This window comes from Planctomicrobium mucosum (assembly GCF_051466335.1).
Taxonomy (GTDB): Bacteria; Planctomycetota; Planctomycetia; order Planctomycetales; family Planctomycetaceae; genus Planctomicrobium.
In genome coordinates, this window is record NZ_CP195793.1 from 173,015 (window position 1) to 634,387 (window position 461,373).

The window sequence follows — 461,373 nt, forward strand, 5'->3', positions numbered from 1 at the left end:
TATCACAACCAAAGGAAACAGTACTGGTAGAACATCGTTCGTGACGGAGCGGATGCCCGAGTTCGTCTACTCGCCTCATCTTTCCTATTGGCGTTCTCGCAATCAGAAAGTCATTTGCAACGGCTTTCTCCGCTATTGGTCTCGAGGATCAGAGTTCATCTCGCAACTTCGCGGGATGTCGGCGTCGACGGACATGGCTCCTTATTTGAGCCTGACTGACCAGCGTCGACTTCGCATCAGTCTTCCGTCAATTGCTCGTCAAGAACGTATCGCCGACATCCTCGGCACGTTTGACGACAAGATCGAGTTGAACCGGCGGATGAATGAAACGCTGGAGGCGATGGCGCGGCGGCTGTTCCGCAGCTGGTTCGTCGACTTCGACCCCGTTCACGCCAAAGCCGCCCTGCGCCAGAAACACCCCAAACTCAGCAACACCGACCTCTCCCGCCGCGCCCTCCCGAACATGTCCCCCGAAATCGCCGAACTCTTCCCGGATGGGTTCGAGGATTCGGCACTCGGCAAGATTCCGAAGGGGTGGAAGGTTAAACTTTTAGACGACCTTGTTGAACTGGCCATCGGCGGCGACTGGGGAAGAGATTCCCTGAGTGAAGAGTTCTCCGAAGCTGTGTCATGCATCCGAGGTGCTGATATCCCGGATCTTCAATCTGGTGGCCTCGGTAAGATGCCAACTCGTTTTCTAAAACCGTCAAGTGTCGCGAAACGCGGAATGCGGGTAGGCGACATTGCATTCGAAGTTTCTGGCGGCAGTCCTACGCAGTCAACTGGCCGTCCGGTGCTTGTGACGCAACGGCTATTGAAATCACTCTCCGGACCGCTGACTTGTTCAAACTTCTGCCGGTTGATCCGCCTCTCTGACCCAGGATCTGCGAGATTCTTGTACTACTATTTGCGTTATCTCTACAACGCTGAAGAATTTCTTCAGTACGAAAATGGTACAACCGGTATCAAGAATTTTGCGTTCACAACCTTCTGCTCACTCCATCCGTTTATCGTAGGAGACGCTAATCTTTTAACTGCGTTTGATACGATTGCAGCCCCTTGGTTGACGAGACGTGACGACAACGGCCTTGAAATGCGTCAACAATCGGAAATCCGAGACAAGCTTCTTCCCCGACTTCTTTCGGGAGAACTGGCAACGGTATGAACGATCCGAGCAAGAGAGCACACAAGCTGCCGGCCAAGCTGGAGAAGATTCTGGCGTCCCTGTCCGTTTACTTCGGGCAGAAGGGCAAAGAACTGCTTCAAAAGCTGATTGTCAATTCCCGCTACTACGTGGAAGAAGAGACTGGCTACGACAACTGGAATAATGGTCAGTGGTATCACACCGTTCACTTTCAGGTCCCTACTGCGATCTACTTCGACATCTTCGACGAACTGTCGGAAGTGGCCGAGGAAATCAAAGTTGGAATCGGAAAATTGAATTCTGTAGACGACGAGTTCATCGAAGCGGTTCGACTGGAAGTAGACGACGGCCCGTCGCTGGAAGGCTGGCGGGAAAAATCAGGAGTGTTCCTACGGGACGTCCCCTCACAACCACTGCCTCCGAGAACGATCTCGAACGGATTTGGGAACCCGGTCTTCTGCGAGTCTTCCTGAGCCACAAATCCGCTTTCAAGAAGGAAACTGCGGAGCTGAAACGTTCGCTGCGGAATTTTGGCGTGACATGCTTCGTTGCCCATGAGGACATTCAGCCCAGCCAGGAATGGCAGAAAGAGATTGAGAAGGCTCTCTTCAGCATGCATGTCCTTGTGCCATTGTTGACGGAAACTTTCCATGAAAGCAACTGGACCGACCAGGAAATCGGCGTCGCCATCGGCCGCGATGTCCCGGTGATTTCAGTGAGAGTCGGAACTGACCCGTATGGGTTCATCGGCAAATACCAGGCGATTCAAGGTCTTGGAAAGACCGTTCCTCAACTGGCAGAAGAGCTATGGAAACTGTTTCTCGGGCACAAACTCCTCGCGGATAACGCCAGGGAAGGTCTCATCAACAACTTTTGCAGTGCAGCCAGCTTCGAAGATGGGAATGCAAAAATGCAGATGCTTTCCACATATCTTGACGCCGCATCTCCCGCGCAGATTGCACGAATGGAGGCAGCCGTCAAGGAGAATTATGAGTTGGAAAATGCATTCAAAGTTCAGTCACAGTTTCCGGTGTTCATTGCCAGAATGAAAGCCTTGATGAAGCAGCAATGACAGTATTATTCCTCCCTGTAACGTTTTTCAAAAGTTGACTATCACACCATGCCCAAAGAAATCAAAGTTAAAAAGTCGTTCGGAAGTGTTCGGGTGGACCATTTCAGCCCGAAAGTTCCTGACGGAATGCCGAAGGCACTGAACGTCCATATTAGTTTCGAAGAGGCCATGCGGCTGCATCTCGGTCTCGGACAGGCGCTTGCCAAGCTCAACAGCTATGACCGCTCAACCAAGGAAGGCAAGAAATCGGCTGTGAACCTGTGTGTCTATCTGCAGGCAGGCCGGATCACGATCAATGAAGGGACTGTGCAGAACAGTTCAAAGCCGGAAGTCGAGTGAAGGTTGAGCATGAGTGGGCGTTTCACTGAATCCGTCGTCGAAGAAGCCGTTCTCGAATGGGCTGGGAGCCTGGGCTATGCCGTGCTTCACGGGCCGGAGATCGCGCCGGGGGAACCGGCAGCGGAGCGGGAAGCGTTCGGGGATGTGGTGCTCGTTGGGCGGTTGCGGGAGGCGATTGAACGGCTCAACCCGAAGGTTCCAGCCGGGGCACAGGACGAGGCTCTGCGGCGCGTTTTGAGAACCGAAACTCCAAGCCTGATCGAGAACAACCGGCAGTTTCACAGGCTGCTGGTCGATGGCATCGACGTTGAGTATCAGGCCGATGGCCGCACGGTGCATGACAAGGTCTGGCTGATCGATTTCTCCAATCCCGACAACAACGACTGGCTGGCGGTCAATCAGTTTTCCATCACTGAAGACAAACACACCCGCAGACCGGACGTCTTGCTGTTCGTCAACGGTCTGCCGCTGGTGGTGATCGAACTGAAGAACGCAGCCGATGAGAACGCCACCACGAAGAAGGCGTTCGATCAGCTTCAGACCTACAAGCTGCAACTGTCGACGCTGATGACGTACAACGTCTGTCTCGTCGCCAGCGACGGCATCACCGCCCGGGTCGGGACACTCTCCGGTGGTTGGGACCGGTTCATGCCCTGGCGGACCACCGACGGGGAAGAGATTGCCCATAAAGGGAAGCCGGAACTGGACGTCCTCATTCAGGGTGTCTTTGAAAAATCCCGGTTGCTGGACCTGATCCAGCATTTCATTGTCTTCGAAGATGACGGCAGCACGATCATCAAGAAGATGGCGGGATATCACCAGTTCCACGCTGTGAACAAAGCCGTCGATTGCACGGTGAAGGCGATTTCCCCCAAGGGGGACCGCCGGGTCGGGGTCGTCTGGCATACGCAGGGGAGCGGAAAAAGCCTGACAATGGCATTCTACGCGGGCAAGGTGATTCGTCACCCCAAGATGCAGAACCCCACGCTGGTGGTGATCACTGACCGGAACGATCTGGACGACCAGTTGTTCGGCACGTTCGCCAGTTGCCATGACCTGCTCCGTCAGAAACCTGTTCAGGCGGAAAACCGGGATCAGGTCAAAGACCTGTTGCAGGTCGCTTCGGGAGGCGTCGTCTTTACCACGCTCCAGAAGTTCGCCCCGGACCCGGGAGCCTCCTATCCGGAACTGACCGATCGGCGGAATATCGTCGTGCTCGCGGACGAAGCCCACCGCAGCCAGTACGGACACTATGCAAAAGCCAAGAAAACCGGCGAGATCAGCTATGGCTTCAGCAAGCACTTGCGGGACGCCCTGCCGAATGCATCCTATCTGGGTTTCACCGGGACTCCGATCGAACTGGGAGACAAGAACACCAAGGCGGTCTTCGGCGATTACATCGACATCTATGACATCAGCCGGGCGGTCGAAGATGGAGCGACCGTCAAAATCTACTACGAAGGGCGACTGGCCAAGCTCGAACTGACGGAAAAAGAACGCCCAAAAATTGATGAAGCGTTCGAAGAAGTGACTGAGGGGGAGGAACAGTCATCCAAAGAGAAGCTGAAGACCAAATGGGCGGCACTGGAAGCTTTGGTCGGCAGCGAAAAACGAATCAAGCTGGTGGCGCAGGACATCGTCAAACACTGGGACGAGCGCCTGTCCTCCATGGACGGCAAAGCGATGATCGTCTGCATGAGTCGACGAATTTGTGTCGAACTCTACAAGGAGTTGATCGCCCTCCGTCCGGAATGGCACAGCGATAAGGACGAGGACGGTGTTCTGAAAGTCGTCATGACAGGTCAGGCAAGCGATCCGGTCGACTGGCAGCAGCACATTCGCCCCAAACGTGGCCGGGAGGAGATGGCCAAGCGGCTCAAGAAAGCTGCTGATCCTCTGAAACTGGTGATTGTCCGTGACATGTGGTTGACCGGCTTTGATGCCCCCTGCATGCACACGATGTATGTCGACAAACCGATGAGCGGTCACAACCTGATGCAGGCGATTGCCCGCGTCAATCGGGTCTTCAAAAACAAGCCCGGTGGATTGATTGTCGACTATCTCGGACTGGCGACCGAACTGAAAAAGGCCTTGGCTCAATACACCAAGGCAGACAGGGACGACACGGGAATTCCAATTGAGCAGGCCCTTGAAGTGCTCTTGGAGAAATACGAAATCGTCCAGGGGATCTTGCACGGGTTCGACTATTCGCTGTTCTTTACCGGCACGGCTGCCCAGCGAGTCTCTGTCATTCCCGAAGCCATGGATTTCATTCTGCAATTGGACGATGGGAAGCAGCGGTTCATGCAGGGGGTGACGGAACTATCTAAGGCCTATGCCCTCGTCGCCACGCATGACGAAGCCGTAAAACTCCGTGAGGAAATTGCGTTCTTCCAATGCCTGCGGGCACAGTTCGCCAAGCTGGGGGGCACCGGTGATGGGGGCGGTTCCTCAAAGGAGGATCTCGACGCAGCGGTGCGACAGATCATTTCGAAGTCGATCGCTTCCGATGAAGTTATTGACATTTTCGCTGCTGCCGGGATGGACAGGCCGGATATCTCCATCCTGTCAGATGAATTTCTGGCGGAAGTCCGGGATATGCCGCATCGAAATCTGGCCTTGGAGGTGCTACGCAAGCTGCTCAACGACGAGATCAAGGCCCGTTCCCGGAAAAATCTGGTGCAATCCCGATCCTTCGCGGAGATGCTCGACAAGACCATTAAGAAATATCAGAACCGATCCATCGACGCCGCCGAGGTCATTGCCGAACTGGTCGAGCTGGCAAAAGAGATGCGGGAGGCTGCGAAACGCGGAGAGGCACTCGGCCTGACGGACGATGAAGAGGCGTTCTACGAAGCTCTGGAAGTCAACGACAGTGCTGTTGCAGTTCTCGGCGACAAGGCCCTGTGTGCCATCGCCCGTGAGCTGGTCGATATGGTCCGTCGTAACGTGACCATTGACTGGACGGTGAAAGACAGCGTCCGGGCGAAACTCCGGGTGATGGTGAAAAAGATCCTCAAGAAATACGGCTATCCGCCGGACAAACAGGCCCAGGCAACCGAAACCGTGTTGAAGCAGGCCGAACTCCTCTGTGCCGACTGGGCTGCATGAATGAATCTGCAGAGAGCCACTTTTGGTAACTCAATCATGGAAATCAGAGCCTATGAAAATCAACTCGGGCGACACCATTGCCGGCTATTCCATCCTCACAATCCGGCATTTGGTCAGAAAGTGCCGCGGTTACGGCTTCTATCCCGAACTGGTCGCTAAGAACCTTGAGGTCACGCAGGAAGAGGCCGAAAATGTCGTCATGGAACTGAATAAGGCGGGTTTAATCGAAAAGATGGAGGGCGATGACAATGCCTGGACTGTGACGATCGCTGGCAATGCCTTCGCCATGTCCTCCACTGCGACGCGACTTCGAAGGAAAAGTTGCGATCGTGTCATGACCGCGTTCTTGGACCGAGTCGAGGCTGCCCGGGACATGCCCTTCGCAGTTTGCGTCGAGGAGGTTTATCTCTTCGGAAGTTACGCGAGAGGGGAAGAAAGGCCGAGTGACATAGATCTCTACATCAAATTGGCACACAAATCTGACGATCGCGAGGAAAGATCTCGCCTCTTTCTTGAGCGGAAAAAAGTTGCGATTCGAAATGGACGAAGATTTGGGAATATCGGCGAAGAAGCTTCGTGGCCTTGGACGGAGATCATGCTGTTTCTCAAGAAACGTTCCCGTGCTCTATCGATCTCTACGCTTGACGACTGGGTCAAGGATGCTGAAGGGGCAATACTGGTCTATCGATATCCTGATATACGATTGAATCCGCCGTATCCTGAAACCAGTTCGGTTTGAACTTCTCTGGCCTGGCACCATACGTTGTCCAGCATTTGATTCATGCTGCCTTGCGATGGAATGAATGCACAAGCCCACCGACGAACGTCCGCACTTCGACCTCGTCGACGCTGAGTTTGTCGATCTCTTCCGGCTCGGTTCTCACCGGTGGCAGATGATCCCGCTCCATGTGGCTGCGGTGATGGTTGTAATAGTCTGTGAACGACATCAGGAGATAATCCAGATGCCGCTGACCGAAGATGATGAATCGGGACAGCGCTTCGAGCTTGATGGTCCCGATGAATTTTTCGCATCTGCCGTTCAGATTCGGCGATGCCTTGGGCAAGGGATTGGTCCGCAGGCCCCGGGATTTCAACGTTTCCGTGAATTCCTTGGTGAACTTGGTGTCCCGGTCGTGCATGACGATCTGGGGCTTCGTTTCCCGGTTTGAAGTCCGATCCAGAAACATCCGCGTCTGCTCCGCCACCCATGCCGAATTCGGATGTTCGGTGGAGGTGGAAACAATCACTTCGCGTGTGGTCATACACAGCCAGACAAGGACATACATCTCCTTCATGCCCCGCATCGTCACGGTTTTGACGCTGAAGAAATCACAAGCCCACAACGTCTCTTTGTGACGATCAATGAAATTTTTCCAGGTGTCGGTTGTTCGGTCCGGGCTGGGATTGATCCCTTCCTCTTTCAGAATGTTGCGGACCGTTTGTCGGCTGATCTTCTTGATACCCAGTTTCCGGATCTCTCCGACGATCCGGGTCAATCCGAAGTTTGTGACGGCCGCGATCTGCAAGACTAGCTCACGCAGCTCCTGTGGCTTTCGCTGGCCACCCTTAGGGTTCTTCTTTCGCTTCGGCTCCCCTTCCTCCCGCAGCCAGCGATAGAACGTGGCTGGTGAGACGATTGTGATCAGCTCCTCGATGGCCCTGCCAAGCGCCTTACCGAATTTCAGCAGCCGTTCCCGTTCATCTTTTCGTGTGTGGATCTGGCCAGGAACGCGCGCTCTGAGAATCCTGTTCTCCTCTTTCAGAAACTGGATGTATTTCGCCAGCTCCCGGTCGGTGACCGAGGCAATCAGGGCCAGCAATGGGTGGAAAATCAGGCTCATTTCGCTATTGTCTCAATCTCTAATCTGGAAACGTCTTACACTTCCGTTGTACCCCACTATGTCATTGGAAACTGCTCTCGCAGACGGACAAAAATCGAGCCGGCTTAAAGGCTGCCTAGCGATGCCGTGAGAGGCAATACGACCGACAAGATCGGTCCTTCTGAAGGGGAGCCTCAGGGGTTCGGAGAAACGCCTGCCAGCGACAAAATTGTGGCTCTGGTATCCACGCTCAGAGCAGGCCAGGCATCGATCAGACGCAGCAGCGGAGCGTCTGGAACTTGCAGATCAGCGACAGCGTTGAACAAACCGTGTCGATCTTTCCTGCAACCGGGACTGCAACCCGATTTCTCGCTCTGACGCAAGCCCTTGATACGGCAATTCGTTACAGAATTCGCCAAGCCGTCTACGGAACCGTTCCTGAAAGAGATTGTCAAGCGGGAGAGAGTTTTCCTGGTGTGAGTCTGTAAATCGAGCGGCAAAGTTCTGGGCTTTGTTTCGAAGTTCATGTTCTGTGGGCTGGATTGCGTTTTGTCTTGAGTGATCATCTCACCGGTTGTCGTTGCTACGGGATGTTGCAATCGTTCTTGTCGGATGCGATTGCTCCACACACATTCCTTCGCGAGGCACGATCCATGAGAATCATGGATCGCTCTGCTGCATTGAGCAGACGCAAAATTATCGAGATGCGAATTCCTCTCCGAAAAGCCTACTCCATTCAAAGGGACGTGCCTGCCTGCTGGACCTGTTCGTGATCAGCAGCGACATCCACGGTTCCGTACGAGTTGGACTGATCGGGAGGGATCTCAGGCGATGTCACTCACCTGGATCGAACAACCGGGGTGGACCTGGAAGTAATTGGTCTCCTTTGATTCAGGTTGGAAGGATGATGACGCATCGATTCTGTCTGCTCAGGCTGTGGCAATGGCTCGACACTCAAAGCCAGTTTCCGGAGTTCACCGATAATCCGTGTGTATCCAAAGCCTGTCGCCTTGGCGATCTGGATGACCAGTTCTCGAAGTTCTCGCGGCTTCCGCGGTCCTCCTTTGAGGTTCTTCTTCCACTTGGGCTCCCCCTCATCGCGCAGCCAACGGTAAATCGTGGATGGACTGACAATCGTCAGCAGTGACTCGATGGCCCGTCCCAGTCGCTTCCCCAGTGCCAGCAGACGTTCTCCGTACGGATCAATGCAACATAGATTTAAACACATCTATTTCGTTATTTTCGAGGAACTGATAGGACAGCGAACTGGTAGGGTTTCAGCAGCAACTCCTGGATTGCAGTAATGAATTGACCTGAGACAAGATCAACAATTGTCTTTCTCAACCCCAGTAGACGGAGATGGCGACCTTCCACTCTCTGTGGCGACTCAGAAACGTTTGCCAGGCAAAGGACGCTGTGATCATTGTTGGTCCGAAAGTAGCCAAAGATATGATTGTTCCCGGTGTCGACAAATTCGGTCTCTGCGGTATTGAATGATACGTTCTGCTGGCGAAGTTGAATCAAACGCAACAACCCCTGATGGACTCTCCCGGGAACGGTTGACATATCATTTCGTAATGCGGCCTGCTCCCAGTCGAATTTGCCGCGGTGAACCCAGCGAGAATCAGCCTGTTTGTCGATGACGTTATGAAATCCATAATCATTCAGCATGGCAATTTCATCTCCCAGATAGATTAAGGGAATACCGCCGATCGTCATAATCACCCCATGGACGAGCATGATTCGATCAATCGCCAGTTCAATCAGCTTTGGATCATTGGCTTCAATCGCCTGTTCCAATCCACACAAGGAAGCGCATGTTCCAGAAACGCGAGCATCACCGGTCTGGCGATCTTCCTGAAAGGGAATTCCACGTGCGAACGAACCTTCAAAAATTCCGGTGTAGAACTGAGTCAAAAATCGGCGATGTTTCAAAGGATCGAAACCTGCAACTTCAACATCATCATCAGAGAATGCCCAGCCGATATCGTCATGACAGCGGATATAGTTCACCCAGTCACATTCCGGCGGAATAGTGAAGCGTCGCTGCATCGCTGACTTCAGCAACTTCACTTCCCGTGTGGCGAGCGAGTTCCAGAGTACGGCCATTAATTGGGGATTGTATGAAAGCTGGCATTCCTTCACGCCGATATACTTCCGCACTTCGTCGGGATGAACAATTGCTTCTGATTTAAACAGCATTGCAGGGGCAGCGATCCGCACGAGAGAATTATACGCCTGAATAATCCAATGAGCCTGAGGAAGGTTTTGGCAGTTTGTCCCTTCTTTTTTCCAGAGGAAAGCCACAGCATCCAGCCGAAGAATTTCGACTCCCTGATTGGCCAAGAACAACATTTCTTCAAGCATGTGGCTGAAAACAAGCGGATTCTCGTAGTTCAGGTCCCATTGATAATTGTGAAAAGTTGTCCAGATCCACTTGCCAATCCGACTATGGTAAGTGAAAGAACCGGGGTGCTCATCAGGGAAAATCTCCGGCAACGATTTCTCGAAGCGGTCCGGCATCATTCGATCCGGATACATTCGATAAAACTCCTGATACTCTGTCTCACCGGCGAGTGCTCGTTGTGCCCAGTCGTGTTCATCCGAGGTATGGTTAAACACGAAATCAATCACAATCGAGATCCCGTGCCTGCGGAGTTCTGTCGCCAGTTGTGCGAGATCTTCCATAGTGCCCAAAGCAGGCTGAATCTCCCGATAACTACTGACCGCGTATCCCCCGTCGTTATCTCCATTCGGGACTTTGAATGGTGGCATCAAATGCAGATAGGTGATGCCGAGTTCTTTGAGGTACCAAATCTTTTCCCGCATCTGTTTGAGATCGCCGGCAAAGAGATCCACGTAACACATTGCACCGACCATCCTATTAGAAGTGAACCAGACTGGATCCGATTCACGAAGAGCGTCGAGAGCCTTCAACTCATTTGGGCGATCAATCCAGAACTGAGCTGCAGATGCGAGAATGCATTCCAAGTGGTAGAAGAAGTCGTATTCTTTCCCATAGAGGACAAACAGTCGCTGAAACAGAAATGAGAATTCTTTCTTTAGCCTACGATTGAAAGCATCCCATTGCGGAGGGGCAAGCTTGGCAGAAAAACGTTCTTCCAGACGAGGAAGTATGCGAGCAAGCGCCGTTCGTTCCCTCCCCAGATTCTCTTCAATCCTGTCGAATGGGGTTGCCTCGGACAACACGATTCTCCTCTCACTTTGCAAGCTCAATCTGTTTAGCAGTTGGCATCTTATGGATACAATTTAAACCCGCTTGCCAGTGATTGTGTTTCGCGAATGATGCGACAAACAAGTTGATGAGCTTCGTCGCCGCACTTCTATAACCTATCGATCAGCGTGTGCTCTGAATCATTGACACTGCAGAAATTGCCTTCAAAACTTACTCTTTCGCTACTTCCACTGGGTTCACCAGTAGGCCGTAGTTCTGCAATCCTTCGATTAATCCATTTGCATACTGTCCGTCTGCAAAATAGACCATATGCGGCGAACTTCGAAGTGCGTCCAGTTCCGAGGAATAATTCCCTACAACAATGCCAGCTGTCCGGCCATTGAGCATATCCAAGTCGTTTCCAGAGTCCCCCGCCGTGGCAATCCGTTCCAGAGGAATTCCCCACTTTTGTGAAAGGTACCTGACTGCTTTCCCCTTGGAGGCCCGATGCGGCAAAATGTCTACATAACTGTTGTGAGAGACGATCAACGAATAAGCGGCCCCGGTCTCATCAAGTTGCTTGCGGATCAACTCTGCGGGGTCGGAAAGCTCAACCGACTCTTCTAAATGGTAGCTGATCTTAAATTCTCGCTGTGCGGTTGCTTCTGTTTGCAGCTTTAACCATGGCACCTGATCGAGTGCCTGATGAATTCGTTCCGGATGCCATCGGTGACGCAGTCTTGAGCTCCAGCCTCGATCCGGAGTCAAAGACCTTCCGTAATAAATCTCTGCGCCGACCGATGAGACTATGACATCAATCTCATCAATTCCGTATTTGTCAAGAACTTCCTGAACGAGTTCCAGTGATCTCCCGGAGGCAACGCCAAAACCGAGTCGACCACGTTGCTCTTTCAGAAACTGAAGGAGTCGTTCCAGCGCATCGTCATCCCCCAGAAGTGTGTTATCGATATCGGTCACCAACATGGCATCCAATTCCCTTAACCTGTTACCGACTGCAACCTTTCCCACAGCAGGCACTGATTTTCCTGGAGCAGCAACGACATCTTTGATGATCGTCAAAAAGCGTTCACAGTGTGACTCCCACGTATAATGCGCAGGGACAAGGTTAATCCCATGATTTGAGCACTGCGTCCACTGCTCCTGATCTGTCAGCAGATCCAAGAGTGTATCGGTCAACTCTTGCTGTTGATGAACGTCGACAAGTCGGCCACTTTTACAGTTCTGAACAATATCCTGTGGTCCTCCGTTATGGGTTCCCACAAATGGCAGCCCGGTCGCGGACGATTCGATAAACGTCAGCCCAAAGAGCTCGACATATGCGGTGTTAACGAACACTCCGCGTGACGCGGCGGCAATGCGATACAACTCCGGAACATCCAACTCTGAGTCGTGCTGCTTGGGAACGGCCATCTTCCCATAGAGATCATAGCGATCCATCATCAGCAGGATGTCTGTCAGAACCTGTCGCTCATTCTCGGGCATCGATTCAATATTGTCTCGGATCCCCGCGAAAATTGCGAGGTTTGCAATCGCCTGAAGTGACTTGGACTCACCGTATGCTTGAATGAGTGCCTGAATATTCTTGCGCCGATCAGGGCGACAAAGAGCCAGTATAAGCGGCTTTTCAGGAGTGAAGAGAAATCGATTGAGGGACTGTTCCATCCCCATTCTCGCCTGCTTGAATTTCTCATCAATCCCCTGAGGATTGAGCTGGTACTCATAGTACGGGAAAAAGCGGACGAGATCTGTTCCGGGAGGGATGACTTCGATTCGGGTTTCATCATCTCGATAATACTTTTCGTATCCAATATCCCGTTCGTGCTTCGTGCTGCAAATCACCAGGTCAGCGGCAGCTAGGCAATCCTGTTCAATCTGAATGCGATAATCGATCGCCAGGACTTCGTTTGCCTGCTGCTGGCTCCAGCCTTCTTCAAGCAGATAGTCCAGCTTGGGTTTTCCGAGAGAGTGCCCTGTGAACACGTAGGGGCACCCCCAGATTGAAGAGACTTCGCGAGCCACATAACCCGCATCCGCATAATGACCGTGAACAAGTGACGGTGCTTTCCCGGACTTTTGAGTATAGGTGACCATTCGGTCTACAAATTCATCCAGAAACGGCCAAAGTCGTTCTTTGCGATAATATCGACCGCCACCACACGGCAGACGCACAATCTGGCAGTTCTCGCCCAAGGATTCGAATTGCTCTCCATAATCAGAGGAGACTCGCTTATCGCGAATTCGTCGGGTAAAGAGATCTACTTGCGTGACATGAGGTGATCTGGCCAATTGTTGGGCAAGTTCAATCACATAGCGAACCTGCCCTCCTGTGTCTGCGTCACGGCCCATTTCAATATTTTGTCCGCGGACGAGCCCATGCAGACTGACCAGCTGCAGGTACATTGATTCTCCTTCCTTGCTTTGAAGTCATTCCTCTCAAGAAAGAAACGAGAGCAAGCGAAAAGTAATGCGTTTTCAACTGCCGGAAGAGACATCAATTCACGGCGGCTTCTTCAGGGTAAGCGATCAAGTTTCATCTGACCACCCCTACTTGGTCAGATCGGAAACTAGAGCTGGTTTTGCTCTGTTGAAAGGCCTGTGAGTTATTGTGTTTCACCTAACGCCTCAGGGCGTAGGCCAGGACTCGGATCGCTGCTTCCACAAACAAGCTTCGCTCACTCCGGGCTGAGAGGGCGTTTCCGGTGGTGCGTTTGAGCCCACTCAGGTACGATTCCACCAGCCAGCGTCTGCCGTAGCCTTTCTCCTTGAGTGTTTCTGCAGTCATTTCGGAGCGATACATTCCATTGAGCCCACCATCCGTTCGGTGCACAGCAGGGTTGATCACGCTGTCCACCTGCCAATCCTCCCGGCAGAACCGATGGACCCATTCGGCATCGTAGCCTGCATCGGCAAAGAGAGTTTTCGGCTGCGAACTCGTCGCCGCCTTGGCCAGCACTTCAGCTGCTTCAGCCTTGTCATTGCAGGGCCCCCAACTCACCGCCAGTCCGCTGGGAATCAGTGATCCGGCCAGTACACACACGGACAATTTGACGTACTTTGTCCGCTGTTTTCCGCTGCAAGACTGGAAGTGAGCACTCGCTGAGCTCGTCTCCATGCCTGTGGAATCGATGGCGGCTTCTTCTGCATCCAGTGCAAACTTCTGGACCAGTTCATGCAGCATCGCGTCGACGATCTCCAGCACGCTGGAGCGGTCAGCGAACTTCTTCAGCGTCGAATAATGCGGCAAGGACTTTAGCCCCAGACGGTCACGCAGGTCACTGGAGACTTCCAGAACCTCGATCACACCCCGGTAGGTTGCCTTCAGGTACGCCCGCAGAATCAGGCAGGTGAGAAGCTGCTCCTGAGTAAACTTCTGGGGACTGAAGCGGTGCGAATAGGGAGCGACGTACTTGCGGGCGATCCGCATTGAGAGTGAAGTGACTTCCAGCAGGATATTTGTAGGTGATGACTCGCTCATGCAACCTCTTTTAGCGCGACACAATCGAACATTCAAGAGACGTTTTCAACAAGGCAAAACCAGCTCTAGTCCCCACGGAGTCGCCAAGCGAATACACCAGTGCGAACTGGACCAATCGAGCGAAGTGAAGTCTGTGAAAACAGCATCAATTGTCACTACATGAAGCCGTATAGTTGCTTGTTCAAATGTAGTCAATTCAAACAATTCATTACTTGTGAAACCAATGGAACGAATTGTGTGAGATCTACGCGCAGGGCGGTCTCCTTCGTCAATCGTTTCAATCCCGTCTATTCTATTTAGAGCCGGCGGACAAAACTTAATCGGCGTTGAGGAATCGCCAGGTGATCAGTGAGTTAGCGATGTCATGAAACGCCTGAAAGATCTCTTCCCGCCTGTCCCAGCGAATCCGGATTCGACGGAACTGCTTGAGCCAGGCGATCGTCCGTTCAACGGGCCAGCGGCTGCCGCCTAGAGAAGAGGCCTGTCGCGTTCCGCGCTTGGGGATGTGCGTTTCAATCCCGGCCACGGCGAGAAGATCACGGGTGGTCTGGCAGTCGTAGCCCTTGTCCGCGATCACGCTACGGGGACGGTCCAGTGGCCGTCCTCGCTTGCCACCAATCTTGGGAAACTTCAGAAACACCAGCGGGAGAAGTTGTCTCAGATCAGGGACATTGGCAGCAGTGAGCGTGTTGGCCAATGGAATCCCGTTGTGAGTGGTCATCAGGTGCGACTTGCTGCCGCAGCGGCCGCGGTCTGTCGGATTCGGGCCGATTTTTGTCCTCCCAGCGGGGACTTAATCAACCCAGCATCGATGAGCACGTCGGCCAGTTCTAGGCGACCAGCGGCGTTGAGCTGCGTGAGGAGGTGGCGATGAATGTCTTGCAGGACTCCCAGATCGATCCATTGGCGAAGCCGCCGGTAGCAGGTCTTGTAAGAACAGCCCAGCTCCAGTGGCAGGTCTTCCCAGGCGATCCCAGTCTTGAGCACAAACAGAACGCAGGTGAAGACGGTGCGGTTCTCCGCAGGAGGTCGGCCCCCTTTGGGAGAGAACTCGTAGGTTGGGAAGAACGATTCGATCTCGTTCCACAAATCATCACTGAGCAATTGGCCAGCCATGTCGGTTCCTCCATGAACAGAAAAACCAGACCTTCCCACAATCCTCAAAACGTGCCAAGATCAGTTTTGTCCGAACGCTCTAAGTAAAACTTCATAAAACTCTGTAAAATCTGGAAATCGTGGCGATCGATCGCCACTTCCTTTCGATCTTGCAACACTCTTTAGCACCGACGACTTCCGTCGATATCCAGTGATTTTCCACGTAAAATGTTGGAAGACCTACGGAACCAAGAGATCGGTTTTTTGTATTCTGAGAGAGATTAAAAGGGGCCAAATCCATGAGCGGGCTAATTAGTTTCAATTGCGATTCCTGTGGTCAAAAACTCAACATAAAGGCGGGCAAAGCAGGACGAACGGTCTCCTGCCCAAAATGCTCAAGTGACATTGATGTTCCAGATCCGTTGGCGAGAGAGGAGGTCCTGAAACGCAATCGACTACAACCTGCCACCACTGACACCAACACGAAGTCCTACGAAAAGAACCGTCGATTCGCGTTGCACTACATCTCTGTCACTGAAGCCGCTGTTTCCATCTCCTGTGCTATTTTGGCGATGGGCTGCATATTCATTGGCGTAACAAGGGCTGGCAACCACCAAGCAGGCGACAGCAACCTAGTAGCAGGTGTCGCGATTGCTATCGCTGGACCGATCTGGGCGTACGTATCTGCCAGCTCTTGGCTGCTGCTCACAAGCTCCGTGAGATTGCTGGTCGACATGCACTTCAAAATGTGCATTGAAGCCAGCGAGTGATCAGCTCAATCACCTCGCGGTGAGTCGCGACAACAGAGCGTTGCTGGAGCGAGCCATGAATGACTCCGCTCCACAGAAACATGGATTGATTGCAAAATAGAGAGCCACCTTAATGCCCTGCCTCTGACCCGATTCATAACGCATCATTGCGTCATTTGCTTGCTCCTACACAGTAAACACTAGAGTCTGTTATGGACTTAAGTGTTGGTTTTGAAGTAGTTTCCGTGGATGAGCAAGCCCCGGATGCCTTACCCCAGTGACGTCACGGACGACGAATGGGCCTTTTTAGCCCCCTATTTGGCGCTGGTGAAAGAGGACTCGCCGCAGCGGGTTCACTCCCTTCGAGCCGTGTTCAATGCCATGCGGTGGCTGGTACGCACCGGGGCGCAGTGGCGGTTCATGCCCCATGAGTTCCCGCCTTGGCCCGTGGTCTATCAGCAGGCTCGCCGTTGGCTGGAGGCTGGCGTGTTTGAGCACATCGCTCATGACCTGCGGGAAGTGGCTCGCGTGGCTCAGGGACGCGATGAGCCCCCCTCAGCAACGATCTTAGATGCGCGAGTCATCCAATCCACTCCCGAGAGTGGTGCCAGAGCCGGTTACGATGGCGGCAAACGGCGGAAGGGCTCGAAGGTTCACGTGGCCATTGACACGCTCGGGCACCTTCTCGCCTTGAAAGTGACCCCAGCCAATGAACAGGAGCGAGCCCAGGTTTCCGACTTATGTGTCGCTGTGCAGGAGGCGACTGATCAGGCCATTGAAGTCGCCTATGTGGACCAAGGTTATACTGGCGAGAACGCGGAAGAGGCTGCCGCTGAGCAGGGAGTGGAACTGCGCGTCGTGAAACTCCCTTATGCCAAGAAAGGATTCGTATTATTGCCACGTCGATGGGTCGTGGAGCGGACCTTTGCCTGGCTAGGACGATCACGGAGGCTGGCACGTGACTACGAACGACTGGCAGAAGTCTTGGCCGGATGGCACTGGGTGGCCATGGTCACACTGCTGCTCAAATACACGCCGATCGTCGTCCAGAGTTCATAACAGGCTCTAGAGCGCCTTTTATAACCTACTGAGTGTGATGAGGGCACAGGCGAGGTGGATCCATCCCGTCTAACGCAGCATTGTGGCTTCGTAGCGGATGATGATTCCGCGAAAATTGTGCAGCCAGCTGTGGGTTCGCTCGACCTTGTAGCGACGTTTGTATTTGCGAACAGATCGTCCGTCCTGAGTCGGCCTTCTCTTGCGGCCTTTCCGATGCGGGCAAACCAGCTCAATTCCACGCTCTTCCTGCAACTGCTTTCGCAGCCGATCGCTATCGGCAGCATTGTCGTACAAGAGGTGTGCTGGAGCTTTTCCGGGGATCTGCAGGTTGTCCAGCAGCGGCTCGATCAGTTTCACTTCGCTTCAGTTGGCGGCAGCAAAGTAGACTCCCAAGAGGAGTTCCTTCGGAATCAACGATGTCGACAACCTTGCAGCCATTGCCGCACTTGGTCTTACCGACCTGATCCCCCTTTTTTCGCCCGAAGGAACCAGGCATCCGCAGCAGTTTTTTTCCAATCGATCCCCTGCAGGTCTTCCAGTTCCATCAGCAGCGAGTACCACAGGCCCTCAAAGATGCCCCAGCGAGTCCACTCATCGAAGCGACGCCTGCACGTGCTCGATGAAGGGAAGCACTTTGGTAACTTTTCCCATTGGCAGCCTGTCAGAAATACAAACAAAATCCCTTCCAGACAGGCCCGCTGAGAATGCGGAGGAGGTCCTCCCTTGGGTTGGGAGAGTGGTTGCGGAATCAGATGTTTGATGCGATCCGATTGTGCGTCCGAGAGATACATGTTGCCAACAAGGTCAATCTTCCGCGAGCAGGGCAAGACTGCTCCGCACATCAAGCGAAAGCGGACCCCCAGATGGATGGTCGAGCAGCAATTGATTGAAGACGCAATTCAAAGGCAGCCCGATCTGACGCGGAAGGATCTCAATGGGGGACGGCGGTATTTTCTCCGATTTGATGAACAGGGCTGGAATTGTCGTGCCCTCCGATGTCATGCTCTTTCTAGAGGACAATTGTCGAAGGCATCATCTTCGACACTCGAAGACAACAAGGGACATGAAAGCGCCGAAATGAGCAGTTCATTCAAATACCGACGACTCGACAAAAATGACGTTGCCGTTCTGCTGGTCGACCACCAGTCAGGGTTGTGCAACATCGTTGGAGACTTTTCTCCTGACGAGTTCAAAAACAACGTGCTTGCGTTGGCAGACGCTGCGAAATACTTCAACCTCCCGACCATTCTGACGACCAGTTTCGAAACGGGCCCGAACGGACCACTGGTTCCAGAATTGAAAGAAATTTTTCCAGACGCCCCGTATATCGCGCGACCCGGTCAAATCAATGCTTGGGATAACGATGACTTCGTCAAAGCAGTCAAAGCAACAGGGAAGAAACAGCTGATCATCGCTGGCGTCGTGACTGAAGTCTGTGTTGCATTCCCTACTCTGTCAGCACTTGAGGAAGGATACGAAGTCTTTGTCGTGACTGACGCTTCTGGAACTTTTAACAAGACGACTCGCGATGCCGCATGGAGCCGCATGGAGCGTGCGGGAGCGCAGCTGATGACATGGTTCGGTACGGCGTGCGAACTGCACCGCGATTGGCGAAACGACGTGGAAGGTCTTGGAGCACTCTTTTCCAACCATCTTCCAGCCTATCGTAATCTGATTACAAGCTACTCAGCTCGCCAGTAAATCTGAGTTCAAATGCACCAATAGCCGATTCCCCATGAAGGAATCGGCTATTTTCATTTCACACAGAAGATGTGACTATCCACTCGCTCTTCGACCGTAAGAAGTTACTGCCTAGAGCGATCTCACGAGAGTGTGGCGTTCCGGCGGCGATAAACGCAGCGTTTGAACGAGTTTTTGCCCCCTTCGCCGCCACACACACCTGAGACAGGGGCTAGAACGTCGTCCAGTCGAGAATCACTTTTCCGGACTGACCAGAGTTCATGGCTGCGAATCCTTTTTCAAATTCGGCAGCTGGGAAGCGATGGGTGATGACCTCAGAGATGTCGAGTCCGCCCTGCAGCATGACGGTCATCTTGTACCAGGTTTCATACATCTCTCGGCCGTAAATTCCTTTGATCGTCAGCATGTTGAAGATCACGATGTTCCAGTCAATCGCGATCGGCTGGGACGGAATTCCAAGCATGGAGACTTTGCCGCCGTGGGCCATGTTGGCAAGCATGTCCTGAAACGCAGTGGCATTTCCAGACATTTCGAGTCCGACGTCGAACCCTTCTTTCATGCCAAGTTCTTTCTGGACGTCCGCAAGTTTTTCGTTGCGAACATCGACGGCTTTGGTCGCTCCCAGTTTTTTGGCGAGCTCAAGACGCCACGGATTGACGTCAGTCACCACGACATATCTCGCACCAGCGTGCTGTGCAACTGCGGCGGCCATACAGCCAATCGGACCTGCTCCCGTAATCAGAACGTCTTCCCCGAGGAGGTCGAAAGAAAGAGCAGTGTGGACTGCGTTTCCGAAGGGATCAAAGATAGAAGCGATTTCTTTGTCGATTCCCGGGGCATGATGCCACACATTCGTTTGTGGAACCGCGATGTATTCAGCGAACGCACCAGGGCGATTCACCCCGATCCCCTTCGTGTCCGCACAGAGATGTCGCCGGCCAGCGAGACAGTTTCGGCAATGCCCGCAGACAACGTGCCCTTCTCCACTGACGATCTCGCCAGGGTAGAAGTCGTGAACATTGGAGCCAACCTCGATCACTTCTCCGACGAATTCGTGACCGACGACCATCGGGACCGGGATCGTCTTTTGCGCCCAAGCGTCCCAGTTGTAAATATGTAGATCGGTGCCGCAAATGCCTGTCTTTTCGACACGGATCAGGACGTCGTTGATCCCCAGGACAGGTTCAGGAACATCTTCCAGCCAGAGGCCCACTTGAGAGTGCCGTTTGACAAGAGCTTTCATTTTTGATCGCTACCAAACAGAGGAATGTGATGATGAGAGTGGAAATAAAATTCGATAAGAAGACCGCCAAGTTTCAATGAAACTCACTCGAAATTTTGTGAATCGGATCTCGTCTCAGAAATTGTCGGGATCTTTCGGCCAATCAGTCGAGTTCAGAGAGACAGAGTAGACGTACGAATTAGAAACTGGTTCGGCCCCGATTTCACTAACTTGACAGATTTGTCCTCCAAACGCCAATCGGCCTCCGTTGCGGGAGGCCGATGACATATTTCTATGTGAATGAAGTAGCGGCATTGATCAACCAGAGATGAACTCTAGCTTGACGGGGTCTGGGATCAGTCCTGCCTGATGAGCTTCGCTGAGCAGACGAGCAACCGCTTCACGTCCGCGCTCGCCAAAATCGAGGGTCCAGTCGTTGACGTACATCCCGACGAACTCATCTGCTTTTTCGTTATTCAAATCACGCCCGTACTTGGCAGCATGTGCCAGAGCTTCTTTGCGGTTCTCGAGTCCGTAACGAATACTTTCACGAAGGAGCCGGGTCACTTCCTGCATCGCCTCTGGTCCGAGGTCTTTGCGGATGGCATTCCCGCCCAATGGAAGCGGCAACCCTGTTTTCTCCATCCACCATTTTCCAAGGTCGACAATCAGATGCAGCCCCTGATTCATGTAAGTCAACTGACCTTCGTGAATGATGAGGCCTGCATCCGCTTCGCCACGTTCGACGACGTTCAGGATTTCGTCAAATGGATGGACGACGTATTTGAACGTTTCAGCATCCCCTTCGGTGTGTGATTCGCACGTCGAAGTCTTGGGTTTTCCGTTCAGGCAGAGATTGAGCGCCAGAAATGCAGTGGTCAATGTTCCCGGTACTGCGATCGTTTTCCCTTTGAGCTGTTCGATACTCATCGGCTCACGAGCGACCACCATGGGGCCGTAATTGTCTCCCATACTCGCCCCGCATGCACAGAGTGCATACGCTTCAGTAAGGTAGGCATAGCCGTGAAGACTGACGGCTGTCAGTTCCAGTTCCGCTGCGAACGCGCGGCGATTGAGCGTTTCAATATCTTGCAACTCGTGATGGAACTGGAAGTTGCCTGTGTCGATCTTGTCGTTTGCCAGGGCATGAAACATGAACGCATCGTCCGGATCTGGACTGTGCCCAACGTAAATCTGCTGTTTGCTCATGGAACCTTTGCCAGTTCCCAGACGTTCACTCGTCCGGGCCTCATGTGGATCTACCTTGTGTCTTTTCGGTCTTAGAGCCTCAATCGAGTTCGATTCGCCATCCCTGATTTGAAGGGATCTCAGGTTTCGATTCCGATTTCAACGTGGCATCAGACCATTCAAAGTGACACGATAGAGAAAAGGAGGCTGCAGGGGAAACGCGATGGATCACCGATTCAAAACGGAATCGATTCCCGGAGAACGCCCCCACCTTCAGTGACCCGCAAATCCGTTGTACAAATTCACTGAAAATCATGTTTTTGTGGCAAGGTCTGCCTGCTTTTGCTCGCGTCCTCAGGTTTCCAGAGGCAAACTAGCGGATCTGCCTCTGAATTTTACGACGAGTTCGATTCTGAGTGGCAAACTTCACTCTGCCCCGAATCATCACTCACAAGAATAAGGCGATTTATCGATGAGCTGGAAATTGTTGGGCGCCGTTTCACTCTTTTTTATGGTGAACCTCGCTACGGCCGACGTGCGATTTCCTATGAACCCCAAGCCGTTGTCCCACACAGTATCGTCAGTGTCTAAACAGGGATACGAAGTCTACTCCGTCTCAATCGCAGAACATCAATGGGTGATGCAATGCGTGCATCAAGGGAAGAGCTACCGCCTGAAGGTCGACCCTGTTTCCTCTGCGATTGTCGATACTGAAGAGATTGAGGAACTGAAGGAGATCAAAGCTAAACTGAAGATGGCTGAGGTTTTAAAGCAACTCGAAACGACAAACCCAGGGCCCATTATCGGCGTGAGGTTTTCAGATAAAAGTTGGATCGTGTCGACAAGCCGCGGCAAGAAAGTGACTGAGATTGGAATCTCAGCCCAAACTGGATTTCTGACTTCAGGCAAAGATGATTGATAACGTGGGCCGCTGCTCTTCAAGTTGCAACGGTTGCAGTAGATCGCAATCAAAATTTGGGTGTGGTGAATCCATCGTTGATCGCTCCAAGTCGTTGCCACGTGGTGAGATCGATGGAATCTGCCATTGTGCGAGTTGATCCGTCAGCGAGTAGCACGTTCACGCAGCCAGAATGGTAACTTCGAGAGGTCCAGACTCCCCGACTATCGTACCAACCATTCGCTTTGTTCTCATGACAGTCCGGATTCGTGGAATTTGGAGCGTTGAGAGTGCTGAATGCAGTCTGACCCGGCATTCCATTGATCCATTCTCGATGAACATGCCCATAGTGGCTGGCTGAATTCGCGTGACAAAGACTTCCGTACGCGTCGAGTTGAGATTGGCTGGCGAACGTGTTGGGCATTCCTCCGGGGAATGACGTCCCTCGAACGAGATCTCCAAGGGTGTACTTTGTCGCTTCGCCGTCACCGAGAATCCCCTCTGAGGCCGCGATAATGTTGGAAACTCCGTCTCGCATGTCCCGAATTCGTATCCACTTACGCATATTGAACATGCCAACTTGGTCTTTTTCATGAATGGGTGTGGAGTTCCCTCCAATTGTCGCCAGTTTGGAACTGGCGGAGATCATGATGAGCGAAGGCCCCCCACTGACAACGTAACTGTTACCAGGTCCTCCGATTGTCCGCTCACGAATTTCCGAGGGGCACAAAAACGTCGACACGCGAGCATTCTTCTTAGTTTGGTTCGGCTCGTCTCTGTAAACGCGGTTGAAATCGAGCTGTTGGTAAAGTGCATTCTGATCCAGAAAAGGAAGGAGTACTGCGTGAACGCTGAACCCTGCCCAACCGGTGGCAGTGGTTTGACTTCCCGAAGCGGATCGAGACTCAAGACACATTCGAGGATAGACTGAATGAGTGTCGGAATACTGCTGAAGTGCGATGCCGAATTGCTTTAAATGTTGGCGGCATTGAGATCTGCGTGCGCTCTCCCTGACCGTTTGCACTGCGGGGAGCAACAATGTCAGTAAGACGCTGATGACACTGATGGCGACTAAAGCTTCGATCAATGTGAATCCGGGATGGCTTGCCAGTGTTGCCCGCTTTGGCATTCTCATTCCTCTGGTTCGAAATGAACAGGAGTTCTCCCGAGCGCAATTTGCGTAAAAATACTGATGTGCTGATTTTTATATACACAGAGGAAATTTACCACAATGGTGATGGCATGATTGATTCCCGACGGCCAGGGGCGACAACCACCGCGCTGAACAAAGATTTCCAGAGATGCCTGCAGGGACCCCGGAGTGCTGGCTATAGCGATTATTCAGGTGAAAGGAGGTATTCCAGATCGATCGCCTCGGGCCGCGTCAGAGTGTTCAAGTGTGAAGCAGAGGAATTTCGATAGAACCGAGACCGGAGCGGCGCGAATTTTCAGCGAGACGGATCTCCAATTTGCAAAAATTGAGTCACGTTAAACTCGCCCCGCGAGGCATATCGCATTCCGGCGAAATCGAATGACAATCAGGAATGCGGTCGAACAGGTTGCTGCAAACTGCGCAGGGAGCATTGGAAATGCGGTCAAAACTTCTCCGTGGGTCACAGATCTGGGGATGTGCTTTTGCTCTGAGTTGGACAAACATTGGATTGGGGCAAGAGGCTCCTCCTGCCGCAGTTTCTCCCGCAGACGATCCTCTCGTTGTGAAGCCAAAAAACGCAGAGGAAAAGTTTGACGCCGTTCTGCTCATGCTCAAGCTGGCGAGACTCGATCTGGCCAAGTATTACCTCCAGCAGACCCTGGAAGAGAATCCAAGTGATGAAACGCTCCTGGCAATCCGAGAGAAGCATGGAACGGCGACATTCCTCCAACTGACTTCTGTTGCGGAATTGAATCCAGGTGCGATCACATTGCTGGAACGTCTCAATGAAGCGATTCGCAATCGGTCAGCACAGCCGGGGTATGTCGAAGCAATTTTGCAGAAGCTGGAAGGATCGACTCGCGAACGTGCGGAATCTCTCGCCGAACTGAAACACCTTGGTCCCTACGCCGTTCCCGCAATTCTGAAGAGCATTGCGAATCGAGAGAACGCGTCAGTTGAAACGCTGACATTGACTCTCGTTCAGCTTGGGCGAGCAGCGAATCAACCATTATACGGAGGATTGACCTCCCCCGTCGCAGAAGTCCGAAGTGTTGCAGCCAAGGTACTCGGACACACAGGCTCCTCAGCTGACACGATTTGGTTGTGGGCACCCGCGTTCTCTGACCAGAGCCCGACCGGTGTTCAACAAGCTGCCAAAGAGGCCATCGCGCGTCTCCGCTACGGCGATGCAGCAGCAGTCAACCGAGTGACATCGGATGGAGCGTCGCGAGTTTTGGTCTCTAAAGCAACAGAATTGTTGAATGGACAGTTTAAGTGGCCTGAGTTGTACGATGACGTTGAATTGATTCCTGTCTGGACATGGAGTGATGAAGCCGGAACCATCGTTGAGCATCCGGTCAATCGAACGTTAGCCGGAATCTTCTTCGCGGAGCGTTTCGCCCGCAATGCGGTACAAATTTCACCCGAGCAGCAGCAAGCACAGGTTGTGTTGCTAGCAAGTCTGCTGGCTCGTGATGTCGAACTCAATCAGTGGAAGCTGCCACATCCACAAACCGACGATGGAGTTTTGGGACTCGCTGTTCGCAGCGGTGCGGAGTTGAATTCACTCGTCTTGCGATTTGCGTTGGATAATCACATTCCGTCCGCCGCCTTGAGATCGTTGCAGGCACTTTCCCTCAATGGTTCCACCTCGCTGCTTTCCAGCGACTCGCAGCGAAGTGCTGTCATCGATGCACTGGATGCAGCAGATTCTCGTGTTCAGTTCGCAGCAGCAGTAACGATCCTGAATTGGGAGCCGACACGACGATTTCGAAATTCGCGTCGGGTGGTCGAAATTCTCAGTCGCGTTCTGAATTCTCAGGCAACGCCGGCCAGTGTCGTGATGGATCCGAATGTCACACGCGGAAATGCCACTGCGGGGATCTTCACCCAGCTGGGATTGGACGCTGGCCATGTCCGGTCGGGCAAAGAAGGATTCAAGGTCGCTTCGGAGCGAGGCGATATTGTTCTCGCTGTGGTTCATCCGAACGTTGTCGGTTGGGAACTGACAGATACAATCAAGAACTTGCGAGCGGATTCACGGACCGCTTCGATTCCGATTGTGATTTACGGGCCCGCGAACATCCACGACAAGTTCGACAGAATCTCCAAGGATTTTCAGCGAGTTGTATACGTTGACGAAGCGAATGTGCCGTTGGATATTCATCGCACGCTCGGGCCGATTCTGGCTCAACTCTCTCCACCAGCACTGACTGCAGTACAGCGGCAAGAACAGATTCTGGAAGCGTCGTCTTGGCTTCGAAGAATTGCGATTCGAAATGTGAATGATGTCTTTGATCTTGCTCCCGCAGAAGAGGCCCTGTCGCATGCAGTGGCAGATCCGAAGCTGGCGGAAAATGCCTTGGTGACTCTGGGGGCGATCGGAACTGCCACGGTTCAGGAGCAGTTGTTGCTGACTGCGACATCCGCTGCGTTTCCAATCGAAACCAGACGACTGGCAGCCTCACAGCTCACTTTCCATGTACATCAATACGGGTTGTTGCTGTCAAAAGGGAAACTTTCAGGATTGAAGTCGGCACAGGAAAACGAAGCTGATCCCGAACTGAAAGTGGCTCTGGAGAGCGTCATCGGGGCCTTGAAGCCAACACCCGGTGCCGTCAGAGAAGAGCTACTCAAATTCCCGGCCTCACCAAGCCCTGTCGGAAATTAGCATCGTAGGGACGTTCAAAACGTGCTTGTCACGACTGTTGTGATCCGGATGAAGCCTGCAGAGTTGCAGGCTTTTTTCATGACGGGTCACAACTCAGCGACACCGGCGAATGGGGGAGAAAATTCATTCACTGACATCAGGTACCTCCCTCGCTGTCAGTCATCATTCACCCTCCCCTTCGGTGCCCTCGTTTGGTCGATCGCGATTGATGATGTCTTATCTGGCGATCAATTAGAGGCATTCCATTTTGAAGGTTCCCACACACGCTCTTCAGTCGCATTTGTGATTTGAGGAAGATCTGGATCGCTTATTTCAGATGTGACAATCGTTGAGTGATGAGCTCGATGCGATGAAGGATGGAATCGGTCAGTTCAAGTTCCGGTCGGAAAGCGAACCGCTCGACCCATGTCATCCCGCTCAATACGATACTACTCACTCTGAAGGCATCTATCATCTGCATGTCTATCGAAGACAGCGGTGCAATTGATTGGTAAAGGTCCAGTGCTGGCTTCCAACTCGAACCAGAGTCGTCTAGAAAGCTACTCAGCAGCCGAGACAGGTCCGAAGCAATATGCTCTGATCGTGCTGCTGTCGGGTCGATGATACCGCTGACGGTGTCTCCACTGAACAGCACGTGTTCGTTCCAGAGATCGCGGTGACAGGGAATCAGAAGGACCTTCTCCACTTCGAGTGCTGCGAGTTGCTGGTCGACTTGTGGTGCGAATTGAGAAAATGCAGAGAGAATGGCCAAAGCGGATTCTCGAAATCGGCGGGGAGCATTTTGAAGTTGATGAGTTGCACGGCGTCTCTTTTCAGCTGTCCAGGTGGCAATGATGAGTCGCCGCTCCTCGAGAGTTGACGAAGGTGCGTGTCTAACGGCGAACCACCCCTTACCCGCACTCTGGTATTTGAATCGGGACGAGGCTTGATGCATTGTCGCGAGCGTTGTCATCATCGAACGCCAACGATTTGGAGTCATCTCGCTGAGAGTTGAGCTGCCTCCCGGCATCCACTGTTCAAGTTGCCAACTGCCGGAAGCAGACTCGTAGACGGAAGATCCTGTGAATCGGTCCTTCAGCGGAGTCGCGACCGGAATTCGATTTGAGGAAAGAAACTGCAGCCATCGATGACGTTCAAGTACCCGTGCAACGGGCCAATGTGATGCTTTCCAGCCCTTGAGCGCATAGGTGGCAAAAGTGGTGTCGATCTGAAAAACCGGCGAAGAACTGAATCCTCCTGCGACAGCTCGAATCGAATGAATCGATTCCTCGGTAGGCAGAAATCGAGTCGCAATGCGCCGGTATTCGACTTCATTTTCGGAAATGGACATCGCGTGTCGCCTCGAGTGAAGCCCACTTGAGAGCCAACCTGGATCCTGTATCAGGGGCATGTGGCTGCGAGTGCCGGAACGCTACACTCTCTTGAGCGGCGCCCTAGGGAGTCTGTTCCGGGGCATAATGAATCATCAGAATGACGTCCGTGGTGTTCGCTGTCTTCATTTGAATGACGTATTCTTTTTTAAGAGGGTTCCAGTCACTCAGATCAATTGTCCCAGAATCCGAGTTCGCCTTTCCAATCGGTTCCTGCACCGCTTTCGGATCTGCATCCGGAACGAACGGGGTCACTGTAATTTCGATCGGACCGTTGGATGATCGGAAGTTGATGTGGTGTGCCCGTCTCGCTTCATCGCCGTTTTTTTCGCTCCGCTCGAGTTGCAGCGAACGCACAAAGTCACCTGCAGAGAGCTGAAAAGTCAGCGGGGTTGGCTTCTGTGGTTCTTGATTCTTCTTGTAGGCGACCCAGAGCATCGTGGCCAAGAATGCCACGATGATGATCGTGATGAACTTTCGAGCTCGCTGGCGAACGGTCATGATGAAGTTTTCTGACGAGTTTTGGAGATGTTCTCCACGCAGCCCAGACGAGGAAATCAGGAGAGGTCGAGGGTTCAGGAATCAAACTCCAGAAGAACTACAACTGCGGGGCGGAGTACTTCACCTCGCCTCCCACGATGGTATGAAGCACTCTTCCAGTGACTTCGCGGCCTTCGAATGGAGTGTTGCGACTTCGGGATTTGAACTGGCTTCCTCGAACGACCCATTTGGCGTTGGGATCGATAATCGTCACATCTGCATCTGACCCGACAGCCAAGGTTCCACTTGCCAGCGAGAGCAGTTCGGCGGGGCCTGTCGTTAGCTTACGGAGGAGGTCAGGCCAGTCGAGATGGTTAGGGAGAATCAAGGCTTCAACGCACAGAGCCAAAAGTGTTTCCAGGCCAACAATTCCAAATGGAGCACTATCCATTTCGAGGTTCTTCTTCTCATCAGCATATGGCTGGTGATCGGAAGCAATGATCTTGATGGTGTTGTCCTTGAGTCCTTCAATCAACGCATCGCGGTGGTCTGCTGTGCGAAATGGTGGGTCGACCTTGTAATTGGCATGATAGCTGTTCATGCACTCATCAGTGAGGAGCAGGTGATGTGGTGTGACGTCAGCCGAAACCTTCAGATCGCGGCTGATCGCCTGTCGAACCTCTTCAATACTTCGGCGCGATGAAAGACACATCAGATGGACCCGGCCGCCTGTTGACTCGGCCAGAGCAATGTCACGACGAACCATGATTTCTTCAGCGGCAGCGGGCATTCCTCGCAGCCCGAAGACCGTCGACTGGTAACCTTCATGCATGATCCCGTCATGCACAAGTTCAGGAACCTGAGCATGGTGAAGAACAGGCTTGTTCCACATGCTTGTGTACTGAAGGCCACGTCTCATGATTTCAGCATTGGAGATCGCCTGCTTTCCATCGGAAAATGCGACCGCGCCACCGTTGATGAGCTGACCGATCTCGGACAACTCATTTCCTTCACGGTTTTTTGTCACGGTTCCGATTGGAAGAACTCGGCAGCGATTGGCTCGTTCCCCTTGTCGTACGATGAATTCTGCGGAAGCGCGACTATCGATCGCCGGGATCGTTTCAGGCAGGCAGGCAACTGTGGTAAACCCACCGGCCAGCGCAGCTTCTGCTCCCGAAGAAATCGTTTCGTCTTCATCGAATCCAGGTTCTCTGAATGAGACGTGGCAGTCGATGAATCCGGGGGAGACAATCATCCCAGTGGCATCGATGATCTGATCTGCGTGAGAAATAGAGAGACCGATTTGCTCGATTCGCCCATCACTGATCAGCAAGTCCGCGACATGGTCGACGTTGCGAGAGGGATCAATGATTCGCCCGTTTTTAATGAGCAGCGAGGACATAACCGGTTTTCTCTTTTTTGAGCCGGGCAACCAAGCGGTATGATCGGCTGCCGTTGAATGTCAAATTGACGCACGCTGTTCGACGAGCATCGCGCGGAGTTGCAATCGCCAGTCAGCAATCGTTTTGAGAGCCGAGATGGCGATGTGCCAGCAGGTCGAGGCAGGCCATGCGGACGAACAATCCGTTTGTGACTTGATGGAGGATTTGTGAGTTCGCTCCATCAGCGACATCAGAACTGATTTCCACTCCACGATTGATAGGGCCGGGGGCGAGAATCAATACGTTTTTCTTTGATCGTTGAAGGCGTTCGCGATTCATTCCGAACAAGTGCGCGTATTCTGCGATCGATGGGAAGTAGGCTCCTCGCTGTCGTTCAAATTGAACGCGCAGCAGGTTGATCACATCGGATTCCTCGAGGATGTCATCGAACCGGTTCGAGACCCGAACCCCGAGCTGTTCAATGTGAGGCGGAATCAGCGTGGCTGGGCCGCAGACAATCACCTTGGCTCCGAGCTTGGTTAATCCCCAGATATTGGACCGTGCGACTCGCGAGTGTTTGATGTCACCGACAAGTGTGACGGTCTTTCCCTCAAGCGACCCCAGTTTCTCACGAATCGTGAAGATGTCCAGGAGTCCCTGAGTCGGGTGCTCGTGGGTTCCGTCGCCTGCATTCAAAATCCCGCATTTCACATGACGGGCGAGCATGGCTGGAGCGCCGGGTGATTTGTGACGCACGACCATGAGATCGACTCCCATTGACTCGATCGTCAATGCCGTGTCGATGAACGTTTCCCCCTTGGAGATGCTGCTTCCGGATGCCGAGAAGTCGACGGTGTCAGCGCTCAGCCGTTTGGCTGCGAGACTGAAACTGGTCCGGGTTCTTGTGCTCGCTTCAAAGAAGAGATTGGCGACGACTCGCCCCTTCAGATGTGTCAGCTTATCTCCGGATTGCTGTTGGTGTTTGAACCAGGCAGCGTGGTCAAGGATGAGTTCAATCTCCTCCCGACTCAAATCCTGAAGACCCAAAAGGTGGCAACGCGTCCATAAATTCAGCGTGACCGGAGCTGGGGGGTGAGCAACCATGCGAGGCAAAGGTCTAGCAACAGAATGATGTTTTTAGGATGAAGAACATCCTAGCTTTCGAAAAGCCCAGCGGCAATCAATTCCTCGGTTTTCCTGAATCCAATCACAAGATCTGTTGGTCAGCGACACCGATGAGTCTGGAAATTACTTCGGATCGGCGGTTATGATTTCGTTGTGTCTGCTGCGGTCTCGTCTTCACGCACGGAGCTGAAATGTATCGAGGAATTCTCGCCTTAGTGGTCGTGGCAACTGTCGGCGCCACGGCGTACTCGCAGCTTCGAATGCGTTCGTTTGACAGGTTTGACTCGCCCGGGCGCTCGCGGCAATTTCCAGACGCGACATCGAATGGCTTCTATCCTCCGACGGGGTTTTTAATCGATCGCAATGGGACTCCAGACTGGGAGACCGACCCTGACTTCCAGGAGGATTTATTCACGTTTGTACGCGTGATGTACAATCCGCATGGTGGACGGTTTGGGTCATGGAAGATTGACTACCCAGACAGCGATTTGAATTTTTCGTATCGCTTACAGCAGTTGACCTCTCTGAAGGTGGCACCTGATCCGATCGTTCTGGAGCTGACGGATCCGAGAATTTTCAACTACCCTTTTTTGTACTTTGTTGAACCCGGCCACGGTCTGAATCTCACGGAAGAAGAGGCATCGGCGTTTCGCAAGTACCTCCAAAACGGTGGTTTTGCGATGTTCGACGATTTCTGGGGAGAGTATGAGTGGTCTGCCTTTGCTCACGAGATGGAGAAGGTTCTTCCTGATGTGCACCCCGTGGATCTTCCGCTGGATCATCCGATCTTCAATATTGTCTATGAGCTGAAAGAAAAGCCGATGGTTCCTGCGATTGGTCATCACCAGCAGGGACTCAGGACCGAGCGTTTTGATGCTCAGGAGGCTCACTACCGTGGTTACTTTGATGGCAACGGCAGGCTCATGGCGCTCGCTTGCCACAACACTGATCTTGGTGACGGTTGGGAGCGGGAGGGCGAAGATGAGTCGTACTTCCGCGAGTACTCAGAGAAATTGGCCTATCCTATGGGGATTAACATCATCTTCTACGTGATGACCCACTAGCCAGCTGGTCGTACTTTGACCTGCTTTCTGGCTGCGCAGGTCGCCAAACAACCTGCTTACTCTTTGTGCATTTTGGTTTATTGATGATAAAACGGGCGAAAATCCGGAAACCGTGACCGGACGCTCGTTGTCTTTTAAACGAACACGCTTACAATGGGTGCAGTATTGCCAGATTTAGACGCACTGCGTGAGCCACTATGTCGCTTGCAACATCATCGCAGACTGACGCTTCTCCGTTTCCGGGGTTTGTCGGCTCATGTCAGGTCATGCTGGAATTGTTCCGTCACGTACGGAAAATCGCGAACAGCTCTGCGACTGTTCTGCTACTTGGGGAAACGGGTTCTGGTAAGGAACTGGTTGCCCGTGCTGTCCATGAGCTGAGCCCGCGAGCCAGTGGTCCTTTCGTGAGAGTAAACTGCGGGGCTCTGAGTGAGAGCCTGCTCGAAAGCGAGTTGTTTGGTCACGTTCGCGGCGCGTTTACAAATGCGATTGAGAATCGGACCGGACGATTCGAGGCGGGGCACGGCGGGACGCTGTTTCTGGACGAAATCAATTCGATTAGCCCCACGCTCCAGGTCAAACTGTTGCGGGTTTTACAGGAGCAACAGTTCGAGCGAGTGGGGGACACCAAAACGATTAGCGTGGACTGTCGAATTATCGCAGCAACCAATCGTGACCTGACTGAGATGGTCGAGCTCGGAACCTTTCGGGAAGACCTTTACTATCGCTTGAACGTATTGCCGATCTACGTTCCGCCACTTCGTGAGCGGCGAGATGACATCCCTGAATTGGCCGAATTTTTTGTAAATCGGTACGCGACCGTCAATCGGCGGCCAACGCTTCACCTCACTGGCGAAGCGCTTGCCTACCTGAAAGCGTATAGCTGGCCGGGAAATGTCCGCGAGTTGCAGAACTACATTGAGCGGGCAATCGTGCTGGCAGATGGGGATAAACTGACCCCGGAACTGCTGCCAAGTCATGTGCGAGGACAGGCTCCTGTCCGCCTGGGGCGAGTCGACCGGTCAGACTTGCAGTCGCTCTGCACGGAACTTGTCTCACGTGGCTTGAAGGAAGTTGCGGTTGAGGGCAAATTTCATGATGGCGTCATCGGGCTTGTCGAAAGAGAACTCATTCTCCAGGTCTTGAGGGAATGTCAGGGGACTCAGACAAAAGCTGCTACTCGCCTAGGAATTAACCGGAATACCCTGCACAAGAAGATCGATGATTTTGATCTGCATAGCGAAGCTCGCTAGGTTCGGTTTGAAAGAGGGGCACTGACTATCCACTGCGGGTCCGCAGGTCGAGTGGCCATCGCTGTTCGAACGTCATATTTTGATGAAAACCTCACTTCGATCGTTGTGAGTTGAATTGTTCCTCAGGCAGATGTCGATCGTGTGATATCCTTGGACATGCTCGCGAGATTTTTCTTCTGGACCAGAAGAAAGTCTATTCTGCGAGTTCCACTTGGTTATAATGGTTTCATGCAGAACCAGTTCGTACGATCTGCTCTCAAGTCAACTGTTCATTAGCAGCCTCTTTTCTGTTGATCCTTTCTGGTAGGCGGCTTTAATCGGTTTCAGACCCGACGAGATGATCAAGCAATAATTCATGAGCACATCACTTCGAGGACATGTTCTGGTTGCAGGTTCGCATCTAAGAGATTGCAACTTCTTCAAATCGACCGTATTGATCGTGGAAGATGGCCTCGACGGGGCGATGGGGCTGGTGCTGAACCGACCTACTGCTGTCACTGTCGGCAATGTTCTGAACGGGCATCTGGATCTCCTCGAGAATCACAGCCCAGTTTATACAGGTGGGCCGGTTGAGCCAGCAGCCTTGTTTATCGTTCATAATTCGAAAGAGCTGGATCCCTGCGAGTTGGCGGTCGTTCCCGGCGTCTACATGGGAAGTAGCGCGGAAGTCTTCGAGAGCATCGTTTGCCATTGCGGGACAGGTGTTTCACAGTTCCAGTACCGGGTTTACTGTGGATGCGCCGGATGGGGGCCTGGGCAACTTCAGGATGAACTGGACCGGGGAGACTGGATCGTCGTCCCAGCCCACTCCGATCATGTCTTCAGTTCAGATCCCTACTCTTTATGGGATGAACTATATCACCAGTCGCTACAGTCACGACGCATTCTTCCTGTGGCCTGCGACCACCCGGAATGGAATTAGCCCCCCTGTGTGAGTTCGTTCTTTCGCAGGATAGATCGTAAGAATTCTTCAGTTCGAGCGTCGTTGAGGGCAAACATTGTCGATCATTGATGAATCGACGGTCCGGGACACTTGAAACACTTTGCAGGACTGGTCATTGTCGGAACAGAAATCGGGGTGAAGTGCCCCCGTTTTGAATTTCCATATGAGTGAGTCAGCAATGCTCGCTCGAGGACCCTTGCGAAGAAGTTGATCGTGTCAGCGCCAATCTCAGAATGGATTCCATCGTCAGCGGAAGAGCTCAGCCGTCTGATGTCCGAAAACTACAATGGCCAGCGTGTCACTCTGATGCCAGTTGGTGGTCGTACCTCGCTAAAGTACGGGGGAGCGGTCGTCGGAAATCCACTTGAAGTTTCGACGGAGAAGCTGAATCGGGTCGTTGATTATCCCGCGCGTGATATGACGATCACTGTCGAAGCGGGGATGACGATCTCCCAATTACAAGAGATTCTTTCCGTCGAAAAGCAGCAGCTTCCGATCGATATCGCTCAGAGTGGCAAAGCAACACTTGCAGGCGCAATCGCAGCGAATGCAAGCGGACCATCACGCTTCGGCTATGGTACCTTTCGAGACTACGTCATTGGCATTTCAGCGATCGACGGGCAAGGGCGCCTGTACTCAGCAGGTGGTCGCGTCGTCAAAAACGTCGCCGGCTATGACCTCTGCAAATTGCTGATTGGATCTCTCGGGACATTAGGGATCATCACACAGGTGACGCTGAAGCTGGTTCCTCAACCACAATCGAAATCGTTTGTGGTCCTTCCCAGCCAGACGACTGCTGAAATTCAGGCTGTTCTCGCAAAGCTGAACACCTCAGCAACTCGACCTGTAATCCTCGATCTGCTGAATAGACAAGCTGCACAACAGATGTTCCAGGGGGCGAATTCGGAGCTTCCTGCAGGGGCGTTTCTGCTCTGTGTCGGATTCGCAGGCAGTGCCGCGGAGACGGACTGGCAGGCTCGAACTGTGACTGAAGAGATGGCATCTTGTCACGGCTCCACTCCCATCCAAGTGACCGGTGAAAGGGCCGCGACACTCGGGAACAGCTTGACTGAATTTCAAGCACTCTCCGAACCTTCGTTGACGTTTCAGGCCAGTCTTCTCCCTTCGAACGTCAGCTCATTTGTCGACCAGTGTACGCAAGCGGGGCTTTCCGTTCAGGCTCATGCTGGAAGCGGAACCGTGGTCGCTCACTTCCCTGAGACGATCACATCCTCAAATCCGGTTGCGGCAACTGTGAACTCGCTCCGAGCAGCGGCGCAGGTTTCCAAGGGATCACTGGTCATTCTTGGTGGGCAGAAAGCGGGCGATCCGGAGATCACGACTTTCGGCGATTCGCTGAAAGGGGAAACGCTGATGCGACAATTAAAACAAACCTTCGACCCAGCCGGGCTGCTGAATCCAGGGCGATTCTGGTAAAGAATTTTTTTGATTCTGATGAAAGTAAAGTGATGACAACACAAACAGAAGCCCCACGCACCATGTATTGGAATGGTGGCATCGATGGCTATCTGACGATGATCGACCAGACATTGTTGCCAGTCGAATTTCAAGAAATTGAGTGCAAGACGGTCGATCAGGTTTGGGAAGCGATCAAGTCGCTAAGAGTTCGTGGAGCCCCTGCGATTGGATGTGCCGCAGCGTATGGCGTGGTGATTGGTCTGCAGACAGGAACAACCGAGAACACGCGGGACGCTTTCGATCGCCGTCTCAATGAAGTGACTGGATATCTCGCAGAAAGTCGCCCAACTGCCGTCAACTTGTTCTGGGCGCTTGATCGGATGCAGGCTGCTGCAACTGCCAAGCCTGAACTCGCTCCAGAGGAATTGTGTGCACACCTGCTGGAAGAAGCAAAAGCGATCGAAGTCGAAGATCGCGAAATGTGTGCAGCCATCGGTCGTCATGGAGCCACGCTCGTTCAGGATGGCAGTGGAATTTTGACTCACTGCAACGCAGGTGGACTGGCGACAGCAGGAGATGGAACCGCCTTGGCAGTCATGTTCGCTTCGGCTGCAGCAGGAAAGAAGATTCACGTTTACGCCGATGAAACCCGTCCATTGCTTCAGGGAGCCCGCCTGACAACATGGGAGCTTCAGCAACGTGGAGTGCCAGTGACCCTGATCTGCGACAACATGGCGGGATGGGTGATGAAGGAAGGCAGGATTCAGGCTGTTATCGTCGGAGCAGACCGCATTGCAGCCAATGGTGATTCCGCAAACAAGATTGGAACGTATTCCGTCTCGCTGCTGGCCAAGGCTCACGGCATTCCCTTCTACGTGGCAGCGCCTTCGAGCACCTTTGATCTCTCAATTCAATCTGGAGCACAAATTCCGATTGAAGAGCGGAAATCTGAAGAGATCACACACGGTTTCGGACGCCAGACCGCTCCTGAAGGAACAAGCGTTTACAATCCTGCGTTTGATGTGGCCCCTGCAGAGTGCATCACAGCAATCATTACTGAACGCGGGATTATTCAACCGGTCAACGAAGCAAATGTCCGGGCTCTCATCGGAAAATAGTCTGGACTGCAGCTGTTGTTGATAAGCCCCCGTGGCTTCTTCGATATGACGACGGCAGCCTGAATCTCACATTGCGAACTTCAAGAGGATTCCAGCCGTTGGGATCCTCTTTTTTTGTGTCGGTGAATTAAGGCCCCGACATGGAAATGCACATTCCAATTAGCCTCTGCCTCAGAGGTGTGTGGCGGCGAATGGTGGAAAAAACTCGTTCAAACGCTGCGTAGATCGCCGCTGGTAAGCCATAGTCTGGTGAGAGACGCACTAGCTGCGGATCTGCATTTCTTCAAGGTCCAGTATCCGCTCGACCTGATGATACGCACTACTCCCGATGAGGCCTTCCCCTCGAAGACTGAGTACTGCAGCCCGACGAGCATCCAGAACCTTCAGCTTCAGTTCGGTACTCGAAACGACAAGACGGGAATTCTCATCGGGTTCATGAGGATCATCCTTGGGGGAGAACCGCCTTGCCCGTTTCTCATATGTTCGCCGCATTTGCTCAACTAACTGAGCCGTTTCTTCGTCTTCCGGAGTCATCACTTCCAGCACACTGATGGCAGCTTGCGCAGCAGCAAAGCGGGCGGCACGAACTTCCTTTTCTTCAGATTCATCTGGCGGAACATTCAGCCAGCGGATCAGCAATGGAAGCGTTGCTCCCTGGAAAAGCAATGTGACGAAGATGACACAAACGGCATGAAAGATGATTAACTCTCGATTTGGAAATGGTGTGACCCCATCAGACATCAACAATGGGATGGCCAGTGCTGCTGCGAGCGAATCGAGTCCTCTTGTTCCACACCAGGCGACGATGAGTGAATTTCTCCAGTCTGATTGAAAAATCTTGAATTGGAAAACTCTCTGGATCAGTAGTCGCAGCCCAAACAAGCCAGCGACCCAGACGAGTCTCAACAAGATGACCAAACTGCAGATGAGCGCTGCGTCGCGAAAAAGTGTCGATCTCGGGAAGTCAGACAAGGATGCGAGAACCGGACGAAGTTCCAGTCCGATCAGAACAAACGCCAATCCTTCGAGAAGAAACTTCAGCCCAGACCAGAATGAACTGGAACTCTGACGGGTTTCAGCTTGCAGTATTCGAGGCAACGCACCGCCGACGAACAGGCCCGCGGTGACGGTTGAGAGAACTCCCGAAGCTCCGACCGCTTCCCCAGTCAGATAGGCTGCAAATGAAGTCATTAACGAGATCGCACTGTTCAGAACAGGGTCTTTTTCATGAGAACGAATCCAGATCGAAACCGCTCCCACGGCGAGCCCCGTCAGAATTCCGAATACGGAATCCCAAGCGAACTCGGCCAACGTATGTTGAACTGTGAAGACTCCGCTGATCACCGCTCCAATGGCGATTTTGTATGCCACGAACGCGACGACATCATTGAACAGATTTTCTCCATCCAGCACGGTTGCGACATCTCGAGGGATCGGAGTGCGATTCGTAATCGCATTAACGGCAATGAGGTCTGTTGGCGCAAGAATCGCTGCAAGAACCAGCGCCATCGGCCAGGTGAATCCGGGGAGAATCACGCAAACCAGCGAGCTGACAGCCAATAGCGAGAGGAAAACCAATCCGAACGATAATCCGGCAATGGGGAACCAGCTCGACTTGAAATCCATCAACGCGACCTGTGCTGCGGGTTGATAGATTAACGGCGGAATGAAGACCAGAAAGATGACGTCGGGGGGGATCTGAACGAGCGGAACGCCCGGGGTGAAGCTGAGAATCAGTCCGCCCAGAACAAGCACGATCGGGTAGGCGACTCCCACTCTGGCCGCGATTGCAGAGAGGATTGTCGCGAGGAACATCAAACCAATAATCAGTTCCGCTGGATTCATAATTTCAAACTCAGTTCGGTACTTCAGCGGCAGCGGATTGATGCATCTCAGGGAATGGTTTACGGTGGACTTCGCGAGCGGAGCGAAACGAAGGGGCTGAGTCGGTTTCTTTGATCAAAGTGGAAGCAGGAGCTAGAACGCTTTTTTGCTGTCGATCAATAACGTGATGGGGCCATCGTTAACGAGGCTGACGTCCATATGTTGCTGGAATCGACCAGTCTCGACGTGAATCCCCTGCCCCCGTATTTCAGCGACGAAACTGTTGTAAAGAGGTTCTGCGACTTCAGGACGTGCTGCATCAATAAAACTTGGGCGTCGTCCCTTACGGCAGTCCCCGTACAAGGTGAACTGACTGACAATCAGCATCGATCCTCCGACGTCCTGAATCGAGCAGTTCATCTTTGCTTCGTCGTCTTCAAAGACTCTTAATCCTGCGATTTTTCCAGCGAGGTAAACGACATCCGCAGGAGTGTCCGCAGTTCCAATTCCCAATAAAACGAGGAAGCCTCGCCCAATTTTCCCGACCACCTCTCCATCAACAATAACACTGGAGGATGAAACACGTTGAACGACTGCACGCATAACCTTGAATTTCGACTCAATAGAAGAAAATGGCCGGGGATGCTTGTTAGCGGTTCAACAGGTGAAGAGCGTACGACATCGAATTGATTCGGGTCTCAACGTTGTCTGCCCGTGACATGAACACAACCGGCGCTGTCGTCCCGCGGAGGACACCACCAAAGCTACAGTTGGCAGTGTACATGATTCCCTTTACGGTCAGGTTCGCTGAAAGGAGATCTGGGAAGACCATCGCATCCGCCGCGCCAGTCACTTCGCCCTGAATTCCTTTCCTCTGCCCAGCGACACTTGCGTAAGCAAGGTCGAACGAAAGTGGTCCTTGAACGATGGCGGTTCCAAATTCGCCGGAAGCAGCGAGCTCAACCAGCTTCTCTGTTTCCAGGGTGTCCGGCATGGCTGGCGTCACCTTCTCCGTCGCAGCCATCAGTGCCACGCGCGGGGACGATTCTCCCAACCGCTGGGCGGTCTCTGCAATGAGCTCGATGAGCTGCTTCTTCTGTTCGAACGTCGGAGCGATTGTGACTCCGGTGTCTGTCATCAAAAACGAGCGTTGGTCTTTTTTGATCTCCATCAGGACAATCTGGCAGATCGTTTTTCCCGTGCGTAAGCCGTTCTCTTTGTCGAGGACAGCTTTCATGAGTGAAGGGGTCGGGAGTTGGCCCTTCATGAGCAATTGAGCGTTGCCACTGCGGACAGCTCGGACCGCTTCCACTGCGGAATCGGGAGCATCTTCAATCACTTCGAATGGACTCAGGTCGATATCGAGCTGGCTGGCCACTTCCTGAATTTGAGCAGGGTTACCTGCGAGAATCGGCCGAATCCAGCCGCGACGACGCGCAAATTCCATTGCCTGAATGACAGTTGAATCTGCTCCCCCAGCAGCAGCTACGCCCACTGGAGTTTCGAGGCGATCCGCAGATGCATACAACTCTTCAAAGCTTTTGAGTGCCATGTCGTTCAGTCCGAGGTCGATTCATGCAGTGCAGTGAAGTCCCTTTGGTCTGACTGGTTTTGCTCTCAGAACAGATGACTAACAGACAGACCTTCGGGACGGACAACACGATTTCTGATGGAAAGGGTATTCTCAACAGTTTCTCTGTGTAAATGCCATCGATAACAGGGAATCAGTAGAAGTTATCGATCAGTTTTATGCATTGTCTGCGTATCATCGTTACCGTCCGCCAGCGGCAGCGGTTGAGCGGGTTCCGATAGTTTGGAGATACGCATAGAAATCAGCCAGATCCTGCTCGGTCATCCCTTTCATCAAACCGCTTGGCATGAGCGATTGTGTCGACAGTCGGCGAGATTCGATATCCTCGATGTCAACACGGATGGTGTTGTTATTGGCGTCTCGTAAGGCGATGCTATCAACAGCTTCGAAAAGCAGCATGCCGCTGAAAACTTTGCCATCGTGCGTTGCGATCTGGGTTGTCTGATAGCGAGGGGAAACATCCCTGCTCGGGAAGTAAATCGCGGTGAACAGATCTTCTCTTGAAAAGCGGCCAGTCACTCCATCCAGTGCAGGGCCAATTGCTTTCCCCTGCCCGTGGCATTGGATGCAACCTCGTGTCTGAAAGAGCTTCTCTCCTCTGACAGGATTTCCGAACTCCCATTGAACTGAAGAGAGCAGCCGACGCATTTCTGCTTCACTTCCAGCTTCTTCTCCGGAAGCTGCCGCGAACTCTTTCGGAAACGCAGTCTGAACTGCGTTCGAGATCCCGAGAATCGCTTGAGCTTGAGGATCACCTTCGCGTCCGAGGACGTAGCTGTCACGAAGTTGTAGATTTCGGCGGAGCAGTTCGACCAATTGATCCCGCGCCTGACGTTCTTCAGCACTGGCGCCCAGTTTTCGGATCGCACGACAGTAAAGCACGTTTTCCATTGGAGCGGTTGAAGGTCCTAACAGCTGAAGAGCGCCGATCGACATCAGCATCATGTCTGGAGAACCTGTTTCCAGCGACGCAACATACAACGGACGGTCAGCCTCCTGCGGATCGGCAACGAGTGTGGTTAAGACAGCACCTCGCAGCGAAAAGTCGTCGAATTTTGAACGGACGAGTTGTTTGTATTCTGGTGACGACGACGTGGCCAGGAGGAAGACGACGTCGGGCGTCCAGCGAAATTCGGGATCAGCAGCGATCAGCTGCGCGAATTTTGCAGATGCCTGTTCCAATTGCGGACGTGGTAAGTCACCGATGAACTGGATGTGCCCGGTCCGTCCGAACTCTGGGTGATTGAGTATCGCCACCGGAAGCTGAGGATCATTGGCAACCAGCCCGTCATACATTTCCAAGACGCGGTCGATCCAGCTTCCGTCCTGCTTGTATTTACGAGCTTCAATCTTCGCATCGAGTTGGATGATCGTTGTGGCGATAACGCCTTGTTGGTCAGCTGTCGGTTTAACAGGGAGCCTTGAGACAACGATGAGTCTGTGAATGTCATCAATCGGGTCAGACGTCGGACTGATTTTTGAAAGGATTTTGTTAAGGAGGCCACTATTGGCTGGCTGAACCATGGCAATCAGCCGTTCGATCTCAAAGTCTACTTCGGGGAGATTCGTTGGGTAAACGGCGATGAGTGAGTTCTGCAACTTGGTGACAGCTGAGGCATGTGGAGCTAAATCAAGCCGAGGCGCGTACCCGTCATAGACCGGCGTCTGTTTTCCGGCGGGAGGCGTGAGATCTCCCAAGCCCAATTGAATGATGCGGGCAGCTTCCAGTTTCAGCTCTGGATCGTAATTTCCCTGAAGAATGCTGGTGCCGACGTCGACAGCGTAGCCAGTGAAATTTTCGGTTCGAAACACATTGGCTCCCGCAACGGGAATGGCTGCCGACCAGCCTTTGACGAAGCCGATCTGTGCCATTTTGTGGATATTTCCACTCGACGTTCTGGACATCACGCGCATGAGCGACTGCCGAATGTAGCGGTCGCGATTTGGAAGCAGGTTCCCCAATGCTTCAATTTGTTCAGCGATCGCATCGCTTGAGGCACCTGAGAGAGCTTCGACCGCTGTGCGAACGACGACTGGATCACTGTCTTGAAGATAAGCACTCAACGCAGATGGGTTCGGGAACTCTGGCTGGCTCCGTCCGAGTGCCCAAGCTGCCCGTGCTCGAATCGCTGGATCTGTTGCACTCTGAAGCTGTTGAACGAGATCAACATCGATCCCGCGGAATTTGTCCGTCAGAATCTCAATTGCCCGGATTCTCTCTGCTGTTGTTCGATTGGAGTCGAGTGCAGCTTTGATGAACGGCTCGCTGCGAATTTCCATCGCAATTGGTTCCCAGACTCGACGGGACCAACTGCTAAGTGGTTGCGGCGCCTGGAGACAAAGGTTCAATTTGTCTGCGACGGAATTCGGGATACCGGATCCACCGGGCCAAGGTTTTGATTCTGGATTCTTGACTTTAGGGCGAATGCAGTACACGCCACCACGAGTCCCGCGACCACCCACGCAGACGTAGAGCTCCCCTTCCGGGCCGACTTCAATATCTGTTGGAGCAAAACCATGTTGGCCAACGGCGGTCATGAATTCGGTAGGAGTGGCTGACCAGGTGCTTCCGTTCTTCTGAAGCTTAAGAGCGTGAACACGGCCATACGTCCAATCGAGAGCGAACATGGCACCGTGATATTCTGCGGGAAACGCGGTGTGGCGATAAGTTGCGACACCGGTTGGAGAACCTCGCCCCATTGACACTGCGACAGGAGGCATGTCGATAAAGTTGTCTGGCCGAATCCAATCGTTGGTCACCCATCCTTGATGAGATCCAGGAAGGACGTGCAGAAATCGCGTGGGACGATACCACGGCAGACTGGTGACAAGCTCACCATCGCTGTCATACGTGTACAGTTCGCCGTCCGTCGAGAAGTCGAAGTCGTAGGCGTTGCGAATACCGTGAGCGAAGACTTCACCCTGACTCAAGTCAGGCTTCAATCGCAGGACCACTCCGGCATGAGGATTCTTCACAGGAGAACTCGGCATCGCAGCGTAATGCGACGTGATCCCAGATCCATTCCCTGCAACCAGATACCACCACCCATCGGCCCCTTTTCGGATCGCATGCAGGTCGTGCTCGTTGCCGGTTTTGATATGCAGAAAGACTTCGGGGGGGCCATCCGCCTGGTCATCTCCGTTCTGATCGCGATACCGAACGAGACCTGCACCAGAGGCACAAATCAGATCACGTCCGAGGAAGTACATCCCTTGTACTCCTTGCGGGAGATTTCCGATGTACGTTTTCGTCGATTCCGCAACGCCATCGCGATCCGCGTCGATCAGAATTTTCACGTAACCCGGACCAGACACGACCACTCGTCCCAGCGAATCAATGGTCATGGAAAAGATATCGTGAGCGAGCTCGTCACCCGCGTACTGCGTCACGATGAAATCATCAGGGACCTGCACTCCCAGCGATTCCTGTGCTGTGGAGTTGCTTGCAAAGCAGGTTGCGAAGGAAGCGATTGCCACCAGCAGCCTGATCAAGAGTCCACATTCACAGCGATGCGATGTCAGCGCTGGGGATGTCACGGTTACCATCATGAGAATCGTCCCTGATTCAAAAAATGACATGTCAAAGTGGTCTCTACGCTGACGGGTGATGAAAAACGACCTTCCCGATCGCGAATGAAACCGGCTCGCACATGTTTTCGCTCTTGAACTTCCGACCGGAGAAATCCCCCGAAGCGGGGTACTCCTGAAGTGGAGGTTCGTGATAAGGTGTGCATGATAGTGGCTTTGCCAAATTTGAGGCAATGCGGTCTTGAGAGGTCATCAGCGAGGTAATCCCCTTCTGAATGATTGATGAACCCTGACCAACTGTCGTGGTAAACAACGCAGTTGTCGCAGTATAGATATTTACGGAAATCTAATGTCGAGCGCTGAACATTCTCCACGGGCAGACCGATTGTGCTTTGCGGCAATGGTCTTACTGATCGTTTTGTATGCTGGAGCATCGCTTCTTGGATGGCCGCAGGCTGCTACAGCAATCATCTCAGGGCATCGTGAACATGCATCTGACATCGCGGTGAACGATCAAGATCCGCAGTCTGAGCACGCTGGCAGTGAAGATGACCACGAACACCCGAAGGCCGCGAAACCGACGCCACCCTCTGTGTTTGCTGTGATTCCGTTTGTGATTCTTCTCGGATCAATCGCGATCCTGCCCCTCCTCAGGCAGACCGAGCATTGGTGGGAAAGCAATCTGCACCGGTTCTATGTGGCAGCAGGCTTAGGGGTTCTGACGATCTGCTATTACTTGTTTTTTCATGCGCACCCTGTTGAGAACCACTTTGTGCATCATGGACTCGTTCACCCAAGCGAATCCGGCCCGAACTGGCAGGTTGGAGCCACGGTGCTCAAAAATGCTCTTCTGGCCGAGTATATCCCGTTCATTGTCCTCCTCTTTTCGCTGTACACGATCTGCGGGGGGATTCGGATTTCAGGTGACCTTCCAGCACACCCGTTGACGAACACAATCTTCCTTTTCATCGGGGGGGCATTGGCCAGTTTCATTGGAACAACTGGCGCTGCAATGATTCTGATTCGACCGTTATTGGAAACGAATGCAGAACGAAAAAACGTTGCTCACACAGTCGTATTCTTCATCTTTATTGTCTGTAACTGCGGCGGATGCCTGCTTCCTATCGGGGATCCCCCTCTGTTTCTTGGATACCTTCAGGGGATTCCGTTTCTGTGGACGTTGAGTCTTTGGAAGGAATGGGCCTTCATCAATTGTTCGCTGCTGGTGATCTATTATCTCTGGGACCACTTCTATGCTTATCCGCGCGAGAGCTTCCGGGACTTCATGAAGGATGAAACCGAGCTTCGCCCGCTCAGCTTTTCCGGAATGGGATTGAACCTACCGCTACTGGCAGGAGTGGTTTTGGCAGTGGCGTTGCTTGACCCGAGTAAGCCTGTTCCTGGAACAAACTGGCATGCCTGGTTGTGGCTGCGGGAGGCGATTCAGTTGGCATTGGTCGCAATTTCCCTTGGATTGGGGGCCAAGCATATTCGGCAAAATAACAAGTTCAATTTCACAGCCATCATCGAAGTGGCAGCCCTGTTTGTGGGGATCTTCCTGTGCATGCAGCCTGCCCTGCAAATTCTGGATGTCCACGGGGCATCACTCGGGCTCGATTCAGCGCCGAAGTTCTTCTGGATCACTGGTGGACTTTCCGCGGTACTCGACAATGCTCCGACCTACCTCGTTTTCTTCAAGACCGCTCAGGCGCTTGCACTGGAAGGGACGAGCATTGCGGGAGTTGAGGTGAACCTGCTCACTGCGATCAGCCTGGGAGCCGTCATGATGGGAGCAATGTCCTACATCGGAAATGGGCCGAACTTTATGGTGAAAAGCATCGCGGAAAAGTCCGGAGTCAAGATGCCCAGCTTTTTCGGATATATGCTCTATAGCTGCGCAGTGCTCCTCCCGTTGCTGGCGGTGATGCAGTGGCTGTTTGTGCACTAGGGTGCCACTGGCTGTGGTGAAAATCGATGTGAATATCGGGATTTTTTGAACGAAACGCAGATCGTGGGAACGCTCGTGTAGAATGATGCGTCATCGTCTTTGATGAATCACATTCTACAGGGGGATGCCATGATGGGGCGTTACATTCTCGCGATCGTCTGTTTCCTGCTGCTATCCACCAACGTCTTCGCTCAAGGGGTGTTGGTGATTGTCGATCGCCCTGTGCCGTTACCGAGACCGATCCCCGTTCCTCCTCAAGAGCCTCGGGCGACGTACTCGCTGGATGAAATGAGCATTCAGGCGCGACTCGTTGATCAAGTGGCGAACATTCAGGTCTCGCAGACATTTTCGAATTCTGGACCGGGAGTCATTCAGGCACAGTTTCTCTTTCCGCTCCCATACGACGGAGCGATTGACTCCATGACGCTGCTCGTGAATGGAAAAGAGCTTCCTGCCAAATTGCTGAGTGCTGAAGAAGCGAAGAAGCAGTACACGGAAATTGTTCGGAAAAGTCAGGACCCTGCCTTACTCGAATGGATCGGAACCGGGATGTTTCAGACAAGCGTCTTCCCGATCCCTGCTGGCGAAAAAAGAACCGTGAGCATTCAGTATCATCAGCTGTTGCGAAAACAAGGTGGGCTGACGGATTTCATCTTTCCTCTCAGTACTGCTCGCTTCGGTTCAAAACCGGTCGAGAAAATTGATGTGCGGGTGACCGTCGAAAGCACATCTGAAATCAAGAACATCTACAGCCCTTCTCACCCGGTCAACATCAAGCGGGATTCCGGCAAGCAGGCGCTGGTGACTTTCGAATCAACAAAGAAAAGCCCCACTGAAGATTTTCGGCTGCTGTTCGACACCAATTCTGATGAAATCGGAGTGTCCCTGCTGACCTATCGGCCGGATGAAAAAGAAGATGGCTATTTCATTCTTCTTGCCAGCCCGCAGGTCAAATCTGATCAATCTGTCCTCCCCGCGAAAACTTTGAGTTTTGTCGTCGATAAGTCTGGAAGCATGTCCGGGCAGAAAATTGAGCAGGCCCGGGCCGCCGCGAGATTCGTTTTGAATAACCTGCACGAATCCGATCTGTTCAACATCGTCTCGTACGATAGCACTGTCGCGACATTTCGGCCCGAACTCCAAAATGCTCAAGGCGATTCGCGAGTAGCAGGACTGAGTTACGTCGATGGGCTTTATGCTGGGGGCGGGACCAATATTCAGGATGCCCTCTTGCGGAGCCTGTCCGAACTCAAGGATGTGCAGCGGCCGAACTACATTCTATTCCTCACCGACGGACAACCAACCTCCGGAGAGACAAACGAAAGCAAGATCAACCAAGCAGTCACTGCGGCCAATGCGATCGGTGCCCGTCTGATCTGCTTTGGAGTTGGTTACGACGTAAACAGTCGATTGCTGGACCGATTGTCCCGCGCAAATCACGGGGTCAGTGAGTACGTTCGCCCTAATGAGAATATCGAAGATGCTGTCTCACGAGTTTATCAACGCATCAGCAGTCCCGTGTTGACGAAGGTGAAGACGACGTTTGAAATCGATGGTCAATCAGGTTCGCAGACAAATCGCGTCTATCCCAGCGGAGAATTCGATCTCTTCAAGGGAGAACAACTTGTTGTTGTGGGACGTTACAAGTTCGCAGGTGCCGCGAAAATTCTGTTGACTGGTAACATCGACGGAACGAGCCAGAATTACGAACTCAGCGGGGAATTCGTGAAGAAAAGCCCCGATCAGACCAACGCGTTCATTGCTAAACTTTGGGCAGTGCGTCGCATCGGTGAAATTATTGATGAGTTGGATCTCAACGGAAAGAATGATGAACTGGTCACAGAACTCGTCAACCTGTCGACAAAGTACGGAATTCTAACTCCGTACACTTCGTTTCTTGCGGACGAGACGGTTCGTCCCGGTTTGGCTTCAGCTGAAAATCGCGACCGGGCTGCTGAAAATCTGCAGTTCCTTGCCGAGACCGATGGAGCGAGCGGATTCGAACAGCGAGCAGCAAAGCAGCGTTTCAAAGGTGCGAATCAAGCTGCGGATTCTGCAATTCTCCCCGCCCCTGCGGTTATTGACAATCTGAGCGTGGCTGGCGGTCGCCCCACTTCTTCCGCGGTTCGGGAGAACGCCCCTGCAACCATGATTCAGAAAGAAGGCCAGTCGCTCTATCGGAGGGGCAAGCTGCTCGTCACCCCGGAAACAGCTAACATCGATTTGGCGAAGGATCAAGCTCAGGTGAAGACCATCACTCGCTATTCTGATGAGTACTTCGCTCTCGTCGACGCGAACACGTCCACCGAGAATTCATTGCTGAGCGAACAGGGGCCAGATGAAGAGCTGCTCGTGAAATTACGCGGTCAGGCTTATCTCATCAAATAAACAGTGAATAGACAGTCAGAGCCGTGACATCTTCATGACGTCACGGCTCATTTTCATTGGAGTCTGTGATCTCTCCAGCGAGTGGCCACCTTATTCCATTTCGCTGAAAGGGGGCGATTCGGGTTCGCTAAGCGGAGGCTCGTCCTCTGGGGACATTGGAGCGTTTTCGTCAGTCATCATTGGATCAGCAGGGGCTTCTTCCTGAGGCGTCTCTGGATTTGCGACGGGAACGATGGCAGTTGATGCTGGGACAGGAGTCACAACAGGACGACGGGGCGTTGCTCCAGTCTCTCCGGGATCAACGATCGGCGCTGCAGGGGCATCCAATGGACGAATCGCGGTCAGTGGTTGTCCAAACTGCCATCGGTAGGGTTTTCCGAGTCTCTGAACGATCAAAAATGTGTTCCCGATCTCTTCGATCATCAGTTCGAAGTCCGCGACCTTCAAATGGTCGCCCTTCCTCACAAACGCTTTGTGGTTCGTTGCACGATCATTGATCATGGCCTCCTGATCCCCAGATTCTCGACTGACAGTCCCTGTCACGTACGTAAAGCGGGCATTGTCTTCTTCCAACTTGATTGGAAGTTTAATGGAGGCGGTCTCAGCGAACTCGTCCTGATCTTTGACTTCGACTTGAATGTTCAATTCCACCGGCATCTGATCGTCCCCCGGTGTCCACTTCAGAACACCGGTGGATGGATCGATCGACATTCCAGCGGGGCTATCCTTCAAGGAGTAAACGAGCTTTTTGCTGTCGCCGTCTGGGTCAGTCGCAGTAATCCGAGCGGTCGATTCACGTCCTGTATAGAAGACAAGTTTTTCAATCTTATCGAACTTCGGTGGCTGGTTCGGATCACGGATTCGCAGATTCAGAGTGGTTGTGAATCCAGCGTCTTTCCCATTGGTTCCCCAGACAAGAATCTGGACAGGAGCAGTCCCGATTTCCACGTTGCCGTTGGGTTGCCACTTTAATGTTGTCGTTTTCTCATCAAAGTCTAATCCCGCCGGCGCGGAAGTGATTTCAAACTTCGGAGTCCCTGCAGCGGGATTCCACCCCTTGACCTCCAATTTGAAGTTCCAGGGCTTTCCGCGAATCACGACAGGAGGAGTCACATTCGCAAGTGCGGGCTTGTACTCCACAGCGGGGGATGGTTTCGCGAAGAGATTGTTTGACCACATGGCCAAAGTGGCCTTGGGATCGACGTTCGACGAATGGAGGGGGAACTCCTCAACAGTGGAGTTCGCGTCATGATTCTCAGCGAATGTTCTTTCCACTCCACGCTGGACTGTCCAAACATCCCCGTCAACTGCAGTGACAGTCAGGAATTCATTTCCGATGCGGACATTGAACGGCGGAGGCGATTGAAAGAGTTTCGATGCAACCACCTTGATTTGCTGCGAGTCTCTCTTGATTGGTTCAGTGAGTTCAGTCGTTGGAAACAGTCGAGCGCGGGCTGGGGCTGAGGGCATCGACAACCCCTCGGCGGTCAGAATGACTGTGAGTTTCGGATCGCTGTCTGTTCCCGGGCTGACGATATCAAAGCGGGAGATGCGTTGCAGAAGACTCATCGACTCAAATCGCTCGATGAACATAGCGATTTGCTGCAATCGTGCCTTGGCTTCAATGGTGATCGGAATCGTGACGTACGTATCGGCTTCTGCAACGCGACGTTCCAATGTGATTTTCGTCGATTCAAACCCCGAGAGATTCGCCAGTGTTGTCAGCCATTCCTGATAGAGACGTTGTGCGTCAAGCGGATCAGGAGGGAGGCTGAGTTTTCGCCAACTCGCGACCTGATTGTCTTTGGACTTCAGTGTCAACTGATCGGCAAAGAGCTTTTTCTTCTCTTCCAATAAAGTCGTTTCTTGCCCTTCCAGTTCCAGAAGTGGCTTTGCGAACTGCTCATCGTACGCAGAGAACCCGAACCACAGCACCACGACTGATGCGAGTCCGCCTGCCAGTAATTTTTCACGCTTCTGCATGACTCAGTTCCCCGATGGGGCCATTATTTTGACAAAGAAACGGGAGATCCGGGAACCGCCGCTGGGACAACATTCTTGGGAGCAGGTTTCGCAACAGTCTTGGCTGGTCGGGGGAATTCGACGTTCAGATTGAATTCCCAAGGGTAGTCAGGATCTCGTGCAGTCGAAGTAGGAGTCGCTGGGACGACACGGTATCCAGCATCGGACAACGCCTGCGACAGGCTGTCGACATCGGTGCGTGCCTTTGCATGTCCTTTGCCCACGAATCTCACCACATATTCGCCTGTCAGAGGAACGAGTTTCAGATCCAGAAAGTACAGGCGGTTCGTACCCGGGAGATGGGACTTCAGTTCATTCCATAGTGGAAAGGGATTCGAATTGGATTCATCCCAGCGAGCCAGTCGATCGAATGCATCACTTCGCGGCTTCCCTTTTCGGATGTCTTCTTTACGTTCGTTGACATCAGCCCGCAGCGACTCGATCGATTCCTCGAGTGTCCCTTTTCTGGAGTAAAAGAGCGTCATTACCGTGACAATCCCCAACAGCAGGATTGATCCTGCGATCGCTGCGTAAAGCTTACGACGATCCGGAACTTCTCGCTTCTTGCGAGGGTGAAGCAGGTCGAGTTGAAGACGATTGTCTTTGGGGGTGACCAGTGCACCAGCTAACGCTTCGTATCCTTGAGTACTGACTCCCGTGAAGAGATCTCTTGCATCTACTCGAACCGTGTGATTTGGGAACTGGTGTTCCAGCAGGGCGATGACAGTCGAGTCGGGCTCACCGGCAACATAAAAACAACGCGAGACATTTGTGTCTGGCCGTGTTTGAGAGAGTGCGACGAGGCTACGTGCGAGATCACTTTTGAGAATCTTAAGTCGATCCGATGTGGACTGTCCTTCAGACGATACTTGGAGTTGTGTGGCGTGGCTGAAGACGAGCGTCCCGTGATCGAATATCGAGAGTTCAATTCTGCGGTCGACTTGATAGACAACCAGATCTGGCCGCTCTACTCCGAGGTCAGGACCCACGGTGGAACGAACGAGTTCACCCAGGGTCAGGGGGGAGATCAGAACCCGAGTCAGGTTCAACTTTGCAGCTGTGCAAACGGCCTGCAATCGAAGCAGGAGGTCGCGATCGATTGTGCAGGCGATGACATCCTGCCCCTCACCGTGGGAAGGTAAAGGAAGAAAATCGAGCACCAGCGTGTCGATCGGAGCACTGGTGCGAGTCGCTGCCTGAAATCGAACAAGGTCGGGGAGTTCGTCGATGGGGGCCTGAGGCACATCCATACGTCGGATGACGATCTCATCGCGAGGAATGACAACGGTCAGCTTTTCCGCAGTGAGATTCTCTCTCGCCAACCAGGCCCGGAGTGATTCTCCCGCCTGTGACACTGCGATCAACGGGTCTGCATGATCGATCGAATTCAGCGTCGCAACAGCACGGATGTTCCCCTTTGCCCCGTCGACTGCGACAAGAGCACTCAGGGAATCCCGAGACCATTCTAAAATGAGAGATTCTGACATGGTAACGTTACGAACTCTGGTTGCTGAAGGATCAGACAGTCGGAGAGACGATCAATCTCTAAAAAACTGTCAAACTCGCTAGTTCTTTTCTCGTCAATCTACTTTGTGACGGAAGTCGTATTCCTATTATTCTCCCAAGAATTCCGCTCTAGAAGTGGGACTCTAGGGATTGGACGGCAAAACCGCGTTTCCCGCTGTAAATGTCGGCAGCTCATTCAGCGAAAACCCCGCGCCCAAGTCCGATAAATTTCGCTGGAATAAAACACGTGGGGCAGCGACCGTCGTATCAATCACAGCTTCAACTCGCGAGGTCATCCCGGGTTGATCAGAATGACCGATCACCTGAATTCGGATGACACCCCCTCTGGCGGTGACCGAACGATCGAGCTTTCGCATCTCTTCAATACTGATGATCCCATCGCTCACCAACCACCCTGCTGTCGCAAATCGGTCCGAAGATCCTGTGTCCCCAGAAAGCCGACCGGCGCGAGCAGCCACAATTTTCTCCGCTGCACCTTCAGGCATTCCGGGGATTGCACGCAGAATTTCGATGCGAGCTTCATTGATGTTGATTCGCCCATCAATTTGTTCATCTTTAGTGATTGTCAGCGCGTCCAGCAGCAGTGGCAGGTCAGATAGTAGATCCCCAGCATTCGCTTGCCAGGGACTTTCCAGAACGGTGTCGACGTCGTCGATCTTGGCACTCACCTGAGATCCGACCAGATCGTAAATCGAATTGATGGTGTATTTGGCTCCTGCGGAAATATCCATTCCCCCACGGGTGACAGCACCATCCTCACTCGCCAGGGAACTGGCGACGTTCGTGGCGAGAGTCAGGAGTGCACGGTCTGTCGATGCATTTCCAGTCGAATTGGTGTTCGACGTTTTCATCGTCGGATTCCACAAGCCTTGAAAGCTCGAGTCATTCGACGGGAGGAGTACTGACGCATCAGAATTCCCTCCATCCGATCCGGAATCGCTGCTCCCGCTGCCAGAGGCTCCACCACCCTGGCCGCCACCGCTTCCAGTGCCACTGCCGCTTTCACTGTCAGAGGCAGGCAGAGGATTGTCTGGATCGTATGGACCATTCAATCGCATCGCTGTGATAAATAGCGCCTCTTCTGGACCAAAGCGATCCTCCAGTGCGTCGTAGAGTTCCGTCAGCAGATCCTGATTGACATCTAATCGGGGTTCCCCGAGATATCCGTCCAATTGCTGGAAATTACTTTCTTTGCTGGTGAGGGTGAAATACTCCTGCCAGCCCAGGTCGAGAAGATCGTCCTCGTTATCACTTGGAAACGAGAGAGGTCCATCATTCTCGTTGGCGTTCAACACACCGTTGCGATTTGCGTCCTCGCCATAGAGCAGAAACGGAGTCACCCCGGGAATCAGCAAAAGCTCTTCCAGTGCCTGAATTGGGCCATTGCGAGGAGGAACGATGGCGTCGCTATCCGCTTCCGCACCATACTCGCGAGCATCTTCGTCTTCATCGATCCAGTCAAGAATGGTGTCTGCTAATTCAGCTGTCATATAGGGAACGCTGAGCATCACGTCCCTCGCCAGATTGCTTTCAGGATCGAGTTTGGCAATGGCATTCAGATTGATTTTTCCGGACTCGTCCATCACTCCCAAACGCAGCGTGGCACTTTCATCTTCGTCTGGGAGTGTCGAGACGACGCTGAATCCACCATTGTCAGCGAGTTGAACATGGAACAAAGCTTGATTGTGATAGAGATTGGCAGAGGTACTTCCTCCATCGGGTGCGAACAGAGCCGCCACATATTCGACGCCAGATTCTGCCCAGGCAAGAGTTGCACGATGACGTCCCGCTGCGCTGGCTGCCCGATACTCCGTGACCATCAGCCGTGAGAACGTGTACGCACCGAGACTCAGCATTGCCACTGTGATCAAGACCAGTAGTAACGCACTCCCTCGGCGTTTGCGGAATCGATCGAGCGATTCAATTTGACGGCGATATTGCATTGAGTCCCGATCTCCTTTCACTGAGTGGAAATCGTGTCAGCAGGAGATGAGAGAGCCACTTGAAACGTATAGTGGACAAAGGTCACAGTCCCCTCTTCGGTCGTATGGCGTTGACCAACACGGATCGGCGGGGGATTCCAGAATCCGAATGTCACTTCGACGGCTCGTGGGAGTCGTCCCATCTGCATGCTGTCCCAGCTTCCAGCCCACTCGCCACTATCGAAATAGCGGAATGAGACTTCAGTCACTTCCGGGGCAATCAGATTTTCGGCTTTCAGCATCTCTTCAGAATCGAATCCGGAAAAGAGGTCTCGCACACGTCGCCCGAGACCTTTGTCTGGTCGCGATGATTTCAGGTTTTGTGAGAGCAATGTCAGTTGCTCGGCGTCGATAGGAGCAAGCCCCAGCGTGACGATCTGCAAATCATTCGATCGATCGGACTCTGATGCCTGCGACGAAACCTCTGTGTAGTTCAACTCGCGGGAAGGAAGGCTGACTGTCAGATGCAACAAATCCTCTGTTCCCACCAATCCGAAAACAACGGGAATTCCCTGTTGCTCCAAAGCCATAAAACTCGTCGCAATTCCGCTTCCCCCCGAAGATGCTGTTGTCGCATTCGATGGAGCCGAAGCCGTTGGGACCAGACTTGGTGACGAGCTGGAGCTGGTTGTGGAAGAACCTCCACTGGAATTGATGCTACTGGCCGCAACATCGGCCGCCTGACCAGTGGACGAAGCGGTAACTTCTTCAACCGGACGTTCGATGACGACGCATCCCAGGTCTTGAGCAAATGTCCGCACCAGTGCACGTTGCATCTGATGGCCGAGGATCTGTCCGCGCCCAGCGTTCTGGAAGCGGAAGTGCATTTCAATGGCACCGTAAACAGCTGCCACAAGAGTGACACTTAAAGCCAGTGCGATCAGCACTTCGAGGAGCGTAAATCCTGATGCCTGAGGAGAACGGTTCATTCGTAGTCCTCCTCTGCATCAGCTTCAAGCTGCGCCTTGAGATCTGCACGTACATTCAATGCATCGATCATGGCCTGAGGGTCACGCACAAATCGGACAAGCTGATATTTAATGACACTGTTCGGCGTTGGCGCTTCATGTTCGGTGATAACTTCGACTCGCAGAAGTCCCGGAACATTGGAGTTGCTGACATCCACTGTCCAGAACCACTTCGGCATTCCATCGACCGGCGTTTTTGCTGCGGAGCTCAGTGGGACAATTTCCGCGATCACCTCGTTCATGACCCGTTCGCCGATGAGCACCGCTTGCGATTGAAGCTGAGCACGGGATGCAGCACGACTCCCATTCGCCAGAACCTGTGAGATCGCAGCCACAGCACCGACAAAGATCGCAAGAGCGAGGACGACCTCAAAGAGCGAGATCCCTTCTCTTGATTTCCATTGTTGATGGGTGCTGATTTGCATCACAAAGCGATTCCGAAAATTCGTTCATGGACATTTGGAAATGTCTTCAATTGCCTGTTGTGCCGAGACGTTCTTCCATAACTTTTAATGGTTCTGCCCAGACAGCTCCGGTCAATCCGCGAACATGTAGTTTCACGTATTGTCGCTGCTTGTTCATCACGACCAGTGATGCCCCTGTCGCTGACCCATCGGGATTAAACAGCACCGGATTGGACCAGGAAACGTCTTGAATTCCGGAAGGATTCGAGAGATAGCCCATCCACTCTTCGCCCAGTCGAGTCGCGGCAATTCGTTCACCGCTCAGGAATGTATTGTCGACATGAAATCGACAATCCTCTGGCATCTCAAAAACTCGAAACGGTTCGGTCGGTCGTGTCGATTCGGTCTTTGCAAAGGGGCGAGCTGACGATGATTCTGTCATCGTTGTCGTTTCTTCTGACATCGGTTCATAGGGGAGCAAAACGTACCTGCGTCCATTCGGCTCGTACCGCAGTTGCAGGATTCGCCCTTCCTCGACAGCACGGACTCGTGCATTATCCAGCAATTGCCGCACCTGTTCTGCTGTTCCGCGGACTGACTGTTGGGTCAATCGTTGCAACAGGCCGGGAAACGTCACTGCAGCAATCGTAGTAATGATCGTCAGGACAAGTAACAGTTCCAATAGCGTAAACGCCGATCGCCCTTTCCAAAGGCGATCGGCATCCGTGCCAGAACATTGCTGATGACTGAGCAGTTTCACTACTTCGCTACCAGTTCACTCCAGTTGTTGATGTCGTCGCCGCCACCATTTTCATTCTGGCGATTCGCCCCGGATGACCAGATCGCTGGTCGGCTGGAGTTTGATTTTGTATTGGGGTACTCGTAGTTGAGAGCAGTTCCCCAAGCATCGGGTGGAATTTTGTCGAGCAACGCTTCAGTTCCATTTGGGCTCTTCTCGAGCAACATCTGAAGCGACTCTGGAGGGATTCCGGAATTGTCAACCGAGTACAGATCAGCCGCCTCTTCCAGCTTCATGATCGCAGTTTTTGTGATCTTGACTTGAGCTGTTCGCTGTTGCCCCAGCAAGCGTGGGACAGCCATCGCTGCGATAACACCGATAATCGCGAGCACGATCAAAATTTCCAACAGCGTAAAACCGCGACGGGTACGCTGAGACCGAACAGAACGTTGCATCGTTTCTTTCTCCAGTTGCCGCCCAACTCACGAATTCCAGCAACATGCCTGCAATTCAAACTCTGGGCGATTCTTTCTTTTACGGTTGATCGACTCAGCCCCATCAGGGTTTGTCCCGAGCCGATTAAATTTTGGGTGTCTCTTACGTCAAATCCGAGATCTGGAAGATCGGCAGCAGTAATGCTACCACCACGTACAGAACAACCGCTGCTAACATTAACAACAGGAGAGGCTCAAGTAGCCTGACTCCCATTTCGATCTGACGAGATGTTCTTCGATCCAGGTTTTCGGCGATGTCGATCAAAACATTTTCAAGGTTGTTCGATTCTTCGCCGACAGCGATCATCTCGACAATTTCTTCGGGAAATTGACCGCTGGCTGCCAGTGGTCGGGCCAGTGATTTTCCAGTCGACACATTGTCCGCAGCTTTGTCGATTGCTTCACTGAGGACTTTATTTCCAGTGGCGTCCTTGGCAATTCGCAACGAATTGAGCACGGGGACACCGTTTTTTAACAGTGTTCCAAGTACACGTGTAAATCGAGCGAGGGCCAGGTTTCGGACGATTGGTCCCAACCCGATTGAACGCAATCGAATCTGGTCGAGTTGACGTTTTGCCTGAGGAGATTTTAGCCAATACATCACCCCGTAGACAGCAGCAGCGATGATACCCAAGGCGATGAGCCAGTATTGCTGACAAAAGTTGCTGATCGCCAGCAGTGACGAGGTCGTCCAGGGGAGTGAACCTCGTTGTGCCATGTCATCGAACATTGGAGCAAAGCGTGGAACAAACCACACCAGCAGTGCTGCCACTACCACTCCACCGACGCCGATCAAGAACATGGGGTAGACCATTGCCCCGACGACGCGGCCTTTGAGTTCTTCCTGATGTTCGGTGAAGTCAGCAATACGCTTGAGGACGTCTTCGAGGAAGCCCCCTTCTTCACCAGCACGTACCATGCTGATCATTAACTCGTTGAACGCTTTGGGGTGCTGTCGCATTGCGTCGTATAGCCGCGAGCCGTCAGCAACCTGATCTCGTACATCCTGCAACACGGATTTCAACGCGGGGTGCTGGGTCTGTCTTGTGAGGAGATCCAGTGCGCGGAGAAGCGGCACTCCTGACTTCAACAGATCGCCCAACTGCGAATACAACACCGCCAGATACTTCGGAGGGACCCGCCTGAGAATTTGTTTTTTAGACGCTTTGGATGACGCAGAGATTTCCACTTTCAATGGAAACAGCTTCTGCGATGCCAGTGTCGCCAGCACTTCCCTCTCGGATGTGGCTGTGAGGACACCAGTCACTTGCTGACCAGTCACTTGTCGAGCTGTGTACTGATAGTCGGGCATCGCTTTGTCAGATCAAGTCTGTCGTGGAGGCGTCAATGGCGGGGGAAGGAGGTAATTCGTTTATGGATTGAACTGTGAGTAATAGTTCACGAATTCTTCTTTAGGCAAGGGTTTACTGAGATCGACCCCAGCTGCCTCAAACTGCCCTTTGATTCGCGAGGACTTTGACCACTCCGCAGGGTCGACGGATCCATTCCTGTCGCCATCCAGCAATTTGAAAATTCCCTCTGATTTACTGACTGCAGCGGCAGACATCTGAATGGACTCTGATGCACCGGCAGCGGGCGTCGGCGTCGCAGGTGCTCCAGGTGCAGCAACCCCGGGGACACGACCAGCAGGGGCTGACGATCCGCTTGCGAGCGCAGGTCCGCCCGGTCCCGTTGGAACTGTCGGTGCCTTCGGCCCCTTCATCAATTCCGCAGGTGTCAGGAATCCATCTCCGTTGTGGTCGAACGCGAGAAACAGAGACATTTCTCCCCGTTTCCACTGTCTCCATTCATAAAGTCCGATTTGACCATCTTTATCGAGATCTCCTGAGGCGAAGACAGAGGGCAGATCGAGGGTAATCCGATTTGGAGCCTTCAGGCCGACAGGCACCGTTTCGGTCGGTTGCTGTGGTGTTTCTTGACCAACCGAATCGCCGCCGCGACTCCAGCCACCTCGACCGCCCCAATCACCTCCGGGTGGGCCGCCGCGGCCACCCCGTCCACCGCCAAAACCCTCGCGTCCGCGCATGTCGTCATAACTGCCACCCGAGTCTTGGGCAGCTGCGACAGAAAAGATGCCTGACACAAAGCATAACGTGATGCAGCAGAGCATTTTACGGATATCTAGCGTTTTCATGACGTCGCCCGATCCGAAATCGTAGGTGCGGGGTTGAATGAATAGAAAAATCGTTGTCTTCACCTATGAAACACCGACTTTTCCTAATCGGATCGACAAGTCTCTCGAACAACGAGAAATCGTCCGATGTTGACTGCAATCGGCAACTTTTACCGGGAATCGGCAAAACAATTGAATTCCGAAAAACTTTCCGGCCCATTTTGGGTAGGAATCAATATCTGTCACTGATTTCCGAATGAGGAAGGCTTGGCTTTGTCGGGCATCGTGCCCAGTGGTCGAGTCGACATAAGTACGTAATATTCGAAACCGGAAGTCATCGCGATTTCATTTGAAGTTTACCCACCTAATCCTTCCGACGTTTCGACAAGATCCAAGAATCAGCAATCAGGTCCCCGCTGTGGGGCATTGGAGTCATCCATGAAGACCACCCTCGTGAACTCTGCCTGTCGAGGGCTGCTCCTGAGCCTTTTCTGTGTCAATTTCGCTGTAACTGACGTTGCTGCCCAGGATAACGTTCTTTCTCCGACTCCGGTTCGTGTCGGGATCGGGCGTCCGATGGGAGGCCCCGGATCGGGACTCGGCGGCCGTTCGCTCCTCTCCGAACTCCGAAGCGACTCGGTCCGTGCGGAATTGGAGATTACTCCTGAGCAACAGGCCAAGATCGACGACCTCGCCAAGGACGCCGGTGATAACAGCGATATCTTCAAAGATATCTATCAAAAGCTGAGCTCGGCTAATACGGAAGAGGAGCGAGAAGCTGTCCGGAAAGAGATGTGGGCACGTTCCCTTGAGGAACGGAAGAAGCATGACGCCAAAGTGAAAGACGTTTTGACGGAGAATCAGTACAAGCGTCTGGAACAACTGCACTTGCAGCGAGAAGGCGTGAGCGTTCTGGCCCGGAATTCCGAGTTGGCTGAGGAATTCAAGATTACGGAAGAGCAGAAAGCTGAATTCGTTCGCCTGGGAGAGCAGCGGATGGTCGCTGGTTTGGCGTTTGGACGCGACCCTGAAAACGAAGATCGAAAGAAGTTCAACGATGAGTGGGCAGAACGCTCGTGGGCAGTCCTCACCGCTGAACAGCAGAAATCCTGGTTAGAGCGAATCGGACCACCTGCAAAAGTGTTCACACCTGTTGTTGTCGAAGTTCCCTCAACGACAGCTCCAGCCGTCGCTCCCGATGCAACTGCTGACGGAACACCTGCCGGTTCGCCCCGCACAGTGACTCTTCAGCCGGAAAATCCAAAGTGGGAACCCGGCGTTGCTGCCAGTTTTGGAAACGCTGCAACTCCAAGAGAGACTGCCCCCACTGTCGATGCGGTGCCAAGGAAACGCACCGAGAAAATGACTTTCAATTTCCGCTACGCACCCTGGAGCGATGTGCTCCGCCTCTTCGCGGATGAGGCTGGTCTGTCCCTCGACCTGAACGCTGTCCCTCCGGGAACCTTCAATTATTACGACAATGCTCAGTACACACCGACTGAAGCCCTCGACATTCTGAATGGCTACTTGCTTCCCAAAGGCTATTGCCTGCTCCGTCGCGATGATTTTCTGGTGTGCGTCAACATCGATGAAACGATTCCTCCGAATCTGATTCCGAACGTTTCACCATCTGATCTGGAGCAGCGAGGAAAATTCGAGTTGCTCACAGTCATCTTTCCGTTGGAAGGGGTTGACGTTTCGCAGGTTGCGGTTGAAGTGAATGAGATCAAAGGGCCACAAGGAAAGGTTGTCGGGCTGAAGTCGACCAACTCCATTCTTGTGACAGACATTGGCTCGAACCTTCGACGAATTCGAGACCTGCTGAAGGATGTCACTGCACTTGGCGGACCGAACGACATTAAGTTTCAGGCGTATGAAATCAAGCACATCGATGCCTATGAGGCCGAGCGGATCGTTCGCACACTGCTCGGAGTAGCACCAGCAGTATCAAACGTCAGTGCTGCAGCTGATCCGAATAACCAGCAGCAACGCCGAGGCGGGCCTCCAGGTTGGGGAGGGGGCGATCGTCGTGGTCAGGAACAGCCTCCCGCGCCAGCCCCGGTGCAGCCACCGAGTGGAACTGTCCGGGTGGCAACCGATTCACGAACGAACCAACTGCTGATTACCGCCACCGTGGCGCAGCACATTCTCGTGGAACAGGCACTCAAGACTGTCGACGTCGACAGCGAAATGAGTCCCTTCGCAGCGTCGATGACTCGGCCATTTCTGAAGGTTTATCAGGTTTCATCGTCCGACCCGACTCAAGTGACGAAAACCATCAATGCCCTGATGCCCGGCATCGTGATCAACGAAGATGCCCGCAATCGCAAGGTGCACATTCAGGCGACTCCCGATCAACACCGGCAGGTGGAAACCCTCATCGCTCAAATGGACGGAGTGGGGGGCAATCGATCCATGACGGTCATTCCACTGGTGAACCTCGACCCCAGTGCCGTCGCAGCGACTCTCCGATCAATGTTCATTAAAGATGGTGACAATGCTCCGATCGTTGAAACCGACTACTACGGAAATCAGCTTCTCATTCGAGCGAATGCGGACCAGATCACGCAGATCAAGACATTGTTGAGCCAACTTGGAGAAGACGGTTCATCGAATCGATTCAGTAGCAATACCTCGACGGCGCGAACGATTCCCCTTTCTGGACGAGATCCCAGTGAATTGATTCCACTTCTGGAGCGGATGTGGAACTCGAACAACGAATCAACAATTCGCGTCATCAATCCGCCAAGTCGTGGACGGAATGGGGCCGATTCCACTCCTCCAAGGCAACAGCCGCCAGCTCGGCAGGAGAGCATTCCTGCGACCACAGAAACCCCTCGTTCGGGAGCATCCGCTTCTGTGACCAAGCGAATTCCCGTGCAGACAATTGCTCAGAGCAGGCCTGTCGAAGGAGAAGATACGTCGACTCCTGAACTCGATGCACTGCTTGACAGTTTTCTGGGAGCCCCCGAAGCCCCAAGCGAGGCTGAATCGATTCAGCCCAAAGCACCGGATGTGAACGTGCAATCGCCGACTCCGGGAACCGGTGGCGTCAGTATTGTCGTGATGGGGGACGAGTTATTCATCACCTCAAATGATCCAGCTGAACTGAATCAGTTTGAAGAGTTGCTGCAGAAAACGATGCTGGCGATTCCGCCTCGTGTGACCTGGACGATCTTCACTCTCAAGGTCGCAGATGCAACTGAAGCTGCCAACATGTTGAAGTTGCTGTTTCCCGGAAGTGCGGTTTCCGCCAGTTCCTCTTCGAGCAGCGGCAGCATGATGGACACGATTACCAGCGGCGCGTCATCTCTGGGAGGAAGCCTGCGAGACATCACCGGACTTTCAGGATCCGCAAACAAGCAGGGGCTGAAAATCGTTCCCGATATCCGTCTCAATGCTCTCTTCGTGTCTGGGCCCGTCACGCTGGTTCGTGAAGTCGAAGAAATGCTGACGGTGCTGGATGCCACAGATCTGGGAGGAGATTCACTTCGGGACAAAGTTGCGAAGCTCATCCCTGTCGAACATGCAGACGTTCAGGAGGTCTATAACGTCGTTAAAGATGTCTACAAGAACTACATCGATCCTCCACGAGGATTCGACCAGAACAACCCACTCGCAATGCTTGCTGCCGCTGGACAACGTGGCGGCCGAGGGGGCGATCAGGGGGCCGCAGCGGCACCGAAGCTGGCGGTTGGAATTGATCGAACGACCAGCAACATTATTGTCTGGGCGGATGATTCACTGTTTCAAGAAGTGCAAGCACTCGTGAAGTCGATGGATCAAGCCACGATGGATGCCCGGAAGACTGTGCGAGTCGTCACACTCGAAAATGCAAGCTCCACCGTCGTCCAAAAGTCACTGGGTTCGTTGATGCCGCAGGTGAAAGTGAGTGTTACCGGGAGCCGGCCGAGTTCTACATCGAGCACAACGACACCATCGAATCCGGGAACATCATCTGGAGGAGGCAACTCCGATCAGATGCGTCAGATGTTCGAACAGCGGATGCGCGAGCGGATGCAAGGCGGCGGCTTCGGTGGCGGTGGCGGTAGCGGTCGAGGCGGCGGCGGCTTCGGTGGCGGCGGACGTGGTGGCAGATAACAGGTAGCAGGAAGTTGAATTCAGCATGAACATCGCTCAAATTCTGCTGCGATCAGGTCTCGTCACCACTCAGCAAATTGAACTCGCGCAACAAACGGATTCCAGATCTCGCATCGACCAGACTCTCGTTCAAATGGGGATTCTTCACGAAGAAGATTCGTTGAAGGTACTTTCCGAAGAGTTAGGGATGCCTTTGGTCAGCCTCAAGGAATATGAGGTCGATCGCGATTTGCTGAATCTGTTTCCAACGTCCGCCATATTTCGCTATGAAGCGATACCTCTCGTTCGTGAAAACGGGCATGTGCAAGTAGCAATCAGCGATCCTTTCGACTTGGAAGCGATCGATGAACTCTCCACGCTTGGCCGTGTGCGAATCGAACCCGTTTTGGCCAGCCGCAACGAAATCGTTGAACTGATCAAACGGAATCTGGGGGTCGGTGGCGATACCATCAAGGAACTGGTGGCGCAGCGTGCGGACGATGTCGACCTCCTCGAAGATATCCCCGCTGGCATGGGGGAGTTGGCCGAATCGGCACTGGCGCCATCGGTCATTCGACTGGTGAATGAACTACTGATTGAAGCGCTCGAACAACGCGCCAGTGACGTCCATCTCGAGCCTCAGGAAAACGGGCTGATCGTCCGGTTTCGTGTTGACGGCCTGTTGCGGGTGCAACCGGTCCCCGCGGAGATCAACCACTTTGCCTCTTCAATCGTCACTCGATTGAAGATTATGTCCCGACTGAACATCGCCGAAAAACGACTCCCTCAGGACGGTCGTATCAATGTGCGTGTCCAGGGACGCGAGATCGATGTCCGTGTGTCCATCATTCCGATGCTGCACGGCGAGGGGATCGTGATGCGTTTGCTGGATAAGCAACGCATGGTCTTCGATCTCAAAGGGGTCGGAATGCCGGACGATACCTACAAGACGTTCAGTCGTCTGATTGCACTTCCGCACGGAATTATTCTGGTCACCGGCCCGACGGGTAGCGGAAAGACGACGACGCTTTACAGTGCTTTGAGTGAAATCAAAAGCCCAGCGACCAAGATCATTACGGTCGAAGACCCCGTTGAGTATCAGCTCCAGGGGATCAGTCAGATTCAGGTTCATTCCAAGATTGGTCTCACCTTTGCCGCTGGTTTGAGAAGTATTCTGCGACATGACCCCGACGTCGTCCTCATCGGAGAAATTCGAGACGGAGAAACGGCGACGAGCGCGATTCAGGCGTCGCTGACCGGACACTTGGTGTTCAGCACCTTGCACACCAACGATGCTCCCGGTTCGTTTACACGTCTGGTCGACATGGGGGTCGAACCGTATCTTGTTTCGAGTACCGTGGAAGGAATTCTCGCCCAGCGACTTCTTCGCAAACTCTGCCCCAAATGTCGGCGGGCAATCCGGTACAAGGTTGAGGATCTTCCGAGCGATTTGCACGACGGCGAAGTGGAACACACTCTCTACGAGCCCGGTGGGTGCCGCGATTGCCGTGATACGGGTTACTCCGGCCGAACTGGTGTGCACGAGTTACTTGTGAACGATGAAGAGATCCGTCAACTCTGTAATCAGCGAGCGAGCACTGGTGACATTCGAAATGTCTGCCTGAGAAAGGGAATGGTGAGTCTCCGACAGGCAGGCTTCAAGAAGATGCTTGATGGAACGACAACCCTCGAAGAAGTGATGCGTATCACGCGGAGTGACTGAGCACGGCGAGATTGAGCTTAAGTTCTACCGGGTTCGCAGTATGGGCAAATCTTGCGGTAAATGATGCGATGGCAGCGACTGCACTCGCGAGGCCCGTACAGCAGCGGCGCATCCATCTTAAATTGATTGTAAATGAGATAGAGGAAGACGAGCAGAACAATCGAAATGAGAAACAGGTTCTGCGTCCCCCCGGCCATCCAGGCATTTCCGACAATCAACAGGCAGCAGAACCCATAGATTGCGATCACCCAGTATTTGTTTCTACGAAAAGCTGCTCGCTGTACCTGCGTATTGACCGCGTCGGCGACATGGGATTCCAGAAGTTCCGATTTGACTTCCTGAATGAGATCAACGTTTTTGGCGTCCACCGCGCGCAGTAGGCGATGGACACTGTCGAGAACCCGGAACGAGTCGTCAAAGTTAAACTGCTGTTGATGAGCCCAGCGATTCCGAACCTCCCGCAGTTCGCTCACCATGCTTCGCTCAATATGACCTAACTCCTGTCGAAAACAATTATTCCACTGATCCCACATCACCGCCAGTAGAGAATGGGCGTCCCATTCGACTGTCGTTTCGTGGATTCTTCCTCGATCTTCCCGGAACGAATTGGAGACGACCTTCGTCCAATCCTCACCATGAGTTGCGCGGAGCCTCGCCTCGACGAATGGGGTCAGCCCATCGGTCAGGAGGTCCAGTGCAGTCGTGATTTTTCTACGGAACTCGGTCAAAGTGATCTTCGATTCGAATAAATGGCTTGCGGGCATCAGCCCTGTCAGGGATTTTTGGCTGCAGGTGTTAAAATCCTAAATGGTAACTCAAAGTTGTGAAGACTAGACCTGACGGAAGTCTTCACTCAATTCATAAAAGTCCTTTCGAGTAGGGAAAAGTGAGGGAGGGCGAACAGGAAATGTCTCGTTACAATGGGAATGCCGGTTCTGACGCGAACGTTCCGTTTCACAACATTGAACAAATTTGACTTTGGTTTTGAAATCCGATCGGGTTCCTCAATTCAAATCATCTCTTGAGAACCGATTCACGCCAATGAGTTACCGAGAGGTCAATGCACGAGTTTCACTGCCCACATTGTGCGATCCCGCTGCGATTTCGTGATGACAGTCTACGAAATCGTGTGATCGATTGCCCGGATTGCCATCGTCCTCTGTTGATTCAACAGGATACGCAGGGGCTGCGGGGGGTGATCCCGGAAAGCCTCCCGTCGTTAGCGAAAAGCTCGCTTCCGCTTCCAGCGACGAAGAGCCGCCTGCCCGTGATTATTTTCGCTGTGGCAACGTGCGTCGTGGGGTTACTGATCGCAATTTCTCTGAACCGGCCTGAAATCCCGGTAGATGTGGAGAAGCCGAAGGCAGACGCCCCAAGCCTCGTCGTCGCTCCAGTGGTTCTTCCCGAGCAGCCCAAAGTGGAAGCACAAACGCCTGAACCTCCAGTTCAACAGGGGCCAGTCGAGCCCAAGCTGAGGGAGATTTATCGACTGTTAAGAACAGAACTGGGGACAGGGACCGTCGCTCGCAATCCTGCGGATGAATTGACACTCAGCCAAAGAAGTTGGATCGCGAGAATTGCAGATCGCGAGCTGGCAGCGGCATTCACAAACTGGAATCAGAGTTGGAATGCTCCGGTGAATGATGAGTTTGTTCGTCGACGGTTCCCTGCTTTCCAGAACCCTCAGATCGCTCATCAGACCGGAGCCGATCTATACCCAGCGTCTCATTTCGTTGGAGTTTCCGGAGTTGGTGCAGATGCAGAAACTCTGCCAAAAAATCATCCAAGAGCAGGAGTCTTTCGAGGTCAACAGATTACCAAACAGGAAGACATAACAGACGGGCTGACGAATACGATGCTCGTCGCAGGGGTGGAGTCTCGCCTCGGATCATGGGCTGCTCCGGGAGAAGCAACCGTGAGGTCGTTCACAGCAGAACCGTACGTGCATGGTCCGGATGGATTTGGTACCGGGGACTCCGATTCGATGCTCGTTCTAATGGCGGATGGGAGTGTTCGTCGTCTCAGTTCAAAAACAGACGCTGTCGTTGTGCGGCGGATGGCGTCGATGGCTGATGGCCTTCCGCTCGAAGCACAGGTCGCTGACAAACCCGAATCGGAAGCTGAAGAGCCTGTCGCTGAGACTCCCGATCAAGCTGTGATCGTAATTCAAACAATGTTGGCCGATCCCGATGCCGAAAAGATTGACCTGAAGCTTCGGCTCGAACAAAAGATCGCAGCTTATGAACAGGATCAACCTGTTCCGCTGATCAGTCTGCTTCTGGAGCTTCAGGAGTTGATCGGGGTACCAGTGACATTCCAGACGCTGACTGAAGAACAGCTGGACTCAACAGTCGCTCTTCAATTGAAAGATGTGAGCGTTCAAGGAATTCTGGACGCGATTTGCCAAGCGTCTAACACGACGTACAAATTGCATTCGGGACATATTGAATTGCAGTCGGCGTCCGACAAAGTGGAGTGAATCTGATCACTAGAGCCTGTTATGAACTCTGGACGACGATCGGCGTGTATTTGAGCAGCAGTGCGACCATGGCCACCCAGTGCCATCCGGCCAAGACTTCTGCCAGTCGTTCGTAGTCACGTGCCAGCCTCCGTGATCGTCCTAGCCAGGCAAAGGTCCGCTCCACGACCCATCGACGTGGCAATAATACGAATCCTTTCTTGGCATAAGGGAGTTTCACGACGCGCAGTTCCACTCCCTGCTCAGCGGCAGCCTCTTCCGCGTTCTCGCCAGTATAACCTTGGTCCACATAGGCGACTTCAATGGCCTGATCAGTCGCCTCCTGCACAGCGACACATAAGTCGGAAACCTGGGCTCGCTCCTGTTCATTGGCTGGGGTCACTTTCAAGGCGAGAAGGTGCCCGAGCGTGTCAATGGCCACGTGAACCTTCGAGCCCTTCCGCCGTTTGCCGCCATCGTAACCGGCTCTGGCACCACTCTCGGGAGTGGATTGGATGACTCGCGCATCTAAGATCGTTGCTGAGGGGGGCTCATCGCGTCCCTGAGCCACGCGAGCCACTTCCCGCAGGTCATGAGCGATGTGCTCAAACACGCCAGCCTCCAGCCAACGGCGAGCCTGCTGATAGACCACGGGCCAAGGCGGGAACTCATGGGGCATGAACCGCCACTGCGCCCCGGTGCGTACCAGCCACCGCATGGCATTGAACACGGCTCGAAGGGAGTGAACCCGCTGCGGCGAGTCCTCTTTCACCAGCGCCAAATAGGGGGCTAAAAAGGCCCATTCGTCGTCCGTGACGTCACTGGGGTAAGGCATCCGGGGCTTGCTCATCCACGGAAACTACTTCAAAACCAACACTTAAGTCCATAACAGACTCTAGACTTAATTTAGACGTACAGGAGATAAGTTGAGTCGCATCAACGATGTTTGTTGACTATTGAGCTCAATATTTTCTTTGAAAAAAGAATGGAAGATCTGGCGCAGATGGAGTTGAATTGCTAGTCTATGCGGAGCCTCCTAGAGAGATCAGGAAGAAGTTCAAACGCGGTTCCGCGGTTTTTCCATGGTTAATCAGGCATGCAACCAATCTGGTTACGTGAAGCGGTTGAATTGTTCAAAGCGACCGGTCAGGGCAGCGGCAGCTTTCGTTAATTAGTCACGAAGCGTCTAGCTATTCAAAAACCATGTCTACAGATCAAACTAAAGTTCGCCTGGTCGACATCGCCAGAAAAGCGGGAGTGTCCCGCGCTGCTGTCGGACACGTGCTCAATCACTCCGGTGCAGACAACGTTCGCGTTTCTCAGGATACGCGTGAGCGAATTCTCAAGATCGCGCGGGAGATGAACTATCGTCCCAATCGGGCCGCTCAGCAATTACGCGGTCGCCCAACGAAAATGCTGGGCGTCATCCTGAACACTGTCAACACCTCTGTCTTCTCCGCCAGATTGTCTGCCATTGAAATTGAAGCTCATCGTCGCGGTTACCGCATGGTGATCGGTCAGGTTCATGGATCTGCTGACGAAATTCGTGGTTACCTCGATGACTTCCTGGATCGGGGCATCGACGGGGTGCTCTGCCTCTTCGACGTGATGAATGAAACACGCTCCGAGCTTGCTCCTGTCTTTGAAAATCGTCAAGGGATTGTTTGGCATGCCTCCCCTGTTCTGTCTTCACAGCCGTATGTCAGAGTCGACACTGCATCAGCGATCCGGCAGATCATGGACCATCTGATTGCCCAAGGTCGTCGGCGAATTGGACTCGAACTTTGGAGCGAATCAGACCAGCTCATGTCGGTACGACAGGAGGCCTGGAAAGAGGCACATCGAGCCCACGGGTTGGAAATCGACGAAAAACTGATCTGGATTGGAGCAGAACGTAGCCAGCTTCCGACACGCTCGATCGTCGAGAATTGCATTCAGCAACTGGTTCTTCAAAACGGTGCGGATGCCATCGTGGCGTCGAATGACGAGTGGGCAGCCAGTGTTGTCCAAGGGCTCCGCCGGCACGGGAAACGCGTTCCAGAAGATGTCGCTGTCACCGGCTATGATAATCTTCCGCTCTGTGAAATCATCGAACCAAGCATGACGTCGATCGATCAGTCACACGCCGAGTATGCGACTGCCGCGCTTGATCTCATTGAATATTCGCTCCGAAATCCGAACGCCGAAACTCCAGAGATCAGGGTGATCCAACCCAAGCTGGTGATTCGCGAATCGACGGAATGATCGCTGCAAATAAAAATGAGTCACCCCCGTGGTGACTCATTTTCGCTTCATCAGTTTTGCGGTGTCCGCAAGTAGGCGATCAGGTCCAGTATTTCCTCCTTGCTGAGGGTGTTCAACAACCCTTCCGGCATCGGAGAAAGATCCGACTGTCTCGAGTTCGCAATTTCCCCGCGAGGAATGACGACGAACTTGCCAGTGAGCGCATTCGTTTCGACTTCGATTGTCTCACGACTGACCGTGAGAGTTCTACCCGAAACGATTGTCCCGTCCTCCAGTTCATACAATGCTGATTGGTATTTGGGATCGATCACCTTCGAAGGCTCAATGATGGATTCCAGCAAGGCTCGCCCATCGAATCGTTTTCCGATCGTCGTAAGATCTGGGCCGATGTGCCCGCCACGGTCTCCGAACTGATGGCAGCGAAGACAGATGGCAACAGCGAGGGCCGCCCTCCCCTTCTCCACTGAATGATCTTGTGGCCTCAATGAAACAATGTCTCGTTCAAGGTCTTGCACGGTCCACGCCTGAACAACCGGCCGCGATTGATCCGCTGCGTTTCCCTCGTGAGTATCAAGAGGAGCGTTCAATGCAAGCAGTTCTGCCTGCAATTGTTCGCGTTCATCTGACAGGAGCGTTGCTTCAAAATCCGCTTGGAAGGACTGCAGCGTGTTCGCCACAAGTCGACCGCCCGGAAGTCGTCGATTCTTAGTCAACCAACCCAGCAGTCGTTTCCGTTGTTCGATGGTCCAGGGCTGCGGACTGCGGATCAGAGTTTTGACGTATTGGACCTGCTCTTCCTGTGTTGTTGCCTGTTCCAGCAGATTGAGGATTCGCTCGTGAGCTTCGGGTGAACGCAATGAAACGAGCAACTCGCTGAGGAGCCAGTTCACCTGAAAACTTGACTGGGGCGGTATGGAATGAAGTCGTCGCAAGGTTGGGATCCGGGAAGCGATCTCCAGATCTCCCTGTCGCACCAGCGAGAGTTGCAACGTGCGGAGTGCAAGTAGCAACTCCTGTGGATCGGCTTGTGAGAGATCCCATTCTTTGAGTCCCTTCACAATGATCTTCTGATCCACTTCTGCTCCAACACGAGCCAGCGCCATCAGGGCAACTTGACGAGCCTGGGAATTTTGAGCAGTGGCGACCAGCTTTCGCCACTGGTCGAGATCTTGGTTTTCCAGAGCGACTCTGGCTGCGAATCGAATCCACGGATCGTCGCTGCCGAGATGTGACCAGATGAATTCAATTTGAGTGGCGTCCTGAATCTGATGGAGCTTCTCAAGCTGATGCCGAATTGCCCGAGCATCTACTGCTTTGGCGTCCCCAGAAAGGACATTTTCTTGCTGATTCGTTCCCTGCCCGACATGCTTTACGCGATAGAGGCCAGATTGCGAACCTCTTCCTCCGGTGATGAAATACAGACTTCCATCGGGGCCAAATTCAAGGTCGCAGACATTCACAGGACTTCCTTCGAGAAACGACGTTGACACACCGCGATAGGAAGCGCCAACTGGCTGCAAGTCGATTCTCAGGATGCGGCCGTTCTGCCAGTCGGCTGCGTACAGGGAATTGCGGTAGGATTCCGGCCAGTTGCTGGAGTTCGCAAATGTAATCCCTGTGGGAGATCCAAGTCCGGTATCGAGGGTGCTTGGGAGGCTGTCGGGATACCAGTTCGGCCACTTTCCTGTTCCCCATCGCCAACCGTATTCCCCCCCGGAAACAACGTGGTTAATGCGAGTTGGACGGTACCACGGAAGCCCGACGTCCCATTCCATGTCGGCATCCCAGGTGAACATTTCCCCCTCCGAGTTGAAGGCGACATCGACCTGATTTCGAAGTCCTCCCGCGAAGATCGTGCGGGTCTTGCCTTCTGGATCAATCCGCAGAATGATCCCGACACGTTCCGTCTGATCGGCATCGTGAGGATTCGGCAAAAGCCAGTCATTCTTGTGATTGCGGTACGGAGATGCGGGGTCAATGTTCTCGGGAAAAAAGACGTCGTTCCCGATCACGATATAGATCATCCCGTCCGGTCCGAGCCGAATCTGATTGGCTCCGTGCCCGTAACGACTTTTGTAGATCAACGGAATGAGAAGTTCCGACTCTTCGTATGTTCCATCCTGATCGTTGTCTTTCAAGCGGTAAACACCCTCACCGTCAGTTGCACAAACGTAAAGTGCACCGTGGGCGAAAAGTACTCCTCGGCAGTGGTTCAGATGGTCGGTTCCGGGAATGCGTTCAATGCTGATGGGGACATTGCCAGATGGAAGAGTGGCTCGGAAGAGCCCGTTTCGGTCGTCAGCGAGTATCAGACGACCTTTGTCGTCGAAGGTCATGCTAATCCAGCTTCCCTCTTCGGGTTGAGCGGAATGAATCAGCTCGACCTGAAAACCTTCACGGATGCTGATCGCCTCAGCGGGAGTCGCAGATCGCTCGGCACCCCAAATTGGAGAACACAAACCAGAAAAGACTAGCAGGCAGATGAGCCCGGTACGTTGCATGGCAAGCCTTATGAACAGGAGGGAGAATCTGAGCAGCGTCCTCATCATGACAATCACGTGAAATCAAGTCGACTCTCCGAACGCTGATTTCGGCAATGCGTTGGTCTTTGGATCGACGCTCCCTCTCGAAGTTACTTTGAACAGCAGTCATCTCCAGGGATTCGATCTGCAGGTGGATTGATAAACCTCAGTGTCCAACGAAGTCGTTCCATCCCGGAAGTGTGTTCTCGGGTGAGTTTCACGCGAACTTCATAATCATCAATGTTGTCAGGACACGAGCTAATAACTAAGATTTTTCAAACAGCGGGAATGCGTTTTTCCACAGGTTGAACTGATTGCTCAGTTTCGGCGCTCAGGAAGAGTGTATTAATGGCTCAGGAGTGTGCATGATCTCAGTTGCGCAGGTTCCGGTCCCGAACTCTTCATACGTTGAAGAGACGAGTATTCGCCGACGATCCTCTTCGTCAGCGTTGCAAGCCAACGTCTTGGCTCTCAACCGCAACTTCCTCGCGGTTCAGGTGATTTCCGTGCGGCGTGCGCTCTGCCTGCTCTGTAAAGGTCTGGCTGAGGTGATTCATGTCGAAGGTGGTCACTACAGCGCGTATGATTTCTTTTTGTGGAAGGAATTCTGCGAAATTAAAGGGGAGTTAGAAGAACAGAGTGATCACGAAGACTGGATCCATTCCGTCAATTTCAAAATCCAGGCTCCGCGGATTGTCCGATTGCTGACTTACGAACGTGTGCCACGGAACACTGTGAAGTTTAATCGTCGCAATATCTTCCTAAGAGATGGTCATCGCTGCCAGTATTGCGGGAAGCGATATAGCACTCCACGTCTGAGTCTGGATCACGTGATGCCTAAGAGTCGGGGAGGGGGCGACACGTGGGAGAATATCGTCTGCGCGTGCCTTAAGTGTAATGTCGATAAAGGAGGGCGAACCCCGTCCGAAGCGGGGATGAAGTTGCTGCAAAAGCCCATGAAGCCGAAACGCAGCCCGCTCTTAAGTCGGCAGCTGACGCTGAGCAAGTATGAGTGCTGGCGGAATTTTATTGCTCAGTCCGCCGAATGAAGCACTTTTGAGCTGGTTGAGCCAACGACCCGAGAAGGAGAGTTTTCATTCTCGGGTCCTTTTTTTAACTGCACCATCTGCCAATTGAGCGAGAAACATCGCTGTCAGTTGAGCTCTTTCTGTGAGGCTCGACAGGCGAACATATTCTTGATCGCTATGGATCATTCCCCCTTGGACTCCCAGAGAATCCACACACGGAACCCCGAAGGCTGCCAGTCGATTGCCGTCACACGTTCCCCCAGTTGGATGCCAGCTTAACTCCATTTCCAGCGATTCGCCGCATTGCTTGAACTCCTGCAGCATTGCCTCGGTCCCGGCGTCGAGTAATTTTGGCGGAGCGGTAAAACGGCCGTGGAGTTGAAATTGAACTCCTGATTTCTCAGACACTCTCCCTAGAATTGTGTGAATCGCTGAGAGAATTTCAGGCTCATGGGCGGTGTCTTCGTAACGGATATTGAGTCGGATGACGCTGACTCCCGGAACGACGTTGCTCGCCCCTCCTCCATCAATTCGAGCCACGTTGAGCGTCATTCCCTCCCAGAGTCCAGTTAATTGATGAAGCTGTACGCTGGCTTCCGCTGCCGCCACAACTGCGTTGATTCCGTAATGAAAATCTCGCCCGGAATGGGACGATCTCCCATGGGCGATGATTGAAAAACTTCCCGATCCTTTGCGGGATGAGACGAGGTTGCCGTCCGACAGACTTGGTTCGAAAAGCAAACCCCAATCGACACGTTCCGCCGCTTGCCGAAAGAGTTCTGTCGAGCCGGGAGAACCAATTTCTTCATCGCTATTGATGATGACTTCCCATCCCAGCTGGTAGTTTCCGGAGTGAGCGACATATCGCTCAAACGCCCGAAGTGCGAAGAGCAGGACGACGAGCCCACCTTTGGCGTCTGCGACTCCCGGTCCGCGGAGAGTGTTCGCGTCAATGAGTTCCACACTCTGAAATGGGCTCTCGACCCCATAAACCGTATCCATATGAATTGCGAGCAACACCTGATACGGAGCGTCTGGGCGTGTTGTTGCGTGGAGGTTTTTGCCCAACGGAACTTGCTCAACTTCCCCGTGAGCATCAACAAATTCGTGCTGCGTTGATTCAATCAGGCTGAGAGTTTCACCGATCGAAGTGAATTCCTGAAAGACCGAGCCAGCCAATGCAGCCAATCCGATCGGATTGAAGCTGCCACTGTTAATACCTGCCCAAATGCGGAGCTGATCGCACATCTCCTCCTGTTGTGCACGAATCCAGGAGAGTTGTTTCTTGCAGAACTTCATTGCACGGTGCCCCCGTCAGCAACGTCGATCTCATGTCTGCCGAAAGTGAAGTGTTGGAAACGTAGTGAGCGTTCCAATTTCCATCTCAAGAATACTACGCACCAGCGATGCGAACAGCACGAAAAAAGGGTTGTCGTAGACAGCGAAATGTCGAATGCGCCATCCAGTTGACGGCACATTGTCGCGAATTCGCTGCACCGGCAAATCCTGCCGAAAGAAGCTGACTCTTCGTAATCTATTCTCATTATATGGGTTGTGAGATGTTGCTTCGGGTGGCACGAGACCTGCGATTGTTACGGTTTCGTCAGAAACGATCTGATAACAAACAATCCGTTGGGCAAAACAGCAGAGGATCACAATCATGAGGAATCTCATCTTGGCAGCGGTTTTGGGAGCGGGCTTTTTGGCGTTCAGCGGCAATACAGCATCCGCTTCGCACTTTCATGGAGGTCGGATTTCCGGGGGATGGGGATACGGTCATTACGGCCACTCCCATCGACCCTATGCGCCTGCACGTGGCCATCTCCACTATCACAACACGGGGCACTTCCACCGCACACCCGACGTCATCGTGCCTCACAGGGGGCATTACCACGTTATTCCCGGTAACCTCCACTACCACAACACCGGACATTATCACTTCCATCGTGGACACCATCATCATGGGCACCGCTAATACGGGGCTCGTGAGCGGTTGATGGAAGGAGAGGCAACACATATTGGAATGGTGTGATTGCCGAACTCAGTGTCAGGAGATCGTGACAGGGAGGCATCACGATCTCAGTACGCCCGTCATTAGGCCGGATCGTGGAAACGCCATGAAATTCAAAACGAGACCTGTTGCCTCATGCATTTGGGGCAATAGGTCTTCTCTAGATGAGGGAGCGACTGCCTCCCTAAGTCATCGTTGCAGAGATCGCAATCTCAGCGTGACGCCCCGGCGATGTCTAGTTGACGCGGTGTTCGCTGTGTAAACCACGTCGCGAGGCTCGATTTTCCCGACGTTCCTGTCTGCGGGCGACTCGCTTCATAACGCGGTCGGCTGCTCGGTGAGTGACAAAGACCCCGATGGCATGCGCCGCGAGTCCCGCTCCCCATCCTGCCAAAGGCCATTGGAACCAAAGTTTGTCCGGGGTTCGGGTGAGATTGGTATACGCCAGCATCGCGTTGACGCCGGCGTATACCCCTGCGTGAACATAGAAAATCTGCTGGGCGCGGAGTTCAGCCTGTTCCTGAGTCATTTGACGTTGTTCGTTCATGGCAGTCTTCCTTGCTACTCGAAACTGGATTTTGAATCCTCGGGCTGCCAGGAGATGCACCCAACGTGCCGATCGTCATTTTTATCTGATGGACCGCTGCATATTCCCATTAAGCAAATTTGTCGCATCTTCTCTGGCGATAAAGCATTCGGAATAAAAAAGCTCACTCCCAATCTGGAAGTGAGCTTTTTTTACTTCAATTCACATTCGACAATTTTGAATGAATTTCAGCGGATTTACGTCAACGCTGGTCGCTGAGCGTGCCAATCGGTCTCATTTTCGAACATCTGCGAGGCTCGGAAGAGTCTGTCTTCTTCGAAGGCTGGCGCGATCAGCTGGAACCCGATGGGCATGTGGTCCTTACTGAAACCGCAAGGGACAGAAATCCCCGGAAGTCCCGCAAGATTCGCGGACACCGTGTAAACGTCGTCGAGATACATCGTCAATGAATCCTTGATTTGACGATTCAGCTCGTAAGCAGGAGTGGGGCTGGTGGGGGTCAGCACCACATCGACTTGTTGAAATGCTGCCTGAAAATCGTTGGCAATCAGCCGTCTGACCTTCATCGCTTTCAAGTAGTAGGCGTCATAGTAACCTGATGACAGGGCGTATGTCCCAATCATGATGCGGCGTTTGACTTCGTCTCCAAATCCTTCTGCACGACTCGATTCGTACATATCAACGAGGTTGGAAAACGTCGAAGCGCGATGCCCATAGTGCACACCGTCGTAGCGTGCGAGATTGCTGGACGCCTCTGATGGGGCGATGACGTAATATGCAGCAACTCCATAACGGGTATGCGGAATCGCAATATCGACGATCGTTGCACCGAGTTTTCGATACACGTCAATTGCTTGTGTCACCGCTGTAGAAACATTTACATCCACCCCTTCCCCGAAGTGTTCAGGAACGATGCCGATGCGTAACCCTTCCAGCGGGAGATCGATTGTTCGAGTCCATTCGGGACAGGCGAGATTGGCGGATGTGGAATCTCGCTTATCATGGCCAGCGATGGCTTCCAGAAGTAACGCTGCATCCTTTGCGTTTGTGGCGAAGGGGCCAGCTTGATCCAGCGAACTCGCGAACGCCAACATTCCATACCGCGAGACGCGGCCGTAAGTCGGTTTCATTCCGACAATTCCGCAGAATGCCGCGGGCTGCCGAATCGATCCACCGGTGTCAGAACCGAGGGCGAGCGGTGCCAGGCCAGCAGCAACCGCAGCGGCGGAACCGCCACTCGAGCCTCCCGGAACCCGCTCCAGATTCCAAGGGTTGTGCGTGCTCTGACAAGCGGAATTTTCAGTCGTCGATCCCATCGCGAACTCATCAAGATTCGTTCGTCCGATGAGGACTGCGTCTTCTTCGCGGAGACGTTGAATGATGTGTGCATCGTACGGGGGAGCAAAGTTCTCCAGAATTTTGCTGGCGCACGTTGTTTTCCAACCTTTGACGCACAGGTTGTCTTTGATGGCGACCGGGAGGCCAGCGAGTTTTCCAAGCGGCTCACCCGATGCACGTTTGCGATCAATGGCCTCAGCCGATCGCAGGGCTCCTTCGTGATCGACGCTCAGAAACGCTTTGACCTGAGGGTCAATCTGGTCAATACGTTGCAGCTGTTCGCGTACGAGTTCTGTTGCGGAAGCTGTTCCGGATTTAACTGCCGACACCTGATCCCATGCGGACATTGAAATATGAGACATTGGCTAGGCTCCTTCCAGAATCTGAGGCACGAGGAAGTACTTGGCGTTTGACTTGGGAGCATTCGCCAGCGCTTCGGCTCGGTCGAGAGAAGGAGTCGGTTCATCGGCCCGAAAAACGTTCGTCAAATCGCTCGTATGGGCCATTGGCTCAACACCGGAAGTGTCGATTTCATTCAGCTGCTCAATGTAATTGAGAATGTTTCCGAGTTCGCCCGCGTATCGTTCTGCGTCCTGTGGGCCAAGTTTCAAGCGTGAGAGACGAGCGACTTTCAACACGTCTTCAGATGTAAGAGACATCGAAATCCAGACTTCCATTGATTCAGAAATGACTACTGAGTGCTGGCGATAATCGCACTTCATGGAAGCTGCGACAAGCCAGTTTGCAGTGCTGCGAAAAAATCCATCGCCGTCGATTCCGTTCGCAAGGAAAAAACCCGTGATGTGCGGCGAGCAGCGGTTTTGGCAGGTGGACGAGGGCCCTGTTCTCTCACTTTTGAAAATTGAAAAAGTGGACGCGAACCTGTGACGAAGTGTAAGTCTCATTCTACGGAAATCTTATAGCTGCTGATCACAATCCGAAAAACTCGTGTTATGTTTAGTAGTAGAAAGATTCGATCTTTTCCGCAGAAACAGATCTGTTAGGATTTGCCTTTCCAAACCTACCCAGCACGGCCCCGCCGGCTTTAAGAGGAGCTTCAGTTCTCTGAAGTTCAATAGATGTCAAACACTGCTTCCCGGGACGATGCTTCGGGGTCTATTTACAAGACGGCCTTCTGGCTCGTATTTACAGCGAACGTTTTGTTGTGTGTTGCAAACACCCTGACATTCCGGTTTGCTGAATTCATCAAGTTCCTCGGTGGGAATGAAGAGATCACCGGGGGAATCGTCGCTGCCGGCTTGTTCGCGTCTCTCGTCTGGAGATACTTCCTCGGTCAGGCTCTGGACCGATTCGGAGTTCGCAATGTCTGGCTCGCCAGCGTGGCTGCGTACTTGCTCGGAACCGGGATGCAGATGTTCTCTACAGAGATCACCTGGTTGATTTACCTGGCTCGCGGCATTTTCGTGATCGGGTTGGCCAGCATGTACGCTGCGTCGCTTTCATTCGTGCAAGGATTGGCCCCCCCCTCTCGTCGTACAGAGGTGATCGGAACCTACGGTGCCAGTGGTTTTGTGGGAATGATCGCCGGTGCCCAGCTTGGTGACTGGCTCTTTCAAATCTCACCGAATCAGACTCTGTTGTTTCAGATTCTGTTCGGAATCATCTTCGCGATGGGCGTTGGTCACGGTGTTCTGGCGATTCTCATGACCCGTGGAACGGTTCATGTTCGGCCTTCTGAGAACTCGCCGACTCATACTCTTATTTTGCGATATTTCCCCTCTTCGATCTTAATTGCCACGGTGATGATGGGGATTGTGTTCTCCGTCACAACAGTCTTCCTGACCCGATATTCGACAGAACTCGGGCTGACCGGACTGCGTGTCTTCTTCTCGGTGTATGCGATTACAGCGTTCTTGATGCGAATTACCGCCAAGAACTGGAGTCAAATCATGGGACGCCACCGCATGATCGTGGTCGGCATGCTCGCGCATCCTGTCGCGTTGCTGGCACTTCTGCCGGTGACTGAGGAATGGCATTTTATTCCATCAGCGGCCTGTATTGGTTTTGGTCAGGCGTTGATGTTTCCGTGTGTGATTTCCCTGGCAGCGGGTGCGTTTCCGGAACAGAATCGCGGAACTGGAACAGCAATTACCTTGGCAGCAATTGATCTCGGGACAGTCCTGACCGCTCCGATCGTTGGCTGGTCAATCGATCAGTTCGGATTCCGGGTGATGTACATAAGCGTCAGCCTGGTCGTGCTCGGGACCGTCGCAGCGTATGTTTATGCAAAGTGGAACGCTGTCGATTCTGATATCGTTCCAAAAGCAGAGCGTGTCAGACGGGCGCAATTAGGGAAGCGAAATCGTGCTGCTCAAACTGGCCACACCGTCGCTCCAGCGATGGATCCGGTTCCAGCTGGGCAGCTGAGTGCCGCTAAAGACGTTCCGGTGAAGACCGTCATTCAAGTTGGTTGAGATTTCATCTCCCGCGCTCACATCAACTGAATTCACAAATTACAATGCCTTGTGGTCGTTCTGTCCACAAGGCATTTTTCGTCTTCACTCATCCAGAAGAAGGTGCACTCCGTGAATTCTGATCCGCAGCCAGCACCAAAGTCGAATGGTCGAGAGAATCAGACGAACTATCTGCTGTTGGTTCTCATGATTACCGCCTCCTACCTGCTGTTGGCGTATTTAATCATGCCGGGTGTCTGGACACATTACGTTCGCAAGCACCCAGCGATCGACGACATCCCCGGAATTACGCAGACGCACGCAGGGATTCCGGGCGATCCGGTGAATGTTGCAATCGTCGGAACACACGACGAAATCGTGAATATCATGCTGGCTGCACATTGGTATCCCGCTGACCCCGTCACAGTGCAAAGCTCCCTTCGGATCGCGGCTGATACCGTTTTTCGTCGCGAATACGTTGACGCTCCGGTGAGTTCGCTTTATCTGTTTCACCGCAAAGAAGACCTCGCTTTTGAACAGCCCGTTGGTGCGGATCCCAAACAGCGGCATCATGTTCGATTTTGGTTGTCGGACAAGAAGGATCCCGACGGTCGGCCATTCTGGTTCGGTGCAACCACATTCGATCATGGAGTGGGGTTGAGTCACACGACGGGCCAGATTACGCACCACATTTCGGGAAATGTTGACGCAGAACGGAATCGTTTGAGTCGGGATCTGAATCAGACCGGCCAACTCATCGAACAGTACAGCGAGCCGAGCTTTCACGAGATTCGCGAAGGCCGGAATGGCGGTGGAGACCGGTGGTGGACAGACGGCGCTCTAATCGTGAGCGTCGTCCGACCGTTCCGGACAAGTATCGCCCCTTCTCTTCCTCAAGGGGGCAAGAACCCTTCTTCAGATGGCATTGAGTCCTCTCAGAATTCTTCGAATGTGCAATTGCCTCAATAATCTGATGATTTGCATTTATGAAATTGTCAAGAATTTCTTGTAAAACAAATCGTCCATTCTACTAAAATTTTACCTGCATTAACGATACGTCGTCCTAATGTTTGACATTTTTCGTTTTGAAACGAATTGCCAAAACTGTTAACATCAACCTTCAGACATGCGACGGGCTTCGAAATGAGATGAGATTGGGCTCAATCAAGCGCCTTTGATTGATCGCAGGTGAGCATTCATTATGGATCATTACATTCGCTTCCAACCGGCAGACTCCCCTGCTTCTTCTGGTGAGCCCTTCAAGCAGGCCACGTTCGAGGCTCAGGCGATTACTGTGCTCGCGCCTCTCCAATCAAGTATCGCTGCAATCTTGCGAACCCTCGGCGGGATCAATCGTCCATCCGCACTTGAGCAACTTCTTCAGATTGATCACACGCTCGCATGGCAACTTGTCAAGGTCGCAGAAGCGGAAACGCCTTTGGAAGGGGGTGCTCACATCCCATCACGCGTTTCGATGAAGCGGTTTGCCCGGTCGGCTGCGAAGCTGGGAGTCCCCGCAGAGCAAACGAAGTCAATGTTACAGGCCTATTCAGACTTCGAAGTGTTGGTGAAAGAGCAGGCGGGGGGGCGGGTTTGCTTCAATTCAATGGCCTCCGCTGCCAGCATGGACGAGGGCTGGCATGTTTCGGAGCGTCAACATCGACGAAACATTTTTCGCGGGGTCAGTCATATCGCTGGCATTCAGGCCAGTCTAATGCTGAAAACCATGATCTATCGCCGCGGGGGCCAGAGTTCGTTACTCGACGCGATCAGCATCAGCGGGCTCGTTGACCTGCGTCTCCTTTGGAAGATTCCTGAAGTGAATGTTTTTCGATCGCGGATTTCGTCGCGCATCGAGGGGGCGAAAATACGGGATCAAACCAAGCGACTTCCCTTGAGTGATCAGGATTCTGTTACCAGCTATGCGATCACCGATTTTTGCAGCAATCCCAACGCGAATATTCGAATCACCGAAGGAACAGAGGGGTGGATCCTGGGAGATCTCATCGATGCATCCGTCGGCATCTCCGGAGAGTCGACGGTCATCTTCGGTTGCCAGTACCTCAATGTTCCGAATCCGACTGGCTTGGACAATTACATGGCTGTGCAGGCGAGCGTTGAAAAGCCTGTGAAAATGGCGGTGATCGACGTGCTGGCTGAGCCGGGACTCTTCACTGACTGGACCGCAAGTGCCAGTGTTCGGCTCGGAACATCAATGACGGACAAGACCGCCACACCCTCGGAAGAACGAGTTCTTCCGACTCGAGTGGAACTGCAGCGGCTCGGGACCGGACCAGCCATTCTGAAAGAGTACCCGAATTATCCAGCATTGATTCATCATGGTGCCAAGCAGGTGGAGTGGGAAGTCAGCACGTACGAGTGCTGGAGACTAAAACTGGAATACCCTTTATTTCAATCTGTAATTCGCGCACAGTTAACGTCTCAATAATCTCAGTAATACGCAGACTCTTAATGAGAATATTAAGGGCAACTTAATAGATGGCAGTTATCACTTCGGTCGAGTTTTTCATTTCAATTTCCGTCATGCTTTCGGAGAAGTGTTATGTTAACAAGAAGAAGGTTGTCTGGCAGATGTTGCACAAATAGAGATCTCAAGAAAATTGTTTCGAACTGCTCTGGATTTACATTGATTGAGCTACTGGTTGTGATTGCGATCATTGCCGTGCTGGTTGCTTTGTTATTGCCTGCGGTGCAGCAGGCGCGGGAAGCAGCGAGACGGTCCCAGTGTGCGAATAATCTGAAGCAGCAGGGTCTGGCGTTGCACAATTTTCATGATGTGTTCAATCGCCTTCCACCTGGATCCGGAAACAACATGACTCCGTTCGGGAAGTCGACTTCATACGGGTTTGGGCTCTCTTGGCAGGCCTATCTGATGCCGTACCTGGAGTTAGGAACTGGATTCGAAAAAGGGGACCTGACCGCTCATTTGGGGCAGGCCTTTAACGCAGCGCGAATAGTGAATTCTATTGGAAACGGTGTTGGTTCTCCTCAGTTTTCTGTGTATGTCTGTCCGTCCTCCCCTCTGCCACATGTCGCAAAGCAAACCCCTTTCGCGATGGCGAGCGACTACTCCGGAATCGCTGGTGCTGTCGATGGATTTGGCGGGACGATTGCCCCGACCGGAAAGTCACAATATTGGTCAGGGAATTACTTTGGATGGGCAACCATCAACGGGACGCTCTGTCATAATTCGAAAGTTCGATTTGGTGACATCACAGATGGAACTACGAACACTCTCGTTGTCGGAGAAATTTCCAACTATTTTTATAAGGATGCCAACACGACAGCGGATTATCGGAATACGAGTCGCCACGGATTCTACCTCGGAAACAGCGCTTTCTCGACGAATCCGGATTTAACCGATCATCCCTATTACCGAACATTTAGCTTGACGAGCCTCCGGTATAAGATGAATCCGGGGAGATCGCAGTTCTTTACGGGAATTGCCAGTACGGGTGTATTTGCAGACGGCAATGGAATTGCGAACGGAGGTTACAATGTTCCACTGAACTCCGCGCATACCGGAGGAGTGATGGGGCTGATGGGCGATGGTGGAGTTCGCTTCATTGGCGAGAGCATTGATACTGGAGTCTATGCACGCCTCGCCGTTCGAAATGACGGGGGTGTTTTGGGTGAGTTCTAGAGCACGACTACCCGGAACATTCGCAGATCTCCCAATTTCTCTGTTCAGGGCCACTGACTATGACACAGTCTCGATTCTGCGTGCTGCTGGTTTGCAGTCTTGCCATCCACATCGGGTGCACCAAACCTCCTGATTCCCGGTTCGAGCCGACCTACGAGGTCACGGGAACCGTCCGCTATGGTGGTAAAGAAATTAAAGACGGCGTGATTCAGTTTACAGCTGAAAAAGATATCGCGAACGGGTCCGAAGGGTTCTCCCGAATTCGTGATGGCAACTATCAAGCTTCCGTCACTGTCGGCAAGAAGAAAGTCATCGTGACATCGAGCGTGCCGACTGGTGCATCACTTGATTCAGGGCTCCCTCTTTACCGGGAGCTTATTCCAGCTCGCTTTAACACAAACTCGACGATTGAAGCGGAAATTAGCGAATCGTCGTTGAATCATGATTTTGATTTGAAATGAATGTTGATCACCTTGCTGTGATTGAATCGATTGATTGCAGCGTTTTCCGGGCTTGAGAGGTGTCTGACACGATGAGTCGATTGATTACAAGTTTGATGTGGGCAGCATTGATTGCAACTTTCGTACTGAATGCCGCCTGGTTGCCAGCTCAAGATTCGCCGTCTCCTCCCCAGCAGGAGTTGTCCACGTTCGACGGTACGGCGACACCTGCCCGGCCGACAGAATTTGCAAATGTCTTTGCGTTACCATATGCGATTTCGGATGAGTATCCGCAGGATCCGGCAGAGTTTGAGCGGATGCTGACGCTCTTGAAGTCTGCTGGCTTCAACACGGTTTACTGCCCATTTACCGAATGGCGCCATGAGCTATTCAAGAAGCATGGCATGAAGATGATGATCGACGTCCTGATCTGGAAGGGCCCGGTTCAGAACGATATCCGCAAAGAAGATCAACGGGTGCGACTCGAAGAGATTTGTAAACAAGTCAAAGGAAGCGACGCTGTCTGGGGGTATAACCTGTGGAACGAGCGTCTCGATTTTATGGGACCAGCTTCAGGAGTTGACACCTACATCAGCCTGATCCGATCCTGGGATGATACTCATCCGATCTGGGTGGGGACTTATCGCAATTACTTTGCGGACTCGTACAAGTTCAAACCGGGGATGAACAGCTGGTATGACTATCACTGGGAGCGTGGACTCCATTGGAACTTCAGCAACCTGAAGTACTATCGTGATCTCTCCATGAAGAGAGAGTCGGCGATGGGGCGGTGGTTGGGAATCGATGGATGGGACAAGGATCTCTACACATTGAATACGTCCATCGCCTATGGGCTCAAAGCTGGAATGTGGTTTATTGGCGGACCTTACAAGGCTCGTGAGCCGGATCTTCAGAAACGCTGGGACCCGGATTCCCATCTCATCCGATTGGGGCAGCACCTTCGGCCACGATATCAGCTGATTGGAGAGATGGGGCCAGCTGTCGAGGTTTACTGCACCCCGACGACCAGAACTCCTGATAATAAAGAGAAGGAATCAGGAATTCCTGACAGCGCGACGCCGTTTCCGGAGGAACACTGGTTTCGCGTCGCGCAAGGGGAAGCTGTCGTCGGCTTCTTTGATCACCCGGACGGATCTGAAATTGCGTACGTCGCCAGCTTAAGAGCTTTTGAGCCGCAGGATCTTCACTTTGAGTTCCATCCAGAAGCGGGCGTAACTCGGCAGGTGGAGGTGCTCGACCTGGCCACAGGGAATTGGACACCGATCGCGTCGCATCAAGAGTACAAGACGACTGTCCCAAATGCGGAAGCGGTGATTCTGCGGTTCCGAGTGGAAGAAAAATGAAATAATTCTGTAATCCGCGTATTTCCAGAGCGTCTCACCAGATTCTTAGTCGAGTCTGCTGCGACGCTTTTTTTATTGAATCCCGTTTCTGTTTCTTTGATTCGAAAAAAACTGTAGTTTCGTCGTCGACTTTCGACGCTGTTGTTCGTCTATTGAGTGTTTCAATCGAGAACAAATTCAGAAGTGGGAATGTGCAATGGTCAGGAAAATTCTGATTGGTCTGGGAGTCGTCATCGGAATCTTTCTTCTGGTGGTATGGCTCCAACCAGATGATTTCGTGGTCGAACGTTCCGCAGATGTCCGCGTCCCGCCAGAGGTTGTTTTTGGCATCTTGAATGCCCCCCGGCAGGGGATGCTATGGTCGCCCTTTGAGCGGAAAGATCCGCAACTCAAGCGGACTTTTACTGGTCCAGAGACCGGTGAAGGGGCAATTTATGAGTGGGATGGAAACGATGATGTCGGAGCGGGGACGCTGAAGATTACGAAAAGTGTTCCGCACAAACTGATTGAGATGCAGTTGGACTTCAAACGCCCGATGGTTGCGACGAATGAGGTCAGGTATGTTGTTTCTCCAACAGAATCAGGTTCGCGCCTGAAATGGTCGATGGTCGGCAAAAATAGCTTTTTTTCGAAAGCGATTTGCATGATGCTGGATATGCAGGGGATCATCGGACAAGAAATGGAAGCCGGTCTCCATAAGCTCGATGAAGTGGCACAGGAGACGGTCCGAGAGCAGAGTATCCCTGCTGCAGAGACCGAAGCGGGGGATGCAGCGAATTAGCCCGTGTCTCGGGGGAGTGTGGCGACGAATATTGACAAAAACTGGTTCAAAATCCGTGTTCATTGCCGCTGGAACGCCAAACTCAAGTGAGCCGCGGCCCGGCGTTGCTTGGTCAATCAAGTGTTCGCAATGACGATTTATTTTTCATCATGAGGAACAACGAGCATGCCAGAACTTGATGCCCCATCTCAGCGTCGTCCGATCACCTACTGGCTCGGCTGGGTGTTGACTCTCCTCCCCGTTTTTGCCCTCTGCATGAGCGGCGTGATGAAAATTTTACTCCCGCCCGACGCCGTGAAGGGGATGGAGACATTGGGGTGGCCGATCGGTGTGATGAAGTGGCTGGCGATTGCTGAGTTCGCCAGTGCGATTCTGTACCTCATTCCACAGACTGCGGGGTTGGGGGCAATTTTGGCGACTGGCTATCTGGGAGGGGCGATTGCCGCACATGTTCGTGTCGGAGATGGATTTGCGCCACCCGTGATCTTGGGGGTCATGATCTGGCTGGGACTTTTCCTGCGAGATCCGCAATTCCGAGCACTCTTTCCTTTTCGAAATGTGTCGCACATGAATTAACGGGTTGACACAGCTCATGCGATGTAAATAAAAAAGCCGCAACAGATTACGTCGCGGCTTTTTTATTTACATGAAAAGTGGCCAGGGCCGGGATCGAACCGGCGACACCAGGATTTTCAATCCTGTGCTCTACCAACTGAGCTACCTGGCCCGCTTTGGGCGAAAGAGATTTCTAACTGGCAGGCGGACACAAATCAAGCCAACGGTCCCTTCTAGTTCCCAATCAACGAAAATCTTGAAAATTTGACGATTCGGAGATCCGTGAAAAGCTCTACATGAATCCAAGTATTGGAATTTTGTACAGAAATCGGGTTGCGAAAGACTTTGGTCATACGACAAGGCGAATGCAACGAGATTTTCTCCTAGGAAGTTTCAGGAAAGTTGTCATGGATCGGTTTTTTGCCTGACCTGCGACGTCCGCTTCTTCGTAAACTCAATGCGCAAATCTCTCGTTCAATTCGCTGATCTTACCCAGACCTGAACGCATATGAGTCGTTGGCTATCCAAAGCGAAATCAGCAACTCCTCCCCGCGAAGAGGAGCAGCTTCAGGTCTACACTGTATATTGCAGCTGCGGTCAGAAGTTGAGCGACCTTCGCACCGACCATGCGCAACGGATTCTGTGTCCAGACTGTCAATCACCCCGGTTTATTCTTCCAAAGGACGTTTACGCTCGTCCCGTGAACAAGCCATCGTCGGCGCCCATCGCTCCGCGATCCCCAGCGCCCGAGGGGGTCATGGAGATTGACGAGGAGGTCTACTCGATTCCGGGAATCGGTGACGATTTTCGTGACGAAGCTCCCCCAAACGAGACGCGACAACCAAAGGAAGTCAGTGAGTCGCTTCCTTCGATTGGAGACCTGCGAAAGAGAATCCGCAATGCTTCAATGCCTCGGACAGAGAAAGTTGCAGCTACGGTAGAACGCCCGACATCGATTGCGTCGACACCGTCCCCTTTGCAGGCGATTGGATCAACTGCCGAAGGGGCATTCAATTCGTTTGTTGGGTTCTGGTCGCTACTGCGAACGTTATCGCTCGTCATCCTCCTGGTCGTGGTCATTATGGTTGGCTGGCTGGTCCGCCAGGGACAATTGGCCGACGCTGTGAAAATCGCTCAGGCACAAGGTGAACTGGGGATGGCTGCTGTTGAGAAGAAAGACTGGGTCGCAGCACACGGTCCGTTGCAACTGGCTGCTGCGGCATTGGTCAAACTGGGGCGTACAGATGCTGAGTCGATGAAAATTCAACAGTATGCTCTCGAAACTGAAGCACTCATTCGGCTTTGTGACCTGCCCATTGAGGAGCTACTGCATGTGTCTCAGCAGGAACTCGAGAAGCGTACGGGCAATCATAAAGAGGGGCGCAATCTCTCTGTCGGATACTACGGAAGCTGGATTGTGATCGAGGGGAATTTGAAACGCGTATCGGATTCGAAAGGAAAGTACGCGAACCTCGAGCTTCTGATTCCGACTGTATTGTCTGGGAATCTTGTAGATGTCCGGATTCGGATCAACGCCCCCTCGTTACAGAACTACGTGTCAGATGAGGAAGGAAAAGCTGTCATTCTCGCAGGGGCAATCGAAGGTATTGAGAAAACCGTTGATGGTGAATGGCTCATCGTTCTCAATCCGAAAAGCGGGAAGTTGTGGGGACATCCTGACACCTATGAAGCTGTCGGATTCAACTACAATGTTTTACGAACTCCTGAAAAAGTTCAGGCTGAACTCAGCTCGCAGCGATTCTACATGGGGGTTCCGTAGACATGTCAGGTCTGAAGAATCGGTTCGCTCAGTTTCAGTGTTGTTTCTTCGTCGCTCTATTCCTGTGGCTGGGGAGTAGTGAACTCTTTGCTCAGGTAAAATCGATTGAAGAGTTCATGACTTTTCAGGAGAAATGGAAAAACTTCGTCGCTTCGGAATATGAATGGACCATTGAAGGTCGGTATTCCGGTATCGCTGATTCCACGATGACGTTTACCAATTGTCCTCTTCCTTTTCGACTGAAATCGGAACACATCAGCGCCCGTGGGATTACCGGGGTTGTCGAAGTTGTCGGAAGGATTGTTCAGGAAGAGAAGGGGCTTGCCTTCCGAGTTGAGAAGTTGACGACAGCACCGAGAGATCTTGATCGACTGAAGGGGATGGAATCGACGATTCCTGTCAATCAGCCTGACAAGTGGTATCAGGTCGCAGGTTGGGCGAGGAATCGATCAGCGTTCTATAACGACCGAGAGCTGCTGGCGGGTGCAGCAGAAGTTGAGAAAAAAGGGGTACTGGCCGAGCTTCGGAATGCTGATCCACTGGACCAGATGACATTCGCAGCCGCACTGAAAAAGGCTGAGGAGAAAGGGCTCGATCCAACTGTCAGGCAACAGTATCTCTATAACAGCTTCGTCAAACGGTTGGAGGATTTGAGAACCAAGCCATTCTCAGAGCCTGCGTTTCAATCACTGCTGGCTCAAATTGGGGCCCGATTTCCCGCCTCGCTGACAAAGATCTCGACCTATTCCGAAGAAGTCAACCAGAACTACATCAAGCATGGGAAAGAGGCTTATGCGGTTGGATCAGCGGAAGAACGCAATCGACTCGAGCGTCTCCTTGCGATCGATATCATTTCATCGCTGATTCTGCAGGGAGCCCAGGCGGATGGATCAAATGGATTCTCGATCGCTGATAAGGTGCGGCAGGAAATCCCCGAGCGAACGGACCTCGAATCCAAATATGAAGAATTGGGAACCACTTGGTATGTCGACAGATTACCGAAGTTAACGCAGTCCCAACTTCAGGAGCTGACGGCTCGGCTTGAGAAGTACGGGACGCCAGAACAGGTGGTCGATGTCAAGACGTCGTGGCTCCTTTCTCGAGAGGCAGCCTACCGTCAGGAAGGGGCTCGAGGTCTGGATGATTTTGCCCAGCAGTGGCTCTCGTTGCTCAATAACTCGGAAATGGCTTACCAACTTTATGTCGAAGCATGGCGACTCAATCCCGAGTACCCTCCAGCGATCGCGTGGCTGAAATCTCGAGGCTATCGACTCGTGAATCAGTCCTGGATCTCAGAAGAAGAACTGGCGAACATGCCACTCAGTCCAATCGAACAGGCTGTTCGAGATGGTCGTGTCGAGATCGGGATGACAGCGGCTCAGGTTCAGGCGGCATTGGGAGTCGCCCCGAGTTCGTTGACACGGTCCGCCAGTCGGAAAGTGGTCTCGGAATGGTGGGTTTACAAGGGTGCCGCTATCGTCGTTCGTCTCGAAAAGAAGGGGTTCGCTGCCGAGTCAATTGTCGTCGGGATCACTGATCTCAACGAATCACAGCAGGTCGCTCCATCTGATCCTCAAAATATCGAACCGGCTGCCAAACCATAGTTGCCGATCGGACGAGGAGGCCGGCTTGGCCATCACTGGAATGTCTCACTCGTCGGGCTCATAACTGACTTCGTGACGTTTCCGCCGGTTCGTAATGTGCGTTCGACACTGTACCGGGAGCGGCTGGAAACGGCCTGATGCTGGCTGTCCTGTGTTGAGCACTGGGGCGCCGCATTCGCATTTCGAATGCCGACCAATAGAGGCCTTGACGCCTGCTGGTATAAGGAAAGACCAGTTTTATCGCGGGATGTCGCGAAACAAAATGGCCCCCAATGAGCCGGTTTGTCACTCGGTACATTGGGGGCGCGATCGCTAATCGATAGCAATTCGTCGAATTGTCAGATGAACTCGTTGATGAGGTTTTCGACCCATTCCTGACGTCCGCTCGCGTTTGGCGAAATCTCGCCTTTTTCGAGCATGTAGGCTTCCAGTTCTTTGAAACTGGTAGTGCCGTTGTCGATCTTCTGACCGATTCCGCTGTCGTAGCTGCTGTAACGCTGTTTGACAAATTCACTCAGACGACCATCTTTGCGGATGGCAGCAGCGATTTTCGCCCCGCGGGCAAATGCGTCCATTCCACCGATGTGAGCGTAAAACAGGTCGATTGGCTCGAAGCTTTCACGACGAACTTTTGCGTCAAAGTTGACGCCGCCTGCCCCCAATCCACCCTGCTCGAGAATGACGAGCATGATTTGAGAGGAAAGGTAGATATCTGTCGGGAACTGATCGGTATCCCATCCCAGCAGCATGTCGCCAGTATTGGCATCGATGGAGCCGAGAGCGTTGTGAATACGAGCGTATTCCATCTCGTGCATCATCGTGTGGCCAGCCAGTGTGGCGTGGTTGGTCTCAAGATTCAGTTTGACAATGCCGTCCAGTCCGTTGCGACCAATGAAGTTCAAACAGGCAGCAGCGTCGAAATCATACTGGTGCTTGGTTGGTTCTTTGGGCTTCGGTTCGAACAGGAACTGTCCGGTGAACCCGATTGATTTGGCGAAGTCATTTGCCATGTGCATGAACTTGGCCAGATGGTCTAACTCACGCTGCATGTTCGTGTTCTGCAGGTGCATGTAGCCTTCGCGACCACCCCAGAAGACGTAATTCTCACCGCCCAGCATGTGAGTCACTTCGATCGCCTTCTTCACCTGACACGCTGCATACGCAAAAACGTCTGCGTTGCAGCTTGTTGATGCGCCATGCAGGAAGCGTGGATGGCTGAACAGGTTGGCTGTTCCCCAAAGAAGTTTGATCCCCGATTCATCCTGCTTCTCTTTGAGTCTGGCTGCGATCTTGTCGAAATTCGCGTTCGATTCCTTCAGCGTCGCCCCTTCCGGAGCAACGTCGCGATCGTGCCAACAGTAATACGGAGCCCCGAGTTTCGAAATGAATTCAAAGGCAACGTCGACACGCTTGAGAGCGTTCTCTACCGAGTTTGATCCGTCGTCCCACGGGCGAACCATCGTGCCAGCACCAAACGGATCGCTTCCTGAACCGCGGAGCGTGTGCCAATAGGCCACGCTGAAGCGGAAGAGATCCTGCATGCGCTGGCCTTCGATGACTTCCTCTGGATTGTAGTGTTTGAAAGCCAGAGGATTGCGGCTCTTTGGTCCTTCATATTCAATACGGGGAACGTCTGGAAAGTACTCAGCCATGTCGATGAATCACATCTAGGGTAAAAACAGATAGAACAATCTAGATTTTGGCAAACTTTGATGTGAGTCGCAATCGTTGGATCGAATTTCAACGACAACATTGGTCTTCAGTAACCCCTGTCTGCGACGAATTATTCCGAAGCAGGTTTGGTCGAAGGCTTTTTCAGTAGAGGAGAGCTATTGGGAAGTCCAGCCACGAAGCCTCGATAGATTGCAACTTCGTCAATAGCTCCAAGGGATCTGTTTCCTTGAGCCACTTTGAAGAGATCGGCAGCTTTGTCGTTATTGATTGAATAGCCCGCCAAGAGGAGGAACGCATCCTCCTGGATGAGTTCATCATGAAGGTTCTTGATGAAAGAGAGCATCTTGTCTGACGGAATCAACGACTGAACTTTCGCGCAGAAGTGCAGGGTGATTTCGTCCATTCGATCAGGTTTCTGTTTTCCTGTCCCTGCTCGATAGGCGTCGCGGATCACTTGGCTGACAGCGTCATAATTACCGCTGTTCAGGGACTTTCTTGCGTTTCCGTAGACTATATCGAGTGGATCGATGACAGGCTTGGGTGACGTGAAGGAGGCATTCACTTTTTCAGTGATGTCCAGCTTGTCATCCGCGGCCCCGATCACCATCAAGAAGCCGGGCAGGCTCGTCAGCGAATAGGCATCATTCGATTTCGCATCACTCACCTGACTGCTCGTGATGGTATATTCCGTCACATCTTCGAGCAGTCCATGCTGAGCCGCAAATCGAAGAAGAATGGCCTGCTTTTGCAGGCGATCAACTGCATCGGAATGCAGTTTCGAGACTTGGCGTCGGTATCGGCTGAACTCTGTACGGAGAGTCTGTTCATTTCCGCCTGCGTTTTTGACGACATTAATTCGCTCTCGAACTGCAGGTTCATTCTTTTCACATTCATCGAGCATCTGCTGCGTCAGCGTGGCACTGAGAGCTGTTGCCCTCATGTTGTTGATCGCCAGTTGCACATTCTCCCAAGCGGATGTTTTATCACCATGCTGGATTTGAACAGCAGCCAGCGCCATTTGTGCCAAGCCGGCAGCGGTCGCGGGGGCAGGGTTGGGAAGGCCAACATATGCTTTCCCTTCGCTTTCGAGAATCGCCAGAATTTCTGGGACTTCAATTGCGGGGACCGCTTCGATTTTCTCCGCGGCAGATTGAGCATTTGCAATGGCTGTTTGATAAACAGCCTCGTTTTTCAGAGTTAATGCAACTGACGCGACTGCAGACCAGGCCAGACACTCGCCCGAGGCTGAGGCCTGATTGGTACTCAGCCCCGCAGTCACGCGTTCAACAGCTTTGGAAAGATCTCTTTCAGCAACACGTCCAGCCCAGGCTGCGAGGCAGTTTTCCTGCGAAGCAACGTTCGCTCCGGTCTTGGTGAACTCCAGTCCCTTGTCGATTTGTCCATTGCAGACGAGTGCTTCGACAATGGATGTTCGCATCGGCTCCGGACAGAGGATGTGCCAGGGGCGTTCGGCTTCGACATCAATACGGAAAGATCGAGAATCAATACTGGAACGCCAAAGAGTCGAGAGTCTTCCGCGATCCTCAAAATTCTGAAATCCTTCGATGAGCTGACCCGCTTCGTCGCTCTTGCCAACGGAGATGAGCAAGGCAGATAGGGAAGCGTTTGAGTCGAGAGTCCTTCGAATTGACGTCGGAGCAGACTTTGCCCGAGAAAATCCGGACAAGGCGGTTGCCTGAGCATCCGCCGCTTTCCCTGTTGCAAGTTGTTGCCAGCCGATTTGAGTGAGTGGTTGGACCTGGAGGTAGGAGTATTGTCGCTGCAGCCTTCCGAGTTGCTGCTGGGCGACCTTCAGATTGCCACTTTCAGCGAGTGCTTCCGATGCGAGCTGGGCTGCAAATTCCTTGCTTCGGTTTCGCTGGCTGCTTTGGGCTGTTTCGACAATCTTCGCCAATGCCGTTTCGCGAATCTCGGGGATCGATGTGGGGGCTGCCTCTGTTGGGCGATGAATGACGTTGTCGAGATTTAATGATTTGTCTGCTTCGACGGCCTGCGGAGTGAAGTCGATGACAGGATCTTCTTCCTTTTTGGGAGCGAGGACGAAGAACCAGAAGCATGCTCCTGCGATAATGGCAGCAACGGCTCCGCCTCCGAAAATCATCGGTCGGTTATCCGCAGCCTCTTGAACTGGCGGGGCTTCCGTGATGACACGACGAGATTTGAAAACCGGGACAGTACAATTGGGGTTCGCACAATGGACATCTTTACCGGCATCTTCCGGCTGCATGAACCCCGCTGTGTCGCACATCGGGCATTTCACCTCGAGTGTTCTCTTCTGAGTCGCTCGGGGAGCCAGTTTGATGGCTTTGATGGCAGCAGATGTATCTACTTCGAATGGATCATCTGAGTCACTGGATGGGGCAGGTTTTGCTGGAGAAGGCCTGAAAGCAGGCCTCGCGCCAGAGGTCCCGCCAGGAGGCGATGGTTTCGCAGTTGGCTTTGCAGCTTGGCTCGCTGAAGCAGCCGGTTTGACGGGTTTCTCAGGGGCCTTCGCCGCTGGTTTCCCCGACATCGAGGCCCCACAGAATGGGCAATCATCCACGTCATCTTCAAGCACCGATGCTTTACAAGCGGGACAGCTGCGAAATTCCATAATCTCGTTTCACTATGACTATTTCCATTTCTCCGGAGTGGAGAAATGAGAATGGATTGGCGAATTCGGTTGTTGTCGTCGAAACGGAACTCCGATCGGGATTCCGGAAACAACGACGGCAATAACGTAGTCCGTATCATATGCAGTTCGGGAGTCGACCGTCACGAGTGTGGATGATACGATCATGAAAGGCGAGTCAAATTCTATCCCAAACAGTGGCTCTTTTGAGGCGATTTCTTCAAATCCGTTGCTGCCGGGATGAATTTTGCCTTTGACAATGAGTTTATTGCAGATTTCTAGGGCACGACTATGCCGATTCGAATTGACCTTGCTCTCGTAATGATTGTGGTCGCAGGTGCATGCTTGGGGTGTGGCAATAAGACTCCAAGTCAGCCGGACGCAGCAGCGGGCACGCCACCTGCGCAAAGCACTGGACCAGAAGTGACAGCGGAGAGTGCGGCTCAGACCGCCGATCCCAAGAGTAAAGAAACTCAGTGGATCGGAAATATTCCGTATGACGTGTTTTACGATCAACCGCTGACAATTGCGGCTGATTCGACAAGCCTTGCTCCGGCACCAGCGGTTGCCACGACTAATACCGCTCCAAATTCAGCCCCCAAAGAGGCAACTGAGGCGATGGTGCCGATGCCGGAGTTGACTGCGGATGCACCTGCTGCCACGGAAGCACCGGTTACGAGCGGGGCGAGCAACTGGGGAGCGATCATTCCGATGGCAATGCTGGTTGAAGAAGTCAAATCCTTACGAACGAGTTTGACTGGAAATCTGCAAACGGTTGCCACCTACAACAAATCGCAGGTTCCAATTGCGACTGATGGCTCAACGCTCGCTGCAATGGCTGCAATTGCAATCGTTCACCCGGAAGCAGTGAGCTGGAAAGCGAACGCCAAGTACATTCGTGATCTGGCTTCGCAGGTGAATGCGAACTCTGCAGGGAACGGTCGTGAACCCTATGGAAAGACCAAAGATCCTTTCGACAAGCTTCTCGTCGTTCTGGACGGTGGAAAGCCACCCGAAATGGAATCCACCGAGGTCGTTCCGTATTCGGAGGTGGTCTACGTTTCAGACATGATGAAGCGAATTGAAAGCTCCTTCAACAATCTGAAAGCCAATATTAACACCGAGTCGCGACTCAAAGAGAATCCTGCCGCCACAGAGAAAGAGCTTCGTGTTCTTTATGCACTCGCTGCGTTGATGAGCGACAAGAGCTACGACAACGCGGATGAAGAGAAGTACCAAGCATTTCTGAGCCGATTTCAGGGGGGAGCTCAAACGTCTCTGAATGCACTTCACGCGGGCGATCTTGATGGTTTTCAGTCCGGGTTGAATCAGATTCAGACGACCTGTGCAGAGTGCCACGTCGAATATCGAGGGAGCGAAGCGGGCTTCTAGCACTGAGTTTCTAACACATTGAGCTGTCGAGCTTTTTTGGCTTCATTTCTCATGAATAGCGGATCGTCGCTGAATGATGACTCACGTCTTTGTCAGTGAGTATTTGTGTAGCGGCGCTTGTTCGAATGAGGAACTTCCAGAGTCGCTTGCCCGAGAGGGACGGGCGATGCTGGAAGCAATCGTCAACGACTTTATCGCCTGCCCGCATACCATTGTCTCGACGACATGGGATGCCCGATTAACGCTCCCCAGTTTCGATTTTCCCGATCGTGTGCGATTGCGTGTCGTGGCTTCAGCGAGTGAGGAATCACTTGCGTTTGATCAGATCGCGGCAGATGCCGATTTTGCATATCTCATTGCTCCGGAATTTGACAAGATTCTCGAAATGAGAACTCGTCGTGTCGTGTCGAACGGTGGCCGAAGCCTGAATTCGACACTTGAAGCAATTGCTGTCTGCTCTGACAAATTGCAGGTCTGGGAGGCCTGTCGCCTTGTTGGTGTCGCCACAATTGAAACAGGCGCTGCGACTGCTGGCCCGACCGTATTTCCCTGCGTCGTTAAACCTCGTGATGGTGCAGGTTCCTCAATGATGAGGATGCTGCGGAGTGAGGAGGAGTGGAAGGATTGGTCAGTGTCGACTGACTTGACGAAATTCATCGTCCAGCCGTTTCTGCATGGGACAGCCTGTTCTGTGGCTGCCATCTTTAACCACGGAAAGCTGCGCGGCATTTTTCCACCTGCAATTCAGTTGATCTCAGTGCGTGATCACTTTGCTTACCTCGGTGGACAAATTCCGTTTGGTGAGGTTTCTCCATGTCAATTTTCGGAGATGGCAGACAAATTAGCAGGAGCTGTTCCGGGGCTACATGGGTATATTGGAATGGACTTTTTAGTCCCTGATTGTGCGTCGGCGCCCGTGCTCGTGGAAGTGAATCCTCGGCTGACGACCAGCTATGTCGGGTATCGAAAACTGGCGTCAGAACCACTCACTTTGTGGATTTTAGACCCATCGCGTCTCCCTTTTCCGGATTTTTCCGGTACAGTCCGTTTCGATTCGCAAGGGGGAATTCTGGAGTTGAAAAAATGACGGTGATTGGACTCGATATCGGCGGAGCGAATCTCAAGGCGTCTGATGGTTTGAAGCGGACGATTTCAGTTTCGTTTCCCCTTTGGCAAAGGAGGGAGCAACTGGCGGCGGCGGTGGCAGATTTGTTGTTGAATTTCCCTGCCAACGCCCCCATTGTTGTGACAATGACTGGCGAGTTGGCGGACTGCTACGCGACTCGTGCTGTTGGAGTGCAGTCGATTCTGGAGGCCGTTCAGGATGCCGCCGGATTTCGTGAGGTGTTGGTCTGGCAAACGACTGGTGAGTTTCTGACTCCAGATGAAGCGATCGAATTTCCCGTGCTGACTGCTGCTTCCAACTGGCACGCATTGGCGACCTGGGGCGGACGGATGGCTCCCGGGGGGACGTCGCTCCTACTGGATATTGGTTCGACGACAACAGACATCATTCCGATCGAAGACGGCGTCCCGATGCCAGAGGGGCGAACTGATCTGGAGCGGCTTCGTTCTGGAGAACTCGTTTACTTGGGAGTTCGGCGATCTCCGTTGTGCTCGGTGCTGTCTGAAATTGATCTGGGAGAGGGGCCCGTTCCACTCGCGAGAGAAGTTTTCGCAACGACAATGGATGCCCATCTTTGGCTCAATTTGATTCCTGAGCAGTCGCAAAATTGTGAGACCGCGAATGGTCGACCAGCGACCCGTGTAGAAGCTGCCCAGCGATTAGCGCGTGCAGTCTGTTCGGATCTTGATGACATCGGGGACGACGAGATTCAGGCCATCGCCTCCGCGTGTTATCAGCGTGAGATCGACCTGGTCTGCGAGGGGTTAGGCAAAGTGCTCTCTCGACATCCGGTCGTCGAGTCGATTCTGATTACTGGGGAAGGGGAGTTTCTTGGGCAAGTGGCCTTGGAACAACACTTCGGAAAAGACCGGATTCCCCCCGTAATCTCGCTCTCTGCCTCGCTTCACGCAGAGCATTCAGCTGGGGCCTGCGCCTACTCGTTGTCGAGACTTGCCCAAGAACTGTTTCATGAGGAGCAAAACTCCCTTGGGACGGAGAGTCCCTGATGGAAAAGCAGACTCCACTGCGTCGATGTCGACAAAATCAATTGCAATGCAACATTTTTGCTGGTAATGGATTAAACAATCCTGAAGACCGAAGAAGAACGCAGGAAAAACATGGTTCTCTCCCATTGTAGAACAAGTGTACAATGTTTGACCTGAACTGCAGTCTCAGACATAATCTTACAGCACGGTGACAATTTCGATGTCGAATGGGCGTACTGAGGAGGCAGCTTCAGGTTCGTTTTGAAAATTGAAACATTGGAAATTTCCCGTCCACGTCGACAGCGAGAAATTGCTGGCAGGTAGCGTCACCGAATTCGTCGCCTTCGAAATGAAACAATCGTGTGCTAATGGACCAATCTGTCAAAGCCATGCTTGCATATGCTACCGCGGCTCCAGGTCCATTCATGATTCGAGTGCACAAGCCGGATGGATCGTCTGAAGATCAAGAGGTTCAGGCTCCATTCGCCATTATCGGCCGCGGTCCTGGATGCGACATTGTTCTGGAAGAGTCGACTGTCTCCTCACGGCATGTCTACCTGCAGGCAATCGGTTCAAGAGTTGCATGCATCGACCTGCTGAGTACTGCAGGAATTCGCACAAATGATCCACAGTTCCGTGGTTGGCTGAGCCCTCAAACGACGCTTCAAATTGGTTCGAATGAATTGCAGCTTCTGGGGAAGAAGTGGGAAGAAGCTGACGCCTCATTAAAGACACCAATGGAATTTCGTCCTCGCGATGAAAGTCGCCCGGAGTACGGTCTATTACCGGTTGTAGAGCTGGAGTTGCTCAATACGCAGCATCAAGGGATGAAGTGGCCGATCAACCGCGTGATCACACTCGTGGGGAGCGACGATCGCTGTCGCATCACTGTTTCCGACGATCGAGTTTCGCGAGTCCAGTGTGCCCTTTTGCTCTTACCATCTGGATTATGGGTGGTGAATATGCTTGGCAAAGGGGGCATTCAGCTCAATGGAGAGGTCGTTGCGTGTGGCCACCTTTCAGCCGGCGCGGAACTGACAATCGGGCCTTACAAGTTAGCTGCCCATTACCCGGAATTCGCGAAAAACCTTGCTCCCCAACAGGCAATCCAGGCGTCCGAAAGTGAATTCCTGACTCGATCAAACCGCATTTATCAGACGCAGTCTTATCAGGATACAATTGTTGTGACGGTGATGGGGGACGCTCCGTCGTACCTCTATCAGGAAGTCCATGTCGAATCGAATCGCGTACTCGACGTCATTAGTCAGCGGAAGTACAACCATCTGGTCGTCGACTTCAGTCGGGTTCCCGTGTTAAATCATGTCGCGATGGAAGGTCTGATGAACATCTGCCGGTCGATCGAAGGAAAGTCGGCGTTTTGCGGGGCAACCCCTGAAGTCTACGCGTTGCTGCAATCGCACTCGACTGCCCGACTTTACTCGCATTATGCCAGTTTGCATGAGGCGTTACTCGCTGTCTACGTTCCAAAGTAGCAAGCGGCCTCCCATGTTCCCGTCTCTTTGTCTCGATGAGTGAGTTTCCTTTGAAAGTAGCCCATATCATCACGCGGATGATCATTGGAGGAGCGCAGGAAAACACTCTCCATTCCGTTGAGAATCAACACTCGATTGATGGCGACGACGTCACGTTGATTACCGGTCCCTCAACTGGCCCTGAAGGGAGTTTGATGGGGCGAGCTGAGTCTGGAGGTTTCCGAATCGAACTCGTTCCCAGTTTAATTCGAAGTATCCAGCCGTTGCAGGACTGGAAAGCGTACAGGCACTTGGTTGCTCTGCTGCGTCAGCTGAAACCAGACATCGTTCACACTCATAGCTCCAAAGCAGGAATTCTTGGACGGAAGGCTGCACATCACCTGGGACTACCTGTTGTCCACACGATTCACGGGGCATCCTTTCACTTCGGCCAGCATCCGCTGACCTACCGGGCATATGTGGCACTTGAAAAACTTGCGAGTCGCTGGACGGATCAGTTCATCAGCGTCGCCGATGATATGTCCAGTGAATATCTCAACGCAGGAATCGCGTCCCCTGAACGATACACGACAATTTACAGCGGGTTTGATGTCGAGCCGTTCCTGAATCCTGTACGCGATCCGAAGGGCGTTCGCGAGGAACTAGGTTTTCAGGAAGACGACATTGTCATCGGAAAGATTGGACGACTCTTTCACTTGAAGGGGCATGAGTTCATCATTGCCGCTGCGTCCAGAATTGTCGCTCAGAATCCTCGCGTCAAATTTCTGTTCGTTGGTGACGGGATCCTTCGTCAGCAGTACGAGCGAGAGATCGCGAACCAGAATTTGTCGGCACATTTCGTGTTTTCAGGACTTGTTCCGCCGACACGCATTCCGGAACTGATGTCTGCTATGGACGTTGTTGTACATACCAGTCAATGGGAAGGTCTTGCTCGAGTGCTTCCTCAGGGGCTGATTGCAGGGAAGCCAGTGGTCTCATACGACGTAGGAGGAGCGAGAGAAGTCGTTCTTCCCGGACAAACGGGCTATCTGCTCCCGAGAGACTCGGTCGATCCGTTGATCGAAGCGGTTGTTCAACTTTCCCGCGACGCTGAACTCAGGGCGAAGTTCGGGGCAACTGGAAGACGACTGTTTGCTGACCAATTCCGCCATCAGACGATGTCGAGACGGATTGGCGAAGTCTATCGAGATGTGCTTCGCCGACGATTGGGAGCTTGAAATCGGTGAAGGCCGATACGAATGACGGCAAATCATGAAACAGGACAGGGAAACAGCTCACTCGATCTTGCAATTTCAGCCCAACTAAGTATGTTTTCCGCATCGGTACCCGATAGTGTAACGGTTAGCACCACAGATTTTGATTCTGTTAGTCCAAGTTCGAATCTTGGTCGGGTAACTTTCTTTGCAACCTCTTGCAGCAGCCCATCTTAGGCAAACCCTCTACAGCAAGACTGAGCAGCAGGTCCATCGATATTTGGCACTCGAATTGTGTCAACATCCTGCTTGAAGTGCTCACGATGTCTTGGACGCACCCAGGGTGAGTGCAGCCACGTCCCGATGGACTATGAATTTTTCTTTTGCATGTCTCGCGACTTGCTGTACGCCCCTCGGTTCCGAAAGTTATCCAACGCTTCACTTTGAAAATTGCGGGTTGTCGCAGGAAGTCGTTGGTGACAACGAGTGTTGTCGGAGCCGAATGTCTTCAATCCGCGAAAATCACGTTCGGCGACCTCATCCAAGAGGACCTGCAGCGGGGTAGAGGGAGTCTGCATGACCGATGCGAGCACCGGCAATTGGCGCGACGATCTTGAACTGGCGATGCTCTCGAGATGCACTGATCTCCTCAATGTGCATTCTGTCTGGCGAGGTCATTGAGAAATTCGAAAATTGCAAACCGTTTCATCAATGGATCTTGCCGTAAGGCGAGTTATCGATCGATTTCGCCCATCATAATGTCGAGTGAGCCGACGATGGCTGGAATGTCCCCAATGAGGACCCCTTCGCAGAGTTTGGGAACCACTGCAAGGTTGCAGAAGCAGGAGCTTTTCACCCGTGCTCGCAGCGGCTCTGCCTGACCATCTCCTACGATGTAGAAGCCGATATTCCCGCGAGGAGCCTCTGTCTCCAGATACGCTTCGTTCACAGGAAGCTTCGTCGTCATCTTGAATGGAACTTTGTGTTCACCGGTCGCTGATGGGTACTTTTCCAGTCCTTGTCGAATCAGGCTGATGGACTCAACAACCTCCAGCATGCGGGCGAAGAATCGGCTCCAGTTGTCGCCGACGACCGCTTCAGCAGGCACCGCAAAACCAGGAAACGGTGCGACGGGGATGTTGAAGTTGTAGCCTTCATACATTCTCGTATAGATCGGTTCGCCGTCTCTTCGGAGATCGAAATCGATGCCGCTTCCTCGCAATACTGGCCCGGTGCACCCATAGTCGAGTGCCATTTCGCTGGAGAGAATGCCGACCCCGGCGGTTCGTTGAATGAAGATGGCATTGCGTGTGAGCAGAGCGTGATATTCGTCGATTCGCTTGCTGATCCAATCGAGAAACACCTTGACGGTGTCGATCCACGTCATCGCAGTGCCCGCCGGGATGCCGGTCAACATGGCGAGGCCATCGGGAACTCGAATCATCTCTGGGAGATCGTGTGTTGCGCCCCCAATGGTAATGTAGCTATAGGTGAGTCGCGCACCGCAGACTTCTTCGAACAGATCGAGAATAATTTCACGTTCGCGCAGGGCGTAGAGAAACGGGCTGAAGCTTCCGAGGTCGAGCCCGTAAGTCCCCATGGCGACAAGATGGCTGGCGATGCGGCCAAGTTCCACAATAATGGTGCGAAGAACCATCGCCTTTTCAGGGACCTCGATTCCCAGCAGCTTCTCGAATGTGAGCGCCATGCCGAGATTCATGTTCATCGCAGCGAGGTAGTCCATGCGGTCCGTATACGGAATCCACTGTGGACCGGAGAGATTTTCGCCGACTTTTTCCGCGCAGCGATGCAAGTAACCAATGTGTGGTGTAACTTCGTGAATCATCTCCCCGTCAGTCCGAATCAGCAGACGGAGCACACCATGGGTGCTGGGATGCTGTGGCCCCATGTTGACGAGCATTTCGTCCGTGCGAACGTCAAATTCAATGACGCGAGGATCAGGTAGCTGTGTCGTCATAATAGAACCGAAGTCTGGGAGCTAAGCGAATCTGAATGTCGAAGAAAGCAAGGAGGGCAATGGACTACCGGGCTCGAATTCCATGATATTCGAGAGGGAAGTCGTAGTCTTTTCTCAAGGGGTGTCCGACCCAGTCGTCGTCGGTGAGAATTCGGGTCAGGTTCGGATGGCCGATGAAGTGAATGCCGATGAGGTCATAGGCTTCGCGTTCGTGCCAGTTGGCAATGGGCCAGACTGTTGAGACGGTCGGGACTTCCGGAAGCTGCCCGGGTGTCTGATCTTTCCATCGTGGCAGCTTCACCTTGAGCTTGAGTCGTTGTTTTAACGAAAGGCTTTGCAGGTGATAAACGACTTCAATGTGCGGCTCATACGGAAACTTTGCGACCAGCTTGGGATTGGTTTCGAGGTAATCGACACCAGTGAGATCGCTGAGCATTTCGAATTGGCAAGCGGAGTGTTCCTTGAGGAAGCGGCAGACTTTCTCAATCGAGGCTGAGTCGACTTCAATCCAAGGATCGACAGCTTCGCTATTCAGATTGACGATGATTGACTCGCCGAATTCCTGAATGAGCCGAGTATGAATTTCTTGGATCGTCATGGGCGTTTGGAAGTCTCTTCGAGACGATGAACTTTGGATGTTGAGTCGACCGCGGGAGATGCCAGTTCGAGATCAGATGCAGACACGAGGATCGATTGCTTCGTTCCTTGTGTGGTCTCTGGGTTTGGCTGCTTTGTCATGGCGCGAACCCAATCCAGGTCTCCGCGGAACCAGACGTAAGCAAAGCCAACGAGGAGCACTGCGAAGAACACTAGAATGTCGGCGAAACTTGTCAGCGAAATCAGGAGAGCATCGGGAGCCGAAATCGCGGTCGTTGCGGTAGATGTTCCTGGTTCGAGATTCAGAAGCTTGTCGCTGAGATTACTTCGGGCGGCTTCAGACAGGCGGGAGTCCGCGAGTTGCGACGCTCCCCCGAATACCGTTGCCCACGGGAAGAAGAAGACCATTTCGACGTCGAAGATGATGAACAGCAACGCGACGACGTAGAAGCGGATGTCAAACTGGATATAGCTGCTGCCGATTGTGGGCTCGCCACATTCATAAATGGCATCTTTTTCGGGGGTCGGGAGCCGCGGACGAATCAGTCGACCAATCGTCAGCGGTGCGAGAATAAAGATCGCCCCGGCAACGATGAAGAGAACAAAATGGAGCGACAGGTCTGTCATGTTGAGCCGAGTTGTAGTTCGTAAATGATCTGAGAGGGGACTGTGGAAAAGTTCACTCTGCGTTACTTTTGCTCGACAGGAACAGGCTCTGCCGCCGCTTCAAATGGGTTCGGCTCACCTTTTACCCAAACGGGTTCAAACACGACTTTGGATTGTGCGACGATTGTCGGATTGAGCGTTGATTGGCCCCATGCGGTCTCGAGCGGGAGCTTTGCAAAGTCGACAACACATCCATCTCGGCTGAAGCCGCTGAGGTCGTGGTTCGACCCCATGAAAATGCAGTCGACAGGGCACGGGTCGACGCACAACGCACAGAACATGCACTTCGTATAGTCGATGGTGAAGCCGTCGATGCGAAACCCTTTGCCGACGGTGCTTTTTGTCTTGTCGATGTAAATACAGTCGACAGGACAAGCGACTGCACATTTATCACATCCGATGCAGGTCGTCAGATCGAAGCGGTGAAAACCACGGTAACGAGGCTTCGCCTGAATCGGTTGTTCAGGGTATTCGTAGACTTCAGTAAACGCTTTTCGATCATAGGTTTGACCCATCACGCGTAGCGTCACCCAGAGTCCTTCAAGAACAGTGGTGACTGCAATCCAGATGTTTCGAAACCAGGCAGACATTGTCACGCATCACGCGAGTTAGAGGACATCAACCATCAGGAATCCGAGGCGCCACGAAGAAATTTCGAGAGACGCGGCACTGAATACACTTTAACGGGCTGAGACACAGTATCACAACTTGTGATTGGGAATCAAATTTCGTCGAGAATCACTTTGTCGTGCCATCTTGAGAAAATCGCCGGCCTGGGCTCTATCGCCTCTCCGGATTTGGACAGTCGCGAGTGTCGCCTGGTTCGGAGTCTTGCTTTTGTGACGACTGGTTGTGCACAATGCCATGCAGGGATATTAACTTTCGGGCGTGCGTCTATGGAGTCGATTGGAATGCGAGTTCGATTTTTGGAGCTAATTCCTCTGGTGTTGCTGGCGCTCGCATGCTCTGCGTGTGATCCGAAGCAAGAAAAGCCTCCTGCTCAGCCCAATCCTGCTCCAAATCCAGCAGTTCCCGATGCGAAACCTGCAGATTCAGCTAAGCATCAGGGGACTGTTCCATCCGACCCCGCTTCAGCGTCCACCAAGAGTGAGTCGCCGTCGGAAGCGACGCCTGCCGCTGAATCCGTCGCCGAGATGAAACCGGTTGTTGAACCTGAAAAACCGGCCGACAATCCCGAGCAAGGTTCTGAGGAAATGGTGACGGACGCACCACCCGAGGGGCAGCCAGAAGCTGAAAAGCCTAAGGTCGAATTAACGGGGCCGGGTGCAGATGCCTTGCGCAAAATGCATGAATTCGCCGAAAAAAACAAAACGAGTCAGGTGCATGTCGACGTGATGGTGGAGATGGAAATCTCGGGAGAAACGCGGCAGTATCCCTCTGTGATTGAATATGCGTTTGAGAAGCCAAAGTCTGTTTCGTTTCTGCGCAAGGGGACGGGAACAGGGGTTGAATTCATTTCGGATGGGCTCAGCCTCACGATTTATCGCCCAACCACAAATGGATACCTGGTTGCCACCGTTCCTGACAGGCAGTCAGAACTCCCTCGAGTTGAAGCTGATGGTTCGCCGCTCGCTGCCCTTCAGATCGCCATCCTGGCTGGGGATGAAACCTTTGAGGAAGTCGCTGCAGCACTGGATCAATTCGAAGATCTAGGCGTCGTCGATCTCAATGGGAAAAAGGCTCATCACCTTCGAATGGGAGTGATGGGGCGAGAGTGGGAATTATGGATTGCAGAAGGTGATGAACCACTTCCGCTCAAGTGGTCCGCTGATCTGACGAGCTTTGCCGAGATTTCTGGCGGAAACAAAACAACAATGACAATGAATTTTGTCGATTGGAAAGTGAATCAGGAACTTCCGGAGGGGACATTTGTCTTTCAGCCTCCTAAAGGGGCAATGGTCGTTGAGGATTTGAATCCATTTTCACTCTTCCAAAGGGGAGGGTTGGCCGATGCGGAGCCTGAGCGTCCAGTACTTTTAGGGCAGCCTGCACCGAACATTCAGCTCCCGACACTCGACCAGGGCGAGTTCAATCTCGAAGCACAACGCGACAAAAAGATCGTCATTCTCGATTTCTGGGCGACTTGGTGCGGACCTTGTGTGGCTGCGATGCCAGCCGTGGAAGCAGTTGCTAAAGAATTTGCCGACAAAGATGTGATTCTCGTCTCAGTTAATCAGGGTGAAGACGAGGAGACGATTCGCTCATTCCTGAAGGAAAAAGGAATTGACGTCAACGTTGCATTGGATGCGGACATGGCGGTCGGTGACGCGTTTGGCGTCCAGGGGATTCCCACATTGGTGATCATCGATAAGACGGGTAAGATTCAGGTCTATCACGTTGGATTCTCCCCGAATCTTCAGCAGGAGCTGACGGAAAAACTGAATGATATTGTTGCGGGTAAAGATTTGGCTGGTGAAGACTTAGAAGCCGAAATGGAGCCGGGGGCGGAAGTGATCAACGGTGAGGAAATGATTCTCGAGATTCCGATTCCGCCCGAATTCTCTCCAGAGAATTTAGAAAAGATGCCAGCGACCGAGGAAGCGGAATAGTGGAACTGCATCTCGATACGAACGACGTTTTTGATTGTGGGGGTGGGAAACTGGTGTGAATGCGCCAGTTCAATTGAAATTATTTCAATGTTTGGCACATTTTCTGCGCCCCTGTTGAATTGGTTCCTCGAAGCGGTTATTCTCCTCGGTTCTCAGAAATCTAGTATTTTGATTTGAGTGAGCTGTTTTCATGAGTACGTTAAAGAAGAATAAACGCCTCAAGTTGGCGAAGCGAATCGCGCTGTATGGCGAAAACAAGCCAGCAACCGGGAACAGCCTCTGTCAGCGTGGTAAAGCGAAGTATCTGGGCGGTAACGGTCGCAAGACCACTGGCATTACCCGCCGTAAATTCAAGGTGAACCTCCAGAACATCCGCGTCGTTGAAGACGGGGAAGTTGTTCGCCGCAACGTTCCAGTGAGCCTGATTCGTTCGGGAATGATCGAGCGCCCAGTCGTTCGTAAGCCATTTACTGTTGAAGCGAAATAGTTTTCGCAGCCAGAGTTTGTGAACCGTAGACGCAACGCCAGAATTGTTCTGGCCTGCGTCTATTCGTCGTTGATTTGGTCGGTTTGTCTCAAAGTGTCTGCCACCGTTGATGCGTTTCCCCCTGTGCTTTCAGCACTTGAGGAGTCGCCGGATGGCTGTTAGCTTGCATGTGGTGCGCCCTTACTGATGTTGAGGGTTGTGCGCCCTGTCTGAAGTTTGTTCTCCACATTCTTCGTTCCCCAGTGCGGGGAGTCGAGTCACAAGGAAACTACTAATGTCGAAATACGTATATGGTTTTGGTGCTGGCAAGGCTGATGGTGACGGCACCATGAAGCCATTGCTCGGGGGTAAAGGGGCGAATCTTGCTGAAATGAACAAGATTGGTCTGCCAGTTCCCGCCGGCTTCACCATTACCACTGAAGTTTGTACGTATTACTACGATCACGAGCGTTCATATCCGCCCGAACTCAAAGCTCAGGTCGAAGCAGCGATCAAGCAGGTCGAAGAGACCATGGGTGCCAAATTCGGCGACTCAGAGAATCCTCTTCTTCTTTCATGCCGCTCTGGTTCACGCGAATCGATGCCAGGGATGATGGATACCGTTCTGAACATCGGTCTGAACGACGTAACCGTCGCAGCCCTGATCAAGCAGTCCGGTAACGAGCATTTTGCCTGGGACAGCTACCGCCGTCTGATTCAGATGTACGGTGACGTTGTTTTGGGTCTCAAGCCAGAGTCCAAGAACGATCCAGACCACTTTGAAGAGATCCTCGACCACGTCCGCGAACAAGCTGGCGTTGAGCACGAGAAAGACCTCTCTGTTGAAACGATCAAAGACGTCGTTAAGCAGTTCAAAGAAGTCATCAAGAAGCACGCTAAAGTCGAATTCCCATCCGACCCAATGGAACAGCTCTGGGGCTGCGTTGGTGCTGTGTTCGGCAGCTGGATGAACGACCGTGCGACAGTTTATCGTCGCCAGTACGGCATTCCTCACAACTGGGGAACTGCTGTTAACGTTCAGGCGATGGTCTTCGGTAACCTCGGCGATGACTGTGCAACCGGTGTGGGCCTCACACGTAACTGCTCAGTCGGTATCCCAGGCTTCTGCGGTGACTACCTGATCAACGCTCAGGGTGAAGACGTTGTTGCAGGAACTCGCACACCACTTCGCATCGAAGAGACACTCGGCAAAGATATGCCAGAGTCCTTCGCTCAGCTCACCGAGATCGGTAAGAAGCTTGAAGGTCACTTCAAAGAAGTTCAAGACATCGAGTTCACTGTTCAGAAGGGCAAAGTCTGGATGCTCCAGACTCGTAACGCCAAACGAACTGGTTTCGCAGCGGTCCGTATCGCTGTCGACCTCGTCAACGAAGGTTTGATCAGCGAGAAAGACGCTTTGCAGAAGCGTCGTATTCCAGCTGACGACCTGAATCAGCTTCTCCAGCCGATCTTCGATCCAGCTGGCAAGAAGAAGGCTCAGGACGAAAACCGCGTTCTGGCAAAAGGAATCAATGCTGGTCCAGGTGCTGCCACCGGCCAGGTTGTGTTCCACGCATCCGATGCTGAAGAAGCATGGAATAAGGACAACGACGTTCAGCTGATTCTGGTTCGTAAGGAAACCAGCCCAGAAGACCTTCGCGGTATGAAAGTCGCCAAGGGAATTCTGACAGCATTCGGTGGAGCTTCTTCACACGCTGCTCTGGTTTCCCGCCAGATGGGTAAGACTTGCGTTTGCGGTTGTGCTGCACTGAACATCGACTACGAAAAGGGAACCATCACAGTTGGTGATAAGGTTCTCAAAGAAGGTGACTGGATCTCCGTCGACGGCTTCACTGGCGAAGTTTTCGCTGGCAAGATCGAGACCAAAGCTTCCGAAGTGATGGAAGTGTTGCTCGGCAAGAAGAAAGCTGAAGATGCTGAAACTTACAGCCGTTACGCTCAGCTGATGGCTTGGGCTGACAAGTACCGCACACTGAAGGTCCGTGCAAATGCAGAAGCTGGCGATGCCGTTGCTGCTGTTGCACTGGGAGCTGAAGGGGTCGGACTGTGCCGTACCGAGCACATGTTCTTCGATCATCTCGACGAAATTCGTACGATGATTTTCGCTACAAAGTTCGAAGATCGCGAAAAGGCGCTGGCTCAGTTGCTCCCATTCCAGCGGGACGACTTTACCCACCTGTTCAAGACTCTTGGCGATCGCCCTGTGACGATTCGTCTGCTCGATCCACCGTTGCATGAGTTCCTCTCTGAGCACCACCTGCACGACGATCCAACACTGGCTCCAAAACTCGCCAAGGCATTCGGCGTGACAGAAGAGCAGGTTCACCGTCGCGTTGAAGAGCTCAAAGAAACCAATCCGATGCTCGGTCACCGCGGTTGCCGTCTGGGAATCGTTTACCCAGAGATCACAGCGATGCAGGCTCGTGCCATCATTGAAGCAGCTTGCCTGCTCAAGAAAGAAGGCATTAACGTTCAGCCTGAGATCATGGTCCCATTGGCTGGATTCAAGGCTGAGTTCGACAACCAGGCCAAGATCATTCGCGACACTGCAGAAGCAGTTTGCAAAGAGCACGGCGTGAAGATCGACTACACCGTCGGAACAATGATCGAGTTGCCACGTGCAGCCATCACCGCTGATGAAATCGCTCAGAACGCAGAGTTCTTCAGCTTCGGTACGAACGACCTGACTCAGACGACTCTGGGGATCAGCCGCGACGACTATAAGAGCTTCATCGGCGAGTACATGGAAAACGACATCATTCCGTCGGATCCATTCCAGACCATCGACCAAGATGGCGTTGGCAAGCTGATGAAGATCGGTACTCAGGGTGGCCGTGCGACACGACCAAATCTGAAGATCGGTATCTGCGGCGAGCACGGCGGCGATCCGAAGTCGGTTTACTTCTGTCACGAGATTGGTCTCGATTACGTGAGCTGCAGCCCACGTCGTATTCCAATCGCCCGTCTGGCCGCTGCTCAGGCAGCATTGGACAAGTAAGCCTGAAGCTGGATTTGCTCAGTCAAATCTTGTGAAGCATCGAAACCCCGAGTTCAATCTCGGGGTTTCTTTTTTTACTGGACGCCGCGTTCATAAGAGACAAAACCGTCGCACGCATACTTGCCGGCCTTGGTGTTCAGGTGCGGGCGCATCGTCTATTGAGACCACTTGCTGGAACCCTTAGAAGACGCGTATCAGGCCTGAGACAGGGGCTAGCAGTTTTGATGATTGCTGAGGCAAAACGGCGTGCTGCAGTTCAGCAACTGGTTCAGCCGAGAGTGCAGGAAACGGCCCGCTTCTCTGATTCCCAGCAGCTCCAGTACTTTGATGGATCGAAGGTTTTGGAACTCCTGAGCTGTGATTATCTCTGCCGATTCGAATCGGATGGCGAGTTCATCTGCCAAAGCCACAATCGCTGTCAAGCAACGAAACGCCGGAGCTTTTAACGGCTGATGATGATGTTGAATTGCCAACAAGATCTCCTCGGGGAGATGGTTTTGTTGCGAGAACCACGCGCCGAGTCCATCGTGTGTCGTCTGGAATAGTGATCGTTCTTCACGCTGCAGTACCTCTTCCCTGTGGAGTAGATTGTGGGGCAGTTCACCAAGTTTTTCCGGGAAAGAGATTGCAAGCAGCGACCATCCAATGTCGTGCATCATCCCCGCCGCCAGTTCGGCTCCCTGAAACGTCAGTCCGAGCAAATTTGTCAGTTGATGCGCCAAGACTGCTGTCGTGAAGCTGTGTGCAGCGAGATTCGGAATGGCATTCGATTGCTGAACGCCAAACTTTTTCAGTTTGACTGACGCAGCAGCGGCGAAAGCCAGATTCCGGAAACGACTCGGTCCCCAGTAGCTGGCAAGTGCCCTCACGCTCAAATCTGTGGGGCGAGTGATCGGTGTGAGCCACGAGTTCAGTTTGGCTAACTCATCTGTGGTTTCGTGGTCCGCTTCGATGAACTGGGCAAACTCATCTTCGGAGTATTCCAGTTGGCTTGTGAGTTGGAGTGCCTTCCTGACAGACGGCGACACCATTTCGATCGATTCGATCCGCCCGCAAAGTCTGTCGAGAAGCGTTGACGGCACAAACAAGGTATTGACCGGTGAAAGATTCGTAGATTTGAAGTTCATTCAAGCGACTCATGGTTGGCCCGGACTGCGTTCTGTCTGAGCGATTATGATTAAGTCACTTGAGTCGAGTCACGTCGATTCCACACATGAAATTATTGTGCAGTATGAACTCTCAGTGTCCCAGATTAAGCGGCGGATCATCTCATACAAACCGTTTTCAGTTTGCGAGAAAACACTCTAGTCAACGTGCATCATGCTGAGACGTTTCGTGACAAGAGGAAACTTCGAGTGCTTTACAGGTCGACGCGGGCCCAGAAGAGCCTCTCACGATCTCCACGTTCCGCCAAATCAGACAGCATTGCTTCATACGAGGGTTTGATGAAATCGTGGTAAACCTGTTTCAGGTTTACCCGAATCTGGGACCGGTTCTCGAAATCGAAGTTCTCCGGGGAGAGCCAAATGGTTGTTGCTTTCCCAGGATGAGAGATGTAGATCGTTCCCCCGGGGGTGATGGTCCCTTCGAATCTCAGCGAATTCAGTTTGTTTGTCAGCCCCAGTCGATTTTCCATTCCTTTCGCTTTGATCCAGTGCATGCTGTCGACGCTGGAACTCACAATTTTGGCGTCGAATTTTTTTGTCTCAGAAAGGGGGACCCGCCTCAGCGTGTGCATCCAATTGAAGATGCGTTCAAGTTCCTCGAAATACGATTCCAGACCACGTGATTTGTACTCGCAGTAAATGACGTCATGCCCGTTCTTCATCATTTGATCGAGCGGATATGCGTTCTTATCGAGAGAGTTCCTGTCGAGTTCACCAGCGACCACATACCAAGACTGACCTGGCGCATTTTCCCAGGTCGGTCGAGCCTCGTGTGGGAAGATGCCAACGATGGGGATTACTCCCGCGAAAACTCCTGGAGTCGAGAGCCCAATGTCAAAGCAGGCGTCGGCTCCCATTCCGTGTCCGCCAAGAAAGATACGGTCGGAGTTAATGCTCAGACGTTGGCGAGCATGATTGACCGAACTCAGGACGATCTCTCTCGCGTCCCCGTTGATGTCGTACTGCTTGTCGTTCTCTGAGGCATAATGCGGGGCAATGACGATATAGCCTCGTCGTTGTGCCCATCCCGGATGGCTCTCATCACCACCCCACCAGCGGATTTCTTCCGCATACGACCGCTGTTCGGCTTTCAGTGCAACGATCATTGGATAGCGATGCGAGGGATGGTATTCAGGAGGGAGCATCACGCTGTAACGAATTTTCTTGTTACCTATAGACGCCGGAAATTCGAATTCGTGAACGCTCCCCGTGGCCGAAATCTCGACTGGCTGCGGAGGGGGGAGATTCTTGATCAACGTGGAGACTCGCTGCAGGGTGATCCCTTCGAGGGCAGATAGAGAGGCGAGAATCTCTTTCTCTCTGGTTGGGGACTGATCGAGTCTCAGGTATTCGAGAACCAGAAAGCGCGCATCCCAGAGTCGGATCGCTTCGTCGAGATTTGTCACCGCCCCTGCATCTCCCATGATCCAGCCGGAATAGGCCAGTGCGAGCTTCTCTTGCGGGGGCTGAGTGGCGTCGTCGATGGTTCTAAGGAACGGTTCGAGTCGATTCAGACGTTCGTAGTGCAACTCATCCACCAGCGTGACGCGGAGCGATTTCAGGCGTTCGAAATGCTCGTTGTCCAGTTCCGCCTGCAGGATGTCCAGTTGCAGAATGATCTGGTCACGGTTTGCGATGGCCTTCTCGTATTCGTCCGCGATTTCTTCGGCTGATTGAAGGATCTCGGCGCTCACCCCGTCGGACGGGAAGTTTCGAGCGAACTGATACGCCAGCAAATGCTGCCCCGCTTCCCGACGTCGTTCGATTTCGTTGATCCCTTTTCGGGCAATGAACTCCCCGATCAGTTCCGCATATCTCTTGCACCATTCCGCTTCAGCAGGAAATCGTTGGGCAATTCGGCGGACCTCTTCCTGCGCTTCTTCATACCGTTGGGCCTGCAGGTAGAATAACGCGGCAGCTTTCAGTTCAGCAGGATTGTTTCGGTCGGAGGTCTTTTCGATTAACGATCGAAGCGTATCGACTGAAATTGTGGATGTATCGATCGTGTAGTCCCAATTGTATTTCAGGCTCTCGACATTAGAGTAATCGGGACGGATGTCCGTGATGCCCTGAATAATAGGGAGCATTCCTTTTTGAGTAGACAGGACGACGGTCCGGCGTCCGAAGTCGTCAAACGGTTCAATCGAGCTGAAACCGCCTACTACTGGAAACCCGGACGTTCTCGCTTGCTTCAAATGTTTCATGCTGAACGAGACATTTGAAACGGCACTTTTTTCCTCCGTTCGGCCAGCGACATTTCGACGGTGAATGATGAAACGTCGGACTCCATCGTCGATCACTGTGAAGGGATTTCCTGCAACGAGCACGGAACTGTTTTGTCGAGAAACCCCAAGATTCAGAGCAGAAACCTGCCTCGCTGTTCCCGTGAGGACGACACCGTTCTTAAGTCGCAGATCGTCTGCCTGTGCCAGATTTTTGTCAGCAATTGCGAACAGAAACAGAGTGGCGGCAAGTACGACAATGCACCGGCCGTCTATCGGATCGATGTTTGGAGAACTCTGTATGCCGTGCTGAGTAAGTGCCATCCCTAACTCTGATTCATCTCTGGTCGACAATTGAATCGTTTGTTGTTGACGCAAGTTTGAAATCCTGAGCGTCTCAGTCCATTCAATTCGTCTGGTCATCTTCAAGAGAGTCTGCTGAAACTCATGAGTTCGACGCGGATTTCTGCTGTCGTCCTTGAGCCGTAGATCATACTCCGGATTGTGATCCACCTGCCATGTGAATCTCGGAATCTGCGATGAACCGGCTGACTTGACCGGTATCGCAGTCTGGAATCGTGCCTCTGTTATCGACTGCTGCGATGCGTTGCGACCGCCGAGTTCAATTGAAGTGGGGTGCCGGTTCACTGGACTCTATTCGAAAGAACTTGTATCAAACTTGATGAGTGTGTGACTTCAGGAGACCAACTTTCAGAGGAATCGCGGGGCAACATCATGTTAAAGCGGGCAAGATGGAAACGATCTGTTACTGGAATTATCGTCTGTGCATCTGCGGTCTTGATGGCACTTGCAGGTGATGGTTTTCAGAGCGTTGCGGCAGAGAAATCACCTGAGAAATCGAACGCCAAAGTGGCCAGATTTTCACTTCCCAATCACTATGGCCAACTGGGGGTCACGGAAGATCAGCGGAAAACGCTCATCGACATTCACAACCGTTTCGAACCACGGTTCGAGGAACTTGAAGAGCAGATCCGTCAGCTGAAGGAGGAGCGCTATCAGAAAATGGGTGAGGTGCTGACACCGGGACAACGACTCCGGCTTCAGGAACTGCTGGCCGAATCTGAGGCAAAGCTACGGAAGCAGCCGAAAACGGGAGAACCTGCAAAAGAGTAGTCTTCTCACGTGAAATTCCTGAGAGGTCGACCTTCCATCGGCGGTATTCACTGTGCGGGGATCGGACCGAATCTCGACACCGCACGGCTCGGATCAGTGCTGTGATGATCGCGAATCGTTGGAGCTCTCTTCACGAGCAGGAATCGATTTTCCATGCGGGTCGAGGTGAGGAGAATCCAACTCGACATCTAGCTGTGCCTGCAGATCGCGGTCAAGATAGTGCTCGACCCGGTCTGCAGAGCCATGCAACGTTCCGCCATCCAGCTGAAAGTGTTTGTGCAGATACGATTCCCAAAGGCGATGGGAACGGACAAGTTCGCTGGCCTGTTCCATACCAGTCGCAGTGAGGTGCAGTGAATCTGTCCCCGCGACCAACCCCTTGGCTCGCAGACGCCACAGAGCGAGTCGCCATGTGAGCGGTGAAATCCATGATGCCATCTTGCGAATGATCGTTGGGGACGTCCCCGCCTGTCCGCTCGATTCCTGACTTCGAAAAAGCGCCGCGAGAATGTCATCGGTAGCCATTCGGAAGACGAGGGAATTCTTCGCAATCCAGCGTCCCATTAGGCCATCCTGCGGAGAGAAGAGCATAAATAGAACGAAGAAAATGCCGCAGGCTACTGCCATCATCCCAGAAGTGCCTGCGTCTTGAACGTTTGGAAATCCCAGTCGCGAAAAAATCATAACGGGGAGAGTTTTTGAAAGAACGTGCCCCACGATCGCGCTCAGGGCAGCGATGATCAAGCTGAGTGAAATCATTGTCCAGAGACGATTGCAGACCAATTGGCTACAAGCTGCTGGGACGATCAGGATCGCCACAACAAGAATGCTTCCAACGGATGTGAACGCTGTAACGACAGTCGCTGCTGTCACTCCCATTAGTAAATAATGGAGAGTCCCCGCCGGAATCCCGAGCGACGTTGCCATCTCTGAATCAAAAGCAGCCACTCTCAGCTCTTTGAAGAACAGCATTAACAGGATGCCGTTGATGATCAGCAGGGCTCCGTTGGTCAGGGCCGCCATCGGGATTTCAATGCCGCCAATGGGAACGCTGTCCAGAACCGTCAATTCGATCTGTCCAAAGAGAACGCATTCGGGATCAAGGTGAATGTCATCTGCCGTGAGGCGGATCAGTAAGAGGCCGAGTGCAAATAGCGAGGTGAATACAACGCCCAGCGCGGCGTTTCCTTCGACACGTCCGAGTTTTTGAACGCTTTCCGTCAGGATCGCTGTCAGAATGCCAATCACAATTGCTCCTGTGATCAGAAGCAATGGCTCGATGGCTGTCAGTCCGGCTGCAGTGATCCAACCTGAGTCTTTTAACCACTGTCCAAACAGATAGGCCAAAACGACCCCTGGGAGAGCAGTGTGGCTGAGTGCATCTCCCATCATGCTTTGCTGTCGCAGGACAAGCCAAACTCCCGGGAGCGTACAAGACATTGCAGCCAGTGCAGCCACGATCACAATGGCTGTGTCGTAGTAATGCCATGAAAACCCTGACGCAACAGCAACTGTTGGTAAAAAGCTGAGCAGACTATCGGTCGGGAGCAGGGTCATCATGCCAAATTTCGCAATGAGCGATGCTGAGTGGAGTTATTCCCCTCGCGCGAGTTGTCTCGAGCGTTCTGTGGCGGCGCGAACGGCATTCATCAAGGTCGCGCGAAGAGCCCCTTGTTCCAGAGCGTGGAGACCGGCGATTGTGGTTCCGCCGGGGCTTGTGACTGCATCTTTCAACTGACCGGGGTGTTCGCCGGTTTCCAGTACCATACGTGCCGCTCCGAGCAGCGTTTGGGCAGCAAGTTGAGTTGCCACGTTTCTTGGAAGTCCGACAAGGACGCCACCGTCGCTGAGCGCTTCGATCATTTCGAAAACGTAGGCAGGGCCGCTCCCGGAAAGCCCGGTCACAGCATCCAACAAGGACTCTGAGACCTGCATGGCGATGCCGACAGTTCCCAGCAATTTCGCGACAAGGTCCGCATCTTCAGCTGTCGCGAATTTGCCTCGTGCGAATCCGGATGCACCTGCTCCGACGAGAGCAGGTGTGTTCGGCATTACGCGGACAATTCTTCGTTCACCCAGGGCTGCCTCCATCTGAGAGAGCGTCACTCCAGCAGCGATGGAAACGATGAGATGTTGATCGGTGAAATCAGCTTTTAGCTCGCTCAGTAGGCTGGACATCGATTGTGGTTTAACGGCGAGAATCACCACATTGGATTTTTGCAGCACTTCCTGATTGCTAGTCGCTGCCTGCCCTTTTGTTGCCTTTGAAAAACTTTCGACAGCAGCTGAGACAACATCGCTGGCGATGATGTTCTCAGGCTTGGCAAATCCGGAGTCGATCAACCCCTTTCCCAATGCGGTCGCCATCTTACCAGCACCGAGGAACCCGACTTTCACTTCATCCATCGCAATGATCCATTCGCTGAAAACCTTCTGGTCAGGCGTATCTTAGCAAGCAATCGAAACGGGGTGCCACTGCGAGCGATGGGTTCCTTTGTTCGCCCGTTGGCTCACTCAGGGGGGCGGTGAAGTGCTTGGATTGTTCTGTTCTGGACCGGTTCCCGGGCGGGGGACACCTTTGCCGGCGAGAATGTATTCAGTGCGTCCAGCAGCGTATTCCTCAGCTGTAAGAGAGTCTTCCCCGGCTGCCTGTATTGTGCCTGCATCAGTGAAGCATTTCTGGAGGTACCGAATGCACCACCCACACCCTGTCCCGGCTCCCCCGCAGTCGCTGAGCTGACTGGCTCGGCGTGGCTGATGGATACGAATGAAATTCAGAACTTTTCGTTTACTGATGTGGAAGCAATAACAGACTTTGTCGTCGAGTTTCATCAGTGTCTGACGTTCCGGAGTATGGGGCGGCCGCTGAATCCTATTTTAGTCGAGAACCATTGAACGTAAATCGGCTGGCGTACAAGTTTTCAGCTTGGAGGGTTGCATCAGGGATTATCAGTATAAGTGAAAAGGGTGCTATTTTTCGTAATCCGGATGTGAAGAAAACACTCAAAATAAGGGGGAGAGCATTCCCAGACGCCCTCTGTTTGAGTACAGAAGAGAGCCAAGACTGAGTCAGAAAATGAGCATCAATACTGGCTGATGCTCATTTTCTGGAGATTCGCTCTCGGGGCACTGCTTGTTTCCCTATCCCGGCGCAGTTACGCTCCCTGTATTCGATATCTCGGCGGCGGAAAATGTCCCAATCTTTGCAAGATCACAACCGAATTGTCATCACCGGTGTCGGCCTGACGGCTCCAAACGGTGATAACCTGACTGATTACCGTGCAGCTCTTTTGGCTGGTAAATCGGGGGTCGTTCCATTCCAGACCCGGTACATCAAACAGCCCGTGCTGGCTGGCGTCTGTAATTTCGACGAGTTCAAATATCAGAAGAAGAAGGAACGCCGTCGCGGAACCCGCGCTGGCTCCGTCTCCATCTATTGTGCCAACGAAGCTGTTATCGATTCCGGAATCGATTGGGCGAATGTTCCCAAAGATCGAGTTGGCGTCTATCTCGGCATTACCGAGCACGGCAACGTCGAAACTGAGAGCGAGATCTATGAGATTTCGCAGTTCGACTACGACACAAAGGTCTGGTCTCACCATCACAATCCTCGCACGGTGGCCAATAATCCGGCCGGCGAAGTGACCCTGAACATGGGGATTACGGGACCGCATTTGACCGTTGGTGCTGCTTGTGCTGCCGGGAACGCAGGCTTTATTTACGGTTTGCAGATGCTTCGCCTCGGTGAAGTTGACCTGGCAATTGCTGGGGGAATTTCCGAGAGTATTCATACGTTCGGAATTTTCGCGAGCTTCGCGAGCCAAGGGGCGCTCGCCTGGAACGAAGATCCAACGAAAGCAAGTCGCCCGTTCGACACGCAACGAAACGGAATTGTGGTATCAGAGGGTGGTGGGATCTGCACACTCGAACGCCTTCCGGACGCAATTGCCCGTGGAGCGAAGATTTACGGCGAAATCGTTGGCCACGCCATGAATTCGGATGCTCTGGATTTTGTGCTGCCATCATCAAGTCGGCAGGCTGAATGCGTTCAATTGGCTCTTAAGCGGGCTGGGTTGACCGCAGACGACATCGACATTGTCTCCAGTCATGCGACTGCAACAGAACAAGGGGATATCGAGGAATCCCGGGCGTTGCGCTCAGTGTTCGGCGATCGTCCAAGTCTTGCCATCAATAACACGAAAAGTTTCATTGGTCACGCGATGGGTGCTGCTGGAGCCCTCGAGTTGATGGGCAACATCCCTGCCTTTCAGGACAACATTGCCCACGCTACAATCAATCTCGACCAACAGGATCCCCGTTGCGAACTTCCACAAGTCGTCGCTAACCATCCGCGAAAGATGGAACGGGTCGAGTATATTCTCAACAATTCGTTCGGGATGCTCGGAATCAACTCTGTCGTGATTGTGAAGAAGTTCCCTGCAGAGAATGGCGGAGTCTACGCCTAAGAACGCAGGTTCTGTCAGATCGCGTTCATTTCATTCAAGACACATCGGTGGAAGAGGAAGTATCGGAATGACTCGGCCAGAAATTCGGGAAGTGATCATCAGTATTCTGGAACGGATCGCCCCGGACGAAGACCTGTCCAATCTGGATGACTCTGTCGCTTTTCGCGAGCAGATGGAACTCGACAGCATGGATTTCCTCGATATCGTCATGGAATTGCGAAAGCAATATCGTGTTCAGATTCCAGAAAATGAATACGAACACCTGATCACCATGGACAGCACTGTCAATTATCTCGAGCCAAAGCTGGCTGACGTTGCCAAGTAATCAATTTGGCTCGACAGGCTGACTGCCCGACTTTAAGCCTCCTGGACTCAGTAATGTGAGTCCAGGAGGCTTTTTTGTGCTTGTCGCCAGAGCTTCCCAGCGAGTTACATCTCAGTCGAATTATTCAGCGATTGCCTGAACTCATGGATGGCGGGTGACAGTTCGGAAAAGGGTTGAAAACCGCTTCTCTTTGTGACCATGCTCGCATCGATTACTTCCAGGGTCGCGATGCTTTCTGCTGCCACTTTTTCTCCAAGTCGGCTTTCAAGTAAAATGATTACGCCTGTTTCAAGTGCGTCTTCATCGGCGTCATCGAGATTGGGGACAGCGATGATCAAATCGACCAGGCCGGGATCATCAAACGACTCTTCGAGGCGGAATTGCAGTTCTTGGGTATCCAGCCTGATCCCATCTGATTCGAACACAAAATCCTGATCAATCGGCTGCCTGAACGCGACGACCCTCCAGCCTTGCATGGCGGGTGCCATGGCAACGATCTGCTCAACCAGTGGGAAAAGCTCGATGTTCCCCTCAGAAGTAATAGTCAGCTCATTGACTCCGGAAGCATCGGTCGGACTCACCTCTATGGCCAACTCAGGGTGGCATTCATAAAGATGCGAGTGCAGTTTATCAAAGGCTGCATCTCGATCGTCGTCGCTGATGACGCGATACTCTTCGGCGTTTTTTGAAAACCAGTTCCAGAATTTTGCTTCGGGTGAGCTTCCAGTACGGTCGTTCATGTTGCTTCCAGTTTTGTAGGTTCAGGCTGGCATCGCTGTCATTCAGACTACGTTGCATTGTCTGGACGTACAATTGAAAGCTGTAAAAAGCGTGGCAAACTGAAGAGACGCACGCCTGGTCGCGATACCGATTCCACAAGCAATTACTTCTCGCGGACAAACGCGAGAGGGTATTCCGATTGTGGATCCGAAACCCGGAGTGTGACTTTCCCGTCGAGAACATCAGCGAGAAGCTGACCACAGACCTCCTGTCTCCATCCCTGCATGAGGCGTGGAGTGTCCCCTTTACGGTTCTCGAACACGTGCCAGCGAACGAAGTCTTTCAGGTCAGCAGCCGTGGCGACGAGCGTCATGGAAACGCTCATTTCCTGGCAACGGTTGGCCAATGCGAGGCCAAGGATTCTCCCGAGAACTTCATCCTGAGCGGGGTGAAGGTTGCCGACGTTCTTTTCCGGTAGCTGGTCCGCGGGGAGTGCGCTAGCAGCCAGAATGATTTCAACAAACGTCTCAGCGTGCTGTTGGTAGTCTCGGCGATTCATATCGCGAGTCAGGTTCAGTTCGCGAAGAGTCTTGGGTTGCCGATGTGCGAGTTCGACCAGTAAATCGTCTCGCAAAATGCGACGTTGTGGCCGATCGGTGCGTTCTGCTTCCTGGTTTCTCCACTGATAGAGTGCACGGGCTACCGCCATCTCTCGGCGGTTTAATCGTCCGTAGCCGGGGAGTTTCAGCCAGCCTTCGCGATCTTCCTCAGCGAGAACATAGTCAATAAACCGCTCGAATTCTGATGTCGCCCAGCTCAACCGTCCCTGTTCTTCCAGAGAGGCTGATTGTTTGGCCCAGATGGCTGGAAGATGCCGGACATCTTCCATTGCGTAATTCAACTGCTGTTCGGAGAGCGGGCGAAACTGCCAGTCAGTGCGAGTCTCTTTCCCGTGAAGAATCGGGAATCCGAGGACGCGGGAGACCAGATTCGTGTAAGAGATGGGGAATCCGCGTGAACGGAGCCCTTCTGCGATCTGGACGTCGACGAGTTTCCTAGGACGGTTACCTGTCGCAAACTGACAGAATCGAATTTCTTCGCGGCCGCCATGGACGAGGATTGTCGTCCTGTCGTCCGTCATGATGTCCCACCATTGCGTCAGGTCCGGAATTTCGAACGGATCGACGGCAAAGGATTCGCTGTCCGGTAGTGCAAATTGCAGCAGGCACAGACGAGGCCGGAAGTAAAATTCCGAGATGAATTCCGTGTCAAAAGATACCAAACCTGCGTCGCGGATGCGTTGGCAGAGATGGTCGAATTCAGATTGTGTGGCGATCAGCGTCACGGCAGGCGTGTTATCTATAGAGGCGAGTCCTGAACTTTTTGCAGCTTAAGACAGATAGGCCGCGCCCGCAATCGCCTGCAGGAACCAACCTTTCGAGAAGATCAAATCGGTCGAATTGGCTCCGATGAGAGCGAAACTGCGGATGGGATGGAATGAGGCTGATTGCTCACCCATTCCTCGGCACTCGTGCCAAATGTCGCGAAGGAGTCCATAAACATGGACTCTCTGCATGAGGATGAGTAGTTGTTCTGCAGCGACAAATTTTTGCCATCGATGTCGCTATTTGAGCATCTCGTGTTTTTTCATCTTGTTGTAGAGGGTTACACGTGAGATCCCGAGGTCTTTCGCGGTCCGTGTTCTGCTGAAATTGTTCTTGAACAAGACTTGCTCGATGATTTCCTTCTCGCTCAGTCCAACCTGTCGTTCGAGAGTTTGGCCGGATGATGAGCCGATGGTGCCAAGCTGAACACTTGGGTCATTCGCTGGGCCAACTTTACCGGAAAGCAGGTGAGGCGGGAGAGATTCCCGACTGAGGATTCCGTTTCGGCAGTAGATGACGGCACGTTGAATGACATGTTCAAGTTCTCGGACATTCCCCGGCCACGGGTAGGCCAACAGGGCTTCGAGCGCGGAATCGTCGATCTGATGGATTTTAATCCCGTGCTTTTCAGAGAATCTCGCAACGAACTTTTTCGCCATCGGGATGATGTCGATTTTTCTTCTTCGCAGCGGTGGGATTTCGAACTTAAGCATATTCAAGCGGTAGTACAGGTCAGGGCGGAATTTTCCGGCTTCGACAAGTGGCTCAAGGTTAAGATTGCTGGCGACAACCAGTCGCGCCTGCGACTTGAACGTGACGTTGGAGCCGACCGCTTCAAATTCACCGGTTTCAATAACGCGAAGAAGTTTGACCTGCTGCTCGGGGCCGAGAACGTCAATTTCGTCGAGAAGCATTGTCCCTTTTCTAGCTGCAACGAACTTTCCTTCCTTGTCCGCGTGAGCACTTGTAAACGAGCCCTTTGTATGGCCAAACAGTTCGCTTTCAATCAGTTCTCGAGGAAGGGCCCCGCACGCAATGTGAATGAAGGGTTCGTTGCGACGAGGAGAGGCCTCGTGGATCAGGTTCGACAGAAATGTTTTTCCTGATCCTGTTTCACCGATCAACAATATGGTGACGTCATGGCTGGCTGCGATCATGAGATCGTCCAGCATCTGCTTCAACTCAACAGACCGCGTTTCGAAACGCCGGGTAACTCCTTCAAAGACGGATTCGCCAAGCGTCTCGCGAACTGGACTGACCTCTGGAGTACCACTTGCAACCGGCTCGACGGAAGGAGGATTCGACGCTGGGCCAAACGCGATTCGTGGCGTGGCCTGGAGTGATTCTGCAAATCGTCTCGCGACTTCTGTTGGGACCGGTGCCCCGACGATGAGGGAAATTTTTCCGTCGCTGGAAAGCTGATTCAATTGCGCAAAAGAACCGTCACGGACGGCAGCGATCACTTGTGTCTGAGGATGGTTGACCTGAATTTCATGAATCAGGTCGATTGACACCTGCTCGGTGGCAGCGAGAAATCGAACATCCAGAAACGCGATTGCTGCGTTGCTTTCGCGAAGAAGGTGTGGGATCTGTAGCAGATTGGTCGTGATGCTGAGGTGGTACTGCTCGCTGAGTCTTCCTGCGAGTTCTCTCGCAAGGCGTTCGTCAGCAGTGGCAACAACGACTGCAGGTAATGACATGGGGAATCTGCCCTGATTTCATTCCGGATGGTGTTGCGACTCCCGCCGCCGCCGAGTGAGCCCATGACTGGCGACTGAGAGATACAACATGTTTCAGCTCATTCACGATTGTGAACAGACTGACTCTCATCAAATGGAATGCCGATCTCATGCACAAAGTTGTCAGTTTTGCTGCAAAGTGTTGTGCAAACAAGGCTTTTGATTCACCCGACAGTAAGAGTTGATCGCTGAGGACCGTTTCTGCGGTGCAAAAAGGCAACGTAAAAGTTGCTGACTGTTTCCGAACGGAAACACTGTTCTAAAACTCAACAATCAGTCGAGGTGCTCTTCGCAGCTTCAATCTTTCCAGCCATTCGCCTTCCAGAGTTCTGCGTTCTCGAACTTCATCACAGCCTGGTTCAATTGCAGGTCGACCTGCGTGAACTCCGCTGCGTGCGAACGTAGAAACTCAGTCAGCTCTTCGCTCCACGCAGCTTGATAGCGGACAGACCACCAACCAGTATCGGGGTCAGGTGGAGGGCCGGGAATGTCGATGCCATCAGGATCGGGCTCGCGCATTTGGCCAAGAATCCAGACGGTTTCGCCACGGGTGAGTCTCTCTTGAATCTGCTTCTTAATGAGAGGCATAGGAGAGCCTGCGGTCATGGCTTCCTGAACCCAGTCGTACCGGTGCATCTTGATTTCGGGCATCGGGGGGATGCTCTCCCAAGTTCCTTTGCCTTCGTAGTACCAGAGAAAGCTGCATCCGATGTACCAAGGGGAGATCACGACCAAGTCCCCTGGCTTTTCGTTTGCCTCGACCGCTTTCGCGATGAGGTCGACGTTCGACTTGCGTTCAATGAGACGAGCGAGGTCAAGTGGAATCTGACAGACAGCGAAGAGACACGCTGCAATCATCAAGCCCTTGCGACGTTTTGCGTTGGCGAACGTGAACGTCTGAAAGATGGTGGCGATGCTACAGACGCAGAGATTCATCAGCATCATGTAGTACCAAACCTGCGTGGGATAACTGAGGTAGTTCAGGAACTCCAGAAAGCAGAGAACGCCGAGGCTGAGTGATCCTAGTGAGAATTGGATGAGAGACTGCTGGTCTTTGAAGGCCTTTGGATCGTCTTCAGCTGAAGGATTTCGATAGAGCAGTTTCAGTCCGACAGCGATCGTAACGATAAAAATTCCGACCCAGAGGATTCTGAAGAAGAGCAGTTCGCCTCCGCAGGAGTTAATGAACCTTTGGAGATAGTCGAGGCTGGACATGGGGACTTTGATCAGAATCGCCCATTTGGAACCAGAACCATAATTCGACAGGTAGGGAATTACGGTGAGCCCGCTCAAGAATCCAATTGACAGTACGAGGATCGAAGTTCGGATCTCTTTGTTTCGCCATCCAACGAACGCAGCGCTGAGCCCCATGGCTAGGATTAACATGCTGTTCTGAATGACGCACTGAACACTGAGAATGCTGGTCAATAACGTGAACAGGCTCCACCCGACCGTCCGTTTTCTGATGAGCTGACAAAAACCTGCGAATGTCAAAACGATCATCACGCAACCTAGCCCGTAACCTCGAAGAGATCCGGCCCAGGAGAGGATTGTCGGGTTCAAAGCAATCAGGGCCATTGCGACAACTGGTGCGCGTCGTGTCGTCATCCACGATGTAAACCAATGAGCCGCAATCAACGCAATGCTGACGACCAGTCCATAGGAACGCAGCGCAGCGTCGCTGGTGCCGATTTGAGCAGTAAGTGTTCGAATCAGACCATGAAAGGCGAGAGGGAAGGCTTCGAAGTGGAAGAGCTGACGAACGTCATTCCAGTCAGGGAGGGTTGCGACCTGGAGAAAAGCAGCTTCATCTCGCCAGAGTGGACCGACATACAGAAAGCCGATCACCACCAAAACCACTGCCACGAAGGTCAGTAATAGCGAAATGCCCCATTCACTGACTTGAATTGACATCCTTTTCAAAGAGGCAGTCCTTGGAGGATAATAGTGGAAAAGAAGGCCATTTTGCGGATTTCTCGAGCGAGACTTTACGGTAACTGCAGTATATAGTCGGGTCAAGATTCACAGAATGTTGGAGCCGATGTGATCATCTTAAGATGATCTGGATTCTTGGTTACGGCGAGTCTCTCATCTTTGCGGGTTGTATTGTTCAATGGAATATTCTGGAGTCGCCGTCTTTCTGTTCAGCATGATTGCGGGACGAGTTCTTACGGAAGGGGCGTTGCGGGAGCTGACCAGCGATAAGCGACAGACCGTTCTTGAGAAGTTTTCGAACGCACGCTTATTCACGGTGATGCCCATCGCTGGGCTTGCGCTGTTGTTTTTGTACGCGAATTCGAGAGCGCCAGACAAATTCACAGCAATCACGGCTGGTTATCTGGTGGCCGCGATCGCCTTCCTCGTCGTTCGCACCGTGGTGCTTCGAAGGTACCTGTCGAAGCTGCAACTTCCGGAAAGTTATCAGAGACGTTTTGGCATTGCCCAGCTGCTCAGTGTTCTGGGTGTGGTCTGGTTCAGTCTCGTTGAAGCATTGAAATTGACCAGTAATCGTTAAGAAATCAGTCAAGGGGCAGCGTGAATGTGGATTGTCTTAATTGCTGGATCTGTGTTGATCGGTCGATTACTCGAACGTCGCGCCACAAATGAACTGACCGAGTCCCAGCAATATCGAATTGCAGTTTCGCTGATGACTTTCAGGAAGATCGAACGGATTGTCTTCTTCACCGTGCTTGGACCGCTGTTGCTCACTGCTCTGACACCTTTGGGAAAAAATCGGCTTTTTGTTGGCGGAATTGACCTCGTGTTGTTCATGCTGTTACTCAGCGCATTCGGCTATCAGACTTTTCGGGTTTCACGGCTGGATCTTCCGGGGACGTTTCGTGTGAAGTATTTTCTCTCGTTGCTAGTGGTATATTTTCCCGCAATTGTAATGCTTTACGGAGAATTGGAACGACTACAGATCCTCTACTGAATTCCGATTCCATTTCGGAAAGGTGCGTTCCTCGCCACGGCAATCGCAAGGACCACATGACTTGATCTACGGGCTTGCTGGAATTTCGCCCGATCGGATTTGTTCGACCTGCGTGTCCGCGTTGTGTCGCAATACGATGACACAACGCGGATTCTCTTATTTCGGTGAGGCACACAAACCAGATCTCAAGCGCTCGCCTGATCAAGTTTCGAGACTTCTTCAGCCGAGAGTGTGAGCGATGCCGAGGTGACAATCTCGTTTAGCTGTTCGACAGAGGTCGCACTGACGATCGGAGCGGTCACACTTGGACGTTGAATCAGCCAGGCGAGTGCCACAACTGCTGGAACAGTCGAGCGTGCTGCCGAGACTTCATCGAGAGATTTAAGAATCCTGAAACCTCGTTCATTGAGGTACTTGGCGCCAATTCCAGCACCACGAGCACTCTTCGAAAGATCTGCCTCTGAGCGGTATTTTCCGGACAAGAATCCAGCGGCAATCGAGTAATACCCAATGACGCCCAACTGATGTTTCAGGCAGACCGCTTCCAGTTCATCTTCGAAAACGGCACGGTCAAAGAGGTTGTACTCTGGCTGCAATGAAGCGTAGGCAGGGAGATTGTTTTGCCGACTCACATTAAGCGCTTCTTCAAGTCTGGCTGCTGAATAATTCGACGCCCCGATCGCTCGAACCTTACCTTGCTTGATGAGCGTATCGTAGGCAGAAAGCGTCTCGTCGATAGAAGTGCTTTCGTCGTCCTGATGTGACTGGTACAGGTCAATCGTGTCGATCTGGAGTCGTTTCAAAGAGTCTTCTACAGACTTCAGGATGTAGTCCTTTTTCAGTCCTTGAGACCCATCGCCCATCGGGAGGCCAACCTTGGTGGCGATGATGACCTGGTCCCGTTTCCCAGAAGACTTGAACCAGTTCCCAATAACAGTTTCAGACTCTCCCCCCTGATTTCCGGGAACCCAGGCTGAGTACATGTTCGCTGTGTCGATCAGATTGAATCCGTGATCGACAAAGGCGTCAAGGACCTTGAAGGACTGGTTCTGGTCGATCGTCCAACCGAAGACATTTCCTCCCAGTGCGAGCGGAGCAACAGAGATCCCGGATGTTCCCAGTGGTTTCAATTTCATGATGTTCACTTGTTGGGTAACTGATGAGCGACTGACAGGACGAACTGTAGAAGAATTTTGATCAAGGCGATCAGCTCGATCTACGCTGTCCCATTAACAAAAAAGAGTCCGACACAAAGCAAAGCGGGACAGAATTCTTTGATTCTGTCCCGCAATTCTGAACTGGATTAACCGATGACGTCCGGATCTGTTTCAGGAACAGCATCGCTGTCTGGATCAAACCATTCTGGCTTGAACACAATTCGCTTCTGGTGGGCCATCGCGAGGTTTGCTGTCATCGCCATGATCGCGTCTGCCATGGCAACGATACCGTTGCACCGGAGACCGCCCTGGTCTGCTGGAATTGGTTTTCCTTCTGGCCAATAAGTTGGACCTTGATTGCGGATGGCGTAGCAGAAGTGCTCCATCTCTTCGCGATAACCGCGTGAGACGTTGACAGCCCAGTCGGCACCACTACTTCCACCTTTACTTGCTCCTGAGGTGGTCTCATACGCTTCCAGAACTGGACCGCCGCCAGCAGCACTGCCAGAGACAACCCAGAGTCGCTGATCTGGACCGCCGCCATTGCTACCGCGTCCTTCTTCCTTCCAGAGCATCGCCTCTTTCTCTGTCTTCATGAACAGAGTACCGCGACTACCGTAAACGATTTCACCGTAGGGCTCGAACTTATTGGTGCTGATCGAGGAGTAGGTCACGATGCACTTATCGCGATTGTTCTTCTCGTATTGCTTCCCGGGAAATTCGAACGTGACGAAGATGGCGTCATCGATCTCGCGATCGTCATCCCATTTATCCTTCGGGCCAACGCCTTCGATGCCGTAGAAGTTCTTCCCTCCGTGCCCTTGCACAGCAACCGGATGAACTTTTCCAAGAAAGATGCTGCAGGCGTCCATCTGGTGGCTTCCGAGTTCGGCCATAATTCCGCCGCCGGTCTCGTTATAAAGCCTCCAGTTCACGAGCTTGTTGATGTTCTCGAAACCGAAGTCTTTCAGAGGTGCGTCCTTGAGGGCAGCAGCGTCCGCTTTGGGGATCGACTTCTGCCAGGCATCGCCCGCTGGGAAGCTATTGTTACGATGCCATTGGGCTCGGATGTACTTGATGTCCCCGAGCAGCCCGTTCTGCACGAGACTGTTGGCGTTGTGATACAACACGCTGTAATGCCGTTGATGGCCGACAGCCAGGAGCAGATTTTTCTCCTTGGCTTTGCGAATCATCTGCTTGCACTGGGTGATGGTGCGAGCCATGAGTTTCTCTGTCAGAACATGCAGGCCGGCATCCATGCAGTCCATTGCAATCTGAGCATGAGTCACCAACGGGGTCGCAATCACGACTGCTTCGAGTTTCAGCTCTTTGGCGTGCTCAATCAGCTCTTTATGACTCTCGAAGCGGCGGATCTTTCCAGCTTTCTCAACGCCGAGCTTCTTGATCAGTCCAATGCGGTTTTCGTTACCGTCCCCCTCGAAGGCACGGTCGCGGTTAGTTGGTCGCAGGTCTGCGATCGCCACCACTTCCATGTACTTCTCTGGATGTTCCGTCAGGAGAATGCTTCCTTCGTCGCCGGTTCCGATAAAGGCGACGCGAACCGGGGAGGCTTCGAGCTCTTTGTAACCGAAGTAGGCGATGCCGACTCCGAGTGTTCCGGCAGCCGCAGCTTTCATCAAGTCACGGCGGTTCACGTCGAGCGAAGAGATTCCATCCACCGCGCGGGTGAAGTTCTCTTTGCCAATCCCTTCTTGCTCTGGACTCAATGCCATGACTTACTTTCTCTCTCGGTAAGATTCCTCGGTCAACAAGTCGAGCTATTGCGTCCTGAAACGCGGTCAGACATGTTGTTCGGTGGGCAATTCACGGTGGGCGATTCACATTATTGTTGAGCGGCACTCTCAAGAGGACAAGCCCCCTGTTTAGTGCCTTCTTCTATTGTGACCAGCATTGAGGAGAATTTGAAGCAGAAACGGGCAGCCGGTAGCTGGGAACGCCGAGAGAGTTGGTAAAGGCTGTTAAGGAATGCCTGACCTGAATCAATCAATCTATGAATACATCTGACCACGGCCGGTTGCTTCGAACGCGTTCAGAAAATGCTCAATTACCGGAACTGAACTCGTATTCCACGTGATCGCAATGACATCAAATCTTCCGCGACGGTTCAGCTGTTTCTTTTCCTTGAGCCAGGCAAGAGCTGCGCGGGTCAACTGTCGCTGTTTTGTGGAGTCAACTGCTTCGCTGGGGTGGCCGGCTCGTGAATTCCGGCGGGTCTTGACTTCGACGAAGACGATTACGTCTCCGTGCAGGGCGATCAGGTCAATTTCACCGAACTGATTCCGTGCTTGCCGTGCAAGGATTTTGTATCCATTGTTCTTCAGGAACCGGGCTGCGAGTCGCTCTCCACGATTTCCAAAAATCCGCCTGATCCAGCCAATTCTCATCGTTGATCCGATTCCGTGGGAGAGAGATCGTGACTCGAAAGTATCAAAGATAAAGCAGAATTGAGGATAGCCGAAACGCGAACTGGCTGCTCGTGTCGCCACGGCAGCCAGTTCGGAAATTTCTTTTCACTCCGCCACTTGAATGTGGTTGGTGAAGTGAAACTATGTTGCAGTTTCGGCTTCAGCAGCCTTGGCACGACGCTCTGTCAAGCGAGTTGCCTTACCAATACGATCGCGGAGGTAGAAGAGCTTCGCGCGGCGAACGCGAGCGTGACGTTTCACGACGACGTTTGCAACTTTTGGAGAGTTGACAGGGAATGTTCGCTCAACACCTTCACCGGCAACAATACGGCGAACGATGAACATTTCAGCCATTCCGTGTCCACGGCGAGCAATGACAACGCCGGAGAAAATCTGAATACGCTCTTTATCGCCTTCGAGAATTCGGGTGTGAACTTCGACGGAGTCACCGACGGTGAAGTTCAATGGTTCAGCGCGAAGGCTTGGCTGTTCAGCAAGATCAAGTAGCTTGTGACGCATGACAGTCTTTCAGATTGCCTCGAGAGGTGCCAGAGGGAAACGGCACGTCGATTTGTGTAGATCGTCTTAGTGGAAACGCATTTCGCAGTTTCTTCCCTGACGACGTCAGCTCTCTGAATTCTCAGGTGAGCCGTCTAATAAGTCACCCCGCCGTTGGCGGGTCCGTTCAATACTCTGCTGTTCCCGCCATTCGGCAATTGCTCCGTGGTTCCCGCTGAGCAGGACGTCAGGAACGGTCATCCCGCGGTATTCGCGAGGACGGGTGTACTGTGGGTACTCCAGCCGGGCCGTTGACGAAAACGAATCATATTTGGCACTCGTCTCATCACCCAGCACTCCTGGGATCAGACGAATGACGGAATCGATAATCAACATTGCTGGAACTTCGCCACCATTGCAGATGAAATCCCCTGCGGAAATTTCGAGTGGTTCAAGCCCCTGGATAATGCGATCGTCGAATCCTTCGTATCGTCCACACAGCAGCAACAATCGCTCTTGTGTGGACAGTTCTTCAATCAATCTCTGGTCAAGTTGCCTTCCTTGCGGAGTCAGCATGACCAGTCGACCGGGCTTTGGCGCTTTCGTCTGAACTTCAGCGACGCAGTCGAAAATCGGCTCACACCTGAGCAGCATTCCCGGTCCGCCTCCATAGGGAGGCTCATCAACAGTTTTGTGTCGGTCCGTTGTCCAGTCCCTGAAATTCCAAAGATTCACATCGACCAAGCCGGCATCGATTGCACGCTTCAGTAGGCTTTGGCCAAGGTATCCGTCGAAAATACCTGGGAATAATGTCAGGACGTCAAACCGAAAGGGAGCCATAGATCTTTCATCAAGGATTTGTCGCGTAACAGCGGATCCGAAATCGAGTTACGATTGATGAACGACTGAACGGTTCCGATTAGACTCTTTGCAGAGATCGAGGTTGCAGAGTAGAACCTACTCAGCTGCAGCTTCTTCGGCAGGTGCTTCTTCCGCTGCCGGAGCGGCCTTGACCTGTGGAGCCTGCATTGGAGGTGGTGACTTAATTGCCCCCCAATCGTTCTCTTTGACTTTACGGATGAGTGTCGCAACTCGCTCGCTTGGCTGTGCTCCGACGGAGACCCAGTGCTCAACCCGATCCATCTTCAGGGTGACGCGCTTCGACTTGTCCTGAACCATGGGATCGTAAGTACCAATTTCTTCGATCGCCTTGGCATCACGAGCCTTGCGCTGATCGATGACGCAAATTCGGTAAAACGGCCGATGCGTCCGTCCCATTCTCTTCATTCGAATACGAACCGCCACTGAAATCTCCTGCTGTTCCACTCAATGGGCTCTTACGAACCCGATTTTTTGAGAAATAGGCTGACAGGCACCGCCTGCGGTCCGAAATCTCAATTTTGATTTTATCAAAAGAAAATCCAGCGCAAGAAGCCTGTCTCAGCGTTTTTTGTTTTTCTTACGCTGATCTTTGGCTTGCTTCCGCTGCTGCTTTTTCTTGTCGCGTAGTGCGTCTTTATCGACGGGACCGCGTTTACTTCTCTGCTTATCTTGGAGTAAATTTGAACCCGGCCCCATGAGGCCAGTCTGTAACTCCTTGACCCGCTTCATCTTGTCGCCCATTCCAAGGCCGGCCATTTGCTGCATCATTCCCGACATGCCTTTGAACTGCTTTAACAGATCATTGACTTCCGATGGGTCTGTGCCGCTTCCCTTGGCAATGCGATTGCGACGAGAGCGGTCGATTTTGTCAGGATTTCTTCTTTCGTCAAGCGTCATTGAATGAATCATCGCCCGAACCCGTCCTAGATCCTTGTCGGGGTCCATTCCGTCCATGGCATCTAATGCCTGTGACAACTGTCCCATTCCGGGGATCATTTTCAGCAAGGACTTCATTGAGCCCATGCGCTGAATCTGGCTCATTGCAGAGAGGAAGTCGTCGAGACTGAACTTTCCTTCCAGCATTTTCTTCTGCTGGCGTTCCATCTCATTTTCGTCGAGGACCTTCTGCGCAGTTTCGAGGAGTGTCGCCACATCCCCCTGTCCAAGAATACGTTGTGCCATTCTGTCGGGGTGGAATGGCTCAAGTTTGTCGGACTGTTCCCCAGTTCCGATGAACTTAATGGGGACTCCGGTGACTGCTTTGACTGAGAGGGCGGCCCCCCCGCGAGAGTCACCGTCGAGCTTGGTCAGAATTACGCCGTCGAGTTCGAGCGCTTCGTTAAAAACCTTCGCGCTGTTGACAGCGTCCTGCCCTGTCATGGCGTCACAGACAAGCAATGCTTGATCCGGAGCCAGCTTGTTGTCGATCTCGATCAATTCCTTCATCAGGGAATCGTCGATGTGCAAACGTCCAGCTGTGTCCAAAATCAGGACGCTGCAATCGTTGGCGCGTGCCTGCTTCTTCGCGTTCAAGCAAACTTTGACGGGAGAACTGCTGCCAGCCTCTTCCCAGTAGACGGGAACTCCGATTTGTTCGCCGAGGACGCGAAGCTGTTCGATCGCGGCGGGACGCTGCAAGTCAGCAGCGACGAGCATCGGCTTAACGCCTTGCTCCTTCAGCATCTTAGCCAGTTTACCGCAAGTTGTGGTTTTTCCCGCCCCCTGCAGACCGCACATCATAATGACGGTGAGCTCACCTCGCCGGACAGCGAGTGTGTGATCGACCGGCCCCATCAGGTTGACGAGTTCCTGATAGACAATTCCGACGATTTGTTCTGCTGGCCGGAGCGATTTCAGAACTTTTTCGCCGACTGCCTGCTCAGTGACATCTTCCGTGAATGCTTTGGCGACATCGTAATTGACGTCTGCTTCCAGCAGCGCTTGGCGAACTTTCCCCATCCCCTCACGGATGTTGGAGTCCGTCAACTTACCGCGGGCAATAGAGCCAATCGCATCGGTTAGATTGCGTGTGATTGATTCAAACATGATAAATCTCTGGCTCAAAATCTCAGCTGAATACCGTCCGGGCTGGAGTATAGCAGACTCGCGGGAGGTTGAGAGAGACCCAGAAATAGAGAAAATTGGAGATTTGCCCGTTGCAATCGGCAAATCCGTATGGGAGTCCGAGATGCAGTGTCGGTTCCATTAAGTCGGAATGTTCGGGGGAATGGCGAGTCAGCCGACGCCAGAAGATTGAGTCGCTCGCATCCGGGAGAGAATTCCGCAGCCAGCTCGCACTCACGTCCGTGTCTCGGGGCGTTCCGGGTGAAGGGGGACACCCGGTTTGACCAAACATGCGACCAAACATGCGACCAAACATGCGACCGAACATGCGAGACCGGCGAGTCTGGCAGAGCGAACTCAACCAGACTCACGCACTCGGAACTTACGACAGCTGTATCGTGAACCGATTCTGCGAGGAGGTATTCGTCAGGTCGAGGACCGGTGAGTAGTCGTACACGTTGATGGTTTTGCCGTCCGGTTCGAAGTTCAGGAGTCGCAACCATCCATCCCCGCCGTTCGGCTTCATCTGAAAGTTGACGAGCATCTGCGTCACGTCTTTGTCGCCACTGTGCTTTGAAACGAACCTTCCGAGGCCGTCACCGAGGACGTGCCCATTGAGTGTCAGAATGAATTGTTCGTTTGGCTCGATTAGCTTGTTCCAAAGTTCTTCGCCGTCGTTGACGTCGTCATCAGTCGCTTTGGCGATCGGGTAGGAGTGTGGGTTCCACGCCTGCTTGGATCCCTTGGTTTTCCAGTCATAGCGAGACTCGTCGAAATGCATGTACGCGTGCGTGATGAGAATCGCTTCGTGGTCGCTGTGCTTGGCGACAACTTCGTTCGCCCATCGAATCACGTCGCCTCGGGGACCGAACTCGAGACTGACGATCAGAAACTTACGGGCGCCGACATCCAGCGTGTGGTAGCTGTTGTCGAAGCGGTCTGGCTCTTTGTCGTATACGCCGCCGAAGTTGGGAAGATTGTTGTACTTCGCCAGCGGGAAGTAATCATGGAAGAGTGTTGTGCGGTCTTTGCAAGTTCCGCCCTGGCTGTAGTCGTGGTTGCCAAGAGCCATGAAGTAGGGAATCTTGCCATCGAGCAAGTTCATCGCAGCGACTGCATTTTCCCATTCCTTGGCGGTATTGTTGTTCGTGACGTCACCCAGGTGCAGCACGCAGGCGAGACTCCTGCTTTCCTGATTGTCGACCGCCCACTGAGTTTGGGCAGCGAATGTCTGAGGAAAGTGTGAGCTGTAGTTTTGGGTGTCGGGGAGTACGAGCATCGTGAATCCCCCAGCAGCAGGTGGAGGTGGGGCACCTTTGGTTAGCTCGTTCGAAGCGTCTTCTGCTTTCAGAGGCTGCGAGAGCAAAGTCATTGCGGGGATCGCAGCGACCATCATCCCGGATTGTAAAAAGCATCTGCGGTTGAGTTTTTCCATGAGCTGGTTTCCTAACCTTCAAAGCTGATCAAAATGTCACGTGTTCTCGCGTCCCGCAGGGGGGATGAAAGGCACGCTAGAGAAAGCGACGAATACCAGCGGCCCGGGAACTCCACAATCGTCAACTGAAAATGACCTTTGGAGGAAGCCGCATCTGCGATTCGGTGATCCGATATTTGTGTCGTACGGCACCCGCAGAACTCTTTGCGATGAATGCGCCGCTGCAATTTCAATGACAGTTCTCAATTGCTTCAATCGGTTTTTGCTATTAGCCCGAGAACGAGCGAGTCCCATCGTATAAATATTTGGCGAGCCTATTCAGGCCTTAGCCCAAAGAAAGGAACGATTTTGATCACTTCCTCTTGAGTACTGGAATGCTCTGGAGAGATTCGAATTTTAAGAAAGTGTTCTCGATAAACTTCGAGGACTTCTGCTTCGGTGAAGTCGTAGTCGATGTTTGGCCAGACTTTCACACTTACGCCGGGCTTGAAGCCTCCTACCGAATCAACCGCATTTAACTTCTCCGGAACCGGACGATTAAGAGGGTTATTTTGAGCAGCGAAATTCGGAGGTGGATTTTGTGGTGATGGCTGCGGATTAGTGGACTGTTCAGGTTGAGATTGAGGTCCAGGTCTGAATTCGCCTGAACCATTACCACCAATCATCGATCCATCACCGCCGAACTCTTCCATCGGGCCTCTTCGGCCTCTCTGCCCACGTGAGGGACCTCGACCTTCCCTTCCTGAACGAATCATCCGTTGGCCAATCGACAAGTCGAGATGAGCATCGGGACTGTCATAGCGTCCGGTTGAACCGCTTTTCTGGACGAGTACGACACGGTTGCCCGGCTTCGATTCAAAATGCCGTTCCATTCGATCGTACTCGTGGAGAGTCGTAAACTCTTTTCCTGCCTCAGTTCCACCCAAGAAACGAAACTTGATGAAACCCTCTTCGTATAAATCCAAAACTTCAGCGTTCTCAAACCCACCCTGATTCGTGGGTAAGTAGACGTGATCACCGCGTTTCAACTGCATCAATGATGCTGAAGGGGTTAACTTTCGACTTGAGTCAGATTCCGCGTAAATTTTCAGCTCAGGGCCGTAATAAGCGCTGACGTTTCCATTTTCGTTTTGGATGGGTGGTTGGTTCGCAATTCTTTCGGCGTTCTCGACGTCACGATCGGTTCGGGCTTGCTGAAGAACCCCCTCGTGTGCTTTTTGGATATGTTCATAGGCGAGCTTCAGAAGGTCATCCATTACATAAGACAGCTTCTCGTCGTTGTTCTTTCTCAAGACCAATCTGTAAGAATACTCTGCCTGTTGATAACGCGCCGAACCACCGAACTGAACCTGAGACCACATTTCACGATCGACATATCTCACGTCGGTTAAATCAAGCTTGCGAAACTCGTAGTCGCTTGTTGGAAATCCACCAGCTTCAATGGAGGTTGGAGTCACTTTGACGTATTTCGTGAGATTGTGAAGCGCGGTCCCACTGGAATAGGTGAAAATGATCAGCGCTGTAGAAGCAACGAAGCTGTTGACCAGCAGATGCCTTAAATAGGTTTTTCTCTTCTTTTTGCTCCCGTTCATCATGTCATAAGACGATTTGGCTTTTCCCGCGAAAATCACCAGAACAGCGAGTGATATCAGAGAAAAAACGAGAGAATAAACCCAAGTGCTGTATGCCGGATAAATGTAAACGGTGTCGTTTATCGTTTTTAGAATCGGGGTGCTGAAACTACTCGTTGAAGCAAGCTGAAAGAACATGAACTTCCCCCACAATTCCCACATGATTCCCGGTTTTCCCATCGATTAAAACAGATGCGTTTCCAGCAGTCAATTCGAAGAAAAGAAGCCTGAAGCATGGTTTGGCAGGATCACTTTTGCCTCTATTTGCCATACGAAACCTACTCATGAGGTTTTCATTTTTCTGGTGAGAGGCGAGAGCAGGCGCCATGCTGCTTTCGTTTAAAACAACTTGCATCTTTCAACATTGAGAGATTTTGATGATGAGCATGTCAGTTTGATAATTGATCGGATTATCCCAGTGAATTGCAATTCAAACGTTTTGTGGCCTCGGTTCGTCAAAGTTGCTTGGATGATGGTGGAAACAGTGGTAAAAATGCTGAATTCAGATGAATCAAATTCAGCCTCAGTTGCTCAATGTTTTTGAACAAGGAGATTGGGCCAAGTTCTCCTCCAGTTACTAGGAATTCGGAGTTATAGAAATGAATCGTTTGAACCTCCTTACTTGTTGCTTGGTGGCGGGATTGTCGCTGCTGCTGCCACACTCGACGACAATGGGAGAGGATGCCTCTCCTCGTCAGCTACGAGTGTTGTCATTCAACATTCTGAACGATGCAGCACGTGGAGGGATTGAACAGACCGCTGAGGTGATGAAAGCCAGCAGAGCGGACGTCATCGGGATTCAGGAAGTTCACAAGATCGGGCCGAAGCTGGCGGAAATGACTGGTTTCACGTTCGTCAAGCAGCCGAAAGGGGGAATCTTGACCCGCCTGAAAGTCTTGGAGAAATCCAAGGCAGGCTTCGGATTGAAGTTGGAACTCGAAGGGGGAGAATCGTTCTGGATGTACAACGTGCATCTGCATCACGCTCCGTACGGTCCCTACCAGCTGAACGGGATTCCCTACCTGAAAGAAGATCCATTTGTGCATACACCGGGGGAGGCGATCGCAGAATCGGTTCGCGCTCGTAGTGTTGAACTGGCGGCGATCATCATGGATATGGGACCGGCGTTGCTCGCCAAAGAAAAAATCGTTTTGACTGGGGACTTCAACGAGCCATCACACCTCGACTGGACCGAAGAAGCGGTTGCCGCCAAGTTGATCCCAGTTGCGGTAAAATGGCCGCAGAGCCGACTTGTTGAAGATTCCGGATTCCGAGATGCATTTCGGGAGATCTATCCAGATCCAGTTGCAAAGCCCGGATACACCTGGACCCCAACACCATCCGCACGGGACGTGCTGGACCGAATTGATTTTGTTTACCACATCGGATTCAAGCCGAAGACCGCTGAAGTTGTTGGTGAAGCTGAGAAGACTTCTGACATCGTCGTGACTCCATATCCTTCAGATCACCGCAGTGTGGTCGTTGAATTCTCCTATTGATCCGTTTTTTGTTGCCGAGAATTTCAGGCTGATTCAGAACTCGTGGATTGATGCAGGATTCTCGGCAACACGTTCAGAACGTGATCGAAAATTAGTTTTTGATCCGAGCGACCGGTTTGCTCATGAGATTGATCATGGCAATGTCGGTGACCGCTTCGCTGAATTCTGTTGTGCGTTCATGGCCCTGGCATGCCCGCGATACCGGGCCAGCCAGGCGAATGTCACTCTGACCCACTCAGGTAATTCTTTCCGGCCGTAGGCTGCAAACAGGACTTTCAGTTTTGGGCAGACACATTCCTGAATCGCCAGGAGCAAGCAGTCGCCATCATACCCTCGTTCCCATCCTCCTTCTGCGGTCCGCACCGACCGACTGTCGACAATGGCGACTTCGAGATCAAACTGAAGTTCCGGGTCTCCGGGAATTCGATGAACTCTGGCGTTCAGTTTCGCAGTATCCTTCGGCCCGATGGTCAGGCAGTTGGCTATCAGGCTGACATTCTGGAAAGGGGGCTACCTTGGAGGTATCTGCGACGAGCTCCATGAGCGAAGCGGCCCCGAACTACTCTCAGCCAACGGTCAGAAGACAACCATCAATGCAGCGGGTGACCGAACAACTGTACCGCTCGGGAAGTCGGCAACGCTGCGGCCGCTTGGCGAATGGAACGATTACCGCATTACCGCCAAGGGGCAACAGATCGTCCTGGAAATCAATGGGGCGAAGAGCACCGAGCTGGTCGATCAGGAGGAGGGACACTTCGACCTGAGCGGATTTCTCGGCCTGCAACTTCGTGCGGGAGAGCCGATGATCGTCCAGTTCAAGGACATCGACCTTAAGAAGCTCTGAACTGCTCTTCTCGTCAAGTTTCGCAAGATAATGATGCAAGTGACGACATGTGAGTTCCTAAAAGAAGAGAACAGGATTCTCCCGACGTAGGGGAAATCCCTCATGCGGCAGCATCGACTGACTGTTGACGATCGACACTCTTCCTGTCCCTACCGATGCTTGCGGATGGAGAGAACTCAAAAGGTGTGATTTGATCCGAACGCTTAGGTCTCCCTGAATTGTATTCGTTTGATTTGGTCGAAGATTTTGATCTTCGCGGGAGTGAATCTCGTCTTCAATTGGCACGATACATGTTTCGCACTGATCGTGTCTCAGGTATTTTCTTCCCCGTCCCAAAGCAATCTCTATCTCTGGAAATACTATGACAGACAGATTTTGGAAGCTCATCGCGAGTCGTGCCGTCCTTGGACTTTTCTATGTCGGACACGGACTGCACCAGCAACATAGTGTCGACTCATTTCCGACCTTCTCCAAATCTGCACTTGCAGACGGAATTGCTATCGAACAAGGAAAAATTTACACGACAAGTCCAGATGGCAGTCAGGTACACTGCTGGAGCATGTATGTAGGTAGAAATGGAGTTCAGTACATAAACTCAGCCAGTGTTCCTGGCCAAGCTCCTGCCGAAGTGAAATAGTTCCGACATCAATGCAATTGGCGTTTTCAGTGGATTGCAAGATTCTGGAAGGTCGGTCTGGTCTTACGCAGCGGCACTCGCGTCGGTTAACTTCCAGCCAGAGGTCGCCGGAGACTACGTAAACGGTATGGACCAGATTTTTGAGGACGACGCTGCATTTCAGATCCGTGAAGAGGAATTGGCATTCAGCTACTCGATGCTGGGCTGGACCGCTGCAAGGATTGGGGTACTGACTGGCACTGGGCCACCCTGAGTTTTATGGTCGGTTTGCTTTCTCTGCAGAATTGGCTCGGCAGATTGATTCCCCGTTCGATGGGGGTGATGCCTGAATGGCAATGGAACTCGTTGAAAATTCCCTGCAGGATGTGGTGGGCCGAATCGAATTCTCATCCCTGTTTTGGAGTTGAAGTGATGCTCAGTGTGCAGGCGATGAAAGTCCGTCATCACGGACAATCGAGCTGCTTGAAGTCGCTTCGCTCTCCATGCGAATCGCCCGCAATGAGGTTTCCATCCCCTGAGTTCCTGGCGCGACTAGCGAGCCTACTTGCAGGCGGAAAGTTGGCAGAACACGTCCTTCTGCGCGACCAAAAATTCGATGGAAGTCTGACGGAACAGTTGCAAAGTATTTGGCACGCGATATCAAAGTCGCTGACAAGCACAATTTGCCTGCATGGTGAACTACGGAACTGGCTCGGGTGTAAGCACTTGCATGCAAGAGAGGATCTACTTGCTTTCAACTCATGAGCCGTTTACGATATGTATTGCTTAACTGCGACCCCTACCTCCCGAAATCCACCACACCTGCAATCCGGTCCTGTTGAGCACACAGTTGTACTTCGTCCAGTCAGGTTGACCCGTTCACATGATTGGCACTGAATATCGGCTGACCTGCCATTGTACCTGCCACCGTCCTCCCTGAATGGGGCCTTACCCATGCTCGAAAACTTTGAGGGGTTGGATCGCCGTAGCTTTCTACGCACTTCTGGAAGCGTAGTTGGAGCTGCCCTTCCAGTTGGTATCTCTCTCGCGAATGATTCGTTCGCCAACCGGCCCGTCGGCTTTGGTCGAGCGAAGTCGGTTCTGATTGTTTTGTTAAGTGGCGGACTCAGCCAGCTTGATACGCTTGATATGAAGCCCGACGCCCCAGCCGAAGTTCGTGGTGAGTTCGCTCCGATTTCGACGACACTTCCGGGTGTGACTGTTTGTGAGCATTTGCCGAAATTCGCTCAACAGACGGATCGTTGGGCGATTGTCCGAACACTCGCACACCGTGAGCACAACCATCTGTTGGCGACCCACGTGGCACTGACGGGGCGACCGACTCCACTTCCGCGGGGAGGTTCGGATCTCGATCGCGTTGAAACTCGCAATGACTTTCCGAATTTTGCTGCTGCTCTCAATTTCATCAGACCACGGACTGATGGAATGCCTTCAGGCGTGGCTTTGCCAAACTACCTGATCGAAGGCCCTTTGACATGGCCTGGTCAGCATGCTGGATTTCTCGGACCTAAACACGATCCTTGGCAAATCAATGGAGATCCGAACGACAATGGCTTCCAGATGCAGGCTCTCGCAATGCGTCCAGATGTCCCCATTGAAAGGCTCCGCTCGCGGCAGCATCTGCTCGGTGAGCTGAGCTTGAACCGAAGCAGGACGATGAGTGTTGATATCGAATCGCTTCGCGATCAACAGCAGTTAGCATTCAATCTGATGACCTCTGGTAAGGTAACTCAGGCGTTTGAGCTGAACCGGGAATCCGACGAAACTCGCGAACGATACGGCCGCAATAAGTTTGGACAGTCTCTGTTGCTATCCAAGCGTCTCGTCGAAGCGGGCGTTCCGATGGTCCATGCGACAATGGGAATTGTTCAGACATGGGACACGCATGTTGACAATTGGGGGCGACTCAAAAATACGCTCTTGCCTCAACTGGATCAGGGGCTTGCGGCACTCACTGACGACTTGCAGGCGAGCGGTCTGCTGGATGAAACTCTAATCGTCGTCATGAGTGAGTTTGGAAGAACTCCTGCGGTCTCGACGCTACCAGGTCAGACGATTCCCGGACGAGACCACTGGGCGCACGCATATTCTGGCCTGTTCGCCGGTGCGGGAGTCAAGGGAGGCCAAGTCCTCGGGCAGACCGACAGGCAAGCCGCCTATCCCGTGAGCAAATCATGGTCTCCTGCCGATATCTGTACAACGATTTTCAACTCGCTAGGTGTGGACGCTGGAGCGACGCTTTATGACCCATTAAATCGTCCTCATCACCTTCTCAACGGGAATGTCATCTCGAATCTTTATACGGGAGCGACTGCATGACTGGCCGCCCGAATCCACATTCTGATTCACACTGGCAGCATGTCAGACGGACCCGCCGTGAGGCATTACAGGTCGGGGCGATCGGGATTCTTGGATTGGGGATGAATCATCTGACGGGGCTACGCGAGGCCTCTGCAGTGGGTGGCGTCGGATCCAGTGGTCGAGCGCGATCGTGCATCTTTGTTTTTCTCTCCGGTGGATTGTCGCAGCTGGAGAGCTTCGACATGAAACCTTCAGCTCCCGAGAACATCCGCGGTGAGTTCAAGCCTTGCAGCACGAAAACACCGGGGCTCCAGATCTGTGAACACTTGCCGAAGCTGGCAGAGCGAAGTGAGATGTGGGCGGTGTGCCGATCGTTAACGCATCCCTCCAATGACCACACTGCCGGTCATCACATCATGTTGACCGGACATTCCGAATTGCCGACGGGATTCAGTCCGGCCGGGCCCAGTCGCACTGACGATGCTTCGGTCGCGGCGATCACTGGCTACGCAATGCGTGAACGTCAGCACAACAATCTTCCAACCGCCGTCGTTCTGCCGGAACGACTCGTTCACAGCACTGGTCGCGTGATCCCCGGGCAGGATGCTGGAGTCATGGGAGCGCGACATAACCCTTGGCTCATCCAGGCGAGTCCCTTTCACAACGCTTCTTACGGGGCGTTTCCGGCCTACGCGTTTGACCATCAAGTTCGAGGCAACGCCGACGATCGTATTTTTCAGGCCCCACAGCTTACCTTGCCGGAGGGGCTCAGCATGCAGGCGATCAACGGGCGTCTCGCCCTGTTCGACGTGCTGAATCAACAACGGAGATCTCTCGATAAATACGCTCAGGTCGAGAATTTTGACAGACTCAGACAGGGGGCTGTCTCACTGCTGACCGAATCCGCAGTGAATGAGGCCATGGACGTCACAAACGCCTCTGAGCAGGATTTGGACCGATATGGGCGCCATTCATTTGGGTGGTCGCTGTTGATGGCGCGCCGCCTGGTCGGCGCCGGCGTCAGCCTCGTGCAGGTCAATTTGGGAAATAATGAAACTTGGGACACTCATGGAAACGCCTTCCCTCACCTGAAAGACAAGCTGTTTCCACCGACCGACCAAGCACTCTCTGCATTGCTGGACGACCTTGCCTCGACGGGGGAATTGGATGAAACCCTCGTCGTGGTGTGTAGCGAATTCGGACGCACGCCCCAGATCACGCTGCTCGAGAATCATTACAAGCTTCCCGGTCGCGATCACTGGGGAGCGGTCCAGTCCGTCCTGTTTGCAGGAGGTGGAGTTCGGGGCGGGAACGTCATTGGGCAATCGGATGCGCAAGGTGCTTATCCGAAGGAACAACCCGTCAAACCAGAGAATTTTGCAGCAACAATTTACAACGCGCTCGGCATCCCGGCGACTGCCGCCTGGCACGATGTTGAAAATCGACCTCACCACATTTATAGCGGCGAACCGATCGCAGGTTTGTACGCTTAACCCTCAAGGCTGAAAAAGGTCTATGAATCTCCTTCGCCTACACTCCAGGAATTGAGATGCGTAACTCGCAATTGTTAAACCAGATGGCATGTCGAGATTTCCGGCGGTCCGTAAATCTAAATCGTCGACAGGCTCTCTGTGCAGGGACGATTTCCGCACTAGGACTTGGACTTGACCTCGGAAGTCTGGAGTCCCGTATTGCAGCAGCACACGCAGCCGAGTTGACCCTTCCAGTTAAACGTGCCAAGGCGTGCATCTTTATTTTTATGTGGGGCGGTCCAAGTCAGCTGGATACGTTCGACTTGAAACCTGACGCTCCCTCAGAAGTTCGTGGTGAATTCAACCCAATCTCGACACGCGTTCCCGGGATCCAGATCTGCGAGCACTTCACAAAAATTGCTGGCCTTACTGACAAAATGGCGATCATTCGGTCACTGACCCATGATGATCCAGCCCATCTCTCGAGTGGGCATTTAGCTGTGACCGGCCAACTCGCCCCCGTGCTGAAAAGCGATGCGGATCCACCGAGTGCAAAAGATTCTCCGCATCTGGGATCGCTCGTTTCAAAACTCCGGCCCGTTTCCAATGGACTCCCATCCTTTGTCGCGATGCCGTGGAAAGCGTTCCATCCGGCAGCGCCCGGCGGCGAGGCACCCGGTCAACACGGTGGTTGGATGGGATCGGCGTATGATGGAATGTTATTAACGGGAGACCCCAATCAGCCTGCCTGGCAGCCTCAAGGATTATCCTTACCAGCTGATATTCAAATGGAACGCCTGCAATCGCGGGTAGAACTTCTCCGGATGCTCGATGCACAGCGATCGACTCTCCATCGGTCGCTCGAGACAACGGCGTTCGGGAATCACCAATCACGCGCCATGGAGATGGTCGGATCAGAACAGGTGAGATCTGCGTTTGACCTGTCTCAAGAGAGCGATGCGATGCGGGAACGGTATGGCCGGAATATTCACGGTCAATGCGTACTGATGGCTCGGCGTTTGGTTGAACATGGCGTGCCACTGGTTTCAGTGAACTGGCACAACGATGGAATGAACTTCTGGGATACTCATGGGGACAACTTCAATCGTTTGAAGAACGATTTGATCCCACCTGCTGATCAGGCACTCTCAGCGCTTATTACGGATCTTGAAGAACGTGGAATGCTTGACGAGACGATCATCGCCTGGGTAGGGGAATTCGGCCGTCGCCCTCAGATCACCGCGGGCAATGCAGGACGCGAACATTGGCCGTTCTGCTACAGCGGAATTCTTGCTGGAGGTGGAGTTCGCCCCGGCATCGTTTATGGTTCCAGCGATCAACACGCTGCCTACCCCACGTCCAACCCCGTTACTCCCCAAGACTTTGCCACCACAATCCTTCACGCGATGGGCTTACCGACTGAAGCCATGCTGCCTGATCGAGAAGGTCGTCCACACCGAATCACCTCAGGGAGAGTTTTACATGAATTGCTGGTGTGACGTTGCCATGAGAATGATGAGCGATATCTTCCTGACTTGTCCAAAAGCTATTCGAAGCAGGACCCGGACAGTTATTGTACTCTGCCTCGCCTGGATCTATTCGGCTCTGCCCGTCGAAGCGCAGGTGATCAACTCGGTGCAGCAGCGGACCTGCAAGGCGGGGCAGACAACGCAACTGACGATCCAGGGAACTGATCTCAATGACTCGCTGCGGATTTTAGTGAGCAGTCCTGCCGTTCAATCGAAGATCGAAAAGATCGAACCAACTCAAGCAACAGTCACACTCACTCTGGCTGAAGACTCTCCTCCGGGCCCGATGAGCATCTGGTTGACGACCGCTACGGGAGCAGTGAAATCACATCTCCTTTATGTCGACGACCTGGATGCAGTCGCCGATCAGGGAAACAATCACACTCGGGAAACGGCACAGCAGCTTTCGACTCACTCATCCGTTGAAGGAGTCTGCAATGCATCGCTCAGCGACTTCTATCGATTCCATGCAGACGCTGGGCAACGTATTGCCGTCGAAGTCCATACGCAGCAACTTCGGTCGACAATGGATCCGGTCGTTCGGCTGCTGAATGCTGCAGGCCAGTCCCTCATTCAAGCCGATGACAGTCCAGTTGGTCCGGATTGTTCATTCAGCTATCAGATCGAGAAGGCTGGAGACTATTGGATCGAAGTCCTCGACAGTCGGCATGGGGCAAACGGTGCTCCCTATCAACTGCGCATCGGTAATTTCCCAGTCGTTCACCATTGTTTTCCAATCGCGATCAAACGAGGAGAGAAAGCGAACATCCGCTTCATTGGACCTGATGGTCCGATGTTGATGCCGCAAGAATTCGCCGTCGGCACTGCTCCTCAGGTTCGCGATCGCGTGCGTGTACGATTCGCACCCGGCCAGCCTGCAAGCTGGCTGCCGCTCATCCGCAGTTCACAAACACAGGTGATTGAGCCAGTCGCGAGCGACGTGCTCACGCTCCCGATTGGAATTAACGGTCGCTTCAAAGAACCACAGGAAATCGACAGTTATTTGATTCATGGAACGAAAGGGCAATCCGTTCATTTTAGTACTGTGACACGTAGCGTCGGTAGCCCAACCATCCTACAGATGCGACTCTTCAACAGTGCGGGAACTCGAATTGCAGAATCGAAGGTGTCCGAGTCGGATGAATCGACGTTCACTACAACTTTTCCTGAAGATGGAGACTATCGACTTGAGGTGGCCGACCTCTTGAAGAGAGGTGGAGACCAATTCAACTACTACATCGAGTGCGTCCCAGCGGGAACGTTTGCTATTTCATTTAAACCGGTGGCCAGCACCCGAGAAGATTTCCTCATTGAACCGGGGCACGGTGCGTGCGCATTGGAACTGCAAATCCAGCGATTCGGTTACGATGGCGAGATCGACCTCGCTTTGAGCGTACCAGACTCCGGACTGCGCCTCTTAAATCCACGCATTCCTGCAAACGCGAATGAAGCGAAGATTTATCTGGCGGCAGATCCAAAATGGAAAGCGGAAAACGCGAACGTCCTGCAACTCACCGCAACGTCCGTGACGAATCCGGAGCTTCAATGTGTTGTCGACAGCCGTGCATTGCGGCGAGTGAAAGAGCCATCGATTCTCGCACCTGTTGATCGGGTCGAAGGAGAGATTGTTCTCTCTTCCGGGGCGGGAACACCATCTCCATTCGAACTCGCTACAACTGAACCGATCGAGTTCGCCCGGCCGATTCGGTCCCATTCGGCGGTCCTGACTCTCAAACGAATTCAAGAGAACTTCAAAGCTGGGGTCGACATTCTTCCAGATCAGTTCCCCGCCGGGTGGGGCGTCTCGACTCAAGTGGAACAAGATAAATACACACTCAATTTCACGCGTGGTGATCAGGCGACTGTAGAACCTGAGCAATTGCAGTTGCTGGTCTTTGGTGAACTTGATGGACGAGGCCGGATCGAAACCTGCCGCGTCCCTGTTCAGTGGATCGACCCAGTCCGTGTCACGCTTTCATTCCCAGCACCACTGGTTAGAGGAGGCCAGGCCAGCGCTGAATTGAAATTGCAACGATCAGGATCGGATCCACAACCAGTCACAATCACGGTCGATCAGTTGCCCGCAGGTATTACAGGACTTTCACCAATCACCATTGCAGCTGATCAAAACTCGGCGGTGATGACATTTGAGATCGCCGCTGATGCGGTTCTCGATCTTAAACGCGAATTCACAGTTCGTGCGACCAGCAAGTTTGCGGCACAGGAATTTACCGTCAGCTCGGCGCATGAGCTTCCACTGTTGACTGATAGTCCTGCAAGCGTTGTTGTCCATCCGAGTCAGATCAGCTTTGACGATCCACGGGGACGGCAGCAGCTCGCCATCACAGGGATCGACGCTCAGGATGGAATGCGGGACTGGACGCGCACTGCCAGGATTTCTTCGTCAAATCCTCTCATCGCTGAGGTGCGGAATGGAGTCGTCTATCCCGTCGCCGATGGCGAAACGGAAGTGGTCGTCGAAGTAGGGCACGCCAGAAGCGTTGTTCCTGTTCGCGTGACCAATCGAACCACGTTCCGTAAGCTCGGGTTCGAGTCAGAAGTTCTGGTTGCATTGTCCAAACAAGGATGCAACGCTGGCGCCTGCCACGGTTCTCCAAGCGGTAAAGGGGGATTCCGACTCTCCCTGCGAGCGTTCGATATGAAACTCGATGAGCACACCTTGATTCACGAGGAGTTCGGTCGTCGAGTGAATACCCTTGAACCAGAAGAAAGCTTGCTCTTGCTAAAGCCGCTGATGAGTGTCTCGCACGGCGGTGGAAAGCAGATGCGAAAGAGCGACGTGGCCTACGCCATTCTTCAGGACTGGATCTCAACAGGTGCGACCGCAGATCCAGAGGGGACGCCTCGGATCGTCAAAATTGAAATTTATCCGAGCCAGAAACGAATCCTGAAAGTTCAAAACGGCGGGGTGCAGTTTGCAGTAACTGCGCATCTCGCTGACGGCCGCAAACGCGACGTCACTCACTTGGCCGCCTATGAAACATCCGACACCTCTGTCGCGACAGTCAGTGTCAACGGGTTCGTCACCCCACAGGCCCGTGGAGAAGTCGCGATCCTCGTCCGGGTCCTCGAATACATCGAGTCGGTCCCTTTGATGTTTGTCGAGAATCAGGAAGGATTCGAATGGCGAGCACCGACACCAAACAACTATGTCGATGAACTCGTCTACGCCAAGTTGAAACAGCTTCAATATCAGCCTGCCGATCGTTGCAGCGATGATGAATTCTTGCGGCGAGTGAATCTCGACTTGCTTGGAATACTTCCCACTCCAGAGCAGACGACCGTCTTCCTGAGTGACAACAGCCCGGACAAGCGCGAACGACTGATCGATTCACTGCTGCAGCGTGAAGAGTTCGCCAAGTTCTGGGCACTCAAATGGGGCGACCTGCTGAAACTGACGAGTAAGCTCGTCGGGGACGACGGGGTTTACAAGTACCATCGCTGGATCGAAAACTCGTTGCATACAAACATGCCCTATGATGAGTTTGCAAAGCAACTCCTCACTGGAACCGGCAGCACGTTGGCAAATCCTCCAGCGAATTTCTATCGCACGTCGACTGACATGAACGAGTGCGTGGAAACCATTTCGCAAGTTTTCCTCGGTGCCAGATTGCAGTGTGCGAAATGCCACAATCACCCGTTCGAACGATGGACGCAGGACAATTACTACGGCCTCGGTGCATTCTTCAATCGGGTTCAGCGACGCAATACCGAACGACCGGGAGAGGCATTCGTTTATACGAATAGTGAGGGTGATGTCGTTCAACCGAGAACTGGTCAGGTCATGGCTCCTTGGCTGCCTCAAGCGGGAACAGTCGAGTCACCCGGTGATGGTGATCGACGCGGAATCTTCGCGGAATGGCTTGTCGATGAAAACAATCCTTACTTCGCCCGGATCGAGGCGAATCGCATCTGGAGTCAGCTCTTTGCACGAGGAATCGTTGATCCAATCGACGACTTCCGCGATTCGAACCCTCCTTCCAACGCAGCGTTACTTGATGCTCTTGCAGAAGATTTTGTGAAGAGTGGTTACGATCGCAAGCACCTATTACGAGTCATCCTCAACAGCCAGACTTATCAGGCAAGTTGTGAGACGACGAAGTTCAATGAATCTGACTCACGGTACTTTTCACACCAAGAGCCACGTCTGTTGACTGCGGAACAGCTACTCGATGCTATCAATCGAACGCTGGCAATTGAGCAGAAGTTCGGAACTCTTCCCGCTGGAACCTTGGCGACTCAGTTGCCTGCCCCGGACCTCGTCAAAGTCGATTTTCTGAAAGTTTTCGGACAACCAGAACGAAGCACAGTCTGCGCGTGTGAACGGGTTGATGATTCCAATTTGGGAATGGCGATCGAATTGTTTAACGGCCCCTTGCTGCATGAAAAACTTCGGGACGCAAACAATCGATTCCGCACATCACTCGGTTCAGGAAAGACGGTCGAGGAAACGATTCGTGAAATTTACCTCGCGGCTTTATGTCGATTCCCGACTGAAATTGAACTGAAGATTGCTGTGGAACACTGTAGCAAGAACTCTGATCCAATCGTTGGAGTCGAAGACATCTGCTGGGCGTTGTTCAATACGGACGAATTCCTATTCCAACACTAAAACGACGCAGTAGTCCCACCGTTATCGCAGCATGGCAATCGCTGATTTGATTGCGACGCTGACAGGGACTGGTCCCTTGAGAAAACAGGAGCAGTCTCCTGCTTCAGGAAGATCATGAATCGAATGAAAACGCACGCCACTCTGTTCGCCGTTGCGATTCTCGGTGCGTACTGCACTTCGACAATGGCCGACGATACACCCGATGTCAGCTTTCGGAATGACATTGCTCCGATTCTGCTGAACAAGTGTGCTGCCTGTCACGGCCCTAAGAAAGCCGAGGGAGGGTATCGCGTTGATACATTCGAAGAGTTGCTGAAAGCGGGTGACTCCGGAGAATCTCCGATTGCATCTTCACCCGAACACGTCAGCGAATTGCTGCGAAGAATCATCAGCGACGATGAGTCTGAAAGAATGCCAGCAGATGCAGATCCCCTGACATCCGTTGAGATCGATCTGGTCAAGCGTTGGCTTGCCGCTGGTGGGAAATTCGACGGCGAAGATTCGGCACAGCCGCTCACTCTGGTGATTCCTCCCCCACAGTACGCTGCGCCACCGGAATCCTATGTATATCCTCTCCCGGTGACCGCACTCATCTTTTCTCCTAATGGGAAGCAGATTATTACTGGCGGTTATCACGAAGTAACAATCTGGGACAGTCAGGAAACGAAGCTCGCTCGGAGAATTAGTAACCTGGGGCAACGGATTTTTGCGTTGGCCCTCTCCCCCGATGGAACGACGCTAGCTGTTGGTTGCGGAGAGCCGGGAAGAAATGGTGAAGTTCGTCTGATCAATCTCAGCAGTGGAATCGTCGATGGTGTCGTCGCACGTGTCAGCGATGTAGTCCTCGACCTCGCATTCCGCCCGGGCTCGAATGAGTTAGCAATTGCCTCTGCTGATGGCACAATCCGAATTGTGAATGTGGAATCGAAAGAACAACTTCAACTCATTACGAGTCACGCAGATTGGGTCACCTCGGTGGCGTGGAGCGATGATGGCTCGCGTCTAGCTTCGACCAGCCGAGACAAATCAGTGAAAGTCTACGACGGAACCACCAGAGAACTGATCTCGAGTTATCCCGGACACGGAGCAGCCACTCGCGGGGTCTCATTTCTACCGGATCACCAACACGTGGTTTCAGTTGGCAGCGACAACAAACTCCATCGCTGGTCAGTCGACGGAGCCACTAAAGTCACGGAAATCGGGCTTGGCGGTGAGGCATACAAACTAACGCGATCCGGAACGACACTACTCGTTCCCTGCGCGAACAAACGACTGCTGCAAATTGACCTCACCAAGAATGCGATTGCCAACGAATACAAAGGTCACAACGACAGCGTGCTGGCCGCATGCTTTCAACCGGTCCCCTCAGGTGCTGATTCTGTCCCGTACATCGCCAGTGGAGCGTTTGATGGCGAGATTCGTCTTTGGAACCCGACCGATGGGTTAACGGTTCGAAATTGGATTGCGAAACCATAGAACGCAATCTCCAGCATCGAAGATCTTCCGTGGCAGTATTCGAAGATCCCGAATAGATTCGCGAGCTTGACCATGCAATTCCAAGCCCCGTAACTGGCATCGTGACACCCGGTGGGGTCTGCGCATTCTGGGATCAGATTCACGTTCCAATTACAGTCCTGGCCACTCGTTTCCAGTGCGTCATGACGGTTTTTCCTGTGACCACAGAGTTGACTGAATCGCGGCGATCCATGCAGCTTCATGCTCTTGATTCAGAAACACCAGAGCGCACAACGGGGCCATCAAGGCTCACTCATTTCATCACTCGCCCCGATCAATTCCCTAGGGGTAATTTCCAGTTCCATTTCTTCGTCATCAATATTCTCTTTGCAACGCCCCCTTTTCACTGTGGATCCGGTGACAGCTATAAGTCGAGCTTCATGAATCATCCACAAGAATCTGGTTGGTATTGTCGTCTTCTGACTCACCGATGTTGTTCAAAGTCGGCGTAAAGAATAAACGCTTATGAGCTGGCTGGAACGATTTCTATCTGCAGAAAGACCTGTTCGGAACTCAACTTTAGATTCCAATCGTCCTACGTGCGCCCCACAGCAAAAGCAGCACGCCAAACAAGAGCAGGTTACCTAGAAACAGCTTCCATAACAGTTGTTGCCGATCCCCAGGTGCGGCATTTAACGGAATTTGTTTCTCATCATCTTGAGGAGAGGTGATGATTGCCGTTACTTCTGATTTCCCGCGTGCGTCGACTACCATTGAGCGTGGCTTCAGTTCGTCGTTAAAAACTCGCTCAACCTCGTTGTAGAATTCATCATTGGAATCCTCAGAGATCAGCGTGTGCTCGAACTTATTAACGAAATCGTTTCCCCCGAACTGCTCGGTGAAAGTTGCATGTTCTGCGAACTTGTGCGATGCCGATCCATCGATCGTGCCTGACGTCGCGATTCGGAACATCGGAGACATTCCTCCGTTTGCGGTAAACTGCGCATCACGGACAAGAAATGACGTATCTGGTTCGATGACAAGCGTCCACGTCCCTGGCATTTGCGGCACATAGAAGCCCTTCGCTATAGCAACAATGGACCCATCGTCGCGGACGTCAACACTGTCAACACTCAGGATGTGTGCGGCGAATCCACGCCCCAGAGCCCACTGAGGCATAGAAAGAAAGCGAAACAGCGACTGATCATCAGGTGTATAGATGTTCCGTAGGACCTGCGTTTCTCCATCCAATTTAGGATCACCTGAATCGTTATATTCGAGCCCAACGACGCGATGCATTCCTGAGATTTCGCCGCTGCGAATGTAGTACTCGAAAAGAGGAACACTTGTCTGGCCGCTTAGTTCTGGCTGACCTGGACCAGAGAGGCTGATGCGAGTGCCAGGGAGCCGTTCTCGAAACTCACGCTTGATTGCAATGAGTTTGTCATTCCGTGTGAATCTGACAAAATCTCTCCGGGAGACGCTGTCCGGTGCAAGCGGAGACGGTGGAATAACTTGATTCGTTTCGACGTAGATGTGGAGTAACAGCTGATCTGCTTGTCGTAATTCACCTAGAATGTCGATTGCACTATCCGCAGCGTATGCGAGTGGCAGTAGATTCAATCCAGGCGCCGTGAACGCCAACACAGCGACAAATGTGCAGAGATAGCGATAAGGTACCTGCATCACGAAGTCCTTCCAAATTACTAGCTAATCCAAACGATCTTGAAATTCATCGCTGAACGGAAGCCGCTAGAATTGAGATTCGGCTCTACTAAAGAATGCCCACAGCAGGATCGCTTTTTTTCCTCGCAGCAAATTCTTGATCTTGTCGCACAGTGCGTCAGTCAGTACTTGATGGCAACGATGAAACAACAACTCCTCCTTGAGATCAATTCTGTCTCAACCAGAAGTCCGATTCAAGCTAGACTGAATTTCCGCGATACCTAGGCGATGATGTCGTGAACCACGGACCCCGAGAGATCTGTCAGGCGATAGTCGCGACCTGCAAACCGGTAGGTTAATCGTTCATGTTCATAGCCCATCAGGTGCAACATCGTTGCATGTAGGTCATGAACTGAGACAGGGTTTTCGACGGCCTTGAAACCGAAGTCGTCAGTAGCACCGTAGATCGTCCCCCCCTTGACCCCACCGCCCGCCATCCAGAGTGAGAATCCCCAGTGGTTGTGGTCGCGACCTTGTGACGCTCCCGAACCATTCTGTCCCATTTCAACCGATGGAGTTCGTCCGAACTCACCGGTGCATAGAATCAACGTCTTGTCCAGCAGACCGCGTTGCTTCAGATCCTTGATCAGCGCAGCCAGTCCCTGATCGCACTCGCTGGCACATCGACGATGCTCATCCTCGATATTGGAATGACTGTCCCACGGCTGCATTGCACCATGCCATGTTTGCACAAACCGAACACCACGTTCAACCAGTCGCCGTGCGATCAGCAGTTGCCGGTTCTGCGGCCCTTCGCCGTACATCTTTTGAATGTGCTCTGGCTCCTGACTGATGTCAAAAGCATCTGTCGCTTCTATTTGCATGCGATATGCCATCTCGAACGACTCAATTCTTGCTTCCAGCGAAGCTTCGCCGGGACGCTGAGACAGGTGCCTCTGATTGAGGGCCTGCAAGAGCTGAAACTGCGACTGCTGCTGTTGCGAAGTCAGTCGCTCGTTGCGGATGTGCTCAATTAAGCGAGTCGGATCGGTTTGCGCCGTATCAACCAAAGTCCCCTGATAGACCCCTGGCAGAAAGGACGACCGCCAGTTTCCTGCTCCCGCCACAGGCAACCCACCGGGGCAGAGTACGATAAACCCGGGAAGGTTTTCGTTATCGCTCCCCATCCCCCAGTTCAGCCATGAACCGAAGCTCGGACGAACCAAGCGGGAGTGTCCCGTGTTCATGAGAAGCAGCATCATTTCATGACTGGGTAGCTCAGCATACATGGAGCGAACTACTGCCAAGTCGTCAGCGCACGTGGCAAGATTCGGCCAGATATCGCTGATTGGAATCCCGCTCTCACCATATTGTTTAAACGTGAATGGCGAGGGGAGTGCCACCCCCGTTTTACGTTCAGTCTGCAAGTTATCAAACGGCAGCATCTGCCCCGCTCGCTTGGTCAGCTCAGGCTTGGGGTCAAAGGTGTCGACCTGTGACATCCCCCCGTTTAGAAAAACATGAATGACGTGCTGCGCCTGACCCGGAAAATGAGTCCGAGAAGAGGCGAGTCCCTCACTGGCAAGCATGTTTGCCAAAGCAACAGAGCCGATTCCCAGCCCACAACGCCCCAGGAATTCACGTCGATTCGGTTGTAGAAATTGTTGCATGGGTGTCAGTCCAAAAAGATAAATTCGTTTGAAGCAAGCAATGCGTGAGCCAGTTGACTCCACGGATTCACAGTCGCAACGGTCCTCGATTCTTCCGGAGCACCAATATTCTCTGGCTCGTTGACAGCAGGTTGATTCGATTCAACGAAGCTGCCTGCGACCCGCAATTCTTCCGCGTCCGGATCGCGAGACAGCACTGACCGATAGATCCAGCGGATTCGTTCGTCGGCATCAATCGCTGCTGCCTGAGCGCGTTCGGCCAGCTTGACGGCCCGATCCTGAATAAAGGCAGAGTTCAATACGTACAATGCCTGTTGCGGAACATTCGTATCGGGCCGTTTGGCTGTACAGGTGATTGGGTTTGCCCCGTCAAAGGTGCTCGACAAACTCGATACGATATCGCGATTGATAAAGCCGTAAACACTTCTTCGAGGACTTACTGGTTCTTCGTTCAGCTCCACCGGTCGGCCTCCCTGCGTCAGGTCCAGTTCTCCTGAGACCGCCAACATGGAATCTCGCATCGCTTCCATCTCAAGACGTCGGCGAGGCATTCTCCACACAAGGTCATTGAGGGGATCCTTATTGCGACTGTCAGGGTTCTCAATCGCTCCCTGCTGATAGACGTCAGACAACATAATCCGCTTGTGAAGTTTCTTGATCGACCAGCCATCCTCAGCGAACGTCGACGCCAGATAGTCCAACAACTCAGGATGTGTCGGAGGTGTTCCTCGCGTCCCAAAATCGTCCGGTGTGCTCACCAGCCCTTGATTGAAGTGATTCTGCCAGATCCAATTCACGACAACGCGACGTGTTAACGGATTCTCGGGATCGACGATTGCTCGTGCGAGTCCGAGTCGCCGTTCGCCGTCACGGAATGGAGTTACATCCTGGCCGGACAGAGCTGTCAGGAACCGAGCCGGTACAGTCTCACCTCGGCTTAACGGATTTCCACGCAGAAACACTGCGAACGACGGTGGACTTTTCGATTCCTCAATCGCCATGGCACGAGGAGGAGACCCGGGCGAATTTAAATGCAGATCATGAATCGCCCCTCGGCGGCCACCAAGCGTATCGCTCACGGTTCGATTCAACATTTTCACAGCGACGTCATCAGGCATCGCCGTCGGAGTATCGGGTTGATAGAGATGTCGCCGAAGCTGTCGGGCAATGACGCTGTTAATCTCTGAGTGGCCAGGATCTTCATCGGGAAGAATCGTTCCGCCAACTGCCGCTTCCAGAGATGTCTCAAGTTGTGATTTCAGCCAACTCTGATGCAGATCCGCAAACAGCTTTCCGTAGGCTTCCGCCAGTTCGATCAAAGATTGCGGCTGCCTCTTTTCAATGGCGTCGATGACGCGAGGGTTCCAGGGGGGTGGTTGAATTCCCAGACTTTGTTCATTGATCTTACTCTCGCTGTTCGCTGCCTTCATGCTAGCAATCAGTTCGCCGCAACGGGTGGCGAATTCAGCCGTATCCACATTGAAGAGCTGAACCCACGGACCGAATACGGGATCATCAGCGGGCATCTTCGCCATGTAGTCTCGCCAGCGATTCAGCAACGGGGGACGAACGTCATCCGTCCGATAGGACAGAAACGCAGCCGACAGATCCTGTTCAGGAGTTCCTTTTGCCAGTTCGATCAGATACAGGCCAACCTGCATCCGGACTCGCGATCGCATTACCTCCGTTTGATCGCGTGCCATATCTTCATAGGCGACCTGTCGCTTGGCCAATTCCCGCTCGTAGGCATTGTACTGTTCGGTCGGTGACGGTGTGCCGATCAACGGGAGAAGATCAACCGAATGGCTACTGGCCAAGGTCGCATACATCGCATAGTAGTCCGTCGTCGGAATCGAATCAAATTTATGATCGTGGCAACGGGCACAAGCGACAGTCAGTCCCAAGAGACCACGGCTGACCACATCGATCTGGTCGTCGATCAGGTCGTGGACGCTGCGGTATTGCATCCCGACTGTTAAAAAGCCGAGTCCAGCCAAGGAAGGATCGTTCTCAGGAAGTCCCAATTGATCCGCCGCCAACTGCTCGACGATGAACTGGTTGTAGGGAACGTCCGCGTTCATGGATTTAATGACATAGTCACGATACGTGTACGAGAAGGGAAACTTTGTGAACCCGACGGCACTTCCACCATGCGTATCTGCATAGCGGGCGATGTCCAGCCAGTGTCGTCCCCAGCGTTCGCCGTACTGAGGTGCTTCCAGGAGCCGATCGATCACCTTTTCCAACGCATTCGGAGATGAGTCTTCAACAAATGCCTTGACCTCATCCCAACTTGGGGGCAACCCGATCAGGTCGAATGTCGCGCGACGAATCAATTTCTCTCGCGAAATACGGGGCGACAACTCAAGTCCCTGCGCTTCCAACTGAGCGACGATGAACCGGTCGATGTCAGTCGAAGCCGCGGATTTTGTCTTGGGGACAGAGGGTTTCTGGATCGGCTCAAATGCCCAGTGATCTTCAAAATTGGCCCCTTCGGCAATCCATTTGCGCAGGAGTTCAATTTCTGCCTCGGTAAGACTTTTGCCGTGCTCAGCAGGGGGCATGAGCAGATCGGGATCAGTCGAAGTAATTCGCTTAACTAATTCACTTTCGTCAGGCTTGTGGGCGACAATCGCCGACATCTTGCTGCTGGCTTCCTGATCCAGTCGCAATCCAGCCTCACGACGTTGCTCGTCCGGGCCGTGGCAATTCAGACAGTGCTCCGCGAGAAGCGGACGAATCTGCTTTCCAAAACTGACCTCTGCGGATGCGTTAGGAGTATACGTCCCCATACAGAAGATGATCGTCGCAGTCAGGCTAGCCTGCCGCATGGCCAGCTGAAACCTACCCCGGCCACGAACTCGTTCATTTCGTCGCAGATTCAAACGTCGACTCATTATACGTCTCTTCCTGTGATTGCAGTCCGCCCTTCACATTCTCGATTCGCCACTCCCTTCATTCAGACAATTCAAAGCCTCTGGAGCGGCACGCGGCACAGACACATCCAAGTATAATCATCTGATTTATAAATGAAAATGGCGGGTTTGGTTGTTCAGGTGATCATTTCTTAAATCCGAAAACCCGAGTCACGCACCTTTTTTGTATGAGGTAGTTTCACAACCCTTTGATGATGGTGTACAGGCAGGCTAAGTGGACGAAGCCTTCGAACAGTTTCGCGTAGTATTCCCAACGGGTGATCAAGCGGCGGCTGTTCTGGAGCCAGCTGAAGGTTCGCTCGATTCGATATCGTCGTTCGTAGCGTCTGAGCGAGCGGCCATCCTGCAGTCGAGGCCGAATCCGTTTTTCCCTATGCGGGCAAATCAGTTCGATGCCCCGGGATCGAAGATGTTCACGCAGCCAGTCCGCATCGGCAGCCTTGTCATAGAGCAGGCGACGGGGTTTGCCATGCGGAGGACACTGATCGATCAACGTTTCGATCGTGGTCACTTCGCTGTGGTTGGCAGCAGTGGTATAGGCCGCGAGTGGAGTCCCTTTCCCGTCAGTCATCAACAGGATGCGGGTTCCGTTTCCACGATGACAACGTCCCACGTCGTCGCCCCCTTTTTTGCCCGTGAAAACGAGCCATCCCCGATCGCTTCTTCCCAATCGATGCCGCGTCGCTGGAGAAGCTTGTTGAGCAAGCGATCCCACGCTGCCCGGAAGACTCTGTTACGTGTCCAGTCGCGATGCCGACGCCAACAGGTGGCAGGCGAGGGGTATCGTTCTGGTAAATCTTTCCAACGAGCTCCTGTCATCAGTACCCAGAGAACCCCCTCCAGGCACTCACGTGAAGAACGCCAAGGGCGTCCGCCACGCGGCCCGACAGGTGGATCTGGAAACAGGTCCGCGATCAGAAGCCATTGCGCATCAGAGAGAAAGGGTTTCGGGGCCGTCCTGGACCCTGTCTTGTTCGGCCGACGGCGTGTCGACAACTTGGACAGGGTGATGAGCATGAGGGTCTCCTTTCCCCATACTCATTGGCACATTCCTTGCCAATCCTGTTCAGTATTTCAGAGGTTGTGAAACTGGCTCATAGTAGAGGGGAGTTTTTTTTGAGATTCAGACATGCCTATTCCATTCGGAGGTGGACAACTGCAATGTTTGTGACCTCAGTCGCTGGTTTGTGCGTATATTGATAACGAGTGGAGTGGATGCAGATATTTAGATCGCCTTTTGCTCTGTTGAAAGAGCATTGACTTGCAGTGTTTGACCTAACGCCGCAGGGTGTAGGCCAGCACGCGGAGTCCCGCTTCCACGAACAGGCTCCGCTCATGGCGGGATGACAAGGTTGTTCCCGTCGTGCGTTTGTTTGCACTCATGTACGACTCCACCAGCCAGCGTCTACCATAACCTTTGTCTTTGAGGTTCTCTGCTGTCATCTCAGAACGATACATCCCGTTGAGCCCGCCGTCCGTGCGATGGACGGTAGGCTTGATCACGCTGTCCACCTGCCAGTCTTCCCGACAGAATCGATGGACCCGTTCGGCATCGTAGCCCGCATCAGCGAAGAGGGGCTTCGGCTGGGAACTGGTCGCTGCCTTGGCCAGCAACTCGGCGGCTTCCGCTTTGTCATTGCAAGACCCAAACTCACGGTCAAGCCGCTGGGAATGAGAGAGCAGGCCAGTACACACACTGAGAGCTTCACGTATTTCGTTCACTGTTTTCCGCTGCGAGCGTGTCTTGAGGGAATTCTCTGGGTGCCCCAGAGTGGCGCTCATTGGAAAGATTTACCTGAACGATATCCCAGCCCTGCAACCTGCTGGCGGCGTTTGAACGAATGGACGCAAGCCGGCATTTGGATCGCCGCCTGGCAGAAACTGCTCGGGCATCTCGACCAGTTTCGGAGGATCAACTGGGACGATGCGATCGCCGACGGCGCGTTTGCCGCCGCAAAAAAAGGGGCGCTGCCATCGGCAACACCAAGATAAGGGAAAGGGACCAAAATCATGCTGATGATGGACGGCGAGCGGGTGCCGCTCGCGGCGTTCACCACCTCGGCCAATCATGCCGAAGTAAATACGATTGAGACGCTGATCGAGAGTCGCAATCTGCCGCGGTGCCTGAGCGCCTGCTATATGACCGTGCTGCCGACGCCGACTGGCTGCGCGCCAGCTTGCAGCGCCCTAACATTGAACTGATCTGCCCGCATCGCCGAGGCCGGAAGAAAACTCCGGTGCAGGACGGCCGGGCCCTGCGGCGTTACGCCCGAGGCTACAAGATCGAACGCACCATCAGCTGGTTGCTGAACCTCAGGCAACTGGTCGTCCGCTATGAATACCACGATTACATCTTTGAAGACTTTCTACACTTAGGCTGCCTTTATACAATTTTGAAGAGATTTTGAATCCGCCTCTAACAGATCCATCCCCGAGAGCGTTTCGAAAAATGCGACGCAAAATCCAAAGGCGTATCGTGCTGGAATTAGCTGCAACGACTCGCAATTGCCGAAGACCCCAAAATGCAAAAACCCCGGTGTTACCGGGGTTTGCGTCGAATTGCGAAATCTTGCGAATTCGAAAAGTAGCGGTGGAGGGATTCGAACCCCCTCTCTCAAACATTGAGGAAATGCCAATTCCGGATTGCAGTGACGTAAAATCCGACGTAATTGAATTTCGCAGCGAAAAATTAGGCCCAGAACTGTCCGACGTCATCCAAGCATGGAGCACGCTACCTGATGCTATCAGAGCAGGCATTCTGGCGATGGTGCGATCAAATCAGTGAATTGAATGTTCAAACCAGATGGTCAGGCGTTGAAGTGACTCCTGCTCCCCCGCTATGGGGAAGGAACATTCATAGGAACGTAAAGCACCCCCGATCCCCCAAATTGTGGAGGTCGAGAAAATCAAAAGAGCGTTGCTTATTTCATCGGACCGAGTGCGACTTTTCAAATGCTGTTGCGGACTGCTTTCGGGGATGGATCTGTTAGACTGTCCCTTCAGCGGCCGACTGATGTCCCAAGGTTGCGGACTGCTTTCGGGGATGGATCTGTTAGACTTAGAAATGTTGGGGAATGCCGTCCCACCTGGTTGCGGACTGCTTTCGGGGATGGATCTGTTAGACTCAGATGTTTGCGAATCGCCCACGAAACTGTGTTGCGGACTGCTTTCGGGGATGGATCTGTTAGACTGACGATCAGTGGCACGGAAACGGTGAGCTTGTTGCGGACTGCTTTCGGGGATGGATCTGTTAGACTCGCATGCAAGCAGTCATTTGCTTCCGACAGGTTGCGGACTGCTTTCGGGGATGGATCTGTTAGACTCCAATGTGATGCCGTTGTAGAGCATGTCCGGTTGCGGACTGCTTTCGGGGATGGATCTGTTAGACTGAACGGGACGTGTTCACGTTTACCGGCACGTGTTGCGGACTGCTTTCGGGGATGGATCTGTTAGACTCCCGATGATATTGGTGCTTGTTCGATCAAGTTGCGGACTGCTTTCGGGGATGGATCTGTTAGACTGGGTGAAACTTGGTACGACGGTTTCCCCGAGTTGCGGACTGCTTTCGGGGATGGATCTGTTAGACTCGGCGGGAAGTTTGTACTCGGCGGCATCTTGTTGCGGACTGCTTTCGGGGATGGATCTGTTAGACTGCATCTCATCAGGCATCGCGTCTTGCACGCGTTGCGGACTGCTTTCGGGGATGGATCTGTTAGACTTCATTGGGATTAACACCCCCGACCCAGAATGTTGCGGACTGCTTTCGGGGATGGATCTGTTAGACTCACAGTGGAAATGGAGTTGGTAACAGAGTCGTTGCGGACTGCTTTCGGGGATGGATCTGTTAGACTAGGAGGCGGTGAAGGTGCAGGTGTCCCTTCGTTGCGGACTGCTTTCGGGGATGGATCTGTTAGACTCGGGGACACTTTAGACCAGCCGAACACTTCGTTGCGGACTGCTTTCGGGGATGGATCTGTTAGACTTTCAGCAAGTTTGGAACTGACGTTCGCTGAGTTGCGGACTGCTTTCGGGGATGGATCTGTTAGACTCATTTGCTGGCAAAGGTAGAGTCTCAGTAAGTTGCGGACTGCTTTCGGGGATGGATCTGTTAGACTTCAGACGCATCACTTCTTTGTCTTCAGTCAGTTGCGGACTGCTTTCGGGGATGGATCTGTTAGACTCTCACCGGTGGCGTTGTAGACTCGAAGAGTGTTGCGGACTGCTTTCGGGGATGGATCTGTTAGACTTATGGTCTCACGCATCCTGATGCCCAGTCTGTTGCGGACTGCTTTCGGGGATGGATCTGTTAGACTGGGAGCAACAATGCGACTCTCTGGCGGCACGTTGCGGACTGCTTTCGGGGATGGATCTGTTAGACTCATGGTGGATTGATCAAGACACCGGGCTTGGTTGCGGACTGCTTTCGGGGATGGATCTGTTAGACTTGACTGATCCGAAGGCTGTCAGTGAGTTGCGTTGCGGACTGCTTTCGGGGATGGATCTGTTAGACTCTTTGGGGCAATAATCCCGTTCCGCTTCCGGGTTGCGGACTGCTTTCGGGGATGGATCTGTTAGACTAAGGCTCGGTGAGATTGGTCTCAGTCTGCCGTTGCGGACTGCTTTCGGGGATGGATCTGTTAGACTGCTTCGCAGGCTTCTTTGCCGGTGCCTCTGGTTGCGGACTGCTTTCGGGGATGGATCTGTTAGACTAGATAGCCTCAATGACTTGTGCAGTACCTTGTTGCGGACTGCTTTCGGGGATGGATCTGTTAGACTCATTTGCTGGCAAAGGTAGAGTCTCGGTAAGTTGCGGACTGCTTTCGGGGATGGATCTGTTAGACTGGCATTCATCGTGATGTCGGAGATCGGCGGGTTGCGGACTGCTTTCGGGGATGGATCTGTTAGACTAATGTGTGTAGTTGTGCTTCGAAGCGGGATGTTGCGGACTGCTTTCGGGGATGGATCTGTTAGACTTCGAAAAGGTCTGGGAATTCGATGAAGGCAGTTGCGGACTGCTTTCGGGGATGGATCTGTTAGACTCGTTTAACGACGACAAGGACGTTGTGAACTGTTGCGGACTGCTTTCGGGGATGGATCTGTTAGACTCGTCGAGCAATCGCCCGGCGGCCTTCTTTCGTTGCGGACTGCTTTCGGGGATGGATCTGTTAGACTAGACATCCCGTAAGTTCAACAGGAATCGAGCGTTGCGGCCGACTCCTGTCTAAAAAAGTGAGAGTTGTTTCGGAGAATTGGTGCATGGCTGGCGTTTTTTTCCCCAATAGATTCGCATTCTCTCGTACTGACGATCGGTAACAGCGAGCAACCGAACCTCTCCATCGGGAGGCAGGTGGTGCTCCAGTCGTCGAAAATGGACGTCAGCCGCTTCTTCACTGATGCAGTGCCGTCCGTAAACCGAATATTGTACCTGTTGAAAGCCATCCTGAAGCAGAAACTTCCGGAATCTCGCATACTGTTTGCGAGCCAGTTTCGTGTCTGTCGGAAGGTCGAACATTGCGATTAACCACATGCTGCGATAGTTGCTGAGTTGCATCGGACGGGTACCTGCAGGACCTTGGTGTGCTTTTCCAATACGGAAACCAAAGAAATGACGTAACGCTGCATTGCAACAGACAGAGGACCCGCGACATCTCCTGTCCGAACTTCCTCTGTCAGCAGACTGAGCAGTTCAGCTTTAACGGCTGGAGTCATCTCAGTTTCTCCAGAGAACACCAGTCGCCGAACAGTCTCGTCGACAATAGGACGTAGTGGTTCGATCAGGTCATCGGCCAGGCAAAACGCATTGCTGCGATTTGAATGCTGAATTCCTAATGCAGAATTCAGTCCCGCCGAAACGATTGATCGAGCCAACGCGGCGCGAAGAATCGCATAGCCGTAGTTCAGCATTGCATTGATGCCACTGCCATCCGGATCGCGGCGAAACGGCTGGAGGTCCTTCGCTCCCTGAGGTGACTCCATGAGCCATGCGGACCAATAGAATCTGGCAGCCAACGCTTCTCGATTATCTGGATCGCCCGAACGGACCCGCGAAGCAAGTTGCTTGAGTCTGCGTTCGGTTGCTGAATCGCGAACAAGGTTTTCAGCCTGTGCAAGTATCTTGGCACGCACAACTTGCTGCCAGAGCCTCTTCTTCAACGGGACGGTCATCCCCACTTGCAAGCGTAATCGGGACACCAGTTCCGTGTGTTCGCCGACGGGAAGAAGCATTCCGCAGGGGAGATGATTCCGTCCACAGATGACCAAGACGGCATCTTGGTCAGCGAGTTCCACAAGAGCCGAATGTGTATAGGTCGTCTGTGGATGCTCAACAACTACTACGCCAAGGTCTTCACTGGGAAAACTCGCGATAACAACACCATCCCGCTTGAGCAACAACTGTCGGTTCAGTACGGAAAGGTGTGCAGGCTCCTGCGATATTTCGATAGTCCGCTTGATCATGATGGCGACTCGATATGTTAATCGACGCCTCCATGCCAACGTAGTCTCTTCAGTTTCGCTAAACCATCACACTAGTCAAGATAATAATCGAGAGATTGAATCGTTTGTCTTACTTCGAAGAATTCAGGCACGGTAAAGACGGGCGGAGCCTCAAACAATCGCACTTGTCAAGCTGATTGCGGCTCCGCGGGAGTTTTGTTCTAACAGTGTTGAAGTCTCACCTAATCGCTATTTCGCTTCTGGACTTCTCCCAATGGGCTGACCCAAACCTTATAAGGCGCATCCGCTCCATTTGGTGCGTACGATTTGAGCTTAGTGGCAGTGATTCCGATTGCTTTGCGTTTGGAGTCCGGACGCAGATTTCCATTCTCATCCTTTTCTCCGACCGCCCTTCGCGCGTCCCAATGATGCATAAACTGAACCGTCTGCGGCTTATCGAGCTTGCAAACTACGAAGTAGTCAGTCTTGCCTGTCTCTTCATCCCGCAAGCAGATGGTCTCTCCAGCAGCCAGAGACACGATGAATCGCCCTTTTTCGGGATCATCATCCTCATTGACGGCATTCCGCTTTTCTTTACGGACACGCTGAGCCGCTTCAAACATCGAGACAACTTTTCCGGACCACTTTCCCTTGGCATCTTCACGGATTTCAATGTGGTGGTTGTTACCCCCTACGTAGGCGCGGTCTGCTCTGGACCGTTCGTGGGGTTGCAGTTCTCCGTCCTTGCCGGTATCCCGAACCCATTTTCGTAGCTCAGCATCCCAGCGTTTGCGATGAACGATCACCGGATCGGACATCGTACGCAGAAGTTTGACGCGACGAATGGGAACGCCGCTGGCCTGGCGAATCGCCCCCGCTGCAACGGCCTGCTTCAGTTCTTTCTCAGAGAAATTATCGGGGTTCAGGTAGTAACGCTTCTTGATATTGCCATCACGATCGCGCTCGATGTACTCGAACTCAGCCAGACAACGGCGAATCTGCTGACGGAGGTCCCGGTCGCGAACAAGACCGCTCTTTTCGGGTGGAGGATCGAGCAAAGGAGGAATGAAGCCTGGAGAATCTACCAACTCCAGGGCGAGTTTGGTCGCGTCCCGTTTCGATTTCGCCTTTCCGCCTTGAACAAGTTCTTCTGTGAGTCGTTTTACAGAAGCTTCTTTAGTCTCAAGTGCAGGCAAACGTAAATGTGCTGGCGAGAGGCTGCTCACTGCCTTCCGACCGACATACACATTTTCCATATTCGTTACTGGGCCGAACAGTGTCTCCTCGTGAAAGCTGCCGAGAATTTTTCGACCGACAGGGCGGTGTGAAACGACCAGCGGGCCGCGGATGTTCGTCTGCAGCGAATTTTCCGGCACCCCTTGGTAGTCACCGAAGATTTGCGACATCACTTGATGTCGGAACGCGTTGACATCTCCCCAAGGTGGCGGGAGGGGCTTGCGGTCGTCTGGCTTGCGATCTTGTTTTCCCTCTTTGATATCTTGAGCTATTTCTGCTTTTCGCTGCTGATGATGCGCCAGATCCTGAATTCGTGTTCGTGCGTTTCCGTCTTCGTCTAGTTGCGTTTCGATGGCAGGAATTCCAGTGAAGGCGATGGCCACAGCATCGACGGCGTGCTCCCGGTGATCTCCTCGATTCTTGAGAGCCGCCTGTTGGACTTCATCCGTAGACGCTTCGCTCGGTTTGATGAGTTGCTGGAAGAGTTGCCAGTCTTTTCGCAGCTGATGGGTGTAGGAACCAATCGTCACAAAGATTCTTCTCTTGCCCCCTTGAAGGTGAGATTTTTCATTCGGCCACAATGCCGACTGCAAGTACGTCAGCACCTGACGAGCAGCGTAAGCGGTGTCTGTCAGCTGGCTCCCTCTCCACTCTTGGGGGATATCGTTGCGGGAGAAGTTTTCCCATTTGGCGGTATAGTCCTTCCGGGTGAAGAACTCGTTCGGGTCCCCTTTGGTTGGTTCGTGTGTCTCCATGAATGCCATCGGGCGACTCTTTTCATCGAACTGGTCACCCCACCACTGTCGCGGTGTCCGTCGCCCCTTGTCCCGATTCGAGTTGGTGTAACACAAAACGCGATTGCTCCAGGCATTGCTCCCGCCAACCGCTCTGGGGACGATATGATCGATCTCCAGCCCCGTCCCTCGTGCGGCACTCCGAGGGAGTATGGGCTTCCCGCTGTAAGCGCACACATTTCTCTGCTGCCGGGCAAGAATGACATGGTCGATTGCACTCTGCAGCTGGTTGTGGCTGAGATTGTGGAACGCAGTCCCAAACTCGGGTTTGATGACATCTTCGATGATCTGCTTCCGAATACGGTCACGTTTCCGATTCAAAGCGAGCATCCAGTCTGCCTGCTTTTTGGATTTCTTCGCTTCCCGGGCAAACTCAATGACGATTCGATCCGGCTTCTTTCCGTTGTGCGCCCGCAGATGCGCGATGACATGACGGCGGACCTCGTGAATCGCTTTACGCACGACCGGATTGGTCAGCATCGGAGCTGGCGGAAGCTCGTTCTGATGCTTCTCCATGTAATGCTTGTCAGCTTTTGTGAGCTTCTTCGCTCCCATGTCATACCGCTCTCGCTGTTTGTCGGTGGCTGAGGATTGTTGATCTTCAGCGAACATTTGCCGAGCTTCAATTTGTGTGTGCCAGCGATGTTTGACGGGATTGAACTTCACGTCCGCCAGCCACTTCCAGCGGACCTTTTTTCTAGACTTCTGCTGAAGTTCGCAGACTGCCTCACACATGTACGGGAGAAGGTTCTTCAGTGCGGTCCGGGACAGATTCAGCCGGCGCTCCAGCTTGGGACGTGACTTCCACGCGTCGACCAATGAGTTGGCAGTCTCCGGGCTCATTTCCATTCGAATCGCGATTTCGCGGAGCCGATCGGCATCTTCTGGCTGTGTGGGATCACATTTCAGAAGGGCTTTATTGAGTCCATCCTTTTTGTTCTCAGGCCATTGATCCCAGACCTCTTCGCCCACCGCTCCGTGAACGATTTCCCGGTGGAACCAGTCGGTATTAATCTCCCGATCATCATCTCCATCAAAGTTGAGAGAAGGCCAGAAGTTCGAGGGAAGATCGGACTTCTTCAGAGTCTTTGTGTCGATTCCCAGTGCCTGCTTCACAGCTGCGATGGAACCCGATTTTTGTGATCGCAAACGGGCAATGACCTTGTCTCGTTCCTCGGGGGTCAAGGCACGTTCCAGGCTGTTTTCCGGAAAGCGAATTCGCAAATTGTTGACCGTTTCAATGACGCGGAAGAACGACGCGTGTCGGTCGGCAATGGGAACACAACGTTCTGTTGGTTCCAGATCACAGCGTCCCAGCGTACTGGTATTCCAATAAGTGACACGTTGCCCAAACAGAGCCCCTTGATGTCGCCACTTCGAATCGCGAACCGGATTGTCCAAAGCGACCTTGAGCGACTGGAGTTGCGAGCTATTCAGCTTTGAGAGGGCGCCGTCTTCTTCTGCCTGACGATTCCAAAGCAGTTCGAACTCATCCCGGATCATGGAGCGGTCGGCGTGGAACTCAAAACGCTCGTCTCCATTTCGCACGGGATCTTCGTACTGAGAAATTCCCCCCTGAGCACTGGTCTTCGGAGTGCCATCAGGTTTGGTGAGAACATGCCGTCGTTTGTCTCGCAAGTCGGCAATGAAGCGACCGAACGTGATGGACTGGGATTCCGTGACCGTTCTACAGAGTGCTTTCAGTTCGTCGCACGTTTCTTCGTACTCTCTGCGAAGATCTTTCTTATCGGATTGAGAATCATCTCTGGAAGTCGATCCCTTGCTGACGGGTTTTGACATTTGCTTTTGGAGTGTTTCGATATTCCGCTTCAGCACCTCGGCCTGCTTCTGATGATGAGCAGTGCCGTAAGCCTCCATCATTTGAAGATGGAGGTGCGACATCGCCTGCTTAACCTTCCCTTCGGAATCGAGATCGGCATCAAACCCGACCGCTCCGCGTCTTTGAGCGAGGTGGACAAGAGCACGCCCAAATTCATAGGGAGTGAGTGGACCTGTGAGGCCACGTCTGCGGATGTCCCACGGATCAAGCTGAAAGAGGTCTTTCAGTTCTGTATTGGTCGCTGGAAGAAGCCCGGCGTTTGTGAGAACTCGACGGGAGATTCGTTTTCTCTCTGAGCGACGAGCGAGATTGCGTCTCAGCGAGCGTTTTGCTCGACGCTCCTGATTTTTGGGGGCTCCGCGTTTGTCGTCCGCCTCGTCGACCCCAGCAGGGAAGACGCTGACGCCCGCCACGATCTCCTGTCTCTTCGTGTCGACCCAGGCACTGCCGACAGAGTTTGAGCCGATATCAAGTCCGAGGGCAATCATCAGGCATCTCCCGCGCGGGCCTGATCCACCTGCTCCCGAGTGAGGAGAACTCAGATCAAGAAAGCAAATGAAAGCGTGGCCCGCTGTAGAATTATTCAAAGATCAACTGAACACGATAAGCTGGTCTGAACGGTACACTCCAGTGCAAAAAGAGCTTCGGTAGAGAAGCTACTGGACCTTCGCAGGTTTGCTGCTAAAATTAAAAAGGGCCGGGACGCGAGTTTGGATACACAAGCGAAATGACTTTGGACATCGTTTCGACGCGACTATTCCGGATATAGTCACGCTCCCGGCGCGCTGCTTCTTCAAGTTGCTGTTGCGGTACATTTGAATCTTCTAGATTGTATTCAACGTAGTTTGAGTTGTCAACAAAAAAATGCATCGTAGAATCAAAAGGGTACAGTGTTGTAAAATCAAGGCGATATGAGACCAGTCCAGAATACCGTTCATTTGATTCTAGTTGTGGACTGTTTGCGGGAATGGATCTGTTGGAATTTCTGCTTTTGCCTTCTCGCTCCCGGTTCTTCCGAGGTTAGGAGAAGCTGGCAGTTGGTTGAACCCAGGGCGTCGCATCAATCTTGGTTGAAAAGATTTTCGCGAGGAGTTATCTTGACATCCAGTCTAACAGATCTGTTCCCGCGAGTTCTTCGCAACAAGACAGCTCTCTTCGGAGAGACTGATCGTAGGCACTGATCAACAACCACCGTAGCCCGCATGACCTGTGGCCTACGGTTTTTTTTTATTGACTTCAATGCTTTCTTACAGCTCCATTCTGTTTTTGTCCTCGCGATAACAAAGACTTCGGCCCCCTTTTTTATCCTGGACAACAGGACATCCATTAGTGACGGATGGACGAAATCATCCTCTTCGGCAAGCGGCAATTGAATTCTCCAATCCAGGGATTCACTCGCGATTACGACGAGAAGCTGCCACACATTGAGCGTGGGGATTTGCCACCGTTAGCTAAATTTTTTACCACCTTCTTCGCACTTAGTTCTGCCTAGCTGCCCCGCCGTTTTCTCGAAAATGCCAAGCGTCGGTGAACTCCTTTTTCCAGTCGATCCCCTGCGGGTTTTCTAGTTCCATGTGCAAAAACCCCATCGTTCAAACTGGTCTGCGGCTCGCTTACCCATTCAGATTGCGCAAGGCCCTCTAGAACATTCGATCGGGGCTTCAAAACGTGACCACTCACGCCACTTGATTCGGGGAATGTGAAAAAACCTTCGAGATGGTTTCTACTGAAACTGCGGCCGCTTCAACCAACGCTTTCGTCTTCAATAGGCGATTCCAGCGCGTTGATATACAGTGGCTTTCACGGAGGGTTTCAGTGGCCTCTGGAAGCTATTCGGCAAAACGCCAAGAGATACCGCCTTGCAGCAAGTTTGCCCAGCATTGAAAGGCGATACAGATGGCTCGGTTCGGTCAGGGGTTGGTTGCGGTCGACCTTCTCTCACTTCATGAAGAAGTATGGACATTGGTCACATTACTAGGAATTGTCCCAGCGGCAGGCACTGAGGATAAGTTCGAAAGGAATGTGAAGAACTCGGTAAACCGCTTGATCGTCATGATTCCAGAAGAGCCGCAATTGGCGAGCCTTTCCTTTCTGACTCGACAACATCTAGATAAAGTCAAAGAGACGCTTATTCAATGCCCAGATGATATGCTTAATACGCTGTCGGAACTGGCGGAACTCCTTCTTAAAGATGCGGCGAGAGAGCCATCCACACGTTCTGAGGCGGTGTCGAGACTACAACCAGAAACGGATTGGAAAAACGCCAGAGGCAACCAAGAGGCGGCTAGGGCGTGGTTGGACAAATACATCCCATCCCCTGATACGTTGGCATCGAATTCAAGCGATGAGGTGCGACCTTCCGCAGAATCTGGTAGTCCATCCAAGAGGAAAAGGAAGGAGGCAGGAAAACAGGTAACCGACGCTCTATTTGTCTCAGCGCTGCTTCACCATCATCAATACCACGATGGAGGTTGCCAAAACTACACGCCGATCAGCGTTCGTCAATTGGCTGGAACTCTTGCAATTTCTCCAGCCACAATCACCAGGCGGTTCCAAAAATATTTTCCCGGTAAGGGAGACGAGGCAGGGTATGACGTCTACAAACGTCACTGCTGTTCTAAGAATCTTGCAATCGTCCTGAAGCATCTTGAGAACCCCGGAGAATTTTCACGGATACTGGCGAACCAGAACCAGTACGCTGATTCTCAGAATTCCGATGATGAATGACCGGTGTTTCACTGTTTCACTGAAAAATGAAACGCCTTCCTACGGAGGATTTTGTTGTACAGCAGGAAGAAACCCTGCGATTCCGTGCTGTTTCATCGGCCAATGTCAAAAATCCTTGAAACACTGGCACTACTCCTGAGCAAGTCGCACTTCGCGATGAGCAAGAAAATCAGGAGGAAAACTGTGAGCAATCAAGGCCAAACACTATCGCTGCGCCCCGTCGATGCAGCGAAATCGCTGGGGATATCGCCCCGCACGCTGTGGGCGTGGACGCAAGAGGGAATCATCCCCCACGTGAAAGTTGGAACCGGAAAGCGGCAACTGACACTGTATTCTGTTGCTTCACTGCAGCGATGGCTTGATGACCAGGCGAAGGGATCATGCGGGAATGGGGGTGAAGCATGATTCCCTCTCCCGAGATGATTTTGGAGCAACTGGAGGGAGTCACCCAAATCGCTCGTGGGTGGAAGGCTTGCTGTCCAGCTCATGATGACCGTAACCCTAGCTTGAGTGTCTCGATTGGTGAAGACGGTCGAATCCTCTTTAAGTGTTGGGCGGGCTGTGAAGCGCAAGCGATTTGTACCGCTTTGGGAATAAGTCTATCAGACCTATTTCCTAGTGAGTCGAAAACCGAACTTCCTGCGTCTCGGCGAACAAAGCCTCACAATACTGGGACAACATTCCAAACTCTCCAAGACGGAATCAAATATTTGGAGCAACGCCATGGAAGACGATTTGCAGATTGGAACTATTACGACAAAGATGGTCATCCGATTGGGGCTGTAGTCCGTTGGGACAATCCTGATGGAAAGAAAGATATCAGGCCAATCTCATTGGTTGACGGCGTCTGGAAATTAGTTGGCATGGCTGCGCCACGTCCTCTGTATTGCCTTCCGGAGGTCGCCGACGCAGATTGTGTACTTGTATGTGAAGGAGAGAAATCTACCGACGCGGTTCGTTCTTTAGGGTTCGTTGCAACTACATCGGTACACGGCAGTAATGCGGCGAAGAAAACTGACTGGTCGCCTCTAGCTGGCAAAGAGGTGATCATACTTCCGGATAATGACGAATCCGGAGAACGCTATGCAGACGATGTGGCTAGTTTGCTGGGTAATTTGAAGCCTCCAGCGAGAATCAAAATCGCAAGGCTGCCAAACTTACCCATTAAGGGAGACGCTGCAGACTGGTTGGAGACAAACAAGGATCGATCACCTCAGGAGCTTCGCGAAGAGCTAAATGAACTTCTCGATGCTGCAGAGTTGGTTTCCCCTCCTGAAATAGATGTGAGGATCTCGAGTGAATTGGAATTCCAACATTTCCCAGTCGAACTGCTCCCTGAACCGATTCGAAGCCTCGTGCTCGCTGGTGCGAACTCCATTGGGTGCGATCAAACTTATATTGCGCTTCCGGTTTTGACCGTGATCGCCACCGCGATCGGAACAACACGAAAGATACGGCTGAAACAGGGGTGGGATGCTCCATCAACGCTCTGGACCGCAGTGGTGGGAGAGTCTGGAACAGCAAAAACTCCGGCATTCAAACTTGCCTTGAAGCCGATGCGTGATAGGCAACAAATCGCACTGCAACGGCACGCAGATGCGATGAAGGAATTCGATATCCAGCAGGAGTTCTACGAACGCGCTATAGCTGAGTGGAAGAAGAATAAAAGGAGTATCGAAAATCCTCCAAAGAAGCCAAAAGAACCAAGGGCAGAGCGTTGCCTCACACAAGACGCTACGGTTGAAGCGCTGGCCCCTTTGCTTCGTGACAATCCTCGCGGGATATTGATGGCGAGTGACGAACTTTCAGGCTGGTTCGGGTCGTTTGACAAGTATACCAGTGCGAAAGGTTCTGACTCAGCTCACTGGCTTTCGCTCTACAGCGGCGTAGGTATCACGATCGATCGTAAGTCTGGAAACCCGAAGACGATTGTGGTTCCAGACGCAGCTGTCAGTATCACCGGTGGTATTCAGCCAGGTATTCTTCGCAAGGCTCTGTCTCAGGAACATCGGGAATCCGGATTAGCTGCGCGGCTTATGCTCGCAAGTCCACCACGAATCCCCAAACGCTGGACTGACACTGAGATCGATCCTGCTTTGGTAAAGAGCTATTCTGTGATAATCGACCGGATTTTTGACAAACTTCATCACGAATCGGATGAGGACGGTCGTCAGAGACCAGTCATCGTTGAGATGACCCCAGAAGCGAAAATTGCATGGGTCGAATATTATAATGCTCATGCTCGAGAACAGGCGGAATTGACGGGAGACCTTTCTGCGGCTTGGAGCAAGTTAGAGGAAGTACCGGCAAGACTAGCCCTGATTCTCCATTACGCCAGGTGGGCAGCGGATGATCCAACTTTAGCAGACTTGAGCAGGATTGACCGCGAGAGTATGGAATCGGGAATCCGGCTAAGTGAGTGGTTCAAATACGAAGCGAGGCGTGTCTATTCCCAGCTTGAAGAATCAGAATCAGATCGAGCAAGACGGCGGTTGGTTGATTGGATCCGGCGTAAGGGGGGGGTAGTTACAGCAAGAGATGTGGTGACTGGCTGCCGGTGGATCAAAACAGCAAGTGAAGCGGACGATGCTCTCAATGGATTCGTGCAAAATCATCGAGGACGATGGGAGAATTTGCCGGCTAAGCGGTCAGGTGGAAGACCAACAAGGCAGTTCATCCTACATATGTCAGCTGCGTCAGCGTCTGCACAATCGACTGTAAGCAATTTGTCAGAGAGTTCCGCTGACGCTGACAGCGTCACATCAATGAAAACGTCACGTCGGTCGGAGGTGACAATATGACATTGAGTGAGCTGTTCTGTCGTTGTGAAGATTACGGAATTCGTCTTAGCCCCGTCGGGAAAAGTGGGATCAAAGTTGATTCACCAGAAGGTGCACTCACACCTCAACTCTTGAGCGACCTAAAGGAAAGGAAATTGAAGATTCGGGCACTCATTCCATTTGGTTGGCCCAGCGACGTCCCACTTCCCAAGTGGTGGCCTGAGGTAGCAGAATCCTTCCAAGTAGGTGTCTTGAAATCAGCCCGAAAAGAGTCCTGTTTCGGATGCGAATTCCAAGTTTCGGTTGAGTGGCGATCACCTGAAGGTTGGCTGTGGTCTTGTCCCTCGTGCGGACTCACAACTGGTCATTATCCAGTGGTGGGTTAAAGATGAAACCAAGAAGCGCTGAAGTCGTTGAGTCAGCCTTGGGGATTCAACGACTTCTGCTTCTCGGGTGAGATGCAATCTGCTTAATTGAAGATTGAATTGATCCCAAAGAACCAGCCAATCGGAACATTCTGACAATCACCCTCACATTCTGAACAGCTATCCACTGAATTCGGAATAAAATTCGGAACGTGAAATTACCTAGATTAAATAGGAGACGTTGACACATGGCATCTTTGAATCGGGAGAAGTCCGGCAGTTTCCGCATCCAATGGAAGGACAGCGGTGGAGCGCGTACACTTCGCATCGGCAAAATCCCCAAGAAAACCGCTGAGCATCTGCTTATGAAGATCGAGTGTCTGATTTCGGCAAAGGCATCTGGAATGCCGTTGGATCAAGAAACATCTCGATGGCTGGCAGCGATTGATACCAATCTTGAAGACCGACTGTTCCGAGTAGAGTTAATTTCAACTAAACGGAAGGCTCCGGAATCGATTCGACTGGGAACGTTCCTGCTGGCTTACATTGCTGGTAGAAATGATCTTAAACAGTCAACGAAGGTGGTTCTCGCGCAAGTCATCCGCGACCTGTTATCAAATCTTGGGGAGAACAGGGACATCAGATCTATCCATACAGGTGATGCGGAAGATTTTAAGCAGTGGCTGATTGGTCGTGGACTGGCGTCAACAACCATCCACAAACGACTCCAGAATGCGCGTTCTTTCTTCCTTGCAATGCAAAGGAGAAAACTGATCGAAGAAAACCCTTTCGAGGGCGTGTCAATGGCTGCTTCGGGCGTTCGAGATCGTCAGAGGTTCATTAGACGGGATGAGTTTTTTCAACTGATGGATGCGTGTCCAAATCATCACTGGAGAACGATCGTAGCACTGTGTCGGTACGGGGGACTTCGCTGCCCAACCGAGGTACTCTCACTTCGCTTGGATGACATCAATTGGGAAACCGGTCGAATGTCGGTCTCGGCTCCCAAAATGGAGCGTCATAGCGAGAAAGCCGTCCGCACTGTTCCACTGTTCCCGGAACTCAAGCCATTCTTAGAGGAGTCCTTCGAGCTGGCAACTGACGGCGCGGTTTACGTCGTGGATGAACGATTCCGAAAAGCAGCCCAAGGCCCGAATGGCTGGCTGAACGCCAATCTTCGAACCACTTTCCTGAAAATCATCAAACGTGCGGGGCTTGTCCCGTGGCCACGTCCCTTCCAAAATCTGAGGTCGAGTCGGGAAACGGAACTGGTTGAGCAATTTCCGATACAGGTCGTCACAGACTGGCTGGGAAACTCGCCAAAAATCGCGATGAAGCATTATTTGCAGACTACGGATGCACACTTTGAAAAAGCGACGCAAAATCCGACGACGCATATTGCCGAAACCAGCCGCACTGACTCGCAATTGCCAATGCCATCAAAAGCAAAAACCCCGGTGGTGCCGGGGTTTGCGACGAATTGCGAAATTCTGCGAATTCGAAAAGTAGCGGTGGAGGGATTCGAACCCCCGACACGCGGATTATGATTCCGCTGCTCTAACCGACTGAGCTACACCGCCAACTTGAACGATTCTATCAGCACTTTTGCCCCGTCCAATTCAGATATTTTCTAAAAATGACGGTCCTCCAGTGCTGACCCTCCCGGCGATTGCTCGCTGAGGGGAGGAGCAGTATGGCGTACTCCGATTCGATTGGCAAGTTTTCCGGCAAGATTCCCTGACCTCTTTTCTTAAGTCCGGGGAACCCTACGCGGACTCGCCCGAATGCGATACGATTTCGGTTGTTCCACCCGTTCTCCAGTGTTGTTCTGGAAGTGGTTTTGCACATTTTTGCAGGTGATTACCGATCGTTTCTTCACGAACTGTCGCCTCACCCGCAAAATAACCATGAAAAATGGTCCTGCTGTCTCTTCAGCCGAGTATTCGCCGATGTTATGGGAAATTGAGATCCAGCCTGTTCAGGGAGAAGCTGACCGGGAAGGTGCGCGCATCCTAAAAGAAGCCACAACCCGTGGATTCAGTTCAATTCGGACAGTGCAGGCCGCCCGATCTTTCTTGGTCGAAGGGGATTTACAAGAGTCACAACTGAATCAAATCGCTGGTTTTCTGAGTGACTCATTAGTCGAATCAACAAAAACAATTGCGTTGCCTATCACAGAAAATGTCGCTGAAGAGGCAACGTTGCTGAATGTGCTGTTCCGCCCGGGTGTGACTGACAACGTCGGGCATACCGCACTTGAAGCACTTCAGGGCATGGGCCTGGCGGTGACCGGCGTTTCGACCTCTCGAAAATACTGGATCAACTCTGATGCAGATCGGGACGAAGTCTCCCGACTTGCCCGCCGAGTTCTTTCCAACGATTCGATTGAGCGCGTCCTCGAAGGGCCTCTCCAACTGACCAGTCTGGCGATTGGCTCCGACTATCCGTTTGCATTGCAGCATGTCGCCATTCGAGAGATGGATGACGCCGCGTTACAACGACTCAGCAAAGAAGGTCAGCTCTATTTGAGTTTGACCGAAATGCAAACGATTCAGAAGTTCTTCGTGGAGTTGGATCGAGATCCGACTGACATCGAACTTGAAACCGTCGCGCAGACCTGGAGCGAGCACTGCTCGCACAAGACTCTCGCTGGACGGATTGCCTATTCCGATGAATCGGGAGAGCGCCAGTTCAAGAACATGCTGAAGGAAACCGTGTTCGCTGCAACACAACGCATTCGCGAACAACTCGGGGAAAACGACTGGTGCGTCAGCGTTTTCAAGGACAATGCGGGAGTCGTCACATTCGATGAAACCAACGATGTCTGCATCAAGGTCGAAACACACAATCACCCTTCCGCACTCGAACCTTACGGTGGTGCAAACACAGGAATGGGGGGAGTGATTCGAGATCCACTGGGGACCGGCCTGGGAGCGAAGCCTGTCTGCAACACAGACGTATTCTGTTTCGCCCCTCCCACGACTCCGTTTGACAACCTCCCTCAAGGCCTTTTGCATCCAAAAACCGTGATGAACGGCGTCGTTTCCGGCGTGCGTGACTACGGAAACCGCATGGGTATCCCCACCGTGAACGGTGCGGTTTTCTTCGATGATCGCTACCTCGGGAACCCATTGGTTTACTGCGGAAATGTGGCGATGATCCCTCGCGGGATGAGCGAGAAGAGTGTGGAAGCGGGCGATTACATTGTCGCTGTCGGTGGACGCACTGGACGCGATGGTATTCACGGGGCGACATTCTCATCCGCTGAACTGACGCATGAAAGTGAAGACCTCTCCGGAGGAGCGGTTCAGATTGGAAACGCCATCACGGAAAAGATGGTGATGGATGTTGTCCTGGCTGCCCGTGACAAAAAATTGTTCCGAGCAATTACAGACTGCGGGGCTGGCGGTTTCAGTAGCGCCGTTGGCGAAATGGGAGAAGAGTCAGGAGCTGAAGTCTGGCTCAATCAAGCTCCACTCAAGTACAGCGGCCTTTCCTACACCGAGATCTGGATCAGTGAAGCACAGGAACGAATGGTTCTGGCTGTTCCACCGGAAAACTGGGACGAGTTTCACGCTTTGTGTGCTTCGGAAGGGGTTGAAGCTTCGATCCTTGGGAAGTTCACAGACACTCAGCGTCTCGTCCTGAAGTACAATGACACGGTTGTCGGTGATCTTCCGATGTCGTTTCTGCACGATGGACGTCCACCGGTTGTTCGCGAAGCGAGATACCAGCCCATCAAACCGCAGGCATTTCGAATCGCTGAGTCGAAGCCTGCAAATGGTGAGGTGTTGAAGAAGATTCTCTCTTCTCTGAACGTCTGTTCGAAAGAGAGCATCATTCGGCAGTATGATCACGAAGTTCAGGCAGGAAGCGTCATCAAGCCACTCGTTGGGGTCAAGAACGATGGCCCTTCAGATGCAGCGGTGGTGCGACCAGACTTGAGATCAGATCGAGGACTTGTAATCTCCTGCGGTATGAATCCACTTCTGGGTGATGTCGATCCATATTGGATGGCAGCATCCGCTATCGACGAAGCTGTGCGTAACTGCGTGGCTGTCGGTGCGAATCCAGAACGAATCGCCATCCTGGACAACTTCTGCTGGGGAAATACCGAGCGACCAGAAACACTGGGGTCTCTAGTACGTGCCGCACTGGGATGCCACGATGTCGCGGTTGCCTACGGAACTCCGTTTGTCAGCGGAAAGGATTCGTTGAACAACGAGTTCTCGCATGAGGTCAATGGACAGAAGACCACAATCACGATTCCATCATCGTTACTCATCACAGCGATGGGGCAGGTAGACAATGTGGAAACATGCGTCACGATGGACTTGAAGTCCCCGGGAAGTGTACTGCTGCTCGTCGGAACCACGCGGGAAGAAATGGCGGGCAGCCATTTCAATCTGGTGACAGGTTCGACTGGCGGACAGATTCCAATCGTGGACATGTCAATGGCGTCGCGTCTGTTCTCTGCGATGCACAAATCGATCTCACAGGGGTTGATTCGAAGTTGCCACGACCTGAGTGAAGGGGGCCTGGCTGTCTCGATGGCGGAAATGGCGTTTGCCGGCGGACTGGGTGTCGATGCAGATCTTTCCGCGTTGACACATGATGAAGAGTTCCGGAATGAAATTGCCCTGTTCTCCGAGAGCAATACTCGATTCCTGATCGAAGTCTCCGAAACAAACCTGCCATTGGTACAGGCGATCTTCGTTCAAGGAGCATTGCCAAAGCCGACTCGAGTCGGACGGGTAAATGATGGTGATCGGCTCATCGTTCGAGGACGTGATGGTGAAGTGCTGATCGATGAATCTCTGGCAGAGTTGAAGCAATCTTGGCAGGCTCCGCTTGCTGGCTTCTAAGACGCCAAGAATTTCTCGCCCCTGTTTAAGCGGCCACTTGCACGTTAATTGCAGGAACCGCAGACAGGGGAAAATGCCATTCAATTTGCTGTTTAATTGAATCGTTGTGAGTCCGTTGTTTCTGCTTGCTGAGTTCCGATTTTGGGGTTCAACTCGCAGAAGCAACGGACTCTTTTTCATAAATTGAGTTCAGTGTGGTATCATGCAGTCAGGCGAATTTTCCCTTAGCATGGAACTGAGATTGAAGGAATCACAATGGGTTGGATGCGAGTTGCTAGTCGGTATCTTACGGTGATCGCTGTCTCGATGATCGCAGCGTCTGTTGGAATGGCTGAGGAACCGACGAAAGAGTCGCTGGCTGAGGTCAAAAAAAACGTGGACGACAAGAAAGGCGTTGTGGTCGATGTTCGAGAGAAAGAAGAGTGGGATGCAGGCCACGTCGAAGGAGCAATCTTTCTTCCACTGAGTGAAATGCAGGGAAAGGAAACCGACCAGTTCTTCGAAAAGCTCCCCAAAGACAAGATCCTCTATGTGCATTGCGTCAAGTGGATCCGTGCTCGATCAGCAGGACAGGTGCTTTCCCAAAGAGGGTATGAAGTCCGTGTGCTGAAACCTGGATACAAGGATTTGATCGAAGCAGGTTTTCCAAAAGCAAAAATGTAGTTGACGAAACCTGTGATTCGAATCAACTCGATCACCCCTCCAAAGCAAAACCCCTCGTTGAATCCGAGCAGGACTCAACGAGGGGTTTCTGATCTGAATGCTTACTGTCCGCCGGATTGCAGTTGAGCAGCGGCGACACTGAAGAGGGCCCCCTCCAGCAAGTATCGCTGGAAGAATGCGCAGGCCGCTTCTGGCATCGTGTATTGCAGGAAGAGAATGTCGCCCGGTTGGATTCGAATATTCTCTTGCTGATATCGCATCGCTTTCTTCAGATCGACCTCCAGCGTGACCCGCTTCCCATTCGGAAGAGTTCGCAGGATCGCGAGTCGGCTGGCACTGTTCGACACGTCGTGGTTCAGTGCTGATACCCCGCCGATTGACCGCGCCAATCCGGTTCCGCCGCTAGATCGACCTTCAGCGATCGAGATCGCTTCCAGCACGCCCAGATCGTAATCGCGAGGAAGTGTGTACTGTCCACCACCAAGAAGTCCAGCTGTATAGAAGACTTCTGTTTCTCTCGAGTCGATGAAGACAATGTCACCATCGTAGAGTGTGATTGACTCCTCGGTGATGTTAGGTTGCTCACCAGGACCGAGTCGAATCGGAATTCGAATGATGTTCGGGTTGCTCATGGTCGGGTCGAAGTTTTGCAGCATCGATCCCCATCCGAGATCACCACCGTGACCATAAGTCGCCTGCGGTGGACGTCCGTACTGAGCTTGAGGGGCCGGGTTCCAGGAGTGGCCTCCGCCGATTTCTTCCATCGCCGGTGTCGGTTCATACGGACTGTATTGTGCAGGAATGATCCCGTTGCCAGACGGTGCCGCCGCCACCGGTGTGGACATTGGAGTCTGCTGGACGCTGGAGAACGAGTGTCCGCCCACGTCGGCCTGCCCGCGATACCCACCGAATGGTTGTGGATTTTGCGCAGGTTGGGAGTGACTTACCTGATGAATTCCAGATGGATTCTGAGTCGCTCCCATCGGGATCCCCGGGATCTGCTGTGGAGGAACCGGGTATTGATTTCCATGCGGGAAGTTGGGATCGGCAACAGGTTGGGATCGGTTGGCAAAGTCACGAGGTCTTCGGCGAATCACGTAGATCACATTCTCTGCATTCAACCCAGGAAGTCCATTGACTCCTTCGCCCTCAGACAGGGCGTGCAACACATCGTTTTCATAAGCTTTCAGCGTAACGGTTTTTGCGGTGCCCTTGCCGGTGGTTCCAATGTTCACCGTACCCGGTTGCGAACCAGCGGAAAGCGATGCGTCTGCTTCCTGTCGAACGACAAGAACCCGGTGAATACGTGGACGTTGCAGGCTCACGAGAACCATCGCTTCGTCAGGATTCAGGATCTTGTGATCAACAGAGTAGGCTTTGCGAATGGCGAGTTCGACTTCGTGAAGCGTCATTCCTCCTACCTGAAGTGGCGGAATTTGAGGCAACGGAATGGTGTTGTCATCTCGAACCTGAATGGGATAGCCAACGGTCGGAGATTCTTCGATCGAAGCAGGCATATTGATCGGAGGTTCGATTCCAACGGAATTGACTTCGGTTGACTGACTTCCCAGAACTCGTGGGACGTAGATGGAAAGAACATCACCAGCCCCGACACGATGCTGATCTGGCTGAGTTCTTACCAGAAGGGAAAGGTCAATTGTTCGCTTGTTGTCACGCGAAGGACCTTCAAAATATTCCGGGAGGTAAGAAGCTGGCACACCCCGAATAGGCCGCATTGCAGTGCAACCCGAGGTGAACAGCAACAACAGCATCAAACACCCGATTCCGCGCATCAGTTGTGCGGATTCAGTGCGGCACGTTGCCTGATTTGAAGAGACTTTGCTCATCTTGCCTTCCATGGAAGATGTGCCCCGTGGGACCGAATTCTTTTCCGACAGTCGCGAGTCTTGAAAATCAACTGTGTGATTCCAGAACTCTCCATTGCCTTGCCTTGCTCTTGTGGCATCCACCATTCAGAGCGATCTGTAATGAGTTTTTTTCTGCTCAAACCACAATCTCAGGGGTGTAGGACATCACATTGAGATCAAACATGAACGAATTTTGAGTCCCTCGATGAGGCAACGCCTCACCCCCATGAGACTCGCATTAGTTAGGGCTGTCTTTCGCCCAGCTTTCCTGCATCATCTGAGAGTGAGCGACCTGGTTGTACGGGTCGTAAATCTGTCTTGCTCGAGCTCCGCCCTCAGCGTATCCCTGGAACCAACGTTCTGCTTTCGCATGCCCTTCGGGAGTTCGGGCACAATTTTTCCAATAATTGGCAGGGGGAAGAGCAGGGGTTTCGCCGTCTGCTCCCTGAGACACGTCTACAAATGCCTGGACGAATCCCGAGTTGTAATCGCAATCCTGACAGCTTCGATCACTTGCTTCACGCAGACAGGTTTTAGCCAGAGATCTCGCTTCGGAACTTGTGCAACGACCGTCCACGAACGGGCTATATTTCGGCTTCTTTTTGTAACAGCACATTCCGTGTGAACAAAGAAACCCTGACCAACTGCTCGACTGGCAACTTGCGCAAGACGCTGTGCCTTCAAAGACAGAAGCAGGTGAAGCCATGTTGAAATGCTGAAATCCGCCCCCCAGACTGCATCCGGAAAGCAGAGCCATCAGAGATAGCGCCAGCGATTTTGATTTGGAAAGCATCTGTTTTTCGGGATTCAGGTATTGAATGGAATTGATATTCACTTCATACACGTTGGACTGGATGTGATGCATCCTGCCCGTGGGGATTCTCCCTGTCCGTTATCGGCAATCGGCTCATTGGCAACGCCTGCAAACGTCGCCAGAGTTTCAGAAACAATTGAACATCGCGGAGCAACCAGACCGGTCACGCCAAGCCCCCCATTCCCCCAAAGATTCCCATGCAATCTGATGTTGCTGAAAACCGGCAATTTCTGCCATAACTCCCTCTTACACGGAGATTTCGATACACGTGCCGGTCACGCATATCAACGAGATTCGAGTTTAATCTGATTCGATGGAACCACCTTCACCAGCACTTGTCGAGCTGTTGAACGCCTTGGGTTTGGCGACTGCCACGGACCTGCGACGTTCAAGCGGGCGGGCGCGCCAATTGGCTCGGGGGTTGCCAGTCACAGATGGTGTCTGGATCGACGCACTGCGTCTGGCAGGAAAATTGACGCTGTTTCAGTCGAAGCTCATCGAAGCCAATCATGGTGGAGACCTCGTCCTCGCGAGGAAGTTCGTGCTCCGCAATCCCGTTCAGGTTGATGCCACATTAAGCGTTTATGAAGCTGTCACCCCCGGACGTCGGGAACCCTTTCTGATCTCAAGCATGTCGTGCGAGAGCGAAGTGGGTGATGCAGCGATCCTGCGCATGCTGAAGACTGTGAACAGCCTCGCGGCTCTTCGTGACCAAATTCCATCGCTCCCAATTGACAGCGTTCTCGAACGTGGACGGCTCCACGTGATGAGCAACATGCAAGCGGGAAAATCGCTCGACCGATTGCTGGTTCGCAGAGGCCGATTCCCGGAGTCGGTTGTACTGTCCATCGCGACGGAGTTAGTGAAGCAATTAGCTGTCGCTGAACCGCTGGCAATCCACGGTGACTTGCGAGTCGGCAACGTCTGGCTGACAGATCATGGAAACGTTGGTCTCCTCAACTGGGGAATGTTGAATGCAGTCTCCCCCGAAATCACTATTCATTCGCGATTTCCCCTAGGAACTTTCGACGGAATGGCTCCTGAACGCTTGGAGGCAGGCCATCTCGCCACGACTTCCAGCGAGGTGTACGCATTCGGCTGTTTGCTCTGGCAACTTCTGACCGGCCGGCCTCCTTTTACGGTCGCCGATCCTCTCGCGAAAATGATGTCCCACAGGTCGCGTTCCGTACCTGATGTGCGAACACTTGCACCGAGTGTCTCAGAGTCACTCTCCAAGTTGATTCGAAGTTTGACTTCGAGAGATCCGCACCGTCGCCCTCAGTCTTGGAGCGAAGTGGCACAAATGCTGGGAGGGGGAGCGCGATGGACGAAGCCTCGTCTCATGCGATTTGCTCAGCAATTTGAATCAGCGGCGCCACGAAATGTCTCGGAAGCAAAACCAAAGTCCAAGATCACGTCCCTCGCCGCCACGCTGTTAATTACCGCCGTCCTGGCTGGAGTTGCGTGGAATCGGGATCGATTGGGGTTGATGTCGTTAAGTCGGGTGGGGGCTGCGACCGCATCCAACAGCGAAGGCCAATCGCCCCCCTTGTCGAATGAAAAACTGACGTCAGATGTTGCCCTGAATGAGAGTGCAACCAGTTCTCCTTCCAGTTCTGCAGAGAGTGTTCTGGAAGCATGGAACGTACTGAACGAAGTGAAGCCGGCAGTCGTTGAAACGTTATCGAAATATGCTGAACTTCCCGCACCTGATCAAAATGGAGTGGTCACCCTCAGAAGTGGGGAGATCTACTCAGCTTCCGAATTGATTGCTGGGGAAGTGCTGAATTTGTTGGTGGATGGCGAGAAGCCTTCTGTCATTCGAATTCACGAAACCTCGCTGGTGCTCGAGGCAGATCATGTTCGACTGGACAATATTCGCATTGAATGCGAGCCCTCTTCCAATACCGCTCCACTTGCATCACCGATTCAACTGAGAAGCGAAACGCTGACGCTGAATCGCTGTGTTCTGAAGGGGACGGAGAACGCGCAGCCCCAAAGCTATCTCTCTTGGACACTTCCGGGAGGAGCGACTGCCAAGGCGGCCAGGATGCTCGCGAAAGACTCGATCTTGCTGGGGTCGGGACCAAGGTTCGAACTGAATTTTCCACTTTCCGGAGCCAAGTTTGAAAACGTACTGATCATCGGAAGCGGGGAAGTGCTCAAACTGAAGTCAGGTGTCACCGCCGGCTTGCGTGCTCCTGTGATCTTCAATGAGTGTACTCTGCGAGATTGTGGGCCCGTCGTCAGCATGCCCGCAACGAACGTGATGAAGGAGTCTGGCGTTTGCTCCGTTCAAGGGCAGGACAGCGTCATCGCACTCCAACAAGGGACTCCGATCTTCGGATTTTCCGAGGGCGTCCGCAAACTTGATTGGCAATCTTCCATCGAGATCGCGGCTCAGGGACTGGTGGTTGAGGTCGGAGGAACATTGGCAGGGGAATTCACCGCAGATCAGCGAGCCCCGTACGCGGAGCTGGCAAGTGACACGCTACGAGTCGATGGCTTGCTGTCAGGCGATTTTCACTTTGTAGGTGAAGCAGATGGATCACTCAAATCGCAAACTGTTGTGATTGATCACCTTCCGGTGCGTGTCTCAGATCGATTACCGGGCGCAGTTCAGGCTCGGCTCCCTGCCATTGACTAACGCCTGAACCCCGAGATTGGCTGATGCTTGCTCATGCAGGACCATGGGTGTCTGGAGCCTGACCGTCCTCATGTGTAGAGCGTCGCAATAGGATCCAGGATGCGAATGCTAAATCCTTGTCCGGTGGCGTTTTATCACTCTTCCGGGGCGCAGGGAAAAGGGGTAGCTGAGCGTTGTTGCCAGCACGAATACTCGGTAGAATATCAGGACGAACATGGCGACTGTGTGATTAAAGCGTAACGTCTTGTCCTGCGGCCGTTTACGAGTCTGATTCAAGGGGAGAGCAAAGCCCTTGAATGCGTTGAAAATCAACGTGATCAACTGAGGAGAAGACTTCATTGTCGAACGGATCGAACCCAGCTGATTCTAACCTTCCAAACGATCCTTTTGACGATGGCGATACTCCATTTGTCGGAGATGGTCGAGTCGAGGATTTGGACATCGGCGTTGAGATGCAGCAGAGCTATCTCACCTACGCCATGTCCGTCATCGTCAGTCGTGCCTTGCCGGACGTTCGTGACGGGTTGAAACCTGCTCAGCGCCGTATTCTGGTGGCGATGAACGACCTGAATCTGGGGCCGTCCTCCAGCCGGATCAAGTGCGCAAAAATTTCTGGAGACACCTCGGGAAACTACCATCCTCACGGGGAAGGGGTGATTTACCCGACACTTGTTCGCCTCGCCCAGGAATGGGTGCTTCGCGAAACGCTGATTGACAAACAAGGGAACTTCGGATCCATCGCGGGACTTGGTCCTGCGGCGATGCGATATACCGAAGCACGTCTGTCACATGTCGCAGCGGAGATGCTGGACGACCTCGATCGACAGACAGTGAACTTCGTCCCAACGTATGACCAACGTAACGAAGAGCCGGTCGTTCTTCCCTCACGTTTTCCGAACCTGCTCGTCAACGGATCGCAGGGGATCGCGGTCGGGATGGCAACAAGCATCCCGCCTCACAACCTCGCCGAAGTTGCGGAAGCGGTCAAGCTGGTCATCGATGATCCGGAAGCGACCATCGAACAGATCATGGGCGTTCTTCCCGGCCCTGACTTCCCGACGGGGGGGGTCATCTGCGGTCGCTACGGAATTCTTCAGGGATACCGGACCGGACGTTCAACTCTGACACTTCGAGCCAAGGTTGAGTTCGAAACAGAGAAGAATACTGAAGTCATCGTCGTTCGCGAGATCCCTTACCTCGATTCTCGCGATCGCATCAAATCCAAACTGGAAGAACTGGTCAAAGACGACAAGATCGAGGGAATCTCAAGGATCGTCGACTATACCGACCGCAAGACTCCCAGCTGGCAGGTCCGCCTGCATATCTACTTGAAGCGAGATGCTGATCGGGAAATCGTTCTGAATCAGCTTTACAAGTACTCGCCGCTCCAGACGACCGTCTCTGTGATTCTGCTCGCACTCGTAGCGAATCGCCCTCAGACGTTGAACGTGAAACAGATGGTGGAAGAGTTTATCCGCCATCGTGAAGAAGTGATTCGGCGTCGTACCGAGTACCTGTTACAGGAAGCCCGTCGTCGAAAGCACACTGTCGAAGGTCTGCTGATCGCTCAGATCGATATCGATCAGATTATCCGTACCATTCGCCAGTCACCAAGTCGTGCGGAAGCCAAGATTCGCTTGCAGCATATTGAAATGCCAGCGGAATTGGTGGCTCGAGCGCTCGGCGAACAGGGCTTCAAAGTCTTCATTTCCGAGTACGGGGAACATCAAAACTATTCTCTTTCCGCGAATCAGGCGGAAGCGATTGTCAGCATGCAGCTTGGTTCGTTGGCAAACCTTGAACGGGAGAACCTTCAAGGCGAGCACTCGAAACTGCTGGCTGATATCGGTGGTTACCTGCACCTGTTGTCAGACGCCGCTCACATCCGCGCTGAAATTCGCGGTGAAATGGAGATGTTGCAGGCGAAGTACAACTCACCGCGACGTACTGAAATCAGTGATGAAGAGTTGGGCGATGTCGATCGCGCAGACCTCATCACTGAAGAACCGATGGTGGTCACTCTCTCGCAGCGTGGTTACATCAAGCGGACTCCGCTGTCGATGTACCAAGCTCAGAACCGTGGCGGTAAAGGAATCAAGGGGGCCAAGTCGGATGATGAAGATCCGATCGAGCATCTCTTCGTTTCGAGCACACATAGCTGGCTGCTCTTCTTCACAAACTTCGGTAAGGTCTTCTGGCAGAAGGTCTACGACTTGCCACTCGCTGCACGTACCGCCAAAGGACGAGCGTTAGTTAACCTGCTCAACCTCGGTGAAGGGGAACGAGTTCAGGACTGCATCGACGTGCATGAATTCGATGATCAGCACTCCTTGTTGATGGCGACGAAGAAGGGGACCGTCAAGAAGACTGTTCTCTCCGCTTACAGCCGTCCGATGAAGGGTGGCATCATTGCGATTAAGTTAGACGACGGCGATGAGCTGATTGACGTTGTGAAAGTTGGAAATGGACAGGACGTTGTCCTGAGCACAGCAACTGGAATGACGATTCGCTTCTCCGAGTCCGACGCGAGAGCCATGGGCCGAAACACCCGCGGAGTGAAGGGAATTACCCTGAGTCCAGCGGATGCGATCGTCGGCATGGTGGTTGCCGATGATAAGACGACATTGTTGACCGTCTGCGAACGAGGATACGGCAAGCGAACGCCATTCGGTCGTGCTGACCTGGATGTCGTTGTTGAACAAGTCCCTGCGGATGATGATTCAACACCAGTTGCCGAAGCACCGGAAGTTGCTGAAGCTGACGAAGGTGACGAGTCATCGTCTTCTTCTGCGAGCAACATGCGATACCGTCGACAGCGTCGCGGTGGCAAAGGGCTGCGGGATATCAAAACGACTCACCGCAACGGACCAGTGGTTGGTGTGCTGGCAATTGAAGACGGTGACGACGTCCTTCTCATGTCGGCTTCCGGTAAGATTCAGCGAATTCGTGCAATCGATATCAGCGTGATCGGGCGAAACACGCAGGGTGTCCGCGTGATGCGAATGGACGATGACGACAAACTTGTCGGCGTGGCCCGGATTCCTGCTGCCATTGCGGAACCAGACGAGCAGTCTGCTCCCCCTGCCCAGGGTGAAGAAGCATCTCCTCCGACTGCGGAATAAAGTTGCTTTCGACAACCAGAGATTGAACTCAAGTCCGGTTTCAGACGTATGTTTGAGGCCGGACTTTTTGATTGCGAGAGGAAACTGACAGGTCTGTAAAAAAAGGACGCGAACCTGAAGTTCACGTCCTTTGAATTTGTCTCATCGAGAATGCGGTCCAGAATTCAGGAGTGTGTCGCTTTGAAGCACGCCACTGAAACGACTGCCTCCCCGAGTTTCGGATTAAACCGAGAAGCTGCTTCCGCATCCGCAAGAGCGGCTGACGTTTGGATTCTCGAATTTGAACCCACGTCGCTGCAGGTCTTCGTAGAAATCAACGACGGTGCCATCGAGGTGGAGGTCGTGATTCTTCTGAACAGCGACAGTCACTCCGTGCTGCTGGGAGAGGAAGTCTTTCTCGGGGTCTGAAGCGTCATCGAACCCGAAGCTATACTGGAACCCACTGCATCCGCCGCCAGCAACACCGACGCGAACGAAAGTTGTTTCCGGGAAGTTCTGGTCAGCCATCACTCGCTTAATTTCAGCAGCTGCCCGTTCGGTTAGCGTAATCATTGAATTTCTCCTTCGTCTATTGAGACGAAACCCTTATTGAAATCTCTCTCGCGATACGGACCTGCGAGTCAATTTTTGAAACCTGACGAGGAACCGAAAACGGCTCAGCACCGTTTCTGGGTTATCCCTAAGTTTAGAACGGTCCCCTGTCTCGGACAATAGACTTCCTTTGAGAAGGACTGTTTCCATCATTGTGACGGTTCAGACCCGGGAAGAGGTTCTGGATTTGAGGCAGGCGAGTATAATTTCATTGCATCGATCGGACCGAATTGGCAGGCAGAGATGCCGACGTAATTTTCCATAACTCAATTTAAGGTCGACCGTTGTGTCAAACAAAACTCGTCGGGGGCTTGCTTCCTGGCTGACCAGCACGCGCACTCCCGTATTTGTTCTTGATGAGCGACGAGTTGTGCTCGTCTTCAACCAAGGCTGCGAATTGCTGACGCAGTGGAACTCTGCGGATGTGATCGGAAAGGTCTGCCATTTCCAGTCTGAACCGAATCCAGAGTTGATCGAGTCTGTCACGAGCGCGCTCTGTCCGCCGCAAGAGGTCGTCAATGAGGAAGTCTTGATTCGGCGAACCGTGTTCACCAGACGGGACTTAAGGATCGTCGAACGTCAGATTCACTACTTTCCTCTGCTGCCGAACTCAGAGGAGGGGAGATCACATCTTTTAGGGATCATTCTCCCGTGCTCAGAGGCGATTGAGTTCGAGCCAGACTTGCATTTGCAGGTGAGCCGTCATCTGGCTGCCAATCATGTGAAATATGGGATCAAAAGACTTGTGACGTTGTCGCCTGCCATGCAGCGAGTCGCGTCTCAAATCAATATTGCAAATAAACTTAAGGAAACAGTTCATATCGCCGCCGAACCCGGATCGGGCCGAGAGCACGTCGCCAGAATGATTCATTATTCCGGGCTACAGAGTAGCAGCAGGTTCGTACCGGTTCGCTGCCAGACAGGATCTCACTATGAACTCGAGCAACTGTTGACCAGGATCGCTGATCCACTCACCGACCATGAGATCGGGACGGTGTATTTGGAGGATATCCAGTCACTTCCCGGAAACCTCCAACCGTTGGTTCTCCAATTGGTACTGTCGGGACGATATCGAGTGATTTCATCTTCGATCGCGGGGCTGGATGGTGTTGCGGATCAGCTCATCGGTCGTGAGTTGAGGAACCTTCTCACGTCCATTGCGATTCAGATTCCTCCTTTAAGATCGCGTGGAGAAGACGTCCCGCTACTTGCGCAACAGATTCTCGAGGAAGGAAATACGCCAACCGCTCCTCTCAGAGCAGAATTTGCGCCTGCGGTTCTCAAGGCCTTCCAGAAATATGTCTGGCCGGGGAATGTGGAGGAACTCGAACGGGTCATTTTGAAAGCCCGGCAGACTGCTACGGGAACGGTCATTGAGATGTCCGATCTTCCATTCGAATTCCTCGCAAGCGCAGAAAATCGGACGGTCAGACCTAAATCGCCCAGTGAGTCGCTGGATGATCAATTGATGGCTCTGGAGAAACGACTTATTCAGCAGGCGATGCTGGAGTCCAGAGAGAATAAAAGTGCTGCGGCAGAGCGATTAGGAATTCCGCGGGCGAAACTGTATCGCCGGATGGAACAACTTGGTTTGATCGTCAGCGACGACGATATCCTCGGTGATGACGGAGTCGAGTAGTTCTCACGCCGAGAAGTTGGCAAATGTGTCCCTTTCTCCGACAACAACATCAACTAGAGAAAATAGGAAACACAGATCACCTGCATGGTCGCATCGCAGTTCAGCAGATGTTGCCGGATCGGTCTTGTCCTGAATTCTCAAAGTACCGTAGACTCCCGCCCGCAAAGCGGAGATACCATTTCGAGTGGCCAGCTTTGTTTCTGCAGGATGTAGAAACGTCAACAGGTAAAGGCAGGGATGCCAATGACTCAGAAGCATCGTTTACAACTTCAGCCATTTGCAGGCTTTGATGGACGCTCCGTCGCATCCGGGTTTCTTGCAGGTGCGTTCCTCATCTGCTCGTTTACGCCTCTTCGAGCCGAGCTTGGAACAAATCATGAGGTTGATTCTGCGATCGTTCTGGTTGCTGTGATCTGCTCTCTGTTCGCAATGAAAATTTCTTCGAAGTTGACTGATCTCTTCGGGAAGTATCGATCCGTGCTGCTCGCATCTGCAGGACTCTGGACTCTCGCGATTCCGGAATTTCTACCACAAGCGCTGAAACTCCTGAGTCGGCTGTCGATCGTTGATCTCAATTCAATATTCGTCAGTTACCTGACAACGTTCGCCTTTACTGCAGCCTGTCTGGCGCCCATATTCGTATTGCTGCGATTGGTCTATCGATTCTCCGAGGACCATGGAGTGTCCAGTAAATGGCAGTGGCTCACTGGACTGGGGCTCTCGTTCTGTTTCCTTCCAGCAGTGGTTCTCCCAGTGTCAGGTACTGCGATTCTGGCTTGGACATGCATTGCGATCTGTGGCATCCTCGCCTTCGTTGAACTTACCTCGCCGCGTCGATCTGTTCGTATTCCTGAGGGAATGGTTGCGGTCGCCACGGTGCAGCAACATCCTCGATGGTCCAGTGCGATTACCGCGCTCGTGACAGGAGCCGCAATTTCTCTGACGGTCTTCGTCGCTGCTCAATTGATTCCAAGGAATCTGACTGGTGACATGGCATTACTAGGTGGATTGGTACTGGGGGTCAGCATGGCCGTCGCGAGACGGTCGATGCCACGCACCGCCAAGATTGTGGTTTCATCAAGTATTGTCTGTCTTTGGTTGGCTGCCTGGTTGGGAGCAGTGACTGCAGGATTTCCCTACGGAAAGCTCCTCTGCCTGCAGATCAATGCCTGGGCCAGCAATGTCGGGCTTCAATTCCTGCTTCGAATTGTCTTGCTCATGGCGTTGTTTATTCCGGCGGGCGTTTTGGTCCGACGACTGGTCGCGAATCAAGACGACTCGATCGGAAAGCACTGGCTGATCGCCCTGTCGATCGCAGTCGGATTTATCGCAGCACCATTTTTTCCGTTCTCAGTACGTGCATCTGCGATTTCTCTGATGCTCATTTCATTGGCTTTGGCAGCCTATTACTGGTATCTCGAGGAGTTCCGACTTCCGACCCGTCTGATTCACCGCATCGGAACGACCGGGCTGTCGATTCTGGCACTGTCAGGACTGATCTTTTCAGGAAACCTGGATCCCCGCCAATCCGAGCGGGTTCTGCTTTCTTCAGTTTCGATGGGATCGTTCCGGGCAGGTGTCCCTGTTGAACAATTGGCATGGTTGGACGACAGCCGACAAGTCGCAGACTTTACTTCCGACTCTGACTACATCAGTTTGACTCGCACTCGGGCAGCTCAGATCGTGATGCGGCGGAATGGTCTCGTCATGGGGACCTATTCATCGAATCCGCTCGTCAGTCCTCATCTGGCCGGTGATCTTCTCCCAGCGTTGATTCCACTCACGCTCCATGCGAATCCGGAAAACGTGCTCGTGATCGGGATGCATCCGCCGACCCTGATGACCTGTCATGCATGGCCACTGCGTTCCGTCCATACATTGGATAGCTCTCGAGCGGCGCATGAGATGATTCACTGGATCACCAAGAATCCGGAGATGGGGCTGAATCTGGATCAAGGTGCTGATTTTCAATTTAGTTGCGTCGAACCAGCAGTCGGACTAAGAGCTAAACATGGTCAACTTTACGACCTGATTACCTGTCCGATGACGCATCCAGCGTCGACATCTACTGACCAACTGACAACGGCGTTCTATAAGCAGGTGAAATCCAATCTTCATCCGAATGGAATCTTCACCCAGCGTGTGCCGTACTTTGATCTCGGACCTGAAGTCATTCGGGAGATCACCAGTAACCTGCAGTCCACCTTTGGCGAAGTCCGCGCCATCGAATCCGTTCCGGGCGAACTGATCTTCGTTTGCGCTGCAGAACATCTCCCAGCGATTGATGTCCCATTTGTAGACCGACTCAAGGCTCCACAGGTTCGATCATTGCTGAGCGATGCGGGATGGGACTGGTCAATTATTCTGGGTCGAGGAGCGCTGGATCACGACAGCCTGAAACAACTCAGTGCTGTGCGACCTCGTTCGGTGTTTCACAATTCAACCGGGCTCGCATATCGCCTTCCGCTTGAAATTGGACGCTGGGATGCAAAGTTGGACGCGACTCGAATTGAGCTCGCAAAGTTTGGATCCACGCTGCGTGCAGAACTTGGCGAAGGAGAAACGAGCAAAGAAGTCACCGAGCGACTCGAAGACATGAACCTCACGTTTGAGATCCAACGCGATCACCCGAATGACCCTTGGGCCTATCGCGGTGCTTTGAAGGATCGACTTCAGAAACGTCCTCGGACCGCAATCGTGCAGGTCAATCACGAACTGAAGCGAAAGATGGACCCGGAAGACCAGAGACGAAAGGATTACCTGGTTGCACTCGGACCAGCAGCGAAAAGCGAAACACCGTCGAACGAAATGATTGAACAGGTACTTCAATTCCAATACCCATTCGATCCGTTGGTCACACCGTTCATTTACTTCGAAGCGGCCAACCTCTTCTCGAGAAACCCTGACTCAACGACCGAACAGCGGCTCGCCTGTCTTCTCCACACGATTTACTTCAGTGCGGGTTACGATGAATCGGTTCGCAATGTGTCGGATGCTCTAGAACTGACGGTTCGTGAGGACCTGACATTGGCATCATCCGAGACGCGTTGGGACCTCACAAACTCGCTCATCCAATCAATGGCACAGCGATGGCAATTGAGAATGGCGACCGGGAAAGTTTCAAAATACGAATCGGCTGACGTTCAAAAAAGCCTGACAGCGATCGATCTGGGGATGAAGTATCTCGAAGACCACTACGCCGAGGCCGGGCTAACCGATTTCGAATGGAAGCAGCGTAAGTCGGTCATCGAGAAGGCACTGATCAAAAAACTACGCCAGCACAGAAGCGAACTCGCGTTGCTCGCTCCATCGGAACCAAACGTCAAAGCTTCGAAGTGAAGGCCTTGTGAGTGCATGAGGGCGGCGAGATCTTCGGGGGATTCAATGAGCCAATAGAATGGCCTTAGCCCCACATTTTTCAATGAGAGTCGCTGCGAGGTCCCGGCGAAACTTCGCTTCCGTTGTATCGCCGGGAACTTCGACTGCAATGAGGATATCCCCGTTTTGAAGTGACTGCTCATAGTAGTCCATTGCTTCCGATTCAAATCCCCTGGAAGCCATCAGCGAAGAGTATGTTCCGAGCGCCGCTAACCCAGCGAATGCGCCAAGAACGAAAAGTGCAGCACCCCCAGTGCTGAGAATCGTCGCAGCTGCCACGCCTCCCAAACCGAGGGCACTTGTTCCTATGGCACTGAGCAACTTGCTGTCGGATTCCCTGTGAAGTGGATGCTGCATCTCCTTGGGGAATAATCGTTCCTTACTCTCATCGGAGCAAATGACGCTGAGTTCCTGCCAACTGAACCCAGCTTGTTCCAGGTTCCTGACGAGCACGATCGCCTGATCCAGAGATGAAAAAACTCCCGCTCTGACTGGATAGTCATACATTGTGAAACGCCTTCACAGCACTCAAGTAGATTTTTCAGCAGACAGAGCGAGATTCTGGAACTGTCTTCCGCAGACCGATTGTTACCAAGGTTTCATCTTCCAACCAACGATGAAGCCGATTCCGAAGCACCACAAAGCGGCAACTTCCGGTTTCTCTCTCGCGTACTCTTTCAGATAACAAAGGGTATCGTCGACGATATTCACTTGCCCTTGCGCTGCGGTCCCCGCAGCACGCTGGACGTTACGGTCACTCACCGAGGAACCTTGATTGACCTGTGCTTTATCCATTGCCTTGTCTCCTGAAATTGAAACCGAAATCCAACAGGTAGGTAAACTATTCTGACGTCAGGTAGGGATGAAAATCTGCTCTGCAAATGGGAATTGAGTCAGTCAATTCACTCATCGTCACGTTTAAGAATGTCGCGAAGCCACTCGATGTTCTCTCTCAGCTCCTTCTTTGACCGATTCAGACATTCCCCTGCTCTTGTCAAGAACTTCACGCTGACTGCGAGGAAAATGACACCGATTACCAAGGCTCCGACTGCGACCAGGATTTGTGACACTTCCACTGACAATGAAGTGTGGGTGTGCACAAAGTTCGCAAGCGCCATCAGGATCACCGGAACGGCTCCGAGAATCGTGACGGCACCAACCACGCAAACGACAAGGCCAAACTTCGCTTTGGACCAGAACTCTGTGAGATCAAGCGTGGCGAGTTGTAGTTGCAAGTCCGCCAAACGGAGCAGGTCCTGAGCGAGAGTCGCTGCGTTATTCCGCGCGGATGCATAGGCGTTTTTGGGGCGTCCGTTCAGGTCCTCCTCTTGATAAGCAGCCCCGCTCCCACCCCGATCGCCAAGGCCAGTCCGATGCTGAAAACCGGATACTGTTTGATCCATTTCCCAATCTCGCTCTCGTATCTGGAAAACTGCTCAACAGCTGAGTTCAGCATGACAGCTTGTTGTGATGGCTGTTGAGGTGTTTGATCTTTCCGATTGCCCACGTGAATCATGATCAGTTCCCTGACGACGGTTTGGTGGATTGAAAGTCGTTTAAGAAGGTTGAACGGACCTGCTGACTGGCGTAGTTCAACCCCGCTTTCACCAGAGCGTTCAAAGCAAATGCCCCAAGTGACAAGAATATCCCCTGAGTGGCCTTCTGCTCGGTCGACTCGACGACTGGCTCAGGGGCGTGTTCAAGGTATGCCCGCGAAACGTCCGGGTCCAAGTAGACTTTCTCTTCTGTGGCTTTCGACTTCGATGGAACCAGCATGTATCCCAGTGCCACGATCGCCCCGATGCTCGCGACGGGGTGCCTGGCAACATAGTACTTCCAGTCGAAAAGCTGAGCGGTGTCTGAATGCAATCTTTCGACGTCATCATTCAAATGCCGACGAACCCGCCGCATGCGGAATCGAATTCTCTCGATCTCTTCCTGATCAACCATTCAGTCACCCCGCACTGTTTCGTTGAATACGAAAATTGCCTAGCTGCGATGCCACAGATCGGAAACCTGTTTTGGAATCGCTCGCGAGATCGATTCGGCAATCTTGTCAGAGAAGCCATCAAGTTGTGCGAATCGCGAACGGGAACGAGCAGGTGGCGGCGCGAGCATTGTTGATGCGAGTCCAACCCCGAGCAAGAAGCCCGCAGCAAAGACACCGCACATCACTTCCATAGGTCGCTGCTCAACAAGGTCAGACGCCCATTCTTCGACTTCATGACAACTGTTGCTGAGTTGCTCCTGATACTCGGAAATCCGAGATGAAGGTTCCATGATCATTACTCCTTGAAAGGAAGAAGAAAGATGCAGCCGAAACACCGAGGTCCGACTCGGATTCAAGCTCGTAAGCCAGCCCCGCCCTTAGGCGTTTCGCTGTGAACGCATCATCAAACAGACCATGATGCCTGAGACAATGCCCACACCGAAGGCAGCCAGCACGGACTCTACTGGTCGAGATTTGACCATTGCGCGTGCTTCTCCGTAGCCCTCTTCCAGTCGTTGACCGGCAACGTTGTAAGTGTCTTGAAGCTGCTTGGTTGCGGTCTCATAACCTGCGCTCACCTTCTTACTTGCGGTGTCGTAGGTTTCTTGCAGCTTCTTGCCAGCAGCGTCGACGAATTGACGCGCGGTTTCTGCCGCCTGCTGCGTGACCTGTTGGCCGTTCGAAGCAGCGTGCTGCAGGAACGACTCAATCTCGCGTCGGGACTGTCCAGTCTTCTGTTGAATGATTCCGACGAGCTTTTCTGCGTCTCCCTTAACCTGTTGGAAGTCGTCGTCGGTGAGTTCTCCCCAACGTTCGCGAATCATGCCAGAAATCTGCTTCCATTTACCTTCGAGTTCTTGTCGCGAAATCATGTTTCGTATCCTCAGTTGAGCTTCAGTTAAAGCTGTTGAGTCCATACGCCCAAAATCGTTCCGTCATTCATTTGAAAAACGCGTGGACCGTATTCTGAGCCTGTTTGGCAAAGTGTGTGCCGAAACAGCATGACAACTCGCTAAGACCCCCTCTCCAATCTCCCTAAGAGTAGTCATGGCCAGAGTTACTCAACGTTCGGGAAGTCGCTGACAGGAAATCGGTAAACGAACGGATGCAGAGCTTGATGATTCATCAAAGATCAATGAATTGGTTCTGAAACCAATTCACTGCGATCCTGACGCGGTCGAAAGAAGTGCAGAAGAGAGAGGACTTCACGGAGCACAGGAAGCACATCATAGGTCTAAACTGATGCAATCCGCCAGGATTGTCCCTAGCCGATCGCCCGCTCCCTGTCTACGACAAGGGACCACCAACCGACAAGACTTCCAATAACAATAGAGAAGTCGATGCCGATGAATGGGAACTTCGCATTCAGATAATCGGGTAATCACCGTGCAAAGGGGAGAGATTCTTTGGGGTGAAGCTGGGACCTCTCTCTGGAATCGACCGTTTAACTTCCAATGAATTTGCCCGGGATGGTCGTTAATCGACCATGCCTTCGCACATAATGCGTTAACAGCAGATATTTTAGGAAATTTTAAAAACTGATCTGGACAGGTTCAAAAGATTCGTACTGGAGCACAACTCTTTAGATGAATGGGGTTAGTGCGAAATGGAGAATCGACCGAGAGCGATAGGCAGGCTTTGCTCATCGTACAGCGGGCACGCGAGTTGCTTTGTCGCATCTACACAACAACGATGTCGACAATCAAATTTCGCGTCAGCGATCTTCTGGGAAACTCCGCTCATGCACGGCAATGTGGGTACTGCGATCGTCAATCAGACTTCATCAAGCGAGCGAGATGACGTCTATCTTCCGACTCAAGAAGAAATCCAGGCTGCTTGCGCGGAAATTCAGGCGACATGGACGGAAGCCGAACGAGCCCGGCGACTGCGAGGACAAGCAGGTCGCCAGCGGAATGTGACAGTCACCGCGAAGAGATTTGCACGGTTGTCTGTTGATCGGACTGGTCGAGATGGGTGGGCTGCCTAATCGTAGCGACTCGTCAAAACTAAAACTCATGAAAAAGCACCGTATCTCGTGGCGAGAAGTCGCTACGTGACGGTGCTTTTCCCGTTTGTCGCATGGAGTTGCCGCTGATTCGCTTCTAACTCTCCTCTCATTCCGTGCTTGCGTTCGTTTGGGCCTCGCGATACCGTTTTCTGATTACGGTTCTGCGCCAGTTAGGGGTGTTGAAAGATTTCAATCCCGTCGTGCAGCAGCTTCAGAATCCATTTCTCGACGCCCTCAGGAGCGACATGGAAAGCACTAAGAGTAACGCCACGATTGTTCGCCTATCGATCATGATGTTCCTGCAGTTTTTTGTGTGGGGCTCGTGGTACGTCTCTGTGACCGGCTTTCTTCAATCGCAGAACATGTTCGATCTGGTCGGTGCTGTGTACACAGTTGGACCAATTGCAGCGATCATCGCTCCTCTGTTTCTCGGTGTGATTTCGGACCGTTTTTTCGCCAGCGAACGCGTACTCGGCACGCTCCACCTCATCGGTGGTGCATTGCTGATCGCCGCTCCAAGTGCCGCTCAGGCATTCACTCTTCCATCCGCCCCAGAAGGGGCTGGTCTGTTCTACGAACTTGTCCTGCGTGACTTGCCGGCCTACGTCCAGCCATTCAGTTTGTTGCTCCTTCTGCACATGCTCTGCTACATGCCGACTCTGGGTCTCACAGCGAGTCTGTCGTTCCGCAACTTGAACAATCAGGAAAAGGAATTTCCTATCGTTCGCGTATTAGGCACATTGGGTTGGATTGTCGGCGGGATCGCCGTCAGCTTCCTCCCAGGCAAAGATCAGTCCGAATACCAGTTCTATCTGTCGGGTGGTGTTTCACTCCTCCTGGGTCTTTACAGCTTCACTCTGCCACACACTCCACCTGAGTTGAAGGGGAAGCCAGCGTCGGTTGCTCAAATTCTCGGACTGGACTCCCTGAGCCTGTTCAAGAGCCGTTCATACAGCGTGTTCATTCTGAGCTCGTTCCTGATCTGTATTCCACTTGCTGGCTACTATTCATACGCCCGTTCTTACGTCGATGCGTCAAATGCGATCGTTAACGGAAGTGCGACGTTTACAATGTCCTTTGGCCAGATGTCTGAAGTCTTTTTCATGCTGGTCATGCCACTCTGCTTTGCTCGACTGGGTGTGAAGTGGATGTTGGTCGCTGGGATGGCAGCATGGGTTGGCCGTTATGGTCTGTTCGCAGCAGGTGCTGATGAGAAAGTGCTCTGGATGATTCTCGCAGGGATTATCCTTCACGGGATCTGCTACGACTTCTTCTTCGTGACAGGAATGATTTACGTTGACAAGCGTGCCCCTGCAGCAATTCGAAATCAAGCGCAGAGCTTTCTGGTGTTGATGACTCAGGGACTCGGTCTGGGAATCGGTGCGAAGTTATTTGCGGCTCACGTTCGAATGCAGACTGGTGCAGACGGGGCTGTCGACTGGAAAACTGTCTGGATGTATCCGGCCATTTTCGCTGCGGCTGTGATGGTGTTCTTTGCACTGGCGTTCCGCGACGATTCCAAAGACGCAAAAGTCGAATAGTTTCTTTCCCGTCGAAAGTGTGACGGCGCTCAGATTTGACAAAGGGTGGGAGAACAACTCCCACCCTTTGTTGTTTTTATACCCGGTAATTGAGATGCTCTGAGTGCCCGATTACCATCAGGCACCCTAAGAGATGGTCGATGCTCGCGAACACTCTTCAGTCCTTTGAACTCAAAATTCAACGAGTCATCTCATGCGTTTTTTTGTGAAGCGGGATCTGGATGGCTTCTTCGGGCTGTTCGTCGACAATCTTGTTCAACTGCTGTTGATTGTCGGCCTCTGTGTCGGGCTGTGCGGGATTCAAGGGGATTTGCTGTACGGAGTGATCCTTCCGGGTGCTGCGATCAGCATTCTGTTCGGGAATCTCTTCTACGCGTGGCAGGCTCATCGACTTGCGAAAAAGACCGGGCGAGACGATGTGACCGCTCTGCCGTATGGAATCAATACCCCCTCTTTGCTGGTCTTCATTTTCTTTGTGATCAAACCAACGTTTGATCGAACCGGAGACGCCGAGGCGGCGTGGCGAGCCGGGTTACTAGCCTGCCTAGGAAGCGGATTGATTGAACTTGTTGGCTCATTTCTCGCGACCAAAATTCGCCAGACAACTCCTCGAGCAGCGCTCTTGTCTACCTTAGCTGGGATCGCGGTCGGCTTCATCTCAATGACATTTGCATTGCAGATCTTCAGTAAGCCGCTGGTCGCATTGCTCCCGTTGGCGATTGTTCTAGTTGGATTATTTGCTCGAGTTCGTTTCCCTCTCGGCCTGCCTGCGGGGTTGATTGCGGTGTTGATTGGCACAGGGGTGGCATGGCTGATGGTGGCGGTGCAACGAGTTCCCGGCGTTCCTGACTGGCTGACATACGGTGCTCAGAGTCCCGGCGCGGTGACAGCCTCTTTCGAGTTCATCAAGTTTCGACCTCCAGTCTGGTGCTTGGCTGCGATTCAAAAAGGGATTACTGAAGTCCAGAATTGGGGACCATTCCTCTCCGTTGTGATTCCGATGGGGATTTTCAATGTGATTGGAAGCCTTCAAAACATCGAATCTGCAGAGGCAGCAGGCGATTCGTACCCAACGACTCCATCGATGGCAGCGAATGGATTGGGAACGATTGTCGCTGCACTTTTTGGAAGCTGCTTTCCGACGACGATCTATATCGGGCATCCCGGTTGGAAGGCTCTGGAAGCGAGAGCAGGGTACTCCACTCTCAACGGAATCGTGATTACCGTTCTGGGATTGTTTGGCCTGGTTGGTCTGGCATCCGCAGTGATTCCGATTGAATCCGGAGCCGCGATTGTGCTTTGGATTGGAATTATCATCACCGCGCAAGCCTTCCGGGCCACTCCTGAACAGCATGCTCCTGCTGTCGCAATCGGCCTGTTTCCAGCGATCGCAGCATGGGGAGCAACAGTCATGATGGGGGCAATTGGTGTCTCTGGCGGGAAGAACTTGCGTGAAATCGTGACTCCTGCCCCGGTCATTGCTGCAGCCGTCGCAGTCGAAGCGGAGCCTTCAACATCTGAAGCGAAACCCACTCCAGTGCCGGTCGCTCATCCGAATCATTCCGTTGAAGCGAACGGATTCCTTGTTCACGGTTTATTACTGATGGAGCGAGGGTACATTTTCACCTGCATGATTCTCGCTGCTGCGTGTGCGTGTTTGATTGATCGGCGGTTTGGAGCGGCTTCGATCTGGCTGCTGATTGCTGCGGTCTTTACCTGGCTGGGGTTGATGCACGCCTATCAGGTTTACGATGTCGCGTTTGGTGCGACGCTCGATTACCTGTTCCGCTTCCAGATCCCCGAATCGGGAGGAACGGCCTATCGTGCGGACGACATCGCAATTGGCTATCTATTGAGTGCGATCTTCTTTTTTGCGATTGGGGTTTGGGCCAAAAATCAACCCACTGATGCGGAACACACGTAAAGCGATGAGGTTCGGGAGATCGGCGATGGCGCAACCCCAAAGGAGTGGTTGCAGCCTTGTCCGTAGTGTCTCACCGAACCCCGATCGCATTTATGAAATTCAACGGCAAAACACTGACTCAATCCATTACGGTTCAGTTCGCCCTGAGTCGCGGAAACGGAGATCCGCTTCTGGTCACGTTGAAACCATTACCGCTCGGTTTCAACGAACGGCTTCGAACTCGCGGGATTGCGCCCCCCGTACCGCCGACGAAAATCGCCCGCGATTCCGGAGCGAAGCCGATTCGAGATCCGAATGGGATCGCGATCACAATGCTGGACAAGCTTGATCCGGCGTTTGTGGAAGCGATGGAACGATATCACCGCTGCGTGGCCGTCTTGTCAGTAGTTGAGTCGCTGCGTGGTGATTCGCAACTGACTTTCGATTCAGAACCGCCGACGTCCAATCGTGGCGAGGACTGGATTCGCTTCGCTGACTCGCTTCATGAAGAAATGGTGGATGGTGGATTCACCGCGGGCGACCTGATTCGACTGTTCAAAGAAGTCTGTCGACTGAGCAATCTGCTTGATGAGCACGTCGCTGTGGCTCGAGGAAATTTCTCGGACTCCACCGAAGGGACTACGGGTTGAATGAACCGGCACCTCTGAGCCGGTCACTCGAGTACTGCGTCTTGCGTGTTTGCGAGCGCCTCTCTTTGACAGAACGGCAATTCTACGACCTCGATACCGCGGACCAGTTGCGTTATCTCGCGTATGACCGATTGCGTCTCGAAGAAGAAAATTCTGCCAATTCTCCGCATTAAGGTACGACCATGAGTGATCTGACGAGTCTCGATGGAATGAATGGAAACGAGTTGACTGCCGATCAAATTCGTGCGGTTCTCGCTCAGATCGACCTTGATGTTCTCAATCTGGTTCGAGACGGAAAGCTGTCGACATCGAAGTACAGCATTGGTGGAGCAGGCGGACAACAAACTGATCGTGCGGCCGGTTTACGGGCGTTACTTGAAGCACGTGATCATTATCAACGTTTGCTGAACTCGCAACCTGGATGGACTCTCTCGCAAGCTGAGTTTTAGAGCGGACGAGCCGTTCCGTTTGTCACTCGCAAAAACGTTCTCCGGGAGAAAAGATGAGTGCCATACTCACGCAGATCGTGAATTCGGATCTGCAATTGATGTTCGCTGATTGGGGGAAACCCGCACGGTATGACATCCTCAATCGACAGTACAACGTGCTGACAGGTGTCGTCGATGAATACGTGGAGAGCCGCGAAGTCACTGTGATTGCTCTGCGGCGCCGAGAGCGGAAACAGACCGAAATGTCTGCCAGTTCCACTGATCTCGAATGTCAATTTCTTGTGCCAGATTCGATGTTGCCGAATCGGATTCCGCTTTCGAATGCTCGGTTGGTGCAGGGGGGCGAGACGTTCGAGATCTGCACTGTTGCCGAAACGGAAGTCACTGGCCTTGTTCTGCTGAATTGCGTTGCGCACATGAAACTGGATTGACTATTTCCGTTTGTCGCTGATGGGGAGCAAGAGGCATGCGAATTGAAATTGATGTGACAGGTGACGCTCCGGAACGGATCCGGGAACTCGCTCAACAATCGGCGAGCGAAGCAAGAGAGCGTTTGATCGAAGACGCGATGGCGCTCACATTGACTTCGGTGATCATGCGGAATCCAGTCGATACTGCGAGATCGCGCGCAGCGTGGGTTCAATCGCTCGAAGAGTTGGGGCGAGTACCACCAGCAGGATGGGAGGGACCACATCCGATAGCAGTCAGTGAAGGTCGCCGCCTGGGAACGCTGAAGAAGATGGACTCGACGGACGTAACGCAGATCAATGCTACCAACTCGGTGGATTATGTGCGTTTCCTGGAATACGGGAGCAGTCGAACTGCACCGTTTGCCATGGTCCGAGCGGCACTCCAACGAATCACACATTCGCTGAGTCATCTGTTCCGGCTGTCGTGAACAGCATCAAAAACGTCGCAGTCTCTTACTTTTCGCCATGATGCGGTTCACCCATGATTTCTCATTTCGAATTGAACAGCGTGCTTCAGAAGGTGTGGTCCGCTTCGATCTCTCCGGAAATTCCGACGCAGTACCCCGGCACATCGTTAGATGCAAACTCACTACTGGACTGGTACGAGTTCTGGGTGACTCATTCCCATCAGCTACCGCATTCCCGAACTGGAGTGGACTTTGTCGAGTTGCTGATCGATGTGCATTGTTACTCGAGGAGAAATGAGAAACGGCACGTTTACGCGATGGCAGATGACGCCTGCAACGCACTCTCCGGGCAGTCCTTCCCCATCTCTCTGGCCGAGACTGCCACGACGTCGACGGTGGCAATTCGTTTGCGAGAAGCGGTTGTGCGAGATCTGACCCGAGAGATGAAAACGGATCCGAAACTCCCCCGACAGCATCTTGTCGTCTCATTCAGTGCGCGAGTTGAACAGTGTCCCCTCAGCTGATTCATGAATTTTGATCACGCGACACGGGGTTTTCGATTTCCAGAAAGAAGGTGAATTCATGGCAGTTTCAAATGTGACTCGCAATTTGCGGGATGGTGAGCTGGTGATCAAAGATGGCGGAACGAAATCGTTGACCGTGCTGCTCTCACAAGGTGACCTGACCTGGACTCAGCGTCAACAGACGATTGAAATCAAAGATCGCGGGTCGATTGCCAAAGGTCATATTCGCAAAGGGGACGATGAATCGGTCTCGATCGCGTTTACCGCTCGATGGACTCAACTCGTCGGGAGTGCTGCGAGTTCGAGTGACCCTCTACAGCTCTATGAGATGCTGACGTTTCAGGAGGGAGCGGGTATCACCAGCACCTCTGATGCGGGTCTCCAGGAAACTCTGACATTTCAGTTTTTCGTGATCGATCCTGCGGGGGTGGCGAGCGAAAAAATCACGTTCTCCAATGTCTACCGCGAAACGCTCACGATGTCGGAAGGGGAAGAATCCAACTTGATTTCGTTCAGCGGGAAAGCGTTCCAAACGACTCCCGTTGTGTCACGGGTGTCAACGTAGCCCGGCGTTCGCTACTGCGAAGCTGGAACTGAACTGGAATCGCTTGCTACTAGGAAGGTCTGCTCATGCCGCAGGTTGAATCACTGACAGTACAGATCCTCGGGGACAGCTCCGACCTCCAGCAGGAACTGACATCGGTCGCAGACCAGCTTGATGAACTGGGAACACGGCTGACCTCCATGTCCTCGGGATTCGACGGTCTCGGATCAACGATGCAAAGTTTGGGGAACGTCGTCGGTCCGTTGCAGTCTATCGGTTCTGTGGTGGCGGCCCTCAATCAGCAGATTCAGCTTCTTTCGGGCCATTCGGTCACATTGGATGTCAGTCCGGCATTGTCCACTTTAGGCCAGCTCCTGCAGGCTGCTCAAATGACAGCGGCGCAATTGGCTGCTCTCAGCATGATGTCTCTGGGAGGAGGTGGCATGCCGGCCGTCGGAGGAGGCCCCTCTCCGTTGAATGTGAGTGGAAAACTTCCTACCCGAAATTTCGCCAGCGGAGGTGCGGTGATAGGCCCCGGCGGAATTGATCAGGTCCCTGCCAGACTGACCGCAGGTGAATACGTGCTAAATCAGTCGGCGGTGGACGCATTGGGGGTCGATCTACTGAACCACTGGAATGCGGGCCGATTTGACGCTGCAGCCACAACAGAAACCCGACTGCAGCGAGTCGTTCCCACGATTCCCCCTTCGCAAACCAGAAAAATGCAAACAGGTGAAAGTCACACGATGTTCCGAAGCGAATCGGCACCGGTGCAATCGATCGCGAATTATGGGGGGATCCAGATTCACGTTCAGGAAGCGGGTGATGTGTCCGACCTCATGCTCGATCTCAGACGACAGGGGATCGGTCTGCGGCATCGGCGGGGCTAGAGGCTCTCTCACCCAAATGTGGCGTTCAGACGGCGATAATCGCAGCGTTTGAACGAGATTTGGCCATCATTCGCCGCCTCATATCCCTGAGATAAGGGCTAGCCAGGTTTTCCGTACGGCAGTGCCGGACCTCGTCGCTCGTGGGGCGACTAACGTGGATTGCCCCCTGCGGGTGCCGATGGTTCTTGGAACTAAACGATCGTGATGCCCGGATTCATTTTGTATTCAGCAACAGATTGCATTCGACATGTATGAACTTGCCCCGACTCTCCTTAATGGAACGATAGTTGTGGAACTTCCTCAACCAATCCTTTCCTGCAGACTGCATGATCGATGGGACTTCATGAAGTTGAAAGTTCCTCGACAGGACGGGGATCATCTTGCCGGGGCATCGCGCGATGGAGTGAACATCTCGCTGGAGGGGCAGATTGGGAGCCACGCGGGAGAATTGAAGGTCGCAGAGTCGTCGATGTTGGAGTGCGTGGACCTGCTCAGGGAAGCGTTGCGATCGACTGATGAACGGGGCTTCTTCTTGGGAATGTTTCGAGATGAGGAGGGAATCTATCGGTATTTTCAACGCTGCTTCACGAACAGTTTTGATGTCGATTTCTCCAATCCTCGGATCTACTCCTATTCAGTGGTGATCCATGCGGGAGATCCTGTGCTCTATGAAGGGATTCCTGTCACGATCTGAAGGGCTCGCTGCCGAACGTCACTTCTTTCTCTTTGAACAACGGGCCCGAAATGTCTTTCCAACGCCGAATCCTCCATCACGGACCGTCTCCCGCGGCGATCCCACAGGTCCTCTCTCTGTCCGCCATGAAATCGTGTTGGTTCGAACTCCATCGTCAGGGGGGATGCGGTGCGGGCGAACTGGTGTTGTCTGATGACTTTGAAGCGCGGCACGACCTTTCTCCCGGAGACTGGATCAGCTTCGACTACTCCACCGGGAATCGATGGTATCTGGGACGTATCGAAGAGCGTTCGGCAGAGTTGCCAGCACGAATTCGATATCGGCTGGCGGGGATGGGAATCGAACTGAACCAGATCTTCCCTGGTGGCTTTGGAATGGGAGCGGATGGCCCAAAACCGCATCGGTATGCGGCCACCGATTTGTTTCAGGAAGACCCAGACTACGCGATTGAAACCGTTGATTCCGTGAGCGCAGCTGATGAAGTGGTCCGATCGCTGATTCAGAACTACGTCTCCCCTTCCACGCATATCCAATATGTTCCATCGCTCGTTGAGTCCCCGCTCCTCACTTCTCCTTTGCAGAGCTTGAAGCTGCGAGGTGAAGAATCCGTGCGTTCTCTGTTGAAGGAGCTTGCGACCCGCGCTCAGTCAGCGAGCTGGGGAGTCGATGCGGAGGGAAGATTCTTTTTTCTTCGTCCAAGAACAACGCTGCTCCATACATTTCAGGAACAGCAGGACCTGACAAAACTCGCAGAGACACGGGATTTGGAGTTCCTGTTCAATCGCCTGCTGCTGACGGGTGACTATGTGTACAACCCGCCGCAGCATTCGGGCGATGTGGCACGTCGAGTCTATCGCTGGCGTGGCAACTATTACGAACCGACGAGTCAGGCACAGTTCGGAAATCGGCGACTCAAAATCTGGCTGCCGTGGATTCGAACTCAATCCGACTCTGTCGCATTCGCAAAAGAGTTCTTTCGAACTTACTCCCAGCCGCACTCCCGGTACTTCATCGAAACTCAGGTGCAAAGTGAACTGCCAGTTCCCTGGTTAGGAGAAGTACGGGTGCTCGATCGAGCAGGAACCGAGTTGGTTCGTTCGCGGATCGAGACGATCCGAGTGTTGTTTGATCATGCCCCGCGATTTCGGATGGAGCTGGGACCGGAAGATCCTCGATCGCTGTGGCCTGAGCCGCCGCAAGATGAACGATGGGAACTCCCTCATCGACCTGTCAGCGCAGGAGGAGTCGTCAGCATGCCACCGCCTCTCCCGACAGGGGAGGGTGGAGGTGGCAATGGTGGAGACGGAACCTCACACAACGATTCCGAAGGGGAGAGTCTCTGGAGTGAATGGGGTACCAGCTGGGGAAGTCTGGATGATTCCTCGTTAAACTCACATGATTCTGACAGCGCACAGGACCAATCTGTCAGCGACATTGCTTCAGATGACCGGACATCGATGGATTCGACGGAGGCGCCCCCGGATTCATCGACTGATGAATCGTCGAACAGTTTAATCGACGATTTCGACGACAGCGACGGGTTGTCATTCACTTCAGATTTCGATCCATTCAGTTCTGATGTGCCGGAAAGCAGCGTTAATGGACCTGGCTCATCGAGTGAAACTTCGATTGGTTCGGAGGATTCATCCGCTTCGTCTGAAGCGATTGAGGAATTCACGTACGACTTCGACTGAGCTATCCAGTCGGCAGTCAACTTCAATGCCGTCCATTCCTGGTAGCACTTTTGATTTCATAAAGGATTCTGATGTTCTTTCATCTGGCAACTGATGGGACTCGTCAATCCGTTCCCATTGAGAATCTGTATGCTGGAAGTGAACCGACCCCCTGCTGGATCATCGGAGGCGGGCCTTCGCTCAAGCGAATTGCAGTTGACCAGATCTCTGCTTCGACGGCACCGACTTTCGCTGTGAATCTGGCAGGAACAGGACTGCTGCGTCCGACATTTTGGACAAGTTATGACCCGAGTTCCCGCTTTCACAAATCTGTCTATCTCGATCCAGGTGTCACGAAGTTTGTGCATCTCAGTCGCGCGATGGATCTTGTTCCCGAGACGACATTGAAGGTCTGTGATTCACCAGCAACATTCATGATCGACCGGGAGAGTCAAACGGGATTTCACAACTTCCCCGGACAAGGAAACAGTCCGATTACAGATTGGCAGGATTCTCTCATTCAGGCGATTGAAGTCGCGTATCGCCTCGGATTTCGGGAGTTGTATCTCGCAGGATGCGAACAGATGATCTGCCCATCGCGAGCTCTCATCAAGCTCGCTCGAAAACACCAGGTGATCTACCAGAAGGGTGAACTGCTAGGCTCTTTTGTGACCCGGTGTGAGCAATCCGGCCTATCCCGATCAATCATTGAGAACTGTTCAACGAACGATCAATACCATTTCGACGAGTCCAAAGATTTCGCCGCAGCGATTCAAACGGATGGACATTATTATCGGGTCGTTCAGTCCTTAAGACTTGCTCGACGATCCATGTCACTCGCCGGTCTGAAAATCGTGAGTGTCACGCCGGGGAGTCGATTCAACGATTTCTTCCCGTACCGAACGGTGCCTCAGGTTTGCCATGAAATCCTCTGCCGCCATGGGAATCCGCAACTGGAAGAGACGCGGGGACGATACACTTCAGGACGTTCTCGAGTTCCCGAAAACATCGCTCCGATGCAGGATCTTCGTCCGCATTTCTGGCGTTCCACCGCATCTCACAAATGTCGCCCCGAAAAGCCGTCAATAAAAAGCAATGGCGGCTCCAATGAAGCTGTGCAGAGATTAAGAGCGGCAATGCAGACAGTTCCGGAAACCCGAGTTAATATCGATGAAGAAGGGAATTGAACACGCGTAAGACCGACAGCCGCGAATGCATTCGCCTCGAAATAGAGGCCTGTCATCATCCCCCCATGTGATCGCGTCACAACTGCTTCGCCCGAGGGCATTCGGACTATCGAGGAAAATCTCGTTGCGGGGGGGTTCTCTTGCTTCCGTTTTCGATGGCATCCATAAATCCACTGAAGGCATCGTTCAGGTACGGAATTCTGGACTCAATCCGAGCAAGTGGCTGTTCGATGCTTCCAAACACCGAGACACGAATCCATCGATCTCCAACGGCCTTGATGAGTGGGCCGAGCAGCGGGATGCGGTTATTCGCCATGGAGTAAAAGTCCAGATCGAGCTTGCTGGTCTTGGTCCCTGCATACCCAATCGTACCTCGCCCCACCAGATTCAGGGCGTCGCCAAGTAACTCGATATTTGTGAAATCGAAGAGTTCATCATGAATCGTGAAATCACCATAGGCGTAGCTGAACGCTGCATCGCCGGGGCGTGATGGGCGAAAACTGAGCGTCGTAAAGATCTGCGCGAAGACAGGAAGTTCGTAAAGCGCAGCAGGGGTGATCTGTATCCATCCCTGCCCGGTCGTCTGCTTGGACGAAGTCCCTTTTCCACTCGCTTGCAGAACGCCCGTCACCTTCCCCATCAGCCGCTGTGAGTCGATGTTCTGTTCTTTTGCCCAGAGCCCCAGTTCGGCATCCTTCAGCGTCATATCGAGTTGATAGGTTGTGTTCTTCGCTTCGCTGGCAAATCGGACGTCAGCGTCGAGGCCGATCTGACCACCGTAGGTATCCGCTCGAAATTGCTCCCGATGGTAAGGGTTACTCTTGCTGTAAACGGGCTCCTCCCCAGATAAGCGAGGCATTCCTACCACCAGCCTCTGGTTCTTGTAGAGAAACGGACCTTTCGCTTTCGAGAACGTCAAGTTCAACGCATTGAATGAAGCGATCTCCGCGTAACCTTCCATCCAAAGATTCTGCCCGTCCCAACTTCCTCGATGAACAAGATTCCCGTTCACATTCGAGAGAATGACACCCGCATAGACTTCATTGTTTTTCAAAGCAGTCATTGCAGACCACGAAGCGGTGATCATCGCCTCCTGCCCCTCCCACCCCTTCATTTCCAGTCCGACACTCAGGTCAACCGGCCCTTTCAGATCGATTGTTTTCAGGGCGTCCGCCAGAAGTGGGGGGACCGCGCGGCGGAGTTCATCATCTGAATTCAGCTTGATGATGTGTAGCTTGCGTTCATCGAGAAAGAGCCTCCACGCGACTTCATCGCTCGGGGTGATGTCAACAAAGGCGGAATCAGGTGTTGCTCCATCAATCAACAGGTACGTGCCATTGTGATCCCCGTGAAGGGAGTGAATTTTCAATCGTCGATCCGCCCACGCCAGCGTTCCCGAGACATTCTGCCACTGATAAGGGAGAGCGTTCGCCAGGAACTGGCCGTGCGTCCAATGGATTCCATCAAGCTTGACGTCGCATTCCGTCCCGGGAGACCAACTCACGACCACCTGCTCAATGTCGATCAAACCTTGCAGATTGAAATCACTCCAGACCGATTCAAGGCTGGGACGGGCCGTAACACACGCTCGCTGCAAGTCGAAGTCCAGTTTCGCCTGAAGAACATTCATCTCCAGAATGAGTTCTCCCGGAGACTGCTCGAGATCGTAGAAACCGCGTCCTTTCACTTGTGTGTCGCCATGCTTGCCGCTGACATCGTTGAAAATCCAGGTGTCTCGTTCTAAAGGATTATATGTGAGCCTTCCCTTGAGGTCAGTCAGGCTATAGGGAAACCCTTTGTAATTCAGAGTGCCGCCACTGAGGTCACCTTCGAGGCAAAGCTTCACTTTTCCCTCTGTTTCGCCTCCTCGAACAATCTTGACCAGAACCGACTCCGCCATTCCTTGAAGTTGCAGCGACTCCAGAATCCTCCGAATTGTCTGTTGATCCTCTCGCTTGAGTGCGCTGGGAATATTGTTGTCGTAGGGAAAATTCTTGATCTGTAATTGGAGATCAATGTCACGCTTCGGATTCGCGAGATCAATCACTCCCGTCGCAGTGACGGGATAGCCACTCGCTTCGCCTCGCATCTCAATTTCGAATCCGGTCCCGTTCTGAGAGATCTTTCCGTTGACGTTCTGAACAGGAAGCTGGAAGTAATCGCACAGAACCCGACAGTCCTTCGCCGCGAATTTACTAATGTGATATTGAAGGGCTTCACCCGGATTTTTTGCGAGTTTGACGTCGACATCAAACGTTCCCGAGGGACTGAGCATGTCGTACGACTTCGCCATCGACCCCCACAGGAAGCTGCGGACTCGTTCATCCAGCTTCAGTTGTGAGGCACGCACCTCAAAATCCTGAGACCAGCCAGCCAGAGTTCGCTTGGCCATGCCGTCGATGTAAAGAGTGCTTGGGCCATTCGCAGCTTTGAAGTTTTTGATCAGAATGACTTCCGGGGTGATCCGGAACTGCCCGGAGAGATCGTACAGCGGAAGCGGAAGGAGCACTTCCGATATGTGTCCATGATCAATCGTTCCACTGATTTGATAATTCAACGGAGAATTCTTGGACGGCTGGCTCATTTCAAAATGCAATGAGATATCAGCTCGCATAATTGAGTTGTTGATTTCAACTTTGACACCACTTGGACTCGAGCCATCTCCAGAAACGGTCTGAACGGGAAGCGTCGTTCTGGTCTGCGCGAGAATGGCAGCATTGGTCTGGCGAATCTCGGCGAGATGGCCGAGCAGATGGGGCTGAAAGCGACCCGCCAAATCCAACAGAGGGTCGGCGAGGTGGATCTCGTTAGCTCCCCCTTTGAGCGACCACTCACCGCTTTGGGTGTCAATTTTCCCTGCGATGCTCACCGGGCCAACAGTGTCCGCGACACCTGTCCCGGAGAAGCTGTAATTCTGGAACGATTCGGGTTCGAATCCAAGTTGGATTCCTTGCAGTTTGACCACTCGCATACTGCCATCGAATGGAGAGATGCTTCCAATTCGAACTGTGCCGTTCTTGATGATCCAGCTTGGGGAGACAGACGATTTCGGAGGCTGGATTTTGATATCGGCCCAATTCCAACGCTGCGCTTCGTTGCGAACAGCGATGATCTCTGGCGATTGAACGGTAATCTCTCGCACGACGAGGCGCCGATGCGTGTGCAGTATTTGATTCTCAATCTTGATGACAATTCGAGGGACGCGGACCAACTCAGAGCCATCGTTTCGAGACCTCAGCAAGAGGTGGGTCATCTCGATGTGTGCGGTGTCGACCAGCCGAACTGCTTCGAACGTCGCATGACAATCAGGAATTGAGCGAGCGAGATGCTCGCGGATCACGTTGGCGAGAAGCTGATCTTTCGCTGCCCACCAGCGCGCAGCGACTCCGCCGATAGCGATCGTTCCAACCATCGCTATCAACAACATCCAATGCAGGGTGCCTCGAACTCCGTTCCAAGTCACCAGGAAAACTCCGTTTATCCCTTTTGAACTCTCCCCGAGTTCAAGACTTGCGAGATTCCCAAGGCCGTTAACACCAGAAGCGGATACTCCGCTGGAAGGCGATATCGCAAGGAACTCACAAAGAACAAGTGGATCAGTGCGAAATAGAATACCGGACCGGCAAGAATTGCCATAGTCCAGATTCGCCCAAGCACTTGGGGATTCGTTATGCGCTGGCTGTCGGAATCAAACCCGGTGAACAAACGAGCAGTCCCCCATACAGCGAACGTTATCATTGGGAGGGAAAACAGACTGATGATGAACTTGCCCCACCACTGATTGAACTGGGCGGCATTCGGCCACGGACTCCAGTAGCGAAGTGTTTTGAGCCACGCCAAATGAAGGGCTCGGCCGGGGTTCTCTCTGGCGAACTGCCATGCTGCCTTGCGGTAATATTGATCGACTTCGTACTCATCCATGCGACTCATCAACTGATCACGATCAAAAAAACGCATGTCACTGTCCCCATTTGCTTCCGGGTTCAACCCGTCATACAAACTCGGCCCCATCCAGAAGGTGGTGAGCGTGAAATGACCGGTGACTTGCTGGTTTCGAACTCCCCAGGGAAGGAGTGAGAGGACCATCGCAGCGACGACAACTCCACCAGCGATGACACTTTTCAAACGGTGCGGCGCGGTGATGATCAGGAGCGACGCCAGAATGGGAGCCGCAAGAATCCAACTGGGACGCATCATTACCCCAGCGGCAATCGCGATTCCCGTAATCGCTGACTGAATCAGAACGAGTGGAAGCTGGACGGATTTCGCGTTGAGAAGTTGAAAAAGCTTGTGTCCTGCCAGAAGACTCCAGAGCAGCGTCACACCAAACGCTGTTTCGCTCAGAATCGTCTCCGTAAAGACGATTAGCACTGGAGAGATTGAGGCTAATAACGCAGCGATCAGTCCTACTCTTTCATTAAAGAGATTTCGCCCCAACCGATAGACCTGCCAGCACGCGAATGTTCCGACTACTGCGAGAAACAATCGGGCCGCAAAGAGCTTGGGCCCGAACAGAGCGACGGGAATGGCCAGCAGCGCTGGAAAACCCGGCATCCGTTCTGCGTAACGAGGAGGCTCGTGAATGGAATAGGAGTCACCGGCGACTATTTTCTGTGCCAGCTGCCAATAACCTTCCGCATCTCCTTCGATGAGAAACGAACGATGCCAGTGAAAATCGAGCAGGTATTGCAGGCCACACGCAGCTAACACCCTGAGCGTCAACGCAATCAGGAGAATGAGCAGGAGAGCTCTGGGAAATTGACGAGATACGGAACTGTCGATCATCACGCTTCCATTGCTTGGAAATGCATCATTTCGTCATGGATCGAGGGATTGCAATGCACTTCAATCGGCATTTTTTCTTCGCTGATTGTTGTATCTCATTCTGCACAAAAAAGTGTATGCTGCTCTGATGCCTACAATGGAAAGTTACCTGAAACCGGAAGTCATCCGCCACGTTTCGCGGCTCGATCTCCGAGCGCGCTTTATTGTCGAAGGGTTTCTGAGTGGCTTGCACGCGTCCCCTTTCCAGGGATTCAGCGTCGAGTTCAGCGAGCACCGTCGCTATTCCGAAGGAGACGACCCCCGGGGAATCGATTGGCTCGTCTATGCGAAAACGGACCGCTATTACGTTAAAAAATACGAAGCGGAAACAAACATCACCGGCTATCTGCTCATGGATCTTTCCGAGAGCATGGATTACACATTCCGGCAGGAGATGACGAAGTTCGATTACTCCATCTGCTTGGCTGCGGCGCTGGCATACATGATGGTGCATCAACAGGACCCTGTTGGCCTCGTCACTTTTGACGAAAAAATACAATCGAGCCTTCCCGCACGGAGTAAACGTTCCCAGCTGGGGAACATTCTGGCGCTCCTCTCCAAAGCGCGTCCCACGGGTCAGACCGACATCGCAAAATCGTTGCGTCAGTTTCAGCCAATGCTCAAGCACAAGAGCTTGATCATGCTGTTCTCGGATCTCCTGACCGATCCAGCCCCGGTGGCGGATGCGATCCGGATGCTGCGATATGCAGGGCATGACATCATCATTTTCCATGTACTCGACGAAGCAGAGGTGCACTTCCCATTCGATGGAATGTGCGAACTGCGAGATCCCGAAACCGGCGAGAAACTGACGCTCGACGCAGCGGGCGTTCGCGCGGACTATCTGGACGCAATAAACGGTTTGCGAAACCAATACAAAGACGCCTGCCGCTCGGTCGGGGCCGATTTCGTGCCCCTCGATACCAGTATGCAATTTGATAAAGCACTGGTTGAATATCTTTCACAACGCCGCGCGAGATTTTAGCCGCGGAGTCTTTACGGCAATGTTCGACCGAATCATATTTTGTCTCGCGGTGGCGTTCACCGCAATCAATCTTGGTGCGACATTGCGACTTTGGGCAGAGATGTTTCGTCCCTACACTCTGGGGGAAATCCAAGAACACACCATCAATTGGACTCCAGTTTATTGCCTGGCGCTCATCGTGGCCACATCCCTACTCGCACCTGCCGCAGTCAATGCTCTCCCCAAGAAAACCGCCGAAGCCGGCCGAGCGATCAATTGGGTCAATGCGATCTGCATCGGAACCCTACTTATCGGTCTGGCGTTTCTTCTACCGGGCAAATGAAACGGCAACTGAGTGGCTTACCGGTCGTACTGAACCTCCGAGCCACGCTGCGTCGCGTCGACCTTCCCTTCATGAAAAACGGTATTTCCGCCGACGATCGTCTGGACCGGCCAACCTGTGAGTTCAACTCCGTCCCACGGCGACCAACCGGATTTTGTGAGTTGATCTTCGTTACGGATCGTTTGCTTCTTATTCAGGTCGATCAGAACCATGTCAGCGTCGTAGCCTTCACGAATGTGCCCTTTTCCTCGCATATTCCAAATGCGAGCCGGATTCGCACACATACAGGCAACAACCTGCTCCAGCGTGATCAGACCACGTGAAACCGAGTCAAGCATGAGTGCCAAAGAGTTTTCTACTGCTGGCAATCCGGAAGGAGACTTTGGATAGGGTTGTTTCTTCTCTTCGAGCGTATGTGGTGCATGGTCCGTGGCGATCACGTCAATGACGCCGGTGCGCAAACCTTCCCACAACGCTGCGCAGTCTTCTGCATTCTTGATCGAAGGATTCATCTGTACCAGTGAACCTAGGCGATCGTAATCATCCACGTTGAAGAGGAGATGATGAGGGCAGGCTTCGGCTGTCACCCAATCAGGCCGCGACTTCAGAAAACTCACTTCGGCCGCTGTGGAGACATGCAAAACATGAAACGGATGCTGGTAGCGAGTCGCGAGATCGACCGCTCGTTTGGTCGCAATCAACGCCGCTTCATGATCACGGATTTTCGAGTGATCAGCGAGCTGAGCCGATGATCCAATACGCTCTTTGTTCGCTCGCACGGTAGTCTCATCTTCGCAGTGAGCGCAGATCGGCAAATTGGTTTCGGCGAAAATACGCTCCAATGCCGCTTGCTCATCGACAAGCAGATTTCCAGTACTGGAGCCGATAAAAATCTTGATGCCGGGTGTCCGCTTGGCCTGCTGGAGGACGCTGATGTTGTCAGAAGTGGCTCCGATGTAAAAACCATAATTCACAACACTGCTACCGGCAGCCCGGTTCAATTTGTCTTCGAGTGCTTCCAGCGTGATCGTCGCTGGGTTTGTATTCGGCATTTCGAGGAAGGTGGTAATCCCTCCCTTCGCACAGCCGAGACTCCCGGTGTGAATGGTCTCTTTATGTTCGAGTCCCGGCTCACGGAAGTGAACCTGATCATCGATCGCTCCGGGGATCAGATGCAATCCTGTGGCATCGATCGTCTCATCGACTCGAACAGAATCTGCGGGGTCGATCGCGAGAATCTTATTCCCTTCGATCAATACGTTCGCCTTGCGAATTCCTTCCGCAAAAACGCAGTCGGCACCAGAGATGAGCGTGCGATTTAACATGGACTGAGACCTCAAACTGCAGAAAGCCCGATCTGAGACCGCACTCTCGGAGACAACGAGCGGTGAAACTCGCGAAGACTGAAGACGAAAACGACCTTAAATAGACGGCAAGGGGCTAGCTGACTTGAGATTTCTTCCGTTCGATCACTGCGTCCAGCTCATTTCGCAGTTTCGGAAGGATTTCCTCATACGTGTACGCGCCGACGCTTTCAGGTCCTCGCTTGAGGTTCACGTGATTCGGGCCGCACCACAAACCAAGGTCTGCGTCATCGGTTTCACCCGGACCATTCACCCGGCATCCCATCACTGCGATCGTGATGGCATATTCCTCGGCGTAGCGAGTCATTTCCTTGACTTGCTGAGCAAGCTCGATGAACGCTTCGTTTTCCACCCGTGAACAACTTGGGCAGGAAATAATATTTAGAGAGTTGGTTCCGAAATCGACAACGGAACGAACACGCCCAGCAGCGATGTCAGCGAGAATTTTACGACCAGCGTCGATCTCCTCTGACTTCCGATTGTTCGGAACCGTGAGTGAAACGCGGATCGTGTCACCGATACCGCGGCTGATCAACTGCTCGAAAGCGATTCGCGTTTTGATAATCCCATCCGGAGGAAGCCCCGCTTCTGTCACCCCCAGATGCAACGGAACATCTGGACGCTTCTCAGCGAAACGTTGATTGACCTCGATCACATTCCGTGGATCCGAATCCTTCAGGGAGACGCAGTAACGGGTGAAGTCGAGCGAGTCGAGCAGATCACAATGTTCGAAGGCACTCTCGAGCATCGGAGAGATCGAGTCGTGATGGTCGTACTTCTCCTTCTTATCGGGATCGACAGACCCGCAATTCACGCCAACCCGCAATGCGCAGTCGTTGTCGCGAGCGATCTTGGCGAGATACTTCACTTTTTCCTGCCAAGGCTTCTCCCGCTCGTGGTGATACAGGTGCCCCGGGTTATAGCGAAGCTTGGCAACGTAAGGAGCAATCGCTTCAGCAAGGCGATAGTTCTCCTGCAAATCGACCGAGAGATTCGCTGTCACCTGACGGGAAATCTCGACGAGAGCTTCCGCATCTTTCTTGCTGTCGATGGCGACGCGCACAATGTCAGCCCCGGCATTCACCAAATCCTGAATCTGCCCGACAGTCGCATCGATATTCTGGGTATGAGTTGCAGTCATACTTTGGACTGCAATGGCCTGACCGCCTCCAATGGTCACAGTCCCGATTTGGACCGCCCGGGTCGGATTGCGGGGAAGGGTGCGCTGTTCCACGAGACGATGTCTTTCCGGTTAAAAATTTGGGCAGAAAGGGAGATGGGGCTCGACCAGTATATCATAAACGACTTTCGGAGATTTCGGCACTCCGAGCCCGAATTCGTCTCGCGATTTACCAACGCCGATTGATAAAAACCCCCTGATAGATCGGTTTGCGGGTGGGGAATGTCAAGCCTCAAAAACTCAGGGATTGCCAGAGACCTCAATTCAGAGAAACGCAACAGGGAGCCACTTGTCTCGACGGAATTGGAGGTGTAGGATCAAGAATGTCGTGGACGGGAATTTTTCCTGCCATCGATTCCCTCTGCTGTGTTCGATAACGGATCGCATTTTGTAGACCCGACTTCCATCCCGCAGGGAACTGTCTTTCTCGACGGCGTGTATATCCGTTCAACTCTGCCTCGGCAGTCTTGTGCGGCTCACACAATTCGAGTTGGCGGTACCCACCTGAAATTGCGGGTCTGGACAAGGCTTTCCGCCGGCACCATGCGGAGGTTTTCTTCTTAAGTAGCAGAACCGTTTTACCGATCAGTCACGCTGATCGTTTTTTTATTGTCCGGATAGTTGCTGGTCGTCGTCCCGATGCGGTCGCCGGTAACGTGGCTGTCCGTCCCACCCCAATTTGCGATGCAATGTCCCATAAAAACTGTGTCCATGGAGCCGGGCGAGATTGAACGAGACTTCGGCACTTTTCATCACGACCCTGTCCGTCTTTAGAAACGGTACCTTGATCTGCCCATCCATCACCAGCATGACGCCGTCAGCTGCTTCCGGAGCGGTCATCACGTACTCAACATCTGCGCGGTCAACAATGGGCCTCACAGTTAACGTATGTGCACAGATCGGTGTCACCACGAAGGCACGCAAGTTCTGACGCAGAATCGGCCCCCCTGCGGAGAGGTTGTGGGCCGTTGAACCGACTGCGGTACTGATGATGAGTCCGTCTCCACTGTAAGTCGTCACCAGTTGCCCGTTGATCGTCAGATCGATATCGATCATTTCCAACGAGGCCGCAGAGAGCAGGCTCACTTCATTGAGCCCTAGGTAGACCTCCTCTGTTCCATCTTCATGTTGATGTCGGCATTCGTACATCAAATGCGGAACAATGTCGAATTCTCGCGACTCTAGTTCATCCACCAATTCATTGAGTTCGTCCGGGGAGAGGTCCGCGAGGAATCCCAGCCGTCCAAGATTAATCCCCAAAATCGGAATCTGATTCTCGCCGAATGCGCGGCACGCGCGCAGGATCGAACCATCTCCACCGATGACAATTGCCAGATCTGCCTGTGACTCCGGGGGGGTCTCTCCCATCTGTGTCAGGACGTCGACAATTTCAAATCCTGAACGCTGACTGAGAACAGCGTGAATCGCTTGAAGTGCTTCCTGAACAGCTGGGCGATGATCGCGAGCAATCATGATAACGCGCAACGGAGAACGGTTCTCGTTCATGTGGAACTTCCTCGACCTGACAAGCGCCAATCTGAGAGTGCGAACGCAATAACTCTGGAAACGTCACATCATCGAGTCTGGGAAAACAACCAATCCCAGACAAGTCGATTTGCTGCTGTTGCCGTCCAACTGTTGTGGTTCACACCGGGGTATTCCGTATAAACGATGGTCCCCCCTGCTTGTTCCACAGCAGCGACCATGTCCCTTGAGCGGTGAACTTTCACGACAACATCCTGATCTCCGTGGAACGCCCAGATGGGAACGCTTTTCATCATAGGAGCTCGGGCTGTATCTCCGCCTCCACAAATCGCAACAGCCCCAGCACACTTCTCTGATTGCCTTGAGAGCAGATCCCAAACACCAAATCCCCCCATGGAAAGTCCGACGTAGTAGGTTCGGTTGGTATCGATGGGGAGTTCTTCCGGCAGGCTGTCCATCAACTCGACAACCAGAGACAATGGTGCTGAAGGAGATTCTGGCATGACGTGCGAACCATCTTCCCAAGGGACTTCAACCCATTTGTGATCGTGTGGGCACTGGGGGCAAACGACAAAAGCCGGATGCTGTTCGCGTTGTGGAGAGCGTGCGAACTCTCGAGCGACATGAACCAATTGCGACTCATTGTTGTCCCCGCGTTCACCCGCGCCGTGGAGAAAGAGAACGACAGGGTACTTCTTGCCTGGATCAATCGTCGCGGGACTGAGCAGTCGATAAGGAATGGAAACCCCGTTTTTCCCGACGAAGATCTTGGATTCAAAGAGTTGATCGACATCGTCTGCCCGAACGACCGACATGCTGGTTCCCGAAGAACAAAAGAGTAGGGTGAATAACAAACAAAGACGCTGGAACTGAAGGTGAAACACGATCGAAGATCCAATCGAAACTGGTGGAATCGGAGAAAGTGAAGTTCGTGAACACAATACCTCACTCGGCTTCGACTGAACACTAATAAAAATCGCCCAGACTTTTCAGTCCAGGCGACACGTGTTCCCCGATTCTATTGATGCTTTCCTTCTCCTCCGGGACTGGAGGATTCAACCGATGGCAATGATTCCCTGTGAGACAAGCGATCGCAACATCGTCACCATTCGATCGTACTGGTACCCCTTAACCTTCCTGAAGAGTGTGCCGAGCCGAATCGACTTCCCGTCAAGATACCGCAGGAGATGTTCGGCTTCAGCGTCGAGTACGACGGTACGAACTTCGTTTTCTAGTTGAAAAAATAGAATTGTTGCTGGAAGTTTCGTGTATTCAGGGACCATCGCTCCTGTTTCGAGTGTCGCCCATACGTGCACTGGATTGAGGAAGACTTCAGCTCGACTACGTTCTGGGGCGGTTTCCAGATGGGTCGGGCTCGTTTGACTCCTGAATGCGAATCGTGCATGAGCCAAACGTCTTTGCAGGACTGTGATCTCGACGGCACGGCGTGAGTACATACAGACGAGTGCATCACGTTGCTCTGGAGCGATTTCACGTTTTCGTCGGAGCCAGTTAACAAATTGCGAGACATCGTCAGCAGGACGGCTGACTAAAGGATAGTTCAGAATGTATTCCTGTAGATATTCGTCCAGTTCATTGAACCGCTCATCCAGAATTTCATGAGCCGCGTGCCGAAGATTGATCGCTCCAATTTCCTGATCGCGATGGCAATATTGATCGAATTGAGATGGAGCGATTTGCCCAGCAGATACTGCGTGTGAGGATTTCTCGCGAAACAGACGAAGGGTATTTTTCTGAAAGCACATCTGCATTTCCGAACCATCCTGCTGCAAGAGTTTTCATTTCCCGATGAGAAAACGAAGTAGCCGGTTTTCCTGAGTCCTCATGGTGGGAATCGCGGCAGACCAAATCGTGACGGGCATGACGTTCGGCCTACTCGCGATCCCCACTTGTCTCGTTTGACTCCAACGCCGGAAACAGACGCATTTCATGTTGAATGACGTCAGTTGTTGCGGTGAGGAAATCATGTGAACGAAGTTGAACGGCCAATGAGAGGGATAATCGATGTTGTCAGAGAGACGCAGTTCTGATGCCAATGTCGACCGGACACCAAAACCATTCCGTAATCCATTACTACACAGACAGTTGCATCCAACAAAAACCGCAAAGCAATACAACCTACTTGCGAAATCAGATGACACCGGCGACATCACATTGACAACAACCGAGTCTGACCGGGTCGTCGAGAGAGACTGCCACAGCTTGAAAGCCACAAATCTTCCTGATACGGTCCGATCATTCTCCTCGAAGTCGATGTTGATGCTGATGCACGTCCCAACGTGCTCAATAAGAGAAAGTCTTGACGATGTATAATGTTACTCTGATTCCAGGCGATGGCGTCGGTCCTGAAATTACCGAAGCAACACGACGTTGTATCGATGCAACTGGCGTCAAGATTTCCTGGGATGTCCAGGAATGCGGCATCGAAGTGATTGAGAAAGAAGGAAAAGTTCCTGAGCGAGTTCTCGACTCGATCAAAAAGAATCAGATCGCCCTGAAAGCGCCGATCACAACTCCGATCGGCAAGGGTTTCCGCAGCGTTAACGTTTACCTCCGACAGGAATTGAACCTCTACGCATGCGTTCGCCCATGCAAGCAGTACAAAGGTGTCCGTACATTCTACGAACACGTTCCAGTCGACCTCGTGTTGATCCGCGAAAACACAGAAGACCTGTACGCTGGAGTTGAATTCCAGGCTGGTGCTGAGAAGACCGCTCAGCTGATCAAAACGATCAATGAGTTCGCGACAGGAAAGAAGATTGGCACACCGATCGACAAGACCGGAATCAGCATTAAGCCAATGTCCTATGAAGGGACCCGCCGCATTGCAGATTACGCGTTCAAGTACGCACACGAGCGTGGACGCAAGTCGGTGAGCTCGGTCTGCAAAGCGAACATCATGAAGTACACAGACGGCCTGTGGTACGATGAAACTCGCGCAGTCGCTCTGGCTTATGGTGCGAAATTCGAATGGCCAAGCCTGGCTGAGGGTGTTTCTCCTGATCCTGAACTCGTTGGCAAAGTTCCAGATCTTGGCGGCAAGATTGAATACACCGAGCGCCTGATCGACAACATGTGCATGCAGCTGGTCCAGAAGCCAGAACTGTACGACGTCATTGTGACCTCCAACCTGTACGGGGATATTCTGAGCGATCTGTGTGCAGGACTCGTCGGCGGTCTCGGTGTTGCCCCTGGTGCGAACATCGGAACCGAAGGCGCGATCTTCGAAGCAACTCACGGAAGTGCTCCGAAGTACAAGGGACAGAACAAGGTCAATCCAACCGCGTTGATCCTTTCTGGACGCATGATGCTCGAACACCTCGGCGAGCAGGAAGCTGCTGATAAACTCGAACGAGCTGTCGCTGCCGTCATCGCCGAAGGCAAAGACGTGACTTACGACATGAAAGAAAACCGTAACGACCCAACAGCGGTCGGAACTCTGGAAATGGCTGACGCCATCGTCCGCAAGATGCAAGCTGAGTAATTTGGCTGAATGTGCGGATCACAGAAAGCGAACGCGGCGGTGAAAACTCATCGTCGCGTTTTTTTATGCAATCGCTTGACCGGACCCTTCCGTCATTTGGATGATCCCAATAGATCTGCATAGTGTCTTGTTTCCGAAGCCCGGACTGAAAGGTCAATTCGATGCTAAAATTGAAAACTGTCGTCACAAGTCTGGTCTTGGGAAGTCTTGCGGTGTCGCTCTCCCCGTCGCTGTACGCATTTCCCGAATGGACGAGCCGAATCGAATGGGCGAAGCCAGCAGTTGTCACTCCGGGAGAAGGAGCGTCCGCTCCCTCTGACGCGATCGTCTTATTCGATGGCACCAATCTTGATGCCTGGAATGGCGTTGAGAACTGGTCACTGCAAGACGGGTACGGCATCGCTGGCAGTGCCATTTCAACAAAAGAGTCGTTCGGCGACTGTCAGTTCCACGTCGAATTCGCGACCCCTTCCGAAGTCAAAGGGGACGGCCAGGGACGTGGAAACAACGGAATCTATCTCATGGGCCGCTATGAGATTCAGGTGCTTGATTCCTACGAAAACGAAACCTACTACGATGGCCAGTGCGGCGCAGTTTACAAGCAGCATCCTCCGCTCGTGAACGCGAGTCGCAAACCGGGGGAATGGCAAACTTATGACATCTTCTTCACTGCTCCTCGCTTCAACGAAGACCAAACACTCAAATCTCCGGCATACGTAACCGTCCTCCACAACGGGGTGCTCATCCAGAATCACTTTGAGTTGTTAGGAGCCACTGCCTGGGACGTCGCTCCTTCCTATCATGCGCATGCTCCTCGCGAACCATTCGGCCTTGGATACCACGGCGATCCCGTGAAATTCCGAAACATCTGGATTCGTGATCTGGATAAGACAACAGGGAAATAGCCCCGTCCTTTTCGGGTCAGTGTTTTTGACTAACGGCAAGAGATATGGAACTGTCATTTCAGCCCGCACAAGACGCGTTCTCCGAGGTTCTGCGATCCCGAAGAACGGTCTCCGATTTCCTTCCGAAAGTTCCTCCACTAGAGGTCGTTCTGCAGGCGATCGAACTTGCCCGCTGGGCTCCGAATCATAAGATGACAGAGCCTTGGCGGTTCCATTTTCTCGGTCCGGAAACCCGACACACATTGATCGAAATCAATCGTGCGATTCTGACAGCTGAAAAAGGGGCGGATCACGCAGAAAAGAAGCTCGCTCGCTGGAAGACGATTCCCGGATGGGTGATCGTCACTTCGGAGAGAGCTGAAGATGAAATTCGTGACCAAGAGAATTACGCCGCCTCATGCTGTGCGGTTCAAAATTTCATGCTGTCATTATGGGCGCATGAAATCGGAACAAAGTGGGCAACCAGTCCAATGTTGAGAGATCCACGTGTTTCACAGGCTCTTTCAATTGATTCGACAGCCTCGCGGATTGTCGGGCTCATCTGGTATGGCTACCCTGCATCACTTCCCGTCGCACGGCGACGCCCTGTTACAGAAATCACGATTTTCCATCCATGAATTCACTTAAGTTAACCAATCCTCACAGCGTCCTTGCTGCACTCGAAACCCGTCCTCAAGATGTCCTCGAGGTACACGCCAGTCGGGCCAGCAGCAACGAAGGCTGGAAGCGGGTTATTCAGGCAGCGAGAAGTCTGAATGTCGCTGTCCGTGAACCGTTGCCTGTCGATCAGCGGCAACGAGGGCGAGGCAATGAAGGTGGACGGATCGGAAACACTTTCGCGGTTGTTCGTGAGAAGCGATCTGTTTCTTTAGAACAGCTCTTCAGCCCCAGTGCTTCACGTGGTCTTTGGCTCGCATTGGATCAGCTTCAGGATCCCCATAATGTCGGCGCCGTGTTTCGGACAGCAGCATTTTTCGGGGTTCAGGGAATCATGCTGACAGTGGATCGTTCGGCGCCCTTGTCCCATACCGCCTACGATGTGTCGTCCGGAGGTGTCGAACATGTTCCGTACACGCTTCAGACAAACCTCGCTCAAGGCCTGGAAGTCGCCAAAAAGAACAACCTCTGGGTTCTCGGAAGCTCTGAGCATGCGAAAGCAGACGTCGCTCAGATCGATCGAGATCGTCGCTGGCTGCTTGTGATCGGAAATGAAGAGAGCGGCTTGAGACGGCTCACACAAGATCGTTGTGATCAGCTCTGTGGAATTCCCGCCATCGGGGCGGTTGGCTCGTTGAATGTCTCGGTCGCAACCGGAATCCTCGTCGCGACGCTGTCACAGAAATAATTATGGGGAGCAGTCAACGGAGGTCCCGTCCAATAACGAGACCTCCGTTGCTTTTCTAAGTCCGGTGGCACGAGTCGACTCTTGATCGTCGACTTCAATTATTGCGGATCGACATAGTCCGCATCGTCAATCAGTCGAATTCGACGGACGTGTCGCCCCCCTTCAAACGGGGTTTCCAGCCAGATATCGACCATCGCTAGACATTCTTCAAATGTCACCATGCGCTGCCCGATCGAAATGATGTTGGAGTCGTTGTGCTCTCGCCCCTTCTGGGCAGATTCAAGATTCCAGGCAACGATGCAGCGAATCCCGGAAACACGGTTTGCGACAATCGCTTCTCCGTTTCCGCTTCCTCCGAAGATGATTCCACGTTCAAACTCGCCGCGAGCCACAGCTTCGGCCGCTGGTCGAATATAAACCGGGTAGTCGACAGCGGGTGTCGCTGCGTCTGGTCCAAAGTCGACGACGGCGTGCCCGCGTTCGGCCAGAATCTGATGGAGTTTATGTTTGTAATCAAAACCAGCATGGTCACTGGCAAGCGCAATCTTCATTTCGGTTCCTTTTCCCGGTGCGTGATACAGACGATCGGAAACTGGTGGATTCTGAAGTCCCATCGCACCGAGTCGTAAGCTGCCGTTTCAGACAGTAATGACTCATCTTTTATCAATGAATCTCAATATCCGGAAGTGGATGAAGGTAGGGATACGTCGAAAATCGGCGAGAGTCCGAGTCGTTCACGACACTCATCAAGAATCGATGCTGTTTGGCTGAGACCAATACGAGTCGCTCCAAGTTCTCGCAACGTAAGTAGAGTTCCCAGATCCCGAATTCCCCCGGCCGCTTTGACCTGAACAGATGGCGAAGTATGAAGCCGCATGAGTTTAACATCTTCCAGAGTCGCTCCAGTGCTCCCGAATCCAGTCGACGTCTTCACCCAGTCTGCCGATGCCTCGGAACAGATTTCACATAATCGAATTTTCTGTTCCGTATTAAGATAGCAGTTTTCGAAGATCACCTTCACTTTTCGTTTGCTCGCATGAGCCAGGTTGATGATCTCTCGAATTTCCGATTGAACGGCGTTCCACGCGCCACTTCGAACTCGGGAAATGTTGACGACCATGTCGAGTTCTTCACACCCATCGTCGATAGCCACTGTCGCTTCTTGAATCTTGACCGCTGTCGATTGACCACCGTGCGGGAACCCAATGACGGTACTCACACGGGTTCGGGTGCCAGCGAGTTTTTGTGTCAACTGCGGAACGTACCAGGGAAGGATGCAGACACTGGCGACGTTGTACGCGACCGCGACTTCAATTCCGGCGTCTAACTCCGTAACGGACAGTTGAGGGCTGAGAAGGGCATGATCGACCATCTGGGCAATTTCATCGTAGCTGGGAGTCATTCGATCACACCTGTCGCATCACTGGGTCACTATGAATCATCTGGAGTGACCGACAGCATTCGTCCCAACCTCGAAGAGATCAACGAACTGTCGTTCAGTCTGGCATCCATCCGGATGAATCAATTTCATTTGAATCCGGGATGATAGAGACTTTCAGCGATTGATTCGCGTCCGATTCAGGAAATGACAAAGGAGGCTGTTAAGCCCCCTTTGCCTGCAAGTCTCGTTGCAAAATCGTGACCTACTTATCCTTTGTTCCTTCGAAGCTGATCGAGATCGTGACTGCATCACTCACAACAGCCAGATACTGATTCATCCCAAAATCGGAGCGTTTAATGACTGCTGTAGTCGTGTAACCGGTGCGATGGACTCCCTCAGGGAATTCGGCTTTGTTCCCGCCAAACAGCACAAGCGTCAGTGGCTGGGTGACTCCATGCATCGTGAAGTCCCCGGTAACCTCAAGCCCCTCTTTGACAACCTTGACACTCGTTGACTCGAATGTGATTTCTGGAAACTTGGCGGCATCGAAAAAGTCTGCGGTGCGGAGATGTTCATCACGCTGCTTCTGATTGGTGTCGACTGAGTCGACCTTGATCTTCATCGTGAACTTGGAGTTTGCTGGATTCTGTTCATCGATGGTGAACGCCCCGCTGAACTCGTTGAATCTCCCGGGAATTCGAGTGAGTCCCAGATGGGTGACTGTGAACGAGACGTCCGCGTGGTTCGCATCGATCGTGTACCGATCGGCCGCTTGGCTGATCTGAGCGAGTTGAAGCACAGCAAAAGTGAACAGGGCAACTACTGAGAATCGGCGCATCGTTCAAGTCCTTATCGTGAGGTTCATGGTGACAAGCCTCGTCACACACTCTTCAACCATTGGCGTAACGTGACCGTCCGTACTCTACACATTAAATTACATGTAAACCATTTCCATGTCAACTGATTTTCTGCTCATCGACATTTGACGCTTACGGAGAGTCGACTATTTCAGCTTACTCACTGTGGAACGAAGATAAATATCGCCATCAAGAAATTTTAACCGCCAGCCAGTCAGCGATGGCACCGCTGGGATCTCAGGTTGCCCCTGTCCACCAATTGGCGAAATCGCTGACGCGCCCCCGACGAGCTTTGGGGCAATGAAACAATGCACCTCATCGATCAGACGAGCATCGTGAAATGCTCCCAGAATCCCTGATCCTGCCTCAAGAAGCAGGTTCGTGACCTGACGATTTTTCAGTTCAGAAAGAACATCTTCGAGATGGCATCGTATTGACGACGCGGCCGAATTCAGCTGAATAACTTCGACACCCAGCCCCGAAAGTCGCCGACATTTGTCTTCATCTGCCTGAGCCGTTGTGAAGAGAAGAACCGGTGTGTCCTTCGCCGTTCGAACCAATTGACAGTCGAGCGGAATCCTCAATTGAGAGTCGAGCACAACGCGCAGCGGGACTCTCGCCCCAGCGGGGCGAGCCGTCAGAAGTGGGTCGTCAGCGAGTACGGTCCCGATGCCGGTCAGGATGGCATCCATCCTGCCACGCAGCGCATGAACCTGGGCTCGCGAGGTCTCATTGGTAATCCACTTGGAGTGCCCTGTTGATGTGGCCACTTTGCCATCAAGTGTCATGGCCCACTTTGCGTGAACATACGGGCGACTCTTTGTCATGAATGTCGTAAACGGAGCAAGAAGCGTTTCACCCTCTTCACGTTTCAAACCGAGTTGAACGTCTATCCCAGCACTCAAGAGTTTTTCGACTCCCGGTCCGAATCCGTGATTCGCGGGATCGGCAACAGAAATGAAAACACGACTGACACCAGACTGAATGACCGCTTCCGTGCAAGGGGGTGTCTTCCCATGATGATTACATGGCTCAAGCGTGACAAACAACCACGCACCACGGGCAGCATCACCAGCCTGCCGAAGCGCCATGACCTCCGCGTGAGGGCCCCCATATCTTTCGTGGCATCCTTCAGCAATAAAGCGCAGCTGCGGGTCAACGATCACCGCCCCCACACACGGGTTCGGTTCAACGAAACCCTCTCTGCTCTGAGCGATTAACAACGCTCTGTCCATGACCTGAGACTCGTAGACGAACTCGTATCCGGGAGTGAGTTTTTGCATGGTGTGATATGAGATGACGCGGTCGTTCGAGGGAACAACCGCGTCATCGATCATGAAAGTTCGAATAAAAAATCAGTGAGTCACATGGAGTTCAGCTGCATTGAACTGAACTTCACAGTCCCCAAATTATTCTGGGAGCCACAATTTCTTTTCGCTCGTCGAAGTCTGGTTCGAGTCTGCCGACCAAGCTCCGGCGGCTGCCAGTTCTGGAGTCATAATCGACTGTGACCAGGGAGCTTCGATCCCCAGTGCACGAACGAACTCGTCCAGTCGGGCTCGCACTGCTGGCAGCTTGGAACCGTAGTGATTCCACAGTTCCAGCAAGACTTCCTTGAACTCAGGATCGTCGGTGTCACGGGCACGCAGGGACAGTTCGCGCATCTTCCACATCAGCTGTGCTTCGAAATTGGCACCATTTGCCTTCGCAAGCTGATACCCGCGTTTGAGCCAATCCAATGCTTCGTTGTCCAGCAGTGCTCGGCTGCAAATTTCAGCAAGCGTAATGTGTGCCTGCTCTGCTTCCTGTGACATCTCCTTCACCATCTGCGGGCGATCATTGAGCAATGCCGTTAAGACACGATGACCAATGCCAGCATGCTTGACGACGAGAGCTCTTTGAAGCAGACGATCGAACATCTTGTCAGAAAGCTGTGAGACGTCCAGCCGATCCAGCTGCGCAACGGAGAGCGTGTTGAGGTCCATCTCTTCCGAGACAGTGATCGGAGCAGGAGACTCCAGACCGAGTTTCTCTTCCAGAACCTTCTTGTCGAGAATCACACTTCGTCGGTCGAGATAGGAATCGAAGACCCGCAGTGCCGCTGTCAGGGCGATCTTGAGAGTTGGCTCTTTCGATGCCTCGAGCGGAGTCTTTCCGTTCAGAGCCTTGGTTGGCGTATTCAGCCAAGTCTCATCGATGCACTTCTCGACGAATTGACGCCGCAATGTGTTCCGCAATGTGTTCGGTGTCTTTGGCGGGAAGAACGCCGATTCCGACAGTGCCAGCTCGTCAACAGAATACCAGCCGAGAACATCAGAATTGGGCTGCTGATCTTCGCCGTCGGTGCTCGATGGCTTGGCCAGTTCCCCTGCCGCTGCTTCGAAGGTACGGACCGATTCGTCGAGTCGCACCCCTTCCAGAGCATTCACATGAGCAACCGCGGGAGTGCCATCCTCCTGTTTATCGAAGAGGGTAATCTGTCCGATCGTCCGCGGAACCGAGTCCAAGGTGATTGTGTCCAGATCCTTGTCGGATGGGAGTGTGCGATCGAGAATGTCGAACCCAGCGGCGACGCCTGAACGCAGCGCATCTTCCAGAAGAGGAATCCGGCTGAGTCGATCCTCGTTGTCGAGACGGGTCAGGAGCCGCGAAAGAGATTCAACTTCGTAGGTGCGTACGCGCGCGGCCGTTGTGTTTTCCGCTTGACGGCGATCCAGAAGCTGCGCGATTGCTTCAACGTCAACTGCCGCTTCCGTCTCGGTGTACAGTTCAGCAGCTTTGTGCAGTGCTGCTGCCGCCCGAACTTCATCTCCATCCCAGGCTCGCATCAGCCCGATCATGTGCTGGAGCTTCGCCGAGTTCGGATCGTGTTGGACCAACTGATCGAGGATGTCCGCTGCTTCAGAGAAGCAGGCGTGAATGTAAAGACGCTGTGCTTTACGGAATTGTGCTTGATGCTCTTCAGCTGGCTGATACTGCGGAAGCGGATGTGCTCCACGGAGTGGGTAAGGGATGCTGCTGTCCGCATCCATCTCCAGCATGGCCATCAGCGTTCGTTGGCGTTCTTCTTCTTTTTCAAGTCGAAGTATGACCGCCATGTGCTGACGGGCAGCCATGTCCTGACCGCTGGAGAGGAAGTGATCGACAAGCTTTCCGGCAAGGATCGCAGCGATTCGCGGTTCCGCATTCATGCTCTTCAGGAATGCCCGGTGAATCACCTTCTTGCACTGGCTGATTGGCTCAAGCTCGGTCATCGAGATAGCGAGCAGGCCATTCGACAGCGGGTGCTCGGGTGATTTACGAAGAAATGCGACGAGATTGTCTCGCGCTTCTTCGTAACGTTCATCCGAGATCAACGCCATGGCGCGCTGGTTGATCAGCCACGGATTTTCAGCGTGATCTTTCAGCAGCTTATCAATGATCTGCAGCGCCATGCGTGGCTGGTTGTTCTCCTGAAGTCGTTCAATCTTTCCCATCTCTGGAATAATTGCCTGACAGCAGAACTTCACCTTCTTGCCGCTTCCGCAAGGGCAGAGTGCGTATGAATCCATTGTGACGTCTCCTTGAGCCTGAACAGGCGGGTCACTTCGGACCTCGGTGTTCGGCAACTTCTGGACTATGTGTCATCTATCGACGACGTGATTTCGAAATGGGATTTGTACCTGCGAAGCGATGCGTGCAGACCGCATCAAGCGAGGGGGCACGATCCACCGTAAGTGGTTGATTTTTATCCAGTTTAGATGAGTCAATGAGAATTTGACAGGCAGGAGTCAAGCAAGGCCCGGCTGGCTGCAATGACTGCCACAGGGATCAAAAAACAACACGGAAGCCCAGATCGCTCGCACACGAATCGAACTTCACTACGTTGCCCAACCTTCGACTGCGTCAAGAGATGGGGCACGAAAAATCTGGGGATGAGATTCTTTCCACGATCTCCAGCGTTCGATCGCCTGACGACGCAATTCATCACTCTGAAACAGGGGATTCCCCACATTCACGAGCTGACGTTTCTCGACCCGGATGTTTGTGAAGTTGTACTCGATCGGGTTTTGGCCCGTGAGCATGACCATCCCCAACAAGGCCACATCGTTCACAGCGTGTTCCTGTCCTCGGGGACCTGGATTGGCCTTTGGAGGAGCCTGTTCCAATTCGAGCGGAGTCAGCTCCAACGACACATCAGGAAACGCGACCAATTCTTCCAGCAACTCCAGTGAATCAATCTCACCATAATTGATAATGAAACGAATCGCATTGATCTGTGCATGCGGTTGTGGAACTCCAGCAGCCCGTTGCAACGCAATAATTTCTCGCGCTGGTTCAACCCCGGCTGCGAGCTGAAACCGTGAAGCAAGTTCGAGTCGACCAGCTGATGGAATCTGTCTTGCTTGAACGACCCAGTCGCTGAGAAATGACTGAAAAACCCCGAACTCGTCCTCGTTCAATCGCTGAATTCCGTTCATAAAGGACTGATCCAGCAACATCGACTGAACGATGTTTACAGAGTTTGAATTTCGAACGTTCGTCGGGTGTTCCGCCAGAAACATCAACGCGAGCACGCTGTAGGGATCCAGATTTCTGGCGGATCGCGTTTCCGTGATCCCTCGCAGATCAACGCAGCGTCGTTCGAACTCTTCCGTCCAACTCTCTGGTTGAATCACCAATGAGAGCATCAGGTCGCCTTCAGAGTCCAGCATGCGCACGTAAGCATCACGTGCTGCTGGTCCATCTCCGGCGATTTCCTGAAATAGCTGCCAACCCGGTGTCATTTCCTCTGGATAAATCCAGGGGTTCTCTCGAATTCGATCCCGATCAGCAGTCAAATAAGACTTCCGAAGAATTCCGCGAAGGCGTATCGAGCGTTGACGGATCTCGGGATCGCTGGACTCAACGCCAGCTTCCACAAAGTCCAGACTCGGATACCCCTTTTTCAACAACTCCTTCTCAGCAGAGATCCGTCGTTCGAAACTCTGGTCGCCGAGCTGACGCACCAGCTCGGCGATACCGCGATCGTTGGCCAAGACGGAACAGTTCCGTGAGATGACGACGAGTAAGATCAAACCGAGAAGTCGAGAATTGGTCATAGATTGCCGCATCGTGCGAAAATGCCGTTCGGCGCGAGTCCCGCAAGGCTTGAAGAACGTCAATCCATGATCCACATCTTGGCGGTTGGTGGCAAGGTCAACTCGAGGATTCGAGGCTGGCTGGTTCTCCGGATGGCATTGAAAACTCAGCCTGTCGATCGCTGACGGTGGTCGCTGATCGGTGCGATCTCTCGAAATTTTCGGAATCTTCCTTGGGGCGAAATCGGACCAGCCACGTAATGAGAACCACTGAAATGGTCAGACAGAACAAAAGGAATTCCGGACGAAAATGCGGTTCAGGTTTCGCAACGGCCGGATCAATCCAAACCATCCACTGGGCAACAGGAGATTGGTAATCCGCGACCTGAAGGCGGCTCGCCAGTACCTGTGACCCGTTAAAAATGAAGTGAAACAGAATGCCGGGATAGAGGCTGCGACTGCGTACCGCGAGCAAACCAATCACCAGCCCCAGCAACGCAGCATTAAACTGCTGCTTGGGAATCATGTGAATCGCGCCAAACACGAGTGCAGAAATGACAATAGGTAGCCACGGACGATTGCTGCGTTGAAGGCCACTCAAAATGAAGCCACGAAATGCAAGTTCTTCGCAGACAGCGGGAGCAAGTGCGAATGCTGCAAGGCTCAACCAAAGCGGAACAGTCCCCGTTCCCATCGCTTCCATGAGCTGTTGAGCCCCCGGTGGAAGGGGTGGGAAATACGGATCCAAAAATGTCATTAACGTCAAAGCGAGCGGCTGAAGCGTGAATGCAAGGATTGCCCCCACCGCCATCATTCGCCAATCGGGGAGGCGAAGCTTCAGCGTCTGAAGTGGTCGGGTTGTGAGAAGCAATGCCATCAAAACAGGAGGCACTCCTACAGTGGCGATCAGATAAATCAGCTGTACCTGAACCATTTTCACCGGACCGTCTAGAAGCTCCGGGGAATTCTGCATAGAGGTCAGGAACAGGAACTGAAGCAGCGCGATCACGACAAAGCAGACTGCCGCTTCAGTAAAACTCGGATTCGCTTCTTTCTCACGAAGCAAATGACGGAACCAAAGCCCAATTTCAAAGCGTTCCGACTCACGGAAGAGAATATCCTCTCGCTTGAATTGCTCGGTCGCCCACCAGAGAGCCACTGCACTATAGAAACAGCTCATCAACAGAACCGGAGCAATGAATGTTGCAACCTGAGAGTCGGAACTCCCCAGCAATAGTGACTTCAACAACAACGCTGGCCCTGTGATTGGAAGCACGCTGTAGTATGGATTCAGTTCCACTGCAGGGTTGAGGCAAAACATCGTCATGCCCATTGTGACCAGCAGCAGTGGAGTCAGGTAATATTGCCCCTCCTTACTACTTCTCGCGAACAGGGCCAAAGACAGGCTCAGGGCACTGAAAAGTGCAGCCAGTGGAATGGCAAGTAACACCACCCACATCAACGATTCCATTGGGGGAAATGACAAATCGCCAATCGGCGATGACTTCGTCGATCCAATCGCGGAGAGCATGTGCTTGCCCGTGAATCCCATGCTCACGAGATTCAGCAACGCCGTCGAAAAGCTGAACAGCATAATCGTCAGAAATTTCCCGAAGACAATCTCGGTGCGAGTCGCTGGCGAGATCAACAATGTTTCCATCGTCCCTCGCTCTTTCTCACCTGCTCCCAGATCAATTGCGGGATAGAACGCACCGGTCACAGACATAATGACCAGAAGGGCCGGGAATATTTTGCTCCAGACATTCGCAGCGAGCTGGGTCGGCTCCGCGAGATCCACTTTTGTCAGCTGAACGGGAGTCGGGAGTGAAAGCGGAAGATTGGCCGATTTCAGCCTTCCTTCCAGCAGCGCTTTCTCCCACTTTTGAAAAGCCTGACGCACTCGCTGATAGGCGATTTCGGACTTCTCGTTCGCACTGTTGTGAAGCATCACCGGACGAGCAAGTTCGGAGAAAGCGGACAAATCCCGCTCAGGCGAACTGATTTCGGCAGTGATCTGGTTGTACTGAGCCAGAAAATCTGGAGGGAAGACAATCAGTACCTGTGCGCGAGATTTTCCGAACCAGTCTTCGATCTCCTGTCTGAGGATCTCTTCTTCTTCTCTCAATGCCTGAATCACTGGCGAAGCGGAATTGGTTTCCGCAAGTTCCAGTTCCTGTTGAACATCCCCCAGCCTCGCAATTCGTCCCCGCCGTGCGTTCACTTGCTCGAGGAGTTCCGAAAGCTCTTTCCGGGTTTCTGGAGGCAAATCATCACCGAGCGACCCCGGCAGGTCCGTGATGACCCGCAACTTCTTCGCAGTTTCCGGGTTCTCGAAATACGACGTGTCGAATTCGTTTCCATTCAGCAGAGACGGAAGGGGAATCTGATCTGCTCCCACGATCACCACTCGCCGGACCTGCTCTGAAAACGTCACGGTCATTTGGACCATGCCGATTCCCAACAGGGGGTACAGCAGCAATGGAAGCACCGCCACCATAAACAGAGTTCGGCGGTCGCGGAGTTGGTCCCGGACTTCACGCTGAAAAATGAGTTTGACGTTCTTCCAGCTCATTGGAATTTTACTTCTGAATGAGATCACTTTGATTGGCCAGAGACTGGTCAAGATCTCGGATCAATTTGAAAAACACCTCTTCGATGTCCGGTTGCCGGTGCTCATCGATCAGTTCCTGAACAGTGCCCAGCGCCAGAATGTGGCCACGGTGAATAATCGCCACACGATCACAGAGTTTTTCAACCTCTCGCATGATGTGAGTCGAGAGGATGATGCACTTTCCTTTAGCTTTCAGATCCACAATGGTGTCGAGAACGGCGCGGCCGACGAGCACGTCCAAACCGGCTGTTGGTTCGTCAAAAATCAGCACCGGTGGATCATGGACAATGGTCCGAGCGATAGAGACTTTCTGCTTCATCCCGGTCGACATTTTGCTCCCGAGAACGTCTTTGATTTCGTTCATCTGCAACGTGTCGAAGATCTCGGACAGTCTCTTTTGCAATTGTTGTTCGGGAATGCCATAGAGTCGCCCATAGTACTCAACCATTTCCCAGGCGGTCATGCGGTCGTAGATTCCCGTGTTGTTCGACATGAAACCGATGTGAGACCGCACCTTTTCCGGATGCTCGACAACATTGTAACCAGCGATCAGGACTTTCCCGGATGTTGGCTTGAGGACGGTGCTGAAGATCCTCAGGCAAGTCGTTTTTCCAGCACCGTTGGGGCCGAGAAGGCCGAAGATCTCACCGGGGCGAACATCGAACGTGACGTGGTCCAATGCGTATCGTGGCCCCATTTTGAGGTCGTGGAACTGCTTCGTCAGGGATTCGACTTGGATCATAGCGATGCTCATGTTTCGGTACGCTCAGTAACTGTGACACCGATACAGACCGATTCCGAGAGGGAATGAGAGCGAATATACAGATTACACGTTGCAAAAACGAAACACCCAAGAAAATCACTATATCCGGATGCCTTCAGCCTGATCACTGCGAATGCGCATCCAGATTGCCCCGATTCAAGAACTCTGCAAGATCGGACGTAGAAAAAACGCAACTAGTTCCCTGGTTTTTCGTTACGACATCAAACCGGAATCTTGACTCTAATCAAACTGAGGATCTGGCGAATTGCGACCCTTGGAATATCTGCGAAGGATCGGGCAATTGCAGCCAGTTTTCTACCCCAGGATGGCAGGCATTCGATGACCTGTCGCTGTTCGCCCGCAGTTCGTTAAATGTTCGGTGTGACCTGCCCGATCGCCTCTCACGAGAGTGTGGCGATCCGGCAGCGATGAAAGCACACTTGAACGAGTCTTTGCCACCATTCGTCGCCACACACACCTGAGACAGTGTCCAGGACGAGTCTTACGAACAGTGTACTCCCTCTCTGGCAATGGATGACATGGGGAGCAATTCAATTCATGATTTCCGAATTCACGCAGTTCCGAGATCAATAGCAGTCCATGGACGGCACGACTTCGGATCAAACACGCCTGTTATCTCGTCTTGCGGCTGTCGATTGACTCTCAGTCGCCGACTCAACAACCTCCGACAAAGCAACCAAACGACAGATTTCCGACAACTACTTCACACTAATTATATCCAATAACATTAGCAACTCACACGACACTCATATAAACAACAATTGCTACATCTAGATGTCGTCACGCTAAATCTAGGTCCCGGAATTTCTTCACCCAGTAACTCGCGTGCCACTTCTTCTATTCCGTCATCCTGACCTCTCACAATCGCATTTGTCACACCAATAGTTGCCATATTATTGCCTGTATCCGATTCATCTCTAGAGTTTGCCAGCAAACTATTGCGAGTCTATCTCCACTTTTCCGTCATCAAATCAGTCTGCTTGCATATCAAACCAATCACACCATTTCTTCGCCGCTTTGATGTATTTATGAGTTGACGCGATTTATGCGAACCACGACAATTTGTCAATCTGCGGATTGTTGCAGTCAAAATTATCCTATAACGAATTCACTTTCAGTCTGAATCCATCGGCAACTCGAGCATGAGTCACGTCGAATTCGCCTTCCTGGCAGGAAGACCTCGGAGCAAATCAATGAATTTTCGGTACACAATTACCTGCTTGGCAGTTGCCATTCTGATGGCAGGATGCGGAAGCTCGACGCCAAACGGTGTTGTTTCGGGTAAGGTCACGTTCGAAGGGGAACCGGTCACAGAAGGTTCTGTCCTTTTCGTCCCGCAGGACACCAAATTTGGCGGCGAAGCACCGATTAACGCAGATGGCTCGTATTCCATCAAAACCCAGATCGGCGGACTCCCTCCGGGCAAATACCTCGTCGCGGTTCAACTCCCCCGCGTTGAAATGGGTGCCACCAAGCGATCACCGGGCACAATGATGCCAAAAGAAGTCGATAACATTCCCAAAATCTACCGCAGCTCAAAGACCTCTGGACTCGAGATTCAGGTTCCAGCTGGCGGTGTGAGCTTTGATATCGCCATGAAGAAGAAGTAGTGGCTGCGAAGTAATCCGAATTTTTTTATGTTCCTTTGTCTCTCTTCATGGAGTGTCGCTCATGGCGAAAAAGCGTTCTGGTTTTACTCTTATTGAACTGCTCGTGGTGATTGCGATCATCGCAGTTCTGATTGCACTTTTGCTGCCAGCTGTTCAGCAGGCGCGAGAAGCGGCTCGCCGTTCACAGTGCAAAAACAACCTCAAGCAAATCGGTCTTGCTCTCCACAACTACCACGACACCTACAATGCGATGCCCCCTGGGAACATTGCGGACAATCTCATGCACCGCATCACTGCCTGGGTGTCTATTCTCCCACAAATCGAGCAAAGCGCGGTTTACAACAAACTCGATTTCGGTCGCGGTTTCTGGTTCGGCGATCCAGCTGCTGAACACAACAAGCTCGTGATGAACGGATTCAAGGTTCCGGCCTTCGTCTGCCCATCCAGCAGCCTTCCTGATTCAGCTGAAGAAGCAGGTGCGAGCCTGTTCCGTGGTTCCTATGTCTTTATCCGCGGGGCCACCACCGATGGATCGACAGACCACACCGCGGTTCGCGGACCAGTTTCTCGCGGAGGTGTTTTCTTCCACAACAGCCGCACCCGATTCGGCGACATGACCGACGGTTCTTCCAACACGTTCCTCGTCAGCGAGCAAAGCTCTTTCATCGGTCCGAACAATAATGCCGACCCACGCCCGCAAGACGCCAGCGGATTCTGGATGGGGAACTACGCCAGCCCAGGTGATGCTCGCGGCAACGGAACTTACGGGTCTGGTTACTACGATGCGCGCTGCTACGGTCTGACAACTCTCCATCCGAACGTTCCAATCGGATTCCGGGGCGAACTCAATCCAGATGGATCGGGAAGCCCAGGAACAACTCGTACCGATTGCAACTCCGCCTTGCAGTCGGCTCACGTTGGAATCGTCCACGCGTTGATGGGCGACGGCTCAGTTCGCGGCATCAGCGAAAACATCGCGATGACAACTGCAATGAACCTTGCCAACAAAGCAGACGGCAACGTCGTCGGCGAGTTCTAAGCAACACGAGCTCATTCCGAGTCTTTTCAAAAAAAGCACCTCAGCGATCATCGTTGGGGTGCTTTTCTTTTTTGCCCCTAGCTAATTCGAACCTAAACAAATCTTCGATTAGTTCTCATCGAATCTTTATTAATCCTTCATCTTCCGGAGGTATTTTGGCTGGCTGAAAGAAAGCAGCGAATCAGACACGAGAAAACGGCAGCTGCCCAACTGCACACATCAACAAACACAAAGCTACTCAACCAAATATCTTACGCCGACAACGCATTCAAATGTGTCGCACAGGCTGCGAATTCCAATGATCGGTGAAGAGAGTCAAGAAGTGTCTATTTTTGAATCGGAAAGATACAGCGTCGCTCATTAATTGCCACATAAATACTGCGAAACCTCTTAGTTAACACCGCGATAAGTGCTCTTTTTTGCGCCGTCAACTGTTTCGACTGTCATGCTATCCATACCGACTCGTTACGAAGGTTTTTCATTAATGAAAAAGCGTTCCGGTTTTACTCTCATCGAACTCTTGGTCGTGATCGCGATCATCGCAGTTCTCATCGCCCTCCTCTTACCTGCCGTTCAGCAGGCCAGAGAGGCGGCTCGTCGTTCCCAGTGCCGAAATAACCTCAAGCAAATCGGCTTGGCACTACACAACTACCACGATTCTTTCAACGCGATTCCTCCCGGAAGCATCGTCCTCAGGAATGCTGCTGGAACCGTTTACAACGGGCACGGATGGACATGGCATGCCAGCATTCTTCCCTATGTTGACCAGGCCAACATCTACCAGGGCATTCAGGGACCAGACTCCAGCGGAATGGGTGCCGAAGCTGGCGGCGTCAACGATCCAAAGCAAGTACTGGGTGGGGCAACAACAATCCCGGTATTTATCTGCTCCTCTCACCCAGACGTGCGTATGGGCGTGCAGAAAAACGGCTACTCAACCTCCACTTACAATGGGAACATGGGAACACTCATCGGGAACAGTAGTGATGACTGTGCCGGGGGCGGGAAGACATTCGCTCAACAAAGCCAGCCCGGCGGTTGTATGAACGCCGACGGAATGTTCTTCATCAGCAGCCATGTCCGATTTGCTGATGTCAAGGATGGTCTTTCAAACACCATCATGGTGAGCGAAGTGATTGACTCAGGCGGCGATGCAGACATGCTCGGCGGAGCAGGTTCGGACCGCAAATACGTCTTCTCAAATGGTGCAGACAGCAACCCTCCGACCGAAATGTCTGAGTATCTGATCGCTGCAGAAAGCAATGACCCAATCAACTCCTACAGCGAAGAGGCAGCGGGAAGCTATCACGTTGGAGGCGCTCACTTTCTGCTTGGGGATGGAAGCGTCCGCTTCATCTCCGAGAATATTTCGATGGCGACTTACCAGTCAGTCAGCACCCGTCGCTCCGCTGAAATCGTCGGCGAATTCTAACCGCCGGTGGCGTCCCGCTGGCAGGAGTGCTGCAAGACGCATTCAGTGTGGTTCGGGAATATTCTCCGGACGTCTCTGACCGAATTCTACCTTCACGAAAGTTGAGAGAAGTGTTTTTGAATCAGTGGATCAAGCAGTCTTTTCTTATCATTACGATCTGCTTCACCGGTTGCAGTCAAGGTTTAAATGATCAGCCAGAACTTGGTGAAGTCGTCGGAACCATCACATATGAAGGCAAACCATTAAGCGGCGCTTCGATCACCTTCATACCCGTTGATGGTCGCCCTGCCAGTGGCAAAGCCGACGCCGAAGGGAAATACGAACTGACTTACATTCGCACAACAAAAGGGTGCAAAATTGGGAAGTCAAAAGTAGAAATCACCACTGGAAAAGAAGGCGAAGATGAAATTGAACAGGAGGGGGATGATTATGTTCAGAAGCCCACCAAAGGTGGACCTCCCTCGATTCCTGCAAAGTACAATGTCATGACCGAATTGACGGCCGATGTTCTGGCGGGCAAGAACACGATTGACTTCGATCTGAAAAAGTAACGACTGCGTCATCGAGACCATCTAAAACGTCGAGAGTTCTGCATCTCATTGACAGGTGCAGAACTCTTTTTGTTTTCCCAGTTGTAACGCCCGCTTTTTGACGGCGCCATCACCTCAATTGTTTTCGAAGACCGCTTTCATTTTCTGCAGACCGGTTTCGACAACCAGTTTCGCATCCTGCTTCCAATAGGTCTCATTGAACAGTTCCAGTGAAACTGCACCGTTGAATCCAATTTTTCGAAGTGTTTCAATAATCAATTTCCAAGGTGCCACACCATCTCCCGGATAGACACGCTGGCTGTCATTGATCTCGGTCCGTGGCGGTTCCGCTGGGTAGTCGTTGAAGTGGAAACAACGAATCGTTTGCCCGGAAACATTCAACAACCCCTGCAGACTGCTCCCCCCTTTGTAGATGTGGTACACGTCGGCGAGCAAGCACGCATCTGGATCCCCACTTTCAATCACGACGAACATCGATTCACCGAGACGCGAGAGGTTTTTCGAGAACCCCCAGACTTCGACCTGTGGAATGACGCCAATATTCCGACCAATTTCCAGAATGGCAGCATATCGCTCTGCAGCAGCAAAGAGGTCGACGAGTGGTGAGTTTGCTTCGTGCATCCCAATCGGAGGAGCTGCAATCAGAGTTCCGCCGATGGAATGAACAAGATCCATGTCTCGTTTAAGTTGCTCCAATCCCTGCTTGCGCTCCACTTCATCATCAACGATCCACTTCGCAAATCCGATCGCACTTTCGACTCGCAAGCCTTTGTCTTCGATCTTCTTTTTGAGATCTGGGAGCGACTTCCCAGAGTCTCGATAGCGTTCAATTTCACCAATCCAGGGTTCGATCCCGTCATATCCAGCAACGCCGACCAGGTCGATTTCCTCTTCCAAGGAAAGATTCTGACCACGAATCGTACTTGTGTTGAGGCAATAGCGGACTTTCAATGGAGCGGTGATTTGAGTTTCTGCAGCAGACGCCTCGGGAGAGATGGCAAGCATTCCAAGTCCTGTGATGGTCGAGGCGGTGAGAAACTGGCGACGATTTGCAGTTGTCATGGAGGCAAGTCCAATACCCAGGTGGGAGAAAAACAGGTGAATCAAATTCTATATGACGAGGCCGCTTTACATCCAGCATGGACTCCACGCCCTACGACCGATCATTGATAAAGATCCTACCGATCTTGCAACCAGTGCATTATCCTTGATGGTTCCAAATCTGAAAGGAATTTCGAGAGTGACTGCAAAACTCATTGACGGAAAAGCGACAGCAGCCAAGTTGAATCAAGCACTCGCTGTGCGAGTTCAGGCATTTAATGAAAAGTCTGGAGTTCTCCCCCATTTGGCAGCAATTCTGGTAGGTGACGATCCTGCCAGTGCTGTCTATGTTCGCAACAAGCAGCGATCGTGTGCCCAGGCTGGGTTGAAAAGCACGCTCCACAAACTGGATGGCTCAACAACTCAATCCGATCTACTGGATCTCATCGCCACGCTGAATTCCGATCCAGACGTCCATGGAATTCTGGTTCAGTTGCCACTCCCGAAACAAATCGAAGAGAAAATCGTCCTCGATTCTGTCGCCCCGATGAAGGATGTGGACTGCTTCCACCCGGAAAACGTGGGCTTAATGGTTCAGGGGAGGCCACGCTTTCTTCCGTGTACTCCCGCTGGCTGCCACGTCTTGATCGAGGAATCCGGAATCCAGATCCCAGGTTCTCACGCAGTCGTCATCGGGCGAAGTGAAATCGTCGGAAAACCAATGGGCATGATGCTCGTCCAGAAGGGGGCCAACGCGGACTGCACGATAACCATTGCTCACAGCAGGACCAAAAACCTCAAAGAGATCACCCGCCAGGCAGATATTCTGATCGCAGCGACGGGTCGCCCGAATACCGTGACAGCGGACATGGTGAAAGCAGGGGCGTGCGTGATTGACGTTGGCATCAATCGCGTCGGCGACAAACTGGTTGGAGACATTGATTTCGACGCCGTTAAAGAAGTCGCAGGCTTCATCACCCCAGTCCCGGGCGGGGTCGGACCAATGACGATCGCGATGCTCCTCGAGAACACGCTCACCGCTGCGGAACTTCAAACTGCGAAAAGCAAGTAGACCGGCTTTGGACTGATCCACAAGCACGGATTGCAATCTCGATCAAACTCTCGAGTTTTCTATTTTGAGGTGACACCTAACGCAAGTTACGTTAGGTTATACACCCCAGACCCATCAACAAATCGCAATTCATCGATTTCAAGAGCCGACCGTCATGAAGACGGCTCTTGAAGCGATCGGATTGTGATTCATACCTACGAGTCATTCCTGAGATCTCGACTGAAGAGGAACTCACATGCAGAGACTACTAGTGGTTTGCTTCATCAGCCTACTCAGCTGTCAAACAGCTTGGAGTGCTGATCAGGAAGCGGGCTTTAAACCCATTTTCGACGGAAAAACCCTCGATGGATGGAAGGGTGAGGAAGGCTTCTGGAAGGTTGCTGATGGAGCCATCGTTGGCGAAACAACCGCCGAAAAGCCACTGAACCACAACACATTCCTCGTCTGGGAACGCGGTGACGTCGATGATTTCGAGCTTCGCTTGAAGTTTCGGCTGAGCGGTTCGGATGCTGCGAACAGCGGAATTCAGTTCCGTGGCGTTCAGCAGCCAAATGGTCAGGTCGTTGGGTATCAGGCTGACATCGACCGTTCTGGCACTTATTGCGGAATGCTCTATGACGAAGCTGCTCGCGGATTTCTCGCAGAACGTGGGCAAAAATCCGTGTTCAACGAATCGGGCGAGAAACAAAGCGAGCAAGTCAACGACAAGGCTGAGCTTCTCAAGCACATCGATATCAACGGCTGGAATGAATACGCCATTCTGGCAAAAGGGAGCCACATCGTTCTCAAGATCAACGGCCACGTCACCGCCGAGTTGATTGATCATGACAAAAACGGTCTGGATCGAATCGGGATTCTCGCATTGCAGCTTCACGCCGGCCCACCGATGAAGGTGGAATTCAAAGACATTCTCCTGAAGCGGTTACCGCTGGAAGACGATTGGAAGAAAATCGTCTTTGTTGCAGGAAATCCGAGTCACGCTTACTTCTCTCACGAACATCGTGCGGGATGCCTGCTGCTCCAAAAGAGCTTCGAAGCTGCTCGCAAAGAACACGGCCTGAAAGTCATTTCCACTGTTTACACCAACGGATTCCCCAAAGACACCACCGCTTTCGACAACGCCAGCACCGTTGTCGCATATTGCGACGGTGGAGCAGGGCACTTCCTGAATCCGCATCTCAAAGAGTTCGACAAAGAGATTGTCCCATCTGGTATCGGTCTCGTCTGCATTCACTACGGTGTTGAAACAACCAAGGGTGAAGCAGGTGATCACTTCCTCAAATGGATTGGTGGATACTTCGAACCACATTGGTCAGTAAACCCACACTGGACTGCGACATTTGACCGCTTTCCTGACCATCCAATCAGCCGCGGTGTTCGGCCATTCGAAATCAATGACGAGTGGTACTATCACATGCGTTTTGTTCCAGAGATGAAGGGGGTCACTCCGATCCTGACAGCCCTGCCACCACGCGAATCACTGAATCGCGAGGATGGACCTCATTCCAATAACCCTGCTGTTCGTGAAGCTGTGCTGGTTCGTGAAGAACCCCAGCACATGGGCTGGGCATATGATCGGGAAGATGGCAAAGGCCGCGGCTTCGGATTCACAGGAGGACATAACCATGTGAACTGGCAGCATGACGATTTCCGTAAAGTTGTCTTGAACGCCATCCTCTGGACTGCACACGGTGAAGTCCCTGAGAACGGTGTTGAGAGCCCATCTCTCTCCAAAGAGGAGATGGAAGCCAATCAGGACGAACCAGCCCCTGCTGACTTCAAGTTCCATCCAGTTCAACAAAATAAAGTTTCGGCCAACACAGTTCCGCTCAAGGCGAAGCCGATCTTTCAATCGCCCATCATCACTCCTGCCACTCCCGGCCACGGAGTTAAAATCGATGTTGATGTCAGCGGGGCAAAGTCGCTGTACCTTGTCGTCACCGACGCTGGCGATGGCTACTCCTATGACTGGGCCAATTGGGGTTCTCCCACTCTGCTGGTCGATCCCGAAGATCCATCCAAAGGAAGCCTGAAGCTCACAGAACTGAAATGGGAAACTGCATCTTCAGCCTGGGGCGAAGTTCGGGTGAATGCGAATGCCGAAGGGAGAGATCTCCGTATTAATGGAAAGCCCGTTCCGTTCGGAATCGGCACTCACGCGAATTCAGTGATTCACTTCAAGTTACCAGACGATCACAAGTTCACTCGCTTCCAGTCTTTCGCTGGAATTGATGATGGCGGATCTCAGCAGGGGAACTCTTCCGTACGGTTCCTGCTTTTTAATCAAGCTCCTCCGGAATCAGTAATTTCGGCAACGGCCGGAGGAGCGAGTCATGAAACAGAAGTTGCTGTAGAACAATTGGACGTCCATCCGGATCTGGTCGCGACGTTGTTTGCGTCCGAGCCGATGATGTCCAACCCTTCCACGATTGATATCGACCATTTGGGTCGAATCTGGATGTGCGAAGCAATTAACTACCGGGCATTTGCAAATCGTGATGTCATCGGAGAACGACCGGAGTCCGATCGGATTCTGGTCCTCGAAGATGTCGACGGAGACGGTGTCGCCGACAAGTCGACGACTTTCTACTCGGGCCCGGATGTTGACTCCGCTCACGGAGTGCTTGTACTTCCCACTGTCGATGGAAAGGGGCTACGGCTTCTCGTTTCCGCATTGGACAAAGTCTTCTTTCTGATCGACGATAACGGCGATCTCAAAGCGGACCGAAAAGAGGTTCTCTTCACAGGAATCGACGGTGCACAGCATGACCACGGGATTCATGCCGTGCACTTCGGTCCCGATGGAAAGTTTTACTTCAACTTCGGAAACTCCGGCGTCCGTATTAAAGACAAGAATGGCGAGCCGATCGTCGACAAGGCTGGGAACGTCGTTGAGGACGCTGGAAAGCCTTACCGACAAGGGATGGTTTTTCGGTGTAATCTGGATGGTTCCGACTTCGAAACGCTCGGATGGAACTTTCGTAATAACTGGGAAGCCTGTGTCGACTCCTATGGAACGATCTGGCAGTCCGACAACGATGACGACGGTAATCGTGGCGTCCGCATCAACTACGTGATGGAATTCGGAAACTATGGTTACGTCGATGAAATTTCAGGCGCGGGCTGGCCGGCACATCGCACCAACATGGAAAGCGATATCCCCAGCCGTCACTGGCATCTGAACGACCCGGGAGTCATTCCCAATCTTCTGCTGACTGGCGGGGGAGCGCCAACCGGTATCACGTTCTACGAAGGAAAATTGCTCCCCAAAGAATTGCATGGTGCCATTCTGCACTGTGACGCCGGCCCGAATGTGTGCCGCGCCTATGTTCCTACAGTCGACGGAGCAGGGTACACAGCGACGACAATCGACCTGCTGAACGGGGCACGCAATCAATGGTTCCGACCAAGCGATGTCTGTGTCGCCCCGGATGGCAGCGTTTTTGTTGCTGACTGGTACGATCCGGGAGTCGGTGGGCACCGCATGCAGGACGCTCGGCGCGGTCGCATCTTCCGACTCGCCCCCGAGAACGCATCCGCCTACATTTCGCCAAAGGTCGATGTCTCAACGCCGGAATCGGCGGTCGAGGCGTTGCAGTCACCGAACATGTCTGTTCGCTATCTGGCCTGGACTGCTCTGCAAAACATGGGAGCCAAGGCTGAAAGTGCTCTGGTCAAACTCCGCAATTCCGACGATCCAGCGATTCAGGCGCGAGCGGTTTGGCTGCTCGGGAAACTCAAACTGGATCACACTCGTTTGGTTGAGCACCTGAAATCTGCTTTGACGGATAGCAATCCAAACATTCGAATCACCGGGATTCGCCTACTTCGTCAACTCTTCGATCAAGTGACTTTCGAGGACATCAACGGCGCATTGACCTTTGACGACGCCTCACCAGCGGTCCGCCGCGAAATGTTGATCGCGCTTCGTGAAGTGTCAGCGAGCTGGGTAGGCGACGACGGCAGTCAGGCCCACTACGGGCACGCTTGGACCCGATTGGCTCAGCAGTACGACGGGAAAGACCGTTGGTACCTCGAAGCACTCGGAATCGCGGCGAATGGTCGCTGGGATGTTTGTCTCGCAAGTTGGCTGAAGGTCGTCGGAGATCAATGGCTGGCGACATCTGCTGGTCGGGATATTGTCTGGCGTTCACGAGCTGAGCAAACCGCTGAGCTACTCGCCAAGATCATCGAGAGTCCACAGACTCCCGATTCCGAGATTCTCCGTCACATCCGAGCATTGGACTTCCAGCCTCGTGAGACGCGAGAGGCAGCCGCTCTGAAATTGGCGTTCGCGAACCTCAAAGGGGAGCCAGCACGAGTCAACGCAATTCGAGCCGAAGCGATCAGTCGACTCGGGAACGTTGATGTCAAATCGACTCCTCCGAGATTGGAGATCATAGAAAGTCTTCTGAAATCGGTTTCGGGTCAACCAGAGTTTCTACGCATCGTAAGTCAGTTCGAGTTGGAAGATCATTATCCAGCTGTACTGGCACTCGCTCAGTCCCAACCACAGTCGCAACTGGGGATCAATGCCTGCCATGTTCTTTTCAACAAGAACCAGCAGCAGCTCATTCTCAGCGCGCTCACCTCCGATGACCGGGAACAGGCTGAGAAAACCTTTACCGTTGTCGGTGCGTCAGGAGACGGTCGTAGTTTCGAAATCCTGAGCGGTCTCCTCAGCGATGGTCAGAACCCACTCTGGATTCGTCAGGCCGCCGTGAGAGCATTGGGTTCGTCAAATTCCGGGGCGCAATTCCTTCTGAATCTGGCCAAAGAAGGAAAGCAGCCATCAGAACTGGCACAGGCATTTGCAGCCGCTCTGACGACAGCTTCACATCCTGATATCCGAAACCAGGCGATCAAGCTGTATCCGCCCCCACCGGGGAAGGATTCTGAACCGCTTCCGCCAATTCAGGAGCTGGTTCGACGCGCCGGAAATCCTGAAGTTGGAAAGGTGATTTACAACACGACCGGAACCTGCAACAAGTGCCATCAAGTGAACGGCATCGGTCAGGATGTCGGCCCGAACCTTTCTGAAATTGGAAAGAAGCTCGCCAAGCCAGCGTTCTACGAAGCGATTCTGTTTCCTTCATCTGCAATCAGCCACGGATACGAAAACTGGTTGATCGCGACAGAAGATGGACAGATTCTCACCGGATTGCTTGTGAGCGAAACAGGCGATGAGATTCAGATTAAAGACGACAAAGGGATCGTCCGCACGATCAAGTTGTCTGAGATCGAAGAACGCAAAAAGCAGGACATCTCACTGATGCCTGCCGACCTGCAGAAGCTGATGACAACAGATGAACTTGTGGATCTGGTGGAATACATGACGACTCTTCAGGAACGTCGCCTGTAATTCATCGGAAGTCACATCAAACGACCGAACGCCATCTCTCCTGAGGTGGCGTTCTTTCATTTCATCAAGAGCCTCAGTCAAGCATCCATCGCCAACTGAATGACTTCCTGATCCAGATCGAGATACCCCTTCCAATCCTGCGGAGTGATCAGCCCATCATGGAGTGCTGAAGAGACCATCGCGCCATCCACGCGGTCCAATGACAATTTCTGAAGATCCGCGAGTGAACGCACTCCACCGCCGGTCCAGAGCACGAGATCAGGCCAGCGTTTTTTGATTGTGTGACATAACGCTCCGGTAGCGACGCCAGAATGCGAGCCGACTTTCGCGACGTCCAGGATAATCATTTGCCGCACTCCGCAATCCACGGCAGTCCAGACAATTTCAATCGGATTCTTATTGCCAGCCGCAGCTCCAAACGGTTCGCCATTTTTCAAATCGAGACTGAAAAGAATTTGCTCAGCCCCCAGACTGCTGACAAACTCCCGCATCAACTCCAGATCAGGGAGCGACTCCAGACTGACGATGACTTTTTTTACTCCCATCTTGAGCAATTGCTCAGCCTGTAAGATGGTGCGAATTCCGCTGTCCACAGAAATCGATAACCCCGCTTCAACGATCTGTGCCAAAATCGCATACTGCGGTTGATCGAACTGAATACCGTCCAGATCCGCCACGTAGAGCTGCCGAGCCTGATAATTCTGGCTCAACGCCAGCGCAGTCTGGAGTGGATCAGAACTCTCCAGCAACCGACTCTTGTTCGGGAGGTACTTCTCACGCTGGCCAGCATGACCGCGGACGACCACCCCTTGCATCAAATCAACAACCGGTACGAGCTCCATGATTAGACCTCAGCAGAAGCGTTCAGAAAGGCCCGGCTGCGACGGGGGATATTTCTCCGTACCTTCAATATTACGTCTCAGATGACTCGCTGAACAATGGAAAACGTATCAAGTTCGAGCGAGTTCGGAACGAGTGCAGCCGAGAATGGAGGAGTGAGTCGAAAGAACTGAAGTATAGGAGGACTGGGAAAGCGCCGCGTCGAAGCGTGCGTCCAATTCGTCTTCAGACGTTCAACCACACACGTTCTCTCGAGATTTTTCGCCGAGATTCCTACCGAACGATCTTCCCGAGAGTCGTTAGGCAGCGTTCGCGAGCCCAGTTTCCGAATTCGCAGGCACGGGTTCGAGTCCCGCTGCAATCCGGTCCGCTCGTTCCTGCAACAGATCCATCCGAGACTGGAGGTCCTTACAAAAACCATTCAACTGGTCGCGCCGAACATCCGCTGGGATATGCATCGGCTCTCCCCCCAGCACATAGACTCTGGTGAATGGACGCGGAACAAGCAAATCCGTCCAGCGCCCTTTGGGGTACCAGGCCTTTTTCGCGGAGCAGGCAACCGGCACGATCGGGCGTCCCGTTTGTGACGCCAAAAAAATGATCCCCGGTTTCACAGTGCGACGTGGACCACGTGGACCATCCGTCGTCACGACGATGTGATAGTCTCGAGCAGCGTCGATCAATTGCTTCGCAGCAGCGGCGCCACCATTTCCGTTGGATCCGCGGACAGGATGAATTCCAACAGCATTCATCACTTCTGCGACGTATTCCCCATCCGCATGCCGACTGGTCAACGCAGCACAATGGTGGACTGGGCCACAAAATAGCGAATTCAGAATGCCATCATGCCAGGTACAATACACATACCTATTGTCGCCAGAAGGTGCGTAAGGACTCGTTTGAGGGGCCCCCTCAATGACACGAATTCGGCACGTGGAATAGAGGCAACGACACAGAAAGGCGATCACTCGAGAAATCAAACGAATCACGCGGCGATTACGGAGTCTCACGGAACCTGTTTCCTGTTGGCAGAGCAAACAGGGAGATCTTCTCGGATCTCCCCAACTTCCAGTCCTGGTGGCTAATCGGCTTTAAGAACAAACAGCTCAACAAACAATGTGGCTTTACTTCGTCAGAAGTATTTCCAACTCCTGATCAAGCTGCGCGACATTCACATGAATGCTGCGTACGACTCCATTTGCATCGACCAGCCAGTATTCCGGGACATTAATCACACCATAGTGCCGGGCAACAGGATTTCGTGAACCACGTTTTTCTGGATCAGAGAAGAAGATACTCTTCCAGGCGATTCCACGATTGGCAACGAATTCTTCCGCCAGCCTGTCTTCGCGATCAAGATTCACCCCAACGACTGCCAGTTTTCCATTTGAAGTCTGAATCGCTGTCTGAATTTTGGGGAGATCTCGCTGAAACTCAGCGGAATTAGACGCCCAGAAGGCCACGAGCAACGTCTTTCCTCGATACTGATTCGCTGATGTGAACTCCCCGTCCAACGTCGAGCCCCCGAAATCGGCCAGTGGTTTTCCAGTTAATCGCAACCGTCGCAACGCACCTGCAACCTGCTCTTGATATGGAGAATCCGGAGCAATCTGTTCAATCATCGCCAGGCACGATTCCGCTTCGAAATCCAGCTTCAGCTGCTCGCAAGCGCGGCCTGCGGCAATCAGATTGACCGCTGCCCTGTTCGTTTCCTGAGGAAATCGTTCGGCAAACAATCGAGCCTGTCGAGAAAAGGCCTTCGCCCATTTCGCGTCAGTCTTTGCAAACTTCACAGCTTGGATCTGGGTCAATTCCACCAAATGTGAAGCCGCCTCCACTGCTGCAAATGATCGTGGATCTCGCGAGTAAAGAGCCTCAGCGTTCTCGTCCAGAAGTTGAATTTGGGATTCGTCACCGTCAACCGCCAATTCGACCCGGGCATCCGAGAGGAAAATCACAGCGGCATTGAAGAGTTCGGTCGATTCAGGGGATTGGTTGGTTTTTCCGATAACCTGAGTTGCCAGCTCAACGATTTTTTGATTCCGGCGGACTCGTTCAATTGCGACCTGTTCCGGCGTCAGCTCAATTTCTTCGTACTTCTCAACTCTGCCGGGAATTCGTTGACGAACTCGATCAAGTGGCAAGTTCCGAAGCCGTGAGATTTCCATCACGACCCATTCCGGAGAATCTTTCGTTGGACCGTCCACCACTGTTTCTTCGTTTGAGATTAACTCAATCTCGGCAGTCTGACGGAACGCAGCACGGTTCTGCTGAGTCGGCAATTCCTCTTCACGAGTGGGATGATGCGAGTATTCTGGTTGTTGTTGACCGATGGGGGCAGGGACTTCACCGCAACCAGAGAGTTGGACGACGAGGCAGGACGCTCCCAAGCTGAGAAGCATGCCTGTCCAGAAATCTCGATAAAGAGGCTGAGACTGTCTGAAATTGAAGTCACTCATAGTGGTGCGTTCCTTGCCGGTTTGAGACTCTGCACACAATTGAACGATGCAAAATCAACGACAATGTCTTCCGTGGCACTGCCGCAAAACGCCTTTTACGCAATTTCTACAAAATGAATCAAGATCCATTCTCAGAGCACGTCAATGAAGTTCGACTCCCCAACTTAGGAGGTACGGGCGAATCCATCACTTTTGGCCAATGGCTTGTCTCTTTGGATTCAAAAGTCATTGCAGGAGAACGAATTGCAGAAATCCACCTGCCGGGGACTCTGTTCTTTCTGGAAGCGCAAGAAGAAGGGACCCTGATTCAACAGTTCGTCAAAACAGGCGATCCCCTCGTTGCAGAACAGATTGTTTGTCGAATTCAGCGTCACTAACGTCTCTCGAAGAGACCGCTTACGATTGCCACCCCAAGGCGGAAAGGGCTTCAATCGGGGCAACGTCCCCGAAACTGATTCCCAGCGCCCGGGCAGCTTCGATCCCGGAGTTATCCTTTGTGACTTGTGACAGCTTTCCAACCGCTTCTTTGATGGGGACTGCGGTAATTTGCGGCGGCTGGTAAGAGACCATCATTCCAAACCGCTTCTGAATCAGCAGCCGAACCGCATGCGCCCCGTACATGGTTGCCAGACAACGGTCGAAGTTTGTGGGTGGACCACCTCGTTGCAGATGCCCCAGCACAACACAGCGGACTTCTCGCTTCAATCGATGTTCAATTTCATGAGCGAGAATTTCACCGATTCCGCCCAGTCTCACCTGGCCGGCAGCGGGACCGTCCGGCTGACCTGATGTGACTAATTCCCCATCGGGCAAGCGGGCCCCTTCAGCAACGACGATGACGGAAAAGGGCTTTTTCTCCCGGTCCCGATCCAGAATCTTCTGACAGACATGTTCGAACTTCCAATCAATCTCTGGAAGTAGGATCACGCCTGCTCCGCCGGCAATCCCGGAATGCAATGCGATCCAACCAGCGTGTCGTCCCATGACCTCGACAATCATGACGCGTTCATGGCTGATGGCCGTCGTGTAGAGGCGATCGATTGCATCAGTGGCACAGGCAACTGCGCTATCAAATCCAAATGAAAACGCAGTTGATGAGAGATCGTTGTCAATTGTCTTGGGAACGCCGATTACAGGGATCCCTGCTTCTTCGAACTGTTCCGCGACCGCTAACGAGCCATCTCCACCGATACAGATCAATCCCTCGAGACTGAGAACTCGAAAGGTATCTTTCACTTCGTCAATCAAGGCCGCCGGAAGATCAATTCGCTGATCAATTCCACTTCTGGCACCAAACCGACCTTTATTCGTCGATCCGAGAATCGTGCCACCCCGGTTAATAATGCCCAGCGTATTATTGTTCGTGAGCATCATGTAATCGACGGGATCGACGAGTCCTTCATAGCCCCTTCGAAATCCGACGACTTCATATCCAAATCGTGTCGAACTCTTCACAACACTTCGAATCACCGCATTAAGGCCAGGACAGTCTCCACCTGACGTCAGAACACCAATTCGCTTTTGACCAGACATGTTGCCTCGCACTTTCTACGAATTCTTAACCTCGCTGTACTCCTTCAAAAATACCAATGAAAAGAAGGCCAAAAAGATGATTTGGCCTTCTTTTGTCAATCATTTACAAATTGAATAGATTCAAGCATTAGCACATGCTGAACTACTGATGCCACTGGGCGTCAGGCAGCTTCGCGTGTGCTGCCGGAGCAATCGCATTCTCCGGGGTCGGGGCTTCTGTCGCCAACTGAGTCCCTTCCGTTGAGATTGGCTTAGGCGGAGAAACAAAAGTCACCATACGAGGAACTTCGTTCTGCTGAAAAGCAGCCGGACCTGTGGTCGACTCAGCAACTTCCTTCTTCACAGTTCCGTTTTGATACGGCCCAACGCCAAACAGGAACCAGTTACTGTCATCCGCACTGGCAAGACTCGTTCCTCCGGTCCCCAAGGCTTGATTCGTTTCAGGGTCGTATGCAACTAATCCGAGTTTGGCGACGCCTTGCTGGCTCTTCTTTTCCAAGATCTTGACTTCCGGAATACTGACCATCCCGGGGAGAGTCAGCTGCGGTGTTCCGACATAGGAATTGGCAGAAGTCGTTCCCACAGCACCCGCTCGTAACTCGACAATCACATCTGCTTTATCGGGAGCGTCGACAAGCTTTGCCCCCGCTGTAAACAAACGATGCCGTGTCGATGCAACGACGTAATTTTTGTCGATGCAATCTACATACTTGTCCTGCAGGAAGACATTTTGGCCGTGGAAGCTGGAGAAATTACACTTATCTAACGACTGATCAACGGCGTTGGCGACCAACAGTTGCTCGACAGAAGTTCTCGCAGTGTTGGAAGTGGTTGAAGTAGCACACCCAGTCAGGCACGCCAGTGTCATTCCGAACATCGGGAGTAAAACCGACGCCTGATGATTCATATATTTCATAAAACCCTCGGCAATTCGCGCGGCGCGTAAAAAATGATCCCGAACCGGGAACTCTAATGAATGCAATTCGCTGCCCGCGTAAAATTCACATCATGTCTGAGCGACGTTAAGCATGTACCGCACCGCACAAAATTTCGTCAATTGGTGTTCAGGAGTTTCCCTTGGTCCCTGAGATCCCGTCGCAGTTTTTGCCGCAGTACACCTTTGTTCCGGGAATTACCCCGCGTCCATCAGAAGGGGACCTACTGAGGCTGCGACATCAGTTTCTGAGTCGTGGATACACCTTGTATCGGGGTGGAAGGGAACTCTTCAACCGCGGCTACTACTGGGAGTCGCACGAGTTGTGGGAAGAGGCCTGGGGCGAGGAGAACCGAGTCGGTCAGCTGGCGGTTCTGCTCAAAGGGAAGATCAAACTGGCGGCCTGCGGAGTCAAAATCCTGCAGGGAAATTCGAACGGTGCTTCCCGCCATGCCCGCCGAGCACACGAATTATTTCAGGGACTCATCGACCAACTCTCGACAGGTGCGGAGATCGTTCCAGGTCCGTGCCCGCTGGACGACTTAAACCGAATGAGCGACCTTGCGCAAAGCCTCGTCGACCAACTTCCAATCGTCACCCCGGAGCAACGAGCCGCAGTAACGCACGGAGGGGTCCCGATTATCGGACCGATTGCTTAAGAAATTTGATCGTAATCGACGAGTGAATCGCGTCACTCCGATCGACTGCGAACGCGCGCGTGATAGGCTTCGTAGAGTCGTTTCACAATCGGTCCGGGCACGCCATTTCCGATCACTGTAGAATCGACCTTCACTACCGGCAGCACCTCAGCCGAAGTCCCTGTTAAAAACAGTTCATTGACTTCATGCAGCTCCCGGCGATGAATCGCACGATCAATAACTGGAACTTCACAGAGCGCCGCCAATTCCATCACGAGACTTCGTGTGATTCCGGGGAGCAGATAAGGCCCCAGTGGCGCAGTCAAAATCGCACCGTTCTGAACGGCGAAGAGACTCGTGTGAGTCCCCTCAAGCAACGTTCCATGTTCATCGACGAAGATCGCTTCATCGCATCCGTGCTGGTACGCTTCTTCAGCTCCAATGCAATTCGCGAGCAAATTGACACTCTTGATGTCGCAGCGTTTCCAGCGCAAATCATCAATCAGCATGACTGATGCGCCAGTTTCTCGCTGACGGGAGTACGGGTCTTCGTATTCCTTCACATAGACCAGTTCGTTCGGCTTTACTTCCGGGTGCGGAAAATGGTGCGTTCGAGGAGCCTCGCCGCGAGTCACCTGTATGTAGATCAGTCCATTACTGATCTGACTCGCTTCCAGCAAACTCCAGGCTCTCTCCCCAATAGTGGCTGCATCAGAATTGAGAGCCATCTTCTCGAGATTGCGATGGAGTCGCTGAACATGCTCCGCGAACAAAAATGGTCGACCATCGTAAATACGAATGACTTCGTAAATCGCATCTCCAAACAGGAACGCGCGGTCGAGTACTGAAACCCGCACGTCTTTGAGCAGCATCTGCTCGCCGTTCCAGTTCGCTAATGGTTCGATTGCCATTTCAAGACTCTCTAACGGGTCTGATGAACGGAATTGCATTCTGGCAATTACTGAATCCAACCACCGCCCAATGCCTGATCTTCGTGATACAACACAACAGCCTGGCCGGGAGCAACTCCGAACTGAGGATCTTCGAAAGTGACTTCGATCTGATCCTCGTCGATTAATTGAACTTCGCATGGGCTCGGACGATGCTGGTAGCGAATCTGCGCAGTCGCTCGCAACGGAAATGAGATTGAATCCGTCAACCAGTTCAAACGATTCGCACGCAATGTCCGCCGTCCCAGTTCTTCGCGCGTCCCCAGAACTACCCGATGAGTTTCTGGTTCAATGCGAACGACAAATCGCGGTTCTCCGAAGGCAACACCCAATCCGCGACGCTGACCGATCGTAAAATGCTGAAAACCGGGATGATGACCGAGGACTTTCCCTGCGGTGTCAACGAGTTCCCCATCCGTTTCCTGATCTCCGCGGTAATCGCGAATGAATCTGCCATAGTCGTTATCTGGGATGAAGCAAATTTCCTGGCTATCAGGTTTATTGGCTGTACGAATACCCGCTTCAGCAGCCATTTCTCGCAACGCAGCTTTCTGATACCCCCCGACCGGAAAGATGATCTTGCTCAGCAATTCTTTACGAATTCCAAAGAGCACGTACGACTGGTCTTTTCCCGGATCGAGCCCTCGAAAGAGGCCCGGTTGGCTTTGGCCCGGAATCTCGCGAAGCTGCGCATAGTGTCCCGTTGCGATGTAGTCTGCATCGACTTGCTGGGCGAAGTCCCACAACTTTCCGAACTTCAACCAGACGTTGCACATGACACAAGGGTTCGGCGTCCGGCCAGCCAGATACTCATCGGCAAAATAGTCTTTGATCTTCCCGAAGGCGTCGCTGAAGTTCAGGGCGTGAAAACTGATGTCCAACGCGTCCGCGACGCGACGTGCATCGGCTGCATCTGAGGCGCTGCAACATCCCTGCTTGTTCGATTTGACGTTGACGATGGGCAATAGACTTGGAGTAATCGAACAGGTGTCTGGCTCAGCGACTCCTGACCGCATAAAGAGCCCGATCACCTCGTGTCCCTGCTGTTGAAGCAGCCACGCGCTAGCGGAACTATCGATTCCGCCACTCATTGCCAGGACGACTCGGGACATGAAATTTCAGGCAGCTAAAGGTTAAAATCAAAACAGGAAAATCGCCTACTCAACGTCGAATCACGCGAAGTCGGTATTCCGATCCTGTTCAATAGTAGCTTGATGGCTCGAATTTTGCATTTTCGGCGGGAAAGATGAACCATGTTCTGGAACCGATTCCCTTTCTCGAAAATCCATAACATATTTGCCAGAAACACCATCCAAACTTCGCATCAATGCCTGCCTCCTGTTCGGCAACATGGTTTTCCAGCGATGCTGAGTCTCTTTGTTTTCGCATTGCTGATCGCGTTTCCAGAAACACAAATCCCAGCGGCAGGATCTGAACCGACCGATTTTCAGCTCGTGGCCCAGCTTTGGTCGATCCCAATCGCCGGGAACGACTCCCACCAAGAGACACGCTCAGAGAGTCAGCTTGCACCGGAAATCTTCCCAGCCCTGTGGAACGACGTCGTGATCGTCTCCGACGCCGCAGGCGTACGCGCCCTCAATCTTCAGACCGGAAAATCAGCCTGGCCGGTCGATGAGCACGACGAAGGCTATTTGTTGCAAACATCGAAGCGGTCTGGCTCCTCTCGCGCCGAACCTGCAGAGCCCTCGTACCGTGGATTCATTCATGAAGACTACTGGTACGGCATCGTTGATCGACGACTGGTCTGCTTGAATCTGGCAGCGGAAGGAAGACTCGAGTGGAGTCTTTCCCCTCGAGATCTCGTTCCCATCACAACGCGGAATGCCTGGTTTTCTGGAGATCCGATCTTGGGAGGCGGAACGATTTTTGTTCCGATTCGCCAACTCGACGTAACTCCACAGTCCACAATCTATCGGTTCACCTTGAAGGGGGAAGAGACTTGGAGAAGCACTCCATTCGCACTGAAGTCCCACCAGATCGCAATGAAGTACGATGCACTCGCTGCGACAGACTCCCACTTACTTCTCTATTTGGGGAATGACGAATTGGTCGCTTTCGACATCCCCACGAAAAAACTCCAGTGGAGCACCCGGGTCACTTCCACCAGCACTCAACCTCGGCAGATCGCTCCGAACAGAATCCTCTCTACAAATGAGAAATTCGTGGTTTGTGCAGACGGAAATTCCGGGATCGCATTCAATCTCGAAGATGGACAGAAACTCTGGGAACTACGTTTTGCCACCCCGGTTGTGCGATTCTGCGAAGAAAGCAACGGCACTTTTCTCTGTTCCGGGGAACAACTGACAGCGTTCGACGCTCATACTTTGGCGGAACGGTGGAGATTCGGAGGTGTTGACCTCGCAACGTCCGGGTTTGGGCGAGGGGTCGTTCGTACGCCCCTTCTGATTTGGCCAACTCGTGATGAAATCTGGGTTTCCGACCTTCAGACTGGCCGGGTTCAACGCAGAATTCCTCTACAGCAAATGACTGGAGAAGGTGGAGGCAACCTCTTGCTGACGCAAAATACGGTTCTCATTGCGAATAGAACGTCACTGCGAGCTTTCCGGATCGAGTTCTCTCCGAAATCTCTCCCATGATCTGATTTCAGTTTGGAATTCCCCACAACCGGGCTGTTAGAATCATATCAACGGATAGGCAAAGCACTTTTCTCCCAGCCGTCTGGTGAAGACTTCCTTTCTCTCCATTCTGCTTTTGGGAGAGGGTTTGCCATTCTGTTCACTTCTACTCTTTCGGGCATCACTCAGTAACAGGATAGAGATGATGGCACAAAGACAGACACGGCAGCCACAAATCAACGTGAAACGGGAGACGGCAGCCAGACATGAAGATCCTCTTTCCGGTGAGACAGGAGCTCACCCAATTGGGGTCGGTCTTGGTGCTGCTGCAACAGGTGCTGCCGTCGGTGCGGTTGGAGGAATGGTTGGTGGGCCAGTCGGAGCCACACTCGGGGCGATCGTCGGTGCCGTGGCCGGGGGACTGGGCGGAAAAGCGTTCGCGGAAGAGGTCGACCCCACAATTGAAGAAGCATTCTGGAGAAAAAACTATCAAGGCCGTCCGTATGTGTTGGAGGGCGAAAAGTACGAACGGTACGCTCCCGCGTATCGCTACGGCATCGAACAGTTCAGCGCCCATGATGGCCTATCGTTCGAAGACATCGAGCCCAAGCTCAAGCGGGGCTGGGAAGCATCAAAATCATCACAGAATCTGAATTGGCCCGAAGCACGGGACGCGGTTCGTGATGTTTGGTCCCGACTCGAATCTGACAACGTCGACTGACATCCCATCGACCAAAACCGGTAGTTTACTGCCAAGAAATCACCCACGTTCCTTTTGGTCGCGTGGGTGATTTCTTTTTAAAACGTCCATGTCGAGGCTGAAAACCAGCCGCGTCTTCATATCGTCCTTAATGCGAAGTTAGAGTTCGCCCTTCACACCGAGGTCGTGGAAAAAGTGTTCGACATTGTTTTGATTTTCCAATAACCAGTCGATTGAAGGCTCGTTTCGCATCGCTTTACGAATCGCCTTCGAAGTCGCTGCCCGGTTCGTTTCGAACAGTATGTTGTGATCGATTTCCACATTCACCACACTTGGATCGAGCCAGACAGAGACGATGATTCCCAGATCATTCGCTTTTTCCTTGGGAATATCTCCAGCCCGAACAGCATCAAGGACCCCATGTGCAATCGCCGCCTGCACGGTCCCCATGAGAATGTTGGTGTATTTGGAACTTTCGACCGTCACTTTGCTGACCATCAACGTGACCGGCTTGACCTGCACATCGCTATTGAGAATCGCGAAGACCTTGGTATGCCCCTTGGCCTGGTTTGCAAGCTGGTTGGCGATCGAGAGACCGACCGGACCGTCCAGCTCACCGATGATGACTTCTGGTTCAGCCGCAGACCATGCTGGCTCCGCTTCCACGAGTGCTTCTCCAGTCCGCATGACAATTCGCTCGAGCGGAGCGGACTGTTTAGATGCAGAAGTCACAGCAGGTTTATTTTTCTTGGCTCCCTTGGCAGGTTGCTGAGCCTTTTTAGCGGATTTCTTCTTCGCCATTTGATTTCTCGTCAGGTGACTGATTGAACGGAATTCTGCTGAAACTGTCGCCCCAGAACGTCAACATCGAGGCCATTCTGACCAAGTTCTATCGAAGCGCCACACAAGATCCAATAGTGGAGTCTTATGGCTGAGGAAATGATGCTTCCTCTGGCGTTTCCGCCTCCGCTAAAATAGATTCGGTAGGTTCTGCACCCGTCGCTGCCATCCGTAGAGCGATCCGACCGGGTTTCATGATGTTTTCTTCTCTGAGTGATATTTCTCCTCGAAGTATCGGCTCGAACTGAATATGGAATTGACGAGGTTGTTTCATGTCCGTTGAAACGGAAATTCGCGATGCATTGGCCCAGATCGTCGACCCCGCGCTTCAGATGACGCTGGCGGAATCCAAGATGGTCTCGTCGGTCGTTGTCGATGACGACAAAGCCACCGTCGAGATTGTTCTCCCAACACATGCCTATCCATCCCGAGATTTGCTTGAGGGACTGATTCAGACCGCTGTCAAAACCACAGTGGGGATCAAAAACACGACCGTCAATTTCAGAGTTGTTGTCAAGGGAAAGCAGTCCGGAGCGAACATTGGACTGAACATCAAGAACATCATCGCAGTCGGAAGCGGTAAAGGGGGAGTTGGAAAATCAACAGTCTCCGCCGGCATCGCCTACGCACTGCAGGCGTGGGGAGCCAAAGTTGGCCTGATGGACGCCGATGTTTACGGTCCCAGCGTTCCGCATCTGTGCGGGGCGACGGGGCAACCAGAAATTCGCACCTATCAAATGCCTGATGGTCGCACCTTCGAACGCATTCAACCGATCGAAGCCAATGGCCTCAAAACGATCTCCATGGGCTACATGGTCGATCCCGATCAGGCTGTGATCTGGCGAGGTCCGATGCTGCACAAAGCTCTGAGCCAGTTTCTGCAGCAAACAGAATGGGGTGAGATCGATTACCTGATTATCGACATGCCACCCGGAACCGGCGACGTCGCACTGACATTGTCGCAAATGGTGTCGCTGGCGGGCTCGGTCATCGTTTGCACACCACAGCAAGTCGCCCTGCTTGACGCTGGCAAAGCGATCACAATGTTCAACACGGTCAAGATTCCAATCCTGGGCATGGTGGAGAACATGACCGGAGAAATCTTCGGTCGCGGAGGAGCCAAGGTCAAAGCGGCCGACATGGGAATCCCTTTCCTCGGCGAAGTCCCATCGAACGCCATCGTTCGCGTCGCGGGAGACGAGGGCCGAATCGGTGATCTCGTCGCAGAAGGAAGCCCTGTTCGCGCCGAAATGATGCAGATTGCATCCAATGTCGCCATCAAAGTTGCCAAGTCGATTTTGGAAAATCCGAGCCTGCCAACGCTGGAACTGCTGTAAGACAATACTCCTCGGCTGCGTCGAGCGGAACCGATTTCAAATGATCGAGAGCACTGGGAATCCCCCGGTGCTCTCTTTTTTTGTCGCTCAGCGTCGTTGCCGGGGAAGGGATGACGTGCTCCCCAGCATCGTGAAAAAACACTCAGCGGCGGGATTTGCGCGTACCCAACTGGCGCAAATGTGTAGCCCAGGAGTGCCATCCGGCGGCATCGCAGCCACCCCACTGGATCGCACAATTCACGATGTCTTACAAGAAATCCTGTCGCCGTATCATCCTTTGCAAAAGGAGGTTACGGATCAACTAAATGACAACATCGTGGAATCGACGATCGTGCAATGACCTTTGAGCGAGGGTGAGTCTTCTCCTTCCAGCCAGTTTGCCAGAACGCTTCAGCACTGCAGAAAGTACTCAAAAAAACATTATACGAACGACAATATACCATTCTCGAGAAAGGGATATTGTGGCATTTTGACATTTCGTACAAACTCGTCCCGCCAGTTCATCGGGCGATCTGGCACCGTGTCGACAAGCGGTTCCGCTTGCGTGACTTGAGCGCGCACTCCTCGAGGTTCCCTGAAAGATATCCAGCGTTCTTCGTTAGATTTCAACTGCAGTCATGCAGTCTCAGCTCGTACCAAACTTTCATTTACGACATAAAATCGGGCCATGATCACACTGATTGGAATCTTCATCGTACTTGGAGCCGTGCTCACTGGCTTCACAATGGCTGGAGGGCATTTTCATACCCTGGTTCACCTTTCCGAAGTGGTCACAATCGGAGGAGCTGCACTCGGGGCGATGATCGCAGGTTCGCCAAAACAAACTCTAATCGACATTTGGCGAGGACTCGTCGGGGTCGTTAAGGGTGGGAACTGCACCAAAAAGACTTACACCGAGATTTTTCAGGTTCTCTATGAGTTCTTCTGCATCGCCAGACGCGATGGCCTACTCGCACTTGAATCGATTTTATCAGACTCCGAATCGTCTTCTCCATTCGACAAATATTCGAGTCTTTCGAAAGATGCTCACTTAAAGGGATTCATCTCGGACGCCCTGATCTCAGCTTCAGAAGGGGCCGATGGACCACAACTCCAATCTCTCCTCGACGCCGACATCCGAGTGATGGAAGAAGAGCATCACGCTGCTGTGGGAGCTCTCAACAAAACAGCCGACGCTTTGCCGGGCTTCGGGATTGTCGCCGCGGTTCTGGGAATCGTGATCACGATGGGAGCGATCGACGGACCAGTCGAGGAAATCGGGCACAAAGTCGGTGCAGCTCTTGTCGGAACATTCCTGGGAATTCTTCTTTCCTATGGTGTAATCGGACCTCTTGCCAGCAAGATGGAATCCCTCGGACTGGCAGAGAGTGCCATGCGAAAAACGGTGGCGTCCGCCGTCGTTGATTTCGTCGACGGAGGGACTCCCAAGGCGGCTTTGGAAAAGGCTCGACGCGGCGTTTCCACTGATTGCCGACCTTCCATGAAGGAAATGGAAGAAATCTTCAAAGCCGCAGCCTGACGACGGGTATCGAACGTTCCCACTCCGCCAGGGACTTGTATTTGGGACCTGCCGTCGCGACCTGCAAAAAAATCGCTGCCAGAACAAAATAGCTTGTCCACCAGCTGACTCGCCGCACATACAATGCAGCTGGTCCATTCGACTCTGGTAAACGACGCTCAACGAAGCAGTTCGTGCGAGCGCATCGTCGATTTTGTTCATGCTTCGAGTTCGCAGTAGGAAGTCAGATGATGGCGTTCCAAAAGCACTCAGTTTCAGATGCTCCAGAAATCCAGCAAGCTCAGCAATTAGTTGCGACATACTTGCAATCGCGACGTTCCTCCATCACGCAGATTCGCCCGCCGATTCAAGAGCTGCAGTCGAGCTATATGGAGACTCTCGCAGACTTCACGGATCAACGTGGTGGGAATCTCTTTTTCCCTTACATCAGCAGCGGTGCCGGCAACGGCGCCCTCGTCGAACTCGCGGATGGAAGTATCAAACTCGATCTGATTTGCGGAATCGGGGTTCATGCGTTTGGTCACAGTGATCCGCAACTCACAGCAGCTTGTGTGGAAGCGGCATTGAGCGACACAGTCATGCAGGGGAATCTCCAACAGAACATCGACTCTGTTTTGCTGACTCAGGAATTTATTGATCTTGCCTGCTCAACAGGAGCCGAACTCCGCCACTGCTTCCTGACAACAAGCGGGGCAACCGCAAACGAAAACGCACTGAAGCTCCTGTTTCAGAAACAGTTCCCGGCGAACCGGTTTCTTGCATTTTCAAACTGCTTTTCAGGCCGCACACTTGCCACATCCCAGCTTACCGACCGCGCGAAGAATCGCGTTGGCCTCCCCACGGTCATGAATGTCGACTACGTCCCGTTTTTCGATGAACGCGATCCTGATCGATCGAGTGCAGAAAGCTTCTCGCGACTCAAGGAACATCTCTGCCGGTACCCCAAGCAACACGCGGGGATGATCATTGAACTCATTCAAGGGGAGGGGGGCTATTACGCAGCTCCGCAGCAGTATCTCCATGAACTCTGCTCGATTCTCAGGGAACACGCGATTCCTATCTTCTTTGACGAAATCCAGACCTTTGGACGCACGACAGCTCCGTTCGCCTTTCAGCATTATGGTTTGGAGCACTTCGCGGATGTCGTCACCGTCGGAAAGATGACTCAGGTTTGTGCGACATTCTTCAGCGATCGCTATGTTCCTCAACCGAATCTCATCAGCCAGACATTCACTGGCTCCACCTCGTCAATATTTGCAGCCAGAAACATTCTTCAACGTCTTAAGACTGGTGATTACTTCGGTGAAACCGGCCGGATCATGCAGATCCACGCCCGCTTCGCACACCACTTCGAGTCCATTCGGGATCGACACCCGAGCCTGATTCAGGGTCCTTGGGGAATCGGCGGAATGGTGGCGTTCACTCCACTCGGCGGGGACGCTGCCAAATGCAAACTGTTTCTGGAAAAGCTGTTTCAAGCTGGGGTGATTGCCTTCTCGGCGGGAGGAAGCCCGACTCGCATCCGCATGCTCCCTCCATTCGGCGTTCTTACAGATGACCAGATCAAACTTGCCTGCCGGGTCATTGAAGAAACACTGTTGGAAACCAATTGAAGTACAGGAGTCACGGGACAAGAACTCATTCAATTCAGTGACGAGAGACATTAGCGATGTTTGTTGTACGACCAGTTCAAATTGACGATCTTGAACGGCTTCTCGTTCTGGCCGGACTGACTTCCTTCGGTCTCACAACACTCCCGAAGGATCGAAACCTGCTCGAAAAGCGGATCAAGAGGTCTTTGAAATCATTTCGCAATCTCGATGGCGATGATCCAACCGGGGAGTCGTACTTGTTTGTGATCGAAGATTTCGACTCACATGAGGTCATGGGCACATGCGGAATTGTTTCCAAAACCGGAGGCTTTGAACCGTTCTACTCTTACCAGATTCAAACGAGCACTCACGAATCTCAAACGCTGGGAATTCGCAAAGAGATCGCTGTGTTGCATCTCGTTGAGAATCACGACGGCCCCAGTGAAATTGGCAGTCTTTTTCTGCATCCTGATGCCCGCGGTGAGGGGAACGGACGTGCTCTTTCGCTCTCCAGATTTCTATTCATGGCGGAATATTCGCAGATGTTCGATCCTGACGTCGTCGCTGAAATGCGAGGCGTGATCAATGAACAGGGACGCTCTCCATTCTGGGATGCGCTGGGGAAGAAATTCTTCGATCTGGAATTCCCTAAGGCTGATTACCTGAGCATCGTCAACAAAGAATTCATCGGGGACTTGATGCCACGGTTTCCGATTTACATCCCGCTCTTGCCTGCAGAAGCTCAAGCGGTGATCGGCGAAGTTCACGAACTCACAAAGCCAGCGAGAAGACTTTTGGAGTCTGAGGGATTTCGATTCGAAAATCAGGTCGACATCTTCGAAGCGGGCCCCCTGCTGCATTGTCCATTGAAGAAGATTCGGAGCGTTCGAGAAAGTCAGGTCGGGAGGGTGATCGAGATTGTGCCCGTCTCATCACAACAGTCGATCGAGTGCCTGATCGCTTCTCGAACAGACGGATTCCGTGCAACGCGAGGCTCGCTCGAACTCACCTCGCAAGGCGTCAAGATCGATGCCAGAATCGCTGAATCACTGGGAGTCAGCGTGGGCGATCCACTTCGGTACATTCTCTTCAGATCAGAACACCATCAAGTGAGGTGAAGATGAACTTCATCGCAGGAAACTGGGTGGAGGGAAGCGGAGAGTCATTTCATTCACTTTCCCCAGCCACGCAGAGAATCATCTGGACTGGCAGAGCGTCCCATCCGAACGATGTCGATTCTGCAGTTCAAGCGGCTCACTCTGCATCATCCGACTGGGCTCGCCTCTCGATCACTCAACGCTCCAAATACCTATTGGCCTTTCGCGCTCAACTTGAACAACACCAAGTGGAACTGACCAGAGCGATTACAGAGGAGGGGGGAAAGCCGCTTTGGGATGCAGCCACTGAAGTCAGTGCGATGATCAGTAAGATTCATTCCAGTCTGTCCGCGCTCAGCTCACGACGGGTAGACAATTCAATTCCCATCGCTGGCGGAAATGGAAGAACGCGATATAAGCCGCATGGAGTGACCGCGGTTTACGGGCCGTTCAACTTTCCGGGGCACATTGCGAACGGTCAGATCATCCCAGCACTCGCAGCTGGAAACACGATTGTGTTGAAGCCGAGCGAACTGACTCCCCGTGTCGCAGAACTCACAATCAAGCTTTGGGAAAAAGCGGAGATTCCTCCTGGAGTAATCAATCTCGTTCAGGGCGGTCGTGAGTGCGGGGAATCGCTGGCAAAACACCCAGAGGTTAACGCCGTTCTCTTTACCGGCAGCCTGCGAACGGGCATCGCGTTACGCCAGGCTCTCGTCCCGTTTCCCGAAAAGCTTCTTGCTTTGGAACTGGGCGGCAACAACCCTCTGATCGTCCACCGTGTTCGGGAGATCCTCCCTGCGATCTACTGGACAGTTCAGTCGGCATACCTGAGTTCGGGGCAACGCTGTACTTGTGCCCGTCGGCTGATCTGTACTGAGGGAAATGATGAGCTGATCACTCTTCTCATCAAGGCGGTCAATAACATTGAGGTCGGCGCGCCAGACGGTTCTCCTCAACCATTTATGGGACCACTGATTCACACTCAGGCAGCCGATCGCGTTCTAGAAGAGCAGGAACGCATGATGAATCACGGAGCCATCCCACTCGTTCAGTCAGAACGCCTTTCACTGGGACCAGCCTATCTCTCTCCGGGGCTGATTGATGTCACCAATTGCAGTGTCAGAGAAGACAAAGAGCTTTTTGGTCCCATTCTTCAACTGATTCGAGTCCCGAATTTGAAGTCCGCGATCGAGGAAGCCAACCGGACTCAATACGGCCTCGCTTGTGCAGTGTTCACTCAAAACAGAGAGGACTACGAACTGGTCTTTGATCAGGTTAAATCGGGATTGATCAACTGGAACAAACCGACGACCGGTGCGAGTGGTGAACTCCCGTTCGGAGGGGTGGGGCGAAGCGGAAATCATCGCGCAGCTGGCTCGTTCACTGTCGACTACTGCAACATTCCCGTCGCGTCGCTTGAAAGCAATCACATGGGAATCCCTGCGAATCTACCTCCGGGATTTTCGATGCCATGACCGCGTTTGAAGTCAACTTTGATGGACTTATCGGGCCGACGCATCATTACGGCGGACTCGCTGAGGGAAATCTTGCTTCATTCCGAAATCGCCATCGCGTTTCGCACCCCAAAGCTGCGGCGTTGGAGGGGTTGAACAAAATGAAGCTCCTGATGGATCTCGGAGTGAAGCAGGGAGTGCTTCCTCCTCAACCACGCCCACATTGGGGATTTTTGCAGGAGAGGGGGTTCACAGGAAGAGCAGACGATGTCATTGCTCAGGCGGCGAGAGAACGTCCCGATTTGCTCTCGATTGCTTACAGCGCCTCTTCAATGTGGACAGCAAATGCTGCCACTGTTTCTCCTAGTTCAGACACGGAAGATGGGAAAGTCCATTTCACTCCCGCCAATCTGATCAGCACGACTCACCGTCAGCTTGAAGCCGTCAGAACAACTGAAGTCCTCCGTCAAATCTTCTCGAATCAGAAGTATTTCGTTGTTCATGACCCATTACAATCCGAGGCGAAATTCGCTGACGAAGGGGCAGCAAACCACATTCGACTCTGCGAGACTCACGGAGCGAAAGGAATCGAGATCTTCGTGTTCGGAAACGACGACGAAGATGCAAACAGTGCCTCCCCGATGATCTACTCACCCCGCCAAACCTTGAGCGCCAGCCGTGCAGTCGCCCGACGGCACAAGCTGCGTCCAGACGAGGTGCTTTTTCTGAAACAGAATCCCGATGCGATTGATGCAGGCGTATTTCATAATGATGTCGTCGCATTCGGGAACGAACGCCATCTGGTCTGCCATGAACAATCCTTCGTCAACCAGAACAACATAATAAAGCAGTTACGGGACATCCCGAACCGCGATTTGAAAATCGTTACCGTCGAAACAAAGGACCTCAGTCTCGAAGAAGCTGTCGCCACCTATCTCTTCAACAGCCAGCTCGTCACGATTGGATCAGGTGAAGACCGCACAATGACACTCATCGCCCCCATTGAATGCGAACGATCTTCCGCGTGCCTGAACGTGATTGACCAGATTCAGGTCGAATGCGAGCGAGTAACCGATGTCCAATTCGTCGATGTCCGCCAAAGTATGCGGAATGGAGGAGGTCCTGCCTGTTTGCGACTGCGGGTGGTTCTTACGGAAGAAGAATTGAATCAGCTTTCTGGAACGGTCCTACTAACGCCGCAGTTGTACGAAGGACTCAGGAAGACCGTGATCAACCATTATCGCGATGAACTCGATGTCGACGCTCTCCGCGACCCGCAGTTGGCAGTAGAGTCGAACAACGCACTCGCTGAGATCTACAGCCTGCTCGGTCTCAACTGGAGTCCAGACTTCCCTTGAGAGTGACGAAATCTTGTCACTTAGCCCCTGCCTCAGGGGAGTGTGGCTGCGAATGGTGGAAAAACTCGTTCAAACGCTGCGTTTATCGCCGCCGGAACGCCACACTCTCGTGAGAGGCGCGCTAGGCGGGGAGATAGAGCGATGCTCGTGTCGGGTGATTGTTCAGGGAACAACGATTCGACCACAAAAAAACGCTGCTGACAAAATTGGGTGTCAGCAGCGTTCTTTGATCGAATCTTCAGGAGGAGCCTATTGAGCTGGCGCCGCCGGTTTTGTTCCGCCTGGCATCAGCAACATCGACATCGCACGACCACTCTCCATGCGTGGTGGTTGCTCGACTGTCGCGACGTCTGCAAGCATGGTGATAATTTCCTGCAGCAAGTCCCGTCCACGATCATGATGCGCGTTTTCTCGACCGCGGAACACGACGTTGACCTTGACCTTGTCCTTGCGAGCCAAAAATTCTCGTGCTTTGTCAACTTTGACCTGAATGTCATGCTGACCGGTTTTGGCACCGAGACGGATTTGTTTGAGCTGACTTTTGTGTTGTTTTGGCCCGACAGACTTGCGCTGCTTCTCGTACTGTGCTTTGCCGAAATCCATGATTCGACAGACCGGAGGCTTGGAATCAGGGCTGACTTCGACAAGATCCAGTCCAGCATCCATCGCCAGCTGTAAAGCGACAGGAGTTTCCATCTCGCCGAGCATTTCGCCCTCAGCATCCACGACACGGATGGGGGTAATTCGAATGCGCTCGTTCATGCGAGGCAAGTTCGTTTGGGTTCGGGCAACCGGTTGCGGCCGTCTGATGTTTTAGCTCCTCAAAAATAAAATGGAAAATTGAGACAAAGAGCCCGCGAAGCCACGGAAATCCCGTGACTTCGCGGTTTTGCTCAAAACTAGTTGATCACTTGGACATCGTTGGCACATGGGCCTTTTTTGCCCTGTCCAACAGTGTACTCAACTGTCTGGCCTTCATACAGGTTCTCGTATGAAGTCCCTTTGACTGAAGAATGGTGGAAGAACAAATCCCCACGATCACCTTCGATGAAGCCAAAGCCTTTGTCTGTCAGTTTCTTGATCTTACCCTGTGGCATTGCTGCTATCCTAAAAAATTTGACTCGTCGTCCCGATGACCTTTCAACACAAAAGCTCATCTGGAAAACAACTGAGCAGTGGGCCACAGACCTGACGTGGTTACAAAAACTCACTGGCATTGTGTGGTGTTTGAAAGACAAAGCCAATTCAACAGCTTCTCCTTCTCTGCTCGTAACATCCTGTGGTGTCTGACGACTCCTCAAGATGTCCCACAAAACCTGGCAACTTGCCAGATTTGAATGGCTTCTTGGCAACTTACGTCGCCTGAACTCTCACTGTGCTGATGCGAAGTACTTTCCTGACCGGACCTTCCAACCCATCAACACGCAGAAATGTAACATTTTGGTTAGTTGTCATACAACTGCGATCTTGGAATCTCTCGCGAAAAACCTAAATCAAATCCCAACGTCCTCGGGAAACCGGAGAAGCGATCGCATCGCGCCCCTTCGCCTCGCTGACAACCAATTTTCTCCCCTGGAGGGAGCTTCCATTCAACCGGACCATCGCCTCGTCTGCATCATCCAGATTTCCCATCCGAACGAAGGCAAACCCTTTGGATCGACCAGTCACTTGATCCTTTACCATCTGTACAGCGGACACGCGTCCGTATCGTTCAAATGCCGACCGCAAATCGGTCTCCGTGGCGTTAAACGATAAATTTCCAACATAAATACTTGTCAACAAACAACCTTTGAATCTTGAGGCTCAGCTCTCTTGGAGGCCGAATACCGTGAAGGTACGACTGCTGAGCGATGAATTGGCGAATGAGAAGGCTCGAATTCCACACGGAACCCAGAAAGAATTCGACAACACACTTCGCAACAATGCTGTCGACTGTAGCCGTAAGGTGAGAAAGAGACCCGGAGAATTGAGCCTCATCGTGGCAGAGACTTCGCGTGCAGCGAGCACGTCGAAGATCCGATACGCAAAGAAATCTACTGGTAAATGGCGAGAGGGGCTGAAAGAGCCTCTCGAACAGAGTCCGCAAATGACTTTATCCCAAACTATTTCCTGATGACTTCGCTCTCACTTCCATTTCTGGTTTTGAGCAGCAGTCGTGTGGACCGGGCGAAGTCCAAAAGAGCTTCATCGACCCGAACCTGCACGAATTTGTGAGTTGAAAATCATCTCAACCGCCAATACGTGCAAGAATCCACTGCCAGTGAATATATCGTACGTCCGTTCACTTGACGAGACTTATTCTCCAAATTTTGAGAACTTACGAGATTTTCTTCGATGTCGGTAGAAATTTCGTCATCGAGAACCGACCCGCCCGACCGCTTGGTTCCGGCAGGCCGACTCCGCACGTGGGAGACTCGGGAGTTACCCGCTAGATAACGCGGTCAATTCCACAACAGATCATCCGAAATACCGATCGTTTGACTCCGTCGCCACTGCATTCTGCACAGGAAAGCACCTGAGATCACGAGTCCGCTTCGGCAAAAAACGCCATTGGACACGTTCGAATCCGTCCAAACCTGCATCAACTCATGACTTTAGCCTAAATCGTCTGTTCAAGATTTTCATTTCCGCCAAAGTTACCCGTAACGCAATTGTATTTGCGATGACTTTTTGGAATCAGGTTCTTTCCTCGAACTGAGTGGCGACAGTGATGGATCACATGTATCGCAAAGATCGACTGAAACAAATCGGACGGAAACTTGCGTTTCTCTCAGTCTTCCCGATGTTGATTCCGTCGCAATCTTTCCTTGTCGCAGCTGAACAGAACGTGCTTCAGTTCAAACAAAAGAGCGACGCAGAAGAGAAAAAGGCGTCCACCCCCGAGGAAAGAGCGAAGTCTCAATGTAAATTGGGATACTTCCGCAAACCTTGGGACGTAGTTCTCAACAATGTCGCGGAAGAAACCAACTCCACATTGGTGATGGAGGAGATCCCTCCTGGTCTTTACACACGCGCCGACATTGCGAACCACACGCGGGAAGACGCAGTCCGCATCCTCAATCGGGATCTGGAAAAAACGAATTTTCGACTGATCGAGAACGGAAACGTTCTGGAAGTCATCTCGACAAAGAAGAAGAAAATCGACTTCCAGCGTCACAATGCATCGACGGAAGTGAAACGCCCAACGGCTGGGATGAATCAACCGATTACGTTGGCATCAGCTGAGTCTGACACCCCTGCGACATCTGTGGTGCAAAAGGCGAACCACGAAAACGTCGTCAATGAGGAAACGGCTCCTCCATCAACGATCACGATCCACCCAACGACCCGACCTGCCCTCGATCTCGCAAAGCAGATCCACCAGACCTTCAAGCAGCGATCACATCTTGAAAACACTGGACCTCACGGACTTCCCGCATTCGTCGTCGACCACTTCGAGCAAACGGCAATCGCTGCAAAGCGTCCGCTTTTCGTGCTCGAGATCGACACAGCGAACAACGAATTACTGATCACCGCAGAGCCGTCAGTTCAGGTGGGCCTGAAACAACTCATCACGAAGATCGACATGAACCCATTGGGGGGTGAGCAACTTCCCAAACTCGTTGCAGGGAATGGGACCACTGCAGAAACAGGACGAAAGCTGGCACAGCCACTCTCATTAATTTCTCAGTTGCGAACACAGACTCCTCCTACAACCACCGAACCAGTTCAGGCTCCTGCTGCAGATTCCTCAGCTCCGGCCGGGAGTGCTGCCCCAGCAACCGCACCTCAGACAACACCCGAATCGAACCCTGCGAACGCCGCGGCGGGCGGGCTCCCCGCATTGCTCGGCAACCTCAAGGGGGACGTTGCGATTGAAGCTCTCAACGACCTCGACCTCCTCATCCTCCGAGGAAACGAAAAGGATGTTGAGTCTGTATTGCAGGTGATTCAGGCCATTGAACAGATGGCAATGGGCAGCATGCCTGAGATCCACCTCTTGCGACTTCGGTTTGTCGATTCTCAATCGATGTCCCAGTTGCTGAATGACGTCTACACCCGCATGTCGGAACTGCGTACGAACAACGCCCAACAGGCCCTTGTCTCCGTGCGAGTCGTCCCTGTGGTTGTTCCCAACGCCGTCCTCATCCTCGCCCCTGGAAACGCCATCGAAGGGGTCCTCGATCTGGCAGATGAACTGGATCAGGCCATCGACCCGACCCATGAAGTTCAGATTTTCCGCTTGAAACATGCGGTCTCCACATCTGTTGTGGAAATGTTGACCAACTTTTACACCCAGCCACCCGTGGGCTTGGCGACTCGATTGAAAGTTGCCTCCGATGCTCGCACCAACAGCGTCGTCGTCCAGGCAAATCCTCGCGACCTGTCAGAAATCGCCGAGTTCATCCGCGGGCTCGATAACGAACAGTCAGCATCCACGAGCCGACTCCGATTGTTCCCACTCAAAAGTGCTGCTGCAGAAGATCTGGCTGCATTTCTGAACAACGCGATTCAAGGGACACTTAACCCTGCACGAATGACCTCCACGACTGGACAAGGAGGATTCGGACAGCAGCAAGGGGGAGCAAACTCTGCCACCCAACAGGCACGGGCGACTGTCCTCGAATTCCTCGCGGAAGGTGGAGATGAACTGATTCGATCAGGACTCCTGAACGACATTCGCTTTAATGCTGATCCTCGTACGAACAGCCTGCTTGTCACCGCATCGGAACAAAGCATGCCGCTCGTGGAAGAACTGATTCGCATGCTCGACCGCCCAAGCAGCGCGGTGGCAGAAATCAAAGTCTTCCCGCTCAAAAATGCGGACTCGATTAATGCTGTCGCACTCCTGAACGAAATGTTCAGCTCATCCCAGCAGGGTGCTCAACGTCCTGCGGGGGCCGCGAATCAATCCAGCGGACTTGGGATGGAACTGATCGGAGCGCAAGGGAATGGAAACAGTTTGATTCCAATGCGTTTCTCAGCCGATTCCCGAACCAACTCGGTCGTCGCAATCGGCGGAGCAGACACACTTCAGATCGTCGAGGCCATCCTTTACAAGCTCGACTCGAACCACACACGAAATCGTATTACCAACGTCATTAAGCTGCGAAACACACAGGCAAGTGTCGTTGCTCAGGCAATCAATGATTTCCTCGCTGCACAACGAGATCTGGCAACGATCGATCCAGACCGGATCAGCACGAGCCAGCTTCTCGAGCAGGAAATTATCGTCACTCCGGAAGACTCCACCAACAACCTGTTGATCAGCGCAACTCCGGTCTACTTTAAACAACTCGAAGAGATTGCCCGTCGACTCGATGCAGAGCCCGCTCAGGTCGTCATTCAGGCGATGCTGGTTGAAGTTGTTCTGGACAACAAGGACGAGTTCGGAGTTGAACTCGGGTTCCAGGATCCAGTTCTGTTCGCCCGCAGTACGATTGGAAACCTCGTCACGACAACGACGACAACATCCCAGCCAGGTCAGCCGCAAGTCACCACAACAAACGTCATTTCTCAACAGGCGACTCCGGGATTCAACTTCAATAATCAATCCCTGGGAAGTAACAATAGCACCTCGAATCCATCGATTGTTGGATCGCAAGGATTGACGAACTTTGCGCTCGGCCGCGTGAATAACGATCTCGGATACGGTGGATTGGTCCTCTCGGCAAGTTCAGATGCGGTCAGCGTTCTAGTTCGTGCACTCGCAGCCCGCCGTACACTCCGCGTTCTCAGCCGACCTCAGATCATCGCTCTCGATAATCAGCCAGCATCCATTCAGGTGGGGCAGATCGTCCCAGTCCCGGACGGTGTGAACATGACAACCAACGGAATTTCACAGACAAACGTGCTGCGGGACCCGGCGGGAATCATCCTCACAGTCCAGCCTCGCATCAGCCCCGAGGGGCAGGTCGTGATGGAAGTTGCGGCTGAGAAGAGTGCTTATCCCAACTTGAACAGCGGTGTCCCGATCTTCACAGACAACGAGGGAGGCATCGTCTACGCACCGGTCAAAGACATTACAACTGCTAACACGACGATTAAGGTGCCGGATGGGCAGACGATCGTCGTCGGCGGGATGATCACAAAGAACGACCAGACAATTGAACGTAAAGTTCCATGGCTGGGTGACCTTCCGGTGCTTGGAAAACTCTTCCAGTACAATGTTTTTGATAATCGTCGAACAGAGCTTTTGATCTTCCTGACTCCACGAATCATCCACAGCGATGCAGACATGGAGCAACTCAAGCAGATTGAAACTGGCCGAATTCACTTCTTTCAGGATGACGCGGAATCGATTCACGGACCGATCCTCGGCGTCCCGGCAGACATGACATTCCCGCTGGAACAGCTGGATAATAACGACCCAGCACGACTCCCTGAACTTCCCGCCTCGGAATTTGGACCTGCTCCGCTCCCACCGCCACCGACTCCGCAAGAAATTCAGCCAACCGCCGGCGCTAGAGCAATTGAAAACAGAGGAAAAGTGACGCGAATCACTTCCCAAAAGTAGTTCACTCACTCCCCTTGAATCTCCCCAATGTCAGGGAACACTGCAATGCAGCGTAAGCACTCCAACTCACTCCTCCGACTCTCGATTCTCGCATGCTGCCTCGCTGTCAGCAGCGGATGTCAGATGCTCAACATTTCGAAGATTGGAGACCTTCCATCTGCCGACTCAACGCACCCTGTTGTGGAGATCGTGACAGTCTGGCAGCCAGGCGAAGGGAACTTCAACGGCCTCCCGACTCGCGGTTTCGCGGGGCAGATCATGTTCTTCGCGATGGGTGAAAAGTCACCGGTGAAGGTGAACGGCAGCGTTCGCATCTATGTCTTCGACAATGTGGGGACACCGGAAGAACAGGAAAAGCCAATTGACGAGTTCGAGTTCGACGCGGCCTCATTCCAGACATTCCTGGCTCCAACAAACCTCGGTGCGTCTTATCAACTGTTTATCCCTTATACTCGTAAGGGGACACACCTCGCCAATTGTCAGCTACGGGTGCGATACACACCTGAAGATGGGTCGAAAGTCTATTCCAAGATGGCTGCGATCACTCTGGCTGGTACCACACAACGCAAACCCAACTCAAGCGTCACAGTCGACGACGTTCCTCAGGAAGAGGTGCACAAAAACAAGATTGCGCAGGTCTTGAGTGAAAAGAAAGATGAAGTCGTCTCGCCCAGCGAGATCGTGAATGCCGTTGCTACGACAGAAAATGAACAGGCAAAAAAGAGACTCCGCAACAGCCTGACTGAAGCAGCCAAGATTCCGGCCAACACAGCGGAAGTCGCACAGGCAAGTCACGAAACAACCGTCGTTGTGGACGAAAAACCAGTCGATCCGGCACCCGCTCCTCGGACTCCCATGAAGCTGCATCCGCTTCTGAACCAAACTCCAGTGGAACAACCCAAGTCAGATGCACCAGCCACAACACCCGATGCAACTCCTCCTTCCGAACCTGCAGCGGTCGCAAAGGAAGAGCCGGCATCTGAAAAGGTGATTCCAGCCGCTGAGCCTGCCAAACCTGCCATGACCGCACATCCTCTCCTCGATAATTAAAAAAGCGGACAGTTTGAAAATTCGAAAACCATTGATGCATCCAATTGGTCGATAACGACTTAAACAGAGACTCCCTGTGGTTCAAACGGGGCATTTTCGGGAAATTCGATCTCTTCTTCTTGCTGCGGTGTTCCAATCACTGACAGAATAGAGACGTTGCCATTACTTCGAACGGCCATCAGGGAATCACTCGAGATGCGAACACTCTTTACAATCGCCCTCATCGCCGGAGTCCTTCAGGCCTCGATCGCTTCCGCGCAAACACGGTTCGGCTCTGGAAGCACCGGTTCAGCTGGAACAACCGGTTCATCGACCCGATCCTCGTCTGGACAGTCCATGTCCCGGACAGGAACGACAGCGAACAGCACTCAAAGTCGTGGGAATTCCGGCATTGCAGGACAAACTCCAACTCTCGGAGCAACGTCGAATCTGAATGCAGGGGACGGGAGCTTAGGGGCGCAGATTGGTTCACGCGGTTTCATCGGCGGAATTAATAACTCCGGCGGTTTTATCGGCGGTAATCAATCTGCAACGTCTCAGGGACGAAGAATGAATTCCCAGATGTTCTCCCAACTTCAGAACCTCGGAAATGGGCAGTTCAGCGGCAATACCTCACAGACACCACAGCAACTGATGCGTCCTCAAGTTCGATTGGGATTCAATTCCCCGATCGTTGCACCGGAAGCAATGCAACTTTCAGTGCAAAACCAGTTCACTGCACTCCCTGCGCTCGGCGAACGAGGCCGAGGTGTCGTTGCCACATCCCAGGAGAGTGGGGAAATCATCCTTCGCGGGTCGGTGGCATCTGAAGAAGACCGACGATTGATGGAAATCCTGACTCGGATGGAACCGGGAGTTCGAACGGTTCGCAACGAATTGGAAATCTCAAAGTAGATGGGCGGGGTTCCTTCAGGATCCCCGTTTCACTTTGTGCACTCGATCAGGGTGATCGGACTGTGATCGAAAAAACAGGCCCAGAACTCAGGATCTGCGTGCTGCAGTCCGGCAGGAGACAATTCTGGAGAGTGCCATTTCACCTCCCGAAACCCAGCATCCCGAAATGCCGCTTCATGCATTTCCTGACCGAGGTGATAGTTTTCGATGTCGAATTCACCGTCGTCCAGATAAAACTTCCATTGAATTGGAGAGCCGATCTTCCACTCGCCGGGCGCAAACGTTTCGAACCCATACTTTCGATACGACGGCGCAGTTGAAAAATTCAACGACTGGCAGCAATTCACTGTCACAAAGCGGCCCCCTTCGTCGAGGGCGTCGTAAATGCCATTGCACATTGCTCGCAGTTCTTCTTCGTTACGCGCGTAATTCAGTAGGTAGGCTGCCACTGCGATGTCAAATGGCTCTGAAATGGCCAATTGGCGGGCATCGCCGACGATGTACTGAATCCCGGCCTGGAACTCCTGTTCCTGCTTCGCAGCCAGTTCAATCATCCCGGCTGAAAGGTCCACCCCAGTGACACGGACCGCCCCACGCCCCCGCAGCATGCGAGTGTAAAAACCTTCCCCGCAGGCAATGTCGATCGCTGATTTCCCAGCGAGTGGGCCGACGAGGTTCAGCAGGCTGAATGCCTCGATATAAGTTCGCCATGGTTGTTGCTTTGAACGTTGATACTGCTCTGCGATCGGGTCGTAATTGGTTGTCATAACGTTTGTGCCCACTCAACGTTGATTTCAAAATCGATCTGATCACTGTGACAATATCGAAACCTCGACGTTTCACGCCATCCGGAAAAAAGGAACGATCGCATTAAAATATTCCTTTTTTGACCGCTACTTTCAGACTTGTTACCCTCAGTGGATCAGTCCGTTATGATCTTCCGAGGAAATCCCCCGCATGAGTGAATTTGATACAGATCTGGAAGGGTCTGCACTCGCCCCTGTTCGAGAGCTGTCCAAACCGCAACGACGTGTTTTAGGTACGCTGGTTGAAAAGGCGTTTACCGTCCCAGAAAGCTATCCAATGACCCTGAAAGGGCTTACCGTTGGATGCAATCAAAAAAGCAATCGTGATCCGGTGACAAATTACACGGAGGATGGGGTCTTCGATGCGCTAGAAGAACTTCGCAAAATCGGACTCGTCGCTGAAGTGCGGTCAGATTCGAGCCGCACCGAACGATATCGCCATTACACGCGGAAACGTTTCCCGTTCACAGAACCACAACTTGCGATCATGACAGAACTTCTGTTACGTGGCCGCCAACAGCTTGGGGAACTGCGGGCACGTGCCAGCCGGATGGTTCCGATTGAGAGCCTCGATCAACTTCGGTCGGAGATCGAAAGCCTGATCTCGCAGAATTACGTGCGAGCCGACGGTTCCCTGGAACGCCGCGGCGTCGAGGTAGATCACAACTTCTATCTGGCATCCGAGAATGTCCAGATGACTCCCCGATCTAACTCGGAAGCTGCCACGGAGAAGACTTCTGAGCGCGTGACAAGTCACGCTGTTTCAGAGACCTCACAGCGTCAAATTGAAGCGCTCACAGAAAATCAACAACTTCTGCAGGCAGAAATCCATGAGTTACGGGGGGAACTTGAAGAACTCAAGGACAGCCTCGCGCAACTGAAGCAAAGTCTGGGAGCCTGACCTACTCCAATTAGTTTCTCATTCGATTTTGTGACGGTGGACATGCCTGATCTGTCTAGTTCACCGTCACTTCTTAATTTATACAGTGCGATGAGCAGAATTCTCGGAGAACTTTGCACTTTCGATTCAGATCCGCATTAATATGGTGATTCCCATCTCTGCACGTTTTTCTCGTCAGTGATTTCGTTGGACTGGATGCGATGAAAATTGGACACTCGAATCTGATGCTCCGTCGCCCGCTGTCTCTCTGGGTAGGAATGATCCTACTTCCACTGATCGCAGGCAGCGTTGGATTTTGCCAAGCCCCAGACGAATCGCCGCCCCCAGAGATTGAAGCGTCAGAGGCTGCAGAGACCGAGGTCATCGAACTCAATGTCGATGACCCCCAGTTATTTTCGAGATCGCTGAGTTTCATTACCGACCGAGAGCTCGACCGAATCTTTCAGGGGATCCAGAAAGCTGCGATCAAAAAAGACTGGCCTACGATTTGTGATCGCCTCGTCACGCTCCAGAAGGAAAGCCCCAACACTCTGGTGAATGTGGGTGGAGTGATCTCAACTGTCGCTGTCGCGGCCGAACATCAACTCCGTTTGCTCCCTCCCGAAGCACTGGAGACATATCGGCGATTAATCAACGCGACCGCGAACGAGCAACTCAAAGCTGCCATTTTGCAGAACGATCTTGAGGCATTGAAAACAGTCGCCCGGCAGTACAGGCTCACTCCTGCGGCCGACGAAGCGCATCGACTGATCATCCGCAGTTTGATCGATATTGGGATGCTGGAAGATGCAGCGATCATCTCGCTCCGATCTCCTGAATTGTCCAATCTCCAGTACGTCGCAGACTTCCTGAAAAATCAGGAGGCACAGCGATCTCTTTCCCAGACACTTCAAAAACCTCCTGCGTTTCTGTCCGAAACTTTCCCGTCACCGAAGCCAACTTGGGAACTGAAGATTGAGAACGCTCCTGAGGTCATTAACTCTCTGAGTTCCACCTACACCGAACTGCGTTACTACGGGCTCACTCCCTACCCGGCATATTCACTGACGGCGTCGAAGAATCATTCTGTGCTCGGAGGGGCGTCTCATCGAGTCGCGTTCAATCAAACGTCCGGAGAGATCGCATGGCAGCGGGAAATCCCCGGCTATACAGCACACTGGCTGAGAGACCCCGGGGACCTTGGAGACCGGAACCGACGCAGGATGTTTGCCATATCGGTCGCCCGTAGAACGTTCGATGAATCAGCAACATCTCGAAGTACTTCCGATGGAAAACACCTCTACTTCGTTGAGACCATCGAAAATCTCGACCCGTTGCTCAAGCCAGACGAATCGGGAGAAGACTCGGTCGAGGGGGAGCAATTTCCAGCGAATCGCCTCGTCTGCGTCTCCGCGACAACAGGGGAAGTTGTCTGGACGTTTGATGGCGAACCTGCTGGCAAGAACTTCTTTGCCGGTCCGCCGACCATCTTTGGAAATTACCTGTACGCGTTAGGGGAGTCTAAGACAACCAATGCGATGACGCTCTTCACTCTAGATTCGCAGAGTGGATCGTTGAAAGAAGCATTGGAACTCGCTTCACCGCTTCTTTCACTCTCCAGCGATGAACGCCGTCATGGACGATCAGGTACCATCGAATTTTACGATGGTCGTCTGCTCTGCGCGACCGCCGCCGGTGCGCTGGTCTGTGTCGATCCACTCTTCGGCGAGCTTGCCTGGGCAATTCGATTGCCGAGAAAAGATGCCCTTCATGGGAATATGAACTGGACTCGAGCAGAGATTAAAGCAACCGGATTCGCAGATTGGGATAGCTGGCAGGAAATTCAGCTCATTCAGGCGGGCCGCCACATTATCTTTGTGACCCCAGAATCCGACTTCCTGTACTGTGTGGACCCTCAAACAGGGAGGATCGTTTGGCAACAGCCACGCGGCAACGCACTCTGCATTGCGAGTGCTTCCGCTGAAACAGGTGTTTTGCTGATCGAGAAAACCCGGGCTCGTAACATTGATCTCAAGAGCGGAGCACTTCTCTGGGAATCCCCAATCCCCCAATCCGCCGGTCGAGGAGTGTCTACGGACATTGCCTATCTTTACCCAATCTACGAAACAGATTTTGCGAGAGTCGACCTGAAAACAGGAGCTGTCAGCACATCGTTCCAATCGAGTGTTTCCGGGGACCAATCCGATCGAGTCCTTCCGAGAAAGATGCAACCTCGACAGTTGTTGATCAGCGATGGAACACTCTTCGAAGTGACTCCCACTCACGTCCGCAAGCTGCAGTCGCCGTTGCATGCCAACGAGGATTCTCAGTTCGCCAGCGTGAGCCAGGAGATTGTGAACCGAATTGAAAGTGGGAACTGGCTCTCGTCATTAGGAGAGTTCATGGAACGCTTGAAATCGAGTTCGCAAGCAGACCCTTTATCGACACAGAAACTTCAACTGGCACTCCTCTCGGCAGCGTATGAGCAACTTACCAAACAAACGGATCGGCTCGAGATCGCAGGTCAGATTTCAGAGCACCTCAAGAGTCCTTACGAGCGCGCTGCCTGGCGACAGCGACAGGTGATCTCACGGCTGGGAGAAAAAGACTACGATGGCTTTGTACATCTTTGGCTTGAAACTCCGATCGATGAGCTGAGCGTGTTGCTTCCAGCATCGCGAGAAGATCTGCGTTATCGTCTTGACCGATGGCTGCAATCGCAGGCCGTAGCGCTCTCGAATTCGCTCAGTGCTCCTGAACGCCACAAATTGTCGGAATTCATCAAATCACGAGTGATGGCAGTCACCGAGAAATCTGTCGAGGAACAGGATCACATCTCCCGCTGCCTTGGCGTAACGCCATGGGGCGATGAGTTCCAACTTCGCAGCGGACGTCAAATATCAACTCTTCCAGAATGGGTCGACGCCCAGCTACGTTGGATTTCGATTTCTCAGAATCCTGATCAGAATGTCAGCTCAATCGCCGTCTCTCGTCTCGTACATCATTACGTTCAACGTGAGCAGTGGCGTGATGCACTGGAATGGCTACGACGTCTCAAGAGTTATCCTTCGGACTTGAATGTGGACGGAGCAACAATCGGCTCGCTCGTCAACGAGTATGAGTCCTTGATCGACAAGCAACTTACAGAGACCGCAGAGTTCGCTCCCTGGCAGAACAACATTCCATCGGCGGAAGTGAAATCCACACGTAGAGAGATTATTCAAGTCATGCCGGCCTCTGTCATTGCTCCGTTTGGTGGCATGATGTCGAACATGTCAATCGAGGTCGACTACCCGTCGCGTCAGGGCCTCCGGTTTCTATCGGCAGACGTTTCTCGGCCTTGGGTTCGCAAGCTCCCTTCGTTAACCAGAAACCTGCTTCAGGACTATGGGACCGAGCAGATTTGGGGGTTCGGGCAGTTCTGTCTATTCCAGACTGGAGACGATCTCTACGGCATTACTCCACTCAATCAAAAAGATTCCAGAATCAGCCAGCAGATTTGGGCATCGTCGCAGATGGGGGCAGATTCACAGAACAACTTTGAAAATTTGTTGCCGGTAACTGAAGGAGTTGCCTCGATTCGCAGGCCTGGATTCGAACGGGTCACAACACCGACGCTGAGCGAATTTGGACACAACGTAGGGACTGTCGGGCCGGTCCTGCCGACGTACTTCTGTGTCCAGAAGTACGGAATGCTGGTCGCAATCGAAACAGCAACTGGAAACGAACTTTGGCGGCGATATGACCTCCCGATGTTCGCACAGTGCTTCGGAAACGAAACTCATCTGATCCTCGCGGCAGCGGGGCAACCACACCTGAATATCTATTCCGCGATGACCGGAGAATTCGTGAAGAGTCTCTCGTGGAATTACTCAGTCGACGACGTGATCGTGAGCCTTGGGACGACGCTCATTACCGTACGTGGCGATGGACGGACTCTTATCGCATCTGAAGAAGAGGAAGAAGAAGCTGGGGACGCCAATGAAGAAGCTGGTCCAACTGAGGAACAGCCAACTGAAGAACAGCCAGCTGAGGCAACGCCAACGGACGCAAAGCCGGTTGAGGAGAACAAAGAAAATCCCCAGCCTGCACCACCGCATCGAGATGCCACTCAACCCGAACTCTCTCCGTTAGAGCTGGAGTCGCTGAACGGGACGACGGGAGAACGTCACTGGAAGAAATCGTTCGCACCAGGGTCGATTCCATTTGAGCTCGATTCGAAATGGCTTGGAATGCTCTCGCCGGGAGGAGCTGTCGAGTTCGTGGACCTCAGCAGCGGAAACACGATTCAGGTCTACACCCTCAATCCGAATCAGTCGATCCAGAAGATTGCATGCAGCGTCTCAACGGATGACTTTCTCGTCGTCTTTTCTTCGATCTCGTCCCGTGAAGATGACTTCTTTTCCAGTTCGCCCATCCCTTCCGGGTATCGTCGACCGATCGTTCAGGGGACAATGGTTTGTTTCAGTCGAGAAACTGGCACTGTTCTCTGGAAGGAAGAACTCGGGGAATCCACATTCCGACTGGACCAGCCTGTCGATGTCCCGGTGTTTGTTGTCGTGAGTAAAGGGGTGCCAAAGGTAGAAACGTTCCGACGGAATTCGACGACTATCGAACCTGTTCCCGAAGATCCACCGGTTGAGGTTCCCCCTGTCGATGAGAATCCTGAGAATTCAGCTCCCAGCGAGCCATCTCCCGAAACTCCTCCTACTCGGACAGAACCTGAAATCATACCGGAAAGCGAGAACTCTCCGAAACAGGCGACTGAAGACACTGAAGACGAAGAAGCTGATGAAGAGGACGAAGACGATGGGACATGGACTTACGAGACTTTTCATCCGGTCATTCGCTGTTATTGTCGCCGCACAGGGAAACTGATCGGCCAAATCGATGGAGAAGTTTTTTTTGGCTACTCAGTGTCAGGCGAACGAAAGTTCCAGAAGGTGAAACTCATCTCGTCGAAATCTCGCCTGGAAATTGATTTTGCGAGGGCGGCTCAGGAACCAGATGCGGCTCCCGCCGACGGTTCGAACGCTCCTGCTCCCCCAAAATAATGATGGACCGCTCGTTACTCGAAACAGATCTCGAGAACATTCAGACGGAAGCTGACTTGATTCATGTTGAATTTGATTTTCGGTACTCCCCGACTGCTCATCACGCTCTGCGTTGTGATTCTGTTCGAAGGTTCTCTGTTTGCGCAGCAAGACCTTCCATTTCCATTTCCCACCCAGCTTCCGGCCCCGCAAACTCCGGTTCCCGCTGCTCAGGAAACGCCACCTGCAACTCCTGCGACTCCACCGCCAGCGGTGGAGACTCCGTCTGCGAACTCAGCTGAAGCGCAGGCTGCTAGCCAGGTCACAGCCAAAAGCCTTGATGATCTGAAGAAATCTGTCGAAGGAGCGACGGACCTCAGTGATGAACTGAAAAAATCCACTCTCGAAATCATTGAACAAGCTCGCGCAGAGCTGAATCAGGAAAGCGAAAATGTCCTCAACCTGAAAAGCTGGCAACAGCTGACCAGCGAAATTGAAGCAGCCCGTCAGAAGGCCCAGGCCGACATCACCAATTCATTGCGAGAAAAGCCTCAACGCTTTCTCGATCTGGACACACTTCCAAAACTCGAGCAGGCTCTGGCCAGTAAACAGCAGGAACTGGTTCATGCTCAAAACGAACTCTCTCAGACCGACAAGCGAATCGCTGACCGCACTGCCCGACAGAAGGCGATTAAGGATCGCTTGGCTCTGATTCCGGGTGAAGTCGATGCACTCAACGCCGAGCTTACAAAGCTAGCTGTTGAAACGGAAAATCCTCTCAACGTCAACGCCCGCCGACTGCGCGTCCTTGCTCACCTGAAAAAGCTGGCGAGTGAACCGGCAGCTTTGCAGGCTGAGGCGGCTTATCGAACCGCTCAGGAGGCTGCAAACCTCATTCAGCTTGCCAAGCAGGACTGGACCGCAAAAGTCGCACGACTCAAAGAAGAAGTCACGACATTGCAGCGGGATGTCCTCCGTAAAAAGAGCTCAGAAGCAAAGGACAGAGCGTCCGTTGCAAAGGGAGATGCGGAATCAACCGACATCCCCGAGATCAAGGAAATCTATCTTGAAAACGTGAATCTGGTTGAGCAGGAAATCTCCTATCGAGAAAAGGAGAAGAGGCTTAACGAAGAGTTCGCCCGATCGAAGGTGACCACCGATGCAATTAACGACAAACGGAAAGACCTTGAAAACCGTAAGCTAAAAATCGGGAACAGCAAGTCCTTTGGAATCCGTCTTCAGAAGGAGCGTCGGTTCCTTCCGGACATCAAGAACGTGCAGAATGAAATTGCCGAGCGGGGTCCTGAATATCAGGATGCCCAGATCAATCTCAGTGAAATTGCCTCACAGATTTCCATGCTTGGAAATCTTGAAACCCGGATTACAGACACTGCTCGGCGTATTTCCAGTAGGCTCATTACCGATGAAGATTCGGACGAACGCCGGGATCTGGAATGGCAAATCACCAATCAGGTTCGAAACGCATTCTCTCAACAACAGAAGTATCTAACGGAACTTCAGGCAGCCAACGACGGCTACATCAACGCTCTCGATGAGTTGCACACTCAGGAGAACCTCCTGATCACTGCGACTCAGGAGTTCCAGAACTTCATCAATCAGAACATTCTCTGGGTGCCGACAAACAGTGTCCTGACTTTCCAGGCGATCCTGAACGACCATGCAGGTTTCGAACAACTCTTTTCACTCTCGAGTCTGGATGTCATCAGGAAACGGTATCGTCGCGACGCATTGGACCACATTGGCACCTATGCACTGGCTGGCTTCATCTGGCTGGGAATCGTGTTCACGATCAAGCGGCAACGCACTGCAATCCGGACGAATGGTCAAAAGGCAAGCAGTCGTCTGAACACATCGATGACCCCCACATGGACAGCATTATTCTGGACATTCGTGAAATCGTTGCTGATTCCATTCCCGCTCCTGTTTCTTAGCTGGCGAGGACTGAACTTCAGCGGTGAAGTTCAGCTAATTGCACGGTTTTTCTACATCCTGTCGATCTGGATCTGGTGGCTGGAATTCGTCATCAACACCTGCCGCGACCGTGGCCTCGGTGTCGCCCATTTCCAATGGCCGGAGCGGGTCAATCGGGTGATTGTTCGACAACTCTCAACATTCGTCACACTCTCAACGCCGATCATTTTCGCTGTGGCGATCATGAAATTCCGAACCGGTGAAGGGGAGTCCCTGCCGCTGGAACGAGTTTTCAGCATCATTTTCCTGCTGCTTCTTGCAAACTGTTTGCACTGGCTGACATCTCGTCAGAGCGGGATTCTCAAGGAGTGGATCGCGTCACATCCCGGAGGATGGTTAGATCGACTGGCTGGCCTCTGGAATCTCATTGGCGTCAGTCTTCCGCTCTTTCTCGCGGGCCTCACAATCTTTGGTTACTCGTACGCATCCGGGCAGCTTTCCATCCGTTTGGCACAATCGATCATGGCGGTCTTCTTCGCCATTTTCGCCAAGGACTTGTGCGTCCGTTGGTTGACCCTACGGCAGCGACGACTGGCAATCGAGCATGCACGCGAAGTTCGTGCTGCTCTCGCAGAAGCCGAAAAAAATCAGGATGACGGGTTACCGCCCGCGAAATCACCCCCTCCACAGGAAGTGCGTACGAATCTTGTCGAAGTGAGCATGCAGACACGAAGGCTGCTGAACACAACGATTGTCGTGCTGCTCGCGACCTCCATGTGGTTCATCTGGATCGATGTCCTCCCCGCGCTGCAGAGGCTCGACGATGTACGCATCCCGTTACTTGGGCTATCGCTGGCTCGCGTGTTGATTGCGGGCGTATCGATCGTCATTTTCACGACGTTATGCCGCAATATTCCGGGTCTTCTGGAGATGTTGCTGCTGGAACGACTTCCGATCGATCGTTCGGTCCGATACGCGGTGGGAGCGCTGACCAGTTACGCCATCGCTGCGATTGGCATCTACGTCTTTGGCAATTCGCTTGGAATCAAATGGGAGAACGTCCAATGGTTGGCGGCGGCGTTGACGTTTGGTCTCGGTTTCGGGCTTCAAGAGATCTTCGCCAACTTCATCTCTGGATTGATCATTCTCTTCGAGCAGCCAGTTCGCGTCGGGGACGTTGTCACGATCGATCAGGTGACCGGTTCGGTCAGCAGAATTCAGATTCGTTCAACGACCATCGTGGACTGGGACTGCAAGGAATACATTGTTCCCAATAAGGACATCATTACCGGACGACTGCTGAACTGGACGCTGTCCAATACAACAAATCGCCTCACATTTAACGTGAAAGTCCCTCATGGGACCGACCCTTTGCTGGTCCGTGAAATGCTCCTGCAGATTGCGAAAACTCAGCCACACGTCATGGCCGATCCATCGCCTGTCGTCGCATTCGACAACTTCACCGAGAATGGACTGAACTTTGTGATTCGTCTCTACCTGCCGACAATGGAGTTTCGAACAGACACCATCCATCAAATGCACGTGAGAATTCTTCAGGAATTCGCTGCTGCCAAGATCGAAATTCCTTACCCACATCGAGAGCTTCGCATCATTCCTGGAAAAGTGGCCGTTCCCCCTGAGCTGACAACAGCCGTCGTGGCACCGCTCCCTCCAGCGCCCGTCGACAACGGTGCTCCGGCCCCGGCCACACCCAATACGACAGCACCGGCACACTCCAACATTTGAAAAATTTCTCATCCCGTTCGCCGGCAGCATCAGAAAGTACGACATGAACCGGCTTCCACTCCAATTTCAGTTCTGGTGTTTCGCCGTTTTCGGTTTCTGCATTTCGTCTTCGATACTGCAGGGGAACGATGTCGCACTGAAGACTCCGTTACATACTTTCGCCGGGGAGTTCCTCGATGTTGTCCCGGGAACAAGAGAGTTTCCTGCAACGATCTTCGTCGGCTCCAACAGAACCCCTTCGGAACAACCCGTTCACGAAGTCACCTTCAATCGACCTTTTCGCATCTCGAAATTCGAAGTCTGGCAGGACCTATACGAATCGGTGATGAAGAAGAACCCAAGTCGCTGGAAGGGTTCCCGAAACTCGGTCGAACAGATCAGTTGGCACGAGGCGGTGGAATTTTGTCGACTCGCAACGATGGAGATGCGTCGTTTGCAGCTCATCGCAGAGGACGAAGAAGTACGACTCCCGACAGAGTTCGAATGGGAGTACTGCTGCCGGGCGGGGACGTCCACACCGTACAGTTTTGGAGATGAGGCTCAAAATCCGGGTGAGAAACTTCCCGTCGCTTCCATACTGAACGAGTATGCCTGGCATACCGGGAACGCTGCCGGGAACGATCCTGCTGTCGGCGTTCTTAAGCCCAATCCATGGGGCCTGTTCGATATGCATGGATATCTGTGGGAATACTGCTCCGACCCTTGGAGTTCGAATTATGAAAAGGTCACTTCCCAGCAGCCTGACTCCCTGGCGAGAAGGTGCGTTCTTCGCGGTGGATCCTGGAAAGATCCGGCAGATCGATTGACCTCAACATATCGCATCCCATGGAACAAAACAGATCGAAGTGATGCCGTTGGATTTCGGTGCGTCATCAGTAAAGTGGCCGTAAATGAATAGATATGAAGACGATGACCTGGACGACGACTATCCGGAAGATAGCGAGGATCACGGAACGATCCCTTGTCCGTCCTGCGGGGCAGATATTTACGAAGATGCCCCGCAATGTCCGATCTGTGGAGAGTACGTCACATCGACTTCTCGTTCAGCTTGGGATGGTAAACCTCTCTGGTATATCATCATTGGGCTGGCTGGAATATTTGCCGTAATTGGAAGCATGTTCATCGTGATCTAGCCCCTGTCTCAGGTGTATGTGGCGGCGAATGGTGGCAAAAACTCATTCAATCGCCGCGTTTATCGCCGACGGAATGCCGCACTCTCGCAAGAGTCGCACTTGCAAGAGTCTCATCAACAATCTTCATTACGGAGTCGATCTATAAAGCAAACAAAGTTTGCTTCCCCTCATTCGCTACGACATCCACCTGCGTCACTAATTCGACTCAGTCGCTCCCAATCAATGTCGTTGCTATGATCGGCAATTCACCCTCGGCATTCATCAAGTTCACCCTGCATGTCGCACTCGATTTATCACTCACTCCTGCTTCCTGACCTGCTTGTCATGCTCCAAGAGAATGACGAAGCGGGGTTGCGGGAATTTTGTGAGGCATTGCATTCGGGAGTTGCCGCGGAAGTCCTTGAAGGCCTCGAACCAGAGCAGGCATGGAAGGTCCTTTCCCACTGTCCGCCACAACGTGAAGCGGAAATTTTCTCCTTCTTTTCGCTGCCAGCGCAGGTCGGGCTCGTAGATATTATTCCCGCGGAACAACTCTCTCGAATCATCGAAGAGATGTCGGCCGACGACCGCGTCGATTTACTGGAACGGATGGACCCGGAGCACGTCGAGCATTTGCTGCGATTCGTCGCGCAAGCTGAGCGGGCAGACATTCGCAAGCTACTCTCCTATCCGGAGGGGAGCGCTGGCTCGATCATGACAACCGAGTACGCGTGGCTCCCTTCGGATGTCACGGTACAGGAAGCCCTCGAACGACTCAGGCTGCAAGCCCCGAGCCGCGAAACGATCTATTACATCTACGTTACTGATGAATCGCGTCACTTGATCGGGTTTGTTTCGCTCGGAACACTGATTCAGGCGAAGCCGTCCGCCAAAGTGGGCGACGTCATGCAACGTGACGTCATCTCATTCAGGGTGGATGACGATCAGGAAATGGTCGCGAACGAAATCGCCCATTACGGATTTATCGCCATCCCGGTCGTCGATCACCAAAATCGCCTCGTGGGAATCGTCACCTATGACGACGCAGCGGAGGTCATTCAGGAAGAAGCAACAGAAGACGCCTATCTCGCAGGGGGGATGACACCTCTAGAAGATAGCTACGTCGACACTCCTTTCTTCGAATTGGCCTGGAAACGGGGGATGTGGCTCGTCATTTTGCTGGGTGCAGCCTCTCTCACTGCACAAGTGCTCAATTTCTTTGAGCACCAGGACGAGATGAACTGGATGGTTCTCTTTCTTCCTATGGTACTTGCCAGTGGCGGAAACGCCGGATCTCAATCTGCGACACTCATGATCCGGGCACTGGCCCTCAATGAGACTAATGGCCGCGTTCAATGGATCGCGTGGCGGGAAACCCGAATTGGCGCACTACTAGGTCTGGTGCTGGCATTCGCCTCCCTGATTGTCGCCCTGTTCATGGTCGGCCCTCCGGCAGCCTATGTCGTGAGCCTCACCATTTTTCTCGTCGTCACATCAGGGACAATTCTAGGGGCAATGCTCCCGTTGCTGCTCAAGCGAGTTGGCCTCGACCCCGCGTTCATGTCGAATCCACTGATCGCATCACTCAGCGATATGCTCGGGGTCCTCCTCTATTACAACGCTGCCCGCATGATGGTCGGTCTGTTCCAGAACTGATCAGACAGATTCCTGAAGAGCAAGCTCATTGCCGCCCCATGGTCTGCGCACCGCGTCGACAGAGCAGCGCGCCAGAGTGCGATCTTGGTTTCATGATTTGCCTCCCTTTTTTCCTGATTCTTTCACCAAATCTCGAAAAACGTCAAAGAATCAACGAAGATTCAGGTGCTCACCGCGAGTAAAGGAATTGGACAACCCCGTCCATCAATTTCCTAGTATCACCTCACCACTTCAACGGTACGTGGATCGTTCGATCCAAGCAGCGGAGATAACTTTATGGAACTTCGTAAAAGAGTTTGGCCTCATCTTTGTCTCGCCGGACTTTTGACACTCTCAGCCGCAGATATCTCCTTTGCTCAAGGAGGACGTAACAAGCAGCCTAATGTGAAAACACTTGATAACGCTGCAGAGAAGGCTCAGAGTGAGTACCTGAAAAATCTCGCTGACCTCGCTGGCCAATATGAAGAAGCTGGGGACATCACCAAAGCGAGCGAAATGCTCAAAGGCATCCTGAAAGTCAAACCAGACATCGAACAAGTCAAGAACAAGCTGAAGATGTTCGATGAGGCAGTCTTCAAAGAAAACGTGCAGATGGTCGATCTCGATCCCGGTGCTGGCTGGATGCCGGTCGGAGTCATGGTGGCCAAAGACAAACCGATTCGTATCGAAGCGGAAGGAAATTTCAAATTCACCCTCAGCGATTCCCTCACCCCCAATGGATACCAGAAGGGTGACCTGATCCACGGTGTTCAGGAAGGAATTCCTTATGGTGGATTGATGGGAGTTGTCGGCAAAGCGGGCGACACATCCAAAGGCCAGAAAGATCCCAAAGATCTTCCGACGCCCATCTTTGTTGGCACTCAGAAAGAATTTGTGCCGACCGAGAGCGGACCGCTCTTATTGCGGGTCAATCTCCCAGCAGGGGCCAAGTGCACCGGAAAGATCAAAGTCCGCATCTCAGGAAACATCGCTCCGTTCTCACGGTAGTCTGCGGCTGAGCGGTGCTCGTGGGGCAGCCTCACCCACGCGAGATGATGCGATAGCGTTGAGCCTCAAACAAAAAACAGGCAGTGAATGTGAGTATGCCGCTCACATTCACTGCCTGTTGGAGAGGTCCCGCAAAAGACCTATTCTCAATGATTCATTCGCTTCAACTACGCGAGTTCGAAGCGGCCGTCCTGAAATTCTCTGAGCCCAGGACCGACACTATCAGGGGGACCAGCATGCAGCTGAAGCTTCACAGACTGCCCCATAATGAGTCCTTCAACAGTCAGCAATGACAGGTCTGAACAGGCGTCATAGCAAGCATGACTGCTCGGAAAAGCATTCCAGTACATCGCCTGGACGCTCTCGAATTCGTTGGTCAGCCCTTTCAGGTCAAACCGGAAGTTGACAGGGCGCATCTCTCCATCGCCTGGACCGCCAACAATCTCGAGCTCACCCAAAAAGAAGGCAATCTCCCACGAGTTGTCGACATTGATACATTCGTAACCGACGCGGGCAACACCACTGAAGGGTTCAAACCGCTGTGATAAACGGTCAGCGAACTCAATCAACCACGCAGGGAGCTGCGGCTTCACTGATCGTCGACCTTCCTGTTTCTCCAGTTTTCGAACGAGATGTCGAATTGCCAGATGAGAATGACTCAACCCTGTTTCCCCTTAGTCAATTGAACCGCATTAAACCTGCGGTCCTCGGCTCTGCTTGGCCGCGCGCCCCTGCGCCTCTTCCACATTGTCTCTTGCATTGAGTGTGGCGGAATGTCCTGGCTGCGATTCCTCCGCACCTTTGATATCGGGGAGTTACAAACTGGAATTCGATTGATTCTGCTCCATTCCGCGACGAACGCCGTGCTTACGTCTCAGGGCGCGGAACATTCCGGACGTGACGAACTCCAGCACCTGTCCGCGCCGGATTCTTCATAAGCAGCAATTCTGAGTCATGATTCTGCGAAAGTTGGGTTATGCCGAATACTCCACTAAAACATCCCATTCGATCAGAAAAAGGGCTCCAGAAAGAACGGAAATGGAGTTGGTCGCCACCGCCTAAGGGTCAATTCACAAACACTTTCAAGAATTCTGACAATTTTGGATTCTCCAAAAGAAAATCGGAGAGAGAACCTGCCTTCGCAGCGTTCTCCCCCCGATTGTTAACCCACTCTTAATTGTCAGGATTTACTCGTGCGAGCTTCCTTCCTTGTGATCCCCATCTGGTCCTTCGATTGCCTTGCTTTCAGCATGCCCTGATTTTCCGAACAGTAATGAGGCGACGACTCCGGATGTCAGAATCAGAGCAATAATCCCCAGCGACACTCGATTATCCATCTTATACGTCTGGGACAACAGCATCTTGACCCCGACGAATAGCAGCAGAACGATCAGTGCGTATTTGAGGTATTCGAATTTGCCCATCATTCCAGCTAAGGCAAAGTACAGCGAACGAAGTCCGAGGATTGCAAAGATGTTCGATGTGAACACGATGAACGGGTCTTTCGTCACAGCGAAAACGGCTGGGATCGAATCAACAGCGAACATCACATCAGACGTCTCAATCAAAACGAGCGCGACAAGCATGGGAGTCGCGTACCACTTCCCGTCTTTCTGCAGGAAAAAACGTCGTCCATTAAACTCTTTTGTCACCGGATAGAAGCGGCGGAAAATCTTCACCACGAAGTTGTTATCGGTGTCAATTTCTTCGTCGCCTCCGAACATCATTTTGATCGCCGTCGCAATCAACAAAATTCCGAAGACGTAGATGGTCCACTCAAAGTGATGCATCATCGCTGCACCACCCCAGATCATCAGACCACGCAGCACCGCTGCCCCGAGAATTCCCCAGAACAGCAACCGATGCTGATGTTCTGCTGGGATACGAAACGCGGTAATGATCAGTGCGATCACAAAAATATTGTCGAGAGAAAGCGAATACTCGATGAGATACCCCGTGAGGTAGTCCGTCGCTGCACTCCATCCTGTCGTTTCCTTCCCATCGAAAGTGACGTGTGCCCCTTCGTAGAGGAAATAGACAACGACATTGAACAACAGCGATACGAAGACCCAGACCCCCGTCCAGAACAACGCAGACTTCACAGTGATCGCATGCGATTTACGATGAAGTACGTTTAAGTCGAGGTAAATCAGAAATGCAATAACACACACAAACGCTGCGTAAATCGACGGAGACATGAATCACTTCTCGAAAATCGTGGGTTGTCGGAGCAATACTCCGAGAAATAATGGCATTCCCTGACGGCATCAAACCAATCACGAAAAACTTCGCACATCACTCTCGAGTCATGCCGTCCGGACATGGTAAGGGAACAGAAAAGCATCAGGCAATCTCACCTTGCAGGATGATTGCATGATTCTAAAAGGGAGCTGAGCAAACTCACTCAGGCTGATTGACTCCCCTCAGACAATCTGAAGTCCGCACTTTATATTAAAAACGAATGCACTCGCATCGCTATCTGCAACGGAATGCTGACTCAATTCGCCTCCAGCGGCATCCGCTGGAATCGAGAGCAAACGGTTTGCCCCGATTCGGAAGATCAGAATTTTCTCAACTTTCCCAGATTTTGGTAAAAACACTCTCGTCGCATCAACCTGAGCAATTCTGTCATCATCCATTCGCAGCAGACCACAACTACCCTCTATGATAGAGGTCAATTGTTCTGCGAAAGCGAAGTCACTGACGAGTCGTCTCTGAACTTCCGGGCAGAATCATTTCCTCTCCGCCAAATCGATCATTCCGGAACGCTGAGAGGCAGCATCAACGACATTGAGAACATCATGACGGACGAACCTGTCGCACAGGTAGAACTCAACACTCTTGAAGAAGCCATCCGACATCTTCAGGCTGGCAAGATGATTGTTGTGCTCGATGCTCAGGAGCGTGAGGACGAAGGGGACCTCGTCTGTGCGGCCGAAGCAGTCACTCCTGAGATGATCAACTTCATGCTCCGCAGGGGAGCAGGGGTCCTTTGTGCTCCGATGACTCAGGAAGTCGCTGACCGACTCCAGATTTCCCCCATCGTCGACCGAGATTCCAACACCTCGATCCACCAGACGCCATTTCTGATTCCAGTTGATCACCGCGACAGCGGAACAGGAGTCAGTTCGCAAGCGCGCACGCTCACACTCCGTTCACTCGCCAATCCAGATAGCAAACCGAAAGATTTCGTGAAGCCGGGGCACATTTCCCCACTTCTCGCTCGTGAAGGGGGAGTCCTCCGACGAGCAGGCCACACGGAAGCGACAATCGACCTGCTTCAGATGGCTGGACTGAAACCGGTCGGATGTCTGATCGAAGTCTGTAGTGAACGTGGCGACGGCATGGCAGACGCCACCGAGCTAAAAGATCTCTGCAGAGAATACGATCTGCCGATCATCTCCATCGCGCAGATCATTCAACACCGCAGACTGAGCGAAAAGCTGATTCGCCGCGAGGCAGAAGTCGTCATCCCGACCGAAGATTATGGCTCACCAACGTTCATTTCCTACAAGGTGACTCATGATGATCAGGAGCCACTGGCCATTGTTTGGGGCGATTTGAAATCAAATCCCGCTCCACTCATCCGTATGCACTCATCTTGCTTTACCGGCGACATTCTCGGGTCACTACGATGCGACTGCGGGGACCAACTCCACATGGCGATGCAAATGATCGTCAACGAAGGAGCCGGTGCCGTCGTGTATCTGCCGCAGGAGGGGCGAGGGATTGGACTCGCAGCCAAGTTGAAAGCGTATCAATTGCAGGATCAGGGTCTCGACACCGTCGAAGCCAATCATCGGCTCGGCTTCAAAGCAGATCTGCGTGATTACATGGTTGGCCTCCAGATTCTCAAAGATCTGGGCCTCTCGCAAATTCGCCTCCTCACGAACAACCCTAAGAAAACCGAAGCGTTTCAGCAGTGGGTCGATTTGAAGGTCGTCGAGCAGATTCCGATCGTTGCGGCACCACACGAGAAGCGATCCAAGTACATGGACACTAAGCGAACGAAGATGGGGCACATTCTCCCACCCTCTTCTCCCGCGCAGTAACATCCGGGCTGTGTCTGGCGAAAAACTGATGGATCGCAAGAATCCTTGATCCGGTGACATTGTTTCCGCGTTATCATGCGGTCATTCCGACGTTGGAACCAGGTCCACATTCGCGTTTTTGTCACTGGAGTCTCCTCAATGAAAGCCTCACTTCTCACTCTGGTATCATGTTATCTGGTTCTTGCGATGTCGATGAACGCGGTCGCGCAGGAGTCGGAAGAGCCGACGTCCGGGGAGCCCATCCCTGTCCAGAAGACCATTCAGGAGTCGACTGAGACGATTGTCGAGAGTTCTGAGAAAGCGATTGAATCATCCCGCGATCAACTCCAGACGATCCAGTCGGAAGTGGACAAAAATGAAACAGCGAAGGAAGTCTCTGCTGGCATCCTGAAGCCGATTTACCTGCTTGCGGAGAAACTCTCTTTTTCCGCGTTTCACTGGTTGGCTTTCGCGTTGATGTTCGCCGGAGTTGTTGGTTTCGCGTTGCAGCTTGTCTTTACAAAACTGTGGCTACTGACTCGCCTCAGCTTGAGCCTGAGCGAACTTCTTTCTGATGCGATGGGACTGGTCATCAGTTCTGTGGGACTGGTCTTAACAACCCAGGCTGCTGCTGAGAACTCTCAATTCACACAGAGCCCTGCAGCAGTAATTTCAGCGTCTTTACTGGGACTGTTTGTCGGCTGGATTCACTACCGCTGGGGACAGGCTCAGGAATTTGACGCTGCGACTGGTCGTTCAAAAGCCAGAACGGGCAAAGCAAGATAGCCTCAGAAAGACAGCGAGAGCTGAAAACTTGAAGCCGCATTTGGGCTCAAGTTTCAGCTCAACAAGGGGGCAACGTTTGCTCACGGAAACTGATCCGCGGTGACAATCGTGTTCGACAGATGATCAACTTGTGAAACGCGAGGAAGATGATCCTTGTCGCTGATTCCGGTCCACCAGTTGAATCCATCTTCTTGACTCCAAGGCTGGACTGGAACGATGGTCGACAACTCTTCGAGTAGCTGTTGCACCGACTCATGACGTTCAGCAGGGAGCTTGCGTAAACACTTCATGACCAGCTCTTCAAGCTGCGGAGCAATGCTGACATTGAGCTTCTCGGTCGGCTTCAATGGAGTCGACCGGACATGTTGGTGCAGAACGTCAATGACGGTCGAACCGGTAAAAACCGGCGAGCCAGTCAACAGGAAATAGGCCACTGCACCGATCGAGTAGAGATCGCTGCGAACACAGATGTCTTCTTTTCCTTGTGCAGCTTCGGGCGACATGTAGAGCGGAGTGCCAACCACTGCTCTGGAATTGCCAGAGTCACCGGGAGTCATTGATTTGGCGTCAATCACCAGGCCGAAGTCGAGAACAGTAATGTGATCTGGCCAGTTCGTCCGTTTGGACAACATGATGTTCTCTGGCTTAATATCACGATGAATTAGCTGCATCTGGTGAGCTTCAGCGATCGAACTGCAGATCTGCTTTAACAGCACCAACACCCGTCCATCACACATCGGCCCTCCCGTTTTGACGATCTCAGCGAGTGTCATTCCTTCGACGAGCTCCATCGCATAATAGAAGAGATCATCCGGGGTGCGGCCGTAATCAAAAATGGAAACCGTATTTGGGTGTCGAAGTGTTGAGGTCAATTGCACTTCGCGTTCGAACTGAGCAATCGAATTCTGGTTGGTGCGATCGGCAAGCAGGATTTTAATTGCTGCGGGCCGCCGCATCCGGATGTGCAGAGCCTTGTAGATCGCCCCCATGCTGCTTTCCCGCAGCCGTTCTTCAATGACGTAGTTCCCGAATTGCCTCCCCGGGGCAACGGATTGGTGACGCCGGACCTCGATCTGATTCAACATCTCATTCTGTAATCGCTGAATCAAACTCACAGGGTGTGAAAGATTCCCTGAGAGTTCCCGAATCGCACTGTCGACGGACTGAGCAACATCCATTAGAACGAATTTTGAGTTGATCGCATGGAGGTCAACGAGTCGAGTTACTCCATCGGGGGATTGCCTCAACATGTCCATCAGCAGTGCAGAGCAGGCTGTCGGAAATGAACGGGATACCGTCCCGTCGGTGCCCACAAGGAGTTGCTCCGGAGAATCATGGTGCTGAAGGACTCTCAAGGCCAGATGTTCTGAGAAGCCCCAAGTCAGCAGCGTTTTCGCTGTTAACTCGCAATGCGTCCAGCCGAAGGTCAACTGTTCAAAACCGACAAGAGAATCAAATTCTCGGGACTTGAGGTACCTTTGGTATTTATCACGATAGCGGACAGTCAGGCTCGGCAGCAGAATGTCCTGCAACATCGCGGCAGTGTAGGCCAATGTCTGATCCATCCCCATGACCTTGGCGACTTCACGTGCGAAAATTGATCGCTCGACGGTCTCTCTGCGAAAATCCGCGGTCGGAAGAAGCATCGATTCCACTTGACTCATCGCATTTGATAGTGCGCTGGTCAGAAGAATGGTCGTACTGGATGGAATCCCCAAGAGTGTGATCGCCTGAGTGACAGAATCGACCTTGTGGCGGAGGCCTCGCACGCAGGAATTGACATTGCGCAGAAGCTCCGTCGTCAGAGCGGGTTCACAGTCCACAATGATTGCGAGCTCACGGATTTTCACATCCGGCTGCCGCGCTTTCACTGAAAAATCGATCACCGATTGAGGAGGCATGGGAAGTTGGGATTCCCCCTCCCAATGCAACTCCCTGAGTCGCTGCAACAGTTCAGTTTCATGTGGAGTGAGAGTGATCATTTTTGAAGTGGCAACAGGACCTACAGAACTCTTGGAGTTCAAGAAACTTCAACATCGACTCAGCTCGCCTACGATATCAGCTCGATTGCAATCGGCTCCGTCCCGAACTCCGAGGGATTCATTGCCCGACACAATTCGGTCAGTATGGTCACCCGATTTCTTCCATTTCTCTTGGAGAGATACATCGCCGAGTCCGCAGTTTCGAGAATCTGATCAATGACTTGATCATGCCCCCCTTCGGGATAACACAGGATTGCCCCAACACTTGCGGTAACTCGAAGGTTGACGTCGCCGAATTGGATTTCTAGTGCCTCAATCGCTGCTCGGATTCTCTCCGCCTGCGATGAGATTTCCGATGTGTTGGACGTTGTTGAGATCACCACAAACTCTTCTCCTCCATATCGGGTGGCGACCTCTTTTTCTCGAATGCAGTTCTTCAACATTTGGGCCACAGCAGTGATGACTCGATCTCCAGCGAGGTGACCAAGCTTGTCGTTCACGCTTTTAAAATGATCGATATCCAGGAAGAGAACCCCAACCGGACCGTTGATATCGCGAGCGTGTCGAACTCGCTCCCTGAGTGCCTGCAGTAGATACGAACGGTTCGGCAGACCGCTCAAGGCATCAACCATGGATGACTGCGTTAACTCAACGATGCGTCTCTTCAGACGGCTGTTCTCCTCGACAATTTCCTGCGTGTTCGGATCACCTGCCCACTCAATTGAATTCGTCGCAAGTCCTGACACAAGGAGTGCCAATTGCGACATCGCCTGTGACAACAATTCCACAGGCGTCCCCACCTTGGACATATCGAGATTGAAAAGGTGGCTGTGATGATCGAGTTCCATGCGAACGCGTTCGACAAGATCATTCACCTGTTGTTCAGAAGCTCCCAGTCTGAACTCGGCCAGCTCATAGACTTCTGCAATTGCCAATCCCTGAAGTTCACCCGAAAAGAACTCAGCGATCCCGTTTGCGATTTGGAGCAGATCTCTCAGTTCCAAATCTGCATCTGCCCGAGTTGAACAGATCTGATCGACGGTGTCATTCAGGCCTTCAACTGCGTCGAGACAACGCTCGGGCAACTTCCATTCCCGAAGTAAATGCATTGTCACTTGCTGAGAAGTGACGCTGCCAAAACTCGCTTCGATTCGATCAAGATTGGCCTTTTCCTCTTTGGCGCGAAGCATGCTCGCCACGAAGCGGTGGCTGTCTGTATGCAGCAGTGCAAGTCGTCCGATCCGCGCCAGAACGGCAACAGTGAAGGCCTCGGAAGGATCGATCTTGGAATGGGTTTCGGCGACGATGCTCGCAGCACACCCTCTTACCAACGATTGAAACCAGAACTGGGAGAAGTATTCGGCGTGCTCACCACGCGACAGACTGGCCTCAGCGATCGAGAAGCTGAGAGCCAAAGCCATCGCAGCACGCTTCCCAATGATCATCACAGCACGGTTGAGTTCGCTCACCGGGCGTTTGAGTCCAAATAGCGACGTGTTCGCAGCTTTCAGAATCTTACCCGAAAGCGCCGGATCAGATTGAAGCGTCTCGACAATTCGAGAGACCTCGACCTGTTCGTCAGCGAACAAGTTGAGGAGTTGAATTGCGACCGTCGGTAGTGATGGCAATTGCGCCAGGCGTCGGATAGTGCTGTCCATTCGTTTCTTCCCGGCGGCTGTAATCGATTATACAGTAACCTGTTAAGACAGATAAAGTCATCGCTGTGACTTCGAATGCGGACCACTTGTGGCTGGATCCAAGGAGCGCTCCCGGAAAATCAGCAAAAAGCGCCAACGGGCGATTTTCAGGGACCGGCGTTTCCCCAGTCCCCGCCGTCAAATACCCCGGCACTTCTCCCAATACTTAGGTTAAATCTCCAGACAATGCTGAGTGTTTGCCCGCAAAGAGGCAAAAAAAACACAATCGTCCATCAACGACTGCCAATAAGTCAGAATGCGACACCTTTAGTTACGGCAACGCACGAAATTTGGGTAAAAAAGAAAAGATCGCCGAGTAGCGATGAAGATATTTCTGTGTTTTCTTCTTGTTTTGCAGGAAAGAACTTTAGCGGATTGTGCCGATTCCTCCATCACAGCCGACCATTATCCATAAAGTGAACTTGCAGGTTTTCTGGGTTAGTGACATGTTCCCAATCCCCCCACAACTCAGTTCCATACATCAACTCATGAATGCTGCCGAACTCCGCCAGCAGGTCATCAGCCAGAATCTGGCAAATGTGAACACGCCGGGATACCAGCGACTGGATGTTGAATTTGAAGAGATATACGCCCAACACCTCAAAGAAGGGGGAGAGATGGGAACCTCAACCATCGCCCCCCGCGTCTTTCAGGAAGAAGGCCTGAACACACGGCACGACGGCAATAACGTTGATGTTGATCGCGAAATTGGACAGCTCAACAGGAATGCAATGTTGTTCCAGACATATTCACAAATTGTTGCCAGCCAGTTTGATCTGATGAGAAGAGCAATCAGATAACAACATGAAATTTTGAAACCTGAGGTCATCGCTAATCTCCCTGTAACTGATTGAAATGGCAGACTCCAATGGGCATGGGTCAACTTTTTTCTTCCACGATGATCTCTGGATCAGGGCTCACCGCCGAGAGATTGCGGATGGAAGTGGCTGCAAACAACATCGCAAATGCACATTCCACCTCGTCCGCCGCTGGAGGCGCTTACCGTCGGCAACAGGTGGTCTTCGCTGAAGCGATTCAGGATTTTCTTCCGGGCCAGACAGCTTCCCCCAATCAAATTTCCCCAACGCTGAATGGCGTTGAAGTGCTGAGTGTTGAGAAAGACCCCAGCGAGCTGCCGAAGGTCTACAACCCTGGACACCCCGATGCAGGCGCAGATGGGTTTGTCGAAATGCCCAACGTGAAATTGTCGACAGAGATGGTCGACCTGATGACGGCGAATCGGGCCTATGAAGCGAATCTGAAGTCGTTGCAGACGTTTCGTCAGATGGCCGAACAGGCGCTTTCTTTGATGAGGTCTAACGGCTGATGTCAGTCTACCTGAACCCGAATAATCTGACCCCGAACGTCAGTCATTCATCACCGATTGCACCGGCAGGGTATTCGCCAGGAGTGGGCGCGGCTCCGCAATCGAAGTCGGGAGTTCCGTTCAATCAGCTCATGATGGAAGTCCTTCAGGAGGTTGATCAGCCTCAACAAACAGCGACGAACGACATGAACAAGCTGCTGAAGGGTGAAGTGAACAACATTCATGAAGTGGCCATCAATGCAGCCAAAGCGGACATCGCTTTTCGGATGGTCATGGAAGTTCGCGACAAGTTGATCTCCGCTTATCAGGATGTCATGCGCATGCAGATTTAAGTGAAAACACAGCCGCTGAGATACCCCCCCATGCCAATGTCGTTGCGATTGAAGCACGTGATTCGATAGGTGAGTCCTATGGACTTTTTCAATAAATTCAGCATTCAGATTCAGTCTCTTTGGGGACGTTGGAGTGTCGGTCAGCGCGCTGCAATGATTGCCTCAGTCGTCGCTTCCATTGCGACTGTCTCTGGAGTTGGCATCTGGGCCACGACACCAGAATACGTGGCCGCGACTGATCGCCTCAGCCCTCAGCAGGCAGCTGAAGTTGTGAGTGCACTGGAAGCTGAGGGGATTCAGTACAAGCTGAATTATGCGGGGTCAGCCGTCAGCGTTCCGAAGAACTCACTGAGCAGAGCCCGTCTGGCGTTGAAAGATCTTGTTGGACCTGCGGCAGGGGATGCTGCAGATATCAGCGAAGGAATCTGGTCTGATCCGACACTCTATAAAGCGAAATTGAATCGACAGCTGGAAACACGGCTCGGACGTTCCATCATGAATCTGGGGAGTGTCCGCAACGCGACGGTTCACCTCACTCCCGGAGAATCGAGTCCCTTTCTACGAGACCGGACGAGTGCAAAAGCCAGCGTCATTCTGGAATTGCAACCGGGCGCCATGTTCTCTGCGACAGATGGACGTGCCATCGCCTCGCTCGTTGCGCACAGCGTGGAAAACCTGAGTCCTGAGAACGTCTCGATTCTCGACACCAGTGGTCGCATGCTGACCTCGGCCATGTCCGGCATGGAAGGTGATGTCACAGGACAATTGAGTTATCGCAGCCGAGTGGAAGCCGACCTCGCCTCCAAAGCAGAGGCCATTCTCACCCAAATGCTGGGAGCAGGGCGAGCCGTCGTTCGAGTCACCGCTGATATTGATTTCACAGACACAAAAACCAAAGAGACGAAATACGATCCTGATGCGAAGGTAAAAATTTCGGAAACCATTCACAGCGAGTCCACGACAGGGTCGCGTCAGACCAAGGGGATTGTTGGACAACCGCCCGAACAGATCGACCAGCTTGCTTTCAAGGCGGGAGGGAGTTCTGCCCCCAGCACAAAAATGGAAAGCAATACCACTCAGTACGAGACCGCAAAAACTGAAGATACCGTCCACAAAGCTCCCGGCCGAATCAATCGACTGACCATCGCAGCAGTTGTCCAGCTTCCTGAATCTGCCGCTGATGCTGGATCGACCGGAGCAGCACAAGCACCCACAATTACCTCGATGCAAATCGAAAAAATCATCAAACAGGCGGTGGGGTTTGATGCAAATCGCATGGATGAGATTGAAGTTCTCTCCGCTCCATTAACGGGCAACGCCCACATGATCAATCCGGTCATCGCAGTCCCTGGGTGGGAGAAGTATGCTCCGCTACTGCAAAACATCTCGCTTGGTCTTGGGGCACTGGTCTCGCTCTTCCTCGGTGTTCTTGTCATTCGCAGAATGCAGCCAGTTGTTGTGGAAACCGGCAATCCTGATGCCATTCCTCCGGAAGTCGTCTTAAAGAAAGCGGAACTGGCGCAACGGGCGATTCAAAATCCTGAAGCGGTAGCCGAAGTCATCCGGGCATGGCTGGGAGAAGCCACCGAGACTCGTTCTTCCATCAGTAAAGCATCCTGAAACCCAGGCAGTTCAATAAAGGGATTCAGCGGAAGTGACCGTGATCAACGAATTAAAAAGTAATCTGCAGAAGGATCGAGTGCTGACGTTGTTGCACTTGCTCGGGGAAGAGGCCTCGGCAAAGGTACTCGACAATCTCGATGTACAGATCAGCAATGACCTTCGACTTCAGATGAAGCAAACGGCCAACGCCCCCATCACCGCTAAAAAACAACAGGCTGTCCTGGAGGACTTCGAACGGTTCTTAGGGTTCGTGCTGAAAAATGGACGCCCGGAACTTCGGCTCCACACTGAAGACGACGAAGAGGAAGAGGTCCCGACGGAAGAGCCGTACATTCTGTCCGGCGATCCGCTCAAAGATCTCGAACTGATGAATGCAGTACAGGTTGCTGCTGCACTTCAGATGGAGCAGCCTCGGACTGTGGCGTTGCTCCTCAAAGGACTGACTCCCCCTCGGGTTGCAACTCTTCTCAAATTGTTATCGACCGATAAACGCGAAGCTGTCGTTCGTGAAATGAGCCGTGACCCGCGGGCACCGGAAGTGATTCTGCGGCGAATCGCTGCGACAACGGTCGAGCATGCAACGAGTCTTCCCAATTCGATTCAGCCGAACGACAGTGCTTTACAACGAATGGTTGAGGTGCTGCGAGCGACTGAAAAATCCCAGCGTCGAAACATTCTCCGCGCGCTGGAATCGGAGAATCCAGAGCAGGCGAAAGCGATCAATCAGGCGTTGTATCGATTCGAAGACATCGAACATCTCGATGATCAACAGATTCAGAAGGTGTTGGCGAAGATCGATTCAACGACGCTTTCAACAGCTCTCTTCGGAGCTGGCGAAGGATTGGTTACCAAGATTCTGAACAACCTTTCAAAACGGGCACGTACATCGTTGCAGGAAGAACTGACATTCCGACGAAACGTCAGTGGTTCGCAACTGCAGGCCTCTCGAGAACTGGTCACCAGAGCAATCGCGGAATCCGAGCAGGAATCGGAAGGCTAAGGAGCCGATCAAATGTTCCGCAAACAAATCACGTTCTCGAGCAGCCCGACTCAGGTTTTCATTCGGAGCAGTGCAGCTGAGCAATTGGTCGAGGCATCGCCAGAGCCTGTGAGCAAAAAGCCTGCATTTCCCCATGCCGACGTTGAACAGACAACCTTCCCATCACAGCCTCCCCCCCCTGACCTCCAGCCGTTGCTGGAAACAATCTCCGAAAAACTCAATGTTTTGGATCAGCGCCGGCATCAGTCTTTGGCGGAGATGCAGCAAGTCGCTTTAGAATTGGCAGTCGCAGTTGCCTCTCATTTGGTTTTCGAAGCGATCTCAAGTGACCAGTTCGGAGTGGAACAGCTTGTTCAACAAGCGATTGCCGGGATGGAAATTGACGGCGTTCCGATTGTCTGGCTGCACCCGCTGGATCTTGAACTTCTGAATCAACGTCTTCGAAACAGTTCGGTGAAATGGAATCCGGAAAAAGTCCACCTACGGAGCGATCCATCACTCTCCCGTGGAGGCTGCCGCGTTAAAGGAACTGACGGCCGACTTCAGGTATCAGACATTAGCCTGCGACTCTCCGAAATTCGTAGACATTGGTTGGAAGAATTAGATGACACTCAGACTGAACGTCGAAGCACTCAAGAAGAAGGCCAAAAGTTGCGACGTTTTCCGGACCGCCGGAAGTATTCGTAGTGTTCAGGAAATCCTGACGGCTCGCGTTCCTGCCTCGATTGGCGAGCTGTGCGAAATTCGAACCATCGACGATGAACGACTCCTTGCAGAAGTTGTCGGAGTACACGACGAACACGCCCAGATCATGAGTTTCAATCACGGCATTGGCCTAAAACCGGGATCTCAGGTGATTGCACTTGGCCGCCGAGTGAGCGTCCCCGTTGGCCCGGAACTTCTCGGACGAGTCGTCAACGGGCTTGGACAACCGATCGACGGTGGAGGGCCGCTCTCTGTGAGACGCTGGAAAACGGTCGATCAGGAGACTCCTTCTGCTCTGGCACGGCAGCGCATCACAAAACCGTTGATTACCGGACAACGTGTGATTGATGGGCTGCTGACACTCGGGCAGGGGCAGCGTGTCGGACTTTTCGCAGGAAGCGGGGTTGGCAAGAGCACGCTCATGGGGGAAATCGCCAAGCATGCTTCGGCCGACCTGAATGTTATCTGTCTCGTCGGCGAGCGAGGTCGTGAAGTTGTCCCGTTTCTGGAGGATTGCCTCGGAGACGAAGGACGATCACGAAGTATCGTCGTTGTGGCAACGTCTGACGAAACGCCCTTGATGCGGATTCAGGCGGTCCGCAGCGCGATCGTTATGGCAGATGCATTTCGATCACAAGGGAAGAATGTCCTGTTCTTCCTGGACAGTTTGACTCGCCTTGCCTTCGCACAACGTGAACTCGGATTGCTTCGAGGGGAACCTCCCGGAACACGCGGGTATCCCCCTTCGGTTTTCACTGTATTAGCAAGTACTCTCGAAAAACTTGGAAACGATGAAGTAGGGTCCATCACAGGACTCATCACCGTTCTGGTTGATGGCGATGACATGGACGAACCGATTGCGGACGCCGCCCGATCGATTCTCGATGGGCATGTCGTGCTGAGTCGGAAAATCGCGTCGCGCGGACAGTATCCTGCTGTGGATGTGCTGCACAGTCTGAGTCGCCTCTTCCGGGATGTGACGACGCCAGAGCATCAACAGGCTGCACAAAAAATGCGACAACTTTTGGCGACATACGAAGAGGTGTCAGATCTGATTCAGCTGGGGATGTACCAGATGGGTGCCTCCCCGCAAGTCGATGAAGCGATTCAGAAGATGCCCAAAATCCTGAGTTTTCTCAAGCAGGAGATTGGTCAGTCTTCCTCATTTTCGGACATGTCCCAACTGATGTCGCAATTCAAAGCTGGATGAAAACCGGGAGAAAGACATGAAGCGTTTTCATTCGCCACTGGAAAAAGTGAAGGGGATTCTCGACCAGCAGAGCCACATGGCCGAGTTGCGACTCGCTCAGGCGACGGTTTCTCACCAACATGCGATTCAGGCAGAAAAGATCGCAGCCGAACAATTGGAATCAGCTCACGCGACCGCTTCAATCGCCATCAAGCAGGCAAGCAACGTTCTAATGATCCTTGGAATCCAGCAACATTTGCTAGTTGCTGCCGAAGAACTCCAGAAGCAACAAGGCCATGTTGACTCCACTGCAAAAATCCGCGATGAGTCCCGTCAGCAGTTCCAGTTACTCCATTCCAAAGTCGAGAGACTCGAACAGCTCATTGAAAAACAGAAGTCCGAGCATCGCCTGGAACGACTTCTAGAGGAGCAAAAGGGGATGGACGATGTTTCAATATCTCGTTGGAAGCTGGGAGATGCTTCCGTCGCTGGGGTAAATTCCCATGAATAAAAATCTGGTATTTGTGGGATTTGGACTCGTCGTCTTTCTCGGAGCAGCGGGAGGATCATGGTACGTTCAAAACGTCGTCCTCGCGCCCAAAACACAGTCTGATGAACACAGCTCGCAACTTCATCCAGCGGTCGCAGATGCCCAGCGGACTCCAGATGCGTCGCAATCGACAACAAAAGTTGCGATGTCCGATTTTGAAAACGCTCCTGCAACTGGGGATGCGAAGCAACGGCTGCCCGTCCCCATTCGCCCCCGCGAGATGAGTGTTGAAGAACTGTTGAGACTTGGGATGGGAGTGAAAGAGCGGGAGAACACCGTTCGACTTCAGGAGGAGCAACTCCAGAAGCGCCGCGTCCAACAGCAACTCGCACAAGCGGACATCGAGGGAGAACGCAAAGAGATTGAAGGACTTCGAGTTCAGGTTCAGGACCAGTTGAAGCAGGCAGAAGTTCTCATCGAGAAGATGAGCTCAATGCGATCTCAACTGCTACAAGATCAGACCGATGCCACTGCAAACATGCAGCAAATCAAACACGAACGTGTTGAGATTGATCTCGAACAGCAGGAAAACACCAAGCGGCTCTCACAGTGGATCCAAAGCATGGATCCAGAGAAAGCAGCCGAAGTTCTAAAGTCGATGGCAGATGATGGAGCGGAGGAACTGGAGATTGCCGTTCAGATTCTGCGAAACCTCGAGGAACGAGAGGCTGCCAAAATCCTCTCAGCGATCGATGATCCAAAACTCGTTCAGACCTTGATCGAGAAGTTTCGTAAGCTGAAGAAAGCACCTCCCAAATCAACGGCGAAACGCTGACTCGCCCGAAGAGCAGTGATTGAGTCGCCCCTCACCTCAAGCGGAATCAAGTGAGCAGAGAGCTCCCACACGGCTGTGTAAAGGAAGACCAATGGACTTGATGACCGTCGCCAGCATTCTGCGGGACCTCCTTCTGACAGCCTTGGTTCTGACACTCCCCTCTGTGCTCGCAAGCCTGATCATCGGAACGGTGATCAGCGTTCTTCAGACGGTCACGAGCATTCAGGAACAGACGCTTTCGTTTGCTCCGCGAATCATCGGAGTTGCAATCGTGATGATGTTGACGTTGCCATGGTCGTTAAAAATGGCGATGGGATTTACATCCCGGATGATGTACCACATGCTTCAGGCAGTTCGATAATGACACTCCTTGTTATCGCGTTTCTGCTCGTTTTCTTCCGCGTCGCGGGCTTTGTGGCGTTTCTTCCTCCCTTCTCGGGCCGCCATCTTCCACACACCGTTAAAATTGGCTTGGCGACGGCACTCACTGTCATGTGGAGTACGAAGGTGGTTCCACCGCTGGCATTCTCACTGAACCCTGAAATCAGTGACAACTGGTTCCTGCTGACCTGGCTGGCGGTGAGAGAGACGTTATTCGGCGCTTCTCTCGGTTGGCTTTTAGGACTGGTTCTGGTGCCGATGAGAATTGCGGGAGCTTACATCATTCAGGAAATGGGACTCACAATGGCAGCAGTCACTTCTGCAACCGAGCCAAGCGAATCCAACGTGCTGTCGCAGGTCTTCGAGATCATTGCGATTCTGCTTCTGTTCGGAACAAACATCCACCACGAGTTTCTGCGCCTATTCGATTCGACTCTCGAACTGTTCCCCTTGGGAAAAAGTTGGACGTTGCCCTCACAGGAATGGATTGTGGGAAGCATCTTGCAGACAACGAATCTCGGCTTGGGAATCGCTGCGCCTGTGGGAATAGTTCTATTCGTCTCACTCGTCGCAACGATGTTCATGATGAGGCAATCACCCCAGTTCAATCTGTTCACATTCGGCGGTCCAATTCGTCTTTTTATCGGTCTAGTGGCAATGCTCTGGTTCTTGCCAAGCATGATGAGCGGGATGATGCACACATTGCATTCGTTCACAAGTTTTCGCGGTCTTTAGCCCATCTCGAGGTGCCATCAGCAACGCAGGTCTCATTCGGTTCACCAGTCGCTCCCCCGGAATGTTCACTGTTCCATGGATCATGTCCCCGCTTCATTTCCCCCAACACAATGAATTCTGACAACTCACATGGCAGAATCGACGAACGATAACAAGACGGAAGATCCGACACCGCACCGTCGTGAGACCGCTCGGGAAGATGGTCAGGTTGTCTATAGCCCTGACCTGAATAGCGCGGTCGCTATTTTTTTTGTCGCAGTCGCTTCGTTGTGGATGGTTCCGCTCATGATCGGGCAGACGCAGCGAATTCTCTCCGAACGAATCGTGACGCTGGACGGAAGTGATTGGACTGTCGCAAGCACTCAAATCGCCGGACAATGGTTTTTCAATCACCTCTGGGGGATCGCAGGCGTTGCATCGGTGATTTTTCTGGGAATCAACCTGCTTCTGTCCCAGATTCAAGTCGGCTTTCTCATCACCCCGAAACCACTTGTCCCCAAGTGGGAAAAGCTGGACATGGCGAAGGGGTTCCAGAAGATCTTTTCACTGGAAAGCGTCGTGAGAGGTATGATGGCCGTCCTCAAAGTGAGCACCCTGGGGATTGTGTCCTGCGTGGTGTGTTACCTTTGGCGAAACACCTTACAGAAAGAGGCTCACGGTCCGGTCATTCATTCCGTCGTCCTTGGCTGGGAAATGCTGATTCAGTTGATGATGTCGCTCGCTGGAACGGCGCTGCTCTGGGGAATCACTGACTATTGCTTCAAGTGGTATCGCAATGAACAAAAGCTGCGAATGTCGAAGCAGGAAGTCAAAGATGAACAAAAATCCGAGAACGGAGATCCACAGGTCAAATCGCGAATTCGCCGCATGCAGCGAGAGGCATCGCAGCGAAAAAGTCTCAAAGATGTTCCTCGCGCCAGCGTCGTGATTACGAACCCGACCCACTATGCAGTCGCACTGCGGTATGAGTCAGGAGTAATGAGTGCTCCCAAGGTGATTGCCAAGGGAAGCGGAGCGTTTGCAAAACGCATCGCAGCGACTGCAAGAGAACACGGTGTCCCTGTCCTTGAACGCAAGCCATTGACTCGCGCACTCTACGCGTTGGCTGAAGTCGGCAAGGAAATTCCTCTCGAATATTTCCGGGCGGTCGCCGAAATTCTTGCCTATGTCTACCGCATCAAGAACGGGCTCATGTAGTTTTCCAGTGTGAAGTAACGTTGTCCGAAGAGTCGGATAGTGGCCGTCGGGGAGTTCATCTAGAATCCTCTTAATACTGACCACTCACAACAACGACTGCTTCACCATGACTCGCGATTACGCTGCGGAAAGCCTTTCCTACGATCCCATTCATGGGTACATACCGTTTACATCTCGGTCAGGCCTTCCCGATTCCGAAACTTCTGAGCAAGACCTGATCGATCATCCGTGGGTTCAGCGGATGAGACAAATCCACCAGCTGCAAACTGCCTGGTTTGTGTTTCCCAGCGCCGAACACCGGCGATTTCAACATATTCTGGGAGCGATGCACCTTGCTTCCCGGGTCATCGATGAGTGGTATGAGTCACTGGCGGAGGTCTGCGCAAGCTGTCCGTCGAAGCCCTACGTAGAAAGTCTGTGTCGCATGGCGGCGCTGCTCCATGATGTGGGACACGGCCCGTTCGGACACTTTTTCGATGACCACTATCTCTCGCAATTCGGAATCACCCACGAAGACATCGGTGCTGCCGTCATCGAACGGCATCTTGGCGAACTGATCCGTGGCATCCGCCGGACGCCCAGCGGGAAACTTCAACCACTTGAAGAGCTCGACCCAAAACAGGTCGCCTGGCTGATCCGACGTCCGAGAGGATTGGAATCAGGACATCCCGCGTGGCTTCGAAAACTGCGTGCGTTGTTCAGTGGCATCTACACTGTCGACAACATGGACTTCGTGTTGAGAGACGCCTACATGACTGGCGTCAACACAAAAGCCTTCGATATCTCGCGCCTGATTCACTACAGCTTCTTTGGCGAAGAAGGGCTGACAATTCATGGTCGCGGACTCCCCTCGCTGATTCACTTTATTGAAACCCGTGCCAATCTCTTCCGGATGGTCTACTTCCATCGCACCGTCAGAGCACTCGACATCAGCATCGAAGAGATTTTCTCGGAGACGATGAGCCATCTCTTTCAGGGGAATCCGCTTGATCATCTGGAAGATTATCTCCACTTCCACGAGTCTTCATTTCTGGTCGACGTGCAGCGTTGGAGCCATTCAGACGACCCGGCTCTCAAACAACTGGGAGAGCAATGGAACGCCATTCTGTATCGCAAAACGAGTTGGAAGTTGGCGTGCGAACGAACGCTGAATTTCCACTCCGCAAGCGGCGAGAGGATGTCCATCTTTTCGGAACCAGAACTGGTACTGAAGCGTGTGCGTGAACGATTGCCTGAAGAAATCCGCGACATCCCGCTGAACATCGACGTCGCCAAGCACTACCACAGACCGAGCTCACGCCTTCCCGCAGGTGGTCAGAATTTTCTTTTTGACCCTACGAGCGGCGTCCATGAACTGCAGGATGATGAACTCTTCAGAACCATCCCCGTCAGTTTCCTGATCTTCCGCATTTACTGTCAGACTCACGCGCACGATGTCGAACTCAATGCGGCGCTGAACTCGGTACTGGGAGATGCGATGGACGCCAAAACGAACATGTAGACAATCATTCAACCGGTCGAGACAGATGATGCGGGCTGACCGGAAGACGACTTCCATCCTGCTCAGCGAGTCGAAGCTCGAGTTCGAGAATCAATTGTGGACCGAGCACGTGTTCGATTCGATCGGCGTCATAATCCGCCTGACTTGGAGCGACATCCGCGTAATTGATGAGGTACAGCTCCCAAAGCCGGTGATTCCTCACAGCGCGTCTGGCCAGCGCAGCTCCATCAGGCGTGAGGCTGAACGTGAGATCCGCATGCTGATTCAATTTTCCATCCAGCACGCCGGAAAGAAGCAGCCGCTCTAACTGTGTTGAAGACCAAGAGCGAGCTGCCAACAGTTGTTGTCTGGAAAGTCGAAATTGAAGCAACTGGTGTTCGGAAACATCATGTCCAGGGCTGCTCATTTCGATGAGTTCATAGGCGGTCCTGAGCAGGTCCATGCGTCCGATTCGTTGTTTGAGCCGACGCTGCTCCCACCATCTCCAGAGCAGTCCACGTTTGGTGCCGAAGACCAGACTGATCGCAAACAGAAAACTGCCACTCAAGACAATGACCGCCCCGGCAGCCAGTTTCGGAGCCATCGCACTCAGCAATGTCCCCAGCGCCGCCGAGAGGGCCCCAATCAAGGCAGCAATGGCGGTGAGTCCGGCAACTCGGTCGGACCAGAATCGGGCACTGGCTGCTGGAATAATTAAGATCGCGACGACGAGAATCAATCCGACAGTCTGCATTCCGACAATGGTCACCCCGGCCACCAAACCGATCAGCAACGCATCCAGCCACGCCACGCGCCAGCCCGAAGCACTGGCGAAATTGCGATCGAACGAAAGCAATGTGAATTCTTTAAAAAGCAGCAGCACCACCAGCACCAACAAGATCGATCCGATAGCGAAAATCCAGACATCAGACTCGACGAGCGACGCTGTCTTGCCGTTCAAAAAATCTTTCAACCCCGCTTTGCTCGCTGATGGAATGCGTACGATCACGGTCAGAAGAGCGGTTCCCAACCCGTAAAACAGACTCAGCACAATGGCCAGTGCAGCGTCTGCCCGGACACGGGAAAAGCGATCGATCACCATGACGCAGAGTGCTCCGGTAATCCCTGCGACAAACGCCCCCGTCATCAGCATCGGCAGGTTCTTCGCACTGCCGGGTGCGATCACCTGCGAGATGATAAACGCGATGGCGATTCCCGGGAGTGCGGAGTGCCCGACAACATCTCCAATCAGCGACTGCCGCCGGAGAAGCATAAACACCCCCACGATGCCGCCAGACATCCCCAGCAAAGTTGTGCCGATCAAAACAACGCACGTGTTGTAGTCCCGGAGGCTCAACACCCGAATCAGTGTTTCACGAACGGATGCGGTCTCAGCAGCACTCGCAGCAGCAGGGAAGCAGGAGAACAAAGCGATCAACAGGCTGCATGCCGTCACGTAGCGACGACTCAAAATGGCACTCCTCCCGGAAATCCAACGGACGATCGACTGACGTTGGCCGGAATAACGAGCAGATTGATTCGCCTCTTGCTTCAAGCAGAGCTTCCTTCAGAGTTATTGATCCGCGATCCGCTTACTGACCTGATCCAGTAGCGACAACTTCCCTCCATAAGTCCTTTTCAGGTTTTCGGCTGTGAAGACTGTTTCTTTAGGACCTGAAGCGACCTTGCGCAGATTCAACAGCAGCACTTCATCGAAATACTCATTCACAGTCTGCAAATCGTGGTGAACGACAAGTGCCGTTTTTCCCGCGGAACGCAGGTCCTGCAGTATGGAAACAATGGCTCGTTCCGTCGCAGCATCGACACCGGCGAACGGTTCATCCATCAGATACAGGTCGGCATCTTGAGCCAGAGCCCGTGCGAGAAAGACCCGTTGCTGCTGGCCGCCGGAAAGTTGTCGGATCTGCCTGTGGGCATAGTCCGCCATCCCGACACGGTCGAGTGCTTCCAGAGCTTGATCGCGATACTTTTTGGTGACACGACGACACCAGCCAATTTTTCGGTACAGCCCCATTGCAGCGACATCGAGAGCGTTCACAGGGAAATCCCAGTCGACGCTCGTTCGCTGCGGCACATAAGCAACGCGATCGCGAACCTTTCGATAGGGCCTTCCAAAAAAAGAAATCGATCCAGACACCTTGGGAACGAGATCGAGCGAGGCCTTGATCAGCGTACTTTTTCCCGCCCCGTTGGGCCCAAGGATCGCGATCAGCTTTCCCGGTGAAGCTGAGTAGTCGACATCCCAAACGACTGGACGACGTTGATACGCGACAGTTAAGTCACGGATCGACAACGGCGAGTTGGCGGGATGAACAGGGGATCCACTCATGCTTCAACCATGCTTCCGTGCACCACAGAAGCCTCGGGATGAACAACTGATTTGGCAGGTTTCATCGACTGATGTACCGGAATACACCAAGGGAAACCTTTTCGGGAATTGATCTTATAGAGTTCGAGGCGAACAATGTAGCCAATGCTCCACTTTCCCCGAGACAGCATTACCGCTACCTTGGCCCGATTGCCCGCTTCCTCAGAGACATCATGCGGGAACTTGCGACCAGCGATTGCTGGTTTTTGATGAAATGGATCTGTAATGCTTGGCCCAGTTCAGCCGACCAACTTTGACGCCCAGTTTTCAATCGCTCGAATTCCAGTTCGAATTTCAATCTGGTTCTGGGTCGGTGCAACGGTTTTGGGGTTCGGTTTACTGGAAATGGGAGTTGAGTACCTGATTGCCTGGTGGCTCGTCGTACTCGTTTCCATTCTGATCCACGAGTTGGGGCATGCTCTCGTCGCAAGAGCATTCGGGTACCGCCCCCGGATTTTGCTTTACCAATTCGGAGGACTCGCCATGTACGAGCCTTACGGAAACTACACCCCGCAGAAATCAATCGCGATTTCTCTGGCGGGGCCGGGTGCCGGCTTTTTGTTCTTCGGGGTCCTCTGGCTCTTAAATCGATTCGCGCTCCCGTACCTCCCCATCATGCCCGAAAACTTCGAGATGATGCTGAGTTTCGTTCTCCTCCGATTGTTTTACATCAACCTGTGGTGGGGACTCGTCAATTTACTGCCAGTATTCCCGCTCGATGGGGGACAGGTTTGTCTGGCTCTGTGTTCGATGAAAGGGCGCGATAAGGGGCGAAAGATCGCGTTATGGATCAGCATTGTGACCGCTGCCATCGCTGGGACATACTTCCTGATGCAAGGAAGAACGTTCGCTGTCATGCTGTTTTTTGTACTGGGCTTTAACAGCTACCAGTCGCTGCAGGATGGTGAGTCCCGCGATTCATTCTGATCAGTGGGTGACTGAAGGAGTCACTCTATATACAAAAACAGCCGACGTGTGAACGTCGACTGTTTCAGTGAGTCCGAGTCCGGTACTACACAGGCTTAACGTTTTCTGCGCGTGGCCCCTTAGGACCGCGACCTTCGTTGAAGGAAACGCGTTGTCCTTCGTGGAGGTCTTCGATTCGCACGCCTTCGAGATTCGACATGTGGAAGAACAGGTCAGCACCCTTTCCTGTGTCGATAAATCCGAAACCCTTATCTGTAATCTTCTTGATTGTGCCTTCAGCCATCTTCCATCTACTTCCTGATTAAGCCTGTGTGTACGATGTTGCCCAACAAGACGAATTTGAGCTGAGTCCACCGAACAAACTGATATTGACCGGAATTGTTCTAATGGTCAACGTCGGCCGCAGAATTCTGTCGCATTGCCGAAACTATTGTGCAGGTTTGAGCAGTTCAAACGGCACGTAAAACTTGGCATAACACCGCCCGTTTGAGTACCGCTGGCCGCGTGGATCTTCGACCAAAACCGTTGCCCGCTTTGTGATTCGATTGATTATTCCCACGTATTCAGCCCCTTCCAGTTGAAATTTCACCCGACTTCCGGGCTGCAATCCAAATTGTTTTGAGGCGCGTTCTCGGGGAGTCACCAGCGCGTGCCGATGCTCCGTGTGGCCAAATCGCAAACCGGCAATTTTTTGAAATCTTCCGGCTGCGCAGTTGGAATCGTCCCAGAGAAGCATCTCAATCAGGTGCACCATTTCGTGCTCGAAGATCCTCTGGAGGGCTTCCAGACGGTTTTTGCACTCGATCCCGGTCACTTTGACGGTCCTTCTGACATCGTGAAATGTCTGAAAGAGCAGGGTGGAAGAGACCGTAATCTCGTAGGACTTGCTCTGAGGAGCATTTCGACGCTGAAATCGAGTCGTCTTTCCTCCAGCGGAAGTCATTCGACTCGAAATTCGGAAGTTGAGCGGGACGCCATTGAGCTGCTGGTGACAAAATCCTCCAAAGAACTGATCATCATAGAGTTCAAAGAGTTGCTGCAGATCTTTGGGGTGAAATTGCGTGAAATTTGCCGCGTCCATTACGTTGGAATTCGCGAGCAATGCTCGATGGATGGTACGCTGTCGCCTGACAATTTCTGCTGGCGAAGGAGATGGGAGTTCGAGGTGTGTCAGGAGCGTCAGAGGGCGCATTGCAACGAAATCAGAACATGTCGAAGAAGAATGGCCCATCTTAAGCAAAGATCACATTTGCAGTAAGCCCATCGTCAGGGGCTGAAGGTCGTGGTTCCTCGCTCGGCGGAATACACTGGTTGGGCTCCCCGGAAACTGCAGTTCAGAGCTGCCTCACGACGAGTCACAACGCTCACTTTTAAGCCGATCGCCAGAACTATGGATCAAAAAAAATCGCTTCCACTGACTCACGCGGTCTCACCCGGACGTTACCGCCATTACAAAGGAAACGAATACACGGTGCTCGGGATCGCCCGTCATAGCGAAACCGAAGAGGAACTGGTCGTTTATCGACAAGAATATGGTGAATTTGGACTCTGGGTACGACCAGCTTCCATGTTCACTGAATTGGTTGAGGTGAATGGGAATTCCGTTCCCCGCTTTAAATTTCTCCACGCAGACTCAGGGGCAGATCATGCGAACTGAACGGGAAAAAATGCTGACGGGCGAACTTTATCACGCATCGGATCCAGAACTGGTTCAGTTGCACACAGATGCCCTGAATCTGCTGCATACGCTTAATCACGCCAGGATGGATGAAGCGGAACTCAAAAGGGAAACTCTTTGCCAGCTACTTGGCTCAGGCGGCGACACGGTGACGATTCAGCCTCCGTTTTACTGCGACTATGGGAAGAATATTTTTCTGGGGAAAAAGGTCTTCTTCAACTTCAACTGCGTCGTTCTGGATGTCTGTGAAGTGCACATCGGCGATTTCACCTTATTTGCCCCTGCTGTCCAGATTTACGCGGCAGCACACCCCTTTGATCGGGAATTACGTCGAGAAGTTGAGTTTGGGAAACCCATTTTTATCGGTTCAGATGTGTGGGTTGGCGGAGGAGCCATCATCTGCCCGGGTGTCCGAATCGGTTCGAACACCATTATTGGAGCCGGGAGTGTTGTCACACGGGACATCCCGGATGGAGTCGTCGCTGTGGGAAACCCTTGCCGCGTCCTCCGCGACATTAACGACAACGACCAGACAGCGATTGTTTAACTCGATATGGTTGAGAATATTTTCAAGCAGATCCCCTCGAAAATTCAGGCCGAGCTGACTCAAAATCTCCTTCAGAGCGGGAATATTCGAATCGAACGAATTATCTCAGAAGGGCACGCGAGTCCTCCAGCTTTCTGGTATGACCAGGAAGATGCCGAATGGGTCATCGTCTTGCAGGGTGAAGCCCGTCTCGACATCGAAGGCTCACCAGAATCCATTCCTCTGGGGGTGGGAGACCATTACTTCCTTCCTGCGCATTGCCGACACCGGGTCAGTTGGACGTCTCCTGATGTTCAAACCATCTGGCTCGTGGTCTTCATCCAGCAGCACTGACGGGAATCGCATCGCTTCGTGTTGCGTGCTTGATACCCCTTCCCTGACGATTTCGATTCATCGCCGAATGGTCGAATCCCGCGAATTTCCAATGGTTGGCAAATCCACTAAGATTTCGAGAACTCGATTGGGAATGCTAGCTGTTTTCAGGTGTTTTTATGGCGATGGCGGTAGTGAAGTGTGAGGTCACACAGGAGCAGGTTGGGCGGATTGACCTGCTTGTTCAGGCGTTGACATCTCGTTCCCGCTCCGAAGTGAAAGGGCTGTTGCACCTCGACTGCGTTATTTTAAACGGAAATGTCTGCAAAAAAGGGGGAACGGAAGTCGCAGTTGGGGATACCGTTCAAGTCACTCACGACCCCCACAGTCGCTACAAGGAGCCCAAGAAAGAGATCACGCAGAAATCCTTTAACGTGATCTTTGAAGACGAACATCTGATCGTCGTCGATAAGTCGGCCGGAATATTAAGCGTTCAGACCGACAAAGGAGGCCAAAAGACCCTCGTCGACGCAGTGACGTTCTATTTGCGTCGTCGGCATAAGAATGCCCGGGCCGTTCCAGTCCATCGACTGGATCGCGATACCTCGGGCCTGCTTGTTCTCGGAAAATCCGAGCGGATCGCAAAATCGCTGATTGATCAGTTTCGCGTTCGCAAAGCGGAACGCGAATACCTTGTCATCGTCGCGGGCAAAGTTGCGAAAACCAAAGGGACTTTTAAGACCTTTATGGCGACGAACAAGCGGTTGCAGCGGTATTCCGTCAACCCGGGCGAAAAAGGCGAATTGGCTATCACTCATTACGAGGTAGAAAAGCACCTGCGAAACGCCACAGCGATCCGCGCGACACTCGAAACCGGTCGCCGCAACCAGATCCGCGTGCACTTTTCTGAAGTGGGCCATCCGGTCATCGGGGATGATCGTTACCGCCCCGATCAGGCAAAGCACCCTGCATGGAAAGCCAAACGTCTTGCTCTCCATGCAGCGAAACTCGGTTTCGAGCACCCCGTCACGGGAAAGCAAGTGCGGTTCGAGGCTCCAATTCCACCAGACTTCTTGAAATTCATTCGGACTCAGGGCTGAATAGCGCATTCTTTCGGTGACCCCGATGCAATTGCACGATCAATCAAACTGAAGTGAAACCGGCCCGGTCTGAAATCTGAAGTCGCGATCGACAGTAGAGATGGCGGTTTTTGCCGCACTTGAATCAAATTTCCGCTATTTCGTCCAATTCACGTGCGATATCGTCCAGATTCAGCACGTCCATCTTGTCGCAATCGAACGGATCAAGGTACTAAGGGAACTCTCCACGTTCCCCCGGCGGTTCCGCCATCCTTCATACCGAATCCAGTTCGAGATCATGCTCCACCCGATTCTCACAGCTCAAACTCCAGATTGTTCACAAACATCTGGACGCCGCAGCTTCCGGGCGACTCTCAGCCTGTTCACAATTTGTTTGGTTTGGATGCTGAACAAACCGGTTTTCGCACAGGAATCCTTCGTTGACCCTGCAGCCGAAGAACAATCCGGCTCACTCTCCTTCCCGGACACCGCGACGAACAATGTGAACGTCGTCCTTCCACCCGATCCAGATGATGTCGATCGAGTCCTGGGACTCGATGGCCAGATCGGCTTTATCGGGTTGAAAGCGTTCGGCCGTCAGGACAGTATCGTCCCACTGGAACTTTTCCCGTACGTCCTTGGGAATAACGAGATCTTCTTCGGGGATATGCGTGGCTTTATCAACATGGAAGGAAAGTTCGGAGGAAACTTCGGACTGGGCTATCGATTCATCGATCCAACCGACACCGCGTTATTCGGTGTGAATGGCTTCTACGATGTCGACACCTCATCGGGCTCGACATTTCATCAGCTTTCAGTTGGTTGGGAAGCACGCATGAGAATGGCTGGCTTCTCCGGTAACGTTTACATGCCCGTTGGAAACAAAGAAAAGATCATCGAGCAGTCGATCATTGATCCACGGTTTGATGAGAACCACATTCTGTTCGACGTCCGTAGCAAGGTGGGAAAAGCTCTCACTGGTCTCGATGTGAATTTCTCAGCCTATCTTCCAGGTGAGCTGATGCAGGAGCATCAAGTCGAAGCCTTGGCGGGTTGGTATCACTTCCAGGGTGATGACCAGATCGATGACGTCAACGGCATGAAGTTTCAGCTCCAGGGATATGTCGTACCGTCACTGCAGACGATGACATCGATCACCCACGACCAACTCTACGGCACGAATTTCAATATTGGAGTTTCCTGGAGATTCGGAACTCGCGAACTTCCGACAACAAGCCTGCATGGTCAGCTTCGCCGATTCGTGAATCGTAATTACAACGTCATTCTGGCCAAACGAACCGACGTCGAAAGTGACGTGATCGCCCGCAAAGCAGACGGTTCTGCCATCATTGTTCAACACGTCGACAGCACCAACACAGGCGGTACAGGGGCATTCGACAATCCATACTCCACGATCGGGGACGCACAGGCTGATGCATTGCGACCTGACTTGATCTTCGTTCACAAAGACTCCGTGTTGAATGAGTCGGTTGTTGTGGGAGACAATCAGGTGCTGCTGGCCGAAGGTAGCGACCACCGATACAAAGATCCTCGGTACGGCTGGTTTAATGTTCCTGGCGGCAACAATCCCGGAGGAGAAACTCCACGAATTGTTGCATCCGGAGGGGACGCGGTTCTCATGGGGAACAATTCCACAATTAACGGCTTCCAAATCTCCAACAGCGGTGGTCGCGGGATTGTCGCGATCGACAAGAGTAACGTGAGAGTCGCGAATGTTACCGTCGAAAACACTTCCGATGATGCAATCTTCCTCGAGAGCGTTGAGAGCAGCTATCTGACCAATGTGAAGGTTGAGGGTTCTGGCGGCAACGGTATTACGATCAAGGACATCGACGACTATCTCGGAATTGATGATCTTCAAATTAAAGATGTCGCTGGCGATGGTGTTCACATCGATGGCGGAATGGGCGAGATCTATTTCGCCAAGAGTCTTCTCATCGAGGAAACCCAGGGAGCGGCGTTCCGTGTGCAGAACATGGAGTCACTCACCGAGGTTGATGACAAGGGGACGACCAGCGTTCTCGACGACGTCACCACTGTCACCCCCAGCATCGTAGCGATCGAAAATCTGATCGTCCGTAACGGTGGCGGTGGCTTCGGCGAGGGAATTGTGGCTGAGAACAATGAAGGACTGATCTCCTTCACCAAAGCAGAAATCACTACCGAAGGAGCAACCGCAGTGAAGGCGGTTGACACGAACGGAATTCTGATTGGCAATGGTCTACTGACAGCTAAAAATGCCAGAGCACTGGATTTCGAAGACTCCTCTGTCATCGTCAACCTGACAAGTATTAATGCTGATGGCGGCGATCACGCAATTCGCATGAAGAATACGAAGGGGACGGTCTCAGTCTTTGGAACTGGCAGCACCCTGAGTTCTGGAGGAACGATCAAGAACACAGACGTTGCCATCCTGATTGAGGACTCTCCTGAAGGATACGTTGGATTACAACTGGTCGATTTCAAAGACAACGACAAAGTGGCTGTAGTCGACACTGGAAACACTCTGGCCATTTCGCGAGGAACGATTTCAGGGACAACCACATCATTCATAGAAGCGACAAACCTAAACTCGCTGCAAATCGCGCAAAACACCTTTGTGGATAACACCATTACTTCCGGAGTTGGCATCCTGTTCAATGTCGACAAGGAAGGAAGCTATAATGCCTCGATTGGTGGAAACCTCGTCTCCGCGCTCCCTGGAACCTTCTTTGAGGTGAATGGACTGGCGGGATCAGAGACCGCATCGCTGATCTACGCGTTCCAGTCGAACGCGATTGACCTGTCGAACACAACAGGTTCTGCGGCTGCGACTCTGAACTGGACAGGTCCACTTGTTGCAAACATCCTCGGAAACAACATCGTCGGATCCGGAACAGGCCAATCCGGATTCAGGATCACCACCGGAGTGGGCTCAGCACTCTCTCAGGTGCAAGTGAGTGGGAACAAATTCAAGCTGAGTGGAATCAACGGTATCGCCATCGACGCCGATATGGAATCACCGGTGAATTTCTTCGTCGATTCGAACCAATTCGACATGAACGGTGCGAACCAGACCGCCGTTCGAGCGAAGATCGGCAAAGCCTCGGGAATTGGAATGGCGGGCAACAAGATTGTTGACTACGCAGGCGGTGGAACTGGAATTCTATTCACCTCCATTCACGACAAATCCGTCGTGGCGTTGGATAACAATTCAATCGACCTGTCGAGATTTAATACCTTTGTCGACCGTGGAATTATCGTGGACGCATTCACAACAGATACAGTGGGGGCCACTCCAGTCGTGAAGTTCCACTCGACAAAGAACAACACAATTACCGGTGCGACGACGCCTTACGCATTCCCTGCATCGGGAGGATCAGGAAAGCTGCTCATCAATGGAAGCACCTTCCGGTTTGAATGATTCGCGACGAATCTGATAAAATCTCACCCGCACGGATGACATCTGTGCGGGTTTCTTTTTGGAATGAGAATCCTAAAAACTTCCTCTAGTTTACGAGTTCGATCGATACTCCAACTTCAATTCGGTGTTTAATGAGAACTCCGGAAGCCCCCCAACTGAGGTGGAGGAAGTGTGCCCAGATCCCGCTCCAAGCGGTAAACGGCCAGTTCTTCTGAATTCAATTTGCCTCAATCGAGAGACATCTGGAGCGTCAGTCGGCGCAGGTGGAATGATTTCAAGAGACGATTCCGGTGACGGAATACTGAGTCTCTCTGCATCAAAGTGATGCTGTCCGCTCCGTGCTCAATCGACCGTTTCCTGTTAAATGGATGTGAACATTTCTTGCTGGCACCATTTGAAATCACTGCAATTGATTTCGTCGGAATGGCGAAGGAATATTCTGTCCCGAATGCTTCCGAGTCCCTTGGAATTTACGTTGTCCAATCAGGAATCTGGACTCTGACGATCGATAAACAACAGGATCCGGGAAGTGATTGGGCTCCATCTCCAGTTTCCGAATCGCTCTCTCAACAGTTGCGAGAAGGCGAAGTCGCGATCGTCACACAGCCAGTGAGTCATCATCTCAGACTGATTTCCAATCCTTCTCCAAGTAGCTCTTACCTCCGAATCCTTTTGAAGCCTTCATCGGCCGAGTCGCAGGTGCTGCTCGCTGGCTATCCTGAACTCGTTCGCGCTGAATCTCTCTTCTCTGCCGAATTCAGTGCGAACCTGTCTTCGCTTTCAAAATCGAATCGGCACTCGGAACTTACTGGATTGCTTCTCGACAGCATGGCAAGCCTCATCATCGGGCTGGTGCTGAAGACCGTTATTAAGCAGGATCCTCACTTCATCACATCGAACAACGGCTTGGCTCCCGAGATTGCGGAAACATTACGGGCAATGGAACAGGATCCCGGAAATCAATGGACGATTGAGACATTGGCTTCTGTTGCCGGAATTTCACGATCGGCACTGGCTCAGAAGTTCAAGGAACAGGTCGGGACCACTCTCAATCACCATCTCCTTGAAGTCCGCATGCGACTCGCTGACACTCTCTTAAAATCTCGGCGACACCATCTGAAAGAGATCGCCCGCATGACGGGGTATCAGTCAGCTTCTTCGTTCAGCACAGCGTTCAAACGCTGGTCTGGCAAATCTCCAAGCTCGCTGCGAAAAGCCGATTGATTCCGGTTAGAAGCCTCGGCAAATCGGTCGCTGTCGCTGGCCCCAACGTCCAGACGAAATATTGACTTCCACCCAAGAAAATCGCGAAATCTCAGCAGGCGAGAATTTCTTCAGATGCCGCGAAACTTGATGCTCGGTATTGGGTTTGATGATAGGGCATGACAATTCAGAGCCGAAGTCAAATAGAGGTCTCTCAATATGTTCTGGTCGCAAATTGGAATCTCCGCGATTCTGGCAACGGCAAATGCAGTGATCGCATGGGAACTCTCACGAGGCTTCGCCTCCTACCTGAGTGTGATGAGTTGGGTCTCCATCGGAGCCATGCTTCTCAGTGCATTACTGGCCCACAGAAAGATTCAGCATCGAAATCTGATGCAGGTTTTTGAACGGTATGCGGCGATGAAATCGAACGATCGTGATTGCCGACAGGAAACAGGTCCAGGAAAGGTCGGATAATGACGCACTCTTCGATTCGATCCACTTCGAACAACATTGATATCGAACGGGATCCCCCGCCGTTCTCACTCAAGGTTGCGTCTCACTTATCTCCCTCCTTACGGGAAAATCACGAAAGCAACGGAACGTTCGAAATCAAATTTCTGCTCATCGAATCCGTGGCTGCTGAAATCGAATGGCACTTCGTCGACCGACTAAGCCTCGATCCTCATGCCTCTCCTGAACTCGACAATTCCTACCTCATTCGCACGCTGTACCTCGATACCCCCGCGTACTCCGTGTTCCACCGAGAAGGAATTCATGGAAAGAGAAAGCTCCGGATTCGAACTTACGGAGACCCTGGTGCGACGAGGCCAGTGTTTCTCGAACAAAAAACGAAAAACGGCGATCGGGTTCGTAAGCAGCGGAGTTGTATCAACCTCGATGAACTGAACTACCTTTCTCAATCCAATTCGAATCAGGTCTAGTCGGGCAATTGGTTTGATCAACTTGTGCGTGAAGAGTGTCGAAGAGTGTCAAAGACCAGTTTGCCAGATGCAGTACCTGCGACGTGCCTATTTCGGCGTTGAGTCAGGCACCCCTGTGCGACTGACGTTCGACCGGCAGATTCAGGGTCGTCGCGAAAATGAGTGGAGGCTCGACACTCCCGAAGAGATGCTTCCTCTGCTTCAGGGTCAGGTGATTTGTGAAATGAAATTTGAAGATTCCATGCCGACTGCCTTCAAAAATGCGATTGAACAGTTTCAGATCACTCCTCAGGGCTGTTCAAAATACCGAAGATGCATTCGGAACACCGATACAGAAAATCTATTAGGAGTAGAAAGTGCCTGAGTGGTTGACGGTCACGGGAGGAACCGAAGGGGCGATCACAACGAACGTGCTGATTTTCAGAATACTGGCTGCTCTCGTGTACGGTATCGGCGTTGCACTGATTTACCGACTCTCACATGGCAGAGAAGAACCCTCTCCCAGCATGCTGACCGCGACGCTCATCCTGTTGTCAGTCCTGATTGCCATGGTCTCGATGACGATTGGAAACAGCGTGGCACGCGCGTTCAGCCTTGTCGGAGCGTTATCGATCGTCCGTTTTCGTACGGTTGTTGATGACACTCGAGACACAGCGTTCGTCATTTTTTCAGTCATTGTCGGAATGGCAGCAGGGACCGGACTCCTGCTCGTTCCCATTGTTGGAATGCCGGTAGTCGCTGCGGCAGCCATTCTGCTCAGCCATGCTCCGACGAGTTCGAAGTCGAATTTATCCATTCCTTGCAAGCTCTCGATTCGACTTGCACTCGGCAAGAATCCACAAGCAGAACTCGACACAGTGTTTCAAACACATTTCGCCAGAATTCAGCTCACGAGTGCCAGCACTGCCCGACAAGGAGCAGCTATGGATCTTGAGTACCGCGGTGAACTCAAGTCGACAGACTCCATGACTGAGATCGTCGGTGAGTTGAACCGGCTTGACGGAGTCATGGGAGTTGAACTGAATCGAATCAATAGTTGATCAACACATGTTTCATCCGGTTAACCAAATCCACTTCAGAGCATTTTCCCGAACTGACAACCTGAGTTTTATTCAGAAAGTAGATTGAGTTCACATCATGTTCAATCGCCAATTCGCGACAGCGAGCGCCATTTTGATGTTGTTCGGAGCGGGAGCAATTGCTCAGGTTGAAAACGGTCCACCCCCCGGAGGACCGGATGGGATCAATGGCCCTCCTCAATTCCCGCCCCCTCCATTTGGTGGGCCGGGTGGACCTGGTGGCCCGGGCGGACCATTCGGAAATCGTGAAGACCGCAAACTTTTGAAAGAGTTTGACGCGGATCAGGATGGAATGCTGAACCGCGCAGAACGTGATGCTGCCAAGAAAAAAGCATTAGAGTCACCGAGAGGAAGATTCGGTCCCGGTGGATTTGGCGGTCCGCCACGTGGGCCACAAGGAGCGGAAGGTGGACCACCCAACGGAGGTCCGGGCGAGAGAGGTGAAGGCCGCGGTCCCGGCGGAGGGCGAGGCTTTGGTGGCCCGGGAGGTCCCGGAGGTTTTGCACGCGAAGAGACAAAGCCGGGACGAAAAGTTTCTCTGGATGAAGTCCAACCAATTGAAGGGAACTTCTATGACGAATCAATCTTCAGAACCCTCTTCCTGAACTTCGAAGATGATCAGTGGGAATCAGATCTCGAGGCATTCTATAAATCTGACGTCGAAGTCCCAGCTTCGCTGATTGTCGATGGAAAAACCTACCCGAACGTCGGAGTTCACTTCCGAGGGATGTCCTCCTACATGATGGTCCCAACGGGGGCGAAACGATCGTTAAATGTCACGCTGGATGAATTCGTCAAAGACCAACGAATCGGCGATTACAAGTCGCTGAACTTGTTGAATTCCAATGGCGACTCTTCGTTTCTTCATGGCGTGCTCTACTCGCATATTGCCCGTCATTACATCCCTGTTCCCAAGGTCAATCTGGTGCGGGTCGTGATCAACGGCGAATATTGGGGCGTCTACTCGAACCAGCAACAATTCGACAAACAGTTCCTGCAGGAAAACTTTGGAACCACGAAGGGAAGTCGCTGGAAGGTTCCCGGAAGCCCCGGCGGACGCGGCGGTCTGGAATACCTTGGAGACGATGCCGAGCTCTATAAGCAGAAGTACGAAATCAAAACCAAGGACAACAAAGAGTCTTGGAATGCCATCATACAGCTTTGCAAGGTGCTGAACGAGACCCCAGCGGAACAACTTCCAGAAGCAATCGAACCGATCCTGAATGTTGACGGCGTGCTCTGGTTTCTGGCACTGGAGAACGCACTGCTCAACAGCGATGGCTACTGGACCCGTGCAAGCGACTACAACATCTACCTTGATGAAGGCGGGAAGTTCCACATTATCCCACATGACATTAACGAGACGTTCGAAGTTGGCATGATGCGACCGCCGGGCGGCGGTCGTGGCATGCGAGGTGGACCAGCAGGCGGGCCTCCAGGTGGTCCTCCGCCACGAGACTTCCAGCAAGAGGGTCCTCCACCACAACGAGATCAGCCAAACGGTCAGGGACGGCCACCGTTCGGCGGACCGCCAGATGGCGCACTGGGCGGCGGTCGGTTTGGACCACCGGGGGGACCTCCGGGGGGGCCATTCGGTGGAATGGGAGGGTCAAGAGGGATTCAATTGGACCCATTGGTCTCTCTCCAGGATCCGACGAAACCGCTGATCAGCAAGTTGCTCGCTGTCCCGCAATACCGGGAGAAGTACTTGCGCAATATGAACACGATCGCCAACGAGTGGCTCAACTGGGAAAAAATTGGCCCGGTTGTTGACGGTTACAGACAAAGGATTGAAGGGGCTGTCGAAGAGGACACTCGCAAATTGACCTCCACGGCGGCATTCAAAGCAGCGGTGGACGGAGACATCAAAGAGGAAGCTGTTCCGGGAAGATTGTCCCTCCGACAGTTTGTTGAACAGCGCAGGAAAGCGCTGCTGGACAACAAGGCAATTCAAGAACTGAAGTAACGCTCAGCGACGTTGAACGTGGTTCAGTCTTCACGACATCCCCTTGCAGAATCATTCGATCCTGCAAGGGTTTTCTATTTTGGCCTTGATTCTGGTGAGTTGACACAGATCATGCTGATTTTCGATACTCTCCACTTGATCAAGTCTCGTTGATCATTTGCTGTTTCGATTTCCACCCATCGACCGAAATTGCTACAATCCTCCGCATGTCAAATCCATCATTTTCCGTTGAGCGTTTGGGTGTCGTCGGCGTTGGCTTAATCGGAGGCTCGATTGCTGCCACTGCGCGAACTTTGGGTCTAGCCAAAACCATAGTGGGCTATGGCCGTAACGCATCTCGACTGGAAGCTGCTCGTGAATTGGGAGTGATTGACGAAGTCGCGTCCGGTCCTGAAGGACTCGCTGAGTGCGATCTTGTTGTCGTCTGTACTCCGGTTAATCGAATCATCAGCGACGTGCTCTCCGTTCTTCGCAACACTCCTGAGACCACATTGGTCACCGATGCGGGGAGCGTTAAGGAAGAAATCGTTAATACTGTCTGGCAGGAAGAGACTGATAAATTCCCGCGATTCGTCGGCGCACACCCTGTCGCGGGATCACATCTGGCAGGGTTCGAGAACTTCGATACACAGCTCTTCCAGGGGCGCATGTGTGTGTTGACTCCCACTGACAAAAATTCTCCTGAGACCATTGAAACCATTAGAAATTTCTGGCGAGCTCTCGGTATGAGAACTCGCGAAATGTCTGGTTACGATCACGACCGAATTCTCGCGCTGACCAGCCACCTGCCTCACCTCGCTGCTGCTGCCGTTGCGGAAATGGTTGAAATTCCAATGTTGGAATTCGCTTCCACCGGGTATCGCGATACCACTCGTGTCGCTGCCGGTGATCCTGAACTCTGGGCAGCTATTTTCGTGCAAAACAAGGTGCAGCTTGCCAAGGCGACTGACCAGTTAATGCAGGCTCTTCAACGTTTCCGTAATGCGCTCGCTTTGGGCCGTGAAGGGGACGTCTGCGTTCTTCTGAAGAACTCCCAGGAACGCCGCTTGGAGTTCCGTGACCGAATTTCCGCTCAAGAAGCGAACAAGTAATCAGCTTGCGTTTCGATCGACCATTTGCTGGTCGGCAATCACAAACGCGAATAGCTGTCATTGAGGATTGGAGTTTCCATGACGTTGCGGCAGATTGGAACGTCCGATCTTCGGGTGACACCGGTCGCGATGGGCTGCTGGCCAATCGCGGGCGTGACGAGCGTCGATGTCACTGAAGAAAATAGTTTGGCCACTTTGCAGGCCGCCTTCGACTCCGGCGTCAATTTCTTCGACACCGCTTATGTGTACGGTTATGAAGGTGAAAGTGAACGCCTGATTGCCAAAGCACTGGGTAATGTGCGATCGCAACTTGTGATTGCCTCCAAATGTGGACTGCATTGGGGACCGGATCGGAAACAGGCCCGGGACGCTCGCCCGGAAACCATCGTCAAAGAATGCGAGACGAGCCTAAAGCGTCTCAAAACCGATTACATCGACCTGTACTACCTCCACGCACCTGATCCCGCCGTTCCGATCGAAGAGTCCGCATCTGCCATTCTCAAATTGAAAGAGCAGGGAAAAATACGGGCGGTTGGAGTTTCTAATTTCGACAGAATCGAGATGTACGAAGCATTTCACTCTGTCTGCCCGATTGACGCTGATCAACCACACTACAACATGTTGCAGCGTGAAATCGAAGTAGATCGACTCCCTTGGTGCCGAGCTCACGGTGTCTCAGCAATGGTTTACTGGCCATTGATGAAGGGCTTTCTCGCAGGCAAGCTGAAACGGGATCATGTCTGGGATCCGAAAGATGGACGTGCCAAGTACCCCATTTTTCAAGGGGAAGAATGGAACAAAACCCACGACTTCGTCGACCGACTGCGTGAAATTGCATCCGCAGCCGGAATCACCATTTCGCAACTCGTCATCGCATGGACGATTCAACAACCGGGAATCACTGCAGCACTCTGCGGAGCGAAACGATCGGAACAAATCCTGGAAACCGCTCAGGCAATGCGGGTGACGCTCGGTCCTGACCAACTTGAGCTGATTCGGCAGGAGATCCAAGCCCGTGGTGTCGTCAATTCCAGAGCGGCGGTCACAAACTAAGTCGATGTCGGCGAAGGACGATGTCGACCTGAGGAACAAGAGCCGAAACATCGCCCGAGTACATCGAAACTGCCGAAAACTTACGGACACCGAATTGCGACTTATTCCGCTTCCCGCTTCAGTTTTTCCAAGCGAGTTTTGAGCTTCATTAGCTCATCTGAATATTGCGGATCCCCCGCGATGTTTCGCTCTTCAAGTGGGTCGGCCCGAAGATCGAAGAGCTCCTCGTAATCGAATTCCGGCCAGTAAATGTACTTCCAGCTTTTACTGACAACAGCTTCAGACGAGGGGATGAACTCTTTCCTGTTAATCGTCCCGTGTTCGTAAAGGAAATCTGTTCTCCAGTTCGATTCCTCCGCGTTGAGGTACAACGGGGAAATGTCTCGTCCTTGCATCGATGATGGCGCAGCGACTTGAGCGGCATTCAGAATTGTCGGAGCGACGTCCACGTTCAAAGTGAGATGGTCGTTCTTGGAATTTCTCTGATCGTCCGCTGAACGTGGATCGCGAATAATGAGGGGAACCCGAATGCTCTCCTCGTATGGATACCACTTGTCTGCCAACCCGTGTTCACCGTGGAAGTAACCATTGTCCGTGGTGAAGATGACGAGTGTATTCTCCGCGAGTCCGCGTCGATCCAACTCTTTCAGAATCGCTCCACAGGTTGCATCAACCTCGGTCACCAGTCGGTAATAGTTCTTCATGTACTCCTGATATTTTTCAGGAGTGTCGAATCGCCAATGCCAGCGATTGCGTCCTTCGTTCTGCTCATTGGCAATGAAGGGAGGGAGTCGGTTGAAGTACTCATCCCCACCTGTTTTCGGTGTCGGAATGACGTCGTCCTGATAAAGTTCCATGCTTTCTGGCTGCGGAAGATACTGCCGTGGATCTTCATCGACAGCATGGACACCATTAAAGGCAACGGTCAGACAAAACGCTTTGCCTTCAGGAAGCTCTTCGAAGAATTCGAGCGCGTCTCGTTCGTTTTTCTTCGTCATGTGGATGAGCGTTCCGTCAGCCTCTTTAATCCAGTGCCCCCCTCCCGTCTTTCGAGAGAAGTTGAAGCGTTCCGAAGGAAACGAACCGTTGTGCCACTTCCCGACGTGTCCAGTAAAGTAACCCCCAGCTTGAAGCAGGGCAGGGTAGGTCTCCGCCCAGGGGGTCTTGAATTCATCAAAGGCCCGGTTGCCGTGGCGAGACATCCATTGTCCCGTCAGGAGGGAAGCCCGACTGACCCCGCAAATCGAGGTCGTCACGTTGTTATGAGTGAAATGAATCCCCTGATGGGCAAGGGCATCCAGATGCGGAGTCTTCACCACTGGGTTTCCCGCGCACGCAAGCGTGTCATGTCGCCAATCGTCCGCGTAAAGAACGAGGATGTTTAGCGGTTCACCTGCCATCGAGTACGAACATGAAAACAGCAGGGCGAATAAGCAAAAAACAATCCGCATGGATCCAGTGCTCGTTAGCATCAAAGGAGATCCTGACATGAGGGGACAACAAAAAAGCCTCTTCCGGTTTGGAGCGGAGGAGGCTTGAAGATCACGGTGGGTTACTTTTTCGTCAACGTGGGCGTTGCGGTTGCAGGTGCTGCTTTCGACTTGGCTTGGAATCGACGGAACAGGTTGTAAAACAGCGCATCCACTCCGAACCACGCTCCTGTAGGAAGAGAGGCAATCGCGATCAACGCAATCGCTTCGATCATATTCTTATTAACGATCAATGCGTGTTCTGGCCCGGGAACCACCGGAATGCCGGGCCAAGGTGGCATCACCATATAGAACATCATCAACATGACCGCTCCCAGCACAGCGGCAACGCGTGTTCCCAAGCCGATGATCAACATGACACCGAGGACAATCAGTCCCCACATCACTTGCTTATCAGAGCGGGCGAGAGGCGAATCGAGTGCTGGCATCACGCCGATCTTAAGTTGCTCTGGAGTGAGGAGATTGATTCCAGATTGCCGAAGTGAAGCATCGAGCGATCGAATGGGACCAACAAGTTCTGCTCGTAAGATCGCGAGCTTTTTCCCAAGCATGTTCGCGTGGTCGTACTGGTAATCCAGCTTGGCCTTCTTCATTGAGCGGTTGTAGTCGTCAACGAGGTCTTTGTATTCCTGAATCTTACCGTACTGGACATTGTTCTTTTCTTCGCCAGCGACACTCGCCTGAACGGTTCCCATGACGATGTCATAGGTCCCTTTCTCATTCTTTGCCCAAGTGACACCGGTATTCGCTGGGTTACCTCGCAGGGCTGCTGCAAGCTTGTGGCGGTAGGAGAGTTCTCGGGACAGAACGACGAGTCGCTCCACCGCCTGATAGAATTCCAATTCGGTACCTTCTGGCTTGGATGAGTTATCAGTTCGCTTCCCAAAGCTCCGATCCGGGTTACGAACAACGTCAACCATCGAGAGAACGGCCGTTTCTTCGCTCGGCAGGATCGGTTGGGTCGCGATCAGCTGCTGTGATCCCGCGTCGTACGTCACAGAGATTGGAAGCTTTTTCAGATCAACGGATGCAGGAAGAGCCTTGAGGGACTGCGACAGGTGACGTGTTGGGGGCAGCTCATTCGGAGCCGAGTCTGCTTCCTCAGAACCGTCGATTTCCAGATTGAGGATCTTCAGCTGCTTTTCGTCCAGCTTGTAGTGTTTCGCAAAAGCGTCACGCCATGCGTACCACTTCTCACTCATCGCAGCATAATCTAGCCACTTCAGATCATCGGGATCACCAGTCATCGACCGGAAGTAATCACGCATCGGTCCTTGAGCGTTCTTCAGATAGCCTTCTGAAGTCCAAGGCGTTGGAGTCGTCAGTGTTTGCTGTTTCCAGAGACCTTCGTAGAGAAACTGCCAGCCGATAGAAACTCGCAACAAAACGATCAGGACGATGGCGATAACAGAGACGCGATGCAGATCTTTCACTCGCTGATCCTCAACAGTTCATTTTCAACAGGGCGTTGCAACAGCGAGTAGGAAACAACGGAAGGCGAACAATGCAATCGAGCTGTTGGAGGACAACCTGCATTGCATCAGGTGGTCCGCTCCGGCGGCGTGTGCTCGAAGAACAATTGATTCTGAGGCAAATTTCGGATGATCGGCTGCAACGTTCGACCATCCGCAGGAGGTGGGACTAAAATTGCTCCTACTTCTGGATGATCATCGCAATACCGTAACGCTGTGTCGAGTCCCATCACATAGAATGCAGTCGACAATGCATCCGCCATACCGGCATTTGGGGCAAGTACGGTGACCGACAGAAGCTCTTGCTCAGGCCAACCGTGAAATGGCGAGAGAATGTGCCCGAATCGACGTCCATTATGACGAAAAAATTGCACATTTGACCCGCTCGTTGCCATCCCCTGATCTCGCAAAAGCACTGTCGCGTAACTTTTTTCGATCAGAAGTGGATTCTTGATCCCGATCGGCCACCCATCATGCCCGCCGTGGTTTCCTCGGGCATAGAGACTACTATGCCCCCCATGGACGATATAATCCACAACGTCTTCACTCAGAAGGTGGCGAGCAGCGAGATCGACGGCGTACCCTTTACCAATGGCTCCAAAGTCCAACAGCACTCCGTCCGTGTCGAAACGAACCGTTTGTGCCACGTCATCAATGACGACGTGTTGAAATCCACTCAGTGCGAGTGCTGAATCAATCTCCGATTGTTCAGGAATTCTCCCGGATTGCCGGGCAGATCTCCAAAGCTGAATCAGCGATCCCGTCGCAGGATCGAAGGCCCCCTCGGTGGATTTCCACAATTCCTCACACATTTTAAGGAGTTTGAAAAGTGCTTCCGAGACGGGCTGTGCTGACTTGGCTGCGCTTCGATTTAACTGGGAAGTTTCACTGGAATCCCGATAGACCGTCATGAAGTCTTCCGCCTCATGGACGAAATCCAATGCATCCGACGCGACCATGACCTGGCGCGGAGCCCCCGGGTTCATCACAACAGCCCATTGACAGGCCATCGCACGAGTTTCCAACCGGATCGTGTCAGCACCTTTAGGAGAGACTCGAATCTCTTCCTCGCCAAGAATGGCATCAACAACCTCATCAGCACGGTGCCGCAATGCTCTCTGGCCTGCTTTTCCCGTGAGAAAATCACGTCGATTTGATTCCGGTTGTGCGGCCATAACGTCCAGTGGAACCTGCGTTTAATTCTACCACAGAAGGAGTTGTGGAAATTTGCATTTCGCGAGATTGCCTCACTCTACACAAAGTAAACCTTTCCTTGAACTCGCTCTACTGCTGTCTATACTGCTGTACAACAACTTGATTTCAGCAGATTGACCGCAATATCAATATAAGGGAATAGCTCTATGAGCGCACAAGTCGGCCAGGCAGCTCCGCATTTTTCAGTTCAGGCTTACGATCGTACGAAAGATGGAACTGACGATCAGTTCCGACAGGTCGGCCTTGAGGATTTCCAGGGCAAGTGGGTCTGCCTGTTCTTCTACCCACTGGATTTCACATTTGTGTGTCCAACTGAAATCGTTGCATTCAACGAAAAACTTGACGAATTCACCGATCGCGATTGCGTTGTTCTCACAGCGAGCACCGACAGCGCCTTTTCACACAAGGGCTGGTGTGACTCTCATGCAGATCTCGCAAAGCTGAAGTATCTGATGCTTGCTGACACGACTCACAAGCTGTCACGAGATTACGGCGTTCTCAAGGAAGACGCAGGGATTGCTTACCGCGGAATTTTCCTGATTGATCCAACCGGAACTGTTCGCTGGGTTGCTATCCACGACCTGAGCGTGGGGCGTAACGTTGACGAAGTTCTGCGCGTTCTGGACGCTCTTCAGACAGACAAGCTCTGTCCTTGTAACTGGAAGTCAGGCGAATCTACTCTCAACTAATTCAGGTTGAGTACTCAGTTCGAATTGAGAATAGCGGCAGACCTCTCTGTCTGTCGCTATTTTTTTGAATATTCCAAATCTCCAAATGTCGTTGAGGGTGATCATGGCTCGACTTCTTCCAGTTCCTGTTGATGGTGCTCCAGAGAATGTCGCACAGCAGTACGAGCGCGTGCAGGAACTTTTTGGGGACAATCCGATTCCAGCTCCTTTTCTGGTTTACGGAAATGTGGCACCGTTCCTGAAAGACTTCTACATGAACTTCAAAAAGTTCGTGTTCACAGACGGTCACCTCGATGCCAAAACAAAGGCCGCAGTCGGGCTGGTTGTGTCTGCCCACGCAAAGTGTGGAGCTTGGCTTGACTACTTTGATCAGCGATGTCAGCAACTGGGATTCACAGAAGAACAGATTGCCGAGATTCTCGCGGTCAGTGCCACGAACTATATGTACAACACGTTCTTCAAATTCCGCGACCTGAGCGGATCTGCACTCTTTGAAGGGATGGGAGTCGGACTTCGCGCTTCGACGTTCGCTGGAACATCACTCGACAGCAAACTCGTGGAGTTGATCGATATCGTCATCAGCGACCTCAACGCCTGTAAACCATGTACCAGCGGGCACGTTACCAAGGCCAGAGAACTGGGCATCACAAGCGAACAAATTCTGGAAGCGATTCAATGTGCAGCCACGATGTATGTTGGCGCACAGTTTCTCAATTCCGCTTCAAGCTGATTTCGAGGACAATATTAACACTTGAGAAACAGAACCTCGGGCTATTTTGATTCAGGTGTTCAATGATTTCTTCGGCTGTCACAATCAGTCTGGTGGAACAGGCTCGCAGCGGGCCGTTTGTTTTCAAAGACGATTTGCAAGGCTCAATCGAGCAGGCAAGTCAACTTGGCTATCACGCTGTTGAGCTGTTTCTTCCAGGACCAGAGGCCGTTCCGGTTCAGTCTCTGACGTCAATGTTGAGAGCAAGTGGACAGAAGGTAGCCGCTGTCGGAACCGGGGCCGGAATGCTGATTCATCAGCTGAGCCTAACCGACAGCGACGCAGCCCGGCGAAAAGAAGCGATCGATTTCGTCAAAGGAATGATTCGTTTTGGTGGCGAGTTTGGAGCCCCAGCCATCATCGGGTCCATGCAGGGGAGATGGACTGCGGACGTGAACCGATCGACAGCCCTCAAGTATCTCGCGGAAGCATTGAGTGAGCTCGGGGAACTGGCGCAGCAATATAGCGTTCCTCTCATTTACGAACCGCTCAATCGCTACGAAACAAACCTGTGTGTGACTCAAAGCCAGGGAGCAAGTCTGCTACGGGATAGCCAAGTCCAGAACGTGGTACTGCTCGCGGATCTCTTCCACATGAACATTGAAGAGATTTCGCTCTCGCAGGGAATTCACGATGGAGGCGAGTACATTGGTCATCTCCATTTTGTCGACTCGAATCGACGCCCAGCGGGTGGAGGGCACATCGATTTCTCTGCCGTCGTCACAGCATTGAAGGAGATCGACTATCAAGGCTACGCGTCTGCTGAAGCGTTTGCCTGGCCTGACTCCTTGACAGCAGCAACCAAAACGATGGAATCATACCGCAAGTATTTTCAGGTCTGATACGACCCGAAACTTGACGTTTTAACGGGTCGCGGAATTCAATGACTCGACTTCAGTAATGCGTGCTTTGGGGACCGATTGGTCAACCACAAAGGGTTCTGCCGTGTAGACACGTGTCGAGTTCCCTGCTCGATCTCGAATGTCCATACGAACGTAGAATGGCTGGTCCACGTTTTGCGGAATTGACCAGTCATGAAACTGAGTATTGGGCAAATCAGACTTGATCAATTCCCAAGGCCCAGTGGCTGCATACGAAAAGTAAAGGGAAATTGGTTGATCGACCAGATCTGGATCTTTCGCTTCCCAGCTGATTCGAACGTTATTCAGAGAGGGATCATCTCCGGGCTGCAGTGGGTGAAGTACTCCGACTGGAGCTGTCCGATCGACGATAACGCGTACTTCAGGGAATTCATTGGGCTGAGGTGGAATTCCGACTTTTCCGAGTCCATTTGTGACCCGGAAAGATAAGCCATATTCGCCATCACGCGGAACGGTGATCTCGACAGGAGAAGTCCGATCCGAGTCCTGTCCATAGTGATACCATTGTGCACCGTTGTCTTCTGTGATGAAGAGGTCAACTTGTTTCACTCCGGATGGACCGATTCCATCCAGACTGTAACCAATCCGGAATGTATTGGAGTTAACCAGATGCACTCCGTTACCTGCAAATGAGGTTTTCCGCGAGGCGACAGCGTCGGCTGTTTTACTGGGCAGCGGCGCTGAGTTGACCGAAGCATCCAAAGTGATCGCGGGTTCATTCGCTGAGGCTGCAGTCAGCTTAGGAGTGATCGAGATCGGACGAGGTGCAGACTCAATCTTAGTTCGAAGCTCCATTTGCTCTTGTGGCGCCGGTCGCACTTCCTTCGGTGCAGCAGCGACTGGCCGTCCATAGTCTGGTTTGTCAGTCCGCTTTGGGACTCCTGCGATGTCACAGGAAGTCGATGCTTCCGTAATGTTTCCCGCGAGGTCTGCAACACTCCCTCGGACTGTCAGCTTTCCTGCCTGAGAACTCGTCCAGGTTGTCTGTCCCTGACTTTGTGGACGAATGGCGACCACTTTCCAGACGTCTGTATTTTGTTCGGAGTATTCGAGCTTCAAGGAGTTGCTGTCGAGATAAGTGTCGTTGGCTTCCCAGCTCAACTTGACTCGTCCCGGTTCCACTTCGGTGAGAGACATTTCAAACTGCGGGGGAGTGCTATCGACGAGAATTTCCAGACCAGCTTGGTGTGGACCAGCAGGATAGAGTAATCCACTTGCGGAGACAGTCTTAACGGAGAACAGATAAACTCCATCGTCATTCGCTTCGAAGGTGAACTTACTTGTCTCGGGAGAGACACTGTCGCTCATCTTCCATTGATTCCCGCCATCACGCGAAACAAACAGCTGAACTTCACGTGTCCCAAGGCGATTCAATTCAGCTGAGTCGAACTGGAATGGAATCCGGAAACGTCGGGACTTCGAATAGATCTGCTCTGCCTGAACCTCATTCACGGCGAAAATCACCATCATCAACGCGAAACAGCAGCAACTCATCTGCTTCATCGAAGAGAGCAAAGAGGGCTTCAGATGTATTGATTGGGATTTGTGATGCATTTCAGTCTCAACGGAGATGCGTGAATTCGCTCTTGGCAACTTGTTCCAGTGCGAAATCGGGAACGATTCTCGGGTCGAAGAGTTCCAATCTCTCCTGAATCTTCAGACGGTATTTATCACGCCGTATAATCTCGGCAAACCGGCAGGATCTGCCGAACCACCTGTGAGGCGATTCCGGCTCGTCGATTCTTGCTATCGACGATGCGCATTCTGCAACTTCATCTGAATGTGCCGACCGAACCGCCTAAAGCGGCTTCAAGGACAGTTTCAGACGTCGTAGTTACAGTCCCGTAGACTGGGAAAGATATTCCAGTCACGAAGCATACAGCGGAGGCGGGGATGCCGTCAGGTTCTATTCAACCTTGAGACTTGCGTACTCTGGAGGAAGCGGCGGAAACTGTGGATTCATTTCCCTGAGAGTCGCTGCAATGACATTTGCGACCGCCCAGTTTCGATACCAGTTCTGATCGCTCGGAATGATGTACCACGGCGCATGTGTTGTGGAACAACGGGAAATTGCATCGCTGTACGCCTGCATGTATTCAGGCCATTGTTTGCGTTTTTCAATGTCGCTGATATTAAACTTCCAGTGCTTGGCGGGGTCCTGCAAGCGTTCCTGAAATGTTTTGCGTTGGTCTTTGAACGAAATGTGCAAGAAGAATTTGAGAACGTGCGTCCCCGTGTTGACGAGGTGCTTTTCGAAGTTATTGATGAGCTCGTACCTCTCTTCCCAAATGTTCTTCGGGACGAGTTTGTCCACGCGAACAACGAGAACATCCTCGTAATGAGAACGATTGAATAGCCCGATCATTCCGTTGCCCGGAACTTCCTTGTGGATCCGCCAGAGAAAATCGTGAGCGAGTTCTTCCTTCGAAGGTTCTTTGAAGGAGACAATCTTCATCCCCTGTGGATTGACCTCTTTGAATACGCTTCGAGTGGTTCCATCTTTCCCGCCGCCGTCCATCGCTTGCAGAATAATCAACAGCCGTTGGCGTCCTTCAGCGTACAATTTGGTTTGCAACTCGCTAATTTCGAGTTGAAACTGACTGAATTCCCGTTCCGCCTGATCACGGTCTTCATGGAAGTCTTTTCCACTGGTGGAGATTTCCGTGATGTCCACTGAACTTCCCGGGGTCACCTGATGCAACTTGACCATAAGTGGACCTTAAACTTGTTAACGGGAAACGTCACGAGAAGCAGCCCTCAATCGAGCGCCTGATCGAATGTAGAATCAGATGAATCTAAAGTGCAAACGGTCACTTTTCCGCTTAGAGCGTTCGGACAAAACTGATCTTGGCACGTTTTGAGGATTGTGGGAAGGTCTGGTTTTTCTGTTCATGGAGGAACCGACATGGCTGGCCAATTGCTCAGTGATGATTTGTGGAACGAGATCGAATCGTTCTTCCCAACCTACGAGTTCTCTCCCAAAGGGGGCCGACCTCCTGCGGAGAACCGCACCGTCTTCACCTGCGTTCTGTTTGTGCTCAAGACTGGGATCGCCTGGGAAGACCTGCCACTGGAGCTGGGCTGTTCTTACAAGACCTGCTACCGGCGGCTTCGCCAATGGATCGATCTGGGAGTCCTGCAAGACATTCATCGCCACCTCCTCACGCAGCTCAACGCCGCTGGTCGCCTAGAACTGGCCGACGTGCTCATCGATGCTGGGTTGATTAAGTCCCCGCTGGGAGGACAAAAATCGGCCCGAATCCGACAGACCGCGGCCGCTGCGGCAGCAAGTCGCACCTGATGACCACTCACAACGGGATTCCATTGGCCAACACGCTCACTGCTGCCAATGTCCCTGATCTGAGACAACTTCTCCCGCTGGTGTTTCTGAAGTTTCCCAAGATTGGTGGCAAGCGAGGACGGCCACTGGACCGTCCCCGTAGCGTGATCGCGGACAAGGGCTACGACTGCCAGACCACCCGTGATCTTCTCGCCGTGGCCGGGATTGAAACGCACATCCCCAAGCGCGGAACGCGACAGGCCTCTTCTCTAGGCGGCAGCCGCTGGCCCGTTGAACGGACGATCGCCTGGCTCAAGCAGTTCCGTCGAATCCGGATTCGCTGGGACAGGCGGGAAGAGATCTTTCAGGCGTTTCATGACATCGCTAACTCACTGATCACCTGGCGATTCCTCAACGCCGATTAAGTTTTGTCCGCCGGCTCTAAGGAGGCTCGCCGCAACGGCATCGGATCCGCGACGCAGTGTGACGCATGCTCTGGAGTGAGAGTCAGTTCGTCTTCAACTTCAACGTGATCGGTTCCGAGGTGCTCTGAACTTCGTCGGCTCCAGTTTGTAGCTGGAAGATAGAAATCCCGAGTGGCGGCAATGTAATTACGATCGACTGTTCGTGGCCGTGCATTCCAACCGCTTGGGTCTCTGCTCCGCCACCAGTGCCGACGTCGGTACCGCCATACATCCAGGCATCGCTGTTGAAGATCTCTTTATAAGTCCCAGAATCCGGAACCCCGATTCCATACCCATTCCGTGGAACAGGGGTCATGTTGACCGCTACGATCAGCTTCTCTTTCTGTTCTTTTGAATAGCGGCAAAACGCATAGACGGAATTAGAGGAATCGTCGGCCTGAATCCAGGAGAATCCTTCAGGCGAACAATCGAGTTCATGCAACGCAGGATGGTTGACGACCAGCTCATTCAAATCTTTGACATACCGCTGGATGCCCGCATGGTTGTCCGCGGATTGCAGAGCCCAGTCCAGCTGACCATCATGGTTCCATTCGGTCCATTGTCCAAGTTCTCCCCCCATGAAGAGGAGAGACTTTCCGGGAGTGGTCGCCTGATATCCGAGGAGCAGTCGCAGGTTTGCAAACATCTGCCACAAATCGCCCGGCATTTGCGACAGAAGAGACTTTTTCCCGTGAACCACTTCATCGTGTGAAAGCGGAAGAACGAAATTCTCCGTGAACGCGTAGACGGAGCGAAACGACAGTTCATTCTGATGATGTTTACGATGAACCGCTTCGTGCCGCAAATAGCGCAACGTATCGTTCATCCATCCCATGTCCCATTTCATGGTAAACCCGAGTCCCCCGTCGTAGACCGGACGCGAGACACCTGGCCATGCTGTCGATTCTTCTGCGATCGTCAGAATTCCGGGGAATTCTCCGTGCAGCATTGTGTTCATATCTTTAAGAAACTGGATCGCTTCAAGATTCTCTCGTCCGCCGAATGTGTTCGGGATCCACTGACCTGAAGATCGCGAGTAGTCCAGGTAAAGCATCGACGCGACAGCATCAACGCGGATTCCATCGACGTGAAATTTATCGCACCAGAACCGGGCACTCGACAACAGGAAATTACGGACTTCGAATCGTCCGTAATTGAAGATGCAGGTGTTCCAGTCCGGGTGAAATCCTTGGCGGGGGTCTGCGTGTTCGTAGAGCGCGGTGCCATCGAAGTTCGCAAGACCGTGGGCATCATTGGGGAAATGCCCCGGAACCCAGTCGAGCAAGACGCCAATGCCAGCTTCATGGCATCGATCAACGAACTCCATAAAATCGTGAGGATTTCCGTAACGGGACGTGGCAGCGAAATAGCCCGTCGACTGATACCCCCACGAACCATCAAAAGGGTATTCCGTGATTGGCATTAGCTGCAGATGCGTGAACCCGAGTCTCTTGCAGTACTCGATCAACTGATCGGCAAGCTCGATGTATGAGAAATAACGTCGGCCATCAGTCGGACGACGCCATGAACCCAAGTGGACTTCATAGATCTGGACTGGCTTCTCGAACCAGTTCGTTCTTTGTCGCTCTTCGATCCACTTCTGATCGCGCCATTGGTGACCATTCAGGTCGAAAACGATTGACGCGGTCGATGGCGGATTTTCAGCGTAAAAGGCATAGGGATCCGCTTTCTGGAGAATTTCTCCTGTCGCGGTGCGGATGCTGTATTTATACGTTTCTCCGGGACGAACTCCGGAAATGAATCCTGTCCAGACCCCTTCCGGGCTGGAATTCAGGTAAAACGCACCATGCGTCCAATAATTGCTATCATTAATGACGCATACTTCCCGGGCATTGGGGGCCCAGACGGCGAAACGTGTCCCGAGCTTCGTTCCATCGTTGATGAAATGAGCTCCCATCCATTCATGTGCAGTGCAGTTCATTCCGCTCCTCATTGAAATACGCTGCGTTTCGAGGGACACAGTGGTCGGTTGACCAGACGTCTGCCGCATTCAAGCCTCATTACGGAATGATCGACTTCGACGATCATTGCGAACGCCGATCAAACCGCATTCTTAAAATTCGCAAGCCCACTCTGAGGCCACATATTGACGATGAAGTCGCTATTCTGGCCATAAAAAGAAGGGGTTCAATCAAGCTGATCCTCCCTTCTCGTTTCCACTTTAGACGTTCAAACTCTGATGCGGAATCCCATTTTTGTTCGATTTCTCAACGAATCGAAATCGCAATCGGCGTGAACGGTGCAGGTTGTATCCGCGAGCGGTGCAATTGTACGATGCATCCGGTTTCGCTTAGATTTTGCGAGATATCGATGTGTCGATTTTCGAGCCATTCATCAAGATCAGTCTTACTCATGACAGAGCACACTCCGACCTCGTTAGACAAGCAGCAAATTCAGGAGTTGATTCCGCACCGTCCCCCCTTTCTTTGGTTGGACGAAGTCGTCGAACTGCATGAGTCCTCATTAAAGGCTCGCAAGCTCATTGAGCCAACACTGGATGTTTTCCAAGGACATTACCCTGCATTTCCCGTTCTGCCGGGTGTTTTACAGTGTGAAGCTGCATTCCAGGCAGGTGCGGTGTTGATCGCATCGAGATTCCCGCCTGCTCCGGGACAGGTCCCGGTTGTCACCCGTCTGAATCAGGTCCAATTCCGCAAGATGGTGACGCCCGGACAAACAATCGACATTGAAGTTGAGCTGACCGAGAAGGTCGCCAACGCTTACTTCCTGAAAGCGAAGGTCTCCGTCGACAAGCAGGTGACCGTCCGTCTGGAATTCGCCTGTGCACTTGCTGATCCCTCAAACTGACGTTCAAAAAAGCCCACCAAAAGGCGTCGAATCATGTTGCTGCGAAGTCTGATGATTTTGTCGTTGATCCTCGTCGGCATCGGTCAATCCGACTGCCTGAAGGCGCAAGATGCTCCTGTCTTCAAATCGGGAGCAGCAGAGCGGGACATCACACCTGAGATCGGAATGGAAGAGCCGGGCGGGTACGGAAAGTCCTACCACCGGACGCTCCATGACCCCTGCAAGGTGCGCGCGGTCGTTTTTGCAGACGAGAACAAACGAGTCGTCATCGTGAGCATTGACGCGATTGCCATTCGGAGAGACACAGTTCTTTCGATGCGCAAAAGAATTGAAGCCGAGACCGGAATTCCCGGAGAAGCGGTGATGATTCACGCAACTCATTCACATTCCTCAGGGCCGCTGGCCATCTTCTTGCCCGGTGATTTTGATGGCGAATCCGATTTCGTAAAATCACTGGCCTACGAACATTCCACAAATGCAGATCCAAAATACGTGAAGCGCGTGGAAAATCAGACGGTCGATGCGGTCGTTGAAGCAAACACGAAAGCCGTTCCCAGCAAATGCAGCGTCGGTTCAGGCCATGAAGACAAAGTCTCCTTCAATCGCCGATTTTTCATGCAGAGCGGAATCGCTTTTACCCACCCGGGAGTTGGAAATCCCGGAATCATTGAGCCGGCAGGACCAATTGATCCAGAAGTGGGAGTCATCGGCTCGTGGAATGAAGAAGGCCAACTGACCTCCTGTGTCGTGAACTTTTCCTGCCACGCGACAACCAGTCCCGGAGGAACTTCCGCGAGTTACCCGTACTACATCGAACAGGTTTTGCGCGGAGTGTTTGGACAACAAGTCATTGTTGTCTTTCTTGCAGGAGCATCCGGAGACGTTACGCAGGTCGACAACCGCGCCAAAGAGGTCTCCCCGAAACCTGAACAGTGGGCGAAACTCGTCGGAGGTTCGATCGGGGCAGAAGCGGTCAAGGTTCTCTTCCAGACAGAACCCGGCGACCTGACCCCGCTCGCTTATCGGTCTAAAACCTGGACCATTCCACGCCGCAAGCCAAGCGAAATTCGACTGAAAAAAGCGATTGAGTTGGCGAAGCAGTCTCAACAGGCGGTCGGTCATGCTGAATGGACGTTTGCCAAAGAAACAGTGTTGCTCGACGCAATTCTTCGTAAGGAACCTGAGGCTGAAGTCGAAGTTCAGGCGATTCAGGTTGGCCCCGTACTACTCGTCAGCGACCCAGCTGAGTTCTTTTGTGAACTCGGACTGGAAATCAAAAAGGGAAGCCCGTTTCGTTATACGTTCCCAGTCTCTCTGGCGAATGGTTGCGTTGGCTACGTTCCCACTCCCGCTGCATTCGGTGAGCGAGGCGGCGGCTACGAAACCCGCCTGACTTCCTACAGTAATCTGGAGGTGAACGCCGGGCAGCAGATCGTTGATGTCTCGGTGGAATTAGCAAAGCAATTCACTCCGGGTGCAGTTCCCAGCCGACCAGCACCGCCTCCTTTTCAAGATTCTCCCTGGAGCTACGGCTCAGTTCCTCCGCAAGTCGAATAGGTCCGTGTGGGTCGTCTTCGATTGACTTCCCTCGGACCGTCGATGGTTGAACAACACGCAAAATAAAAAGGCTGTCGATTTCATACCGAAATTGGCAGCCTTTTTTTACTTCCTCAATCCGCCATCTCTTTGGGTCGCCATGTGTCGATGTGGCGGAGGAATTCCAACTCACAGGATTTCGCCTCCACACTGAGTTCGCAGACGGCAATCGCACCTGTCGGCATTCGTATGGGAACTTGAGAGACGACCTGAAGAAGTTCTTCTAACCCCGGATTATGACCAATCACGATCGTCGTTTGATGTAACTGCAGCGTCGACAGGAAACGCCGCCAGATAGCAACGTCCGCGTGATAAAGTTCCGGGCGAGCCTCAATCGATGCGACCTCACATTCAGCAGCGATGATCGTTGCAGTCTGAAACGCTCGAAGAGCGGACGAAGAGATGATGCTCAGCCGGTGTTGGTAGCGTCGCTTCAACAATCGACTCATCTTCATTGCCGCAGTGCGACCACGCTCGTTGAGCGGTCGATCATGGTCATCCAAATCTGGATTGTCCCAGCAGGACTTCGCATGCCGCATCAACAAGAGTTGGCCCTGTCCGTGTTGACTCTCGACGCCTGACATCAACGCCTCTTCCCGATGGGCAATTGGATTTGTCTTGACGACAGAAACATGTGGTAAAAAGCAAAACGGCCCGAATGAATTCTGCGACAGCGCAGACATTCATCGGGCCAATTCAATCTCAAAACAAACTACTCAGCAACAGCTGGTTTCAAACTCTTCAAGCGAACGCTACGAATCTGAACTTTGGATGGAGGACCTGCATGCAACTGAATGGCGAGAACGCCTTCAGCACTGTTGCCGGGGACCTGTGCATCGTCCAGATCAATCGTGACGGCTCCGTCGAGTGCGTGTGTAATGTGAGTTCCCTTGGCGGTGATCACCAATTCATGCCATTGTGAGAGATCGACTGGATCAAACTTACCGGGAAGAGCTTCAACAGTCTTATTTCCGGACTGATCGATGACAACCTTCTGGCCACGCTCAGCAATAATTCCGCGTCCGCGCTCTTCATAGAGCATCGCTGTGTAACTGGCCGCTGGGTGCAGGTCTGCCTGATATCCGCCAACAACCCAATCACCTTGATCGTTCAGACGCTTGGAACGATATTGAACTCCGGAATTGTTGTCGCCTTCAAAACGAAATTCGATTTTCAGTTCGAAATCATTCAGTTCGCCACCGGTCCAGATCAGAAACTGATTGTACTTCATCGTCCCATCTGAGACGCCGGTCAGAATTCCATCTTGCACGGACCATTGTTCCGGATTCCCGTCCCAACCAGTCAGATCTTGACCGTTGAAAAGGTCTTGATAGCCATCCTCAGCACGGGCAGTCGAGATAAGACTGCAAAGCAGCGTCAAAGCCAGTGCCTGGCTGAACAAATTGCATGATCTGCGAATGCAGTTCATTCGAGTCCTCGTTTTTATGAAGGTGGGAAATGAAATCGATCGATGGAACTCGCGCGAGTTCTGTTCACAATCAACAAAATGATATCAGAACAAGTCAATCGATTCAGCGAATCCAGCAAAAGAAATCACGGTACACAAAGAACTCGCCTCAGTTTTCGTTGAATTTGAACATCATTTACAAGTGGAATGAGGAAGTAGCCAAATGAAGCAGAGATTAAGGGTTCTCCAGAGGAATCAGCGGGGATCGCTGAATGAGAGATTCGAGCGATGACGAAATTTCCACAACGCGGCGGGTATGCTGTTCCAGCTCATTTCTGAATTCTTCCGTCGTCCCTTTATAGCCGAGACGGCGAACCAGAAATGTAAACTCTTCGCTAAGCAAAGGAGGAATGGCAAGGTCGCTGGTATCGCCTCTTACCACTCTTAACGCATCAATAACGCGTCGCCAGAATCGGTAGGCATCCCGAAGCTGAACCCGATCAGTTCCTGTCAAAATGCCGTATGCCTCTAACGCCTTCATCGCTTCGCGGGTATTTTGTTCTCTCAGTGACCCATCGAGATGCCCGAAAGTGACTTGCAAACCTTGAATCAGATATTCGCAGTCCACAAGTCCCCCGGGGCTCAACTTCGCGTTGAACGTGCCTGCATGGACTAACTGCCGGATCTGCTTTTCACGAATCGCTCGCATGGCGCGAACGTCAAACGGCTCTCCTCTGTAAATGAGTTGATCTCGTGTTTCTTCGATCAACTTGCCGAAATCGGCGTCTCCTGAAAACGCTCGCAGTCGGACCAAAGCTTGGCGTTCGTATGGCCACGCTGGCCCCTGCGGAGCGAAATATGTCTGAAACGATTCCATTGAAACAGCGAGTGCGCCCGCTCTCCCGTAAGGGCGCAATCGAAGATCGATTTCAAAGATCCCTTTGCGTTTACAAATGATCGTTTGCTGAAAATTCTGGATGAGACGTTGATAAAACTCAATCACAGAGATGGACTGTGGGCCGTCCGTTTGTCCATCCGAATCGAACACAAACATCAATTCGATGTCAGAAGCATAGCCGAGTTCACTTCCTCCAAACTTGCCAAGGGCACAGACAGCAAATTTTGACCGGGCGCCGTTGGATTGAATCGGATTTCCGTGGATCGCGATCAGGTCTTTCATGCACAGCAAGACAGCTGAATTGACCACAACCTCCGCAACGCTCGTCAATTCTCGACCAAACATCCCAAACTTGGTCTGAAGTCCGAGGATGTGCCGCATGTCCGCACGCATCATCTCACGATCTTTGAACGCGTTCAGAGCTCTGACCTTGGATTCGAAAGTGTCTTCTTGACGGAGAATTTCATCGGCTTCCTCGTCCAGGGCTTCACGCTCCCGGGGGAGCTGTAAGCCAGCAACGTTTGTAACCACAGGAAAGAGATTCTCGTGCTGAAGTCGAAGGAAGTCGTCCCAAAGGAAATTGCTGATTCCAAGCAGTTTCGCCAACGCAATCAACACCTCTGAATCTTGCAGCGGGCTCAATTGCTCCAGCCAGTTCTCCTGTTTAAAGAGATTTTCGAGAAACTGCTGAAAATGGAGCAGTGCCGATTCAGGATTGGGTGATTTGGGAAGCAGGTGCGTGAAGTGCTTGATCAAAACTATCGCAGCCCTCAACTCATTGAGTCGTGAGGGATTCAAGAGTCCAACCTGTTTTTCGTCGACCACGTGAAGCGTATCGATGACCCGATTTCCGACAGTGCTGATAGTCATTCGTTGAATCGATAATCCGCTCACTGCGATCGCGTTCGTCAGTTCGTACAAGAACCCCGGAACGTCTTCACTCCGAATGTGGAGAACCGTGACGTCACTACCTGGAGTCTGATCAATCGAAATCTCGACAGGGAGAAGCCGAAGCGATTTAACTTGAGCGCCATCCAAGGCCGATGCAACCAAACCTGCCAATCGACCTTGCGAAACTGTCACGCCATGCAGCTCAGTTGTATGGAGTTGCTCTTTGATTTCCGTTTCAATTTGAGCCCAATATCGATCTTCATCGACGATCGCAGGTCCGCGCGACGTCCTCTTGAGCAGAAAAGCGGCCAGAAATTTTCTCGCGTATCTTTTGTCCGAATTCCGTGATTGGATCTCGCTGCTCGGAGAGCCATCAGAAGCATTCAAGTCTTGTGCGAGACCAGGATCAGCAAAGACGTTGCCTGAAACGATGTCGAATCCATTTACAAACAGTAAACCGCAGATCGCAGAGAGCAGACCAATTTCATCACGACCGACAAACGTGACTCGCCGCGTTGATTCGTCTTCAAAAGTGGCATGAATTCGCAGCGGATGCTCATAGTTAATCGTCCGGAGCATGGCAGCGTGGAGAGAATCGTGATCCGGTGAAAAATGATCCGGATAGTCCTTGGAAATGCTGCCGAAAATGGAACTCTCGACCTCTTGTGGTGTTTCAGGCTGCAAGAGGGGATGGGTATCGAAATCAAGATAGCGTTCGAACACCTCCCGGACTGCTTTCGAGTGCAATTCATACTGCTGCACAAACGTCTCTGCATCCGGAAAATCGAGTCGCCCCGCGAGATAAGCGAGGCCCCGTTCCGTCGTGGGAAGTTGATGCTCCTGAATATTGTGCATGAGCTGCAATGTGTGCTCGACCGTCCGCTGGAAGAGATATCCACCAGTCAGCCGCCGATATTCTTCCGGGAAAATGAGATTTGCTTCGGAGAGTCGAATCAAACCTTCAAGAGTATTTGTCGTTCGAATCTCGGGACGTTCTGCTCCGTGAATGAGCTGAAGAAACTGTGTGACAAATTCAATGTCCCGAATCCCACCGGGTCCGACCTTCACTTCTCCCCAAACGCGTCCCTTCCGATTGAGATGAGACTCAATCTTTCGTTTCATTTCCCGGACGCTCTTACGGGCGTCTGCAATCTTGATTTCGCACAACGACGGACCAATTCGCTGCAGCAACGCCTCTCCGACGGAAAGGTTTCCTGCAATCGGTCGAGCCTTCAGCAGCGCCTGCTTCTCCCAAAGTTGCCCGTGCTTTCGATGGTACTCGATATAGGCGTCGACCGAAGTCACCAATGCACCTGCATCGCCCCAAGGACGAAGTCGCATATCGACTCGATAGAGAAAACCTGCCTGTGTTGAGGCAGAGAGAATCTGGATCAGCTTCTGACTGAGCCCCCAGTACTTCTCGGGAGAGGAATTGCAGACAAACACCAGATCGATATCCGAGCTATAATTCAGCTCCTCACCGCCCAGTTTTCCCAATGCAAGGACCGCGAATTCCGATGAGTCGACACCTTCGTGATAGGAGACTGAATCGAGCGACACCTGAACAATGGCATCGGCCAGCAAGGCCAGTTGCAAGGTGACGGTTCTCAGGTCCATCAAACCAAACGAATCGCAGGCCGCCAGTCGCAGGAGTTCCCATTGCTGACATCGCCGAAGCTGATCCATCACATCTGCTGGCGAAGCAGTAATATCGACTTGTTTTTTTATCTGGTCGAAGAACTCGTTGCGACTCCTGAACTCAGCCAGCCGTTTGTGAAAGGTCAGTTGGTCAAGATACTGCGGTTGCCGAATGAGGATTTCGGTCAGGTACTGACTTCCAACGAAGAGCTTTACCAGAATCTCGATGGTCCGAGGGCGCTCAGAAAGCCTCTGAAACAGATCTTCGCGATCTTCAGAACACTCCACGAATCGCTGAAGATTCAGTAGAGAGCCATCCGGAGTGACCGAGTCGGCGAAAGCCTGAAACAACGAAGGAAGAATCTTCGCGAACAGGTATCGTTGAGTGTCTGACTGACAGAGTGAACGAAGCTTTTTTATCGCTCCGGTAAAGTCCTCAAATCCGATCTGCTCCAGTTCACTGGTTAGCTCAGGGGAGAGTGCTTCTTCTCCAACAAGCAACGTCATCGCAGTGAGATGGTCGAGTAGCATCAAGGGGCCTCTTTCAGACCGGCGAGAAGAAGGTTTCCTCAGCCGGGCAGTGTGAAAGGAGGATCAGGCTGTCACGCGAATCGATGATTCGCGTCAAGGGAATCAGCCTCATTCCCTTGTGGAGAATGAGGCTGGAATGAAAGACTCAACGATCCGAGGAAACTGGATGATGAGTTAGTCGATTGGACAGTAGGGTGCCACAGGATGTGAATCGATGCGAGGAGTCACACCACCCTGCAGTTTTTTGATCGCTTCCGAAACCTGTTGAATACTCTTTTCATTCTCATGAATCGTGAGTTCAAACCGGGTCGTGTAGGTTTGGCCAGGCTCGAGTTGGATGACACGGCCATGATGGCGTTCAAATGTCTTGAAGTTCGGGAAGTTGGTTGCAGGTTCGAGTCCAGCAACGTAACCACCGCGTTCATCCTGAGTACATTTCCAAAACGCGAAGCAGGGGAGTTCCTTCTTGTTGAAACGCATCTCCACTGCGGATTTTCCGGACGGCTTTTTGAAGAGAACTCGCGTCTCGCCGGCATCGTCGCTGAGCAACTTGTAGTAGAAGACCTGCTCAGCGAATCCCGGAGTGGGGCCCTCGCAATGTGGATACGTTGCGATCCCTTCAGCAGCCTGCGCATCTCGTGGAACAATTCGTTCGGCAGGGGCTTCCAGAACGGTGCCAGCTTCGAGAAACGGGCGACCGATATTCGTGTGATACAAGAGTTGATAGTCCGTCGTTTCCGGACCAACATTTGTCACTTCATCGACAATAGTAAACGAATTGCTGCCGATCTTGGATGTGAGAGTACTTTTCAGACTCAGTTGAGGTCCGAAAATCGTGCGTTCTTCAACTACGCCTGATACGCCAATCTGTTCGGCCTCTTCATCGACGAAGAGCTCAATCTGGCTGGCGGGCATATTTGCAATTCGACCATGCAACGTAATGCTCGATTCCAATGGACTCCGGGCTCCTTCATCGTGTCCAGGAGGTCCGTTGAATGCGAGTCCGCAGCGGCAGATCAGTTCGTTGAAACCCTCCAGCCAGCCGAGTCCGTTGCGGTTGTGAAGATTCACGTATTTTGGATGAACCGGAAGTGCATTGGGGGCATTCCAGCCAAGGGTGGTCTCTTCAGTGCTCGCTCGCCAGACTCCCATTCCGCGTGTCGGAAGTACGAGGATGGAAAGCGGACCGTTACAAACTTCAATGACTTCCACATCCGATGAAAGGCCGCTCCAGAATCGGCCCATGCGAATCCCCCAGTCATTACGACCAGCGATCTTCTTTTGAGACTCCCCATCCAGCAATGTCTCCATTTCTGGCAGTTGATCATTGTTCAGCGAGGCGTCTAATTGAATGCGTGTCGTGGGCATGAATCTATCCTGGGATCGAATCAGAAGTGTTGGTCTCACTTCAACCTGTTGTCTGGTTCGACGTCCTAACCGAGGCGAACGTCAATCTTCCAACAAAGTGGATTATGCGGTTGAAGTGATTCCCTGAACCAGATCTTACAGGCCGGCATTCCGGGATGCCATGCGTCGCTGTGAATCTGTTCACGCGAGTTTTCAGCGTCAACACGCCGAATTGATCGCCGCTGATTACGTCGTCGAGACAACGGGATTTGTGTGTCCACAATGTTCGCATGACGGGAGCAGTGAGGCACGGATGCGGCCGCACTCGCTGCAGGTTTCGTAGAGCTTCGTGCTGCAACTCGGACAGGAGTAGGGCTCATCGGCCGTCTCACCGGAATTCGCAGCAACAGAAATCTTCTTAACTGTTCTGCGTGTCCAATACAGGTATTTCAACGGTCCGCGGCGAATTGGAAAGCTGCAGACCGGACACAGAAACGTTTCGTATGCTTCCCGGAACTGACGGAGCAGGAACTCTGGTGCCGGTTTGGAGATGGAGCGAATCAAACTGACGAGGACACGGCTCACGATGACAAGAAAAGTGATGATCAGAAAATATTTAAACGCCCTGGCTGGCAAGTGTTCATGCATCACCTGCATGGCTTTGATGCTCGCAGCCACCGCGATAGCAACAAACACTGGCAAAAACAGGCTATTGCGGTGGACGTAAAAGAGTCGAAGCGAAAACAACAGAATTGGAATCAGAATGGCAAGTTTCGCGGCGCAGACACCGAGCGAGTGTCGTCTCAATTGAGTCGCGTACTCATCGCGAATCGGCTGCCGAGCATCGACTAACTTCTTCGCCAAAATCTCAGATTCGTTGTTTAACTCTCGTTGTGTCGCTTTGAGCTCACCCACTCGAATCGAAAGATCTTGATATTGCTGCTGATTGGAAAGAAAGATCTCCTGGCTTTTGGCAAGTGCCGTCTGCTCCTCTGAAGTCGGTGTCACTGCGTTTTCGAGACTCTTCTCCTGAAACCGGAGCAACTGATTCATCGTGATCTGAGCGTTTGAAGTGCTGTCACGAAGGAGTTCCTGTTTTGTCGTTTCAGATTGAAGCTCCCGTCCATTCTCAGCGATTAATGCCTGTAACTCCACTTCCCGATCCAGAAGTGAGCCATCAATCTTATCCTTTTCTATCAGGGAATAGTCCGGTCTGGCGATGCTGTTGAGATCTTGGAGAACGAAGCCCAGGAGCCAGTAAATCAAGACGGCCAAGCAGACGCAAAAGAATCGAATCAAAAAGCGTTGCAGCCACGTTCCCCGAGTTTCGATCGCAGCCATAGGGTTGTCCTGATAGAAAAAGAGGCCCGCACTCGAATCGAGCGCGGACCTCTCATTTCTACATCGACATCACGTTGAAAGCAATTCTCGCCAGAAACGCCAATGTCAGCGGTGAATGAGCAGATCGCCACTCACTCGCTGAAATCGAGACTTCAGAAACTGTCGCCATATTTCTGACGCATTTTGGTGAGAACGTCCGAGCGTTCCTGCGTGAGCAACTGCCAAACCTCATCTCGCTGCTGAGCGCCGGCAGCGATTGCAGCAGCCTGATTCTCGCGGACCTGTTGCAGATTAGATTGAGTGTTCACTGAAGGGGCCGAATAACCAACTCCACCCCAGATATTGACTGACGCCCACCCTGGATTGAAATCTTGCTGAACCGTCAAAGTTTTTTGGTGGAGGTCGACCTGCATCTGCTGGCCTCGAAGTGATCGACTCAAACCTCGCAACTTGGTTGCAACATCACCCGCATATTGAATCAACTCGGGATCTACTCCCTTCACCGAGAGATCTTCAATCTTGGAAGCGAACTGTTCATGCCAGAGTGCAGTTCGTGAAATGTCATTCGAACGCTGCGCGGAACGAGCAAGGTTATTGACGATCTTGTCGATCTGATCAAAGTACTTTCGCGAATCACTGGCATTCACTCCCGAAGCGGACGGTGAGGCTCCGGCAACTTGTTGGTGGTTGCTCTGCTGGTGCGTCGGAGGTGCCCCGAGCAGGGAGATAATGCGACTGAAGCTGTCTTCTGAAAGATTCGCTTTCAGCCTAAACGATTTTCCATCCGGCGTCGCCTGGCTCGCGTCGAAATCGTCAATGGATGCTCCAAGATCGGTGATGATTCGCGAGAAAAACTGCTTCAGGACAGGTGCATTGTTCCCAACGTTAAGCCCGAAGTCGAACCGCAATTCAGATGTGATCAGCTTGCCAACGGTGGCGGTGAACGTCACTCCTCGCAGCGTATTCAGAATCTGATGGACTGATTCGATCTGGTCTGGCTTCCCTTTGAGTTCGGGCATCAGTTCGAGGTAAGCAGCTGAAATGACTGGATCAAGAGCGTCTTCGAGATCCATTGCCAAAATCAAATGGCCTGAAGTGAGAGCAGCCGTCTCCAGATACTGTGAGCGGAGACCAGTCGTCTTGTACTTCAGGTCACGAGCCCATCGAACAGCCTCCTGTCGTGCTCCCGGTCGCCAGACACCCAATTGACCATGAGCGAGCTCCAGCAGATAGGAGTTGGTCTGAGTACGAAGCGCGGGGTAATCGACGAGAGTTTCGAGCGTGGAGTTTTCGCTTTCTGAAATCGCTTTCAACGTCACTTCATCGGGAACGCTCATCACGCCGGCTCCCCAGATTTCATCCAGTTCGAGCGGACGAACGAAAAAGCCAATCGTGAGAGATTTCACCCAGGAGGGAATTCCACCAGCACCACTGAAAAAGTTCTCGTCAGCGGCTTTCGCCCAATCCTCTTTGACGGCACGCTCTGATTGAAGAATTTGGTCAATGCGAACAATAGCGAGCGCATTCGAATCTCGCGGCAGTAGTTTGACCCGGTCTGAGGCTTCATCCGCGAGAAGAGGTGTCGCCATCCCAATAAGACAACCTACAACAAGACTGCGCACTGAGGCAGAGTTCAAAACGGGAATCAATGAGAACCTCAATAATCGATTCATTGGTGGCTCGCAGGTAAGCGGGATGTGAGAACTGTCAAATCGCTCATCGTCCCTGTACTCTAAAATTCCAGCTCGGCGATTGAAAAGCCGATGGCGCCGTTTTTGAGCGATCTCGGCTGAGGCGACGGAAATTTCAGTTACAACCCGCATCGCGATGACGTGGAATCGTTCAATCGCAAGACGGTTCCCAACCAGAGCAGTGAGGTGAGCTGCAATTCTGCAAGCTCCCTCAAGTTCGCAGCGAGAGTGCCTCAATCCATTCAATTCGGACGCTGGTCAGTCCTGATTGACGACAGGGTGAATGAATGCCTGCGGATTGCTCCGTGCATATTCACCAATCTTAACTTGCAGTTCTTCGCCTGCAGCGAAGTATTCATCATCCAATGGATCGAGTTGACGCTCCATGTCTTCGCGAAACTTCTTGGAGTACTGAAACTCTTCAAAGCTCTTTTTGACTACTCGGCACCGGGCAGGGAGGTACACAGCGACGAACTCTTTCCAAACCTCGCATGCTTCTTCTAGCACGGAGCGAATTCGGTCTGCCTTGATGGTTCGCAGATACTCAATAACTTCGTTGACCTCAGAGAACGTCCCATCGTCATTCGTTACGTCGCCAAAATATCCCCATAGACCGCCCCCCTGAATCGCGAGATCCATGTTGATAATGGGAAGAAGCTGCTTCAGGCCGGGCGGAAAGTCAGGCGGAGCAGAACCGTTCACTCGACTCCGATTTTCATTGATATAAAAACAAAGATCAGTGAAGAGGTTACGACTGCTCTGGAGCAATTCCGGCGTAATGGCTTTAGGGATCATTGGAAACTGCGAATTGGCAAGAGTCCGGACGGGAAGTTGGCTGCAGGGTGCATCTTAGCAACGCACTGTTTGTACCGCACTACGCTTTTCTGACTCGAATTTCCTGATCGAAAGCCCGGAACAATCGAGCAATCAACTCACCCAGTTCAGACTTCCAGGACTCCTCACGCGGATGAATGGCGTCCCGGTAGTGAATCCCTCCTCGCGAAGCGACTTCAACCGGGCCCGAAGAGTTACACGAGAGAACACAACAGCACATAAACAACGCGAACACAATCACTTACAACAACGCAGAAGGTAATCCCAGTGGGGCAGTGCTGTTCACGGGGTGAGTTGCGGAAACCCGATGGAGCGGCCGTAGAGAATCATGAGTTCAGCTGGAGTCCAACCATAGGAACGCTGCAGGCTGTCCTCCCAGGGGAGGCCCTCTTTGATCCCGTTGAAGAAGTGCCTGAACTGATCGGGATTCTGTCGAATCATGAAATCGACGAGTCCCATTGAGACTCCATATTGCCATCCATCAATGGATGTTGCTTCGAACAAACCTCCGAGCGAGCCAGTTTGACTTAGTCGTTGCTTCGCCTCCGCCAACCGAAGCCTGAAACTGTCGCTCTGTGGGACAACCTTCTGCGCAATCCATTCTGCCATCCCTTCATTGACCCAAGTTGGAGCAAATTTGGAGGTGTAGTATCGGTGAACGTACCCATGTGACGTCTCATGCACCAAGACCGCCCCGAAGCGGGCCGCATCGTCTCCGCGATAGCAACTGATAATCACCTGGCCAGTCGTATCGGAGTGACAGAGCCCTGCCGCGTCGGCGGCATTGGTGTTGTTCATGAATTGCTGCTCGAACGCAAGAAACGAGGCTCGCTGAGCAAAGGCAATGACAACACATTTTCCTTTCCAGACGTTGTGACCTGCGGGAAATCCAAATGCATTTCCCAGCATCTCGTTCATTTTATCGAGATGTGCGATGTAGGGCCCAACTTGATTCAGTGGCATGTCCGTCAGAAAGAGGAAGTACTTCGTTTCAGTCAGGTGCAGCGGAAGATTGCTGAAAAATTCAGTCACCCTCTTCAGGTATGCCTTGTGATCTTCAATGTGAACCCTCTGTTGTTCATCGGAGTAGATGTCCCAGACAGCAAATGGCAGTTGCAGCTGGGATTTCACCTGAGTGAGTTTCGCATCCAGATCCTGAATGGCTGCTGCGTTTTGCGTTGCCAAAAAGGTCACGCCAAGCTCTCTGCCATCAACTTTGATTCGATGGACCTGCTTCACCGGCAACCGCTTTTCCTTCTTTTCCCCTTCTTCTGAGTAGACAAAAACCTTGATCCAGTTCGGATCTTTGGCGGGCACCAACTCTTTCAAGGTGACATTGGAGACGATCTTGCCATTCTGCAACACGAACTCGACCTGTTTCTCGATGAACACATTGAGGTCATCCGCACTGAGGCGATGTTCAGCTGCGATCCGCTCAAGTGGCGGAATCGGGCGGTTTGCTCCTTTCGTCCCCTGCGCACGGAGAACCGTGTCTGACGAATCAAGAAAACAAATCAACGACACGATCAAGAACATCGCAGTCGCTTTAGGCCTGAAGATCGCAGTGAATTCAGACACGGCTTGGCTTTCCATCGAAAATTTTCTGGGAGAATTCACGTCACAGAAGAACCACCGGAAAACAAGCGGCAGGATGACACCTCTCCAATTGGGAGTGATTCGATCCCGACGTGTGCCTGCTGAAAATCATCAAACGGAAATCGCTATGAAAATGGTCCCGGCAACAAGGAAGATTGTTGTCGGCATTCACAAAACGTTCTCACGAATGTGCTGGCTGCAGATCACGAGAAAATTATACCCCTCCGGTTCTTGTCATCGCAAGAAGGAGCAGAGAGAGAGAGGAGCGGCGAACTGAAGAGAGCAGCCAAGTCAGCCTGATAATTCAGAGTTTGTCGGCAGCGAACGAGACGCTCCGACCGAGTCGGCGTCCGATTCAGGATGACTCGCATCGCTGAACCTCAGATTAGACGAGTTCCTCAATAAGCGAACGGATCAATTCAGCGTCGATTTTCTCAATCTTCTCAATCTCCGCTGTGAGCGCTGCCAGATCAGCAATCTGCTGCATTTTACGCAGGCTACCATTCGAAGCTTCAACGGCAGCGTCGACCCCCGCTTGAGTGAGATACGGGGAACTTTCGCATTCCGCCATCGTGTTTGCCAGAAGCCGACCGACTTCACGCGTGGCGAGCGGTTTGAGTTCCACACGCAGCCAAAAATGACGGCCAAGGAATGCGGTCCATGCGGACGTTGGTTCTGGCACTCCAGCGAATATCCACGAGCAACTTGATCCGAAATTCTCGATCAACCGACTTAACGGAGCAACCAGCGATTCCTCAGCTCGGTCGAGATGATCAACCAGAATGACGAGTCGACGTGAGAGGCGACGAGTCGATTCGGCGTACTCCTGCAGCCACGACCATAGCTCAATGGAATCGGTGTGATGAGGTAACCCAGCCCCCAGACGGGTGCTGATGAGCGTCGGGAGTTCCGAGGAGGAAACACCACTCAGATTAACGGTCAGAACAGTCAGACCTTCGCGTCGGAGTGACTCCCCCAATTCAGCGAGCGCCAGACTTTTTCCGGAACCGGCACTTCCACTGAGAAGCCCGCAATGTCCCGTCTGCGCTAGGTAACGCAATCGCTCCATCGCTTCGGAACGGTAAGTGGCATCTACACTACTCTGACGCCGCGGCGTAATTGTCCCAAGGGTATCCATCGACGCGATCTTTTCTGGCGTATTCTTTACCCGCGAACCCTGTTTGCTTTGATTCCATTGCTGAATTCGTTCGAGCTCCCGGGCAGCCAGAAACTCAAGTTCCGGATCGTAGTATTCGGGAACGAGCAGTCGGAATGTTCGTTCACTTGGCTGAAATGGGATAGAAATTTGTGCGCTGCCAGAAACGTGTCGAATTCACATCAGGGAACCTCTCCCAAATAGTCTATCGACGTGACAGATTCCCCCCATGAACCTGTTTTCGGGATCAACCAGTTCCTACTCACCTATTCGCCAAATTCAACGCCCCACGAGACAGATTCATTCAAGTTTTGACAAAGACACCGACTCGACTCCAGCAAGAGATGCCGACTACACTGCGCGCTGACACCCTGAAACTGTCGACGGAGACGCAATGGCCACCAAGACGAAAATGCGCAAGGAAGACCTCCCTGCAGGCGAAGTTCTCTGCAGCTACTGTACAGCGAAATGCTGTCGCTACTTCGCCTTTCCGATCGATGAGCCCAAGAAACGGGAAGACTTCAGCTATCTGCGATGGTTTATGCTTCACGGTCGAGTGGGTGTTTTCATTGAAGATGGTGTCTGGTATCTAATGGTGTACGCAGACTGCAAACACCTACGGGAAGACAACTTGTGCGGAATCTATGAGGACCGGCCAGACATCTGTCGCAGCTATTCGACCGACAACTGCGAGTATGAAGACGACGCGTTGTACGAAAAGTACTTCGAAACCCCCGAACAACTCTGGGAATACGCACTCTCTGTCATGCCATCTGACAAAGGACATCGTTTCTCCACAGCGGAGGTCTCAGCGACTACAATCGCCCTTCCAGTCATCGGCTAACCCGTAGATCCGATGCGTCGTGGCGATTGCCCCCGGGCTGATCGCTGAAGGTCGATATGACTCGCGACATCTGGTCATTGCCATTTCCTATCAGCCCTGAATTCAGTAGCTCCCGTGTCCAACGAACTGATCAAACCGCAGACGCTCAAAGGTTTCCGAGACTTCATGCCCGAAGCGATGCTCGCTCGAGAGCATCTGATGGAAATCGCACGGCGCGTTTATCGCAGCTATGGATTTGTTCCCATTGATACTCCGGCGCTCGAATACGCCGAAGTACTACTGGGCAAAGGGAGCGACGAAACCGACAAGCAATTGTTCCGGTTTACCGATCAGGGGGATCGGGACGTGGCAATGCGTTTCGACTTGACTGTCCCCTTCGCCCGATTTGCCGCAGCGAACATCGGTGTGGTGGGAACACCTTTCAAGCGTTACCACATCGGAACGGTCTGGCGTGCAGAGAAACCCCAGAAAGGGCGGTTCCGCGAATTCATGCAGTGTGACTTCGACACGATCGGAACCGAAGCGAATGCATCCGATATCGAAACCCTGATGGTCATTCACGACCTGATGGAAGCGATCGGATTCACCGGCTTCACCATTCGCGTGAACCATCGCCAGTTGCTCAACGGCGTTCTTGAGAAGTTCGGGTTGCTCGAACATTCCTCCAAGGTGCTGCGTGCCCTGGACAAGCTCCCCAAGATCGGTCGGGAAAAAGTGATCGACGAGATGGTGCAGAACGTGGGAATCACATCCGACGTCGCTGCCCAGGTCCTCGATTTCGCTGCCATGACAGGATCTCCAGCAGATATCCTGAATCAGTGTGAAGCAATTCTGGATGGCAACGAGCGTGGCATGGAAGGGGTAACCAAACTGCGCGAGCTCTTCGACGTCTGCAAAACTGCTGGCATTAGCGAAGATCGTGTCGCGTTGGATGTCTCGATCGCACGTGGCCTCGACTACTACACAGGGATGATCTACGAGACGTTCCTCACAGATCTCCCCGGGATCGGCAGCGTCTGTTCCGGAGGTCGTTACGACAACCTCGCGGGAATCTTCACGAAAGAAAAGCTCCCGGGAGTTGGGGCAAGCCTCGGGCTCGATCGCCTGCTCGCCGCGATGGAAGAATTGGGCCTGATTCAGGGTGCGAACCAGTCCGCTCAGGTCCTCATTGCGATGTTCGATGAGACTCGACTCGGGGACTATGTTCGCTTGGGACGTACTCTGCGACGATCGGGAATTTCCGCGGAAGTCTACCCGATGGCAAGGAAGCTCCAGAAGCAATTGCAGTACGCAAACCGCAAACATTTCCGGGCCGCCGTGATCGCGGGGTCTCAGGAATTTGAACGCGGAATCTGGACTGTGAAAGATCTGGAAACCGGAAACCAGGCAGAGGTGAGCGATGGCGAACTCGCAGCTCATTTGCACCGAATTCTCTCCACTTAACCCCTGTATCAGGGGCCAGGAAGCTGTTGATCAAGTACTCGCGGTAACTCATTGCGATTCTCCAACAAGTTCGAAAGAGAACTGCACAACTCTCGCTGGAACTTCTTTGAATCGGCTATCCTCAGCTTGATGTTTGTGTTTGAATTGTGCATTGCAGATTCCGAGCGTGTCATTGGACGTCGGTGCATTTGTCCATCAAACCCACAGTAGGAGTTTTCAGGTGCCATTGCTTGGATCCCATTTGTCAATTTCAGGGGGCTACTACAAAGCAGCGGAAGCCGCAGCAGCTTTCGGAATGCAAACAGTTCAGATCTTCACAAAGAACAATAATCAATGGCAGGGGAAGCCGCTGTCTGATGAAGAGATTCGTCAGTTCAAAGCTGCCATTAAAGTTCACAAACTCCAGTCTCCCTGTTCGCACGACAGTTATCTGATCAATCTCGCCAGTGCGGACGATGAGCTTTGGAATAAATCGCTCGATGCGTTCGTCATTGAGCTGGAGCGAGCTGAAGCACTCGGGCTGTCCGGTGTGGTGATGCATCCGGGCTCTTATCTCAAGACGAGCGAGGAGGAAGGGCTTCAACGAATCATCAAAGCCCTCGATGAAGCACATCGTCGCACAAGCGGATTTGCTGTTCAGACCTGGCTTGAAGTGACTGCCGGGCAAGGAACCAATCTCGGGTATCGTTTTGAGCACCTTGGAACGATCATCAAAGAGTCAACGAGTTCAGATCGTTACGGGGTCTGTCTTGATACGTGCCATATGTTCGCTGCCGGTTATGGCTTGAAGACCCGCTCTGAATACTACAGCACGATGCAACAGCTCGATGAGCATGTCGGGATCGACCGGGTGAAAGCCTTCCACCTGAACGACAGCAAGAAGGATCAGGGGAGTCGAGTCGATCGCCATGAACACATCGGCGAGGGATTTCTTGGTCTGGAGCCGTTTCGCTTCGTTTTGAACGATCCCCGGTTCAAGGGGCTTCCGATGTACCTGGAAACAAAAAAAGAGAAGCGGGATGGGGAAGAGATGGATGCTGTGAATCTCAGAATACTTCGATCACTCATCGCAAAGTGACAGGATGCGAACTTTCCAGTAATCCGCCCTTCACCTTACACTGACGTGTGCACTCGATCATCTCAGCCCCCTCAACTTCCATTCGAGTTCTTTGATCAATGTCTGAATTCACTCCGCCGGCAGTAGACACTCCCCCTCCTCCAGTGAACCCAGGAAAAACGATCGGTTGTGGATTCCTGATGGGGCTCTGCACAGTCATTCCCGGAGGAGATAGCGGAACCATCGCGCTGATCATGGGTATCTATCAGCGTCTCGTGACAGCTATCAGCCGAATCGATGCTGTGTTTCTCATGCTGCTGGGGAAAGGTCAGCTCAAAAAAGCCCTCCAGCGCATCGACGCCCTTTTCCTCGTCTTCATGGGGATCGGTGTTGTTGTCGGTGTCGGAAGCATGGGGAAGTTGATGCACTACTTAATGGAGCATCATTTCACCCTGATGTTGCCGATTTTCTTCGGAATGATTGGTGCTTCGTGCTGGATGGTGGCTAAGCTCGTTGAACGTTGGGGCGGCTTGGAGTTCGGCTTACTGTTCGGAGGAATCGCACTTGCGATCGTCATCCTTCAAATGCCAGGACTGAAAACTCCGCCCGATGATTTGTGGTATATCGTCATTTGCGGATTCATCGGGATCTGCGCACTGATCCTTCCCGGCATCAGCGGTTCATTCCTGTTGATCATCCTCGGGAAATATCACGACCTGACCGGCGTGATCGACCGCGCGACAAAGCTCGACCTGACATCAAATGACTTCGGGATTCTCGTTGCTTTTGCAATCGGATGCGGACTCGGACTGGTCAGTTGCAGCAAGGTACTCAAGTGGATGCTCGAGCACCACGGAAGCGCGACGATGGCTGGGCTCTGCGGAATCAAGATCGGGTTTCTTTATAAGATCTGGCCGTTCCAGAAAGACCTGACTCCAGAGATCACCGAGTTCAAGCACAAGACAATGGAGCCAATTCTAGCCCCCGCAATTGACGGGCAATTTTGGTTCGCGATTCTTCTGGTGATTGCGTCAGCAGCCTTCGTGATTTGGCTGGAACATTACGCAACGAAGAAAGCGCAGGCGGTCATCCACGACGATCAACCTTCGGCTGCGTAGAACAAGAACTTCTCCGTTTTCAAGAAAAAGAGCCGCACAGCTGACGTTGTGCGGCTCTTTTCGCGTGAAATGCAATCAACTGGCACTACTTGGATTTGTTAAAGAGGATCTTTGTTCCATCTTTTCCAGCGGCGACAATGTCGATATCTCCATCGCCATCCAGATCGGCGGATCGGATCTGAAGACCGATTCCAGCAAGACCTTCATTGGCGACGTGCCGCTCGAAGTTTCCTGCGTCGTCGATCTTGTAGTAGGTGATGATGGGTGATTCAGCAGCCCCCGGGTCCCCCCCATTGTGTGCGCGAACCCGCTTGCCGGTGATCAGTTCGTCGCGTCCATCTCCATCTAGATCTGCAAAATGCAGGCAGTGCAGTTGCGAGTACGATTTGTCGATCTCGACTTCACGAAATTTCAGCTTTCCGTTCTCGTCAACCCCTTCGGAGAACCAGACAAACAGCCCGTAATCGTGTGGATTACCGATGATGATGTCGTTCAATCCATCCTGATTCAGATCGCGAACGAGCACAGGCACGCTGAGAGCTTTATTCCAGTCTTTATGAAGTTTCCAAACCCCATCGAGCGCGTTCTCTTCCGGTGCCTCCAACCATCCAGCCCCGGTAATGATGTCCATGCGACCATCATTGTTGATGTCACCGAAACCGAACCCATGAGTCTGGCCCTCTTCAGAGAGCAGATGTCGTTTGAGTGTCGGCTGCCCATCATCGGTTTTAGTCAGTTCCCAAGCGACAACCGGATTCGTATTCACCCAGGAATTCGAAATCCACTCGGGTTTCCCGTCACCGTCCAAGTCAACGAGAAACGATCCTTCGTTGGATCCAAGTCCAGTATCGAGGAGTAGGTGCTTCTTCCACATTTCGCCTTTGGCCAGTGCCTCCGGACCGGGGTTTTCATACCAGAAGACGGAAGATGTAAAGAAGTCGCCAGCGACAACATCTGGACGCCCATCACCATTGACGTCATATGCAAAATCGCCGTTGGAATGAACGTACCCTCCTTCGTCGTCGAATGCACGCAGCGGACGAGGGAGCCAATCGCCATTGCGATACCAGTTTCGTCCAGCCACGACGTCAGGTTTGCCATCGCCATCAATATCAGCGATGTCGCATCCTTCGTTCAGGTCGACGGTAAGCACTTTAACGTCAAACGGGATTGAATCGCCCGCGGCAGTTGCCTGGGCCGTTCCAACAAGTGCCCCGAGGCTCAGGAGGGAGTGGAGGAAGAGTTTTCGACTCATGGCATCCATTTCATCTAAGGAGGGAGATTTCAACCTTGTATGATACATTTCCGCGAAAGGATCAACACTCACCAAGCTATATCGCGCAAAATTTCGCACTCACCTCAGCGATGGTGTCGGTCGAAAGTTGAAACTTCCCACTCATTAATGCTCAGAGGCGGCCAACGTCCGTCTTTCAGACATGAAACGGCGAGTTCTGCGATCCAGAATCAAGAAAAATCAGGTTTGAGTCACTTCTGCCCATTGGTTGGCATCACGTTTGCCATGTTTGGATTCCGGAAGGATTGCTGCTCGGCCTTTCCACACTTTACCGCGATTTTGGTTCAATCGAAGAAAATGATTGCACGAAGTGTGGGCAAGAATGCTTCTGAAATAAGCATGAGTGCTTAGGCTGGCAGCTCCAGTTAACCGCGAAGAACCTCGATGCGTCGTAAATGTCCCGAAAGCGAATTCGGGGATGGCACAGCACGAGTTTTCGGTGAGTTGAATTCCATAAACCGATAATTTTGACGCGGAGCCCTGATGCGAGATGCCTATCAGGGACCAATTGACCATACTGCTGTCTCGACCTTACCAAATTCCTGGGAGTAAAACTGAAATGGGATTGTCCACGTACAAACTCGAATACATCTGGTTGGACGGATATCAGCCAACACCGAATCTGCGTGGCAAGACGAAGATCGTCGAGAAGGCGCCAGAATCCGTTGAAGACCTCGACATGTGGGGTTTTGACGGAAGTTCAACTCAGCAGGCTGAAGGTCGCAGCTCAGATTGTCTGCTCAAGCCAGTCGCTCTGTACCCAGACGTCACACGTAAGAACGCGTTCATCGTCATGAGCGAAGTTCTTCTGCCAAACGGTGAACCACACCCAACGAACTTCCGCGCTGGCGTCCCAGAAGAGCCAGATCTCTGGGTCGGTCTCGAACAAGAATACTTCTTCTGGCGAGATGGCAAGCCATTGGGCTTCCCCGAAGAAGGCTACCCAGCACCACAGGGTCCTTACTACACCGGTGTTGGATACAAGTACATGGGCGATCTCGCTCGTGATGTTGTTGAAGAGCACATCGACATCGTCCGCGAAGCAGGCATTAACCTCGAAGGGATTAACGCCGAAGTTGCCAAGGGACAGTGGGAATTCCAGATTTTCGCCAAGGGATCACGCAAGATTGGCGACGACATGTGGGTCGCCCGTTACATGCTCCTCCGCCTGGCTGAGAAATACGGCCTGGACGTTGAATGGCACTGTAAGCCAGTCCGCGGAGACTGGAACGGTTCCGGAATGCACTTGAACTTCTCAACCAAGTTCATGCGCGAAGTCGGCGGTAAGGCGTACTTCGAGAAGCTCATGGAAGCTTTCGACAAGTACAAGAACGAGCACATCGCCGCTTACGGTCCAGACAACCACCTGCGACTGACCGGTCTGCACGAAACCCAGTCAATCGACAAGTTCAACTACGGTGTTGCAAACCGTGGTGCTTCGATCCGTGTTCCACACTCATTCGTCAAAGATGACGCATACCGCGGATACATCGAAGACCGTCGTCCAAACTCCCAGGCTGACCCATACCGCATTATTCAGCGGTTGTGCCAGACCCTGAAGACCGTTCCAGAAGCCTAAGTGAACAGTCCAGTTTAAGACTCGAATTAGCCGCACATGAAAATGTGCGGCTAATTTCACTTTGTGAGTTGCGATTTCGCCAGCTCTCCTGTGAAAATCGCGGGAGAGCCGCAGAGTGCGTTTTCGGCGAGTCTTTTGAATCAGCGTTATCAGCATCGAGATCCTTATGGAAGAGGCCAAGAATTCAGCACGGGCTCTGGTGAAAATCGGGTATGACGGGAGCGTTCACAAATTCTTTCGCCACCAAAATGCTGCCGCCCGCTTCGAAAACGAATTGCGGGTTCTTCAATACCTGGAGCAGCGTGGTTGTGATTTTGTCCCAAGAGTCCTCAGCTACGACTCTGACAAGCTGGAATTGGTGACGACCAACTGCGGTGCCCGCGTGGACCAGATGGACGACGCCAAACTGAAGTCTCTTTTCGATGAACTCGAAACATACGGCGTACGCCACGACGATCCGTATCTGCGAAATGTGACGTATCGATCCAGAGACGGTCGTTTCTGCCTCATCGATTTCGAATTTGCCACAATCCTCGATCCCTCCATCGCTGCACCTGCCGCTCCTCAGCCATCCAGTTCAGTCATCAATGCGGACGATTTTCTTGAAACGCCTTACCCGGGGGTCATTCGCTGGTCTGGCTTCCGACACATGGGGAAGGTTCGACCAAACAATGAAGACGAGTTTCTGGGAGTGGCGTTCAGCCAGCAGGAATTCATTTACCTCAAAGGGACAGGAGAAGTCCCCGTTGCGGAATTCGACTACGTGTTCGCAGTCAGCGATGGCATGGGAGGCGAACGATCTGGCGAGTTCGCGAGTAAATTTGCCATCGACAACATTACGCGTCTGATGCCGCAACGCTTCAGCCTGAAATTGAAAAATCAGGCAGCGGGGATTCGAGATTGCCTGAGAGAACTGTTTCTGGGAATTCATCGTCAGCTGACGGTGCTGGGGAACAGCTATGAAGAGGGCCGCAACATGGGGGCGACTCTCAGCATGGTCTGGTTTGTTCAAGATCGCTTTTACTACGGCCACATCGGAGACTCCCGAATTTACTACCTGCCCCGATCCGGCGGCATGGTTCAAATCTCCCATGACGACACCCACGTCGGTTGGCTACGTCGTCAAGGGGAACTCAATGAGCGCGAAGCGCGTCAGCACCCGCGAAAGAATGTTCTTTCTCAATCGCTTGGCTCCGGAAACCGCTATGTCAAACCACAGATTGGTGAGATTCGACTGGTTCCCGGCGATCGATTGTTGCTTTGCACGGATGGTGTCAATGACGGAATTTGGGACCATTCTCTCGAAGACCTCATTCGATTGCCGACACCTGAACAGAGAATGATGACTCCAGCTGAGAGGATCGTGCAGGAAGCCGTTAGAGCGGATGGTCGAGACAATTCCACCGCAATGGTTGTGGAAGTGGGTTGAGAACCGCGTCGGATCACATCTGTCGGCGACATTGACTATTGGTGAACGAAATGAAGGACGCGGATTCTCAAGCTGTTGAGGGGAAGGATTCGTTCCCGGGTCGCGTCGATCCCGCTGCCAGTGTAGAGAGATCTCGCCAACTGCGGTTGCAACAGCTGACCTACGTCACGGCAGTGGGAATTGCCGCCCGAATCTTGATAATTGCGATCGAGTTCTGGGGAGTGTGGTTGAGCGGGTCTTCGGCACTTTTCGTCGATGCCGTCTCAAGTCTGTTTGACGTCGTCTCGAGTCTGGTACTTCTTATTGCCATTCGGTTAGCCGCTCGACCTCCGGATAAGGACCATCCATTTGGACACGGGCGAGTCGAACCGCTCGCTGGCTTTCAACTGGGAGTGTTATTGTTCGTTACCGGCTGCTTCATGGCCTATCAAAGCCTCGTCGCAATCAGCGGATCGCATGAAATCCAGCGAACTCTTCCCTGGGTTTGGATGATTCCAACATTCGCGACGGCACTCCTGTTCCTGGTAACGCGATGGATCGACCACGTCGGAAAAAGCACCCGCAGTTCTGCCCTTCAAGCGGAAGCAAAGCACTTTCAGGTCGATGCAGCCACCAGCCTAATAGCTGCAGTGACACTCCTTGTCGCATCATTCTGGACCACGCATGCAAATCTGCTCGATCATCTCGGAGCAGGCGTGTTGTCGTTGCTAATGATCATCCTGGGTGCCCAAGCGACATGGGAGAACGTCCATCAGCTTCTAGACCATGTTCCTCAAGACGAGGATTTCAAAAGAGTGCGTGAATCTGCGATGAGCGTGAATGGTGTCATCGACGTGGAGAAATTGCAGATTCAACACGCGGGTCCTGACGCCCACGTGAATATCGACATTGAAGTGCAACCAGAGATTTCAGTTGCCCAGTCACACGTGATTGCCCAGCACGTGCGAGCGAGAATCCAAACGGATTGGCCCTTCGTCAGAGACGTGATCGTTCATGTCGAACCCTATTACGAGGGGGACCATTGATGCTGCTTCGCTGGGGGTCCTCGATCTGGCAAGCTGGTCTCGCATTCGTCACACCATCCTGTTGTCAGTGGTGCCTGAAACCATTGCCTGAGATGACACAAGGCAGGAATGACTTCTGCGATCCCTGCCTAAAAGCCATTTCCCCAACCATTCCACACCGATGTGAGCGCTGTTCTGCACCTGTCGGGCCAAATCTCAAGACAAGTCATGGCTGCATTCACTGCCTTTCGGATGTGATGCACGCCAAAGCAGTTGTCAGCCTCGGGGTCTATCGGGAAGAACTGGCAAAGGCCTGTCGACGCTGCAAGAGATCTGGGGAGTCTGCATTAACCAAAAGTCTGACGGGGCTGCTTTGCGTTAGAAATCGAGAGCAGATCGAATCGTGGAAGGCCGAAATCGTGGTCCCGGTTCCTCATTTCTGGTGGAATCGAATTCAAAAGGACCATGCCTCCGACGCAGTCGCCGAGGTAATGGGGCGATTCTTGATGGTCCCAGTGAGGAGGAATATACTCCACAAAACCAAGTGGACGCGGAAACAGCTGAGCCTTTCGCCCAGTGCCCGGCGGAACAACTTGCGATCCGCGTTTCGCGTCTGTTCAGCCGCGTCTCTCAAAGGTCGTCGGGTTCTTCTTACGGACGACATAATGACGACTGGCACAACTGTAGAACGGTGTACACAGGCATTACTGAAAGCGGGGGCAGCTAGCGTGACAGTTGCTGTTCTTGCTCGCGGCATCGGTGCCTGATTCACCCAATTTTTAGGTTCGCCGATTTCGCTACGATGCGACTATCGGCGGGAGCTCACAATGAATCAGGAACAGCCTCGAACACTTCGAATTGCGACGCGAGAGAGCCAGCTTGCGCTCTGGCAAGCGAATTTTGTTGCAGCTGAAATTCGTCGAGTTACTTCAGAAGTCCTCGTCGAGTTAGCCCCAATGTCGACAATCGGAGATCGAAATCGCGTTGATGCATTGAAGACAATGGGGGGCCAAGGAGTCTTCACTCGCGAAGTTCAGCGTGCGGTTCTCGATTGTCAGGCAGATCTCGCCGTCCATTCACTGAAAGACTTACCGACTGTTCCTACCGAAGGTTTGAAACTTGCGGGCATTCCTCAGCGAGCTCCGCGATTTGATGCTCTGGTCCTGCCAATTGGAGTCAAAGGTTCATTTGCAAAGCTGCCAGCAGGAGCTCGAATCGGTACTGGAAGTCCGCGCCGACAATCTCAGCTGCTACGTGCCAGACCGGATCTCCAGTTGATCGAGATTCGAGGGAACGTGGAAACACGAATTGCGAAAGCTGATGCGGGGCAATACGACGCAGTCATTCTGGCAGAAGCAGGGCTGAGGCGATTGGGACTACAGGACCGCATTTCTGAAGTGCTCGGTCCGCCAGTTCTTTACCCAGCAGTTGGACAGGCTGCATTAGGAATCGAATGCCGAAGCGATGACCCGCAGGTACAGGAAATTCTCGCTCGACTCACGGATGCGAACACGAGCGCTGAAGTTCGCGCGGAGCGAAATTGCCTGTTCACGTTAAAAGCGGGATGCCATGCTCCCGTCGGTCTCGTCTCAACAATCCAAGGGAAAACCTTGAAGCTCGAAGTGCTCGTTCTGAGTCCAGATGGAACAGTGTGCTACCGGGTCGAAACGCAGGGGGATGTCGCCTCTCCCGAGGAGATCGGAAAACGGGCAGCGGAGGAACTTATTGCTCAAGGGGCTGCTGAGATCCTATAGCCGCTTCGGACTCGGTCAACTTGAATTGCAGACGTCGCAGTAGAAAGCTGGTCAGAAAGAAGCTCACAGTGATCCCGACAGCGTCGGCGATCCAGTCATTGAGATCCGGGACGCGGTTAACGAAACCCTGCAGGTATTCGTCCAGCGCAGCGTATCCGAGCAATCCAAACAAGAGCCGGTAGCTGGGAGTTTGTGGTTTGGGACCGAGACAAAAAGCCAGAATTACGAGCGTTGCGAACACGAAAAACGCCCCCGCGTGAATCGCTTTGTCGAACAATGAGACGACATCCTCGATCAGCAAAGGCACCGGGATATGCGTTGCGATAAACAGGGTGAGTGTACACAGCACCGCAATGACACGAATTGCGAAGACGATTTTTGGCGACATCAAGAAGCTGCTGAACATGACATGTTGCCCCTAAGCCCTTTAGATGTGCGTCGGGACATTCAGAGGGTGATTTAAGTAGAACCGGCGGGAGTGAAGTGATGAGACTTCGCCCCCGCCGGAAAATCATAGCAGCCTGATGAAAGAACTACTTGTTCTTCCATGCTCCATTTTTAGGAGCACCTGGCTGTGCGTCTGGTCCGAAGTACCGGAGACCGACCAGTGGTTCGGTTCCGTTGTTTTCGAATGTCACTCCAGCGTTGGCCTTCTTGCAGGTCACGAACACTTCGTCTTCTGTCATTGCTCCGAAGCGGATCATGACAGGAGTCTGAATGTCCAGCGTGCCAATCTTTCCGCGGCCTTGAACGGTGATCCAGCTGAACGCACCCGGATCTTTGATGGTGCACTTCGCACCTGGCTCGAGTGTCAGTTCCTTGGCGCTGAAACGTTGTTCGCCGTCAACGGTTCCGTACACGATCCACTTGTCGACCCAACCCTGTCCCTGCTCAGAAACGATTGGCTCGATGTAGTTGTTGTCACGGAAGTTTGGATCGACGTTCTTTTCCCAGTCGAGTGCATTGACCAAGTATTCGTTGTCGTTGTGGAATTCTTCCGGGAAGTCTTTGGTCAACAACGAACGTGGAGTCATACGACCTTCGACGAGTGATTGATACATCCCGAAGACGTCGCTTCCCCATTGTGGTTCGTAGGTGACGAGCGAACCTGGAGCATGCAGAACGCACGGTGGAATCAACCAGCCTGTACCTGGCTTGAGGCGGTAGGCCTTGGAAATGTCGAGGATTCCGTTGTCCCCTTCATTCCAGCGATCCAGACAAGCAATCACTTCTTCTTTGGTGACGCCTGGCTCGAACCCCATGAATGTGTATGGGAAGTTGTTGCCGATCGCGTTCATCTGGGGTGGGAAGTAGTACGACTCTGGCTTCCCTTGCTGACCGACGAGAGCAGCTTGCTCATCATTCTGGTGCATGTGATGCGGGATGGGCCCCATGTTATCGAAGAACTTGGAGTAGACGGGCCATCGCTCGTACTTATTCCAAATCGCATCGCCGATGATCTCACCCTTGAGTTCGTTCACAGCGTCGCGGAGTGTCACTCGCTCCCCATTGTGAACGATGTACGAAAGTCCTTCATCGTGTGCAGCGTTTTCGTTCGCCGCGACTGTCGTTGAGCCGAACCATCGCTCGTCGATCCCGCCACGATCCATTCCAAGCGCGTAATAATCGGCTGGGTGAAGTTTCAGACGGCGACCTGGTTGAAGGAAGGAGCGCGGAACCCAAGTCGGTGCCAGACGCAGAATTCCGTCGTTATCACTCAGTGCAGCTGATGCAAGTTTGGCGGCATTGGCCATGTGGGAACCCTTGATGATTCTTCATTTCGATCGACCACAAATGCAGTCGACGACAATTTACGAGGACTCGACTGATAATATGTCGAGAAGAGCCTGCGATTGTGGCGGCTTGCATCCAGATTTTCAAATAGATGAACCGGTTTGTCCATTGAGAATCACTGCCTGCAGACTTACCGACAGGGCAATGTTCTGAATTTCGTGACGATCTGAAGACAGAATGCGTCGCCTGCAAACAATCCATTGGAACCATAAGTCGAACAGCAGCAATACACTACGCGATTTTCGAAAATAGCCGCGATCCCATCGCTGACGAAGCAGTGAATTTCCTGCCATCACCGGGAAATCCTGATTACGAAATTGTGAGGACGGCTGATAAAAAGTTTCCAGGAAATATGGATTACACGCCTGCCTGCAAATATCATCAATCACTGATTCGTTGTCAGCAGCTGTTTTGGCCGTACTTGACGGAACCGTATAGGTGTCTTCGATGTCATCGATCAAAGTGCAATGCCCGGATTGTTCCGTCCAGCTGAAAGTCAAAGAGACAGCGAAACGCGGGAAGTGCCCCAAATGCGGTTCGACGATTGACGTCCAGCGTGATGCCATTGTGGAGGAAGTCGACGTTCTTCCAGAGGACGATTGGGACACTCCAGCTCAGGCTCCGCAAGCGCCAAGTCGCCGCCAATCGAGGTCCGCTGCTCCGCCCGTTTCCCCGGGGAAAGTGTCAAAGACAAAAAAGAAGGGGAAGGGGTGGCCTCTCGCTGAGGATAGCAGTCAGTTTCATTGGGGACTGACACTGTTCCTTGGTGGAATCCTCGCCTCTTACCTGCCGAGAATCGGCTTCACGCTGAAGATCTTTCAGAAGCTTCCCCCCTCCGCCCAAATCGGAATTGGATACATCGCCACGGTTGCGGGCCTCATCATGCTTGGTCTGTTCTTCCTGAAGAAGGAAAAACCAGAGACCTCATTTCGCAATACATGGGGCCCGATGATCGCGACATTTCTCGTCCTGGTGATCACTTCGTTTAATGCCAAGCCGATGGGTGGAAACCAGTTCGCAGCTGCGAATCAGCAAGCACCACCTCCTGCACAAAATAATGCTCCATTGCTGCCGAGTCATCGAGCCGCGAATAACGCCTCAACACTGGGTTCAAACACGTCCCACAGCAGCCCGTTTGGGAATAATGATCACATCAGGGGCGGTAATTCGTTCGGAAATACGGGTTCACTCCCGCACGCAGGATCCTCTCAATCACGTGATTTCAATTCGTCGATGTCCAATCCTCCTTCAATCGGCAATCAACAAGTCGGAGGACAGACGTCACCATCTCCTTTTGGTCAGGGGGGGCAGGCGAATTTTGGCCCGAGCCCATCCAACTTTGGCTCCAGCCCGCCCAATATTGCCGGATCACCTCCAATATCAACGAACCCGTCTCTGACACCTCCACCTGCGGAGACGCCGCCAACAGGCACAGCACCGGTCCCCACTGTTGCTGACTTCGCTGCTGCGTTTGGATTTTCTTCACCCGCAAGCGGGATGCCACCAGCGAACGCCCCCTCAGGGAAGACGGATTTAATGGACGTCCTCAAAACCGCCAAACCGACAGCGATTGGCAAGAAATGGGACTATCCCGAGGAAGAGTGTTTAAGCATCATTTTCCCAAGACAGAGCATTGCTGACGTTCACTTGAAGTCCAGTCTCGCCAGGAACGTGACGTTCGCGAAGTCCACCCGGATCCTCGAGACAGAACTCGGACTATGTCTTCAGGTCGCTCCGGTGAAAGACTTCGAGGAGTCGATCGAGAAGCTCAGTTACATCGACTTTGAGCAGGTCAATGCAGATGCTCGCGTCGCAATCGCAAAGGTCCCGAATCCGAACCCAACGGGTGAGGAGAAGCAAGCCCAGATAGCACGAGAGATGGAAGCCCATTCGAATGCGACTACTGAATCGCACAAGAGAAATCACGCGAATGCCATGGAAAAAGCCGGAGCAAATGCCTCGACTACGTCGTTAGAGGAGTTGCGAGAACGCCAAAAGAAACGAAAAGCGGAGTTCGAAGAGTCTCGTCGAAAAATTCAGGAGGAAGTCGAAAAGATGCGAGCAAACCGAAATTCTGGGACAACTCCCTAATTTGAACTCTTCTCAGTTCAAATGGATCACCCTGCGTCCTTCAACTTTTAGCTTCCCGGCCGCAAAACGAGCAATCGCCTCGGGATAAGCTTCGCACTCCTGTTCAAAGACGCGGGCTGCAAGTGCGTCTGGAGTGTCATCGTCGAGCACAGGGACAACACGCTGGTTGATGATCGGGCCGTTGTCGTATTCGTTATCACAGAAGTGGACGGTGCAACCTGAGAATTTGCATCCTCGTGCGATCACTGCTTCATGAACATAGTGCCCAAACATTCCCTTGCCGCTGAACGAAGGGATGAGGGCTGGGTGAATGTTCATCACCTTCATTTCATAGTCAGCGGGGATGAAGATCTGTGTGAGAAACCCCGCGAGTACGACGAGATCAATCTGGTGTTCACGACACAGTTGAAAGAGTTCTTCGCTGTAGGACTTCGTGTCTGAAAATCCTTTTCGTTCCAGCAGAACGGTCTTCAAGCCGAGCTTTTCGGCGCGTTCGATCCCGGAGCAATTCCGACTCGCGACAACCAATGGAACCGTCGCTAAAAGCAACCCACTAGCGATCTGCTTCTGAATATTGATCAAGGTCGTTCCTCCGCCGGAGATCAACGAAGCGATCCGAAGCGGAGACTGACCGGGAGTTGCGGAGTTCATGGAACGACTTGCCAGAGCAAACAGAATTAATGTGGCGAAAAGAGTGTGGTCCTCGTAGACCGATCCATATCGGAATTGGTCCCGCCAACTGCGTGTGATTCTACGGACTATACATGACGTTGAGTGCTCGTCGCCATTCCTGCGGGATCTGCTGACGCTTTTCCGTAATCGGATCGCACGGAACAATATCAATCATTTTCCACCCATCCGATTCTGGCTGCCATTTTGCTTCCCACATCGTCGAGTGCCGCATATCTCCGGCTTTCGAGCTGAGCGTTGTATTCACTCGAAATGTGCTGGTAGCGCGGTCTCCGCTGTTGGTGACATCAACGTTCACATCAGTGATGCGGGTATCAGGCCCCAGTTGGACCAGATTGAATGCTGCAGACGCCAGAAGCTGAATATCTCTTGCTGAGTTGGAAATGTACGAAATCATCTCCTTGTGTCGCCGGGCCTGAAATTCACGGACAATCTGCACGGAGTTCGCTTCGACTTGTTCTCGATCGGTCACGACAGCCTGATCGTAGAGAAACGCCCCGATTGAAAGGGCCAGCGGGAACAACAAGAGTACAAGTAGCCACGACTTACGCGTTTGCGCCCATGCAATCAGGATGAACACCGCGACGATCATACTCACAATCACGACGGGCCAAGGGGTCTCGCTGGGCCACATTATCGACGCTCCTTGAGGATGAGGCCGCCGCCTGATCGAGTCAGGGGCGCCTGCTATTTGGAAATGATATCTTTCACGAGCGCTCGTGATGCCTTGTAAGCATGGCGAATTGCGAAGACTCGCGTTTCGATCTGCTCTTCGGTGAAGTATCTCCCGATTTCGCTGGGGGGAAGACCAGCGAGCGTCAGTGTCAGCGGAAGTAGTTCCATGAATTCACGATAACGACGCTGCTGATCATTGGTTGATGATGGTGCATCTGACACGATTAACGTCCTCGCTAGGCGGGGAAATCAGCAATTGGGAACTGTTGCTGACTTAGGAACTCGGATGTGTTTTTCTGACTCCGAAAGCATAAGCATTTCGCGATTTTCAATCTACCACACCCGAACCTTACTCAATCGGATCAGCGGAAGTTGTGGGCCCCTTTCATCGACTATGACTTGAAACGTCTTCTCCATACCGACTTCAACAATCGATCTCTCAAATTTCGTTATTTCATCAGCTCTGCAAAATGGAATCCGTCAATGCGAACGACAGTGAACAGGCAAACGATCAGTTGAAGAAAGAACAGCACCGCAATCCACTTCGTCGATTTTGAAGAGGAAAGATGAGCATCGATCGTCAACGCCGCACTCCAGACTGCGAGCGGCATCAGGAAAATCCACAAGCGGGCCGCTTCGCCCATGTTCTTCCCACTCATCCAAAGAATCACCCAAACACCTACGCTGATCAGGAGATCGATTCGCAAGGGATTCTGCTGTCGCCAAATCTGTTTCAGTCCGAAGAGGCTGATTACCGCAAGCGGGAGCCCCAGCGAAAATCCCAGTTCAATGGGACCAACGAATAACCACGGCAGGTAACTCCGGGTGGAATGCGCATAAAACGAGGAGTGATTGTGGATGTTCTGCATCCACACCGCCAGAAGGTTCATCCCACTCGCGAGCCATACCAACAGAATAGGCACGATGAATCCCATCGCCGCCCCTGCAAAGGGAATGAACTGCGATGGCTCGAATGCTCTGAATGGAAGCTTGTTCGCAGAGGAGGACTGGGGGTCGCGGACTCGGAAGATTCCTTGCAGCGTGATCATCAGACCGATTGGCAGAAATGCGAGAGTCAGATTGCAGGCAATCCATAGCAGCAGACCGGTGACTGCTCCCCAGGTAATGTTCTTCCGCTCCACCGCCTCGAGCCAACTCCACATTGCCCAGAGCGTGAGACAAGGAAACATCGCGTCCGACTTCGGAAAGAAAATCGCAGCAGCCGGAACGAGTAGCCAGAATGCTGCCGTCCACCACGCTGCCTCAGCCGATGCAAGACGACGCGAGATCAAATAAAGCGGAATGACGCTGCCTGCGATCTGTAGAACAACCAGAACGGAAGCAAGCCAGAGAACGGCCTCGTCGACTTGAAGATGTTCAGGAGATTTGTTTGCGTGCATCTGGGCGACAACGCTGTACCCTTCACGAAATGGCGCCGGTGCGGTTGCACGAATGAGATCTCGAATCGCTGGAGCACGCTCGCAAATGTCGATCATTGCGACAAACGCGAGAGTCAGCCCGGGGGGATGAGTCCCCATATGGAGATGGTTTTCAGGATTCGACTCATCCGCGATTCGGGCGTAGTAGGTGTCGAGAAATTCTTTGACGTTAGTCACTTCATCTCGTGCCTGAGTGAAATACCCTGACGACCGAGTATAGAAGAGCACAAACGGGGCGCGACTCATTCCCGCGATTCCCGGGACAGAAGCGATCAGCGAGAGAATCCAGCCGCACCCAACGATCCACAGGCCGACCAGCGCAAGTCCCCTTCTTCTGCTTGAAAGCGATCCGATTTTCTTGCTGAGATAAAACACATAACAAAAGAGCAAAACTCCCGACAGAATCGCTGCCCAAAGACCAACGAGGTCAAGAATCGTGAAGTCGACTCGCTCCCAGACCCATTCCTTCGGCACGCCGAGTGGAACTTTGGTCAGCCAAAGAAAAATGAATTGAACCAGTCCTCCCAGCAGCGCAATCCAAAGCCAAAGTGGGGCTTTTGATGAAGAGGAGGATGGCAGATTCGTGTTTGTTGAAGTTGCTTTCGCCACAGATTATTCGTCCCGTTTGGCTGGCTTCTTCGCTGGTGTCTTTTTGAGTTTTTTTCCGTTGGCCGTGCTTGGGGCACTCATGGTCGGCTCGGGGGCACCGCTCAATGGGTCTCCAACATTGATCCCGGCCAACCGAGTCTGTCCCGCCTTAATGTACTCGTCGGAAAGATCGAAGCCGATAAACTGGCGCCCGAGTTTCTTACTCACCGCCAGTGTTGTCGCACTTCCCGAGAACGGGTCGAGAACAATCTCTTCTTCATGGGAGCAGCAGCGGATGATACGGCCAAGAAGCTGTTCGGGCATCTGACATCCATGGAAGCCTGCCCGTTCTTTGAACGTCCCCGCAACACGCGGAATGTACCACGTGTCTTCCCCAGCGGTAAATTTCTCGGCGATGTCCTGGGGACGGAGAATCCATGTGTCGTCTGGAAGCCGTCCTTTGGGGTTCGCTCGTTTGTCGTTATAGACAAGTTGCCGGGCTGAGGGGATCCGGTTCTCCAACTCATCGCCACGGAATGTGAAGTTCTCAGGATCTTTCACAAAGTAAAATAGATGAGCGTGGGACCGGGTAAATTTGTTTTTGCAGTTCACCCCGAACGTGTAGTACCAGATCACCCAGCTTCGAGTATGAAAACCTATTTCCTGGCTCATCAGCTTCAGTTCAGCTGCATACTCATCTCCAATCGCCAGCCAGAAAGTTCCATCCGATTTCAGGACACGATGCACTCCTGAAATCCACTCACAACACCAGCTGAGATAGTGCTCTTTCTCTTTCTTGTCGTCGTAGACATCGTACTCATAGCCGATGTTGAATGGAGGGTCCGCAAAGACGAGGTCAACACTCCCTGCTTCCAGAAGATTCATCCCCTGAACACAGTCATGTTGATAGATCGAATTCCAACTGAATGACACAGAAGATTCTCCGGACAACGTGCAAAGAAGCGATCATAGCGCCCCAACTGAGACGGTGAAAGCTGAGAGTCAGAAATGAAGAGAATTCGCTCGTTCAGGGAGGGGAGCGACGAGTGAAAAGCGAAAGGTGCCTGAGAAGTCCCCAGAGCCCTGCGTATTTGAGGCTAGGATCGACGTAGTGCTCGAGCACGTAAAACAGAAAGTAATAGGTCCGGCAGAAACCCCAGATTGAAATTCCGTACAGAACCAGAAACCTCAAGTCGACGAGGGGCCATGCCTGCAGAATCAGCAGCCCGGCCGAAGAAATGGCGAGGAGTAGAAACAGGGCCCCTTTCAACTTCAACAATAAGGGCGACCTGATCTCCATGGTCCGATCCTGTTGGAGGGAAGGGCTCTCAATCTCTCATCGGCGCGAAGGTTTGAAACGATAGCCGATGCCGCGAATGGTCTCGACATTGTCCGCCCGATCCAGCAACTTCTTGCGGAGGGCGCGGATATGGACGTCGATTGTCCGCTCCATTGAATTCGCATCCTCTCCACGGCAGCAATCCAGGAGTTCGTTCCGACTGAACGTTCGCCCCGGTTGTCGTCCAAGAGTCCACAACAGACGAAACTCCGTTGGAGTGAGCGGAAGTTCCTCGCCGTTGAGCCTGACGATGTGCTGCACGCGGTCGATTTCGATGCCGTCGATCTGCAGAGTCGTGCTTTCTTCAACTTCTCCCTGCGGCCGACGGAGAAGGGCTTTGACTCGCTCGATGAGAGGCTTCACCCGAAAAGGCTTTGCGACGTAATCATCCGCGCCCATATTGAAGCCGACGATCTCGTCCGTCTCTTCCCCCTTCGCGGTGACCATGATGATCCGAACATTTTTTGTTCGGGGTTCAGTGCGAAGTTGCCGGCACACCTGTAAGCCATCCGGACCGGGTATCATCAAGTCGAGCAGAACGACATCCGGGACGGACGCCATCGCCTTATGCAGCGCGTCCCGACCATTGTTAGCAGTGGCGACTTCGAAGCCTTCCTTCTGGAAGTTGTAGAGCAACGCCTCGAGGATAGAGGACTCGTCTTCTACAATCAGGATTCGTGGCTTGCTCATGGGTTATTGGCTTGCTTCCCTTGTAGTTTTCGGGTGTGTCGGATGATTCGCCCTTCGATCAGGTAAATAACGTCTTCAGCGATATTTGTGGCGTGATCAGCGACTCGTTCAACCTGGCGTACAGCCGAAAAGAGATTCAAAAGCGCATCAAGTTGGGTCGGGGATTGATGCATCCGCTCAATCAGGTGAGCGATGACTCCCCGGTTCATTTCATCAATCTGTTCGTCTTCCTCGCAAACCCCACGTGCGAGATCTGTGTTGAGGTCGACGTAGGCATCAATGCTTCGATGCAGCATATTGACCGCCCGCTCCGCCATCTCGGTAAAGTCGTCGGGAACGACCACCGGAGGAAGATTCAACAGTCCTGCTGCTCTTTCCGCAATGTTACAAGCAAGATCGGCAACCCGTTCGAGTTCGCCGGAGATCTTCATCACTGAGGTAATCCGGCGCAGGTCAATGGCGACGGGCTGATACAACGCAAGGATCTTCAGACACGAATCTTCGATCCGGACATCCCAGCGATCAATCTCGGAATCCTCGCTGATCAGTTTACGGGTTTCATCGAAGTCCGGTTTGGAAAGCTGACCGACCGCACGGTGAATCATGTCTTCAACACGAGCACACATCGACAACAAATCTCGATGAAGTTCAGACAGATCCAATTGCATGTGAACGGACACTTGATGACCTCAAACTTCCGAAAATACTGAACGACTGAAACTTCCAGCGGCCCGATGAATCAGCCAAAACGGCCTGTAATGTAATCTTGAGTCTGCTTTTCCTGCGGATTGGTGAAGATCTGCTCGGTATCGCCGATTTCCACCATCGTCCCCTTCATGAAGAAGGCTGTGAAGTCACTCACGCGGGCAGCTTGCTGCATGTTGTGAGTCACGATCACGATTGTGTACTTCTCTTTCAATTCGAAGATCAGGTCTTCGATGCGAGTGGTGCTCGCGGGATCCAGCGCGGATGCAGGTTCGTCCATGAGGAGAACCTGTGGATCTGTCGCTAATGCTCGAGCGATACACAATCGCTGCTGCTGGCCTCCCGAAAGCGCCATCGCAGAATCTTGCAGTCGATTACTAACTTCTTTCCAGAGTCCAGCTCGCTGCAAGCAGGATTCGACGATATGCGCGAGTTTCTCTTTGTCACGCATTCCAGAAATTTTAGGCCCGTAGGCAATGTTTTCGAAAATGGATTTTGGAAATGGAGTCGATTTCTGAAAGACCATCCCAACTTCTTTTCGAAGCGAGACGACATCCACATCCGGGCTGTAGATGTCTTGGCCTTCGAGTAACACTTCTCCGGTGTGTCGCGTCCCTTCAACAATGTCATTCATCCGATTGAGGGTACGTAAAAAAGTACTCTTCCCGCATCCAGACGGCCCAATCAATGCTGTGACGGAGCGATCAGGAATCGTGAGGGAAATGTCGTACAGCGCCTGGCTGTCACCGTAGTAAAAGCAAAGCTGTCTGGCCTCGATTTTTGGTTTACGCGTTTCTCGCTGCGGATCTCCACTCGGGGTGGATCGCTTGACGAGACCAGTATATGAAGATGCCGTATTAGCCATGTTCGACAAAATTTCAGTGTTACCAGCGGAGGTGCTTGCTGTAACGATTGCGAATGAGGATGGCGAGACCATTCAAAACCAACAGGATCAATAACAAAACGACAATTCCTGCGGCCGCCACTGATTTTAATTGAGGCTTTGCATTCTGAACCCAGAAATAAATCTGAATGGGAATCACTGTGTAGGTATCAAACGGAGCCTTGAGCAGCCCCTGTGGGTGATCTTTCAGGCTGGCCACACTATCGATATTCCCTGGAGCGAAATACACGAAGGTCATCGCGCCCAGCATCACGAGTGGAGCCGTTTCACCAACCGCACGGGAGATTGCGAGAATCACCCCGGTCATAATTCCGGGAGTCGCAGCTGGAAGAATCTGATGACGAATCGTCTGCCATTTCGTAGCGCCAAGTGCGAGTGAGGCGTGTCGCAACGATGAGGGAATCGCACGCAGCGCTTCCTGTGTCGCAATGATGATCACGGGAAGAATCAGCAGCGACAACGTAAACGAACCGGCAAGCACCACCCGGCCGAATGGCAGAGGAATCAGATAACCGCCCAGCCATTCCGAGTAGAACAAACCTTCGATTGTCCATCCGGTATAGCGCTGAATAATCCCCTGCGGGCCGAAGAGTCCGAACATTCGCACGAACACTGTCAGGCCCAGAATTCCATAGACGATCGAAGGAACACCGGCGAGGTTTGACAAATTCACTCGAACGATCTGAGTGAACCATCCATTGCTCGCGTATTCTTCCAAATAGACAGCGGCCCCAATTCCAATCGGAACGGAGATGAGAACGGTGAAGAAGATCACCCACATCGTCCCCAGAATCCCCGAGAGAATTCCAGCTCGATTTGGATTCACCGAGTCGTAGCTGGTCAGAAACTGCCAGTCGAGCCAACCGATCGAATTCTTGGTCACTGAAATCAGCAGCACCACAAGGACCAAAACACTCGCCCAAGTGACAGAAGAGCACAGCAAAACAAACAGTTTGCTTTCCCTCTTGCCGTTGCTCAGGCTGCGAATAGGTTCGGACTGCGTAGCGGTTTCTTCTGGCGGTGTCGGAGCAGGCGTGTTGCTCATTGGTACACCTCACGAAACCGTCGCATCCACCACTGGGAGAGAATGTTCATCAGAAGGGTCATACAGAAGAGTGTGAGCCCCACTGCATACAGGCTCTTGTATTCAATTGATCCGGCAGCGGTGTCACCCATGCTGATGTTCACCATAAAGCCGGTCATCGTCTGAATACTTTGCAGCGGATTGAGTGTGATGGCAGGACTTTGACCAGCAGCGATCACCACTGCCATGGTTTCGCCGATGGCACGGGAAACGGCCAGAAGAAATGAGGCAATAATCCCCGAGGTGGCTGCTGGGACAACGACCTTCACAGAAACGTCATACTTGGTCGAGCCGAGGGCATATCCCGCTTCGCGGAGGCTGCGTGGAACTGCTCGGAGAGCGTCTTCGCTGAGCGAGCAGACCATGGGAAAAACCATAATGCCGACCACGATTCCAGCACTGAGAGCATTGAACCCTTCCACATCCAGCCCGAGCAGGTTGTGAAAGAAGGGAACGATCAGATAGGGAGTCACAAACTGAAGAGCAAAGTAACCGTAAACGACGGTTGGAATACCCGCGAGAATCTCGAGAAATGGCTTGACGATCTTTCGCACTTTCGATGAGGCATACTCACTCAGGTAGATCGCGGCCAGGATTCCGGCAGGAAGACCTGTCAGTGCTGCAACTCCAGCCACCAAAACAGTTCCACACAACAGCGGCAGAATTCCAAAGTGCTTGTTCGGCTCTGCAAACTGGGGAGACCATTGCGTCCCGAAGAAGAACTCCATCGGGGAAACTTGCTGGAAAAATGCCCGTTCTCCAGTGAACGAATAGACAGATTCCGTGAACAGAACCAGGATGATGCCCAGCGTTGTTGCAATCGAAATGAGCGCACAGACGATGAGCAGGGATTCGATCACCTGCTCTTTGAATCTGGCGACGGTGTATTTCTTCCTGAGGGACAAAGTTCACACTGCGATTTGAGTCGTTTTCCCGATATCCCAACCGTGACTGATCGACTAAGGAGCGATCGCGACTGGTTTCAGTTTTTCCTTGTTCTCAGCGTAATAGGCGTAGCCGAAATATCCCAGCGAGTTAACGTCTCTTGAAACGCCTGTGACAAGAAAATTGTCGTCTCCGCTCTGCTGGTAGTCGGTGCGGGAAGCACCTGCTTTATGGCAGATGGATTCCGTAAAATATTCAAAAGTCCCAGAATCTGTATCTGGACCGAACAGCTTGATGGGTGCATCCGGAAAGTCCGCATTCAGCTCTGACCACCGCTTGATGGTGCTGTCCGGGTTCCAAATTTTGTGCAGGTCTTCGACAGTGAGCCCATCAACCCATTTGTTGTTGGGATGCACAACCACAGTCAGTCCGTCGATCGCAACCTTCAATTCGAGATATTCGATCCCAGCTTTTACACACTGTTCCTTTTCGGAATCTTTGATGGTGCGGGATGCATTACAGATATCAATTTCATTCGCGATGAACTTCTTGAATCCTCCCCCTGTTCCGTGTGTTCCAACTGGAACGCGGACACCGGAATTGAGAATCGAGAACTCTTCTGCCAAAGCAGTCGCAATGGGAGCAACAGTACTGGACCCATCCAAAATGACCTTACCGGTCAGTTTTTCGGCTGTGGGAGGCCCCGATGCTGCGATTGCTTCCTCCACCAAACGAATCTGTTCATTCAGGTCTGCTTTACTGAGCGGGATAAATCCGCTCTCGCCAACCAATCGCAGTCCATCGCTGGAATAGACAAATCGAAGAAACGCTGCGGTTTCAGGAAGCTTGAGAGATGATTTCTTGACGTAAATGTACAGGGGGCGGGAAAGCGGCTTGTATGTGCCGTTCTCAATGGTCTCCAGAGTTGGGAGAACAGCGTTCGCCGGAAGATAGACCGGTCCGGTGTATTCTGGTCCAGAACTCCCTTTGCTGTTGCATCCCAAGAGACAGACAGTCAGTGCCAGACAGAAAAGTCGAACGGTGCTGTGCATCAAAATTCCCCGAGCAATTCATTCACAATGTGCGGCATTCTAGTTTTCGCACCTTACGGGAGATTTGTTAAGACGCAAACCACTCAAATGTTAAGAGTTTGTTAAGAAACCACAAGCTCTCACCATTTGGTGGTTTGCGCGGAATTTACGTTCGGGATCAGACTTTTCTGTTCTCAGATCTGATCAAGTGCCTGTGACAAATCGGCAATGATGTCTTTCACATCTTCGGTTCCGATCGACAAGCGAATGAAATCTGGAGTCACTCCGGTCGCCACCTGCTCCTCTGGACTGAGTTGCTGATGGGTGGTGCTCGCTGGATGAATAATCAGAGATTTGCTGTCGCCAATGTTCGCCAGCAGAGAGAACAACTTCACTGCATCGATAAACTTGCGACCATTTGCGAGTTGCTCCTCTGATCCATTCCCCTTGATACCAAAGCCGAAGACCGCACCGGCCCCCAAAGGGAGGTACTTCTTGGCAATCGCGTTCGATGGATGAGATGGGAGAGTCGGATAGTTCACCCATGAGACTTTCGGGTGAGATTCCAGGAACTCCGCGACAGCGAGAGTGTTTTCGCAATGGCGAGGCATTCGCAGATGCAACGTCTCGAGTCCCTGCAACAGCAGGAAGGAATTAAATGGGCTCAATGCTGGACCGATGTCGCGAAGTAGCTGGGTTCGCAACTTCAGGATGTACGCAAGATTCATCGGACCGAATGTCTCAAAGAAATTCAGACCGTGGTACGAAGGATCTGGTTCACTGAGTTCCGGGAACTTTCCGTTGCCCCAAGGGAAGTCACCTTTCTCAATGACCACACCGCCGATGCTTGTTCCATGTCCACCGATAAACTTGGTGCAGGAGTGAACGACGATATCTGCTCCGTGCTCGAATGGGCGACACAGGAACGGTGATGCCATTGTGTTGTCGACGATCAGCGGGATTCCCGCATCATGTGCCACCTTGGCGATCGCTTCGATATCTGGAATATCGCAGCGTGGATTACCGATCGTTTCGATGTACAGACAGCGGGTATTTTCGTCGATTGCCTGACGGAACGACTCCGGATCGCCAGCGTCGACAAAACGGCAGGTAATCCCGAATTTGGGGAGCGTGTAATGAAACAGGTTGTACGTTCCACCGTAAAGGCTGGTGGAAGACACAATGTTCTGACCTGCCTGAGCGATGTTGAGAATCGCCAGAGTTTCAGCAGCCTGACCTGATCCCACGACAACAGCGCCGCTGCCCCCTTCGAGCATCGCCAACCGTTTTTCGAGAACATCGTTGGTCGGGTTCATCAGGCGGGTGTAAACGTTCCCGAATTCCTGAAGACCGAACAGACGGGCAGCGTGATCTGTATCATTGAATACATACGATGATGTCTGATAGATCGGAACAGCGCGTGAATTGGTTGTTGGGTCGGGGACCTGTCCGCCGTGCAGGCAGATCGTACCGATATTCATGTTGGAATCGCTCATGAAATGAAGGCTTTCCAGATGGTGCGCGGTCATCGCAATAGGCATGGGCTGAATGCTGCAGTCCAATGACCACTGCTGGCTGACCATGAAGTTGAGGAGTTAGGATCTTGTTGAAAACCGGAACTTCGATTTCCCTGGAGCAGGTCGGACGATTCTTTCCTCTTCAATTTGGCTTGGGCTCCTAAGTGCCCTTGGGCCGAGAATTCGACTGTCGCTGCATCGGTGAGAATCGCCATGCCTCAAGTGAAATCACGGGAACTCCTTCAGCACGGAATTCTGAATCGGTCTCTGAGATGCCTGAGTCTGGCGCATCGTAGCCGCAGACGTTGATATACGCAAACCACTAACGTCACAAGCCTTGAGTCGAATCTTGGGCAACGCATTTCCTTGCATTGCGGATCAATTTTGGATTTAAAATCAGCCAATCCTGCCGACAGAGAACCCATCTCGACCAAAATTGCCGATTTCGAGTAGATTCCCGGTTCATGGCTGTGACGAAGGACGAAGCAGCCTGAACGGGACTCTCAGGAGGGGGCGATCGATTCGTACGGTTGAATCGACGTGACCTGCTGTGTTCATTCGGACGAAAGCGGTATGTCAGCAGGGATTGCTACTCATTCGCGCGACACGATTGTCCATACTCTGGGCAAGGCTGTGATCGACTTTTTCACTCTGATGGGTGATCTGACGCTCTTTGCAGTCCGCATGGTGCTATGGATCATTCCTGGCTGGCCACGAAGTAACGTGCTTTGGCCGGTGATGTATCAGATCGGCGTCCAAAGCCTTCCCGTCATTCTTGTGACCGGGGGATTTATTGGAATGGTGCTGGCGGTACAGGCTTATGAGCAGTTCGCCATCATGCATATGGAAAATCAGTTGGGAACTGTCGTCAACGTCACGTTGCTGAAAGAACTCGGACCGGTACTGGCAGCGGTAATGCTGGCGGGTCGCGTTGGAAGTTCCATGGCTGCTCAACTTGGCACGATGCGTGTCACGGAACAGATCGACGCTCTCACAGCGATGGGCGCAGATCCCGTCGCTTATCTAGTCGTGCCACGATTCCTGGCCTGTTTTCTTCTGATTCCGTTGCTGACATTGTTCGCAGATGGCGTAGGCGTCTTCTCCGGCTGGTGGTTCAGTACTCAGGTATTGGACATCAACAGCTTCTTCTATTGGCACCACTCGAAGAACTTCGTGAACATCTACGACCTTTGGACGGGAATCGCGAAGAGCGTGCTGTTCGGCGCCGCCATTTCTTTGATTGCCTGCCATCGCGGGTTCAACAGCAGGGCGGGAGCGGAGGGGGTCGGTCAAGCAGCGACGGAGGCGTTCGTCTATTCCTTCATCGCGATTCTGGCGATCGACTTTATTCTGGGCTACTTCATGATGGAGTTGTTCCACGTCCTGTACCCACCTGTCACGATCGAATCCTAAGAACTTCAAGTCATGTCCGCTGTTATTCAACTCCAGAACGTCTCCCGTCAGTTCGGCGCCCAGCCGATTCTGCGTGAGATCGATTTGTCGGTGGAATCTGGAAAAACGCTCGTTCTGATCGGCGAGTCCGGATGCGGAAAAAGCGTGACAATGAAACTGATGATGAACCTGCTGGACCCGAGTTCCGGGCAGGTTTCCTGGAGAGGAACACCCGTTGCGAAAATGCACCCCAAAGAGATCGTCAAAGCACGATTGAAATTTGGCTATCTCTTCCAGGGGGCCGCACTGTTCGACAGCATGAACGTTTATGAAAACGTCGCATTCAGTCTGCGGCAGAATACTCGCCTGAAAGAAGACGCCATCGAGCATGTTGTGCAGAGCCGACTCCGCGACGTCGGTCTCGACATGGGCGTGATGGGTCAAAAAATGCCTGCTGAGCTTTCGGGAGGAATGCGAAAGCGTGTTGGTCTCGCCCGAGCACTGGCGCTCGATCCTGACGTCATGCTCTACGACGAACCAACGACAGGGCTCGATCCGATCATGAGCGATGTGATCAACGAGTTGATTATCCGGACACGCGAACGCCGTAATGTCACAAGCATTGTGGTGACGCACGATATGGTGACCGTAAAAAAAGTGGCAGATCGGGTCGTCATGTTCTACCCGCTGACACGACTTCGACCTGATGAGCCTCAGATTTTGTTTGACGGGACCGCCGCGGAGGTTTTCGAATCCAGCGACCGACGCGTGTCCCAGTTTGTCCGAGGCGAGGCTGGAGAACGACTTCAGGAACTTTCAGTCGCCTGAGTGTCCATCCAATTTTGATTAGACGTTTTCAGTTTGAAATTGATGACCATCATGAACGAACGCCAACTTCAATTCCGAGTGGGGATCTTTGTCGTCCTGGCGATGGTGATTTGCGCTGTACTGGTTTTCCAGTTCGGCGATGTCCAGGAAATTTGGCGAGAGACGTACCCAATCGCCATTCACTTCGAAGAAATTCCCGGATTGCATCTCGGTTGTCCGGTGAAGCAAAACGGCATCACGATCGGAAGTGTTGAAGAGATTATTCTGGATGACGACGCTGGCGGGGTGCTCGTCATCGTTGGAATTTACGGTAACCATCAACTGCGTTCGGATGCTCTGCCTCAGGTTTCGATTTCTCTGTTCGGTGATTCGAGAATCGAATTCAGTGCTGGTCGGGCGACAACGTTCATCCCTGCGAAATCTCGACTGGAGGGGCAGGCGATCATGGATCCGATGCAAGCGATTCAGCGGCTGGAACAAACTGTGAGCGTCACGCTGAAATCGTTTGAGTCTACAAGTCGCGAGTGGCAACAGGTGGCTCGAAACATCAATGGCCTCCTCGATTCCAATCGTGGCAATCTCGACGAAGTGATCGAGCGATCGGTGATGGCACTCGACTCCTTTAACAACACGATGATTGTCGCAACGAACACCTTTGCGGACGCTGGAAAAACACTTCAGGCAGCGAGCAACACACTGTCGAACGCCAACAGTTTGCTGTCTGATCCAGAACTCCAGGCTAACTTGCGCAAGACTGCATCGGAGCTCCCGAAGATTGCTGAAGAGACTCGGATGACAATTGCTTCCGCCCGCATCTCCATTGAACAAGTCAGCACAAATCTAAACACCATCCAGAAAGCCACGCTCCCGATCGCGGAAGAGAGCGACCTCATCGTACGAAAACTGTCAGGAAGTTTGATTCAATTGGAAGCAATGCTGACGGAATTGAATCAACTCTCGCAGGTCATGAACTCCAAGGACGGGTCACTCCAGAAATTTGCGACCGATCCTAGCTTGTACCAGAACCTGAATCGCGCAGCGGCAGCGCTCACCGCGTTACTGTCCAATGCAGAGCCAGCAGTTCGCGATCTGAAAGTATTCACCGACAAAGTGGCCCGTCACCCAGAAATCCTCGGGGTTGGCGGGGCACTTCGCGGGAGTACAGGTCTCAAGGATTCCGAACTCCAGCCCGCGGGCTTCAATGCACCCGGGAAGTGAGCTGATTTCCGAATTCCGTAGTACTGGGGAACTCAGCGACGGGGTCTATTCGTGAACCGACTCGTGTTCAGCGATGAACTCGCGCGCTTGTGCTTCATCGCTTTCAAACACGAACAGGCGACATTGAAGCACCCCCGCAAATCCCCCCTGATTTTCGTTCTCGATCGAACATTGGATACCGATGGTCTGCAGCGCAGATTTGATCACCTCTGCTCGTCCAACGTCTGGTGTTTTGTAAATCGCAACTAAACGTTCATCGCGCATGGCGACACTCCTCTCCCTGAGGAATTCTCATCAGATTCGCAGTGACTGCAAAATACAATCACATCAACGGGTTCCATTTGATATCCTATCTCATCGGGTCGGGGCGACTACCCCTGACTTGTCAGAAACTTTTGATTCGATCGGTTTCCATTGGGACATTCTGAAGCAGGATGACTCCCGGCTTGACCTGTTCTTGGGAGATGTTGGTATGAAGTGGACATGGCTTTTTTTCGCAGGATTGGCGCTGTCGCTGGTAGCGTCCCCCGACAGGAGTTTTGCAATGGATGAGTTGAAGGTTGGTTCGCCCGCCCCATCGTTTGAAGCGAAAGGGGATGATGGCGAATCCTGGAAATCCGAAGACCATGTCGGAAAGAAGATTCTTGTCGTGTATTTCTACCCAGCAGATCTCACTGGTGGCTGCACCAAACAGGCCTGCAAGTTCCGCGATGACATGGGATCGCTTCAGGATCTTGGGGTAGAAATCGTGGGCGTGAGCGGAGACACCGTTGAAAACCATCAGGTGTTCAAGAAGGCGCACAACCTCAATTACACGCTACTGGCAGACGTGAAAGGCGAAGTCGCGACCGCTTTCGGTGTTCCTGTAGATGTGCAAGAAAAGTCCGTGACTGTCACAGTCGATGGAAAAGAGATCACCCTCGTTCGTTTCGCAACCGCTAAACGCTGGACCTTCGTCATCGATGCGGACGGAAAGATCGTTTACAAGAATGAAAATGTGAAACCAGATCAGGACAGCACTGAAGTCGCTGAAGTGATCAGAGGATTGAAGAAATAAACCAGCGAGATGAGCCTGTTGGGCACTCAAACGCGCCATCAGGAGTCATCGACGTTTGCTTAAGATCGCACCATCGAATCAACCCCCGATGATGCGATCTTTTATTTTCACTGCTCTGGATCACAGATTTCTTCATGAAATTTCGCTCCTCCGGGAATCGGGTCGCAAGGAAACGTCGTCTCCCTGACGCGCCTCCATCTCGGAATGCCGTAAAAATGCCGGTGGAACGGGCATTTCACTTCGACTTACAGGGAGTGACCGGTTGCCTGTGGCGCGCCGAAAATTGAAGTGAACTGTAGTTGTCACTACAGCCCTAAACCGCGAAAATAGAGATGTGGGGCCGATTGCTGGCTTCGCCCGGAATGGCTTCAGACTGACTCGGATCACACCGATGCTGCAGAGTCGTTCGTCACTACCAAGTCGTCGCATTGAATGAGAGACCTGTCCGGTCGAGTGGAGAGAATTACCGTGGATCTTGATGAATTCATTGGAACCAGTGGTGAGTGGCTGCGCGGGACAGGTCCGGAATCCGACATCGTTGTTTCTAGCCGTATTCGACTCGCGAGAAATCTGGCGAACTTTCCGTTCCCTCCCCGGGCAGAGGAACCGGTCCGCAAAGAAGTGAACACGATTCTCCGCGAGCACATCAACCATCTCTCGTGTGATCCGCCGCTGAACTACTTCGCGATTAACGATCTCGACAAGGTCGATCGTCAGTTTCTCGTTGAAAGGCAATTGATCAGTCGGGAACTGTCGGAATCGCAGGGGCCTCGTGGCGCGTGCATCGGGCAGCAGGAAACAGTGAGCCTGATGATCAACGAAGAAGATCATCTGCGCATGCAGGTCTTACGAAGCGGTTATGCGCTCGAAAGCTGCTGGGAAGAAATTAACCGAATCGATGATGAACTCGAGCAGCGAGTGGCCTTCGCGTTCAGTGATGAATTCGGATATCTCACCGCCTGTCCAACGAATGCTGGAACCGGAATGCGAGTGAGTGTGATGCTGCACTTGCCTGCACTCGTCATGACAAAAGAGATTCAGAAGGTCTTTCAGGCGATGCACAAGATGAGCCTGGCGGTCCGTGGTCTCTACGGAGAAGGTAGCCAGGCGATGGGAGACTTCTATCAGATTTCGAATCAGACAACGCTTGGAAAATCCGAATCTCAAATCATTCAAAATTTGAAGAAGGTGATTCCCGACGTCCTCTCCTACGAGCGAAAAGCACGTCAGGCACTGGTCAAAGGTGACCGCCAAAGGCTGCACGATCAGGTCTCTCGCGCGATGGGAGTCCTCGGCAGTGCGAGGCAAATTTCCTCTGAAGAGACGATGGAGTTACTCTCCAGCGTTCGAATGGGGATCAACCTGGGACTGGTTGACGACATTGAAATTTCCACCGTCAACGAACTCTGCATTCAGACGCAGCCTGCCCATCTGCAGAAAATCCGGGGCGAATCGCTGGAGTCGTCGGAGAGAAATGCAATGCGGGCTGCGCTACTCCGCGAGCGATTGACAGGCAAAGCCCCGCCTCAGAATTGAACTGTAGCCCCAGGGATTCCTCGATACTCGTCGCCTGTCTGGTACTCTCGGTTCAAAGGAATCGCAAGGTTCTGATCGGTTTCGCACCTCCTGCAATCGCGTGCGAAACCGATTGGAATTGACGCATATTTCAAGACACCCTAAGACTGCTGCGTGGAGTTACTCCTTAGAGCGCCTTTCATAACTCTGTTTGGCAAGCGATTTGCGTACCAGCATGAGCGAAAGGAGTTTCGCTCATGCCATGCACACGGAAGATTGAGCTCGTTGGTAATACGTATCTCTCGGACGCACAATGGGATCGCATCAAACACCTGATCCCCGAACCGCTCTCCCAACCCAAGGGAGGACGTCCTCCGCACTCGCAACGGGCCTGCCTGGAAGGGATTTTGTTTGTACTTTTGACAGGCTGCCAATGGGAAAAACTACCAAAATGCTTCCCTTCCCCAAGCACTTGCTGGAGAAGATTCGATGAATGGACTCGCTGGGGCATCTTTGAGGGACTGTGGTATTCCCTGCTGATGGAGCTGGAAGACCTGCAGGGGATCAATTGGAGAGAGGCGGCTGCGGATGCCTGGTTCGTCCGGGCGAAAAAAGGGGGGACCAGGTTGGAAAGACCAAGTGTGGCAAAGGCTGCAAGGTCGTCGACATCGTCGATCCCGAAGGAACTCCTCTGGGAGTCTATTTCGCTGCCGCCAACAGAAGCGAAGTGAAGCTCATCGAGCCGCTGTTGGACAACCTGCAGATCCCGAGGAAAGCCCCGGAACACCTGCTCTACGACAAGGCTGCAGACAGTGACCCGCTCAGAAAGAGACTGAAGGAGGACCGTGGAGTTGAGTTGGTCTGCCCCCACCGAAAGAACCGCAAAAGGAAGCCGACGCAAGATGGGCGTTCAGTCCGGAAGTATCGACGTCGCTATAAAGTCGAGCGAACTCACAGCTGGATGCAGAACTTCCGGAGAACCATCATCCGCTATGAAACCACGATGCTACGTTACACGGGGTGGATCCACTTGGCCTGTGCCCTCATCACACTCAGACGGTTATGAAAGGCGCTCTAGTATCACAACGCAGGCACAAGTTTTATGGCTGATCTCACCGCGAAACAGAAGCGTCAGGCAGATTCATTCGAGAAACTGCTCCAACACTTGGCAGTGCAACTGGACGCTCCTTTTTCAATTCGGCTTTGGGATGATCGGATCGTTCCACTCGGGTCGAATCCCGATCCTGACATGTGCATCGCGATCAGCACTCCCGGAGTCATCGCTTCACTCCTTCGCCGACCGACAGCCGACAACCTGTTGCGACATTACGCACTCGGCCATATCGATCTGCAAGGAACCGATCTTTATTCGTTCATATCGCGAATGCGGACGGATCAGTCGAGGAAAAAGATCCGTAAAGTAAAGACGTCGGTCGTCGTCAAAGCGTTACTCCCGTTTCTGTTTTCCAAAGGGGAGTCAACTTCGGTCACGCATCGATTCAGTGGCGATGAATCGGGCCGCAAGCGGAAGCAGGAAGACAATCAGGACTACATTCAATTTCACTATGACGTCAGCAACGAGTTCTATGAACTCTTTCTCGACCCGGAGATGGTCTACTCCTGTGCGTATTTCACAGATTGGAATCAATCACTGGAACAGGCGCAGGTCAACAAGCTGGACATCACCTGTCGAAAACTCCTTCTAAAGCCGGGCGAGCGATTTCTGGATATTGGGTGCGGGTGGGGAGCGTTGATTTGCCATGCAGCCCAACACTACGGAGTTGAAGCGACGGGCATCACCCTTTCGCAAACCCAGCTTGAATATGCTCAGTCGAAAATACGATCACTGGGTCTTCAGGACCGGGTCAAGGTCGAACTCTGTGATTACGCGAACCTCAAAGGTTCGTGGGATAAGATCGCGAGTATCGGAATGGTCGAGCACGTTGGGATCGACAACATGCGAAAATACATGCAGACCGTGAGTCGGCTGCTCCCGGATCGCGGGATGTTTCTTTGCCATGGAATTACAAGACGCGCCAAGAAGAGTGCGAAAAAGTTTCGCGCGATGAAGCCGGAACAACGACTCCTCGCGAAGTACATCTTTCCCGGAGGAGAGCTGGACCATATCGGACACATGCTCGAAATGATGGAGTCGAGCGGATTCGAAGTGCATGACGTTGAAGGTTGGCGAGATCATTATGCGCTCACCTGTAAACTCTGGTCACAGCGTCTGACCTTACAGAAGGAAGCTGCCATCTCGTTCATTGGCGAAGAGCGATACCGGATCTGGCTGTTCTACCTTGCTGCCGTCAGCATGGCCTTGGGTGACGGGTCAGCTTGCATTTACCAGACTGTTGCAACAAAGCACAAATCTCGTGGCCTCTCCGGAATGCCTCCGACACGCGGGCACCTCTATCAATAGATTTTTGCAGGTTGATTCGCTGCTTTTTAGCAACGACTGCGATCGAAGAAGAAATCGTCTACTGGTGTTGACTCAGTTGTAGCGTTTGCTACATTTTCTGCAGACAAAGATGTAGCGTAAGCTACAAATAAAATGCAGACCTGAGGACACATGATGAAACGCCGCGGATTTACACTCATCGAATTGTTGGTCGTGATTGCAATCATCGGCGTGCTGGTGTCCCTGCTGCTCCCAGCAGTGCAGCAGGCCCGCGAAGCCGCCCGCATGACGCAATGCCGGAACCACCTCAAACAACTCGGCCTTGCGTTCCACAACTACCATGACGCCATCGGCGTGTTTCCAGCGGCGTATCTCGCAAATACGCGGCTCTCAAGTCGCGATCCCGAAACTTACGATGCTTCAAACGGCTTCGCTTGGGGAGCGATGCTGCTTCCGTATCTCGACCAGGCTCCCTTATACAATCAGCTGCGGACCGATCTCCCTTGCTGGGACTCTGCAAATGCAACATTGGTGACGACACACCTTTCCCTGTTTCTTTGCCCATCTGCTTCAGATGTCGATGGTCCTGTCAGCGTGAAAGACCAGTCGAACGCAGAATTGGCACGTTTTGGGCGATCGACTTATGTAGCGAATGCAGGACAGAATGAGCCGTGGGGTTACACCGCGGAAGACTATACTGGAATCGCAGATGGGCCTCTTTACCGGAACTCGAAGACTCGTGCTCGAGACGTCGTGGATGGGCTTTCAAACACAGTTTTTCTGGGTGAACACGCACCGATTCTCAGTGGAAAAACCTGGGTCGGCGTTGTTCCGGGGGCAGATGTTTGCCCAACTCATCCGGACCGGTTTCCAAACTCAGTCTGCGATCGAGCAGCCACACTGGTCAATGTTCATAGCGGCCCGTCCCAAGCAGAAATAGACCCAGTCACCGGGTTTGCACCTGTGCATCCACCGAATAATCCGCTGGCCCATATCTGCCAGATGTATTCGGCCCACATCGGCGGATGCAACGTGCTCTTGGGGGATGGGAGTGTGCGATTTGTTTCACAGAACATTCACCAACCCACATGGGCGGCCCTGTCATCACGTGCCAAAGGGGAAGTTGTCGGCGAGTACTAACATGTGCCGCCCCTCATGTCCGCAACTTTACCCCGATTCTCTCAGATTAGATTTGGATGCAGCGAATGGATCTGTCAGATAGCCGACAACGATTCCTTGCAATCTTCCTCGGCATCATTGTGATCGTTGTCAGCGCGAACCAATTTTCAAAATGGTGGTTCCGGCCAACCGCCGTCGAATTCGACAACTTGAAGTACATTCAACTTCTTTCTACAGCCATTTCCTCACGTAACCCCGAAATGGTGAGCAAAGTTGAACTCGCGATCAAACAACGAGTCGAGTCCAAACAGATGTCCGAAAAAGAGTTTCAGCATTTTGAGATGCTGATCGGATTGACCCGACAGGAAAAATGGGATGAGGCAGTGAAGAAGTGCTATGAGTTTGCCGAGGCTCAGCTGAGTCGGCGTCGCTCGCAACCGAAGTCGACCGGACATGACCACGGTCACGGCGACCATCACCACTAGTCATTATTTTGAAGGCGTGTCGTAAAAAGCGATCCACGCATGGAGCGGGCAGAAAATCAGCCCCAGGACTGCTGCAAACAGAGACTTAATGAGGAGAAAGGTTTGAAGGGGAAGGTCATCCACGACCAGAACCTTCAGTACCTGTATGGCAAGCGGGGCGACAACAAACCAGCCGATGGTCCCCCACAATGCGGCTCTCAGCAATAGGCTCTGACGCAGAACAGGTGAGACCCCCGCATAAACCGGGAACGGCGCGAACGCAGCGAGTCGTCCCTTATTGATTTCCTGTCGCGTGAGGAGCGAGACAATCACACAAGAAATCAATGGGAGCATCCAACAAGTGGAAACCGTATCGCTCTCCACGCTGAGTTCCCCTGCGACGGGGACGATCTTTTCGTTTCTGAAGACTGTCCAGGCGATGGCCCAATTGATCCCGAAGTTCACGAAAATCGCGATGAGTCCTTGATCGATCAAAAGGTATCGCCAGTTTCGATGACGACTCAAGGTCCCGGATTTTCTCATTTAGGCTGCTCCGTTATTCTGGACACATCCAACTTATTTCATCGCCAAAATCGAGGTGGAACAGGTTCTCAGCCATGAATTCCAAGTCTCTTCAGCTACAGATACTGGGGGGCATTCCAACAGAACGAGCGACGCCGAATGTTCTGCAATGGCTTCATTCAAGGCATCGACAAGCGGAACAGAAACAACAGAAGTCCGAACTCCAAGTTCCAGCGTGCGACAGTCTGTTTGCACCAAACGCGAGAGTAACTTGTCTTCCAACTCTTTAATCAATTCAGGAGAGGTTTCCTCCGTATTGGCAAGAACAAACAGGCGAGAGCGGGTGAATTGTGCGAGCGAGACTGCTTTTCGAAGTGTTCCAGTTTCTTCCCCGTTCAAGTCTTCAACGGCAACGATTGTTGGCGGAAACGTTTCAAAAGTGCCAGAGCGAATTGCCAGAACTGATGATCCGGAATTCTGAATGATTCCCTGAACGAACTCGCTCAAATCCGAAGTGGCCTGATTATCTTGGCCGGCGAGTCCCAACACGATGAGATCGCATTTTTCGTCTTCGGCGACCACTTCAAGAATATCCGCTGCATCGCCGTAGGCGACGAAAGCATGGAAAGAAATCCCTGCGGTTCTCGCATCAAGCGCAATCGCCTCGTGGCACTGTTGAAGTTCCGTTGGGACTGACCGCTGTCCTTCCGGGGAATCCATCTCCAAAATTGTGATCAGGATCACTTCAGTTCGGTCGTTGCCAGCGATCCAGATGGCTTGTTCAACGGCGGCACGAGAAGCAGGTGTCAGTACGGATTCGTCGGAGTTCCATTTCGCTCCCACAAGAATGCGCTGCGCCAATGCCATAATCAGATTCCCAGTGGCTGAAGAATTTGAGAACACGCCGCTATCGCAGAGTGAAGAAAGCGGGATTCTGGCGAGTTTCAAAGAAATTCGCCACGTTTCGGATGGTTGCAGACATTCTCGAGCGATTCGGTCCGAAATTCCCCATTGAGTGTTCGTCGCAAAAACTGGATGAAACGCCAAACACCCAATCTTAGGGTTAAAAGCGGGCTGATGGCTGGGCTGTCACGTGCAACAGACGAGATCGCAACCAAGAAGAGTGTGGCGTTCCGGCGGCGATAAACACAGCATTTGGGCGAGTATTGCCAGCATTCGCCGCCACACTCCTCAAAGTTAGGGGCTAGTTCACCCAGAGTGAGATGTACCAGTTCAGTGATTTGCCGAAGAGGGGAAAGTACTCGCCGAGGAGACGCAGTGGCTCGTAGAAAGCTGCTAGAAGTGTGGGACCGCTCGCATGCCTTGCGTTGAGATACTGCCAGTACATCGGACCGATCGACAATGTGTAGATACAGAACAGAATGAACATGCGTTCAAAATACGCTTCCCACCACAACCAAACACTTTGTGGCTTCAGTTCATCACTTTTTTGCACCTGTGCGGGCGATCCGGTTGGACCTAATGGAGCGTTCATAGGACGGGTCTGATGTTTCCATTGAGTGATGTTCGCCCACAGGAAATCGCTTGGACGATCCCCAGGTCAGATGTATTCCGGAATTCTCCGCCATGCTGCGTCAATCCAGGGAGAGTTCATCCGATCCAGTCGATGGCCCACTCTACTATTCTGGCGAGTTAGGGAATCAAAATACCAGCCCACCTCTCACCAATCCCGTCGGAGACTGCTTCGAGTTGCCGATATTCGATCGATATTCGACCTCTCGACCAAAAACAAACCCCGCTTCAACCAGCCAGCGGAAATCTTTGTTTCTGATCTGTTCGAACCCTCCGATCAGACGGTAATCCCTCAACGTCATAATGTCGTTGAAGCCGCCGAATCGCTCCACAGCCCACGAGTTTCCGCCCAGTTCGCCGAGCAAATAGACCCAGTTCTCATTCTGGTCTGCGGACGCGAGTTTCCAAGCGACCTTCGGGCGGGGGAACACGAGTTCCATTTTGAAGTTCTCGTGAGGAGTGTAATAGACCCCGCCAAATGGAATGGCAGGGACGTCTTCGCGTCCAAGATAAAGAAAGCCAAAGGCGAGTTTTGTGAATTCGGAATACTGGTACATCGCGATGGCCCGACCAGTCATGCGGAACGCTTCCGATGAAAGATTGTGACCATCGGTAAACATGCTTGGACCAACCCCTGTGATCAGCGACCACTTCGGAGTGAGCGGGAGATAAAGAAACGCATCAATCCCGGTATCGTAAAGCTGCGAAGGAAGTCCGGCGGATTGCCGGTCCATGATGGAGTGGTAGCTGAAGCGGGGAGAAAATGTCAGGATCGGCAGCTTTCCGAAAAACAAAGTGCCTCGCAAATCCAGCGTGTTCATCCCGAAGTCACCACCAACAGGAAAGAGTACGGTGTCGGTGACTGCAATCTCTTTCAAAACGATGCGGCGGGGATCTCGCGGCATCGATGCATATTGCTCAGACAGAAACGGAAACGGGTTCCAGCTCGGCTCGGTGTAATGACCTTTGGGATCTTCGTCTCGACTACCGGAATCTTGAGTCGGATATTCCGCCAATTGAATTCGCTGAGGATCCTGATCGAAAGGAGTTTCGCCGAGACGCTGAACGTCGAACGGATTTCGAGACGAAAACGGATCTTCAGCGTCATCGCTGGGAACGGCACCTGGATAGTCCATTCCCCAAGTGGCTTGCTCTGGTTCCTGTTGAAAACGTCCGGGAACGGACAGACGTTGATTCTCTTGCGCTTGCAGCTGGAACGCTGTCAGGGCAATGATCGCGAGAACTGTGTAGACGAGCCAATAACGTGACATGGAAGACAAATCCAGAGTCCTTTGACATTTCGAACGAATGCCCGAATTGTCGATGAGCCCCCATCTAACGGTTTCAGAAACTCGGATCAAGATGAGTCTATAAGGGAGTCCCCATCTTCGGAGACCTCCTGCGAAAACTGCGACGTCCCGCTTTGAAGGCACAATTCCGAGCGCGAAGACATCGCTCGTGTCATCATGCCTCAGGGCCGGACGAACCGCTTCAGAAGGTCACTCCAACACGGAACATTCCGGTGGAAGTGAGACGGCCTCGCCCAATCGCCCTGAACTCCAAATGGCGATCGTAAACGTAGCCTCCTTCAACGAAGGCGGTTTTTCGGCCGTCGACAACATATTCATAGCCCAGCACGACCTTCTGGTCGCGGTAGGTGACAATGTCTTTCAGTCCATAGTCGTGCCGCATCGCCCAAGAGGCTCCTCCCATGGAATCTTGAGCGACATAGATCCAATGCTCGAGTCCCTCATTTTGGTGAACGCGCACTGCCAATCGTGAACGAGGGAAGAGAAGCTCTCCTCTCCAGCTTGAACTGGGAGTGCCGATGATGATCCCGACGAAACCGACAGCGTCGATGTCTTCGCGGTCTAAATACGAGATTCCCGCAGCGATCGAAACTCGTTCCGACCACTCGTAGAAGCCGATCACCTGGGCGGGGAGTCGAAAGGCGCCACTTCCAGTATTTTCGAAATCCGTGTAAATGCCCGGAGCGATTGACCCCAGAACGGAAAATCCCTTGCCGAGTTCAACGAATGCGGTTGCCTCGACGCCGAGTTCGTACAACTCCGACGGGACGTCAATCAGATTGAATCCCTGAACTGGAATGAAGGGTCCGTTTCTCAGTCGATCCAGTTCGAATTTTGGCGTGAGTCGGAAGTTCGGCAACCAATCAGAGACCAACTCATGCTCCAACTGGAAGGTGTTGAACGTTAACTCGCGGTCTGGTGCAGGAATCAGCGTGTAGCTGGCACGAGTCTCGCCTGAGGCAAAGAGCATCGTCGGATTGAGGGGAATAGGCTCTGAAGGCCAGCAATCTTCATCCGTAGTTGGAGGAGTTCCCACGGGAGAGAGGATTGGAGGATCGACAACTTCCGAAGCGCCGACTTCTGATTCGGAGAAGACCTGTTCAGGGGAGGGGGGGACTGCTGTAAGACCAGATTGAGAACCGGAGGTGAACAGCGGCAGATCCGGATCGTCAATTCCTGAAATGGGGCGAGTGTTTTCCGGAAGTTGAGCAATTGCGGGGAGATCCGCTGAGATTGCGAACCCCGAACTCATCAAAACGAAGAGTAACCCGATGGTCGCAGTTCGTTTGAATTGAGGTCGAAAAATCATAATTCGCGGCATCGAAGGGAGAAATGATCCTGCTTTCATATTTACGGATGAATCGTAGAGTCAATGTCGTTGGTGCGACTGCAGAATTCTTGAGATCAATACAAAGGACTTCCGCAAAACGACCGGCGGAAAGTGCTGATTCTTACCTGGATTGATCATTCCTGTCCGCCTGTGCATCATTGTGGTGTCAGACGTGAAGAATGAGACCATCGTGAACGAACTCCCCGGACAGAATGAAACTTACTCCCGCATGGGTTTGCCGCTACGAATTGCGGTAATCGGCGGAGGGATTACTGGGTTGTCCGCTGCTCATCGGCTCATCGAGCAGGCAGCAGCCCATTCCCGTAAGCTTGAGCTTACCGTCTTCGAAAAGAGCCATCGTGTTGGTGGCCTGTTTGGGTCCGAGCAAATCGGTGACTATCTCATCGAGCGCGGGGCAGATTCTTTCATCACGAACAAGCCAGCAGGTGTTCAACTTTGCAGACGGCTGGGATTGGAGGATCAGTTCATCACGACGAATGAACAGTACCGGAAATCATTGATTCTTCATCGTGGACGCCCTGTGCAGACGCCGGATGGATTCAATCTGATTGCGCCAGCGAAACTGTGGCCGATGCTGAAATCCCCATTGTTGAGCTGGGGAGGGAAATGGCGCGTGCTTCAGGAACAGTTCATCGCCAGAAAGCGTCAGGATGATGATGAGTCTCTCGCTTCATTTGTGCGAAGAAGATTTGGCAATGAGATGCTCACCAATGTTGTCCAGCCCATGGTGGGGGGGATCTACACTTCAGACCCGGAACATCTCAGCCTGAAGGCTACGCTTCCAAGATTTCTGGAGATGGAACGGAGACACGGCAGCCTGATTCGAGCAATGAAAAAGCAGGCTCGCACCAAGAAAGAAACAGAGGAGGCGAGCGGAGCCCGTTATGGCTTGTTCGTATCATTGAAAAACGGAATGCAACAACTGATCGACACGCTGGAACAACGGGTCTTGGAACACACCCAATGTCATTCCAGCCCTGAAGTGACGTCGATCGAGTTTGCTGAGCAGGTATGGAAGGTCACGACTTCCCAAGGACGGTCAAAGCAATTCGACGGGGTAGTGATTGCACTCCCTGCTCAGGTGGCTGCCAACTTGGTGTCGAGTGTCGACGCAGAGACATCACATCGGTTGAATCAGATTCATTCAGCCTCAAGTGCAATCGTCGTGACGGCACACGATCTGAAGAACATTCGTCATCCTCTTGATGCGTTTGGGATGGTGATTCCCCACGTTGAGAATCGCGATATTCTCGCGACGTCGTTTTTGAGCCGCAAATTCGATGGGAGAGCCCCTCATGGGAAGGTGATCATTCGAACGTTTGTCGGAGGGGCAATGCAGCCTGAGAAGCTCGACTGTCCTGACGACTCGCTGGTAAACACGGTAACTCGGGAGCTTCGGGAAATATTTGGCGTCAAAAAAGAGCCTAAAATTGCAGTCGTGACACGTTATCCGGGGGGAATGCCGCAGTTTACGGTAGGCCACCTCGACCGAGTCGATGCAATTCACCAGAATGCTGCCCGAATACCTAGATTGAAGTTGGCTGGGAATTACTTTTCCGGAGTCGGTGTGCCAGACTGTATTCAAAGTGGTGAACGGGCAGCGGAAGAGCTGTTCGAAATATTGTCTCAACACTAAGCATCGGGAAGGTTTGTTCTGAGAATTTAGGTCACCCGGGCGAACTCCAGACATGATTGATCGCTCCTTTTGTTACCATCGCTTGAATCCCGATGAGAATTTGTCATAACGGGGTTTACTTTACGCGGCTTCGTCTTGCGTGGTCCGGGTTTACGCTGATTTGACATAGTTGCTATTCAGCTGGGCGACACTTGGGGTCTCTCGACGCGAACCCGATTTTGAACGAAAAAGAATAAGCAGGCATCGCTGCAAAATGGCGCCAGTTTTGGCCAACACCCTGAATCATGGGCTGATCGATCTCTCTAGCTGGTTGCGAGAAAGCATCTGGACTGGGTGGCTGTTGGCGTCTCTACCTCAACTTTGCCCTACCGGAGCGACAATTCTCGCAGCAGTGATCCATACAACACTGGTGGCAGTGTTCTTTGGCTTGCCTGCGTTCGTGTTCATCTGGGCGGAACGAAAAATTGCCGGCCGCATTCAAGACCGACTCGGTCCAACTCGGACCGGAGGACGTTTTGGATGGCTGCAATCACTCGCGGACGGCGTCAAGCTGATTCAAAAGGAAGATCTCGTTCCCCAAGATGCAGATGGAATGCTCTATCGGTTGGCCCCGTATCTGGCAGTCATTGCAGCGTTCGCAGCGTTCATGTTTCTCCCTTTCAGTGAAAACTGGGTGGCAGTCACGATGGACTGCGGCCTGTTTCTCGCGCTCGCTGTCATTTCCCTGGAGGTACTTGGAATCGTTCTGGCGGGATATGCCAGCGCTTCGAAGTGGTCTCTTTTCGGCGGAATGCGACAAGCAGCCCAGATGGTAAGCTATGAGATTCCGCTCGGACTGACGGTCGTCGTCCCTGTCGTCATTGCCGGAACGATGAACCTGAACGACATCGTGGCCATGCAATCCGGAGGCTTCTGGAACTGGTTTGTTCTTCACGATCCATTCGCATTTTTGGCGTTCTTCGTATTTTTCACAGTGACGTTGGCCAGCAATAAGCGTGCTCCGTTTGACCTGGCTGAAGCAGAGAGCGAATTAGTCGGCGGCTTCCATACCGAATACTCAGGAATGCGCTGGTCCTTCTTCTTCCTCGCGGAATACGCAGCGATGTTCTTCGCTGGCATGCTCGCTGTCATCCTGTTTTTAGGAGGATGGTGGACAGGCCTTCCATTCATCGACAATTACTTCGTGGCAGTGGGAGACGGAACGACCGTTTACGGGTATCTGACACGGGTTCTTGGCCTCGTCGTGATGATGGTCAAGTCGAGCCTGCTTGTTTGCATACAGATTTGGGTTCGCTGGACGCTGCCGCGTTTGCGTATCGATCAGGTGATGACAACCTGTTTGAAGTATCTGTTGCCTATCAGCTGCTTTCTATTTCTGGGAGCAGTAATTTGGCCGCTGACCATGGCGTTAGTCTTTGGTCGCACAGCACTCTTCACTCCAATTGGTGAGCGTGTTCCGGTGTCGACACGAGTTCGCTATCACGAGGTCGAGGCATCGATGATGCCTGCGGAGAAAGACTTGGTTGGAACACTCGACGAAGCATCCAAAGACGAGGGGAACCGATAATGGAACAGGTTCTCTTCGGAATCTTTGCAGCGGGTGCCTGCGGTGGCGCATTAGGGGTCGTTCTGAGTCAGAACATCGTCCGTATGGCCTTTTACCTCGTCATCTCGCTCTGCTCGGCAGCCGGCCTGTATTTCAACTTGGGCGCTGATTTTGTGGGAGCAACCCAACTCCTCATCTATGTCGGCGGAATTGTCGTTCTGCTGATCTTCGGTGTGATGCTGACGACAAGCTCTCCACACAATTCCATGAAGAACACTCCGCTGGAAATCCTTCAGGGGGGCGTGATCGGTCTGGCACTGCTGATGGTGATTATCTCGACGGCACTTTCCGTTGACTGGTCGAAGGATCAGCAGATTCTCGCTCAGACCCTTGAAACACAAGCCGTCTCTTCCGGCGAAGGATTCAACCGGGCACAGGAAGGAAACACCTCTCGTTCCATCGGGACTGCGTTGCTCGGAATGCGATTTGATAAGGACCTGGACCTAAACGCTTCCTCGGAAAAGCCGGTCGCTGAGAAGGCTTCTGACGCCCAACCGAAGACATTGAGTTCTGGGTATTTGCTTCCGTTTGAAATCATCTCAATGCACCTATTAGTTGTTCTAATTGGGGCGAGTTACCTTGCGCGAACCAAACGGGTCAATCGGGAATCGAGACAAACCGACCCGCAAACGGCCGCTTCGACCGAACCCCGACGTTGAGAAGGTGAAGGAGTCATTGTGCAAGAACATGTTGGACTCAATGCATACCTGGCAGTGGCAGCTGTGCTGTTTCTATGCGGTGTTGTCTGCATGGCAACGAAGCGGAACGCGATTGGCGTCCTCATGGGAGTTGAGTTGGTGCTAAACGGTGCGAGCATCAATTTGGTAGCGTTTTCGAAGTTCGGGCTCTTGGGGATCGACGGACAGATCATGGCACTCTTTGTCATCGTTCTCGCTGCGTCCGAAGCAGCAGTCGCACTCGCCATTGCCCTGAACTTCTACAACAACCATCTCACGATTGATGTGAATCAAGCGAACGATCTGAAGAACTAAGCAACTGCAGCAAATCAAACCACGAAGCTCAGAAAAGAACGTACCAGAGAACAATGTCTCCCGAAGCCTACCAGATTGGGATTACGCTCAAGTGGCTGTTGACAGCCGCCTGGTTGCTGCCGCTTATTGGTTTCGTCGTTGGAATTTTCAGTGGCTATTGGTGCAAAAGAACAAGCAAACTTCCCGCGTATGTTGCCGTTGGATGCATCGCAACAAGCTGCGTGCTGAGTGTCGTCGCCCTGGGGATTTGGAGCGGTGCAACGAGAGAAGTCACCGTTGCAGATCACGCAAATGAGCTTCACGCAATTCCGGCATCAGGCGACCAGGAGACTTCAGACCACCCGGATGAAATTGCTCCCAACAATCCACTCAAAGCTGCATTCACCGGCACGTTCTATCGAATCGCTCGTTTTGGAAGCAGCGAGGTGTCACTCGACTACTACATCGACGGTCTGACGATCGTCATGTTCGTCATGATCACCTTGATCGCAGGGTGCATCCATGTCTACTCTCTCGCGTACATGAATGACGAACTGACGGACCGATACGAAGATCACGAGGTTCATCTCGATGATCATCGTCATCTGGTTCGACAGGGGAGATTTGCCCGCTTCTTCGCGTTTCTGTCGCTGTTTTCGTTCTCCATGCTGGGACTCATCCTCGCGGGGAATATCTTTCAGGTGTTCATTTTCTGGGAACTGGTCGGGATCTGCAGCTACTTCCTGATCGGGTTTTATGTCGAACGAAAATCGGCCAGTACAGCAGCCAACAAAGCATTCATCATGAACCGTATCGGGGACTTTGGGTTCCTGATTGGACTGATGATTCTTTGGACGTCGTTTGGTGTCTTTCATTTCGCAGAGACCAATCCAGAATCGACTCGTCCCCCTGGACTGTTTCAAAAGGTTCGCAGCGAGACTGGCGAATTGACCACCATCGGTGAGTCACATGAGAAAGTGATCCAGATTCAATCGCACGGCGGCGCTCCGGTATCGACGCTCCCTTACTGGCTGCTCACCGCGGCGGGCTTGGGGATCTTCGCTGGCTGCGTGGGGAAGAGTGCTCAGTTTCCATTGCAAACATGGCTGCCTGATGCGATGGAAGGACCAACTCCGGTTTCTGCACTCGTCCATTCAGCGACAATGGTGGCAGCGGGAGTTTATCTGGTCGGTCGTTTCTATCCGCTGTTCACCCCGGAAGCACTCCTCGTGATTGCTTACGTCGGCTGCGTCACGCTATTCATCGGGGCAACGATCGCTGTTGTCGCCACCGACATTAAGAGGGTGCTCGCATATTCCACAATGAGCCAACTCGGCTACATGATGCTCGCTCTGGGAATTGGCGGATGGATGGCGGGCTTATTCCACCTCGTCACCCACGCGTTCTTCAAGTCACTGCTGTTCCTCTGCTCGGGAAGTGTGATCCGAGCCTGCCATCACGAGCAGGACATGACCCGTATGGGGGGGCTGGCAAGAAAGATGCCCATTACCTGTTGGACGATGTTTATCGGAGTGGTCGCCATCTGTGGACTTGCTGTTCCACTGCTGCCGGAACTTCCGTTGATTGGGAAGCTCGCGTTCTCTGGCTATCACTCAAAAGATTCGATACTCGCCTCGTCACTGGCGTTCACTTCAATCAATCCCCGGCATTCGCTGCTGTTCCTGGTCCCATTGGCAACAGCAGGAATTACCGCGTTTTACATGTTCCGCATGTGGTTCATGACGTTCTTCGGAACACCCAAAGTCGCAACGATTGCGGAGCACGCATCCGAATCTCCCCGACTCATGACCGTTCCATTGATTGTGCTCGCATTTTTCGCGGTAACGATCGGGTTTCGAGGAGAAAATGGACCACTCGTTCAGCTATTGAACACTTCGGAGCCCGCACATGTCGCTCCAGGATTCACTGCGGAACTGGGGCTGGTTCAGTTCCCTGACCATGCACAAATCCATGAACATCACCTTCAAGCGGGAGCATCCGCTTTAAGTGCTGCCTTCGGGGGAACGATCCTCGCTTACCTGTTCTACTGCGTTGGGTGGATTGATCCGCAACTCATTCGACGTCAGTTCGCCACAGCGCATCGTTTTCTGGTCAACGCATGGAACTTCGATGAACTTTACGCGGTTGTCTTTGTGAAGCCGGTGGAAGTGATCTCGAATTGGTGTGCCACGTTCGATCGCGTTGTAATTGACTCAATCGGGGGAATACTCACGACAGTCGTCCTGTTCGCCTCCCGCTGGGACCGCGTGTTTGATGAGGTTGTTGTCGACCGGTTCGTCAACTGGATCGGAAGTACAACGGTTCAGATTGGGAGCTCATTCCGCATGCTTCAGACAGGCAACATACGACAATATTTGATGTTCATCGCAGTGAGTGTGGTTTCGCTGTTCATTCTTCTTTTCATCTTTATTCCTGGCCGTTGATGGCGGGGACCCCAAACTCATTTTGCGTTCTGAACCTGGAATTTCACTTTTTCAACAGTTACGTCATCCGCCATGTCTAATCCCGGTGCCCTGCTCACATTGACGATCTTCCTTCCGGCGATCGGAGCATTGCTGCTCGCTGCATTCGACAAGAAAGCGGTCGATGCCATGCGAAAGTTCGCATTCAGCATCACGCTGGTCACGTTCGGACTGACACTGGTGATGTGGCAGCAATTCGACACGTCAATTGGCTCGATGCAGATGCAGGGATCGGTGCCATGGGTCCCCACTTGGAATATTAATTTTCAATTGGGAGTTGATGGTCTTTCGTTGCCTCTGATTATTCTGACGGCTTTTGTCTTCGCGCTTTCCGCGTTGGCTTCGTGGAACATTCAGGAGAAGGTGAAGGGCTACCTGATTCTGTTTCTGCTGCTTGAGACCGGAGTTCTCGGCGTCTTCATGGCGCTCGACTTTTTCCTGTTTTACGTGTTCTGGGAAGTGATGCTGCTGCCGATGTATTTCCTGATCGGGATTTGGGGAGGTCCGCGAAAAGAATACGCTGCGATCAAATTCTTCCTGTACACGCTCTTTGGTGGAGCACTCATGCTGATTGCGATGTTGATGTTCTACTTCAACAGTGCGCAGTCGTCGGTGACCGATTACCAAGGGGTGTTCGATATTTTGAAACTCGCGAAGGTCGCGGAAGCAGGGGACTTCAGTCCAAACTTACAAATTGCCGCCTTCTGGCTGTTGCTGATCGGCTTTGCCATCAAACTTCCATCCTTCCCGTTCCATACGTGGCTCCCTGATGCCCACGTGGAGGCTCCAACCCCGATCTCCATGATTCTGGCGGGTGTTTTATTGAAACTGGGCGGATATGGGATTATTCGAATCGCAATGCCGCTATGCCCTTACGGCACCCAGTACGCAGCCTATGCTTTGGTCGCAATTGGAACATTCAGCATCATTTACGGTGCTTTCGCTGCGATGGCTCAGACCGACTTCAAACGACTGGTTGCTTACAGTTCGATCAGCCATATGGGCTACGTCCTCGTTGGTCTGGCAGTCTGGAAGATCAACGAATCAGGAGTGACAACCGGTGCGTCGTTCTGGCAAATGGGTTTGACAGGGGCAATGTTCCAGATGATTGGCCACGGCGTTTCGTCAGCTGGAATGTTCTTCTTGGTGGGTGTGATTTACGATCGCGTTCATCATCGCAATCTGAACCAGTTCGGCGGGCTGATGCAGACAATGCCGCTTTACAGCGCGCTCGCGTTCATCATCTTCTTCGCTGGCCTCGGGCTTCCGGGACTGTGCGGATTTATCGGCGAGGCGTTCGTCGTCATCAGCATGTGGAACTTCAGTCCGGTGCTCGCGGTGATTGCAGCCTTCGGTGTGGTGCTCACTGCCATCTACATTTTATGGACCATCCAGCGAGTTTATCTCGGACCGGAATACAAAGGTCCGCATCCTGAAGCGTTGAGCGATCTGAGCCGTCGGGAGACGTTTATTGCGGGAACCGTCTGCGTGTTTGCTGTCGTGCTTGGAGTGTTTCCTTACACGATGATTGGGCTGATGGAACCATCTGTCGCTCATTTCACACAACAGATGTCCTCCGGCTATTCCGCCGTGCATGACACCTCCAATGTTATTGAAACGATTAGCGAATAGAACTTCCATTCTCTTCGAAACCACGAGGTTCGAAGCATTCAGTCAGATTGAAATCGTCCGATGTCCGTCAATCAAATCCTGACTCAGCTACTGAGCTACGAACTTCCTCGTTCGCTGGAAATTTTCGCGCCGGAGCTGGTGTTGTGCGTCACGATCATCCTGCTTCTCCTCGCGAGAATGACAGGGTGGGATCGACGTATTTCAGTGCAGACGCTGGCGTTGATTGGCGCATCGTTCGTCTTCCTTGGTGTGTTCGCACAGTTCATGTATTTGAGATCCGGCGAAGCAACTGGATTGATGAACGACCTCTTCGAACTCTGGGGTGTCTCCGCCGCAGGAACAGGCACACCAGGCCCCTATTTCACAGGGTTATTGAAGCACGATGCCTTCGCTGTCTTTTTCCGTCTGGGTCTGAGTCTGGTCACGATCCTCATTATCGCATTGACGGTTCTCACCGGGATTCCAGACCGTGAAGACAGTCAGGATTTCTACACGCTCCTGCTCGGAGCGACATTAGGAATGATGCTGGCTTCAGGTGCGAATCATCTTTTAACGCTCTTCCTGTCCATCGAGATGATGAGTGTTCCCAGTTACATGCTCGTCGGTTTCCAAAAAGGGAAAAGACAAGCGAGCGAAGCGGCCCTCAAGTATGTGGTGTATGGGGGCGGGGCAGCGGGGGTCATGCTGTATGGGATCACACTCCTGGCGGGCATCACCGGAACTGCGTCGATTGATGAACTGGCTCAGCGGCTTTCCATCGTCATGCAGGATGGAGCCTTAATGCAGACGAACGCAACATCGCTCACCATCATGTTTGCGACGCTGCTGATCCTTGTCGGATTCGCATTCAAGCTCTCGCTGGTCCCTTTCCATTTCTGGGCACCTGATGCCTTCGAAGGGGCTTGTTCGGAAATTTGTGCGTACTTGTCCGTCGCGTCGAAGGCTGCTGCTTTTGCTCTTCTGATCCGGTTTTTGATGGCGATGCAAGGAACATCTGATTTGCTGGGGCAACTCAGTTTAACAATGGGATTAGGCCTTGGACTGGTGGCAATCGTAACGACCACCTACGGCAATCTGGCTGCTTACATGCAGACCAACCTGAAGCGAATGCTCGCTTATTCCACCATTGCCCACGCCGGCTATATGGCGATGGCAGTCGCAGCAATCCTCGTGCTGTTGAATCCTCCTGAAGGCCGGGCAGATCAAACCACGTACGATGCAGTTCGCGGAATCGAAGGGGTCATTTACTATCTCGCAGTCTACATCTTCATGAACATTGGGGCGTTTGCTTGCATCGCATTTATCCGAAATGAAACGTTCAGTGAAGAGATCGACGCATACCGCGGTCTGGCGAAAAGCGGAGGATCCGCGATGTTCCTCAGCGTCTGTCTGGCGGTTTGTTTCATCAGTCTGATTGGAATCCCTCCGATGGGGGGATTCTTCGGAAAGCTCGCTGTGTTTCGAGCAGCGTACAGTGCGGGAACCTGCCATTGGTTTCTCTGGATCGTCCTCGCAGTGGGAGTGATCAACACGGTTGTGAGCGTGTTTTATTACATGAAGGTTCTGAAAGTCATCTTTATGCAGGAACCTGACAAAGCTCATCGGCATCGGGAAATCCCGTCCGCAGCAGTCTGGATTTTGGGGATGATGACACTCCCTGTCATTCTGCTGGGAGCATCCCCGCTAATGGCATCGCTCAGCGAAACGGCGATCTATGTCGCCTTATCGTTGTTCCCGTAACGGATCGTCCCAGCGAGCCACGCCTTCAAATCCTGACTTCATACGTCTTCAAATCCTGACTTCATACGTCGGCCATTGGCTCGAAGTCATTCGCACATCCGACATCCATAGATCGACAAAAATGTTTATCGATACACACGCCCATCTCGATGCACAGGCCTTCGAAACCGATCTCGAAGAAGTGCTCGACAATGCTCGACAGCACAAGCTGGAAGCGATTTTGACGATTGGCGTCACGGCAGCGACGAGTGTCGCAGCATTGAATCTGGCAAAAAAATATTCACAACTGCACGCCGTCGTCGGAATACAGCCAAACTACGTCGCCGAAGCAGGGCCCGAAGATTTCGACCTTGTGGTTGAAATGGTATCAGATCCACACGTCGTCGCCATCGGTGAGACGGGGCTCGATCGTTACTGGGATTCTGCACCGATTGAGTTACAGCAAGAGTTTTTCCGGAAACACATCGAACTCTCACAGCGAGTTCAGAAGCCATTCATCGTTCATAATCGCGAAGCGGATGCCGACGTCGTCGCACTGATGCAAGAAGTTGCCGCAGGTCGTCCGTTAGTTGGCGTGATGCACTCATTCTGCGGAGACGCTGCGACAGCGGAAGCCTGCCTCGAGCTTGGGCTTCATATCTCCTTTGCAGGGATGCTGACGTTCAAAAGCAATCAGCAATTACGGGATGTCGCGAAGCTGATTCCGTTGGAGCGTCTGCTGATCGAAACCGATTCGCCATACCTTGCTCCAGTGCCAATGCGCGGAAAACGGAACGAGCCAAGTTACGTTGTCCACACCGCTCAATGCCTAGCCAATCTTCACGAAATGCCCCTTGAGGAAATGGCCACCCTGACCACAGCAAACGCCAAGCGACTCTTTCGTATCTAGTTCGCCTCTCAGGAGAGATTGGCGTTCCGGCGGCGACCAACGCAGGGTTTGAGTGAGTATTTGCCGCCATTCGCCGCTGCACACCCCTGAGCCAAAGGCTAGAAGTTACCCGTCAAGATTCGGTAAGGATGGTTCGCCCCGATTTGCCCCAGGTAGTAACTGATGTAGTAGAAGTACGCCGGGACGACAAAAACGAAGCTGTCGAGCTGTTGGAAATATTGCAACTTCGTTGACGCTGGAGTGCTGGTCGATGCCGCCCCGCTTCGAATCGAACCGAGGACAATGTGGCCAAGCAATGCCAGGAAGCTGATTCCAAATCCCATGGGAATGAGCGTTTCCATCTGATCAAGCATGCTTGGCTTGAACGCATAACGCCCGATTCCAATTGTTGCGAGTGGAGTAAAGACAAACGAGAACATCACCCCCGCATAAGTTCGCCGAGGGAGTGTGTTCGGAAGAAATTCCCTCCCTGCAATTAATCGGTCCCCGCAGACTGTAAAGAAGTGGTTCATTCCAGTCAGCAGCAGAGGGAAGAGGGTGAGCTGACGATAGGCCAATGCATTTGAGAGATATGCCAGATGCAGAAGGCTGAAGCCGAAGCAGGCATATCCCGCAATACTCAGGGAAATTCGAAGTGGGTACCCCTCTGGACGATCCTGAGGAATCGTGCTCACCATGATCAGGATCATCGAGATCGGGGCACTCAACAGGAACCAGTCCATTCTGTTGTCGATGACGCAGTAGGCGGTGATCGCTGCCCCGAGAGCGACAGCCAGACTGATGACTCGTTCGCGGATCAACCCGGTCGCCTTGGCGAACTCATAAAATCCAAATAGACCAATCAGAAATGTCGCCAGGACCAGTGCTGCTCTTCCGAGATAAATCGGAACAATGGCGACGAACGCGAGAAGAACCCATTTGCGCCATCCGAGAAAGAGTTCTTTCTTCGTCTCTTCGGAATACGACTTCGATAATGTGATGGCAATGAGAACCAGAAAAACCAACGCCAGAACGCCCGCCGCGATAGCGGTCATGACGAGCGTCATGAAATCGGAAAGCGAAGAATTGACGTCAAAGTAGTACTGACGAATTCGGTCATTCATTGAGTGGTGACCTGAAAATCAAGAGCGATCAGCCCTTGTTAAACCAGCAGAGCGGTCGTTCAGATTTCTCCGAACGACGACACGCTGAGTAGTGATGGGGAAACGAAACACGAGTGTTCAATGAAGCGATGAGATGTGAATAAGGATCTCTGGATCAGAATGTCCGAGAGTGAACGCGGTCATTTGAAGAAATGAGAGAAAGCAAATTCAAAATCGCTCCATCGAGATGAATCTGATGCAATGCCGCCCGCTCAACTGATTCATCGCCATTTCAGAAACAATTTCCCGAGAGTTTCGATTTTGAACGGCAGGAAATGCATGAGTCGCATCATGCTGTTCAGAACATCCAGAAAATAAAGATCAGTCCGACAGCGGATTTCCCGGTCGATCCACCTGAGACCTGAGAAATCGACCGTTGGACTGACAGAACAACGAAGCCTGAGAAACTAGGAAAGAAGTCCTCTTCAACAAAACTCTTTCGATTGCAACAACTACTCCGGCTGAGTCGAGACGGCGGTTACAGCGATGAGATCTGCAATTCCGGGGGACTGCTGCCACCCGGCGTTGATTCGCTCAACGAGTTCTGACCAAGGACGAACGCCGCTCGTCGCGTCTGCTGCTTCCACGCTGGCGGCGCCGACAGCAACGGCGCTTTGCAGCACGTTCTCAAGCGTTTCGCCTCGAACAAACGCTGCGAGCAAACCGGCGATGGTGCAATCACCCGATCCCGTCGTACCGACGACATTCGCCTGGAAGCAGGGGGAGTACAGCGAACGGCCCACATAGTCATCGATGTTCAGAGGTCGCGATTTCCCCATTTGTTCAAGACGGTCTCGATTCGGTGAAGTCCGAATGAAAAGCCCCTGATGACCGAGTTTGAGAGCGGTTATTGCTGCTCCCATTTCAAGACATCGAGTCGACAGGCTTTCGACAATCTCACGGGTGACATGTCGGGCGGGGTCAAAACCGCCCGACCGTTCAGCCGCATCGTAAGTTGGTCGATCGAGCATAAAGAGCAATTCATCAATGCTCGGGCAGAAGATGTCGACGAAAGGAAGTACCCCCTTCAGAATTCCCTCCCAGTCCATCTTCCCCGGGGCTGTATTCGGATCGACCATGCACAGGTCGAGAGAAGTGGTCAATCCCGCCTGTTTCACTTTTTCGAAGAGACTTCGAAGCTCACGCCCGTTGTTTTCGTGAATCGTCCGCATCAAGGGTGGGTAACCGACGTGAAACAGTCGGGCCCCTTCAATCGCGTCCAGACGCACGTCGCTTGCCTGAAAGGTGTCGTTTGCGCCGGGGCAGTGCAGGAACGTGCGATCCACTCCGGGAGGATTAATGACGATCGAATAGCTGGTCACTTCTCCAGGGACGCAAACCATCCCGTCTGCAAGGCCAGATCCTTGAGTGTTGAGGAGTCGAATAATCTCTTCCCCAAACAGGTCGTCCCCGACTTTCCCAAGCAGTCGAACCGGAGTTCCCAAACGATGCAGCGCCAATCCAGTATTGGAAACGGCACCTCCAGTCGCGCGAACAGCGTGACCGACATGAATCAGATGTCCTGGACGGAATGACGGGGCATCCCCTCCGTCCCGATGCTCGAATGTTGGAATGACATCCAGACAAACGTGTCCTGCGACAACAATCTCACAAGGCTTCCCAGTCACGAGCGTTCCTCACCAGGCAAATTTAAAAATCGGTCCCGCACTACGGAGATCAGCCGAAGGCAATCATGTCGAGTGAGACATCTTCTTCGGAATCGCACTCTCTGCATTCTCTGATACTCAAGTTGATGCAGCGAGAGTGAATCACAGGGATACACCTGAAACACACCCGCGCTCGCTTCTGACATCAATCTTCTTCTGAAGCACCGTGACCGTTCTAGTATTGAATCGTCACGGTGGAGCACTCTGCTTGAGATTTGAGAGCAGCCGTGAAGATCGAATGGGTTTTCTTTGCTTCTTCAGGAGTTGCACAGAAGAGTGGCTGCTTCATGCCGTCACGACCATTTGCAAGTTCGTCACAGAAAGCAGCCCACATCTGCAGAATGGAGTCGCTGAACCCAAACTCAAAGATCCCCCCGGTAATCACAGGGTAAGCCGATTTGTACGGAGCATCGACAACCTGCCATGCTTGCTGACTGCCACTGATGTAAGCCATTGATGCAAGTTCTTTAGGTTGCTTGGTACTGAAACAGGCGCTGAATTCCGTTCCATACACGTTCAGGAACCATGTATTCGCATGCCCCGGTGCGATACGCTTGGTGGAAATCGTCATCGGGAATTCCTGATCTGCGGTCTGCACTTCGCAAGCGAGCGTCGCATTATCCCATGTCTCGCAAGGCACCAACTTGCCAGAAGCATCTGGACGCTCTTTGACGACGTTCGACAGCAATGCGCGAACATTCTTTGGCTCCCAGCCGGATCGCAACGGGATGTGCAGGGCATGCATCCCAAGGTCTCCCATGCAGCCATACTCACCGTTGACAGCAATCATGCGTTTCCAGTTGATCGTCTTGTTCGGATCGAGATCGCTGGAGTGCCAGAAACCCGCGTCAACTTCGATGATCTTTCCGAAGCGACCTTCACGAATCCATTGTGTCAGCTGGTAAGCTCCCGGGTAGAATGGAATCTCAGAAGAGCAGCGGACGAGTACTTGCGGGTTCTCTTGAATTGCCGCGAGGATCTGATCATTCGCAGCTTGATCGATTCCGAAGGGCTTCTCACCGAGCAGATGTTTCCCTGCCTTGATAATGTCGCAGTAAATCTGCGCGTGCAGATTGTGTGGAACCGCGCAGTAGATGGCATCGATTTCTGGATCGACGAGTAGTTCGCGGTAGTCTTTTGTCACCTTCTGAACAGTCGGAACACGATCGGCAAACCACGCAGCAGCTTGATCGCTGGGATCACAAACTGCAGTAATCGCCGGGTCGACATCCGTTTCGGAAAGGTGGCACCAACGTCCGAGGGCGGAAGCGAATTCCTTCCCCATCAAACCACAACCAATCACAGCAAAGCGAATTTTACGACGTGAACTCATAGTGGATATTTTCGGCTGAAAGAACTCATTCCTTCGGGCTTCAAAAGGAATGAGAAATATTGAATTGGAAATAAACCTCGGCAGGCAACATGAAAACGCTGGCGACTTGAAATTGAATGCCAGCGTTTACTTATTGATTTGACCAGCAATGAATTACTTGATCAGCTTCGCGGCATCTGCAGCGCTGACGCCGTCGTGAACAACAGCCATCAACGCACGGGTGATTCCCGCTGGATTGGCGTGCTGGACAACGTTTCGGCCGTACACAATCCCTGCTGCTCCCTGCTTGAGCACTTCTTCGGTGCGTGCGAGGAGTTCTTCGTCTCCCACTTTTCCGCCGCCACGTACCAAAACAGGAATGTTGCCAGCAATCTGGACAACCTTGTGGTAATCCGTGGCGTTATCGGTTGGGTCAGCCTTGATGATGTCTGCACCGAGCTCAACAGCTTGTCGAACGAGTGGAACGATCTTATCGACATCACCGTCAACCATGTATCCACCAGCGACCGAGTTGGACTGGAAGACGAGTGGTTCGATCATCAGCGGCATCCCATAAGCCTCGCATTCAGGCTTAATCTTCAGAATGTTCTGAATGCACTGATCGGTGACTTCAGGTTCATCTGGAATGCGGAACAGGTTGACCACAACGCATGTCGCATCCAAACGAACAGCCTGAATCACAGGTTGCTCGATCATGCGGCTGAACAGGCTGCGAGGAAGATCCTTTCCGTACACGTTTGCAATATCGGTACGCAGCACGAGGGAAGGCTTTTCGCGTCCGGGAATCGATTGCAGGATCGGAGCCTGGCCGATTGTCAGCTGAATCGCATCTGGAGCAGCGTCAACAAGCACTTTGACAGCTTGATTGACATCTTCCAAACCTGCGAGGAATGGGAGTTCATTGAAAAATCCGTGATCGATAGCAACATCGAAGCAACGGCCGGATTTTGCATTGAACAGGCGGTTTAAACGAGCAGATTTCATGGAAGGGCTTTCAAGGAGATCAGGTTGATTGAGCAATAACGACTTTTGTCCCCTGAGCGCTCAACGCACGGGACGAAGCTTTTGAGAGTGGTTGATTCGTGACAAACGTTTGAATTTCGTTCCAGTGTGCGAACGTCACCGTGGATGGCTCATCCCATTTCCTGGCGTCTGCGACAACAACAATCTGATCGCTGTTCTGGATGATGGCTTGCTTCATCGTGGCTTCCGAAAGCTCAGTGGTGCTGATTCCTTTGGTAGGGCTCAGGCCAGAGGCTCCGAGGAAGGCCATATTGCAGTTCAGGCGTTCGATCCACGCCAGTCCGAGTCCGCCGACGAGTGCCTGACTGACGGGTCGGTACTCTCCGCCAATGCAGTTGACTCGCGCAGCGCAGTCACCGACTTCGATCAGCAGGCGAACCGAATGTGTATAGATCCTCAGATCCGGACGAGCCGAGAGCTGAAGGGCGACTTCGACACAAGTGGTTCCAGCGTCGATAAAGACAACGCTGTCAGCGGGAACGAGGGCAGCAGCGGCTTTGGCGATCTGCTTCTTTGCGAGGATCGCCTGATTCCCGCGGCGATCGTATGAGGGCTCCCCACGAAGAGAGTCGCGGTGAACAACTCCTCCATGCACTCGGAGCAGTGCTTCCCGTTCCTCCAGTTCAACGAGATCGCGACGTAATGTTGAGCGAGAGATCCCGAGCGCATCCTGTAACTCAGTGACGCTGCTGCTTGGATGCTTCTGGAGATAGTCGAGAATGCGGCTATGCCGCTCGTGGACGAACATGAACAGATTTGAGCAAAATGTCCATTTCTGTTCAACCTAGGTTGAAAGAGGAATTCGTTGACCCAAGAGTTCAACTGCCCCCGCAACGAGCCATTCGCCAACACTTATTGGACTGTTCTCCAGAGATTCGCGGCGAGGTGTGGACTTGGACTTCTTTCCGGTAGGTTGAAACGCAGTTTTTAGACGAACCCAGCTTGCGGACGTTTTTCCGGAATTGCTTATCGTGCGTGGGTTTATCCAAAAGGGACGTCACCGCTGGGAGGCCTGACAAGGGCAGGAAAGTCCTGACCATTCACCGATGCATCGTTGTCGCTGTAAGTTTTGATTCGAGAAAGAGTTCTTATCACAACGGCCGGATCGAATCCGGAACTCTCTCTTGGCTATTCCTACTTGAATGCGAAGCTTCTGCTTTTTACGATTTCCACGGAAGTACATGGTGACGGGAGTGCAGCGAGGTAGGGCACACATCGGTGCGACCCACTGCAACAGATCTGAATTCGATTTCCGTGTTCAGATTGAAAGCGAGTTATTCCGAGCCCCGAAGCATCGGATCAATTTGCGACCGCTATGGATGGCTTCTCTAAAATTATGTGCGAGTGCTCGCACGAGTCTTACAACAGGGATCAAGAATAATGAGAGTTGCCTGCCTTACCGGTGGTGGAGATTGTCCCGGCCTGAATGCCGTGATCCGAGGAGTTGTTCGTACAATCGCCAACGCTGGCGGTGAGACCATTGGTCTTCTTGAAGGCTGGCGTGGAGCGATCGAAGGGAACTTCACTCCACTCGATCCCCAGAAGACTGACGAAATCCTCCCATTGGGTGGAACAATCCTCGGTTCATCACGAACAAACCCGTTCAAAGATGAATCTCAGGTGACACGAATCGTTGAGACCTTCCACAAGCTGAAGCTCGACGCACTCGTTGCCATCGGTGGTGACGATACACTGGGCGTGGCGAGCAAACTCTACAGCCAGCACGGACTGCCAACGATCGGTTGCCCAAAGACAATCGATAACGACTTGAGCAGCACCGACTACACATTCGGTTTCGACACCTGCCTGAATATCGTCACAGAAGCGATTGACCGTCTTCGCACAACAGCAGAATCACACCGCCGCGTGATCGTTGTTGAAGTGATGGGGCGTCATGCTGGCTGGATCACCTGCTTTGCAGGGATTGCCAGCGGCGCTGACGCGATTCTCGTTCCAGAACAGCCAAGCGATCTCAACGAGATTTGCGAGCGACTCAAAGCACGACGAGCAGCAGGCAAGAAGTACGGCATCGTTGTTGTGAGCGAAGGTGCTCAGCTGACCGGTCAGGATCTCATCACCAAAGATGCTGAAGTTGACGACTTTGGCCACGTGAAGCTCGGTGGAATCGGTTCTCGCGTCGCGAAGATCATCGAGAAGGGAACTGGCATCGAAACACGCGACGTCGTTCTGGGTCACCTGCAACGCGGCGGTTCACCAAGTGCCTACGACCGTGTTCTCGGAACACGACTGGGGATTCACGCTGGTCGCCTCGTGATCAACAAAGACTTCGGCAAAATGGTTGCTCTGCGTGGATTGCACATCGTTGCTGCTCCTCTCGCAGAAGCAGTTGGAACAATGCGAACTCTCTACCCTGAGTTCATGGATGAAGCTGGTGAGTTCCTGAAGTAGGAACTGTGCACCGTTCACAAAAAGATAAAAGCCATGCAGAATATGCATGGCTTTTATCTTGGCATGATCTGAATCTGAACTTTTTTGAGATTTCGTCTGACAAAACAGAATGCTTATTGTAAGATGATTCTCTAGTCTAAATAACTCTCGCAATTTCTCCCGAGTAGTTCACAATCACATCTGGTTGAATTTCCGTCCGATATCGCGATGCTCACAATCGCAAGTTGTGTTCGCAACTTTCGATAACGTGCGATTCCACAACTTTGCGTTAAGCGACAAAATGCTCACTACTATCCCTCGCGTGAAACTTCGTGAAGTCGTCGCTGAACAAGTGAAGGCTTACATCGTTGAGCAGAATCTCAAACCTGGAGATCGGCTCCCAACTGAAACGGAGTTAGCAAAGCAGTTTGGAGTGAGCCGCCTCAGCCTTCGAGAAGCGACCAAATCGCTCGAGTATCTTGGGATACTGGAATCTCGGCCTCGACGGGGACTGACCGTCGGCACAATGAACATGGAGAAGGTTGTCGCGCACCTCGGATTTCATCCGGCTCTTCAGGACGTTTCACCTGACCAGCTGATTGGCACCCGGGTTGTCATTGAAACGGGAGTCATGCCGTTCGTTGCACAACGAATCCTGGAGAAGCCAGAACTGTACGATGAGCTGAACGCCATCAACGACAAATTGCGGAAGGCGAAAAGTCTGCCTCAATGGATTGGTCTCGACATCGAGTTCCACCGAGCAATCATCAACGCCAGCGGATTAACACCACTGACCCCGTTCACCGACATCATCGCGGTCTTCTTCGGACAGTTTCGCGAGAGCGTGAAAAAAGGGGATTGGACACTCGGACTCGAAGATCACCAAAAGATCATCGATGCACTCAAGGCTCAGCAGCCCGATTTGGCTGCGAAGATCATGGCGAGCCACATCGGGTTTCACCGAGAACAGCAGCGGTAGAGTTCGGTAACTAATAGCGTGTGTGACCATCGGTTCACTGCCACCGCCGAACTTCAACCGAAGTCGGTGTTCCGGCAGTGATCAACCCTGCTGGTCATAGCCGACAACAACAGCCTGCCACGACGCTCTCAAAACTGAAATCTGTTAGAAAACCGCTGACGAAATGCTGGTCATCAGCCAGTTGTTGATCAACTCAGCGGCTGGCTGGTTGTTTTTGGCAACGGTGACGTTCATTCCTGATTCACTCATCGCATCGATGGCAGCTGGTACTTCACCCGCATCACCATCCATGGCAGGGTTCAACAGTAGGACGCGCCCGCGTCCGAAGTCTGCGATTTGCGGAATAACTCGTGTCCACCAGGCGGGCAGGTCGTGGCAAATCACCCCGGCAAAGTCGACTTCGTGTTCATCGGAACGGAGTTGATTCAGCAGGAACTGTTGCAGAGCCGCCACTGCGCCGCTTCCCTCACCCATGAGGTAAATTCGCTCAGCGTGGACATTCCAGTTCTCTTCAACAGCCGCGACGGAATCATTGAGAACAGCTGCCGTCGCATCAGGACGCTGGCCTCGCCATCGATACTGACCTGGCATCTGGCTTTGAGCAGGAAACGGTGCTCGAAGTCCGACAGCAAGATAGTTCTGATCGCTGATCGAAGGGAACCACTTCCAAAGGTCCTGCTCAGATCGGCTGTCATCGTGCATATAGCAGACGAGCGGATAGTCGTAAGTGGGTGCCCATGCTTCAGGCACAAAGAATGGAACGCCTGACATCCATGGATGCTGCATGGAAACAGAGCGTGTCGAGTCATCGAATACGCTGCTTCCGTCGCCATTCACATACCCATTCCAGTTATCTAAACCGGGGTGATACGAGCGTTGCCACATGGGAAGTTCTCCGTAACTTCAAACCAGCCGTTGGAGGGCCAATTCGTGTCTATTTGATCTCTAAGGACTTTCAGTCGACTGAACTTGGTAAGAGATCAGTGATGAACATCTCTGTCTGCATCCGTGCGCCAGGGCAAGCTGTCGCCTTTAATTCACCATGTCGCAATACCTGATCGTTGGAGATCTGAAAGTGCTGCTGCAATCTCAGAATCAGTTCTTGCGCTGTCTGAACTTGCCGACGAGTGGGAGCCTGTTTTTCAAAATCCCCAATCAGACAAATTCCAATACCGTACTCATTAAACTGTTGGACGCCTGCGTGGGCTCCATTTTGCTGCTCTGTCCAGCGAAAGGTTGATTGGAGTTCTCCGTCGCCCATTCCCTGGCCATTTCCAATAACAAAGTGATATCCAATTCCTCGCCAAGGATTTCCATCAGCATCTTTTCGTCTCAGGTGTTCTTCGTGAATCTGTTTCACGCTCCCTGAAGCTGATGCCGAGTGATGCAGGACGATGAATTTCCACGGCCGCAAGTCCACGTCTTCACGAGTCGCCGTGACCAACTCAATTTTCGATGGCTGTTCAGTGACAGTTTCGAATCTTGATTTTTGAACGGCCACGACACTGGGCGGCGATCCCCAACAAATTGAACTTCCGATTGCGAACACCACCAGCACGGGACGAATGCTCATGCAGATCTGAATGCAAGGAATTGGAAGGATCATCGAGATGGAGGACGGACCAGTTTGCAATGGATGTGAAAGGCAAGATACTGCGGGTAGGAGTCTCGAATCCCGGGGAAATCCCGGAATGTGCGGGGTTGTAAATCGCCTTGGCTCGGAGTGTCAACGTGTGTTCCTCGCATCCGCGTGAAACTCAATGGGAAGCGGCAAGCATTGCAGATAGATTGCGTTTGGTTGATCGATCGTCTTGGTACATTTCAGGCAGCATCACCCCCATCTCGCGAGAAGACTCACCATCCGTAACCTCTCCCCTAACAACAGGATGCATTGACAAAAACGCGACCGAGGCACCAAACTGCACGTTGCCGAAATGCAGCGAGACGACAACACCCATTGAACGCACCAACTTTTCAGCAGAAACCTGTTTTTGGCGAACTTGACCGTGAGAAAACGCTCCAGCTTCTTCGACCCTCGAACCGGCGCGAAAGCTTTCAAGTGCCATCGGTTCCTGATCTCAGGTCAGGAGCATCAGCCAGCAAGATCGAACACGTTTTCAATTTACTGGATTGAGAAAGGGGATGGTCGGTTCTGGGCGGATGCAGCCTGTCATCCATTTCAGGCGAACCAACTCTTGTTCATGCGACCATATCAGCGGGTCCGTTTCGAATTGAACAACGAGGTTCAAGGAGTCCTGATTCAGTTTCACGCGAATTTTCTCTGTGTCGAAACGTTCCATCATGAGACAGGTTGCAGCGGGCCCCTCTTCAATGATCTCTACGGAGCACCGAATGTTCAGGTTGATCGAAAATCCCTGAAGGAGATTCAGACTCTCGTTCAGTGGATTGAACGAGAAGAGTCAGCCCAGTTTGTCGCCCATCGAGAGATGCTTGTCTCGTGCGCGAAAATGTTATTGATCGTCGCCACCCGTTTAAAAGCAGATGGAAAGGAGTCAACAGAATCTCGTAGTGATGAATTTCGGCATCCAGTGATCGTCCAACTGAAAGAGTTGCTGGAGACCAACTACCGAACATCACATTCGCCAGCAGACTACGCGACTGCACTCCACATGACTCCGAAATCACTGGGGAGAATCGTTCGTGAGCACCTCGGGAGAACGCTTTCCGATCTGATTCGTGAACGCGTTCTTACCCATGCGAAATGGGAGCTACTCCATACGTTGAGACCCGTCAAAGAGATTGCGTTTGAAGTGGGATTTCAGGACGAATTGTATTTCAGCAGAATCTTCAAGAAATCGACCGGAGTCTCTCCGACGTTCTACCGTGAGTTTGAGACTGAGATCCGGGGAGGAAGCAATTTGTCCATGCTTTCGGGACAATCTTCCATGCCCAATGCCCAATCGATCCCCGATCATTTCCATGATTGATGAGACGCTCCCTCCACAGGAGAGAGTCGACACGTGAAACCATGGAAGCAGGTGGATGATGAACTGGAAAGCGATTTTCGAAGCAGCCTCACGCATGGACCGCGTTGGACTTGCAGTCACCAGACTCGGGCTCGTCACCGTTCTCGTGTGGATCGGTGGCTTGAAGATTTACAAATACGAAGCCGATGGAATCATCCCGTTCGTCGCGAATAGCCCATTCATGAGTTTCTTGATTCACGATCCAGGTAATTACAAGAAGCACATGAATCCCGAAGGAGTGCTCAACGAGACGAATCGTGAATGGCATCTGCAGAACGGCACCTATGAATTTGCCCTCGGATTGGGTGCCATCATCGTTCTGTATGGGGTGATGATCGCGGTGAATCCGTGGTTGCCTCAAGTTGCGACGGTCGGAAGCTTTCTTGTGTTGATCATGTCGTTTGTGACTTTGACATTTCTGGTGACCACCCCGGAGACGTGGGTCCCCAATCTGGGCGATTCTGAACACGGGTTTCCGTACCTGAGTGGCCGCGGTCGTTTGGTAATCAAAGACGCCATTATGATGGGAGCTGCAATCGTCACGATGGCGGACAGCGCGAAATCGACCTTGAAGAGATGGGGGAGCTCGAATTCAACCGTCGCCTGATGGGCTGAAAGATTGCGTTTCAACAGGAAATCTGAAGAAGATTCGTTAGACTTCCACCCGTTTCCACCTGAAAGTGGAGGTTGATCCGGGCTTTAGAATTGCTTGAAACGTACGATGCCAGACCAGTTGAGATGGGACAAGTTTTTTATCAACCTCGCCGTGGAGAACGCTCGGATGTCGAAAGACCCAGCGACTCAGGCGGGGGCTGTCATCATTGGTCCGGATCGTGAAGTCAGATCGATGGGGTATAACGGGCTTCCGAGAGGGATTGCGGACACTCACGATCGCTTGATGGACAAAGAGCTGAAACGATCGTTGATTGTTCATGCGGAAATGAACGCCATTCTGAACGCTGCACGAATCGGCGTGAGCACGCGAGGCTGTACGCTTTACCTCGCGTTGACGGACGACTCCGGTGAAGTCTGGGGCGGGGCCCCATGCCTGCGCTGCACCGTCGAAATCATTCAGGCAGGGATCACAACAATCGTTGCCAAACCGTTCAAAACCGGGGAATCATTCTGGACAGCTTCGGTTGCTCAAGCACGGAGCATGTTGAGCGAAGCGAAACTCGAGTACAGGGAAGTCCGCTTCTAATCCTTGTCTCGGCCCCACGGCCCCGAACGAGAGCGACAACGCACGGGAAGGTCAGGGGGCAAGCAAGCCCACCCTGACCAACGTTGCGTCCGACTGATGCGGCTGACTGTTTTCTGATCATTGGCAAGCACTTCTCTCTCCATTCTTCGCACGTTCGAGGAAATGTCCGACGGGAGAGCGTGAGCCACTATTCGCCAGTCATTCATTAAAACACTTCCCAACGAATGACTTAAAGCTGTTGTAAAAATTTCACTCCTCAGCACGCGGGAAACCCCTCGTCAAACTTAATCAAAAACTTGAGTCAAAATCCAAAATCTTACAAATTCGTATTGACCCATTTCTGCCGGAGTCGTAACTTCCCGCTTCACAAATGCGGCGAGTTCAAGTCGTCATTTGGCCCTTCATTTTCCCCCTCAGTTTTCTCTTCGGATTTCAATCGAATTCGCCTTGCGAGCTTCGAAGTCCGCGCATTCCCTCCCGAAATCTCCATCTCCCGTCAAGGATATGTTCCATCATGAAATGGTCTCTTTTCGCGATTGCTTGTGCTGCATTGTTCTTGAATAACGGATGCTGCGGTCGACAGTGCAGCCCATGCGGCGGCGGTTACAGCAGCTATGGATCGACATATGGCTCAAGCTATGCACCAAGCTACGCACCGAACTCATGCCCCGGCGGCGGTTGCGGACCGATGTACCAAAGCGGTGCCCTGACTCCGATTCCACAACAGGCAAATGTTTCCGGCGTTCAGCAGACAACAATGATGACTGGGAATCCGCAGACAGCGTTCGTTCCAAACGGTGTGGTTGCACCTCAATCAACAGCTTCACTCGACTATCTGCCAGCGTACTAAGACATCGAATCTCTAGTACACCGCAGCCTCTGTCTGAGCTCAACGATCAGTGTGACTCGTCGCACGAGGGGCTCGCCTTTGTTGCAACGATTCACGATCACTTCATGTCGCGGGAGCAGGAGAGACATGAAGTCATCCGAATCCGTTTCAACTTCGGATCGCTCATCATTTCCCAGCGCTATTCCCTTTGATCTGCAACCATTGCATTGCGACAGTCCCCACTAGCTGCAACGTCTTCCAGGAACACGCTGCGGGAAGGTCGTTTCGCTTGTGCCAATGGGGATAGCTGAAATCGATGATGTCACAGGTTGCAATTTTGGCGATCTGATTTAAAGGCAAGTGATCGTCCAGCACTTCATATTTCCGACGATTCACGAACTCTTTCACCCCCATCTTGGCAGCGACCTCCCAAATTTCTTTGGTGACGTCCGGCGCATAACGCAAGCTGTTGATCTCAAGATGAAACGTCGCGTTCGTTCCCGCGACCATGTCAAATAGCACACCGCATCTGTAGCGGTGGCTTTGCGGGGGATTCTCTTTGTAGTCGTTGGCAAAATACTCTGATCCGTAGAAGTACTTATCTGTTTTTTTATAGACGAGTTCTTCGCCATCGAAGATTACGAAGTCGATGCCGAACGCCGGGTTGCGGGACAGTTGTTGAATCTGACCGACATGATGGGCTAGCTCCATCAGCATCGCCACGCCACTTCCTCCATCGTTCGCTCCGATAAAAGGCTTCGCTCGGAGTGCAGCAGTCGGCTCTTGATCCGGGAATGGACGCGTGTCGTAATGACAGCATAAGAGAATTCGATCTGTCGCCTCAGGATTCCAGACAACGATCATATTCTTCATACGGACCGGTGCGCCGGTCTGCGGGTGAACAACGTCAAACTGTTGATACCGAACCTGACCACCTAATTCCGTGAAATGCGTCTCCAGCAACTCCTGCTGTCGCAGCATCCCCTCTGTCCCAGAGATGCGTGGTCCAATTGCACACACCGCTTCGAGATACCGAAACGCTCGCTGACCGTTGTAAGCAGGGGCATCCTGAGCACCGACCAATCCAGCAGCGTTCAAACAGAAAAAAAAGACCAGCAACAGCAATGCGCGATTCATCACCACGTGAGACTCCATTCAAAATCGCAGACCCATCAAATGCAAACGCCGTGCAGAAAGTCCTGCACGGCGATGCAAACACATAGTTTTCGGCCTGCTCGCCGATCTCAGCCTAACGCGCACCAGAGTGTCAGGACAATCCAGCCGTTCGGGCCTGAAGATTCTCGATCGCATCCAGCAATCGCTGTTGGACTCGCGATGGAAGCTCCGGAAAACTTTCCAGAACTTCAGGAGTCAGTGCTGTGACCGCCTTTTCGAGCATTGAACAGGTCTTTTTCAGAATCTGTTCTGGAGTCAACTCGGGGCGTTCGCCTTTCTCTCCATGATCCGACCCGCCCTGTGCTCCTTTTGCGAATGGAGCATACTCGGCGACCTGAGTCCCTCTCGCAGCGGAGATCGCGGTTTCTGTCAGGTCTTCAGATTGATCAAATGGAGCATCTTCATCGTAAGTACGACGAAGTTCGCCACTGAACTGACTCGGATCCTGAACGATACCGACAGCAGCGCTCAAATAATCGCTCGAAGCGAATACTTCCTCTTCTTCCTCAGATGCGGTCGACAGATCTTCGCCATGCTGCGCGCGCCGCCAAGCCTTCATCTCGGCAATGGTGGCCTGCATTTCACTCGCCCAGGACAGGCATTCAGCTGCATCGTCCCAGTTGATCACAACATAAAAGTGCGACCACTTCAGCGTTGGGTAATTCTGGTAAACATCTGCAAATGTCTCCCACACGCGGCGTCGCTGATACACCTGATCCCCGCTGAGACCGATTTGTGCACCGAAATCTGCATCGGTACGCCCCTTTGCGTGGCGCTCCGTCCACTTCGAGGCGCATTCACCGATTTCCCAATTACAGCTACTCAGCGCTGACTGGGCTCGGGCAACGAGTTGTTCTTCAGTTTCGATCGTTTCCGTCGCGGACATACTGTACTTCTCACCTCAACGGGTCATCCCCGTGGTCCAATGTCTCAACTGGGCATACACCCGCATTAAGTCCTGTCCAACCAATCGTAGTCCTGTCCATTTTCTGACGTTGAACCGAATTGAGCTCGGATTTCAGAATGCTGCACAGGAAATTGACCGGACCTTCAAATTAAACCCAGACTCTCCAATCTTCGCGTTCCTCACAGATCTCGGAGATGCAAAGGATCACTCGAAGATTGTCGATCCCCGATCACCGTTCAGGGAGCAAACAGGCGTTTGCATTTCTCTCTTCGGGATAAATGAACCGTTTCAACACAGTGAAAACCGCCAGGCTCGACAATCGGCGCAATGTCGAATCAAAGAAAGTTCTAAGGGAAATTTCCTCAACTTGCCTCCACTCATATCCCCATTCAGAACAGATTAACTGCAACAAATGCGAATTGATTTCTCGGCGTCCGACACCCAACAATTCATTGAATTCGCTATCATCAATCCAATCCTCACCGATTAAAAAGTCAAGGAAGTGCTCATGAAGGTGGTTCATTCGATTGCTGATGTCAGGCAAGAGGTCGCGTCGGCACGGCAGCAGGGCCGCAAGATCGGGTGCGTTCCGACCATGGGAGCACTTCACGCTGGCCACATCAGCCTCGTCGATCAATGTCGACAACTTGTGGATTATTGCGTTGTCACCATCTTCGTGAACCCGACTCAATTCTCGGCGAACGAAGACCTCAGCAAATATCCCCGCCCCATCGAAGCCGATCTGGAAGCCTGCAGAAACGCGGGGGTCGATTGCGTTTATCTCCCGGAAATCGCGTCACTCTACCCGGAAAACTACCAATCCTGGGTCACTGTGGAGGAACTCTCGAAAACACTCGAAGGGGAATTTCGACCGACGCATTTCCGAGGAGTCACAACCATTGTCGCCAAGTTGTTTAACATCGTCCTCCCGGAGATCGCCTGCTTCGGAGCGAAGGACTATCAACAACACACGCTGATTCGTCGCATGGCACAGGATTTGAACATTCCCACAGAAATTGTCGTTTGCCCGACCATTCGTGAAGCGGATGGACTCGCCATGAGCAGCCGAAATGTCTACCTGTCTGCCGAAGAGAGACGCGATGCACTGGCAATCTCAAGAGCGTTGAGAAACGCCGAGACTCGTCTGAAGAATGGTGAACCGGTCGGCGAAACTGAACGAATCATGCAATCCGAACTCCAAATTGCACAAGGAGTTGAAACACAGTACGCCGTCATTCGTGATCCTGACACCCTTAAACCGGTCACGACACCCGGAAAGAGTGTCGTCGCACTCATCGCTGCGATTGTGGGGAAGACACGTTTGATTGATAACCTTACGATTCACCTGAAATAAATCCGTCGCGAGTATCAAATTGCGACACGTTGACAATGCGAGCTGACTCTCTGTCAGCTGGAGCTTATTGATGCGGCAGACCCTGTTAAAAATTAGTCTGGAATCTCCTTGGACGTGGTGGCATTCCGGTGCGGAAGGGCTCCCTGTCATGGGGGCTGCCTGGATTCTGCTGATTGCTGGTAGCCTGTACCTGCTGTTTCACTTCTTACGCAAAAACAAATTAATCTACGGTGATCCTTTTACCTGGATCGGTCTGGGCGTCGGGGTCTTACTCGTCAGCGTGCTGGGAAGCATGAAGGTTCTCCCTGCTGAGTTACCGATCTTCGGATACGGAGTCATGGTGCTCATCGGCTTCACCTGCGCACTTTCATTTGCCTGCCATCGAGCGAAGCAAGTCGGGATTGACCCGGAAGTCATCATGGATTCCGCTTTCTGGATTTTGATTTCCGGAGTTGCAGGAGGACGACTGGCATTCCTGATCCAATACCATGACTCTGTCTTTCTCCCCGGCATGTCCATCCCACAGATGGCTCTGGCATCGATCAATCTCCCCGATGGGGGTTTGGTTCTGCTGGGCGCGCTGGTCGGTGGGGGCTTAGGAGTCGTCGCCTACTTCAAATCCAAAAAGCTGAGCGCACTGGAATTCTGCGACCTGCTTATTCCTGCTGTCTTCATTGGTGTCGGCTTCGGCCGTATTGGCTGCCTGTTGAATGGCTGCTGTTTTGGAGATCGCTGTGAACTCCCATGGGCTATCTACTTCCCCGAAGGGACAACCACATACAGCATTCTCGCCCTCCGGGGCTTTCTGCCCGAGGGGACCCCTTGGACGATGCCGCTTCATCCGACGCAAATCTACAGTTCAATTGATGGATTTCTTCTCGCGATCGTGACAGCCATTTTCTATTGGTATCGCCGATATCCCGGCGATAACCTCGCGGTTGGGTGCATGCTCTATTCAATCACACGATTCATGATCGAGTTTCTGCGATCCGATGAGATGGGACAACTTGGGACCGGGCTGACAATTTCTCAGCTGTATTCGATCGGAATTTTCACTCTTGGATTGATTCTGCTGCTGACGGGACCACTTCGCGGACCGATCACCATTCCAGCGAGAGGGCTGGACCGGCCCGAACGTTAAAGACCTTCCGCAGTACTCGCCCCGGAATCTGTATCTGAATTTGACAACAGATTCCGATAGCGATCGACCATGCAGGAAACCGAGAACTCCTGAAGCATCCGCTGGCGGGCAGACTCCCCTAAGCGGGCAGCCAATTCAGGCGAGTTCAGAATTCTCTCCGTATATTGGGAGAAACCGAGGCTATCCCCCAGGTTGGCAACAAATCCATCCTGATCGTGCCGAACAAGTTCGCGATTTGGGGGGATATCGCTGACGACCGAGGGCCGTCCACAGGCCATTGCTTCCATCAGGCTGTTAGACATCCCTTCAAACTCGCTGGCGATCCAGAAAACATCACAAAGATGTAACAGCGACGAGGCGTCCCGACGATGGCCGAGAAAGCGTACGTGCCTCTCAACCTCGACATCCTGAGCGTAAAAGAGGAGATCGTCTTTTTCGGGACCGTCTCCCGCAATCAGCAGATAAGCTGTTGGATCTGATTGACTCAACACCTTTGTTGCCCACAACAAAGACTTCAATCGCTTTTGCTTTGCCAGCCTTCCGACATACATGACAAGCTTTGCGTCTTCAGGAAGATTGAGTTGCTTCAGGAACTCCTCACGAGAGATGCCCGGAAGTGGAGGGACTTCAACGCCGTTGGGGACGACTGCAATCTTACATTCAGGAAATCCAACGCCGGCATAGAACGCGCGGACACTCTGTGAGTTCGCGATCAGTAAATCAGTTCGCGACTGTAATCGACGATCGAGTGCCAACTGCCAACCGGATTTCCAGGAATCGACACAACGTTCTGAAATGATTGTTCGAGGAGGCCTTGCGAGTCCGATCGTCGCCAGCCTTACCGTTGCGTTAGCTGCGAACAGGCAGGAGAGCACGACATCCGGTTGAAAGGCCTGAATCTCCCGGCGGAGCTTCCAAATAGTGATGGGATCCAGTCGCCAGCGTTTCTTCAGAATGGAGTACGGAATTCCGTGCTCATTCAACATCGATTCAAATGGCCCGCCGCGAGAGAGGGTCACCACTCGTACCGTAAATTCTTCCTTCGGAAGCTGACACGCCAGCATAGCGAACTGCTTTTCCGCTCCAGATTGGTCGAGTGTCGGAATGACAATGAGAAGCTTAGTCACTTTGATCGATCGGTTTTCTGGGCGATGTCGCAAGAAAATGGCAGCGACGGAACTGCATGATACGAAATCACTCGTTGAAAAGTGATGGAAACTGATCTCTCATTCGAATGCGCAGGACGAGCCGAGGTCGCGTATCGAAGGAATCATCAGCATAAAGGGAAGCTGGCTACTGTACAGCGCCAGGGTATTTGAATGGTCCATAGGCTCCCGGACCAACAGGCTGTGTCGTCGGAACCGGGCTCATCTGATTACGAATCGTCCCATTATAGAAGCGATCCTTGACTTGCTGAGGTTCGGATCGTTGCTGCAGAAAACTTTGCGGGCGAAAGCCGACCGAAGGCCCCAACGAGGCATCGGGATAGGGATCCTGCACCTGGGCTTCGCGGCGTTGAAGCTCTGGGTCTTCAGCGGAAAACAGATGCGGAAAGCGCGTTGTTGAGGGATTCAGACAGCCATTTGCCACCACCATGCTGACTGAGGCCAGCATCGCCCATCTCTTCAGATATGGATTCGGTTGTGACATGGGAAATGAACCGTATTCAAAGCTTCGAACGAAATGGCCCAATCGGCCTGTGCAGGAATATTGACGAAGCTCTTCCGGACCCCACGAGACATCTCAATCAACAGGAATTCCGACTCTCGAGCGGTCCGACCAAGCGGCGTTATACATAGACCGGCAAAATCTGCACAGACGAGATTTTTCGCCAAAAAGAGCGAAATTCCCAAAATGCGATTTGGGCCGAAGCAACTGAGATTACGCGTTGTTTTCTGGAAACCACCTGATTCACTTTTTGCAACACGCTGCTTTTAGGAATCACGTAAAATACTCTCAATCATCCAAAGACTCCGTTTAGAAAGGCCTAAATGCCTTTCAAGGACGAGTGTTACGAAAAATTCAGGAATCATAAAAATAGACTATAGAAAATTAGGAACGCGTTTTGCCAAGATCAGGTTCATGCTTAACGTCGCCTCCCAATCTCTCGCTCGTACTGAAATTACCTACATCGCATTCCGCCTCGCGTGCCTCGATACACGCGAACGACTGGAATTGGCGGTGCAGCTCGACCTTTGTCCGGAGCGAAATTTTGGATTTCTGACAGAAGTTCCATTTCTGAAGAATGTTCCGGCACAAATACAACTCGAATTACTGTTTCAGACGTGGGCCAAGCATATTACCCCAATTCCGCAGCCTGCCACTCTTCTCGACGAAAGCATTGTCTACGCCGCTTGCGAAACTGCTGCTCGCATGATCCGATCAGAACCAGATGTGGTTCGACGATTTCTGAATCGTGGTCCGATCCATTGCAGCCAGATCGTCAATAATGATCTTGCCAAGAAGCTTCAGGTATTGCACACCCAATTCTCTCAGGCTGGCCTGTTTCTTTTACTCTCCCAGTTTCAGGACATTCCCCCGCTGGAAGCGGTCCCACTCAAACAGGACTATGGTTTCGAAGGGGATTCAACAGAGTGCCTCCTCGAAGTCCTTGGTCGCTGGTACGTCTCCCCGGCAATGGTCCACGAGTCGAATGGCTTGCTGACCAGAGTGGAGGCCGAACAACTCGGTGCATTGTTAAGAATCGCAGGGTGTACCAGAGGAATGCGGTAAGCCGCTTTTCTTTCCACAATCAGTCTGTTCAACTCTCCGAAATTGCCCCAGCCTTCGGGGTCCTTTCACTTCTTTCTCGTTGAGATTGCTCTGTGACGGATTGGATTCGCATCTGCAGGAAGATCCACCTGGCTCTGGCGCTGGTTTTGGGAGCTCATTTCGCCCTCATCGCCACGACAGGGGCCTTGTATGTCTTTGACGCCGACATACGGAACTGGGCATTCGCTCAGAACAAGTGGAAGCGCACAGCAGGGGATGTCGGCCCTCAAAAAGCCATCGAGAGCATCCGTGCAGCGTACGTCGACTGGAATGGGGCTTACCTTGTCTTTCCAACGGAGTCACGCCCGTTTTATGCGGGCTACGTGATCAAACCATCGAGTGAATTCTGGATTGACGTTTTCGTTGACCCGGGGACAGGCAACATTCTTGGTACAACAGACAATTCCACCTGGTGCGTGAACGGCATTCTTCATCGCACACTGGCTCTTCATACTCGCCTGTGTGCAGGAGAAACCGGAAGGAGACTCGTCGGAATCAGCACGTCGCTGCTGTTGTTTGAACTGATTACCGGAATCCTGCTTTGGGTTCCCCGCCCTCGACTGTGGCGCACTGCGCTCAAGATCCACTGGCGACAATCAAAACATCTTTTGCTGTACGACCTGCATCGCGTTGCCGGGGTGATCGCAACTCCGGTGCTGCTCATCATGATCGCAACCGGATTGCTCTGGAGTTATCCAAAGATCATCAAACCGCTGGTCTATCAAATTTGCGGAGAGACCCTGAGCAGCCCAAAAGCCGCTGCGCAGTCCACTCATGAGCCGCTCCCTGAATTGACGAATGACGACACGACACTCACCGTCGATCAGCTTGTGCAGAGAGCAGTCGATTCGAACCCCGGGATGATCCCGCATTACTTTCTCCTCGGGTCGCCACTGAGTCCGGAAGCCAGAATTCGGCTGCAGCCCACGGGAGGTTCAAGTTCGCAGGCCACCGAATCGATCACTGTTTTGATGGATCGAAGAACGGGTGAACTGCGACCCGATTTCAACTCGGCAAAACGGACTCCCAGCTTGGCGGACAAATTGACACGTGAATGGGCGTATCAACTGCACGTCGGAACAATCGGCGGCAGAACGACGCAGATCATCGCTCTGCTTGCCTGCCTGACTGTTGATCTGCTTTTCTTCACCGGACTCATGATGTGGTGGAATAAGCGCTCCCGGCGAAGGCACCCGGGCCGGCTCAAGGAAACGTTGAAGCGAGATTCATAGCCGACCACGAATTATTCATCACTCTGATCCGCGACATCGTCGCCAGCCAGCGTATCTTCTGGCAACTCCGCATCGTCGACCGCGGGGGCGTTTTCAACACGATTGCAGATGTGAATCTTCATGTTCGACATTCCCAAAGTCCAATCGACCGCCCACTGCGAAGGGAGGTCGTATTTCGCATGTTCTGGAACGCGAAGAATCATCGTCGCGCCGGGCGTGCTGACGTCAGGTCGAGCGAGGCGGGCAAGTGCGAGCCACAGTGGACTCCCTTGCTTCATTCCGGGGACCATTTTGTAGGGTGGATCGAAGAAGATCGCGTCGAACGGAGCAAAACCGGGTGCTCGCTTTCCTTTCGGGCGAAAGGAGCAACGAAGAATATCTGCTCTCCAGACGAGCGTTTCCTCTTCGCATTTCAGACTGGCGATATTCTCTTTCAGTAACTGCAGCGCGATCTTGTCTTTCTCGATAAACGTCACGCTTTGAGCGCCTCGAGAGATCGCTTCGAGACCAATTGTGCCGGTCCCGGCGAACACATCAGCGACTCGCTTTCCGACAAGTCGATTCGAAATGTTTTCAAAGAGACTCTCTTTCACACGACTTGTAATCGGACGTGTGGTTTCGCCGGGGCTGGATTGGAGAAGTCGACGACGATATTTACCAGCGATAATGCGCATAAGACGTTCTGAAAACGGTTCGAAATGAAATTGACTCGAAAACTGAGTGCATCAGACCGAATTGTACCGCGAAGCACAATTGAAATGCGATTTCCGATGTCACGAATTCCGTTCAGGCAGACCGCTCGCCTTCAATTTCCGCGACGCTTTCGAGGTGTCTGCGAATAATGTCGCGGGCCTCTTCAGCCACAGATTTGAACTCTCGATTTCGAATTCCAACTGCCTGAAGTGGTTTTTCAGCGGGTGGTGATACCGGTGGCCGGGGGGCAGCGGGCTTGTGAGCGACAATTGCGGTTTCGGTTGGGGACTCAGAAACCGTTGTCGCTACCGTCGGAATTTCATAATCAGATAACCAGCCGACAATATCCGCGTCTGACAACGCATCCGGCGATGCCAATTTCCCTTGAATTGCAACCTTTCGAGCGACCGGCTCGACAACTTCCCCGTTTCCACTCAAAACGAACGTCAGCGGTCCGACAGTTAATGTCCCGCCAGGACGCAAGATTCGTTCACCCTCGATGGGACGTCCATCCACAAACGTCCCATTTCGACTGTCCAGATCCCGAACCACAACCCCTTCTTTACGGAGCGACAATCGACAATGTTCCCGGCTCACTTCCGCTGAGGCGATCCGAATCTCAGATTCCTCGCCGCGGCCGATGACAGTTTCGGCACGAACGAGTTTGACACGCCGCCCTTTGTACTTGCCGGTTTGAATTTCAAGGGTCATCTGCGATTGAGCCATACGACTCTCCTTATTGACGTCGGCGTTCTCTGGAGGAGACGACAAAAGTTCATCCAGCCAATGCCGTATTTCAATCTATGCGTGAAATCAGTGAGGGATCAGTGAGGGATCACGACCGCATCCTGGCAGCGGGGGCACATAAAGAATCGACCTCTGTGGGCCGGTTTCGCCTTCAGGTGTTTTTCACATTTCGGGCAAGTGAAGCGGACCACATCTTCACTGATCGACTGCTGACCGGGACTCAGATGCGATTTTCTCCACACAAATTCGGCGACGCTACGAATCTCGGACAGTAATTCTCTGGGGTCATAGGGCTTCGTCAGATACCTGTCGACCCCCACCCGCGCCGCGAGATTCCGGGCATCTTGCATGTCGATCGCAGTGAGCATTAAGACCGGAACTCGATTGTTTTCCCGCTTGAAGTGTTCGCAGACTTCGAAGCCGGAAACGTCCTTATCCAGAATCGCTTCAAGTATGACGAAATCTGGCACATGCATGTTGAAAGCACATCGCGCTTGACCAGCATCTCGCGCTGATTCGACTCGAAAATGATGTCCTTCCAGAAACTCCTTGAGAAAGGAGGCTTCATTACGGTCGCTCTCTACGAGCAGCACACGATTCACGATGATTTCAACTGGGGTGAGTTCATCACGCATGATTGGCGACTTCGATTCAACCGCAAGCCCATGAGGAATCTTTCCACGCTGATTGTAATGAAATTTTATACTTTTTCACAAACAATCATTCACGTGGCATCAATTATCCCTGAAATCATTGGACACTCCTTAAAAAAGAGCCCCTCGCAGTCACGACCGCGAGGGGCTCCACGTCACAATTGATGATCTGCTCGAGAATTATTCTTCATCCACCTCTTCAGACCTATTCGCCTTATTCCCTTTTTTCTTGCCGCCCCCCTGAGCTTTGGCTTTGGTCGGTTCTCCAATCTCATCAGGTTTTTTGCGGATCGGCATCGGTGCACCAATTTCGTCTCGCCATGCGGCAAGCTGTTTGTGGAGTTCATCCGTTTTCGCTGTGTTTACTTTTGCGAGATTTGTCGTCTCACCGACGTCGTCGCGCAAGTTGTAGAGTTCAATGCGACCATCTTCCAAGAACTCCAACAACTTCCAGTCCCCCTTTTGAATCGTGCTGACTGGCGTCGTGCGATAATGACCGGGACCCGCGCCGAGGTATCCGGGGAAGTGCTGGTAAATCGCATCACGCTTCAGCTTGGCTTCTGGATTTTTGAGTAGCGGAACGAGCGATTCTCCATCCAGAACATGCTTTGGTGCAGGGGCCCGTGCCAGTTCGAGAACTGTGGGGTAGAAGTCCACATGAATCGTCGGGACGTCGCTGTTAGAACCCGCCGGAATCTTCCCTGGCCATTTCACGATGAAAGGAACGCGGGTTCCTCCTTCGTAAAGGCTTCCCTTTCCGGATCGAAGCGGAGCATTATCCGTAATCTGCTTGGCTCCGCCCTCAATACCTTCGCGGGAGTATCCCCCGACGCCGCCGTTATCACTGGCGAAAATTACGATGGTGTTCTCTGCCAGATTCAGCTTGTCCAATGTATCCAGAACACGACCAACGCTTTCATCGACACTGTAAATCATCGCTGCATAGGTTGGATCAAAGTGTCCCCCAGCAGGTGCCTTGTTCTTAAAGCGCTCGACGAGTTCCTTCTTGGCCTGAAACGGAGCATGGACACCGAAGTGAGGCAGATACAGGAAAAATGGCTTCTCTTTGTTTCGCTCGATGAAGTCGACAGCGTGATCTGTCAGGAAGTCGGCAAGATACGCATCGTCCTCATGTTCAATTTTCGGAGTGGTCGTGAAGTTGATGTGTTTACCCGAACTGACAACAGTTTCATCGAATCCACGGCTACCGGGGTCAGCACCATCCTGTGCGCCCAGATGCCATTTTCCAAACAGCGCGGTCGCATAGCCGACTTCCTTCAATTGGTTGGCAATGGTGCTGCGATCAAGTGGTAGGACCTGAACATTCTCGACCGGAAACAGCGGACGTTGACTGCTGTCAAACCGGTTGATGTTTCCCACCGTGTAAACGCCAGTGCGTGCAGCATATTGACCAGACATGAGTGCAGCACGAGTTGGCGTGCAGTTCTGACAATGATGGTGAGACCTCAGCGTGATCCCTTGCTGACCGAGACGATCGATGTTGGGAGTCTCATAAAATTGGCTTCCTGAGGAGCTGAGATCTGTCGCTCCGAGGTCATCGGCTAGAATGAATACAATGTTCGGCTGGGGAGTTTCAGCAAGGCTGACTGCAACCGTTCCGAAGATGGAAACTGCTGCGGCAACTGCTGCAACAACTGCAACAACTGATTGAAATTTCCGCAACTCTCTCTCCTGTCAACAAGTAACGTCTTCAACTGACATCGAAACGGCTTCATTTAAATTCTTGTTCACCAGGAAAATCTTGGCCGTCACAATATACACACGACTCAGTCAATGTTAATTTAATTGGCAATAGAGATCAATTCTGACTGAACCGATTCAGGGACCGCATCTCTCTGTCCCCATCGAAAAAATTTCACATCGACTTCAGTTCACGGAATTCCATTCCAGCAAGGATGAGAATGTTGAAACCCTCCAGTTTTCTCACAGTTCTTTTAGCCATTGCGTTGCAGGGGACTGCAGCGATGACTTTCGGAGCAGACCCAGCCAAGCGTCCGAATGTGATCCTCATCATGAGCGACGACATGGGATTCTCAGACTTGGGTGCGTACGGCGGAGATCTCCAAACTCCTCATCTCGACGCACTGGCACACGGGGGGGTTCGATTCACCCAGTTCTACAACACGGCACGTTGTTGCCCGACTCGAGCATCTCTTCTCTCGGGACTCTACCCGCATCAAGCGGGCATTGGTCACATGACCTCCGATTACGGAACTGAAGGTTACCGCGGGGACCTCAGCAAGAAATGCGTGACACTGGCTGAAGTCTTACGCCCTGCCGGTTACGGCACCTATATGACCGGGAAATGGCACGTCACTCCAAATCTGCGACAGGATGGAAGCAAGCACAACTGGCCGCTGCAACGTGGATTTGACAAGTACTACGGCACCATTGCAGGTGCAGGAAACTTCTACAACCCTCGCTCGCTCACTCGTGGAAACGACATCATTTCGCCGACCACCGACTCGGAATACAAGCCGGATCAGTTCTATTACACCGACGCCATTTCAGATAACGCAGTCAAGTTTCTGCAGCAACACGAGCAGGAATCTCCTGAGAAACCATTCTTCCTTTATGTCGCCTACACGGCAGCACATTGGCCGATGCACGCACTGGAAAAGGATATCGCCAAATTCCACGGTAAATTCGATGATGGCTATGGTCCGCACCGAGAAGCTCGCCTGAAGCGAATGAAGGAACTAGGCATTCTTCCGCCCGAAACGGAACTCTCCCCACAGGCGGAAAACTGGGACGCGGTTCAAGACAAAGCCTGGGAAGCCCGTTGCGCCGAAGTCTACGCAGCGATGATCGACAACATGGACGCTGGGATCGGTCGAATCGTCTCGCAGCTCAAAGAATCCGGGGACTACGAAAACACGCTGATTCTCTTTCTGCAAGACAACGGAGCGTGTGCAGAAACGATCGGGCGAGATGAAAAGTCGGGACCGCCAGCAGGAATCTCAACCGGAGAAGAGAAAACCGGAACCAAGGTGATGCCCGGACCACAGGACACGTACATCGCTTATGGGCGAGGCTGGGCGAATGTGAGCAATACTCCATTCCGCGAATACAAGCATTGGGTGCATGAGGGGGGGATTTCGACTCCATTGATCGCTCACTGGCCAGCGGGCATCCCTCAGGAACGCAACGGAAAGTTGGAGCGGCAGCCGGGCCATTTGATCGACATCATGGCAACACTTGTTGACGTGAGCGGGGCAACGTACCCGGAAGAACATGCTGGCGAGCAAATCAAGCAACGTGAGGGCGTTTCACTTCGCCCAGCCTTCAGCGGCGAAGACATTGGACGCACGCAGCCGATTTTCTGGGAGCACGAAGGAAACCGGGCGGTTCGCGATGGTGACTGGAAGCTGGTCGCTAAAGAAAACGGCAAATGGGAACTTTACAACATCCCTCTCGATCGCACTGAGTCAAAAGATCTGGCAGCAGAACAGCCTGAACGTGCCAAAGAACTTGCTGACAAATGGCAGGCCTACGCTGAACGAGCCAATGTTCTTCCACTTCGTAGTCGGAACGGGGCGGAAAGCCCATCGAAGCCCAACAGCAAACTTGAAGTTTTCACTTGGGAAAAGACCGGTGGACTCGGATCAAACGGAGCACCTGCCTTATTTGGCCGGGCACTGAAAGTAACCGCCAATGTCGAACTCAAAAACGACGAAAGCAACGGAGTTGTCCTGGCTCATGGAGGATCGTCTTTCGGAATCGCACTGTACTTGGATCACGGAAAACCGGTACTCGCAATTCGCGACGATGGGCAGATCCACTCCATCACTGGATCTGCGCTCACCAAGGGGAAGCACGAAATCGTCGGCGAGTTGACCGCGGATGGAAAACTTCATCTTACGGTGAACGGCAACACGGCAGCTGACCCCGTTCAAGCGACATTAATCCGCCAGCAACCACAGGATGGATTGCAGGTGGGACGGGATGAACGTGGTTCAGTCGGAGACTACAAAGGAAATAACAAGTTCTCAGGAACGATCGACTCCGTGAAGTTCGAACTCTTCCCAGCTCAGTAATTCGCCTCGTATTTGAATGGGATCAGTCAGGTCACGGACGTGCTCTGGCTGACCCCTGTTTTTATTTCACAACAACAAGCGGAAAGCTAACGATGCTTCGCTGGACAACATCTTTACTCCGGTTTTCACTCGCGGTGATGGCGACATGCACCGTGATGACGAACTCCTTCATTCAGTCAGCGGAACCCAAAAGACCCAACGTCTTGTTCATTGCGGTCGACGACCTGAATCATTGGGTCGGGTATCTCGGACGAAATGGACAAACCAAAACCCCTCACATCGATCGACTGGCCAAACTGGGAACCCGATTTACTCATAGCTACTGCGCTGCTCCAGTTTGTAATCCTTCGCGTGCTGCTGTGTTGTCTGGACTTCGTCCGGGCACCTCGGGAGTCTACGACAACAACGACGATTCACGTCTTTCGATTTCACAAGATCTCCCACTGACCACGACGTTCAGAAATTCCGGCTATGAAGTACTGGGAGCGGGGAAGATTTATCACGGTGGCTATGCCCGGTTTAACGAATGGGACCACTACGACCGCAACGAAGGTGTCGATCCAAAACCGACGGGCGACACCGGCATCGGAGGGATCAAGTTCGCCCCCCTCGACTGCAATGACGAAGATCTGCGTGAATGGAAAATCGTTCAATACGGTATCGATGAACTCGGCAAGGAGCACGACAAACCATTCCTGTTGACCATCGGTTTGCACAAACCACACATGCCGTGGAATGTGCCGCAAAAATACTATGACATGCACCCGCTGGACAGCATCAATCTGCCACCGATTCAGGAGCACGACCTGGATGATGTCCCAGCATCCGGGATCAAGATGGCTGCTCCGCAACGAGACCACAAGATGGTGCTCGAGTCCGGCCGATGGAAAGAAGCAATTCAGGGATATCTGGCAGCAGTGTCTTACTGTGATGCGATGGTCGGACGCTTGATCGATGCCTATGAAGCGTCACCCGAGCGAGACAACACAATCATCGTTTTCTGGGGGGATCATGGCTGGCATTTCGGTGAGAAAGAGCATTGGCGGAAGTTTGCTCTCTGGGAAGAATCGACTCGCGCTCCGCTGATCTGGGTTGTTCCCGGATTGACTCCACCGGATTCGGTCTGTGATCGCACCGTCGATTTCATGTCGATTTACCCGACTCTCACCGATCTGTGCGGGATTCAGAAGCCATCGCACGTCGAGGGAGATTGCATCCGGGCGCTGCTGACTGACCCGAAATCGGAATGGGACATTCCGGCAGTGACGACGTACGGGCAGAACAATCACACGGCCCGTTCGGAGGGATGGAGGTACATTCGTTATGCGAATGGAGACGAAGAACTTTATGACGAAACGAACGACCCGTACGAGTGGACCAATCTCGCGAACGACCCGCAGCATGACCACATCAAAGCAACGTTGAGCCAGCACTTCCCAAAGACAAACGTCCCAAGAATCGGCAAGAAGAATGAAAAAGGAGCAGATCAGGAATAGTCCCTGAACGCTCCTCTGAGTCAGATTTCAATTTGCGCGGCCTACAGACGCTACTTCAACGTGTTCAGATAGGCCGCAATTGCATTTGCGTCCTCTTCAGTCATGCGGAAGGGAGGCATTGGAGCACGGGGAACTGTTCCATTGGGGTTCTTCCCCGTCTGAAGGAACGCCACAAATTTGTCATTTCCCCATCGAAGTCCGACTGAGCGCAGGCTGGGAGCCTGGAATCCCCAGATTTTGTTCTTGAACGGAGACTGCACCGGGAGCGCAGCCCCTGCAAGAAGATGTTCATCCAGCTGAAGTTCCCCGTCATGATCACGTGGAGTGTGACATTGCACGCACATTGCGACGTGATGGACAAGGTACTCTCCCCGAGCTTTCTGGGCGTCGGCGTCAGTCTCTGCGCCGAAACTCAACTGAGGGACCACCCAAAGCGCCAGAAGACTTAACCCGAAAACGCCTCGCATCCGTACTTCTCCTGCGGTAGAAAATCTTAAATCGCCTGATCTCATTCAGTGCCCAACAGCAACACATGCAGATGCATCGTTGCATTTCCGGATTGTACACATCCATTTCTCAAGAGACATTCGGATCGGCCGTTTTTGTTGGAATTCCAAATTGTTGGAGTCCGCATGCCATCGCCCGACTAATGACTCCACCGATCAGATGAAGTAAGGTGAGCAGCGGGACAGTGCTTACGGATTCCTGACTGTCCAAACCGATCCATCCAGATTGTGAAAGAGAACCATGAGTGCCGAAGCACGTTTGCTTGAACTGAAACTCGAACTGCCACCCGTTCCAAAAGCAGGCGGAATTTATAAGGCAGTCGTTCATCACGGCAATTTGATCTATGTTTCTGGCCATGGTCCGCTGCGGACTGATAAATCGCTGATCACAGGCAAAGTCGGGCTGGATCTCACAGAGGAGCAGGGAATTGAAGCCGCTCGCCAGACCGGCCTGACGATTCTCGCGACGCTCCGCGCGCATTTGGGAAGCCTGGATAAAATTTCCCGCGTGATCAAACTCCTCGGTATGGTGAATTCCGTGCCGACTTTCGAACGCCACCCGACCATCATCAATGGTTGCAGCGAACTGTTCCGTGACTTATTCGGCGAAGATGGAGTCGGAGCGCGCAGTGCTGTTGGAATGGGATCATTACCTGGGAATATCGCCGTGGAAATCGAAGGAATTTTCGAAATTCGCGAGTAAATTCACGAAGTCAATCTCTGGTGAGTTCAGGACATTTTCTCATCAGACCGTTTACATGGCTTCCGTCGAGTTAGCGTCTCTTTTACACTGAAGTCGTTCGTGACTTCGCAACATATTCCTGTCCAACTTCGGACGTTTCCCGCAGATACTGGCAGTCGGTAACTCATGGCCATTCTCGTAGACAAGTCGACCAAGTTCATCACTCAGGGAATCACTGGAAAAGCTGGTCTTTTTCACTCGCAGAAATGCCGTGAATACGCCATCGAACATCGTCCCGGCGAGGAAGTCATCGTCGGTGGGGTGACCCCAGGTAAGGGTGGCGAAACAGTCGACGGTTTCCCAGTTTTCGATTCCGTTGAAGAAGCGGTTCGCAAAGCAGGCGCCAACACATCTCTGATCTTCGTTCCACCTCCATTCTGCGCAGACGCCATTATGGAAGCGGCAGACGCTGGCATTCGCCTGATCGTCGCCATTACCGAAGGTGTTCCTGTTCTTGATATGGCCAAGGTCAAGCGATTCCTCGAGTCACGACCAAACGTCCGCCTGATCGGCCCGAACTGCCCCGGAATCATTACTCCAGGTGTGGCGAAGATCGGCATTATGCCCGGTTATATCCACAAGCCCGGAAACGTCGGTTTGATCTCCAAGTCAGGAACGTTGACTTACGAGGCAGCATGGCAGCTGGGAAATGTTGGACTCGGCCAATCGACAGCTGTCGGGATCGGTGGTGACCCGATCATCGGAACCACCTACATCGATCTCCTCAAGATGTTCGAAGAAGACCCCGAGACAGATTCCATTCTCGTCATCGGGGAAATCGGTGGAGACGCCGAAATCAAGGCGGCAGAATACATTCGGGATCACGTGACCAAGCCAGTCGCTGCGTTCATCGCTGGGGCAACAGCTCCTCCAGGAAAGCGCATGGGACACGCAGGAGCGATCATCTCTGGTGGAAGTGGAACAGCTGCCGAGAAGCAGGCTGCCCTTGAAGCTGTCGGTGTCGTGGTTGCACAGAGCCCAGCCGACATGGGAAGCGCAGTGCAACGAGCCATCGCTCAGCACAAGAGCAAGAAGTAAACATCCCCGGGTGTTGATCAAGTCCAAAGAAAACGGCTGTCGCAAAGTGTGTGCGACAGCCGTTTTTCTATTTCGGTCGACTTGAATGAAGACCGCTATTCCGTGCGACCTTCTGTTTCGTCCTTTTCGGCTCCGTCGACAACGCCTGCTGCTTCGTCACTCTCCATCGCGGCTTCATACTTCGCCAGCAAGTCACGAAACACCTGTTCGTTCTTCAGGATGTATCTGGTCACATAAACCGCAAATTGTTCGCCACTCTCTCCGAGGAGTTCATCCGCCTCTTCGAACGGATCCTCTTCAGAATCCGTCATTCGGCTTAACATCTCGACTCGAGTGTCGAAGTCCGTTGGTGGACCACGGCGACCAAACTTTGCAGTCGCCGCATCGAAAGCAACTGCCGTTTTCTCCAATCCAATAGCAGCTAAATCTTGACGGGCCTGTTTCCACGAATCCGCATCTTCACTTCTGAAGTAGTCCTGGAAGGAACCATACGTGAGAGAGTCATCCAAAAGACGTAACCTGACAACGAGTTGAATAGGATCAGGCATCTCCTGAAACGATTCGCCGTCTTCGAAGTAGTAGATTGCAACCTGTATGTTATCAAAGCCTCGGTTGGCCAATAGTCCGCGCGCTGCTCCACTTGCGACTTCCGAGTCTTTGGAATCCATGAGTGTCTCGAGGAGTTCGCGGTCCTCCGGATTCTTGTGCGCTCCTAGTAAGACCAACGCGTCCTCCAGACTCGTCGAAAAGTCGTAATCCGCCGAAAGGGGGCGAAGTTCCTCAATGAGTTTGATGAGCTTCTCTCGAGGAATTGAAGTCTCGGAATACAGAAAAGCAGAAAGTACATCCCCAAGAATCTCCGACTCCACAGAGAAACTTTTTGCGTCGAGAAGCAGCTCAATCGCACGATCCTGATCGAGTTTCAGCAAGATTTCCGGAATATTCGAGTAGACCTCGGCATTTCCCATGATCTTAACCAGTAATGGAAAAGCCGCTTCGACGACAGTTTCATCAATCGTTTCGACGTAACTGAGAGCCTCCAGTCCGTCGACAACAGCGTTGAGGACATCAGGTGATTCATCATTGAGCCCCTGTGTGATGTAGGGAACACTGGCAGCACTTCCCGTCGATGCAATCCTTTCCATTGCAATACTTCTCACGTCAGTTGAGGAGTGGTCAACAAACGGTGCCAGATGTTCAATCAGCAAAGCAGGGTCTGCACCTTCCAAAAGATCGCAAGCCCAACTCAATGGCGTTTCCCAACTCCCATTATTCAAGCGGGTGAGCCGGTGGTGATGTTCGGAATTTTTCAGAATCTCAAACAGAGGAGCATGAACCTTCTCACCGAGTGAGTTCAATGCTACACGCTGCAGATATCCGTCGTCATAACTTTTGCATTCAAGAAGATACCAGCGTACCAACGATTGAATCTGAGCATCGTCCCAGGTACTGGCAATCTCAGCGACCTCCTCGTGTTTATCCCAGTAATCTCCAGTGTTTGACCACTTCTCCGGAGCAACAGTGAGATCCACTGGAAGAGTCTGACGAACCTCCTCCATTCCAGCTTCCATCCCAGCCAGCAAAGCTAGCAGCAATATAGCGACCAATTTATAGCCCTCTCAGAATCAATCGTTCATTACAACCATCGATTGCATCGAGCAACGAGAACGTTTGAGTTCCCCGAGCTGATCCCTTCGATGGCCGTCGCGAGCAGACTGCTATCGTCAACATTATCCGCGACGCGATGCCCGTTTACTGAATGTATGACAGACATCAGCAACCTGTCCATTGAAATCAAGAGCCACATGGAAACGATCATCTCCTTCGAGGCGATGCACGGTGATGTGATTCGCACTACTCACCCTTGCAAGATATGGCCGCAATTCGGGTTCATTGAGTGGTCGTAGTTGTCCCCATGACCCATCTCCCAAATAGAGCACTCCGTTTTTGTCATGGAGACCATCAGTGAGTGGATGCGTCCGCTTGAAAGTATGGTCGTGATGCTCCAGCACGAGATCGACCTTGTACTTTTCAAACAATGGGCACCAGTGCTTTCGTTGACTGGAACCGGTTCCGGGTGCTCCATCTTTTCCTTCGGGAACCCGGTAAGAAGGATAGGCTGGAACATGGCCTGCCACGATCAGGTGCTGACGATCTGCTCGATCCTTCAGTGCTGACTCCAGCCAATCTGTCTGCTCACCAGCGACAGGACACAAATGTCCTGTATCGAGTAGCACCAGACTTAGATAGTCCCCAATATCGAGCACGCCGTAAGTTCGTTCTGGAAAGAAGCCGTCAAAGAAACTCAGATACTGAGGAGAACGGCTTCGATCTGTCGTCACTCCTTCCACTTCGTGATTGCCAATACAGGTAATCATCGGGATGGTACGACCAGCGGAATCGACCATCGAGGAATGATAGTTTCTCAGAAACTTTGTAAAGGTGTCTGGAGACTTCCCGTTGTCGTAAGCAAGGTCACCGCCAATTAAAGCGAATCGAGGATCCTGCATGGCTGCGATTGCATTGACCTTGCGGCAGGCGCTCCCCGTTCCACAGTCCCCCCCGGAGACCCATTGAATCGTATCGGTCGCGTGAGAGGGCATCGTGCGAAACTTCCGAACCTCGGTCGTCCCGCTGACACGAAATTGATAGTCGGTGTTCGGCTGTAATCCCTCCACTTCCAGACGATGCAGCTTGTGATCAGTCTTCTGATAAGGACGAAGCTGCGTGACATAGCGAGTCTTCAGATCCTTTCCGACTTCGTCGACGTAAATTGCTCCGTTCGCTGGTGTGTCGAGATCCAGCCACTGAAACGTCATTGTTGTCGTAGGGTCTTTTTGCCAGGTCAAAATCAGCGTATCGGGAGCCAGTCTGACATTGGGGTCATTCGAGTGAGCGTGAGCTGAGTTTTCTCCGGTCACGTTACGGTTGCAGCCAATCAGATCGAGAGCGGACGCAGCAGCGATCCCAGAGAGCGACGCACCTAAGAATTCTCGACGCTTCATACGGCAATCCCATCACATCTGATCGAACCAGTTACGATATCGTTATCACAATCACCATGTAATTTCAGGTGCGGATGACGTCAACCCCATCCTAAATTGGATTACATTTTCAAAAGAAAATGCCTGAATCAAATCATGATTCAGGCATTCAAAACGATGGATACCAGTTGCTTCGCTATGCAGGGAAATCAACACCCTTGAGCGGAACTCCCAGTTTGTTAAAGCACTTCACAACGAGGTGAGACGGATTGACCGTCGCGCCTGTTTGAACACGTACCAGGACGCCGTACTTCTCTTCCAGATTTGTCAGTTCACGACGCTTCTTGTTGATTAAGTAATCTGCGACTCGCTGATGAACTTCCAGGCGAACCTCAGCGACTTCTGGCAGTGAAGCGGACAACATCAGCGAACGCACCACTTCGATCGCCATGCTTTCGGCTGTCTTTACCTGAGCACTTCCATTGCAGCATGGGCAATCTTCATATGTGCTGCGACGAAGCGACGGGCGAATACGCTGGCGGGTCATTTCGATCAGACCGAAAGGACTGATCCGAAGCACCTTGGTGCGGGCTCGATCGCGCTCGACACAGGCGCGAAGCTTGCGTTCTACGCCACGTCGATGTTTCTCATCCCGCATATCGATGAAGTCGTTGACAATCACTCCACCGAGATCGCGGAGACGAATTTGGCGTGCGATCTCTTCAGCTGCTTCTAGGTTGACGTGATAGGCTGAACGCTCAGCGTCATCATTTGAACGAGAGCTTCCGCTGTTCACGTCGATGGCAACCAAAGCTTCAGTCTGATCGATGACCAATGATCCACCGGACTTGAGTGGAACGCGTCGGCTCTGAATGCGTTCAATCTCGTCTTCAATGTTGTACTTATTGAAGAGCGGTTCTTTTCCATCGTAGAACTGCACTCGATCAACATGCTTTGGAAGCACCACCTTCATGAACTCGCGAGCCTTTTCAAAGGCGACTGGCTCATCGATATGAATCGCTTCGATGTCGGTGTGGTAGATATCCCGGATTGTCCGGGTGATCATGTCACTCTCTTCGTAGATGTCGACAGGCGATGGAGTATTCCCCAATCGTCGAACGATCGTCTTCCACAAACGGAGCAGGTAGTTCATATCCCGCTGAAGATCTTTTTCGGTTCGATCAACACCGGCGGTACGAATGATGAACCCGAGACCAGCAGGCGGACTAAGTGCTTTCAGGATCTTGCGCAGATTGCGACGAACATCCTCATCTTCGATCTTGCGGCTGATTCCCAATCTGTTCAGACCTGGCATCAGCACGAGATAGCGACCGGGAATGCTGATGTATGTCGAAAGGGTCGGTCCTTTGTTTCCGATCCCCTCTTTAATGACTTGAATCAGAACTTCGCTGCCACGCTGAAAGATTTCCTGAATGGGGGGCTTATTACGTGAGCTACGTTCGTTGAGTTTGGAGTTTCTCCCCTTCTCAACTTCGTTGCGTTCCCGTTCATCGAGCAGATGCTTGTAGTACTGATATTCCACGTCGCTGACGTGAAGAAAGCCGTTTCGTCCGACTCCGAAGTCGACAAAGACAGCTTGAATACTTGGCTCGATATTGACTACGCGACCCTTGTAGACGTTTCCGACGTACGCTTCAGCACTGGATCGTTCGACATAGAGTTCTTCCAGAACTCCATCTTCAACAATTGCAATTCGACTTTCTTCTGGCTGAAGCACATTGATCAGCATTTCTTTTTTCATGGATCTCTCTTCGTCTGTAGGGACGAACAGGATGCATCTTGCACAAGGCGGCGGTCTCCCTAGCGGCTGCTGTTTCGCAAACAAATCGAAAATCGATTGCGGCCATGTCTCTCCCAGCTGCAAAGCTGAATTCTGGAGAGAGTCTCATGGATCCGAAGGGTTGTCGGAGTAACGCTCCAAAGACACGAATCGTTAGTGCAGATCCGGTTGAGCCGACAACAGATGGCGAAAAATCAGTCTGAATTCCTGGAAGAGTCGTTAACTGACAAACCGGCTGAGAAATCTGGGAGCACCGTGCAGCATCCCACGAGGAAGCCAGTTCAGTCGCGATTTGTCCGAGAAGACGGGGTCCGTTCACGCAAGCGTCGGCACTTCCATTGACTCTTAAGTTCAAGTGGGCCGAGTTGGGACGGGTGCCGTGATACACTCTGGTCTAACCCTGAGAAAATTGAAGGTTTTATAGGCAAACAGTTGTTTCGGTCTGACCGCGAGCGTTGAGATTCAAGAGAAATTGCCCGCGGAGCAGGAGTCCATACAAGTTAATAGAATCATGCTTGCAACGCCAAGGTCCAATCGATCGGAATCGCGGGAAATCAAATGAGATTTGGCGATTGCGTCAAAACCCCGGACTCCCTTTTTGAAAAATCACAAAAAAAATATACGCAAAACTATCCAAGACCGAAAATTTCCCTTATGGTACTTTTTACAAGCGTCATTCCTGCTTTGGAGGCAGGTAGACTTGAGTAGAACTTACTCCGCTTGAAAGAATTACGTCCAATTCGGGTGCCGCTGCATACTATACGCTATACTCGCAGCAATAATCAGGGACTACCCAACAGTCTTGAAAGTTTAGTTGCGCCTACTTTCGACCGTGATTGGTGGATGCTGGTCAAAACACTCTTGACCACCCCCTACTTGGACTCGAAAATCAATTCGAGTGTGCCAGTAGTAATGTTCATTGCCATGCCTACTAAAATTTCAGGGTGACTTTGGCACCTCCGACGCAAATCGGCCCACCCGCAATTTCGCTTCACCATTCGAAATGAAACCGAATTTCGAAGTCATGCGAGTTCAGCCAATCGAAGCGAAATTCAATCGCTAGGCATCATCGAAATCCAGAGAGAATACACGAACTATGGGACATGTCTTGCTGACCGGCGCCACCGGTTTACTTGGCCGATACCTCATGAAAGACCTCCTCAGCCAGGGAGTCGACATGGCGGTTCTCGTTCGTCCTAGCCGTCGAAACAGTCCACACCAGCGCATCGAAGCAGCAATGCAAGTCTGGGAAAAGGAACTCAATCGTTCTCTTCCACGACCTGTTGTGCTCTGTGGGGATATCATCAGCCCGGATCTCGGTTTGACTGGCCCGGAACTAAGCTGGGCGTCCGAGAACTGCACTTCAATTATCCACAACGCTGCAAGCCTCTCTTTTGTCAGCACCGGTAAAGACTCCGAACCCTGGCGTTCCAATGTCGGCGGTGTCCAGAATGTCCTCGAATTCTCTGAGCAAGCTGGCATCGAGAACTTTTTCCATGTGTCGACAGCTTACGTCGCAGGAAAACGTGATGGACTCGTCTACGAATCAGAACTCAATATGGGGCAAGAGTTTGCAAACCCATACGAGGAGAGCAAAGTCCAAGCTGAGGAGTTGGTTCGATCCGCAAACCACATCAAGTCTCTGACTGTATTTCGTCCCGCCATCATCGTCGGTGACAGCCAAAGCGGATTGACGTTCACTTACCATAACTACTACGCAATGCTTCAGTTGGGACTGACATTGTCGCAAAGCCTGGGTGTCCAGGACTTCACAGGGAAGATGCTTTCAAGCTCATTCCAGATCAACGTTGAAGGCTACGAGTGCAAGAATCTCGTGCCCGTCGACTGGGTTTCGGAAGCGATGGCCCGAATTTTCACCACTCCCGAACTCCACGGCCAGACATACCATCTGACCCCTCGAGTCCCAATCACTGTTCGGCTGATCAAAGATGTGATCGAAGAAATCGTTGGAATGTATGGAGTGATGTTCTCTGGTGTGAACGGCACTGTCGGCGGCGGCGAGATTGGCGAACTCTTCATGAAACACATGGAGGTTTACCACTCGTATTGGAAGGACGATCCGAAATTCGATTCGTCCAATACGATTGCAGCCTTGCCAGATCTCCCTTGCCCATTGGTCGATCGCCAGATGCTGAAGCAACTTTCAGAGTTCGCGATCAATCACAGCTTCAACTGGCGCGACCCACGAGTCGAAGTCAAAGAGCCTGCTCTGTTGAGCGCCTCGTAGAACTGTTAATGCGACTAACGTCTGTCAAAGCCCGTGCAATTCATTTTGCACGGGCTTTTTGCATTCAGCCACAAGAGTTCGCCACGCTGTCCGGGGCAAAGTTGAGACGCTTCTCTTGTACGTGTTGTCGACTTCATACGACAAATAAAAAAGGCCCCTCGTCTTGAAGACAAGGGGCCTTTTGAGTGCGGTCGAGAGGAGTCGAACCTCCACGTCCTTATCGGACACAAGAACCTGAATCTTGCGCGTCTGCCAATTCCGCCACGACCGCGGCGAGAGCAGAGTGTATCCAAACATTGTGACTGGTCAACTCTGTTTGAACATTCAAGGCGAGACTCAGTCGCCAACAATCCATAGATGGCCTGAGTATCCAAACCACTTCAGAAGGTAACTCGCGAGACAAATACCCAACGATGCCTTCGAGTTGACTTTTAAAATTTTCAACTGATCCGGAACGCACTCACTCGAATCGAATCTCGTGACTGACGTTGCTTCCGATTTGAATCGGCGGCAGAAGGGGAGCCTGGACCAACCTCTCCAATGCGAATTCTGCTCAATTTCGCATCAACCGAGACTCCCGCCTGCGAACGCAACTCTCCCACTTGAGCATTTCCCAAAATTCCCCGAGAGATTGAGAACAAAGTCTCTACAATGATTTGAATTTACCCGAAAGTCGCAATATTTTCTCGCGAGTACCTTGTCTTCCAAATTTCCTATTCAAAACAGAGTCACCAATCTTCCAAACACATTCAATGCGTGTACTTTACCTAGACACCTTATTTTCCTGTCGAATGGACTCCACAAATCCATGCAGTTGCTGCGTGATTTGGCGTCGACAACTCGTTGATATCGTGTGGGCATTTCTGTTGCCAAATTAAGCCCCGACGAGCACGAAAATCACGTCTGTTGAGAACTCCTTTTTTCTCCAGAGTGTCTCCACGTATTTCGCACAATTCACAAACAGGTTATCGACGCGAAATCACATCACTCGAAATTCGTGCAACCTGAAGCAGAATTGATGCTTAGATACGTCGAGTAGCAGTTCCGAAACCACTCATCATCGACTATGATACGGTTACTGATACCTTCTCTTTTGAGAATGGTCCAAGGGGCCGTTTTGGTCTATCGCGTTGTTCAAAGAGTGGTTGTCACCCATGAAACTCAGCTGTCCCCGCAATGTACTGCAGGCTGCCTTTAGCATTGTCAGCGGCGTTGTTCCTCAACGCTCTCCCAAAGAGATCCTTAGGAATGTGAAACTGACGCTTGCTGACGGGAAAGCCACCCTTCTTGGAACAGATGAAGAGGTCGGCATCCGCTACGAGTTGGCAGACGTCGTCACCGAGTCAGTCGGAGAGGTGTTGCTTCCAACTCAGCGAGTGAACGCCATTCTGCGTGAAGTGCAGGACGACACGATTCAGATCGAAGTCAATGAAGAAGCTTTGTGGATTCGCACATCCAATAGCGAATTCCGTTTGAGTGGTGAAGATCCCGCCCAGTTCCCAACTGTCGCGAAGTTTGAAGACAACGACTACTACGTGCTCTCCGGAAAAGCGTTGAAGCAGGGGATTCATCGCACCCTGTTTGCAACGGACACAGAAAGCACTCGTTACGCTTTGGGCGGAGTGCTGCTTGAACTGGATGCTGAGCATCTGACTCTGGCTGCCACAGATGGTCGACGACTCGCTGTCGTCAAAACAGGATGTGGAGCTCATGGAACTGTCCAGGAAGAAGCTGGGCAGCCTGTCATCCCCGCGAAAGCGATGTCTTTGATCGAGCGTTCAATCCACGATGAAGATCAGGAAGTGCATCTCGCGATTCACCCGCATCACGTTCTCGTTCGAAGTGGATTGTCTACGATCTATGCCCGTCTGGTCGAAGGACGATTCCCGAGATATCAGGACGTGATTCCACAAGATTGTGAAATCAAGATCGAGTTCGTCGTCGGACCATTTCTGTCTGCTGTTCGTCAGGCGATGATTGTGACGAACGAAGAAAGCCGCGGAGTCGATTTCGCGTTCAACGAGGGAACACTCACTCTGACCAGCCTTGGGCAGGACGTGGGATCTTCTCGAATCGAATTACCTGTCAGTTTCGAGGGGGCGGCGTTTACTGTCACCTTCGATCCTCGTTTCGTGCAGGAGTTCCTGCGGGTTCTGGAACCTGCAGGTCCTGTGACATTGAGTCTTGTCGACAGCAATAGTGCTGCTGTTTTTCAGGCTGATGGAAACTACACCTACGTTGTGATGCCTTTAGCACGTGACGATCGGTAGGCGTTGATTTTCGCGAATCGAACGCGTCGATCTGTTACGGTGTTCCTGTACGGAAGGAGTCGCGATGCCACTTGGCCCCAAAGAACGAAGTCGCCCGTACGATACGAGCGAGCCGGATACGTTGAATTCGGTCCTTTCGAAGCTCTTCGCCGCGAAAGGGTATGGTCGGGTCCAAGGGGATCGGCAACTCCACGAAATCTGGCGAAAAGTGGCGGGTGAAGACCTGTCTCGCGAGACAAAAGTGTTGAGTTTGAAAAACGGAGTTTTGCAGATTGGTGTGTCGAGCTCTGCGTTGATGAGCGAACTGGCTGCGTTTGGCAAACAGGAATTGCTCGAGCGTCTTCAGAGTGATCATGCTGATTTGCGCATCAAGGATCTCAAGTTTAAGCGGCGAGGAGATCTGGGAGTGCGTTAGTGATTGAGAATTGATGATCCTGGAGACCAGCGAGTCCAACCAGGATCATCACGTTTCACCGTTCCCGGATGACTGAGCACGATTTCATTGGAAGACTCATGAGTACGAATCCAAAACCCGTTTCCGAAGATTACAGTGCCGATACGATTCAGCATCTGAAGGGGATCGACGGAATTCGGCATCGTCCCGCGATGTACATCGGGGGAACTGACCTCGCTGGCCTGCATCATCTGGTCTACGAGGTGACCGATAATGTGCTGGATGAGTACGCCAACGGCTTCGCTTCGGTGATGAACGTGCAGATCAATGGCGATGGTTCTGTGACCGTCTCTGACGATGGCCGCGGGATTCCCGTTGATCTGATGAAAGAGACTGGCAAACCTGCTGCGGAAGTGGTGTTTACCGAGATTCACGCTGGAGGAAAGTTTGACCGCAAAGCGTATGCGGTCGGAACCGGAGGTCTCCACGGCGTTGGTGTGACTGCTGTGAATGCCTTGAGCGAATGGCTCGAAGTCGAAATCTGTCGGCAAGGGTTTCAGTACAATCTGGAATTCGCCAAAGGACGCCTCAGCTCTCCGTTGACGAAGGGGGCAGAGACAACCCGAACAGGAACGAAGGTGACGTTCAAACCGGACGGCACCATCTTCCCGAACACCGTGTTCAACTATGACACCATCCACAAGCGTTTGCAGGACTATGCGTTCCTGAATGGTGGAATTCATATCAACGTTCAGGATGAGCGGAGCGGCCAGTCGGACTCCTTCTGCTACCAGGACGGCTTGGCTGAATTCGTGAAATGGATCAATCGAACCGAGACACCGATTCATCCAGATGTCATCCGAATTGAGGGTGTCATTGATGCGGTTCAAGTCGACATCGCATTGCAATGGAATGAAGGGTACTCGGAAGCTGTCCGTTGTTTTGCGAACGGTATTTCCAATTCCGAAGGGGGAACTCACTTCTCCGGCTTCAAGACAGCGTTGACTCGCTCTCTGAACAACTATGGAAAAGCTCACAACCTGTTCAAGGATATGAATCCATCCGGGGACGATTTCCGAGAAGGTCTCGCTGCTGTCGTTACCGTTCGTATTCCAAATCCACAGTTTGAAGCTCAAACCAAGATCAAGCTGACCAATCCTGAAGTTGACGGAGCGGTGAACTCGATTGCGGGCGACGTGCTCACGAAGTTCCTCGAAGAAAACCCATCGATTGCCAAGAACATTTGTCAGAAGGGGCTTCGTGCTGCTGAGGCTCGCGAGGCTGCTCGTAAAGCGAGAGATATGGCTCGCTCCCAGAACAAAGTTTCTGGAGGGGGACTCCCAGAAAAATTAAGAGACTGTCGAAATCACGGTCTCGATGTTTCTGAACTGTACCTCGTGGAAGGGGACTCGGCCGGTGGTTCTGCAGACCAGGGCCGAGACTCAGCAACGCAGGCGGTGCTTCCACTTCGAGGAAAGATTCTGAACGTCGAAAAGGCGCAGATCCTCAAAGTGCTTGCGAACACAGAAGTCACAGCCCTTTTCAAAGCGATTGGAATTCTTCCATTGGCTGAAGAGGTGGACGTTGCGAAGCGTCGTTACGGCAAGATCATTCTGATGACCGATGCCGACGTCGACGGTTCTCACATTCGAACCCTGCTGCTGACATTCATCTTCAGGCATATGCGGGAACTGCTGAAGCAAGGGTGCGTTTATGTTGCCCAGCCTCCGCTGTATCGCGTGATCGCTCGTGGTAAGAAGCCGCGATACGTTCAGACGCATGAAGAAATGATGGATGAATTGCTCGGAATTGGAATCGGGGGAGCATCTCTCGTGATTCATCCACGTGAGAGCCTGATTGGCTCCACGACGGTTGGGACAATTGACCGGCGTGAAATTTCAGGCGAACAGTTGTTGGATCTGGCAGAGGCTTTGGATGGACTGGCAGAGCCCATTGAATCCCTGGAACGCCGAGGAATTTCTCTGCGTCGAATGGCAATCGAGCACACGACGGCTGACGGAATGTTGCCTCGGTTCAGAGCATTTCGCGGAACGACAGAAAGCTGGTTTGCGACTCGTGAAGAACTGGACGCCTATATCAGCGAACAGAAATTGACCGAAGTGTCGGAGACTCCTGCAGCTCCAGTCGACGGTGCGGCTGAAGGCCCTGACGCATCGGTACCCGATACCATTACGAAGTCGGATTTGTTCGAAGTTCGTACGATCAATCAAGTGCTGAAAGCTTTGCAGGAGAAATTCCAGCTTTCGTTGAACGATCTGATCGCTGCTCCACCGAAAAACGCGGAGCAGGTTTATCCTTACGAGATCATCGGGCACAGTGCTCCACGTCGTCTCCTCAGCCTGCGTGAACTTGTTCCTGCGTTACGCGAGCTCGGGGCGAAGAGTTTGACGTACACCCGGTTCAAAGGACTGGGTGAAATGAACCATGATGAATTGGCGGTGACCGCTATGGAACCCGCAACTCGATTGCTGAAGCGGGTCACATTGGACGATGCAGCGGCAGCCGAGGAAATCTTCCGCGTCCTGATGGGGGATCACGTTGAACCACGACGAGAGTTCATCGACAAGCATGCCTTGGATGTCAAAGATCTGGATATCTAATGTGAGACTCATGAAACAGAGTCTTCTGTGGATGATTCGGTGAGAATTCTGAACGCCTGTCTTTCGAAGAGATTCTTTCGATAGCAGGCGTTCTTCTTTGGGCTGTGAGTAGGAATTCGAGATGTCACCAACAGGAAGTGGAGCCACACTACTCTGGTTTCGGGATTTCCATGTTGAGTGGTCCGAAACTGAGGTTGCTGCGTTGTGTGAAAGCCTGCGACGTCGATTGGGTGATCTGGTGTTATCTGTTCACGGGGATCATCATCCACTCTCGATGCGGATAGAAGAAGGCCAACGGCAGGGGCGAAACAGATTCGTCGTTCTTCCTGTGGGTGTTCTGCCAGTTCCAGAATTCGGCGAGATTCGTCGGACGATCGAGTGGGCCAGGAAGCAGTGGCCAGAGATCAGCTTCGAGATTGCACCGGCATTGAAATGGATTGACATCGCAGCCTGGATAAGAGCGACTGTCGTCGACGAATTGAAGCTGTCTGAACATTCCGCAGAAGCGACCAAAGTCGTGCTTGTCGGGGAGGGGAGTGAATCTCCACTTGCGAATACCGATGTCGCAAGGCTGGCATTTCTGGCTTTACAGGAGAGTTCTTTTCGCGATGTGCAGGCTGCCTTCCTGAATGCGGCGCGTCCGAGTCTCGACGAACTCATGAGCGATGCTGAAGAATGCGAAGAACAGCAATTTATTGTTCCCTGGGAGATGACTCAGAATGAGTTGGAATCACTCGATCAACTATTGTCAGATTCGCCTGCCCGGATTGTTCGAATGTCGCTGACCCATTCTGTCATGGTGAATCTGCTGGTGGCTAATCGGTTGACTGCAATTCCTAGTGAGGATTACTTCCACTCGGACAACCAGTCGATTCGCGATGAATCATCGAGTTTCCTGACCGATGAAGAATGGTACGAGTTGCAACGACTCGAGCGTCGTATCGAATCGATGTTGCCTTCCGAGTATCGCGGGGCGCTCGATACTGTGGCTCCGACCTCGATGGGATCGGCCCAGTTGAACTCTGATGAATTCGGTGTTGTGGAATGGGATAAAATCTGGACGAGTTTTTGTGATCTCGCACTTGCTGGTGGCCCTCCGCATCGTGGGAAACTCCTCGAAGCAGTCCCGTCCTACGACGCCCTTGCCCAGCCTGAACGGTACGCGCAAGTTGTCGAAGAAATCGAGAGGGGGATCAGGTTGGTGACTCAACTTCCAACCTTTCGAAGTCCTGTCGCTGGCTGGATTGGAATTCGCTGCCACAGTGAGGAGATGGCTGCCTGGTTGATGCGGGCGATCATTGTGGAAAACGTGATGGTTCGCCGTGAGGGGGTGAATCTGTTTCTTCCCGCAGGCCCAGAGTTCGCGGTGAAGAAGGAAATTAAAAACGTGATCACCTCTGTGGCAAAGACCGTCCATTACTGGTCGTCGCATCTCAAATCCCGCAATCGGGTACGATGATCGATTTCTGTATTCCGTATAGCGTTCGGGGGATGTCGTGATTGTTGCACAGACAGTGCTGGGAAACCTTGACGATCCCCAGTGGCGACAGCGAATCGCTCTTGGGACTGTCGATCATCTGGAGTTGAATCCAGTGCAGGGAGTTCGCAGCGGACTTCAGAAGACAACTGATTCCGGGCTTGCGATTACACTGTCTTTTGACAGGCGAATTCAGCTTCGCGATGGAGATGTGATTGATTGGGATGCTGTTCAGAAGCGGGGAATCGTCCTGAAGATGACGCTTCCGGATGTGCTCATCGTCGAACTCGCGGAATTGCAGACTCGTTCGATTTCCGAAGGGTTGGAAGTGTGTTTTCAATTAGGGGTCGCGATTGGAAATCAGCACTGGCCATCGCTGGTCAAAGACAAGAAGGTCTTTGTTCCCTTGTCGGTGGATCGAAGTTTGATTGGCGACATGTTGCGGGACTTCGCCAGTGCTGGAATGACGTACCGCATCGCATCGGGGATCGATCTGCTCGGAGAGTTGTTACCGTATGAAGCACGGCGTCTATTTGCTCAACAATCGACTTCCCCACACTGATTGGCGTTGAAAGAATAAAAAGAGCCATCAACCTCATCGGTGAATGGCTCTTTGGAATTCAGATCGATACGAGGGGGATTAGAATTCTGGAACAGGTTTTCCATCTTCTCGATTTGTGAGAAGCGAGTAGATCTCCAAGTCGAGATCATTTGAAATCGCACGAACCGATCCATCACAGAATAGAAAATGTGTCATTTCTTCATGTGGTGAACTGACATCACGATGGTCACTCTCGTCGCTGTTCAGGGAATGGCCAGACTGAAAGAGTGTGAGATAAGCACCATCATCATCTGGATCTTCGGGATTTTGAACGACACCCGCCCAAATGGTGCTTGGATGAGGTGTTTCAGTTCCCTCTTCGGGACGTTCCCAATTTGCTCGTTCACTTGTCATGACGGTATTCGATGTTCCATCCGTAATGTCTCGAAGGCGAATGTTGGAGTTTCTGAAGAAGATCCCCAAACCTTTCTCCGGACTTTCGATCATGTCTGGTGGACCAAAGTTGCCGACGTAGGATGACATGGCAAAACGAATTTCTTGGTCTGATGGTTCGTAAAAATTCTTTGTCGAATAGTTGTCAAGCGGACAGATATAGTGCTGGATGTGTGTTTCTCGAACCTTTTGATTCCGGGAATCGGTCAATGGGCGATTGAAGTTGTATTGGTTATAGAGGGGAGCTTGGTCCATGAACGGAGTCAACGCCAAGCCCCAGCCATTTCCGTTCAGGTTCGCTGGCTCGCCGTCGATCTTGCCTTGTTTATAGATATAGCCCGGAGGAAAACAATTAAAGACGTCGTGGTAGTTATGGAGTGCCAGACCAAACTGTTTGAGATTGTTTTTACATTGCGATCGCCGCGCTGCTTCACGTGAGTTTTGGACCGATGGCGAGAATAACCCAATCATGAGCACTCCAATGCTCATAACAACAACGACATCTACGACAGTAAATGCCAGTTTTCTTTGAAAACGCTGAGACATTTAAGTGACCCCAATGCGTGTGAGGCAGGCTCTGTTTTGTGTGCCAGTTTGTTATATTAACGTGTCTCAATGGAACAGGCCAGCGGCACCGCGTGAGAGAGCCAGTACTGCGGGCAAGTCGATGGAGTGCAGTTGAGACCGACAGCGTCCTCAATAATTCATGAATTGAGTTGCACGCTAGCGCTTCGCGCCCATGCCGACGCGGTTGTTCATGTAATGACGCAGAGCGGCGTCTAAAGGGGTACTGCTTCGGATCAACTGGTAATCCACAACGTTCTGAGCGCAGCGTCGACGAAGATCATCGACGAACGCATTCATAGCAGCCAGGTATCCATCTCGAAGTGACCGTGGATCACAGGTGACATCGCCCGAGGATTCGAGCCCTTCAAACTTCGTGGTACCGCTGTACGTAAAGTCGAGTTCTTCGTCGTCCAGAATATGAAACAGCAGGACATCGTGCCCACGTTGTCGGAGGAGCTTGAGCCCTTTGAAGAGATCTTCACGATCGGTGAAGAAGTCTGAGATCAGAACGACCATTCCCTTTTGGGATTTCTCATCAGCAATCTTGCGAAGTGTTCCGAGCATGTCGGTTTTGCGAGTCGGCCTCTCCACTGCAAGCACGGAGAGAATGGAACCCAGATGGTTCTGACTGCTTCTGGATGGAAGTCGCGTTCGAATGTTCTCGTCGAAGATCGAGAGACTGACAGCGTCCTGTTGCCTGAGCAGAAGATAGGTGAGTGCTGCGGCGATTGAACAGGCGTAGTCGAACTTGCTGTTGTCCTTCTTCCCGAACTGCATCGACTCGCTGGCATCGACGACAATCGTCGTGCGCAGGTTTGTCTCTTCTTCGTAGAGCTTGAGATAGTACTTGTCGGTCTTGGACCAGACTTTCCAGTCAACTCGTCGAATATCGTCCCCAGCGACATACTCGCGGTGCTGAACGAATTCGATGGATTGCCCGAAGAAGGGGCTACGATGCTGTCCGGAAATAAATCCTTCGACAACATGCCGGGCCTGAATCTCGAGCCGATTAATCCGGGCCAGGGCTTCCGGAGAGAGTCGGTGTTCGAGATCAGATTTCGACATTATTCATCTCACAGACAAGTCAGAGAGCTTACGAATTCGCATGAGGAGCGGAAAAAATCGCCTTCATGCGGGGATCACTCGTGAGTTCCCCTTCTTTGGAGGGAGTCAGCTCGATGAGCTTACTGATCACGGTATCGGTTGTGATTCCTTCGCTTTCCGCGGAGAAGTTCGTGACGATACGGTGTCGTAGGACTGGAGTCGCAACAGCCTGCAAATCTTCAGCTGCAACGTAGGTGCGGCCCTTGAGCAACGCACGGGTTTTCGCCCCGAGGATCAGATATTGAACCGCACGCGGACCTGCTCCCCAGCTCAGCCATTCGTTCACAAAGCTCGGGACACCTTCCTGGCCAATACGTGTCTGTCGGACCAGTGCGAGGGCATAGTCGACCAGATGATCGGTGATCGGAACTTCTCTTACCAATTCCTGAATACTCAGAATGTCTTCTGTACTGAGAACAGGTGTGATCTCGGTCGATCGGTTCCCTGTCGTTTGCAGGGCGATCAGTTTTTCTTCCTGATAGGAAGGGTAATCGACGAACACTTTGAACATGAAGCGGTCCTGCTGCGCTTCTGGAAGGCGGTAGGTTCCTTCCTGCTCAATGGGATTTTGCGTGGCCAACACGAAGAAAGGGTGAGGCAGTGTATGCCGGGTCATGCCGACTGTGACTTGTCGTTCCTGCATCGCTTCGAGCAATGCGGACTGTGTTTTGGGAGGGGTTCGGTTGATTTCGTCTGCGAGGACCACGTTATGAAACAATGGGCCGCGGATGAATTTGAATTCGCGTTCGCCGGTTTCTTTGTTGGTGGCGAGGACGTCGGTTCCGGTAATGTCCGCGGGCATCAGGTCTGGTGTGAACTGAATGCGGCTGAAACTCATCGACAGGCATTTTGCCAACGAGTTAATCATCAGCGTTTTTGCGAGACCAGGAACACCTTCAAGCAGACAATGTCCACGGCTGAATAGAGCGATCAGCAACTGATCGATGACCTCCGACTGTCCCACAATCACCTTGGACATCTGGTTGCGAATGTCTTCGTAGGCTTTGCCGAGTTTGTCGATCGCAGCCCCAGTGTCGGAGCGATTCAATTCCGTCATGCCTGAACCTCAGAGGATGGACAAAATGAGCAAAGAAGCCTGTGGATATGTTAAGGAGAAAGGTGAACTTGAGCAAAGGGGAATCATTGGTGGAATTTTCTGTGATTGTGTTTTCGTAAGTCGGCGGTTGGACGGGAACTTCTGGTTTGAAAGCCCTCCGTCCCCTGTTCACTTCCTTTGATTACCAGTATCTTCATGTCGGCGATTGTTGATTTAATGAGGTTTGATCAATGTCGAAAAATGCCCGAATCGGGCTTTGGCTGTTCGCAGTCTATCTTCTGCTGTATTCGGGGTTTGTAGGCCTCAATGCCTATTCACCCGCGACGATGGCGCTCACACCCGTACCTGGTCTGAATCTCGCGATTCTCTATGGGTTTTTCCTGATTGTTTTCGCTTTGGTGCTGTCTCTGGTGTACGGATTTCTCTGTCGCCCGGATGGAGATCGACGTGAGGGGCAGCGATGATCTACGAACACAATCTGACTGCGGTCATCGTTTTTCTGACATTTGTCGGGCTGACAATGCTGCTGAGCTTCTATTTGGGAAGCCGGGCGAAGTCGTCTGACGGTTTTTTTACCGCTCACGGGCAGATTCCGTGGTTCATTAACGGAATTGCTTTCGCTGGTGATTATCTCTCGGCAGCCTCATTTCTGGGGATCTGCGGGATGATTGCGTTCTATGGCTACGATGGATTTCTGTATTCCATCGGCTATCTAGCAGGCTGGATCGTTGCGTTGTTTGTGGTCGCTGAACCACTGAAACGACTTGGCAAGTTCACGTTCGCCGATGCTCTCGATGCACGCTTCCAATCTCGCGGGATCAAACTTGCTGTTGGTATCAGCACGCTGGTCGTGAGTGTTTTCTACCTGATCCCCCAAATGGTCGGAGCAGGGGTCCTCGTACAACCGCTCTTAGGGCTTGCTCACTGGCAGGGAGTCACTCTGGTGGGGGCAACGGTGATCGTGATCGTCGTTTCCGCAGGGATGGTCTCGACAACGTACGTTCAGTTTCTCAAAGGAGGGCTGCTTGTTGTCTTCAGTCTGATTCTGACGATCATGATTCTGAGTCAGGGATTGTCAGTGAAGGAAGGGGGCATTGATGAGCATCGTTTCCGTGTGGTCGGTCCGGTCGATGAAGCGGAGCTGAACGACTCCAATTGGACCAGCGACAATTTGAATGGTCACACCACCTTGCGTCTGGATTCTGCGTGGCTGGGACTTCCCTATGTGCGGACGACCGATGATCGCACAGGAGAAACGATTACCTGGAGAATCGAAGATGCTGGCAATGGTCAGGTGATCTTGCGTGAAGCTCAGACAATCTCACGCAATCATGAAGGAAAGATCTTCGTCAACGGACGCCTGAAGGGGCGGAAAAAGGGCGAACCGGAATTGCATCCAGTCGGTTTCATCAGCGAGTTGCCGGGCGGGGAAACAACAACTGGTCCACTGGGGCCTGTTGCATTCTTCCAGAGATTGCACGATAGCAAGGTCGTTCAATGGCCTAGCGAAGTCGTGAATGAAAGCGATGGGACCAAGACGACTGTCTACTATCAGAAAGTGACGTCGGGAAGCGATGTGCTCCTCCCGGGGAACAGTCCGACATTTAAAGGAGTCCGTAGTGAGAAGCACACGGACAAGATCAACTTTATCTCGCTGATGCTGGCCCTGTTCTGCGGAACTGCGTCACTCCCTCACATCTTGATCCGCTATTACACCGTCAAAGATGAAGTGAGTGCCAGGAAGAGTACCATCGTTGGAATTGCAGCGATCGGGTTCTTCTATGTTCTGACGCTATATCTGGGACTCGGAGCGATGGTCAGCGGTGCACTGGATGTCACCGATTCCAACATGGCCGCACCGTTACTTGCGAAAAGTATGAATGAATGGTTGTTTGCCATCATTTCAGCGATCGCCTTTACCACGGTGCTGGGAACTGTGAGTGGATTGATTCTTGCTTCGAGTGGAGCGGTCACGCATGACTTGCTGATCACTGTGTGCGGGTTGAAGCTGAATGATCGTGAACAGGTGCGGATTGCCAAGTTTGCCTCAGTGCTGATCGGTACGATTGCGATCATTCTGGGGATTCTCTTCGAGAAAATGAACGTTGCCTATTTGGTCGGTTGGGCCTTCAGCGTCGCTGCGAGTGCCAACTTACCGTCGCTGGTAATGATGCTCTTCTGGAAGAGGACAACGAAATCTGGGATCATTGCTGCTGTCACGGTGGGCATGGTTTCCTCACTCGCCTGGATCTTGATGAGCGCGGATACCTACCGTAGCGTCTATGGACTGAATCCTCAGGATGCTCCATTCCTCGTTCCGTTCAGCCAACCGGGGATCGTCACCATTCCAATTGGATTTCTGACATTGATTGCTGTTTCCTTGATGACTCGAAAGAGCGAACTGGAAGATTAGCCATCTGCTCAGGGGTGAATGAGAAGTTCGACAACTTCACCCACAGAGTCGAATGCCTCTGGAAGTGAGTCCTTCCAGAGAGTCTTTTATAAAGTCGATGTGTGACTCGAAAAATCCGGGAGCAAGTCCCGACTGGCGGTGATGCTGGTCGGGACTTGTTCTATTTAGACCGTAAGAATTTCTGAAAAGAAATTTTCCAGATCCTCGGAACCATCCTGAATCTGAGGTGTTTTATTCTGTAACAGGGAGCAAAACGGGTATCAAACCAGACTGGTTCCCCTGTTACTGAAATCGGCCATTCAGAACGAGATGGGAACGACCCCATTTGCGTTACTGTCCGGATTCCATTCAAACAAATGGAGTCAGTGGACATATTCAAAAATCGGTCAGGTCAGGAAGGCCTTTTCGACCGACAGGCGATTTCCACGGATGTTTTCTTGAGTTCCGCAGACGCGAAATATCCCCTCAGCGTGATAAGGAGTGACTCCATGCGCTCACCGTTCAGACTCCCGATGTTTGTACTTGGAATGGCTTTCCTGACGACAGGTGCTCAGGCGAATGATGAGATTGTCGTCACAACAGAGCAGCAAAACGCTGTTCATGTTGAGGAGACAACTCAAACTGAGAGGAACTCAAAGGGAGATCAGCCTTTGCGTGAACGCTCAAAGCCCCACGACTCGATGTTCGACCGACTCGATAAAGACAAAGACGGGCAACTGTCTCGTGAAGAGTTCGAAGCGGGATCAAAATCATTCCACCTTCGCCTTCAGACTGCGCATCAGAAATCTGCGCAATCTCGTTCCGGGGAGCGCTCTATCGCGAAGAAAGGGAGATCTCATCGCGGTCCTCATCAGGCGATGCACCGCGGGAAATTTTACCATCAGAGATTTGCACATTCTCCTCGCATGAACGAATACCGTCATCATACGAACGGTGGGCATCGAGGTTACGGTTCGATCAATCGTGGTCATCACGGGGCGAGGAAGTTTGCCTATGGACCATCGATTGAGCATCGTCGGTTCTCGCAGTACGGATCGCATTTCGGGCATGGACATCATCGATCGTTCCAGCATCCTCATTTCGGGCAGCGTGGATTCGGTGGGCATTACGGCTTCCAAAGTCCTCGGCATTACGGTGATTTCAGCTTCGAGCGATCATATCGTCCCGGCGGTCAGTTCAACTTCCAGAGACGACCAACTCGTGATGGTTACGCCGCCCACGGAAAAAATCCTTGGGTCAGAGGAGATCACAAACCAGGTGATCGTCATTCAGAACACTTTGGTGGTCCTCGACCTGAAGCCCGTCCTGAACCAAGAGTGAAGGAAGAAGCAAAGACTCCAAAAGAGAGGCCAGAAGTTCGTAATGAACGTGGACCTCGTGGTGATCGTCATCCCGGCGTTCGACCTGAACAAGGGCCTCCTCGCGGTGAGGCAAGACATTCATCAGGGCCCCGTCCAGAAAGAGGAACCGAAGATCACTCTGAGCGATTTGGTCCACCACAACGTCACGGCGAAGACCGTGAGTTTGGTCCGGGATCTGGTCGTGGTCGAAATCCAGGATTCAACCGACGTCCAGGTGGTGAAAAGAAGCCAGTGAATGCTCAGAAACCTGCGGTCGAAGAACCAGCAGATGAGAGTGCCAATCAAAATGCTGAGAAACCAGAAGATCGGATTTCTTCGCGTCCTCCAGTTGCTCCGCTTCCAGAAATTCTTGTCAGTCTGAACGCTGGCTGATCGCAGATCAGTCGTTCACGTCAACACAGTGCAGGAACGATTTTGAACGGCTCGGATCGTCTCCCTGTGAAATCCGTCGGCTGCAGTTTGCCCCGCAGTCGGCGGGTTTTTATAGAACTCATCTGAGAGTCCCATCGAGTCAGTAACGGACACCCCGCAATTTAAGTTCGTGTCCTCAGGGGATTGGCTCTTCAAATCCTGAATCAATAAGAAACGGCCGCGAACACACAGTTCGCGGCCGTTTCTTTGCTCATGATGAGAACGCCACCTACTCACGCGATCGCAGGGAGAGTCGAGGTGAATCGGGACGAACCCAGATTCACTCCCGGTGTTGATCAATTACGTAATGGCGAACTCATTGTCGATCGAGACTAGTTGGTCCCGTGTGCATCGCGTACTTTGATCATCGAATCCAGGATGGTATTCCATGTGGATGGTGTTTCCAGAAGGGAGTTCGGGAACATGCAACCATCCCAGCAGATGTGCTTGATGCCGCGTTCTTCTGCTCCTTCAAGCCAGTATCCAGAGCACTTCACAATGTCGAGTTTGCCGTTTGGATCGTCGGCTGGACAGTGCTTACCTGTTTTGTCGTGGCTCCCGGTTCCATGCACGCTGCCGTCGTTCTGAGCAACATGGAAATCGATGGTCCACGGACGCAAGGCGTCTGTCATCGTCTTGTAGGCAGCCCAGAATTCTTCATCTGTGTATCCGGGCTTCAGCAGTGCGTGCTCGGGAGCGTTATAGCCCATGAGATAGAGATAGGTGTGGGCCAGATCCGCCTGGAATCCAACGGTCTCAGGCTTACCGACTTCTTCCAGCAAGTCGACCATGTTTTTCCATGAGTGCATCCCTGCCCAGCAAATTTCTCCTTCTGCAGCGAGACGTTCACCGTTGTCGGCTGCAACCTTGGCTGCTTCGCGGAAAGTCTCAGCGATCTTCTTGGTGTTTCCGACGGGATCAGCGTACCAATCGTGTGGTCCTGTCGCTGAGTCGATGCGGATCACACCGTATTGTCGAACGCCGTGCTCATTGAAAATTCGTGCGATGCGGCAGGCCTTTTCGACCGCCAGAACGAACTTCTTACGAGCCTCTGCATCACCCATTGCTGAGTCACCAACGGTTCCCGGCCAGATTGGAGCAACGAGTGATCCGATTGAGAAACCGTAGGAGGCGACCTTGTCGGCGATCGCCTTGATCTCATCGTCACTCGCATCTGGGTCTGTGTGCGGGTGGAAGAGGAAATAGTCGATTCCGTCGAATTTGACGCCATTGACTTCAGCCCCGGCAGTCAATTCCAACATCCGATCCAGAGAGATGGGTGGGTTATCGGTTCCGGCTTCTTTACCGACCAGTCCCGGCCACATGGCGTTATGGAGCTTCGGGGAAGTGTGTGGCATGTCTAAGTTCCTCTGGAAAAGAACGGCTATTGCCGATGAGTTGGATTCAGGTTTGTGAGCATGGACAATTTTGCATGTTTTGTCGACCGAAAAGCGGGTGTTGATTTCTTCGCGGGGTGAGAATTTGAATTGGCGTCCTAGAAAAAAAAGAAGGCGTGTACAAACCGAAGTTCATACACGCCGCGAGTTTTCTATTGCTTCAATTTCGGTTCAGGAACCAACTGCCCGTTGAACTGCGTCCCATAGCCATTGTGGAGCGATAAAGAGAACGATCGTTCCCAGACTGCAGATGACTCCTGCCAGCCCGCTTGCAGGTTCGATCCCTTCCTTGGTCTCCGCGGCGGGAGCTTCGAAGTACATCACTCCGACCAATCGCAGATAATACCAAGCCGCGATCAATGCGTTGACTGCCAGCAAGGCTGCGAGCCATTGACCTTCAACGGAACCGCTGGACCAAGCTGCCAGGAATAAGTTCAACTTGCCAAGAAGTCCTGCCGTGGGAGGCATGCCAGTCAAACTGAAGAGGCAGACAGCTAGAAGGAGCGCGATGGCTGGACGTGTTTTGCTGAGACCCGCCAGATCGGAAACAGTTTGAAGTGGCTTCCCTTTTGTTCCTGCGCAGGCGATCAGTGCGAAGACACCAATTGTCATAAGGCCGTAGATGGGCAGGTAAAACAGCAGTGCGGATGCACCGCTTACTGTGCTGCCGTTTCCACCCATGGTCAGTCCGACGAGCAGGTATCCTGCGTGTGCAACGCTGGAGTAGGCCAGCAGTCGTTGCAGGTTTGTCTGTCGCAGAGCCAACAGGTTTCCGCCAAACATGGTGAGGATCGCCAGCGTAGCGAGCAGACATTGTGCAGCCCCGCTGTTCGTCCATGTTCCGATCGAAGTTGCACCGGCGAGCAAAGGAATCAGGCGAAGCAACGCTGCAAATCCAACTATTTTCGGAACGAAAGACAACATCGCAGCGATGGATGATGTCGTCCCCTGAAACACGTCTGGAGCATAAAATTGAAACGGCACAGCGGTGATACGGAAGCCGAGTCCAGCGACAATGAATGCAAGTGCGAGTTGCAGCATCATCCCGTTGCCGTCTTCAGACGCCTGTGAAATGGCGTTGGCAATGCCTGTTACATTCGTTGTGCCAGCAGCACCGAAGGTCCAAGCGAGACCGTACAAAACCAGAGCGGACGAAAACACGCTCAGCAGGAAATACTTGATGGTCGCTTCACGCATGTTACGACCATGCTTTGGAACTGCCAGCAGGACGTAAGTTGGGATGCTGACCAACTCAAGTCCAAGGAAAATTCCAACAAGATCGTTCGACACAACAGTGAAGTTGACACCTGCAATGATCGCAAGCAGGCAGGCATGTGCTTCCGCAGAATGGATATCCTCAACCTGATTCCAAAGTACCAGTACGAGGATCGCCCCGAAAACAAGGGAAAGGCCGCGAACGTAGCACACAAAGGGGTCGACTCGGAAAGGACCTGTTCCAACGGCCTGCGGTTCAA

Annotated in this window: 381 protein-coding genes, 4 tRNA genes, 1 other RNA gene, 2 pseudogenes and 1 CRISPR repeat array (2 of these 389 only partly in view); of the genes and pseudogenes, 206 read left to right on the forward strand and 182 right to left on the reverse strand. The window is 52.5% G+C overall.

Going from position 1 to position 461,373, the window contains the following annotated elements; translation table 11 throughout:
- The 6 genes in view from SH668x_RS00760 to SH668x_RS00785 are tightly spaced (at most 52 nt apart) and all read left to right on the forward strand, a layout consistent with a single transcriptional unit that may run on beyond the window.
- Positions 1-1,165 carry the 3' portion of a restriction endonuclease subunit S gene (locus tag SH668x_RS00760; RefSeq protein ID WP_437186792.1) on the forward strand. 227 nt of this gene lie to the left of the window's left edge, so the window shows 1,165 of its 1,392 coding nt (coding positions 228-1,392); its start codon lies off the left edge, out of view; its stop codon occupies positions 1,163-1,165.
- Positions 1,162-1,617 (forward strand): hypothetical protein, encoded by a 456-nt coding sequence (locus tag SH668x_RS00765; RefSeq protein WP_437188601.1) that lies wholly within the window; start codon positions 1,162-1,164, stop codon positions 1,615-1,617. The genes SH668x_RS00760 and SH668x_RS00765 overlap by 4 nt, the downstream gene beginning before the upstream one ends.
- 47 nt (positions 1,618-1,664) lie before the next feature.
- Positions 1,665-2,216 carry a toll/interleukin-1 receptor domain-containing protein gene (locus SH668x_RS00770; RefSeq protein ID WP_437188597.1) on the forward strand — a complete coding sequence of 184 codons (552 nt, stop codon included), beginning with the start codon at positions 1,665-1,667 and terminating at the stop codon, positions 2,214-2,216.
- 48 nt (positions 2,217-2,264) lie between these two features.
- The gene (locus SH668x_RS00775; protein ID WP_437186793.1) at positions 2,265-2,555 is read left to right on the forward strand and encodes a hypothetical protein; all 291 of its coding nucleotides are present in this window, start codon (positions 2,265-2,267) and stop codon (positions 2,553-2,555) included.
- A gap of 9 nt (positions 2,556-2,564) precedes the next feature.
- Positions 2,565-5,666 (forward strand): HsdR family type I site-specific deoxyribonuclease, encoded by a 3,102-nt coding sequence (locus SH668x_RS00780; protein WP_437186794.1) that lies wholly within the window; start codon positions 2,565-2,567, stop codon positions 5,664-5,666.
- 52 nt (positions 5,667-5,718) lie between these two features.
- Positions 5,719-6,405 (forward strand): nucleotidyltransferase domain-containing protein, encoded by a 687-nt coding sequence (locus SH668x_RS00785; protein WP_437186795.1) that lies wholly within the window; start codon positions 5,719-5,721, stop codon positions 6,403-6,405.
- Between the two features lie 40 nt (positions 6,406-6,445).
- Here SH668x_RS00785 and SH668x_RS00790 read toward each other — a convergent pair whose 3' ends face one another.
- The 7 genes from SH668x_RS00790 to SH668x_RS00820 all read right to left on the reverse strand — a co-directional run bounded on the left by SH668x_RS00790 (position 6,446) and on the right by SH668x_RS00820 (position 15,273).
- Positions 6,446-7,507 carry an integrase core domain-containing protein gene (locus SH668x_RS00790; RefSeq protein ID WP_437186796.1) on the reverse strand — a complete coding sequence of 354 codons (1,062 nt, stop codon included), beginning with the start codon at positions 7,505-7,507 and terminating at the stop codon, positions 6,446-6,448.
- A gap of 817 nt (positions 7,508-8,324) precedes the next feature.
- A complete protein-coding gene (locus SH668x_RS00795; RefSeq protein WP_437186797.1) occupies positions 8,325-8,714 on the reverse strand; it encodes a hypothetical protein in 390 nt (129 codons plus the stop codon).
- 8 nt (positions 8,715-8,722) lie between these two features.
- Positions 8,723-10,693, reverse strand: a complete 1,971-nt coding sequence (locus tag SH668x_RS00800; protein ID WP_437186798.1) for an amylosucrase — start codon at positions 10,691-10,693, stop codon at positions 8,723-8,725.
- 199 nt (positions 10,694-10,892) lie between these two features.
- A complete protein-coding gene (locus tag SH668x_RS00805) occupies positions 10,893-13,082 on the reverse strand; it encodes an HAD-IIB family hydrolase (RefSeq protein ID WP_437186799.1) in 2,190 nt (729 codons plus the stop codon).
- Positions 13,083-13,296: 214 nt separating this feature from the next.
- The gene (locus SH668x_RS00810; protein ID WP_437186800.1) at positions 13,297-14,157 is read right to left on the reverse strand and encodes a transposase; all 861 of its coding nucleotides are present in this window, start codon (positions 14,155-14,157) and stop codon (positions 13,297-13,299) included.
- A 316-nt stretch (positions 14,158-14,473) separates the two neighbouring features.
- Positions 14,474-14,878, reverse strand: coding sequence for a transposase (locus tag SH668x_RS00815; protein WP_437185516.1), 405 nt, complete (start codon positions 14,876-14,878; stop codon positions 14,474-14,476).
- Positions 14,878-15,273, reverse strand: a complete 396-nt coding sequence (locus SH668x_RS00820; protein ID WP_437185515.1) for a transposase — start codon at positions 15,271-15,273, stop codon at positions 14,878-14,880. Before SH668x_RS00820 ends, SH668x_RS00815 begins: the two co-directional genes overlap by 1 nt.
- A gap of 278 nt (positions 15,274-15,551) precedes the next feature.
- Here SH668x_RS00820 and SH668x_RS00825 point away from each other — a divergent pair, with 278 nt between their 5' ends.
- Together SH668x_RS00825 and SH668x_RS00830 are read left to right on the forward strand one after the other, a co-directional pair.
- The gene (locus tag SH668x_RS00825) at positions 15,552-16,022 is read left to right on the forward strand and encodes a hypothetical protein (protein WP_437186801.1); all 471 of its coding nucleotides are present in this window, start codon (positions 15,552-15,554) and stop codon (positions 16,020-16,022) included.
- Positions 16,023-16,250: 228 nt separating this feature from the next.
- Positions 16,251-17,060: an IS5 family transposase gene (locus SH668x_RS00830; protein ID WP_437186802.1), complete on the forward strand. Its 810-nt coding sequence runs from the start codon at positions 16,251-16,253 to the stop codon at positions 17,058-17,060.
- A gap of 69 nt (positions 17,061-17,129) precedes the next feature.
- On the opposite strand, the gene SH668x_RS00835 is transcribed toward SH668x_RS00830, so the two are convergent.
- Complete coding sequence (locus SH668x_RS00835) at positions 17,130-17,417, reverse strand: transposase (RefSeq protein ID WP_437186803.1); 288 nt, start codon at positions 17,415-17,417, stop codon at positions 17,130-17,132.
- A 95-nt stretch (positions 17,418-17,512) separates the two neighbouring features.
- On the reverse strand, positions 17,513-17,887 hold the full coding sequence (locus SH668x_RS00840) for a transposase (RefSeq protein ID WP_437186804.1): 375 nt from the start codon (positions 17,885-17,887) through the stop codon (positions 17,513-17,515).
- A 250-nt stretch (positions 17,888-18,137) separates the two neighbouring features.
- On the opposite strand from SH668x_RS00840, the gene ycaC reads away from it, so the two are divergent.
- Positions 18,138-18,761, forward strand: a complete 624-nt coding sequence (gene ycaC, locus SH668x_RS00845; RefSeq protein ID WP_437186805.1) for an isochorismate family cysteine hydrolase YcaC — start codon at positions 18,138-18,140, stop codon at positions 18,759-18,761.
- Between the two features lie 211 nt (positions 18,762-18,972).
- On the opposite strand, the gene tdh is transcribed toward ycaC, so the two are convergent.
- Together tdh and SH668x_RS00855 are read right to left on the reverse strand one after the other, a co-directional pair.
- A complete protein-coding gene (gene tdh / locus SH668x_RS00850; protein ID WP_437186806.1) occupies positions 18,973-20,004 on the reverse strand; it encodes an L-threonine 3-dehydrogenase in 1,032 nt (343 codons plus the stop codon).
- A gap of 297 nt (positions 20,005-20,301) precedes the next feature.
- Positions 20,302-21,192, reverse strand: a complete 891-nt coding sequence (locus SH668x_RS00855) for a menaquinone biosynthesis family protein (RefSeq protein ID WP_437186807.1) — start codon at positions 21,190-21,192, stop codon at positions 20,302-20,304.
- 451 nt (positions 21,193-21,643) lie between these two features.
- Between SH668x_RS00855 and SH668x_RS00860 the strand changes: the two genes are divergently transcribed.
- A complete protein-coding gene (locus tag SH668x_RS00860; protein ID WP_437186808.1) occupies positions 21,644-22,090 on the forward strand; it encodes a hypothetical protein in 447 nt (148 codons plus the stop codon).
- A gap of 49 nt (positions 22,091-22,139) precedes the next feature.
- Here the strand turns inward: SH668x_RS00860 and SH668x_RS00865 are convergent, their stop codons facing one another.
- Positions 22,140-23,198, reverse strand: a complete 1,059-nt coding sequence (locus SH668x_RS00865) for a DUF1559 domain-containing protein (protein WP_437186809.1) — start codon at positions 23,196-23,198, stop codon at positions 22,140-22,142.
- Positions 23,199-23,658: 460 nt separating this feature from the next.
- Here SH668x_RS00865 and SH668x_RS00870 point away from each other — a divergent pair, with 460 nt between their 5' ends.
- Positions 23,659-25,893, forward strand: a complete 2,235-nt coding sequence (locus tag SH668x_RS00870) for a hypothetical protein (protein WP_437186810.1) — start codon at positions 23,659-23,661, stop codon at positions 25,891-25,893.
- Positions 25,894-26,200: 307 nt separating this feature from the next.
- On the opposite strand, the gene SH668x_RS00875 is transcribed toward SH668x_RS00870, so the two are convergent.
- From SH668x_RS00875 to SH668x_RS00890, 4 genes are all read right to left on the reverse strand, one after another.
- On the reverse strand, positions 26,201-27,223 hold the full coding sequence (locus SH668x_RS00875; protein ID WP_437186811.1) for a phosphotransferase enzyme family protein: 1,023 nt from the start codon (positions 27,221-27,223) through the stop codon (positions 26,201-26,203).
- A gap of 103 nt (positions 27,224-27,326) precedes the next feature.
- Positions 27,327-27,764: a hypothetical protein gene (locus SH668x_RS00880; RefSeq protein ID WP_437186812.1), complete on the reverse strand. Its 438-nt coding sequence runs from the start codon at positions 27,762-27,764 to the stop codon at positions 27,327-27,329.
- A 97-nt stretch (positions 27,765-27,861) separates the two neighbouring features.
- Entirely contained in the window at positions 27,862-29,145 is a 1,284-nt protein-coding gene (locus SH668x_RS00885) for a dihydroorotase (RefSeq protein ID WP_437186813.1), read from the reverse strand.
- Between the two features lie 112 nt (positions 29,146-29,257).
- Positions 29,258-30,229: an aspartate carbamoyltransferase catalytic subunit gene (locus SH668x_RS00890; RefSeq protein ID WP_437186814.1), complete on the reverse strand. Its 972-nt coding sequence runs from the start codon at positions 30,227-30,229 to the stop codon at positions 29,258-29,260.
- Positions 30,230-30,441: 212 nt separating this feature from the next.
- Here SH668x_RS00890 and SH668x_RS00895 point away from each other — a divergent pair, with 212 nt between their 5' ends.
- The 5 genes from SH668x_RS00895 (at position 30,442) to mtnA (ending at position 36,047) form a co-directional block, all read left to right on the forward strand.
- Complete coding sequence (locus tag SH668x_RS00895) at positions 30,442-31,314, forward strand: DUF4159 domain-containing protein (RefSeq protein ID WP_437186815.1); 873 nt, start codon at positions 30,442-30,444, stop codon at positions 31,312-31,314.
- A gap of 197 nt (positions 31,315-31,511) precedes the next feature.
- Positions 31,512-32,567, forward strand: a complete 1,056-nt coding sequence (locus SH668x_RS00900) for a sigma-54 interaction domain-containing protein (protein WP_437186816.1) — start codon at positions 31,512-31,514, stop codon at positions 32,565-32,567.
- Positions 32,568-32,922: 355 nt separating this feature from the next.
- Positions 32,923-33,489: a YqgE/AlgH family protein gene (locus SH668x_RS00905; RefSeq protein WP_437186817.1), complete on the forward strand. Its 567-nt coding sequence runs from the start codon at positions 32,923-32,925 to the stop codon at positions 33,487-33,489.
- A gap of 234 nt (positions 33,490-33,723) precedes the next feature.
- Positions 33,724-34,947: an FAD-binding oxidoreductase gene (locus SH668x_RS00910; protein WP_437186818.1), complete on the forward strand. Its 1,224-nt coding sequence runs from the start codon at positions 33,724-33,726 to the stop codon at positions 34,945-34,947.
- 32 nt (positions 34,948-34,979) lie between these two features.
- A complete protein-coding gene (mtnA, locus tag SH668x_RS00915; protein ID WP_437186819.1) occupies positions 34,980-36,047 on the forward strand; it encodes an S-methyl-5-thioribose-1-phosphate isomerase in 1,068 nt (355 codons plus the stop codon).
- Between the two features lie 261 nt (positions 36,048-36,308).
- Here the strand turns inward: mtnA and SH668x_RS00920 are convergent, their stop codons facing one another.
- The 4 genes from SH668x_RS00920 to SH668x_RS00935 all read right to left on the reverse strand — a co-directional run bounded on the left by SH668x_RS00920 (position 36,309) and on the right by SH668x_RS00935 (position 43,041).
- Entirely contained in the window at positions 36,309-37,892 is a 1,584-nt protein-coding gene (locus tag SH668x_RS00920) for a Na+/H+ antiporter (protein WP_437186820.1), read from the reverse strand.
- Between the two features lie 132 nt (positions 37,893-38,024).
- Positions 38,025-38,474, reverse strand: coding sequence for a D-aminoacyl-tRNA deacylase (gene dtd, locus SH668x_RS00925; RefSeq protein WP_437186821.1), 450 nt, complete (start codon positions 38,472-38,474; stop codon positions 38,025-38,027).
- Positions 38,475-38,520: 46 nt separating this feature from the next.
- Positions 38,521-39,423, reverse strand: coding sequence for a phosphate acyltransferase (locus SH668x_RS00930; protein ID WP_437186822.1), 903 nt, complete (start codon positions 39,421-39,423; stop codon positions 38,521-38,523).
- 219 nt (positions 39,424-39,642) lie between these two features.
- Positions 39,643-43,041 carry a PVC-type heme-binding CxxCH protein gene (locus SH668x_RS00935; protein ID WP_437186823.1) on the reverse strand — a complete coding sequence of 1,133 codons (3,399 nt, stop codon included), beginning with the start codon at positions 43,039-43,041 and terminating at the stop codon, positions 39,643-39,645.
- A 298-nt stretch (positions 43,042-43,339) separates the two neighbouring features.
- Here SH668x_RS00935 and SH668x_RS00940 point away from each other — a divergent pair, with 298 nt between their 5' ends.
- On the forward strand, positions 43,340-44,938 hold the full coding sequence (locus tag SH668x_RS00940; RefSeq protein WP_437186824.1) for a sodium:proton antiporter: 1,599 nt from the start codon (positions 43,340-43,342) through the stop codon (positions 44,936-44,938).
- Positions 44,939-45,040: 102 nt separating this feature from the next.
- Positions 45,041-47,326: a VIT domain-containing protein gene (locus SH668x_RS00945; RefSeq protein ID WP_437186825.1), complete on the forward strand. Its 2,286-nt coding sequence runs from the start codon at positions 45,041-45,043 to the stop codon at positions 47,324-47,326.
- A gap of 90 nt (positions 47,327-47,416) precedes the next feature.
- Here the strand turns inward: SH668x_RS00945 and SH668x_RS00950 are convergent, their stop codons facing one another.
- The 9 genes from SH668x_RS00950 to SH668x_RS00990 all read right to left on the reverse strand — a co-directional run bounded on the left by SH668x_RS00950 (position 47,417) and on the right by SH668x_RS00990 (position 57,680).
- Positions 47,417-49,309 carry a putative Ig domain-containing protein gene (locus tag SH668x_RS00950; protein ID WP_437186826.1) on the reverse strand — a complete coding sequence of 631 codons (1,893 nt, stop codon included), beginning with the start codon at positions 49,307-49,309 and terminating at the stop codon, positions 47,417-47,419.
- A gap of 23 nt (positions 49,310-49,332) precedes the next feature.
- The gene (locus SH668x_RS00955; protein WP_437186827.1) at positions 49,333-50,835 is read right to left on the reverse strand and encodes a hypothetical protein; all 1,503 of its coding nucleotides are present in this window, start codon (positions 50,833-50,835) and stop codon (positions 49,333-49,335) included.
- A 162-nt stretch (positions 50,836-50,997) separates the two neighbouring features.
- Positions 50,998-52,818 carry a hypothetical protein gene (locus SH668x_RS00960; protein WP_437186828.1) on the reverse strand — a complete coding sequence of 607 codons (1,821 nt, stop codon included), beginning with the start codon at positions 52,816-52,818 and terminating at the stop codon, positions 50,998-51,000.
- Between the two features lie 17 nt (positions 52,819-52,835).
- Positions 52,836-53,786 carry a type II secretion system protein GspJ gene (locus SH668x_RS00965; protein ID WP_437186829.1) on the reverse strand — a complete coding sequence of 317 codons (951 nt, stop codon included), beginning with the start codon at positions 53,784-53,786 and terminating at the stop codon, positions 52,836-52,838.
- Positions 53,783-54,250: a hypothetical protein gene (locus SH668x_RS00970; protein WP_437186830.1), complete on the reverse strand. Its 468-nt coding sequence runs from the start codon at positions 54,248-54,250 to the stop codon at positions 53,783-53,785. Before SH668x_RS00970 ends, SH668x_RS00965 begins: the two co-directional genes overlap by 4 nt.
- A 46-nt stretch (positions 54,251-54,296) precedes the next feature.
- The gene (locus SH668x_RS00975) at positions 54,297-54,989 is read right to left on the reverse strand and encodes a prepilin-type N-terminal cleavage/methylation domain-containing protein (RefSeq protein WP_437186831.1); all 693 of its coding nucleotides are present in this window, start codon (positions 54,987-54,989) and stop codon (positions 54,297-54,299) included.
- Positions 54,989-55,423, reverse strand: coding sequence for a type II secretion system protein GspG (locus SH668x_RS00980; protein ID WP_437186832.1), 435 nt, complete (start codon positions 55,421-55,423; stop codon positions 54,989-54,991). The genes SH668x_RS00975 and SH668x_RS00980 overlap by 1 nt, the downstream gene beginning before the upstream one ends.
- Before the next feature lie 142 nt (positions 55,424-55,565).
- Positions 55,566-56,774: a type II secretion system F family protein gene (locus SH668x_RS00985; protein ID WP_437186833.1), complete on the reverse strand. Its 1,209-nt coding sequence runs from the start codon at positions 56,772-56,774 to the stop codon at positions 55,566-55,568.
- A gap of 60 nt (positions 56,775-56,834) precedes the next feature.
- On the reverse strand, positions 56,835-57,680 hold the full coding sequence (locus tag SH668x_RS00990) for a hypothetical protein (protein WP_437186834.1): 846 nt from the start codon (positions 57,678-57,680) through the stop codon (positions 56,835-56,837).
- Between the two features lie 354 nt (positions 57,681-58,034).
- On the opposite strand from SH668x_RS00990, the gene SH668x_RS00995 reads away from it, so the two are divergent.
- The gene (locus tag SH668x_RS00995; protein ID WP_437186835.1) at positions 58,035-61,697 is read left to right on the forward strand and encodes a secretin N-terminal domain-containing protein; all 3,663 of its coding nucleotides are present in this window, start codon (positions 58,035-58,037) and stop codon (positions 61,695-61,697) included.
- Positions 61,698-61,722: 25 nt separating this feature from the next.
- Positions 61,723-63,399 carry a GspE/PulE family protein gene (locus SH668x_RS01000; RefSeq protein ID WP_437186836.1) on the forward strand — a complete coding sequence of 559 codons (1,677 nt, stop codon included), beginning with the start codon at positions 61,723-61,725 and terminating at the stop codon, positions 63,397-63,399.
- Between the two features lie 17 nt (positions 63,400-63,416).
- Here SH668x_RS01000 and SH668x_RS01005 read toward each other — a convergent pair whose 3' ends face one another.
- Positions 63,417-64,163: a Swt1 family HEPN domain-containing protein gene (locus SH668x_RS01005; RefSeq protein ID WP_437186837.1), complete on the reverse strand. Its 747-nt coding sequence runs from the start codon at positions 64,161-64,163 to the stop codon at positions 63,417-63,419.
- A gap of 296 nt (positions 64,164-64,459) precedes the next feature.
- On the opposite strand from SH668x_RS01005, the gene SH668x_RS01010 reads away from it, so the two are divergent.
- Entirely contained in the window at positions 64,460-65,878 is a 1,419-nt protein-coding gene (locus SH668x_RS01010; RefSeq protein WP_437186838.1) for a hypothetical protein, read from the forward strand.
- A 19-nt stretch (positions 65,879-65,897) separates the two neighbouring features.
- Here the strand turns inward: SH668x_RS01010 and SH668x_RS01015 are convergent, their stop codons facing one another.
- Positions 65,898-66,707 carry an IS5 family transposase gene (locus SH668x_RS01015; RefSeq protein ID WP_437185075.1) on the reverse strand — a complete coding sequence of 270 codons (810 nt, stop codon included), beginning with the start codon at positions 66,705-66,707 and terminating at the stop codon, positions 65,898-65,900.
- Between the two features lie 353 nt (positions 66,708-67,060).
- On the opposite strand from SH668x_RS01015, the gene SH668x_RS01020 reads away from it, so the two are divergent.
- A complete protein-coding gene (locus SH668x_RS01020; RefSeq protein WP_437186839.1) occupies positions 67,061-68,101 on the forward strand; it encodes a LacI family DNA-binding transcriptional regulator in 1,041 nt (346 codons plus the stop codon).
- A gap of 50 nt (positions 68,102-68,151) precedes the next feature.
- Here the strand turns inward: SH668x_RS01020 and SH668x_RS01025 are convergent, their stop codons facing one another.
- A complete protein-coding gene (locus SH668x_RS01025) occupies positions 68,152-70,602 on the reverse strand; it encodes a DUF7133 domain-containing protein (protein WP_437186840.1) in 2,451 nt (816 codons plus the stop codon).
- Positions 70,603-70,988: 386 nt separating this feature from the next.
- Between SH668x_RS01025 and SH668x_RS01030 the strand changes: the two genes are divergently transcribed.
- Positions 70,989-71,672: an HNH endonuclease gene (locus tag SH668x_RS01030; protein ID WP_437186841.1), complete on the forward strand. Its 684-nt coding sequence runs from the start codon at positions 70,989-70,991 to the stop codon at positions 71,670-71,672.
- A gap of 45 nt (positions 71,673-71,717) precedes the next feature.
- Here the strand turns inward: SH668x_RS01030 and SH668x_RS01035 are convergent, their stop codons facing one another.
- Positions 71,718-72,950, reverse strand: a complete 1,233-nt coding sequence (locus SH668x_RS01035; RefSeq protein WP_437186842.1) for a hydrolase — start codon at positions 72,948-72,950, stop codon at positions 71,718-71,720.
- Between the two features lie 361 nt (positions 72,951-73,311).
- Here SH668x_RS01035 and SH668x_RS01040 point away from each other — a divergent pair, with 361 nt between their 5' ends.
- Entirely contained in the window at positions 73,312-73,626 is a 315-nt protein-coding gene (locus SH668x_RS01040; protein ID WP_437186843.1) for a hypothetical protein, read from the forward strand.
- Between the two features lie 271 nt (positions 73,627-73,897).
- Here the strand turns inward: SH668x_RS01040 and SH668x_RS01045 are convergent, their stop codons facing one another.
- The 3 genes from SH668x_RS01045 to gatC all read right to left on the reverse strand — a co-directional run bounded on the left by SH668x_RS01045 (position 73,898) and on the right by gatC (position 76,206).
- Positions 73,898-74,209, reverse strand: coding sequence for a 2TM domain-containing protein (locus tag SH668x_RS01045; protein ID WP_437186844.1), 312 nt, complete (start codon positions 74,207-74,209; stop codon positions 73,898-73,900).
- Between the two features lie 236 nt (positions 74,210-74,445).
- A complete protein-coding gene (gene gatA, locus SH668x_RS01050; RefSeq protein ID WP_437186845.1) occupies positions 74,446-75,909 on the reverse strand; it encodes an Asp-tRNA(Asn)/Glu-tRNA(Gln) amidotransferase subunit GatA in 1,464 nt (487 codons plus the stop codon).
- Between the two features lie 3 nt (positions 75,910-75,912).
- Positions 75,913-76,206, reverse strand: coding sequence for an Asp-tRNA(Asn)/Glu-tRNA(Gln) amidotransferase subunit GatC (gene gatC, locus SH668x_RS01055; RefSeq protein ID WP_437186846.1), 294 nt, complete (start codon positions 76,204-76,206; stop codon positions 75,913-75,915).
- A gap of 420 nt (positions 76,207-76,626) precedes the next feature.
- Here gatC and SH668x_RS01060 point away from each other — a divergent pair, with 420 nt between their 5' ends.
- From SH668x_RS01060 to SH668x_RS01095, 8 genes are all read left to right on the forward strand, one after another.
- Positions 76,627-77,982, forward strand: coding sequence for an MFS transporter (locus SH668x_RS01060; protein ID WP_437186847.1), 1,356 nt, complete (start codon positions 76,627-76,629; stop codon positions 77,980-77,982).
- A gap of 111 nt (positions 77,983-78,093) precedes the next feature.
- The gene (locus SH668x_RS01065; RefSeq protein WP_437186848.1) at positions 78,094-78,930 is read left to right on the forward strand and encodes an LssY C-terminal domain-containing protein; all 837 of its coding nucleotides are present in this window, start codon (positions 78,094-78,096) and stop codon (positions 78,928-78,930) included.
- Between the two features lie 232 nt (positions 78,931-79,162).
- Positions 79,163-80,410 carry a hypothetical protein gene (locus tag SH668x_RS01070; protein WP_437186849.1) on the forward strand — a complete coding sequence of 416 codons (1,248 nt, stop codon included), beginning with the start codon at positions 79,163-79,165 and terminating at the stop codon, positions 80,408-80,410.
- A 198-nt stretch (positions 80,411-80,608) separates the two neighbouring features.
- Positions 80,609-81,625 carry a DUF1559 family PulG-like putative transporter gene (locus SH668x_RS01075; protein ID WP_437186850.1) on the forward strand — a complete coding sequence of 339 codons (1,017 nt, stop codon included), beginning with the start codon at positions 80,609-80,611 and terminating at the stop codon, positions 81,623-81,625.
- Positions 81,626-81,684: 59 nt separating this feature from the next.
- Positions 81,685-82,086, forward strand: coding sequence for a hypothetical protein (locus SH668x_RS01080; protein WP_437186851.1), 402 nt, complete (start codon positions 81,685-81,687; stop codon positions 82,084-82,086).
- Positions 82,087-82,157: 71 nt separating this feature from the next.
- Complete coding sequence (locus tag SH668x_RS01085) at positions 82,158-83,429, forward strand: hypothetical protein (RefSeq protein ID WP_437186852.1); 1,272 nt, start codon at positions 82,158-82,160, stop codon at positions 83,427-83,429.
- A gap of 196 nt (positions 83,430-83,625) precedes the next feature.
- Positions 83,626-84,210: an SRPBCC family protein gene (locus tag SH668x_RS01090; protein WP_437186853.1), complete on the forward strand. Its 585-nt coding sequence runs from the start codon at positions 83,626-83,628 to the stop codon at positions 84,208-84,210.
- Positions 84,211-84,375: 165 nt separating this feature from the next.
- The gene (locus SH668x_RS01095) at positions 84,376-84,786 is read left to right on the forward strand and encodes a DoxX family protein (protein ID WP_437186854.1); all 411 of its coding nucleotides are present in this window, start codon (positions 84,376-84,378) and stop codon (positions 84,784-84,786) included.
- Positions 84,787-84,864: 78 nt separating this feature from the next.
- Here the strand turns inward: SH668x_RS01095 and SH668x_RS01100 are convergent.
- Positions 84,865-84,937 (reverse strand) — tRNA-Phe (locus SH668x_RS01100).
- Between the two features lie 336 nt (positions 84,938-85,273).
- Here SH668x_RS01100 and SH668x_RS01105 point away from each other — a divergent pair.
- Both SH668x_RS01105 and SH668x_RS01110 read left to right on the forward strand, forming a co-directional pair.
- Positions 85,274-86,545, forward strand: a complete 1,272-nt coding sequence (locus tag SH668x_RS01105) for a hypothetical protein (protein WP_437186855.1) — start codon at positions 85,274-85,276, stop codon at positions 86,543-86,545.
- A 2-nt stretch (positions 86,546-86,547) separates the two neighbouring features.
- A complete protein-coding gene (locus SH668x_RS01110; RefSeq protein WP_437186856.1) occupies positions 86,548-88,149 on the forward strand; it encodes a hypothetical protein in 1,602 nt (533 codons plus the stop codon).
- 338 nt (positions 88,150-88,487) lie between these two features.
- On the opposite strand, the gene xylA is transcribed toward SH668x_RS01110, so the two are convergent.
- Both xylA and SH668x_RS01120 read right to left on the reverse strand, forming a co-directional pair.
- The gene (gene xylA / locus SH668x_RS01115) at positions 88,488-89,801 is read right to left on the reverse strand and encodes a xylose isomerase (protein ID WP_437186857.1); all 1,314 of its coding nucleotides are present in this window, start codon (positions 89,799-89,801) and stop codon (positions 88,488-88,490) included.
- Positions 89,802-89,932: 131 nt separating this feature from the next.
- Positions 89,933-92,437, reverse strand: coding sequence for a hypothetical protein (locus SH668x_RS01120; RefSeq protein WP_437186858.1), 2,505 nt, complete (start codon positions 92,435-92,437; stop codon positions 89,933-89,935).
- Positions 92,438-92,746: 309 nt separating this feature from the next.
- Between SH668x_RS01120 and SH668x_RS01125 the strand changes: the two genes are divergently transcribed.
- The 6 genes from SH668x_RS01125 to SH668x_RS01150 all read left to right on the forward strand — a co-directional run bounded on the left by SH668x_RS01125 (position 92,747) and on the right by SH668x_RS01150 (position 98,847).
- Positions 92,747-93,847, forward strand: coding sequence for a hypothetical protein (locus SH668x_RS01125; RefSeq protein ID WP_437186859.1), 1,101 nt, complete (start codon positions 92,747-92,749; stop codon positions 93,845-93,847).
- A 73-nt stretch (positions 93,848-93,920) separates the two neighbouring features.
- The gene (locus SH668x_RS01130; protein ID WP_437186860.1) at positions 93,921-94,934 is read left to right on the forward strand and encodes an ATP-grasp domain-containing protein; all 1,014 of its coding nucleotides are present in this window, start codon (positions 93,921-93,923) and stop codon (positions 94,932-94,934) included.
- On the forward strand, positions 94,931-95,980 hold the full coding sequence (locus tag SH668x_RS01135; RefSeq protein ID WP_437186861.1) for a hydantoinase/oxoprolinase family protein: 1,050 nt from the start codon (positions 94,931-94,933) through the stop codon (positions 95,978-95,980). Before SH668x_RS01130 ends, SH668x_RS01135 begins: the two co-directional genes overlap by 4 nt.
- Positions 95,981-96,327: 347 nt before the next feature.
- Complete coding sequence (locus tag SH668x_RS01140; RefSeq protein ID WP_437186862.1) at positions 96,328-97,452, forward strand: FHA domain-containing protein; 1,125 nt, start codon at positions 96,328-96,330, stop codon at positions 97,450-97,452.
- Positions 97,453-97,502: 50 nt separating this feature from the next.
- Positions 97,503-98,669, forward strand: a complete 1,167-nt coding sequence (locus SH668x_RS01145; protein WP_437186863.1) for a glycosyltransferase family 4 protein — start codon at positions 97,503-97,505, stop codon at positions 98,667-98,669.
- Between the two features lie 106 nt (positions 98,670-98,775).
- Positions 98,776-98,847 (forward strand) — tRNA-Gln (locus tag SH668x_RS01150).
- 531 nt (positions 98,848-99,378) lie between these two features.
- Here SH668x_RS01150 and SH668x_RS01155 read toward each other — a convergent pair.
- The 4 genes from SH668x_RS01155 to SH668x_RS01170 form a co-directional block, all read right to left on the reverse strand.
- On the reverse strand, positions 99,379-100,623 hold the full coding sequence (locus SH668x_RS01155) for an NADH-quinone oxidoreductase subunit D (protein ID WP_437186864.1): 1,245 nt from the start codon (positions 100,621-100,623) through the stop codon (positions 99,379-99,381).
- A gap of 64 nt (positions 100,624-100,687) precedes the next feature.
- Entirely contained in the window at positions 100,688-101,221 is a 534-nt protein-coding gene (locus SH668x_RS01160) for an NADH-quinone oxidoreductase subunit C (RefSeq protein WP_437186865.1), read from the reverse strand.
- On the reverse strand, positions 101,218-101,847 hold the full coding sequence (locus tag SH668x_RS01165; RefSeq protein ID WP_437186866.1) for an NADH-quinone oxidoreductase subunit A: 630 nt from the start codon (positions 101,845-101,847) through the stop codon (positions 101,218-101,220). The genes SH668x_RS01160 and SH668x_RS01165 overlap by 4 nt, the downstream gene beginning before the upstream one ends.
- 62 nt (positions 101,848-101,909) lie before the next feature.
- A complete protein-coding gene (locus SH668x_RS01170) occupies positions 101,910-102,476 on the reverse strand; it encodes a NuoI/complex I 23 kDa subunit family protein (protein WP_437186867.1) in 567 nt (188 codons plus the stop codon).
- A gap of 321 nt (positions 102,477-102,797) precedes the next feature.
- Between SH668x_RS01170 and SH668x_RS01175 the strand changes: the two genes are divergently transcribed.
- The 3 genes from SH668x_RS01175 to ppdK all read left to right on the forward strand — a co-directional run bounded on the left by SH668x_RS01175 (position 102,798) and on the right by ppdK (position 107,941).
- Positions 102,798-104,456, forward strand: a complete 1,659-nt coding sequence (locus SH668x_RS01175; RefSeq protein WP_437186868.1) for a redoxin family protein — start codon at positions 102,798-102,800, stop codon at positions 104,454-104,456.
- 190 nt (positions 104,457-104,646) lie between these two features.
- Positions 104,647-104,943, forward strand: coding sequence for a L28 family ribosomal protein (locus SH668x_RS01180; protein ID WP_437186869.1), 297 nt, complete (start codon positions 104,647-104,649; stop codon positions 104,941-104,943).
- 274 nt (positions 104,944-105,217) lie between these two features.
- Entirely contained in the window at positions 105,218-107,941 is a 2,724-nt protein-coding gene (gene ppdK / locus SH668x_RS01185; protein WP_437186870.1) for a pyruvate, phosphate dikinase, read from the forward strand.
- A gap of 212 nt (positions 107,942-108,153) precedes the next feature.
- Here ppdK and SH668x_RS01190 read toward each other — a convergent pair whose 3' ends face one another.
- Both SH668x_RS01190 and SH668x_RS01195 read right to left on the reverse strand, forming a co-directional pair.
- Positions 108,154-109,068 (reverse strand): HDOD domain-containing protein, encoded by a 915-nt coding sequence (locus SH668x_RS01190; RefSeq protein WP_437186871.1) that lies wholly within the window; start codon positions 109,066-109,068, stop codon positions 108,154-108,156.
- Positions 109,069-109,301: 233 nt separating this feature from the next.
- The gene (locus SH668x_RS01195) at positions 109,302-111,707 is read right to left on the reverse strand and encodes a hypothetical protein (RefSeq protein ID WP_437186872.1); all 2,406 of its coding nucleotides are present in this window, start codon (positions 111,705-111,707) and stop codon (positions 109,302-109,304) included.
- Between the two features lie 357 nt (positions 111,708-112,064).
- On the opposite strand from SH668x_RS01195, the gene SH668x_RS01200 reads away from it, so the two are divergent.
- Complete coding sequence (locus SH668x_RS01200) at positions 112,065-112,463, forward strand: hypothetical protein (protein WP_437186873.1); 399 nt, start codon at positions 112,065-112,067, stop codon at positions 112,461-112,463.
- A 93-nt stretch (positions 112,464-112,556) separates the two neighbouring features.
- Here the strand turns inward: SH668x_RS01200 and SH668x_RS01205 are convergent, their stop codons facing one another.
- The 3 genes from SH668x_RS01205 to SH668x_RS01215 form a co-directional block, all read right to left on the reverse strand.
- On the reverse strand, positions 112,557-114,023 hold the full coding sequence (locus SH668x_RS01205) for a metal ABC transporter permease (RefSeq protein ID WP_437186874.1): 1,467 nt from the start codon (positions 114,021-114,023) through the stop codon (positions 112,557-112,559).
- Positions 114,024-114,056: 33 nt separating this feature from the next.
- Positions 114,057-114,869: a pyrroline-5-carboxylate reductase gene (gene proC / locus SH668x_RS01210; RefSeq protein ID WP_437186875.1), complete on the reverse strand. Its 813-nt coding sequence runs from the start codon at positions 114,867-114,869 to the stop codon at positions 114,057-114,059.
- Positions 114,870-114,977: 108 nt separating this feature from the next.
- A complete protein-coding gene (locus SH668x_RS01215) occupies positions 114,978-115,295 on the reverse strand; it encodes a (2Fe-2S)-binding protein (RefSeq protein WP_437186876.1) in 318 nt (105 codons plus the stop codon).
- A gap of 359 nt (positions 115,296-115,654) precedes the next feature.
- Here SH668x_RS01215 and SH668x_RS01220 point away from each other — a divergent pair, with 359 nt between their 5' ends.
- Positions 115,655-116,929 carry a beta-ketoacyl-[acyl-carrier-protein] synthase family protein gene (locus SH668x_RS01220; protein WP_437186877.1) on the forward strand — a complete coding sequence of 425 codons (1,275 nt, stop codon included), beginning with the start codon at positions 115,655-115,657 and terminating at the stop codon, positions 116,927-116,929.
- Between the two features lie 67 nt (positions 116,930-116,996).
- Positions 116,997-117,254 carry an acyl carrier protein gene (locus SH668x_RS01225; protein WP_437186878.1) on the forward strand — a complete coding sequence of 86 codons (258 nt, stop codon included), beginning with the start codon at positions 116,997-116,999 and terminating at the stop codon, positions 117,252-117,254.
- Positions 117,255-117,358: 104 nt separating this feature from the next.
- On the opposite strand, the gene SH668x_RS01230 is transcribed toward SH668x_RS01225, so the two are convergent.
- The 4 genes from SH668x_RS01230 to SH668x_RS01245 all read right to left on the reverse strand — a co-directional run bounded on the left by SH668x_RS01230 (position 117,359) and on the right by SH668x_RS01245 (position 123,012).
- Positions 117,359-117,994 (reverse strand): hypothetical protein, encoded by a 636-nt coding sequence (locus SH668x_RS01230; RefSeq protein ID WP_437186879.1) that lies wholly within the window; start codon positions 117,992-117,994, stop codon positions 117,359-117,361.
- 143 nt (positions 117,995-118,137) lie between these two features.
- Positions 118,138-119,319 (reverse strand): ribonuclease D, encoded by a 1,182-nt coding sequence (locus SH668x_RS01235; protein WP_437186880.1) that lies wholly within the window; start codon positions 119,317-119,319, stop codon positions 118,138-118,140.
- A gap of 279 nt (positions 119,320-119,598) precedes the next feature.
- Entirely contained in the window at positions 119,599-121,059 is a 1,461-nt protein-coding gene (locus SH668x_RS01240) for a sigma-54 interaction domain-containing protein (protein ID WP_437186881.1), read from the reverse strand.
- A gap of 336 nt (positions 121,060-121,395) precedes the next feature.
- A complete protein-coding gene (locus SH668x_RS01245) occupies positions 121,396-123,012 on the reverse strand; it encodes a hypothetical protein (RefSeq protein WP_437186882.1) in 1,617 nt (538 codons plus the stop codon).
- A gap of 199 nt (positions 123,013-123,211) precedes the next feature.
- Between SH668x_RS01245 and SH668x_RS01250 the strand changes: the two genes are divergently transcribed.
- Together SH668x_RS01250 and SH668x_RS01255 are read left to right on the forward strand one after the other, a co-directional pair.
- Positions 123,212-123,613, forward strand: a complete 402-nt coding sequence (locus SH668x_RS01250) for a hypothetical protein (RefSeq protein WP_437186883.1) — start codon at positions 123,212-123,214, stop codon at positions 123,611-123,613.
- A 24-nt stretch (positions 123,614-123,637) separates the two neighbouring features.
- Complete coding sequence (locus tag SH668x_RS01255) at positions 123,638-124,030, forward strand: hypothetical protein (RefSeq protein WP_437186884.1); 393 nt, start codon at positions 123,638-123,640, stop codon at positions 124,028-124,030.
- A gap of 185 nt (positions 124,031-124,215) precedes the next feature.
- Here SH668x_RS01255 and SH668x_RS01260 read toward each other — a convergent pair whose 3' ends face one another.
- From SH668x_RS01260 to SH668x_RS01305, 10 genes are all read right to left on the reverse strand, one after another.
- Positions 124,216-125,166, reverse strand: coding sequence for an aldo/keto reductase (locus tag SH668x_RS01260; protein WP_437186885.1), 951 nt, complete (start codon positions 125,164-125,166; stop codon positions 124,216-124,218).
- 167 nt (positions 125,167-125,333) lie between these two features.
- Positions 125,334-126,920: a Gfo/Idh/MocA family protein gene (locus SH668x_RS01265; RefSeq protein WP_437186886.1), complete on the reverse strand. Its 1,587-nt coding sequence runs from the start codon at positions 126,918-126,920 to the stop codon at positions 125,334-125,336.
- Between the two features lie 276 nt (positions 126,921-127,196).
- Positions 127,197-127,592: a YraN family protein gene (locus tag SH668x_RS01270; RefSeq protein ID WP_437186887.1), complete on the reverse strand. Its 396-nt coding sequence runs from the start codon at positions 127,590-127,592 to the stop codon at positions 127,197-127,199.
- A 162-nt stretch (positions 127,593-127,754) separates the two neighbouring features.
- On the reverse strand, positions 127,755-128,132 hold the full coding sequence (gene rplS / locus SH668x_RS01275) for a 50S ribosomal protein L19 (RefSeq protein WP_437186888.1): 378 nt from the start codon (positions 128,130-128,132) through the stop codon (positions 127,755-127,757).
- A gap of 105 nt (positions 128,133-128,237) precedes the next feature.
- Positions 128,238-128,951 (reverse strand): tRNA (guanosine(37)-N1)-methyltransferase TrmD, encoded by a 714-nt coding sequence (trmD, locus tag SH668x_RS01280; protein WP_437186889.1) that lies wholly within the window; start codon positions 128,949-128,951, stop codon positions 128,238-128,240.
- 117 nt (positions 128,952-129,068) lie between these two features.
- Positions 129,069-129,416, reverse strand: coding sequence for a 30S ribosomal protein S16 (gene rpsP, locus SH668x_RS01285; RefSeq protein WP_437186890.1), 348 nt, complete (start codon positions 129,414-129,416; stop codon positions 129,069-129,071).
- Between the two features lie 135 nt (positions 129,417-129,551).
- A complete protein-coding gene (ffh, locus tag SH668x_RS01290) occupies positions 129,552-131,039 on the reverse strand; it encodes a signal recognition particle protein (RefSeq protein ID WP_437186891.1) in 1,488 nt (495 codons plus the stop codon).
- Positions 131,040-131,061: 22 nt separating this feature from the next.
- Entirely contained in the window at positions 131,062-131,418 is a 357-nt protein-coding gene (locus tag SH668x_RS01295) for a hypothetical protein (protein ID WP_437186892.1), read from the reverse strand.
- A 21-nt stretch (positions 131,419-131,439) separates the two neighbouring features.
- Positions 131,440-132,492 (reverse strand): metallophosphoesterase, encoded by a 1,053-nt coding sequence (locus SH668x_RS01300; RefSeq protein WP_437186893.1) that lies wholly within the window; start codon positions 132,490-132,492, stop codon positions 131,440-131,442.
- Between the two features lie 314 nt (positions 132,493-132,806).
- A complete protein-coding gene (locus SH668x_RS01305; protein WP_437186894.1) occupies positions 132,807-134,285 on the reverse strand; it encodes a hypothetical protein in 1,479 nt (492 codons plus the stop codon).
- A gap of 437 nt (positions 134,286-134,722) precedes the next feature.
- Between SH668x_RS01305 and SH668x_RS01310 the strand changes: the two genes are divergently transcribed.
- Positions 134,723-135,622, forward strand: a complete 900-nt coding sequence (locus SH668x_RS01310) for an endonuclease/exonuclease/phosphatase family protein (protein WP_437186895.1) — start codon at positions 134,723-134,725, stop codon at positions 135,620-135,622.
- Between the two features lie 132 nt (positions 135,623-135,754).
- On the opposite strand, the gene SH668x_RS01315 is transcribed toward SH668x_RS01310, so the two are convergent.
- A complete protein-coding gene (locus SH668x_RS01315; RefSeq protein WP_437186896.1) occupies positions 135,755-135,985 on the reverse strand; it encodes a hypothetical protein in 231 nt (76 codons plus the stop codon).
- A gap of 115 nt (positions 135,986-136,100) precedes the next feature.
- On the opposite strand from SH668x_RS01315, the gene SH668x_RS01320 reads away from it, so the two are divergent.
- The 8 genes from SH668x_RS01320 (at position 136,101) to SH668x_RS01355 (ending at position 148,514) form a co-directional block, all read left to right on the forward strand.
- Positions 136,101-136,466 carry a family 16 glycoside hydrolase gene (locus SH668x_RS01320; protein WP_437186897.1) on the forward strand — a complete coding sequence of 122 codons (366 nt, stop codon included), beginning with the start codon at positions 136,101-136,103 and terminating at the stop codon, positions 136,464-136,466.
- Positions 136,467-136,827: 361 nt separating this feature from the next.
- Positions 136,828-137,103 (forward strand): hypothetical protein, encoded by a 276-nt coding sequence (locus tag SH668x_RS01325; protein ID WP_437186898.1) that lies wholly within the window; start codon positions 136,828-136,830, stop codon positions 137,101-137,103.
- A gap of 34 nt (positions 137,104-137,137) precedes the next feature.
- Positions 137,138-137,356, forward strand: coding sequence for a hypothetical protein (locus SH668x_RS01330; protein ID WP_437186899.1), 219 nt, complete (start codon positions 137,138-137,140; stop codon positions 137,354-137,356).
- Positions 137,357-138,036: 680 nt separating this feature from the next.
- Complete coding sequence (locus SH668x_RS01335) at positions 138,037-139,422, forward strand: DUF1501 domain-containing protein (protein ID WP_437186900.1); 1,386 nt, start codon at positions 138,037-138,039, stop codon at positions 139,420-139,422.
- Entirely contained in the window at positions 139,419-140,897 is a 1,479-nt protein-coding gene (locus SH668x_RS01340; RefSeq protein WP_437186901.1) for a DUF1501 domain-containing protein, read from the forward strand. Before SH668x_RS01335 ends, SH668x_RS01340 begins: the two co-directional genes overlap by 4 nt.
- Positions 140,898-140,953: 56 nt before the next feature.
- Complete coding sequence (locus SH668x_RS01345; protein WP_437186902.1) at positions 140,954-142,375, forward strand: DUF1501 domain-containing protein; 1,422 nt, start codon at positions 140,954-140,956, stop codon at positions 142,373-142,375.
- On the forward strand, positions 142,359-147,038 hold the full coding sequence (locus SH668x_RS01350) for a DUF1549 domain-containing protein (RefSeq protein ID WP_437186903.1): 4,680 nt from the start codon (positions 142,359-142,361) through the stop codon (positions 147,036-147,038). The genes SH668x_RS01345 and SH668x_RS01350 overlap by 17 nt, the downstream gene beginning before the upstream one ends.
- A 114-nt stretch (positions 147,039-147,152) precedes the next feature.
- The gene (locus SH668x_RS01355) at positions 147,153-148,514 is read left to right on the forward strand and encodes a c-type cytochrome domain-containing protein (RefSeq protein ID WP_437186904.1); all 1,362 of its coding nucleotides are present in this window, start codon (positions 147,153-147,155) and stop codon (positions 148,512-148,514) included.
- Between the two features lie 558 nt (positions 148,515-149,072).
- Here SH668x_RS01355 and SH668x_RS01360 read toward each other — a convergent pair.
- From SH668x_RS01360 to SH668x_RS01385, 6 genes are all read right to left on the reverse strand, one after another.
- Positions 149,073-150,182, reverse strand: a complete 1,110-nt coding sequence (locus SH668x_RS01360; protein ID WP_437186905.1) for a hypothetical protein — start codon at positions 150,180-150,182, stop codon at positions 149,073-149,075.
- Positions 150,183-150,439: 257 nt separating this feature from the next.
- The gene (locus SH668x_RS01365; RefSeq protein WP_437186906.1) at positions 150,440-151,828 is read right to left on the reverse strand and encodes a DUF1501 domain-containing protein; all 1,389 of its coding nucleotides are present in this window, start codon (positions 151,826-151,828) and stop codon (positions 150,440-150,442) included.
- A gap of 5 nt (positions 151,829-151,833) precedes the next feature.
- Positions 151,834-154,725 (reverse strand): PSD1 and planctomycete cytochrome C domain-containing protein, encoded by a 2,892-nt coding sequence (locus SH668x_RS01370; RefSeq protein WP_437186907.1) that lies wholly within the window; start codon positions 154,723-154,725, stop codon positions 151,834-151,836.
- 217 nt (positions 154,726-154,942) lie between these two features.
- Positions 154,943-155,377 carry an IS5 family transposase gene (locus tag SH668x_RS01375; protein WP_437186908.1) on the reverse strand — a complete coding sequence of 145 codons (435 nt, stop codon included), beginning with the start codon at positions 155,375-155,377 and terminating at the stop codon, positions 154,943-154,945.
- A complete protein-coding gene (locus tag SH668x_RS01380) occupies positions 155,335-155,781 on the reverse strand; it encodes a transposase (RefSeq protein WP_437186909.1) in 447 nt (148 codons plus the stop codon). Before SH668x_RS01380 ends, SH668x_RS01375 begins: the two co-directional genes overlap by 43 nt.
- Positions 155,782-156,039: 258 nt before the next feature.
- Entirely contained in the window at positions 156,040-156,546 is a 507-nt protein-coding gene (locus tag SH668x_RS01385; protein ID WP_437186910.1) for a transposase, read from the reverse strand.
- Between SH668x_RS01385 and SH668x_RS01390 the strand changes: the two are divergent.
- From SH668x_RS01390 to SH668x_RS01405, 4 genes and pseudogenes are all read left to right on the forward strand, one after another.
- Positions 156,526-156,570 (forward strand): annotated as a pseudogene (locus SH668x_RS01390) (hypothetical protein); the annotation flags it as partial. The gene SH668x_RS01385 and the pseudogene SH668x_RS01390 sit on opposite strands and share 21 nt — an antisense overlap.
- Before the next feature lie 27 nt (positions 156,571-156,597).
- Positions 156,598-156,756: a hypothetical protein gene (locus SH668x_RS01395; protein ID WP_437188603.1), complete on the forward strand. Its 159-nt coding sequence runs from the start codon at positions 156,598-156,600 to the stop codon at positions 156,754-156,756.
- 18 nt (positions 156,757-156,774) lie between these two features.
- The gene (locus SH668x_RS01400) at positions 156,775-156,966 is read left to right on the forward strand and encodes a hypothetical protein (RefSeq protein WP_437186911.1); all 192 of its coding nucleotides are present in this window, start codon (positions 156,775-156,777) and stop codon (positions 156,964-156,966) included.
- A 35-nt stretch (positions 156,967-157,001) separates the two neighbouring features.
- Positions 157,002-157,172: a hypothetical protein gene (locus SH668x_RS01405; protein WP_437186912.1), complete on the forward strand. Its 171-nt coding sequence runs from the start codon at positions 157,002-157,004 to the stop codon at positions 157,170-157,172.
- Positions 157,173-157,721: 549 nt separating this feature from the next.
- Positions 157,722-159,936: a CRISPR direct-repeat array (repeat unit 36 nt; unit sequence GTTGCGGACTGCTTTCGGGGATGGATCTGTTAGACT).
- A gap of 49 nt (positions 159,937-159,985) precedes the next feature.
- On the opposite strand, the gene cas2 is transcribed toward SH668x_RS01405, so the two are convergent.
- From cas2 to cas9, 3 genes are all read right to left on the reverse strand, one after another.
- Entirely contained in the window at positions 159,986-160,315 is a 330-nt protein-coding gene (cas2, locus tag SH668x_RS01410) for a CRISPR-associated endonuclease Cas2 (RefSeq protein WP_437186913.1), read from the reverse strand.
- On the reverse strand, positions 160,282-161,220 hold the full coding sequence (gene cas1 / locus SH668x_RS01415; protein WP_437186914.1) for a type II CRISPR-associated endonuclease Cas1: 939 nt from the start codon (positions 161,218-161,220) through the stop codon (positions 160,282-160,284). Before cas1 ends, cas2 begins: the two co-directional genes overlap by 34 nt.
- Before the next feature lie 221 nt (positions 161,221-161,441).
- On the reverse strand, positions 161,442-165,557 hold the full coding sequence (gene cas9, locus SH668x_RS01420; protein WP_437186915.1) for a type II CRISPR RNA-guided endonuclease Cas9: 4,116 nt from the start codon (positions 165,555-165,557) through the stop codon (positions 161,442-161,444).
- Positions 165,558-166,965: 1,408 nt separating this feature from the next.
- Between cas9 and SH668x_RS01425 the strand changes: the two genes are divergently transcribed.
- From SH668x_RS01425 to SH668x_RS01440, 4 genes are all read left to right on the forward strand, one after another.
- The gene (locus SH668x_RS01425; RefSeq protein WP_437186916.1) at positions 166,966-167,796 is read left to right on the forward strand and encodes a hypothetical protein; all 831 of its coding nucleotides are present in this window, start codon (positions 166,966-166,968) and stop codon (positions 167,794-167,796) included.
- Between the two features lie 183 nt (positions 167,797-167,979).
- On the forward strand, positions 167,980-168,201 hold the full coding sequence (locus SH668x_RS01430) for a helix-turn-helix domain-containing protein (protein WP_437186917.1): 222 nt from the start codon (positions 167,980-167,982) through the stop codon (positions 168,199-168,201).
- 305 nt (positions 168,202-168,506) lie between these two features.
- Positions 168,507-170,597 carry a DUF3987 domain-containing protein gene (locus tag SH668x_RS01435; protein WP_437186918.1) on the forward strand — a complete coding sequence of 697 codons (2,091 nt, stop codon included), beginning with the start codon at positions 168,507-168,509 and terminating at the stop codon, positions 170,595-170,597.
- A gap of 1,147 nt (positions 170,598-171,744) precedes the next feature.
- Positions 171,745-172,488 (forward strand): tyrosine-type recombinase/integrase, encoded by a 744-nt coding sequence (locus tag SH668x_RS01440; RefSeq protein WP_437188499.1) that lies wholly within the window; start codon positions 171,745-171,747, stop codon positions 172,486-172,488.
- Here the strand turns inward: SH668x_RS01440 and SH668x_RS01445 are convergent.
- Positions 172,448-172,521: transfer RNA gene (locus tag SH668x_RS01445), tRNA-Met, on the reverse strand. The two genes, SH668x_RS01440 and SH668x_RS01445, sit on opposite strands and share 41 nt — an antisense overlap.
- Positions 172,522-172,848: 327 nt before the next feature.
- Here SH668x_RS01445 and purL point away from each other — a divergent pair.
- Complete coding sequence (gene purL / locus SH668x_RS01450; protein WP_437186919.1) at positions 172,849-175,806, forward strand: phosphoribosylformylglycinamidine synthase subunit PurL; 2,958 nt, start codon at positions 172,849-172,851, stop codon at positions 175,804-175,806.
- A 264-nt stretch (positions 175,807-176,070) separates the two neighbouring features.
- Positions 176,071-176,469 (forward strand): rhodanese-like domain-containing protein, encoded by a 399-nt coding sequence (locus SH668x_RS01455; RefSeq protein ID WP_437186920.1) that lies wholly within the window; start codon positions 176,071-176,073, stop codon positions 176,467-176,469.
- A gap of 101 nt (positions 176,470-176,570) precedes the next feature.
- On the opposite strand, the gene SH668x_RS01460 is transcribed toward SH668x_RS01455, so the two are convergent.
- Both SH668x_RS01460 and SH668x_RS01465 read right to left on the reverse strand, forming a co-directional pair.
- On the reverse strand, positions 176,571-178,316 hold the full coding sequence (locus SH668x_RS01460; protein ID WP_437186921.1) for a polysaccharide biosynthesis/export family protein: 1,746 nt from the start codon (positions 178,314-178,316) through the stop codon (positions 176,571-176,573).
- Between the two features lie 259 nt (positions 178,317-178,575).
- Positions 178,576-179,202, reverse strand: coding sequence for a hypothetical protein (locus tag SH668x_RS01465; RefSeq protein ID WP_437186922.1), 627 nt, complete (start codon positions 179,200-179,202; stop codon positions 178,576-178,578).
- 262 nt (positions 179,203-179,464) lie between these two features.
- Between SH668x_RS01465 and SH668x_RS01470 the strand changes: the two genes are divergently transcribed.
- The 3 genes from SH668x_RS01470 to gyrA all read left to right on the forward strand — a co-directional run bounded on the left by SH668x_RS01470 (position 179,465) and on the right by gyrA (position 184,920).
- Positions 179,465-181,798 carry a serine/threonine protein kinase gene (locus SH668x_RS01470; protein ID WP_437186923.1) on the forward strand — a complete coding sequence of 778 codons (2,334 nt, stop codon included), beginning with the start codon at positions 179,465-179,467 and terminating at the stop codon, positions 181,796-181,798.
- A gap of 105 nt (positions 181,799-181,903) precedes the next feature.
- Positions 181,904-182,038 (forward strand): hypothetical protein, encoded by a 135-nt coding sequence (locus SH668x_RS01475; protein WP_437186924.1) that lies wholly within the window; start codon positions 181,904-181,906, stop codon positions 182,036-182,038.
- Between the two features lie 98 nt (positions 182,039-182,136).
- A complete protein-coding gene (gene gyrA / locus SH668x_RS01480) occupies positions 182,137-184,920 on the forward strand; it encodes a DNA gyrase subunit A (RefSeq protein ID WP_437186925.1) in 2,784 nt (927 codons plus the stop codon).
- 222 nt (positions 184,921-185,142) lie between these two features.
- On the opposite strand, the gene SH668x_RS01485 is transcribed toward gyrA, so the two are convergent.
- Positions 185,143-185,472 carry a HesB/IscA family protein gene (locus tag SH668x_RS01485; RefSeq protein WP_437186926.1) on the reverse strand — a complete coding sequence of 110 codons (330 nt, stop codon included), beginning with the start codon at positions 185,470-185,472 and terminating at the stop codon, positions 185,143-185,145.
- A gap of 325 nt (positions 185,473-185,797) precedes the next feature.
- Between SH668x_RS01485 and SH668x_RS01490 the strand changes: the two genes are divergently transcribed.
- Together SH668x_RS01490 and SH668x_RS01495 are read left to right on the forward strand one after the other, a co-directional pair.
- Positions 185,798-187,150 carry a sigma 54-interacting transcriptional regulator gene (locus SH668x_RS01490; RefSeq protein ID WP_437186927.1) on the forward strand — a complete coding sequence of 451 codons (1,353 nt, stop codon included), beginning with the start codon at positions 185,798-185,800 and terminating at the stop codon, positions 187,148-187,150.
- A gap of 243 nt (positions 187,151-187,393) precedes the next feature.
- Complete coding sequence (locus SH668x_RS01495) at positions 187,394-190,489, forward strand: hypothetical protein (RefSeq protein ID WP_437186928.1); 3,096 nt, start codon at positions 187,394-187,396, stop codon at positions 190,487-190,489.
- A 42-nt stretch (positions 190,490-190,531) separates the two neighbouring features.
- On the opposite strand, the gene SH668x_RS01500 is transcribed toward SH668x_RS01495, so the two are convergent.
- The 6 genes from SH668x_RS01500 to SH668x_RS01525 all read right to left on the reverse strand — a co-directional run bounded on the left by SH668x_RS01500 (position 190,532) and on the right by SH668x_RS01525 (position 193,390).
- A complete protein-coding gene (locus SH668x_RS01500; protein ID WP_437186929.1) occupies positions 190,532-191,035 on the reverse strand; it encodes a hypothetical protein in 504 nt (167 codons plus the stop codon).
- Between the two features lie 81 nt (positions 191,036-191,116).
- Positions 191,117-191,323: a hypothetical protein gene (locus tag SH668x_RS01505; protein WP_437186930.1), complete on the reverse strand. Its 207-nt coding sequence runs from the start codon at positions 191,321-191,323 to the stop codon at positions 191,117-191,119.
- Positions 191,324-191,430: 107 nt separating this feature from the next.
- Entirely contained in the window at positions 191,431-191,931 is a 501-nt protein-coding gene (locus SH668x_RS01510; RefSeq protein ID WP_437186931.1) for a phage holin family protein, read from the reverse strand.
- 115 nt (positions 191,932-192,046) lie between these two features.
- The gene (locus tag SH668x_RS01515; protein ID WP_437186932.1) at positions 192,047-192,478 is read right to left on the reverse strand and encodes a hypothetical protein; all 432 of its coding nucleotides are present in this window, start codon (positions 192,476-192,478) and stop codon (positions 192,047-192,049) included.
- A gap of 39 nt (positions 192,479-192,517) precedes the next feature.
- The gene (locus SH668x_RS01520) at positions 192,518-192,808 is read right to left on the reverse strand and encodes a hypothetical protein (RefSeq protein ID WP_437186933.1); all 291 of its coding nucleotides are present in this window, start codon (positions 192,806-192,808) and stop codon (positions 192,518-192,520) included.
- Between the two features lie 87 nt (positions 192,809-192,895).
- Positions 192,896-193,390: a CsbD family protein gene (locus SH668x_RS01525; RefSeq protein ID WP_437186934.1), complete on the reverse strand. Its 495-nt coding sequence runs from the start codon at positions 193,388-193,390 to the stop codon at positions 192,896-192,898.
- Positions 193,391-194,259: 869 nt separating this feature from the next.
- On the opposite strand from SH668x_RS01525, the gene SH668x_RS01530 reads away from it, so the two are divergent.
- From SH668x_RS01530 to SH668x_RS01590, 13 genes are all read left to right on the forward strand, one after another.
- Positions 194,260-194,505, forward strand: a complete 246-nt coding sequence (locus tag SH668x_RS01530; protein WP_437186935.1) for a hypothetical protein — start codon at positions 194,260-194,262, stop codon at positions 194,503-194,505.
- Between the two features lie 266 nt (positions 194,506-194,771).
- Positions 194,772-196,067: an MFS transporter gene (locus SH668x_RS01535; RefSeq protein ID WP_437186936.1), complete on the forward strand. Its 1,296-nt coding sequence runs from the start codon at positions 194,772-194,774 to the stop codon at positions 196,065-196,067.
- A 193-nt stretch (positions 196,068-196,260) separates the two neighbouring features.
- Positions 196,261-197,991 carry an NCS2 family permease gene (locus SH668x_RS01540; protein WP_437186937.1) on the forward strand — a complete coding sequence of 577 codons (1,731 nt, stop codon included), beginning with the start codon at positions 196,261-196,263 and terminating at the stop codon, positions 197,989-197,991.
- Positions 197,992-198,047: 56 nt separating this feature from the next.
- Positions 198,048-198,620: a hypothetical protein gene (locus SH668x_RS01545; protein ID WP_437186938.1), complete on the forward strand. Its 573-nt coding sequence runs from the start codon at positions 198,048-198,050 to the stop codon at positions 198,618-198,620.
- A gap of 182 nt (positions 198,621-198,802) precedes the next feature.
- Positions 198,803-199,069, forward strand: a complete 267-nt coding sequence (locus SH668x_RS01550; protein WP_437186939.1) for a hypothetical protein — start codon at positions 198,803-198,805, stop codon at positions 199,067-199,069.
- Between the two features lie 53 nt (positions 199,070-199,122).
- A complete protein-coding gene (locus SH668x_RS01555) occupies positions 199,123-199,500 on the forward strand; it encodes a hypothetical protein (protein ID WP_437186940.1) in 378 nt (125 codons plus the stop codon).
- A gap of 35 nt (positions 199,501-199,535) precedes the next feature.
- On the forward strand, positions 199,536-199,967 hold the full coding sequence (locus tag SH668x_RS01560; RefSeq protein WP_437186941.1) for a hypothetical protein: 432 nt from the start codon (positions 199,536-199,538) through the stop codon (positions 199,965-199,967).
- A gap of 53 nt (positions 199,968-200,020) precedes the next feature.
- Positions 200,021-200,470, forward strand: a complete 450-nt coding sequence (locus SH668x_RS01565; RefSeq protein ID WP_437186942.1) for a hypothetical protein — start codon at positions 200,021-200,023, stop codon at positions 200,468-200,470.
- 58 nt (positions 200,471-200,528) lie between these two features.
- A complete protein-coding gene (locus tag SH668x_RS01570) occupies positions 200,529-201,035 on the forward strand; it encodes a hypothetical protein (RefSeq protein ID WP_437186943.1) in 507 nt (168 codons plus the stop codon).
- Positions 201,036-201,100: 65 nt separating this feature from the next.
- Positions 201,101-201,904, forward strand: coding sequence for a hypothetical protein (locus SH668x_RS01575; protein WP_437186944.1), 804 nt, complete (start codon positions 201,101-201,103; stop codon positions 201,902-201,904).
- 343 nt (positions 201,905-202,247) lie between these two features.
- On the forward strand, positions 202,248-202,598 hold the full coding sequence (locus tag SH668x_RS01580; RefSeq protein WP_437186945.1) for a hypothetical protein: 351 nt from the start codon (positions 202,248-202,250) through the stop codon (positions 202,596-202,598).
- A 50-nt stretch (positions 202,599-202,648) separates the two neighbouring features.
- Complete coding sequence (locus SH668x_RS01585; RefSeq protein WP_437186946.1) at positions 202,649-204,292, forward strand: hypothetical protein; 1,644 nt, start codon at positions 202,649-202,651, stop codon at positions 204,290-204,292.
- A 71-nt stretch (positions 204,293-204,363) separates the two neighbouring features.
- Positions 204,364-205,458: a hypothetical protein gene (locus tag SH668x_RS01590; RefSeq protein ID WP_437186947.1), complete on the forward strand. Its 1,095-nt coding sequence runs from the start codon at positions 204,364-204,366 to the stop codon at positions 205,456-205,458.
- A 106-nt stretch (positions 205,459-205,564) separates the two neighbouring features.
- On the opposite strand, the gene SH668x_RS01595 is transcribed toward SH668x_RS01590, so the two are convergent.
- Positions 205,565-208,921 carry a hypothetical protein gene (locus SH668x_RS01595; protein ID WP_437186948.1) on the reverse strand — a complete coding sequence of 1,119 codons (3,357 nt, stop codon included), beginning with the start codon at positions 208,919-208,921 and terminating at the stop codon, positions 205,565-205,567.
- 14 nt (positions 208,922-208,935) lie between these two features.
- Positions 208,936-210,243, reverse strand: a complete 1,308-nt coding sequence (locus tag SH668x_RS01600; RefSeq protein WP_437186949.1) for an ArnT family glycosyltransferase — start codon at positions 210,241-210,243, stop codon at positions 208,936-208,938.
- 136 nt (positions 210,244-210,379) lie between these two features.
- On the opposite strand from SH668x_RS01600, the gene SH668x_RS01605 reads away from it, so the two are divergent.
- Both SH668x_RS01605 and SH668x_RS01610 read left to right on the forward strand, forming a co-directional pair.
- Positions 210,380-211,267 carry a DUF58 domain-containing protein gene (locus SH668x_RS01605; RefSeq protein WP_437188500.1) on the forward strand — a complete coding sequence of 296 codons (888 nt, stop codon included), beginning with the start codon at positions 210,380-210,382 and terminating at the stop codon, positions 211,265-211,267.
- 19 nt (positions 211,268-211,286) lie between these two features.
- Positions 211,287-211,589 carry a hypothetical protein gene (locus SH668x_RS01610; RefSeq protein ID WP_437186950.1) on the forward strand — a complete coding sequence of 101 codons (303 nt, stop codon included), beginning with the start codon at positions 211,287-211,289 and terminating at the stop codon, positions 211,587-211,589.
- 17 nt (positions 211,590-211,606) lie between these two features.
- On the opposite strand, the gene SH668x_RS01615 is transcribed toward SH668x_RS01610, so the two are convergent.
- Both SH668x_RS01615 and ispG read right to left on the reverse strand, forming a co-directional pair.
- Positions 211,607-212,914: a dihydroorotase gene (locus SH668x_RS01615; RefSeq protein WP_437186951.1), complete on the reverse strand. Its 1,308-nt coding sequence runs from the start codon at positions 212,912-212,914 to the stop codon at positions 211,607-211,609.
- A 115-nt stretch (positions 212,915-213,029) separates the two neighbouring features.
- Positions 213,030-214,187, reverse strand: coding sequence for a (E)-4-hydroxy-3-methylbut-2-enyl-diphosphate synthase (gene ispG, locus SH668x_RS01620; RefSeq protein WP_437186952.1), 1,158 nt, complete (start codon positions 214,185-214,187; stop codon positions 213,030-213,032).
- Between the two features lie 301 nt (positions 214,188-214,488).
- On the opposite strand from ispG, the gene ssrS reads away from it, so the two are divergent.
- Positions 214,489-214,689, forward strand: a non-coding RNA gene (ssrS, locus tag SH668x_RS01625) — 6S RNA.
- 50 nt (positions 214,690-214,739) lie between these two features.
- Here the strand turns inward: ssrS and SH668x_RS01630 are convergent.
- From SH668x_RS01630 to SH668x_RS01640, 3 genes are all read right to left on the reverse strand, one after another.
- The gene (locus SH668x_RS01630; RefSeq protein WP_437186953.1) at positions 214,740-215,639 is read right to left on the reverse strand and encodes an NAD(+)/NADH kinase; all 900 of its coding nucleotides are present in this window, start codon (positions 215,637-215,639) and stop codon (positions 214,740-214,742) included.
- Between the two features lie 68 nt (positions 215,640-215,707).
- Complete coding sequence (locus SH668x_RS01635; RefSeq protein WP_437186954.1) at positions 215,708-216,433, reverse strand: dienelactone hydrolase family protein; 726 nt, start codon at positions 216,431-216,433, stop codon at positions 215,708-215,710.
- A gap of 240 nt (positions 216,434-216,673) precedes the next feature.
- Complete coding sequence (locus SH668x_RS01640) at positions 216,674-217,390, reverse strand: hypothetical protein (RefSeq protein ID WP_437186955.1); 717 nt, start codon at positions 217,388-217,390, stop codon at positions 216,674-216,676.
- A 554-nt stretch (positions 217,391-217,944) separates the two neighbouring features.
- Here SH668x_RS01640 and SH668x_RS01645 point away from each other — a divergent pair.
- The 4 genes from SH668x_RS01645 (at position 217,945) to SH668x_RS01660 (ending at position 221,373) form a co-directional block, all read left to right on the forward strand.
- Complete coding sequence (locus SH668x_RS01645; RefSeq protein WP_437186956.1) at positions 217,945-219,123, forward strand: isocitrate/isopropylmalate dehydrogenase family protein; 1,179 nt, start codon at positions 217,945-217,947, stop codon at positions 219,121-219,123.
- Positions 219,124-219,284: 161 nt separating this feature from the next.
- Positions 219,285-220,028 (forward strand): 3-keto-disaccharide hydrolase, encoded by a 744-nt coding sequence (locus SH668x_RS01650; protein ID WP_437186957.1) that lies wholly within the window; start codon positions 219,285-219,287, stop codon positions 220,026-220,028.
- 44 nt (positions 220,029-220,072) lie between these two features.
- On the forward strand, positions 220,073-220,645 hold the full coding sequence (locus SH668x_RS01655) for a nitroreductase family protein (protein ID WP_437186958.1): 573 nt from the start codon (positions 220,073-220,075) through the stop codon (positions 220,643-220,645).
- Positions 220,642-221,373 (forward strand): TrmH family RNA methyltransferase, encoded by a 732-nt coding sequence (locus tag SH668x_RS01660; protein ID WP_437186959.1) that lies wholly within the window; start codon positions 220,642-220,644, stop codon positions 221,371-221,373. The genes SH668x_RS01655 and SH668x_RS01660 overlap by 4 nt, the downstream gene beginning before the upstream one ends.
- 98 nt (positions 221,374-221,471) lie before the next feature.
- On the opposite strand, the gene SH668x_RS01665 is transcribed toward SH668x_RS01660, so the two are convergent.
- The 8 genes from SH668x_RS01665 to SH668x_RS01700 form a co-directional block, all read right to left on the reverse strand.
- On the reverse strand, positions 221,472-221,924 hold the full coding sequence (locus SH668x_RS01665) for an RpiB/LacA/LacB family sugar-phosphate isomerase (RefSeq protein WP_437186960.1): 453 nt from the start codon (positions 221,922-221,924) through the stop codon (positions 221,472-221,474).
- A 122-nt stretch (positions 221,925-222,046) separates the two neighbouring features.
- Complete coding sequence (deoC, locus tag SH668x_RS01670) at positions 222,047-222,775, reverse strand: deoxyribose-phosphate aldolase (protein WP_437186961.1); 729 nt, start codon at positions 222,773-222,775, stop codon at positions 222,047-222,049.
- A gap of 241 nt (positions 222,776-223,016) precedes the next feature.
- Entirely contained in the window at positions 223,017-223,592 is a 576-nt protein-coding gene (locus SH668x_RS01675; RefSeq protein ID WP_437186962.1) for a YceI family protein, read from the reverse strand.
- Between the two features lie 165 nt (positions 223,593-223,757).
- A complete protein-coding gene (ribD, locus tag SH668x_RS01680; protein WP_437186963.1) occupies positions 223,758-224,948 on the reverse strand; it encodes a bifunctional diaminohydroxyphosphoribosylaminopyrimidine deaminase/5-amino-6-(5-phosphoribosylamino)uracil reductase RibD in 1,191 nt (396 codons plus the stop codon).
- A gap of 72 nt (positions 224,949-225,020) precedes the next feature.
- Complete coding sequence (locus SH668x_RS01685) at positions 225,021-227,162, reverse strand: hypothetical protein (RefSeq protein WP_437186964.1); 2,142 nt, start codon at positions 227,160-227,162, stop codon at positions 225,021-225,023.
- A gap of 309 nt (positions 227,163-227,471) precedes the next feature.
- Positions 227,472-228,692: a hypothetical protein gene (locus tag SH668x_RS01690; protein WP_437186965.1), complete on the reverse strand. Its 1,221-nt coding sequence runs from the start codon at positions 228,690-228,692 to the stop codon at positions 227,472-227,474.
- A 97-nt stretch (positions 228,693-228,789) separates the two neighbouring features.
- On the reverse strand, positions 228,790-231,243 hold the full coding sequence (locus tag SH668x_RS01695) for an ABC transporter permease subunit/CPBP intramembrane protease (RefSeq protein WP_437186966.1): 2,454 nt from the start codon (positions 231,241-231,243) through the stop codon (positions 228,790-228,792).
- A gap of 7 nt (positions 231,244-231,250) precedes the next feature.
- The gene (locus SH668x_RS01700) at positions 231,251-232,024 is read right to left on the reverse strand and encodes an ABC transporter ATP-binding protein (protein ID WP_437186967.1); all 774 of its coding nucleotides are present in this window, start codon (positions 232,022-232,024) and stop codon (positions 231,251-231,253) included.
- A 1,235-nt stretch (positions 232,025-233,259) separates the two neighbouring features.
- Between SH668x_RS01700 and SH668x_RS01705 the strand changes: the two genes are divergently transcribed.
- The 4 genes from SH668x_RS01705 (at position 233,260) to SH668x_RS01720 (ending at position 236,698) form a co-directional block, all read left to right on the forward strand.
- Positions 233,260-233,676 carry a carboxypeptidase-like regulatory domain-containing protein gene (locus SH668x_RS01705; protein WP_437186968.1) on the forward strand — a complete coding sequence of 139 codons (417 nt, stop codon included), beginning with the start codon at positions 233,260-233,262 and terminating at the stop codon, positions 233,674-233,676.
- 61 nt (positions 233,677-233,737) lie between these two features.
- Complete coding sequence (locus SH668x_RS01710; RefSeq protein ID WP_437186969.1) at positions 233,738-234,715, forward strand: DUF1559 family PulG-like putative transporter; 978 nt, start codon at positions 233,738-233,740, stop codon at positions 234,713-234,715.
- A gap of 484 nt (positions 234,716-235,199) precedes the next feature.
- A complete protein-coding gene (locus tag SH668x_RS01715; RefSeq protein WP_437186970.1) occupies positions 235,200-236,147 on the forward strand; it encodes a DUF1559 family PulG-like putative transporter in 948 nt (315 codons plus the stop codon).
- A 116-nt stretch (positions 236,148-236,263) separates the two neighbouring features.
- On the forward strand, positions 236,264-236,698 hold the full coding sequence (locus SH668x_RS01720) for a carboxypeptidase-like regulatory domain-containing protein (protein ID WP_437186971.1): 435 nt from the start codon (positions 236,264-236,266) through the stop codon (positions 236,696-236,698).
- A gap of 114 nt (positions 236,699-236,812) precedes the next feature.
- On the opposite strand, the gene SH668x_RS01725 is transcribed toward SH668x_RS01720, so the two are convergent.
- Complete coding sequence (locus SH668x_RS01725; protein WP_437186972.1) at positions 236,813-237,760, reverse strand: sugar phosphate isomerase/epimerase family protein; 948 nt, start codon at positions 237,758-237,760, stop codon at positions 236,813-236,815.
- A 178-nt stretch (positions 237,761-237,938) separates the two neighbouring features.
- On the opposite strand from SH668x_RS01725, the gene folD reads away from it, so the two are divergent.
- A complete protein-coding gene (gene folD / locus SH668x_RS01730) occupies positions 237,939-238,811 on the forward strand; it encodes a bifunctional methylenetetrahydrofolate dehydrogenase/methenyltetrahydrofolate cyclohydrolase FolD (protein WP_437186973.1) in 873 nt (290 codons plus the stop codon).
- Positions 238,812-239,046: 235 nt separating this feature from the next.
- Entirely contained in the window at positions 239,047-244,173 is a 5,127-nt protein-coding gene (locus SH668x_RS01735; protein WP_437186974.1) for a PVC-type heme-binding CxxCH protein, read from the forward strand.
- A gap of 77 nt (positions 244,174-244,250) precedes the next feature.
- Here the strand turns inward: SH668x_RS01735 and SH668x_RS01740 are convergent, their stop codons facing one another.
- From SH668x_RS01740 to SH668x_RS01750, 3 genes are all read right to left on the reverse strand, one after another.
- Positions 244,251-245,015, reverse strand: a complete 765-nt coding sequence (locus SH668x_RS01740) for a HisA/HisF-related TIM barrel protein (protein WP_437186975.1) — start codon at positions 245,013-245,015, stop codon at positions 244,251-244,253.
- 297 nt (positions 245,016-245,312) lie between these two features.
- Positions 245,313-246,023 (reverse strand): lysophospholipid acyltransferase family protein, encoded by a 711-nt coding sequence (locus SH668x_RS01745; RefSeq protein WP_437186976.1) that lies wholly within the window; start codon positions 246,021-246,023, stop codon positions 245,313-245,315.
- A gap of 114 nt (positions 246,024-246,137) precedes the next feature.
- Positions 246,138-247,472 (reverse strand): TlpA family protein disulfide reductase, encoded by a 1,335-nt coding sequence (locus SH668x_RS01750; RefSeq protein WP_437186977.1) that lies wholly within the window; start codon positions 247,470-247,472, stop codon positions 246,138-246,140.
- 113 nt (positions 247,473-247,585) lie between these two features.
- On the opposite strand from SH668x_RS01750, the gene SH668x_RS01755 reads away from it, so the two are divergent.
- On the forward strand, positions 247,586-247,849 hold the full coding sequence (locus SH668x_RS01755; protein ID WP_437186978.1) for a biotin/lipoyl-containing protein: 264 nt from the start codon (positions 247,586-247,588) through the stop codon (positions 247,847-247,849).
- Positions 247,850-247,868: 19 nt separating this feature from the next.
- On the opposite strand, the gene SH668x_RS01760 is transcribed toward SH668x_RS01755, so the two are convergent.
- On the reverse strand, positions 247,869-249,005 hold the full coding sequence (locus tag SH668x_RS01760) for a 6-phosphofructokinase (protein WP_437186979.1): 1,137 nt from the start codon (positions 249,003-249,005) through the stop codon (positions 247,869-247,871).
- Between the two features lie 142 nt (positions 249,006-249,147).
- Positions 249,148-249,921: a DUF6655 family protein gene (locus SH668x_RS01765; protein WP_437186980.1), complete on the reverse strand. Its 774-nt coding sequence runs from the start codon at positions 249,919-249,921 to the stop codon at positions 249,148-249,150.
- Positions 249,922-250,082: 161 nt separating this feature from the next.
- Between SH668x_RS01765 and SH668x_RS01770 the strand changes: the two genes are divergently transcribed.
- Positions 250,083-250,598, forward strand: a complete 516-nt coding sequence (locus SH668x_RS01770; RefSeq protein ID WP_437186981.1) for a DUF309 domain-containing protein — start codon at positions 250,083-250,085, stop codon at positions 250,596-250,598.
- A gap of 32 nt (positions 250,599-250,630) precedes the next feature.
- Here SH668x_RS01770 and SH668x_RS01775 read toward each other — a convergent pair whose 3' ends face one another.
- A complete protein-coding gene (locus SH668x_RS01775; RefSeq protein ID WP_437186982.1) occupies positions 250,631-251,488 on the reverse strand; it encodes an aminotransferase class IV in 858 nt (285 codons plus the stop codon).
- Positions 251,489-251,535: 47 nt separating this feature from the next.
- Positions 251,536-252,639: a tRNA 2-thiouridine(34) synthase MnmA gene (gene mnmA / locus SH668x_RS01780; RefSeq protein WP_437186983.1), complete on the reverse strand. Its 1,104-nt coding sequence runs from the start codon at positions 252,637-252,639 to the stop codon at positions 251,536-251,538.
- Positions 252,640-252,891: 252 nt separating this feature from the next.
- On the opposite strand from mnmA, the gene SH668x_RS01785 reads away from it, so the two are divergent.
- Together SH668x_RS01785 and SH668x_RS01790 are read left to right on the forward strand one after the other, a co-directional pair.
- Positions 252,892-254,145, forward strand: a complete 1,254-nt coding sequence (locus SH668x_RS01785; protein ID WP_437186984.1) for an outer membrane protein assembly factor BamB family protein — start codon at positions 252,892-252,894, stop codon at positions 254,143-254,145.
- A gap of 181 nt (positions 254,146-254,326) precedes the next feature.
- Positions 254,327-254,845: a hypothetical protein gene (locus tag SH668x_RS01790; protein WP_437186985.1), complete on the forward strand. Its 519-nt coding sequence runs from the start codon at positions 254,327-254,329 to the stop codon at positions 254,843-254,845.
- A gap of 138 nt (positions 254,846-254,983) precedes the next feature.
- Here the strand turns inward: SH668x_RS01790 and fae are convergent, their stop codons facing one another.
- Positions 254,984-255,511 (reverse strand): formaldehyde-activating enzyme, encoded by a 528-nt coding sequence (gene fae / locus SH668x_RS01795; RefSeq protein WP_437188501.1) that lies wholly within the window; start codon positions 255,509-255,511, stop codon positions 254,984-254,986.
- 425 nt (positions 255,512-255,936) lie between these two features.
- On the opposite strand from fae, the gene SH668x_RS01800 reads away from it, so the two are divergent.
- The 6 genes from SH668x_RS01800 (at position 255,937) to SH668x_RS01825 (ending at position 264,024) form a co-directional block, all read left to right on the forward strand.
- Positions 255,937-257,001, forward strand: a complete 1,065-nt coding sequence (locus SH668x_RS01800) for a P-loop NTPase (RefSeq protein WP_437186986.1) — start codon at positions 255,937-255,939, stop codon at positions 256,999-257,001.
- A gap of 667 nt (positions 257,002-257,668) precedes the next feature.
- Positions 257,669-258,520 (forward strand): motility-associated protein, encoded by an 852-nt coding sequence (locus tag SH668x_RS01805; RefSeq protein WP_437186987.1) that lies wholly within the window; start codon positions 257,669-257,671, stop codon positions 258,518-258,520.
- A 227-nt stretch (positions 258,521-258,747) separates the two neighbouring features.
- The gene (locus SH668x_RS01810) at positions 258,748-260,133 is read left to right on the forward strand and encodes an aminotransferase class III-fold pyridoxal phosphate-dependent enzyme (protein WP_437186988.1); all 1,386 of its coding nucleotides are present in this window, start codon (positions 258,748-258,750) and stop codon (positions 260,131-260,133) included.
- Between the two features lie 56 nt (positions 260,134-260,189).
- Positions 260,190-261,230 carry an arginine N-succinyltransferase gene (locus SH668x_RS01815; protein WP_437186989.1) on the forward strand — a complete coding sequence of 347 codons (1,041 nt, stop codon included), beginning with the start codon at positions 260,190-260,192 and terminating at the stop codon, positions 261,228-261,230.
- Positions 261,231-261,232: 2 nt separating this feature from the next.
- Positions 261,233-262,687, forward strand: a complete 1,455-nt coding sequence (locus tag SH668x_RS01820; protein WP_437186990.1) for a succinylglutamate-semialdehyde dehydrogenase — start codon at positions 261,233-261,235, stop codon at positions 262,685-262,687.
- Positions 262,684-264,024 carry an N-succinylarginine dihydrolase gene (locus SH668x_RS01825; RefSeq protein ID WP_437186991.1) on the forward strand — a complete coding sequence of 447 codons (1,341 nt, stop codon included), beginning with the start codon at positions 262,684-262,686 and terminating at the stop codon, positions 264,022-264,024. Before SH668x_RS01820 ends, SH668x_RS01825 begins: the two co-directional genes overlap by 4 nt.
- Positions 264,025-264,273: 249 nt before the next feature.
- Here the strand turns inward: SH668x_RS01825 and infC are convergent, their stop codons facing one another.
- From infC to SH668x_RS01840, 3 genes are all read right to left on the reverse strand, one after another.
- Entirely contained in the window at positions 264,274-264,786 is a 513-nt protein-coding gene (gene infC / locus SH668x_RS01830) for a translation initiation factor IF-3 (RefSeq protein ID WP_437186992.1), read from the reverse strand.
- A gap of 137 nt (positions 264,787-264,923) precedes the next feature.
- Positions 264,924-265,121: a cold-shock protein gene (locus SH668x_RS01835; RefSeq protein ID WP_437186993.1), complete on the reverse strand. Its 198-nt coding sequence runs from the start codon at positions 265,119-265,121 to the stop codon at positions 264,924-264,926.
- Between the two features lie 391 nt (positions 265,122-265,512).
- Complete coding sequence (locus SH668x_RS01840; RefSeq protein WP_437186994.1) at positions 265,513-265,806, reverse strand: RNA recognition motif domain-containing protein; 294 nt, start codon at positions 265,804-265,806, stop codon at positions 265,513-265,515.
- A gap of 46 nt (positions 265,807-265,852) precedes the next feature.
- Between SH668x_RS01840 and SH668x_RS01845 the strand changes: the two genes are divergently transcribed.
- From SH668x_RS01845 to SH668x_RS01860, 4 genes are all read left to right on the forward strand, one after another.
- Positions 265,853-266,137, forward strand: a complete 285-nt coding sequence (locus tag SH668x_RS01845) for a hypothetical protein (RefSeq protein ID WP_437186995.1) — start codon at positions 265,853-265,855, stop codon at positions 266,135-266,137.
- Between the two features lie 606 nt (positions 266,138-266,743).
- Positions 266,744-270,520: a secretin N-terminal domain-containing protein gene (locus SH668x_RS01850; RefSeq protein WP_437186996.1), complete on the forward strand. Its 3,777-nt coding sequence runs from the start codon at positions 266,744-266,746 to the stop codon at positions 270,518-270,520.
- A gap of 27 nt (positions 270,521-270,547) precedes the next feature.
- Positions 270,548-271,570, forward strand: coding sequence for a hypothetical protein (locus SH668x_RS01855; protein WP_437186997.1), 1,023 nt, complete (start codon positions 270,548-270,550; stop codon positions 271,568-271,570).
- 195 nt (positions 271,571-271,765) lie between these two features.
- On the forward strand, positions 271,766-272,464 hold the full coding sequence (locus tag SH668x_RS01860) for a BON domain-containing protein (RefSeq protein ID WP_437186998.1): 699 nt from the start codon (positions 271,766-271,768) through the stop codon (positions 272,462-272,464).
- Positions 272,465-272,493: 29 nt separating this feature from the next.
- Here the strand turns inward: SH668x_RS01860 and SH668x_RS01865 are convergent, their stop codons facing one another.
- Positions 272,494-273,231 (reverse strand): class I SAM-dependent methyltransferase, encoded by a 738-nt coding sequence (locus tag SH668x_RS01865; protein ID WP_437186999.1) that lies wholly within the window; start codon positions 273,229-273,231, stop codon positions 272,494-272,496.
- 190 nt (positions 273,232-273,421) lie between these two features.
- Between SH668x_RS01865 and SH668x_RS01870 the strand changes: the two genes are divergently transcribed.
- The 7 genes from SH668x_RS01870 to SH668x_RS01900 all read left to right on the forward strand — a co-directional run bounded on the left by SH668x_RS01870 (position 273,422) and on the right by SH668x_RS01900 (position 286,616).
- Positions 273,422-274,171: a DUF480 domain-containing protein gene (locus SH668x_RS01870; RefSeq protein WP_437187000.1), complete on the forward strand. Its 750-nt coding sequence runs from the start codon at positions 273,422-273,424 to the stop codon at positions 274,169-274,171.
- A gap of 200 nt (positions 274,172-274,371) precedes the next feature.
- Entirely contained in the window at positions 274,372-279,204 is a 4,833-nt protein-coding gene (locus tag SH668x_RS01875) for an outer membrane protein assembly factor BamB family protein (RefSeq protein WP_437187001.1), read from the forward strand.
- Positions 279,205-279,267: 63 nt separating this feature from the next.
- Positions 279,268-282,861: a mechanosensitive ion channel domain-containing protein gene (locus tag SH668x_RS01880; protein ID WP_437187002.1), complete on the forward strand. Its 3,594-nt coding sequence runs from the start codon at positions 279,268-279,270 to the stop codon at positions 282,859-282,861.
- Positions 282,862-282,904: 43 nt separating this feature from the next.
- Complete coding sequence (locus tag SH668x_RS01885) at positions 282,905-283,759, forward strand: formylglycine-generating enzyme family protein (protein WP_437187003.1); 855 nt, start codon at positions 282,905-282,907, stop codon at positions 283,757-283,759.
- Entirely contained in the window at positions 283,752-283,994 is a 243-nt protein-coding gene (locus SH668x_RS01890) for a hypothetical protein (protein WP_437187004.1), read from the forward strand. The genes SH668x_RS01885 and SH668x_RS01890 overlap by 8 nt, the downstream gene beginning before the upstream one ends.
- 276 nt (positions 283,995-284,270) lie before the next feature.
- Entirely contained in the window at positions 284,271-285,629 is a 1,359-nt protein-coding gene (gene mgtE, locus SH668x_RS01895) for a magnesium transporter (RefSeq protein WP_437187005.1), read from the forward strand.
- A 276-nt stretch (positions 285,630-285,905) separates the two neighbouring features.
- Positions 285,906-286,616 carry a hypothetical protein gene (locus SH668x_RS01900; RefSeq protein WP_437187006.1) on the forward strand — a complete coding sequence of 237 codons (711 nt, stop codon included), beginning with the start codon at positions 285,906-285,908 and terminating at the stop codon, positions 286,614-286,616.
- 167 nt (positions 286,617-286,783) lie between these two features.
- On the opposite strand, the gene SH668x_RS01905 is transcribed toward SH668x_RS01900, so the two are convergent.
- Both SH668x_RS01905 and SH668x_RS01910 read right to left on the reverse strand, forming a co-directional pair.
- Positions 286,784-287,278, reverse strand: a complete 495-nt coding sequence (locus tag SH668x_RS01905) for a hypothetical protein (protein ID WP_437187007.1) — start codon at positions 287,276-287,278, stop codon at positions 286,784-286,786.
- Between the two features lie 525 nt (positions 287,279-287,803).
- A complete protein-coding gene (locus SH668x_RS01910) occupies positions 287,804-288,814 on the reverse strand; it encodes a TerC family protein (protein ID WP_437187008.1) in 1,011 nt (336 codons plus the stop codon).
- A gap of 603 nt (positions 288,815-289,417) precedes the next feature.
- On the opposite strand from SH668x_RS01910, the gene ribA reads away from it, so the two are divergent.
- Positions 289,418-290,668, forward strand: a complete 1,251-nt coding sequence (gene ribA, locus SH668x_RS01915; protein ID WP_437187009.1) for a GTP cyclohydrolase II — start codon at positions 289,418-289,420, stop codon at positions 290,666-290,668.
- A gap of 138 nt (positions 290,669-290,806) precedes the next feature.
- The gene (locus SH668x_RS01920; RefSeq protein ID WP_437187010.1) at positions 290,807-291,433 is read left to right on the forward strand and encodes a hypothetical protein; all 627 of its coding nucleotides are present in this window, start codon (positions 290,807-290,809) and stop codon (positions 291,431-291,433) included.
- Positions 291,434-291,513: 80 nt separating this feature from the next.
- Here the strand turns inward: SH668x_RS01920 and SH668x_RS01925 are convergent, their stop codons facing one another.
- Together SH668x_RS01925 and SH668x_RS01930 are read right to left on the reverse strand one after the other, a co-directional pair.
- Complete coding sequence (locus tag SH668x_RS01925; RefSeq protein WP_437187011.1) at positions 291,514-293,334, reverse strand: protein kinase domain-containing protein; 1,821 nt, start codon at positions 293,332-293,334, stop codon at positions 291,514-291,516.
- Positions 293,335-293,483: 149 nt separating this feature from the next.
- On the reverse strand, positions 293,484-295,073 hold the full coding sequence (locus tag SH668x_RS01930) for a sensor domain-containing diguanylate cyclase (protein ID WP_437187012.1): 1,590 nt from the start codon (positions 295,071-295,073) through the stop codon (positions 293,484-293,486).
- Between the two features lie 485 nt (positions 295,074-295,558).
- On the opposite strand from SH668x_RS01930, the gene flgB reads away from it, so the two are divergent.
- From flgB to SH668x_RS01995, 13 genes are all read left to right on the forward strand, one after another.
- Positions 295,559-295,912, forward strand: coding sequence for a flagellar basal body rod protein FlgB (gene flgB, locus SH668x_RS01935; protein ID WP_437187013.1), 354 nt, complete (start codon positions 295,559-295,561; stop codon positions 295,910-295,912).
- A 74-nt stretch (positions 295,913-295,986) separates the two neighbouring features.
- Positions 295,987-296,439: a flagellar basal body rod protein FlgC gene (gene flgC, locus SH668x_RS01940; RefSeq protein WP_437187014.1), complete on the forward strand. Its 453-nt coding sequence runs from the start codon at positions 295,987-295,989 to the stop codon at positions 296,437-296,439.
- Positions 296,439-296,771, forward strand: coding sequence for a flagellar hook-basal body complex protein FliE (gene fliE, locus SH668x_RS01945; protein ID WP_437187015.1), 333 nt, complete (start codon positions 296,439-296,441; stop codon positions 296,769-296,771). Before flgC ends, fliE begins: the two co-directional genes overlap by 1 nt.
- A gap of 78 nt (positions 296,772-296,849) precedes the next feature.
- Entirely contained in the window at positions 296,850-298,391 is a 1,542-nt protein-coding gene (gene fliF, locus SH668x_RS01950; protein WP_437187016.1) for a flagellar basal-body MS-ring/collar protein FliF, read from the forward strand.
- 40 nt (positions 298,392-298,431) lie between these two features.
- Positions 298,432-299,394: a FliG C-terminal domain-containing protein gene (locus tag SH668x_RS01955; protein WP_437187017.1), complete on the forward strand. Its 963-nt coding sequence runs from the start codon at positions 298,432-298,434 to the stop codon at positions 299,392-299,394.
- Between the two features lie 12 nt (positions 299,395-299,406).
- Positions 299,407-300,081: a FliH/SctL family protein gene (locus SH668x_RS01960; RefSeq protein ID WP_437187018.1), complete on the forward strand. Its 675-nt coding sequence runs from the start codon at positions 299,407-299,409 to the stop codon at positions 300,079-300,081.
- The gene (locus SH668x_RS01965) at positions 299,999-301,309 is read left to right on the forward strand and encodes a FliI/YscN family ATPase (protein WP_437187019.1); all 1,311 of its coding nucleotides are present in this window, start codon (positions 299,999-300,001) and stop codon (positions 301,307-301,309) included. The genes SH668x_RS01960 and SH668x_RS01965 overlap by 83 nt, the downstream gene beginning before the upstream one ends.
- Before the next feature lie 16 nt (positions 301,310-301,325).
- Positions 301,326-301,799 (forward strand): flagellar FliJ family protein, encoded by a 474-nt coding sequence (locus tag SH668x_RS01970; RefSeq protein WP_437187020.1) that lies wholly within the window; start codon positions 301,326-301,328, stop codon positions 301,797-301,799.
- Positions 301,792-302,613 carry a hypothetical protein gene (locus SH668x_RS01975; protein ID WP_437187021.1) on the forward strand — a complete coding sequence of 274 codons (822 nt, stop codon included), beginning with the start codon at positions 301,792-301,794 and terminating at the stop codon, positions 302,611-302,613. The genes SH668x_RS01970 and SH668x_RS01975 overlap by 8 nt, the downstream gene beginning before the upstream one ends.
- A 91-nt stretch (positions 302,614-302,704) precedes the next feature.
- Positions 302,705-302,974 carry a flagellar biosynthetic protein FliQ gene (locus SH668x_RS01980; RefSeq protein ID WP_437187022.1) on the forward strand — a complete coding sequence of 90 codons (270 nt, stop codon included), beginning with the start codon at positions 302,705-302,707 and terminating at the stop codon, positions 302,972-302,974.
- On the forward strand, positions 302,974-303,729 hold the full coding sequence (locus tag SH668x_RS01985) for a flagellar biosynthetic protein FliR (RefSeq protein ID WP_437187023.1): 756 nt from the start codon (positions 302,974-302,976) through the stop codon (positions 303,727-303,729). The genes SH668x_RS01980 and SH668x_RS01985 overlap by 1 nt, the downstream gene beginning before the upstream one ends.
- A gap of 129 nt (positions 303,730-303,858) precedes the next feature.
- Positions 303,859-304,926: an EscU/YscU/HrcU family type III secretion system export apparatus switch protein gene (locus tag SH668x_RS01990; protein WP_437187024.1), complete on the forward strand. Its 1,068-nt coding sequence runs from the start codon at positions 303,859-303,861 to the stop codon at positions 304,924-304,926.
- 106 nt (positions 304,927-305,032) lie between these two features.
- A complete protein-coding gene (locus SH668x_RS01995) occupies positions 305,033-306,427 on the forward strand; it encodes an HD domain-containing protein (protein ID WP_437187025.1) in 1,395 nt (464 codons plus the stop codon).
- A 4-nt stretch (positions 306,428-306,431) separates the two neighbouring features.
- Here SH668x_RS01995 and SH668x_RS02000 read toward each other — a convergent pair whose 3' ends face one another.
- Together SH668x_RS02000 and SH668x_RS02005 are read right to left on the reverse strand one after the other, a co-directional pair.
- On the reverse strand, positions 306,432-307,877 hold the full coding sequence (locus SH668x_RS02000) for a metal ABC transporter permease (RefSeq protein WP_437187026.1): 1,446 nt from the start codon (positions 307,875-307,877) through the stop codon (positions 306,432-306,434).
- A gap of 102 nt (positions 307,878-307,979) precedes the next feature.
- Positions 307,980-308,756 carry a metal ABC transporter ATP-binding protein gene (locus SH668x_RS02005; RefSeq protein WP_437187027.1) on the reverse strand — a complete coding sequence of 259 codons (777 nt, stop codon included), beginning with the start codon at positions 308,754-308,756 and terminating at the stop codon, positions 307,980-307,982.
- A gap of 264 nt (positions 308,757-309,020) precedes the next feature.
- Here SH668x_RS02005 and SH668x_RS02010 point away from each other — a divergent pair, with 264 nt between their 5' ends.
- Positions 309,021-309,722 carry a site-2 protease family protein gene (locus tag SH668x_RS02010; protein WP_437187028.1) on the forward strand — a complete coding sequence of 234 codons (702 nt, stop codon included), beginning with the start codon at positions 309,021-309,023 and terminating at the stop codon, positions 309,720-309,722.
- A gap of 85 nt (positions 309,723-309,807) precedes the next feature.
- Here SH668x_RS02010 and SH668x_RS02015 read toward each other — a convergent pair whose 3' ends face one another.
- On the reverse strand, positions 309,808-310,005 hold the full coding sequence (locus tag SH668x_RS02015) for a cold-shock protein (protein WP_437187029.1): 198 nt from the start codon (positions 310,003-310,005) through the stop codon (positions 309,808-309,810).
- Between the two features lie 144 nt (positions 310,006-310,149).
- The gene (locus SH668x_RS02020) at positions 310,150-310,914 is read right to left on the reverse strand and encodes a hypothetical protein (protein ID WP_437187030.1); all 765 of its coding nucleotides are present in this window, start codon (positions 310,912-310,914) and stop codon (positions 310,150-310,152) included.
- A gap of 198 nt (positions 310,915-311,112) precedes the next feature.
- Here SH668x_RS02020 and SH668x_RS02025 point away from each other — a divergent pair, with 198 nt between their 5' ends.
- The 13 genes from SH668x_RS02025 to SH668x_RS02085 all read left to right on the forward strand — a co-directional run bounded on the left by SH668x_RS02025 (position 311,113) and on the right by SH668x_RS02085 (position 324,098).
- Positions 311,113-311,379: a DUF1653 domain-containing protein gene (locus SH668x_RS02025; protein ID WP_437187031.1), complete on the forward strand. Its 267-nt coding sequence runs from the start codon at positions 311,113-311,115 to the stop codon at positions 311,377-311,379.
- Positions 311,369-311,947 (forward strand): sugar O-acetyltransferase, encoded by a 579-nt coding sequence (locus tag SH668x_RS02030; protein WP_437187032.1) that lies wholly within the window; start codon positions 311,369-311,371, stop codon positions 311,945-311,947. Before SH668x_RS02025 ends, SH668x_RS02030 begins: the two co-directional genes overlap by 11 nt.
- A gap of 6 nt (positions 311,948-311,953) precedes the next feature.
- Positions 311,954-312,280, forward strand: coding sequence for a cupin domain-containing protein (locus tag SH668x_RS02035; protein ID WP_437187033.1), 327 nt, complete (start codon positions 311,954-311,956; stop codon positions 312,278-312,280).
- Positions 312,281-312,438: 158 nt separating this feature from the next.
- Positions 312,439-313,359 (forward strand): RluA family pseudouridine synthase, encoded by a 921-nt coding sequence (locus tag SH668x_RS02040; RefSeq protein ID WP_437187034.1) that lies wholly within the window; start codon positions 312,439-312,441, stop codon positions 313,357-313,359.
- Positions 313,360-313,459: 100 nt separating this feature from the next.
- Positions 313,460-316,762: an inverse autotransporter beta domain-containing protein gene (locus tag SH668x_RS02045; RefSeq protein ID WP_437187035.1), complete on the forward strand. Its 3,303-nt coding sequence runs from the start codon at positions 313,460-313,462 to the stop codon at positions 316,760-316,762.
- A gap of 381 nt (positions 316,763-317,143) precedes the next feature.
- The gene (locus tag SH668x_RS02050) at positions 317,144-317,986 is read left to right on the forward strand and encodes a helix-turn-helix transcriptional regulator (protein ID WP_437187036.1); all 843 of its coding nucleotides are present in this window, start codon (positions 317,144-317,146) and stop codon (positions 317,984-317,986) included.
- A 198-nt stretch (positions 317,987-318,184) separates the two neighbouring features.
- A complete protein-coding gene (locus tag SH668x_RS02055; RefSeq protein WP_437187037.1) occupies positions 318,185-318,442 on the forward strand; it encodes a hypothetical protein in 258 nt (85 codons plus the stop codon).
- Entirely contained in the window at positions 318,442-318,909 is a 468-nt protein-coding gene (locus SH668x_RS02060) for a VTC domain-containing protein (RefSeq protein WP_437187038.1), read from the forward strand. The genes SH668x_RS02055 and SH668x_RS02060 overlap by 1 nt, the downstream gene beginning before the upstream one ends.
- A gap of 28 nt (positions 318,910-318,937) precedes the next feature.
- The gene (locus SH668x_RS02065) at positions 318,938-319,273 is read left to right on the forward strand and encodes a VTC domain-containing protein (RefSeq protein ID WP_437187039.1); all 336 of its coding nucleotides are present in this window, start codon (positions 318,938-318,940) and stop codon (positions 319,271-319,273) included.
- Positions 319,266-319,949 (forward strand): DUF4956 domain-containing protein, encoded by a 684-nt coding sequence (locus SH668x_RS02070; protein ID WP_437187040.1) that lies wholly within the window; start codon positions 319,266-319,268, stop codon positions 319,947-319,949. The genes SH668x_RS02065 and SH668x_RS02070 overlap by 8 nt, the downstream gene beginning before the upstream one ends.
- A 97-nt stretch (positions 319,950-320,046) precedes the next feature.
- Entirely contained in the window at positions 320,047-321,954 is a 1,908-nt protein-coding gene (locus SH668x_RS02075) for a CotH kinase family protein (protein ID WP_437187041.1), read from the forward strand.
- 206 nt (positions 321,955-322,160) lie between these two features.
- Entirely contained in the window at positions 322,161-323,045 is an 885-nt protein-coding gene (locus tag SH668x_RS02080) for a prephenate dehydrogenase (protein WP_437187042.1), read from the forward strand.
- A 78-nt stretch (positions 323,046-323,123) separates the two neighbouring features.
- Complete coding sequence (locus SH668x_RS02085) at positions 323,124-324,098, forward strand: aldo/keto reductase (RefSeq protein WP_437187043.1); 975 nt, start codon at positions 323,124-323,126, stop codon at positions 324,096-324,098.
- 101 nt (positions 324,099-324,199) lie between these two features.
- Here the strand turns inward: SH668x_RS02085 and SH668x_RS02090 are convergent, their stop codons facing one another.
- The 3 genes from SH668x_RS02090 to SH668x_RS02100 all read right to left on the reverse strand — a co-directional run bounded on the left by SH668x_RS02090 (position 324,200) and on the right by SH668x_RS02100 (position 328,235).
- On the reverse strand, positions 324,200-325,498 hold the full coding sequence (locus SH668x_RS02090; RefSeq protein WP_437187044.1) for a sulfatase family protein: 1,299 nt from the start codon (positions 325,496-325,498) through the stop codon (positions 324,200-324,202).
- 152 nt (positions 325,499-325,650) lie between these two features.
- Positions 325,651-327,021 (reverse strand): DoxX family protein, encoded by a 1,371-nt coding sequence (locus SH668x_RS02095; protein ID WP_437187045.1) that lies wholly within the window; start codon positions 327,019-327,021, stop codon positions 325,651-325,653.
- Between the two features lie 107 nt (positions 327,022-327,128).
- On the reverse strand, positions 327,129-328,235 hold the full coding sequence (locus SH668x_RS02100) for an FAD:protein FMN transferase (protein ID WP_437187046.1): 1,107 nt from the start codon (positions 328,233-328,235) through the stop codon (positions 327,129-327,131).
- Between the two features lie 186 nt (positions 328,236-328,421).
- On the opposite strand from SH668x_RS02100, the gene SH668x_RS02105 reads away from it, so the two are divergent.
- From SH668x_RS02105 to SH668x_RS02115, 3 genes are all read left to right on the forward strand, one after another.
- Positions 328,422-328,964 carry a peroxiredoxin gene (locus SH668x_RS02105; protein ID WP_437187047.1) on the forward strand — a complete coding sequence of 181 codons (543 nt, stop codon included), beginning with the start codon at positions 328,422-328,424 and terminating at the stop codon, positions 328,962-328,964.
- 103 nt (positions 328,965-329,067) lie between these two features.
- Positions 329,068-329,694 carry a carboxymuconolactone decarboxylase family protein gene (locus tag SH668x_RS02110; protein ID WP_437187048.1) on the forward strand — a complete coding sequence of 209 codons (627 nt, stop codon included), beginning with the start codon at positions 329,068-329,070 and terminating at the stop codon, positions 329,692-329,694.
- Positions 329,695-329,756: 62 nt separating this feature from the next.
- Positions 329,757-330,575, forward strand: a complete 819-nt coding sequence (locus tag SH668x_RS02115; RefSeq protein ID WP_437187049.1) for a TIM barrel protein — start codon at positions 329,757-329,759, stop codon at positions 330,573-330,575.
- A 21-nt stretch (positions 330,576-330,596) separates the two neighbouring features.
- Here SH668x_RS02115 and SH668x_RS02120 read toward each other — a convergent pair whose 3' ends face one another.
- Positions 330,597-332,168 (reverse strand): Ig-like domain repeat protein, encoded by a 1,572-nt coding sequence (locus SH668x_RS02120; protein ID WP_437187050.1) that lies wholly within the window; start codon positions 332,166-332,168, stop codon positions 330,597-330,599.
- Positions 332,169-332,520: 352 nt separating this feature from the next.
- Entirely contained in the window at positions 332,521-333,324 is an 804-nt protein-coding gene (locus SH668x_RS02125; RefSeq protein ID WP_437187051.1) for a polyphosphate kinase 2 family protein, read from the reverse strand.
- 195 nt (positions 333,325-333,519) lie between these two features.
- Here SH668x_RS02125 and SH668x_RS02130 point away from each other — a divergent pair, with 195 nt between their 5' ends.
- Both SH668x_RS02130 and SH668x_RS02135 read left to right on the forward strand, forming a co-directional pair.
- Complete coding sequence (locus SH668x_RS02130) at positions 333,520-333,915, forward strand: transposase (RefSeq protein ID WP_437185515.1); 396 nt, start codon at positions 333,520-333,522, stop codon at positions 333,913-333,915.
- A complete protein-coding gene (locus tag SH668x_RS02135) occupies positions 333,915-334,319 on the forward strand; it encodes a transposase (RefSeq protein ID WP_437185516.1) in 405 nt (134 codons plus the stop codon). The genes SH668x_RS02130 and SH668x_RS02135 overlap by 1 nt, the downstream gene beginning before the upstream one ends.
- Before the next feature lie 82 nt (positions 334,320-334,401).
- On the opposite strand, the gene glgB is transcribed toward SH668x_RS02135, so the two are convergent.
- Positions 334,402-336,369 (reverse strand): 1,4-alpha-glucan branching protein GlgB, encoded by a 1,968-nt coding sequence (gene glgB / locus SH668x_RS02140; RefSeq protein ID WP_437187052.1) that lies wholly within the window; start codon positions 336,367-336,369, stop codon positions 334,402-334,404.
- Positions 336,370-336,731: 362 nt separating this feature from the next.
- On the opposite strand from glgB, the gene SH668x_RS02145 reads away from it, so the two are divergent.
- Positions 336,732-337,187 carry a 3-hydroxyacyl-ACP dehydratase FabZ family protein gene (locus SH668x_RS02145; protein WP_437187053.1) on the forward strand — a complete coding sequence of 152 codons (456 nt, stop codon included), beginning with the start codon at positions 336,732-336,734 and terminating at the stop codon, positions 337,185-337,187.
- 33 nt (positions 337,188-337,220) lie between these two features.
- Positions 337,221-338,744, forward strand: coding sequence for a hypothetical protein (locus SH668x_RS02150; protein ID WP_437187054.1), 1,524 nt, complete (start codon positions 337,221-337,223; stop codon positions 338,742-338,744).
- A gap of 113 nt (positions 338,745-338,857) precedes the next feature.
- Here SH668x_RS02150 and SH668x_RS02155 read toward each other — a convergent pair whose 3' ends face one another.
- The 9 genes from SH668x_RS02155 to SH668x_RS02195 all read right to left on the reverse strand — a co-directional run bounded on the left by SH668x_RS02155 (position 338,858) and on the right by SH668x_RS02195 (position 352,096).
- Positions 338,858-339,466, reverse strand: a complete 609-nt coding sequence (locus SH668x_RS02155; protein WP_437187055.1) for a SixA phosphatase family protein — start codon at positions 339,464-339,466, stop codon at positions 338,858-338,860.
- Positions 339,467-339,495: 29 nt separating this feature from the next.
- On the reverse strand, positions 339,496-340,212 hold the full coding sequence (locus tag SH668x_RS02160) for a 3-keto-disaccharide hydrolase (RefSeq protein WP_437187056.1): 717 nt from the start codon (positions 340,210-340,212) through the stop codon (positions 339,496-339,498).
- 214 nt (positions 340,213-340,426) lie between these two features.
- A complete protein-coding gene (locus SH668x_RS02165) occupies positions 340,427-344,149 on the reverse strand; it encodes a glutamine synthetase adenylyltransferase (RefSeq protein ID WP_437187057.1) in 3,723 nt (1,240 codons plus the stop codon).
- Positions 344,150-344,323: 174 nt separating this feature from the next.
- Complete coding sequence (locus SH668x_RS02170; protein ID WP_437187058.1) at positions 344,324-345,517, reverse strand: aldose 1-epimerase family protein; 1,194 nt, start codon at positions 345,515-345,517, stop codon at positions 344,324-344,326.
- A 225-nt stretch (positions 345,518-345,742) separates the two neighbouring features.
- Positions 345,743-346,837, reverse strand: a complete 1,095-nt coding sequence (locus SH668x_RS02175; RefSeq protein ID WP_437187059.1) for a hypothetical protein — start codon at positions 346,835-346,837, stop codon at positions 345,743-345,745.
- A 152-nt stretch (positions 346,838-346,989) separates the two neighbouring features.
- Positions 346,990-348,426, reverse strand: a complete 1,437-nt coding sequence (locus SH668x_RS02180) for a hypothetical protein (protein ID WP_437187060.1) — start codon at positions 348,424-348,426, stop codon at positions 346,990-346,992.
- A 360-nt stretch (positions 348,427-348,786) separates the two neighbouring features.
- Positions 348,787-349,230 (reverse strand): DMP19 family protein, encoded by a 444-nt coding sequence (locus SH668x_RS02185; RefSeq protein ID WP_437187061.1) that lies wholly within the window; start codon positions 349,228-349,230, stop codon positions 348,787-348,789.
- A gap of 414 nt (positions 349,231-349,644) precedes the next feature.
- Complete coding sequence (locus SH668x_RS02190; RefSeq protein WP_437187062.1) at positions 349,645-350,940, reverse strand: hypothetical protein; 1,296 nt, start codon at positions 350,938-350,940, stop codon at positions 349,645-349,647.
- A 403-nt stretch (positions 350,941-351,343) separates the two neighbouring features.
- On the reverse strand, positions 351,344-352,096 hold the full coding sequence (locus SH668x_RS02195; protein WP_437187063.1) for an AAA family ATPase: 753 nt from the start codon (positions 352,094-352,096) through the stop codon (positions 351,344-351,346).
- Positions 352,097-352,508: 412 nt separating this feature from the next.
- On the opposite strand from SH668x_RS02195, the gene SH668x_RS02200 reads away from it, so the two are divergent.
- The 4 genes from SH668x_RS02200 to SH668x_RS02215 all read left to right on the forward strand — a co-directional run bounded on the left by SH668x_RS02200 (position 352,509) and on the right by SH668x_RS02215 (position 356,576).
- Positions 352,509-352,958 carry a YkgJ family cysteine cluster protein gene (locus SH668x_RS02200; protein WP_437187064.1) on the forward strand — a complete coding sequence of 150 codons (450 nt, stop codon included), beginning with the start codon at positions 352,509-352,511 and terminating at the stop codon, positions 352,956-352,958.
- 126 nt (positions 352,959-353,084) lie between these two features.
- The gene (gene hisS, locus SH668x_RS02205; RefSeq protein WP_437188502.1) at positions 353,085-354,401 is read left to right on the forward strand and encodes a histidine--tRNA ligase; all 1,317 of its coding nucleotides are present in this window, start codon (positions 353,085-353,087) and stop codon (positions 354,399-354,401) included.
- Between the two features lie 220 nt (positions 354,402-354,621).
- A complete protein-coding gene (locus SH668x_RS02210) occupies positions 354,622-355,479 on the forward strand; it encodes a deoxyribonuclease IV (RefSeq protein WP_437187065.1) in 858 nt (285 codons plus the stop codon).
- 98 nt (positions 355,480-355,577) lie between these two features.
- Positions 355,578-356,576: a DUF368 domain-containing protein gene (locus tag SH668x_RS02215; protein WP_437187066.1), complete on the forward strand. Its 999-nt coding sequence runs from the start codon at positions 355,578-355,580 to the stop codon at positions 356,574-356,576.
- 85 nt (positions 356,577-356,661) lie between these two features.
- On the opposite strand, the gene SH668x_RS02220 is transcribed toward SH668x_RS02215, so the two are convergent.
- Entirely contained in the window at positions 356,662-357,831 is a 1,170-nt protein-coding gene (locus SH668x_RS02220; RefSeq protein ID WP_437187067.1) for an FG-GAP repeat domain-containing protein, read from the reverse strand.
- 604 nt (positions 357,832-358,435) lie between these two features.
- Here SH668x_RS02220 and SH668x_RS02225 point away from each other — a divergent pair.
- From SH668x_RS02225 to hemC, 5 genes are all read left to right on the forward strand, one after another.
- Complete coding sequence (locus tag SH668x_RS02225) at positions 358,436-359,449, forward strand: glutamine synthetase beta-grasp domain-containing protein (RefSeq protein ID WP_437188503.1); 1,014 nt, start codon at positions 358,436-358,438, stop codon at positions 359,447-359,449.
- 166 nt (positions 359,450-359,615) lie between these two features.
- Positions 359,616-360,878, forward strand: coding sequence for a protein phosphatase 2C domain-containing protein (locus SH668x_RS02230; protein WP_437187068.1), 1,263 nt, complete (start codon positions 359,616-359,618; stop codon positions 360,876-360,878).
- Positions 360,879-360,928: 50 nt separating this feature from the next.
- A complete protein-coding gene (locus tag SH668x_RS02235; RefSeq protein WP_437187069.1) occupies positions 360,929-361,903 on the forward strand; it encodes a cation diffusion facilitator family transporter in 975 nt (324 codons plus the stop codon).
- Positions 361,903-362,649 carry a ComF family protein gene (locus SH668x_RS02240; protein WP_437187070.1) on the forward strand — a complete coding sequence of 249 codons (747 nt, stop codon included), beginning with the start codon at positions 361,903-361,905 and terminating at the stop codon, positions 362,647-362,649. Before SH668x_RS02235 ends, SH668x_RS02240 begins: the two co-directional genes overlap by 1 nt.
- Before the next feature lie 60 nt (positions 362,650-362,709).
- On the forward strand, positions 362,710-363,636 hold the full coding sequence (gene hemC, locus SH668x_RS02245; protein ID WP_437187071.1) for a hydroxymethylbilane synthase: 927 nt from the start codon (positions 362,710-362,712) through the stop codon (positions 363,634-363,636).
- Here the strand turns inward: hemC and SH668x_RS02250 are convergent.
- The 3 genes from SH668x_RS02250 to SH668x_RS02260 all read right to left on the reverse strand — a co-directional run bounded on the left by SH668x_RS02250 (position 363,605) and on the right by SH668x_RS02260 (position 365,891).
- Entirely contained in the window at positions 363,605-364,024 is a 420-nt protein-coding gene (locus tag SH668x_RS02250) for a VanZ family protein (RefSeq protein WP_437187072.1), read from the reverse strand. The genes hemC and SH668x_RS02250 overlap by 32 nt on opposite strands.
- 145 nt (positions 364,025-364,169) lie before the next feature.
- Positions 364,170-365,390, reverse strand: coding sequence for a class I mannose-6-phosphate isomerase (locus SH668x_RS02255; protein ID WP_437187073.1), 1,221 nt, complete (start codon positions 365,388-365,390; stop codon positions 364,170-364,172).
- A 123-nt stretch (positions 365,391-365,513) separates the two neighbouring features.
- Positions 365,514-365,891, reverse strand: coding sequence for a hypothetical protein (locus tag SH668x_RS02260; protein ID WP_437187074.1), 378 nt, complete (start codon positions 365,889-365,891; stop codon positions 365,514-365,516).
- On the opposite strand from SH668x_RS02260, the gene SH668x_RS02265 reads away from it, so the two are divergent.
- Positions 365,878-367,521, forward strand: a complete 1,644-nt coding sequence (locus tag SH668x_RS02265; RefSeq protein WP_437187075.1) for a hypothetical protein — start codon at positions 365,878-365,880, stop codon at positions 367,519-367,521. The two genes, SH668x_RS02260 and SH668x_RS02265, sit on opposite strands and share 14 nt — an antisense overlap.
- A gap of 12 nt (positions 367,522-367,533) precedes the next feature.
- Here SH668x_RS02265 and purN read toward each other — a convergent pair whose 3' ends face one another.
- From purN to SH668x_RS02330, 13 genes are all read right to left on the reverse strand, one after another.
- The gene (purN, locus tag SH668x_RS02270; protein ID WP_437187076.1) at positions 367,534-368,172 is read right to left on the reverse strand and encodes a phosphoribosylglycinamide formyltransferase; all 639 of its coding nucleotides are present in this window, start codon (positions 368,170-368,172) and stop codon (positions 367,534-367,536) included.
- Between the two features lie 100 nt (positions 368,173-368,272).
- On the reverse strand, positions 368,273-368,845 hold the full coding sequence (locus SH668x_RS02275) for a hypothetical protein (RefSeq protein ID WP_437187077.1): 573 nt from the start codon (positions 368,843-368,845) through the stop codon (positions 368,273-368,275).
- 53 nt (positions 368,846-368,898) lie between these two features.
- Complete coding sequence (locus SH668x_RS02280; protein WP_437187078.1) at positions 368,899-369,108, reverse strand: hypothetical protein; 210 nt, start codon at positions 369,106-369,108, stop codon at positions 368,899-368,901.
- A gap of 227 nt (positions 369,109-369,335) precedes the next feature.
- The gene (locus SH668x_RS02285; protein WP_437187079.1) at positions 369,336-370,934 is read right to left on the reverse strand and encodes a hypothetical protein; all 1,599 of its coding nucleotides are present in this window, start codon (positions 370,932-370,934) and stop codon (positions 369,336-369,338) included.
- Between the two features lie 3 nt (positions 370,935-370,937).
- The gene (locus SH668x_RS02290) at positions 370,938-371,846 is read right to left on the reverse strand and encodes a DNA-methyltransferase (RefSeq protein WP_437187080.1); all 909 of its coding nucleotides are present in this window, start codon (positions 371,844-371,846) and stop codon (positions 370,938-370,940) included.
- A gap of 94 nt (positions 371,847-371,940) precedes the next feature.
- Positions 371,941-372,213: a hypothetical protein gene (locus SH668x_RS02295; protein ID WP_437187081.1), complete on the reverse strand. Its 273-nt coding sequence runs from the start codon at positions 372,211-372,213 to the stop codon at positions 371,941-371,943.
- 36 nt (positions 372,214-372,249) lie between these two features.
- Positions 372,250-372,942, reverse strand: coding sequence for a response regulator (locus tag SH668x_RS02300; protein WP_437187082.1), 693 nt, complete (start codon positions 372,940-372,942; stop codon positions 372,250-372,252).
- The gene (gene phoU, locus SH668x_RS02305; protein WP_437188504.1) at positions 372,939-373,610 is read right to left on the reverse strand and encodes a phosphate signaling complex protein PhoU; all 672 of its coding nucleotides are present in this window, start codon (positions 373,608-373,610) and stop codon (positions 372,939-372,941) included. The genes SH668x_RS02300 and phoU overlap by 4 nt, the downstream gene beginning before the upstream one ends.
- 71 nt (positions 373,611-373,681) lie before the next feature.
- Entirely contained in the window at positions 373,682-374,512 is an 831-nt protein-coding gene (pstB, locus tag SH668x_RS02310) for a phosphate ABC transporter ATP-binding protein PstB (RefSeq protein WP_437187083.1), read from the reverse strand.
- Positions 374,513-374,531: 19 nt separating this feature from the next.
- A complete protein-coding gene (locus SH668x_RS02315) occupies positions 374,532-375,596 on the reverse strand; it encodes a PstA family ABC transporter permease (RefSeq protein WP_437187084.1) in 1,065 nt (354 codons plus the stop codon).
- Positions 375,593-376,540 carry a phosphate ABC transporter permease subunit PstC gene (gene pstC / locus SH668x_RS02320; RefSeq protein WP_437187085.1) on the reverse strand — a complete coding sequence of 316 codons (948 nt, stop codon included), beginning with the start codon at positions 376,538-376,540 and terminating at the stop codon, positions 375,593-375,595. The genes SH668x_RS02315 and pstC overlap by 4 nt, the downstream gene beginning before the upstream one ends.
- A 54-nt stretch (positions 376,541-376,594) precedes the next feature.
- Complete coding sequence (locus SH668x_RS02325) at positions 376,595-377,572, reverse strand: phosphate ABC transporter substrate-binding protein PstS family protein (protein ID WP_437187086.1); 978 nt, start codon at positions 377,570-377,572, stop codon at positions 376,595-376,597.
- 173 nt (positions 377,573-377,745) lie between these two features.
- Positions 377,746-379,047 (reverse strand): O-acetylhomoserine aminocarboxypropyltransferase/cysteine synthase family protein, encoded by a 1,302-nt coding sequence (locus tag SH668x_RS02330; RefSeq protein WP_437188505.1) that lies wholly within the window; start codon positions 379,045-379,047, stop codon positions 377,746-377,748.
- 594 nt (positions 379,048-379,641) lie between these two features.
- On the opposite strand from SH668x_RS02330, the gene SH668x_RS02335 reads away from it, so the two are divergent.
- The 3 genes from SH668x_RS02335 to SH668x_RS02345 are packed head-to-tail and all read left to right on the forward strand — an operon-like array spanning position 379,642 to position 382,506.
- Complete coding sequence (locus SH668x_RS02335; RefSeq protein WP_437187087.1) at positions 379,642-380,481, forward strand: MlaE family ABC transporter permease; 840 nt, start codon at positions 379,642-379,644, stop codon at positions 380,479-380,481.
- Between the two features lie 12 nt (positions 380,482-380,493).
- A complete protein-coding gene (locus SH668x_RS02340) occupies positions 380,494-381,288 on the forward strand; it encodes an ABC transporter ATP-binding protein (protein ID WP_437187088.1) in 795 nt (264 codons plus the stop codon).
- Between the two features lie 51 nt (positions 381,289-381,339).
- The gene (locus SH668x_RS02345) at positions 381,340-382,506 is read left to right on the forward strand and encodes an MlaD family protein (RefSeq protein ID WP_437187089.1); all 1,167 of its coding nucleotides are present in this window, start codon (positions 381,340-381,342) and stop codon (positions 382,504-382,506) included.
- 45 nt (positions 382,507-382,551) lie between these two features.
- On the opposite strand, the gene SH668x_RS02350 is transcribed toward SH668x_RS02345, so the two are convergent.
- Entirely contained in the window at positions 382,552-382,770 is a 219-nt protein-coding gene (locus SH668x_RS02350; protein WP_437187090.1) for a putative signal transducing protein, read from the reverse strand.
- A 280-nt stretch (positions 382,771-383,050) separates the two neighbouring features.
- On the opposite strand from SH668x_RS02350, the gene SH668x_RS02355 reads away from it, so the two are divergent.
- The 7 genes and pseudogenes from SH668x_RS02355 (at position 383,051) to SH668x_RS02385 (ending at position 389,083) form a co-directional block, all read left to right on the forward strand.
- The gene (locus tag SH668x_RS02355; protein WP_437187091.1) at positions 383,051-383,563 is read left to right on the forward strand and encodes a peroxiredoxin; all 513 of its coding nucleotides are present in this window, start codon (positions 383,051-383,053) and stop codon (positions 383,561-383,563) included.
- A gap of 468 nt (positions 383,564-384,031) precedes the next feature.
- Entirely contained in the window at positions 384,032-385,099 is a 1,068-nt protein-coding gene (locus SH668x_RS02360) for a protein arginine kinase (RefSeq protein ID WP_437187092.1), read from the forward strand.
- A gap of 236 nt (positions 385,100-385,335) precedes the next feature.
- Positions 385,336-385,590, forward strand: a pseudogene (locus SH668x_RS02365) (transposase); the annotation flags it as partial.
- An 11-nt stretch (positions 385,591-385,601) separates the two neighbouring features.
- Entirely contained in the window at positions 385,602-386,144 is a 543-nt protein-coding gene (locus SH668x_RS02370; RefSeq protein WP_437187093.1) for an IS5 family transposase, read from the forward strand.
- A gap of 36 nt (positions 386,145-386,180) precedes the next feature.
- Complete coding sequence (locus SH668x_RS02375; RefSeq protein WP_437187094.1) at positions 386,181-387,500, forward strand: class I SAM-dependent methyltransferase; 1,320 nt, start codon at positions 386,181-386,183, stop codon at positions 387,498-387,500.
- A 150-nt stretch (positions 387,501-387,650) separates the two neighbouring features.
- Positions 387,651-388,619, forward strand: a complete 969-nt coding sequence (locus tag SH668x_RS02380; RefSeq protein WP_437187095.1) for a DUF1559 family PulG-like putative transporter — start codon at positions 387,651-387,653, stop codon at positions 388,617-388,619.
- A gap of 65 nt (positions 388,620-388,684) precedes the next feature.
- Positions 388,685-389,083, forward strand: coding sequence for a hypothetical protein (locus SH668x_RS02385; protein WP_437187096.1), 399 nt, complete (start codon positions 388,685-388,687; stop codon positions 389,081-389,083).
- 3 nt (positions 389,084-389,086) lie between these two features.
- On the opposite strand, the gene SH668x_RS02390 is transcribed toward SH668x_RS02385, so the two are convergent.
- The 5 genes from SH668x_RS02390 to SH668x_RS02410 form a co-directional block, all read right to left on the reverse strand.
- Positions 389,087-389,605, reverse strand: coding sequence for a hypothetical protein (locus SH668x_RS02390; RefSeq protein WP_437187097.1), 519 nt, complete (start codon positions 389,603-389,605; stop codon positions 389,087-389,089).
- 33 nt (positions 389,606-389,638) lie between these two features.
- The gene (locus SH668x_RS02395; protein ID WP_437187098.1) at positions 389,639-390,451 is read right to left on the reverse strand and encodes a universal stress protein; all 813 of its coding nucleotides are present in this window, start codon (positions 390,449-390,451) and stop codon (positions 389,639-389,641) included.
- Positions 390,452-390,788: 337 nt separating this feature from the next.
- Positions 390,789-391,079, reverse strand: coding sequence for a hypothetical protein (locus tag SH668x_RS02400; protein WP_437187099.1), 291 nt, complete (start codon positions 391,077-391,079; stop codon positions 390,789-390,791).
- A 166-nt stretch (positions 391,080-391,245) separates the two neighbouring features.
- Positions 391,246-392,388 (reverse strand): DUF6268 family outer membrane beta-barrel protein, encoded by a 1,143-nt coding sequence (locus tag SH668x_RS02405; RefSeq protein WP_437187100.1) that lies wholly within the window; start codon positions 392,386-392,388, stop codon positions 391,246-391,248.
- Positions 392,389-392,608: 220 nt separating this feature from the next.
- Positions 392,609-393,748, reverse strand: coding sequence for a hypothetical protein (locus SH668x_RS02410; RefSeq protein ID WP_437187101.1), 1,140 nt, complete (start codon positions 393,746-393,748; stop codon positions 392,609-392,611).
- A gap of 181 nt (positions 393,749-393,929) precedes the next feature.
- On the opposite strand from SH668x_RS02410, the gene hemG reads away from it, so the two are divergent.
- From hemG to SH668x_RS02450, 8 genes are all read left to right on the forward strand, one after another.
- On the forward strand, positions 393,930-395,414 hold the full coding sequence (gene hemG, locus SH668x_RS02415) for a protoporphyrinogen oxidase (protein WP_437187102.1): 1,485 nt from the start codon (positions 393,930-393,932) through the stop codon (positions 395,412-395,414).
- 253 nt (positions 395,415-395,667) lie between these two features.
- Positions 395,668-396,981, forward strand: coding sequence for an NADH-quinone oxidoreductase subunit NuoH (gene nuoH / locus SH668x_RS02420; protein ID WP_437187103.1), 1,314 nt, complete (start codon positions 395,668-395,670; stop codon positions 396,979-396,981).
- Complete coding sequence (locus tag SH668x_RS02425; protein ID WP_437187104.1) at positions 396,981-397,679, forward strand: NADH-quinone oxidoreductase subunit J family protein; 699 nt, start codon at positions 396,981-396,983, stop codon at positions 397,677-397,679. The genes nuoH and SH668x_RS02425 overlap by 1 nt, the downstream gene beginning before the upstream one ends.
- Before the next feature lie 18 nt (positions 397,680-397,697).
- Positions 397,698-398,012 (forward strand): NADH-quinone oxidoreductase subunit NuoK, encoded by a 315-nt coding sequence (gene nuoK / locus SH668x_RS02430; protein ID WP_437187105.1) that lies wholly within the window; start codon positions 397,698-397,700, stop codon positions 398,010-398,012.
- A 53-nt stretch (positions 398,013-398,065) separates the two neighbouring features.
- Positions 398,066-400,435, forward strand: a complete 2,370-nt coding sequence (gene nuoL / locus SH668x_RS02435) for an NADH-quinone oxidoreductase subunit L (protein WP_437187106.1) — start codon at positions 398,066-398,068, stop codon at positions 400,433-400,435.
- A gap of 72 nt (positions 400,436-400,507) precedes the next feature.
- A complete protein-coding gene (locus SH668x_RS02440) occupies positions 400,508-402,106 on the forward strand; it encodes a complex I subunit 4 family protein (protein ID WP_437187107.1) in 1,599 nt (532 codons plus the stop codon).
- A gap of 60 nt (positions 402,107-402,166) precedes the next feature.
- Entirely contained in the window at positions 402,167-403,846 is a 1,680-nt protein-coding gene (locus SH668x_RS02445) for an NADH-quinone oxidoreductase subunit N (protein ID WP_437187108.1), read from the forward strand.
- Positions 403,847-403,967: 121 nt separating this feature from the next.
- Positions 403,968-404,735: a TatD family hydrolase gene (locus SH668x_RS02450; protein ID WP_437187109.1), complete on the forward strand. Its 768-nt coding sequence runs from the start codon at positions 403,968-403,970 to the stop codon at positions 404,733-404,735.
- Between the two features lie 98 nt (positions 404,736-404,833).
- Here the strand turns inward: SH668x_RS02450 and SH668x_RS02455 are convergent, their stop codons facing one another.
- The 5 genes from SH668x_RS02455 to SH668x_RS02475 form a co-directional block, all read right to left on the reverse strand.
- Positions 404,834-405,838: a hypothetical protein gene (locus SH668x_RS02455; protein WP_437187110.1), complete on the reverse strand. Its 1,005-nt coding sequence runs from the start codon at positions 405,836-405,838 to the stop codon at positions 404,834-404,836.
- A 491-nt stretch (positions 405,839-406,329) separates the two neighbouring features.
- Positions 406,330-407,505, reverse strand: coding sequence for a carbohydrate kinase family protein (locus SH668x_RS02460; RefSeq protein ID WP_437187111.1), 1,176 nt, complete (start codon positions 407,503-407,505; stop codon positions 406,330-406,332).
- A 214-nt stretch (positions 407,506-407,719) separates the two neighbouring features.
- Positions 407,720-408,877 carry a Gfo/Idh/MocA family protein gene (locus SH668x_RS02465; RefSeq protein ID WP_437187112.1) on the reverse strand — a complete coding sequence of 386 codons (1,158 nt, stop codon included), beginning with the start codon at positions 408,875-408,877 and terminating at the stop codon, positions 407,720-407,722.
- A 153-nt stretch (positions 408,878-409,030) separates the two neighbouring features.
- On the reverse strand, positions 409,031-409,861 hold the full coding sequence (locus tag SH668x_RS02470; protein WP_437187113.1) for a class I fructose-bisphosphate aldolase: 831 nt from the start codon (positions 409,859-409,861) through the stop codon (positions 409,031-409,033).
- 19 nt (positions 409,862-409,880) lie between these two features.
- On the reverse strand, positions 409,881-410,648 hold the full coding sequence (locus tag SH668x_RS02475) for a DeoR/GlpR family DNA-binding transcription regulator (RefSeq protein ID WP_437187114.1): 768 nt from the start codon (positions 410,646-410,648) through the stop codon (positions 409,881-409,883).
- A 632-nt stretch (positions 410,649-411,280) separates the two neighbouring features.
- Here SH668x_RS02475 and SH668x_RS02480 point away from each other — a divergent pair.
- A complete protein-coding gene (locus SH668x_RS02480; protein WP_437187115.1) occupies positions 411,281-412,309 on the forward strand; it encodes a 6-phosphofructokinase in 1,029 nt (342 codons plus the stop codon).
- Between the two features lie 280 nt (positions 412,310-412,589).
- Positions 412,590-413,267 carry a FadR/GntR family transcriptional regulator gene (locus SH668x_RS02485; protein ID WP_437187116.1) on the forward strand — a complete coding sequence of 226 codons (678 nt, stop codon included), beginning with the start codon at positions 412,590-412,592 and terminating at the stop codon, positions 413,265-413,267.
- Between the two features lie 144 nt (positions 413,268-413,411).
- On the opposite strand, the gene SH668x_RS02490 is transcribed toward SH668x_RS02485, so the two are convergent.
- From SH668x_RS02490 to SH668x_RS02500, 3 genes are all read right to left on the reverse strand, one after another.
- Complete coding sequence (locus SH668x_RS02490; protein WP_437187117.1) at positions 413,412-414,152, reverse strand: hypothetical protein; 741 nt, start codon at positions 414,150-414,152, stop codon at positions 413,412-413,414.
- A gap of 70 nt (positions 414,153-414,222) precedes the next feature.
- The gene (locus SH668x_RS02495) at positions 414,223-414,840 is read right to left on the reverse strand and encodes a peptidoglycan recognition protein family protein (RefSeq protein WP_437187118.1); all 618 of its coding nucleotides are present in this window, start codon (positions 414,838-414,840) and stop codon (positions 414,223-414,225) included.
- Positions 414,841-415,024: 184 nt separating this feature from the next.
- Positions 415,025-415,333, reverse strand: coding sequence for a hypothetical protein (locus SH668x_RS02500; RefSeq protein ID WP_437187119.1), 309 nt, complete (start codon positions 415,331-415,333; stop codon positions 415,025-415,027).
- 135 nt (positions 415,334-415,468) lie between these two features.
- On the opposite strand from SH668x_RS02500, the gene SH668x_RS02505 reads away from it, so the two are divergent.
- The 4 genes from SH668x_RS02505 (at position 415,469) to SH668x_RS02520 (ending at position 418,305) form a co-directional block, all read left to right on the forward strand.
- Complete coding sequence (locus SH668x_RS02505) at positions 415,469-416,215, forward strand: helix-turn-helix domain-containing protein (RefSeq protein ID WP_437187120.1); 747 nt, start codon at positions 415,469-415,471, stop codon at positions 416,213-416,215.
- 55 nt (positions 416,216-416,270) lie between these two features.
- Positions 416,271-416,861, forward strand: a complete 591-nt coding sequence (locus SH668x_RS02510; RefSeq protein ID WP_437187121.1) for a DUF417 family protein — start codon at positions 416,271-416,273, stop codon at positions 416,859-416,861.
- Between the two features lie 114 nt (positions 416,862-416,975).
- Positions 416,976-417,455 carry a deoxycytidylate deaminase gene (locus SH668x_RS02515; RefSeq protein WP_437187122.1) on the forward strand — a complete coding sequence of 160 codons (480 nt, stop codon included), beginning with the start codon at positions 416,976-416,978 and terminating at the stop codon, positions 417,453-417,455.
- 514 nt (positions 417,456-417,969) lie between these two features.
- Entirely contained in the window at positions 417,970-418,305 is a 336-nt protein-coding gene (locus tag SH668x_RS02520; protein ID WP_437187123.1) for a hypothetical protein, read from the forward strand.
- 165 nt (positions 418,306-418,470) lie between these two features.
- Here the strand turns inward: SH668x_RS02520 and SH668x_RS02525 are convergent, their stop codons facing one another.
- On the reverse strand, positions 418,471-419,421 hold the full coding sequence (locus SH668x_RS02525) for a M28 family peptidase (RefSeq protein ID WP_437188506.1): 951 nt from the start codon (positions 419,419-419,421) through the stop codon (positions 418,471-418,473).
- Between the two features lie 130 nt (positions 419,422-419,551).
- On the reverse strand, positions 419,552-420,346 hold the full coding sequence (locus SH668x_RS02530; RefSeq protein WP_437187124.1) for a hypothetical protein: 795 nt from the start codon (positions 420,344-420,346) through the stop codon (positions 419,552-419,554).
- A gap of 529 nt (positions 420,347-420,875) precedes the next feature.
- Between SH668x_RS02530 and panC the strand changes: the two genes are divergently transcribed.
- The gene (gene panC, locus SH668x_RS02535) at positions 420,876-421,721 is read left to right on the forward strand and encodes a pantoate--beta-alanine ligase (protein ID WP_437187125.1); all 846 of its coding nucleotides are present in this window, start codon (positions 420,876-420,878) and stop codon (positions 421,719-421,721) included.
- Between the two features lie 70 nt (positions 421,722-421,791).
- Complete coding sequence (locus tag SH668x_RS02540) at positions 421,792-422,862, forward strand: prolipoprotein diacylglyceryl transferase (RefSeq protein ID WP_437187126.1); 1,071 nt, start codon at positions 421,792-421,794, stop codon at positions 422,860-422,862.
- On the opposite strand, the gene SH668x_RS02545 is transcribed toward SH668x_RS02540, so the two are convergent.
- Both SH668x_RS02545 and SH668x_RS02550 read right to left on the reverse strand, forming a co-directional pair.
- Positions 422,859-423,989, reverse strand: coding sequence for a glycosyltransferase (locus SH668x_RS02545; RefSeq protein ID WP_437187127.1), 1,131 nt, complete (start codon positions 423,987-423,989; stop codon positions 422,859-422,861). The genes SH668x_RS02540 and SH668x_RS02545 overlap by 4 nt on opposite strands.
- A 166-nt stretch (positions 423,990-424,155) precedes the next feature.
- Positions 424,156-424,512: a hypothetical protein gene (locus SH668x_RS02550; RefSeq protein ID WP_437187128.1), complete on the reverse strand. Its 357-nt coding sequence runs from the start codon at positions 424,510-424,512 to the stop codon at positions 424,156-424,158.
- Between the two features lie 432 nt (positions 424,513-424,944).
- Here SH668x_RS02550 and SH668x_RS02555 point away from each other — a divergent pair, with 432 nt between their 5' ends.
- Positions 424,945-425,595 (forward strand): hypothetical protein, encoded by a 651-nt coding sequence (locus SH668x_RS02555; protein WP_437187129.1) that lies wholly within the window; start codon positions 424,945-424,947, stop codon positions 425,593-425,595.
- Positions 425,596-425,687: 92 nt separating this feature from the next.
- A complete protein-coding gene (locus SH668x_RS02560; protein WP_437187130.1) occupies positions 425,688-426,866 on the forward strand; it encodes a PepSY-associated TM helix domain-containing protein in 1,179 nt (392 codons plus the stop codon).
- A gap of 11 nt (positions 426,867-426,877) precedes the next feature.
- On the opposite strand, the gene rsmD is transcribed toward SH668x_RS02560, so the two are convergent.
- From rsmD to SH668x_RS02580, 4 genes are all read right to left on the reverse strand, one after another.
- Positions 426,878-427,540 (reverse strand): 16S rRNA (guanine(966)-N(2))-methyltransferase RsmD, encoded by a 663-nt coding sequence (rsmD, locus tag SH668x_RS02565; protein WP_437187131.1) that lies wholly within the window; start codon positions 427,538-427,540, stop codon positions 426,878-426,880.
- 112 nt (positions 427,541-427,652) lie between these two features.
- Positions 427,653-428,285 carry an FHA domain-containing protein gene (locus SH668x_RS02570; RefSeq protein WP_437187132.1) on the reverse strand — a complete coding sequence of 211 codons (633 nt, stop codon included), beginning with the start codon at positions 428,283-428,285 and terminating at the stop codon, positions 427,653-427,655.
- Between the two features lie 98 nt (positions 428,286-428,383).
- Positions 428,384-428,941 carry a response regulator transcription factor gene (locus SH668x_RS02575; protein WP_437187133.1) on the reverse strand — a complete coding sequence of 186 codons (558 nt, stop codon included), beginning with the start codon at positions 428,939-428,941 and terminating at the stop codon, positions 428,384-428,386.
- Between the two features lie 198 nt (positions 428,942-429,139).
- Positions 429,140-430,642: a sulfatase gene (locus SH668x_RS02580; protein ID WP_437187134.1), complete on the reverse strand. Its 1,503-nt coding sequence runs from the start codon at positions 430,640-430,642 to the stop codon at positions 429,140-429,142.
- Positions 430,643-430,881: 239 nt separating this feature from the next.
- On the opposite strand from SH668x_RS02580, the gene SH668x_RS02585 reads away from it, so the two are divergent.
- Together SH668x_RS02585 and SH668x_RS02590 are read left to right on the forward strand one after the other, a co-directional pair.
- Positions 430,882-433,017: an arylsulfatase gene (locus SH668x_RS02585; protein WP_437187135.1), complete on the forward strand. Its 2,136-nt coding sequence runs from the start codon at positions 430,882-430,884 to the stop codon at positions 433,015-433,017.
- A gap of 92 nt (positions 433,018-433,109) precedes the next feature.
- Positions 433,110-434,513, forward strand: coding sequence for a sulfatase (locus SH668x_RS02590; protein WP_437187136.1), 1,404 nt, complete (start codon positions 433,110-433,112; stop codon positions 434,511-434,513).
- A 50-nt stretch (positions 434,514-434,563) separates the two neighbouring features.
- On the opposite strand, the gene SH668x_RS02595 is transcribed toward SH668x_RS02590, so the two are convergent.
- Complete coding sequence (locus SH668x_RS02595) at positions 434,564-434,980, reverse strand: c-type cytochrome (RefSeq protein ID WP_437187137.1); 417 nt, start codon at positions 434,978-434,980, stop codon at positions 434,564-434,566.
- Positions 434,981-435,260: 280 nt separating this feature from the next.
- Here SH668x_RS02595 and SH668x_RS02600 point away from each other — a divergent pair, with 280 nt between their 5' ends.
- Both SH668x_RS02600 and sucD read left to right on the forward strand, forming a co-directional pair.
- Entirely contained in the window at positions 435,261-435,722 is a 462-nt protein-coding gene (locus SH668x_RS02600; RefSeq protein WP_437187138.1) for a RidA family protein, read from the forward strand.
- Positions 435,723-435,887: 165 nt separating this feature from the next.
- The gene (gene sucD, locus SH668x_RS02605) at positions 435,888-436,799 is read left to right on the forward strand and encodes a succinate--CoA ligase subunit alpha (protein ID WP_437187139.1); all 912 of its coding nucleotides are present in this window, start codon (positions 435,888-435,890) and stop codon (positions 436,797-436,799) included.
- 95 nt (positions 436,800-436,894) lie between these two features.
- On the opposite strand, the gene SH668x_RS02610 is transcribed toward sucD, so the two are convergent.
- The 3 genes from SH668x_RS02610 to SH668x_RS02620 all read right to left on the reverse strand — a co-directional run bounded on the left by SH668x_RS02610 (position 436,895) and on the right by SH668x_RS02620 (position 441,545).
- Complete coding sequence (locus SH668x_RS02610; RefSeq protein ID WP_437187140.1) at positions 436,895-438,358, reverse strand: DMP19 family protein; 1,464 nt, start codon at positions 438,356-438,358, stop codon at positions 436,895-436,897.
- Positions 438,359-438,529: 171 nt separating this feature from the next.
- A complete protein-coding gene (locus SH668x_RS02615) occupies positions 438,530-439,804 on the reverse strand; it encodes a fibronectin type III domain-containing protein (RefSeq protein ID WP_437187141.1) in 1,275 nt (424 codons plus the stop codon).
- A 175-nt stretch (positions 439,805-439,979) separates the two neighbouring features.
- Positions 439,980-441,545: an Rne/Rng family ribonuclease gene (locus tag SH668x_RS02620; RefSeq protein ID WP_437187142.1), complete on the reverse strand. Its 1,566-nt coding sequence runs from the start codon at positions 441,543-441,545 to the stop codon at positions 439,980-439,982.
- Positions 441,546-442,680: 1,135 nt separating this feature from the next.
- Here SH668x_RS02620 and SH668x_RS02625 point away from each other — a divergent pair.
- The gene (locus tag SH668x_RS02625) at positions 442,681-443,832 is read left to right on the forward strand and encodes an SDR family oxidoreductase (RefSeq protein ID WP_437187143.1); all 1,152 of its coding nucleotides are present in this window, start codon (positions 442,681-442,683) and stop codon (positions 443,830-443,832) included.
- A gap of 186 nt (positions 443,833-444,018) precedes the next feature.
- Here the strand turns inward: SH668x_RS02625 and SH668x_RS02630 are convergent.
- A tRNA-Leu gene (locus SH668x_RS02630) sits at positions 444,019-444,103 on the reverse strand.
- An 883-nt stretch (positions 444,104-444,986) separates the two neighbouring features.
- Here SH668x_RS02630 and dnaN point away from each other — a divergent pair.
- The 5 genes from dnaN (at position 444,987) to SH668x_RS02655 (ending at position 451,156) form a co-directional block, all read left to right on the forward strand.
- On the forward strand, positions 444,987-446,102 hold the full coding sequence (gene dnaN, locus SH668x_RS02635; protein ID WP_437187144.1) for a DNA polymerase III subunit beta: 1,116 nt from the start codon (positions 444,987-444,989) through the stop codon (positions 446,100-446,102).
- Between the two features lie 64 nt (positions 446,103-446,166).
- A complete protein-coding gene (locus tag SH668x_RS02640) occupies positions 446,167-446,517 on the forward strand; it encodes a DUF721 domain-containing protein (RefSeq protein ID WP_437187145.1) in 351 nt (116 codons plus the stop codon).
- A 98-nt stretch (positions 446,518-446,615) separates the two neighbouring features.
- A complete protein-coding gene (locus tag SH668x_RS02645) occupies positions 446,616-449,117 on the forward strand; it encodes a DNA gyrase subunit B (RefSeq protein ID WP_437187146.1) in 2,502 nt (833 codons plus the stop codon).
- 121 nt (positions 449,118-449,238) lie between these two features.
- Positions 449,239-450,576: a sirohydrochlorin chelatase gene (locus tag SH668x_RS02650; protein WP_437187147.1), complete on the forward strand. Its 1,338-nt coding sequence runs from the start codon at positions 449,239-449,241 to the stop codon at positions 450,574-450,576.
- A 37-nt stretch (positions 450,577-450,613) separates the two neighbouring features.
- The gene (locus SH668x_RS02655) at positions 450,614-451,156 is read left to right on the forward strand and encodes a hypothetical protein (protein WP_437187148.1); all 543 of its coding nucleotides are present in this window, start codon (positions 450,614-450,616) and stop codon (positions 451,154-451,156) included.
- Between the two features lie 78 nt (positions 451,157-451,234).
- On the opposite strand, the gene SH668x_RS02660 is transcribed toward SH668x_RS02655, so the two are convergent.
- The 3 genes from SH668x_RS02660 to SH668x_RS02670 all read right to left on the reverse strand — a co-directional run bounded on the left by SH668x_RS02660 (position 451,235) and on the right by SH668x_RS02670 (position 454,316).
- Positions 451,235-452,059 carry a DUF1559 domain-containing protein gene (locus tag SH668x_RS02660; protein ID WP_437187149.1) on the reverse strand — a complete coding sequence of 275 codons (825 nt, stop codon included), beginning with the start codon at positions 452,057-452,059 and terminating at the stop codon, positions 451,235-451,237.
- Positions 452,060-452,311: 252 nt separating this feature from the next.
- A complete protein-coding gene (locus SH668x_RS02665; RefSeq protein ID WP_437187150.1) occupies positions 452,312-453,220 on the reverse strand; it encodes a DUF58 domain-containing protein in 909 nt (302 codons plus the stop codon).
- A 28-nt stretch (positions 453,221-453,248) separates the two neighbouring features.
- The gene (locus SH668x_RS02670; RefSeq protein WP_437187151.1) at positions 453,249-454,316 is read right to left on the reverse strand and encodes an AAA family ATPase; all 1,068 of its coding nucleotides are present in this window, start codon (positions 454,314-454,316) and stop codon (positions 453,249-453,251) included.
- A gap of 230 nt (positions 454,317-454,546) precedes the next feature.
- Between SH668x_RS02670 and SH668x_RS02675 the strand changes: the two genes are divergently transcribed.
- From SH668x_RS02675 to SH668x_RS02685, 3 genes are all read left to right on the forward strand, one after another.
- A complete protein-coding gene (locus SH668x_RS02675; RefSeq protein WP_437187152.1) occupies positions 454,547-454,780 on the forward strand; it encodes a DUF485 domain-containing protein in 234 nt (77 codons plus the stop codon).
- A complete protein-coding gene (locus tag SH668x_RS02680) occupies positions 454,777-456,729 on the forward strand; it encodes a cation acetate symporter (protein WP_437187153.1) in 1,953 nt (650 codons plus the stop codon). Before SH668x_RS02675 ends, SH668x_RS02680 begins: the two co-directional genes overlap by 4 nt.
- 488 nt (positions 456,730-457,217) lie before the next feature.
- Complete coding sequence (locus tag SH668x_RS02685; RefSeq protein ID WP_437187154.1) at positions 457,218-458,462, forward strand: hypothetical protein; 1,245 nt, start codon at positions 457,218-457,220, stop codon at positions 458,460-458,462.
- Positions 458,463-458,833: 371 nt separating this feature from the next.
- Here the strand turns inward: SH668x_RS02685 and SH668x_RS02690 are convergent, their stop codons facing one another.
- Both SH668x_RS02690 and SH668x_RS02695 read right to left on the reverse strand, forming a co-directional pair.
- Entirely contained in the window at positions 458,834-459,859 is a 1,026-nt protein-coding gene (locus SH668x_RS02690) for a sugar phosphate isomerase/epimerase family protein (RefSeq protein WP_437187155.1), read from the reverse strand.
- Positions 459,860-460,069: 210 nt separating this feature from the next.
- On the reverse strand, positions 460,070-461,373 hold the 3' portion of the coding sequence (locus tag SH668x_RS02695) for an NADH-quinone oxidoreductase subunit N (protein WP_437187156.1). The gene runs 202 nt beyond the window's last position; only the last 1,304 of its 1,506 coding nucleotides appear in the window; the start codon falls outside the window, past its right edge; it ends in the stop codon at positions 460,070-460,072.

Bases quoted from the DNA above. Each gene is read 5' to 3' on its own strand.
- SH668x_RS01930 (WP_437187012.1), bottom strand. From the start codon at position 295,073: ATGGACAGCACTATCCGACGCCTGGCGCAATTGCCATCACTACCGACG.
- SH668x_RS02035 (WP_437187033.1), top strand. From the start codon at position 311,954: ATGGTTGAGAATATTTTCAAGCAGATCCCCTCGAAAATTCAGGCCGAG.
- SH668x_RS00830 (WP_437186802.1), top strand. From the start codon at position 16,251: ATGAGCAAGCCCCGGATGCCTTACCCCAGTGACGTCACGGACGACGAA.
- SH668x_RS01120 (WP_437186858.1), bottom strand. From the start codon at position 92,437: ATGGAATTTCGCAGCTGTCCCGCTTGTAAAGCATCGGTGCTTGAAGAT.
- SH668x_RS01710 (WP_437186969.1), top strand. From the start codon at position 233,738: ATGGCGAAAAAGCGTTCTGGTTTTACTCTTATTGAACTGCTCGTGGTG.
- SH668x_RS00885 (WP_437186813.1), bottom strand. From the start codon at position 29,145: ATGTCCTCGCTGCTCATTAAAAACGGGCGAATCATTGATCCCTCTCGC.
- SH668x_RS01260 (WP_437186885.1), bottom strand. From the start codon at position 125,166: ATGAAATTGAAACCACTGGGAACATCCGGGATCTCTGTTGCTCCGCTC.
- pstB (WP_437187083.1), bottom strand. From the start codon at position 374,512: ATGGCTAATACGGCATCTTCATATACTGGTCTCGTCAAGCGATCCACC.
- SH668x_RS02625 (WP_437187143.1), top strand. From the start codon at position 442,681: ATGGGACATGTCTTGCTGACCGGCGCCACCGGTTTACTTGGCCGATAC.
- SH668x_RS01850 (WP_437186996.1), top strand. From the start codon at position 266,744: ATGTATCGCAAAGATCGACTGAAACAAATCGGACGGAAACTTGCGTTT.
- SH668x_RS02295 (WP_437187081.1), bottom strand. From the start codon at position 372,213: ATGGAGATCAGGTCGCCCTTATTGTTGAAGTTGAAAGGGGCCCTGTTT.
- ycaC (WP_437186805.1), top strand. From the start codon at position 18,138: ATGAGCAGTTCATTCAAATACCGACGACTCGACAAAAATGACGTTGCC.
- SH668x_RS02465 (WP_437187112.1), bottom strand. From the start codon at position 408,877: ATGAGTTCACGTCGTAAAATTCGCTTTGCTGTGATTGGTTGTGGTTTG.
- ribD (WP_437186963.1), bottom strand. From the start codon at position 224,948: ATGATCGATGACGCGGTTGTTCCCTCGAACGACCGCGTCATCTCATAT.
- SH668x_RS02085 (WP_437187043.1), top strand. From the start codon at position 323,124: ATGACGTTGCGGCAGATTGGAACGTCCGATCTTCGGGTGACACCGGTC.
- SH668x_RS01005 (WP_437186837.1), bottom strand. From the start codon at position 64,163: ATGCCCGCAAGCCATTTATTCGAATCGAAGATCACTTTGACCGAGTTC.
- gatC (WP_437186846.1), bottom strand. From the start codon at position 76,206: ATGTCTCTTACATCTGAAGACGTGTTGAAAGTCGCTCGTCTCTCACGC.
- SH668x_RS00955 (WP_437186827.1), bottom strand. From the start codon at position 50,835: ATGTCAGAATCTCTCATTTTAGAATGGTCTCGGGATTCCCTGAGTGCT.
- SH668x_RS02170 (WP_437187058.1), bottom strand. From the start codon at position 345,517: ATGCCCACGACACGCATTCAATTAGACGCCTCGCTGAACAATGATCAA.
- SH668x_RS01215 (WP_437186876.1), bottom strand. From the start codon at position 115,295: ATGAAACTCGACGACAAAGTCTGTTATTGCTTCCACATCAGTAAACGA.
- SH668x_RS01190 (WP_437186871.1), bottom strand. From the start codon at position 109,068: ATGAACTTCAAATCTACGAATCTTTCACCGGTCAATACCTTGTTTGTG.
- SH668x_RS02335 (WP_437187087.1), top strand. From the start codon at position 379,642: ATGTCAGCAGGGATTGCTACTCATTCGCGCGACACGATTGTCCATACT.
- xylA (WP_437186857.1), bottom strand. From the start codon at position 89,801: ATGGCTGAGTACTTTCCAGACGTTCCCCGTATTGAATATGAAGGACCA.
- SH668x_RS01675 (WP_437186962.1), bottom strand. From the start codon at position 223,592: ATGCGCCGATTCTCAGTAGTTGCCCTGTTCACTTTTGCTGTGCTTCAA.
- SH668x_RS01910 (WP_437187008.1), bottom strand. From the start codon at position 288,814: ATGTCTCCGTCGATTTACGCAGCGTTTGTGTGTGTTATTGCATTTCTG.
- SH668x_RS02395 (WP_437187098.1), bottom strand. From the start codon at position 390,451: ATGGCATTGGCGCAGCGCATTCTTGTGGGAGCGAAATGGAACTCCGAC.
- SH668x_RS02600 (WP_437187138.1), top strand. From the start codon at position 435,261: ATGAGTGCCGAAGCACGTTTGCTTGAACTGAAACTCGAACTGCCACCC.
- SH668x_RS02030 (WP_437187032.1), top strand. From the start codon at position 311,369: ATGCGAACTGAACGGGAAAAAATGCTGACGGGCGAACTTTATCACGCA.
- SH668x_RS01980 (WP_437187022.1), top strand. From the start codon at position 302,705: ATGGACTTGATGACCGTCGCCAGCATTCTGCGGGACCTCCTTCTGACA.
- SH668x_RS01600 (WP_437186949.1), bottom strand. From the start codon at position 210,243: ATGATCGACAGTTCCGTATCTCGTCAATTTCCCAGAGCTCTCCTGCTC.
- SH668x_RS02350 (WP_437187090.1), bottom strand. From the start codon at position 382,770: ATGCGCGATGAACGTTTAGTTGCGATTTACAAAACACCAGACGTTGGA.
- SH668x_RS02250 (WP_437187072.1), bottom strand. From the start codon at position 364,024: ATGTCGCCAAAAATCGTCTTCGCAATTCGTGTCATTGCGGTGCTGTGT.
- SH668x_RS00825 (WP_437186801.1), top strand. From the start codon at position 15,552: ATGAGCGGGCTAATTAGTTTCAATTGCGATTCCTGTGGTCAAAAACTC.
- ribA (WP_437187009.1), top strand. From the start codon at position 289,418: ATGACGGACGAACCTGTCGCACAGGTAGAACTCAACACTCTTGAAGAA.
- SH668x_RS01575 (WP_437186944.1), top strand. From the start codon at position 201,101: ATGCCGCAGGTTGAATCACTGACAGTACAGATCCTCGGGGACAGCTCC.
- fliE (WP_437187015.1), top strand. From the start codon at position 296,439: ATGTCAGTCTACCTGAACCCGAATAATCTGACCCCGAACGTCAGTCAT.
- dnaN (WP_437187144.1), top strand. From the start codon at position 444,987: ATGAAACTCAGCTGTCCCCGCAATGTACTGCAGGCTGCCTTTAGCATT.
- SH668x_RS02585 (WP_437187135.1), top strand. From the start codon at position 430,882: ATGTTGAAACCCTCCAGTTTTCTCACAGTTCTTTTAGCCATTGCGTTG.
- SH668x_RS02255 (WP_437187073.1), bottom strand. From the start codon at position 365,390: ATGGCCAATGCCGCCAAACTTGCATCAGCTGCACTGAGTGATAACGAC.
- SH668x_RS01765 (WP_437186980.1), bottom strand. From the start codon at position 249,921: ATGAAATATATGAATCATCAGGCGTCGGTTTTACTCCCGATGTTCGGA.
- cas1 (WP_437186914.1), bottom strand. From the start codon at position 161,220: ATGATCAAGCGGACTATCGAAATATCGCAGGAGCCTGCACACCTTTCC.
- SH668x_RS00775 (WP_437186793.1), top strand. From the start codon at position 2,265: ATGCCCAAAGAAATCAAAGTTAAAAAGTCGTTCGGAAGTGTTCGGGTG.
- SH668x_RS01485 (WP_437186926.1), bottom strand. From the start codon at position 185,472: ATGATTACGCTAACCGAACGGGCAGCTGCTGAAATTAAGCGAGTGATG.
- SH668x_RS02055 (WP_437187037.1), top strand. From the start codon at position 318,185: ATGTTCTGGTCGCAAATTGGAATCTCCGCGATTCTGGCAACGGCAAAT.
- SH668x_RS01590 (WP_437186947.1), top strand. From the start codon at position 204,364: ATGTTCTTTCATCTGGCAACTGATGGGACTCGTCAATCCGTTCCCATT.
- SH668x_RS02610 (WP_437187140.1), bottom strand. From the start codon at position 438,358: ATGGAGGAGGTTCGTCAGACTCTTCCAGTGGATCTCACTGTTGCTCCG.
- mgtE (WP_437187005.1), top strand. From the start codon at position 284,271: ATGTCGCACTCGATTTATCACTCACTCCTGCTTCCTGACCTGCTTGTC.
- SH668x_RS01240 (WP_437186881.1), bottom strand. From the start codon at position 121,059: ATGTCATTACCTGCAGTCGTTGTTGCCACTGCTGACGAACGCCTTGCG.
- SH668x_RS01875 (WP_437187001.1), top strand. From the start codon at position 274,372: ATGAAAATTGGACACTCGAATCTGATGCTCCGTCGCCCGCTGTCTCTC.
- SH668x_RS01400 (WP_437186911.1), top strand. From the start codon at position 156,775: ATGCTGATGATGGACGGCGAGCGGGTGCCGCTCGCGGCGTTCACCACC.
- SH668x_RS02595 (WP_437187137.1), bottom strand. From the start codon at position 434,980: ATGCGAGGCGTTTTCGGGTTAAGTCTTCTGGCGCTTTGGGTGGTCCCT.
- SH668x_RS01200 (WP_437186873.1), top strand. From the start codon at position 112,065: ATGTTAAAGCGGGCAAGATGGAAACGATCTGTTACTGGAATTATCGTC.
- hemC (WP_437187071.1), top strand. From the start codon at position 362,710: ATGAATCAGGAACAGCCTCGAACACTTCGAATTGCGACGCGAGAGAGC.
- SH668x_RS02665 (WP_437187150.1), bottom strand. From the start codon at position 453,220: ATGTCGAAATCTGATCTCGAACACCGACTCTCTCCGGAAGCCCTGGCC.
- SH668x_RS01570 (WP_437186943.1), top strand. From the start codon at position 200,529: ATGGCAGTTTCAAATGTGACTCGCAATTTGCGGGATGGTGAGCTGGTG.
- SH668x_RS02550 (WP_437187128.1), bottom strand. From the start codon at position 424,512: ATGTCACAACCGAATCCATATCTGAAGAGATGGGCGATGCTGGCCTCA.
- SH668x_RS00930 (WP_437186822.1), bottom strand. From the start codon at position 39,423: ATGGCACTCAAAAGCTTTGAAGAGTTGTATGCATCTGCGGATCGCCTC.
- SH668x_RS01970 (WP_437187020.1), top strand. From the start codon at position 301,326: ATGAAGCGTTTTCATTCGCCACTGGAAAAAGTGAAGGGGATTCTCGAC.
- SH668x_RS02045 (WP_437187035.1), top strand. From the start codon at position 313,460: ATGGCGGTTTTTGCCGCACTTGAATCAAATTTCCGCTATTTCGTCCAA.
- SH668x_RS01250 (WP_437186883.1), top strand. From the start codon at position 123,212: ATGGAATATTCTGGAGTCGCCGTCTTTCTGTTCAGCATGATTGCGGGA.
- SH668x_RS02130 (WP_437185515.1), top strand. From the start codon at position 333,520: ATGGCTGGCCAATTGCTCAGTGATGATTTGTGGAACGAGATCGAATCG.
- SH668x_RS02620 (WP_437187142.1), bottom strand. From the start codon at position 441,545: ATGAAAAAAGAAATGCTGATCAATGTGCTTCAGCCAGAAGAAAGTCGA.
- SH668x_RS01465 (WP_437186922.1), bottom strand. From the start codon at position 179,202: ATGCATCACATCCAGTCCAACGTGTATGAAGTGAATATCAATTCCATT.
- SH668x_RS02115 (WP_437187049.1), top strand. From the start codon at position 329,757: ATGATTTCTTCGGCTGTCACAATCAGTCTGGTGGAACAGGCTCGCAGC.
- SH668x_RS00935 (WP_437186823.1), bottom strand. From the start codon at position 43,041: ATGTCATTTTTTGAATCAGGGACGATTCTCATGATGGTAACCGTGACA.
- SH668x_RS02670 (WP_437187151.1), bottom strand. From the start codon at position 454,316: ATGACGGAATTGAATCGCTCCGACACTGGGGCTGCGATCGACAAACTC.
- SH668x_RS01500 (WP_437186929.1), bottom strand. From the start codon at position 191,035: ATGTATGACTATCCAGTCAGAGCGGGAGTTTTTTCATCTCTGGATCAG.
- SH668x_RS01495 (WP_437186928.1), top strand. From the start codon at position 187,394: ATGACTCAGAAGCATCGTTTACAACTTCAGCCATTTGCAGGCTTTGAT.
- SH668x_RS02165 (WP_437187057.1), bottom strand. From the start codon at position 344,149: ATGCTACTCGACCATCTCACTGCGATGACGTTGCTTGTTGGAGAAGAA.
- SH668x_RS01130 (WP_437186860.1), top strand. From the start codon at position 93,921: ATGATGACTCACGTCTTTGTCAGTGAGTATTTGTGTAGCGGCGCTTGT.
- SH668x_RS01800 (WP_437186986.1), top strand. From the start codon at position 255,937: ATGTCCGTTGAAACGGAAATTCGCGATGCATTGGCCCAGATCGTCGAC.
- SH668x_RS02425 (WP_437187104.1), top strand. From the start codon at position 396,981: ATGGAACAGGTTCTCTTCGGAATCTTTGCAGCGGGTGCCTGCGGTGGC.
- SH668x_RS01705 (WP_437186968.1), top strand. From the start codon at position 233,260: ATGAATTTTCGGTACACAATTACCTGCTTGGCAGTTGCCATTCTGATG.
- SH668x_RS02355 (WP_437187091.1), top strand. From the start codon at position 383,051: ATGGATGAGTTGAAGGTTGGTTCGCCCGCCCCATCGTTTGAAGCGAAA.
- SH668x_RS02200 (WP_437187064.1), top strand. From the start codon at position 352,509: ATGGCCACCAAGACGAAAATGCGCAAGGAAGACCTCCCTGCAGGCGAA.
- SH668x_RS01960 (WP_437187018.1), top strand. From the start codon at position 299,407: ATGTTCCGCAAACAAATCACGTTCTCGAGCAGCCCGACTCAGGTTTTC.
- SH668x_RS01455 (WP_437186920.1), top strand. From the start codon at position 176,071: ATGCGAGTTGCTAGTCGGTATCTTACGGTGATCGCTGTCTCGATGATC.
- SH668x_RS02230 (WP_437187068.1), top strand. From the start codon at position 359,616: ATGGAAGAGGCCAAGAATTCAGCACGGGCTCTGGTGAAAATCGGGTAT.
- flgB (WP_437187013.1), top strand. From the start codon at position 295,559: ATGTTCCCAATCCCCCCACAACTCAGTTCCATACATCAACTCATGAAT.
- SH668x_RS01505 (WP_437186930.1), bottom strand. From the start codon at position 191,323: ATGGATAAAGCACAGGTCAATCAAGGTTCCTCGGTGAGTGACCGTAAC.
- SH668x_RS01385 (WP_437186910.1), bottom strand. From the start codon at position 156,546: ATGAGCGCCACTCTGGGGCACCCAGAGAATTCCCTCAAGACACGCTCG.
- SH668x_RS01785 (WP_437186984.1), top strand. From the start codon at position 252,892: ATGCTGAGTCTCTTTGTTTTCGCATTGCTGATCGCGTTTCCAGAAACA.
- SH668x_RS01070 (WP_437186849.1), top strand. From the start codon at position 79,163: ATGGATCATTACATTCGCTTCCAACCGGCAGACTCCCCTGCTTCTTCT.
- SH668x_RS01965 (WP_437187019.1), top strand. From the start codon at position 299,999: ATGACACTCAGACTGAACGTCGAAGCACTCAAGAAGAAGGCCAAAAGT.
- SH668x_RS02110 (WP_437187048.1), top strand. From the start codon at position 329,068: ATGGCTCGACTTCTTCCAGTTCCTGTTGATGGTGCTCCAGAGAATGTC.
- SH668x_RS02510 (WP_437187121.1), top strand. From the start codon at position 416,271: ATGATGAACTGGAAAGCGATTTTCGAAGCAGCCTCACGCATGGACCGC.
- SH668x_RS02445 (WP_437187108.1), top strand. From the start codon at position 402,167: ATGTCCGTCAATCAAATCCTGACTCAGCTACTGAGCTACGAACTTCCT.
- SH668x_RS02025 (WP_437187031.1), top strand. From the start codon at position 311,113: ATGGATCAAAAAAAATCGCTTCCACTGACTCACGCGGTCTCACCCGGA.
- SH668x_RS01775 (WP_437186982.1), bottom strand. From the start codon at position 251,488: ATGGCAATCGAACCATTAGCGAACTGGAACGGCGAGCAGATGCTGCTC.
- SH668x_RS01345 (WP_437186902.1), top strand. From the start codon at position 140,954: ATGCGTAACTCGCAATTGTTAAACCAGATGGCATGTCGAGATTTCCGG.
- SH668x_RS02340 (WP_437187088.1), top strand. From the start codon at position 380,494: ATGTCCGCTGTTATTCAACTCCAGAACGTCTCCCGTCAGTTCGGCGCC.
- rplS (WP_437186888.1), bottom strand. From the start codon at position 128,132: ATGCGTCACAAGCTACTTGATCTTGCTGAACAGCCAAGCCTTCGCGCT.
- SH668x_RS02455 (WP_437187110.1), bottom strand. From the start codon at position 405,838: ATGAATGACCGAATTCGTCAGTACTACTTTGACGTCAATTCTTCGCTT.
- SH668x_RS02660 (WP_437187149.1), bottom strand. From the start codon at position 452,059: ATGATTGGGTTATTCTCGCCATCGGTCCAAAACTCACGTGAAGCAGCG.
- SH668x_RS02680 (WP_437187153.1), top strand. From the start codon at position 454,777: ATGATCTACGAACACAATCTGACTGCGGTCATCGTTTTTCTGACATTT.
- proC (WP_437186875.1), bottom strand. From the start codon at position 114,869: ATGGATGAAGTGAAAGTCGGGTTCCTCGGTGCTGGTAAGATGGCGACC.
- SH668x_RS01045 (WP_437186844.1), bottom strand. From the start codon at position 74,209: ATGAACGAACAACGTCAAATGACTCAGGAACAGGCTGAACTCCGCGCC.
- SH668x_RS01440 (WP_437188499.1), top strand. From the start codon at position 171,745: ATGGCTGCTTCGGGCGTTCGAGATCGTCAGAGGTTCATTAGACGGGAT.
- SH668x_RS02480 (WP_437187115.1), top strand. From the start codon at position 411,281: ATGAGAGTTGCCTGCCTTACCGGTGGTGGAGATTGTCCCGGCCTGAAT.
- SH668x_RS02325 (WP_437187086.1), bottom strand. From the start codon at position 377,572: ATGCACAGCACCGTTCGACTTTTCTGTCTGGCACTGACTGTCTGTCTC.
- SH668x_RS02495 (WP_437187118.1), bottom strand. From the start codon at position 414,840: ATGAGCATTCGTCCCGTGCTGGTGGTGTTCGCAATCGGAAGTTCAATT.
- purL (WP_437186919.1), top strand. From the start codon at position 172,849: ATGAAAAATGGTCCTGCTGTCTCTTCAGCCGAGTATTCGCCGATGTTA.
- purN (WP_437187076.1), bottom strand. From the start codon at position 368,172: ATGAACTCCGCAACTCCCGGTCAGTCTCCGCTTCGGATCGCTTCGTTG.
- SH668x_RS02650 (WP_437187147.1), top strand. From the start codon at position 449,239: ATGTCACCAACAGGAAGTGGAGCCACACTACTCTGGTTTCGGGATTTC.
- SH668x_RS01030 (WP_437186841.1), top strand. From the start codon at position 70,989: ATGATCTCAGTTGCGCAGGTTCCGGTCCCGAACTCTTCATACGTTGAA.
- SH668x_RS00995 (WP_437186835.1), top strand. From the start codon at position 58,035: ATGAAGACCACCCTCGTGAACTCTGCCTGTCGAGGGCTGCTCCTGAGC.
- SH668x_RS02400 (WP_437187099.1), bottom strand. From the start codon at position 391,079: ATGAACGCTCCATTAGGTCCAACCGGATCGCCCGCACAGGTGCAAAAA.
- SH668x_RS01225 (WP_437186878.1), top strand. From the start codon at position 116,997: ATGACTCGGCCAGAAATTCGGGAAGTGATCATCAGTATTCTGGAACGG.
- fliF (WP_437187016.1), top strand. From the start codon at position 296,850: ATGGACTTTTTCAATAAATTCAGCATTCAGATTCAGTCTCTTTGGGGA.
- SH668x_RS02485 (WP_437187116.1), top strand. From the start codon at position 412,590: ATGCTCACTACTATCCCTCGCGTGAAACTTCGTGAAGTCGTCGCTGAA.
- SH668x_RS01990 (WP_437187024.1), top strand. From the start codon at position 303,859: ATGGCAGAATCGACGAACGATAACAAGACGGAAGATCCGACACCGCAC.
- SH668x_RS02300 (WP_437187082.1), bottom strand. From the start codon at position 372,942: ATGAGCAAGCCACGAATCCTGATTGTAGAAGACGAGTCCTCTATCCTC.
- SH668x_RS01470 (WP_437186923.1), top strand. From the start codon at position 179,465: ATGGAACCACCTTCACCAGCACTTGTCGAGCTGTTGAACGCCTTGGGT.
- SH668x_RS01975 (WP_437187021.1), top strand. From the start codon at position 301,792: ATGAATAAAAATCTGGTATTTGTGGGATTTGGACTCGTCGTCTTTCTC.
- SH668x_RS00790 (WP_437186796.1), bottom strand. From the start codon at position 7,507: ATGAGCCTGATTTTCCACCCATTGCTGGCCCTGATTGCCTCGGTCACC.
- SH668x_RS02090 (WP_437187044.1), bottom strand. From the start codon at position 325,498: ATGGCAGGTGAACCGCTAAACATCCTCGTTCTTTACGCGGACGATTGG.
- SH668x_RS02060 (WP_437187038.1), top strand. From the start codon at position 318,442: ATGACGCACTCTTCGATTCGATCCACTTCGAACAACATTGATATCGAA.
- SH668x_RS02690 (WP_437187155.1), bottom strand. From the start codon at position 459,859: ATGCCACACACTTCCCCGAAGCTCCATAACGCCATGTGGCCGGGACTG.
- SH668x_RS01735 (WP_437186974.1), top strand. From the start codon at position 239,047: ATGCAGAGACTACTAGTGGTTTGCTTCATCAGCCTACTCAGCTGTCAA.
- SH668x_RS02380 (WP_437187095.1), top strand. From the start codon at position 387,651: ATGATGAAACGCCGCGGATTTACACTCATCGAATTGTTGGTCGTGATT.
- SH668x_RS02570 (WP_437187132.1), bottom strand. From the start codon at position 428,285: ATGGCTCAATCGCAGATGACCCTTGAAATTCAAACCGGCAAGTACAAA.
- SH668x_RS02155 (WP_437187055.1), bottom strand. From the start codon at position 339,466: ATGTCTGCGCTGTCGCAGAATTCATTCGGGCCGTTTTGCTTTTTACCA.
- SH668x_RS01425 (WP_437186916.1), top strand. From the start codon at position 166,966: ATGGCTCGGTTCGGTCAGGGGTTGGTTGCGGTCGACCTTCTCTCACTT.
- SH668x_RS00920 (WP_437186820.1), bottom strand. From the start codon at position 37,892: ATGAATCCAGCGGAACTGATTATTGGTTTGATGTTCCTCGCGACAATC.
- SH668x_RS02145 (WP_437187053.1), top strand. From the start codon at position 336,732: ATGACAGAGCACACTCCGACCTCGTTAGACAAGCAGCAAATTCAGGAG.
- SH668x_RS01555 (WP_437186940.1), top strand. From the start codon at position 199,123: ATGAGTGCCATACTCACGCAGATCGTGAATTCGGATCTGCAATTGATG.
- SH668x_RS00970 (WP_437186830.1), bottom strand. From the start codon at position 54,250: ATGCAAATCAGCACCCATCAACAATGGAAATCAAGAGAAGGGATCTCG.
- SH668x_RS02575 (WP_437187133.1), bottom strand. From the start codon at position 428,941: ATGCGTGATGAACTCACCCCAGTTGAAATCATCGTGAATCGTGTGCTG.
- SH668x_RS00950 (WP_437186826.1), bottom strand. From the start codon at position 49,309: ATGCAGAAGCGTGAAAAATTACTGGCAGGCGGACTCGCATCAGTCGTG.
- SH668x_RS02615 (WP_437187141.1), bottom strand. From the start codon at position 439,804: ATGAAGCGTCGAGAATTCTTAGGTGCGTCGCTCTCTGGGATCGCTGCT.
- SH668x_RS00905 (WP_437186817.1), top strand. From the start codon at position 32,923: ATGAGCACATCACTTCGAGGACATGTTCTGGTTGCAGGTTCGCATCTA.
- SH668x_RS02375 (WP_437187094.1), top strand. From the start codon at position 386,181: ATGGCTGATCTCACCGCGAAACAGAAGCGTCAGGCAGATTCATTCGAG.
- SH668x_RS01000 (WP_437186836.1), top strand. From the start codon at position 61,723: ATGAACATCGCTCAAATTCTGCTGCGATCAGGTCTCGTCACCACTCAG.
- SH668x_RS01995 (WP_437187025.1), top strand. From the start codon at position 305,033: ATGACTCGCGATTACGCTGCGGAAAGCCTTTCCTACGATCCCATTCAT.
- panC (WP_437187125.1), top strand. From the start codon at position 420,876: ATGAAGGTGGTTCATTCGATTGCTGATGTCAGGCAAGAGGTCGCGTCG.
- SH668x_RS01865 (WP_437186999.1), bottom strand. From the start codon at position 273,231: ATGACAACCAATTACGACCCGATCGCAGAGCAGTATCAACGTTCAAAG.
- SH668x_RS02675 (WP_437187152.1), top strand. From the start codon at position 454,547: ATGTCGAAAAATGCCCGAATCGGGCTTTGGCTGTTCGCAGTCTATCTT.
- SH668x_RS01605 (WP_437188500.1), top strand. From the start codon at position 210,380: ATGGAAAGTTACCTGAAACCGGAAGTCATCCGCCACGTTTCGCGGCTC.
- SH668x_RS01530 (WP_437186935.1), top strand. From the start codon at position 194,260: ATGCACGGCAATGTGGGTACTGCGATCGTCAATCAGACTTCATCAAGC.
- SH668x_RS00865 (WP_437186809.1), bottom strand. From the start codon at position 23,198: ATGCCAAAGCGGGCAACACTGGCAAGCCATCCCGGATTCACATTGATC.
- SH668x_RS02275 (WP_437187077.1), bottom strand. From the start codon at position 368,845: ATGTGGCCCAGCGAGACCCCTTGGCCCGTCGTGATTGTGAGTATGATC.
- SH668x_RS02685 (WP_437187154.1), top strand. From the start codon at position 457,218: ATGCGCTCACCGTTCAGACTCCCGATGTTTGTACTTGGAATGGCTTTC.
- mtnA (WP_437186819.1), top strand. From the start codon at position 34,980: ATGACAACACAAACAGAAGCCCCACGCACCATGTATTGGAATGGTGGC.
- infC (WP_437186992.1), bottom strand. From the start codon at position 264,786: ATGAACGAGCGCATTCGAATTACCCCCATCCGTGTCGTGGATGCTGAG.
- SH668x_RS01060 (WP_437186847.1), top strand. From the start codon at position 76,627: ATGTCAAACACTGCTTCCCGGGACGATGCTTCGGGGTCTATTTACAAG.
- SH668x_RS02475 (WP_437187114.1), bottom strand. From the start codon at position 410,648: ATGTTCGTCCACGAGCGGCATAGCCGCATTCTCGACTATCTCCAGAAG.
- SH668x_RS01615 (WP_437186951.1), bottom strand. From the start codon at position 212,914: ATGTTAAATCGCACGCTCATCTCTGGTGCCGACTGCGTTTTTGCGGAA.
- SH668x_RS01540 (WP_437186937.1), top strand. From the start codon at position 196,261: ATGCGTTTTTTTGTGAAGCGGGATCTGGATGGCTTCTTCGGGCTGTTC.
- SH668x_RS01825 (WP_437186991.1), top strand. From the start codon at position 262,684: ATGACCGCGTTTGAAGTCAACTTTGATGGACTTATCGGGCCGACGCAT.
- SH668x_RS02385 (WP_437187096.1), top strand. From the start codon at position 388,685: ATGGATCTGTCAGATAGCCGACAACGATTCCTTGCAATCTTCCTCGGC.
- SH668x_RS02215 (WP_437187066.1), top strand. From the start codon at position 355,578: ATGTCTGAATTCACTCCGCCGGCAGTAGACACTCCCCCTCCTCCAGTG.
- SH668x_RS01160 (WP_437186865.1), bottom strand. From the start codon at position 101,221: ATGACGATCCAAGAAATTCATACTCGGCTCATTCAGGAATTCGGCGAG.
- SH668x_RS01085 (WP_437186852.1), top strand. From the start codon at position 82,158: ATGAGTCGATTGATTACAAGTTTGATGTGGGCAGCATTGATTGCAACT.
- SH668x_RS01685 (WP_437186964.1), bottom strand. From the start codon at position 227,162: ATGGATTCATACGCACTCTGCCCTTGCGGAAGCGGCAAGAAGGTGAAG.
- SH668x_RS01860 (WP_437186998.1), top strand. From the start codon at position 271,766: ATGCGAACACTCTTTACAATCGCCCTCATCGCCGGAGTCCTTCAGGCC.
- SH668x_RS01180 (WP_437186869.1), top strand. From the start codon at position 104,647: ATGAGTACGTTAAAGAAGAATAAACGCCTCAAGTTGGCGAAGCGAATC.
- SH668x_RS02330 (WP_437188505.1), bottom strand. From the start codon at position 379,047: ATGAGCGATTCCAACATGAATATCGGTACGATCTGCCTGCACGGCGGA.
- SH668x_RS01105 (WP_437186855.1), top strand. From the start codon at position 85,274: ATGAGTCGTTGGCTATCCAAAGCGAAATCAGCAACTCCTCCCCGCGAA.
- SH668x_RS02235 (WP_437187069.1), top strand. From the start codon at position 360,929: ATGAAGGACGCGGATTCTCAAGCTGTTGAGGGGAAGGATTCGTTCCCG.
- SH668x_RS00780 (WP_437186794.1), top strand. From the start codon at position 2,565: ATGAGTGGGCGTTTCACTGAATCCGTCGTCGAAGAAGCCGTTCTCGAA.
- SH668x_RS02515 (WP_437187122.1), top strand. From the start codon at position 416,976: ATGCCAGACCAGTTGAGATGGGACAAGTTTTTTATCAACCTCGCCGTG.
- dtd (WP_437186821.1), bottom strand. From the start codon at position 38,474: ATGCGTGCAGTCGTTCAACGTGTTTCATCCTCCAGTGTTATTGTTGAT.
- SH668x_RS00795 (WP_437186797.1), bottom strand. From the start codon at position 8,714: ATGTGTTTAAATCTATGTTGCATTGATCCGTACGGAGAACGTCTGCTG.
- SH668x_RS01665 (WP_437186960.1), bottom strand. From the start codon at position 221,924: ATGAAGATTGCGCTTGCCAGTGACCATGCTGGTTTTGATTACAAACAT.
- SH668x_RS01370 (WP_437186907.1), bottom strand. From the start codon at position 154,725: ATGAGTCGACGTTTGAATCTGCGACGAAATGAACGAGTTCGTGGCCGG.
- SH668x_RS01805 (WP_437186987.1), top strand. From the start codon at position 257,669: ATGATCACACTGATTGGAATCTTCATCGTACTTGGAGCCGTGCTCACT.
- SH668x_RS00875 (WP_437186811.1), bottom strand. From the start codon at position 27,223: ATGTCCATTTCCGAAAATGAAGTCGAATACCGGCGCATTGCGACTCGA.
- glgB (WP_437187052.1), bottom strand. From the start codon at position 336,369: ATGCGGCAGACGTCTGGTCAACCGACCACTGTGTCCCTCGAAACGCAG.
- SH668x_RS01510 (WP_437186931.1), bottom strand. From the start codon at position 191,931: ATGGATCAAACAGTATCCGGTTTTCAGCATCGGACTGGCCTTGGCGAT.
- SH668x_RS01095 (WP_437186854.1), top strand. From the start codon at position 84,376: ATGCCAGAACTTGATGCCCCATCTCAGCGTCGTCCGATCACCTACTGG.
- SH668x_RS01835 (WP_437186993.1), bottom strand. From the start codon at position 265,121: ATGCCACAGGGTAAGATCAAGAAACTGACAGACAAAGGCTTTGGCTTC.
- ffh (WP_437186891.1), bottom strand. From the start codon at position 131,039: ATGTTTGAATCAATCACACGCAATCTAACCGATGCGATTGGCTCTATT.
- SH668x_RS01025 (WP_437186840.1), bottom strand. From the start codon at position 70,602: ATGCAACGTACCGGGCTCATCTGCCTGCTAGTCTTTTCTGGTTTGTGT.
- SH668x_RS01565 (WP_437186942.1), top strand. From the start codon at position 200,021: ATGATTTCTCATTTCGAATTGAACAGCGTGCTTCAGAAGGTGTGGTCC.
- SH668x_RS01815 (WP_437186989.1), top strand. From the start codon at position 260,190: ATGTTTGTTGTACGACCAGTTCAAATTGACGATCTTGAACGGCTTCTC.
- SH668x_RS02010 (WP_437187028.1), top strand. From the start codon at position 309,021: ATGCTTGGCCCAGTTCAGCCGACCAACTTTGACGCCCAGTTTTCAATC.
- SH668x_RS02540 (WP_437187126.1), top strand. From the start codon at position 421,792: ATGCGGCAGACCCTGTTAAAAATTAGTCTGGAATCTCCTTGGACGTGG.
- SH668x_RS02125 (WP_437187051.1), bottom strand. From the start codon at position 333,324: ATGGTCAAGTTGCATCAGGTGACCCCGGGAAGTTCAGTGGACATCACG.
- SH668x_RS00810 (WP_437186800.1), bottom strand. From the start codon at position 14,157: ATGAGCGAGTCATCACCTACAAATATCCTGCTGGAAGTCACTTCACTC.
- SH668x_RS01700 (WP_437186967.1), bottom strand. From the start codon at position 232,024: ATGATCCAAGTCGAATCCCTGACGAAGCAGTTCCACGACCTCAAAATG.
- SH668x_RS02120 (WP_437187050.1), bottom strand. From the start codon at position 332,168: ATGCATCACAAATCCCAATCAATACATCTGAAGCCCTCTTTGCTCTCT.
- SH668x_RS01020 (WP_437186839.1), top strand. From the start codon at position 67,061: ATGTCTACAGATCAAACTAAAGTTCGCCTGGTCGACATCGCCAGAAAA.
- SH668x_RS01810 (WP_437186988.1), top strand. From the start codon at position 258,748: ATGATGGCGTTCCAAAAGCACTCAGTTTCAGATGCTCCAGAAATCCAG.
- SH668x_RS02555 (WP_437187129.1), top strand. From the start codon at position 424,945: ATGCTTAACGTCGCCTCCCAATCTCTCGCTCGTACTGAAATTACCTAC.
- SH668x_RS01855 (WP_437186997.1), top strand. From the start codon at position 270,548: ATGTCAGGGAACACTGCAATGCAGCGTAAGCACTCCAACTCACTCCTC.
- SH668x_RS01755 (WP_437186978.1), top strand. From the start codon at position 247,586: ATGAATCAAGATCCATTCTCAGAGCACGTCAATGAAGTTCGACTCCCC.
- SH668x_RS00815 (WP_437185516.1), bottom strand. From the start codon at position 14,878: ATGACCACTCACAACGGGATTCCATTGGCCAACACGCTCACTGCTGCC.
- SH668x_RS01300 (WP_437186893.1), bottom strand. From the start codon at position 132,492: ATGGAAAAACTCAACCGCAGATGCTTTTTACAATCCGGGATGATGGTC.
- SH668x_RS01900 (WP_437187006.1), top strand. From the start codon at position 285,906: ATGGAACTTCGTAAAAGAGTTTGGCCTCATCTTTGTCTCGCCGGACTT.
- SH668x_RS01340 (WP_437186901.1), top strand. From the start codon at position 139,419: ATGACTGGCCGCCCGAATCCACATTCTGATTCACACTGGCAGCATGTC.
- trmD (WP_437186889.1), bottom strand. From the start codon at position 128,951: ATGGCTCCCTTTCGGTTTGACGTCCTGACATTATTCCCAGGTATTTTC.
- SH668x_RS01610 (WP_437186950.1), top strand. From the start codon at position 211,287: ATGTTCGACCGAATCATATTTTGTCTCGCGGTGGCGTTCACCGCAATC.
- SH668x_RS01650 (WP_437186957.1), top strand. From the start codon at position 219,285: ATGCTAAAATTGAAAACTGTCGTCACAAGTCTGGTCTTGGGAAGTCTT.
- SH668x_RS02645 (WP_437187146.1), top strand. From the start codon at position 446,616: ATGAGTACGAATCCAAAACCCGTTTCCGAAGATTACAGTGCCGATACG.
- SH668x_RS01335 (WP_437186900.1), top strand. From the start codon at position 138,037: ATGCTCGAAAACTTTGAGGGGTTGGATCGCCGTAGCTTTCTACGCACT.
- SH668x_RS02410 (WP_437187101.1), bottom strand. From the start codon at position 393,748: ATGCCGCGAATTATGATTTTTCGACCTCAATTCAAACGAACTGCGACC.
- SH668x_RS00895 (WP_437186815.1), top strand. From the start codon at position 30,442: ATGTATCGAGGAATTCTCGCCTTAGTGGTCGTGGCAACTGTCGGCGCC.
- SH668x_RS02640 (WP_437187145.1), top strand. From the start codon at position 446,167: ATGCCACTTGGCCCCAAAGAACGAAGTCGCCCGTACGATACGAGCGAG.
- SH668x_RS01325 (WP_437186898.1), top strand. From the start codon at position 136,828: ATGACAGACAGATTTTGGAAGCTCATCGCGAGTCGTGCCGTCCTTGGA.
- SH668x_RS01475 (WP_437186924.1), top strand. From the start codon at position 181,904: ATGCTAAATCCTTGTCCGGTGGCGTTTTATCACTCTTCCGGGGCGCAG.
- SH668x_RS01635 (WP_437186954.1), bottom strand. From the start codon at position 216,433: ATGTCGGTCGTTCGGGCAGACGATGTCGATCAACTCTTTGAATCCAAG.
- tdh (WP_437186806.1), bottom strand. From the start codon at position 20,004: ATGAAAGCTCTTGTCAAACGGCACTCTCAAGTGGGCCTCTGGCTGGAA.
- SH668x_RS01155 (WP_437186864.1), bottom strand. From the start codon at position 100,623: ATGACGACACAGCTACCTGATCCTCGCGTCATTGAATTTGACGTTCGC.
- SH668x_RS01310 (WP_437186895.1), top strand. From the start codon at position 134,723: ATGAATCGTTTGAACCTCCTTACTTGTTGCTTGGTGGCGGGATTGTCG.
- SH668x_RS02525 (WP_437188506.1), bottom strand. From the start codon at position 419,421: ATGAATCGCGCATTGCTGTTGCTGGTCTTTTTTTTCTGTTTGAACGCT.
- SH668x_RS01585 (WP_437186946.1), top strand. From the start codon at position 202,649: ATGTCTTTCCAACGCCGAATCCTCCATCACGGACCGTCTCCCGCGGCG.
- SH668x_RS01985 (WP_437187023.1), top strand. From the start codon at position 302,974: ATGACACTCCTTGTTATCGCGTTTCTGCTCGTTTTCTTCCGCGTCGCG.
- SH668x_RS01010 (WP_437186838.1), top strand. From the start codon at position 64,460: ATGCACGAGTTTCACTGCCCACATTGTGCGATCCCGCTGCGATTTCGT.
- SH668x_RS00900 (WP_437186816.1), top strand. From the start codon at position 31,512: ATGTCGCTTGCAACATCATCGCAGACTGACGCTTCTCCGTTTCCGGGG.
- SH668x_RS00860 (WP_437186808.1), top strand. From the start codon at position 21,644: ATGAGCTGGAAATTGTTGGGCGCCGTTTCACTCTTTTTTATGGTGAAC.
- SH668x_RS00880 (WP_437186812.1), bottom strand. From the start codon at position 27,764: ATGACCGTTCGCCAGCGAGCTCGAAAGTTCATCACGATCATCATCGTG.
- SH668x_RS01350 (WP_437186903.1), top strand. From the start codon at position 142,359: ATGAATTGCTGGTGTGACGTTGCCATGAGAATGATGAGCGATATCTTC.
- SH668x_RS02020 (WP_437187030.1), bottom strand. From the start codon at position 310,914: ATGCGCCCTCTGACGCTCCTGACACACCTCGAACTCCCATCTCCTTCG.
- SH668x_RS01645 (WP_437186956.1), top strand. From the start codon at position 217,945: ATGTATAATGTTACTCTGATTCCAGGCGATGGCGTCGGTCCTGAAATT.
- SH668x_RS02450 (WP_437187109.1), top strand. From the start codon at position 403,968: ATGTTTATCGATACACACGCCCATCTCGATGCACAGGCCTTCGAAACC.
- SH668x_RS01520 (WP_437186933.1), bottom strand. From the start codon at position 192,808: ATGGAACCTTCATCTCGGATTTCCGAGTATCAGGAGCAACTCAGCAAC.
- nuoH (WP_437187103.1), top strand. From the start codon at position 395,668: ATGGCGCCAGTTTTGGCCAACACCCTGAATCATGGGCTGATCGATCTC.
- SH668x_RS00855 (WP_437186807.1), bottom strand. From the start codon at position 21,192: ATGAGCAAACAGCAGATTTACGTTGGGCACAGTCCAGATCCGGACGAT.
- SH668x_RS01695 (WP_437186966.1), bottom strand. From the start codon at position 231,243: ATGAGCTGGAAGAACGTCAAACTCATTTTTCAGCGTGAAGTCCGGGAC.
- SH668x_RS01630 (WP_437186953.1), bottom strand. From the start codon at position 215,639: ATGAACGAGAACCGTTCTCCGTTGCGCGTTATCATGATTGCTCGCGAT.
- SH668x_RS01640 (WP_437186955.1), bottom strand. From the start codon at position 217,390: ATGCAGATGTGCTTTCAGAAAAATACCCTTCGTCTGTTTCGCGAGAAA.
- SH668x_RS01725 (WP_437186972.1), bottom strand. From the start codon at position 237,760: ATGACAACTGCAAATCGTCGCCAGTTTCTCACCGCCTCGACCATCACA.
- SH668x_RS00870 (WP_437186810.1), top strand. From the start codon at position 23,659: ATGCGGTCAAAACTTCTCCGTGGGTCACAGATCTGGGGATGTGCTTTT.
- SH668x_RS02160 (WP_437187056.1), bottom strand. From the start codon at position 340,212: ATGAACTGCATTCGCAGATCATGCAATTTGTTCAGCCAGGCACTGGCT.
- SH668x_RS01580 (WP_437186945.1), top strand. From the start codon at position 202,248: ATGAAGTTGAAAGTTCCTCGACAGGACGGGGATCATCTTGCCGGGGCA.
- SH668x_RS01750 (WP_437186977.1), bottom strand. From the start codon at position 247,472: ATGAGTGACTTCAATTTCAGACAGTCTCAGCCTCTTTATCGAGATTTC.
- SH668x_RS00890 (WP_437186814.1), bottom strand. From the start codon at position 30,229: ATGGTTGCTCACCCCCCAGCTCCGGTCACGCTGAATTTATGGACGCGT.
- SH668x_RS01255 (WP_437186884.1), top strand. From the start codon at position 123,638: ATGTGGATTGTCTTAATTGCTGGATCTGTGTTGATCGGTCGATTACTC.
- SH668x_RS02390 (WP_437187097.1), bottom strand. From the start codon at position 389,605: ATGAGAAAATCCGGGACCTTGAGTCGTCATCGAAACTGGCGATACCTT.
- SH668x_RS00965 (WP_437186829.1), bottom strand. From the start codon at position 53,786: ATGAACCGTTCTCCTCAGGCATCAGGATTTACGCTCCTCGAAGTGCTG.
- SH668x_RS02240 (WP_437187070.1), top strand. From the start codon at position 361,903: ATGCTGCTTCGCTGGGGGTCCTCGATCTGGCAAGCTGGTCTCGCATTC.
- cas9 (WP_437186915.1), bottom strand. From the start codon at position 165,557: ATGATTGCCCTCGGACTTGATATCGGCTCAAACTCTGTCGGCAGTGCC.
- SH668x_RS01885 (WP_437187003.1), top strand. From the start codon at position 282,905: ATGAACCGGCTTCCACTCCAATTTCAGTTCTGGTGTTTCGCCGTTTTC.
- SH668x_RS01205 (WP_437186874.1), bottom strand. From the start codon at position 114,023: ATGATGACCCTGCTCCCGACCGATAGTCTGCTCAGCTTTTTACCAACA.
- SH668x_RS01040 (WP_437186843.1), top strand. From the start codon at position 73,312: ATGAGGAATCTCATCTTGGCAGCGGTTTTGGGAGCGGGCTTTTTGGCG.
- SH668x_RS01820 (WP_437186990.1), top strand. From the start codon at position 261,233: ATGAACTTCATCGCAGGAAACTGGGTGGAGGGAAGCGGAGAGTCATTT.
- sucD (WP_437187139.1), top strand. From the start codon at position 435,888: ATGGCCATTCTCGTAGACAAGTCGACCAAGTTCATCACTCAGGGAATC.
- SH668x_RS02490 (WP_437187117.1), bottom strand. From the start codon at position 414,152: ATGTGGCAACGCTCGTATCACCCCGGTTTAGATAACTGGAATGGGTAT.
- SH668x_RS01365 (WP_437186906.1), bottom strand. From the start codon at position 151,828: ATGCAACAATTTCTACAACCGAATCGACGTGAATTCCTGGGGCGTTGT.
- SH668x_RS01920 (WP_437187010.1), top strand. From the start codon at position 290,807: ATGAAAGCCTCACTTCTCACTCTGGTATCATGTTATCTGGTTCTTGCG.
- SH668x_RS01220 (WP_437186877.1), top strand. From the start codon at position 115,655: ATGTCCCAATCTTTGCAAGATCACAACCGAATTGTCATCACCGGTGTC.
- SH668x_RS00820 (WP_437185515.1), bottom strand. From the start codon at position 15,273: ATGGCTGGCCAATTGCTCAGTGATGATTTGTGGAACGAGATCGAATCG.
- SH668x_RS02075 (WP_437187041.1), top strand. From the start codon at position 320,047: ATGTTCAATCGCCAATTCGCGACAGCGAGCGCCATTTTGATGTTGTTC.
- SH668x_RS01790 (WP_437186985.1), top strand. From the start codon at position 254,327: ATGATGGCACAAAGACAGACACGGCAGCCACAAATCAACGTGAAACGG.
- SH668x_RS00940 (WP_437186824.1), top strand. From the start codon at position 43,340: ATGTCGAGCGCTGAACATTCTCCACGGGCAGACCGATTGTGCTTTGCG.
- SH668x_RS01110 (WP_437186856.1), top strand. From the start codon at position 86,548: ATGTCAGGTCTGAAGAATCGGTTCGCTCAGTTTCAGTGTTGTTTCTTC.
- SH668x_RS02440 (WP_437187107.1), top strand. From the start codon at position 400,508: ATGTCTAATCCCGGTGCCCTGCTCACATTGACGATCTTCCTTCCGGCG.
- SH668x_RS01525 (WP_437186934.1), bottom strand. From the start codon at position 193,390: ATGATTTCGCGACAAGAACTCGAAGGTAAATGGAAGCAGATTTCTGGC.
- fae (WP_437188501.1), bottom strand. From the start codon at position 255,511: ATGCGGACTGGAGAAGCACTCGTGGAAGCGGAGCCAGCATGGTCTGCG.
- SH668x_RS01080 (WP_437186851.1), top strand. From the start codon at position 81,685: ATGACACAGTCTCGATTCTGCGTGCTGCTGGTTTGCAGTCTTGCCATC.
- SH668x_RS02175 (WP_437187059.1), bottom strand. From the start codon at position 346,837: ATGGCTGCGATCGAAACTCGGGGAACGTGGCTGCAACGCTTTTTGATT.
- SH668x_RS02100 (WP_437187046.1), bottom strand. From the start codon at position 328,235: ATGGCCGCACAACCGGAATCAAATCGACGTGATTTTCTCACGGGAAAA.
- SH668x_RS00785 (WP_437186795.1), top strand. From the start codon at position 5,719: ATGAAAATCAACTCGGGCGACACCATTGCCGGCTATTCCATCCTCACA.
- SH668x_RS00980 (WP_437186832.1), bottom strand. From the start codon at position 55,423: ATGCAACGTTCTGTTCGGTCTCAGCGTACCCGTCGCGGTTTTACGCTG.
- SH668x_RS00805 (WP_437186799.1), bottom strand. From the start codon at position 13,082: ATGTACCTGCAGCTGGTCAGTCTGCATGGGCTCGTCCGCGGACAAAAT.
- SH668x_RS01135 (WP_437186861.1), top strand. From the start codon at position 94,931: ATGACGGTGATTGGACTCGATATCGGCGGAGCGAATCTCAAGGCGTCT.
- SH668x_RS02005 (WP_437187027.1), bottom strand. From the start codon at position 308,756: ATGAGTGGATCCCCTGTTCATCCCGCCAACTCGCCGTTGTCGATCCGT.
- SH668x_RS01140 (WP_437186862.1), top strand. From the start codon at position 96,328: ATGGACCAATCTGTCAAAGCCATGCTTGCATATGCTACCGCGGCTCCA.
- SH668x_RS02520 (WP_437187123.1), top strand. From the start codon at position 417,970: ATGAAATGGTCTCTTTTCGCGATTGCTTGTGCTGCATTGTTCTTGAAT.
- SH668x_RS01125 (WP_437186859.1), top strand. From the start codon at position 92,747: ATGCCGATTCGAATTGACCTTGCTCTCGTAATGATTGTGGTCGCAGGT.
- SH668x_RS02265 (WP_437187075.1), top strand. From the start codon at position 365,878: ATGTCATCGATCAAAGTGCAATGCCCGGATTGTTCCGTCCAGCTGAAA.
- SH668x_RS01015 (WP_437185075.1), bottom strand. From the start codon at position 66,707: ATGAGCAAGCCCCGGATGCCTTACCCCAGTGACGTCACGGACGACGAA.
- SH668x_RS02080 (WP_437187042.1), top strand. From the start codon at position 322,161: ATGTCAAATCCATCATTTTCCGTTGAGCGTTTGGGTGTCGTCGGCGTT.
- SH668x_RS01880 (WP_437187002.1), top strand. From the start codon at position 279,268: ATGTTGAATTTGATTTTCGGTACTCCCCGACTGCTCATCACGCTCTGC.
- SH668x_RS02315 (WP_437187084.1), bottom strand. From the start codon at position 375,596: ATGAGCAACACGCCTGCTCCGACACCGCCAGAAGAAACCGCTACGCAG.
- phoU (WP_437188504.1), bottom strand. From the start codon at position 373,610: ATGCAATTGGATCTGTCTGAACTTCATCGAGATTTGTTGTCGATGTGT.
- SH668x_RS02505 (WP_437187120.1), top strand. From the start codon at position 415,469: ATGCGACCATATCAGCGGGTCCGTTTCGAATTGAACAACGAGGTTCAA.
- rsmD (WP_437187131.1), bottom strand. From the start codon at position 427,540: ATGCGCATTATCGCTGGTAAATATCGTCGTCGACTTCTCCAATCCAGC.
- SH668x_RS01660 (WP_437186959.1), top strand. From the start codon at position 220,642: ATGAATTCACTTAAGTTAACCAATCCTCACAGCGTCCTTGCTGCACTC.
- SH668x_RS02405 (WP_437187100.1), bottom strand. From the start codon at position 392,388: ATGTCACGTTATTGGCTCGTCTACACAGTTCTCGCGATCATTGCCCTG.
- SH668x_RS01305 (WP_437186894.1), bottom strand. From the start codon at position 134,285: ATGTGGGAATTGTGGGGGAAGTTCATGTTCTTTCAGCTTGCTTCAACG.
- gatA (WP_437186845.1), bottom strand. From the start codon at position 75,909: ATGTCTCATATTTCAATGTCCGCATGGGATCAGGTGTCGGCAGTTAAA.
- SH668x_RS01560 (WP_437186941.1), top strand. From the start codon at position 199,536: ATGCGAATTGAAATTGATGTGACAGGTGACGCTCCGGAACGGATCCGG.
- SH668x_RS01165 (WP_437186866.1), bottom strand. From the start codon at position 101,847: ATGACAGACCTGTCGCTCCATTTTGTTCTCTTCATCGTTGCCGGGGCG.
- SH668x_RS01550 (WP_437186939.1), top strand. From the start codon at position 198,803: ATGAGTGATCTGACGAGTCTCGATGGAATGAATGGAAACGAGTTGACT.
- SH668x_RS00960 (WP_437186828.1), bottom strand. From the start codon at position 52,818: ATGCAATATCGCCGTCAAATTGAATCGCTCGATCGATTCCGCAAACGC.
- SH668x_RS02015 (WP_437187029.1), bottom strand. From the start codon at position 310,005: ATGGCTGAAGGCACAATCAAGAAGATTACAGATAAGGGTTTCGGATTT.
- SH668x_RS01090 (WP_437186853.1), top strand. From the start codon at position 83,626: ATGGTCAGGAAAATTCTGATTGGTCTGGGAGTCGTCATCGGAATCTTT.
- mnmA (WP_437186983.1), bottom strand. From the start codon at position 252,639: ATGTCCCGAGTCGTCCTGGCAATGAGTGGCGGAATCGATAGTTCCGCT.
- SH668x_RS01270 (WP_437186887.1), bottom strand. From the start codon at position 127,592: ATGAGAATTGGCTGGATCAGGCGGATTTTTGGAAATCGTGGAGAGCGA.
- SH668x_RS02195 (WP_437187063.1), bottom strand. From the start codon at position 352,096: ATGGATACCCTTGGGACAATTACGCCGCGGCGTCAGAGTAGTGTAGAT.
- SH668x_RS01035 (WP_437186842.1), bottom strand. From the start codon at position 72,950: ATGAAGTTCTGCAAGAAACAACTCTCCTGGATTCGTGCACAACAGGAG.
- flgC (WP_437187014.1), top strand. From the start codon at position 295,987: ATGGGTCAACTTTTTTCTTCCACGATGATCTCTGGATCAGGGCTCACC.
- SH668x_RS01760 (WP_437186979.1), bottom strand. From the start codon at position 249,005: ATGTCTGGTCAAAAGCGAATTGGTGTTCTGACGTCAGGTGGAGACTGT.
- cas2 (WP_437186913.1), bottom strand. From the start codon at position 160,315: ATGCAACTCAGCAACTATCGCAGCATGTGGTTAATCGCAATGTTCGAC.
- SH668x_RS00985 (WP_437186833.1), bottom strand. From the start codon at position 56,774: ATGCCCGACTATCAGTACACAGCTCGACAAGTGACTGGTCAGCAAGTG.
- SH668x_RS02150 (WP_437187054.1), top strand. From the start codon at position 337,221: ATGTTGCTGCGAAGTCTGATGATTTTGTCGTTGATCCTCGTCGGCATC.
- SH668x_RS01175 (WP_437186868.1), top strand. From the start codon at position 102,798: ATGCGAGTTCGATTTTTGGAGCTAATTCCTCTGGTGTTGCTGGCGCTC.
- ppdK (WP_437186870.1), top strand. From the start codon at position 105,218: ATGTCGAAATACGTATATGGTTTTGGTGCTGGCAAGGCTGATGGTGAC.
- SH668x_RS01265 (WP_437186886.1), bottom strand. From the start codon at position 126,920: ATGGCATTGAGTCCAGAGCAAGAAGGGATTGGCAAAGAGAACTTCACC.
- SH668x_RS01655 (WP_437186958.1), top strand. From the start codon at position 220,073: ATGGAACTGTCATTTCAGCCCGCACAAGACGCGTTCTCCGAGGTTCTG.
- SH668x_RS02500 (WP_437187119.1), bottom strand. From the start codon at position 415,333: ATGGCACTTGAAAGCTTTCGCGCCGGTTCGAGGGTCGAAGAAGCTGGA.
- SH668x_RS02220 (WP_437187067.1), bottom strand. From the start codon at position 357,831: ATGAGTCGAAAACTCTTCCTCCACTCCCTCCTGAGCCTCGGGGCACTT.
- SH668x_RS00765 (WP_437188601.1), top strand. From the start codon at position 1,162: ATGAACGATCCGAGCAAGAGAGCACACAAGCTGCCGGCCAAGCTGGAG.
- SH668x_RS01715 (WP_437186970.1), top strand. From the start codon at position 235,200: ATGAAAAAGCGTTCCGGTTTTACTCTCATCGAACTCTTGGTCGTGATC.
- SH668x_RS01535 (WP_437186936.1), top strand. From the start codon at position 194,772: ATGGAAAGCACTAAGAGTAACGCCACGATTGTTCGCCTATCGATCATG.
- SH668x_RS02590 (WP_437187136.1), top strand. From the start codon at position 433,110: ATGCTTCGCTGGACAACATCTTTACTCCGGTTTTCACTCGCGGTGATG.
- SH668x_RS01515 (WP_437186932.1), bottom strand. From the start codon at position 192,478: ATGGTTGATCAGGAAGAGATCGAGAGAATTCGATTCCGCATGCGGCGG.
- SH668x_RS02345 (WP_437187089.1), top strand. From the start codon at position 381,340: ATGAACGAACGCCAACTTCAATTCCGAGTGGGGATCTTTGTCGTCCTG.
- SH668x_RS01925 (WP_437187011.1), bottom strand. From the start codon at position 293,334: ATGCCTCCTCAATCGGTGATCGATTTTTCAGTGAAAGCGCGGCAGCCG.
- SH668x_RS01355 (WP_437186904.1), top strand. From the start codon at position 147,153: ATGAATCGAATGAAAACGCACGCCACTCTGTTCGCCGTTGCGATTCTC.
- SH668x_RS00945 (WP_437186825.1), top strand. From the start codon at position 45,041: ATGAATCACATTCTACAGGGGGATGCCATGATGGGGCGTTACATTCTC.
- SH668x_RS02180 (WP_437187060.1), bottom strand. From the start codon at position 348,426: ATGGCGACACCTCTTCTCGCGGATGAAGCCTCAGACCGGGTCAAACTA.
- SH668x_RS02040 (WP_437187034.1), top strand. From the start codon at position 312,439: ATGGCGATGGCGGTAGTGAAGTGTGAGGTCACACAGGAGCAGGTTGGG.
- SH668x_RS02105 (WP_437187047.1), top strand. From the start codon at position 328,422: ATGAGCGCACAAGTCGGCCAGGCAGCTCCGCATTTTTCAGTTCAGGCT.
- SH668x_RS01245 (WP_437186882.1), bottom strand. From the start codon at position 123,012: ATGTCAATTCAAGTCAGTGAATGGGGCATTTCGCTATTACTGACCTTC.
- SH668x_RS01170 (WP_437186867.1), bottom strand. From the start codon at position 102,476: ATGTCTGCCTGGTTTCGAAACATCTGGATTGCAGTCACCACTGTTCTT.
- SH668x_RS01380 (WP_437186909.1), bottom strand. From the start codon at position 155,781: ATGCTCATCACCCTGTCCAAGTTGTCGACACGCCGTCGGCCGAACAAG.
- nuoL (WP_437187106.1), top strand. From the start codon at position 398,066: ATGTCTCCCGAAGCCTACCAGATTGGGATTACGCTCAAGTGGCTGTTG.
- SH668x_RS01690 (WP_437186965.1), bottom strand. From the start codon at position 228,692: ATGACCAATTCTCGACTTCTCGGTTTGATCTTACTCGTCGTCATCTCA.
- SH668x_RS02530 (WP_437187124.1), bottom strand. From the start codon at position 420,346: ATGTCCGCGACGGAAACGATCGAAACTGAAGAACAACTCGTTGCCCGA.
- SH668x_RS02135 (WP_437185516.1), top strand. From the start codon at position 333,915: ATGACCACTCACAACGGGATTCCATTGGCCAACACGCTCACTGCTGCC.
- SH668x_RS01460 (WP_437186921.1), bottom strand. From the start codon at position 178,316: ATGAGCAAAGTCTCTTCAAATCAGGCAACGTGCCGCACTGAATCCGCA.
- deoC (WP_437186961.1), bottom strand. From the start codon at position 222,775: ATGACTCCCAGCTACGATGAAATTGCCCAGATGGTCGATCATGCCCTT.
- SH668x_RS01230 (WP_437186879.1), bottom strand. From the start codon at position 117,994: ATGAACGACCGTACTGGAAGCTCACCCGAAGCAAAATTCTGGAACTGG.
- SH668x_RS02470 (WP_437187113.1), bottom strand. From the start codon at position 409,861: ATGAAATCTGCTCGTTTAAACCGCCTGTTCAATGCAAAATCCGGCCGT.
- SH668x_RS01890 (WP_437187004.1), top strand. From the start codon at position 283,752: ATGAATAGATATGAAGACGATGACCTGGACGACGACTATCCGGAAGAT.
- SH668x_RS01740 (WP_437186975.1), bottom strand. From the start codon at position 245,015: ATGGAGCTCGTACCGGTTGTTGATTTGATGCAAGGGGTGGTCGTCCGC.
- SH668x_RS01870 (WP_437187000.1), top strand. From the start codon at position 273,422: ATGAGTGAATTTGATACAGATCTGGAAGGGTCTGCACTCGCCCCTGTT.